The 457,951-nt window shown below is 66.3% G+C and carries 383 protein-coding genes, 2 tRNA genes, 3 rRNA genes, 4 pseudogenes and 3 riboswitches (1 of these 395 only partly in view); of the genes and pseudogenes, 165 read left to right on the top strand and 227 right to left on the bottom strand.

What is annotated here, in order from left to right; translation table 11 throughout:
• Window positions 1-40 precede the first annotated feature (40 nt).
• The 3 genes from JCQ34_RS06475 to JCQ34_RS06465 all read right to left on the bottom strand — a co-directional run bounded on the left by JCQ34_RS06475 (window position 41) and on the right by JCQ34_RS06465 (window position 3,601).
• Entirely contained in the window at window positions 41-1,093 is a 1,053-nt protein-coding gene (locus JCQ34_RS06475) for a GNAT family N-acetyltransferase (RefSeq protein ID WP_286403023.1), read from the bottom strand.
• Window positions 1,094-1,095: 2 nt separating this feature from the next.
• Window positions 1,096-2,481: a glycine--tRNA ligase gene (locus JCQ34_RS06470; protein ID WP_286403022.1), complete on the bottom strand. Its 1,386-nt coding sequence runs from the start codon at window positions 2,479-2,481 to the stop codon at window positions 1,096-1,098.
• A gap of 130 nt (window positions 2,482-2,611) precedes the next feature.
• Window positions 2,612-3,601 (bottom strand): DMT family transporter, encoded by a 990-nt coding sequence (locus tag JCQ34_RS06465; RefSeq protein ID WP_286403021.1) that lies wholly within the window; start codon window positions 3,599-3,601, stop codon window positions 2,612-2,614.
• Window positions 3,602-3,633: 32 nt separating this feature from the next.
• Here JCQ34_RS06465 and JCQ34_RS06460 point away from each other — a divergent pair, with 32 nt between their 5' ends.
• Window positions 3,634-3,867 (top strand): RNA-binding S4 domain-containing protein, encoded by a 234-nt coding sequence (locus JCQ34_RS06460; RefSeq protein WP_286403020.1) that lies wholly within the window; start codon window positions 3,634-3,636, stop codon window positions 3,865-3,867.
• Window positions 3,868-3,899: 32 nt separating this feature from the next.
• Here JCQ34_RS06460 and JCQ34_RS06455 read toward each other — a convergent pair whose 3' ends face one another.
• Window positions 3,900-4,550, bottom strand: a complete 651-nt coding sequence (locus tag JCQ34_RS06455; RefSeq protein ID WP_286403019.1) for an alpha/beta hydrolase — start codon at window positions 4,548-4,550, stop codon at window positions 3,900-3,902.
• A 78-nt stretch (window positions 4,551-4,628) separates the two neighbouring features.
• Between JCQ34_RS06455 and JCQ34_RS06450 the strand changes: the two genes are divergently transcribed.
• Both JCQ34_RS06450 and JCQ34_RS06445 read left to right on the top strand, forming a co-directional pair.
• Window positions 4,629-5,498, top strand: coding sequence for an SGNH/GDSL hydrolase family protein (locus JCQ34_RS06450; RefSeq protein ID WP_286403018.1), 870 nt, complete (start codon window positions 4,629-4,631; stop codon window positions 5,496-5,498).
• Between the two features lie 48 nt (window positions 5,499-5,546).
• Window positions 5,547-6,158 carry a hypothetical protein gene (locus tag JCQ34_RS06445; RefSeq protein ID WP_286403017.1) on the top strand — a complete coding sequence of 204 codons (612 nt, stop codon included), beginning with the start codon at window positions 5,547-5,549 and terminating at the stop codon, window positions 6,156-6,158.
• A 102-nt stretch (window positions 6,159-6,260) separates the two neighbouring features.
• On the opposite strand, the gene JCQ34_RS06440 is transcribed toward JCQ34_RS06445, so the two are convergent.
• Both JCQ34_RS06440 and mmsB (JCQ34_RS06435) read right to left on the bottom strand, forming a co-directional pair.
• Window positions 6,261-7,745: a CoA-acylating methylmalonate-semialdehyde dehydrogenase gene (locus JCQ34_RS06440; RefSeq protein WP_286403016.1), complete on the bottom strand. Its 1,485-nt coding sequence runs from the start codon at window positions 7,743-7,745 to the stop codon at window positions 6,261-6,263.
• A 50-nt stretch (window positions 7,746-7,795) separates the two neighbouring features.
• A complete protein-coding gene (mmsB, locus tag JCQ34_RS06435) occupies window positions 7,796-8,725 on the bottom strand; it encodes a 3-hydroxyisobutyrate dehydrogenase (protein ID WP_286403015.1) in 930 nt (309 codons plus the stop codon).
• Between the two features lie 111 nt (window positions 8,726-8,836).
• Here mmsB (JCQ34_RS06435) and JCQ34_RS06430 point away from each other — a divergent pair, with 111 nt between their 5' ends.
• Entirely contained in the window at window positions 8,837-9,769 is a 933-nt protein-coding gene (locus JCQ34_RS06430; RefSeq protein ID WP_286403014.1) for a LysR family transcriptional regulator, read from the top strand.
• Window position 9,770: 1 nt separating this feature from the next.
• Here JCQ34_RS06430 and JCQ34_RS06425 read toward each other — a convergent pair whose 3' ends face one another.
• From JCQ34_RS06425 to JCQ34_RS06410, 4 genes are all read right to left on the bottom strand, one after another.
• A complete protein-coding gene (locus JCQ34_RS06425; protein ID WP_286403013.1) occupies window positions 9,771-10,907 on the bottom strand; it encodes a zinc-binding dehydrogenase in 1,137 nt (378 codons plus the stop codon).
• 7 nt (window positions 10,908-10,914) lie between these two features.
• Window positions 10,915-12,297, bottom strand: a complete 1,383-nt coding sequence (locus JCQ34_RS06420; protein ID WP_286403011.1) for an MFS transporter — start codon at window positions 12,295-12,297, stop codon at window positions 10,915-10,917.
• Between the two features lie 178 nt (window positions 12,298-12,475).
• Entirely contained in the window at window positions 12,476-13,591 is a 1,116-nt protein-coding gene (gene metX / locus JCQ34_RS06415) for a homoserine O-acetyltransferase MetX (protein WP_286403009.1), read from the bottom strand.
• Window positions 13,592-13,603: 12 nt separating this feature from the next.
• Window positions 13,604-13,719: riboswitch (SAM riboswitch) on the bottom strand.
• Between the two features lie 122 nt (window positions 13,720-13,841).
• Complete coding sequence (locus tag JCQ34_RS06410) at window positions 13,842-15,158, bottom strand: bifunctional o-acetylhomoserine/o-acetylserine sulfhydrylase (protein WP_286403007.1); 1,317 nt, start codon at window positions 15,156-15,158, stop codon at window positions 13,842-13,844.
• Between the two features lie 43 nt (window positions 15,159-15,201).
• Window positions 15,202-15,316: riboswitch (SAM riboswitch) on the bottom strand.
• A gap of 151 nt (window positions 15,317-15,467) precedes the next feature.
• Between JCQ34_RS06410 and JCQ34_RS06405 the strand changes: the two genes are divergently transcribed.
• From JCQ34_RS06405 to JCQ34_RS21105, 3 genes and pseudogenes are all read left to right on the top strand, one after another.
• The gene (locus JCQ34_RS06405) at window positions 15,468-16,106 is read left to right on the top strand and encodes a VOC family protein (protein ID WP_286403005.1); all 639 of its coding nucleotides are present in this window, start codon (window positions 15,468-15,470) and stop codon (window positions 16,104-16,106) included.
• 374 nt (window positions 16,107-16,480) lie between these two features.
• A complete protein-coding gene (locus tag JCQ34_RS06400; protein WP_434738935.1) occupies window positions 16,481-17,671 on the top strand; it encodes a DUF222 domain-containing protein in 1,191 nt (396 codons plus the stop codon).
• Window positions 17,661-18,074, top strand: a pseudogene (locus JCQ34_RS21105) (HNH endonuclease signature motif containing protein); the annotation flags it as partial. The gene JCQ34_RS06400 and the pseudogene JCQ34_RS21105, both read left to right, overlap by 11 nt.
• A 74-nt stretch (window positions 18,075-18,148) precedes the next feature.
• Here the strand turns inward: JCQ34_RS21105 and JCQ34_RS06395 are convergent.
• The 6 genes from JCQ34_RS06395 to tdh all read right to left on the bottom strand — a co-directional run bounded on the left by JCQ34_RS06395 (window position 18,149) and on the right by tdh (window position 24,612).
• Window positions 18,149-18,928: a CPBP family intramembrane glutamic endopeptidase gene (locus tag JCQ34_RS06395; RefSeq protein WP_286403003.1), complete on the bottom strand. Its 780-nt coding sequence runs from the start codon at window positions 18,926-18,928 to the stop codon at window positions 18,149-18,151.
• 71 nt (window positions 18,929-18,999) lie between these two features.
• Window positions 19,000-19,788 (bottom strand): DeoR/GlpR family DNA-binding transcription regulator, encoded by a 789-nt coding sequence (locus JCQ34_RS06390; RefSeq protein ID WP_286403001.1) that lies wholly within the window; start codon window positions 19,786-19,788, stop codon window positions 19,000-19,002.
• A gap of 100 nt (window positions 19,789-19,888) precedes the next feature.
• Complete coding sequence (gene hutI, locus JCQ34_RS06385) at window positions 19,889-21,100, bottom strand: imidazolonepropionase (protein ID WP_286402999.1); 1,212 nt, start codon at window positions 21,098-21,100, stop codon at window positions 19,889-19,891.
• Between the two features lie 11 nt (window positions 21,101-21,111).
• Entirely contained in the window at window positions 21,112-22,242 is a 1,131-nt protein-coding gene (locus JCQ34_RS06380) for an NAD(P)/FAD-dependent oxidoreductase (protein WP_286402997.1), read from the bottom strand.
• Between the two features lie 105 nt (window positions 22,243-22,347).
• The gene (locus JCQ34_RS06375; RefSeq protein WP_286402995.1) at window positions 22,348-23,544 is read right to left on the bottom strand and encodes a glycine C-acetyltransferase; all 1,197 of its coding nucleotides are present in this window, start codon (window positions 23,542-23,544) and stop codon (window positions 22,348-22,350) included.
• Between the two features lie 21 nt (window positions 23,545-23,565).
• Window positions 23,566-24,612, bottom strand: a complete 1,047-nt coding sequence (tdh, locus tag JCQ34_RS06370; protein WP_286402993.1) for an L-threonine 3-dehydrogenase — start codon at window positions 24,610-24,612, stop codon at window positions 23,566-23,568.
• A 130-nt stretch (window positions 24,613-24,742) separates the two neighbouring features.
• On the opposite strand from tdh, the gene JCQ34_RS06365 reads away from it, so the two are divergent.
• Complete coding sequence (locus tag JCQ34_RS06365) at window positions 24,743-25,654, top strand: LysR family transcriptional regulator (RefSeq protein WP_286402992.1); 912 nt, start codon at window positions 24,743-24,745, stop codon at window positions 25,652-25,654.
• A gap of 61 nt (window positions 25,655-25,715) precedes the next feature.
• On the opposite strand, the gene JCQ34_RS06360 is transcribed toward JCQ34_RS06365, so the two are convergent.
• From JCQ34_RS06360 to JCQ34_RS06340, 5 genes are all read right to left on the bottom strand, one after another.
• A complete protein-coding gene (locus JCQ34_RS06360) occupies window positions 25,716-26,438 on the bottom strand; it encodes a hypothetical protein (RefSeq protein WP_286402990.1) in 723 nt (240 codons plus the stop codon).
• A gap of 206 nt (window positions 26,439-26,644) precedes the next feature.
• A complete protein-coding gene (gene gatB, locus JCQ34_RS06355; RefSeq protein WP_286402989.1) occupies window positions 26,645-28,153 on the bottom strand; it encodes an Asp-tRNA(Asn)/Glu-tRNA(Gln) amidotransferase subunit GatB in 1,509 nt (502 codons plus the stop codon).
• Entirely contained in the window at window positions 28,153-29,718 is a 1,566-nt protein-coding gene (gene gatA / locus JCQ34_RS06350) for an Asp-tRNA(Asn)/Glu-tRNA(Gln) amidotransferase subunit GatA (protein ID WP_286402987.1), read from the bottom strand. Before gatA ends, gatB begins: the two co-directional genes overlap by 1 nt.
• 2 nt (window positions 29,719-29,720) lie before the next feature.
• Entirely contained in the window at window positions 29,721-30,017 is a 297-nt protein-coding gene (gatC, locus tag JCQ34_RS06345) for an Asp-tRNA(Asn)/Glu-tRNA(Gln) amidotransferase subunit GatC (RefSeq protein WP_018763018.1), read from the bottom strand.
• Window positions 30,018-30,162: 145 nt separating this feature from the next.
• The gene (locus JCQ34_RS06340; protein WP_286402984.1) at window positions 30,163-31,632 is read right to left on the bottom strand and encodes a CitMHS family transporter; all 1,470 of its coding nucleotides are present in this window, start codon (window positions 31,630-31,632) and stop codon (window positions 30,163-30,165) included.
• A 189-nt stretch (window positions 31,633-31,821) separates the two neighbouring features.
• Here JCQ34_RS06340 and JCQ34_RS06335 point away from each other — a divergent pair, with 189 nt between their 5' ends.
• Both JCQ34_RS06335 and JCQ34_RS06330 read left to right on the top strand, forming a co-directional pair.
• Window positions 31,822-33,579: a sensor histidine kinase gene (locus tag JCQ34_RS06335; RefSeq protein WP_286402982.1), complete on the top strand. Its 1,758-nt coding sequence runs from the start codon at window positions 31,822-31,824 to the stop codon at window positions 33,577-33,579.
• Window positions 33,572-34,234, top strand: a complete 663-nt coding sequence (locus JCQ34_RS06330; protein WP_286402981.1) for a response regulator — start codon at window positions 33,572-33,574, stop codon at window positions 34,232-34,234. Before JCQ34_RS06335 ends, JCQ34_RS06330 begins: the two co-directional genes overlap by 8 nt.
• An 87-nt stretch (window positions 34,235-34,321) precedes the next feature.
• On the opposite strand, the gene JCQ34_RS06325 is transcribed toward JCQ34_RS06330, so the two are convergent.
• The 20 genes from JCQ34_RS06325 to JCQ34_RS06230 form a co-directional block, all read right to left on the bottom strand.
• A complete protein-coding gene (locus JCQ34_RS06325) occupies window positions 34,322-34,702 on the bottom strand; it encodes a RidA family protein (RefSeq protein ID WP_286402979.1) in 381 nt (126 codons plus the stop codon).
• Window positions 34,703-34,748: 46 nt separating this feature from the next.
• Window positions 34,749-35,252: a GNAT family N-acetyltransferase gene (locus tag JCQ34_RS06320; RefSeq protein ID WP_286402978.1), complete on the bottom strand. Its 504-nt coding sequence runs from the start codon at window positions 35,250-35,252 to the stop codon at window positions 34,749-34,751.
• Between the two features lie 82 nt (window positions 35,253-35,334).
• Window positions 35,335-36,144, bottom strand: coding sequence for an inositol monophosphatase family protein (locus JCQ34_RS06315; RefSeq protein WP_286402976.1), 810 nt, complete (start codon window positions 36,142-36,144; stop codon window positions 35,335-35,337).
• Window positions 36,141-38,462, bottom strand: a complete 2,322-nt coding sequence (gene ligA, locus JCQ34_RS06310) for an NAD-dependent DNA ligase LigA (protein ID WP_286402974.1) — start codon at window positions 38,460-38,462, stop codon at window positions 36,141-36,143. The genes JCQ34_RS06315 and ligA overlap by 4 nt, the downstream gene beginning before the upstream one ends.
• A gap of 111 nt (window positions 38,463-38,573) precedes the next feature.
• Window positions 38,574-39,212 carry a hypothetical protein gene (locus JCQ34_RS06305; protein WP_286402973.1) on the bottom strand — a complete coding sequence of 213 codons (639 nt, stop codon included), beginning with the start codon at window positions 39,210-39,212 and terminating at the stop codon, window positions 38,574-38,576.
• Between the two features lie 121 nt (window positions 39,213-39,333).
• Window positions 39,334-43,779, bottom strand: a complete 4,446-nt coding sequence (locus JCQ34_RS06300; RefSeq protein WP_286402971.1) for an FtsK/SpoIIIE domain-containing protein — start codon at window positions 43,777-43,779, stop codon at window positions 39,334-39,336.
• Complete coding sequence (locus JCQ34_RS06295) at window positions 43,776-44,480, bottom strand: hypothetical protein (protein ID WP_286402969.1); 705 nt, start codon at window positions 44,478-44,480, stop codon at window positions 43,776-43,778. Before JCQ34_RS06295 ends, JCQ34_RS06300 begins: the two co-directional genes overlap by 4 nt.
• A gap of 102 nt (window positions 44,481-44,582) precedes the next feature.
• Window positions 44,583-46,376, bottom strand: a complete 1,794-nt coding sequence (locus tag JCQ34_RS06290; RefSeq protein WP_286402967.1) for a serine/threonine protein kinase — start codon at window positions 46,374-46,376, stop codon at window positions 44,583-44,585.
• Window positions 46,373-48,451 carry an FHA domain-containing protein gene (locus JCQ34_RS06285; protein ID WP_286402965.1) on the bottom strand — a complete coding sequence of 693 codons (2,079 nt, stop codon included), beginning with the start codon at window positions 48,449-48,451 and terminating at the stop codon, window positions 46,373-46,375. The genes JCQ34_RS06290 and JCQ34_RS06285 overlap by 4 nt, the downstream gene beginning before the upstream one ends.
• Window positions 48,438-49,445 (bottom strand): PP2C family protein-serine/threonine phosphatase, encoded by a 1,008-nt coding sequence (locus JCQ34_RS06280; RefSeq protein WP_286402963.1) that lies wholly within the window; start codon window positions 49,443-49,445, stop codon window positions 48,438-48,440. The genes JCQ34_RS06285 and JCQ34_RS06280 overlap by 14 nt, the downstream gene beginning before the upstream one ends.
• The gene (locus JCQ34_RS06275; RefSeq protein WP_286404336.1) at window positions 49,442-51,199 is read right to left on the bottom strand and encodes an RDD family protein; all 1,758 of its coding nucleotides are present in this window, start codon (window positions 51,197-51,199) and stop codon (window positions 49,442-49,444) included. Before JCQ34_RS06275 ends, JCQ34_RS06280 begins: the two co-directional genes overlap by 4 nt.
• On the bottom strand, window positions 51,199-53,757 hold the full coding sequence (locus JCQ34_RS06270; RefSeq protein WP_286402961.1) for a transglutaminase-like domain-containing protein: 2,559 nt from the start codon (window positions 53,755-53,757) through the stop codon (window positions 51,199-51,201). Before JCQ34_RS06270 ends, JCQ34_RS06275 begins: the two co-directional genes overlap by 1 nt.
• Window positions 53,754-55,097, bottom strand: a complete 1,344-nt coding sequence (locus JCQ34_RS06265) for a DUF58 domain-containing protein (RefSeq protein WP_286402959.1) — start codon at window positions 55,095-55,097, stop codon at window positions 53,754-53,756. The genes JCQ34_RS06270 and JCQ34_RS06265 overlap by 4 nt, the downstream gene beginning before the upstream one ends.
• Before the next feature lie 71 nt (window positions 55,098-55,168).
• Window positions 55,169-56,140, bottom strand: a complete 972-nt coding sequence (locus JCQ34_RS06260; RefSeq protein WP_286402957.1) for an AAA family ATPase — start codon at window positions 56,138-56,140, stop codon at window positions 55,169-55,171.
• Between the two features lie 67 nt (window positions 56,141-56,207).
• Window positions 56,208-62,321: an Ig-like domain-containing protein gene (locus tag JCQ34_RS06255; RefSeq protein ID WP_286402955.1), complete on the bottom strand. Its 6,114-nt coding sequence runs from the start codon at window positions 62,319-62,321 to the stop codon at window positions 56,208-56,210.
• A gap of 148 nt (window positions 62,322-62,469) precedes the next feature.
• Window positions 62,470-68,595, bottom strand: coding sequence for an Ig-like domain-containing protein (locus tag JCQ34_RS06250; protein ID WP_286404333.1), 6,126 nt, complete (start codon window positions 68,593-68,595; stop codon window positions 62,470-62,472).
• A gap of 193 nt (window positions 68,596-68,788) precedes the next feature.
• The gene (locus JCQ34_RS06245; protein ID WP_376976886.1) at window positions 68,789-70,033 is read right to left on the bottom strand and encodes an adenylate/guanylate cyclase domain-containing protein; all 1,245 of its coding nucleotides are present in this window, start codon (window positions 70,031-70,033) and stop codon (window positions 68,789-68,791) included.
• Window positions 70,023-70,622 carry a PH domain-containing protein gene (locus JCQ34_RS06240; RefSeq protein WP_286402953.1) on the bottom strand — a complete coding sequence of 200 codons (600 nt, stop codon included), beginning with the start codon at window positions 70,620-70,622 and terminating at the stop codon, window positions 70,023-70,025. The genes JCQ34_RS06245 and JCQ34_RS06240 overlap by 11 nt, the downstream gene beginning before the upstream one ends.
• Window positions 70,615-71,523 (bottom strand): biotin--[acetyl-CoA-carboxylase] ligase, encoded by a 909-nt coding sequence (locus tag JCQ34_RS06235; protein WP_286402951.1) that lies wholly within the window; start codon window positions 71,521-71,523, stop codon window positions 70,615-70,617. Before JCQ34_RS06235 ends, JCQ34_RS06240 begins: the two co-directional genes overlap by 8 nt.
• Before the next feature lie 41 nt (window positions 71,524-71,564).
• Window positions 71,565-72,452, bottom strand: a complete 888-nt coding sequence (locus JCQ34_RS06230; RefSeq protein WP_286402950.1) for an SDR family oxidoreductase — start codon at window positions 72,450-72,452, stop codon at window positions 71,565-71,567.
• 215 nt (window positions 72,453-72,667) lie between these two features.
• On the opposite strand from JCQ34_RS06230, the gene JCQ34_RS06225 reads away from it, so the two are divergent.
• The 5 genes from JCQ34_RS06225 (at window position 72,668) to JCQ34_RS06205 (ending at window position 78,812) form a co-directional block, all read left to right on the top strand.
• The gene (locus JCQ34_RS06225; protein ID WP_286402949.1) at window positions 72,668-74,251 is read left to right on the top strand and encodes an acyl-CoA carboxylase subunit beta; all 1,584 of its coding nucleotides are present in this window, start codon (window positions 72,668-72,670) and stop codon (window positions 74,249-74,251) included.
• Window positions 74,248-74,487, top strand: coding sequence for an acyl-CoA carboxylase subunit epsilon (locus JCQ34_RS06220; RefSeq protein ID WP_286402948.1), 240 nt, complete (start codon window positions 74,248-74,250; stop codon window positions 74,485-74,487). Before JCQ34_RS06225 ends, JCQ34_RS06220 begins: the two co-directional genes overlap by 4 nt.
• 114 nt (window positions 74,488-74,601) lie before the next feature.
• Window positions 74,602-76,287 (top strand): DUF885 domain-containing protein, encoded by a 1,686-nt coding sequence (locus JCQ34_RS06215; RefSeq protein WP_286402946.1) that lies wholly within the window; start codon window positions 74,602-74,604, stop codon window positions 76,285-76,287.
• Window positions 76,288-76,386: 99 nt separating this feature from the next.
• Complete coding sequence (locus tag JCQ34_RS06210; protein WP_286402945.1) at window positions 76,387-77,256, top strand: phosphatase PAP2 family protein; 870 nt, start codon at window positions 76,387-76,389, stop codon at window positions 77,254-77,256.
• A gap of 119 nt (window positions 77,257-77,375) precedes the next feature.
• Window positions 77,376-78,812 carry a dicarboxylate/amino acid:cation symporter gene (locus tag JCQ34_RS06205; RefSeq protein ID WP_286402944.1) on the top strand — a complete coding sequence of 479 codons (1,437 nt, stop codon included), beginning with the start codon at window positions 77,376-77,378 and terminating at the stop codon, window positions 78,810-78,812.
• Between the two features lie 82 nt (window positions 78,813-78,894).
• Here JCQ34_RS06205 and JCQ34_RS06200 read toward each other — a convergent pair whose 3' ends face one another.
• Entirely contained in the window at window positions 78,895-79,458 is a 564-nt protein-coding gene (locus tag JCQ34_RS06200) for a hypothetical protein (RefSeq protein ID WP_286402943.1), read from the bottom strand.
• 195 nt (window positions 79,459-79,653) lie between these two features.
• On the opposite strand from JCQ34_RS06200, the gene JCQ34_RS06195 reads away from it, so the two are divergent.
• The 6 genes from JCQ34_RS06195 (at window position 79,654) to JCQ34_RS06170 (ending at window position 86,784) form a co-directional block, all read left to right on the top strand.
• Entirely contained in the window at window positions 79,654-80,331 is a 678-nt protein-coding gene (locus JCQ34_RS06195) for a TetR/AcrR family transcriptional regulator (protein WP_286402942.1), read from the top strand.
• A gap of 18 nt (window positions 80,332-80,349) precedes the next feature.
• Window positions 80,350-82,872: an MMPL family transporter gene (locus JCQ34_RS06190; RefSeq protein ID WP_286402940.1), complete on the top strand. Its 2,523-nt coding sequence runs from the start codon at window positions 80,350-80,352 to the stop codon at window positions 82,870-82,872.
• A 9-nt stretch (window positions 82,873-82,881) separates the two neighbouring features.
• Window positions 82,882-83,526, top strand: a complete 645-nt coding sequence (locus tag JCQ34_RS06185; RefSeq protein WP_286402938.1) for a Maf family protein — start codon at window positions 82,882-82,884, stop codon at window positions 83,524-83,526.
• Between the two features lie 130 nt (window positions 83,527-83,656).
• Window positions 83,657-85,468: an acetyl/propionyl/methylcrotonyl-CoA carboxylase subunit alpha gene (locus tag JCQ34_RS06180; protein ID WP_434738934.1), complete on the top strand. Its 1,812-nt coding sequence runs from the start codon at window positions 83,657-83,659 to the stop codon at window positions 85,466-85,468.
• Window positions 85,469-85,484: 16 nt separating this feature from the next.
• Window positions 85,485-85,922, top strand: a complete 438-nt coding sequence (locus JCQ34_RS06175) for a YybH family protein (RefSeq protein ID WP_286402936.1) — start codon at window positions 85,485-85,487, stop codon at window positions 85,920-85,922.
• 130 nt (window positions 85,923-86,052) lie between these two features.
• Window positions 86,053-86,784, top strand: coding sequence for a glutamine amidotransferase (locus tag JCQ34_RS06170; protein WP_286402935.1), 732 nt, complete (start codon window positions 86,053-86,055; stop codon window positions 86,782-86,784).
• Between the two features lie 148 nt (window positions 86,785-86,932).
• On the opposite strand, the gene JCQ34_RS06165 is transcribed toward JCQ34_RS06170, so the two are convergent.
• Entirely contained in the window at window positions 86,933-88,342 is a 1,410-nt protein-coding gene (locus tag JCQ34_RS06165; protein WP_286402933.1) for an MFS transporter, read from the bottom strand.
• 278 nt (window positions 88,343-88,620) lie between these two features.
• Here JCQ34_RS06165 and JCQ34_RS06160 point away from each other — a divergent pair, with 278 nt between their 5' ends.
• The 4 genes from JCQ34_RS06160 to JCQ34_RS06145 all read left to right on the top strand — a co-directional run bounded on the left by JCQ34_RS06160 (window position 88,621) and on the right by JCQ34_RS06145 (window position 95,421).
• Complete coding sequence (locus tag JCQ34_RS06160) at window positions 88,621-90,033, top strand: MFS transporter (protein ID WP_286402931.1); 1,413 nt, start codon at window positions 88,621-88,623, stop codon at window positions 90,031-90,033.
• 1 nt (window position 90,034) lies between these two features.
• Window positions 90,035-92,206: a molybdopterin oxidoreductase family protein gene (locus JCQ34_RS06155; protein WP_286402929.1), complete on the top strand. Its 2,172-nt coding sequence runs from the start codon at window positions 90,035-90,037 to the stop codon at window positions 92,204-92,206.
• The gene (locus tag JCQ34_RS06150) at window positions 92,203-93,762 is read left to right on the top strand and encodes an FAD-dependent oxidoreductase (RefSeq protein WP_286402927.1); all 1,560 of its coding nucleotides are present in this window, start codon (window positions 92,203-92,205) and stop codon (window positions 93,760-93,762) included. Before JCQ34_RS06155 ends, JCQ34_RS06150 begins: the two co-directional genes overlap by 4 nt.
• Before the next feature lie 201 nt (window positions 93,763-93,963).
• The gene (locus tag JCQ34_RS06145; protein ID WP_286402926.1) at window positions 93,964-95,421 is read left to right on the top strand and encodes a benzaldehyde dehydrogenase; all 1,458 of its coding nucleotides are present in this window, start codon (window positions 93,964-93,966) and stop codon (window positions 95,419-95,421) included.
• Between the two features lie 54 nt (window positions 95,422-95,475).
• Here the strand turns inward: JCQ34_RS06145 and JCQ34_RS06140 are convergent, their stop codons facing one another.
• Both JCQ34_RS06140 and JCQ34_RS06135 read right to left on the bottom strand, forming a co-directional pair.
• On the bottom strand, window positions 95,476-95,724 hold the full coding sequence (locus tag JCQ34_RS06140) for a hypothetical protein (protein ID WP_286402925.1): 249 nt from the start codon (window positions 95,722-95,724) through the stop codon (window positions 95,476-95,478).
• Between the two features lie 127 nt (window positions 95,725-95,851).
• The gene (locus JCQ34_RS06135; protein WP_286402922.1) at window positions 95,852-97,267 is read right to left on the bottom strand and encodes an NAD(P)H-quinone dehydrogenase; all 1,416 of its coding nucleotides are present in this window, start codon (window positions 97,265-97,267) and stop codon (window positions 95,852-95,854) included.
• Window positions 97,268-97,370: 103 nt separating this feature from the next.
• Here JCQ34_RS06135 and JCQ34_RS06130 point away from each other — a divergent pair, with 103 nt between their 5' ends.
• On the top strand, window positions 97,371-98,189 hold the full coding sequence (locus JCQ34_RS06130; RefSeq protein WP_286402920.1) for a purine-nucleoside phosphorylase: 819 nt from the start codon (window positions 97,371-97,373) through the stop codon (window positions 98,187-98,189).
• A gap of 57 nt (window positions 98,190-98,246) precedes the next feature.
• Entirely contained in the window at window positions 98,247-99,998 is a 1,752-nt protein-coding gene (locus tag JCQ34_RS06125; RefSeq protein WP_286402919.1) for a phospho-sugar mutase, read from the top strand.
• Window positions 99,999-100,068: 70 nt separating this feature from the next.
• On the opposite strand, the gene nirD is transcribed toward JCQ34_RS06125, so the two are convergent.
• A complete protein-coding gene (nirD, locus tag JCQ34_RS06120) occupies window positions 100,069-100,449 on the bottom strand; it encodes a nitrite reductase small subunit NirD (RefSeq protein WP_286402916.1) in 381 nt (126 codons plus the stop codon).
• Window positions 100,450-100,708: 259 nt separating this feature from the next.
• On the opposite strand from nirD, the gene nirB reads away from it, so the two are divergent.
• The 6 genes from nirB (at window position 100,709) to JCQ34_RS06090 (ending at window position 107,775) form a co-directional block, all read left to right on the top strand.
• Entirely contained in the window at window positions 100,709-103,351 is a 2,643-nt protein-coding gene (gene nirB, locus JCQ34_RS06115; RefSeq protein ID WP_286402914.1) for a nitrite reductase large subunit NirB, read from the top strand.
• Window positions 103,352-103,353: 2 nt separating this feature from the next.
• Entirely contained in the window at window positions 103,354-104,385 is a 1,032-nt protein-coding gene (cobA, locus tag JCQ34_RS06110) for a uroporphyrinogen-III C-methyltransferase (protein ID WP_286402913.1), read from the top strand.
• Between the two features lie 14 nt (window positions 104,386-104,399).
• Entirely contained in the window at window positions 104,400-105,548 is a 1,149-nt protein-coding gene (locus JCQ34_RS06105; protein ID WP_286402911.1) for a uroporphyrinogen-III synthase, read from the top strand.
• A 214-nt stretch (window positions 105,549-105,762) separates the two neighbouring features.
• Window positions 105,763-106,632 (top strand): FAD-dependent oxidoreductase, encoded by an 870-nt coding sequence (locus JCQ34_RS06100; protein WP_286402910.1) that lies wholly within the window; start codon window positions 105,763-105,765, stop codon window positions 106,630-106,632.
• Window positions 106,633-106,738: 106 nt separating this feature from the next.
• Window positions 106,739-107,458 carry a deoxyribose-phosphate aldolase gene (deoC, locus tag JCQ34_RS06095; RefSeq protein ID WP_286402908.1) on the top strand — a complete coding sequence of 240 codons (720 nt, stop codon included), beginning with the start codon at window positions 106,739-106,741 and terminating at the stop codon, window positions 107,456-107,458.
• A 53-nt stretch (window positions 107,459-107,511) separates the two neighbouring features.
• Window positions 107,512-107,775 carry a hypothetical protein gene (locus tag JCQ34_RS06090; protein ID WP_286402907.1) on the top strand — a complete coding sequence of 88 codons (264 nt, stop codon included), beginning with the start codon at window positions 107,512-107,514 and terminating at the stop codon, window positions 107,773-107,775.
• Between the two features lie 80 nt (window positions 107,776-107,855).
• On the opposite strand, the gene JCQ34_RS06085 is transcribed toward JCQ34_RS06090, so the two are convergent.
• Both JCQ34_RS06085 and mfd read right to left on the bottom strand, forming a co-directional pair.
• Window positions 107,856-108,668 carry a metal-dependent hydrolase gene (locus JCQ34_RS06085; protein WP_236821640.1) on the bottom strand — a complete coding sequence of 271 codons (813 nt, stop codon included), beginning with the start codon at window positions 108,666-108,668 and terminating at the stop codon, window positions 107,856-107,858.
• 6 nt (window positions 108,669-108,674) lie between these two features.
• Window positions 108,675-112,355 carry a transcription-repair coupling factor gene (mfd, locus tag JCQ34_RS06080; protein WP_286402901.1) on the bottom strand — a complete coding sequence of 1,227 codons (3,681 nt, stop codon included), beginning with the start codon at window positions 112,353-112,355 and terminating at the stop codon, window positions 108,675-108,677.
• A 237-nt stretch (window positions 112,356-112,592) separates the two neighbouring features.
• On the opposite strand from mfd, the gene JCQ34_RS06075 reads away from it, so the two are divergent.
• From JCQ34_RS06075 to JCQ34_RS06065, 3 genes are read left to right on the top strand one after another with little or no spacing between them, the layout of a single operon-like run.
• Window positions 112,593-114,098: an SDR family oxidoreductase gene (locus JCQ34_RS06075; RefSeq protein ID WP_286402899.1), complete on the top strand. Its 1,506-nt coding sequence runs from the start codon at window positions 112,593-112,595 to the stop codon at window positions 114,096-114,098.
• A 44-nt stretch (window positions 114,099-114,142) separates the two neighbouring features.
• A complete protein-coding gene (locus tag JCQ34_RS06070; RefSeq protein WP_286402897.1) occupies window positions 114,143-114,640 on the top strand; it encodes a DUF2505 domain-containing protein in 498 nt (165 codons plus the stop codon).
• A 3-nt stretch (window positions 114,641-114,643) separates the two neighbouring features.
• The gene (locus JCQ34_RS06065) at window positions 114,644-114,865 is read left to right on the top strand and encodes an SCO4848 family membrane protein (protein ID WP_286402896.1); all 222 of its coding nucleotides are present in this window, start codon (window positions 114,644-114,646) and stop codon (window positions 114,863-114,865) included.
• Window positions 114,866-114,965: 100 nt separating this feature from the next.
• Here JCQ34_RS06065 and sufU read toward each other — a convergent pair whose 3' ends face one another.
• The 9 genes from sufU to JCQ34_RS06020 all read right to left on the bottom strand — a co-directional run bounded on the left by sufU (window position 114,966) and on the right by JCQ34_RS06020 (window position 127,136).
• Entirely contained in the window at window positions 114,966-115,415 is a 450-nt protein-coding gene (gene sufU / locus JCQ34_RS06060; protein ID WP_142130628.1) for a Fe-S cluster assembly sulfur transfer protein SufU, read from the bottom strand.
• A gap of 23 nt (window positions 115,416-115,438) precedes the next feature.
• The gene (locus JCQ34_RS06055) at window positions 115,439-116,764 is read right to left on the bottom strand and encodes an aminotransferase class V-fold PLP-dependent enzyme (protein WP_286402894.1); all 1,326 of its coding nucleotides are present in this window, start codon (window positions 116,762-116,764) and stop codon (window positions 115,439-115,441) included.
• A gap of 578 nt (window positions 116,765-117,342) precedes the next feature.
• Window positions 117,343-119,937, bottom strand: a complete 2,595-nt coding sequence (locus tag JCQ34_RS06050) for a LuxR family transcriptional regulator (protein ID WP_286402892.1) — start codon at window positions 119,935-119,937, stop codon at window positions 117,343-117,345.
• Between the two features lie 52 nt (window positions 119,938-119,989).
• Complete coding sequence (locus JCQ34_RS06045) at window positions 119,990-122,725, bottom strand: helix-turn-helix transcriptional regulator (RefSeq protein WP_286402890.1); 2,736 nt, start codon at window positions 122,723-122,725, stop codon at window positions 119,990-119,992.
• 109 nt (window positions 122,726-122,834) lie between these two features.
• Window positions 122,835-123,440, bottom strand: coding sequence for an aminoacyl-tRNA hydrolase (pth, locus tag JCQ34_RS06040; protein ID WP_286402888.1), 606 nt, complete (start codon window positions 123,438-123,440; stop codon window positions 122,835-122,837).
• A gap of 136 nt (window positions 123,441-123,576) precedes the next feature.
• Window positions 123,577-124,197, bottom strand: coding sequence for a 50S ribosomal protein L25/general stress protein Ctc (locus JCQ34_RS06035; protein ID WP_286402887.1), 621 nt, complete (start codon window positions 124,195-124,197; stop codon window positions 123,577-123,579).
• A 302-nt stretch (window positions 124,198-124,499) separates the two neighbouring features.
• A complete protein-coding gene (locus tag JCQ34_RS06030; protein ID WP_159632494.1) occupies window positions 124,500-125,480 on the bottom strand; it encodes a ribose-phosphate diphosphokinase in 981 nt (326 codons plus the stop codon).
• Between the two features lie 2 nt (window positions 125,481-125,482).
• Entirely contained in the window at window positions 125,483-126,961 is a 1,479-nt protein-coding gene (gene glmU / locus JCQ34_RS06025; protein ID WP_286402885.1) for a bifunctional UDP-N-acetylglucosamine diphosphorylase/glucosamine-1-phosphate N-acetyltransferase GlmU, read from the bottom strand.
• A 103-nt stretch (window positions 126,962-127,064) separates the two neighbouring features.
• Window positions 127,065-127,136 (bottom strand) — tRNA-Gln (locus tag JCQ34_RS06020).
• Window positions 127,137-127,269: 133 nt separating this feature from the next.
• Between JCQ34_RS06020 and JCQ34_RS06015 the strand changes: the two genes are divergently transcribed.
• Window positions 127,270-127,896, top strand: a complete 627-nt coding sequence (locus JCQ34_RS06015) for a TetR/AcrR family transcriptional regulator (protein ID WP_286402883.1) — start codon at window positions 127,270-127,272, stop codon at window positions 127,894-127,896.
• A 145-nt stretch (window positions 127,897-128,041) separates the two neighbouring features.
• Here the strand turns inward: JCQ34_RS06015 and JCQ34_RS06010 are convergent, their stop codons facing one another.
• The 5 genes from JCQ34_RS06010 to JCQ34_RS05990 form a co-directional block, all read right to left on the bottom strand.
• Complete coding sequence (locus JCQ34_RS06010) at window positions 128,042-129,874, bottom strand: ABC-F family ATP-binding cassette domain-containing protein (RefSeq protein ID WP_286402882.1); 1,833 nt, start codon at window positions 129,872-129,874, stop codon at window positions 128,042-128,044.
• Between the two features lie 33 nt (window positions 129,875-129,907).
• The gene (locus tag JCQ34_RS06005) at window positions 129,908-130,885 is read right to left on the bottom strand and encodes a 4-(cytidine 5'-diphospho)-2-C-methyl-D-erythritol kinase (RefSeq protein WP_286402880.1); all 978 of its coding nucleotides are present in this window, start codon (window positions 130,883-130,885) and stop codon (window positions 129,908-129,910) included.
• Window positions 130,882-131,754, bottom strand: a complete 873-nt coding sequence (gene rsmA, locus JCQ34_RS06000) for a 16S rRNA (adenine(1518)-N(6)/adenine(1519)-N(6))-dimethyltransferase RsmA (RefSeq protein ID WP_286402878.1) — start codon at window positions 131,752-131,754, stop codon at window positions 130,882-130,884. The genes JCQ34_RS06005 and rsmA overlap by 4 nt, the downstream gene beginning before the upstream one ends.
• 110 nt (window positions 131,755-131,864) lie before the next feature.
• Window positions 131,865-133,034: a resuscitation-promoting factor gene (locus JCQ34_RS05995; RefSeq protein ID WP_286402876.1), complete on the bottom strand. Its 1,170-nt coding sequence runs from the start codon at window positions 133,032-133,034 to the stop codon at window positions 131,865-131,867.
• 281 nt (window positions 133,035-133,315) lie between these two features.
• On the bottom strand, window positions 133,316-134,221 hold the full coding sequence (locus tag JCQ34_RS05990) for a TatD family hydrolase (RefSeq protein WP_286402874.1): 906 nt from the start codon (window positions 134,219-134,221) through the stop codon (window positions 133,316-133,318).
• A 163-nt stretch (window positions 134,222-134,384) separates the two neighbouring features.
• Here JCQ34_RS05990 and JCQ34_RS05985 point away from each other — a divergent pair, with 163 nt between their 5' ends.
• Genes JCQ34_RS05985 through JCQ34_RS05975 form a run of 3 tightly spaced genes read left to right on the top strand, consistent with a single transcriptional unit; the run spans window position 134,385 to window position 139,513 of the window.
• On the top strand, window positions 134,385-135,482 hold the full coding sequence (locus tag JCQ34_RS05985) for an AAA family ATPase (RefSeq protein WP_286402872.1): 1,098 nt from the start codon (window positions 134,385-134,387) through the stop codon (window positions 135,480-135,482).
• A 9-nt stretch (window positions 135,483-135,491) separates the two neighbouring features.
• Window positions 135,492-136,961: a DUF58 domain-containing protein gene (locus JCQ34_RS05980; protein WP_286402871.1), complete on the top strand. Its 1,470-nt coding sequence runs from the start codon at window positions 135,492-135,494 to the stop codon at window positions 136,959-136,961.
• Window positions 136,958-139,513: a DUF3488 and transglutaminase-like domain-containing protein gene (locus tag JCQ34_RS05975; RefSeq protein WP_286402870.1), complete on the top strand. Its 2,556-nt coding sequence runs from the start codon at window positions 136,958-136,960 to the stop codon at window positions 139,511-139,513. The genes JCQ34_RS05980 and JCQ34_RS05975 overlap by 4 nt, the downstream gene beginning before the upstream one ends.
• A gap of 73 nt (window positions 139,514-139,586) precedes the next feature.
• Here the strand turns inward: JCQ34_RS05975 and JCQ34_RS05970 are convergent, their stop codons facing one another.
• Both JCQ34_RS05970 and rsmI read right to left on the bottom strand, forming a co-directional pair.
• On the bottom strand, window positions 139,587-141,086 hold the full coding sequence (locus JCQ34_RS05970) for an NAD-dependent succinate-semialdehyde dehydrogenase (protein ID WP_286402869.1): 1,500 nt from the start codon (window positions 141,084-141,086) through the stop codon (window positions 139,587-139,589).
• Between the two features lie 181 nt (window positions 141,087-141,267).
• Window positions 141,268-142,143, bottom strand: a complete 876-nt coding sequence (gene rsmI / locus JCQ34_RS05965) for a 16S rRNA (cytidine(1402)-2'-O)-methyltransferase (protein ID WP_286402867.1) — start codon at window positions 142,141-142,143, stop codon at window positions 141,268-141,270.
• Between the two features lie 45 nt (window positions 142,144-142,188).
• Between rsmI and JCQ34_RS05960 the strand changes: the two genes are divergently transcribed.
• On the top strand, window positions 142,189-143,916 hold the full coding sequence (locus JCQ34_RS05960; RefSeq protein WP_286402865.1) for a dolichyl-phosphate-mannose--protein mannosyltransferase: 1,728 nt from the start codon (window positions 142,189-142,191) through the stop codon (window positions 143,914-143,916).
• A gap of 67 nt (window positions 143,917-143,983) precedes the next feature.
• Complete coding sequence (locus tag JCQ34_RS05955; protein WP_286402864.1) at window positions 143,984-145,813, top strand: AMP-dependent synthetase/ligase; 1,830 nt, start codon at window positions 143,984-143,986, stop codon at window positions 145,811-145,813.
• Here JCQ34_RS05955 and JCQ34_RS05950 read toward each other — a convergent pair.
• The gene (locus tag JCQ34_RS05950; protein ID WP_286402863.1) at window positions 145,804-147,150 is read right to left on the bottom strand and encodes a TIGR01906 family membrane protein; all 1,347 of its coding nucleotides are present in this window, start codon (window positions 147,148-147,150) and stop codon (window positions 145,804-145,806) included. The two genes, JCQ34_RS05955 and JCQ34_RS05950, sit on opposite strands and share 10 nt — an antisense overlap.
• A 124-nt stretch (window positions 147,151-147,274) precedes the next feature.
• Window positions 147,275-148,267, bottom strand: coding sequence for a stage II sporulation protein M (locus JCQ34_RS05945; protein WP_286402862.1), 993 nt, complete (start codon window positions 148,265-148,267; stop codon window positions 147,275-147,277).
• A gap of 83 nt (window positions 148,268-148,350) precedes the next feature.
• On the opposite strand from JCQ34_RS05945, the gene JCQ34_RS05940 reads away from it, so the two are divergent.
• Entirely contained in the window at window positions 148,351-149,151 is an 801-nt protein-coding gene (locus tag JCQ34_RS05940; protein ID WP_286402861.1) for an RDD family protein, read from the top strand.
• Between the two features lie 2 nt (window positions 149,152-149,153).
• Here the strand turns inward: JCQ34_RS05940 and JCQ34_RS05935 are convergent, their stop codons facing one another.
• The 4 genes from JCQ34_RS05935 to JCQ34_RS05920 all read right to left on the bottom strand — a co-directional run bounded on the left by JCQ34_RS05935 (window position 149,154) and on the right by JCQ34_RS05920 (window position 152,708).
• A complete protein-coding gene (locus tag JCQ34_RS05935) occupies window positions 149,154-150,392 on the bottom strand; it encodes a L,D-transpeptidase (RefSeq protein WP_286402860.1) in 1,239 nt (412 codons plus the stop codon).
• A 65-nt stretch (window positions 150,393-150,457) separates the two neighbouring features.
• Complete coding sequence (gene ahcY, locus JCQ34_RS05930) at window positions 150,458-151,924, bottom strand: adenosylhomocysteinase (protein WP_286402859.1); 1,467 nt, start codon at window positions 151,922-151,924, stop codon at window positions 150,458-150,460.
• Window positions 151,925-152,014: 90 nt separating this feature from the next.
• Window positions 152,015-152,242 (bottom strand): Trm112 family protein, encoded by a 228-nt coding sequence (locus JCQ34_RS05925; protein WP_286402857.1) that lies wholly within the window; start codon window positions 152,240-152,242, stop codon window positions 152,015-152,017.
• Window positions 152,243-152,321: 79 nt separating this feature from the next.
• Window positions 152,322-152,708, bottom strand: a complete 387-nt coding sequence (locus tag JCQ34_RS05920; RefSeq protein WP_286402855.1) for a DUF3499 domain-containing protein — start codon at window positions 152,706-152,708, stop codon at window positions 152,322-152,324.
• Window positions 152,709-152,828: 120 nt separating this feature from the next.
• On the opposite strand from JCQ34_RS05920, the gene JCQ34_RS05915 reads away from it, so the two are divergent.
• Window positions 152,829-153,341 (top strand): metallopeptidase family protein, encoded by a 513-nt coding sequence (locus tag JCQ34_RS05915; RefSeq protein ID WP_286402853.1) that lies wholly within the window; start codon window positions 152,829-152,831, stop codon window positions 153,339-153,341.
• 10 nt (window positions 153,342-153,351) lie between these two features.
• Here the strand turns inward: JCQ34_RS05915 and JCQ34_RS05910 are convergent, their stop codons facing one another.
• The 3 genes from JCQ34_RS05910 to JCQ34_RS05900 are packed head-to-tail and all read right to left on the bottom strand — an operon-like array spanning window position 153,352 to window position 158,985.
• Window positions 153,352-155,058: a DUF5719 family protein gene (locus JCQ34_RS05910; RefSeq protein ID WP_286402851.1), complete on the bottom strand. Its 1,707-nt coding sequence runs from the start codon at window positions 155,056-155,058 to the stop codon at window positions 153,352-153,354.
• Window positions 155,051-158,422 (bottom strand): glycosyltransferase family 2 protein, encoded by a 3,372-nt coding sequence (locus JCQ34_RS05905; RefSeq protein WP_434738946.1) that lies wholly within the window; start codon window positions 158,420-158,422, stop codon window positions 155,051-155,053. The genes JCQ34_RS05910 and JCQ34_RS05905 overlap by 8 nt, the downstream gene beginning before the upstream one ends.
• Before the next feature lie 29 nt (window positions 158,423-158,451).
• Window positions 158,452-158,985 (bottom strand): WhiB family transcriptional regulator, encoded by a 534-nt coding sequence (locus JCQ34_RS05900; RefSeq protein WP_142130657.1) that lies wholly within the window; start codon window positions 158,983-158,985, stop codon window positions 158,452-158,454.
• Window positions 158,986-159,377: 392 nt separating this feature from the next.
• Between JCQ34_RS05900 and JCQ34_RS05895 the strand changes: the two genes are divergently transcribed.
• Window positions 159,378-160,079: a TIGR03089 family protein gene (locus JCQ34_RS05895; protein WP_286402845.1), complete on the top strand. Its 702-nt coding sequence runs from the start codon at window positions 159,378-159,380 to the stop codon at window positions 160,077-160,079.
• A 12-nt stretch (window positions 160,080-160,091) separates the two neighbouring features.
• Here the strand turns inward: JCQ34_RS05895 and JCQ34_RS05890 are convergent, their stop codons facing one another.
• Window positions 160,092-160,652 carry a GtrA family protein gene (locus tag JCQ34_RS05890; RefSeq protein ID WP_286402843.1) on the bottom strand — a complete coding sequence of 187 codons (561 nt, stop codon included), beginning with the start codon at window positions 160,650-160,652 and terminating at the stop codon, window positions 160,092-160,094.
• Window positions 160,653-160,827: 175 nt separating this feature from the next.
• Here JCQ34_RS05890 and JCQ34_RS05885 point away from each other — a divergent pair, with 175 nt between their 5' ends.
• Genes JCQ34_RS05885 through manA form a run of 4 tightly spaced genes read left to right on the top strand, consistent with a single transcriptional unit; the run spans window position 160,828 to window position 165,561 of the window.
• Window positions 160,828-162,024 carry a 5-(carboxyamino)imidazole ribonucleotide synthase gene (locus tag JCQ34_RS05885; protein WP_286402841.1) on the top strand — a complete coding sequence of 399 codons (1,197 nt, stop codon included), beginning with the start codon at window positions 160,828-160,830 and terminating at the stop codon, window positions 162,022-162,024.
• Entirely contained in the window at window positions 162,021-162,602 is a 582-nt protein-coding gene (purE, locus tag JCQ34_RS05880; protein ID WP_142130661.1) for a 5-(carboxyamino)imidazole ribonucleotide mutase, read from the top strand. The genes JCQ34_RS05885 and purE overlap by 4 nt, the downstream gene beginning before the upstream one ends.
• Window positions 162,603-162,612: 10 nt before the next feature.
• On the top strand, window positions 162,613-164,262 hold the full coding sequence (locus tag JCQ34_RS05875) for an LCP family protein (protein WP_286402838.1): 1,650 nt from the start codon (window positions 162,613-162,615) through the stop codon (window positions 164,260-164,262).
• 54 nt (window positions 164,263-164,316) lie between these two features.
• On the top strand, window positions 164,317-165,561 hold the full coding sequence (gene manA / locus JCQ34_RS05870) for a mannose-6-phosphate isomerase, class I (RefSeq protein WP_286402836.1): 1,245 nt from the start codon (window positions 164,317-164,319) through the stop codon (window positions 165,559-165,561).
• Between the two features lie 75 nt (window positions 165,562-165,636).
• Here the strand turns inward: manA and JCQ34_RS05865 are convergent, their stop codons facing one another.
• Together JCQ34_RS05865 and glpX are read right to left on the bottom strand one after the other, a co-directional pair.
• A complete protein-coding gene (locus JCQ34_RS05865) occupies window positions 165,637-166,692 on the bottom strand; it encodes a lipid II:glycine glycyltransferase FemX (protein WP_286402834.1) in 1,056 nt (351 codons plus the stop codon).
• Window positions 166,693-166,778: 86 nt separating this feature from the next.
• Window positions 166,779-167,801: a class II fructose-bisphosphatase gene (glpX, locus tag JCQ34_RS05860; RefSeq protein WP_200830737.1), complete on the bottom strand. Its 1,023-nt coding sequence runs from the start codon at window positions 167,799-167,801 to the stop codon at window positions 166,779-166,781.
• Between the two features lie 226 nt (window positions 167,802-168,027).
• Between glpX and JCQ34_RS05855 the strand changes: the two genes are divergently transcribed.
• The 5 genes from JCQ34_RS05855 (at window position 168,028) to JCQ34_RS05835 (ending at window position 173,329) form a co-directional block, all read left to right on the top strand.
• Entirely contained in the window at window positions 168,028-168,708 is a 681-nt protein-coding gene (locus JCQ34_RS05855; RefSeq protein WP_286402832.1) for a DUF4245 domain-containing protein, read from the top strand.
• A gap of 10 nt (window positions 168,709-168,718) precedes the next feature.
• The gene (locus JCQ34_RS05850) at window positions 168,719-169,333 is read left to right on the top strand and encodes a carbonic anhydrase (protein WP_286402830.1); all 615 of its coding nucleotides are present in this window, start codon (window positions 168,719-168,721) and stop codon (window positions 169,331-169,333) included.
• A gap of 87 nt (window positions 169,334-169,420) precedes the next feature.
• The gene (locus JCQ34_RS05845) at window positions 169,421-170,848 is read left to right on the top strand and encodes a class II fumarate hydratase (protein ID WP_286402828.1); all 1,428 of its coding nucleotides are present in this window, start codon (window positions 169,421-169,423) and stop codon (window positions 170,846-170,848) included.
• Window positions 170,849-170,978: 130 nt separating this feature from the next.
• Window positions 170,979-171,647, top strand: coding sequence for a TetR/AcrR family transcriptional regulator (locus JCQ34_RS05840; protein ID WP_286402826.1), 669 nt, complete (start codon window positions 170,979-170,981; stop codon window positions 171,645-171,647).
• Entirely contained in the window at window positions 171,644-173,329 is a 1,686-nt protein-coding gene (locus JCQ34_RS05835) for an MDR family MFS transporter (RefSeq protein ID WP_286402825.1), read from the top strand. The genes JCQ34_RS05840 and JCQ34_RS05835 overlap by 4 nt, the downstream gene beginning before the upstream one ends.
• 151 nt (window positions 173,330-173,480) lie before the next feature.
• On the opposite strand, the gene JCQ34_RS05830 is transcribed toward JCQ34_RS05835, so the two are convergent.
• Both JCQ34_RS05830 and JCQ34_RS05825 read right to left on the bottom strand, forming a co-directional pair.
• Window positions 173,481-173,951 carry an NUDIX hydrolase gene (locus JCQ34_RS05830; RefSeq protein ID WP_286402824.1) on the bottom strand — a complete coding sequence of 157 codons (471 nt, stop codon included), beginning with the start codon at window positions 173,949-173,951 and terminating at the stop codon, window positions 173,481-173,483.
• A gap of 43 nt (window positions 173,952-173,994) precedes the next feature.
• Window positions 173,995-174,534, bottom strand: coding sequence for a prepilin peptidase (locus tag JCQ34_RS05825; RefSeq protein WP_286402822.1), 540 nt, complete (start codon window positions 174,532-174,534; stop codon window positions 173,995-173,997).
• 60 nt (window positions 174,535-174,594) lie between these two features.
• On the opposite strand from JCQ34_RS05825, the gene JCQ34_RS05820 reads away from it, so the two are divergent.
• On the top strand, window positions 174,595-175,389 hold the full coding sequence (locus JCQ34_RS05820; RefSeq protein ID WP_286402820.1) for a hypothetical protein: 795 nt from the start codon (window positions 174,595-174,597) through the stop codon (window positions 175,387-175,389).
• 43 nt (window positions 175,390-175,432) lie between these two features.
• A complete protein-coding gene (locus tag JCQ34_RS05815) occupies window positions 175,433-176,080 on the top strand; it encodes a GNAT family N-acetyltransferase (protein ID WP_286402818.1) in 648 nt (215 codons plus the stop codon).
• Window positions 176,081-176,336: 256 nt separating this feature from the next.
• On the opposite strand, the gene JCQ34_RS05810 is transcribed toward JCQ34_RS05815, so the two are convergent.
• Together JCQ34_RS05810 and JCQ34_RS05805 are read right to left on the bottom strand one after the other, a co-directional pair.
• On the bottom strand, window positions 176,337-177,755 hold the full coding sequence (locus tag JCQ34_RS05810; protein ID WP_286402816.1) for a PhoH family protein: 1,419 nt from the start codon (window positions 177,753-177,755) through the stop codon (window positions 176,337-176,339).
• A gap of 239 nt (window positions 177,756-177,994) precedes the next feature.
• On the bottom strand, window positions 177,995-178,756 hold the full coding sequence (locus tag JCQ34_RS05805) for an isoprenyl transferase (RefSeq protein ID WP_272910836.1): 762 nt from the start codon (window positions 178,754-178,756) through the stop codon (window positions 177,995-177,997).
• Window positions 178,757-178,904: 148 nt separating this feature from the next.
• On the opposite strand from JCQ34_RS05805, the gene trhA reads away from it, so the two are divergent.
• Window positions 178,905-179,648, top strand: coding sequence for a PAQR family membrane homeostasis protein TrhA (gene trhA, locus JCQ34_RS05800; protein WP_376976850.1), 744 nt, complete (start codon window positions 178,905-178,907; stop codon window positions 179,646-179,648).
• Between the two features lie 25 nt (window positions 179,649-179,673).
• Here the strand turns inward: trhA and JCQ34_RS05795 are convergent, their stop codons facing one another.
• Window positions 179,674-180,027, bottom strand: a complete 354-nt coding sequence (locus JCQ34_RS05795) for a hypothetical protein (protein ID WP_286404323.1) — start codon at window positions 180,025-180,027, stop codon at window positions 179,674-179,676.
• Window positions 180,028-180,123: 96 nt separating this feature from the next.
• Window positions 180,124-181,029 carry a mycothiol conjugate amidase Mca gene (gene mca, locus JCQ34_RS05790; RefSeq protein ID WP_286402814.1) on the bottom strand — a complete coding sequence of 302 codons (906 nt, stop codon included), beginning with the start codon at window positions 181,027-181,029 and terminating at the stop codon, window positions 180,124-180,126.
• Between the two features lie 128 nt (window positions 181,030-181,157).
• Here mca and JCQ34_RS05785 point away from each other — a divergent pair, with 128 nt between their 5' ends.
• Both JCQ34_RS05785 and greA read left to right on the top strand, forming a co-directional pair.
• Window positions 181,158-181,616 carry a DUF4307 domain-containing protein gene (locus JCQ34_RS05785; protein ID WP_286402813.1) on the top strand — a complete coding sequence of 153 codons (459 nt, stop codon included), beginning with the start codon at window positions 181,158-181,160 and terminating at the stop codon, window positions 181,614-181,616.
• Between the two features lie 151 nt (window positions 181,617-181,767).
• Entirely contained in the window at window positions 181,768-182,262 is a 495-nt protein-coding gene (gene greA, locus JCQ34_RS05780; RefSeq protein ID WP_286402811.1) for a transcription elongation factor GreA, read from the top strand.
• A 134-nt stretch (window positions 182,263-182,396) separates the two neighbouring features.
• On the opposite strand, the gene JCQ34_RS05775 is transcribed toward greA, so the two are convergent.
• From JCQ34_RS05775 to JCQ34_RS05760, 4 genes are read right to left on the bottom strand one after another with little or no spacing between them, the layout of a single operon-like run.
• The gene (locus JCQ34_RS05775; protein WP_286402809.1) at window positions 182,397-183,026 is read right to left on the bottom strand and encodes a rhomboid family intramembrane serine protease; all 630 of its coding nucleotides are present in this window, start codon (window positions 183,024-183,026) and stop codon (window positions 182,397-182,399) included.
• 8 nt (window positions 183,027-183,034) lie between these two features.
• Window positions 183,035-184,273, bottom strand: coding sequence for a threonine ammonia-lyase (gene ilvA / locus JCQ34_RS05770; protein ID WP_286402807.1), 1,239 nt, complete (start codon window positions 184,271-184,273; stop codon window positions 183,035-183,037).
• A gap of 3 nt (window positions 184,274-184,276) precedes the next feature.
• Window positions 184,277-185,623, bottom strand: a complete 1,347-nt coding sequence (locus JCQ34_RS05765; protein ID WP_286402805.1) for an AI-2E family transporter — start codon at window positions 185,621-185,623, stop codon at window positions 184,277-184,279.
• A gap of 51 nt (window positions 185,624-185,674) precedes the next feature.
• Window positions 185,675-186,637: an aldose 1-epimerase family protein gene (locus tag JCQ34_RS05760; protein WP_286402803.1), complete on the bottom strand. Its 963-nt coding sequence runs from the start codon at window positions 186,635-186,637 to the stop codon at window positions 185,675-185,677.
• Window positions 186,638-186,741: 104 nt separating this feature from the next.
• On the opposite strand from JCQ34_RS05760, the gene galT reads away from it, so the two are divergent.
• Both galT and galK read left to right on the top strand, forming a co-directional pair.
• Window positions 186,742-187,899, top strand: a complete 1,158-nt coding sequence (galT, locus tag JCQ34_RS05755; RefSeq protein ID WP_286402802.1) for a galactose-1-phosphate uridylyltransferase — start codon at window positions 186,742-186,744, stop codon at window positions 187,897-187,899.
• A 2-nt stretch (window positions 187,900-187,901) separates the two neighbouring features.
• Window positions 187,902-189,083 (top strand): galactokinase, encoded by a 1,182-nt coding sequence (gene galK / locus JCQ34_RS05750; RefSeq protein ID WP_286404321.1) that lies wholly within the window; start codon window positions 187,902-187,904, stop codon window positions 189,081-189,083.
• A 98-nt stretch (window positions 189,084-189,181) separates the two neighbouring features.
• Here the strand turns inward: galK and JCQ34_RS05745 are convergent, their stop codons facing one another.
• The 28 genes and pseudogenes from JCQ34_RS05745 to JCQ34_RS05610 form a co-directional block, all read right to left on the bottom strand.
• Complete coding sequence (locus tag JCQ34_RS05745; RefSeq protein WP_286402800.1) at window positions 189,182-190,111, bottom strand: Bax inhibitor-1/YccA family protein; 930 nt, start codon at window positions 190,109-190,111, stop codon at window positions 189,182-189,184.
• 148 nt (window positions 190,112-190,259) lie between these two features.
• Window positions 190,260-190,973, bottom strand: a complete 714-nt coding sequence (locus JCQ34_RS05740; RefSeq protein ID WP_286402798.1) for an ABC transporter ATP-binding protein — start codon at window positions 190,971-190,973, stop codon at window positions 190,260-190,262.
• Window positions 190,960-191,931 (bottom strand): ABC transporter ATP-binding protein, encoded by a 972-nt coding sequence (locus JCQ34_RS05735; RefSeq protein ID WP_142130686.1) that lies wholly within the window; start codon window positions 191,929-191,931, stop codon window positions 190,960-190,962. Before JCQ34_RS05735 ends, JCQ34_RS05740 begins: the two co-directional genes overlap by 14 nt.
• The gene (locus JCQ34_RS05730) at window positions 191,928-193,175 is read right to left on the bottom strand and encodes a branched-chain amino acid ABC transporter permease (RefSeq protein ID WP_286402796.1); all 1,248 of its coding nucleotides are present in this window, start codon (window positions 193,173-193,175) and stop codon (window positions 191,928-191,930) included. Before JCQ34_RS05730 ends, JCQ34_RS05735 begins: the two co-directional genes overlap by 4 nt.
• Window positions 193,172-194,179: a branched-chain amino acid ABC transporter permease gene (locus JCQ34_RS05725; protein ID WP_286402794.1), complete on the bottom strand. Its 1,008-nt coding sequence runs from the start codon at window positions 194,177-194,179 to the stop codon at window positions 193,172-193,174. The genes JCQ34_RS05730 and JCQ34_RS05725 overlap by 4 nt, the downstream gene beginning before the upstream one ends.
• A 152-nt stretch (window positions 194,180-194,331) precedes the next feature.
• Window positions 194,332-195,564 (bottom strand): branched-chain amino acid ABC transporter substrate-binding protein, encoded by a 1,233-nt coding sequence (locus tag JCQ34_RS05720; RefSeq protein WP_286402792.1) that lies wholly within the window; start codon window positions 195,562-195,564, stop codon window positions 194,332-194,334.
• A gap of 246 nt (window positions 195,565-195,810) precedes the next feature.
• Window positions 195,811-195,884 (bottom strand) — tRNA-Leu (locus tag JCQ34_RS05715).
• Between the two features lie 113 nt (window positions 195,885-195,997).
• Window positions 195,998-197,464, bottom strand: coding sequence for an NAD(P)/FAD-dependent oxidoreductase (locus tag JCQ34_RS05710; RefSeq protein WP_286402790.1), 1,467 nt, complete (start codon window positions 197,462-197,464; stop codon window positions 195,998-196,000).
• Between the two features lie 34 nt (window positions 197,465-197,498).
• Window positions 197,499-198,908, bottom strand: a complete 1,410-nt coding sequence (locus JCQ34_RS05705) for a S8 family serine peptidase (RefSeq protein ID WP_286402788.1) — start codon at window positions 198,906-198,908, stop codon at window positions 197,499-197,501.
• Window positions 198,909-198,912: 4 nt separating this feature from the next.
• Entirely contained in the window at window positions 198,913-199,860 is a 948-nt protein-coding gene (locus tag JCQ34_RS05700) for a Ppx/GppA phosphatase family protein (RefSeq protein ID WP_286402786.1), read from the bottom strand.
• Complete coding sequence (locus JCQ34_RS05695) at window positions 199,857-200,528, bottom strand: DUF501 domain-containing protein (protein WP_286402784.1); 672 nt, start codon at window positions 200,526-200,528, stop codon at window positions 199,857-199,859. The genes JCQ34_RS05700 and JCQ34_RS05695 overlap by 4 nt, the downstream gene beginning before the upstream one ends.
• Window positions 200,529-200,556: 28 nt before the next feature.
• Window positions 200,557-201,240, bottom strand: coding sequence for an FtsB family cell division protein (locus JCQ34_RS05690; protein WP_286402780.1), 684 nt, complete (start codon window positions 201,238-201,240; stop codon window positions 200,557-200,559).
• Between the two features lie 135 nt (window positions 201,241-201,375).
• Window positions 201,376-202,656: a phosphopyruvate hydratase gene (eno, locus tag JCQ34_RS05685; RefSeq protein WP_236801544.1), complete on the bottom strand. Its 1,281-nt coding sequence runs from the start codon at window positions 202,654-202,656 to the stop codon at window positions 201,376-201,378.
• Between the two features lie 118 nt (window positions 202,657-202,774).
• Complete coding sequence (locus tag JCQ34_RS05680) at window positions 202,775-203,374, bottom strand: MazG nucleotide pyrophosphohydrolase domain-containing protein (RefSeq protein ID WP_286404319.1); 600 nt, start codon at window positions 203,372-203,374, stop codon at window positions 202,775-202,777.
• A 79-nt stretch (window positions 203,375-203,453) separates the two neighbouring features.
• The gene (locus tag JCQ34_RS05675; RefSeq protein ID WP_142130696.1) at window positions 203,454-204,590 is read right to left on the bottom strand and encodes an adenosine deaminase; all 1,137 of its coding nucleotides are present in this window, start codon (window positions 204,588-204,590) and stop codon (window positions 203,454-203,456) included.
• A 67-nt stretch (window positions 204,591-204,657) separates the two neighbouring features.
• Window positions 204,658-205,383, bottom strand: a complete 726-nt coding sequence (locus JCQ34_RS05670) for a DedA family protein (protein WP_286402778.1) — start codon at window positions 205,381-205,383, stop codon at window positions 204,658-204,660.
• A 134-nt stretch (window positions 205,384-205,517) separates the two neighbouring features.
• Window positions 205,518-206,147 carry a DedA family protein gene (locus JCQ34_RS05665; protein WP_286402777.1) on the bottom strand — a complete coding sequence of 210 codons (630 nt, stop codon included), beginning with the start codon at window positions 206,145-206,147 and terminating at the stop codon, window positions 205,518-205,520.
• 6 nt (window positions 206,148-206,153) lie between these two features.
• Complete coding sequence (locus tag JCQ34_RS05660; protein WP_286402776.1) at window positions 206,154-207,485, bottom strand: thymidine phosphorylase; 1,332 nt, start codon at window positions 207,483-207,485, stop codon at window positions 206,154-206,156.
• Complete coding sequence (locus JCQ34_RS05655; RefSeq protein ID WP_286402774.1) at window positions 207,482-207,904, bottom strand: cytidine deaminase; 423 nt, start codon at window positions 207,902-207,904, stop codon at window positions 207,482-207,484. The genes JCQ34_RS05660 and JCQ34_RS05655 overlap by 4 nt, the downstream gene beginning before the upstream one ends.
• 5 nt (window positions 207,905-207,909) lie before the next feature.
• Complete coding sequence (locus JCQ34_RS05650; RefSeq protein ID WP_286402773.1) at window positions 207,910-209,235, bottom strand: ABC transporter permease; 1,326 nt, start codon at window positions 209,233-209,235, stop codon at window positions 207,910-207,912.
• Window positions 209,232-210,665, bottom strand: a complete 1,434-nt coding sequence (locus JCQ34_RS05645) for an ABC transporter permease (protein WP_286402770.1) — start codon at window positions 210,663-210,665, stop codon at window positions 209,232-209,234. Before JCQ34_RS05645 ends, JCQ34_RS05650 begins: the two co-directional genes overlap by 4 nt.
• On the bottom strand, window positions 210,658-212,244 hold the full coding sequence (locus tag JCQ34_RS05640; protein ID WP_286402769.1) for an ABC transporter ATP-binding protein: 1,587 nt from the start codon (window positions 212,242-212,244) through the stop codon (window positions 210,658-210,660). The genes JCQ34_RS05645 and JCQ34_RS05640 overlap by 8 nt, the downstream gene beginning before the upstream one ends.
• Window positions 212,245-212,424: 180 nt before the next feature.
• Entirely contained in the window at window positions 212,425-213,534 is a 1,110-nt protein-coding gene (locus JCQ34_RS05635) for a BMP family lipoprotein (protein ID WP_434738933.1), read from the bottom strand.
• Window positions 213,535-213,790: 256 nt separating this feature from the next.
• Window positions 213,791-214,806: pseudogene (locus JCQ34_RS05630) on the bottom strand (NADP-dependent oxidoreductase).
• Window positions 214,803-215,234, bottom strand: a complete 432-nt coding sequence (locus tag JCQ34_RS05625; protein ID WP_286402767.1) for an organic hydroperoxide resistance protein — start codon at window positions 215,232-215,234, stop codon at window positions 214,803-214,805. Before JCQ34_RS05625 ends, JCQ34_RS05630 begins: the two are co-directional and overlap by 4 nt.
• 59 nt (window positions 215,235-215,293) lie before the next feature.
• Window positions 215,294-215,728, bottom strand: coding sequence for a MarR family winged helix-turn-helix transcriptional regulator (locus tag JCQ34_RS05620; RefSeq protein WP_286402765.1), 435 nt, complete (start codon window positions 215,726-215,728; stop codon window positions 215,294-215,296).
• A gap of 130 nt (window positions 215,729-215,858) precedes the next feature.
• A complete protein-coding gene (locus tag JCQ34_RS05615) occupies window positions 215,859-217,076 on the bottom strand; it encodes an amidohydrolase (protein ID WP_286402763.1) in 1,218 nt (405 codons plus the stop codon).
• Window positions 217,077-217,176: 100 nt separating this feature from the next.
• Window positions 217,177-218,310, bottom strand: coding sequence for a mannose-1-phosphate guanylyltransferase (locus JCQ34_RS05610; RefSeq protein ID WP_286402762.1), 1,134 nt, complete (start codon window positions 218,308-218,310; stop codon window positions 217,177-217,179).
• Between the two features lie 287 nt (window positions 218,311-218,597).
• On the opposite strand from JCQ34_RS05610, the gene sdhC reads away from it, so the two are divergent.
• From sdhC to JCQ34_RS05585, 5 genes are all read left to right on the top strand, one after another.
• Complete coding sequence (sdhC, locus tag JCQ34_RS05605) at window positions 218,598-218,978, top strand: succinate dehydrogenase, cytochrome b556 subunit (RefSeq protein ID WP_081620212.1); 381 nt, start codon at window positions 218,598-218,600, stop codon at window positions 218,976-218,978.
• Between the two features lie 3 nt (window positions 218,979-218,981).
• Window positions 218,982-219,443: a succinate dehydrogenase hydrophobic membrane anchor subunit gene (locus tag JCQ34_RS05600; RefSeq protein WP_142130710.1), complete on the top strand. Its 462-nt coding sequence runs from the start codon at window positions 218,982-218,984 to the stop codon at window positions 219,441-219,443.
• Between the two features lie 108 nt (window positions 219,444-219,551).
• Window positions 219,552-221,351, top strand: a complete 1,800-nt coding sequence (gene sdhA / locus JCQ34_RS05595) for a succinate dehydrogenase flavoprotein subunit (protein ID WP_286402757.1) — start codon at window positions 219,552-219,554, stop codon at window positions 221,349-221,351.
• A 1-nt stretch (window position 221,352) separates the two neighbouring features.
• The gene (locus JCQ34_RS05590; RefSeq protein ID WP_142130712.1) at window positions 221,353-222,135 is read left to right on the top strand and encodes a succinate dehydrogenase iron-sulfur subunit; all 783 of its coding nucleotides are present in this window, start codon (window positions 221,353-221,355) and stop codon (window positions 222,133-222,135) included.
• Between the two features lie 175 nt (window positions 222,136-222,310).
• Window positions 222,311-223,084, top strand: coding sequence for an alpha/beta hydrolase (locus JCQ34_RS05585; RefSeq protein WP_286402755.1), 774 nt, complete (start codon window positions 222,311-222,313; stop codon window positions 223,082-223,084).
• A 31-nt stretch (window positions 223,085-223,115) separates the two neighbouring features.
• Here JCQ34_RS05585 and JCQ34_RS05580 read toward each other — a convergent pair whose 3' ends face one another.
• Entirely contained in the window at window positions 223,116-224,417 is a 1,302-nt protein-coding gene (locus JCQ34_RS05580) for an ABC transporter substrate-binding protein (RefSeq protein WP_286402753.1), read from the bottom strand.
• Window positions 224,418-224,722: 305 nt separating this feature from the next.
• On the opposite strand from JCQ34_RS05580, the gene JCQ34_RS05575 reads away from it, so the two are divergent.
• Entirely contained in the window at window positions 224,723-227,011 is a 2,289-nt protein-coding gene (locus JCQ34_RS05575; protein WP_286402751.1) for a hypothetical protein, read from the top strand.
• Window positions 227,012-227,055: 44 nt separating this feature from the next.
• Here JCQ34_RS05575 and JCQ34_RS05570 read toward each other — a convergent pair whose 3' ends face one another.
• From JCQ34_RS05570 to glyA, 10 genes are all read right to left on the bottom strand, one after another.
• Complete coding sequence (locus JCQ34_RS05570) at window positions 227,056-228,030, bottom strand: YihY/virulence factor BrkB family protein (RefSeq protein WP_286404315.1); 975 nt, start codon at window positions 228,028-228,030, stop codon at window positions 227,056-227,058.
• Window positions 228,031-228,088: 58 nt separating this feature from the next.
• Window positions 228,089-228,790, bottom strand: a complete 702-nt coding sequence (locus tag JCQ34_RS05565) for a 2'-5' RNA ligase family protein (protein ID WP_286402749.1) — start codon at window positions 228,788-228,790, stop codon at window positions 228,089-228,091.
• 4 nt (window positions 228,791-228,794) lie between these two features.
• Window positions 228,795-229,838 (bottom strand): tryptophan--tRNA ligase, encoded by a 1,044-nt coding sequence (gene trpS, locus JCQ34_RS05560; protein ID WP_286402748.1) that lies wholly within the window; start codon window positions 229,836-229,838, stop codon window positions 228,795-228,797.
• A gap of 16 nt (window positions 229,839-229,854) precedes the next feature.
• Window positions 229,855-230,688, bottom strand: coding sequence for an exodeoxyribonuclease III (locus JCQ34_RS05555; RefSeq protein WP_286402747.1), 834 nt, complete (start codon window positions 230,686-230,688; stop codon window positions 229,855-229,857).
• Window positions 230,689-230,698: 10 nt separating this feature from the next.
• On the bottom strand, window positions 230,699-231,262 hold the full coding sequence (locus JCQ34_RS05550; protein WP_286402746.1) for a hypothetical protein: 564 nt from the start codon (window positions 231,260-231,262) through the stop codon (window positions 230,699-230,701).
• A gap of 83 nt (window positions 231,263-231,345) precedes the next feature.
• Entirely contained in the window at window positions 231,346-232,212 is an 867-nt protein-coding gene (locus JCQ34_RS05545; protein ID WP_286402744.1) for an ABC transporter permease, read from the bottom strand.
• Window positions 232,209-233,036: an ABC transporter permease gene (locus JCQ34_RS05540; protein ID WP_286402742.1), complete on the bottom strand. Its 828-nt coding sequence runs from the start codon at window positions 233,034-233,036 to the stop codon at window positions 232,209-232,211. The genes JCQ34_RS05545 and JCQ34_RS05540 overlap by 4 nt, the downstream gene beginning before the upstream one ends.
• 19 nt (window positions 233,037-233,055) lie before the next feature.
• Window positions 233,056-234,030, bottom strand: coding sequence for an ABC transporter ATP-binding protein (locus JCQ34_RS05535; protein ID WP_286402740.1), 975 nt, complete (start codon window positions 234,028-234,030; stop codon window positions 233,056-233,058).
• A 144-nt stretch (window positions 234,031-234,174) separates the two neighbouring features.
• Window positions 234,175-235,077: a bifunctional methylenetetrahydrofolate dehydrogenase/methenyltetrahydrofolate cyclohydrolase gene (locus JCQ34_RS05530; protein ID WP_237430105.1), complete on the bottom strand. Its 903-nt coding sequence runs from the start codon at window positions 235,075-235,077 to the stop codon at window positions 234,175-234,177.
• 3 nt (window positions 235,078-235,080) lie between these two features.
• Window positions 235,081-236,379, bottom strand: a complete 1,299-nt coding sequence (gene glyA, locus JCQ34_RS05525) for a serine hydroxymethyltransferase (RefSeq protein ID WP_286402735.1) — start codon at window positions 236,377-236,379, stop codon at window positions 235,081-235,083.
• Between the two features lie 147 nt (window positions 236,380-236,526).
• Window positions 236,527-236,612, bottom strand: a riboswitch (ZMP/ZTP riboswitch).
• A 43-nt stretch (window positions 236,613-236,655) separates the two neighbouring features.
• Here glyA and purU point away from each other — a divergent pair.
• Both purU and JCQ34_RS05515 read left to right on the top strand, forming a co-directional pair.
• A complete protein-coding gene (gene purU, locus JCQ34_RS05520; protein WP_286402733.1) occupies window positions 236,656-237,516 on the top strand; it encodes a formyltetrahydrofolate deformylase in 861 nt (286 codons plus the stop codon).
• Window positions 237,517-237,588: 72 nt separating this feature from the next.
• Window positions 237,589-238,116: a gamma carbonic anhydrase family protein gene (locus JCQ34_RS05515; RefSeq protein WP_286402731.1), complete on the top strand. Its 528-nt coding sequence runs from the start codon at window positions 237,589-237,591 to the stop codon at window positions 238,114-238,116.
• On the opposite strand, the gene JCQ34_RS05510 is transcribed toward JCQ34_RS05515, so the two are convergent.
• Both JCQ34_RS05510 and JCQ34_RS05505 read right to left on the bottom strand, forming a co-directional pair.
• Window positions 238,113-239,849, bottom strand: coding sequence for a flavin monoamine oxidase family protein (locus JCQ34_RS05510; RefSeq protein WP_286402729.1), 1,737 nt, complete (start codon window positions 239,847-239,849; stop codon window positions 238,113-238,115). The two genes, JCQ34_RS05515 and JCQ34_RS05510, sit on opposite strands and share 4 nt — an antisense overlap.
• Complete coding sequence (locus JCQ34_RS05505; RefSeq protein WP_286404313.1) at window positions 239,846-241,276, bottom strand: amino acid permease; 1,431 nt, start codon at window positions 241,274-241,276, stop codon at window positions 239,846-239,848. Before JCQ34_RS05505 ends, JCQ34_RS05510 begins: the two co-directional genes overlap by 4 nt.
• Before the next feature lie 195 nt (window positions 241,277-241,471).
• Here JCQ34_RS05505 and alr point away from each other — a divergent pair, with 195 nt between their 5' ends.
• Entirely contained in the window at window positions 241,472-242,710 is a 1,239-nt protein-coding gene (gene alr, locus JCQ34_RS05500; RefSeq protein ID WP_286402728.1) for an alanine racemase, read from the top strand.
• The gene (locus JCQ34_RS05495; protein WP_286402727.1) at window positions 242,700-244,304 is read left to right on the top strand and encodes a PucR family transcriptional regulator; all 1,605 of its coding nucleotides are present in this window, start codon (window positions 242,700-242,702) and stop codon (window positions 244,302-244,304) included. Before alr ends, JCQ34_RS05495 begins: the two co-directional genes overlap by 11 nt.
• A gap of 1 nt (window position 244,305) precedes the next feature.
• Here the strand turns inward: JCQ34_RS05495 and JCQ34_RS05490 are convergent, their stop codons facing one another.
• Window positions 244,306-245,166: a nitrilase-related carbon-nitrogen hydrolase gene (locus JCQ34_RS05490; protein WP_286402725.1), complete on the bottom strand. Its 861-nt coding sequence runs from the start codon at window positions 245,164-245,166 to the stop codon at window positions 244,306-244,308.
• Between the two features lie 239 nt (window positions 245,167-245,405).
• Here JCQ34_RS05490 and JCQ34_RS05485 point away from each other — a divergent pair, with 239 nt between their 5' ends.
• The 4 genes from JCQ34_RS05485 to JCQ34_RS05470 all read left to right on the top strand — a co-directional run bounded on the left by JCQ34_RS05485 (window position 245,406) and on the right by JCQ34_RS05470 (window position 250,765).
• Window positions 245,406-246,596, top strand: a complete 1,191-nt coding sequence (locus JCQ34_RS05485) for an ROK family transcriptional regulator (protein WP_142130729.1) — start codon at window positions 245,406-245,408, stop codon at window positions 246,594-246,596.
• A 131-nt stretch (window positions 246,597-246,727) separates the two neighbouring features.
• Window positions 246,728-248,287, top strand: a complete 1,560-nt coding sequence (gene mmsA / locus JCQ34_RS05480) for a multiple monosaccharide ABC transporter ATP-binding protein (protein ID WP_286402724.1) — start codon at window positions 246,728-246,730, stop codon at window positions 248,285-248,287.
• A gap of 44 nt (window positions 248,288-248,331) precedes the next feature.
• Window positions 248,332-249,615 (top strand): multiple monosaccharide ABC transporter permease, encoded by a 1,284-nt coding sequence (mmsB, locus tag JCQ34_RS05475; RefSeq protein WP_142130731.1) that lies wholly within the window; start codon window positions 248,332-248,334, stop codon window positions 249,613-249,615.
• A gap of 49 nt (window positions 249,616-249,664) precedes the next feature.
• Entirely contained in the window at window positions 249,665-250,765 is a 1,101-nt protein-coding gene (locus tag JCQ34_RS05470; protein ID WP_286402722.1) for a substrate-binding domain-containing protein, read from the top strand.
• A 76-nt stretch (window positions 250,766-250,841) separates the two neighbouring features.
• Here JCQ34_RS05470 and JCQ34_RS05465 read toward each other — a convergent pair whose 3' ends face one another.
• Window positions 250,842-252,257: a pectate lyase family protein gene (locus tag JCQ34_RS05465; RefSeq protein ID WP_286402720.1), complete on the bottom strand. Its 1,416-nt coding sequence runs from the start codon at window positions 252,255-252,257 to the stop codon at window positions 250,842-250,844.
• A 320-nt stretch (window positions 252,258-252,577) separates the two neighbouring features.
• Between JCQ34_RS05465 and JCQ34_RS05460 the strand changes: the two genes are divergently transcribed.
• The 7 genes from JCQ34_RS05460 (at window position 252,578) to JCQ34_RS05430 (ending at window position 260,703) form a co-directional block, all read left to right on the top strand.
• Complete coding sequence (locus JCQ34_RS05460; protein WP_286402718.1) at window positions 252,578-254,023, top strand: ABC transporter permease; 1,446 nt, start codon at window positions 252,578-252,580, stop codon at window positions 254,021-254,023.
• Between the two features lie 2 nt (window positions 254,024-254,025).
• Window positions 254,026-254,730: an ABC transporter ATP-binding protein gene (locus tag JCQ34_RS05455; RefSeq protein WP_286402716.1), complete on the top strand. Its 705-nt coding sequence runs from the start codon at window positions 254,026-254,028 to the stop codon at window positions 254,728-254,730.
• 120 nt (window positions 254,731-254,850) lie between these two features.
• The gene (locus JCQ34_RS05450; RefSeq protein ID WP_286402715.1) at window positions 254,851-255,921 is read left to right on the top strand and encodes a Gfo/Idh/MocA family protein; all 1,071 of its coding nucleotides are present in this window, start codon (window positions 254,851-254,853) and stop codon (window positions 255,919-255,921) included.
• Window positions 255,922-256,127: 206 nt separating this feature from the next.
• Complete coding sequence (locus JCQ34_RS05445) at window positions 256,128-257,117, top strand: hypothetical protein (RefSeq protein WP_286402713.1); 990 nt, start codon at window positions 256,128-256,130, stop codon at window positions 257,115-257,117.
• A gap of 90 nt (window positions 257,118-257,207) precedes the next feature.
• A complete protein-coding gene (locus JCQ34_RS05440; protein ID WP_286402712.1) occupies window positions 257,208-258,629 on the top strand; it encodes a hypothetical protein in 1,422 nt (473 codons plus the stop codon).
• A 287-nt stretch (window positions 258,630-258,916) separates the two neighbouring features.
• Window positions 258,917-260,191, top strand: coding sequence for a serine/threonine-protein kinase (locus JCQ34_RS05435; protein ID WP_286402711.1), 1,275 nt, complete (start codon window positions 258,917-258,919; stop codon window positions 260,189-260,191).
• Window positions 260,188-260,703: a hypothetical protein gene (locus JCQ34_RS05430; RefSeq protein WP_286402708.1), complete on the top strand. Its 516-nt coding sequence runs from the start codon at window positions 260,188-260,190 to the stop codon at window positions 260,701-260,703. Before JCQ34_RS05435 ends, JCQ34_RS05430 begins: the two co-directional genes overlap by 4 nt.
• 107 nt (window positions 260,704-260,810) lie before the next feature.
• Here JCQ34_RS05430 and JCQ34_RS05425 read toward each other — a convergent pair whose 3' ends face one another.
• Window positions 260,811-263,030 carry an NADP-dependent isocitrate dehydrogenase gene (locus JCQ34_RS05425; RefSeq protein ID WP_286402707.1) on the bottom strand — a complete coding sequence of 740 codons (2,220 nt, stop codon included), beginning with the start codon at window positions 263,028-263,030 and terminating at the stop codon, window positions 260,811-260,813.
• A 330-nt stretch (window positions 263,031-263,360) separates the two neighbouring features.
• Between JCQ34_RS05425 and JCQ34_RS05420 the strand changes: the two genes are divergently transcribed.
• Window positions 263,361-264,326 carry a trypsin-like serine peptidase gene (locus tag JCQ34_RS05420; protein WP_286402705.1) on the top strand — a complete coding sequence of 322 codons (966 nt, stop codon included), beginning with the start codon at window positions 263,361-263,363 and terminating at the stop codon, window positions 264,324-264,326.
• Window positions 264,310-264,486 carry a hypothetical protein gene (locus JCQ34_RS05415; protein ID WP_286402703.1) on the top strand — a complete coding sequence of 59 codons (177 nt, stop codon included), beginning with the start codon at window positions 264,310-264,312 and terminating at the stop codon, window positions 264,484-264,486. The genes JCQ34_RS05420 and JCQ34_RS05415 overlap by 17 nt, the downstream gene beginning before the upstream one ends.
• 104 nt (window positions 264,487-264,590) lie before the next feature.
• Here JCQ34_RS05415 and purH read toward each other — a convergent pair whose 3' ends face one another.
• Entirely contained in the window at window positions 264,591-266,276 is a 1,686-nt protein-coding gene (gene purH, locus JCQ34_RS05410) for a bifunctional phosphoribosylaminoimidazolecarboxamide formyltransferase/IMP cyclohydrolase (RefSeq protein ID WP_286402701.1), read from the bottom strand.
• 142 nt (window positions 266,277-266,418) lie between these two features.
• Here purH and JCQ34_RS05405 point away from each other — a divergent pair, with 142 nt between their 5' ends.
• Entirely contained in the window at window positions 266,419-267,771 is a 1,353-nt protein-coding gene (locus JCQ34_RS05405) for an MFS transporter (RefSeq protein ID WP_286402699.1), read from the top strand.
• Window positions 267,772-267,889: 118 nt separating this feature from the next.
• Here the strand turns inward: JCQ34_RS05405 and purN are convergent, their stop codons facing one another.
• A complete protein-coding gene (gene purN / locus JCQ34_RS05400) occupies window positions 267,890-268,471 on the bottom strand; it encodes a phosphoribosylglycinamide formyltransferase (protein WP_286402698.1) in 582 nt (193 codons plus the stop codon).
• A gap of 39 nt (window positions 268,472-268,510) precedes the next feature.
• Between purN and JCQ34_RS05395 the strand changes: the two genes are divergently transcribed.
• On the top strand, window positions 268,511-268,942 hold the full coding sequence (locus tag JCQ34_RS05395) for a hypothetical protein (protein WP_286402697.1): 432 nt from the start codon (window positions 268,511-268,513) through the stop codon (window positions 268,940-268,942).
• 14 nt (window positions 268,943-268,956) lie between these two features.
• Here JCQ34_RS05395 and JCQ34_RS05390 read toward each other — a convergent pair whose 3' ends face one another.
• Both JCQ34_RS05390 and JCQ34_RS05385 read right to left on the bottom strand, forming a co-directional pair.
• Window positions 268,957-270,273, bottom strand: coding sequence for a cell division protein PerM (locus JCQ34_RS05390; protein ID WP_286402696.1), 1,317 nt, complete (start codon window positions 270,271-270,273; stop codon window positions 268,957-268,959).
• Between the two features lie 441 nt (window positions 270,274-270,714).
• Window positions 270,715-271,590 (bottom strand): PRC and DUF2382 domain-containing protein, encoded by an 876-nt coding sequence (locus JCQ34_RS05385; protein WP_286402694.1) that lies wholly within the window; start codon window positions 271,588-271,590, stop codon window positions 270,715-270,717.
• A gap of 259 nt (window positions 271,591-271,849) precedes the next feature.
• On the opposite strand from JCQ34_RS05385, the gene JCQ34_RS05380 reads away from it, so the two are divergent.
• Together JCQ34_RS05380 and JCQ34_RS05375 are read left to right on the top strand one after the other, a co-directional pair.
• The gene (locus JCQ34_RS05380) at window positions 271,850-273,010 is read left to right on the top strand and encodes a glycosyltransferase family 4 protein (protein WP_286402692.1); all 1,161 of its coding nucleotides are present in this window, start codon (window positions 271,850-271,852) and stop codon (window positions 273,008-273,010) included.
• Window positions 273,007-274,434 (top strand): UDP-glucose dehydrogenase family protein, encoded by a 1,428-nt coding sequence (locus tag JCQ34_RS05375; protein WP_286402689.1) that lies wholly within the window; start codon window positions 273,007-273,009, stop codon window positions 274,432-274,434. The genes JCQ34_RS05380 and JCQ34_RS05375 overlap by 4 nt, the downstream gene beginning before the upstream one ends.
• Window positions 274,435-274,437: 3 nt before the next feature.
• Here JCQ34_RS05375 and JCQ34_RS05370 read toward each other — a convergent pair whose 3' ends face one another.
• Window positions 274,438-275,301 (bottom strand): HAD family hydrolase, encoded by an 864-nt coding sequence (locus tag JCQ34_RS05370; protein WP_286402687.1) that lies wholly within the window; start codon window positions 275,299-275,301, stop codon window positions 274,438-274,440.
• Between the two features lie 298 nt (window positions 275,302-275,599).
• Here JCQ34_RS05370 and JCQ34_RS05365 point away from each other — a divergent pair, with 298 nt between their 5' ends.
• Both JCQ34_RS05365 and JCQ34_RS05360 read left to right on the top strand, forming a co-directional pair.
• Window positions 275,600-275,869: a GlsB/YeaQ/YmgE family stress response membrane protein gene (locus tag JCQ34_RS05365; RefSeq protein ID WP_142130751.1), complete on the top strand. Its 270-nt coding sequence runs from the start codon at window positions 275,600-275,602 to the stop codon at window positions 275,867-275,869.
• Window positions 275,870-276,074: 205 nt separating this feature from the next.
• Window positions 276,075-278,198, top strand: a complete 2,124-nt coding sequence (locus tag JCQ34_RS05360; RefSeq protein ID WP_286404311.1) for a sensor domain-containing phosphodiesterase — start codon at window positions 276,075-276,077, stop codon at window positions 278,196-278,198.
• A gap of 17 nt (window positions 278,199-278,215) precedes the next feature.
• Here the strand turns inward: JCQ34_RS05360 and JCQ34_RS05355 are convergent, their stop codons facing one another.
• Window positions 278,216-278,638 carry a hypothetical protein gene (locus JCQ34_RS05355; protein WP_286402684.1) on the bottom strand — a complete coding sequence of 141 codons (423 nt, stop codon included), beginning with the start codon at window positions 278,636-278,638 and terminating at the stop codon, window positions 278,216-278,218.
• Between the two features lie 225 nt (window positions 278,639-278,863).
• On the opposite strand from JCQ34_RS05355, the gene JCQ34_RS05350 reads away from it, so the two are divergent.
• A complete protein-coding gene (locus tag JCQ34_RS05350; RefSeq protein ID WP_286402682.1) occupies window positions 278,864-279,415 on the top strand; it encodes a dihydrofolate reductase family protein in 552 nt (183 codons plus the stop codon).
• A gap of 10 nt (window positions 279,416-279,425) precedes the next feature.
• Here the strand turns inward: JCQ34_RS05350 and JCQ34_RS05345 are convergent, their stop codons facing one another.
• Complete coding sequence (locus JCQ34_RS05345) at window positions 279,426-279,776, bottom strand: DUF3846 domain-containing protein (RefSeq protein ID WP_286402680.1); 351 nt, start codon at window positions 279,774-279,776, stop codon at window positions 279,426-279,428.
• 183 nt (window positions 279,777-279,959) lie between these two features.
• On the opposite strand from JCQ34_RS05345, the gene rlmC reads away from it, so the two are divergent.
• On the top strand, window positions 279,960-281,087 hold the full coding sequence (rlmC, locus tag JCQ34_RS05340; protein WP_286402678.1) for a 23S rRNA (uracil(747)-C(5))-methyltransferase RlmC: 1,128 nt from the start codon (window positions 279,960-279,962) through the stop codon (window positions 281,085-281,087).
• A gap of 19 nt (window positions 281,088-281,106) precedes the next feature.
• Here the strand turns inward: rlmC and JCQ34_RS05335 are convergent, their stop codons facing one another.
• A complete protein-coding gene (locus JCQ34_RS05335) occupies window positions 281,107-281,727 on the bottom strand; it encodes an FMN-binding negative transcriptional regulator (RefSeq protein ID WP_286402676.1) in 621 nt (206 codons plus the stop codon).
• A 19-nt stretch (window positions 281,728-281,746) separates the two neighbouring features.
• Window positions 281,747-282,709 carry a DMT family transporter gene (locus JCQ34_RS05330; RefSeq protein ID WP_286402674.1) on the bottom strand — a complete coding sequence of 321 codons (963 nt, stop codon included), beginning with the start codon at window positions 282,707-282,709 and terminating at the stop codon, window positions 281,747-281,749.
• Between JCQ34_RS05330 and JCQ34_RS05325 the strand changes: the two genes are divergently transcribed.
• The 4 genes from JCQ34_RS05325 to JCQ34_RS05310 all read left to right on the top strand — a co-directional run bounded on the left by JCQ34_RS05325 (window position 282,708) and on the right by JCQ34_RS05310 (window position 286,280).
• Complete coding sequence (locus tag JCQ34_RS05325) at window positions 282,708-284,117, top strand: PLP-dependent aminotransferase family protein (RefSeq protein WP_286402673.1); 1,410 nt, start codon at window positions 282,708-282,710, stop codon at window positions 284,115-284,117. The two genes, JCQ34_RS05330 and JCQ34_RS05325, sit on opposite strands and share 2 nt — an antisense overlap.
• Before the next feature lie 165 nt (window positions 284,118-284,282).
• A complete protein-coding gene (locus JCQ34_RS05320; RefSeq protein WP_286402672.1) occupies window positions 284,283-284,999 on the top strand; it encodes a GAF and ANTAR domain-containing protein in 717 nt (238 codons plus the stop codon).
• A gap of 9 nt (window positions 285,000-285,008) precedes the next feature.
• Complete coding sequence (locus JCQ34_RS05315; RefSeq protein ID WP_286402671.1) at window positions 285,009-285,356, top strand: hypothetical protein; 348 nt, start codon at window positions 285,009-285,011, stop codon at window positions 285,354-285,356.
• Between the two features lie 258 nt (window positions 285,357-285,614).
• Window positions 285,615-286,280, top strand: coding sequence for a hypothetical protein (locus JCQ34_RS05310; protein WP_350310808.1), 666 nt, complete (start codon window positions 285,615-285,617; stop codon window positions 286,278-286,280).
• An 8-nt stretch (window positions 286,281-286,288) separates the two neighbouring features.
• On the opposite strand, the gene JCQ34_RS05305 is transcribed toward JCQ34_RS05310, so the two are convergent.
• Entirely contained in the window at window positions 286,289-287,113 is an 825-nt protein-coding gene (locus tag JCQ34_RS05305) for an SDR family NAD(P)-dependent oxidoreductase (RefSeq protein WP_286402669.1), read from the bottom strand.
• Between the two features lie 256 nt (window positions 287,114-287,369).
• Between JCQ34_RS05305 and JCQ34_RS05300 the strand changes: the two genes are divergently transcribed.
• Together JCQ34_RS05300 and JCQ34_RS05295 are read left to right on the top strand one after the other, a co-directional pair.
• Window positions 287,370-288,776 (top strand): gluconate:H+ symporter, encoded by a 1,407-nt coding sequence (locus tag JCQ34_RS05300; protein WP_286402667.1) that lies wholly within the window; start codon window positions 287,370-287,372, stop codon window positions 288,774-288,776.
• Window positions 288,776-289,387, top strand: a complete 612-nt coding sequence (locus JCQ34_RS05295; RefSeq protein ID WP_142130762.1) for a gluconokinase — start codon at window positions 288,776-288,778, stop codon at window positions 289,385-289,387. Before JCQ34_RS05300 ends, JCQ34_RS05295 begins: the two co-directional genes overlap by 1 nt.
• A gap of 174 nt (window positions 289,388-289,561) precedes the next feature.
• Here the strand turns inward: JCQ34_RS05295 and JCQ34_RS05290 are convergent, their stop codons facing one another.
• The 5 genes from JCQ34_RS05290 to JCQ34_RS05270 all read right to left on the bottom strand — a co-directional run bounded on the left by JCQ34_RS05290 (window position 289,562) and on the right by JCQ34_RS05270 (window position 292,409).
• Window positions 289,562-289,765 (bottom strand): cold-shock protein, encoded by a 204-nt coding sequence (locus tag JCQ34_RS05290; protein WP_015936345.1) that lies wholly within the window; start codon window positions 289,763-289,765, stop codon window positions 289,562-289,564.
• A gap of 203 nt (window positions 289,766-289,968) precedes the next feature.
• Window positions 289,969-290,316, bottom strand: coding sequence for a PRC-barrel domain-containing protein (locus JCQ34_RS05285; RefSeq protein WP_286402663.1), 348 nt, complete (start codon window positions 290,314-290,316; stop codon window positions 289,969-289,971).
• The gene (locus tag JCQ34_RS05280) at window positions 290,303-290,713 is read right to left on the bottom strand and encodes a hypothetical protein (RefSeq protein ID WP_286402661.1); all 411 of its coding nucleotides are present in this window, start codon (window positions 290,711-290,713) and stop codon (window positions 290,303-290,305) included. The genes JCQ34_RS05285 and JCQ34_RS05280 overlap by 14 nt, the downstream gene beginning before the upstream one ends.
• Complete coding sequence (locus tag JCQ34_RS05275) at window positions 290,710-291,936, bottom strand: Nramp family divalent metal transporter (RefSeq protein ID WP_286402659.1); 1,227 nt, start codon at window positions 291,934-291,936, stop codon at window positions 290,710-290,712. The genes JCQ34_RS05280 and JCQ34_RS05275 overlap by 4 nt, the downstream gene beginning before the upstream one ends.
• Window positions 291,933-292,409, bottom strand: a complete 477-nt coding sequence (locus tag JCQ34_RS05270; RefSeq protein ID WP_286402658.1) for a hypothetical protein — start codon at window positions 292,407-292,409, stop codon at window positions 291,933-291,935. The genes JCQ34_RS05275 and JCQ34_RS05270 overlap by 4 nt, the downstream gene beginning before the upstream one ends.
• A gap of 225 nt (window positions 292,410-292,634) precedes the next feature.
• Between JCQ34_RS05270 and JCQ34_RS05265 the strand changes: the two genes are divergently transcribed.
• From JCQ34_RS05265 to JCQ34_RS05250, 4 genes are all read left to right on the top strand, one after another.
• Window positions 292,635-293,021, top strand: a complete 387-nt coding sequence (locus JCQ34_RS05265; protein ID WP_286402656.1) for a TfoX/Sxy family protein — start codon at window positions 292,635-292,637, stop codon at window positions 293,019-293,021.
• On the top strand, window positions 293,018-293,782 hold the full coding sequence (locus tag JCQ34_RS05260) for an alpha/beta fold hydrolase (RefSeq protein WP_286402654.1): 765 nt from the start codon (window positions 293,018-293,020) through the stop codon (window positions 293,780-293,782). Before JCQ34_RS05265 ends, JCQ34_RS05260 begins: the two co-directional genes overlap by 4 nt.
• Before the next feature lie 100 nt (window positions 293,783-293,882).
• Window positions 293,883-294,779, top strand: a complete 897-nt coding sequence (locus tag JCQ34_RS05255) for an SRPBCC family protein (RefSeq protein WP_286402652.1) — start codon at window positions 293,883-293,885, stop codon at window positions 294,777-294,779.
• A 106-nt stretch (window positions 294,780-294,885) separates the two neighbouring features.
• Complete coding sequence (locus JCQ34_RS05250; protein WP_286402650.1) at window positions 294,886-295,968, top strand: tellurite resistance/C4-dicarboxylate transporter family protein; 1,083 nt, start codon at window positions 294,886-294,888, stop codon at window positions 295,966-295,968.
• Between the two features lie 78 nt (window positions 295,969-296,046).
• Here the strand turns inward: JCQ34_RS05250 and JCQ34_RS05245 are convergent, their stop codons facing one another.
• Window positions 296,047-296,748 (bottom strand): hypothetical protein, encoded by a 702-nt coding sequence (locus JCQ34_RS05245; protein WP_286402649.1) that lies wholly within the window; start codon window positions 296,746-296,748, stop codon window positions 296,047-296,049.
• 321 nt (window positions 296,749-297,069) lie between these two features.
• Here JCQ34_RS05245 and JCQ34_RS05240 point away from each other — a divergent pair, with 321 nt between their 5' ends.
• From JCQ34_RS05240 to JCQ34_RS05230, 3 genes are all read left to right on the top strand, one after another.
• Complete coding sequence (locus JCQ34_RS05240) at window positions 297,070-297,618, top strand: hypothetical protein (RefSeq protein WP_286402648.1); 549 nt, start codon at window positions 297,070-297,072, stop codon at window positions 297,616-297,618.
• A gap of 22 nt (window positions 297,619-297,640) precedes the next feature.
• Window positions 297,641-297,964 (top strand): hypothetical protein, encoded by a 324-nt coding sequence (locus JCQ34_RS05235; RefSeq protein WP_286402646.1) that lies wholly within the window; start codon window positions 297,641-297,643, stop codon window positions 297,962-297,964.
• Window positions 297,965-298,054: 90 nt separating this feature from the next.
• Window positions 298,055-298,741, top strand: a complete 687-nt coding sequence (locus JCQ34_RS05230) for a response regulator (RefSeq protein ID WP_286402644.1) — start codon at window positions 298,055-298,057, stop codon at window positions 298,739-298,741.
• Between the two features lie 37 nt (window positions 298,742-298,778).
• On the opposite strand, the gene JCQ34_RS05225 is transcribed toward JCQ34_RS05230, so the two are convergent.
• The 7 genes from JCQ34_RS05225 to JCQ34_RS05195 all read right to left on the bottom strand — a co-directional run bounded on the left by JCQ34_RS05225 (window position 298,779) and on the right by JCQ34_RS05195 (window position 308,468).
• Window positions 298,779-300,458 (bottom strand): GAF domain-containing sensor histidine kinase, encoded by a 1,680-nt coding sequence (locus tag JCQ34_RS05225; protein ID WP_286402642.1) that lies wholly within the window; start codon window positions 300,456-300,458, stop codon window positions 298,779-298,781.
• Between the two features lie 114 nt (window positions 300,459-300,572).
• Window positions 300,573-303,281 carry a magnesium-translocating P-type ATPase gene (gene mgtA, locus JCQ34_RS05220; RefSeq protein ID WP_286402641.1) on the bottom strand — a complete coding sequence of 903 codons (2,709 nt, stop codon included), beginning with the start codon at window positions 303,279-303,281 and terminating at the stop codon, window positions 300,573-300,575.
• A gap of 99 nt (window positions 303,282-303,380) precedes the next feature.
• Window positions 303,381-304,073, bottom strand: coding sequence for an alpha/beta fold hydrolase (locus tag JCQ34_RS05215; protein ID WP_286402639.1), 693 nt, complete (start codon window positions 304,071-304,073; stop codon window positions 303,381-303,383).
• Window positions 304,070-304,747, bottom strand: coding sequence for a class I SAM-dependent methyltransferase (locus JCQ34_RS05210; protein ID WP_286402638.1), 678 nt, complete (start codon window positions 304,745-304,747; stop codon window positions 304,070-304,072). The genes JCQ34_RS05215 and JCQ34_RS05210 overlap by 4 nt, the downstream gene beginning before the upstream one ends.
• A 42-nt stretch (window positions 304,748-304,789) precedes the next feature.
• Complete coding sequence (locus JCQ34_RS05205) at window positions 304,790-305,509, bottom strand: hypothetical protein (protein WP_286402634.1); 720 nt, start codon at window positions 305,507-305,509, stop codon at window positions 304,790-304,792.
• Window positions 305,510-305,609: 100 nt separating this feature from the next.
• Entirely contained in the window at window positions 305,610-306,665 is a 1,056-nt protein-coding gene (locus JCQ34_RS05200; RefSeq protein WP_286402631.1) for a 2,3-butanediol dehydrogenase, read from the bottom strand.
• Between the two features lie 12 nt (window positions 306,666-306,677).
• The gene (locus JCQ34_RS05195; RefSeq protein WP_286402629.1) at window positions 306,678-308,468 is read right to left on the bottom strand and encodes an NAD(P)/FAD-dependent oxidoreductase; all 1,791 of its coding nucleotides are present in this window, start codon (window positions 308,466-308,468) and stop codon (window positions 306,678-306,680) included.
• A 142-nt stretch (window positions 308,469-308,610) separates the two neighbouring features.
• Between JCQ34_RS05195 and JCQ34_RS05190 the strand changes: the two genes are divergently transcribed.
• Entirely contained in the window at window positions 308,611-309,906 is a 1,296-nt protein-coding gene (locus JCQ34_RS05190) for a GAF domain-containing protein (RefSeq protein ID WP_286402626.1), read from the top strand.
• A gap of 9 nt (window positions 309,907-309,915) precedes the next feature.
• On the opposite strand, the gene JCQ34_RS05185 is transcribed toward JCQ34_RS05190, so the two are convergent.
• The gene (locus tag JCQ34_RS05185; protein ID WP_286402624.1) at window positions 309,916-310,695 is read right to left on the bottom strand and encodes an SDR family oxidoreductase; all 780 of its coding nucleotides are present in this window, start codon (window positions 310,693-310,695) and stop codon (window positions 309,916-309,918) included.
• Between the two features lie 191 nt (window positions 310,696-310,886).
• Here JCQ34_RS05185 and JCQ34_RS05180 point away from each other — a divergent pair, with 191 nt between their 5' ends.
• The 3 genes from JCQ34_RS05180 to JCQ34_RS05170 all read left to right on the top strand — a co-directional run bounded on the left by JCQ34_RS05180 (window position 310,887) and on the right by JCQ34_RS05170 (window position 315,781).
• Complete coding sequence (locus JCQ34_RS05180; protein ID WP_286402621.1) at window positions 310,887-312,476, top strand: alkaline phosphatase D family protein; 1,590 nt, start codon at window positions 310,887-310,889, stop codon at window positions 312,474-312,476.
• 292 nt (window positions 312,477-312,768) lie between these two features.
• On the top strand, window positions 312,769-313,380 hold the full coding sequence (locus tag JCQ34_RS05175) for a hypothetical protein (RefSeq protein WP_286402618.1): 612 nt from the start codon (window positions 312,769-312,771) through the stop codon (window positions 313,378-313,380).
• Window positions 313,381-313,543: 163 nt separating this feature from the next.
• Complete coding sequence (locus tag JCQ34_RS05170) at window positions 313,544-315,781, top strand: PKD domain-containing protein (protein WP_286402615.1); 2,238 nt, start codon at window positions 313,544-313,546, stop codon at window positions 315,779-315,781.
• A 34-nt stretch (window positions 315,782-315,815) separates the two neighbouring features.
• Here JCQ34_RS05170 and JCQ34_RS05165 read toward each other — a convergent pair whose 3' ends face one another.
• Complete coding sequence (locus JCQ34_RS05165) at window positions 315,816-317,072, bottom strand: S8 family serine peptidase (protein WP_286402612.1); 1,257 nt, start codon at window positions 317,070-317,072, stop codon at window positions 315,816-315,818.
• Between the two features lie 117 nt (window positions 317,073-317,189).
• Between JCQ34_RS05165 and JCQ34_RS05160 the strand changes: the two genes are divergently transcribed.
• Complete coding sequence (locus tag JCQ34_RS05160) at window positions 317,190-318,020, top strand: alpha/beta fold hydrolase (protein WP_286402609.1); 831 nt, start codon at window positions 317,190-317,192, stop codon at window positions 318,018-318,020.
• Window positions 318,021-318,156: 136 nt separating this feature from the next.
• Window positions 318,157-318,882: a hemerythrin domain-containing protein gene (locus JCQ34_RS05155; protein ID WP_286402607.1), complete on the top strand. Its 726-nt coding sequence runs from the start codon at window positions 318,157-318,159 to the stop codon at window positions 318,880-318,882.
• 78 nt (window positions 318,883-318,960) lie between these two features.
• On the opposite strand, the gene JCQ34_RS05150 is transcribed toward JCQ34_RS05155, so the two are convergent.
• Together JCQ34_RS05150 and JCQ34_RS05145 are read right to left on the bottom strand one after the other, a co-directional pair.
• Window positions 318,961-320,214 carry a M20 family metallo-hydrolase gene (locus tag JCQ34_RS05150; RefSeq protein WP_286402604.1) on the bottom strand — a complete coding sequence of 418 codons (1,254 nt, stop codon included), beginning with the start codon at window positions 320,212-320,214 and terminating at the stop codon, window positions 318,961-318,963.
• Window positions 320,211-321,905: an amidohydrolase gene (locus tag JCQ34_RS05145; RefSeq protein WP_286402602.1), complete on the bottom strand. Its 1,695-nt coding sequence runs from the start codon at window positions 321,903-321,905 to the stop codon at window positions 320,211-320,213. The genes JCQ34_RS05150 and JCQ34_RS05145 overlap by 4 nt, the downstream gene beginning before the upstream one ends.
• Window positions 321,906-322,063: 158 nt before the next feature.
• On the opposite strand from JCQ34_RS05145, the gene JCQ34_RS05140 reads away from it, so the two are divergent.
• The 3 genes from JCQ34_RS05140 (at window position 322,064) to JCQ34_RS05130 (ending at window position 326,142) form a co-directional block, all read left to right on the top strand.
• A complete protein-coding gene (locus JCQ34_RS05140) occupies window positions 322,064-323,257 on the top strand; it encodes a helix-turn-helix domain-containing protein (protein ID WP_286402599.1) in 1,194 nt (397 codons plus the stop codon).
• Between the two features lie 168 nt (window positions 323,258-323,425).
• Window positions 323,426-324,754, top strand: a complete 1,329-nt coding sequence (locus JCQ34_RS05135) for an MFS transporter (RefSeq protein ID WP_286402597.1) — start codon at window positions 323,426-323,428, stop codon at window positions 324,752-324,754.
• Between the two features lie 98 nt (window positions 324,755-324,852).
• Window positions 324,853-326,142: an ArgE/DapE family deacylase gene (locus tag JCQ34_RS05130; protein WP_286402594.1), complete on the top strand. Its 1,290-nt coding sequence runs from the start codon at window positions 324,853-324,855 to the stop codon at window positions 326,140-326,142.
• 60 nt (window positions 326,143-326,202) lie between these two features.
• Here JCQ34_RS05130 and JCQ34_RS05125 read toward each other — a convergent pair whose 3' ends face one another.
• The 7 genes from JCQ34_RS05125 to JCQ34_RS05095 all read right to left on the bottom strand — a co-directional run bounded on the left by JCQ34_RS05125 (window position 326,203) and on the right by JCQ34_RS05095 (window position 334,953).
• The gene (locus JCQ34_RS05125) at window positions 326,203-327,045 is read right to left on the bottom strand and encodes an esterase/lipase family protein (RefSeq protein WP_286402592.1); all 843 of its coding nucleotides are present in this window, start codon (window positions 327,043-327,045) and stop codon (window positions 326,203-326,205) included.
• A gap of 294 nt (window positions 327,046-327,339) precedes the next feature.
• Complete coding sequence (locus JCQ34_RS05120; RefSeq protein WP_286402589.1) at window positions 327,340-328,092, bottom strand: GntR family transcriptional regulator; 753 nt, start codon at window positions 328,090-328,092, stop codon at window positions 327,340-327,342.
• Window positions 328,073-329,695 (bottom strand): dipeptide ABC transporter ATP-binding protein, encoded by a 1,623-nt coding sequence (locus JCQ34_RS05115; RefSeq protein WP_286402586.1) that lies wholly within the window; start codon window positions 329,693-329,695, stop codon window positions 328,073-328,075. Before JCQ34_RS05115 ends, JCQ34_RS05120 begins: the two co-directional genes overlap by 20 nt.
• Window positions 329,679-331,499: a gamma-glutamyltransferase family protein gene (locus JCQ34_RS05110; protein ID WP_286402584.1), complete on the bottom strand. Its 1,821-nt coding sequence runs from the start codon at window positions 331,497-331,499 to the stop codon at window positions 329,679-329,681. The genes JCQ34_RS05115 and JCQ34_RS05110 overlap by 17 nt, the downstream gene beginning before the upstream one ends.
• 4 nt (window positions 331,500-331,503) lie before the next feature.
• Window positions 331,504-332,400 (bottom strand): ABC transporter permease, encoded by an 897-nt coding sequence (locus JCQ34_RS05105; RefSeq protein WP_286402583.1) that lies wholly within the window; start codon window positions 332,398-332,400, stop codon window positions 331,504-331,506.
• Complete coding sequence (locus tag JCQ34_RS05100; protein WP_286402581.1) at window positions 332,400-333,350, bottom strand: ABC transporter permease; 951 nt, start codon at window positions 333,348-333,350, stop codon at window positions 332,400-332,402. Before JCQ34_RS05100 ends, JCQ34_RS05105 begins: the two co-directional genes overlap by 1 nt.
• 10 nt (window positions 333,351-333,360) lie before the next feature.
• Window positions 333,361-334,953: an ABC transporter substrate-binding protein gene (locus JCQ34_RS05095; RefSeq protein WP_286402579.1), complete on the bottom strand. Its 1,593-nt coding sequence runs from the start codon at window positions 334,951-334,953 to the stop codon at window positions 333,361-333,363.
• 181 nt (window positions 334,954-335,134) lie between these two features.
• Between JCQ34_RS05095 and JCQ34_RS05090 the strand changes: the two genes are divergently transcribed.
• A complete protein-coding gene (locus tag JCQ34_RS05090) occupies window positions 335,135-335,863 on the top strand; it encodes a YoaK family protein (protein ID WP_286402577.1) in 729 nt (242 codons plus the stop codon).
• A gap of 111 nt (window positions 335,864-335,974) precedes the next feature.
• Here the strand turns inward: JCQ34_RS05090 and JCQ34_RS05085 are convergent, their stop codons facing one another.
• Entirely contained in the window at window positions 335,975-336,637 is a 663-nt protein-coding gene (locus JCQ34_RS05085) for a DUF3841 domain-containing protein (RefSeq protein ID WP_286402575.1), read from the bottom strand.
• A gap of 178 nt (window positions 336,638-336,815) precedes the next feature.
• On the opposite strand from JCQ34_RS05085, the gene JCQ34_RS05080 reads away from it, so the two are divergent.
• The 6 genes from JCQ34_RS05080 (at window position 336,816) to JCQ34_RS05055 (ending at window position 341,819) form a co-directional block, all read left to right on the top strand.
• Window positions 336,816-337,805: a 2-keto-3-deoxygluconate permease gene (locus JCQ34_RS05080; protein ID WP_286402573.1), complete on the top strand. Its 990-nt coding sequence runs from the start codon at window positions 336,816-336,818 to the stop codon at window positions 337,803-337,805.
• On the top strand, window positions 337,802-339,007 hold the full coding sequence (locus JCQ34_RS05075) for a four-carbon acid sugar kinase family protein (protein WP_286402571.1): 1,206 nt from the start codon (window positions 337,802-337,804) through the stop codon (window positions 339,005-339,007). Before JCQ34_RS05080 ends, JCQ34_RS05075 begins: the two co-directional genes overlap by 4 nt.
• Window positions 339,007-340,008, top strand: a complete 1,002-nt coding sequence (gene pdxA, locus JCQ34_RS05070; RefSeq protein ID WP_286402568.1) for a 4-hydroxythreonine-4-phosphate dehydrogenase PdxA — start codon at window positions 339,007-339,009, stop codon at window positions 340,006-340,008. Before JCQ34_RS05075 ends, pdxA begins: the two co-directional genes overlap by 1 nt.
• A gap of 124 nt (window positions 340,009-340,132) precedes the next feature.
• Window positions 340,133-340,906 carry a DeoR/GlpR family DNA-binding transcription regulator gene (locus JCQ34_RS05065; protein ID WP_286402565.1) on the top strand — a complete coding sequence of 258 codons (774 nt, stop codon included), beginning with the start codon at window positions 340,133-340,135 and terminating at the stop codon, window positions 340,904-340,906.
• 60 nt (window positions 340,907-340,966) lie between these two features.
• On the top strand, window positions 340,967-341,269 hold the full coding sequence (locus JCQ34_RS05060; protein WP_286402562.1) for a YciI-like protein: 303 nt from the start codon (window positions 340,967-340,969) through the stop codon (window positions 341,267-341,269).
• A 58-nt stretch (window positions 341,270-341,327) separates the two neighbouring features.
• On the top strand, window positions 341,328-341,819 hold the full coding sequence (locus JCQ34_RS05055) for an HNH endonuclease (RefSeq protein ID WP_286402560.1): 492 nt from the start codon (window positions 341,328-341,330) through the stop codon (window positions 341,817-341,819).
• 113 nt (window positions 341,820-341,932) lie between these two features.
• Here JCQ34_RS05055 and JCQ34_RS05050 read toward each other — a convergent pair whose 3' ends face one another.
• The 9 genes from JCQ34_RS05050 to JCQ34_RS05010 form a co-directional block, all read right to left on the bottom strand.
• Window positions 341,933-342,763: a class I SAM-dependent methyltransferase gene (locus JCQ34_RS05050; protein ID WP_286402557.1), complete on the bottom strand. Its 831-nt coding sequence runs from the start codon at window positions 342,761-342,763 to the stop codon at window positions 341,933-341,935.
• Window positions 342,764-342,858: 95 nt separating this feature from the next.
• Window positions 342,859-343,134 (bottom strand): putative quinol monooxygenase, encoded by a 276-nt coding sequence (locus tag JCQ34_RS05045; protein ID WP_286402554.1) that lies wholly within the window; start codon window positions 343,132-343,134, stop codon window positions 342,859-342,861.
• 110 nt (window positions 343,135-343,244) lie between these two features.
• Entirely contained in the window at window positions 343,245-344,417 is a 1,173-nt protein-coding gene (locus JCQ34_RS05040; RefSeq protein ID WP_236801395.1) for a Gfo/Idh/MocA family protein, read from the bottom strand.
• Between the two features lie 65 nt (window positions 344,418-344,482).
• Window positions 344,483-345,304, bottom strand: a complete 822-nt coding sequence (locus tag JCQ34_RS05035; RefSeq protein ID WP_286402550.1) for a sugar phosphate isomerase/epimerase family protein — start codon at window positions 345,302-345,304, stop codon at window positions 344,483-344,485.
• A complete protein-coding gene (locus tag JCQ34_RS05030) occupies window positions 345,301-346,455 on the bottom strand; it encodes a Gfo/Idh/MocA family protein (RefSeq protein WP_286402548.1) in 1,155 nt (384 codons plus the stop codon). The genes JCQ34_RS05035 and JCQ34_RS05030 overlap by 4 nt, the downstream gene beginning before the upstream one ends.
• Before the next feature lie 5 nt (window positions 346,456-346,460).
• Entirely contained in the window at window positions 346,461-347,447 is a 987-nt protein-coding gene (locus JCQ34_RS05025) for an ABC transporter permease (RefSeq protein ID WP_236801391.1), read from the bottom strand.
• 3 nt (window positions 347,448-347,450) lie between these two features.
• Window positions 347,451-348,959: a sugar ABC transporter ATP-binding protein gene (locus tag JCQ34_RS05020; RefSeq protein WP_286402544.1), complete on the bottom strand. Its 1,509-nt coding sequence runs from the start codon at window positions 348,957-348,959 to the stop codon at window positions 347,451-347,453.
• Between the two features lie 53 nt (window positions 348,960-349,012).
• Window positions 349,013-350,149, bottom strand: coding sequence for a substrate-binding domain-containing protein (locus tag JCQ34_RS05015; protein WP_286402541.1), 1,137 nt, complete (start codon window positions 350,147-350,149; stop codon window positions 349,013-349,015).
• 69 nt (window positions 350,150-350,218) lie between these two features.
• On the bottom strand, window positions 350,219-350,701 hold the full coding sequence (locus tag JCQ34_RS05010; RefSeq protein ID WP_286402538.1) for a hypothetical protein: 483 nt from the start codon (window positions 350,699-350,701) through the stop codon (window positions 350,219-350,221).
• Between the two features lie 211 nt (window positions 350,702-350,912).
• Between JCQ34_RS05010 and JCQ34_RS05005 the strand changes: the two genes are divergently transcribed.
• The gene (locus tag JCQ34_RS05005) at window positions 350,913-351,980 is read left to right on the top strand and encodes a LacI family DNA-binding transcriptional regulator (protein WP_286402534.1); all 1,068 of its coding nucleotides are present in this window, start codon (window positions 350,913-350,915) and stop codon (window positions 351,978-351,980) included.
• 157 nt (window positions 351,981-352,137) lie between these two features.
• Complete coding sequence (locus JCQ34_RS05000; RefSeq protein ID WP_286402531.1) at window positions 352,138-352,920, top strand: GntR family transcriptional regulator; 783 nt, start codon at window positions 352,138-352,140, stop codon at window positions 352,918-352,920.
• Window positions 352,921-352,924: 4 nt separating this feature from the next.
• Here the strand turns inward: JCQ34_RS05000 and JCQ34_RS04995 are convergent, their stop codons facing one another.
• A complete protein-coding gene (locus JCQ34_RS04995) occupies window positions 352,925-353,710 on the bottom strand; it encodes an IclR family transcriptional regulator (RefSeq protein WP_286402528.1) in 786 nt (261 codons plus the stop codon).
• A 169-nt stretch (window positions 353,711-353,879) separates the two neighbouring features.
• Between JCQ34_RS04995 and JCQ34_RS04990 the strand changes: the two genes are divergently transcribed.
• Together JCQ34_RS04990 and JCQ34_RS04985 are read left to right on the top strand one after the other, a co-directional pair.
• Window positions 353,880-354,698, top strand: coding sequence for a maleate cis-trans isomerase family protein (locus JCQ34_RS04990; RefSeq protein WP_286402525.1), 819 nt, complete (start codon window positions 353,880-353,882; stop codon window positions 354,696-354,698).
• Between the two features lie 12 nt (window positions 354,699-354,710).
• Window positions 354,711-356,093, top strand: a complete 1,383-nt coding sequence (locus tag JCQ34_RS04985) for an SLC13 family permease (protein WP_286402522.1) — start codon at window positions 354,711-354,713, stop codon at window positions 356,091-356,093.
• A 92-nt stretch (window positions 356,094-356,185) separates the two neighbouring features.
• Here JCQ34_RS04985 and JCQ34_RS04980 read toward each other — a convergent pair whose 3' ends face one another.
• Entirely contained in the window at window positions 356,186-356,806 is a 621-nt protein-coding gene (locus tag JCQ34_RS04980) for a flavin reductase family protein (RefSeq protein ID WP_286402520.1), read from the bottom strand.
• A gap of 42 nt (window positions 356,807-356,848) precedes the next feature.
• On the opposite strand from JCQ34_RS04980, the gene JCQ34_RS04975 reads away from it, so the two are divergent.
• Window positions 356,849-357,595 carry a haloacid dehalogenase type II gene (locus JCQ34_RS04975; protein ID WP_286402517.1) on the top strand — a complete coding sequence of 249 codons (747 nt, stop codon included), beginning with the start codon at window positions 356,849-356,851 and terminating at the stop codon, window positions 357,593-357,595.
• Between the two features lie 15 nt (window positions 357,596-357,610).
• Here the strand turns inward: JCQ34_RS04975 and JCQ34_RS04970 are convergent, their stop codons facing one another.
• Window positions 357,611-358,618, bottom strand: a complete 1,008-nt coding sequence (locus tag JCQ34_RS04970; RefSeq protein WP_286402514.1) for a nucleoside hydrolase — start codon at window positions 358,616-358,618, stop codon at window positions 357,611-357,613.
• Window positions 358,619-358,647: 29 nt separating this feature from the next.
• Window positions 358,648-360,092, bottom strand: a pseudogene (locus JCQ34_RS04965) (MFS transporter).
• Window positions 360,093-360,137: 45 nt separating this feature from the next.
• Here JCQ34_RS04965 and JCQ34_RS04960 point away from each other — a divergent pair.
• Entirely contained in the window at window positions 360,138-361,007 is an 870-nt protein-coding gene (locus JCQ34_RS04960; protein WP_286402511.1) for a ribokinase, read from the top strand.
• Window positions 361,004-361,219 carry a hypothetical protein gene (locus JCQ34_RS04955; RefSeq protein ID WP_286402508.1) on the top strand — a complete coding sequence of 72 codons (216 nt, stop codon included), beginning with the start codon at window positions 361,004-361,006 and terminating at the stop codon, window positions 361,217-361,219. Before JCQ34_RS04960 ends, JCQ34_RS04955 begins: the two co-directional genes overlap by 4 nt.
• Window positions 361,220-361,482: 263 nt before the next feature.
• Here the strand turns inward: JCQ34_RS04955 and JCQ34_RS04950 are convergent, their stop codons facing one another.
• Together JCQ34_RS04950 and JCQ34_RS04945 are read right to left on the bottom strand one after the other, a co-directional pair.
• On the bottom strand, window positions 361,483-362,556 hold the full coding sequence (locus JCQ34_RS04950; RefSeq protein WP_286402505.1) for an HNH endonuclease: 1,074 nt from the start codon (window positions 362,554-362,556) through the stop codon (window positions 361,483-361,485).
• Window positions 362,557-362,613: 57 nt separating this feature from the next.
• Window positions 362,614-363,351 carry a hypothetical protein gene (locus tag JCQ34_RS04945; protein ID WP_286402502.1) on the bottom strand — a complete coding sequence of 246 codons (738 nt, stop codon included), beginning with the start codon at window positions 363,349-363,351 and terminating at the stop codon, window positions 362,614-362,616.
• Between the two features lie 351 nt (window positions 363,352-363,702).
• Between JCQ34_RS04945 and JCQ34_RS04940 the strand changes: the two genes are divergently transcribed.
• From JCQ34_RS04940 to JCQ34_RS04930, 3 genes are all read left to right on the top strand, one after another.
• Window positions 363,703-363,927: a hypothetical protein gene (locus JCQ34_RS04940; RefSeq protein WP_286402500.1), complete on the top strand. Its 225-nt coding sequence runs from the start codon at window positions 363,703-363,705 to the stop codon at window positions 363,925-363,927.
• Window positions 363,924-365,381 (top strand): restriction endonuclease, encoded by a 1,458-nt coding sequence (locus tag JCQ34_RS04935; RefSeq protein WP_286402498.1) that lies wholly within the window; start codon window positions 363,924-363,926, stop codon window positions 365,379-365,381. Before JCQ34_RS04940 ends, JCQ34_RS04935 begins: the two co-directional genes overlap by 4 nt.
• 1,034 nt (window positions 365,382-366,415) lie before the next feature.
• Window positions 366,416-367,240, top strand: a complete 825-nt coding sequence (locus tag JCQ34_RS04930; protein ID WP_286402496.1) for a hypothetical protein — start codon at window positions 366,416-366,418, stop codon at window positions 367,238-367,240.
• A gap of 254 nt (window positions 367,241-367,494) precedes the next feature.
• Here JCQ34_RS04930 and JCQ34_RS04925 read toward each other — a convergent pair whose 3' ends face one another.
• The 3 genes from JCQ34_RS04925 to JCQ34_RS21065 all read right to left on the bottom strand — a co-directional run bounded on the left by JCQ34_RS04925 (window position 367,495) and on the right by JCQ34_RS21065 (window position 369,452).
• Window positions 367,495-368,541 (bottom strand): helix-turn-helix domain-containing protein, encoded by a 1,047-nt coding sequence (locus JCQ34_RS04925; RefSeq protein ID WP_286402493.1) that lies wholly within the window; start codon window positions 368,539-368,541, stop codon window positions 367,495-367,497.
• Window positions 368,538-369,002 carry a hypothetical protein gene (locus tag JCQ34_RS04920; RefSeq protein ID WP_286402491.1) on the bottom strand — a complete coding sequence of 155 codons (465 nt, stop codon included), beginning with the start codon at window positions 369,000-369,002 and terminating at the stop codon, window positions 368,538-368,540. Before JCQ34_RS04920 ends, JCQ34_RS04925 begins: the two co-directional genes overlap by 4 nt.
• 177 nt (window positions 369,003-369,179) lie before the next feature.
• A complete protein-coding gene (locus JCQ34_RS21065; protein ID WP_350310817.1) occupies window positions 369,180-369,452 on the bottom strand; it encodes a tyrosine-type recombinase/integrase in 273 nt (90 codons plus the stop codon).
• 254 nt (window positions 369,453-369,706) lie between these two features.
• Between JCQ34_RS21065 and JCQ34_RS21060 the strand changes: the two genes are divergently transcribed.
• Entirely contained in the window at window positions 369,707-370,717 is a 1,011-nt protein-coding gene (locus JCQ34_RS21060) for an endonuclease VII domain-containing protein (RefSeq protein WP_350310807.1), read from the top strand.
• Between the two features lie 342 nt (window positions 370,718-371,059).
• Here JCQ34_RS21060 and JCQ34_RS04915 read toward each other — a convergent pair whose 3' ends face one another.
• From JCQ34_RS04915 to hisC, 5 genes are all read right to left on the bottom strand, one after another.
• Window positions 371,060-374,179: a DUF3427 domain-containing protein gene (locus tag JCQ34_RS04915; RefSeq protein WP_286402488.1), complete on the bottom strand. Its 3,120-nt coding sequence runs from the start codon at window positions 374,177-374,179 to the stop codon at window positions 371,060-371,062.
• Between the two features lie 868 nt (window positions 374,180-375,047).
• A complete protein-coding gene (locus JCQ34_RS04910; RefSeq protein WP_286402486.1) occupies window positions 375,048-375,626 on the bottom strand; it encodes an Ltp family lipoprotein in 579 nt (192 codons plus the stop codon).
• Window positions 375,627-375,748: 122 nt separating this feature from the next.
• A complete protein-coding gene (locus JCQ34_RS04905) occupies window positions 375,749-376,042 on the bottom strand; it encodes a hypothetical protein (protein WP_286402484.1) in 294 nt (97 codons plus the stop codon).
• Window positions 376,043-376,144: 102 nt separating this feature from the next.
• Window positions 376,145-377,560 (bottom strand): amino acid permease, encoded by a 1,416-nt coding sequence (locus JCQ34_RS04900; protein ID WP_286402482.1) that lies wholly within the window; start codon window positions 377,558-377,560, stop codon window positions 376,145-376,147.
• 44 nt (window positions 377,561-377,604) lie between these two features.
• Window positions 377,605-378,702 carry a histidinol-phosphate transaminase gene (gene hisC, locus JCQ34_RS04895; protein ID WP_286402481.1) on the bottom strand — a complete coding sequence of 366 codons (1,098 nt, stop codon included), beginning with the start codon at window positions 378,700-378,702 and terminating at the stop codon, window positions 377,605-377,607.
• A 93-nt stretch (window positions 378,703-378,795) separates the two neighbouring features.
• On the opposite strand from hisC, the gene JCQ34_RS04890 reads away from it, so the two are divergent.
• Both JCQ34_RS04890 and JCQ34_RS04885 read left to right on the top strand, forming a co-directional pair.
• On the top strand, window positions 378,796-379,299 hold the full coding sequence (locus tag JCQ34_RS04890; RefSeq protein ID WP_286402479.1) for an Lrp/AsnC family transcriptional regulator: 504 nt from the start codon (window positions 378,796-378,798) through the stop codon (window positions 379,297-379,299).
• A gap of 526 nt (window positions 379,300-379,825) precedes the next feature.
• Window positions 379,826-381,483, top strand: a pseudogene (locus JCQ34_RS04885) (thiamine pyrophosphate-binding protein).
• 795 nt (window positions 381,484-382,278) lie between these two features.
• Here JCQ34_RS04885 and JCQ34_RS04880 read toward each other — a convergent pair.
• Entirely contained in the window at window positions 382,279-382,956 is a 678-nt protein-coding gene (locus tag JCQ34_RS04880; RefSeq protein WP_286402478.1) for a hypothetical protein, read from the bottom strand.
• Window positions 382,957-383,482: 526 nt separating this feature from the next.
• Here JCQ34_RS04880 and JCQ34_RS04875 point away from each other — a divergent pair.
• Window positions 383,483-384,232: an SDR family oxidoreductase gene (locus tag JCQ34_RS04875; RefSeq protein ID WP_286402477.1), complete on the top strand. Its 750-nt coding sequence runs from the start codon at window positions 383,483-383,485 to the stop codon at window positions 384,230-384,232.
• Window positions 384,233-384,271: 39 nt separating this feature from the next.
• On the opposite strand, the gene JCQ34_RS04870 is transcribed toward JCQ34_RS04875, so the two are convergent.
• On the bottom strand, window positions 384,272-385,114 hold the full coding sequence (locus JCQ34_RS04870; RefSeq protein ID WP_286402476.1) for a hypothetical protein: 843 nt from the start codon (window positions 385,112-385,114) through the stop codon (window positions 384,272-384,274).
• 103 nt (window positions 385,115-385,217) lie between these two features.
• Here JCQ34_RS04870 and JCQ34_RS04865 point away from each other — a divergent pair, with 103 nt between their 5' ends.
• Together JCQ34_RS04865 and JCQ34_RS04860 are read left to right on the top strand one after the other, a co-directional pair.
• Window positions 385,218-386,147, top strand: coding sequence for an NADP-dependent oxidoreductase (locus tag JCQ34_RS04865; protein WP_286402474.1), 930 nt, complete (start codon window positions 385,218-385,220; stop codon window positions 386,145-386,147).
• A 101-nt stretch (window positions 386,148-386,248) separates the two neighbouring features.
• Window positions 386,249-386,404 (top strand): hypothetical protein, encoded by a 156-nt coding sequence (locus tag JCQ34_RS04860; protein WP_286402472.1) that lies wholly within the window; start codon window positions 386,249-386,251, stop codon window positions 386,402-386,404.
• An 8-nt stretch (window positions 386,405-386,412) separates the two neighbouring features.
• Here the strand turns inward: JCQ34_RS04860 and JCQ34_RS04855 are convergent, their stop codons facing one another.
• Window positions 386,413-387,648, bottom strand: coding sequence for an endonuclease/exonuclease/phosphatase family protein (locus JCQ34_RS04855; protein ID WP_286402465.1), 1,236 nt, complete (start codon window positions 387,646-387,648; stop codon window positions 386,413-386,415).
• Window positions 387,649-387,850: 202 nt separating this feature from the next.
• Between JCQ34_RS04855 and JCQ34_RS04850 the strand changes: the two genes are divergently transcribed.
• Both JCQ34_RS04850 and JCQ34_RS04845 read left to right on the top strand, forming a co-directional pair.
• Window positions 387,851-388,168, top strand: a complete 318-nt coding sequence (locus JCQ34_RS04850; RefSeq protein WP_286402462.1) for a hypothetical protein — start codon at window positions 387,851-387,853, stop codon at window positions 388,166-388,168.
• A 9-nt stretch (window positions 388,169-388,177) separates the two neighbouring features.
• Entirely contained in the window at window positions 388,178-390,877 is a 2,700-nt protein-coding gene (locus tag JCQ34_RS04845; protein WP_286402459.1) for a PEP/pyruvate-binding domain-containing protein, read from the top strand.
• 330 nt (window positions 390,878-391,207) lie between these two features.
• Here the strand turns inward: JCQ34_RS04845 and JCQ34_RS04840 are convergent, their stop codons facing one another.
• Window positions 391,208-391,528 (bottom strand): GYD domain-containing protein, encoded by a 321-nt coding sequence (locus JCQ34_RS04840; protein WP_286402458.1) that lies wholly within the window; start codon window positions 391,526-391,528, stop codon window positions 391,208-391,210.
• Window positions 391,529-391,839: 311 nt separating this feature from the next.
• Between JCQ34_RS04840 and JCQ34_RS04835 the strand changes: the two genes are divergently transcribed.
• From JCQ34_RS04835 to JCQ34_RS04820, 4 genes are all read left to right on the top strand, one after another.
• Window positions 391,840-392,526, top strand: a complete 687-nt coding sequence (locus tag JCQ34_RS04835; RefSeq protein WP_286402455.1) for a DUF998 domain-containing protein — start codon at window positions 391,840-391,842, stop codon at window positions 392,524-392,526.
• A complete protein-coding gene (locus JCQ34_RS04830; protein ID WP_286402453.1) occupies window positions 392,523-395,156 on the top strand; it encodes a PEP/pyruvate-binding domain-containing protein in 2,634 nt (877 codons plus the stop codon). Before JCQ34_RS04835 ends, JCQ34_RS04830 begins: the two co-directional genes overlap by 4 nt.
• A gap of 84 nt (window positions 395,157-395,240) precedes the next feature.
• Complete coding sequence (locus tag JCQ34_RS04825; RefSeq protein WP_286402450.1) at window positions 395,241-395,909, top strand: hypothetical protein; 669 nt, start codon at window positions 395,241-395,243, stop codon at window positions 395,907-395,909.
• A 37-nt stretch (window positions 395,910-395,946) separates the two neighbouring features.
• Complete coding sequence (locus tag JCQ34_RS04820) at window positions 395,947-396,543, top strand: TMEM175 family protein (RefSeq protein WP_286402447.1); 597 nt, start codon at window positions 395,947-395,949, stop codon at window positions 396,541-396,543.
• Window positions 396,544-396,574: 31 nt separating this feature from the next.
• On the opposite strand, the gene JCQ34_RS04815 is transcribed toward JCQ34_RS04820, so the two are convergent.
• Together JCQ34_RS04815 and JCQ34_RS04810 are read right to left on the bottom strand one after the other, a co-directional pair.
• Complete coding sequence (locus JCQ34_RS04815) at window positions 396,575-396,871, bottom strand: hypothetical protein (protein ID WP_286402444.1); 297 nt, start codon at window positions 396,869-396,871, stop codon at window positions 396,575-396,577.
• A 120-nt stretch (window positions 396,872-396,991) separates the two neighbouring features.
• A complete protein-coding gene (locus JCQ34_RS04810) occupies window positions 396,992-397,384 on the bottom strand; it encodes a nuclear transport factor 2 family protein (RefSeq protein WP_286402441.1) in 393 nt (130 codons plus the stop codon).
• A 212-nt stretch (window positions 397,385-397,596) separates the two neighbouring features.
• Between JCQ34_RS04810 and JCQ34_RS04805 the strand changes: the two genes are divergently transcribed.
• Window positions 397,597-397,995, top strand: coding sequence for a YybH family protein (locus JCQ34_RS04805; protein ID WP_286402438.1), 399 nt, complete (start codon window positions 397,597-397,599; stop codon window positions 397,993-397,995).
• A gap of 43 nt (window positions 397,996-398,038) precedes the next feature.
• Here JCQ34_RS04805 and JCQ34_RS04800 read toward each other — a convergent pair whose 3' ends face one another.
• Complete coding sequence (locus JCQ34_RS04800) at window positions 398,039-398,305, bottom strand: hypothetical protein (protein ID WP_286402436.1); 267 nt, start codon at window positions 398,303-398,305, stop codon at window positions 398,039-398,041.
• 86 nt (window positions 398,306-398,391) lie between these two features.
• On the opposite strand from JCQ34_RS04800, the gene JCQ34_RS04795 reads away from it, so the two are divergent.
• The 3 genes from JCQ34_RS04795 to JCQ34_RS04785 all read left to right on the top strand — a co-directional run bounded on the left by JCQ34_RS04795 (window position 398,392) and on the right by JCQ34_RS04785 (window position 400,959).
• The gene (locus JCQ34_RS04795; RefSeq protein ID WP_286402434.1) at window positions 398,392-398,862 is read left to right on the top strand and encodes a hypothetical protein; all 471 of its coding nucleotides are present in this window, start codon (window positions 398,392-398,394) and stop codon (window positions 398,860-398,862) included.
• A 104-nt stretch (window positions 398,863-398,966) separates the two neighbouring features.
• On the top strand, window positions 398,967-400,028 hold the full coding sequence (locus JCQ34_RS04790; protein ID WP_286402432.1) for a glycerophosphodiester phosphodiesterase family protein: 1,062 nt from the start codon (window positions 398,967-398,969) through the stop codon (window positions 400,026-400,028).
• Window positions 400,029-400,188: 160 nt separating this feature from the next.
• Window positions 400,189-400,959: a YoaK family protein gene (locus tag JCQ34_RS04785; protein ID WP_286402430.1), complete on the top strand. Its 771-nt coding sequence runs from the start codon at window positions 400,189-400,191 to the stop codon at window positions 400,957-400,959.
• Window positions 400,960-400,971: 12 nt separating this feature from the next.
• Here the strand turns inward: JCQ34_RS04785 and JCQ34_RS04780 are convergent, their stop codons facing one another.
• Window positions 400,972-401,829, bottom strand: coding sequence for a GmrSD restriction endonuclease domain-containing protein (locus JCQ34_RS04780; RefSeq protein ID WP_286402428.1), 858 nt, complete (start codon window positions 401,827-401,829; stop codon window positions 400,972-400,974).
• 196 nt (window positions 401,830-402,025) lie between these two features.
• Here JCQ34_RS04780 and JCQ34_RS04775 point away from each other — a divergent pair, with 196 nt between their 5' ends.
• The gene (locus tag JCQ34_RS04775; protein WP_286402426.1) at window positions 402,026-402,697 is read left to right on the top strand and encodes a hypothetical protein; all 672 of its coding nucleotides are present in this window, start codon (window positions 402,026-402,028) and stop codon (window positions 402,695-402,697) included.
• Between the two features lie 129 nt (window positions 402,698-402,826).
• Here the strand turns inward: JCQ34_RS04775 and JCQ34_RS04770 are convergent, their stop codons facing one another.
• Window positions 402,827-404,887 (bottom strand): phosphocholine-specific phospholipase C, encoded by a 2,061-nt coding sequence (locus JCQ34_RS04770; RefSeq protein WP_286402424.1) that lies wholly within the window; start codon window positions 404,885-404,887, stop codon window positions 402,827-402,829.
• Window positions 404,888-405,113: 226 nt separating this feature from the next.
• Here JCQ34_RS04770 and JCQ34_RS04765 point away from each other — a divergent pair, with 226 nt between their 5' ends.
• Together JCQ34_RS04765 and JCQ34_RS04760 are read left to right on the top strand one after the other, a co-directional pair.
• Window positions 405,114-405,527: a DUF3592 domain-containing protein gene (locus JCQ34_RS04765; protein WP_286402422.1), complete on the top strand. Its 414-nt coding sequence runs from the start codon at window positions 405,114-405,116 to the stop codon at window positions 405,525-405,527.
• Window positions 405,527-405,994, top strand: coding sequence for a hypothetical protein (locus JCQ34_RS04760; protein ID WP_286402420.1), 468 nt, complete (start codon window positions 405,527-405,529; stop codon window positions 405,992-405,994). Before JCQ34_RS04765 ends, JCQ34_RS04760 begins: the two co-directional genes overlap by 1 nt.
• Window positions 405,995-406,093: 99 nt before the next feature.
• Here the strand turns inward: JCQ34_RS04760 and JCQ34_RS04755 are convergent, their stop codons facing one another.
• A complete protein-coding gene (locus tag JCQ34_RS04755; protein ID WP_286402417.1) occupies window positions 406,094-407,128 on the bottom strand; it encodes a TerC family protein in 1,035 nt (344 codons plus the stop codon).
• Between the two features lie 219 nt (window positions 407,129-407,347).
• Complete coding sequence (locus JCQ34_RS04750) at window positions 407,348-408,217, bottom strand: DUF1295 domain-containing protein (protein ID WP_286402414.1); 870 nt, start codon at window positions 408,215-408,217, stop codon at window positions 407,348-407,350.
• Between the two features lie 137 nt (window positions 408,218-408,354).
• On the opposite strand from JCQ34_RS04750, the gene JCQ34_RS04745 reads away from it, so the two are divergent.
• The 3 genes from JCQ34_RS04745 to JCQ34_RS04735 are packed head-to-tail and all read left to right on the top strand — an operon-like array spanning window position 408,355 to window position 411,106.
• Complete coding sequence (locus tag JCQ34_RS04745) at window positions 408,355-408,813, top strand: MarR family winged helix-turn-helix transcriptional regulator (RefSeq protein WP_286402412.1); 459 nt, start codon at window positions 408,355-408,357, stop codon at window positions 408,811-408,813.
• Window positions 408,810-410,678: an AMP-dependent synthetase/ligase gene (locus JCQ34_RS04740; RefSeq protein WP_286402411.1), complete on the top strand. Its 1,869-nt coding sequence runs from the start codon at window positions 408,810-408,812 to the stop codon at window positions 410,676-410,678. Before JCQ34_RS04745 ends, JCQ34_RS04740 begins: the two co-directional genes overlap by 4 nt.
• Window positions 410,675-411,106, top strand: a complete 432-nt coding sequence (locus tag JCQ34_RS04735; RefSeq protein ID WP_286402409.1) for a DUF2177 family protein — start codon at window positions 410,675-410,677, stop codon at window positions 411,104-411,106. Before JCQ34_RS04740 ends, JCQ34_RS04735 begins: the two co-directional genes overlap by 4 nt.
• 118 nt (window positions 411,107-411,224) lie before the next feature.
• Here JCQ34_RS04735 and JCQ34_RS04730 read toward each other — a convergent pair whose 3' ends face one another.
• From JCQ34_RS04730 to JCQ34_RS04720, 3 genes are all read right to left on the bottom strand, one after another.
• Entirely contained in the window at window positions 411,225-411,368 is a 144-nt protein-coding gene (locus JCQ34_RS04730) for an MFS transporter small subunit (RefSeq protein WP_200830612.1), read from the bottom strand.
• A 1-nt stretch (window position 411,369) separates the two neighbouring features.
• A complete protein-coding gene (locus JCQ34_RS04725) occupies window positions 411,370-412,755 on the bottom strand; it encodes an OFA family MFS transporter (RefSeq protein WP_286402404.1) in 1,386 nt (461 codons plus the stop codon).
• A gap of 173 nt (window positions 412,756-412,928) precedes the next feature.
• Entirely contained in the window at window positions 412,929-413,738 is an 810-nt protein-coding gene (locus JCQ34_RS04720) for a slipin family protein (protein WP_286402403.1), read from the bottom strand.
• Between the two features lie 161 nt (window positions 413,739-413,899).
• Between JCQ34_RS04720 and JCQ34_RS04715 the strand changes: the two genes are divergently transcribed.
• Window positions 413,900-415,576 carry an FAD-binding dehydrogenase gene (locus tag JCQ34_RS04715; protein ID WP_286402400.1) on the top strand — a complete coding sequence of 559 codons (1,677 nt, stop codon included), beginning with the start codon at window positions 413,900-413,902 and terminating at the stop codon, window positions 415,574-415,576.
• Between the two features lie 123 nt (window positions 415,577-415,699).
• On the opposite strand, the gene JCQ34_RS04710 is transcribed toward JCQ34_RS04715, so the two are convergent.
• Window positions 415,700-416,200, bottom strand: a complete 501-nt coding sequence (locus JCQ34_RS04710; protein WP_286402397.1) for a GNAT family N-acetyltransferase — start codon at window positions 416,198-416,200, stop codon at window positions 415,700-415,702.
• A 61-nt stretch (window positions 416,201-416,261) separates the two neighbouring features.
• Here JCQ34_RS04710 and JCQ34_RS04705 point away from each other — a divergent pair, with 61 nt between their 5' ends.
• Together JCQ34_RS04705 and JCQ34_RS04700 are read left to right on the top strand one after the other, a co-directional pair.
• The gene (locus JCQ34_RS04705) at window positions 416,262-417,152 is read left to right on the top strand and encodes a potassium channel family protein (RefSeq protein WP_286402396.1); all 891 of its coding nucleotides are present in this window, start codon (window positions 416,262-416,264) and stop codon (window positions 417,150-417,152) included.
• 49 nt (window positions 417,153-417,201) lie between these two features.
• Window positions 417,202-417,717: a DinB family protein gene (locus JCQ34_RS04700; protein ID WP_286402395.1), complete on the top strand. Its 516-nt coding sequence runs from the start codon at window positions 417,202-417,204 to the stop codon at window positions 417,715-417,717.
• 1 nt (window position 417,718) lies between these two features.
• Here the strand turns inward: JCQ34_RS04700 and JCQ34_RS04695 are convergent, their stop codons facing one another.
• Together JCQ34_RS04695 and JCQ34_RS04690 are read right to left on the bottom strand one after the other, a co-directional pair.
• The gene (locus tag JCQ34_RS04695) at window positions 417,719-418,627 is read right to left on the bottom strand and encodes a CPBP family intramembrane glutamic endopeptidase (RefSeq protein WP_286402392.1); all 909 of its coding nucleotides are present in this window, start codon (window positions 418,625-418,627) and stop codon (window positions 417,719-417,721) included.
• A 25-nt stretch (window positions 418,628-418,652) separates the two neighbouring features.
• Complete coding sequence (locus JCQ34_RS04690; RefSeq protein ID WP_286402390.1) at window positions 418,653-419,702, bottom strand: helix-turn-helix transcriptional regulator; 1,050 nt, start codon at window positions 419,700-419,702, stop codon at window positions 418,653-418,655.
• Window positions 419,703-419,866: 164 nt separating this feature from the next.
• On the opposite strand from JCQ34_RS04690, the gene JCQ34_RS04685 reads away from it, so the two are divergent.
• Window positions 419,867-420,301: a nuclear transport factor 2 family protein gene (locus JCQ34_RS04685; RefSeq protein WP_286402388.1), complete on the top strand. Its 435-nt coding sequence runs from the start codon at window positions 419,867-419,869 to the stop codon at window positions 420,299-420,301.
• 12 nt (window positions 420,302-420,313) lie between these two features.
• Here JCQ34_RS04685 and ppsA read toward each other — a convergent pair whose 3' ends face one another.
• From ppsA to JCQ34_RS04660, 5 genes are all read right to left on the bottom strand, one after another.
• Complete coding sequence (gene ppsA, locus JCQ34_RS04680) at window positions 420,314-422,725, bottom strand: phosphoenolpyruvate synthase (RefSeq protein WP_286402384.1); 2,412 nt, start codon at window positions 422,723-422,725, stop codon at window positions 420,314-420,316.
• A gap of 146 nt (window positions 422,726-422,871) precedes the next feature.
• A complete protein-coding gene (locus JCQ34_RS04675) occupies window positions 422,872-423,705 on the bottom strand; it encodes a pyruvate, water dikinase regulatory protein (protein ID WP_286402382.1) in 834 nt (277 codons plus the stop codon).
• Window positions 423,706-423,714: 9 nt separating this feature from the next.
• Window positions 423,715-424,344: a LutC/YkgG family protein gene (locus JCQ34_RS04670; protein ID WP_286402380.1), complete on the bottom strand. Its 630-nt coding sequence runs from the start codon at window positions 424,342-424,344 to the stop codon at window positions 423,715-423,717.
• Window positions 424,341-425,867 (bottom strand): LutB/LldF family L-lactate oxidation iron-sulfur protein, encoded by a 1,527-nt coding sequence (locus JCQ34_RS04665; RefSeq protein WP_286402378.1) that lies wholly within the window; start codon window positions 425,865-425,867, stop codon window positions 424,341-424,343. Before JCQ34_RS04665 ends, JCQ34_RS04670 begins: the two co-directional genes overlap by 4 nt.
• Window positions 425,864-426,667: a (Fe-S)-binding protein gene (locus JCQ34_RS04660; protein WP_286402377.1), complete on the bottom strand. Its 804-nt coding sequence runs from the start codon at window positions 426,665-426,667 to the stop codon at window positions 425,864-425,866. The genes JCQ34_RS04665 and JCQ34_RS04660 overlap by 4 nt, the downstream gene beginning before the upstream one ends.
• 193 nt (window positions 426,668-426,860) lie before the next feature.
• Between JCQ34_RS04660 and JCQ34_RS04655 the strand changes: the two genes are divergently transcribed.
• The 5 genes from JCQ34_RS04655 to JCQ34_RS04635 all read left to right on the top strand — a co-directional run bounded on the left by JCQ34_RS04655 (window position 426,861) and on the right by JCQ34_RS04635 (window position 433,185).
• Window positions 426,861-428,606: an L-lactate permease gene (locus JCQ34_RS04655; RefSeq protein ID WP_286402374.1), complete on the top strand. Its 1,746-nt coding sequence runs from the start codon at window positions 426,861-426,863 to the stop codon at window positions 428,604-428,606.
• An 82-nt stretch (window positions 428,607-428,688) separates the two neighbouring features.
• Window positions 428,689-429,441: a FadR/GntR family transcriptional regulator gene (locus JCQ34_RS04650; RefSeq protein WP_286402373.1), complete on the top strand. Its 753-nt coding sequence runs from the start codon at window positions 428,689-428,691 to the stop codon at window positions 429,439-429,441.
• 17 nt (window positions 429,442-429,458) lie between these two features.
• Window positions 429,459-432,287, top strand: a complete 2,829-nt coding sequence (locus JCQ34_RS04645; protein WP_286402372.1) for an FAD-binding and (Fe-S)-binding domain-containing protein — start codon at window positions 429,459-429,461, stop codon at window positions 432,285-432,287.
• 233 nt (window positions 432,288-432,520) lie between these two features.
• Window positions 432,521-433,024 carry a hypothetical protein gene (locus JCQ34_RS04640; protein WP_286402369.1) on the top strand — a complete coding sequence of 168 codons (504 nt, stop codon included), beginning with the start codon at window positions 432,521-432,523 and terminating at the stop codon, window positions 433,022-433,024.
• Window positions 433,024-433,185: a hypothetical protein gene (locus tag JCQ34_RS04635; RefSeq protein ID WP_286402366.1), complete on the top strand. Its 162-nt coding sequence runs from the start codon at window positions 433,024-433,026 to the stop codon at window positions 433,183-433,185. The genes JCQ34_RS04640 and JCQ34_RS04635 overlap by 1 nt, the downstream gene beginning before the upstream one ends.
• Window positions 433,186-433,188: 3 nt before the next feature.
• On the opposite strand, the gene JCQ34_RS04630 is transcribed toward JCQ34_RS04635, so the two are convergent.
• The 11 genes from JCQ34_RS04630 to JCQ34_RS04580 form a co-directional block, all read right to left on the bottom strand.
• A complete protein-coding gene (locus tag JCQ34_RS04630; protein WP_286402364.1) occupies window positions 433,189-433,491 on the bottom strand; it encodes a hypothetical protein in 303 nt (100 codons plus the stop codon).
• 184 nt (window positions 433,492-433,675) lie between these two features.
• On the bottom strand, window positions 433,676-434,773 hold the full coding sequence (locus JCQ34_RS04625) for a DUF2891 family protein (protein WP_286402361.1): 1,098 nt from the start codon (window positions 434,771-434,773) through the stop codon (window positions 433,676-433,678).
• A 22-nt stretch (window positions 434,774-434,795) separates the two neighbouring features.
• Window positions 434,796-435,767, bottom strand: a complete 972-nt coding sequence (locus JCQ34_RS04620) for a DUF979 domain-containing protein (RefSeq protein ID WP_286402359.1) — start codon at window positions 435,765-435,767, stop codon at window positions 434,796-434,798.
• Window positions 435,764-436,477, bottom strand: a complete 714-nt coding sequence (locus tag JCQ34_RS04615) for a DUF969 domain-containing protein (RefSeq protein ID WP_142130864.1) — start codon at window positions 436,475-436,477, stop codon at window positions 435,764-435,766. The genes JCQ34_RS04620 and JCQ34_RS04615 overlap by 4 nt, the downstream gene beginning before the upstream one ends.
• Window positions 436,478-436,684: 207 nt before the next feature.
• Entirely contained in the window at window positions 436,685-437,362 is a 678-nt protein-coding gene (locus tag JCQ34_RS04610) for a GntR family transcriptional regulator (RefSeq protein ID WP_286402357.1), read from the bottom strand.
• A 96-nt stretch (window positions 437,363-437,458) separates the two neighbouring features.
• A complete protein-coding gene (locus JCQ34_RS04605; protein ID WP_286402354.1) occupies window positions 437,459-439,207 on the bottom strand; it encodes an acetyl/propionyl/methylcrotonyl-CoA carboxylase subunit alpha in 1,749 nt (582 codons plus the stop codon).
• The gene (locus JCQ34_RS04600; protein WP_286402351.1) at window positions 439,200-440,864 is read right to left on the bottom strand and encodes a 5-oxoprolinase/urea amidolyase family protein; all 1,665 of its coding nucleotides are present in this window, start codon (window positions 440,862-440,864) and stop codon (window positions 439,200-439,202) included. The genes JCQ34_RS04605 and JCQ34_RS04600 overlap by 8 nt, the downstream gene beginning before the upstream one ends.
• A 3-nt stretch (window positions 440,865-440,867) precedes the next feature.
• Complete coding sequence (locus JCQ34_RS04595) at window positions 440,868-441,626, bottom strand: LamB/YcsF family protein (protein WP_286402348.1); 759 nt, start codon at window positions 441,624-441,626, stop codon at window positions 440,868-440,870.
• A gap of 387 nt (window positions 441,627-442,013) precedes the next feature.
• Window positions 442,014-442,130: ribosomal RNA gene (gene rrf, locus JCQ34_RS04590) — 5S ribosomal RNA — on the bottom strand.
• Window positions 442,131-442,298: 168 nt separating this feature from the next.
• Window positions 442,299-445,424, bottom strand: a 23S ribosomal RNA gene (locus JCQ34_RS04585).
• Window positions 445,425-445,924: 500 nt separating this feature from the next.
• Window positions 445,925-447,449, bottom strand: a 16S ribosomal RNA gene (locus JCQ34_RS04580).
• The 16S, 23S and 5S rRNA genes sit together here, the layout of an rRNA operon.
• A 1,243-nt stretch (window positions 447,450-448,692) precedes the next feature.
• On the opposite strand from JCQ34_RS04580, the gene JCQ34_RS04575 reads away from it, so the two are divergent.
• Window positions 448,693-449,163, top strand: coding sequence for a hypothetical protein (locus tag JCQ34_RS04575; protein WP_286402345.1), 471 nt, complete (start codon window positions 448,693-448,695; stop codon window positions 449,161-449,163).
• 173 nt (window positions 449,164-449,336) lie between these two features.
• Here the strand turns inward: JCQ34_RS04575 and JCQ34_RS04570 are convergent, their stop codons facing one another.
• Both JCQ34_RS04570 and JCQ34_RS04565 read right to left on the bottom strand, forming a co-directional pair.
• Window positions 449,337-450,092 (bottom strand): excalibur calcium-binding domain-containing protein, encoded by a 756-nt coding sequence (locus tag JCQ34_RS04570; RefSeq protein ID WP_286402343.1) that lies wholly within the window; start codon window positions 450,090-450,092, stop codon window positions 449,337-449,339.
• Window positions 450,093-450,155: 63 nt separating this feature from the next.
• Window positions 450,156-451,550 carry a GmrSD restriction endonuclease domain-containing protein gene (locus JCQ34_RS04565; RefSeq protein ID WP_286402340.1) on the bottom strand — a complete coding sequence of 465 codons (1,395 nt, stop codon included), beginning with the start codon at window positions 451,548-451,550 and terminating at the stop codon, window positions 450,156-450,158.
• Between the two features lie 285 nt (window positions 451,551-451,835).
• On the opposite strand from JCQ34_RS04565, the gene JCQ34_RS04560 reads away from it, so the two are divergent.
• Window positions 451,836-452,228: a VOC family protein gene (locus JCQ34_RS04560; RefSeq protein WP_286402337.1), complete on the top strand. Its 393-nt coding sequence runs from the start codon at window positions 451,836-451,838 to the stop codon at window positions 452,226-452,228.
• A 61-nt stretch (window positions 452,229-452,289) separates the two neighbouring features.
• Here the strand turns inward: JCQ34_RS04560 and JCQ34_RS04555 are convergent, their stop codons facing one another.
• Genes JCQ34_RS04555 through JCQ34_RS04540 form a run of 4 tightly spaced genes read right to left on the bottom strand, consistent with a single transcriptional unit; the run spans window position 452,290 to window position 456,209 of the window.
• On the bottom strand, window positions 452,290-453,315 hold the full coding sequence (locus tag JCQ34_RS04555) for a LacI family DNA-binding transcriptional regulator (RefSeq protein ID WP_286402335.1): 1,026 nt from the start codon (window positions 453,313-453,315) through the stop codon (window positions 452,290-452,292).
• A gap of 22 nt (window positions 453,316-453,337) precedes the next feature.
• The gene (locus tag JCQ34_RS04550; protein ID WP_286402330.1) at window positions 453,338-454,081 is read right to left on the bottom strand and encodes a cupin domain-containing protein; all 744 of its coding nucleotides are present in this window, start codon (window positions 454,079-454,081) and stop codon (window positions 453,338-453,340) included.
• A gap of 2 nt (window positions 454,082-454,083) precedes the next feature.
• Window positions 454,084-455,055, bottom strand: a complete 972-nt coding sequence (locus JCQ34_RS04545; RefSeq protein WP_286402328.1) for a PmoA family protein — start codon at window positions 455,053-455,055, stop codon at window positions 454,084-454,086.
• A 23-nt stretch (window positions 455,056-455,078) separates the two neighbouring features.
• Window positions 455,079-456,209 carry a Gfo/Idh/MocA family protein gene (locus JCQ34_RS04540; RefSeq protein WP_286402326.1) on the bottom strand — a complete coding sequence of 377 codons (1,131 nt, stop codon included), beginning with the start codon at window positions 456,207-456,209 and terminating at the stop codon, window positions 455,079-455,081.
• 277 nt (window positions 456,210-456,486) lie between these two features.
• Here JCQ34_RS04540 and JCQ34_RS04535 point away from each other — a divergent pair, with 277 nt between their 5' ends.
• Window positions 456,487-457,951 carry the 5' portion of a glycoside hydrolase family 3 N-terminal domain-containing protein gene (locus tag JCQ34_RS04535; protein ID WP_286402323.1) on the top strand. Its footprint extends 914 nt past the window's final position, so only the first 1,465 of its 2,379 coding nucleotides appear in the window; it begins with the start codon at window positions 456,487-456,489; its stop codon lies off the right edge, out of view.

Raw genomic sequence — 457,951 nt, 5'->3', positions numbered from 1 at the left:
GGACGGCGCGTGGCACGGTGCTGACGTGGACCGGCAGTCGCTAGTCCGAAACCACCAGGGTTTCGGCGCCCGCCAGCCGGGCTTTGCCGCTCTCCAGGAGGGGCTCGACGGCGGCGCGCAGGGCGGTCATGGAATCGTCCAGTTCCAGCATGACCGGGTGCTGGTAGGCGATCAGGGCGAGGATGTCGCGGACGGCTTCGGCGGCGTCGTCAGCGGCCAGGGATGGCTCATGGCCCACGAAAACGTCCGTGGGGGTGTCGGCGCCCGTTGCCTCTGCACCGGAGCTGTCAAGGTGGGCCGGCGCTGCATCCGGGTCCGCGGGTGCAGCGTAGCTGACCGCGAATGCGCGGATGCGGCCCTTTTTGCTGGGCGCTACTCCCTGGCCGAACGCGGATTCCGGCTGGGCCCGCAGGACGATGGCGCCGTGGGCTCCGGTGAGCTCGTCCAGGAACAGCCTCTGCACCTGTCCAACGGACAGCACACCCGGGGAGTCCCAGCCGTGGATGGAGGTGTAATACCGGCCCACCACGTCCGTCAGCTCCACGGAACCGGTGGCCAGGTCCATGACGACATCGGAACCGGCGTTTTCACCGTCAATGGGACGGCCGCCGTGGTCCTTGTCCGGGAAGACGGGCAGCTTCAGGGCTCCGGGTTCCACGATCACCAGCCGGGAGCGCTGGATCGGCGCCAGCCCGGACTCTTCAGCGAACGCGGCACCCGCCGTGCCGGGTTCCACCTTGGCGCGGAGTTTGGTGACGCCCGACGGCGCGTTTTCGGCTTCGCGCCGCAGCATGGTCAGGAGGCTGGCCCCGATGCCTGCGCGGCGATGGTCCTTCGCCACTTCGATGTACGTCCACAGGCGCTCGGGGTGCAGCGAGGCTTCATAGACGACGCCGGCGGCTACGGGAATGCCGACGCCGTCAACGACGTCTTCCGCCACGATGCAGCGGCGCCAGGGCATGCCGTCCCTGCCGTTGGAGGACACGGCGAGGGCGCCGCGGAACTGGCGGGCCTGGGCGGTGTCCGGGTCGCCCCAGATTTCCAGGAGCGCCAGGTCATCGCCGTCGCGCCATTCACGGTATTCGATGGCCATGCTCAGGCGCCGATCAGCCGTGCCGCCAGGTAGCCCTCCACCTTGTCCAGGGAGACACGCTCCTGGCTCATGGTGTCCCGCTCGCGGATGGTGACGGCCTGGTCCTCGAGGGTGTCGAAGTCCACCGTGATGCAGAACGGGGTGCCGATCTCGTCCTGGCGGCGGTAGCGGCGGCCGATGGCACCCGCGTCATCGAAGTCGATGTTCCAGTTCTTCCGCAGCTGGGCGCCCAAGGCCTTGGCCTTCGGGGACAGGTCCTCGTTGCGGCTCAGCGGCAGCACGGCGGCCTTGACCGGGGCCAGGCGCGGGTCCAGCTTCAGCACGGTGCGGACGTCCACGCCGCCCTTGGCGTTGGGGGCCTCGTCCTCGGTGTAGGCATCCACCAGGAACGCCATGAAGGAACGGGTCAGGCCGGCCGCGGGCTCGATCACGTACGGGGTGTAGCGCTCGTTGGTGGCCTGGTTGAAGTAGCTCAGGTCCGTGCCGGAGGCCTTGGCGTGGGTGGAAAGGTCGAAGTCGGTGCGGTTGGCGATGCCTTCCAGCTCGCCCCATTCCGAGCCCTGGAAACCGAAGCGGTACTCGATGTCCGTGGTGCCCTTGGAGTAGTGGCTGAGCTTTTCCTTGGGGTGCTCGAAGAAGCGCAGGTTCTCCTCGCGGATGCCCAGGCCGGTGTACCAGGCCATGCGCTCGTTCATCCAGTACTTGTGCCACTCTTCGTCCGTGCCGGGCTCCACGAAGAATTCCATTTCCATCTGCTCGAACTCGCGGGTGCGGAAGATGAAGTTGCCGGGCGTGATCTCGTTGCGGAAAGACTTGCCGATCTGGCCGATGCCGAACGGCGGCTTCTTCCGGGAGGTGGTGAGGACGTTGTTGAAGTTCACAAAGATGCCCTGCGCGGTTTCCGGGCGCAGGTAGTGCAAGCCTTCCTCGCTGGCCACCGGGCCCAGGTAGGTCTTGAGCAGGCCGGAGAACTCCTGCGGCTCGGTCCACTGGCCGCGGGTGCCACAGTTGGCGCAGACGATGTCCTTCAGGCCGTTTTCGGCGGGGCGGCCCTTCTTTTCCTCGTACTCTTCCTCGAGGTGGTCCGCGCGGTAGCGCTTGTGGCAGGACAGGCACTCGACCAGCGGGTCGGAGAAGACCTCCACGTGGCCGGAGGCTTCCCAGACCTGGCGGGGCAGGATCACGGAGGAATCCAGTCCCACCACGTCCTCGCGGCCGCGGACCATGGACTGCCACCACTGGCGCTTGATGTTTTCCTTCAGCTCGGCGCCCAGGGGGCCGTAGTCCCAGGCAGACCGCGAGCCTCCGTAGATCTCACCGGCCTGGAACACGAAGCCCCTCCGCTTGGAGAGGGAAATGACCTGGTCGAGGACGGATTTTGCTGCCATGGGATAACTCCAATTTCTACAGGGCCGCTGGGTGCGGTCCGCGGGTTGTTCAGGCCCCGGCTGCTGTATGCCTGGGCACAGCGGGCCACCCGCCGGGGCGGATGAAGGAAGACGGTGGAAAGCTCGTGTCCTAGCGTACCGGCCGCTGCCCGCGCAGCGCGCCCCGCGGCCAGGGCAGGGTTGCCAGGATAATGGCGCCGAGGGTCAGCAGGGTTCCCAGGACCGTGGCCGGAGCCACGATGGTGCCCGGCGCGGGAAGCGCCAGGTCCAAAGCCAGCGAGCCGAGCAACTGGCCGGCGATCATGCCCAGCCCGGTGACCAGCACGCCCAGGCTGCGGACCAGGAGGGCGCCCAGGCCGATGAAGACGCAGCCCATGGGGCCGCCCAGGTAGTACCACCACTCCCCCGGCAGCGGGTTGGCGGGGCCGGCCACGGCCAGCTTCACCCCGAACGCTGCCCACAGCACGATGCAGCCGGCCACGAAGTTGACCAGGGTGGCCGCGATGGGGGTGCCGTAGTGGAGCGTTGCCGTACCGTTCATGGCCTGCTGGAAGCTCATGAGGAAGCCCGCCGCCACCGGCAGGAGCAGGGGAAGCAGCAGCCCGGCCGCACCGTCCCCGGAGCCTCCGCTGCTGAACCGGGGCGACACCGCCCAGGCCACGGCGGCGATGGTCAGGATGCAGCCAATGATGCGGATGCCCGTCACGGATTTCTTTCCGGCGGGGCCGATCCCCAGCCGGTCCACCAGCAGGCCGCTCACCGTCTGCCCGGTAACGGTGGCGACGGTGAAGAGTGCCACGCCCAGGATGCCCACCGTGAAGGACTGGGCAAAGACGAACAGGGCACCGATGGCACCGGCCACCACGTAGATCCGGGGAAACGCCCGGTTCCGGACGGCCGGGAGGATGTTTGCCAGGCCGGCGCGGCCTCGCGGCAGCACCAGGGAGATGATGATCATGACCAGCAGTCCTGTGCTGAAACTCACGGCCGCGGCAGCGATTCCATCGTTGAGCCGCGCCCCCAACGCCCCGTTGATCCGCCCTTGGACGGGGATGGCAAGGCCGGAGCCCACGGCCAGGGGCAGGCCTGCGAGTACCGGCAGGCGGGAAGGGGAGGTCATTGAATCCACCTTAGTTCAGGCATTATTGCTCTATGAGCAACCCCATTGACGACGTCCCCATCCGCGACAGCATGATCCGGCTGGGCCAGCTGCTGAAGCTCGCCAACCTCGTGGAGGACGGCGTGGAGGCGGCGGAGCTCATCAAGAACGGGCTGGTCAGGGTCAACGGCGAGATCGACGACCGCCGCGGCCGGCAGCTGCACACCGGGGACACCGTCACCGTTAACGGCCAGACCATCCGGGTGGTGGCACCCCAGGCCGGCTGACGGCGGCAGCTGTTGCGCCGCCGTCGTACGTTCTATTTGTTCAGCACCTCGTGGGTGAGGAACTCCCCCACGTGCCCAATCTCCTGTTGGTTGATGCCGTGCCACATGCCGGTGTAGAGGACCTTGGTGAGCTTCACGTGCTTGCGGACCCAGCCCATGGTGAATTCGATCTTGTCCTGGGTGATCACCGGGTCCTGCTGGTCGCGGCCCCAGAACATGGGCACGGTGCCGTCCAGCTCGTCGTCCTTGAAGGTCGGGTCGCCAGCGGCGTCCACCACGAAGCCTGAAAGTCCGACGACGGCGGCAAAGTCGGTGGGCCGCTGGCGCAGGAGCGTGGTGGCCATGGCCATGCCCATGGAGAAGCCCAGGAGGGTCACCGAAGGGTGGCCGGGCCTGATGGCGTCGATCCAGTCGAGCACGTAGGCCGAGGCCTTCTTGACCCGGTCCAGCGAGTATTCGATCGACGCGGTCAACGGAAACCAGGTGAAGCCGGGACCCATGGCGATGGGCGCGCGGACGGAGGCGACGGCGAAGTCCCCGGGCAGCATGTCGGCCAGGCTGAGCAGGTCCTGCTCGTTGGCGCCGTAGCCGTGGAGGAGCACCAGCAGCGGCTTGCCGGCGCGCTGGTCTTCCGGATGGGACCACAGGACAACAGGGGCAGGAAATACTTCGGCGTCAGTCATGGTTTCCATTCTTACCAGTTACCGCAAAGTAACAACCTACGTTCGCGTAGGCAGCGAAGCGGAAGGCAGGATAGGACCGTGACTGACGCAAGTGCCATCCAGACCCCGTCCGCGCACCCCGGTTCCCACCCCTGGACCCGGTACGTGGCGATGGGTGATTCGTTCACAGAGGGCATCGGCGATCCCGAGCCTTCAAGCCCCGGCGGCCACCGCGGCTGGGCCGACAGGGTTGCCGAAGAGCTCGGCCGTACCCAGCCGGACTTCGCGTACGCCAACCTTGCCGTCCGCGGCCGGCTGCTCCAGCAGATCGTGGACCAGCAGCTCGCTCCCGCGCTGGAACTGAAGCCGGACCTGGTCACCCTGTCCGCCGGCGGCAACGACCTGATCCGTCCCGGCGGCGATCCCGACGCGCTGGCCGAGAAGCTCGATTCCGTGGTCCAGATCCTGTCCATGGGCGGAGCCACGGTGGTTTTGTTCAACGGGCCGGATACGGGCTCCTCCGTGCTCAGCCGGATCCGCAGCAAGGTGGCCATCTACAACGAGAACCTTCGCACGGTTGCAGCGCGGCATGATGCGGTGATCGCGGACATGTGGTCCCTGCGGCAGCTGAGCGACCCGCAGATGTGGGACCAGGACCGCCTGCACTTCTCCCCGCTGGGACACCACACCATTGCGGCCATGGTGCTGGACGCGCTCAACGTGGAGCACTCCCTGGAACCGCTGCAGCCCAAGCCGCTGCCGCCGCGGACGTGGCGCGAGGCCAGGAGCGGGGACCTCGTGTGGGCGCGCGAATACTTCGTACCGTGGGTGCTGCGCCGGCTGCGCCACCAGTCGTCCGGGGACGGCATCACGGCAAAGCGGCCGACGCCAGGTCCGGTCTTCGGCCCGGGCGTTCCGTTGGGTTCCGGCGAGGGTCCGCTGGGATCCGCCGAGCCCAGCCGCCAGTAGGCCTGCCGGGGTTACGCTGGAAGGACAACACACGAGAGGCGCGGCACCGTGAGCAGCTTGTTTTTCTGGATCATCATCCTGTCCTTCGTGGTCCCCATGGCCATGCGGGCGTACCGCCGCTCCATGGCACGGAGGGACCGGGACCAGGGCTTGCCCGGGCCGTTTTCCGGACCTGGCCAGTTCCCGGGGCAGAACCAGTTCCCCGGTCCGGACCAGTACCCGGGCTATGGCCAGTTTCCGGGCTCGGGCGGGCCGCAGAACCGCCAGCCCCGCGACGGGTACACCCAGCAGGACTACTTCTCCGGCGGCTTCCGGCAGCCGGGCCAGCCGCCGCAACCCTATGGCGGGCAGCAGCTGCCGCCGTACCAGTACGGCCAGCCGCCCATGCCGGACCCCCGGTTCGGCGCTGGGTCACAGGACTTTGGGCAGGAAGCGCCGTTCCAGCAGCCCGGGCACCAGCAACCCGGGCAGGGGTACCAGCAGCCAGGCCAGGGCCAGCAGGGGCAGGGCCAGTCCTCCGGACCTGCCACTCCCCCTCCGCCCTCGGCGCCGCAGGGGTTCCGGGCACGCAAGCTCGCCGAACTGGACCAGCAGTACAGCAATGGTGAGCTGTCCATGGAGGAGTACATGAAGCGCCGCGGCGATATCATGAACGGCTAGCCAGCCTGAGTTCGCAAGAAGGTCGGGGACCGGTTTTGAACCGGTCCCCGACCTTCTTTTTGGTTAATCCATCTGCTGAGTCCGCTGGTTCAATCCAGCCTGCTAATCCACCTGGGGGAAGCCCAGGTCGATCACCGAGGTGGATGGGTCCGGCCAACGCGTGGTGACCACCTTGCCCCTGGTGTAGAAGCGGATGCTGTCGGGCCCGTACATGTGGGTGTCGCCGAACAGCGAGTTCTTCCAGCCGCCGAACGAGAAGGTGCCCACCGGGACCGGGATGGGCACGTTGACGCCCACCATGCCCGCTTCGACGTCGAACTCGAACTGCCGCGCCGCTCCGCCGTCGCGGGTGAAGATGGCCGTGCCGTTGCCGAACTGGTTGTCGTTCACAAGCCGGACTGCGTCGTTGTAGGTGTCCACGCGGACCACGGACAGGACCGGGCCGAAGATTTCGTCGTCGTACACCTTCATGCCTGGCTTGACGTGGTCCACCAGGCTCACGCCGATGAAGAACCCGTTGGAGTCGAAATGCTGCGAGCGGCCGTCCACCACCACGGTTGCGCCTTCGCCTTCCGCTCCCGCAACGTAGGAAGCCACGCGCTCCCGGTGCTCCGCAGTGATCAAGGGGCCCATCTGCGAGGCGGGATCCGTGCCGTCCCCAATCTTGAGGTCTGCCATGCGGCTTGAAATCGCCTTCACCAGGTCGTCGGCGATGTTGCCCACCGCCACCAGGACGCTGACAGCCATGCAGCGTTCGCCGGCGGAACCGTAGGCGGCGGAAACCGCAGCGTCGGCAGCCATGTCCAGGTCGGCGTCGGGAAGCACCACCATGTGGTTCTTGGCACCGCCCAGGGCCTGCACCCGCTTGCCATGTTCCGCTGCCCGCTTGTAGATGGACTGGGCCACGGGGGTGGAACCGACGAAACTGACTGCCTTTACGTCAGGGTGCTCAAGCAGGACGTCGACGGCTTCCTTGTCCCCCTGGACCACGTTGAGCACGCCTGCCGGCAGCCCCGCTTCGGCGAAGGCCTCTGCGATGAAGACGGCCGCCGACGGATCCTTTTCACTCGGCTTCAGCAGGACCGTGTTGCCGCAGGCCAGCGCGCTGCCGATCATCCACAGCGGCACCATGGCCGGGAAGTTGAACGGGGTGATGCAGGCCACCACGCCGACTGGCTGGCGGATGGAATGGACGTCAATGCCGCTGGAGACCTGCTCCGACCGCTCGCCTTTCAGCATGTGGGACAGGCCGGTGGCGAAATCGATGTTCTCCAGACCGCGGGCGATTTCGCCTTCCGCGTCGGAGAGGACCTTGCCGTGCTCGCTGGTCAGGATCGCGGCGAGTTCGGACTTCCGCTGGTTCAGGATTTCGCGGACCTTGAAGAAGATGGTGGTGCGCTTGGCCAGGCTGGTGGCGCGCCATGCAGGCAGCGCGGCGCGGGCGGCCGCGATGGCTTCCTCTGTCCGGGCCGCGGAGGCGAGCGCCACCTGCTTCTCCTGTTGGCCGGTGGCGGGATTGAAGACCGGACCGAAACGGTCGGCATCGGTGACGCGGGCGCCGTTAATGTAGTGCGGGATGGTTTCCAAAAGAGTCTCTTTTCCTGCGGTTCTTGCAGTGGGCTGGTTGGACGGCGCAGTTAGTTGGACTGCGTGTTGGACGCCGTCCGGTCGGCGGCCTCAAGCGAGCCGTCCACGAGCTTGATGATCATGGAGCAGTCCTTGCCGGCTTCACCGGCGTCGATAAGCCGCTGAAACAGCTGCTGGACGTGCTTGCCGATCTCCAGGGGCGTGCCGGTGTCTTCGGCTGCGCTGACGGCCAGGCTGATGTCCTTGTTGGCGAGCTCGGTGGTGAAGGTGGGTGCGAAGTCATTGTTCGAGGCCGCGGTGGGAACCACACCGGGCACGGGGTACCAGGTCCGGAGCGCCCATGAGTCCCCCGAGGAGACCGAGGCGATGTTCCAGAAGACCTGCTTGTCCAGGCCCAGGCGGTCAGCCAACACAGCCCCTTCAGCGGTGGAGGCAAGGTTGATGAAAAGCATCAGGTTGTTGCAGATCTTTGCCGCCTGCCCTGTGGTGGGGCCGCCCGTGGGGATAATGTTGCCGGACATGGGACCGATGTAGCCGGCAGCGTCTTTGACGGCACCTTCTTCACCGCCCACCATGAACGTCAGGGTTCCGGCCTCCGCGCCGCTCATCCCGCCGGATACCGGCGCGTCCACGAAACGGAAGCCGGCGGCAGCAGCGGCGTCGTGCAGTTCCTGGGCGGAGGCGATGTCGATGGTGGAGGAGTCAATGAGCAGCGTGCGCGTGTCCGCGTGCGCCAGCACCCCGTCCCCGCCGAGATACACTGCGCGGGCGTGCTCGCCCTTGGGGAGCATGGTGAACACGGCGTCCGCGCCGTCCACCGCTTCAGCGATGCTCGCGGCCCGCTTGACACCGCCTGCTGCAGCCGCGTCCAGGGCAGCGGGGTTGAGGTCAAAGCCGCGGACCTCGTGCCCGGCCTTCACCAGGTTCACCGACATGTGGCCGCCCATGTTGCCCAGGCCGATCCAACCGATAATTGCCATGCGTAAGCTCCTTTGCTTCCATTCCGGCGCTCTTGCCGGCATGCCTGTGTCAACCATCACACCGTGTTAGGGTGCAATCAAGGGGAAAAATCACAGACACTCTGTGCATTGATGCACATCAACGGAAGGTCCATCGTGGACTCCAGACGGCTGGCGAGCCCTGACGACCTGCTCATCCTTCTGACCGTTGCACGCCTCGGCCGGTTCAACGCGGTGGCCGAGAGCCTGGGGACCACCCACACCACCATCTCGCGCCGGATCCTCGCGCTGGACAAGCAGCTGGGCGGCCGCACGCTGGAGCGCAGCCCGCACGGCTGGGAGCTGACCCAGCTCGGTGCTGCCGCCGTGGACGCGGCGGAGGCGATCGAGAGCACGCTCGGCTCGCTCTCGGGCCTGATCCGCCAGGACCAGAGCGCGCTTGCAGGCCTGGTCCGGGTTGCCACCACCGACGCAGTGGGAGCGGTGTTCGTCACTCCATCGCTGGTTCGGCTCCAGCAGCAGAACCCGCAACTGAACATCGAAATGCTCAGCGCCACCCGTAAAGTCAGCCAGAACCGGTCCGGGGTGGACCTGGAGATCGTGGTGGGCCGGGCCGACGTCAGCACCGCACAGACCATCTTCCTGAGCAACTACTACCTGCGGCTCTACGCCAGCCAGGACTATGCCGCCCGGCACGGCATGCCGGAAACGCTCGACGACGTGGGGCAGCACGCGTTTGTCTCTTACGTCGAGTCTGCGCTCCAGGTGGCGGAGTTGGGCCCCCGCTGGTCATCGCAGTTGCCGATGCCCCGGACAAGCTTCCAGGCCACCAGCGTCTTCGCCCAGGTGGAGGCCGTCCGCCGGGGCGCCGGCATTGGCCTGCTGCCCAACTTCATGGTGGCGGACCGGGAGGATTTCGTTCCCGTCCTGGCAGGCGACTTTGAGCGCCAGCTCCCTATCTGGGCCGTTGCCCGTCCGGAGTCGCTCCGGTCGGCCCGGGTGCAGGCGGTGATTGCGGCCTTGAAGGAGGAGCTGAAGGAGCGGGCCGGACTGCTGGCAGGCTGAGTCAGGCCTGGAAGAGGCGGCGCACTACCTGCCCGGCCGCGAGTGCATCCAGGCCCTCGTTGATCTCGCTCAGTGGCCGCGTGTCGGTGTGCAGCAGCTCAACCGGCAGCCTCCCCTCCCGCCAGTACCCGAGGTACTGCGGGATATCCCGGGCGGGAACGGCGTCACCCATATAGGAGCCCAGCAGCCGCTTGCCGGCACCGGCGAATTGGAGGGCCGGGACGGTCAACTCGGCGGACGGGTGCGGCAGGCCCACCGAGACCACTGCCCCGCCCCGGGTGACCCGCTCCAGGCAGGATGCGATCACCGCGGCCGAACCCACCGCTTCAATGGCTACATCCACGCCGTCGCCCGAAGCTTCCTCGATCAACCGCCTTGCATCCTCCGACGTTCCCACGGCGGTGGCTCCGGCGTCGAGCGCGAGCTGGTGCTTGCCCTGGTTCGGATCAATGGCGATCACGCTGGCAGCTCCGGCCAGGCGTGCCGCCATGACGGCGGAAAGGCCCACCGCCCCCAAGCCGAACACTGCCACGTGCTGCCCCTGGCTGACTCCCGCCGTGTTGAACACCGCGCCCATTCCGGTGAGCACGGCGCAACCAAACATCGCCGCAACCGTGTCCGGGACGTCGTCGTCAATTACCACCACTGATTCCCGCGCAACCACTGCATAGTCCGCGAAGGCGGAAACGCCCAGGTGGTGGTTAATGCGCTCTCCCTCCGGCGTCCGCAACAGGGCAGGCCCGTGCAGCAGGTCCCCCGAACCGTTGACCTCTGCTGCCCGGTGGCAAAGCGCGGGCCGCCCGGCCAGGCAGGCCCGGCAATGGCCACAGCTGGGCACGAACACCAGCACCACGTGGTCGCCCACGGACACGTCCTCCACACCCTGGCCAACGGACACTACGCGCCCCACCGCCTCATGGCCCAACGCCATGGGAAGCGGCCGGAGCCGTGAGCCGTCCACCACGGAGAGATCCGAATGGCACAGGCTCGAATAGGTGATGGCAACCCCCAGCTCACCGGCGCGGGGCTCCGGCTGCTCGAGCTCCTGCACCAGCAGCGGCCGGGCATCGGCGTAGCTGCTCTTACCGGGGGCGTTTCCAGTGGCGGGGACGGTTGCGTACAGGACGGCGGCTTTCATGGGATCCCTACTTCCTGCCGGCGGCCAACAGGTCGGCGGTGCCCTTGGCGTCGGCGGCATCCACGTCGTGGAGTGAGACGCCGCGGGTCTCCTTCAGGAAGAAGACCGCGACGGCGGTGATGGCGCAGGCGATGAGCAGGTAGACGGCCACTGGAACCGAGGACTTGTAGGTGCCCAAAAGTGAAGCGGCGATGATCGGGGCCAGGGAGCCGGCCACGATCGAGGTCACCTGGTAGCCCAGGGAGACGCCTGAGTAGCGCATCCGGGTGGGGAACATTTCCGCCATGATGGCAGGCTGTCCGGCGTACATAAAGGCGTGGAACACCAGGCCGATCATGATGGCGGCCAGGATGATGAAGTCGTTCTTCGTATCCATCATCGGGAACGCGAAGAACCCCCATGTGGCCCCCATAATGGCGCCGGCCATGTAGACGGGCTTGCGGCCAAAGCGGTCCGAGAGCTTGCCGATCATGGGCACCACGGCGAAGTGGACGGCGTGGGCCAGGAGCAACAGGAGGAGGATGCGCGTGGTGTCGGCCTGCACCACGGTCTTGAGGTAGGTGATGGAGAACGTCACCACCAGGTAGTACAGGATGTTTTCCGCGAAGCGCAGGCCCATGGCGGTGAAGACGCCGCGCGGGTAGCGGCGGAAGACCTCGGCCACGCCGTAGCCCTTGTGGCCGGCATCCACTTCCTTGCGGGCCTCGAGGAAGATGGGCGCGTCGTTGACCTTGGTACGAATGTAGTAGCCGATCAGGACGATCACCGCGGACAGCCAGAAGGCAACGCGCCAGCCCCATCCGAGGAAGGCGTCCTGGGTCAGTGTGGAGGACAGGACGAACAGCACGGCCGTGGCCAGCAGGTTGCCCAGCGGCACGGCGGACTGCGGCCAGCTGGCCCAGAACCCGCGTGACTTGCTGGGGCTGTGCTCTGCCACGAGGAGGACGGCGCCGCCCCATTCCCCGCCAACAGCGAAGCCCTGCGCAAACCGGAGGATGACCAGCAGCGCCGGAGCCCAGTAGCCGATCTGCGCGAAGGTGGGCAGGCAGCCCATCAGGAAGGTGGAGACGCCCACCAGCACGATGCTCAGCTGCAGCAGCTGCTTGCGGCCGAACTTGTCGCCGAAGTGGCCGAACACGATGCCGCCGATGGGACGGGCCACGAAACCCACGGCATAGGTGAGGAAGGCGGCGATGATGCCGTCCAGCTCGGTCCCGGCGTTGGGGAAGAAGGCCTTCCCGAACACCAGGGTGGCGGCCGATGCGTAGAGGAAGAACTCGTACCACTCCACGACGGTGCCGGCCATGGAGGCGGTCACCACTTTCTTCAGGCCTGATGCCTTGACGTCGGTTTCTTCGGTGAGCCTTGCGGCGGAGCGTTCCGTACTCATGCGAACTCCTTCGGCGTCGTCGTCGACACCACGGGGACAGTCGATGGCAGCCGCGTGTGATGTACACCACGAAAGCCGGCTTCGATGAGTATGGTCTGCCTGCCCGTGCAACCTCAACGCCCATTAGTGCAGAAGGCATCTGCACTAATGCACATTGCTGGCGGTTTGCTGGATGCCCCTAGACCAGGAAGCTGCTCCTCAGCTGTGCCCCCAGTTGCCCAATTTCGGTGAGGAACCCGTCGTGGCCGATGGGCGCCTGGATGACGTGGACGTCCACGTCGCCGGGCAGCGACTGCGCCAGCTCCCGCGACTGGGACGGGAAGTAGAGCCGGTCGGAGTCGACGGCGGCCACGAAGAAGCGTGCAGTAGCAGCGGCCAGCGCTTCGGTCAGGGTTCCCCGGCCCCGGCAGACGTCGTGGCTCATCAGTGCCTCGGTCAGGGCGATGTAGCTGTTGGCGTCAAAGCGCTTCACGAGCTTGTTGCCCTGGTGGTCCAGGTAGCTTTCCACCTGGTAGCGGCCGCGGGCTGCGAGCACTTCCCCCTGAAGGGGCGACTCGGATGCCTGGGCTGACCGGCCAAAGCGGCCTTCCAGTTCGGCGGCGGACCGGTAGGTGATGTGGGCGATGCGCCGGGCAAGGGCCAGGCCCTCTTCAGGACAGGGACCGCCGTAGTAGTCGCCGCCGTTGAAGTTTGGATCCTGCCGGATGGCCAGGGTCTGGGCCTGGGCAAAGGCGATTTGTTCTGCGGTGCTGGCAGCCCCGACGGCGATGACGGCGCAGCGCTGCACCCTTTCCGGGTACGTCACTGCCCATTCCAGTGCGCGGGCGCCGCCCATGGAGCCGCCAAGGACCGCGAACCAGCTCTTGATTCCCAGCTGGTCTGCGAGCCGGACTTCCGCCTCGGTGCTGTCCCGCAGCGTGACCAGGGGGAAGCGGGAGCCCCAGGGCGATCCGTCGGGGGCGGGAGAGGAGGGGCCTGTGGAGCCGTAGCAGCCGCCCACAATGTTGATGGACACCACGAAGAAACGGTCGGTGTCCACGGGGGCGCCGGGGCCCGCGAGTTGTTCCCACCAGCCTTCTTCGTCCGTGTCGCCACGGGTTACGTGCGTGCTGCCGGTCAGCGCATGCTCGATCAGGATGGCGTTGCTGGCGTCCGCGTTGAGCGTCCCCCAGGTTTCGTAGGCCAGGGTGACGTCCGGGAGGTATCCCCCGGCTTCGAGTTCCAGTCCCCCGATGGAGGCGTAGCGGACAATTCCGTGTTCGGGGATGGTTTTTGGGGCGACGGTAACCGTCATGGCAAGACCTCTTCTACGCGCTTGCCCGCCGTCATTTGACCGGCAGGCCAGGTCCTCACCCGGGGCACCCCACCGCGAATGGAGGGTTGCCGGCCAGCAAGCCGGGGCTGTCACTGGCACTCATGACCTGGATCGAGTGTACGAAATACTCCCCGGTCCAGGCCAAGAGTGTGACTGGTTGTGACTTCCCGGCTTGCTGCCCGCCCCGCCTTACCGCCCGAGTGGAGGCCCGGCGTCGTACTTTGCCCGTCTAGGCGCTCTTCGCAGCCCTGAAGCCTGCTTCCAGGTCGGCGAGGATGTCGTCGATGTGTTCCAGCCCCACGGAAAGCCTGACGAGTCCCGGGTGCACCCCGGCCACAGCCTGCTGCTCCGGGGAGAGCTGGCTGTGGGTGGTCGACGCCGGGTGGATGACCAGGGAGCGCACGTCGCCGATGTTGGCCACATGGGAGTGCAGCTCCAGGGCGTCGACGAAGCGTTTGCCCGCCTCCGCTCCGCCGGCCAGGTTGAAGGCGACGACGGCGCCCGTCCCCTTGGGCCCGTACTTGCGGCCACGCTCGTACCAGGGGCTGGACGGCAGCCCGGCATAGGCGACCGATTCGACGTCGTGCCTTGCCTCAAGCCAGCGCGCCACTTCCGTGGCGTTGGCAACGTGGCGCTCCACCCGCAGGCTCAAAGTCTCCAGGCCCTGGGAAATCAGGAAGGCGTTGAAGGGCGAGACCGCCGAGCCCAGGTCGCGCAGGAGCTGGACCCGCGCCTTGAGGATGTAGGAGAAGTTGGCCCCCAGCGCTCCATCGGCTCCCAGATCGCGGGCGTAGACCAGCCCGTTGTAGGTGGGATCCGGGGTGTTGAAGCCTGGGAACCGTTCCGGGTCCTTGCTGAAATCGAACTTGCCGGAATCGACGATCACGCCGGCGATGGCTGTGCCGTGGCCGCCCAGGTACTTGGTGGCGGAATGGATCACGATGTCCGCGCCCCACTCCAGCGGGCGGATGAGGTACGGGGTGGAGAGGGTGTTGTCCACGATGAGGGGCACGCCGGCCTGGTGGGCGACTTCGGAGATGCCCTCGATGTCCAGGACGTCCTGGCGGGGGTTGGAGACCACTTCACCGAAGAAGAGCTTGGTGTTGGGCTGGACTGCGTTGCGCCACTGGTCCAAGTTGTCGGGGTCCTCCACGAACGTGACGGAGATGCCGAACTTTTTCAGGGTGTGGGCGAAGAGGTTATAGGTTCCGCCGTAGAGGCTGGGGCTGGCCACGATGTGGTCGCCGGCCTCCGCGATGTTCAGGACCGCGAACGTTTCAGCGGCCTGGCCGGAACTCAGCAGCAGCGCTGCCAAACCACCTTCGAGGCTGGCGATCCGCTGTTCCACTGCGTCCTGCGTCGGGTTGCCGATGCGGGTGTAGATGGGCGCGAGTTCGGACAGTGCGAAACGGTTTGCTGCGCTTTCGGCCGTTGGGAACACGAAGGACGTGGTCTGGTAGATGGGCAGGGCACGGGCTCCCGCTGCACTGTCCACTTCCTGGCCGGCGTGGATTTGGCGGGTTTCGAAGGACCAACCGTTGGACATCCAAATCTCCTTTGACATGGGCCCGGCATGCTCACCGGCAGTGCGGGCGCGCTTGCTTCCGGTTCTTGCCGGACAGCCAGGTCTTCACCCGGGGCACCCCACCGCGGATGGAGGGTTGCCGGCCAGCGAGCCGGGGCTTGGCGCTGGCACTCATGACCTGCGCCAAGTCTAGGAACAGCGTTGTTGCCGTGAACAGGATTGTGACGAACATGGTCTTTTAGGCGGCCTTTCCATGGCCATTGAGTGCGCGCAAATCCAGTAAGGGTACCCTTAGCTGAGAGCCGCATCACAAAGTGCCAAGATGTTGCCATGCGCATGGATCACGTCTCTTACGCCTGTGAACACGACGGCCTCGCGGCCACCACCGAACGTATTGCAACTGCCCTCGGCGTTGAGGCAGTGAAGGGCGGGGTACACCCCCGGTTCGGAACCCGGAATATGATCATCCCGCTCGCCGGTCACAAGTACCTCGAGGTTGTGGAGGTCCTGGACCACCCTGCATCGGACAAGGCACCGTTTGGACAGGCCGTAAGGGCCCGATCCGCGGCAGGCGGCGGCTGGATGGGCTGGTGCGTCGAAGTGGACGACCTCGCCCCCTTCGAGGAACGCCTCGGCCGCTCCGCTGTCAACGGCAACCGCAAGTTCCCGGACGGCCGCGAGCTGGTCTGGAAGCAGATTGGCATCCTGGGCCTCATCGCCGATCCCCAGGTCCCGTACATGCTCAAGTGGGAGGGTGATCCCTCACTTCACCCCTCCAACGCCTACCAGAGCAACCTCAAGATGAGCTGCCTGACCATCGCAGGCTCCGCCTCCCGGGTCACCGAGTGGCTGGGTGAGCCGGTGGAAAAGCCGCTTGAGGATGTTGCGGTCGAGTGGGTCGCCCCGCACGGAACGCCCGGCATCCTGTCGGTCACGTTCGAAACCGCCAACGGGGCTGTCACTCTCTGACGCTCCAGCCCTCTTCCCTTTCGGGAAATGGGTGCGCCGGGTCCATGCCCGGATAATCTTCGGCCGCCATGAGGTGGTGACAACGGCGTCACCACCTCATGGCGGCCGAATTCATTTGAGTGGCACTCGCGTTTGCTGGGCCGCAATAGTTCTGCGCCACACATACTCCTTTGGGCATCGTGCGCTTTGGCTGCGGCAGGGAACCTTCGCATAGAAAACGTACGACGGCGGATGGCGGCTTTTTGCGCCCGAAGCGCCATCGGCAGCGTAGGGCTTAGCGGCACAGCGGCAAGTCCGGCGGCAGTTCACGGGCTGGCTCATGCCGAGGATCAGGCTCAGGTACGAATGTCAGTGCCTCGATAGATGATGTTCATATGGAAATCAGCAGCAGCGCATCAGCGGTAGGACAGGGCATTCATGGCTTTGCTGCTGCCCTTGATGCGCTGGAGCGGGAGGATGCTTTCCTGGCCTCCGGCCTTGCTGTTGGTTCCGGTGTTGATGTGTTGCAGCGGCGGTATGAGATCCGGTTGGAACGGCTGGATCTCCGGTCCCGGCTCACGGCCCAGCTCGCGGCCGGGCAGGCACAGGATGCATCCGAGGCCGTCGCGTTTCAGCAGGCCATGACTCCGCCCGATGCCTCCCTCCAGGACCGCACCTACGCTGAAATGTCCACCGTGGAGGAAATCGCCGGCGTCCTGACGCTGAGTTCAGCCGCCGCCGGCGCGTTCCTGGAACAGTCCCGGAAGGTCTGCTCCCTGCCGCCCGTGTTCCAGGCCCTGGCCGTCGGGGCCATGTCGTGGCAGCACGCGAGAATCGTGGCGGACGAAACCGAAGGCCTCGACCCGGCCGGTGCTGCCGGGCTGGTGGCGCACTTCTTCGACCCCGACGCACCCCACCCCGCCCGCGGAGCCGCACCCGGTGAACTCGTCCCCTCCCGGTTCCGGGCCAAGGTCCGTGCCTGGCGGGAACGCCACCACCCCGAATCCATCGAGAAACGCCACACCAAAGGTTGTGCCGACCGGCGGATGGAATACACCCCCGACCGCGACGGCATGGCCTGGATCTCGCTCCACCTCCCCGGCGACACCGCCTGCGCCATCTGGAACCGCACCACCGCCATCGCCCGCGGCCTCCAAGGCCCCCACGAACCACGCACCATCACCCAACTCCGCCCCGACATCGCAGCAGCACAACTACTCGGATCAGGAACTGCGGGCGAACCCGGCAACGTCCCCACCCCGCGGGCCGACGTCCTGGTCATGGTTCCGGTCTTCTCCCTCCTCGGTCTCACCGACGAGCCCGCCATGCTGGACGGCTTCGGACCAATCCCGGCCTCCATGGCCCGCAAACTCGTCGCAGACGGGGCGAACTCGTTCTACCGGGTCCTCGTTGACCCTAGGGACGGCGCACCACTGGAGATCGGCCGGAAGAACTACCGGCTCACCGAGTCCATCAAACGCTGGATCAGGATGCGACGCCAAATGCACCTTCCCCGGCTGCACCAACCGCACTCCGGACAACGAAACCGACCACCTCCAAGCCTGGCAACACGGCGGCAGTACTGATGTCAGCAACCTGGCGCAGCTCTGCCCCAAGCACCACCGGCTCAAACACCACAGCCAGTGGACACCGGACCCGGCGACCACCAATGAACCACCCGGCTGGACCTCACCCACCGGCCGCCACTACAAACCCGAACACCCAGACACCGAACCAACCCACTGGCCAGCGGGCATCCTGCCGATGGAGGCTGTTGCGCGCGCAGCTGAGGATCTGGAGTGGGAGCCACTACTCGCGGACATGCCAAACTGGCCCGACCCGCCACCTGAAGAACCACCCGCCGAGAATCTGCTCGACCCCAGCGGACTGTGCCCCACAGATCCACTATGGGAAGACTTCTACGCGCAACCTTTCAATCTGCCACCCGACCCCGAAGCAGCTTCGTGGCTACTACTGTCGCTAATGTGACAGTAGTAGCCACACGTTCTCCTACCAGCGCACGACTTGTCGCCAGGCCCGCCCCACCCTGAGGGCCGGTTTCCCTAACCCAACCCAACGGCCTTGCCGAAGAGGCTGAAACCCACAAACGCCACGATATCCAGCAGGGCATGGGCGATCACCAGTGGCATGACCCGGCGGGTTCGTGTGTACAGCCAGGCGAACACAACACCCATAACGGCGTTGCCAATGAAAGGCCCAAAACCTTGATACAGGTGGTAGCTGCCGCGGAGGACCGAGCTCACGGCGATGGCCAGCGGCATGCTCCAACCGAACTTGCCGAAGCGGTCCATGAGGTAGCCCACCACAATGACTTCCTCGAGAACCGCGTGGCGCACAGCCGACAGGATCAGGACGGGAACGGTCCACCAGTAGGCATCAAGCGCACTCGGAATGATGGCGGTGGTAATGCCCAGGGCCCGGCCCGCCGCATAAAGCCCCAGCGAAGGTATGCCAATCAGGGCAGCCAGCCCCAGGCCCTGCAGCAGATCCTTGCCCGGCCGGGCGAAGTTGAAGCCAAGCTTCCGGAAAGCGGAGCCGGAGTTGCCCGCTTTGCCAGGCACGGCCTGGCGCTGGTCGGTGAGGAAGTAGAGGACCAGAAGCACCGGCACCAGCGCAAAGATGATGTCCAGCAGCTGGTACGTCAGGTCGAAGTACTCCCGCGTGCTCTGCGAGCGGTTCAGGGTGGACGTCCCCTCGGCCAAAGGAGCCCGGGTCATCTTGTCGAGCAGCTGCACCACGGAATAGACAGCCGACTGGCCCAGGGACAGGCCCAGGACGATCCAGACTTCGAGCCGCAGGCGACGGCGGGAGGGAACCAGCATGTTCCCATCTTGCCTTCAGTTTCTGGATCCAGCCTGATGGAACTGCCGGTGCACCCAGCCTCTCCGCAACGTCAGGCGGGCGCGACGATCACTTCCGTGCCGTTGGCCTCGAACGCAGCCTTGTCGCGGGCAGAAATGCCGGCGTCTGTGATCAACCTGTTGAAGTCATAACCGTCCATGGTGGCGAAGGCGCGCACTCCCACCTTGGAGGAATCCGCGATGACATAGGACACGCGGGCGCGGGATGCTAAAAGGGCGTTGACGGAAGCCTCCCCCTCCCCCGTGTTGGTGGGGCCAACCTCGGGATCGATGCCGTTGACGCCGATAAAAGCGATGTCCAGCACCACCTTCTGCATGATGATGTCCGTATAGGGCCCCACCAGTTCGTAGGACCGCGGGTTAAGGATCCCGCCCGTGACCATCACCTTGATGTTCGGCCGGACCGCCAACTGGCCCGCAATGTTGATCGCATTCGTCACCACGGTAAGTGTGGGCTGGTTGGAGGGGGCGTTCAGGTCCTCCCGCGTAGCCAGGATCTGCGCAAGCGCCGTGCTGGTGGTGCCTCCGCAGAGCCCGATGACTGCACCCGGACGGATCAAGGCAGAGGCGCATTGCGCGATCTGTTCCTTGGCTTCGGCATGGTCGTCGCGGTTGTAGCGGCCGGGCAGGTCGTAGGCCAGGGCACCGGCGGTGGCACCGCCCCGGGTCCTCGTCAAAAGCCGGCGCTTGGCAAGGCTGTCCAGGTCGCGGCGGGCAGTGGCCGGGGAAACATTGAGGGTGCTGACAATCTCGTCAACCTCCACTTGGCCGCTCTTGGCCAGCAGGTCGAGGATCGCCGTAAGCCGGTCAGTGCGCGTCATGCAAGGGGGCCTTCCAATCATTCAGCCACCATTCCTGATGACGTTTTCTGATTCTAACCTACGGCATACGATCAGAAAGGAGCACATCGGGATGCTGGTGCTACCGCTCCCGGGCTCCGGCCCGCCACACAGCGTACGTCAAAGGCATGCCTGGGCGGTAAGCGAGGTGCGTGGCGGAGGGCGCGTTCAGGAGGTGCAGGTCCGCACGGTGCCCGACCGCGATCGACCCCACGGCGCGTTCACCGTCCGCATCCCGCCCGGTGTCCTTGTGCAACGCCAGGGCGCCACCGTATGTGGCGGCGCGGACTGCCTCGTGCACGCTCAGGCGCATCTGGAGGACGGCAGTGGTCACGCAATACGCCATGGAACTGGTGTAGGAGGTGCCGGGATTGCAGTTGGAGGCAAGCGCCACCTGCACTCCGGCATCGAGAAGCTCGCGGGCAGGAGCCAGCGGCTGGCGGGTCGAGAGGTCGCACGCAGGGAGGCAGGTGGCCACAGTGCCCCGTTCACCCGCGCCGCTAACAGCGTCCCACCCGGACCAGGAGGCTGCCAGGGCCTTCACGTCCTGCTCCGCCAGGTAGTTCACATGGTCCACGCTCGCCGCTCCCAGTTCCACGGCAAGCTGCACCCCCGGCCCTTCACCCAGTTGGTTGCCGTGCACGCGCAGGCCCAGGCCCGCATCGCGGCAGGCCAGCAGCACGCGCCGGGACTGTTCCGCGGTGAATGCGCCCTCTTCGCAGAAGACATCGGCCCACTGGACGTACGGACGGACGGCGTCGAGCATCGGTCCGCAGACCAGGTCCGTGTACTCGTCGGAATTCTGGCCGCTGGGAACCAGGTGGGCGCCGAGGTAGGTCACCTGGTCTGCCACGGTGGAGGCGATGCGGGCGCTCCGGGCCTCATTCTCCACATCCAGGCCGTAGCCGGTTTTGGTTTCCAGGTACGTGGTTCCCTGCGAGACGGCCTCGGCGACCCGGCCCATCGCCAGCCGGGTGAGGTCGAAATCGGAGGTGGCGCGCGTGGCTTCCATGGTGACGGCGATGCCACCGGCCGCGTAGGCCTCCCCCGCCATCCGGGCCTCAAACTCTGCGGTGCGGTCCCCGGCGAACAGCAGGTGGCTGTGCGAGTCCACCCAGCCTGGCAGCATGGCCCGGCCTCCGGCGTCGACGGCGTCATCCGCTGCAGGTGCATCGGCTGCGGCGCCGATCCACGAGATCCGTTCCCCCTCGACGACTACCGCCGCATGCTTCAGGACCCGGTGCTCAAGGTCCTGCGTCATCAGCTCGGCGATGTTGGTGATCAGGGTGCTCATTGCACCATTCTTCAACGCCGGATGGACCAGCGCGTGGCTGCCAGGGCCTGCGCTGTCCGGGATACCGGACCGTCGGCGGCGCCACCAAAGGAAGCAGTACCTCCGGACGGGTCCTGCCCGGCAAGGATCTGGGACGCCGCGAATTCCGCCAGGGCTGACGAGGTTTGGAACCCATAGCCGCCCTGCCCTGCAAGCCAATAGAAGCCTGCCGCTTCGGCATCGAACCCCGCTACCGGAATCCCATCTGCCGCTTCGGTGCGCAGCCCGGTCCAGGCCCGGCGGACTGCCGTAATTCCCAGGCTGGTGAAGGCGTTGAGCTTCTCCACCAGGCGTTCCACATCTCCGGGCCGCGGGCGTGCGTCCTCGGGGCCGCTGGGAACGGTCTCGGACGGCGAAATCAGCACGTCCCGGCCGTCAGGACGGAAATAAAACGTGTTGTCGGCCGCAGCCACCATCGGAGTGGCAGCCGGAAGGGGACGTTCGACGGCGGCAATCGCCGCAGTGCGCCGGTACGGCTGCAGGCCCAGCTTTTCGACGCCGCTGAGCACCGCGAGCTCGTCCGCCCACGCTCCGGCAGCATTGACCAGCACACCCACCTCGAACCCCTCGGCGCCGGCACCAACCTGCCAGCCGGAACCCAGCCGTTGCGCCGAATGGACCCGGGCTCCAGTGACGATGTCGGCGCCGGCGGCGAGCGCCCGCTTGCGGTGTTCGTCCAGAAGCAGGGGTGCGTTGCAGCCAAAGGATCCGGTATCGAGTCCCGCGGCGGCAAAGGTTCCAGGCTTCAGGGCCGGGCACAGTTCCAAGGCGCGCTCAACCGTGATGGGCTGCATGTGGCCGCTGGCTTCCGCGGCCACTTCCGCCTCGGAGCCGATCAGCATGAAGCTGCGCGGCGTCAGGACCGGTTCCGGGAGCTCCGCGTCCCGTGCCGCGAGCAGCTCAAGGGTCCGGACAGTGAGTTCCTGGACCACCGGCGGTCCGTAGCTGGGGATCAGCTGCCGGGCCGAGCGGGAGGACGTGTGGTACGCCAACTCCTGCTCCGCCTCCACCAGCACAACACTGCAGCGGCCCGCGAGCGCGTACGCCAGGGAGAGGCCGGCAATGCCCCCGCCCACAATCAGGACATCGTAACGAGCTGCCATTGATCACTCCTGTCCGCGTCGTTGGGTCCTCACAAAGCTTATTCCTGTCGGCTCTCCCTGCCTGCCGGCTGTTCGCCGGAACCGCCGGGCTATCCGAAACTACTGTCAGGCTGCCGCCTCGGCGCGGGCGGCGACGAAGGCACGCACGCAAGCTTCGACGTCGTCCGCTGAATGGGCGGCTGAAAGCTGCACCCGGATCCTTGCGGCACCGCGCGGAACCACGGGGAAGCTGAAGGCGGTGACGAAGACGCCGTGCTGCAGCATCCGGTCGGCCACCTTGGCGGCCATCACGGCGTCACCGAACATCACCGGGACAATGGCGTGCTCACCGGGGAGCAGTTCGAACCCCTCCTCGGTCATGCGGCGGCGGAACAGCTCGGCGTTTTCGAACAGCCGGCGTCGCAGGTCACCGGATTTCTCCACCAGGTCCAGCGCCTTGAGGGTGGCGGCCACGATGGCGGGAGCGAGGGAGTTGGAGAACAGGTAGGGCCGCGCCTTCTGGCGGAGCATGGCGACGATCTCCCTGCGGCCGGACACGTAACCGCCGGAGGCTCCGCCCAGCGCCTTGCCAAAGGTACCCGTGTAGATGTCCACGCGGTCACTGACACCGGCGTGTTCCGGGGTACCGGCACCGGTGGCACCCATGAAACCCACGGCGTGGGAGTCGTCCACCATCACCAGTGCGCCGTACTTGTCGGCGAGGTCGCAGATTTCCTTGAGCGGAGCCAAGTATCCGTCCATGGAGAACACCCCGTCGGTGACAATGATCTTCCGCCGGGCGTCCTGTGCCTCCTGCAGGCGGGCCTCAAGCTCGGCCATGTCCCGGTTGGCGTACCGGTAGCGCTTGGCCTTGCACAGGCGGATTCCGTCGATGATGGACGCGTGGTTCAGGGCATCGGAGATCACGGCGTCCTCGGCCCCAAAGAGGGACTCGAACACCCCGCCGTTGGCGTCAAAGCAGCTGGAGAACAGGATGGTGTCCTCGGTACCCAGGAACTTGGAGACCCTGGCTTCCAGCTCCAGGTGCAGGTCCTGGGTGCCGCAAATAAAACGGACGCTGGCCATGCCGAAGCCGCGCTCGTCCATGGCGGCCTTTGCGGCACTTATGATGTCCGGGTGGTCCGCCAGGCCCAGGTAGTTGTTGGCGCAGAAGTTCAGCACGTCGGCGCCCGGGCCGCCGATCTGCCCGGCGGTGATGTGGCTGGACTGCGGCGAGCTGATGCTGCGTTCGGTCTTGTAGAGCCCGGCTGTGCGGATTTCTTCCAGCTCGTCGTGGAGCTGGTCCTTCATGGAGGTGTACATGCGGTTCCTTACCGTCGGGTCTTAGAGTCGGGTCCAGTCGAGGACAACTTTGCCGCCCACGCCGCTGCGGGCAATCTCAAAGCCCTTCTCCCAGTCCGTTGCGGGCAGCGTGTCCGTGACCACGGCGGAAATCCCGGCGTGGAGGACCGGATTGGAAGAGAGCATGGCGCTCATGGCGTACCAGGTTTCGTACATCTCGCGGCCATAGATGCCCTTGAGCGTGAGCATGTGGGTGACCACCTTGCCCCAGTCGATGGTGATCTCCTGGCTGGGCAGTCCCAGCATGGCGATCCGGCCGCCGTGATTCATGTTGTCGATCATCTCAGGCAGCGCGGAGGGATGGCCGGACATTTCCATTCCGACGTCGAAGCCTTCACGCATGCCCAGCTCACGTTGGGCGTCGCGCACCCGAGTAGTGGAGACGTCGATGGCAAGGTCCGCGCCGAGCTGCCGGGCCAGGTCCAGCCGCGGGCGGGAGATGTCCGTGACGGCGATCTTGCGTGCGCCTGCGTGGCGGGCGACAGCGATGGCCATGAGTCCGATGGGACCGGCGCCGGTGATCAGCACGTCCTCGCCCACCAGGGGGAAGCTCAGCGCGGTGTGGGTGGCGTTGCCGAACGGGTCGAAGATCGCGCCAAGCTCCGGCGTGACTGAGGGGTCGTGGTGGACCCAGGCGTTGGTTTCGGGGATCACCACGTACTCGGCAAAGGCACCGTCACGCTGGACACCCACGCTGACAGTGTGGATGCACATCTGGCGGCGTCCTGCCCGGCAGTTACGGCAGATACCGCACACCACATGGCCTTCGCCCGAGACCCGGTCACCTACCTTGACCTCGCGGACGTCCTCGCCCACCTCCACCACTTCGCCATAGAACTCATGCCCGGCGATAAGGGGAGCCTCAATGATCCCCTGCGCCCAGGAATCCCAGGACTGGATGTGCAGGTCGGTGCCGCAGATGCCCGTGGTCATGACCCGGATTTTCACGTCCGCCGGACCGGCCTCGGGTTCGGGCCGGTCTACGAGCTCGAAACCGGCGTGCGGGCCGGCCTTGTACAGGGCCTTCATTGGCGTCCTAACTGATTGGGGTTCACGTTTGCGGGGTATGTCATCCCCATTGAAGCCCTGCTGAAGCGTTAGCACAACAGGATTCTTCTCAATCAACGATGTAGCAGTAGCTAATGAATAGACTGGAGCCATGGAGGTTCATCAGCTCGAAATCCTGCGGGAACTGGGTGCCCTGGGCAGCGTGAAAGCGGTGGCCGATACGCTCATGGTGACCCCGTCGGCAGTGTCGCAGCAACTGGCCCATCTGCAGCGCAGCGTGGAGGTGCCGCTGACGCGCAAGGAGGGCCGGAACCTGGTGCTCACGGAGGCCGGCCAGGTCCTCGCCGACGCGGGTGCCGCCGTCGTCAGCGCCATGGCCGAGGCCCGCGGTGCGCTGGGAACGTATCATGGATCTCCCGCCGGCCGGGTGACGGTCAGCGGGTTCCACAGCGCGGGACAGGCCCTGTTCGCGCCGCTGGCCAGGATGCTGGACCGGCCCGAGCATCCGCGGATCGAGCTGTCTGACGAGGATGTTGCCCAGCAGGACTTTCCCGCCCTCACTGCCCGCTATGACCTAGTGCTGGCGCACCGCATGGACCACAGTCCGCGGTGGCCGGCGGAACGGGTTGCCGTCATCCCGCTGGCGCACGAGCCCCTGGACGTGGCACTGCCGGTCAACCACCCCCTGGCACGGAAGGATGCGGTGACGGCGGACGACGTCGGCGCCGAACCCTGGGTGACCAGCCACCCCGGTTACTCCCCCGCCGATGTCCTTGCCGCCGTCGCAGCCGTTTCCAGCAGGGAGCCGAACATCGTCCACCGTATCAACGACTACTCCACCGTGGCGGCGCTTGTGGCCACCGGTGGCGTGGTGGGGCTGCTGCCCAGGTACACGGCGGGTCCGGTCCTCAATCCCGACATCGTGCTGCGCCCGCTGGAGGGGATCAGCACTCGGCGCAGGATCGACCTGCTGGCCCGGCCGGAGAACCTGAAGCGGCGGTCCGTGGTGATGGTTTGCGAGGCGCTGGAGGACATCATGGCGGGCCTGGTGCGCCAGGGCTGAACAGCCCTATGCGAAAGGGGGTTCCGCCCCGGAAGGCGGGCATGCCCGGAATCTGCCGGAGTTACGCTCCCTGGTCATCATTGCCGTTGCCCCGGCCCATTCCTTTGCCATGCCCAAGTCCGGGTGAATGTTCCAGTCCAGGTGCGTGTCCCAAACCGCGTCCCAGCCCAAGGCCGGGCTTGTCGCCGGCGCCCTTCACGATCCGCCTGGCCGTGGCTGTGTCTCCGTCCTTGACGCCTGCAATGCGAACCGTGTCCCCTGCCGCGATGTCCGCGATGGTTCCGTCCGTCGGCTTGAGCCGCTTGCCGTCGTCGGACTTTCCTCCGGGGCTGGGGGTTGCGCCTTGATTCGGCGTTGCTCCAGGGCTGGGCGTTGCGCCACGGCTGGGCGTCGCACCGGGATTGGCGGCCTGAGGAATCCTGGTGATCTTCGTGTCGTCGTTGACGGTGTAGGCCTGGGTGAAGCCGTCCTCGCTTTTGACGGTGATGGCCGAGTCGCTGACGGACTCGACGGTCCCCCGCTGTTCCAGGATGGTCTGGAAGGAGCCGTCCGAGTTCTTGACTACCTCCTCGCCATGGAGGGGCTGGGAACGCTGGACGCTGCCCGGCTTATTCTGCCCGGGCGCCTTGCCTGAATTTCCGGGCGCCGACTGCGACGGCGAGGGCGACGGTGTGGGCGTGCCGGTGGCAGACCAGGCAAGGGCAGCCCCCGTCCCGGTCAGCGCCAGGGCCACCGCCCCGGCAAGCGCCGCCTTGCGCACCTTCATTGGTTCCCGGACCACCATGATTGTTCCTCCCGCACGCTCGCGCCGCAGCTCAAAGCCGGGGGCATCAGCGCCCCGTGGCCTCCAGTGTAAGTGCGGCGGTGCACGCTCAACCACGGGTACTTTCAGCGGCAGGCATCTGAGTACTTAAAGCGCAACTGGGTCGCAGTTGTTGTCGTTATGAGGGCTCAAAACGACAACAACTGCGACCCAGTCGGGTGGACCTGCTAGACGGTGACGCCCAGCTTCTCCAGGATCAGTTCCTTCACGCGGCCGGCGTCGGCCTGTCCACGGGTAGCCTTCATGACCCCGCCCACGATCGCGCCGATGGCCTGCACCTTGCCGCCACGGATCTTGTCCGCGACGTCGGGCTGCGCGGCGAGTGCGGCGTCGATGGCTTCCAGGAGGGGCCCGTCATCGGATACCACGGCGAGGCCGCGCTTCTCCACGATCTCCTCCGGGGTGCCCTCACCGGCGAGCACGGCGTCCAGCACCTGGGAGGCCATCTTGTTGTTGATCTTGCCCGCCTCAACCATGCGGCTCAGCTCCACCACCGTGGCAGCCTCGACGCCCAACTGGCCGGGATCGACGTCGGCAGCCTTGGCACGGCCCACAATCTCACCCATCCACCACTTGCGGGCCACGGATGCGGTGGCGCCGGCGGCGATGGTTTCCTCGATCTCGTCCAGGACGCCGGCGTTGACCACGTCGCGGAATTCGAGGTCGGAGTAGCCCCAGTCGGCCTTGAGGCGCTTGCGGCGCTCGGCCGGCGGCTCGGGCAGGGTGGCGCGCAGTTCCTCCACCCACTCGCGGGACGCCACCACGGGAACCAGGTCCGGTTCCGGGAAGTAGCGGTAGTCGTCCGCGTCGGACTTGGCGCGGCCGGACGTGGTGGTGCGGGTGTCCTCGTGCCAGTGGCGGGTCTCCTGGATCACCGGTTCACCCGAGTCCAGGACAGCGGCGTGGCGCTGGATCTCGTAGCGGACGGCGTGCTCCACGGCGCGCAGCGAGTTTACGTTCTTGGTCTCGGAACGGATGCCGAACCGTTCACGGCCGTGCGGGCGGAGCGAAACGTTCGCATCGCAGCGGACGTTGCCCCGTTCCATCTTCGCGTCGGACACGCCCAGGTTCTTCACGATCTCCCGGACGGCCGCCACGTAGGCCTTGGCCAGTTCCGGTGCACGGGACCCGGCGCCCTCGATGGGCTTGGTGACGATTTCCACCAGCGGAACACCGGCACGGTTGTAGTCCACCAGCGAGAAGTCGGCGCCCTGGATCCGGCCGGTGGCGCCGCCCATGTGGGTCAGCTTCCCGGCGTCCTCCTCCATGTGCGCGCGCTCGATCTCCACGCGGAACACGGTGCCGTCCTCGAGCTCGACGTCCAGGTAGCCGTCGTAGGCGATGGGCTCGTCGTACTGGGACGTCTGGAAGTTCTTGGGGGTGTCCGGGTAGAAGTACTGCTTCCGGGCGAAGCGGCAGGATTCGGCGATCTTGCAGTTCAGCGCCAGGCCGATCTTGATGGAGGACTCGATGGCCGTCTTGTTCACCACGGGCAGGACGCCGGGCATACCCAGGTCCACCTCGTTGACGTTGGTGTTGGGCTCGTCGCCGAAGACGTTGGGGGCGGAGGAGAACATCTTGGTCTTGGTGTTCAGCTCCACATGGACCTCGAACCCCAGGACGGGATCGTACTTCTCCATGGCCTCTTCGAAGCTCAGGATGTCATCAGTGCTCATTATTTTGCCTCCTGGGTTTCGAGGGTTCCGGCAACGGCAAGGTCGGGAGCCTGGGCCAGCAGCGGGCCGCCCCACTTGGCTTCGAGCAGCGATTCAAGGACCGCACCCACCCGGTACAGGCGGGCGTCCTCGCGGGCCGGGGCCAGCAACTGGATACCGACAGGCAGCCCGTCCTCGTCCGCCAGGCCGCCAGGCAGCGACAGGCCAGGGACGCCGGCAAGGTTGGCCGGGATGGTGGCGACGTCGTTGAGGTACATGGCCAGCGGATCGTCCAGTTTTTCACCGAGCGGGAACGCCGTGGTGGGGGCGGTGGGCGAGATCAGGACGTCAGCCTGCGCAAAGGCGGCCTCGAAGTCCCGCTGCACCAGCGTGCGGACCTTCTGCGCGGAGCCGTAGTAGGCGTCATAGTACCCGGCGGACAGGGCGTAGGTGCCCAGGATGATGCGGCGCTTGACTTCGTCGCCGAAGCCGGCGGCGCGGGTGGCACCCATCACGCGTTCGATGGTCATGGGGCCCTCTTCGGGGAGGACACGCAGGCCGTACCGGACGCCGTCGAACTTGGCCAGGTTGGAAGAGGCCTCGGAAGGCATGATCAGGTAGTAGGCGCCCAGCGCGTACTGGAAGTTGGGGCAGGAGACCTCAACGATCTCCGCGCCGGCTTCCTTGAGCAGCTCCAGGGCGTCGTTGAAACGGTTTTCGACGCCGGCCTGGTAGCCCTCGCCGTGCAGTTCCTTGATGATGCCGATCCGCAGCCCCTCCACGTTGCCGGTCTTCGCGGCAGCAACGAGGTCCGCCAGGGGTTCGGGCAGCGAGGTGGAGTCGCGGGGATCGTGGCCGCCGATGACCTGGTGCAGGAGCGCGGAGTCCAGCACGGTGCGGGTGACGGGGCCGATCTGGTCCAGGGAGGACGCCATCGCGATGGCGCCGTAGCGGGAGACGCTGCCGTAGGTGGGCTTCACGCCAACGGTTCCGGTGACGGCGCCGGGCTGGCGGATGGAGCCGCCAGTGTCCGTACCCAGGGCCAGGGGCGCCTCGAAAGCGGCGACGGCGGCAGCGGAGCCACCACCCGAGCCGCCGGGGATCCGGTCCAGGTCCCAGGGGTTGCGGGTGGGGCCGTAGGCGGAGTGCTCCGTGGAGGAGCCCATGGCGAACTCGTCCAGGTTGGTCTTGCCCAGGATGGGCATCTTTGCGGCGCGAAGGCGTTCGACGACGGTGGCGTCGTACGGGCTATGCCAGCCTTCGAGGATCTTCGAGCCTGCGGTGGTGGGCTGGCCGATGGTGACGATCAGGTCCTTCACGGCGATGGGGACGCCGGCCAGGTAGTGCAGTGCTTCTGCTTCCGCTCCGCCGGCGGCGCGGATGGCGTCCACCTCGGCGGCGACGGCGAGCGCCTCTTCGGCGTTGACGTGCAGGAAGGCGTTGACATGGCCGTCGACGGCGGCGATGCGGTCCAGGTAGGCCTGAGTGGCTTCGACGGCGGTGACTTCGCCGGCGTGGAGTTTCTCGGCAAGCTGCGCGGCGGAGAGCCGGATCAGGATGTCGCCGCTGGTGGTCTTGTCAGTCATGTCTATGCCTCATCCAGGATGGCCGGGACCTTGAAACGGTTGTCATCGGAGTCCGGGGCGCCGGAGAGAGCCTGTTCCGCCGTGAAGGTGTGGCCCACGACGTCATCGCGGAACACGTTGGTGAGCGGGATGGGGTGCGAGGTGGCCGGGACGTCGTCCCCCGCGGCCTCGCTGACGGACTTGACCGAATCCACGATGACGGCGAGCTCGCCGGCCATCCTGTCCAGCTCTTCGGCACTCATCTCGATGTGAGCGAGCCGCGCGAGGTGCGCGACGTCGTCACGGTTGATCGCAGCCATGGATCTCCCCTGCAAAGTTCGAATTGTTTTCCGATCCAGTCTAGTGCGGAAACGCAGATGCCCGTCTGACATCCCCCAGCGGGCGTCAGACGGGCACCTTCGATACCCGGCCTGCCTCGGGGACAGGAGCACGGGCAGCTATAGACTAGCCGATTCCAATGGCTCCGGTAAGCATGCCGACTCCGAGCATTACCAGGGAGATGACGGCGGTGCGCCACAGGACCTTTTTGTGGTGGTCGCCCAGGTCCACCTTGGCCAGCGAGACCAGCAACAGGATGGCCGGAACCAGCGGGCTCTGCAGGTGGAACGGCTGGCCGGTGATGGAGGCACGGGCCATGTCGGCGGCGCCGACCCCGTAGTGGGCAGCGGTTTCACTGAGGACGGGCAGGACGCCGAAGTAGAACGCGTCATTGCTCATAAAGAACGTCATGGGGATGCTGAGCACACCGGTGATGACCGCCATGAACGGGCCCATGGAGGTGGGGATGATCTGGACCAGCCACGCAGACATGGCTTCCACCATGCCGGTGCCCTTGAGGACGCCGGTGAGGACGGCGGCGGCCATGACCATGCTGACCACGGCGACGATGGACGGTGCGTGCGCAATCAGCTGGGCGCCCTGGTCCTTGACCTTGGGGAAGTTAACCAGCAGGGCGATTGCGGCGCCCACCATGAACACGAACGGCAGCGGAATGACGTTGGCGACAAGCACCACCATGACGGCGACGGTCAGGGCCAGGTTGAACCAGAACAGCTTGGGGCGCAGGGTGCTGCGGTTGGGGTCGAGCGCGGTGTCCGCCATGGCGGTGTCGTGCTCGTCCACCAGGGTCTCGGTGCGGTCCAGGACTGCCACCGAACCACCGGCGGGGGCTGCTCCGCCGGGGTTGCCGCCCTTGCGGACACGGCCGGTACCGGAAGCGCCGGTTCCGGAGGCACCTGCGGGTGTGCCGCCGTCGAACTCTTCGGCGGTGTCCGGCACGCCCCAGATCTCGGGGGCGGTGGCGCGGAGGCGGTTGCGTTCCTGCAGGCCCAGCAGCCAGGAGAAGGCGAGGACGACGACCAGTCCGGCGACGAGGGACGGGATCATGGGGACGAAGACGTCGTTGACGTCGATCTTCAGGGCGGTGGCGGCACGGGCCGTGGGGCCTCCCCAGGGCAGGATGTTCATGGTGCCGTTGGCCAGGCCGGCCACGCAGGTGAGGACCACGGGGCTCATCTTGAGGCGCAGGTAGACCGGCAGCATGGCTGCGGTGGTGAGGATGAAGGTGGTGGACCCGTCACCGTCCAGGGACACGGCAGCGGCCAGGATGGCGGTGCCCAGGACAACCTTGGCGGGGTCGTTGCCCAGTTTGCGGAGGATGAACTTCACCAGCGGGTCAAAGAGCCCGACGTCGATCATCAGGCCGAAGTAGATGATGGCGAACATCAGCAGGGCCGCGGTGGAGGTCATGGACTTCATGGAGTCCATCACCATGTCGCCGATGCCCAGGCCGGCACCGGCGAACAGGCCAAAAACAGTAGGGACGATGATCAACGCCAGCACTGGCGTCAACTTCTTCGTCATGATCAGCACCATGAAAACCGCGATCATGGCGAATCCAAGTATTACCAGCACAGCCGGCTCCTTCTTGTGAACAGCACCACAGCGTTGTGATGCGTGCTACAGACTGTAGGGTGGCGGCCGTCACGGCAGCGCCTTTGGCTCAATTGATTGGCATACTGCTTATTGGGAGCATTTTGCTCATTGTGCTCACCGCGCTTTCGCACTGATAACCACCACCGCCAGACCCGTCAAGGAGGATGAATGCAGCGATCCACGTCCCGGCAGCCGCTGCGGTTTTCCACCCAGACGCTGCTGCTCCAGCTGGCCGTGGTGCTGCTGGTGGTGCTGCTGAGCACTGCCGTTCACGCCTGGCTGACCTACGACCGGGTGGGCGGCGACGCGGAGAACCAGGCATTGACGCTGGCCCGGACGGTGGCCTCCGATCCGGAGGTCCGCGCCGACGTACTCGCCATCAGCGACAAGCCCGGCACTCCCCCGCCGGCCGAGCTCCTGGCCGGTCCGCTGCAGGCGTCGGCGGAGGCGGCGCGCACCCGGACCGGGGCGCTGTTCGTGGTGATCACCGACGAAACGGGCATCCGGCTGGCCCATCCGGATCCGCAACGGCTTGGCGAAAAGGTGAGCACCGATCCTTCCGAGGCATTGTCCGGGCAGGAGATCACCACCCGGAACACCGGAACGCTGGGACCTTCCGCCGGGGCGAAGGTTCCCGTGTATGCGCCGGGCACCAGCACGGTGGTGGGCGAGGTGAGCGTGGGCTACTCCATGGAAACCGTGGCCCAGAGTGTGGCGCGCGACATCGGTCCCGTTGCCCTGACGGCCGCGGGTGCCCTGCTCGCCGGGATCCTGGGGTCATTCCTGCTGCGCCGCCGCCTGCAGCGCCTCACCCTGGGGTTGGAACCGGAGGAGATCAGCACGCTGGTCCACGACCAGGTGGCGGTGCTGCAGGGCGTTGACGACGGCGTCATCGGCGTCAGTGCCGACGGGCGGGTCAGCGTCTTTAACGCCGCGGCGCAGCGGCTGCTTGATTTGCCGGACTTGTCCGGATCCCGCTGGGAGGACGCGCCGGTCCCCGAACAGCTGAAGTCCCTGACCCGGCCGGCGTCTGCAACTGCCGGTCCTGGCGTTTCCACCAGCGCGGTTTCAACACCTGACGCCCTCGAGCTCGTGGCCGGCGGCCGGGTGCTGGTGGTGAATGCGCGCAAGGCCCTGCACCGCCGGGAGGACCTTGGCTGGGTGGTCATGCTGCGCGACCGCACGGAACTGCAGGAGCTGACGCGGCAACTCGACGCCGTCGGCACCATGTCCACCGCGCTGCGCGCCCAGCGGCACGAGTTCGCCAACCAGCTGCACACCCTTGCCGGCTTCCTGGGCATCGGACAGCACCAGGAAGCGCGCGACTACCTTGCAGGGCTTGCAGCCACCGGCCCGCTGAAGTTCCCGGTGGACCAGGCCGAGCTGCTCCAGGACCCGTACCTGCAGGCGTTCGTCGGTGCCAAGGGCGTGGAGGCCGACGAGCGGGGCGTCGCACTGCGCATCGGGCCGGAGACCCTGGTCCGCGGGCAGGTGACGGATGCCCAGGATGTCACCACGGTGCTGGGGAACCTGATCGACAATGCGGTCAACGCCGCCGTGGCGGGCTCAGCGGCGGACCGCTGGGTTGAGCTGGAGGTGCTGGATGAGCCAGGCGACGACGACGGCACGCTGCACGTCGTGGTGGCGGACTCGGGTGACGGGCTGGCGGAGGGCACCGACACGGAAAGCGTGTTTGCTGAAGGTTTCACAACGGCCTCCGGGCCGGTGCGTGCCGGCGGCGGGCAGGGCTTTGGGCTGGCGCTGGCGCGCCAGTTGGCGCGCCGCCGGGGCGGCGACGTGAAGGTGCTGGAACGCGGGGGCAGGGGTGGGCCCGGCGCCGTGTTCATGGCGACCCTTCCGCACACGACGGCGGGAAGCCCCACATTAAAGACCACGGGGGAAGCCGGAAAGGAAAAGAATGGCTGACGATTTTCGGGTCCTGATCGTGGACGACGACTTCCACGTAGCCAAGCTGCACGCCGCCTATGTGGATTCTGTGGCAGGCTTCCTTGCCCTGGCGCCCGTTGGCACGGCGTCGCTGGCGCTGCAAGCCATACACAGCCTGCGGCCGGACCTGGTGCTCCTGGATGTGTACCTTCCGGACGCCTCCGGCCTGGACCTTCTCCAGCAGTTGGATGTGGACACGATCATTCTCAGCGCCGCCTCCGATCCGGCGTCGGTCCGGGTGGCGTTCCGCCGTGGGGCCCTGGGGTACCTGCTCAAGCCCTTCACGTCGGAGTCGCTGTCGCAGCAGCTGCGCTCTTACGCCCGTTACCGGCGCCTCCTGGGCCAGCCCGGGGCATTGGACCAGGAGGCGGTGGAACGCGCGAAACGGTCGCTGATTCCGGGAGACGTCACGCCGTCGTCGAAACCCCGCTCCGCAACGGAGGCCGCGGTGCTGGAATCACTGGCCCCGGGCGAGCAGTACTCTGCCGCCGAGGTGGCCTCCCGGGTGGGCGTCTCGCGCGCCACCGCCCAGCGCTACCTGTCGTCCCTGGCCGACGACGGCGCGGTGGACATCCAGCTCCGCTACGGCACCACCGGCAGGCCGGAGCACCGCTACGGCCTGCCGGGAAGGTAGGGCAGGAAAACTACGCGCGATGCAGGCATCCGGAAGCGTGCGTCTAAGCGAAGAATGAGCGAGCACGCGGAGGATGCGTGGATCGCGTTACGCGCTCTTCTGGGCGACCAGTTCGATCTCGACAAGCATCTTCGGGTCCAGGAACGGGAGCACGTGGACCAGGGAGAGGGTAGGACGGATCCCGCCAAACACTTCGCCGTGGGCCCGGCCGGCCTCTTCCCACTTGCTGATGTCCGTCAGGTACAGCTTGGACTGCACCACGTCCTCGTAGGCGAAGCCGGCGTCGGCCAGGACCTTGCCGAGTTTCTGCAGGATGTACTGGGTCTGGGTGTAGAAGTCATCCCCCACCACGCCGTCCTCGCCGCTGGCAGCGGTGGCTGAGATGTAGAGGGTGTTGTCCACCTGGACGGCACGGGAGTAACCGAGGGTCTGTTCCCAGACGGATCCGCTGCCGAAGGTTTTGCGCATGGTGGGCCTTTCAAAGCTGGAATGGGTCGCCACCACTGTAGGGCTGCTACAGGTCGCGCCGATAAACCAGCAGTTTTGTGTCGGTGCCGGGAACGAACCAGTCCCGCTCGGGCACGCGCTGGAACCCGGTCTTGCGGTACAGGCCGTGGGCGCTTTCCCAGGCCTGGCCGGTGGTGAGGGACACTCCCTTGATGCCGGGAAGGGTTTTCGCATAGCTGAGGATGGCATCCACCATGGCCTTGCCGGCACCGCTGCGCTGCACGGCCGGGTCCACCACCAGCATGCGGAATTCCAGCTCGTCCTGCTGGGCGATGTCCGCGTACGGTTCCCCGGCCAGCGCCAGGGTGACCGAACCGATGACGGTTCCTTCCCGTTCTGCCACCCAGATGGTGGCCTGCTCGGCGCGGGCCGCAACGTCCATGATCTTGACCATGTACGGGTGGGCGGCGTCGTCGAAGTAGCCGGCGGACAGGTAGGAGTCGCCGGTGATGCGGGCAACGGCGTCGAAATCGGCCTTGACGGCGGGACGGATGGTCAACTGCTTGTGCACCCGTCAATGGTAGTAGCCCGCGCGCCTCCCCTCCGGCGGAAACGCGCTTTCCGTGATCGAACTATCAGTAGGTGCGCGAAACTCAGAGCGGGAACTTGCCGGACAGTTCCAGGCTGGCGGCGCAGGTCCAGGCGTCCAGGCGCTCGTCGTCGGTGGGGCCGCCGTCGAGGGGGCTGGTGAGGCGTGGCCTGCGCACCCAGCAGCCGGCTTCCTCCGCGATCAGGGCGCCGGCCGAGAAGTCGTGCTCGTTCAGCCCCCGCTCGCCGTAGGCGTCATGGGTTCCATCCGCCACCATGCACAGGTCCAGGGCGGCGGACCCAAGGCGGCGGACATCGGCAAAGCCGTCCATCAGGGTACCGAAGGCCGCAGCCTGTTGGACGCGGATTTCCGGCTCATAGCTGAACCCGGTGGCCAGGATCTGCCCGGCGCGCCCCGGAACCGGTCCGTCGAGCCTGGTGACGGTGCCCCGCTCCTCCAGCCACGCACCGTGGCCGCGGGCAGCGTAGTACACCCGGCCCAGGGCAGGGGCGTTGACGACGCCGGCCTGCCAAACGCCGTCAGCATCGGCAACTGCCACTGAGGTGGCGTAGTAGACGATGTTGCGGATGAAGTTGGTGGTGCCGTCCAGGGGGTCGATGGACCAGCGGTAGCCGCTGGGGTGGGCAGCGCGGGTGGTTCCCTGTTCCTCACCCGTGACGCTGTCGCCTGGACGGGCAGCGGAAATGACATCCCGCACGGCACTCTCGGCAGCGACGTCGTAGGCGGTCACCCAGTCCCCCGCCGCTCCCTTGTTGCTCGCGTCCAGGGCGTTGCCATTCCGGCCGGACAGGACCTTCGCGCCTGCCGCGGCGGCCTCTTTGGCCACCTCCAGGAGCTCCGAAGCGGACGTCATGCGTTCTCCTCGACAGTGTTCTCCCCGACAGTGTTTTCCTCGACAGTGTCCTCCCCCGCAGTGGCCGGCACGGTCGCCTCTTCGTTGCCGCCGTCACCCAACGCTGCCGGGCCGCCGTCGAGCAATTGCCGGAACCCGTCCTCGTCGAGCACGCGGATTCCCAGCTGTTCTGCCTTGTCCAGCTTGGTGCCGGCGCTTTCGCCGGCCACGACGTAGCTGGTGTTCTTGGAAACGGAGCCCGCGGCCTTACCGCCCCGGAGCAGGATGGCTTCCTTGGCCTCGTCGCGGCTGAAGTTGGGCAGGGAGCCGGTGACCACCACGGTGAGCCCTTCGAGGGTGCGTGGCATGGACTCGTCCTGCTCGTCCTCCATGCGCACCCCAGCGGCGGCCCAACGGTCGATGATCTCCACGTGCCAGTCCTCGGCGAACCATTCCTTCAGGGCGGCGGCGATGGTGGGCCCCACCCCGTCCACGTGGGCCAGTTCCTCCTCGGAGGCTGCGCGGATGCGGTCCATGGAGCCGAACGCCTGTGCCAGGGCCCGGGATGCGCGGGGACCAACGTGCCGGATGGACAAGGCAACCAGGACGCGCCACAGGGGCTGCGTCTTGGCCTTTTCGAGTTCCTTGAAGAGCTTCTGCGTAGTGGCCGTGGGCTTGGACGGCGACTTGGCGGTGCCCTTGCTGAAGAAGTAGGGCACCAGCTCGTACTCGCCCGTAGGGACTCCCTTGGCCTTTTTCTCGCGCCGGATCCTGACGTCGGCCAGGTCCTCGGGGGTGAGGTCGAAGAGCCGTGCTTCGGAGGTCAGCGGCGGCACCTCGGGTTCGGTGGGCTGGGTCAGTGCGATGGCCGCTTCCCAACCCAGGGCCTCGATATCGAAGGCACCCCGGCCGGCTACATGGAACACCCGCTCGCGCAGCTGTGACGGGCAGGACCTGGCGTTGGGGCAGCGGACATCCACGTCCCCTTCCTTGGCCGGGGCCAGCGGTGTTCCGCAGGAGGGGCATTCGGTAGGCATGACAAAGTCGCGTACGGGCGGGTCCTGCTGGTCACGGAGGTTCAGGACCGGGCCCACGATCTCCGGAATGACGTCGCCCGCCTTCCGCAGGATGACGATGTCGCCGATCTTGACGCCCTTGGCTTTGACCACGTCCTGGTTGTGCAGGGTGGCCATCTCCACGGTGGAACCGGCAACCTTGACCGGCTCCATGACGCCGTAGGGGGTGACGCGTCCGGTTCGGCCCACGTTGACCTGGATGTCCAGCAGCTTGGTGTGGACTTCCTCCGGCGGGTACTTGTAGGCCACGGCCCAGCGGGGAACGCGGGTGGTGTTGCCCAGGGCCCGCTGGGTGGCGAAGTCATCCACCTTGATCACGATGCCGTCGATCTCATGGAGCAGCTTGTGGCGCTGGTCGCCGTACCGCTTGATGAAGCCCAGGACATCGTCGCGGGTTTCCAGTACCTCGAAATACGGGCTGACAGGCAGGCCCCATTCCTTGAGCAGCCCATACGTTTCCGACTGGCTGCCGGCAACAAGCCCCTCCCGGGCGCCGATGCCGTGGACGAACATCTTCAGCGGCCGCTTGGCCGTCTCGGCCGGGTCCTTCTGGCGCAGCGACCCGGCTGCGGCGTTCCGGGGGTTGGCCAGCGGGGCCTTGCCGGCTTCGATCAGTGCTTCGTTGAACTCCGCGAAGGCCTTGGAGGGGATGAAGACTTCACCGCGCACCTCCATCTCGGCCGGGAAGCTGCTGCCGCGCAGTTCCTGCGGGATTTCCTTGATGGTGAGGAGGTTGTGGGTGATGTCCTCACCCGTGGTGCCGTCACCGCGGGTGGCAGCGCGCACCAGCTTGCCGTCCCGGTATAGGAGGTTGACGGCCAGGCCGTCGATCTTGAGTTCGGTCAGCCAGGCTGCCGTGGCGCCGCCGTCACCGATTTTTTCGATGCTGGCCTCGGCCCGGTTGAGCCAGGCTTCAAGCTCTTCCAGCGAGAAGACGTCCTCCAGGCTGTACATTCGCTGCAGGTGTTCCACCGGCGCGAACGCTGCGGAGACCTCGCCGCCCACTTCCTGGGTAGGTGAATCGTTGGCCACCAGTTCCGGGTGCAGCGCCTCGATCTCCTCGAGCCGGCGGAAAAGGGCGTCGAATTCGGCGTCCGATACCAGCGGCGCGTCCTCCTGGTAGTACGCGAACCGGTACTTCCGCACCAGGTCCGCAAGGTTTTCGTATTCCTCGCGGATGGCCTCGGTGGGGACCGCCTCTGGTTCGTGCGGTGCCGGGGGCCGGGCGTCGGTCTTTTCTGCGGGTCCTGGTCCTGTGCTCACAGACCTATCTTGCCTTACACCTCCGACAGCCACCCGGCAGGCCCGCGCGGCAGGCAGGACGCGTTGCAGCCCGAAAGCGCCGCAGCCAGGAGGTGTTGCCGCAGGATCAGCTCAGTGGACCCGGAGCCGGTTGCGGTTCCGGGTCCACCACGCGAAGGCTCCGGCGGACACTGCCAGCAGCACCGTTCCGGCGACGATGGGCAGCAGCGCCGGGCCGTTGGGTCCCTGGCCACCTGCGGGAGTTGCAGCAGCCAACTGGGCAGGCGCGGCGGACCGGGTGACCGGGCTGTTCCAGTCCTGGCCGCTGGAGGGTCCGGTGGGAGGCCGGTAACCTGCGGCGGCCGAGGCAGTGTCAGGGGCAGGCTCAGCCGGGACGGCCGGCGCGGTGGCCGGGATTGCGGCCGGATCAGGTGCCGGGGCATCGGGCTGCGGGGTCGTATCCGCCTGGGGAGGCTGGGGTTGGGCGGGCTGGGCGGGCGGCTCGGCAGGGGGCGCCGGCTGGGCGGGCGGCGGAGCAGGTTCCTTGGACTTCCGCGGCCGTCCGTTCTGGCCGGTGTCCGGGCTGCCGGCAAGGATGGGAAGGCAAACCAGCCCGCAGTCCGTGGACTGCGTGCCCGACGCCGGAGTGGGCGAGGGTGCGGTGGTGGCGGCAAGAGCCGGGCCGGTTGGGAAGAAGCCAAAGGCGAGGGCCAGGACGGCTGCGGATGCGGTCGTCGAAACGGCGTGGCGGAACGGTGCGGACGGGGTCATTGCTACCTTTCGATGCGCGCAGCCCCCCACCACGGCTTTCTGGTGTCCCCGGTAGTCTTCTACAGCGCCCTGCGGGGCCGCAAATCCGCAGCTGTGGCGGCCCCGCAGTTATCGGGCCTGTTCAGTCCCGGTTTTCAGGCGGCAGCGCCACCTGGATCTTCCGTGCTTTGCCGCGTCCCACCACGTAGCCGCGGCCGGGGATGAACTCCGGACTGACCCGGCCCAGGGAGGTATTGAGCAGGCTGTCGCCCTCGATGTCCCCAGGGTTGAGCAGCAGTCCGCGCCGGCCGGATTTGAACGGCTGGGCAAGCTGCCAGGCACTGGACCAGGTGGAGGACTCGGACTCGCCCACCACCCACTGGTCCGCCTTCAGCGACGCGGTGACCAGCTGCGCCATGCCCGATTCGGCGATGGTGTCGGTGAACTCGGTCAGGCCTTCGATGAAGAAGGCCACCGTTCCCGGGTTCCCGGTGGAGTGCTCCACCAGGTCCTCCACCACCTCGGCGAGATCGTCCGGGCCCACCACGGAGCGGTTCCAGATCGGAAGGGACGCGACGGCGGACCGGCGGGACCCGAGGTAGATCAGCTCGGTAGCGGGGTTGGACCGGCGCAGCGCGTAGGCCAGGGTGACCAGGGCCACGGTCCGCCCGGCTCCCGGCGGGCCCGCCAGCAGCAGCGGGCCGCGTGCCATGATCTCGGCCGGCTGCAGTGATTCGTCGTCCACGCCGATGACGGGCAGGTCCGGGCTGCCGGCGGGAAGGACGTCCAGGTCCACCTGCTCCGGAAGCCGCTCGATGCCAGGGGCGGTGCCCAGCCCCTGCCGCAGCATCGCTTCGCTGAGCTTGTGGACTTCCCGGGCCTGCAGTGCCAGGTTCGAGTTGCCGCCCAGGACGGCCAGCTGCACTTCGAGTCCGTCCAGGAGTCCGCGGCCCGGAGGCGAGTTTGCGGTCAGGACGTCCCTGGGCACATCCATGGAAATGTAGTCGTCCTCGTTGGACAGGCGCAGGACCAGCCTCCGCTGGATGGAGGCCAGCAGCGACGCGGGCACGGCGTTGGGCCGGTCCCCCGTCACCACCAGGTGGATGCCCAGGGTGCGGCCGTCCGTGGCCAGCTGCAGGAAGATGTCCCAGAGCCCGGAGAGCTTGCTGTGCTCGTAGGCCTCGCGGAAGGCGGACATGCCGTCCACCAGCACGAAGATGCGCTTCTCGTCCGGCCGGTTGGCCAGCTTCCGGTACTCCACGATGGTGGAGGCACGGACCTCGGCGAACTGCGCCGAGCGCAGCTCTGCGATGTCCCGCAGGAGCCGCAGCAGCCGCCCAACGCGTTCCACGTCGTCGCCGTTGATTATCTCGCCCACGTGCGGAAGCTCCTCCAGCATCCGCAGCCCGGCGGAGCCACAGTCGATGCCGTACACGTGCACGGGGCCGCCGCGCGGGGTGACCGCGGCAGCAATGGCAATGCCGCGCAGGGCGGCAGACTTCCCCGAGCCACCGGTACCATAGATGGCCATGTTGCCGTCCCTGTCCGGTTCGTAGAACACAGTGGGCTGGTCCTGGTGGACGGGATCATCGGCCACACCGAGCAGGAGCTGTTCGTCGGTGCGGGGGTTGGGGAGCTTGGAAAAGTCGTAGGTCTTGGCCAGTTCGTCCAGCCACGGCTTGCGGGGCGGCTGGATGGCAAGGCGGTCCGCGGCGTGCACGATGGTGGAGGTCATCCTGGCGATGTCGTTGGGGCCGGCCGGTTCCTGGGCCACGGGCTTGTCCGGTGCGGGCGCTTCCCAGCTGGGACCGGAGCCGAAGGCCATCTCCACGATGTCGATCTGCGGCCGTTGCGGCTTGTCCGTGGTCCAGCCGCCGGCATAGCCGGTCTGGAACCCCTGGATGCGGCCCGGCCCGGTCTTGGCGGCGCCGCGCCCCGGAATGGCGGGGTCGAAGTAGGCCGCGTCCGGGACGCCGAGGATGTCGGTGGCGTCGTCCTCGTCCGCCATGCGCAAGGCAACGCGGAGGTTGGTGTTGGCGCGCAGGTTGTCCTTGATGACGCCGGCCGGCCGCTGGGTGGCAAGGATCAGGTGCAGGCCCAGGGATCGGCCGCGGGCGGCCACGTCCACCACGCCGTCCACGAACTCGGGAACGTCGTTGGCCAGGGCCGCGAACTCGTCCACGATGATGATCAGGTACGGCGGAGCCTCGGGGTCGGCCTCCCGTTGCAGGGCCAGCAGGTCCTTGGCCTTCTTCCGGTTCAGCAGCTGCTCACGGTAGTGCAGCTCGGCGCGCAGCGAGGTGAGGGCCCGGCGCACCAGGTGCGGGGACAGGTCCGTCACCAGCCCAACGGTGTGCGGAAGGTTGATGCAGTCCGCAAATGCGGCGCCGCCCTTGTAGTCCACGAACAGGAAGCTGACCCGGTCCGGGCTGTAGGCCGCGGCCATGCCCATCACCCAGGACTGCAGGAACTCGGACTTGCCGGCGCCGGTGGTACCGCCCACCAGCGCGTGCGGGCCCTCGTTCTTGAGGTCCAGGTAGAGCGGTTCAATGCCTTTTGACCCCACCAGGGCCCGGAGTGTGCCGTTGTCCTTGCGGTTGGCCACTGACGTAGCGTGCACGGAATTGTTCTCCGTCCAACGCTCCGCCACGGCCTCCGGGTTGTCCAGGAAGTCCTTGCCAATCAGGGTGGCGTAGGAGACGGCCCTGGGCAGGTCGGAGTCGTCGTTGACGGGCTTGCCCACGTCCACCACGGGGGCCAGCATCCGGGCGAGCTGGGCGGCGAGTTCGGCGTCCACGCTTTCGCAGCTGACCGGGTAGGTGTGCCGGCCGAGGCGGACCTGGCCGGTGGTGGTGCCGTGGTCCCCGTCCACCACCATGAAGTCGCGGCAGGCTGCAGGGAGCGCCTGGATGTCGGTGGCCACCCACAGGACGTGGATGCCTGAATCGGGACCCCGTTCCGCCAGCCGGGTGAGGCGGCCGCGGTCCACGGGGGCGTCGTCTTCCACGATGACCAGGACGGACGGCAGGACGGGTTCCTCGAGCTCATGCTTGACGGGGTCGATGCCGGGGCGCAGGTCCGGGGCGGTCCGCTTGGCTGCTGCCTCGCGGGCGTCCACCAGGTCCTCGAGGCGGGCCAGCAGTGACGAACCGCCGGCCGAACCGGCAGCAAGGTGGTCCCCGCCCAAGGGGCTGTGGCCCGAGCCCACGTGCGGCAGCCACTGCAGCCAGTTCCAGCGCTCCCGGGACTGGGCGGACGTAATGGCTGTCAGGACCACCTCGGCGGGTGAATGCAGCCCCACCAGCTGCAGCACCATGCCGCGGGCAACGTCGTCCACCAGGCCTCGGGCGCCGGCGATGCCGAGGGCGCCCGAGGTGCGCAGCTGGGAGACCACGGGAACGCCTTCGATCTCGCTGAACTGCTTGATGCAGTCCTGGATTTCACGGGCGTACTGGACCTCGGTGTCGTTGTTGGAGGGTTCTTCCAGCGGGATGCGGGAGGGCGCGGTCCCCAGCCCAAAGCGCAGGCCAAGGAAGGAGGAGTGCTCCGGCCGGTGCGTCCACAGCAGCGGCCCAAGCTTGTAGATGGCGTCCACGGTGTCGCTGACGGACGGCGCCTCCTGCAGCCGGACTGCCCGTTCCACCTGCTGCAGCTCGGTGAGGTCCTGCCGGAAGGCGGCCATGGAGGCCCGGAACTGCTTGAGCTGCTCCTTCTGCTGCTTCCGGGTCCGCATCTTCGTATCAACGTAGTGGCCCACGATGAACAGGGGCATCATCAGCATGAACACCATGGACAGCACGTTCTGCGTAACCGCGAAAATGACGGCGCCCATCATCAACGGCGCCACCAGCATGATGTACGGGAATGGCTGGTCCTCAGGCCGCTTGGGCCCGGAGGGAAGGACGCGCTTGGGTACCTCGAAGCGGGGCACCACGCGCGGGGAGCGGTTGAAGTCCACCAGGGGCGACGTCGGTGCTGCCGCATGGTTGTGTCCCAACGGCACCACGGTGACGGTGGTGTCCCCCAGGGTCACGGTGTCTGAAGAGTTGAGGGTGGCGCGGGTGACGGGCAGGCCGTCCATGAGGAGGCCGTTGGCGGAGTTGGTGTCCACGATTTCGATGCTCTCGTCCACCGTGATCCGGGCGTGCCGCTTGGAGGTGAGCGGGTCCGTCAATCGAATATCCACGTCCCGGTCCCGGCCGATGTAGCTGGTGCCGGTGGGCAGCGAAAATTCGCGGCCGACGTCGGGCCCGGACAGCACCCGCAGCGTGGCCGCTGCCGGCCCCCGGTTCGCCCCGGGTTCGTTGAACTGTTCGCTCACCTGGGCCAGGGAAACCACGGAGCCGGGGCGCAGGCCCGATTCGAGGAGGTTGTCCTGGCGGGCCAGGATGTTGCCGCTGATACCGGCGCCCACGAAGGCCTCGTCGATCCGCAGGGACAGGTTGTCCGGCGCAGGCGTGCCCTTGCGTTCCGGGTCCGCGGCCCACAGCACGGTGGCGATATCGGCCACGGTGGCCATGCCGTCCACCGTGACGGCCAGGTCCTTGGCGTCGGCGGGTTCACGGCGGAGTGTCAGCCGGATCCTCATCCTTCGTCCACGCCCCTCATCTTTTCCAGCAGGTACAGGTCATCGGGTGTCACCAGGTGGGTGGTGACGGCGTGTTCCACCAGGCGGGCCCGGCGGTTGGTGGCCAGCTTGCCGCCGCCGCCGCGCAGCCCCACCACGCCCACGCGGTCCAGCTTGTCGCAGACGTTGTCGAGCTTGCGGTTGAAGCGGGTCAGCGCCCAACCCAGTGTCTTGGCCGCGGCCGCGGAGGACGGGATGGTGCTGAAACCGGTCCCTTCGCGCCGAAGCACCGGCTCAGCGAGCGCCACGATCAGCGCCTTCTGGGCATCCGTGAAGACCACCGGGCCGATGGTGGTGTCCCCGCTGCTGGCGCCTTCTGGGGCTTCCTGCCGGAAGGAGGGCGTCTTCAGGTGCACGGCGAACTCGTACGTGGTGGGTCCGGCCGTGAAGATCACGTTCGTGTGGCTGAAGACCAACGGAATCCGGGCACCGGGCGACAACCAGGCCTGCATGCCGCCGGACGCGTCGGCAACGGTGGCGGAGAGCATGCTGCCCACGTTGCTAAGCCACCAGATTCCGTCGTACCTGGCCACCTGCAGGAACTGCCGGTGCAGGTAAGGGTTGTCGTCCACTTCGAGGTCGCCCTCGCGGCCGATATTGAAGATGTCCTGGTCCGATGGCTCATACCATTCGCCACAAAAATCTATTGCTAGATCCCCCATGATCCGCGCCTCCTCAAGGCAGAACTGTTCCGGTAGCCGGAGTACTGGTGGTGTGCTGTTGCCGGGTGCCGCAGCCGGATGTTACGTGCTGGTCCAGTGCCATCACTGGCCGGTGCAGGCGATGGAGTTCTCCTCCATGGGTGAGAATGCGCCGTCCGAGCGGACGATCATCACCTGGATGCAGGTCTGCCCGGTGGGGCTGGGCCGCATCTTGACCGGCGGCTTGTCCACAGAATGGAATTCCAAGCTGTTCCCGCCTATGGTCCACACCTTCCACTTGTAGGTGTCCCCCTCCTTGGGCTGCGGATTGGTCCAGGTGAAGCTGGCCTCCCCGTCACCGCCGATGGATCCCTTGAGGCCTTCGACGTCCGGGACGGTGCCGTCGTCCAGGGCGTCCGCCGGGGGTTTGGTTACCTGCTGGGTGGGCACAGGCTTGGGGGTGCCGGGGGCCGCGTTGGCCACCACGATGCCCACCACCGCCGCCAGCGCCAGAAGGGTGCCCCCGGTGATTGCCAGCCAGAGGTTGCGTTTGCCGTGGTCCGCTTGCGGTGCCGCCTGCGGCTCGTCCACTTTCAGGGGCCGCTGGACCGTTGCGTCGGCGGTATAGGCGTCCTGCCCGGCATCGCTTACCGGCGCGCCGTAGTTCACCGCCCCCGGGGCGCCGCGCAGGACGGTGGACTGTGCCCACTCCCCCTGCCCGCCGCCGTCGGCCGGTTCTGTTCCGGAAGCGCCCGGTGCTCCTGCCGGACTGGCCGGGATGGAGGGCACTGCCGGGGCCGCCCGCCATTGGCTGGGCGCTGCGGGGGTGAAGGCCGACGGCGGGACGGCGCCTCCCCTGCGTCCGGTCGCGTCGGTCTGGGCGCCGGGAAGACTGGCGCCAGGAAAATTGGGGCTGGCTGCGTTGGGCCGGGTGCGTGCCGGGAAGGTGGGGGCGCTGCCGGTGCCTTCCGGGTCGATGGCGGCGATGCTGCGGACGCGCGTTTCCTCAGTGCCGTCATCCGGGTGGCCCTCGTCCTGCTGGGGCTCCTCCAGGACCTCGAAGGGCGTGACGGAGAGGTTGAGCTCGGCCTGGATGCGTTGCAGGGCCAGGGCGAAGGCGTGGGCCGAGGAGTACCGGGACTGCGGTGACTTGGCCATGGCCGTGGCCAGCGCCAGTTCCAGGGATTCCGGCACATCGGCCCGGCCCAGACGCGGCAGGGCCGTGTTGCTGATGCGGTTGATCAATTCGCGCTGCGAATTGTCCGCCCCGGGCATGACGAAGGGCGAGCGGCCGGCCAGCAGCGTGTAGAGCGTGGCGCCAAGGGCCCACACGTCCACCATGACGCCGTCCACGGGCCCGTCCCGGAACTGCTCGGGCGGGGACCACGGAATGGACATGCCGGAGTCGTCGTCCGAGTCCCCGGCGAGGGTGCCGGAGATGCCGAAGTCGGTCAGGGCAGGGCGGTTGTAGTCCGTCACCAGGATGTTGGCGGGCTTGATGTCACGGTGGGCGATGCCGGCACGGTGGGCTGTCTCCACCGCGGAGGCAACCTGGATGCCCACTGCCAGGACCTCGTCCACGCTGAAGCGCTGCCGCCGGTACCGGACGTCCAGGCTGGGCCGTGAGCAGTACTCCATGGCCAGGTAGGAGTGCCCGTCATCCGTCACTTCCGCTTCGAAAATGGTGACGATGTACGGGTGCGAGGACAGCTGGGCCATGAGGTTGGCTTCGGATTCGAACCGCCGCCGGGCGCCCTCTGTCTTCAGGTCGGAGAGCAGCACCTTGACCGCCACCTTTCGGCGCGGCCTGTCCTGTTCATAGAGGTAGACGTCGGAGAAGCCGCCGGATCCCAGCAGGCTGATGTAGGTGAACCCCGGAATGCGGGGCGGCGGCGCAACGGGCCGTTTGGAACTCACGGAATCTCCTCAAAACGCAGTGAGATGTTGTCGCCCAGCTCCGCGATGTCGCCGTCGAGCAGGATGGCCATCTCGTTTTGGGCCAGGCGGCGCGGCGGCTGGCCTTCGCGGACCAGGACGGTGCCGTTGGTGGCTTTGAGATCGCAGAGCATGACGTGCCAGCCTTCGAGCCGCACCTCAACGTGGGACCTGGAGATGTCCCCGCCCGGGCTCGCCACCTGGACAAGGCGCGGCATGACCCCGCCCTGGACCCGGGATACGGACGGCTGCCTGCCAATGACCATCGACTGGTCCAGGTCCAGGAGTTCGCCCGTGGATAGGCGCATCCGGCCCAGCCGTGGACGTGCAACCTGGACGGCGTCGGGCAGCAGGGCGGCACCGCAGGCGCCGCACTGTGCACGGGTTGGCGGATTGGCGTGGCCCTGCGAACAGACGCGCGCCAGCACCAGCGGCCCGTCGCCGGCATCCTGCAGTGCGGCCTGCTGGTTTGCGGCCGGGACGGAGCCTGCTCCCGGAAGGCTGCTCTTCATAACCGTCTGGCCGTCGTGGTCGGGATCGAAGCCGGCCTCGGGTTGGGCCTGGGACGAGCTCTGGGCCAGCCCGGAAGGGCCACCTTCGAATGCAACGGGGGCAGGGACTGGCGGAGCCGGCGGCGTGCCGAGGGCTGGCGGCGTGCTGGGTTCCGGGGCGGGTGTTGTCGCAGCTCCCGCGGTACGCCATGGGACGGAATCGATGAGGCCCGTGGAGGCAGGGCGGGGCGAGGCAGCCGCCGCGCCGGTTTCGGGGCCAGCTGCGGCAGGATTGCCGGCGCCGGTGGCAGTGTCGGAGTCCGCTGCCGGTCCAGAACCGGCTGCTGCACCCTCCAGGCCGGCGTCCTCCGCTGCACCAAGAGCGGCCAGCGGTTCGGCCGCGGGCAGGGCTGGAGGTTGCTGCGGGACCACATGGCCGGAGTCGGCATCGGGTTCCTCGCGCACCGCCGCGTCCTCGATGTTCCGCATCACAGTGCGGTCCCAGAGGTGGTCGTAGGAGCTGGTGAGTTCCTCGGCCGGAGCGGCATCGCCTGGATCAGTTTCCGCCCCGTCCGGTCCGGCCGGGCCGTCGCCAACCGGTCCGTCGCCAACCGGTGCCGGATTGGCAGGCTCCTCCAGCAGTTCCTCGTCGGCGTCGATGATGGCGCCCGGAGCGATGGTGGCGTCGGGATCAAGACCTTCGAGGTCAAGGCCTTCGGGGTCAAGAGCGTCGGCGGCGAACGCCTGGGGCAGGTTCCCGTCTTCCGCGCATTCCCCGTCCGGGGCCTCGTTCAGGTCGTCGTTCACGTCAGCAACCGGGTCTTCAACCGGGTCCACGTCCAGGTCCTCGTCAATCACCCCCACCACAATCCCGGCAACATGGCCGGCGTCGCCGCTACCATCGACTTCGCCGGCAGTGTCCACTTCACCGGCAGATTCCACTTCACCGGCCGCATTGACGGCAAAAGGGCCGTCGGGGGCGGCGGGAACATGTCCTGCTTCTGTACCGTCCGCAGGCGCCGTGCCTGTGATTACAGCCGTCCCTTCGCCCGCCGCCGTGCCAGTATCAGCAGCAGCGCCATCGACGGCGGCAGGACTTGGCTGTGTCCCAAAGATCAGGGACCGGAGCAGCACCACGCCCTCCCCGAGCGGCAGCCCGGGACCCTCTGCGGGCCATGCGCCGCCGGTGCCTGCAGCGCCGCCATCCGGGAGACCCAACCTGCATGTGCCGGGCACCACGAATTTGCGTTCGTTCCAGGTGGTTACGTCCCTTCCGTCAAGGTCAACGGCCCCGCTTGGCTGCTCGACGGTAAGGTCGATGGCGCCGCGCAGGAAGACCCGCAGGGACCCGTTGAAGTCAAGGATGGCGAAGGACGGTATGCGGGTTAGCGAGCCGCCGGAGCTGCTGGTCACAGCGGCGAGGACCTCGTGCGGTTCGGGCCGGCCGGCCAGGAGTTCCCACAGTGCGCCGACCAGTTCAGCCGGTGCCTCGGGACCCAGCAGGACTGCAGTACGGGACCGGATGATGCCCAGCCAGCCGCCGGGAATGTAGCTAGCGCCGGTCATCGCCCGGCTCCCCCTCCAGCGAAGTGCCCTCGACCAGCCCGGCACCGTTCTCCAGCGCAGTGCCGTTTTCCAATGCCGCGCCGTTATCCAATGCCGCGCCGTCCACCAAGGGTTCGGGCAATGGTTCCGTCACGGCCTCGGAGGACTGCGGGCGCGGCAGCGTCACTTCGTCCCCGTCAGCCGTGGTGTGGCGGGGCGCCGTGGTGCCTGCGCCGTCGTCGTTCGCCACGTTGCGCGCGTCCACCACGATGGCGGTGACGTTGTCACGGCCGCCGCTGCGCAGGGCCGCCTGGATCAGGGCGTCCACGGCCTCCTGCGGGTCCGCCACGGTACTGAGGATCCGCAGGATGTCATCGTCTGCCAGTTCGCCGGTGAGGCCGTCCGAGCAGACCAGCACGCGGTCGCCTTCCTCGACGGGGAGGAGCCAGTAGTCCGCCTCCGTCTCATCCCCGGTGCCCAGTGCCCGGGTGACCACGTGCCGACGCGGGTGGACGGTGGCTTCCTGGGCGGTGATTTCGCCCGCGTCCACCAGCTCCTGGACTTCGGAGTGGTCCACGCTGATCTGCTCGAACCGTCCCAGGCTGAGCCGGTAGGTGCGGGAGTCGCCGATGTTCATCACCAGCCAGTAGGGCATGCCCATCTGTTCCACAATGACGGCGCCCGTCAGCGTGGTACCGGCCCGGGCCCCGGCGGCTTCACGGATGGAGGCGTCGGCACGGACCAGGTACTGCTGGAGGACGGACGCCGTGATGTTCCGCTCCCCCGTGGTGACCTGGGGCATTTCGGCCAGGGCGCGCACGCACAGGCCGCTGGCAATCTCGCCGGCTTCGTGGCCGCCCATGCCGTCGGCCACGGCGAAGATGGGATCGGCTGCGATATACGAGTCCTCGTTCAGTTCCCGGCGGAGCCCCCTGTCCGTCCCGTAACCGCAGGAGAGGCTAAGGCCCGGCCCCGGCTGGATAGTGGAGGAAACACTGGCGGGGTGCTGGTTCATGTCTGTCCTAGGTAAAAGGTACGGTCTCCAAAATGCACGCTGGATCCCGGGGTAACAAACGTGGGGACGCCCGGCACCAAGGGGGTGCGCAGGCCGTCCGGGGTGGTGACGGCGCTTCCGTTGGTTGAGTGCCGGTCCGTCACCCAGATGCCGGCACCGTCGGTGAGCAGGTGCAGGTGGGTTTTCGAAATGGAGCGGCCGGGATCGTCCACGGCCAGCAGCTGGGCATGCTGCTCCCCGGCCTGTCCCACGGGGTTGCGGCCCACCAGGACGTTGCGGTCCAGCTGGAAGTCCCGCCCGTCGTCCAGGCGGATGCGCAGGACTGCCACCTGGGCCGGGGCACCGCTGCCGGGGCGCACCTGGGTGCGCTCGACGTCGTCGTCCACATGCGGCGGGGGCACCCGGTGACCGGAGGGAGCACCGGCAGAAGCGAAGCCCTGGACGGAGCCTTGCTCGAAGCCTGCCGGCGAACCGTGGGTACCAGCAGCCGGGGCACCTGCAGCAGGCGGCGCGAAGGATGCCGGCGAGGTGTAGGGCATGGTCTGGGACGGCATGGTGGCCGACGGCGCAGGTGCTTGGGGGGCCTGGGCTGGGGTTGCGTGGGGCGTCGCCGCCTGGGGCGCGCTGGGTTGGGGCGCGACGGGCGTCGGTGCGAATGGTACAGGGCTAAAGGGTGCCGGCGGCCGGGAGTCGGGTGCGGGGGATGCCGGCACGGGCGACGCCGGCGGTCCGGACGCTGAAGCCTGGGATCCCGCTGCCTGCTGTGCCTTGGCGCCGGCCACCGGGGACAGCACCTGCTGGACGGGCGGAAGGTCCAGGGGCGCAAAGCTGTAGGGCCCCTGGATGCCGCCGGTGGTGATGGGGTCCCGGCCCGCTTTCACGTCGAACACCAACGTTTTGGCAGCGTTGTCATTCCAGCCGCGCAGCCCGCCGCGCTTGTCCCATCGGCAGGAAACAACCACCAGCACCGCCCAGACGGCAGACACCAGAAGCAGCGGCCCAAGAATAAACAGGGCAACGTCGAACCACTTGAACACCACCACCAGCACCGCCACCAGCAGGGCCAGCAGGACACCGGCTCCCGTGATCAGGCCGCGCAGGAACACAGCTCCGGCACCGGGCGCGTAGCCGTCCTGGTCCGCACTGCGGATGCCCATCAGCAGGTTGCCCGGCGTCTTGCCGCCGCGGCTCTCCAGGCCGAGGACAACGAACAGGTAGGCCAGGGTCAGGCCCAGGCCGATGCCGCCGAACAGCACCAGGGATGACGTGTCGTAGACGATGAAGCCGCCGCTCCTGGTCCGCGTGATGCCGGCGAAACCGATGGCGAAGGTCACCACCAGCACCGCTAACCCAGGCAGCCAGTCAATGACGGCAGCACCAAGCCGCTTGCCCGCCGTAGCCGGAACAAGCTGAAGGTTCACTGCCATTCCCGTTCCTCCCCCTGGAGCGGCTTCCACCTTGGTGGAACCGCCGGTCCTGCCCGGCCCGGAGCCCGTGTATATGGGACCCGTCAATGCGCTGCCCGCCGGCTGACCTGCCGGGGGCCTTTCTACTACCGGGATAGTACCGGGAATCCCCGCCGCATGCTCGGGACGCGCCTCCCTGGCAGCACTCGGGCCGTGATCCGGAAGCAGGTCCGAAGTCCGGGTGCGGCGCGCCGCCCTGTTGGGCAGCGGCGCACCGCAGGCAGTGCAGAAGGTGGCCCCCGCACGGATCTGCTGTTGGCAGCGGGGGCAGCGTTCGGCGTCGCGCATCACTGCTGGTGTGGTCCTTGCTGGTTGGGTGCGTGCTGCTGGGGCGGCGCATCAGCGTTGCCGGAGGTACGACGACGGCGCGCGGCGAGGATCCCGGGCACCGTCGGGAGTGCCAAACGGCCGCCGCGCAGCTTCAGGCCGCTACCTGAGTTCATGGCTGTCCGGGCGTCGGCGAGCAGCGACCGGGGCGAGAACCGTGCCTGCTGCCGGCGCCAGAAGCCCATTCCGGAGGTCATTTCCTTCAGCGAGCCGTCAACGATGGTCCAGTACTCCCGGACCTGCTCCTCAGTGGGCTCCCCGGCGCCGAAGATTGACGCGTCCGCCCGGCGGGCCAGCATGGTGGTGGTCCCCGAGGTCGCCGGGAACGCCTCGGCCAGCACGGCGGCGCTTTCGCGCCTCGTCGACCGGGTGTCGACGGCGGCACCCAGGTCCGTCGCCAGGCTCACTACCTCGTTCCATCCTCCGCCCACACGCTGGGCGGGGAGGCCATCACGGAAACGCGACTTCCGCCGTCGTGCCTTCAGCAAAGCAATCAGCAACAACGGCAGGGCCAGGACGACCACCGGGATGGCCGCGACGCCCAAGGCACCCAGGAGCGCGCCCCAGAACAGCCACGGGTTGTTCTTCTTCTGGTCCGCGTCCAGCGCGTCCGGCGAGGAGTCCGGCGGCAGGTCCGCCGGCTCCTGCGGCGGGGGCGGCGGCTGCAGCACCTGCGGCTTGGGCTTGGACTTGCTTTCGGGGTCCGGCGGGATGGGGATGTTGTCCTTGGGCGGGGTGGGGTCGAAGCTGACCCAGCCCACCCGCTCGAACGCCACCTCCACCCAGGCGTGGACGTCCTTGCCGGTGATCTTCACCTCGCCCGCGCCGTTCTCGGGACTGGTCGGTTCCGGGTAGAAGCCCATCACCACGCGGGACGGAATGCCCAAGTGCCGCAGCATCAAGGACATGGCCACCGCGTACTGTTCATCGTCACCGAGCATCTGCTTGGCTGTGAGCAGGCTGCGGATGCGGGCAGAGCCGTGGCCGGAAACGCTGGGCAGCTGCCCCTCGCTCACCAAGCCGTTGCTGAACGCCCCGGTCTTCTGGAAGTGGGCCTCAATCTGGCGCACCCGGTCGATCGCGGTCGGGGCATCAGCGGACAGGTCGTTCGCCTGGGAGCCCACCACCGGCGGTACCTCAAGGGGGTCCGGGAGGGAGATCTTGGCGAAGTCGTACTGGGTCAGCTGGCCGTGCTCGAGCTTGACGGGGTCGGAGACCTGGACGGTATAGGAGTCGCCCTTTGACAGCCCGCTGGTGGTGACAGCGGTGTCCGATCCCGGGTTGAAGTAGAGTCCCCCAGCCGCTGCAGACCCGGGCTGGTCAAAGCTGATGCCGGTGGTCTTGCGCCCGCCGGGGACAAAGTAGCCCTGGTAGTCCTCGATGTTGATGCTGATCGAGTAATCGTTGGTGGGAACTACCCCGGACGTGTCGGCGAGCGTATTGATGGACTTGGCGTCGCCCACCTTGCTGAAGTTGCCCGAGCCGTTGGGGTCCATGTTGTAGTTGGTGCCGTTGAAGGCGTCCAGGGCCCCCAGGCGCACCCGGCCGTCGCGCGGGAGGCCCTTGACCACGAACAGGGTGTCGTCCTTCTTGTCCTTCACGTACGTCCGGAAGCTGGCCAGCGGGGTGATGTAGTCCTTGGGATCGAACGGCGGCACCACCACGTTGCGGAGGACTTTCCGGTCCTCCCCTGCGCTGACCAGCGGCGCGGCCACTGCTGTGATCCCGACGCTGACGGCGATGACTCCCGCCGCCATGCCCAGCCGGCGGATCCTGGCCCGCCGCGCGGTGGCGCTGTCATTCTGCGGGTTGTTCACCGCCACCCGCCTGGTGCTGTTCCGCCGCAGGGCGTCCCGGCGGAACGTTGCCCAGGCGATGCCCAGCACGGTCAGCCCGATGCCGCGTTCCAGCGTCAGGAAGGCGGCATTGGTGCTGAAGGCGATGCCGGTGACGAACAGGACCAGCACGGGAAGGAGGGGCAGGTAGGGGCTGCGGAGCCGCCAGGTCAGGAGAGCGGCCACGAGGGCCGTGATGAGCGAGCTCAGGAACGGGACGATGAGCACGCCGCCGGCTGTGCCCACCGGCACGCCGACCGTGAGCATGTCCTTCCAGGCAAAGACGACACCCAGCAGCAGGGTCCGCAGCGAGTCCAGGGTGGGGACGAAGCCTGCGATGGCGGCGTCCGGCACTGCCAGCCAGGTCCCGAGCACCAGGTACGCGGCCAGGGCCAGGGCGGTGGTGATCAGCAGGCCCAGGCGCAGGTGGGCGTTGGCGGCCCCAATGGCCAGGCCCAGGATGATGCCGCCGAATCCGGAGACCAGGTAATAGGGGTCCCCGCCGAAGCTCAGGCCGAAGCCAAGCAGGCCCAGGCCCAGCAGGACCACCAGGGCGCCGGCGTCGAGCAGGAAGTGCCAGAGCGGCTGCCCGTCAGCGAAGGCCGACTCCGTGGTGGCGGCCTTCCGCCGGGTACGGGTGGGCGGGATGGAAGTTTGCGGTGAACGGCCCGGTGCGGTGCTCATGCTGCCGCCTTTCTCAGCACGATGGCAAGGTCGGCAAGGTCGCCGAGCGTCAGGACAGTAAGGTCCGCGATGTTGGCCCGTGTGGGCGCCGCCCCGGCTTCCACCCGGACTGCGAGGCTTCGCACGCCGGGCGGTACCGAGGCGGCGGCGGAACGGAGTTGGGTTGCCGTTACGTTGCTGCCCACCACGAAGAAGACCACGGAGGCGTTGGGGACGGTGTCGGCCAGCGTGCGGGCAAGGTCGACGGCGGTGCGGCGCATGGGCGAGCCGACGATCCGTGTCATGTCGTCCAGCATGTTCCGGCCGGTTTCACAGCGCAGCGGCCCCTTTTGGGTCAGGACATCCAGTTCCCGCTGTTCGCGGATGGCCTGCCGGCCGATGGAGGCAGCCACCGAGATGGCCATCTCGAACTCGGTTTCGGAGGCGTATTCCTCGGTGTTGATGGACAGCGAGATGGCCAGGTGGGCACGGCGGGTTTCCTCGAACTGGCGCACCATCAGTTTGTTGGTCCGGGCCGTGGTCTTCCAGTGGATGTGCCGGCGGTCATCGCCCGGCACATAGTCGCGGAGGGCGTGGAAGGAGACGTCGGCGCTGGAGAGCTCGGTGGTGGGCATGCCTTCGAGGTCGCGGATGAAGCCTGCGGCGGAGCCCGCCAGGGCGACCGTGCGCGGGTGGACGAAGAGGTCCTCCGGCTCGGTCCACAGGACTTGGCGGCGCAGGAGGTGCAGGGGGTCTGCCCGGACGGATCGGACCGGTCCCACCACGATGACGGCGCGCCGCGCGGTGGGGATGGTGAACAGGTCTTCGTGGACCTGTCCGGGCTTCATCCGGGGCAGGTGGAAGACGGCCGTGGTGCTGCCCACCGGCAGTTCCAGCGCGGCCGGTAGCAGCGGGCGTGCCGAGGTGTTGGAGACCGCAATGCTGCCCACGGCGCTGTCCCCCACCGCCACACGCGTACGGGCCAGGTCCAGGACCACCCCGTAGGAGGACCGGCCCAGGATGAAGGCAACGGCGATGACGAACATGGCGAACGCGGCAATGGAGGCTGCCGTGGCTTCCTGCCAGCCGAATGCCTGGCCGGTGGTCCAGAGCAGGATGGCTGCTGCCAGGACGGACCAGCCCAGGATGCTGACCACGGAAAGGACCGGCCACGCATACTTGAGCCAGGTGTCACGGACGGCCCGCCAGCCGGGTGTCAGGGCCTGGAGGGCGGTGCTGCTCGCTTCGGACCATACCGCCGCAGGATGCAGGCGGGTGGGGCGGCCGTTCCGGTGGAAGAGCTGCTGGAATCGCTCCGCGAACCGGGTCAACGGGGTGCCGCTGGACGTGCCGTCGGACATAGGGGTGTGCCTTCGTTGTTGCGCTGGGATGGAGTGGTGGTGGCTGCAGCGCCAGGCTGCAGCCGGTCCGGTCAGGCGTTGGTGCGCTGCTGTGGTGCGGCGACGTCGGTGAGGATCCTGGTCAGGACAGCCTCGGCGGTGGCACCGGAGAACTCGGCCTCGGGATCCATCACGAACCGGTGGGTCCACACCACGGAGGCCAGTTCCTTGATGTCATCCGGCAGGACGAAGTTGCGTCCCTGCGAGGCAGCCCACACCTTGGCGGCCCGCACCATGGCAAGGGCGCCGCGGACGGAGACACCGAGCCGGGTTTCGGGGGCGTTGCGGGTTTCTTCGCACAGGCGGGAGATGTACTCCAGCACCGCGGTGTCGATGTGCGCGGTTGCCGCAAGGTCCGCCATGTCTGCCACGGCCTGGGTGGTGATGACGGCGGACAGTTCCTTGGAGCGGTCCTTCAGGTTGCTGCCGCCCAGGAGCCGGACGGTGGACGCGTGGTCCGGGTAGCCGATGGACGTCTTGATCAGGAAGCGGTCCAGCTGGGCTTCGGGCAGGCGGTACGTGCCGGCCTGCTCGATGGGGTTCTGGGTGGCCATGACCATGAACGGGCGGCCCGCGGAGTAGGTGACGCCGTCCACGGTGACCCGGGATTCCTCCATGACTTCGAGGAGGGCCGACTGCGTCTTGGGCGACGCACGGTTGATTTCATCGGCCAGGACGATGTTGTTGAAGATCGGGCCCTTGTGGAACTCGAACTTCTGCGTCTTCTGGTCGTAGATGGTCACACCGGTCACGTCCGACGGCAGCAGGTCGGGGGTGAACTGGATGCGGTTGTTGGAGCCCTGTACGGTGGCTGCGAGGGCGCGGGCCAGGGAGGTCTTGCCGGTGCCCGGCGCATCCTCGAACAGGACGTGGCCCTCGGCCAGCATCGCGGTGAAGGTCAGGCGGATGACGTGTTCCTTGCCCAACACCGCCTGCCCCACGTTGGCAACCAGCTTTTCGAATGTGTCGGCAAACCACTCGGCCTGCTCGATGGTCATGGTCATGAAAGTTGTTCTTCCTCTGGTTGTGGCTGGTTTGTCGTGTTGTTGTGAAGACCGGGTTGCCGCGGTCTTAGTAGCTCGCCGGGCAGGAGCCCATTCCGGCAGTTGAGCCGGTGATGGTGTCAGCCCTGATGAACCGGTACTGGTTGGTCCACCGGCTGCCGTTCCGTTCGTAGATGTAGTACCAGCGGCTTGAGCCCCATCCGTCGCGGTAGCACTCGAGTCCAAGGTTGGAGCCCTGCGGCATCATGTAGGACGTGCAGGTTCCGCTGGACCAGTGGTCTCCGCTGCCCTTGGCTTCCTCCAGGCAGCTGTTGACCCGGACCGTGACGTTCCACAGCTTGGGTCCCGGAGGCGGCGGTGCGGCACCGCTGCTGGACGTATCGCTGCCGATGCGTCCCGGCTGTCCGGCGCTGACGGCGCGTACCTCCAGCTTGTGCGTCTGGCTGAAGCCAACGCTCTTGGAGAAGCTGCGCTGTGTGGTGTCCTGCCATGCGCCGTTGTCCAGGCTGATTTGGTATCCGGTAACAGCGCGCCCGTTGCCGTCCGGCTGGTTCCAGGTCCAGGAGACCGTCTGGTCACCCACTCCGCTGCTCTTGCTGCCGGTGACATTCGGGGCAAAGGCCAGGCCATACGGGTTGACGGCGTTCGATGGCGCACTGGCGTCACCGGCGGAAGTGCTGCGGGATGAAACCGCCCACACCACCACCGATGTTTGCGTGCCGTTGGCTGCCGCCACCACGCCGCCACCGGCGGGGATGGAGCCGGAGCCTCCACCGGACGTCAGGCTGTAGCGGTAGGTGATTTCCGTCGGCGATGAGCCGTTGCGCTGGGCATCGGTCAACTGCGTAAACCGGACGTCGATCTTGCCGCCGTTGCCGTTGGTGTCCACCAGGGAGGCCGAGGGCGCTGCCACCGTTCCGGGTTTGCCCACCGCACGCGTTGCAGCCGACGGCGCGCTGGTGCCGCTGGTGCCCGCCTTGTTGGTGGCCGAAACGGTGAAGGTGTAGCTGGACTCCGAGTTGTCCACCGTGACGTTCTGCGACGTCCCGGAAACCTGCTGGGTTGCAACGGCGGCTCCGCCCCGGAGCGTGGTCAGGGTGTAGGCGGAGACGGCGTCACCGTTGTTATTGGGTGCCGACCACACCACTCGCAGCTGGCTCTGGGAACCCACGGGCGTGGCCTGTGCCACGCTTGGCGCTGCCGGTGTTGCGGGCACGCCGGCGGGAACTTCGGCCGCCGAATACGGGCTCCACTCTGACGGATCCTTGGCGTCGTTCCGGGCCAGGACCCGCACCTTGTAGGACACGCCGTTCTGCAGGCCCTTCCACACGTAGTTGACCGACGTCAGTCCCTGGATCTGGGCGTTCTGGCCCGCAGGAGCAGGCGAGATCTCCAGGTCGTAGGACTTCACCGGCGAGCCCTTGCTGGCCGGAGCGGCCCAGGCGACCGTCAGTTGCTTGTCACCGAACTTCAGCGACGGCGCCAGCGGGGTATCCGGCTTCACGTCCGGACGGACATCTGCCGACGCCGGGGAACGGTCAGACTCACCAAACTCGTTGGTGGCCGTCACCTGGAAGTGGTAGGTGGTGTTGTTGGTCAGGCCGTTAAGGGTGCAGGTGTTGGCCGGGCAGTCCTGCCGGAAGCCGCCCTCCCCGTACACGGTGTACTTGGTGATGGCTGAACCGCGGTCGGCGGGAGCGGACCAGTTGAGCAGTGCGGTTTGGTCCCCTACGCTCTGGGCCTGCGGCGTGGTGGGAGCCGTAGGCTTGTCCTTGACGGTGAGCCGGACCCGGGCCGTGGCATGCCGGGAGCTGTCCTGCGTCTTGTCCTCCACGGTGTACGCAACCACCAGGGTTCCGGTGAAGCCCGGCGCAGGGGTAACGGTGATCGAGTCACCATTGACGCCCACGTTGCCGCTGCCGGTCTCGGTGTTCGCAGCAATGATCTTCAGCGGCGTTTCCGGGAACGGGTTGGCGTCGTTTGCCAGGACGTTGATCGTTACGGGCTTTCCTGCCGCAGCGTTCGGCTCGACGTCGTCGTTGGCCACGGGCTTGGGCCGGTTGGAAGCCGTCACGGCAAGCTGGTACGTCGCCGTCGCTTCAAGCCCGCGCGGGTCCGTCGCCTTGACCTGGACGGCAGCCCGGGTGCCGGTGGCGGTGGAATCCGCAGCCGAAACCTTCAACGTCTGGCCTTCGATGCGTGCGTTGAAGCCTCCCGGGGAGTCCCCTACCAGCTGGTACTTCATCTTCTCGACGTCGTCCTGGTCGGGATCTGAGGTGAGCTTGCCGAGGTCGGTGCTGGCCGAGTCACCCTTGGGAACATCCACGTTGGCGCCCAGCAGTTCCGGCGGGTTGTTCTTGTTGGGGTCCGGCAGGACCTTGGTGCGGATGCTGAGGGTCGACTTCAGGCCGGCAGGATCGTCGGGTCCTGAGCCGTCGGTCACTTCGAAGGTGAGCGATCCAGGGCCAACATAGTCGGCACCTGCGGAATACTTGAGCCCGGCACCGTCCCTGATGATGGGGTCGCCGCCGTCGGCTCCAATGAGCTTGATCCGGTCCGACTGGGTCAACCTGGGTGACCTGCCTTCACGCACCTTGACCCACTCCTTGAGGTCGACGTCGACAGACTGGCCGGCCACCACTTCGAGGACCTCGTCCTTGGCCAGGGTCGGGACCTGCTGCCCCAGGCCGGGCACCCAGATAATGGCGGTGGACTGCTGGCCGTCCACGTCTTCCACGGTGTACGGGATGAGCTGCGGCTGTTCGGTGAGGTCCACCAGCACGTTGCCGTTGCTGCCCGGGCGGGCAGTGGCGGCCTCGGTGCTGATCTTCAGGTTCTCGCCGACGCCATCGGGATCCTCGTCGTTCTTGAGGACCGGCACGTCCACGGCGGTCTTGCCCATGGCCTGGGCCGAGGTCACCCTGTCATCGCGGGCAATCGGGGCCTTCAGCGGCACGTCGTTGTCAACCACCAGGCGAATGGTGGCCTGGGCCGTTGCATCGCGGTCGTCGGCGACGGTGTAACGGACGTTGACGGTCCCGGCCTCGTTCGGTGCCAGAAGGATGATGCGGCCGCTGTTCTTGCTCACGGTGGCCTGCAGGGCCGGATCGGCCTCGATGCCGTCGGTGAGGATGCGGATGCGGTCGCCGTCGGGATCCGTGTCGTTGGCGATGGCGTCAACGGCGATCTGACGCCCGGGCCGGACCCGGACTTCATCGTCCACAGGTGTCGGCTTCTGGTTGATCTCACCACGCGGCGCGATGCCCACCGTCACGGTGCCTGTATTTGTCGCGCCCTGCCGGTCCACCACTTTGTAGCGGAACGTGTCAGTACCTGCACCGTCCCCCGCAGCCGTGAAGTCGATGAAGTTGCTGCCAACGGTGGCGGTGCCCATGGCAGGGGTGCTGTCGATGCCTGTCAACTGAACGGAGTCGCCGTCGGGGTCGATGCCGTCCAGGGGCACGGGAATCCTGACGGTGCCGGCCGCCACCACGCGCGCGGTGAGGTTGCGCGGCTGGGGCCGGGAGTTCTCCGCGCCTTCGAGCGGAAGGATGTGGATTGTTACCGCGGCGGCGCTTTTCTGCCCCTGCGGGTCCACCGCGTTATAGATGGCCCGGACGGTCTTGGGCTGGCTGCCGGCAATAAAGCGGAGCGTGTTTTCGGAGACGAAGCTCTTGCCGTCGGCGGGATCAACGGCCTGCGGCAGGACCGGGTCAACGGTCAGTTCCTGGCCCTGCGGGTGGGTGTCATTGTCCAGGACCGGAATGGTGACCACGTCATTGACGCGGACGTTCACTTCGTCGGGCTTGGGCTGCGGGGCTTCCACGACGGCGGGGGCCGGGACCGGCACCACGGAGACGCTGCCGGTGGCCGACTTCTTTCCGTTGGACATGGTGTACTCGAACAGGATGGGGTCCTTGGTCCCCAGAATGTCGGTGATCCGCAGGACGCTGTGGTTGATCACACTGACGGATACGGTGGCGTTGTCCGGAAGCTTGACGGACTGCAGCACCAGGACTCCGCCGGAGGGGTCGGAGTCGTTCGCCAGCGGGTCCAGCAGCACGCTTCCGCCGGTGGGCATCAGGGCAACGTCGTGCACCGCCACCGGATCACCGCCGTCGTTGCCGGACTCCACGTCCACGCGGATGAGTCCCTGGCTGCTTTGCGGTCCGTTGCTGGCAATGTAGGTCAAGTAGACCGGGCCGGGGGTGCTGCTGCGGAAGGTAAAAGTGCCGCCGTCAGTCACGGGGCCAAGTTCGGCCGGCCCGTTGGCTTCCACCTGGGCAAGCCGGAGGGCACCTCCGTTGGGGTCGACGTCGTTCTTCAGGGGCGAGATCACCAGGTCCTGGCCCACAACGGCGGTGACGTGGTCGGCGTTGACCACCGGTGCCAGGGCTCCGGGCGGCTGGACGTTGACCACAACCTTGCCGGTAACCGTGGCGCGGCCGTCCCAGATGGTCACCTGGACATTCTTCTTGCCCGCCGTGGCGCCGGAGTCCTGGAAAGTGAGGAGCCCGTCGCGCCGGACCTTGACCTGGTCCTGGTCGTTGTCGGCCTTCGCGTCAAGCAGGACCAGGTCGTCGCCGTCGGGGTCGATCCAGTCGGTGAGGATGTTCTGGCTGACGGTCTTGCCCTGTTCCACCAGCATGGTGGTGTCCTCGCCGCGCTTGAACTTAGGCGGCTTGTTCTCGTCCGGTCCCACCACCGTTAAGGCGACCTGGCCGGTGGCGGACAGGCCACGGCCGTCGGAGGCACTGTAGTTGAAGGTCTCCGTGCCCGGTTTTGCGTCTGCGGGAACGGTGATCTGGAACGCCGTCCCGCCGTAGATGCTCTCAAGGTTGCCGGCCTTGGGTGCAGCCTCCGGCGCCACGGCAGCCGTGAGTACGTCACCGTCGGGGTCGGAGTCATTGTCCAGAACACTCAGGATAGTGGTGCGGCCAGGGCGGACACCGACGGCGTCCGGCTTGGTTTCCGGCGGCCGGTTGGGCTTGGTGCGGTCCGGCAGGACATTGATGGTGTTGTTGTCCGCGGATTCCTGGTCCTGGTCATCGGACTGGTTTTTGGGCGGAACAACGTCGTCCCAGTTGTTGACCAGCTGCATGTTCTGGTTCACCAACCACACATTCCCGGAGTTCACATCATTGAGGACCACCAGGTCCCGGTTCACCCGAAAAACATACGACGGCGACGCACTCGCCTTGGGCACGTCCACCTTCTTATCGTCCCCATCATTGGTGCAATCCCGCACATACTTGTTCGCACCCGACCACGCCGCATGCACACACCCACCCAACTGCACCGGCGCAGCAGGCACACCCTCACCATCAAAGCCCACCGTCTTCGCCGTACCGCCATCCAACGGCTGCTCCAACAACGCCTTCCGCGTCGCCACCGCCACAACATCACTACCCGGCCCCGCCTGCTGAAGCTTCGCCTCCCGCGCGTCCTCCAACGCCAACTTCTTACCGCCGGGCAAAAACAGGTTCCCCGCCGCAGCATCCAACACCACCGGCCGGTCCCCCACCACCGTCATCTGCAAATCCCCGGCACCCTTAAGCCCATCCCAAACACTGGACTCCGAGGACGTCACCGCACCATCAGCATCCACCCCCGTCACCGTCACCGCCCCGGTCTTCGGATCCGCAGAATAAATCCGGTCATCAGAACCAACAGCCGACACAATCCCCGCCGAGCCCACCATCACCGGCTCCGACGCTTCCTTGTCAAAACCATTCACCGTGGACGGCGACACTGCCCACACCTTCCCCGACGCCGCATCCGTCACCGAAATCGTCCGCGCCCCAAAACTCACATCCGCCGCCCCCGGCAACTGCTTATCCCCACCAAGACGCATATTCGCCGGCGACACCTGATTCAACGTCGAACCAGTCTCATCATCAACAAACACCTCACCGGCATGCTGCAACACATCAAACGTCGTCGACGCCGGAGTCACCGCACCATCCAACACCCGCGACGGATAATTCAACCGCCCCACAGCATTCTTCGACTTCGACACCACCCACACGCCACCGTCATTCAACTCCACCTCAGTGGTCTTAAACCCCGGATACAACACAGCACCCGTCACCACCACAGCCACCACAGCACCAAACGCAGTACCGGTGACGAGTTTCCTATGTCGCTTTTTCAGCCCAAGCTTCCCCAGCAGAGTTGTCACAGCGTTACTTTTCCCTCAGATTGTGTAGCCAGATGGCGGCCTGTTCGCAGGACAGGCAGCAGGCTTTCTTTCCCCGCGGCAAGCCTACCGAACCCCTGCAAGCCCCGCGATGGGGACAACTGCCCGCAGGCCGCCGGAACTGCCGGTGTCAGCAATGCGGTGCTCCCAGCGATGCAGGGTCCGCAAGCGTGGTGTGGCCGGCAATGACGTACCGGCCGACGTTGCGGGCCGATCCCGATTCCACGCGCCACCAGCGGACTATGCCGTTGCCGGACCAGTTATCGCTCTGGTCGATGTAGCACGCCACCATGATGCGGTCCTGGTCTGCCTTGTAGAACCACGGCGGGCTGTCGGCATTGACGCCGTCACAGTCGAAGTAGGGACTTGGCCGGTAGTTGGAGCCGCCCAGGGTGAACGTGCAGCTCCGGACGAAGTTGGGGTCGGAAGTCTTGATCCTGGTTTCCCAGAGCCCCTGCTTGCCCGCGTTGGCGCTGGCCGTGACCACTGCGCTGCCGGTACCCATGGAGTTGAAGGTCTGGACGGCAATGGTGACGGTGTCCCCGAAGTTTGCCGTGTTGACAGTTCTGGTGCCGGAGGGGGCAACGCTCTCCCACCCGCCGTTGTTGATCCTGATCTTGGTCTGCGCCACATCGTTGGTGCTGGTGGACGGTGAGGACCAGTTGAGGGTGGCCGACTTCTGGTTGACGGCTCCGTCCTGCCCGGAAGCCGAGGGCGTGCCCGGGGATCCGTAGGGCGTGGTGGTGGCTGGTGCACTGCTGTCCGAGCTCGGCGCCACCGTGGAGTTGGCGATCACGGTGATGCTGACGGCGGTGCCGTTGCTGAAGCCGCTGATGGTCTGCCCGGGTGTGATGGGCCCGCGGGCGCCGTTGCTGGCGTTGTACGTGTAGCTGACTTCGTTCTCGGCGGAGCCGTTGCGTTCCGCGGCGGTCAGCCTGCGGAAGTCCACCGTCACGGCGCGGCCCGCTCCCCCGGTGTTCGCCGGCGTGGCCGTGACACCGGAGACCGGAGACAGCTTGCCGGTGGCACGGCGGGGTGCCGAGGGCGGACTGACCGCTCCCTTGCCGGCCTTGTTCTCCGCCTGCACCGTAAAGGTATAGGCGGCCTCGGAGTTATTGGCGGTGAAGTTGGCAGTCCGGACGTTGCCCGGGACAGCCTGCGTCTGGTCCGCGGCGTTGCCGCCGCTCATGGTGACGTAGTAGGTGCTGATGGGGTCGCCGTTGGTGTTGGGTTCTGCCCATGACACCCTGAGCTGGTTCTGGGTGCCCACGGATGATGCGACGGCGGATGACGGGGCGGCAGGTGCCGCCGGAACGCCGGCCGGGTTGTCTTCGGCCGAATAGGTCCCCCAGTCGGAGGGGCCGAGCTCGTTGACAGCCTGCGCGCGCACCTTGTACTTCACGCCGTTGGTGAGGCCGGTCCAGGTGTAGTTCAGCCCGGCGACCTCGTTCTTGACCGCAACTCCACTGGCCGGCGGTGGGGAAATCTCCAGGTTGTAGTGTTTCACCGGCGAGCCCTCGGACTTGGCCGCGGGCCAGGTGACCGCCATGGTCTTGTCGCCGGCTTTGACCGTGGGCGCCTCAGGCGGCGAAGGTTTTTCGTCGGGCCGGATCTCGTTGGACTGCGGTGAAGCCTGCGAGTCCCCCACTTCATTGGTGGCCAGGACCGTGAACACGTACTTCACATTGTTGGTGAGCCCGCTTAACGTGCAGGTGGTGGTGGGGCACTTCTGTTCGAAGCCGTTGTTCGAACGGACGGTGTACCCGGTGATCGGGGCGCCGTTGTCCGAGGGCGGCGCCCACTTGAGCACGGCGGTGCGGCTGCGGACGTCGGTGGCGCTGGGCGCCGATGGTGCGTCGGGTTTGCCGCGGACGGTGAGCCGCAGGCGTCCGTCGACCTGGCGGGACAGGTCGCCCGTCTTGTCGGCGATTGTGTAGCGGACCACCATGACGCCCTTGTATCCGTCAGCCGGGGTAACACTGATGCTGTCTCCTGCTACCGCCGGCTGCCCGGCCGCGGCCCCCGTCTCCACGGTGGCGCCAACGATCCGCAGGGGTGTGTCCGCGAACGGATTGAAGTCGTTGGCCAGGACATTCACCTGTTCCGTCTTGCCGGCGTTGGCTTTGTCCACCACGTCATCGTTGGCCACCGGCAGGGGCCGGTTGGAGGCGACATGGCGGGCCGTGATCGTGGCGCCCACTGCGGGTGACCTGCCGTCGGTGACCTTCACCTGGATGTTTCCGGTGACGCCGATGCCAAGGGAACCGTCGGCAGTAATGGCGAGCGTGGCGCCGTCGACCTTTGCGTTGAACCCGGCGGGAAGCGTTCCGTCCAGTTCGAAGCGGAGGTTGTCTTTGTCCCTTTCGTCCACGTCCTTGGCCAGTCCGGCAAGATCAATCGTTGCCGTTTCGGCTTTCGGGACATCCACGGAGGTGCCACTGAAGGTGGGCGGGTGGTTGGCGTTGGGGTCCGGGATCACCTTGGTGATGATCACCAGCGTGGCTTTCAGGCCGTCGCCGTCGTCCGGTCCGGAGCCGTCCGTCACTTCGAAGGTGATGGAGCCGGGGCCCACATAATCGGGTTTCGCGGTGTAGCGCAGGGCCTTGCCGTCGGACTGGATGACGCCCTCCGGTGAACCGCCCTGGACCCGGACGGAATCAGCCACAGTGACCCTGGCGGTACGGCCGTTGCGGACCCGGACGTATTCGGCGAGGTCCAGGGTGATGTCCTTGCCGGACATGACTTCCACCGGCTCCGTTTTGGCCAGGGTGGGGTACTGCGCGCCCTGGCCGGGGATCCACATGAGGGCCGTGGAGGTCAGGCCGTCAACGTCGGTCACCGTGTAGGGAATGAGCTGGTCCTCCGGGGTCAGCGTCACCACGACGTTGCCGGAGCCGCCCACGCGGGCATTGGGGTTGCCGTCGGGCAGGCTGATGTTGAGGTCTGCGGCCACGCCGTCGGCATCGGAGTCGTTCTTCAGGACGGGGACATCCACTGCGGTCTTGCCAAGGGTTTCGGCAACCGTCACCCGGTCATCCTTGGCCACGGGACGTTTGAGCTCCGCGTCCGGGCTGGTGCGGATCCGGATCACGGCACTGGCGGAGGCCTTCTTGTCGTCCTGGATGCGATAGCTGATGCTTTCATTGCCTGCGGCCGCGGGTGCGGTGAAGAGTACCTTGGCTCCGTCCGTGGCCTCGACCTGCAGTTCGGGTGCGGCCTCGAACCCGTCGGAAACCAGGCTGAGGGGATCGCCGTCGGGGTCTGAATCGTTGGCCACGGCCTCCACGGCCACTTTGCGGCCGGGCCGAACGTCGACGGCGTCGTCCACGGCGATGGGTTTTTGGTTGTTGGCTTCCGGCGGGGCGATGCCCACAATGACGGTGCCGGTGTTCTCGGCGCCGATCCGGTCGCGGACGCGGTAGGTAAAGCTGTCGGTGCCTGCGGCATCTCCCGCGGCGGTGAATTCCAGGTAGCCGTCCCGGACCACGGCTGTTCCCATGGCGGGCGCCTTGTCGATGCCGATGAGCTGGACGGAGTCGCCGTCGGCGTCGATGCCGTCCAGGGGCACCGGTACCTTGACTGTCATCCCAGCCACCACCCGGGCGGTCAGGTTACGGGGCTCGGGCCGGGTGTTCCGGTCGTCGTCGCGGGCCCGGATGCGGATGGTGACCTGCTGGGAGTCCACCTGGCCGGACGCGTTTTGCACCTTGTAGATGGCGTAGACGGTCTTAGCCTCGGGTCCGGCGATGAACCGGAGCTGGTCGCCTGCCACGAACATGCGGCCGTCAGCGGCGTCCGGCTGCTGGGCAAGATCGGGCAGGAGTGTGAGTTTGGAGCCGTTGGGATCTGTGTCGTTGGCCAGGACAGGGATGCTGACGACGTCGTTTACCCGGACCGTGGCTTCGTCCGGCTTTGCCTGGGGTGCCTGGAGCTTGGCCGGCGCGGGAACCATCAGCACCGAGATCTCTCCGGTAGCGGAGGAGCGGCCGTTGGAAACGGTGTAGCGGACAGTCAATTGGCCTTCTGCGCGGAGGTCGGTGATCCTCACTACGGAGTGGTCGAGCACCGCGACACTCACCGGCAGCCCGGCGTCGGCCGTCACGGACTGCACCACCAGGACGCCGCCCGAGGGGTCGGAGTCGTTGCCAAGGACGTCCACCAGGACGTCGCCGCCGGTGGGCAGCAGCGCCGTATCGCGGACGGCAACGGGCGCTCCCTCATCGGTGCCCGGCACCACGTCCACGCGTACCAGCTGCTGGGCACTGGCGGGGCCGTTGGTCGCCAGGTAGGTGACGTAGTGCGCCCCGATCGTGCGGGAGTTGAACGTGAAGGTCTGCTGGTCCGGGTTGAGGGTGGCAGAGGATTCAGCGTCGGGACTGGCCTGGGCAAGCCGCAAAGTCCCGCCCTGGGGATCGGAATCGTTCTTCAACGGGGTGATCACCGTGTCGGTACCGGCAACTGCCACCACATGGTCGGCGTTGGCAACGGGCGGCAGGGCGCCAGGGCTCCTGACGTCCACGGTGACCTTGCCCTCGGCAGTGGATTGTCCGTCCGAGACCGACACGGTCAGGACCTTCCGGCCGGGACCGGAGCCGGAATCCTGGAAGGTCAGCTGGCCGTCGGGCCGGATGCGGGCCTGGTCCAGGGGGTCGCTGCTGGTCACGGACACGGCGAACAGGTCGTCGCCGTCGGGGTCCATCCAGTCCGGAAGGATGTTTTGCGTCACGGCTTTGGCTGTTTGGACCACCAACGTGGTGTTCCGGTTGGGCTTTTGCCGCGGCGGGGTGTTGGTGCCGGGCGGAACGATGTTGAGGGTGATGTCCGCCGAGGCGGAGAGGCCGCGGCCGTCGTCCACCGTGTACTTGAAGGTCTCGCTGCCTGTCTTGTCTGCGGGCACGGCGATCTGCAGTCCCGTGGACCCGTAAATGGGTGACACGGCACCGGACTTGACCCCTTCGGGGGTACGAACGGTGAGGACGTCGCCGTCGGGGTCGGAGTCGTTGTCCAGCACGGGCAGGATGGTTGTCTTTCCAGCGCGGATGCCGAACTGGTCCGGTTTGGCCACCGGGGCATTGTTGGGCTTGGTGCGGTCCGGCAGGACGGTCTGCTGGACTTCGTCGGCGGAGTCCTTGTCGGCGTCGTCGGAGGTTTCCTTGGGCGGGATGACGTCGTCCCAGTTGTTGACCAGCTGCATGTTCTGGTTCACCAACCACACATTCCCGGAGTTCACATCGTTCAGGACCACCAGGTCCCGGTTCACCCGAAAAACATACGACGGCGACGCACTCGCCTTGGGCACGTCCACCTTCTTATCGTCCCCATCATTGGTGCAATCCCGCACATACTTGTTCGCACCCGACCACGCCGCATGCACACACCCACCCAACTGCACCGGCGCAGCAGGCACACCCTCACCATCAAAGCCCACCGTCTTCGCCGTACCGCCATCCAACGGCTGCTCCAACAACGCCTTCCGCGTCGCCACCGCCACAACATCACTACCCGGCCCCGCCTGCTGAAGCTTCGCCTCCCGCGCGTCCTCCAACGCCAACTTCTTACCGCCGGGCAAAAACAGGTTCCCCGCCGCAGCATCCAACACCACCGGCCGGTCCCCCACCACCGTCATCTGCAAATCCCCGGCACCCTTAAGCCCATCCCAAACACTGGACTCCGAGGACGTCACCGCACCATCAGCATCCACCCCCGTCACCGTCACCGCCCCGGTCTTCGGATCCGCAGAATAAATCCGGTCATCAGAACCAACAGCCGACACAATCCCCGCCGAGCCCACCATCACCGGCTCCGACGCTTCCTTGTCAAAACCATTCACCGTGGACGGCGACACTGCCCACACCTTCCCCGACGCCGCATCCGTCACCGAAATCGTCCGCGCCCCAAAACTCACATCCGCCGCCCCCGGCAACTGCTTATCCCCACCAAGACGCATATTCGCCGGCGACACCTGATTCAACGTCGAACCAGTCTCATCATCAACAAACACCTCACCGGCATGCTGCAACACATCAAACGTCGTCGACGCCGGAGTCACCGCACCATCCAACACCCGCGACGGATAATTCAACCGCCCCACAGCATTCTTCGACTTCGACACCACCCACACGCCACCGTCATTCAACTCCACCTCAGTGGTCTTAAACCCCGGATACAACACAGCACCCGTCACCACCACAGCCACCACAGCACCAAACGCAGTACCCGGGAACCACCGCGGGCGCGAAAACCGGCGCTTGGGCATGCCGGTAACAGTGCTTTGGGCGCGCGTTTGTCCCCGACGTTTCATTCGTTGAATCTCCCCAGATTTCAGGCTCACAGCCGGATTCCGGCTTCCGTGGAAGCCGGGCAGCACAACAGTACCGCTAATTCCCCAACAAGTGGATAAATGGTTACAAGGACACCGGCAACACCGCAAACAGCGGATTCACCATGGCCTAGTCCAGCACCAGGCCCTTGCCGCGGCCGCGGGTAAGGCGTACCGGGTTGATCTCGCCGAACCCGCGGACGTTTTCGGGGTCCTGCGGGATCAGCACGAACCGCTCGTCGTGCTCCAGTGCAGAGGCGGTCATGGAGTCCACCAGGACGGTGCCGGGATCGGCGAGGGTGGTCAGGCGTGCTGCGAGGTTGACGGTGGGTCCGTAGATGTCACCAAGGCGCGACAGGATCCTGCCCCAGACCATGGCCACCCGGGCTTCCGGGAGGATCTCGTCCTCGGTGAAGGCCTCGGCGAGTGCCAGGGAGATCTCGGCGCCGGCCGCAGGGGTTTCAGCGATATAGAGGACTTCGTCGCCCACGGTCTTGACCAGCCGTCCGCCGCCCACGGAGATGATCTCGGCGCACTTGTTCTCGAAGCGCTGGACCAGCCGTGCGAGCGTTTTTTCGTTCATCCGGCGGGACAGGCTGGTGTAGGAAACCAGGTCCGCGAAGCCCACGGCGCGGGCCAGGGGCAGCGGCGCGTCGTCCTCGTCGCCTTCCCGGCCTTCTTCGCTCGCCTGCAGGCCGGCCTCGGCGCGGACGGCGAGCCGCTGGACGCCGGCATTGAGCTGGCGCCGCCAGGAGTAGACCAGGACTTCCTCGAGCGCGTCCACCAGCGCCGGGAGCTCGTTGACCAGCCGCTTGCGGGCCACCGCATCCGTAACGCCCTGTTCGTGGACCATGTCCTCCACCAGGGCCTCGATCTGCCAGACCACCATCCGGTCGGTCATCTGCCCGATCGAACGGGTGACCGAAATGGCTGCCTCCTCCGTGAGCTTGCCGGCGCGGACCAGGTCCACCACGGTGGACAGGGCTGCCTGGTCGCGCTCGGTGAAGGCAACGTCCTCGTCGCCGAAGTTCGGGAAACCCAGGGCGCGCCAGAGTTTGCGGGCGGAGAGCAGGGAGAGGCCCGCGCCGGCGGCAACTTCACGACGGCGGAGCTTGCGTTCCCCGCCCAGCAGGCGCGACTCGAGTGCCTTCATGGCCAGGCGTTCGGCGGACATGGCGCCGGTGGGCGGGTGCCGGTCGACGGCGGGCATGACCGGATCGAGGGCGGGCCCGGCTTCCGACGGGTCGGCGGAGGAGCCGGCGCGAAAATCAGAAGCGGCAGGCTGATAGGCGGCGGATTCAAAAGCGGCAGGATCAAAGGCGGCGGTGCCGGGTGCGATGCTGTCGACGCGTTCCTGCTGGTCCTCATCGGTCATCCCGTCCACCTTCTCTCATATCCTCCGGAAACGCACCGGCGGGGTAATACGTCGCGCCGCCCGGCTGGGCTCCGCTTTCATCCGGCAATTCCCCGATGGCATCGAGGATAAAGTCGCGGAACCTTGCAACCTCAGGCACGTCGCGAAAGGTCACCACGCCCTGGTACCCGGTTTCCAAGGATATATTCCCGGAGCGCACCAGTCGCTGCGGCACGGATTCGTGGACCGTCAGATTACGGACGGCAGCGAGGTTCACCTGCTGGTCCCGCCGGTTCAGCAGACCGTACCGGGCCACCATCCGCTGGCTCGTCAGCGTGTAGCGCGTGCCCTGCCAGCGGAGCAGCCTGGGCAGGCAGTAGCCCAGCCATACCGCTGCGGCCGCGAGGACACAGGCGGTGACGAGCCACGGCGTCCACTGGCGGCCGAGCGCGGGGGCCAGGCGCGCGGCGCCGCCGCGGGTAATCCAGGCGCTGGCATAGGCGGCCAGCGCCGGGGCCAGTACGAAGGCCACGGCAGCCCCGGCCAGCCTCCTGGGCTGCGGGCGGGTTGTGACGATGACCTGCTCCCCGGGAACGAGGGTTTTACGCATAACCGCCTTGGTCCGGTGCATCCGGCGCTGTCCATGGCCGCAGGTGCACCACGTCCCCGGCAGTCACCACGTGCTCGCGCCCGTCGCGGTCCAGCACCAGCAGCGAGCCGTAGTCGTCCAGCCGGGAGGCATGTCCGATGATCTCGTGGTCGCCGGGAAGCTGGGCGCGCACCTGCTTGCCCAGCGTGACCATGACGGCCTCCACCCTCTTGTGCAGGGACGGCCCGCCCGCCAAGCCTGCTGTGGGGTCGCCGTCGGCATTGCAGAAACTGCGGTACAGGACCGCAAAGTGGGACAGGTAGCTCTTCAGCAGCGCGGTGCGGTCGGTGGTGCGGCCACCTTCGAGGCCCACGGAGGTAGCGGTGGGAACGGGCAGTTCGCTTTCGCGCAGGGTGACGTTCAGGCCCGTGCCCAGAATGACGGGGGGCACGTTGCCGTCCGCCATCGGTCCAAGCTGCGCCAGGATGCCGGCGATCTTCCTGCCGCGCACCAAGACGTCATTAGGCCATTTGAGCTCGGCCGGGATGCCGGCGGTTTCCAGGAGGGTCTCGCGCAGCGCGAGGGCTGCGATCAGGGAGAGCCAGGAGTAGCTCTGGGTAGGCAACGGCCGTCCGTCCGCGTTGACCGGGCGCAGGACCACCGAGACGGACACCGAACTCAGCGGCGGAGCTTCCCAGTGCCGTTCCAGCCGGCCCCTGGCTGCAGTCTGATACTCGGCAGTCAGGACGGAGAGGTCAGGCCAGTCCGCCGGATCCACCGTGGCACCGCGCAGGAGGTCCGCGTTGGTGGAGCCGGTTGAGTCAACCACGTCGATCCGGGGTATCCCGGTGGCGGACAGGAAACGCTGGTCTGCCAGGTCCCCTCGGTTCAAGGGGGTGCCCGGTGCGTGTGCGTCGTCCATACCTAAATCCTACCGAGCGCAGTACCGCGCCGGTGGCGTCGTTACAGGAAGATGTCCCGAACCAACTGGTCCTCGGGCGCTCCAAGGGTGTAGGGGCGGAAGTCCGTCACGCCTGCAGCGGCAAGGACCTGCTCGTCCGTGTAGAAGTTGCCCGACGGCGGGGCACCGGCACCAAGGTTGGCTCCGGTCAGGACGGCGTGGGCGGCGTCGGCCATGATCTGCGGGCCGCGCGCGGCCATGACCATGGTTTCGCCGTGGGGCATGTTGCGGATGGCCGCGGTATCGATCAGGGTGCACGGCCACAGGGAGTTGACCCGGATCCCGTCCGCCTTCAGCTCCTCGGCCAGGCCCAGCGTAGTCAGGCTCATCCCGTATTTGGCCATGGTGTACGCAAGGTGCTTCCCCGCCCAGGAGGGGTGCAGGTTCAGCGGCGGTGAGAGGGTGAGGATGTGGCCCTGTTCCGAGGCACGGAGCGCCGGCAGAGCCAGCTTTGACAGCAGGAAGGTGCCGCGGACGTTGATGTCCTGCATCAGGTCGTACTTTTTCATGTCGACGGTGTCAGTGGTGGACAGGTCGATGGCTGAGGCATTGTTGATGACGACGTCGATGCCGCCAAACCGCTCCAGCGCCGCATCCACGGCACCGGCCACGTCTTCATCCCTGCGCACGTCCCCTACCAGGGGCAGCGCCTGTCCGCCCGCCGCCACCAGTTCCTCGGCAGCGGTGTAGACGGTGCCCTCCAGCTTGGGATGGGGCTCCCCCGTCTTGGCCAGGAGGACGATGTTGGCGCCGTCGCGGGCCGCCCTTTTAGCAATGGCGAGCCCGATTCCGCGGCTGCCGCCGGAGATCAGGATGGTCCGTCCGGCCAGGGAACCTGCCGCCCGGTATGGGCTGTCGGGAGCATGCAAAGCATCGTCGCTTGAGGTCATGGGACCACTGTAGCCCAACTAAGTTACCGGCTAGTAACATTGTTGAGTGGTTGTTGGATCCTCAGAAAATTGTAGGTTCCCTACAGCTGTGGGCGCCCAAAGCGTCACTAGACTTGCCAGCAGGGTTCGTCTTTTGTGTGGATGCTACTTAAAGCACCGCACAGCCTGACGCGCCAGCCAACGGAATTGACCTGCTACAGAGCCGGAGACACTTGATGAGCCACGATCTGACAACGACAGCGGGAAAGATTGCCGATTTCCGCGACCGCCAGGCGCGCGCCGAACAGCCCTCCGGCCCCGAAGCCATTGAAAAGCAGCATGCCCGGGGCAAGAACACTGCCCGCGAGCGGATTGCGCTGCTGCTGGACGAGGACTCGTTCGTTGAGTTCGACGCCCTGGCGGTCCACCGCTCCACCGCCTTTGGCATGGAAAAGAAGAAGCCGCTGGGCGACGGCCTGGTCTCCGGCTACGGCACCGTGGATGGACGGCTCGTTGCCGTCTACAGCCAGGACTTCACCGTCTATGGTGGATCGCTGAGCCAGGTGAACGGCGAAAAGATCGTCAAGGTCCAGGAGTTCGCGCTCCGGAATGGTTGCCCCGTCGTCGGAATCCTCGACGGCGGCGGCGCCCGCATCCAGGAAGGCGTGGCCTCGCTGGCCATGTTCGCGGACATCTTCCGGAACAACGTCCATGCCAGCGGCGTGGTACCGCAGATCTCCCTCATCATGGGCCCCTCCGCCGGCGGTGCGGCCTACTCCCCCGCCCTCACGGATTATGTGGTGATGGTGGACAAGACCTCGCATATGTTCATCACCGGCCCGGACGTCATCAAGACCGTCACCGGCGAGGACGTTGACATGGAAACACTGGGCGGCGCCCGGCAGCACAACGCCACCACCGGAACGTCCACCTATCTGGCCTCGGACGAAACCGACGCCATCGAGTTCGTGCGCGAACTGCTGGACTTCCTTCCCTCCAACAACCTCTCCGAGGCACCCGTAATGGGGCACCAGCAGGAGTTGGAGATCGACGACGACGACCTCGCCCTGGACGCGCTGGTCCCGGACTCGGCCAACCAGCCCTACGACATGCGCGCCGTGGTGGAACAGATCGTGGACGATGGCCACTTCCTGGAGATGCAGGCGCTGTACGCCCCCAACGTGATGATCGGGTACGGCCGGGTGGAGGGGCACACTGTTGGCATCGTGGCCAACCAGCCGCTGCAGTTCGCCGGCACCCTGGACATCGCCGCATCAGAAAAGGCCGCCCGCTTCGTGCGCCACTGCGACGCCTTCAACATCCCCATCATCACCCTGGTGGACGTTCCCGGGTTCCTTCCCGGCAAGGACCAGGAGTTCCAGGGCATCATCCGCCGCGGCGCCAAGCTTCTCTACGCCTACGCCGAGGCCACCGTCCCCAAACTGACCGTCATCACCCGAAAGGCCTACGGCGGCGCCTACATCGTCATGGGCTCCAAGAAGCTCGGCGCAGACCTGAACCTGGCCTGGCCCACGGCGCAGATTGGTGTCATGGGTGCGCAGGGCGCAGTGAACATCCTGTACCGGCGCGACCTCGCGGCAGTCGCCCAGGACGGCGGCGACGTTGAGGCCCGCCGCGCAGAGGTGATCCGGCAGTACGAGGAAGAACTCCTCAACCCCTACCAGGCTGCCGAACTGGGCTACGTGGACGCGGTCATCGCCCCCTCGGACACCCGCATCCAAATCATCAAGGCATTGCGGGCGCTGCGCGATAAACGGGCCAGCCTCCCCGCCAAGAAGCACGGGAACATCCCGCTGTGATCCCCACCGGCCCCGCTGAGGAAAACCTGCCGACCGCTCCGCTGCTCTCTGTTGTCAAAGGACAGCCGAACGCCGAGGAACTGGCCGCGCTGACCGCCGTCGTGCTTTCCCTGGGCGGGGAAAGCCCTGCACCGGCCAAGACGCCCAGCGTGCGGCACTGGGTGCGGCGGCAGCAGCTGCGGCTCGCGCCCACGCCGGGCCCGGGCGCTTGGAAACGCAGCCACGGCGGGGCGTAGTCCCCACCCCCTCCCTAACCTCGCTTCGCTCGGCCAGGGACCCTCGGCGGAGTGGGCCCATACACCGGCGGGGCATGCTGACGTTGCCCACGTTGCCCCGTTAGGCTCGGGGGTGTGACTACAGACACCTCTTCCGCAGCCCGCCCGCACACCCGGATCGATGCCGTCGCGGACAACTACACAGACACCCTGATCAGGCTCAACCCGACGTTTGCCACCACCCTTGGCCTGCCCGGACATGAGACGGAATACCAGGACTTCTCCCCCGCCGGCATCGCCGGTTTCGCAGAGGCGGCACGGGACGCCCTCGCGGCACTGGACGGCCTGGAGCCTGAGGACGACGTGGACGCCGTCACCCTCGATGCGATGCGGGAGCGGCTGGGCCTGCAGTTGCTGATCCATGCCTCCGGGTGGGAGTACGCGGAACTGAACAACATCGCCTCGCCCGCCCAGGACATCAGGGCCATCTTTGACCTCATGCCCACCGACACCGAGCAGGACTGGGAACACATCGCCGGGCGCGCCCACAATGTCCCGGCAGCCATCAGCGGGTACACCGAATCCCTGCGCCTGGCGAAGGACGCCGGGAAGGTGGCCGCGGCGCGCCAGGTGCGGATCGTCATGGAACAGGTGACCAAATACGCCGCCGAAGACGGCTTCTTCGCCAAGCTGGCGGCGGGGGCCTCCACCTCCGCCGGGCCATTGCCCGCGGCGCTGCAAAACAAGCTCGACGCCGGTGCCGACGCTGCCCGGAGTGCCTACGCCGGTCTGGCGGAATTCCTGCGCACCGAGCTGCTCCCCGCCGCGCCCGAGAAGGACGCCGTGGGCAGGGCCCGCTACGCCCTGGCTTCCCGGTCTTTCCTGGGCGCCGAAGTGGACCTCGAGGAAACCTATGCATGGGGGGTGCAGGAACTCGACCGCCTCATCGCCGAGCAGGAACAGGTGGCAGCCACCATCAAGGCAGGCGCCACGATCGCCGAAGCCAAGGAAATCCTCAACAACGATCCCGCGCGCCAGCTGAAGGGCACCGAGGCGCTGCGGGAATGGATGCAGGGCCTCTCCGACAAGGCAGTAGCCGAACTCGCCGGCGTGCACTTCGACATCCCGGACGTCATGAAGAAGCTCGAGTGCAGGATCGCCCCCACCGATGAAGGAGGCATCTACTACACGGGCCCCTCCGCCGACTTCAGCCGCCCCGGCCGCATGTGGTGGTCCGTGCCCGCCGGCGAAGACACCTTCACCACCTGGGCCGAAACCACCACCGTCTACCACGAAGGCGTCCCCGGCCACCACCTCCAGGTGGCCACCGCCACCTACCGCCGGGAACTGCTGAACAAGTGGCGCCGCAACGTCTGCTGGACCTCAGGGCACGGCGAAGGCTGGGCACTCTACGCCGAGAAGCTCATGCAGGAACTGGGCTACCTGAAAGACCCCGGCGACCACATGGGCATGCTGGACATGCAGCGCATGCGGGCAGCCCGCGTGGTCTTCGACATCGGCGTGCACCTCGAATTGGAAATGCCCGAACGCTGGGGCTCCGGTACCTGGACTGCTGACAAGGGGTACGGCTTCCTCAAGGAAAACCTCCCCATCAGCGAAGGGCAGCTCAACTTCGAGTTCACCCGCTACCTCGGCTGGCCCGGCCAGGCCCCCTCCTACAAGGTAGGCCAGCGCCTCTGGGAGCAGATCCGCGCCGAACTGGAATCACGGCCCGGGTTCGACCTCAAGGCGTTCCACACCAAGGCCCTCAACATCGGCTCTGTTGGACTCGATACCCTGCGGCGGGCGTTGCTCACCTAGACCCACTTTCCGGCCAGGGTCCTGCCCCTCGTTTGGTGGACACTGCCCACAGCAATCAATAAGCTTGCTTACTAAATTGTTGTGGGGAGCATATGCCGAATGATCAGGGAGACCACATTGACCGACTACCAAGGGACACCGGCGGGGACGGGAGTGCGGGGCGAACTCCACCAGGACACTGCGGTAGGGGCAAAGGACCTCACCCGCTGGGACAGCCGAGCAGGCCGGAGCCTCGCGGGATTGGTCCACCACATCAGCCAGGTGCTGGGCCCTTATGGTGCCCTGATCCTGACCCTGCTGGCGGGGGCCGTGATTTCCGCCGTCATGGCCGCCGCCTTCGGCGAGGTGTACCAGGCAGTGACCGCCGCCGACGGGGTGGCGGGACTTGACCATCCGGTGTTGGCGGCCAGCGAGAGCCTTCGCACCCCCACCCTCGATGTCGCGGTGACCGCGTTTACTGACGTGGGCGGGACCGTTGGCATGCCAATCCTGGCCGTGGTCATGATGCTTACCCTGGCACTGCGGCGCCGCTCCTGGACCCCCGTCATCCTGATCGCCGCAGCAGGCCTGGGCTCGCTGCTGATGACGATCGCCGGCAAGCGCCTCGTGGGACGGGCGCGCCCGGACCTCAGCGATGCCGTGCCACCCTACGAACACTCCCCGTCCTTCCCCAGTGGACACTCACTGAACGCTGTCGTGATCGCGGGCATCGTCGCCTACCTCATCATCCTCCGCCTCGATTCGAACCGGGCCCGCATCCTCACAGCGTCGGTTGCCGCCCTCTTTGCCATTGCCATCGGGCTCAGCCGGGTCTTCCTTGGCCACCACTGGCTTACAGACGTCCTGGCCGCCTGGGCGCTCGGTGCGGCATGGCTGGCCATCGTCATCACGGCACACCGCCTTTATCTGACGGTAAGGAAACACCACGGGGCGCGAGACATTAAGCACACCAAGGCCGGGAATAAGTAACAATGACCGCTGTGGCCCCTCATTTTCCGCAGATTCCGGACCGTGGCGGTAATTTCTGGCACGTAATATTTCTCAATATTCTTTCGACGTGATATGTAGCGGGGGTCTAGCTTGTTCTGGTGAGCACTCAGACAAGCACCCCATCTCCCGCAGGGAAGACCGGATTCCAGCTGCCCAAATGGGCGGGCTCGTTCGGCTTCCAGATCATCGCCGCCCTTATCGTGGGCCTCGGCCTCGGACTGCTGGCCAAGTACACCGGCAGCACCAAGGCCAACCCGAACGCGCTCGGCGCCACACTGCAGACCATCGGCTCAAGCTATGTGTCCCTGCTGCAGACCGCCGTCGTTCCGCTGATCTTCACCGCCGTGGTCAGCTCCATCTCCAACCTGCGCCAAGTGTCGAACGCGGCCAGGCTGGCATGGAACACGCTGCTGTGGTTCGCCATCACGTCCCTGATCGCCGTGCTGATCGGCATGGGGCTTGGCGTGCTGCTGCAGCCGGGTGCCAACACCGGCATCAGCGGCGATGCCAAGTACACCGGAAAGTCCGGTGACTGGTGGGCCTTCCTGGTGGGACTCTTCCCCAAGAACTTCCTCGGCCTCGGTGCCAGCTCCACCGTCGGCGATTCCGGCGCCGTCACCACTTCCATCAGCTTCAACGTCCTGCAGATCCTGGTCATCGCCATCGCGGTGGGCGTTGCAGCCCTCAAGGTGGGCAAGGCCGCAGAGCCGTTCCTGAACCTCAACGCGTCAGCCCTCGCCGTGATCCAGAAGGTGCTGTGGTGGATCATCCGCATTGCACCGCTGGGCACCATCGGCCTCATCGGCAATGCCGTGGCCGTCTACGGCTGGGACACCATCGGCTCGCTGGGCAAGTTCACGGTTGCCATCTACGCCGGCCTGGTCCTGGTGCTGTTCGTGGTCTACCCCATCCTGGTGCGCAGCCACGGCTTGTCCATCAAGCAGTACTTCTCGGGTGTGTGGCCCGCCGTCCAGCTGGCCTTCGTGTCCCGCTCCTCCGTGGGAACGCTGCCGCTGACCCAGCGAGTCACTGAGCGCAGCCTGGGCGTCCCCCGCGCCTACGCTTCCTTCGCCGTGCCGCTGGGCGCCACCACCAAGATGGACGGCTGCGCAGCGATCTACCCCGCAGTGTCCGCGATCTTCGTGGCCCAGTTCTTCGGCATCCACCTGGACTTCAGCCAGTACCTGCTGATCGCCCTGGTCTCGGTCCTGGGTTCCGCGGCCACCGCCGGAACCACCGGCGCCGTGGTGATGCTCACCCTGACGCTCTCCACCCTGGGACTGCCGCTGGCCGGCGTCGGACTCCTGCTCGCCATCGACCCGATCCTGGACATGGGCCGCACCGCCGTGAACGTGGCGGGCCAGGCACTGGTCCCCACCATCGTGGCCAAGCGCCAGGGCATCCTGGACGAGTCGCTGTACAACGCACCCCGCAACGGCACGCCCTTTGTGGATGACAGCGATGCCGCGACTGAAGCCATCGACGGCACCTCCGCCGACACCGCACCCCGCGAACTGCAGGATGCAAAGGCATAACGGTCACTGAAAATAGAAGCGCGTCCCCGGGAGCTCTCCCGGGGACGCGCTTCCAGGTTAAGGACTCCTCAGCCTGCCGGCGTCAGCGGCCGCCACCGCCGATCACACCGTTCTGCACGGCCTTAGTGACAGCATCGGCCTCGGCCTGCGTCAGCTTTCCGTCGGTGACCGCCTTGTCCAAGCGGGTCTTAAGCGCCGCAGCGTGCTCGGACTGCTCCTCGCTGCGGATCTCCTGGAGAGCCGCCGTCACCTTCGCCTCGTCAATTCCCAGCGATGCGGCAAGGGACTTGGCGAGCGCAGCCTCGCGGGCAGCGGGGTCCGGCTTCTGGCCCTCGGTGGGCGGAGTGCTGGGCTTATTGGCATCGCGGAAGGACTTCAGCGCGTCAGCCACCTTTGATTCGTCCACTCCAAGCTTCGCTGCCAGCGTGGAAGCCTGTTCCATCCCGTGTCCGCCGCGGCCGCCGTGCCTGCCCATTCCGTCCTGGGCAGTGCCGGTGCTTCCGTCAGCCGAAGCGCTGGAACTCGAGCTGGGCGTGGGAGTGGGCGTCGTGGTGGTGGCTGAGGCCATGCCGGCAACGCCGATTCCGGCACCGAGCGCCAGCGCGGCGGCTGACAGGCCCAGGGTCATCTTCTTCGTGCGTTTCATCTTTTGTCTCCTGATTCGCCGTCGGGTGACGGCTGCTGGTGGAACGCCTCTTGGCGAGACACACCAAGCGTCCCGTGCCAGGTTCAGGAGGGGCTGTTCGGAACCTTTCGTTCTCCTGTGAATCCATATGGTTCCGCTTTTCCGGTCGTTCGAAGAAGTTGCATGCAGTGCAAATTTGCACGTAGTGTAAAAGGCGTGACAAGCCCCCTCCCTTCTCCCGACGCCGAGCCGGCCACCCCGTCGCGCCGGGAACTGAACAAGGCGGCCACGCGCCAGGCCATAACGGACGCTGCACTGGGACTCCTTCGTTCCCAGGGCCCGGGAAACTTCACCGTGGAGGACATCGCCGACGCCGCGGGCATTTCGCGCCGCACCTTCTTCAACTACTTCGGCAGCACGGACGCCGCATTGGCGTCCATCGTCCATGGCTTCCTGGACAACGCCATCCAGCAGCTGCGTCTCCGCCCGGCGGACGAGCCGATGCTGGAGTCAGCCCAGGCCGCGCTGATGGCCCTGGCGGACCCCAAGGCCATCGCCCCGCTCGCCGAACTGTTCACGCTGACCCAGCAGAGCCCGCTGATGTCCCACACGGAACTCGAGGCGTGGGACCACTGCCGGGCCCAGGTCTTCACCGTTGCCCGCGAACGCCTCGCCGGCACCCCCGGCGCCCAGGACGAGCTGTATGTCCACGCCCTGGCCGGCTCCATCATCTCCTGCGGCAAGGCTGCCATGGAGGTCTGGTTCAGCCGGCGCGGGCCGGACCTCTCGCCCGCCTCCCTGGCCGAACTCCGCCAACTGCTCATCGATGCCATGGCCCTGCTGGGCGCCGGCTTCACAACCACCGCTTTCCCATCCGCCACCCGTTCCTCCTGATCAGATCGGTCCTCCCGCATGGCACTCCTCCTCTACCGCCTCGGCAAGTTCTCCTACCGCCGGCGCTGGCTTGTCATCTCCCTCTGGCTTGCCGTGCTGGTGGCCGTCGGCGGTTCCGCCGCGGCCTTCCATGGCACGCTGTCCAACAACTTCCAGATCCCGGGCACCGAGACACAGCGGATCGCGGACAAGCTCAAGCAGGATTTGCCTGCCGCCTCCGGCGGAAGCGCCACGATCGTCTTCGAAGCCCCCGACGGCGGGTTCACGGACGGGAGCCGCGCGGCCGTCACGGATGCACTGAAGAAGCTGCAAGACCTGCCCGAGGTCCGCGGCACGGTAGATCCGTTCGCCACCCAGGCCCAGGTGGACCAGGCCGGCAAGGCCATCACCGATGGCGAACAGCAACTGGCGGCAGGCCAATCGCAGCTGGATGCCTCCCGCGCCCAGCTGGAGGCGGGAAAGGCACAGCTGGCGGCAGCAGAGCAGCAGCTCACTGCCGCCGGAGCCCCGGCAGCGCTGATCGAGGCCCAGCTGGGCCAGCAGAAGGCCGCCCTGGCGCAGGGCCAGGCAAAGCTCGACGCCGGCACCCAGGAACTGGAGACCAACAAGGCCAAGCTGGAACTCGGCAAACGCCAGGCCCAGGCCGCCTCGGCCATCCGCTTCGTCTCCGAAGACAACAAAGCCGCCGTGGCGCAGGTCCAGTTCAACACCTCCATCAACGGTCTGGCCCCGGCCGTCCGCAAGCAGGTACAGGAGATCGCCCACGAGACGTCCTCCGCGGGCGTCAAGGCCTTTGCCAGCAAGGAAATCACCGAGGACATCTCGGCCCTCTTCGGCACGGCGGAAATCGTCGGCATCGCCGTGGCGGCGCTGGTCCTCATCCTCATGCTGGGCACGCTGGTGGCGGCCGGACTGCCGCTGCTGATGGCTATCATGGGCGTCGGCGTGGGCGTGGGCATCACCTTCGCCCTGTCCGGCCTGTTCGACATGAGCTCCATCTCCCCCATGCTGGCCCTCATGCTGGGCCTCGCCGTCGGCATCGACTACTCCCTGTTCATCGTCAACCGGCATCGGACCCAGCTCCTGGCCGGCATGGACCCTGAAGAGTCCGTGGCCCGGGCCAACGGAACCTCCGGCAACGCCGTCGTCTTCGCCGGCCTTACCGTGATCATCGCCCTTGCCGCCCTGGTGGTCCCCGGGCTGCCGTTCCTCACCGTCATGGGCCTCGCGGCGGCGGGAACCGTGGCCGTGGCCGTCCTCGTCGCCATCACCCTGACCCCCGCCATGCTGTCCCTCATCGGCCGGCGCATCATCTCCAAACGCGCCTGGGCCAAGTCCGAGGCACACAACGCCGAACCGGACCACGAGGCGGCAGACCTTGCCTTCGACCGCGAACGCAGCACCCGCGGCTGGGGCGGCCTGGTCACCAAGCACCCGTGGATTGCACTGATCGCCGGCATCCTCCTGCTGGGCACCCTTGCCCTTCCCGCCACCCAGCTCCAGCTGGCATTGCCGGACGGCGGCTCCGAGCCGGTGGAGTCCGAGGCCTACCAGGCCTACGACCTGACCGCCCGCAGCTTCGGTGAAGGCGTCACCGGACCGATCGTGGCCGTGGGCGAGTTCCCCGCGAACCTGGATGCGGCCCAGGCGCAGAAGCTGCAGTACGACATCGCGGACAAGCTCCGTGCCGTGGACAACGTGGTGGCCGCCGTACCGGTGGCCCTCAGCGAAGACCGCCGCACCGCCGTGTTCCAGGTCATCCCCAAGGAGGGCCCCGCCAGCGCCAGCACCGTCAAGGTCGTCTCCGAACTGCGCGGCCTCAACGGGGAAATCAAGGCCGACTACGACGTCACCATGGGCCTGACCGGGCAGACCGCCGGCAACGTGGATGTCTCCACCAAGCTTGGCGACGCCCTGCCGCCCTACCTGGCCATCGTCGTCGGACTTTCCCTGGTCCTGCTGCTGCTGGTGTTCCGCTCCATCGTGGTCCCGCTGCTGGCCACGGGCGGCTTCCTGCTGTCCCTGTCCGCAGCCTTTGGGGCCGTGGTTGCCGTATACCAGTGGGGCTGGCTGGGGAACGTCTTCGATGTGGCCAACCCCGGCGCCGTGCTGAGCTTCCTGCCCATCATCCTGATCGGCGTGCTGTTCGGCCTGGCTATGGACTACCAGGTGTTCATCGCCTCCGGCATGCGCGAGGCCTACATGCATGGTTCATCAGCAAAGGAAGCGGTGCGGGTGGGCTTCCGGCACGCGGCAGCTGTGGTTACGGCCGCGGCGATCATCATGGTGAGCGTGTTCTCCGGCTTCATCTTCAGCCACCTCACCATGGTCCGGCCGCTGGGCTTTGCCATGGCCTTCGGCGTCCTATTCGACGCCTTCGTGGTCCGCATGACCATCGTGCCGGCCGTGATGTACCTGCTGGGCGCCAGGTCCTGGTGGCTGCCCCGCTGGCTCGACCGGATCCTGCCGGACGTGGACGTGGAGGGCGCCAAGCTCAACCGCGGACAGGCCGCACCGGTTTCCGGCGAGCTGGTCCACTAGGCTGAAGCCGTGCTCCATCTGATCCTCGCTTCCCAGTCCCCCGCCCGCACCAAGCTCCTGGCCGAGGCCGGCATCCGGCACGCCGTGCTGGTGTCCGACGTCGACGAGGCCGCCGTCCAGGAACGGTACGGCGTCACGGACCCGCACGACACCGCCCTGCTGCTGGCCCGGGCCAAGGCGGAGGCCGTCGCGTCCCTTCCAGAGGCGGAGGGGGCGCTCGTGCTGGGCTGCGACTCCGTCTTCGAGTTCGACGGCGAGGCGCACGGCAAGCCCTACACCGCCGACGTCGCCCGCGAGCGGATGCTGCGGATGAGCGGCAGGGCCGGCGTGCTGCACACGGGCCACTGGCTGGTGGACTGCAGGGACACGGACGACGACGGCAGCGGCGGCCGCGGCTCGGGCGCCACGCTCGGGGCGGTCGCCTCCGCCGAGGTTTCCTTCCTGGACATGGAGCCGGCAGAGATCGACGCCTACATCGCCACCGGTGAACCGCTGCACTGCGCGGGTTCCTTCACTATCGACGGTCTGGGCGGGGCCTTTATCCGGAAGGTCGACGGCGACCCGCATGCCGTCGTCGGCCTTTCTGTCTCCACCCTGCGCGGACTGCTCGCTGCCGCCAATGTGCGCATCACGGATCTCTGGCCCCACCGGTAAAGCAGTCCGTTTTCCGCACAGCTTGTAGCTTCCCTACAAAGGAAGACTGCTTTACACGCGGATTCCGCAAGTAATATCGGCGGAACCCTCAAAACCGCGCTAGGCTCCCTGAAGGAAAGAAGGAGACGCCTTGTCAGCAAATTTGGAGCAGTCCGCAGGAACCACGCAGCCGAGCCTCACAAAGGTGCTGATCGCCAACCGCGGCGAAATCGCCGTGCGCATCATCCGGGCGGCCCGGGACGAAGGCATCGCCTCCGTTGCCGTCTACGCCGACCCGGACCGCGACGCCCTGCACGTCCGGCTAGCTGACGAGGCCTACGCCCTGGGCGGCACCACCGCCGCCGAGTCCTACCTGGTCATGGACAAGATCATCGACGCCGCGCGCCAGTCCGGCGCCGATGCCATCCACCCCGGCTACGGCTTCCTTGCCGAAAACGCCCAGTTCGCAGCCCGCGTGATCGAGGCCGGCATCACCTGGATCGGCCCCTCCCCCGAGGCCATCTCCGCCCTGGGCGACAAGGTCCAGGCCCGGCACATCGCCGAAAAAGTCGGTGCTCCGCTGGTGCCCGGCACGGCCGACCCCGTGGAGTCCGCTGCCGAAGTCCTCGATTTCGTGGACCAGTACGGGCTCCCCGTGGCCATCAAGGCTGCCTTCGGCGGCGGCGGGCGCGGCATCAAGGTTGCCCGTACCCGGGAAGAAATCCCCGAACTGTACGAATCCGCCGTCCGCGAGGCCACCGCCGCATTCGGACGCGGTGAATGCTTCATCGAACGCTTCCTGGACGCTCCGCGCCACGTTGAGACCCAGTGCCTGGCCGACTCCCACGGCAACGTCGTGGTGGTGTCCACCCGCGACTGTTCACTGCAGCGGCGCAACCAGAAACTCGTGGAGGAGGCCCCGGCCCCGTTCCTCACCGAGGACCAGAACCGCCGCCTGTACGAATCCTCCAAGGCCATCCTGAAAGAGGCCGGCTACCTGGGCGCGGGCACCTGCGAATTCCTGGTGGGCCAGGACGGCACCATTTCCTTTCTTGAGGTCAACACCCGCCTTCAGGTGGAGCACTGCGTCTCCGAGGAAGTCACCGGCATCGATTTGGTCCGCGAACAGTTCCGGCTGGCCCGCGGCGAGGAACTGGGCTACGGCGACCCCGAAGTCCGCGGCCACTCCATCGAATTCCGCATCACCGGCGAGGACCCGGGCCGGAACTTCCTGCCCGCCCCCGGCACCCTCCGCGTCCTCAGGAACCCCACCGGCCCCGGTGTGCGCGTGGACTCCGGCGTGGAGCAGGGCGACGTCATCAGCGGCAACTTCGACTCCATGCTGTCCAAGCTCATCATCACCGGCGCCAGCCGACCCCAGGCCCTGCAGCGTGCGCGCCGCGCCCTGGAGGAGATGGTGGTGGAGGGCATTCCCACCGTCATCCCGTTCGACCTCGCTGTCGTCTCGGACCCCGCGTTCGCGCCTGCCGAAGGCCCGTTCAAGGTCCACACCCGCTGGATCGAAACCGAGTTCACCAACAACCTGCCGGCATGGACCCCGGACGCGGCTGCCGATACTGACGGCTCCGCCGAGGACCGGCAGCGCGTGGTGGTGGAGGTGGGCGGCAAGCGCCTTGAGGTGGTCCTTCCCGCGTCCCTGGGCACTCCGGGAACCGCGGCTGCCGCCACCGGTAAGCCGGGCAAGTCCAAGAAGCGCTCCCGCTCCGCAGGCCCGGCGGCCGCCACCGGCAACGCCCTGACCTCCCCCATGCAGGGAACCATCGTCAAGGTGGCCGTGGCCCACGGCGACACGGTATCCGAAGGCGACCTGGTGGTGGTCCTCGAGGCCATGAAGATGGAACAGCCCCTCACCGCGCACCGCTCCGGCATCATCACGGGCCTGACCGCCACTGCGGGCGAGACGGTGTCCGCGGGCGCCATCATCGCCACCATCGAGGACTAGAGGCGGCCCGGCAGCCATGCTCGCACCAAGCTTCCAGGAAGAAGTGGACCGCTACCACCAGGCGGTTCCAGAGATCACGCGGGGAAACCCGGCCCCCATCAAGGAACTGTACTCCCGGCTGGACGACGTCACCCTGGCCAATCCGTTCGGCGGGATCGCTCGCGGCTGGGCCCAGGTGGAGGCCCGGCTGGACCAGGCCGCGCGGCAGTTCCGCGACGGCGAGATGCTGGGCTTCGACACCGTAACCTCCTACACGGCCCGCGACACCGCCTACCTGGTGGAGACCGAGCACTTCCGCGCCCGGCTTGACGGAGCGGCCACCACGGAGGAGTTCGCGCTGCGCGTGAGCAGCATCTTCCGGCGCGAGGAAGGCTATTGGAAGCTGGTGCACCGCCACGCGGACCCGGCTGCCCGGCCCCAGTCCCGCCGTTCGCTCACGCAGCCGCCGGCCTGAGCCAGGACACAGCCTGACCCTGCAGACAGCTTCACCGGCCCGGTGGCACACAGCCTCACCGGGCCGGCGGCAGGCCCGGCTCCAGGGCCAGGCGCTGGCCGGAGGCCCGTCCAGGATGCAGACTTAGCACATGCTGCCTTTCCTGCTCCTGGCCACCCGTGCGGAGGATGCCGCCGCGGAGGACGAATATGCCGCCTACCTGAGGTACGGCGGGCTTGAAGAACGGGAGCTGATCCGCGTCCGGCTCGAGGCCGCTCCCCTGCCCTCGCTGGACCTTTCGAGGTACTCCGGCGTGATCGTCGGCGGCAGCCCGTTCACCTCCAGCGACCCGCCCGAACACAAGAGCCCCGTCCAGCACCGGGTGGAGCAAGAGCTGGCAGCACTCCTGGACCAATTGGTGGACCTCGATTTCCCGTTCCTGGGTGCCTGCTATGGAGTGGGCACGCTCGGGAGCCATCAAGGCGCTGTGATCGACCGGACCTACGGCGAGCCGCTGGGCGCCGTGGAGGTGGAACTGACGGAGGAGGGACTGCAGGACCCCATCCTGCAGGGCATGCCGCAAACCTTCACAGCGCTGACCGGGCACAAGGAAGCCGTCAGCTCGCTGCCCCCGCATGCTGTGCTGCTGGCACGGGCCGCCTCCTGCCCGGTCCACATGTTCCGCATCAAGGCCAATCTCTACGCCACGCAGTTCCACCCCGAACTTGACGCCGATGGGCTGGTCACCCGCATCGACATTTACCGGCACGCCGGCTACTTCCCGCCCGAATCAGCGGAGGAGCTGATGGCGGCAGCGCGGCAGTTCACCGTCACGGAGCCCATGGCCGTGTTGAAGAACTTCGTGGCCCGCTACGCCCGCTGAACCCGCCCGCCTGAACCAGCCGCCCGGCGTCGTGCGTTCCTGCCCGGTTACCTGGCACAGAAAGCAAAATGCCCGGCCTGTTTCCTGTCATTGCAGGAAACAGGCCGGGCAATTCAGCCGCTAACCGGGCTGGAATGCACGCTGGGCGTCAGGCCACGTTGTTCTCGTAGTCCACGTCCCGGGTTTCGCGGGTAAGGAACAGCGCGATCAGGGTGAGCACTGCCATTGAGGTCAGGTACACACCGACCAGGACCGGGCTGCCCTTGGCGGACTCCCACAGTGCCACGGCGATGAACGGCGCCACTGCGGCACCCAGGATGCTGGAGAAGTTGTAGCTGATGGCCGAGCCGGTGTACCGAACGTTGGTGGGGAACAATTCAGGCAGCAGTGCCCCCATTGGTCCGAAGGTCAGGCCCATGAGCGAGAACCCAAGGATCAGCAGGCCCATGGTGCCCACAAAGCCGCCACTGAACAGCGGGACGAACAGCAGGCCGAACACGAAGATGCCGGCGGTGACGGCGATGAGCATCTTGCGGCGGCCGTACTTTTCGGCCAGGGGTCCGGAGACCAGGGTGAAGATGCCGAAGAAGACCACGCCGGCGATCAGCATCCAGAGGAAGTCGTTCCGGCTGTAGCCGAGGCCGGGAACGAACGCGGCGGCAGCGGCTTCAGACATCGGCTTGCCGGCCTTTTCGGCTGCAGCCTTGGCACCCTCCAGGGTTGGCTTGGTGCCGTAAGTGAGCGTGAACGTGGTCATCAGGTAGAAGAGCACGTACGTGGCCAGCATGATGAAGGTGCCCAGGATCAGCTGGCGCCAGCTGCCCTTGAAGACGCGGCCCAGCGGCAGCTTGGCCACCTCATTGGATTCCACCACCTTGGTGAAGGCCGGGGTTTCGATCAGCTTGAGCCGGACATAGAGGCCCAGGATCACCATGACGGCGCTGAGCAGGAACGGCACGCGCCAGCCCCATGCGGCGAAGGCCTCCGGGGTCAGGGTGTAGCTTGCCACCAGGAAGATGACGTTGGCGATGATGAAGCCAATCGGGGCGCCGAGCTGCGGGAAGGTGCCGTAGATAGCGCGCTTGTTGGCGGGGGCGTTCTCGGTGGCCAGCAGCGCGGCCCCGCTCCATTCGCCGCCGAGCGCCAGGCCCTGGGCAAAGCGCATGACCACCAGCAGGGCCGGTGCCAGGAACTCCCAGCCCGGAACCAGTGCGGTGGGGAGGCATCCGATGAGGAACGTGGCAATACCCATGGTCAGCAGCGAAGCCACCAACGTGCCCTTGCGGCCGAACTTGTCACCGAAGTGCCCGAAGATGATCGAGCCGAGGGGGCGGGCGATGAAGGCCACGCCAAACACGGCAAAGGAGCTCAGCAGCTGCGTGGTTTCGTTCGCGCTGGGGAAGAAGAGCTTCGGGAAGACGAGGACGGCGGCGGTGGCGTAGACATAGAAGTCGTAAAACTCCACTGTGGTGCCGATCAGGCTGGCCACGATGACGCGGCCGCGGGAGTTCACCGGCTGCTGTGCACCTGGCAGCGCGGTGGTATCGGTGGATGACATAGGTAAACGCTTTCGTGAGACCGGCCGGGCACAGGCAGGACTGCCTCCCGGCTCAAGTTGTTAGAGTTCAATCTTACTTGCCCCCGTCCAGTCAATGGACGAAACGTCCAGTATTCGGACACGTATTGTGCGTCTCACATTCCGCTCGTCCGCTGTCGCCTCACGCTGGCCGCCCGGGCTGGATAGGCAAAAGTCACAGCGCGTTTACAAACATCGACTGTCCGCGAAACGAGCCGTCCTTAGGTTTGAGGAAACCCCATCCCTGAAGGAGGTAAACCGTGACTGTTGACCGCACTGTCGAAACCGGCGTACAGCCCGGCCCTGCCCGCACCACAGACACCCCTGCCCTTGAATTCCGCCCCGGCCGCTGGATCGCCAACTGGGATGCGGAGAACAAAGAACAGTGGGAGTCCGTGGGCCGCGGCATCGCCCGCCGCAACCTGAACTGGTCAATCTTCGCCGAGTTCCTCGGCTTCGTGGTGTGGCAGCTCTGGTCCATCGTGGTGGTCCAGCTTCCCGCCGCCGGCTTCACCTTCTCCACGTCGGAAATTTTCTGGCTCATCTCCATGCCCAGCCTCGTGGGCGCGACGCTCCGCATCCCCTACACGTTCATGGTCCCCCGCTTCGGCGGCCGGAACTGGACCATCGTGTCGGCCCTGCTGCTCCTGATCCCCTCCATCGGGCTGGCCCTCTGCGTCTCCAACCCGGAAACCCCCTTCGGCACCATGCTCCTGGTGGCGGCCCTGGCCGGCTTCGGCGGCGGCAACTTCGCCAGCTCAATGGCCAACATCACCTTCTTCTACCCAGCCCGGGAAAAGGGCTGGGCGCTGGGCCTGAACGCCGCGGGCGGAAACCTCGGTGCCGCCGTCGCACAGCTTGCCGTTCCCATTGTGATCACCCTGCTGGCCGCCGGCACGGTCAACCTTCCCCTGGCCGGATGGATGTGGGTCCCCTTCATCCTGCTGGCCGCGTTCGGCGCCTTCAAGTACATGAACAACCTCACCAGCGCCAAGGGCGACGTGGCCGGCTCCGTGGCCGCGCTCAAGGAACCGCACCTGTGGATTATGGCTTTGCTGTACATCGGGACATTTGGCTCCTTCATCGGCTTCGCCGGCGTGTTCCCCAAGCTGATCAAGGACTACTTCCCCGGGTTCTCCAGCATCGGTGTGGGAACCGTGGCCCTCTCGCTCGCCTTCCTGGGCCCGCTGGTGGGTTCGCTGGCCCGCCCCTACGGCGGCCGCATGGCGGACCGCATGGGCGGAGCCCGGATGACCGTTTCGGCGTTCGCCGCCATGGCCGTGATTACGCTGACCATGGTCTGGACCTTGCCGCTGAAGAACTTCCTGCTCTTCCTGGTCCTGTTCCTGATGCTCTTCACCGCCAGCGGCTTCGGCAACGGCGCCACGTACCGGATGATCCCGGTCATCTTCGCCACCTCCAGCCGAGCCGCACGCAAGGGCGCAAGCGCCGTGGCCACCCAGCGCCTGGCGTCCTCTGCCCTCGGCCTGATCTCCGCGATCGGGGCCTACGGCGGCTTCGTCATCCCCCAGGTCCTGAACGCCTCCAGCACCGCCACCGGCTCCTACACCCCCGCCTTCTACGGCTTCGTCGGAGCCTACGTCCTGATGCTGGCCGTCTGCTGGACCTGCTACATCCGCAACGCCGGCCGGAACGCGATGGGACACATCTAGCATGGCCAACAGCGCCGACACGCACTGCCCCTACTGCGCCCTGCAGTGCGCCATGACGCTCACCCCCGCTGCGGGACCGGTTCCGGTGGCACTTTCCACCCCCGCGGCTCCCCTTGACGTCCAGGGCCGGGACTTCCCCACCAACCGTGGCGGCCTGTGCCGCAAGGGCTGGACCTCAGCCAGCCTCCTAAACCACGGAGGCAGGATCACCGAGCCCCTGCTAAAGGGACCCGACGGCGTGCACCGGCCCATCGGCTGGGACCAGGCCCTGGACCTCGCCGCGCAGGCGGTGAGGGACGCCCGCGCCCGGCATGGTGCGGACGCCGTCGGCGTGTTCGGCGGCGGCGGGCTCACCAATGAGAAGGCCTACATGCTGGGCAAGTTCGCCCGGCTGGCCCTTGGCACCTCGAGGATCGACTACAACGGAAGATTCTGCATGTCCTCCGCGGCGGCGGCCGGGATGCGGGCCTTTGGCGTGGACCGCGGCCTGCCCTTCCCAGTGGAAGCGCTGGATACCGCCAGCACCATCCTGATGCTCGGCTCGAACGTTGCCGAGACCATGCCGCCCTTCGTCCAGCACCTCAAGGGTGCGCGCGATGCCGGCGGGCTGATCGTGGTGGACCCGCGCCGTTCCGCCACTGCGGCTTTTACGGCCGACGGCGCTGGCCTCCACCTGCAACCGCTGCCCGGCACCGACCTCACCCTGCTGCTGGGACTCTCCCACGTGGTCATCCATGAAAACCTGGTGGACACCGCCTACGTCCAGGAGCGCACCTCCGGCTACAGCGCGGTGGTCCGTAGCGTGAACGCCTTCTGGCCCGAACGCGTCCAGTCGATCACCGGCGTCCCCGCAGAGCTGGTCCGGCAGACGGCCCGCATGCTTGCGGCCGGAGCCCGGGCGGGCGGAAGCTACATCCTCACCGGCCGAGGCGTGGAACAGCACGTGGACGGCACCGACACCGCCACCGCCGCCATCAACCTCAGCCTCCTGCTGGGCCTGCCGGGCACTGCCCGCAGCGGGTACGGCACCCTGACCGGCCAGGGCAACGGGCAGGGCGGCCGCGAGCACGGCCAAAAGGCGGACCAGCTCCCCGGCTACCGCAAGATCACCGACCCCGCCGCCCGCGCGCACGTCGCCGCCGTCTGGGGCGTCCCCGAGGACCTGATCCCCGGCCCCGGCCTCCCCGCCGTCCAGCTCCTGAAGTCCCTGGGAAAGTCCGACGGCGTGCAGTGCCTTTTCGTGCACGCGTCCAACATTGCCGTTGCAGCCCCTGACGCCAACGCCGTGATCCACGGGTTGCGAAGCCTGGACTTCCTGGTGGTCTGCGACTTCTTCCTGTCCGAGACCGCTGCGGAAGCGAACCTCATCCTCCCGGTGCTCCAGTGGGCGGAAGAGGACGGCACGCTCACCAACCTCGAGGGACGCGTCCTTCGCCGCCGCCGCGCCGTCTCCCCGCCCGCCGGCGCCCGCAGCGAGCTGTGGATCATGGCCCGCCTGGCCGAGCGGCTGGACGCGCCCTCCACCTACAGCGAGGACCCGGAAACGGTTTTCGAGGAGCTGCGGCGCGCCTCCGCGGGCGGCCCGGCGGACTACTCCGGCATCGACTACGCCATGCTGGACCGGGGCGAGGCCGCCTACTGGCCCTACCCGGCCGGCAGCACCGGAACGCCGCGGCTGTTCACGGGCCGCTTTGCGCACCCCGACGGCAAGGCGCGGCTGGTCCCGGTGGCGCCGCGCCGCCGTCGTACGCCCGATGCCAACCCCGGCCCCGCTGCCAAAGCCATGACCCTCATCACCGGCCGCCTCCTGGAGCACTACCAGTCCGGAGCCCAGACCCGCCGGGTGGCTGAACTCCTCGCGGCCCAGCCGGAGGCCACGGTGCAGCTCCACCCCGCGGCGGCCCACGCCATGGGCATTGGAGACGGCACCCTGGTCTCCGTGGTGAACAGCCGCGGTGAGGTGGTGTGCCGGGCCGAGCTCAGCACCGCCATCCGCCCCGAGACGGTCTTCCTGCCGTTCCACTTCCCGGGTGCCGAAAGCGCCAACCGGCTAACCGAAGCGGCCACCGATCCCGTCTCCGGAATGCCCGAATTCAAGTTCAACACCGTGTGGGTCCGGCCAGTGGCCGCACCTGATTCCGCCCGGATGCTGCAAACAACGGAGGCCTCATGAGCGAGCGGATTGTCATTGTGGGATTCGGTCCCGTGGCTGCCCGGCTGGTGGACGAACTGCTGCCCGCCGTGCACTCCGGCGACGTCAGGCTCACCGTGGTGGGGGCTGAAGCCGAAGCCGCCTACAACCGGGTGCTCGTGGCCGATCTCGGCGTCGGACGGACCACCGCCGACGCGCTGGCCCTTGCCGATGCTGCCGAGCTGGCCGCGCAGGGCGTGGACGTCCGCCTGGGTGTGCGGGTGAAGCGCATGGACAGGGCGCGGCAGCAGGTCCTGCTCGCGGACGGGGCGGCGGTCCACTACGACCGGCTGGTCCTCGCCACCGGATCCCGTCCAGTGATCCCCAACCTCACCGGCATCAACCCCGACCCCTCCACCCCTGTCCTTCCCGCGGGCGTCACGGCACTGCGGGACCTCCGCGACGCCGGCGTGCTGCGCGAGGCTGTGGACGGCGGCAAGCGGGTGGTGGTGCTGGGCGGCGGCGTGCTGGGCCTGGAAACGGCATTGGCCGCGGCGGAGGAAGGCGCCACCGTCACGGTGGTCCACAACGGCCCGCACCCGCTGGGCCGCAGCATCGACCGCGGCGGCGGAGCGGTCCTGGCTGCTGGCCTGCGGAGGTGCGGCGTCCGCGTAGCCGGCAACGCCCGCTCCACGGGGATTGAGCACAACGGGCCCGACGGCGGCTTCTCGGCCTTGCTGCTCGATGACGGGTCCGCGATTGACGGCGATCTCCTGGTCATCTCATGCGGTGTCCGTCCCCGGACCGAACTGGCCGAGGGATGCGGGCTGCCCACCGGCGCCGGGATCCTGGTGGACCACCGGTTGCGGGCGCACCACGAACCGCACATTTTTGCCATTGGTGATTGCGCCGAGGTCCGCTGCCCTGACCCGGCCTGCGCCGAATGCCGCAGTGCCAAGGGGCCCTCCGGGCTGGTGGGTCCGGGCTGGCGGCAGGCAGAGTGGCTTGGGGGCTACCTCACGCTCCTGGCGGAAGGGGCGGCTGCCCAGGCGGAACTCTTGCCTGCGCTCCCGCCGGAACAGCCCGGCGTCGTGGTCCTGAAGGCCCGCGGCATGAACATGGCCGTAGCCGGCGACAACTCGGCGGACCCCTGGGATGAGGAGGCCCTCACGGCGGGTGCCGCTACCGGCCGGCCGCGACTGCAGGTCTCCCAATGGGCCGACCCGGAGCACGGCCGGTACGTCAAGATGACCACGCGCGGGGGCGTCCTTGAAGGCCTGGTAGCAGTGGGCATGCCGCGCACGGCCGCCGAGCTGGTGGGGCTCTTTGAACGCGGCGCTGAACTGCCCGCGGACCGGTCGCTGCTCCTGCGCCTGGACGGTCCGGACCAGCTGCCAGGCGCCGGCCCGGTGGATCCAGCCGGAACCGTGTGCCGGTGTGCCGGAGTGAGCGGGTCTGCCATCACGGCGGCGGTCTCGGCTGGCTGCGCCACCGTGGCGGACGTTTCCAAGGCCACCCGCGCGGGCACCGGCTGCGGTGGCTGCCACGAGGACATCAAGGGCCTCATCGAAGGGCACTTTTCCCCAGCCTTCCCCTAACCTCGCAAGCTCGGTCAGGGAACCCGGCGGCCGTGGCCCCACCCAGCCTTCCCCTAACCCCGCAAGCTCGGTCAGGGAACCATAGTTGACGGCGCATGAACAAGGCGGCGAAGGTAAAGGCACCACCAATGACTGGGCGGTGTTCCGGACTCCGCCCGCCCGTGACATCGAGTCGCGGCAGTTCACGACGAAAGGACACCGATGTCCCTCCTCGATTCCGCCCTTTGGGACGGCAACATCTACCTCAACGGCTGGCGCAAAGGCGGCGGCGGAACCGGAACCAGCGTTGAACCAGCCACCGGCGCGCAGCTGGGCAACTACGGAATCGCCTCCGTGGAGGACGTCCGGGAGGCTGCAACAGTGGCGGCGAAGGCCCAAAAGGACTGGGCCGCGCGCAACCCGGAGGAGCGCGCCGCCGTGCTGCGCCGCGCGGGCCGGCTCTGGGAGGAGCACGCCGCGGAGGTCCAGGACTGGATCGTCCGGGAATCGGGCGGCATTGCCCCCAAGGCTGGCCTGGAAACGCACATCGCCGCCAACGAATGCTTCGACGCTTCAGCGCTGCCCTCGCTGCCGGCCGGGGATGTGCTCACCTCCAACGAGAACCGCTGGTCCTTTGCCCGGCGCCGCCCTGTCGGCGTCGTCTCCGTGATCGCACCGTTCAACTTCCCGCTGATCCTCTCCATCCGCGCCGTCGCCCCTGCCCTGGCCTTGGGGAACGCGGTGCTGCTCAAACCGGACCCGCGGACCGCTGTCTGCGGAGGAGTCACCCTGATGCGGATCTTCGAGGAGGCCGGCCTGCCGCCCGGGCTGCTGTCGCTGCTGCCCGGCGGCGCAGACATCGGTGCCGCCGTGGTGGAGGCACCGGAAGTGCGGGTCATCGCCTTCACGGGCTCGACGGCGGCCGGCCGGAAGATCGGCGAAACCGCCGGACGCCTGCTCAAGCGCGCCCACCTGGAGCTTGGCGGCAACAACGCGCTGATCGTGCTGCCGGGCGCGGACCTGGCCAAGGCAGCGTCGGCCGCCGCTTTCGGATCGTTCATGCACCAGGGCCAGATCTGCATGGCAGCCGGCCGGCATATCGTGCACGAGGACATCTACGACGACTACGTCGCCGCGCTGTCCGAAAAGGCCGCCCACCTGCCGGTCGGTGACCCGAAGAGCGGCACCGTGGCGCTGGGACCGGTCATCGATGAGCGGCAGCTGCACCGCGTGGACGGCATCGTCCAGGAGGCGGTAAAGGGCGGCGCCCGCGTGGCAGCGGGCGGCACCCACGATGGGCGCTTCTACCAGCCCACGGTACTGGTGGACCTTAAGCAGGACAGTCCGGCCTGGAAAGATGAAATTTTTGGGCCCGTGGCCCCGGTAACCAGCTTCTCCACCGTGGAGGAAGCAGTGGCCCTGGCCAACGACAGCGAATACGGCCTGTCCATCGGCATCCTGGGTGACGTCGGCATGGCCATGACCATTGCAGACCAGCTGGACTCCGGCAAGGTCCATATCAACGAGCAAACAGTCTCGGACGAAGCCAATTCCCCGTTCGGCGGCATGAAGGATTCGGGCAACGGCTCACGGATCGGCGGCCACCACGCCAACATGGAGTCCTTCACCGAAATCCAGTGGCTCACCATGCGACCTGACATCGCCCCGTATCCGTTTTAAACACAGTTTCCCGCCAAGGCTTTCAAACCCCTTGGCGGGAAACCAGTGGGGCTTCTAAGCCGTTGCTCCTGAATCGAACTCCCCACCGGCCACGGCCTCTGCGTACTTGGTGAGGTCCGGGCCCGGCTGGAAGTCCACGAACTGGCCCTTCAGCTTCTCAAACAGGAATTCGTACACCTTTTCCTTGCCGGCTCCGGACAGCGATGAAGCCGCCTCCCGGACCGCTTCCTGCAGTGCCCGGTCGGCATCCAGCAGAATTTTCTCCCGTGCCTGCTCGTTCCACTTGACGTCCTGCAGTTCCATGGGCCCCTCCTTGCGTCGACGGCTGGTACAGGAACGGCCGGGAACTTCATGGAAATTCCCGGCCGCGCCTGGTTCGAGTCTAGGCAGAGGGCCCCGGAGGGGTCCAGCCCCGCGTTTGGCGGGAGCCTTACATGTGGACGTGCAGGCGGCGGGCTGCCTCGGAAATGGAGCCGGTCAGCGACGGGTACACGGTGAAGGTGCTGGCGACGTCGTCCACGTGCAGTTTCTGCTTGACCGCGATGGAGATCGGGAAGATCAGTTCGGACGCGTTGGGTCCCACCACCACGCCACCGATCACGGTGCCGGAGCCCTTCCGCGCAAAGATCTTCACGAACCCGTCCTTGGCGTTGCGCATCTTGGCGCGGGCGTTGCTTTTCAGCGAGAGCTTGATGATGTCGGCCTGGTACTTGCCGGACTCGATCTCAGCCTCGGACACGCCAACGTTCGCGATTTCAGGCGAGGTGAAGATGTTGGATGCCACCTGGTGCAGCTTAAGCGGGGTAACGCCGTCGCCCATGAAGTGCGCCACGGCGATGCGGCCCTGCATCGCGGCCACCGAAGCCAGCGGAAGAACGCCCGTGCAGTCACCGGCAGCGTAGATGTTGGGGGCCGTGGTGCGGGACACGCCGTCCACCTTGATGTGGCCGCTGTCGCTGACCGCCACGCCCGCCTCCTCGAGGCCGATGCCGGCGGTGTTCGGGATGGAACCGAGGCACAGGAGGCAGTGGCTGCCGGTCACCTTGGTGCCGTCGGAGAGGGTGACCACCACGCCGTCGTCCGTGCGTTCGACGGTCTGCGCGCGGGAGCGGGACAGGACCCGGACGCCGCGGCGTTCGAAGACTTCCTCCAGGACCACTGCGGCGTCAACGTCCGAGCCCGGCAGCACGCGGTCACGGCTGGAGACCAGGGTGACCTTGGAGCCAAGGCCGTTGTAGGCGGAAGCGAATTCGGCGCCGGTCACGCCGGAGCCCACCACGATGAGTTCCTCAGGCAGTTCATCCAGGTTGTAGATCTGGGTCCAGTTCAGGATCCGTTCCCCGTCAGGGCGGGCGGTGTCCAGTTCGCGGGGGTGCGCACCCACGGCCAGCAGGACGGTGTCCGCTTCGATTGTCTCGGTGCCGTCCACGGTGAGGACCTCGATGGTGTGGCTGTCCAGGAGGCGGCCGGAACCGGCGATGATGCGGACGCCCTGCTTTTCGAGGCCGTCGCGGATGTCCTGGGACTGGGTGCGGGCCAGGGTGAGGAGGCGGTCGTTGATGTGCTTGAGGTCGGCGCGCATCACGGGAACGAAGTCGCCGCCGTCGACGTCGAACTTCACACCCAGCTCGCCGGCCTCCGCGACGCGCGTCATCAGGTCCGCCGTGGCGATGAGGGTCTTCGACGGAACCACGTCCGTCAGCACCGCGGAGCCGCCCAGGCCCGCGCGTTCGACGATGGTGACCGTGGCTCCGAGCGAGGCGGCCACCATGGCGGCTTCGTATCCGCCGGGACCACCTCCCAGGATTGCGATCCGGGGGGAACTGAAATCTGGGTGCGTAGTCACAGTCATCCATTCTCGCCCATTTACCGCCTGACCACCAAGAAAACAGGGCAGTCTGCGGGCCGCCGTGACAGGGGTAACAGTGCCGGCAGGATAACTTGTACTGGTGAGTACAACAGACTTCCTGAACACGGACCCGTTCGCCGCCGCCCGCGCCGCTGCAGACTATATTGCGGAAGAAACCGGAGTGGACCGCCATGACACCGCACTGGTCCTCGGCTCCGGCTGGGGCGAGGCCGCCGACCTGATCGGCGAGACCACTGCCACCCTGTCCGCCGAGGAAGTCCCCGGCTTTCACTCCCCCGCCGTCGAGGGCCACGTGGGCACCATCCGCTCCGTGCTGACCAAGGGCGGCAAGCGCGCCCTGGTCCTCGGCGCCCGCACCCACTACTACGAAGGCAAGGGCGTCCGCGCCGTGGTGCACGGCGTCCGGACCGCGGCAGCCGCAGGGTGCAACACCCTGGTCCTCACCAACGGCTGCGGCGGGCTCAACGAGGCCTGGGCCCCCGGCACACCGGTCCTGATCCGGGACCACATCAACCTCACCGCGGCCTCACCGCTGGAGGGGGCCACGTTCGTGGACCTGACGGACCTCTACTCACCCAGGATCCGCGGACTCGCCCGCGAAGTCGACCCCACCCTGGACGAAGGCGTCTACGCACAGTTCCCCGGCCCGCACTACGAGACCCCGGCGGAAGTGCAGTACGCCAAGCGGATCGGCGCCGACCTGATCGGCATGTCGACGGCGCTGGAGGCGATCGCCGGGCGGCACGCCGGGATGGAGGTGTTCGGCATTTCACTGGTCACCAACCTCGCCGCGGGCATCAGCCCCCAGCCGCTGAGCCACCAGGAAGTCCTTGAATCCGGCGAGGCTGCGGGGCCCCGCATCTCCAGGCTGCTGGCCGAAATCATCGCCCGGCTCTAGCAGGACCACGCACCCGGGTGCATCACGGCGGCCTGCAATGACGATAGCGTTGTGCCCATGACCACTGCCGATGCCGAACTCCGCCTGCCCGCCGAGGCCCGCGAATGGGCTGCCCAGGACCCGGATCCCGCAACCAGGGCGTCCCTCCTGGAGCTTGTCCGCCTTGCCGACGACGGCGATCCGGCGGCCCGGCAGGAACTGGAAGACAGCTTCCGCGGCACGCTGCAGTTCGGCACCGCGGGCCTGCGCGCCGCGCTTGGCCCCGGGCCCAACCGGATGAACCGGGTGGTGGTGCGCCGCGCCGCCGCGGGGCTCGCCGCCTTCCTTGTGGACGCCGTGGCCAAGGCGGCGGCCGGCACCCGGCCGCGCGCCGTCGTCGGCTATGACGCCCGGCATAATTCCAATGTCTTTGCGGAGGAGACGGCGGCGATCTTCACCGCGGCCGGCATCGAGACATTCCTGCTGCCTGCTGCCCTCCCCACTCCCCTGCTGGCCTACGCGGTCCGCGCCCTGGGCTGCGACGGCGGCGTCATGGTGACCGCCAGCCACAACCCGCCCCAGGACAACGGGTACAAGGTGTACCTGGGCCGGCACGCCGTGGCGGCTGATGGTGACGGTGCCCAGATCGTGGCCCCCTACGACGCCGAAATTGCCGCACGCATCAGCGCGGTGGGACCGCTGGAATCAATAGCACTGGCTGAGGACGGCTGGACCGTCCTGGACGGCTCGCTGGCCGCCGGGTATGAACGGACGACGGCGGCACTCGCCATGGCGGAGCGCTTCCCGGCCCGCGACCTAAAGGTCGTCCTTACCCCGCTGCACGGTGTGGGCGGCGGCACTGCGCTGGACGTGCTGAACGCGGCAGGTTTCACGGATGTCACCGTGGTGGCCGAGCAGGCGGAACCGGACCCCGATTTTCCCACCGTCAGTTTTCCCAACCCGGAGGAACCGGGCGCGCTGGACCTTGCCCTGGAGGCGGCCGCGCGGCTGGACGCCGACCTTGTCATCGCCAACGACCCCGACGCCGACAGGGCAGCAGTGGCGGCGAAAGACCCTGACACCGGCGCCTGGCGGATGCTCCGCGGCGACGAAGTGGGGTCGCTGCTGGGCGCCCATATGGTGGCCCGGCTCGCGGACGGCGGCGCCCCCGGCGACGAGTCGGACGGCCGCGGCGTCTTCGCCAATTCGATTGTTTCCTCCCGGCTGCTGGCCCGCATCGCCAATGCTGCCGGCTTCGCGCACCAGGAAACACTGACCGGCTTCAAATGGATCTCCCGCGTTCCCGGCCTGGTCTACGGGTACGAAGAGGCACTGGGATACTGCGTGGCGCCGGACCTGGTGAAGGACAAGGACGGCATCTCCGCCGCGGTCCTGATCGCTGAACTCGCCGCCACCGCCAAAGCCGCAGGCAAGACCGTCTTCGACACCCTGGACGAGCTGTACCTCCAGCACGGCCTGCACGCCAGCGACCAGCTGAGCATCAGGGTGGCGGACCTGGGACTGCTGGACGCCATGATGAACCGCCTGCGGGTCTCGCCGCCGGAATCGTTCGGTCAATCAGCGGTGGAGGTCTTCACCGACCTCGCGGAGGGCAGCGCCCAGCTGCCGCCCACCGAAGGCCTGCTCTACATCACCCGGAACCTGACCCGGGTCATCATCCGGCCCAGCGGCACCGAGCCCAAACTCAAGTGCTACCTGGAGGTCATCCACCAGGTGGGATCCGCCGCGGAGCTGCCGGCCGCACGCCAGGCGGCCCGGGCTTCCCTGGACGAGGTCCTGCACGACGTCAGCGAAGCGCTGGGGCTGTAGCAGGTCCGTAAGCACGAAAAGGGGCGCCGGGCTTACTCAAAGCCCGGCGCCCCTTTTTGTTGGAGAAGCCTTACAGCTGCACCTCGACGAAGCCGCCGCTGAGCCTGGTGCTGTACGTGGCCAGGCGCAGCCCGGGGGTGCTGAAGCACTCGCCGGTTTCAAGGTCGTAGACCTCCTTGTGCAGCGGCGAGGCAATGGTGGGCCGGGTGCCTTTGGAGCCCAGGATGCCACGGGCCATCACGTGGGCCCCGGTGGCCGGGTCTTCGTGCGCCACTGCAAAAACTTCGTCGGGCCCGGTACGGAAGAGCGCCACCTGGCGGCCGGCAACCAGGGCAGCCTCGCCCCAGGCAGGTTCCAGGTCATCCACCGTGCAGACACGGTGCCAGCCGGCCTCAAATCCGGCGAGGTCTGATTCGGCGGCGAGCGCCCCAAGTTCCAGTGTTGCCGTCATGTCCGGCTCCTTTCCCTGTGCCTGTTGGTCCTTTCAGCCGCTGCATCTGCGGCCGTATCCCACGCTAGGGTCCGGGTGTTTCATCAGGGTGCGATGCATGTGTCGGGCGCGTAAAAGAGACCTAACCCGGGAGGAAATGCGTCCGTGATGCAGAAGTTAAGTTGACGAAACAATTGGGAAACTGAGGCGAAACTGCCCCTTCCTAGGCTGGAGGCACAAGCTGCAGAGCACCGTCTGCGGCCCATGCGAAAGGCCCACAGTGACCGAACAGACTTCAAGCACAGAGACTGCGCGCCGCATCGTCGTCGCCGGCGGCGGCCCCGCGGCCCACCGTTTTGCGGACGCCATGCATGCCCGGGGCCTCGATGGCTGGCAGGTCACTGTCCTCACCGAGGAAGCCCACCTTCCCTATGACCGGGTGGCGCTCTCCAAGGCCCTCACCGATACCGGCGTGGACCTCACCTTGGGCGCGGCCGCCATGTGGGATCACAATTCCGTGGTCCTGAAGACCGGCGAGCGCGTGGTGAAGATTAACGCCGCGGCGAAGACGGTCGAAACCGCCGCGGGGAACGCCTACCCGTACGACGAGCTCGTGGTGGCCACCGGCTCGGACCCGGTCCGCCTCCCCATTCCGGGCGCTCAGCACGCCCATGTCTACCGGACCCTCGAGGATGTCTGGGCCATCAATAAGGCAATTGCAAAGCTCACCGAAAAGCTTGGCCGCAAAATCAACGCCGTGACCATCGGCGGTGGCCTCCTGGGCCTCGAGTCGGCTGCCGGCACCGAGCAGCTGGGTGCCACCCCCGTGGTCATCAACGGTGCACCCTGGCTGATGAACACCCAGCTGGACGAGGGCGCCGGCCAGGCCCTGGGCCGCCTCATCGAGGCGAAGGGCTTCGAAGTGCACGGCGGTGTGTTCCCCAGCCAGATTTTGACGGACGACGACGGCCAGGTCACCGGAGTGCTGATGGCTGACGAACGCGTTATCCCGGCAGACCTGGTGATCGTGGCGGTCGGCGTCAGGCCCCGCGACGAGCTCTTCCGCACGGCCGAGGGCGAGGAGCAGCTCTTCAGCCTGGGCCAGCGCGGCGGCGTGGTGATCAACGACTACTGCGCCACCGAAGTCCCGGGCATCTGGGCCATCGGTGAAGTAGCCAACTTCGGCGGCATGTGCCTGGGCTTAGTGGCCCCCGCCAACACCATGGCCGAGATCGTCGCGGACCGCCTGCACGGCGGCGACGCCACCTTCCCCGGCTTCGACACCGCCACCAAGCTGAAGCTCTCCGGCGTGGACGTGGCCAGCTTCGGTGACGCCTTCGCCAGGACCGAACACGCCCTGGAGATCGTCTACGCCGACCCCGCCCGCGGCGTCTACCAGAAAATCGTGACCACAGATGACGCCAAGACTCTGTTGGGCGGCATCTTCGTTGGCGACGCCTCGCCCTACATGAGCCTGCGGCCGCTCCTGGGCCGCGAACTGCCCGCCGAGCCCGGCGCCTTCCTCAGCGCGGCAGGAGGCGGCGAAGCCCCCGAAACGGAGCTCCCGGACGACGCCACGTTGTGCTCCTGCAACAACGTAACTGCCGGAAGCATCCGCGACGCCATCAACGGCTGCGGCGCCTGTGAGGGCAACGCCCCGGTCCAGGAACTCGGTGAGCTGAAAGGCTGCACCCGCGCCGGCACCCAGTGTGGATCCTGCGTGCCCATGCTGAAGAAGCTGCTGGAAACCGAGCTCACCAAGTCCGGCGTCGAGGTTTCCAAGGCCCTCTGCGAGCACATCGAACTGTCCCGCCAGGAACTGTTCGACGCCATCCGTGTCCTGGAGCTGACCTCCTTCGAAGAGATCATGGCCAAGTACGGCACCGGTGCCGGCTGCGACATCTGCAAGCCCACCATCGCCAACATCCTGGCCAGCCAGAACAGCGCCTACGTCCTGGACGCAGGGCGCGGCACCCTCCAGGACACCAACGACCGTGCCCTGGCCAACATGCAGAAGGACGGCACGTACTCGGTGGTCCCCCGCATCGCCGGCGGCGAGATCACCCCCAAGAAGCTTGGCGTCATTGCCGCCGTCGCCGAGAAGTACGGCCTGTACACCAAGATCACGGGCGGCCAGCGGATCGACATGTTCGGCGCCCGGCTGGAGCAGCTCCCCGAAATCTGGAAGGAACTGGTGGACGCCGGCTTCGAATCCGGCCAGGCGTACGGCAAGAGCCTGCGCACCGTGAAGTCCTGCGTCGGCTCCACCTGGTGCCGCTTCGGCGTGCAGGATTCGGTGGCCATGGCCATCAAGCTGGAACTGCGCTACCGCGGCCTGCGCAGCCCGCACAAGCTCAAGATGGGCGTCTCCGGCTGTGCCCGGGAATGCGCCGAGGCGCGCGGCAAGGACGTTGGGGTGATCGCCACCGCGGACGGCTGGAACCTGTACGTCGGCGGCAACGGCGGCGCCACTCCTGCCCATGCCCAGCTCCTGGCCAAGGACCTGGACGACGAGACCCTCATCAAGTACATCGACCGCTACTTCATGTACTACATCCGCACCGCTGACCGCCTGCAGCGCACGGCCAGGTGGCATGAGGAGCTCGACGGCGGCATCAACCACGTCGAGGACGTGGTGGTCAAGGACACTCTGGGCATCGCCGAGGACCTCGAGGCAGCCATGGCCAAGCACGTGGACACCTACGTGGACGAATGGGCAGACACCCTGAAGGACCCGGAGCGGCTGCGCCGGTTCCGCTCCTTCGTCAATGCCCCGGACCAGAAGGACGACTCGATCAGCTTCGTCCCGGACGAGCGCGGCCAGATGCGTCCCGCCACCCCCGAGGAAAAGGGAAAGGTCCTGATCGGAGCCTCCATCCCGGTCCGCACATCAACGACGGACACCACGGAAAACGAGGCATAACCATGCAGCTCAGCATCGACCTCACCGGCCGGGACGTCCTGGTGGCCGGCTCCGCCACTGCAGCGCGGCAGGCGGTGCGCCGCTACGAAGCCGCGGGCGCCGTCGTGCACCGCCTGGAGACCCCGCACAGCGCCACCCTTACCCGACTGCCGGAGGAGTTGTTCCTGGTAGCCGCCGTCGCGGACGGACAGCCCGGCTGGGTCACGTTCCTGGACCGCTGCCGGGAAGCCGGCATCCCTGTTGCCGCGGAGCCTGCGGCAGGCTCTGCCGGCCACGTCACCCTGGTGGGCGGCGGTCCCGGCACCAGCGACCTGCTCACGGTGGCGGCCGTCAAGGCGCTCCGGGACGCCGACGTCGTCTTTTACGACCGCCTGGCCCCGTACCAGGAGCTGCCGCTGCTGACGTCCGCCAAGCTTGTCGACGTCGGCAAGAAGCCTGGGCACCACAAGGTCAGCCAGGCGGACATCGAAAAGCTGATGGTGGAAAGCGCGCTGGCGGGCAACAACGTGGTGCGCCTCAAGGGCGGGGACCCTTATGTGTTTGGCCGCGGCGGCGAAGAAGTGGCCGCCTGCGTCGCCGCCGGCGTCAAGGTCCAGGTAGTTTCCGGCGTCACCAGTGCCATCTCCGTTCCGGCCGCCGCAGGGATTCCTGTGACGCACCGCGAGGTCAGCCATCTGTTCACTGTGGTCTCCGGGCACGCCCCGCTCACGGAAAAGGAGCACGAACATCTGGCCGGCCTGGGCGGCACCATTGTGGTGCTCATGGGCATCGGCACCCTCCACCAGCTCGCGGCAGGGCTGCGACGCGCCGGCATGCGGCCGGACATGCCCATGGCCGTGGTGGAACGGGGCTACCGGCCCGGCCAGCGCACAACCATTGCGGACCTGGGCACCATCACCTCCGCTGCTGCCGGCTGCAGCAACCCCGCGGTGCTGGTCATCGGCGAGGTGGTCCGGGTGGCTGAAGCCAACCGGCAGCACGTCGGAGCCGCAGCGGACCTGGACAGGCTGGCGGCGTCGCTGCTGGGATCATGAAAGGATTGACCCCCATGACCGCACTTGCACCGGCCCACACGCCCCAGGCTGAAGAAGCAACCGATGCCGCCGAGTCACCGCTGGAGGGATTCCGCATCGGCGTCACCTCGGACCGGCGGTCCCGCGACCTCATCGAGGCCCTGGAACGGCGCGGCGCCGAAGTGCTGCACGCCCCCGCGCTGAAGATCGCCCCCGTCCAGGAAGACCTGCGCCTCATCGAGGACACCCGCGCCATCATCGCGGCCAAGCCGGACCTGTGCATCGCCACCACCGCCTACGGGATGCGCCGCTGGTGCGAGGCCGCGGATTCCTTCGGCATCGGCGACGAACTGCTGGAAACGCTCGGGAACTGCCGCATGTTCGTCCGGGGACCCAAAGCCCGCGGTGCCGTGCGCGCGGCCGGCCTTGCCGACGTCGGCATCAGCAGTGACGAAACCACCTCCACCCTGGTGGACATGCTGCTCGCTGAAGGCGTCCGCGGCAAAACCGTCGCCATGCAGCTGCACGGCTACACCGATGTCCGTCAGATCGAGCGGCTGCGGATGTCCGGCGCCACGGTCCTGACCGTCACGCCCTACCGCTGGGTCAAGCCCGAGGGCGAGGACCGGCTTCCGCGGCTGATCGAAGCCGCGTGCAGCGGCAACCTGGACGTCCTGACCTTTACCAGCGCCCCCGCAGTGGATGCCATGTGGAGCACCGCCCATGAGATGGGCCTCTACAAGCAGTTGGTGGAGAGCCTGAAACTGAACGTCACCACCGCCGTGGTGGGTCCCGTGACCGCGCAGCCGCTCCTGTACGCCGGCATCACGCCGCTGATCCCCGAACGGTTCCGCATGGGCGCCCTCATCCGCCTGGTGTGCGAGCACCTGGCACTGAACCACGTCCGCCGGCTGGAGACGCGCTCCGGAAACATCGAGCTTCGCGGCCGCTGCCTCCGCATTGACGGCCAACAGGTGGAACTGGCGCCCGCTCCCCTGCTGCTCCTGCGCGCCCTGCTTGGTGCCGACGGAGCGGTCCTGTCCCGTGAATCGCTCTCCGACCTGCTGGAACTCCGCGGATCAGTGCATGCGCTGGACATGACCGTGAGCCGGCTGCGCTCGTCCCTGCCGGACGGCAGGCTCATCGAAACGGTGGTCAAGCGCGGGTACCGGATCCGCATCTAAGCCCCATCGCGGGGGGTGCTGCGGAGTGGAATGTGTCCTGCGGCTGCCGGATGAGAGATGGGTCACGGGTTGTGTTACCGGCCGGTAAATACTGGCGAACCCCGGGCCCTGAAACAGCAACTGCGGGGAAACCTGCCGGAAAAAGCGCAAGGCTACGCTGGGTTCCATCACAGAGTTCCGGCCGCCCCGCGGCCGCCAGCGAAAGGGCCAGCACATGTCCGCTCCGGCACCCTCCCAGTCCTCCTCCACCGCAACCCGCATCGTCATTGCCGGCGCCGGCCCGGCTGCCCAGGCCCTGGTGGCGCAGCTGGACAAGGCCAGGTTCACCGGCACCATCACTGTGCTGAGCAACCGCGACGACGCCCCCGAGGAACTGCTGGAGCTGGCCATGCTCCCCCAGGTCTCCGTCCGGTTCGGCCAGCCCGCCAGCCATATCGACGCTGCCAACCGCACGGTGGCCACTGCTGACGGGATGGAATTCGCCTACGACCAACTGGTGATTGCCACCGGATCAGCCCCCGTGGCCGGCCCGGTGGACGGTGCCGCGCAGTGCCTGAGCTATGCCACCATCGACGACGCACCACGTGTCGCGAAAGGCGTGCAGAAGGTGGCCCGGGAGCTGGGCAGGCGCCCGGTGGGAATCCTGGTCGGGACCGGTGCGGCGGCAGGACAGGCCGAGGCAGTCCTGCGGGCCAAGGGCGTACGTCCCATCCGCACTACCGCCCGGCCGGCCGCCATCGTCCCTGCCGTCGTGTCCGGTCCGGCTTCCAGCATGGCCGCATCCGCGGTGGTCTTCGAAGACGGCAGCAGCATGACCGGGGACCTGGTCGTTTTAGCGGAGGAGCGCGTCTCCCGGGACGGCCTGGCGGCCAGCGCAGGCCTGCAGACGGCGGCAGCTGGCGGCATCGTCATCAGCCGCGACTACCGCACCTCGGTGCCGGGGATTTGGGCGATCGGGGACGCCGCAGCGTTCGACGGCGTGCGGCTGGGGCTGCTGGTGGCAGCCGCTTCGGCGGCGGGCACCTGTGCAACGCAACTGCTGTCGGCCGCTTCGGCTGCGCCGGCCCTGCAGGCGGCTGCCTGACAGGGGTGCCTGCGTGCCGGTGCCTGCTTTGGGTGCGCGCCGCTGTGACAAGATGGTTTCCGAAACCGAGTCAATGCCGGCCGCCCGGCCCTTCGAGAGGACCATCATGAGCAACGAAGCCACCGTGCACGCAGGCAACGCTGAGGCGGCCGGAGCCGCGGACATCGCCTCCTACATCGACCACACGCTGCTCAAGCCCGAAGCGTCGGAAGCCGACGTGCTGAAAGTGTGCGCAGAGGCGGCCGAGTACAAGTTCAAGTCCGTGTGCGTGAACCCGATTTGGGTCAAGACGGTCACCAAGGCGCTCAAGGGCTCGGGCGTCCTCACCTGCTCCGTGGTGGGCTTCCCCCTTGGGGCAACCCCCACGGACGTGAAGTCGTTCGAAGCCCGCGGCGCGGTGCTGGATGGCGCCGATGAGGTGGACATGGTGATCAACATTGCCGCCGCACGGGCGAACGACAAGGGCGCCCTGACGGACGATGTCGCTGCTGTGGCCGAGACCGTGCACGCGGGCGGGGCCATCCTGAAGGTCATCATCGAAACTGCCCTCCTGACGGACGAGCAGAAGGTGCTGGCCTGCCAGGCGGCGGTGGAGGGCGGAGCGGACTTCGTGAAAACCTCCACCGGCTTCAACGGCGGCGGTGCCACCGTGGAGGACGTGGCCCTGATGCGCAGGACAGTAGGCTCGGATCTGGGTGTCAAGGCCTCCGGTGGCGTACGGTCCCTCGCCGACGCGCAGGCTATGATTACAGCAGGTGCAACACGAATTGGTGCCAGTTCCGGAATCGCCATCGTCAAGGGTGAACAGGGTTCAGCCGCGTACTGACCGGAAGCCGGAAACCGCCACAGACCAAGCCCCGCGGGGCCGAGGAGGAACACATGTCCAGCCAGATCAACCCGTCCAGCCGGGACACGGCGTCCAACCAGGAACATGTCCGTACCCCGCAGAACGAAAACAAGCTCGCGGGCAGCGTTATCCTCTTCGTGATCTGCTTCGCCCTGTTCCTCGGTGCCATCTACTCGCTGTCGTTCCTGAGCCTGGGCAACCCGTGGCCGATGGCCGTCTGCCTGGTCCTCTTCGCCCTGGCATTCTGGCTCCCGCAGACCATCTTCGGCCGCTCCGACTCAGCAGGCGAGCACTAGGCTTCACGCCCAGCCGTTAAGACACCAACGGACCCCGGACGCATCGTCCGGGGTCCGTTTTCGTATCAACTGTTCCGCTGCTAGAACCAGAGCCTGATCCAGGCACCCGCCGCAGCGGCCACGCGGCCCCAGTGGTGCTGGGCGATGGCCCAGCCTGCCATGGTCATGCCCACCATCGCGTAGGCGCTGACCGGGATCAGCACCAACCATTCCCGCTTCGAACCGGCCCGCCCCAGCAGGGGTACGGACAGGGCGCCGTTGGCCCGCCACACGTTCCGCAACAGGGGCATGCGGCGCAGCATTTTGGGCGGCCGGACCACCAGCGGCCAGAGCAGCGGCACTCCCCCAGTGGTGATGAGGTCGCCCACGATGTGCACCACCACCCCAATGAGCATCGATGTGGGCAGCCACGTCCACTGCTCCGGCGCGTAGACGGTGACCAGGCCGGCCATGACCAAAGCGAAGATCCAGTTGGAGATGAAGCCGCTTTTGGGAAAAAGCTTCAGCGCCTTCGCCGCGATGTTGATCAGGAACATGCACAGCAGGCCGGCGCCGACAGATAGGCGCCCCCAGCCCGTGTCCATGTGGACCTGGGATGCCAGGCCGGCCAGGAACACGAACGCCGCCGCGCCCAGGATGGAGTGCGTGCCCTGCCGGTGGCCGCCGCTGGCGTTTTCAATGCCGCGGGCGATCGCGTTGGACAGCGGCGGCAGCGCATGGGCCACCGTGCTTGAGCGGTGGTCCCAGTCGCAGACCAGGGCGGTGCCGGCAGTGGCCATGCCGCCGATGAGGATCCCGGTGGGATCAAGCGGGTACCAGCCCAGGGTGTAGGGGCCGGTGGACGCAACAGCTACCCACGCCGCGGCTCCCGACGCGGCGTGGTGTCCTCCCATCAAGTGCTAACTCACCGCCAGTGGGGCGTCGGAGAAGATGTTCCGAATGACGCCGTTGGCCCACTCCAGGATTTCGGCGTCCTGCAGGTCCCGGCCCCCGATCCGCGCCGTCTTGGGCTTGGGAATGAGCACCGCGTCCAGCGCAGGCTTGGTCTGCGAACCCGGGTACATCCGGTTCAGGCGCATGGTCTTGGACTCCGGCAGCGTGGCCGGGGAGAACTTGATGAAGTTGCCCTGGAGCGCAACGTCGGACAGGCCGGCTTCGCGGGCGGCCACCCGGAACTGTGCCACGGCCACCAGGTTCTGTGCCGGCAGCGGAAGTTCGCCGTAGCGGTCCACCAGTTCTGCCTGGACCTCGTCGATGGCCTCGTTGGTGAGGGCCGCCGCGAGCTTCCGGTAGGCCTCCAGGCGCAGCCGCTCGCCGGGAACGTAGTCGTGCGGCAGGTGCGCGTTGACCGGCAGCTCGATCTTCATCTCCGCAGCCTTCTCCTCGGCCTCGCCGCGGAAATCCGCCACGGCCTCGCCCACAAGCCGGATGTACAGGTCGAAGCCCACCCCCTGGATGTGGCCGGACTGTTCACCGCCCAGCAGGTTGCCGGCGCCACGGATCTCCAGGTCCTTCATGGCCAGCTGCATGCCGGCGCCCAGTTCGTTGTGCGCCGCAACGGCTTTGAGCCGTTCCAGTGCCACTTCACCCAACGGCTTTTCCGACGGGTACAGGAAGTACGCATACGCACGTTCCCGGCCACGGCCCACACGGCCGCGGAGCTGGTGCAGCTGGGACAGGCCGTATTTATCCGCACCGTCCACGATCAGCGTGTTGGCGTTGGAGATGTCCAGGCCGGTCTCAATGATGGTGGTGCACACCAGGACGTCGAAGCGCCGCTCCCAGAAGTCCACGATGATCTGCTCCAGGCGGCTCTCGGACATCTTGCCGTGCGCCACCTCCACCCGGGCTTCCGGGACCAATTCGCGGATCTTCGCCGCGGTCCGCTCAATGGTGGACACCCGGTTGTGGACCAGGAACACCTGCCCTTCGCGCATGAGTTCGCGGCGGATGGCGGCGGAGGTCTGCTTGTCAGTGTACGGGCCCACGTAGGTCAGCACCGGGTGCCGTTCCTCCGGCGGGGTGGCGAGCGTCGAGGTTTCCCGGATGCCGGTCAGGGACATCTCCAGGGTGCGGGGAATCGGGGTGGCGCTCATGGCCAGGACGTCCACGTTGGTGCGCATCTTCTTCAGCGCCTCCTTGTGCTCCACGCCGAACCGCTGCTCTTCGTCCACGATCACCAAGCCGAGGTCCTTGAACTCGAAGTCCTTGGACAGCAGCCGGTGGGTGCCGATCACGATGTCCACGGCGCCGCTCTTGACCCCTTCGGCGGTTTCCTTGGACTCCTTTGCGGACTGGAAGCGGGATAGCGGCTTCACGCGAAGGGGGAAGCCGGAGAACCGTTCGGTGAAGGTTTCGTAGTGCTGCTGCGCCAGCAGCGTGGTGGGCACCAGCACCGCCACCTGCTTGCCGTCCTGGACGGCCTTGAACGCAGCCCGCACCGCGATCTCGGTCTTCCCGTAGCCCACGTCGCCGGATACCAGCCGGTCCATGGGGATTTCCCGCTCCATGTCCGCTTTGACCTCGTTAATGGTGGTCAGCTGGTCCGGCGTCTCCACGTACGGGAACGCCTCCTCCAGTTCGCGCTGCCATGGAGTGTCGGGGCCAAAGGCGTGGCCGCGGGAAGCCATGCGGGCCGAGTACAGCCGGATCAGTTCACCGGCGATCTCCTTGACGGCCTTGCGCGCCTTGGACTTGGTGCTGGCCCAGTCCGCGCCGCCCATCTTGCTCAGGACCGGGGTGTCCCCGCCCACGTAGCGGGTCACCTGGTCCAGTTGGTCCGTGGGGACGAACAGCCGGTCGCCGGGGGCGCCGCGCTTGGCCGGCGCGTATTCCAGCACCAGGTACTCGCGCACGCCGTCGCCGCCGCCGGCCACCTTGCGCTGGATGAGTTCCACGAACCGGCCGATGCCGTGCTGTTCGTGCACCACATGGTCCCCCGCCACCAACTGGAGGGGGTCGACGGCGTTGCGCCGTTTGGAGGGCATCCGCCGCATGTCCTTGGTGGACCCGGCGGAGGTGCGGCCCAGCAGGTCGGCTTCGGTGAGCAGGCCCAGTTTGAGCCCGTCCAGGACGAAGCCGCGGCCGACGGCGGCGGTGGTCACCTCGATGATGCCCGGCTGGGGTTCGTGGTCCAGGCTGTCCACCCGGGCGCAGGGAATGTCGTTTTCGTGGAACAGCTCCGCCAGGCGCTGGGCCGGGCCGGGGCCCTCGGTGGCCACCACGATCCGCCACTGGTCGCGCACGTGCGAGCCGATGAAGTCCATCATCTCGGCGACATCGCCCTGGTAGCCGCGGGGCTCCCTGGCGTGCAGGTTCAGCACGTCGATCTCGGGCAGCAGTTCCGCATCCTGCGCCAGCGAGGTGATGGACCACCAGGACACCCCGTGCGCCAGGGACGAGGACCGGGTTTCAGCCAGCGAGCGGAAGCTGGCCGAATGAAGCGCCGCACTGGCCTGGGAGCTGAGGTCCAAAGGTGCCGCCCCGCCGTCGGACGCGGTGGACCACGCCGCCTCAAGGAACTCCTCGTTGGTGGCAGCGAGGTCATGGGCCCGGGTGCGCACCTTTTCCGGTTCGATCACCACGGCAATGGAATCGGCCGGCAGCTGGTCCACGAACGGCACCATGGCATCCACCAGCACCGGCGCCAGGGACTCCATGCCTTCAACGGCGATGCCGCCGGCGATCTTTTCGAGCATGTCCGCCGCGGCCGGAAGCTGGGACTTGAGCGTGGCGGCGCGGGACATCACGGAAGGAGTGATGAGGATTTCGCGGCAGGGCGGTGCGTGCAGCTCCGTGGGGTGGTGCACGCCGGGCGCGGACAGCGAGCGCTGGTCGGCGACGGCGAACCAGCGCATCTGGTCCACCTCGTCGCCGAAGAACTCGACGCGGATGGGGTGGTCCTCCGTGGGCGGGAAGACGTCGATGATGCCGCCGCGGACGGCAAACTCGCCCCGGTGCGTCACCATGTCCACCCGGGCGTATGCGGCGTCGGCGAGGCTCTTCACCACGTTGGTGAACGGAACGTCCTGGCCCACCTTCAGCGTAACCGGAACAAGGTCGCCCAGCCCGGCCACCACGGGCTGGACCACGGCGCGGACGGGAGCGACGACGACGCGCAGCCGGCCCGCCGTCGAACTTTCCGGATGTGCCAGCCGGCGCAGCACGGAGAGCCGGCGGCCCACGGTGTCCGAGCGGGGCGAAAGCCGCTCGTGCGGGAGGGTCTCCCAGCTGGGGAACTCGGCCACCGCGTCCGCCGGAAGGTAGGCGCGCAGGGCGGCTGACAGGTCTTCGGCCTCGCGGCCGGTGGCCGTCACAGCAAGCACCACGCCCGGTTCTGCGCCCTCGGCGGCAGCGGCAAGCCCGTCCGCCATCTCCGCCAGCAGCACCGGGCGCAGGCCGGCCGGGGCGCTGATCTGGTAATCCTGGCCGCGGACGGCAAAGCCCCGGGCGGCCTCGGCGCCCACGCGGGCGAAGGTCGTGTCCGGCTCGAGCGCGCGGCGCAGTCCATCCAGCGAAGGGGTGGTGCTGGAGGTGCCCGTGCTGGATGTGCCGGCGGCGGACTGGCCGGGAAGACTCATGGCGGAAGCTCCTGTGGTGTTCATCGAAGACAAGCAGGCAACGCGAAAACCCGAAATTCGCTGCGAATCCCGGGTATACCCAGCCTACCGCGCAGGAACGACATGGCAGCGCGGCACCCATCTGCCCCCTGAATGGACCTAGGCTGGCAACGTCGAGCGATTTCCGCAGCCTTTTCCGCAGCGCAGCCGTCCGTAAGGGCGGCCGCTGCGAATTCCAAGGGACGAACAGGAGCCAGCATGACCGCAATGAGTGCCAAACCAACACCCAGGACCGTCCTTGTCACCGGTGCCACCGGCTACATCGGCGGGCGGCTGGTGCCCAGGCTGCTGGAGGCAGGCCACCAGGTGAAGGTGCTGGTCCGCTCCCCTGACAAGATCGCCGGTGTGCCGTGGCGCGACAAAGTGGACGTCGTGGAAAGCAGCCTCGACGACGGCGACGCCCTCCGTGAAGCGCTGGCCGGCGTCGACGTCTTCTATTACCTGGTGCACTCCATGGCCGCGGGGGCGGGATTCGAGGCGAAGGAAAAGGCGATGGCCACCACTGCGGCGGACGCCGCGGCCGCCGCCGGCGTAAGCCGGATCGTCTACTTGGGCGGGCTGCACCCCCAGGGCGTTGAGCTTTCCACCCATATGCGGTCGCGGGAAACCGTGGGCAAGGTATTCCTGGACAGCCCGGTGGACGCCGTCGTGTTCCAGGCCGGCGTGGTGATCGGGTCGGGCTCGGCCTCCTTCGAGATGATCCGCCACCTCTCCGAAACGCTGCCGCTGATGCCGGCGCCCAGCTGGGTGCGGAACAGGATCGAAGCCATCGCCGTGCGGGACGTGCTGTATTACCTTGTGGGCGCTGCCGCCCTTGAGGGCCCGATCAACCGGACTTTCGACATCGGCTGCCGGCAGGTGCTGACCTACGCCAGGATGATGCAGGAATACTCTGCGGAAGCAGGCCTGCCCTACCGGGTGGTGCTGGCGCTGCCCATCCCCGCGCCCAAGCTGGCAGGCATCTGGGTGGCCCTGACCACCCCCATCCCGTGGTCCATGGCGGTGCCCCTGGTGCAGTCGCTGCAGCATGATGCGGTGTCCAACGAGCACGACATCGACCAGTACATTCCCCAGCCCGACGGCGGCCTGACCCCGTACCGGACGGCGGTGGCCCTGGCGCTGGGCAAGGAGCGGGACGGCCAAGTGGAGACCACGTGGGCCAGCGCCGGCGCGGACTCCGATCCCCTTCCCAGCGACCCCGAGTGGGCAGGGCACAAGGTGTACATCGACGAGCGGACCTTCCACGGGGAAGTGGACCCGGCCCATGTCTGGACCATTATCGAGGGCATCGGTGGGCGCAACGGCTGGTATTCCCTGCCCCTGGCCTGGCAGGTCCGGGGCTGGCTGGACAAGCTGACCGGCGGCGCGGGGCTGCTGCGGGGCCGCCGGCATCCGCATATGCTGGCCGCCGGAGAAGTGGTGGACTGGTGGCGGGTAGAGCGGATCGAGCGCGGCAGGCTGCTGCGGCTGCGGGCTGAGATGCGGGCGCCGGGACGGGCGTGGCTGGAGCTTTCCGTGGAGCCCGACGGCGGCGGCAGCCGCTACCGGCAGCGCGCCATTTTCTTTCCCAAAGGCTTGAGCGGACGGCTCTACTGGCTGGCCGTGCTTCCCTTTCACAGCCTGATCTTCCCGGCGATGGCACGGAACATCACGGCGGAGGCCCGGAAATTGGCCGATGCGGACCGCGCCGGGGTGACCCCGTAGGATGTTGGAGGCGTAAATCCTTTCCCCACGTCCCAGGAGGACCCATGGCGCTGAGCGCAACCACCACCCTTCCGCACTCCGTTGACAGCGTTACCGCTGTGCTGGTGAACGAGGATTTCCAGCGCCACGTCAGCCAGCTGGTGGGCGGCACCCTGGAGTCCTTCACCCTTGACGGCGACATTGCAGGTGCCTTCAACACCACCTCGGTCCGCACCCTTCCCACCACCCGGCTGCCTGAGATCGCCCGCAAGTTTGTTGGTGAGCACCTCAAGGTGACCCAGGTGGAAAACTGGGAAGCTCCCGCCGCGGACGGCTCGCGCCAGAGCAACATCTCGCTGAAGATCGCCGGTGCCCCGGTGGATGTTACCGCCGTCCAGCGGCTGGTGGCCGACGCCGGCGGAACCCGCGTGGAGCTTGAGGGTGCGGTGAAGTCCTCCGTACCGTTCCTCGGCGGCAAGATCGCCGACGCCGCCGAGCCGATGGTGGCCAAAGCACTGAACCTGCAGGCCGCACAGGCCCAGGCTTGGCTGGAAAGCCACTAGCCCATGCAGCTTCCCGTCTTTGCCGCGCTTGTCCTCATTGTCGCCGGCGTTTGGTCGCTGGTGGTCTGGCCGCAGTTCCTGCGCCGCGTCATGAAGGATCCGCGGGCCCGCGACGCCGCCGGCAAGGCAACGAAGTTCCTGACCGTCCATGTGGTGCTGGTGAGCATCTCCGTGGTGCTGGGGCTCGCCACGGCAGTGATCGGGGTCCTCGGCCTGCTGGGCTGAACGAGGCGTTTTACACACGAAACAGCCCGGGCCTTCCCCACTTCTGAGGCCCGGGCCTTCCCCACTTCTGAGGGAAGACCCGGGCTGTTCACTGTCCTGCTTAGGCTGCCTGGTTGAGCGCGTCCTCGGCGGCGACCCAGGAAATCATGGCGCACTTGACCCGGGCGGCGTAGCGGGCCACTCCTTCGAACGCTGCCGCGTCCCCCAGCAGCTCAGGATCGGCATGGACCTTGCCCCGCGACCGCAGCACCTCCCGGAAGCTGTCGATGACCTCATGCAGTTCGGCAATGGTCATCCCCTCGGCGAGGTCGGTGAGGACCGATGCGGAGGCCATGGAGATGGAGCAGCCAGCCCCGTCCCAGGCCACCTGGGCCACCTTGCCGTCCTGGACGGCAAGCCGGAGGGTCACTTCGTCCCCACACACAGGGTTGAGCTGGTGTGACTGGCCGGTGGAGCTCCCCTGCGGTGCGTCGGTGGCGGCGAGCCCGCTGCCGTGGCGGGCCTTTGAATGGTCCAGGATGATCTGCTGGTACAGCTGGTCAAGGCTCATGGTGTCAACTCTCGTATTCTGCGCTAGGCGCGGAAGTAGGCCCGGACGCCGGCGACGGCCTCAAGGAAGCGGTCCACGTCGTCAGTGGTGTTGTACAGGTAGGCGCTGGCACGGGTGGTGGCGGTCAGCCCGAGCCGGCGGTGCAGCGGCTGGGCGCAGTGGTGTCCCACTCGGACGGCGATTCCCTGGGAGTCCAGGAATTGCCCCACATCGTGGGCGTGGACGCCCTCGACGTCGAATGCGGCAAGGCCGATCCGTTCCTTCCCGGCGGCAGGACCCAGGACCCGGATTCCGGGAATGCCCTCCAGCCCGGCCACCATGCGCTGGCCCAGTTCGGCTTCCCAGCGGTGGATCCGGTCCAGCCCGGTTTCGGTGAGGTAGTTCGCGGCGGCGGCCATGGCCACGGCCTGGGAGATCCGCTGGGTGCCGGCTTCGAAGCGCTGGGGCGCCGGAAGGTACTCGGCCCGTTCCATGGTGACGGTGGTGATCATGGATCCGCCGGTCAGGAACGGCGGCAGGATGTCCAGCAGTTCCTGCCGCCCGTAGAGCACTCCGATCCCCGTGGGGGCAAGCATCTTGTGGCCGGAGAAGACCGCGAAGTCTATGCCGAGATCCTTGACGTCCAGGGGCAGGTGCGGAGCGGACTGGCAGGCGTCCAGGACCACCAGTGCCCCCGCGGCGTGGCCGAGCGCGGTCAGTTCCCTCACCGGGTTGATGATGCCCAGGACGTTGGAAGCGTGGGTGAAGGCCAGGACCTTGGTTCGTGGGCCGATGATTGCCGCCGCCTGGTCCATGCGGAGGCTGCCCTGGTCGTCAATGGGGATGTAGCGGAGCGTGGCCCCGGTCCGGAACGCCAGTTCCTGCCAGGGGATGAGGTTGGCGTGGTGCTCCATTTCGGTCACCACGATCTCGTCGCCCGGGTTCAGTGCCAGGTCCCGAAGCCCCTGGTCACCGCGTCCCTGAGCCGCCCACAGCCCGGCATTGGAAAGGGAGTAGGAAAGAAGGTTCAGCCCTTCTGTGGCGTTGGACGTCCAAATGGTCTCCGCGTAGTCCGCGCCAATGAAATCGGCAATGGTCTGCCGGGCGTCCTCGAATACTTCGGTGGCCTCCACGGCAAGATGGTGCGCGCCACGGTGAACAGCGGCGTTGCGCTGTTCGTAGAATTCCTGTTCGGCCTCGATGACACTCACGGGGTTTTGCGACGTAGCGCCCGAGTCGAGGTAGACCAGGGGCTGCCCGTTAACCAGTTGGTTGAGGACCGGGAAGTCGTTGCGGATGCGCAGCACCTCGGCGTTATCCATGACAGGTACGGCACGTTCCAGTGTGGCTGGCGTTGATACTACGGCCAAAACGAACTCCTTGGGCTGCCAATGTCTGACACCCAATTGTCCCACACACGGCTGTGGCGGCCGCCCGGGAGGGGCAGCCGCCACCGCTGTCCCGGGCTTCAGCCGAGGGAGCAGAGGGCCGGCGACGGCTGGGGGGAGAGTCTCGGTCTCAGAAGACTCTGACGTCGCCGGCCCCGTCTGTGCCCGGTCCGTTGCGGACCGGAAATCGAAAGGGCTCAATGTCCTGTTCTGCTGCTCCGCGGCCTCCAGCTTGCCGCTTTGCTTTGCCTCCTTAAGTAAATCCCGCGGTGCCATCCCGTACACGAGTAGGGTGTACTCGAATCCCGGCGGCCGCACTACCGGGGCGCCGCTCAGCCACTTACGTGAAGCGGACGATGCTCCCAGGCTCCCAGGTACCGCAGCGGGGCGCACGGGCGGCAAGGTGCCGGACGGCAGTGATCGGGACAGACGACGGCGGACGCGCGGCAAGGTGCCGGACGGCAACTGCGCGAGCCGCGCCGTTCATGTCGCAGGCCCGGTTCTGTGACGCTGGAACAGACCAACGCGGGCAGGAGCGGCAGCTGCCTGCCCGCCGGGACCTACTTTGGCAGTGCCGACTCCAGCTCATCGCGGCTGCGGACCCCGAGCTTGACGTAGGTACGGTACAGGTGTCCTTCCACCGTCCGGACCGACACCATCAAGCGCTGCGCGATCTCGCGGTCGGTGAGGCCCTGCACGGCCAGCTCGACGATGTCCTGTTCCCTGCGCGTGAGGCGGACAGTGGGGGCTGCGGCGATGAACCGGCCTTCCCGGAACCGCTCCCCCAGTTCGTGGTCGCACTTCTCACGCTGGGCCACGGCCTGCCGCGACCGCCGGCGTTCCCCGGCCTGCTCCAGCACGGTACTGGCCCGGGCGTAAGCTTCGCGGGCCAGGTTGACAAAGCCTGCCTCCTCCAGCGAGGCAGCCGTTGCCATAAGGGCGTCACCGTCGGCGTTTTCCCAAGCAATGGCCAGCGTGAGCAACGCTTCTGCCCACCGGCCCTCCACACCGCGCGCCGCTGCCTGCACCATGGGGACCACCGAGGGGTCACCGAGATCCCAGCACATGGCAAGGACCTCAAGGAGGTTCCCTGTCCGCGCGGAAGCCTCCGTGGTGGTCATCAACGTCTGCAGGGCCGCCAGGCCCTTTCCGTCACGGGCAAGGTATTCACCCGCCGCCGCCACATAGGCTTCCGCCAGGAGGTCGTGGGCGGGCCAGCCGGCATCAGCATCCTTGTGGTCCTGTTCCAGGCGTTTGGCCTGCTCCGCGTCGCCGAGGCGTGCGGCCGCATAGAAGCCCAGGGCTGTGCCAAAGCGGTAGAGCTGGAGGGGGTCATTGAGCCTCAGCGCTTCCACTGCGGGCAGCAGGACCTGGTAGGCGCGCTCCATCCGCCCCTGCCGCAGCAGCGAGTAGCCCTGGAGCACCTGGAGGCTCCCGTTGAAGGTGTCGGCGCCGGGGGCATGCCCGGCGGCGTAGTGGTTGATTTCCCGCTCTGCAGACTCCCATTCACCCATGGCCAGGTAATCGGAAACGAGCCGCCCCAGCACGAACTCGGGAAAGAAAAACAGGCTGCCTTCAAGGGGTGGAAGTTCCGAGGCTGCCAGCAGGGCGGCCTCCAGCCCCTGGACGGGCCGTCCGGCCGAGGCGAGGGCATGGGCCAGGAGACCCTCAGCCAGCGCACGGAGCGGTTCTCCGCCGGTGGCTGCCGCAGGCCCCTTCCGGATGGTGGCCACGTGGTCGTTCAGTGCCTGGAAATCCACTTCCGCTCCAAGCCGGAGCAGGTGGAGGAGTTCCCGCTGCCAGTCCGGCCCGCTGCTGCCACTACCCCCGCCGTTCTTTTCGACGTCGTCCGCCACCACCTCCAGTGAGTGGCCAATGGCTTGGTGCGCCGAGACCCGTAGCAGCAGAACGGCCGCACCCTGCGGGTCTTCGGCCAGCGGGAGCCAACATTCGTCAAGGAGTGCCGCGGCTTCCTGGTAAGCCCCTTCGTTGTACAGCGCACGCGCCTGGACCGCCTGGGCCAGGGGAACCAGCGCGGGCTCGTGGACCCGGGCCGCGATGGTCCGTGCGCTGTGGTTGTGGAACCGAATCAGGGCCTCCCGGGCCGCCGCCAGCATCTCCTCATCAGCGACCCGGACCCCACACTCCAGGGCCCACTCCACGGACCGCAACCGGCCCTCCCCCTGCAACAGGGTGGGGTCCTGGTGCGCCTTCACCTTTTCCCGCAGTTGAAGGCTGCGGGAGACCGAGACGGTATGCCTGATGGCACCGGCGAAGAGCCCGTTCCATATGGACAGTTCAGCCGGAATACCGGGTGCTTCAACGATCATCTGCTGGTCCAGCAGGGAGCGGACGACGGCTGCACCGCTGATATCTTCGATGACTTTCCTGCCCACCGGTCCGGCAAGGGCAATGAGCTTCAGCGCTTCCTGTTCCTCGAGCCGCCGCCGAAGGTGGTCTTTGGCAACAACCGCTGCGAGCCGCGCCCCGTCGCTCGGCAAGGAGCCCAGGAGCATCCAAATTCCGTTGCGTTTGACCAGGACACCGGCTTCAGCTGAGTCATGGAGCAGGGCATCGAGGATCCGGGGGTTGCCGCCCGACGCGTTCCAAATGGCGTCCACCGTGGCACCGGGGACGGTCCCGTCCAGGGCATGGGCCAGGACCTCTTCGATTTGTTCACGGTTGAGGGGACGGAGGTCGATCCGTTCGGCAAGGCCGTCATACCAGAGCTGGTCCAGCGGCTGCGGCAGGCCCGGCCGGGGCCTGGCCGCGGCCACCACTGTGGCCCATCCTGCCGAAATCACCTCAGCCAGGACGCCGGCAGAAGCGTCATCCAACTGGTGGGCGTCGTCCACCGCAATGAGGACGGAACCCGTGTTGCCGGCCTTCAGTTTCTCGAAGTATGCCCACATGGAACGGAGCACGGCGACGGGCGAGACAGACTCCTCAGCGGTGAGCTCGCCCGTGTAAGGGGTCAGGACTCCGAACGGCACGGCGGCCAGGGCCGAACTGGCGTGGATCCGCACAACGTTCATGGATCCGGCGAGGCGCTCCGTCACGGCATCGGTCACGGCCGATTTTCCGATGCCGGGGCCTGCCATGATGAAAACGGCGTGGTGGGCGCCGTTCCGCAGGATGGCGCAGATACGCTCCACGGGCTCCCGGCGTCCGGTCAGGAGCCGGTGCGTGGCCGCCTGCTTGTGGCCGTTAGACGAGTCCAGTCAGATCACCCCTTGAAGTCACGCCAAGCTTGGTGAAGACCTGGTACAGGTGGCCTTCCACAGTGCGGACCGACACGCCCATTTCCATGGCGATGTCACGGTTTGAAGCGCCCCGGCCGGCCATCCTGGCGATCTGCCGTTCCCTGCTAGTCAGCAAGGGGCTTCCGCTGCTGGGCACGATGGGCAGGTTGGACACGGTGGCGGCCAGGATGTCCAGCCGCGCCTGGGCTGTCCTGGCCGAGAGCGCGTCCCCGTCCTGGCGCGCAAAATCCACGGCCAGTGCCATGCACCGGGCCTCAACGGCGTCCAGTTCGAGCGTGGCAGCAAGTTCACCGCCGGCAAGGAGTGCCTTGGCGTCCTTTGTCCTGCTTCCGACGGCGATCAGCCGTGAGACGTCGGCCAGGGGGCCCTGCCGGTGGCCGGCAATCTCCTCCAGCAGCCGGAAGTCCGCGTCGCTGCCATTGACGGTTGCGGCCAGCAGGTAGATGCCGGCAACGGTAGCCCGCCCCGCCTCCAAGTTCCGGCGGGCTCCCTGCTTCAGGCCTGCCACCGCCTCCGGGTCGCCCAGCCAGCGCCCGGCCACGAGCGCGCAGAAATCTATGACGCATTCCGCGGCGAACCCGGCCCTGCCGGAGGTCCTCTGGAGCTTGGTGAGGTACTTACGGGCAAATCCTGCATTGCCGGTCTGGGCATAGGCGAGGGCTGTGGCGGCGTAGCCGGTGCGCAGCGCGGTTTGCACCGGCTGCAGCTCCAACTGGGCAGTGGCGGAAATCAACGGCTCCAGGGCAGCCTCACCGCGGCCGGAGAAGGCATAGGCCACGCCGGCAGCCAGTTCAGTTGCGGCGCTTCGGAAGGGGAGCCGGTGGAGCTGTCCTGCACTGAAGGGAGTAAGGAGATCAATGCAGCGCCGCCATTGGCCCGCCAGCAGCAGGACGAAGAACGCCTCCTTGGTGTAGCGCTCACGAAGGCCGACAATGTGCGAGGCATCGGTGAGCTGGCCACCGAGTTGGCGCATGAGGCCCAGGGCGTCCATCTCGCGGCCCGTAAAGGCGAGGGCGGTCATCAGGATGATGGCCGATTGAAGCCGGTATCCCGTGTCGGGGTTGGCAGCAGGATCGGCTGCCCGCTCAAGTGCCGGGATCATGGCGGAAAAATTACCGGCATGGGCCTGGTACTCGAATTCGCTCAGCGCCACCCGGTTGACTGCGATGACGGCAGGTGCAGGCCAGGAAGAATCCTGGGCTGCCGGTTCCAGGCGTTCGCGGGCGGAAGCGAGGAGTTCCGGCACTTTACCCGCCTGTTCCGGAATGGAGAGCATGACTCTGGCTTTGGCTGCGACTATCTGGGCGTATTCCTCGGGGTCCAGTGCGTCGAGTTCGGGCTGTGAGATGTCGTCCAGGGCTGCGAGGGCCTGGACTGGCATGTCCAGCTGGAGGTATGCCGATGCCTTGTGGCGCTGCGCCGGCGCCCACCCTGCGTCGGTCCTCCTCAGCATGTCCGCGTAGGTCAAGGCAAAGCGGGGGTCGAAGAGCTGGACCGCGGCCTGGGCGGCCGCAAGCGCCAGCCCAGGGCTGAGCTCGGCCTCGCACTCGTGGGTCCAGGCGGCGAAGGACATCAGTTCTTCGACCGTCATGGACGCCGGATCCGGCTCCGCGCCGCCCAGCATCACGTGGCGAAGCTCCCGCCGCCGGGAAATGCTCAGCCACGTCCTGACTACGTCACCGATGTATTTCTCCCGCAGGGACACCCAGCGATACTCGGACTCGTCGATCTCCAGCAGGCCGCCGTCTTCCATGTCCGCAATGACATCAGCACCGTAGATCGCGGTGAGGCGCGATAGCTCCACCCTGCGGGCACAGGAGAGCATCTCGATGACTTCACGTGTCTGGGAGGTTTCCCGGGACCAGCGGGACCGGACGATGTCATCCAGGCTGGCGGCGCCATCAAGCACCACCTTGTCCCGGAGGGTCCAGACGGAGTCCGACAGGACCAGGTTTCCGGAGAGCTGCTGTTCGGTGACCAGTGCCTTGAGCAGCAGGGGGTTACCGCCGACCATCTGGTGGTAGGTGCTGACCAGGGAGGAAGCGACCCGGTGCCCCAGAAGTGAGAGCAGGACTTGCCGGGTCTGCAGTTCGTTGAGGTTGCTGAGCCGCACCTCGGTCAGCTTCCGGTCCGTCAGCAGCCAGTGGAAGTCTGGGGGCAGGTCACTGGAGTTGGGGGCCACCGCAACGATTTTGGCCGTACCGGTGAGCAGGACGTTAAGCAGCACCCCGGCACTCATATCGTCGATGCTGGAGGAGGTGTCCAGGGTAATGATGCACGGCCTGCCGGCGGCGTCGCTGCGGATCAGGGAGGTGATGCCGCGCAGGATGGCGGTGGGCGAGCCCATGTAGGCCTGCGGCAGCCGGGCCAGCAGGAAGGAGAGGCAGCCGTACGGGGTGCTGGAGCCCGACGGGACGTTCCGCAGTTGCAGCGACCAGATATCGGGGCCGAGGTCTGCCACTGCCGCACGGGCCAGGGAGGATTTCCCCACGCCGCGGGCACCGGTGATGACGACGCCGAGGGAATTCTCGCTGGTCAGGGCGGTGCGGACGGCGTCGAGGTTGGCGCTGCGTGCAGGCACGGACCATTGCTGGTTCTCCGGCGCCGCGGAGGGTGGCGTGGGCAGCCTGTCACCTTGAGGTGTTGACCCACGTCCCCAGCTGAGTGGCTCGATTGACATGAACTTATCCCCTACATCCTGCAATAGCGGGATGTAGCCCCTTTGCTCCCCCGCATAGGAAGAAGAGTACCCTCTGCCACTGACAAGGAAATAGGGTCGAAGGGAACTTTTACGATTCCGGCTGGCGTGACCCGGACTTTGCGGGGTGGAACCTTTGCTGGGCAGCGGTGAGCCCATCACGGAGCAAGGACTCCACGGCGTCTGCGGCGTCATCGAGAAGGAACGGCAGTTCCTTCTGTTCCGTGGTGCCGAAATCCCGCAAAACGTAGTCGGCGGTGTCCATCCTGCCGGGCGGCCTTCCCACCCCCACACGGACCCGCAGGTAGTCCTTGGTGCCGAGCGCCTTGGAGATGTCCCGCAGGCCGTTGTGGCCGCCTTCCCCGCCGCCGAGCTTGAGTTTGACGGTGTTAAAGGGAATGTCGATCTCGTCATGGACGGCCACCACATGATCGGCGGGAATGCCATAGAAGTTGGCAAGGGCGGAGACGGGGCCGCCGGAGACATTCATGTAGCTCATCGGCTTCGCCAGGACAACGCGGGGACCGCCGATGCCCAGCCGGCCTTCCAGAACCTGGGCGCGGGCCTTGTGCGACTTGAAGCCGGCCCCAATCCGGCCGGCAAGTTCATCAAGCACCATCTGGCCCACATTGTGACGGTTGCCTTGGTATTGGGCGCCGGGGTTGCCGAGGCCAATAATCAGCCAGGTATCTGTCATGGAATCAATCCTATGGGGGTGGCTTGGGCGGGAAGACCGGCGTACGGACGGGGAGAAGCATGCTGATACGGCGGTGGCCTGACATGGCAGTGGCCGGGCCCCTGGGGGTCCGGCCACTGCTGAAATTGCGGAGTGGTTACTCTGCTGCGGCTTCTTCGGCTGCGGGAGCTTCCTCTGCTTCGCCCTCGGGGGCAGCTTCGGTTTCTTCTTCCTCGGCGATGACGACGGCCTCGGAAACGTTCACCACGAGTGCTTCGGCATCGGTCAGCAGGGTGGTGCCCTTGGGGAGGACCAGGTCGGAGGCGTGGATGTGCTCGCCCGCGGCGCGGCCTTCGATGTTGACCTCGATGGCGGTGGGCAGGTGGGTTGCCTCGGCCTCAAGGGACACAACCGTCAGTTCCAGGTTGTGGACGGTGCCGGGAGCGGTTTCGCCCTCAACGTGGACCGGGACGTCAACCGTAACCTTCTCGCCCTGGCGGACGGTCAGAAGGTCGATGTGCTCGATGATCTGCTTTACCGGATCGCGCTGGACGTCCTTGACCAGGGCCAGGTGGCCTTCGCCGTTGATGTCCAGGGACAGCAGGGCGTTGGGGGTGCGGACGGCCAGGGTGGTGGCCTTCGCCGGCAGGGTGACGTGGATGGGCTCTGCGCCGTGGCCGTAGATGACGGCGGGGATCTGGTTGTTCATGCGGGCGCGACGGGCGTAGCCCTTGCCGAATTCGGTGCGCAGTTCTGCTGCGAGCTTCTGCTCAGACATGGAAATCTCCTTGAAGACTAAACGGTGTTCAGCAAGGGCGGAGGTCTGGTGTGACCTTCAACGCCGGGCGGCCGATGGCGGCCCTTCAAGAAGGCAGTCCCCGTGAAGGGACCAGCAGACCCAGTCGATAACGGAGGCTATGCCCTCCCTCGCCAAGGTATCGCCTGACAGCCTACCAGTGCCGGGACCGTTTCCTTAAATCCCCACCGGCCCCCTGAGCTCGCAGGCTCGCCCATGGAACCCTGCCAGCGCGGGACGAGACCCCGCCGGCTCCTGCCGGCGGGGTCTCATCAAGTACGGTCTTATGCCTTGCCGTCGAAAAGGCTGGTGACCGATCCGTCGTCGAACACTTCGCGGATGGCGCGGGCGATCAGCGGCGCGATGGAAAGCACCGTCAGTTGCGGGAAGCGCTGGGACGAACCGAGCGGAAGCGTGTTGGTTACCACCACTTCACGGGCACCGGACTCCGAAAGGCGCCGGGCTGCGGGGTCCGAGAAGACGGCGTGGGTGGCCGCGATGATGACATCCTTGGCACCGGCGTTCTTCAGGACGGTGACGGCGCCGGAGATGGTTCCGCCGGTGTCGATCATGTCGTCGATCAGGACGCAGGTCCGCCCCTCGATCTGGCCCACCACAGTCTTGGAGACAGCCTGGTTGGGGACAGTGAGGTCGCGGCTCTTGTGGACGAAGGCCAGAGGTGCGCCGCCCAGGCGTTCGGCCCACTGTTCGGCGACGCGGACGCGGCCGGTGTCCGGCGATACGACGGTGATGTTGTCCGATCCCACCCGGGTCCGGATGTAGTCGGCCAGCAGCGGAATGGCCATCAGGTGGTCGACGGGGCCGTCGAAGAAGCCCTGGATCTGGGAGGTGTGCAGGTCCACGCTCATGATGCGGTCCGCGCCGGCGGTCTTGTAGAGGTCCGCCACCAGCCGGGCAGAAATCGGCTCGCGGCCGCGGCCCTTCTTGTCCTGGCGGGCGTACGGGTAGAACGGCGAAACCACGGTGATCCGCTTGGCGGAGGCCCGCTTCAGCGAATCGATCATGATCAGCTGTTCCATGAGGTGGTTGTTCAGCGGGGCGGGGTGCGCCTGGATCACGAAGGCATCGGTGCCGCGGACGCTTTCACCGGCGCGGACGTAGATCTCGCCGTTCGCGAAGTCGTAGGCATCCAGCGGGAGGAGTTCGGTGCCGAGCTCCTTGGCGATTTCCCTGGCGAGCTCCGGGTGGGCCCGCCCGGAGGCAAGCACCAACTTCTTCTCGCCGTGCGCCGTAATTTCGCTCATTGTTACTTGCCCTCTTCTGTAGATGCCGGGGTACTTGAGGAGTCGTTGGTGGCCGCCTGGGCCAGTTCGGCGGAGCGGGTTCCCGGACGGTGCGCGGGAACCCAGCCTTCGGCGTTGCGCTGGGCAGCGACGCTCAGCGCAAGCGCTCCGGCCGGAACGTCTTTGCGGATCACTGCGCCGGCGCCGCTGTAGGCGCCGTCCCCCACGGTGACCGGGGCAACAAAGACGGTGTTGGAGCCTGTACGGACGCCCGAGCCGATCACCGTGCGGTGCTTCTTCTCGCCGTCGTAATTGGCCGTGATGTTGCCGCAGCCAATGTTGGTGTCCTCGCCGATTTCGGCGTCGCCCGCGTAGCCCAGGTGGGACAGCTTGGAACCGCGGCCGATGGTGACGTTCTTGGTTTCGTAGAAGGCGCCGATCTTCCCCTTCTCGCCCAGCACCGTGCCGGGGCGAAGGTATGTGAAGGGGCCGACGGCGGCGCGCGGGCCGATTACCGAGCCGGAACCGTGAGTGCGGGCCACCGAGGCGCCCTCGCCGATTTCGACGTCGGTCAAGGTGGTGTCGGGGCCCACGACGGCGTCCCTCGCCACGGTGGTGGTGCCGTGCAGTTGCGTGTTGGGCAGGAGGCGGACGTCCTCGTCCAGGGTGACGGTGGAGTCGATCCAGGTGGTGGCCGGGTCAACCACGGTCACGCCGGCGCGCATCCAGGCTTCCACGGTGCGGCGGTTCAGTTCGGCGCCGAGGGCGGCGAGCTGGACGCGGTCGTTGGCGCCCTCCACCTGCCAGCGGTCAGCAGTGACGACGGCGGCGACGCGGCCGCCTGCCTCACGCGCCAGTCCCAGCACATCGGTGAGGTATTTTTCGCCCTGGGCGTTGTCGGTGGTTACCTTGGCCAGGGCTTCGCGGAGCACCGCGGCGTCGAAGGCGTAGATGCCGGAGTTGACTTCGCGGATCAGCTTTTCGGCTTCGGAGGAGTCCTTGTGTTCGCGAATGCCGGTGACGGAACCGTCCTCGCCGCGGAGGATGCGGCCGTAGCCGGTGGCATCGTCCAGGACTGCCGTGAGGACCGTGACGGCGTTGCCTTCGAACTCGTGGGTGGCGACCAGCTCGGTCAGCAGTTCCGCGGACAGCAGGGGCACATCGCCGTAGGTGACCACGACGGTTCCGGCCAAGGCCTGCCCGGCGTCCAGCGCCTGCAGTGCGGCTTCCACGGCGCGGCCCGTTCCGGGCACGTCGTCCTGGTCCACGATGAGGGCCTGCGGGTCCAGCGCGGCCACGTGGCTTTCCACCAGGTCGCGTTCGTGGCGCACCACGATGGCAAGCCGCTGCGGATTGATGCTGCGGGCGGCACGAAGGGCGTGGCCCACCATGGAGAGGCCGCCGATTTCGTGCAGGATCTTGGGAGTACGCGATTTCATCCGGGTGCCGGCGCCTGCTGCCAGAACGATTACAGCGGCCGGACCGGCATTCTCGGGGATCACGTACGGGCTCTCCTTGCTTGGTTGTGCTGGCGCTTTATGGTGTCCCGCAGCACAGGCCACGGCGCACCGGGTGCCATCCTCATGATCGCTCCTTGCGCAGCAGTTCCGCCCATAGGATTCGAACCTATACTCCACGGCTCCAAAGGCCGGGGTGCTGCCGTTACACCAGAGCGGACCGTGCCGGAAGACTCAAGCCCCGGGCACAAGTCCCTATTTTGCCACGGGTTCAGGGCCCCGCGCGACACGGGGCATTCGGCTCCCACCCGTCCCGCCGAATACCGCCGCCGGCGGTGGGGCATGATGGGAAGGTGAGCAACAACCTTCCGCGGATGCGGATGACGGGCCGGCAGCGCCGAAGCCAGCTGATCGACGTCGGCCGCGGCCTTTTCGCCGCCCGCGGGCTGGACGGCACCACCATCGAGGAAATCGCCGCCTGCGCGGGAGTGTCCAAACCGGTCATCTACGAACACTTCGGTTCCAAGGAAGGGCTGTACACCGAAGTGGTGGACTGCGAATTCCACATCCTGCTGGACGCCGTCAACGCCGCCCTGACCGAGGAAGCCAAACCCCGCGTCCTTGTCGAACGCGCCGCACTCGCGCTGCTCACCTACATCGAGGAACGCACCGAGGGGTTCCGCATCCTCATGCGCGACGCTCCCCCGTCCCAGCCCGAAGGTGCCTTCTCCACGCTGCTCTCCCACGTCACCGCCCGCGTGGAACACATCCTCTCCGACGAATTCTCGCGCCGCGGCTTAAGCGGCGACGACGGTGCGATGTACGCGCAGATGCTCGTCGGCATGGTGGCGATGACCGGCCAATGGTGGCAGGACAGCCGCCAGCCCGATAAGAACACCGTCGCCGCGCACCTCGTCAACCTCGCCTGGAACGGCCTGACCGGCCTCAAGAAGGAACCTGAGCTGCAGTCGGAGGTGTGACTGCCCGGTTCCGTCTGCGGCGCAGGAGGTCATCCTCTGCATGCTGGCTCGTTCCTCGCCTCTGACGCATGCTGCCGGATAACCCCCTTCCCCGCTCGTGAGGCGACGTCACCTCGCCGGGCACAGGAACCAGGGGGAAGAAGGCTCAGTCGCCCAGGAGTTCTGAGGACTCCAGCCACTCCATTTCCAGGGCGTCCTTTTCGTCGGTGAGGTCCTTGAGCTGTTTGTTCTGGTCGGCGAGCTTGTCGAAGTCGCCGGCCTCGGTGGTCTTCAGCATCAGGTCGTGAAGCTTCTTTTCCTCTTGATCGAGCTTCTTGAGCTGGCGCTCAATCCTGTTGAGGGCTTTGCGGGCTTCGCGCTTTTCGGCCTCGGAGGGGCCGTTACCGGCGCCACTGGCAGCCTGTGCCTGTCCGGCGCTGGTGACCGGGTTACCGCCGCCGGTCACTGTTGAACCGGCAAGGGCGGCTTCGCGCAGCTCAAGGTATTGATCTACGCCGCCGGGCAGGCCGCGGAGCTTGCCGTCGCCCAGCAGTGCCATCTGGTGGTCGGTGACGCGTTCCAGCAGGTAGCGGTCGTGGCTGACCACCACCAGGGTTCCGGGCCAGCCGTCCAGCACGTCCTCCACGGCGGCGAGGGTGTCCGTGTCCAGGTCGTTGGTCGGCTCGTCGAGCATCAGCACGTTGGGTTCGCCCACCAGCAGCCGGAGCAGCTGCAGGCGGCGCCGCTCACCGCCGGAGAGATCCTTCACGGGGGTCCACTGCTTCTGGTTGGTGAACCCGAGCTGCTCCACCAACTGGCCTGCCGTGAACTCCTTGCCGCCGACGTTGAAGGAACGCTTTTCCCGCTCGATGACCTCTATGACGCGCAGGTCCGCGACGTCGTCGAGCTCCTTGACCTCTTGGGTGAGGACGGCGGTGACCACCGTCTTTCCCCGCTTCAGCCTGCCGGCGTCGGGGATGACCTCACCGTTGAGCAGCTTCAGGAGCGTGGTCTTGCCGGCACCGTTGACGCCCACCAGGCCCAGGCGCTCCCCCGGTGCGAGCCTGAGGGTGATGTTGTCGAAAAGCTTCCGGCCGCCGTCGCCGCCCTGGAAGTTCAGGGAGACGTTTTCCAGGTCGAGGACGTCCTTGCCCTGGCGTGCGGTGGCCATCTTGCTCAGTGCCATGGAGTCGCGGGGCGCGGGAACGTCCTCGATCAGGGCGTTGGCTGCCTCAATGCGGAACTTCGGCTTGGCCGTACGGGCCGGGGCGCCACGGCGCAGCCAGGCGAGTTCCTTCTTGACCAGCTGCTGGCGCTTGCTTTCCACCACGGACGCCATGCGGTCACGCTCGGCGCGGGCCAGGACATACGCGGCGTAGCCACCCTCGAACGGGTCCACGATCCCGTCATGGACTTCCCACGTCTTGGTGCAGACTTCATCGAGGAACCAGCGGTCGTGGGTGACCACCAGGAACGCGCCCTGGTTGGCCCGCCACCGTGTCTTCAGGTGCCGGGCAAGCCACGCCACACCCTCGACGTCGAGGTGGTTGGTGGGCTCGTCCAGCATGATGACGTCGTGGTCCTCGATGAGCAGCTTGGCGAGCGCCACCCGGCGTTTCTGCCCACCCGAGAGAGCGTGGACGTTCGCATGCCAGTCGACGTCGGACACCAGGCCGCCCATGATCTCCCGGATCCGGGGGTTGCGCGCCCATTCGTAATCAGCCTGGTCCCCCACGATCGCGGCACCCACCGTGAGGTCGCCGTCGAGCACGTCGCTCTGGTCCAGGTAGCCCACGTTGACGTCGCCGCGCTTGGTGACCCGGCCGGAGTCGGGGGTGGAGCGCAGGGCCAGGAGCCGCATCAGGGTGGACTTGCCGTCGCCGTTGCGGCCCACCATGCCGATCCGGTCGCCTTCCTCCAGCCCCAGGGTGATGCCGTCCAGGACGGTGCGGGTTGCGTAGGAAACCGTGAGGTTCTCGCCGCCAAGAAGGTGTGCCAAAGGGAACTGCTTTCTGCTGCCGGACTGGAAGTGTTAAAGGAGGGTGTCGGAGATGATGCGCGCGCCCGGAACCGGACCGTGGACGGGGATCGCTGTCAGGCCGTGGCGCCGCAGGTCCTCCGCCAGTGCCTCGGCTGCCACGGAGTCATCTGCCAGGAGCGCCACGGTGGGGCCGGATCCGGACACCATGCCCGCGATCGCGCCATGGGATTCACCGATTCCCAGCGTATCGCGCAGCGCGGGCGAGAGTTCAATGGACGCCCTTTGCAGGTCGTTGACCAGCACGCGGCTCAGGGATTCGGCGTCGCCGCCCCGCAGGGCCGCGAGGATCTGCGGATCAACCCCGGTGGGTTCTTCGGCGTCGACTCCCTCGTCACCGCGCAGCCGGTCCAGCGTGCGGTACACCTCGGGGGTGGAGAGGCCGTAGTCGGCCACCACCAGCACCCAGTGGGTCTGCGCCTTGGCCAGGGCCGGGGACAGTTCGTCGCCCAACCCAAGGCCGACGGCGGTTCCGCCCAGAAGCGAAAAGGGGACGTCGGCGCCCAGTTCGGCTGCAAGGTGTGCCAGTTCCTCGCGCGACAGCCCGCTGTTCCAGAGCGCATCGCAGGCAAGGAGCGTGGCGGCGGCGTCGGCGGAGCCGCCGCCCATGCCGCCGGCCACCGGAACCCTTTTGGTGATTTCCAGGTGCACGCCGGTGGCGTGTTCGGACACGTCCGCCATGATGGCGGCGGCCTTGTAGGCAAGGTTGTTGCTGTCCAGGGGGATGTCGACGGCGTCGAGGTCCAGGGTACTTTCCGGGCTGAGGCTGATGGTGATGCCGGGGGCAGCGGTGCTGGTGGCAGCCACTTCCTCGTACAGGGACACCGCGAGATAGACGCTGGCCACCGAGTGGTAGCCGTCCGGCCGGAGCGGACCTACCGCCAGGGAGACGTTGACCTTGCCGGGCGCCTTGACCCGGACGGTCCTGGCGGCGAACCGCCCCCTGCCTGCCCTCTCAAGTCCCGCGCTCACGGGCGGTTTTCCCTGGCTTCGGCAATCCGGGCGAACGCGGCGATGTCGATGACCTCTCCGCGTGCCGTGGGGTCCACGCCGGCGGCGAGCAGGCAACGCTCCGCTTCCGGCGCTCCCCCGGCCCAGCCGGCGAGGGCGGCCCGGAGGGTCTTGCGGCGCTGCGCGAATGCGGCATCCACCACGGCGAACACCTGCTCCCGGGAGGCGGTGGTGGCCGGTGGTTCGCGGCGCGTGAAGGCCACCAACCCGGAATGGATCTTCGGCGCCGGCCAGAACACGTTCATGCCGATCACGCCGGCTTTGCGCATCTGGCTGTACCAGGCGGCCTTGACCGAGGGAACTCCATACGTCTTGGAACCGGGGCCGGCTGCCAGCCGGTCGGCTACCTCGTCCTGCACCATCACGAGGCCGTGACGCAGGCTGGGGATATATTGCAGGAGGTGCAGCACCACGGGGACGGCAACGTTGTACGGCAGGTTGGCCACGAGCGCCGTTGGTTCCACCGGCAGCTCGGTGACCTTCATGGCGTCGGCGTGCACCAGGTGGAAAGCGTTGGCGGCCTGGGGCCGCCATTCCTTAACGGTATCGGGGAGCTTCGCGGCCAGGACAGGATCGATTTCGACGGCGACAACCGCCGCTGCCGCGTCCAGCAGTCCCAGCGTGAGCGACCCCAGCCCCGGACCCACCTCAAGGACTGTTTCATCCGGCCCAACTCCCGCCGCGGCAACAATCCGGCGGATGGTGTTGCCGTCGATCACAAAGTTCTGACCCAGCGTCTTGGTAGGCCTGACCCCGATTTCCTCTGCCATCCGGCGTATGTCGGAGGCGCCGAACAATGGTGCGGGCACGGCGGGAGTCGGTTCAGTCACCTAGGTATCCTATCCCGCGCGGCCCTCTGGCTTTGCCCGGTTAACGGCAGTGGCCGGCCCCGGAGTACCCGGGCCCGGCCACACTTTCTGCTTGCCTGATGATCAGTGGATCAGCGGCTGGCCGCCCAGCCGCAGCCCCACGGCGACAGGCCGCGCTGCGCGTAGACGCGGTTGGCGATGTCGATCTGCTGTGCCTTGGTGGCCAGGCTGGCGTTGGGAGCGTAGGCACCGCCGCCGGCGCCGATCCAGGTCTGGATATCGAACTGCAGGCCGCCGTAGTAGCCGTTGCCGCTGTTGATGCTCCAGTTTCCGGTGGACTCACACTGGGCGATCTTGTCCCACATGGCCTCGTTCATCATGGCCGGTGCTGCCGCGCCGGTGTTGGCGGCTGCGGCGGTGGCCGGCGCGGCCTGGGGTGCAGGCTTGGCCTTGGTGCCAACGGTGACCTTTTCGGTGACCGGCTGGACAGCCACGTTCTCCGATACGAGAGTGCGGGAAGCTTCCCGTCCGTCCACGAGCACCAGCTTGAAGGTGCGCTCAAGCTTTCCGGCGGAGCCTGCCTGCGTGACTTCCTTCTCACCCTTGAGCATGTCCGCGCTTTCGGCGGTAACAGTTTCGAAGGGCACGTCTTCACTGGTGACGGCGGTTTGGCTGGTGTCCACGCGGGAGACCTTGATGACCATGTTGTTCACCACGTTGGCGTTGGCGGGCTGGGAGGAGCGGTCATTGGCGCCGAGGGTAACCCCGGAGTCCTCCAGGACCTTACCCACGGTCGGCGCGGTGGTGGTGGCAGTGTTCACCTTGCCGTCGGCCACGATGCTGACGGTCTTGGGCGTGGAGATTGAAACGTAGGAGCCCGCCAGCGACAGGGTGGCATCCTTGGGTGCGGAGACGGACGAGGCACTGGCCACGCCGAGCTCGGTCACCAGGTCTTCGACGTCCTGGGCCGTGGTGTTCACGGTCTTCTCGGCACCGTCCAGGCTGACCTTGACCTCTTTGGCCTGGTTGATGTTGATGACGGTACCGTTCTGGACGGTCGCATCGAGGGAAGGCGACACCCGGTCGCCGGGCTTCAGGTCAAGGTTTGCACTCTTGACCACCTGGGCCACTGTTCCGCCAAAGGACTGCACGGACGACGCTTGGCCGTCCACGTTGAGCGTGATTGTTTTGTTATTGCCCACGAAGGCTACGAGGCCTGCGACCAGGCCGCAGAGCACCAGCAGCTGGGCGCCAACCTTGATAAAGCTGAACTTGCCGTCCGATGTGAAGAACTTGATCACGATTGCCCGTAACTCTCGGTCCATCCGGGCACGGGGAAACGCGCAGAGAACTGCCCGGAACAAGCCTGCAAAGGACAGTCCGGGCACCAATGCGCCGCCACACTCCGCGCACCGGCATGGCCGGCTTTTGGACAGGCCGGTCCGGCTGCGAAAGGAGTGAAATTACCCGCTGGCCTTCCCCGACCCCGGCTAATAGTTTTCCACTGTAACCGTAGCGTTATAAAGCGGCCAACATTTTTGCATACCAGGTATGCGGCAGGAAGGGGATAACGGCGCGCCCGTCAGGTCCAGGATCCGTATGCCCGTACGGTATTTTCGCTGATTGCGGTACAGAGGCCGGCCAGATCGGAGCCTGTCAATTCTGCCATGGCACGCACCGTATACGGCACCATATAACTGGCGTTCGGCCGCCCCCTGTGCGGGTGCGGGGTCAGGAACGGGGCGTCGGTTTCCACCATGATGAGCTGCCGGTCCGCCACGGCGAGCGCGGCACGGAGGTTGGCTGCGTTCTTAAACGTCAGCGTGCCGGCAAAGGACATCCACCACCCCTGGTTATTGCAGGTCCTGGCCAGTTCCTCATCGCCTGAGAAGCAGTGGAACACCACCCGTTCCGGCGCTCCCTCTTCCTGCAGCACCCGCACCACGTCGCTGTGCGCATCCCGGTCGTGGATCTGGAGGGTGAGGTCCAGCCGCTTGGCGATGTCGATGTGGCGGCGGAACGAGTATTCCTGGTGCCGAAGCCCCTCCCCTTCCGTGCGGTAGAAGTCCAGTCCCGTTTCGCCAATGGCACGGATCCGCGGGTGCGCGGCCAGGCGTTCAATCTCGGCGAGTGCGTCCTCCAGCCCTCCGTCGGCGGCATATTGCGGAGCGTCGTTGGGGTGCAGGGCCACAGCCCCGAGGAGCCGGGTGTCCTGGTCCACCGCTTCCACGGTGAACCGCGAAGACTCCAGGTCGCAGCCCACCTGCACGGCGCCCTGGACGCCCACGGCCGCGGCCGCATCGAGGGCAGCCTTGATCCCCACGGGCGCCTTTCCTTCCGGAAAGTCCAGGTGGGTGTGGTTGTCCATGACCGGCACGGGCAGGGGCTCCGGCGCCGGTGGGAAATCCTTGCGGCGTCCGGCTCCCGGCTCCGTGCTTCCATCCACGGCAGGCATCCGGTAGGCGGCAGGAATCGACGAATTGCACATCCACCCAGCCTAGCCGCGGCGGGCGCCCCCATATTTGCCGGAACTCTCTGTCAGCCGCGGCAGTTGTGTTAGTAGTCTGGAACGAACACACGCGCACGCCCACCGAGGGGCGAAGGCAGGCTTGCTGTCCCGTCCAGGTGAATCCCGGGCTGAAAGGTTGCCGATGGAACCGCACCGACGCACTGCCAACAATGCAAGCGCATCGAACCTCAACCTGGCCGACGTGCCTGATTCCGTCAGCCACCTGAACGGGCACCGGCCGCCGGCCATGGATTCCGCATCCTTCCACGACGCGGCGCAGCGCATCCTCACAACCGTCAACACCGTCATTGACGGTAAGTCCGAGGCCGCCAAGCTGGCGCTTACCGTGCTCCTGGCGCAGGGGCACCTGCTGGTGGAGGACGTGCCCGGCGTCGGCAAAACGCTGCTGGCAAAGACCCTCGCCCGGACCATCGACTGCACCGTCAGCCGCATTCAGTTCACGCCCGACCTGCTGCCCTCGGACGTCACCGGGGTGTCCATCTACAACCAGGCCTCGAGGCTCTTTGAGTTCCGGCCGGGCGCGGTGTTCGCAAACATTGTCATTGGCGACGAAATCAACCGCGCCTCCGCCAAAACACAGTCCGCCCTCCTGGAATGTATGGAGGAGCACCAGGTCACGGTGGACGGCAACACGTACAAGCTCGATGAGCCGTTCATGGTGGTTGCCACCCAGAACCCCATCGAAATGGAGGGGACGTATCCCCTGCCGGAAGCCCAGCGGGACCGGTTCATGGCCCGCATTTCCATGGGGTACCCGGACAAGGACGCCGAGATCGAAATGCTGGAAACCCACCAGGCGGTCTCGCCGCTGGCCCACGTCTCCCCCGTGGTCACCGCCTCCGATGTTGCGGCCATGACCGCCACCGTCCAGCAGGTCTACGTCTCCGAACCGGTAAAGGAATACACGGTGTCATTGGGCAGGGCCACCAGGGAAAGCCCGCTGCTGCGGCTGGGCGCCAGCCCCCGTTCCCTGCTGCAGCTGCTACGTGCCGCCAAGGCCACGGCCGCGCTGGACGGCCGCGACTTCGTTCTGCCGGACGACGTGGGGGACGTTGCCGAAGCTGTCCTGGCACACCGCATCATCCTGGACCGGAAGGCCGCCGGCGCCGGCGAGACGCCGCACAGTGTCCTGCGTGGCATCCTTTCCCGGCTGCCCGTTCCGCAGGCCCAGCCCGGCCAACCGGGCCGGGCTGCTGCCGCCGGCAGCAGGAACCGCTAGGACCCCAGCATGGCCCTGCTGGAAAAGCTTCCGCGGCACCTGTTCTCCAGGCGCGGCTGGGGCATGCTCGCAGCCGGCGCCTTCACGCTGGCCGCGGCACAGGTCATGGGGCGCCGCGACCTTCTGACGCTGGCGTTGCTCCTGCTGGTGCTTCCACTGATCTGCCTTGCCGGCGTCCGGCTGGTCAAACCCCGGTTCCGGGTCTACCGCGAGTTCAATCCCTCCCCAGTGGAAACCTCGGCCCCGGCAGTGGTCCACCTTGCCGTCGCCCGGTCGGGCCCGGGCAGCGGCAGGGTGGCCATGGAGGAGCGGCTGCCGGCACAGTTTGGCCACGCACCGGCTTTCCGGTTCCCGTCCCGTTCCGCCACCGGCGGCACCAGCCGCTACGAGTACCACCTCACTTCACGGCACCGCGGCCAGTACCGGATCGGGCCGGTCACCGCCGAGTTCACCGACCCCTTCGGGCTCGCGCTGCACCGCCAGGCCATTGACGACGGCGACATCCTCACCGTGACGCCTGCCGCCGTCGTCCTTCCTTCCACCCTGCTCGCCGGGGCGCGCGGCAACGATGGCGTCACAGCCACCCGCGTCCGGGCAAACCCCAGCGATGACGATGTCATGACCCGTGAATACCGGCACGGGGACCCGATGCGGAGGGTCCACTGGGCCGCTACCGCCAGGCACGGGGCCCTGATGGTCCGGCAGGAGGAATCCGTCACTACGCCGGAGGCCACTGTCATCCTTGACCACCGTTCCGGCGCGTTCGCCGGCGGCACCGGAACGGCAATGCCCGGCCTACCCGGCCAGGACGGGCATGCCCTGGCCACCAGCGGGACCTTCGAGTGGGCCGTTGTTGCCGCCATGTCCATCAGTGCGCACCTTGCAGAGCGGAACTACAGCCTGCGGCTGCTGGACACCGGGGGAAACCCGGCATTCCTCCACTCGCCGTCTTCCCCTGAACCGGGAGCGGAAGAATTCAGCGGGACCTCCGGCCTGCAGTCCATTGCCGAAAGCCTGGCCGCAATCCACCTGTCCGGAACAGTCCACCTGCGGCGGGACGGTACGCTTCGGGACATTGCCGGCAGGAACGCGGAGCCGGGCGTGGCGCCGCCAGCCATCCGGACAGCGGCAGGCAATGAGCAGGAACCGGCGGCATTCGATGACCACCTGATGGACAGGCTCTCCGCGCACCGGATGCGGGGACCCCTGATCGCGGTGCTGGGACGCATCACCGCCCAGGAGGCCGCCGCTCTGGCCCCTGCTGCTGCGTACGCCACCAACGCGATCGCCTTGGTGGCGGTGGAACGGCCAGCGGAATACCAGGAAGTCCTCGAAGCGCTGCGGCAGGGTGGATGGCGGGCAATGGCCGTGGGGCCAAAGGCACAGCTCGCTGCTGTGTGGAACCAGTTCGACCAGGACCCCGCCCTGCCGACGCCTCCGGCACCCGAGGCAGGGCGCGGAGCGGGGGTGGCCAAATGACCATGGCACCGGCGCGGGCAACAGGCACCGGGCACCAAGCGCAGCCACAGCCCGAACCAACCACTGGCCGGACACGGCCAGGCCTCTATCCCTGGGCCATGGCGGCAGCCATCGCAGTGGCAGTCTGCGGCGCTGCCCTGTCCCTGAACGGCGTGCTCCGCGGCTGGAACTGGTTCTGGCCGGCGATGACCACCGTGCTGGCGGTGGCATTCACCCAGGCCGCGCTGCGATCCCTCCGTGCCCAGCCACTGCTGGTCACGGCGGGTGGATTCGTAGCACTGGCCGCCGTCCTGACGCTGACGTTCTTCCGCAGCTCCAGTTTCCTCTGGGTGGTCCCCACCGGCGCCACCCTTCCCGAACTGGACCGGCTGGTCCGGCGGGCCAGCGAGACGGTGCTGTCCGAAACCGCACCGGTGGCGCCCAATGCCGGGATCGTGATGGTGGTTTGTGCCGTGCTGGGCCTGGCAGCCATCCTGGTCGACGCACTCGCCGTTCCCCTGGGGATGCCGGCGGTCTCCGGAACGGGGTTGCTGGCCTTGCTGGTGGTGCCGGCCATGATCAAACCCCAAAGCGTAGGAGTCTGGAGTTTTATCGCCACGGCAACGGGATACCTGCTCATCCTCGGCTGCAGCCAGTGGTTCGCCCCGGACGGCAGGTTGCAGGGCGGTTCCGCGCGCAGCCCCGGCCTGGTGCGGCGTGCCGCACTGACCGGCGCCGTGGCCCTGGCGGCCGCACTGGTGCTGCCCCTGGGCATTCCCGGCTTCGACAGCGGCACCTTCCCGCAGGGTTCGAGGCTCAATCCCTGGGGTTCTGCCACCGGCCTCAACCCGATGATCACGCTGGGCAACAGCCTTCGCGCCCCCGACGGCAGCGGCAGGATCACCTATGCCACGACCTCGTCCACTCCTCTGTACCTGAGGTCCGTCACAGTGGACACTTTCGACGGCGATTCGTGGGGACCGGACGACCGCACCGCATCCCGGGTGCCCCTTGATGGCAGGATCGATCCCGGCTACGCGGTCCTGGCCGACGAGCAGGTGCGGCTGGTCACTGCCATCGACGCCGGATCCTTCACCAGCCCCTATTTGCCGGTCCCCTACGCCCCGGAAACCGTCCGCGGCCTGGGGGGCCAGTGGACCTGGGATCCCGCTACCCTGAGCATCAAGGGCACCGACACCACAACCCGGCGGCAGGAATACCTGGTGACCTCGGCGGTGCCCAAGCTCTCGTCGGCACTCCTGGCCCAGTCCACCGGGCCCGCACGGGGCATCCCGGATATCTTCACCAGGATTCCAGGCGATGTCCCTGACATCGTCAAGACCACGGCGCAGACGGTTGCCGGAGCGGCAGCTACGCCTTTCCAGAAGGCCATGGCCATCCAGAAGTACCTCCGCTCGTCCGAGTTCACCTACTCGCTGCAGTCTCCGGTGCAGGGCGGGTACGACGGCAACGGCCTCTCAGTCCTGGCGGACTTCCTGCAGCAAAAGAGCGGCTACTGCATCCACTACGCCTCGGCGATGGCAGTGATGGCCAGGCTGGAAGGAATTCCCAGCAGGATCGCGGTGGGGTATGCCCCCGGAAGGCTGACGGGGGCCACGGTAACAGTGGCCGGGCAGGGTGCCCTCCCGGAGTACGAGGCAGACGCCCGGGACGCCCATGCGTGGCCGGAACTGTACTTCCAGGGCCTGGGATGGGTGCCCTTCGAACCGACACCCTCCCGGGGCGTGGTCCCGGATTACGCCACTGAGGCATCAGTGCCATCGGCCCCGGACTCCCTGGGCAACAACGACGGGCTCGTCCCCGATACCGCCCCGGCGCCCACCCCGACACCGAGCACCACGGCCCAGGCCGTTCCCGGCACCGGGAGCAGCAGCACCGGCGGTGGCCCCGAACTGATGCCCTGGCTCATTGGGGCCGCCGGCGTTGCGGCCCTGGTGCTCCTGGCGGCCACTCCCCACCTGGTCCGTGCGGGCACCCGATCGCGCAGGCTGCGGCCAAAGCGCCCCGAACAGGCTGTGCCGCTGGCGTGGAATGAGATCAGGGACCTTGGCACCGATTACGGCCTGCCCGCCGCCGCCAGCGAAACGCCCCGGGCCTATTCGGCCCGCTTCAGGGAAACGCTGCTGGGCGAGCCGGGCGGCATGGACCAGGACGCGCACGACGCGGTTGCGTCACTGACCTCGGCGTTCGAGCACCACCGCTACGGCCGGCCCGATGATGGCGGTACCCAAAGCGCCGGCAGCGCCCAAGGGGGCAGCCTTCGCACCAACACTGCAGGTGCGGACATCGCCGCCGGAGTGACAGCTGTGGAAGCCTCACTGCGGGCCAATGCCACGATGCCCAGGCGCCTTGCCGCGGCGTGGCTTCCCCCGTCGGTCACCCGTCGGCTGGGCCTGCTGCTCCGAAAGCCGTTCCGTGCGGCCGGCAGGGCCATGCGGACTGCGCGGCACCCGGTGGTGCGTTTCCGGTCCGGGAGCGGCACTTCAGCCATGAGGGTTGCCGCCGGAAGGCCGGACACGCACGACGGCGGCCGCGGGGCAGGCGGGCGCTGACGCCAAAGTGCCGCCCGGGAAAACTCCCGGGCGGCACTTTGCGGTTAGCCTGCGGTTGCAGGCGGGCCGGATGCTAGCTCGCGTAGGGGTCGGCGATGCCGATGTACTGGGTGTAGAGGTATTCCTCGATGCCTTCCAGGCCGCCTTCGCGCCCCAGGCCCGACTGCTTGACGCCGCCGAAGGGCGCGGCCGCGTTGGAGATGACACCGGCATTCAGGCCGAGCATGCCCGTTTCGAGTTTTTCACCCATCCGGATGCCGCGGTTGATGTCCTTGGTGAACACGTAGGCCACCAGGCCGTATTCGGTGTTGTTGGCCAGCCGCACGGCCTCGTCCTCGCTGCTGAAGGTGATGATCGGGGCAACGGGCCCGAAGATTTCCTCCGAAAGGATGCGGGTCCCCTCGGAAACGCCGGACAAGATGGTGGGCTGGTAGAAGTAGCCCGGACCCTCCACCGGCGCACCGCCCAGGACTGCCTTCGCGCCGGAGGCGAGGGCATCGGAGACGAGTTCGTGGACCTTGTCCCGGCTCTTGCCGTCGATCAGCGGGCCCACCTTGGACTCAGGCTCGGTACCGCGGGCCGTGGTCATTTCCTTCATCTTCGCGGCGAACTTCTCCGCGAATTCGCCGGCCACCGACTCGTGGACAATAAAGCGGTTTGCCGCCGTGCAGGCTTCTCCCATGTTCCGCAGCTTGGCTGCCATGGCGCCGGTCACGGCGGCATCCAGGTCGGCGTCCTCGAACACCAGGAACGGGGCGTTGCCGCCGAGCTCCATGGAAGTCCGCAGGACGTTTTCCGAGGCATCGGCCAGCAGCCGGCGTCCCACTTCGGTGGAGCCGGTGAAGGACAGCTTGCGCAGGCGGGAGTCCTTGATCAGGGGCCCGGTGGTGGCTCCCGCCGTGGAGGTGGGGATGACGTTGAGGACACCGGCGGGCAGGCCGGCTTCCTGCATGACGGCGGCGAACAGCTGGGACGTCAGGGGCGTCAGGTTTGCGGACTTCAACACCATGGTGCACCCTGCGGCGACGGCCGGCGCGATCTTGCGGGTGGCCATGGCCAGCGGGAAGTTCCAGGGGGTGATCAGCAGGCAGGGGCCCACCGGCTTTTTGGTGACCAGGAGGCGGGACTTGCCGTCGGGTGAGACGGAGTAGCGCCCGAAGGCCCGGACTGCTTCTTCGGAGAACCAGCGCAGGAACTCAGCGCCGTAGGTCACTTCGCCGCGGGCTTCGGCCAGCGGCTTGCCCATTTCCAGGGTCATCAGGAGGGCGAAGTCTTCTGCCCGTTCGGTCACCATGTCGAAGGCACGGCGGAGGATTTCGCCGCGTTCCCGGGGCGGCACCTTTGCCCAGGATTCCTGGGCAGCGGCGGCGGCGTCGAGGGCGGCTGCGCCGTCCTCAGGGCCGGCGTCGGCAATGCTCAGCAGCACCTTTCCGGTGGCGGGATCCTCGACGTCGAACGTCTTGCCCGAGGCGGCGTCGCGCCACTCACCGTTGATGAGCAGCCCGGTGGGAACGGAGGCCAAAAGCCGGGTTTCGCGCTCGGCGGTAACGGCCGGCTGTGCAGTGACAGTCACGATGACTCCCTCGTCAGTAGGGTTGTGGCAGCCCGCCGCCGCGGTTCGGAGTGACCGGGATCATGGGGCTGATTAACTGCCAGACTACTGCGGGGCACCGCCATGGTCTACGCCGTTGCGCACTGCAGAATCGCAGCTTTGCTGTGCAGCTGCACAGGAACGGCAGGTGGCGACGAAGGACCTACCGGGCAGCGAGCACAGCCGAATAAAGTTCCCGTTTGCTCACGCGCGCGTCATCGGCGACGGCGGCTACGGCCTCCTTCAGCCGGATGCCCTGGTTCACCAGTTCGTTGACTGCCGCCACGTGGTCCTCCGGGGTGCCGGCTGCCTGTTCGGGCGCGCCGCCGAGCACCACGGCGATCTCGCCGCGCACCTCATTCTCCTCAGCCCAGGTGAGGAGTTCGCCCACAGTGCCGCGGATGACTTCCTCGTACGTCTTGGTCAGCTCCCGGCAGACGGCGATGGGACGGTCCGGGCCGAACCGCTCACGCAGGGCCCGCAGCATGGCTTCCAGGCGGTGCGGAGCTTCAAAGAAGACCATGGTTCGCCGCTCCCCCGCGAGGTCGGCGAGGCGGGACGCCCTTTCCCCGGCTTTGCGGGGAAGGAACCCTTCAAAACAGAACCGGTCCGTCGGCAGGCCGGACAGGGCAAGTGCGGTGAGCACGGCTGAGGGGCCCGGGACGGCGGTGACGGTAAGCCCCGCCGCAACGGCGCCCTCCACCAGCCGGAAACCGGGGTCCGAAACCGCGGGCATCCCGGCGTCGGTCACCATGAGGAGCGTGCTGCCGGCACGCACCTGGTCAAGGAGTTCGGCGGTCCGGGTGGCCTCATTGTGCTCGTGGTAGCTGATGACGCGGCCGGCCACGGTAACCCCCAGGCTCTGGACCAGGCGGTGGAGCCGGCGGGTGTCCTCGGCGGCGACGATGTCTGCCGTGCCCAGCAGTTCCACGAGCCGGGCGGAAGCATCGCCGGTGTTCCCGATCGGTGTGGCGGCAAGGACGATCCGCCCCGCCGTCGAAGGGGCTGGCTCGGGAAGGGGGCTGGGGTTCGGGTCCACCCACCAAGCCTACTGCTGCCGGGTCTTCCAGCCGCAAAAGGTAGCATGGGGCTCGTGACGCAGACCTCGACGCGGCCCGCCGGGGCCTGGAAACGCAGCCCGGCGGCATCCCCTTCAGCAGCAGGCGCCACAACGGTGGAGCCCCGCGGGAAGGCTGCCCGGTCCTGGATCAGCCGGCCGGATGAGGCGTTCACCCTCGAGGCGCTGCGGGCAAGGCTTATCGGTGCCGGCACGCCGTGGCGGGATTACCCGCCGTCGCTGCGGCTGTGGTTCGTCCTGGTTCCGGTCCTGACGGCTGTCATCGGCGGCCTCCTCCGGTTCATCCGCTTGGAAGTGCCGCACAAGCTGGTGTTCGACGAGACGTACTACGTCAAGGATGCGTACTCCTACCTCATCAGCGGCTATGAACGCAGCTGGCCGGACAAAGCGAACGATTCCTTCAACACCGGCAATCCGGACGTCCTGCTGAACACCCCCGAGTATGTGGTTCATCCGCCGGTAGGCAAATGGATGATCGCGGCGGGCATGTGGCTGTTCGGGCCGGAGAACCCGTTCGGCTGGCGCTTCGCCGCAGCCCTCACCGGCACCCTCACCGTACTGCTGGTCTCCCTGATCGCACTGAAACTGTTCCGCTCGCTTCCGCTGGCCGGCGCCGCCGGGCTGCTCCTCGCCGTCGACGGCCATCATCTGGTGATGTCCCGGACCTCGCTGCTGGACATCTTCCTCACGTTCTGGATCCTTGCCGCCTTCGGCGCCCTGCTGATGGACCGCGACGACGGACGCCGCCATCTGGCCGCACGGCTGGCCCGTTCCGCTGCCGCCAACGGCGGGCAGCCCTCGGCAGGTGCGCTGCTGTCCGGGCCGTGGCTGGGCGTGCGCTGGTGGCGGGTCGCCGCGGGCGTCTGCATGGGCCTGGCCGTGGGAACCAAATGGTCCGGCCTCTTCTTCCTCGCCGGATTCGGCATCCTCACCGTGTTGTGGGACCTCAACGGGCGCCGGGTGGCGGGCATTCGCGGTTGGATCAGCGGCGGCGTGATCCGGGACGGAATCCCGGCGTTCCTTGGCATGGTCCCCGTGGCGGGAATCGTCTATTCGGCCACCTGGACGGGGTGGTTCCTTTCGGACAACGCCTACTTCCGCCATTGGGCGGAAAGCAACCCGTCGGCCGAATGGGGATGGCTTCCCGACTCCGTCCGCTCCCTGGTCCACTACCATTTGGAAGCGTACAAGTTCCACCAGGGCCTCAGCGCCGAGCACCCGTACCAGGCCAGCGCCTGGAGCTGGCTGGTGATGGGGCGGCCCACGTCGTTCTTCTATGAATCCCCACCGCAGGGCACTCCCGGCTGTGACGTGGAGAAGTGCACGTCAGCCATCCTGTCCGTCGGAAATCCCCTGATCTGGTGGTCGGCGGCCATCTCGCTGGTGGTCCTGCTCTTCTGGTGGGCCGGACGCCGGGACTGGCGTGCGGGTGCCGTTTTGGCGGGCGTCGCTGCAGGCTACCTTCCATGGTTCATGTACCCGGAGCGGACCATGTTCTACTTCTACGCGGTGTCTTTCGAGCCGTTCCTGGTCCTGGCCCTGGTGTACTGCCTCGGCTTGGTCCTGGGCAGGGCCTCGGACCCGCCCTGGCGCCGCCGCTCCGGCCTGTACCTGGTGGTCCTGTTCCTTGTGGCAGCACTCCTGTTGTCGGCGTTTTTCTACCCGATCTGGACTGCCGAAGTGATCCCCTACGTCGACTGGAAGGTCCGGATGTGGATGCCGTCCTGGATCTAGGGCAGGATGTCAAAGGAGACCTGAAGGAGCCGCTGCCGCGGCGTGGCAGCGGAAACGGAGACCTGCTGTGAGAGAAGCAAGCACGGAACTGCTGGTTGAGATGGACGCCAACAGCAACGTGACCGACCTGCTGCTGGAGCAGCACGCCGCCAACCCCACCCGCGCCCTGTACCGGCGGAAGGGTCCCAACGGCTGGGTGGATGTTCCCGTACAGAAATTCCTCCAGGACGTCAGCGCCCTGGCCAAGGGACTCATCGCCGGCGGCCTGGAACCCGGCGACACCGTGGCCGTGATGTCCCGCACCTCCTATGAGTGGACCCTGGTCGACTTTGCCATCTGGTTCGCCGGCGGTGTGACCGTACCGATCTACGAAACGTCCTCCGCGAGCCAGGTGGAATGGATCATCCGGGACGCCGGGGTCCGGCGGGTCTTCGCCGGCGACCGTGCCATGGTGCAGCTGGTCATCGGTGTGGTGGCCGGCTCCGCCGAGCTCAGCGACCGCCTGGTCAACGTGGTGCGGATGGATTACGACGGCGAGGCCCCGGACCTTGCCAGCCTCACCGCTGCAGGCACCGGAGTCACCGACGCTGAACTGGAGCGGCAGCGCAGCCGTGCAGGCCTGGCCGACCTCGCCTCGCTGGTGTACACGTCCGGCACCACGGGCAAACCCAAAGGGTGCGAGATCACGCATGCGAACTTCGCCCTGGTGGCCAAGAACATCGTTGCGTTCCTGCCGGAGATCCTGCAGAGGGACATGGCGCGCACTTTGATGTTCCTGCCGCTGGCGCATGTCCTGGCCCGGGCGGTCCAGGTGGTCTGCGTCTCTTCAGGCGCAGCGGTGGGTCACAGCCCGGGGGCGGCGCAGCTCCTCGAAGACCTTGGCACCTTCCGGCCAACGTTCCTGCTGGTGGTGCCGCGCATCTTCGAAAAGGTCCGGGCAACGGCGGCGCACAAGGCGGCGGTGGCAGGCAAGGGACGGCTGTTCGATGCCGCATCCGCTGCCGCCATCACGTACTCGCGCGAGCAGGACCGGCAAAGCCGTGGAGAGGGCCCGGGCCCCGGGCTGCTGAGCCGGGCCCGGCACGCTATGTATGACCGGTTGGTCTACCCGAGGCTGCGCCAAGCGTTCGGGGGCGAGGTGGAGTACACCGTCTCCGGCGCCAGCCCCCTTGCTTCCGAAGACGCACACTTCTTCCGGGGCATGGGAATTCCCGTCCTCGAAGGCTACGGGCTCACCGAGACCACCGCGCCGTGCACCGTTAACACACCCTCCCGCTCCAGGGTGGGAACGGTGGGTATCCCCATTCCCGGCACCACCATCCGCGTGGCCGAAGACGGCGAAATCCTGGTCAAGGGAATCGGTGTCTTCAGGGGCTACCACGCCAACCCGGCGGCGGACGCCGAAGCGTTCGTGGACGGCTTCTTCCGCACCGGCGACCTTGGCGAGCTGGACAAGGACGGCTTCCTCACGGTCACGGGCCGGAAAAAGGACCTCCTGGTCACGGCCGGCGGCAAGAACGTGGCCCCCGGGCCGCTGGAAGAGATGATCCGGACCCACCAACTCGTGGCCCATGCCGTAGTGGTGGGCGACGGCAAGCCCTTCGTGTCGGCCCTCCTGACCCTGGATCCGGAAGGCGTTGCCGACTGGCGCGCCGAGCGGGGCCTGCCCCCGCTCCCGCTCAGTGAAGCCGCCACCGACCCCCAGGTCCTGGCTGCCCTTCAGGAAGCCGTGGACCTGGCCAACAAGTCGGTGTCGAAGGCGGAGTCGGTGCGCACGTTCCGGCTGCTGGATGCGGAGTTCAGCGTGGAGTCCGGGCACCTGACGCCATCGCTGAAACTGAAGCGGTCCGCCGTCGTCAAGGAGTTCCAGGCGGAGATCGCCAAGATCTACGGCTGAGCCGCTTTTTCCTGTTCCGGCGTTTCCTGGTCCGCTTCTTCCCGCCCGGCCTTGGCTGGCTCTTCCCTGCGTACAACACCACGACGGCGGCGGGTGGGCCAGGTGAGCACCAGCGTCACGATGGAGGCGACGAGCACCATAGCCGCGATGGCGATGCCGGCGTCCATCCAGAACTGGCTGGGGAACAGCCGGATGAGCGTGTCGTCCAGGCTGAAGGTCCAGGACCCGTCGGCGAAGAAGATCCGGTGGAACTCCGTGAAGAACTGCTGCCAGCCCAGGGCCGCCAGTGTACCGAGGCCCAGGATCAGGACCAGCGTGATGATGGAGCCGGCGAAGAGTCCGCGCCTGATCCCGCCGGTGCTGCGTTTGCGCAGGTACAGGATGGCGATCAGGGCAAGGAGGAGCAGCGCAACGCCGGCGCCGAAGGTGGACAGGATGACCACCTTGACGTCTGCCATGTGGCTGACTTCCCCGTCCTTGAAGAGCTTTTCGCCGCCGCGGTTCACCAGGTCGCCCAGGTACCGCGGGCCCGCCCAGTTGCTGAGGTAGTCCACGGCGTAGGAGCCATACGTCATCCGGTCATCGGTGTTGAAGCCGTAGCCGTCGCCCGGGAAACCGGGCCGGTTGTATTCCACCCAGAGGAAGAGGGGGCTGGTGACGGCCCTGACGGCCAGGATCAGGAGGATGAACGGATAGATGACGGCGAGCAGGACCTGCATGACACGCGGCGCCACCGGCTTTGCATTCGCGGCGCTTTCACGCTGGGCGTTGCGGCGCTCCACTTCCTCTTCCGGGGGACGCACGTGCAGTGCTGACGTGGGGAGGGGCTCCTTGAAGACGGGAGAATCGCTGTCGTCACGCTCATCCGGGGAGGACCCGGGTGTGGATGAGCCGGCTGTCGACGCTCCGGCTGCCGGACGCCCCGCAGCGGGACGTGCGGACGCAGCAGCCCCAAGGGCAGAAGATCCGACGGCGGCTTCCGCAGCCTTGCGGTCGGCCCTGGTTTCGGGCTGGGCGGCATTGCGGGTGTCCCTGCGTGCCTCCCGGTCGGAGTCACCGCCGTCCACTCCCCTGCCTGGACCATCCCCGCTGGGTATGGTCCGGTCAGACATGCCGCCGGCAGTCCTGCCGCCAGGGGTTTTGTCCCCACTGGTTTTATCTGCATTGGGCTTGTCTGCATCCGACTGGTCTGCATCGGGCTTGTCCCCGTCGGACGTGTCTGCGTCCGTGGGCGCCAGCCAGGAGAACGCGGGCTCGTCGGAATCCCCGGACGTGTCCAGGAGAGGCTCCGGCTGCGGCGCAGCGCTTTTGGCGCGGGCCGGTGTTTCGTCATTCACAGCAGCGTCACTTCCGTTGGGTTCCGCACCGGTCCCAGTTCGCCGGCGCGATTCATTCTGCAGACGAGCCTACCGTCCGGAACTTCCGCTGGGCGAGGAACCACCCCGGCAGGATTACAACGATTCAGGCAGCGATTTCCGTGTAGCCGGCATCTTCCCGGCGGATGTCCCCGCGCTCCCCCGCCAGGAACGCCCGCCTGCCCCACACCAGGACATAGACCCAGTACGCAGTCAGGACCGCCGCGCCAATGCCGATCTTGGCCCACACGGGCAGCGGACTGGGGGTGACGAACCCTTCAACCAGCCCCGAGACGAAAAGAACGAGGACCAGTCCCAGGGCCACCGTGACCAGTGAGCGGCCTTCCTCGGCCACGGCCCGGCCCCGGGGGCGGGGACCGGGTGACACCATGGCCCAAAAGATCCGCAGGCCCGCGGCGCAGGCAATAAAGACGGCGGTGAGCTCCATCAGTCCGTGGGGCAGGATGTAGCTGTAAAACACATCGGACTTGCCGGCCGACGCGAAGATCCCGGCCGCGACGCCCACCCCCTGGGCATTGCTGAACAGGATCATCGGCACCCACACGCCGGTAATGCCCAGTGCCACGGCCTGCGCACAGATCCACGCGTTGTTTGTCCACACGGCACCGGCGAAGGACGCTGCCGGGTTTTCCGAGTAATAGTTGATGAAGTCCTGGTTCACATACTGGGCGGCGGCGGTCTCCGACGCCACGGCCCGGAGGGCTTCGGGGGATGTGCCAATCCAGGTGGCGTAGCCGGCCGCGATGAGGAGGAATGCTGCTCCGCAGGCCAGGGTGAGCGCGGTCAACCGGTACAGCGCGGCCGGAAGCGCCACCACGAAGAACCGTGCCAGGTCAGCCATCACGTTGGACCGGGCACCGGTAAAGCGCGTCCTGGCCAGGGCCAGCGTGGCGGAGAGGGATGCGGAGAGCCCGCTTTCCGGGGCCACCGAACGGACCAGCGACAGGTGCCCCGACGTGGACTGGTAGAGCGCCAGCAATTCGTCGGCTTCGGCGCCGGTCAGCCTGCCTTTGCCGGCAAGCTCCTGCAGCCGCGCCCATTTGTCCGCATTGACGGCGGCGAAGGCATCCATGTCCACGGCTACAGCCTAGCGCCCGGCATTAGACTTTGAGCGTCCGCACCAACCGAATGAATATCAGCTGCGAAGGGCAGGGCCGCAGGGTGGGTCCAATCATCACCGGAGAGGCCGTCGTACTCGAGCTTCGGCCCGCCAGTTTCGCCGCGCGCGCCCTGGGCCTGGTCATCGACGTCGTGGTCCATGTTGTCCTGCTCGTGCTGATCATGATTGGCCTGTCGGCCGCCGGCCGGGACCTTGACCCGGCGGCCGCACGCGCCCTTGGCCTTGCCGCCGTCGTATTCTGCCTGGTGGTGGTGCCGGTGGCCGTGGAGACGCTGAGCAGGGGCCGGTCGCTGGGCAAGCTGGCTACAGGCCTGCGGGTGGTCCGGGAGGATGGCGGCGCTATCCGGTTCCGGCACGCCGTGATCCGCGGACTGACCGGTTTCTTGGAAATCTACCTGACGTTCGGCGGCCTTGCCCTTGCCGTGGCGCTCTTCAACGATAAGTCCCGGCGGCTGGGCGACCTGCTGGGCGGAACCTACGCCGTCCGGAGCCGGGTGCCGGCTGAGCAGGCCATCCGGGTTTTCGTCCCGCCGCACCTGCAGTCCTGGGCGGCGGCCGCGGACATTGGCCGCATTCCGGACGCCACGGCCCGCAGGGCAGCCCAGTTCATCCGCCATGCGGGCCGGATGGCTCCGCTGTCCAGGGCGGGCATGGCCGCGTCGATCGCGGCCGAACTGTCCGCCCACGTAGCCCCTGCCCCGCCGCCTGGAACAGGCCCCGATGACTTTCTGGCCGCCGTCGTTGCTGAACGGCGGAACCGGGAGTTTACCCGGCTGTCGCAATCACGCCGCCGGTACACGGAGACAGGACAGCGGCTGCAGCGGCTGCCGTTCAGCAGCTGACCTTAGTTGTCGTACTCGCTCCACGGGATGTTCCAGTCGCCGAAGCCGTCCGTGTGCGCCGCGTAGTCACCTTCGGTATTGATGATCTGGACCACGTCGCCGGTTCCCATGTTGTCGAAGACCCAGGCCGCTCCGTCGGGCAGGAACCCGATGCAGCCGTGGGACACGTTGGTGTTGCCGATGTAGGGATACGCGGACTCAAGCGCCTGGTGGATGTAGGCCCCGCTCAGCGTGAGGCGGATGGTGTATTCGACGTCCGCCTCACCGTAATAGGCGGGGTCGTCAGGCTTCAAGCCGATGCTCGCCGCCCGGAAGTGGTCAAAGCGGTTTTTCTCCATCAGCACCGCGAATCCCTTGGCCGAGGGGAACCGCTTGTCGCCCATGCTGACGGGCAGGGTCTTTACAGGCTGGTCATTGATGCTCAGCGTGAATGTATGCGCGGTGGCGTCCGCGATGGCCACCTTCTTGTCCCCGATGTTGACGTTCACTTTTTTATTGAAGTTGGCGATCTGGCCGTTTCCAAGGTCAACGCCGAAGAGCTGCATGTCCATGGTGATGGTGGAGTTAGCGGCCCAGAAGTTCTCGGGGCGGTACCGGACCATGGTGTCGCTGTACCAGTGGAACGCCCCGGCCTGCCCTGCCGTGGTGGTGATCTTGATGGCTTTTTCCACTGCGGCACGGTTGGTCACGGGCTCGCTGAAAATGATCTGCAGGGGCTGCCCCACACCCACCTTCATGCCGTTCAGGGGGTAGATGGCGGCGTCTGCCTCGTGCGAGCTGGACACGGTATTGAAGGACTGGGTGGTGCTTGTTTCGCGTCCTGCTGAGTCCTTGACCACGTAGGTGTAGCTGTACTCGGTGTTGAACTCAAGGGGCCCGGTGGCGGACCACGCCGTCCCGCTGGGGTCGATACTGCCGTCGACGGTCTTCCCGGCCGTGCTGGCGAGGGTGACGCGCTGGATGATTCCGTTGCCCACTTTCAGGGAAACCGGTGCGGCCGGGTTCACCTGCTTGGCGCCGTTGGCGGGCACCGCATCGAGGGCCACGGGCGGGACAACGGGAGATGCGATCCCCGGCGATGTCCGCAGTGCGGAGCCTGCTTCCGATTCCAGGGGTCCGCCGGCAAGGCCCGGAGCGACGGCGGCGAAAACCCCGCCCACGGCAGCCAGGACACAGACGGCAACCACGGCGAGGATTTTCTTGGTTTTCCCCCGGCGACGGGGCTTTACATCAGGCTCCATGTTTTTGATCCTACGTGCAGAAAATAACGGCCCGGGCGCTTGTCCAGCGCCCGGGCCCTTACGTCTCAGTAACGATAGTGCTCGGGCTTGTACGGGCCCGCGACGTCAATGTCCAGGTATTCCGCCTGGTCCTTGGTCAGTTCCGTGAGTTCAACGCCCAGGGCAGCCAGGTGCAGCCGGGCCACCTTCTCATCCAGGACCTTCGGCAGGACGTAGACCTTGTTTTCGTACTCGTGCTGGTCCCGCTTGGTCCACAGTTCGATCTGCGCAATGGTCTGGTTGGCGAAGGAGTTGCTCATCACGAAGGACGGGTGGCCCGTGGCGTTGCCCAGGTTGAGCAGCCGGCCCTCGGACAGGACGATGATGGAGCGCCCCGCGTCGGTGCCTTCGTCGAAGACCCATTCGTGGACCTGCGGCTTGATTTCAACCTTCTTGATCCCGGGGATGCGGGACAGGCCGGCGATGTCGATCTCGTTGTCGAAGTGGCCGATGTTCCCCACGATGGCCTTGTTCTTCATGCCTGCCATGTGCTCGGCCAGGATGACGTCCTTGTTGCCGGTGGTGGTGATGAAGATGTCGCCCTGGGCCAGGACCGACTCCAGCTTGGCCACCTGGTAGCCGTCCATGGCAGCCTGGAGGGCGCAGATGGGATCGATCTCGGTGACGATGACGCGGGAGCCCTGGCCGCGCAGGGCTTCCGCCGCGCCCTTGCCAACATCGCCGTAACCGCAGACCACGGCCACCTTGCCGCCCATGAGCACGTCCGTGGCACGGTTGATGCCGTCCGGCAGGGAGTGGCGGATGCCGTATTTGTTGTCGAACTTGCTCTTGGTCACGGAGTCGTTGACGTTGATGGCGGGGAAGAGGAGCTTGCCCTGGTCCGCCAGCTGGTACAGGCGGTGCACACCCGTGGTGGTTTCCTCGCTGACGCCCTTGACGGTGGCTGCAGTCCTGGTCCACTTCTGCGGGTCGGCGGCAAGGCTGCGGCGGAGCACGTCGAGGAAGATGCCGTATTCTTCGGAATCCTCGGGGTCGGCGGAGGGAACGTTGCCCACGGCCTCGAACTCCACGCCCTTGTGGACCAGCATGGTGGCGTCGCCGCCGTCGTCAAGGATCATGTTGGGGCCCAGCTCGGGGTTGGACTCGGCACCGGGCCAGGTAAGGATCTGCTCGGCGGTCCACCAGTATTCCTCGAGGGTCTCGCCCTTCCACGCAAACACCGGCACACCCTGCGGGTCCTCGACGGTGCCCTTGCCCACCACCACGGCCGCCGCGGCCTCGTCCTGGGTGGAGAAGATGTTGCAGGAGGCCCAGCGGACCTCGGCGCCCAGCGCGGTGAGGGTCTCGATCAGCACAGCGGTCTGCACCGTCATGTGCAGTGAACCGGCGATCCGGGCGCCCTTGAGCGGCTGGGAGGGGCCGAACTCCTCACGGAGGGACATCAGGCCGGGCATTTCGTGCTCCGCGAGGCGGATCTGGTGCCGGCCGGCTTCCGCCAGGGAAATATCGGCAACCTTGTACTCAAAAGTCATGGGTGGTCCTTTGCTTGGTCCGGGTCCTGGTCCAGTCCCCGTTCTGCTGTTTCTGTGAGAGCCAGTGCAGGTGAAGCGGATGCAGGTGAACTACTGCCCTGCTGCGGCGGGATCGTGCTGGTCCGAACCTGCCGAGGCTGCTGCGGCGAGCAGTTCCGGAGGCAGCAGCAAAGGGATCCCGTCCTCAATGGCGTACCGGTTCTTCACGCCCGCGTCCCCGGCGGCAGTGGCCACCAGTTCCTCCCCTTCCTGGACCAGGGGCGAGCCGGTCACGGGGCAACGCAGGACGGACAACAGCTCGGGGCTGATCTTTGGCATTTGTTCATGCTCCCTGGCGGGCGCGCTCGCGCCGGTAGCGGAAAAGATGTGCAGGCTCCAGCGTACCGCCAGATGCGGGTCAGGAAGGTTCGCGAAGGATCCGCAGGTGGCCCCGGCGTGCCCCTTCAGTGCCTGCGGGAGCTTCCAGCGCCGAATGGTGGCCGCGCTGGGCGGGCGGCTGCGCTTCCGGAGGCAGGGCTGCGGCGTCGCGCACTGCATTCGCCAGGGCAAGCAGGTCATCGGGCCCGGGCTGCTGCGGGGAGGACGGCATTGCCAGGCGGAGTACTTCCCAACCGCGGGGAACCGTCAACGAATCAGCATGCTGCTCGCAGAGGTCGTAGCAGTGCGGTTCGGCGTAGGTGGCCAACGGACCCAGGACCGCAGTGGAGTCTGCATAAACGTACGTCAGGGTGGCTACCGCCGACTGGCGGCAGGCAGACCTTGAACACTGACGGATAGCTCCCACGACATCACAGACTACCCCTTCACTGCCCAAAAGCTGCGCATTGCGGGCAGAAGCAGACGCGCCCCGGGACAGCCGGGAGGATGTATCGCGTAAATCCTCCCCCGGGTTTACAGTCGATGTATGCAGTCATCGAACCATGAATCAGGTTTTTCGGTCCGGTTGGCTGACCCGGATGCCCCAGTGGCAACGGGCGTGGAGACCGCCGGCAGGAGCTTCTTCAGGCGGCGCCGGAACCGCCACGGGCGCGGCCTTCGGGGCGAGGTGATGTTGCCTACGCATCCGGGCTACCGGACGCGCGGCGACCGCTTTGATGACATGGTGCTGGACTCGGCCCAACGGTTGCACGACATCTGGGGCAAAACGCTCGACGGCGTAAGGTTCGGTGTGGATGAGATCCCGCCGGAGCTGGAACAGCTTGCCGCCAACGCCACCCCTGCACCCATGGGCGCCTATACCCCCGCTGCGGGAGAGGACGGGCCCACGATCACCGTGTACCGGCGGGTGGTGGAGCAGGCATGCTCCAGTGTGGAAGAGCTCCAGGACCTGGTCCACGACGTGGTGGTGGAGCACACGGCGGAAATGCTGGGTGTGGCGCCGGAGACGCTGGACCCGGTGTACCGCCGCCGCTACTGAACGGGCAAACCTAGTAGCCCAAGGCCACCGGGACCGTTTCCTGGCCGGCCGCGGCAGCAAGGAAAGCCAGGGACGAGACGTCGTTGCGTCCGTCCTGGCCCACGAGTACCGCCCCGTAAGCGGCGTCGCCTGACGCGGAAACCACATAGCCCACGACGTCGACCCCTTCAGCCTGCTCCGGAATGCCGATGGTCGCGGTTGTTCCGCCTGCGATGTCGGCGGTGGCGGCTGCCCGCACTTTTCCATCGGCAGTAATGGGTGCGTACGTGATGCTGGCCCTGGTGTCCAGCGCCCCGAACACCAGCTGGCGCTGGCCGCCCTTGGGGACGGGAACCACGTGCTGGCTGCCAAGCCGCACGGCCGAAGGCGCCCAGGCCACATCCGATGGCTGTCCTGCCTGGAGCCCACGGCCCATGCGTGCGGCAGCAACAAAGGAGACGTCGGATGAGGCCGCCACGGTGTACTGGCCCGCGGGTACACCGGCCAGGGAGACCTCGGTGGTGGACCCGGCCTTCGCGGTGATGACGCCGCCGGACGGAAGGGCGTGCTGGCCGTCCCGTCCGTAGAGCTTGATTTCCACCACTGCATCAGCGGCGCCGGGAACCGTCAGCTCGAGGGCGGGGCCGGCATCCTTGTACGCGGCCTGGGCCGTCAGGGCAGCAATCCCCGCCGGGTCCTGGATATCCACGCCGGTCATCACCTGGCGGACAGCAGGGGAAGTCCCTGGGCTGATGAAGTCCACGCCGCCCGGAGTGAGGCCCCGCAGCACGCTCTGTTGGATGGAGGCCGCCACCGGGCCGCCGGCGCTGCGGACGTGCACGCTGAGGCTCGGCTCGTTGGGTGCCAGGCCGGCCAGGACCACGCTGCGGGTTGTGCCGGGGGCAACCAGCAGTCCGCGGCTTCCCGGCGCCTGGACCTGTCCGCCGGAACCAAAAAGCTCGAGGCTCACTGTGGCGGGGGTACTGGAGGCGTTGGTCAGTGCCAGCACGGAGGTTCGGCCGACGGTGGTGCTGGCACCCGCCAGCCATTGGTCGTTGGAGGGTTGCGCGCAGGTGGCAGCAGCACTGCCCTGCAGGTCGCCGTCCTTGGCGGTGTACTTCATGGCGGCGGCGGCCGAGGCATTCTGGTTGGCCACCGCCTGAGCGGTGAGGACGCTTACCTGGTCCACCACACGGTCGGCTGCCACTCCGGCAAGAAGCTCTTGTGGAGCGGCGGCAGTAGGTGCCGGACCAGGGTCCTTGGAGATCTCAAGGGCGGCCGTCCCGTCCAGGCGCGCGAGGCGGCTTCCGGGAAGCGCACCTCCGGCGCTGAGCACGGCGGCGCTGACCTTGGTTGCCGCAGTGGCGGACTCGGGCCGGAACTGGGCGTCGGTGCCCGCATCAGTTCCCGCCAGCAGCCTCGCAGGGCCGGGGCAGACGCCAAGGCTGGCTCCTGCCGGGACGGCGGCTTCCGCGGGCGGCACTGTCCGGGTGGATGCGGGCCCGGCCATCAGCGACCCTCCGGCCACCAGTGCTCCGCCACCGGCGAGGATGAGGACCCCTGCCGCAACTCCGGCCACGGAGGCTGCCCGCCCCTTGCCACCTGGCACGCGGGTGGCGCCTCGGCCGGATATCTTCCTGTCTTTGCCGGCCTGCGTTTGGGCCGCTTTGCCGGCCTGGGACTGCTTTTCTCCCTCGGCGGAAGGACCGCCGGCGGCCGGCGGGGTGTGCTCATGCATGTTGGTGTTCCTTACGCAGGGAGCCCTCGTCGCGCGAGATACCTGTCCGCGGGCGCCGGGCCGGCATGGGGATTGCCAGGATGACAGTCAGCCCGATCACCGTGATCTGGGCGGCGGCAGCCCAAAACGACCACGGGTTCTCGTAACGGACCGTCAGCTGGCCGGCCGACGCCGGGAGCGTGAAGGCCTGGGACCAGCCGTCGGTGGTGGAGGTCAGCTTCCGGCCGTCGAGCCAGGCGCTCCACCCGGGATCGGCCCGCTCTGCAAGGACCACCAGCCGGCCTTCCGGCCCCGCAGGGACGGCGGCATTGACGTCGTCAGTTCCGGAGTCGACCAAGGTGGTGGCCGCGCCCCGGGGATCCACGATGCGGACGCGATGGGCCACGTCAGCAGCCTGCAGAACCGGCTGGTTCAGTGGGCTGATGCGCCAGAGCCAGCCCACGTCGGTCTGTCCCACGGCGACAAGCCCCGGGACGGCATCCATCCGGCTGGCGGTGAGCTGGGCTGCGGTGTCCGCGGCACGGAGCACCACGAACCCAACCCCGAGCTGTTCCAGGTCGGCGCGCGGATCCACGCCCTGCCCCGCTACAAGGGTGGCCACCACGCGGCGGACAGCCGAAGTGACGTCGTCGTCGCCACGCACCTCCTCGGCACCTGGCGCACCGATGATGTTCCGCGCAGAGGCGATGGCGGAGAGACTGTCCAGCGTGGTACCTGCACCCCGCATCAACGACGCGTTGAAGGTGCCGTCTTCTCCAGTGCTGAGCAGGAGAGTCCGGGTCTGTTCAGGCCCGTTCCCGCGGTCAACGGCAGTGGCGGGCAGGGAGCGTCCGGTGGAGGCTTCCACCAGACGCGGCGTGCCCAGGGCTCCCCCGTTTCCGGAACCCGCTGGCGCGGGGGCAACGACGCTTCCCTGGGATGCGGTGGCTTGGGCCGCGCCTGTCCCGGCAGGACGCAAAAGGTTCTGCGCCGACCAGGCAGCCATCCCGGCCAGCGGCCCGGCCAGCACCACTACCAGGCCCAGTGCCAGGCCTGCACGCGCTGCCCTTCCAGTCTTGGCCGCGATACCTGATGCCCGGTCCGCCGTGGACAGGAGTTGCTCGGATCCGAGGAGTGCCGCCCCAAGGAGGGCAAAGGACGCGGCGGACACCGCCGGACCGGTGAAAGGCGTCACCAGGACGCCGGCGTTGAATCCGGTGGCGACGTGGCTGGTGAACCAACCAGCGGCCAAGGCGGCAAGCGCCACAATCCAGAGGCATCGGGAGATCCGGGCACGGCGTCCTGCGCTGAATAGTCCCACGATGGCAAGGGCCAGCACCGGCCCCGCGATGAGCAGCGCCAGCAGGAGGGCCCAGGGCACGGTCCCGCCGGTGAAGGCGGACAGTCCTTGAAGGCCGGCTGCGGGGTCGAATGACAGGGGCTGGCCCAGGACCTGCTGCCACAGCGGAGCCGCGTCGAACCCCAGCGGCAGTCCGGGATCGGCCAGGATGGCGCGCGGCCTGTCGAGTGTGGACAGCACAAACGGGATAAACAGAGCTGCGGCAGGCAGCAGCGCCCACCACACCGTGCGCCCCCGCCGTCCCAGCAGCAGGCCGCAGAGCACGATGGCTACGGCAGCCGGGGCCAGCAGGGAGGGCGCCGCAGCGGTAGTGACCGCCAGGGCCAGGCCCGCAGCTGCCGCCGCGGTCCAAGAAGGCATGCCGTTGATCCCTGCCTTGGCCGGGGGCTGTTCGCTGGAAGTGTGTCCAGGTGATGCGCCGGCGTTGAACCGGCCGTGGCCCACCGCGGAGCCCGTAGCCCGCAGCAGGCCCAGTACCACCAGCGGCAGCATGACGTGCGCAATCAGGGCGCCCGCCCGCCCCTGGTTGAGTGCGGCCTGGAGAGCGGGAGCCGCTGCCCAAAAGAGCGCCGCCACCAGGCGGAGCCGGCGGCGTACGGTCAGCCCGCCGGCCGCGAACCATGCGGTGAGGCCGGACAGCGGGGCACCGAGCAGGAGCAGCCATGCCATGGCGGGGTTGGCATCGCCGCCGCCCAGGACTCCGATGATCCATAGCACGTAGTCGAAGGGATCGCCGCGGCCGGGAAGGCCCGCTCCCAGGCTGATCCACCAACTGGAGGCGTTGTGCCAGATGTCCCCCAGGCCCGCGGAGACAGGAATCAGGGCGCCGCCGGTTACGGCTCCGGCCCGGAACAGTCCTGCGAGTGCAAGGAGCGAGGCCACGGATGCGATGATGACGGCGGCCAGGGCACCGTTGCCCACCCAGCCGCGTTTTGTAGTGGCCAGGGCGGCGAAATCGTCTGCAGCGTCACCGGTGGGCTGGTGCGCCAACGGATCCTGCACGAGGTCGGCACCGGAGCCGTCGGATCCCAGCGCTTCCATCAGCGACCGGCGGTGGCTCCACACCTCGCGGCGGGGCGTCTGCAGCTTACGGATGACCGACCGGCGGATTCGCCGTGTCCGTTTGGCCGCCCGGCGCGCCTTGGCCACGGCGCCGGGCCTGCCCAATGCGGCGCACGTGGCGAAGAGCTGGGAAATCCCGTGGCCCGGGTCCTTGACGACGATACTCAGGACCAGCTTGAAAAGGCTGCCCAGCAAGGCACCGATGCCATGGACAGGCACCATCCAGAGCGGACTGTGCTTCAGGCGCAGGTGAACCTGGGCCTTGCGCGCCGCCGAGGGGTTTCCAAGGGCATGCGGACGGTGCGCCACATGGAGCATCCGGGCTGCGGGAACCACCACCACACGGTGGCCTGCAAGGCGGTTCCGCCAGCAGAAGTCGACGTCGTCCCCGCTTCCCGGCAAGGCGGGGTCGAAGCCGCCCAACTGGTCCCAGACGTCCCGGCGCACCAGCATGCCTGCGGAATTGACGGCAAAAGTATCGGTGCGGCCGTCGTACTGGCCCTGGTCCATTTCGTCGGCGTCGATAAGGGTTAGACGCTCGGCCCACCGGCTGGTGGAAAGACCTACATCGATCAGTCTTCGCGGCGAATGCCAGTCCAGTTGCTTGCAGCCGGCAACGGTGACCGAGGGCGCACGCTCCACGGCGCCCAGGAGTTCGGCGAGGGCCTCGGGCGCGGGCGCGGCATCGTCATGCAGCAGCCAGATCCACTCGGTCCTGCCACCGTCCCGGTCCCCGTGGACGGGAACCAACTCCGCGAGCGCAGCGGAGACGGCGGCGCCCATGCCGCCTTTGCTCCGGGGATAGCTGAGAACGTCGGCTTCACCCAAAGCCTCCTGCAGGAGGCGGCAGGAGTCGTCGCCGGACCCCGTGTCCACACCCACGGCACGGTCAACGGGCCGGGTTTGTGACGCCAGGGCTGAAAGGGTCCTAGGCAGATAAGCACTGCCGTTGTGGGCAACCACAACGGCAGTGACATGCACATCCTGAAGAATTAGATTGCTCGCTTCCTAAGCCGCCGGCGCTCACGCTCGGAAAGGCCTCCCCAGATGCCGAACCGTTCGTCATTGGCCAGCGCGTACTCCAGGCACTGCGACCGTACATTGCAGGCACCGCAGACCTTCTTGGCATCGCGGGTGGAGCCGCCCTTTTCGGGAAAGAAGGCTTCCGGGTCCGTCTGGGCGCACAGAGCGTCCGTCTGCCAGCCCAGCTCGCCTTCGTCGTCGAAATCCTGCTGCAGCGGCAGCCCGATCCATACCGGCTGGGTGGTACCGGCAGCAGCCAGCTCCATGGGCGGATCCAGGTCATCTTCCGGCTCAGCGCCGCCGTCGAGGAGGGCCTCGTGCGCTGCAAGGAACGCGGTTGCCTGGTCCTCAAGGACGCTGGTGGAATTCCTGTTGTACCTGTCCGCAGCATCAGGATCAGCGGGATCCACGTACCAATCGCTCGGCACCCCCCGTGCACGGTACTTTGCCGTTGCCTGACCGGCCACGACGGCATCTTCCTGGATACGCTCTGCTTGCCCCACGGCGACCCTCCTGATGGTTCAGCCACTGCCTGGATACGTGGACACTCGGTTGTGTGCCGGTATTTACGCAATTGCTTTAGTTACCTAATTACACGTGTGTAACTAGGGCGAGTCAAGCCGTTGCCGGGATAATAGACAGTCGCCGCCGGGAAATTCGCGCACGCCACGCCCGGGTTTTCACTCCACCCGGGCGTGGCGGACGGGACTGGCGTCCAATTTGCAGCAGGAAAGCCGCCAATCCCGTGTTCTGGCGGGAAAAATACCTGCTCTCCCCCCAAATAGCAAGCACACTTAGCACCGAGGGTGATTAACATCACTCCCGGTCCGAGTGGCCGGACCGTCGTCGCTGCAGCTGGATATTCAGGGGATTCGGACAGTGGCAGGATGAACGCATGACATCAATCCCCGCGCTCGAACTCACGGCAGGCCTCCGCTCCGGCAACTCCACGGCACCACGCCTGACCTGGTACGGGCCCGACTCGGAGCGGGTGGAACTGTCCGGCCGGGTCCTGGACAACTGGGTTGCCAAGACGAGCAACCTGCTGCAGGACGAACTGGATGCGGAACCCGGCATGCGGCTGCGGCTCGCACTTCCGGCCCACTGGAAGGCACTGGTCTGGGCCTTGGCTGGCTGGCAGCTGGGACTGGAAACAGTGCTCGACGGCGCCCAGGCGGACTTCCTTGCCACTGACAATCCCGCGGGGTCCGACGGAAACTACGACGCCGTCGTCGCCGTTGCCCTGCCGGCCCTCGCCATGCGCTGGAGCGGTGACCTTCCTGCCGGCTGCCTGGATTATGCCGCCGAAGTGCGGTCACACGGGGACGTGTTCATGCCGCACGCCGATCCTGATCCGTCAGCCCGCGCTGTGCTGACCAGCCAGGGGCGCAGTGTCCTGCACCAGGACCTGATCACCGGTTTTGCCGTGCCGCACGCAGAAGGCGCCAGGCTGCACGTTCCTGCCGATGCCGGCCTTGAAGCTGTACTGGCCAATGCGCTGGGAGCATGGCACCAGGGCGGCTCCGTAGTGCTGACCCATCCCGATGTGCCGCTCACGGACAAACTGGTGGCCGACGAACGCATCCACGGAAGCTAGCAGCCGCTTCCCCTAGGCCTGTGGGCCGCCGTCGGCCGGCGTGGGTGCCGGGCGTTCAGCGGCACCCGCCGGCTCCTTGTGGGGGTGGGCTTCGATGATTTCGTGGTCGTGGGAGAACTCCGGCTCCTGGTCCAGTTCCTGGTTGAACACCAGGAAGCGGTAGGCGAAGAAGCGGACAACCGTGGCCACCAGGATGCCAACCACGCCCGCGAGGAACAGCAGGTTCTTGTTGTCGATGCCCATCCCGTACTTGGCCAGGGCGGTGAACCCGGTGGAGATGCCAATGCCGATGCCGTTGATGATCACGAACATGACGAACTCGCGGAGCACGTTGGCCTGGCGGCGGTGGCGGAAGGTCCAAAAGCGGTTTGCCACCCACGAGAAGATTGTGGCCACCGTGGCCCCCACGAAGCGGGCCTTCGCCTCGCTGTCGGACATGGGACCGTGCATCAGGTAATAGGTCAGGCCGTTGTCGATGACGAATGCCACACCGCCCACCGCACCAAACTTGGCCACCTCGCGCCAGAAGAGTGAGGCAAGCCCCCGGATACGATCTGCAAGTGCGCTAAACATGACCCTCCATGGCCGTGACGAACTGTGGGCCACTCGGCCAAAGGTCCATTTTAGCCCCAAAGCCTTAAAGCGGCCCCCGGATGCAGGAGCCGGGGGGTCCTTTCATCCGAAAATGTCCATCCCCCGCCGGGCCGCAAAAGCGTCGATCGGCCGCGTCTTCGGTAGGCTGGCACATGTGACTTTTCCAGTGATAGGCGTGGTTGGCGGCGGCCAGCTCGCGCGAATGATGGCCCCTGCCGCTACAGCCCTCGGCTTTGAACTCCGCGTCCTCGCGGAGGGTGAGGACGTGTCCGCAGTATCGGCAGTACCCACCACGCCGGTGGGCGACTACAAGGATCTGCAGACGCTCCTGGACTTTGCCAAGGGCCTGGACGTGATGACTTTCGACCACGAGCACGTGCCCACGGACCACCTCCGCGCACTGCAGGAGGCCGGAGTCAACGTCCAGCCCGGACCGGACGCCCTGGTCCACGCCCAGGACAAACTGGTCATGCGTGCAGCCATCGACCGGCTGGAACTGCCGAACCCCGCCTGGGCGTCGGTGGCCGACGTTGACGCGCTGGTGCGCTTCGGCGAGGAAATCGGCTGGCCCGTTGTCCTGAAGACCCCCCGCGGCGGATATGACGGCAAGGGCGTCCGGATCGTTGGCTCGGCGGAGGAGGCGGCCGGGACGGCCGACTGGTTCGCCGCCATGAGTCCCCTCCTGGCCGAGGCCAAGGTTGAATTTACGCGCGAGCTCTCGGCCCTCGTGGCCCGTACTCCCGACGGCGAAGCCCGTGCCTGGCCGGTGGTCCACACCATCCAGGTGGACGGTGTCTGCGACGAGGTGATCGCGCCCGCGCTGGATATCCCGCTGGAGGTTGCGGCCGCCGCGGAGGATGCCGCCCTGCGCATCGCCGCCGAGCTGGACGCGACTGGCGTCCTTGCCGTGGAACTCTTCGAAACGCCGGGCACCGGAGCGGGGTTCCTGATCAACGAACTTGCCATGCGGCCGCACAACACCGGCCACTGGACCCAGGACGGCTCCATCACCAGCCAGTTCGAACAGCACCTACGTGCCGTCCTGAACCTGCCCCTTGGCGCAACGGACGCACTGGCTCCCGTGACCGTGATGAAGAACTTCCTGGGCGGGGAAAACCAGGACCTGTACTCCGCCTACCCCATGGCACTCGCCGCCGAACCCGCCGCGAAAGTCCACTGCTACGGCAAATCGGTACGGCCGGGACGTAAGATCGGCCACGTCAACCTGGTGGGAAGTTCCACCGCGGAGGTGGACTCGGTCCGCCGCCGGGCCACAGCCGTGGCCGGCATCATCCGTGACGGACGGGTTTCCACCGAAGAACCTGCTGCGATTTTCGAGGAGAAGGCATGAGCGCCGAAGCCACCCCCGCCGCATCCGGCACCAGTCCCCTGGTGGGCCTGGTCATGGGCTCCGACTCGGACTGGCCGGTCATGGAGGCCGCGGCGGACGCCCTGGCCGAATTCGGCATTCCGTTCGAAGCGGACGTGGTCTCAGCCCACCGGATGCCCACGGAAATGATCCGGTACGGCCAGACGGCCCACGAACGTGGTTTGCGGGTGATCATCGCCGGCGCCGGCGGTGCCGCCCACCTGCCGGGCATGCTCGCCAGCGTCACGCCGCTTCCCGTTATCGGCGTCCCGGTTCCCCTGAAGACACTTGACGGGATGGACTCCCTGCTGTCCATCGTCCAGATGCCCGCCGGGGTGCCGGTGGCCACGGTTTCCATCGCCGGTGCGCGGAACGCCGGACTCCTGGCCGTGCGGATGCTCGCGTCGGGTACGGACGAGCTCGCCGCCTCCCTGCGCGCTGACCTCCTCGACTTCGCCGCCGACCTCAACGCCGTTGCCTCCCGCAAGGGCGCAAACCTCCGGCAGAAAGTCAGCGAAGTCTTCCCGGACGGCTCCGGCGCTCTTCGGGGCAGCCGTTAGGGCGGCGGGCATGGCCAGCAGCAGCAGCGTGCTCAACACCGGGGCCGGGGCGTCCCTGACAGACCCCGTCCGCTACCCGGTCAGCGCTTCCTCCCCGGTCCGTACAAAGCGCGCCTTCGTACTGGTCCTGCTGACGCTCCTGGTACCGGGCAGCGCGCAGCTCGTCGCGGGCGACCGGAAGCTGGGCCGGACCGCGCTGCGCGTCACGCTCTGTGTGTGGGCCATCCTGCTGCTTGCAGTGGTTCTGCTGCTGCTGGACCGGAGCATGGTCATCAGCATCGTGACCAACCCGGTCACATCGCTGGTGCTGGTGGTCCTGCTGGCTGCGCTGGCCCTCGGCTGGGCATTGCTGTTCCTCAACACCCTGAGGCTCATCCGCCCCGTCCTGCTGGCACCGAAGGCGCGCCCCGCCGTCGGCATCGCCCTGGTGGTTGCCCTGGTCCTGGGCAGCGGCTCCATGGGCTACGCCGCCTACCTGCTGAATGTGGGCCGCAATGCCATCGGCAACATCTTCTCGTCCGGCCCGGCGATCAAACCCGTGGACGGGCGCTACAACTTCCTCATGATGGGCGGCGACGCGGGCGATGACCGCACCGGCCGCCGTCCGGACAGCCTGTCCGTGCTGAGCGTGGACGCCGAGACCGGCCAGACCGCCATCATTTCGGTCCCTCGAAACTTCCAGAACGCGCAGTTCAGCGAGGGCTCCCCCATGCGCGCCCTGTACCCCGACGGCTACAACTGCGGCGACGAATGCCTCATCAACGCCATCAATACAGAGGTCACCAACGAGCACACCAACCTCTACCCCGGCGTGGCGGATCCAGGCGCGCAGGCAACCATGGAAGCCGTCTCCGGAACGCTCGGCATGCAGATCCAGTCCTACGTCCTGGTTGACATGCAGGGCTTCTCCACGCTGATCAATGCCATGGGCGGCATCCGGATCAAGGCCGGTGGGTGGGTTCCCATGAGCGGCTACTTCGACGAAACCACCAAGACCCACGGGATGCCCCTCGGCTGGATCCCGGCCGGGGACCAGACGCTCAACGGGGACCAGGCACTCTGGTACGGACGCTCGCGCGAATACGTTGATGACTACTCCCGCATCCAGCGCCAGCAGTGCGTGCAGCAGGCCATGCTGAAACAGCTCGATCCCACCACCCTGCTGTCCAAGTTCGAGGACATCGCCAGCGCGGGAACCAAGGTGGTGGAGTCCAACGTCTCCTCCGCCCAGCTGGGCAGCTTCCTGGACCTCGCCATCAAGGCACGGGGCAAGGACGTCAAGCGGCTCACCATTGGGCCGCCGGACTTTGACCCGTCCTTCTCCACGAACCCGGACTTCGACCAGATCCACGAGCGGGTCGACCAGCTGCTGGCGCAGGCATCCGCCAAGGGTGCACAGTCTGCAGGAATTCCCGACGACGGCACGGCAGTTCCAGGGGCAGGAGCCGGACATGTCCAGGCGGCAGGTCCCGTCCCCGCCACCCTGCCCACGGGCGGCAACGCTGTCCAGCAGCCCTCGCCGTCGGACTTCACCCCGGTGACCACCACGCCTGACGGCGAGCCGATCACCGAAGAGATGCTTACCCAGCTCAAGCTCGAAGGAAACGAAGAGGCCATCCGCCAGCTCGTGGCCACCAACGGACAGTGCCGCCCGCTCTAGCGACCACGGCGGCCGCCAAGTCATCAACGCCCATCCACAAGGAACGGAACGGTTTTGTACGAGATTGAGAACGTCCTCCGGGACTACGCCTGGGGTTCGACGACGGCCATCGCCTCGCTGCTGGGCCGTCCCGAGTCGGGGGGCCCGGAGGCCGAACTGTGGATCGGCGCCCACCCTGACTCTCCGTCGGTGGCGCAGGTGCCGGAGGACGGCACCCGGAGCCCCCTCGATGCGCTGATCTCGTCGGACCCGGAGCATTTCCTGGGCGCGGAGTCCGTCTCCGCCTTCGGGCCCCGGCTGCCGTTCCTGGCCAAGATCCTTGCGGCCGCGCAGCCGCTCTCCCTCCAGGTCCACCCCAGCCTGGAGCAGGCGCGGGAAGGCTTTGCGCGGGAGAACGCCGATGGTGTGGATGCCCATGCCCCGAACCGGAACTACAAGGACGACAACCATAAGCCGGAAATGATCTTCGCGCTTACTCCGTTCGAGGCGCTGTGCGGGTTCCGGCCTGCCGCCGAAACCCGGGAGGTCTTCCAGTACATCGCCCGTGCCTTCCCCGAGGGAGGCGGCTCCCCCGCGCTGGTCCAGGCCTTGATTGACGATCTGGCCGCCGCGGACGAAGGCGCAGGACTCCGCCAGGCCTTTGAGCGGCTGATCACCGGCGGGCAAGGCGTGGCGGAGGATACTGCCTTGGTGGTGGAAGCCCTGCTGTCGCGCGCTTCGCTCGCGCCGTACCAGGCCGAACTGGGCACCGTGATCAGCCTCAACGAAAAGTACCCGGGCGATCCCGGCGTGCTGATCTCGCTGCTGCTCAACCGGATCTCGCTGAAGCCCGGCGAAGCGGTCTACCTTCCCGCCGGGAACGTGCACGCCTACCTGCACGGGCTCGGCGTGGAGGTCATGGCGTCCTCGGACAACGTCCTGCGCGGCGGCCTGACGCCCAAGCACGTGGATGTCCCGGAACTCCTGAACACCATCAATTTCCACCCTGTGGCTGTGCCCATGCTGGATGCCGAGAAGACGGTAATGGGCCAGGAACTGTTCCGTCCGCCGTTCGAGGAGTTCCAACTGCAGCGCATCGAACTGGGGCCGGAGGCGGCCCCCGTACCCCTGGCCCAGTCCGGGGCTGCGGTGGTCATCGTGGTGGCCGGCGAAGTTTACCTTGATTCACCCAAAGGCGACCTGCAGCTGTCCAGGGGACGGAGCGCGTTCGTCGCGGCCGCGGAAGCCCCCATCAACGTCCACCGGGTGGCCGGAAGCGCGGAACCGGTGCTGGCCTTCGCGGTGACCACCGGGCTGTAGCCCACAGCAACAGAAAGGGGCGACGTCGGCACCCGCCCGGGCGGGTGCCGACGTCGCCCTTCTTTTTCGGTTCAGTCAGTTGCCCGGACGCAGTTTGCGGACCAGGGGCAGGACCCGCCCGGCTGCGTCCTTCACCAGCCGGCGCCCCTGCTGGAGGCCCTTGCGCGCCAGCGGCATGGCTTTGGCGTATACGGGGTAGAAGGGCGAGAGCGGCCTTTCCCACGTGCCCAGCAGCATGTTCTCATGCCGTGCGAACTGCTTCTTGAAGTCGGAGATGCCGTCGTTGAGCAGGCCGTTGAAGTCGTAGCGGCTGCAGCCGTCCTCTCGCATGGACTGCAGGGCGGCCCACTTCACGCCGTAGTTGACGCGCTGCTTCTGTCCTTCTGCGGAGACGCCGCCGTAAAGCTCAAAGGCGGTGGTGCCGCTGCGCGACAGCCAGGTAAACGCCAGCAGCTGCTCGCCGTCGAACGCGCCGATGATGGGCGAGGCGTCGCCGAGGTTGTGGAAGATGTCGCGGTAGTACTGGTCCTCGTGGATGCCGAAGCCCGCCCGCTCGGCGGTCTGGTGGTAGATGGCCAGGACCTGTTCCAGCTCGGAATCGTTCTTGACCTTGCGGAACTCGACGTCGCTGCGCATTGCCTTGCGGATGTTGGCGCGCGTGGACTTGGACATCTCCGCCATCAGCTCGTCGTCGGTCCGGGTGAGGTCCAGGATGAGCGTGCGCGGGATGAGCACGGTGTTGGTGGACTCCCGGAATCCGGCGGCGGCCACCGCGCCCGCGAATGCGGAGTCCTGGTCCCAGTCCGGTTCGATGCTGAGCGCCACGCCCTGGTGCCGGAGGGCAGCGTGTTCGGCGAGCCGGTTGAGGACCACCTGGGTGTGCTCCACGGAGCACATGGGGCCGCGCGGAATGTAGACCAGTGCCCGGAAGGGAACAGGAAGCTTGCGGACCAGCAACTGGGCGGCACCGATGGTTTCGTCCCCGGCTTTGACCAGGACGCGGTCCACGGACCAGCCGTGCGCCGCCTTGGTCTCGCCCCAGCCCCACAGCTGCTGCGGATGCCCCTGGAACCGGTCAACGTGCTCGTCCCAAAGGGCGCGGTCAGTACAGGGCACAACAGCAGGAATCATGGCTTAAACCCTATACCAACGCGTTAACGCAAAGCCCCGGGTGCGCGCACGCGCCCCGGGGCTCTGGAATCCTGCACTAACGGCAGTCAGTTCTTGCGGGCGTAGCCTTCCCACTTGCTGGCCTGGTGCTCACCCTCCACGAAGCGGATGGTGCCGGACTTGGAGCGCATCACGATGGACTGGGTCAGGACCTTGTCCTTGGAGTAGCGGACGCCCTTGAGCAGGTCGCCGTCGGTGATGCCGGTGGCGGCAAAGTAGCAGTTGTCGCTGGAGACGAGGTCGTTGGTGGACAGCACGCGCTCCAGGTCGTGGCCGGCGTCGATGGCCTTCTGCTTTTCCTCGTCGCTGGTGGGCCAGAGGCGGCCCTGGATGACGCCGCCCAGGGACTTGATGGCGCAGGCTGCCACGATGCCCTCGGGGGTTCCGCCGATGCCCATGAGCGCGTCCACGCCGGTTCCGGAGCGGGCCGCGGCAATGGCGCCGGCAACGTCGCCGTCCATGATGAATTTGGTCCGTGCTCCGGCTTCCCGGATTTCCTCCACCAGCGGGCGGTGTCGGTCGCGGTCAAGGATCATGACGTTGAGCTGGTTGACCTTGACGCCCTTGGCCTTGGCGATCAGGTGCAGGTTCTGCTTGACCGGCAGGCGCAGGTCCACCATGTCAGCGGCTTCGGGGCCGGTGACCAGCTTCTCCATGTAGAACACGGCGGAGGGATCGAACATGGAGCCACGCTCGGCAACAGCCAGGACAGCCAGCGCATTATTGATGCCCAGGGCGGTCAGGCGTGTTCCGTCGATGGGGTCAACAGCCACGTCCACCTCGGGGCCTGTGCCGTCGCCGACACGCTCCCCGTTGAACAGCATGGGGGCTTCGTCCTTTTCGCCTTCGCCGATCACCACGACACCATTGAAGTGGACGGTCTGCAGGAAGGAACGCATGGCGTCGACGGCTGCGCCGTCGGCGGTGTTCTTGTCGCCGAAGCCCACCCAGTGGCCGCCGGCAATGGCCGCGGCTTCGGTGACGCGGACAAGTTCAAGGGCGAGGTTGCGGTCCGGCTCGTCGTGGCCCACCGCAAGGGACGGTGAAATCGTGGAGTACTTCTGGGTCATGGACGCTGGTGACACGTGAACCTCTTCTTCGAGTGGCGATCATTGAACCCGCCCGCCGGTGCAGCAGAACGGTGATTCCTCTGCTATCGATCATAGTCGCGGCGCCGTGCCACGGGCGGCCCATGACGCAACCGCGCAATGTACCCCTGCAGCTGGCTGCGGTCCCCGGTCCGGGCCCGAATGGAAGTCCGGCTCCGGGATGGGCGACTATAGAGGGGTGAACGACATGCAGGAAGCCACCAGTCCCAGCTCCGGCGAGGCACAGCCCGAAGGCCGCCCCGCCGCTGCCGGCAGCAGTGCCGAAACCCCGGTTAAGCCCGTCATTCCGGCGGCCGCCGCCAAGCGGGCCAACGCCTCGGTGATCGGCATGATCATCGCCCTGGCGCTCAGCATCGCGGCATTCCTGCCTGTTGTCCTCATGAATCCCCAGCCCAAAGGCGAAAGCTTCCGGCCGGACGTCGATGTTGCGTCCGTGGCACGGAATGCTGCGGATGTGGCCGGATTCACACCGGTTGCGCCGGACACCGGCAACGCGTTCCGCGCCAACTACGCCCGGTGGGAGGCCGGAACGGCCAGCGGCGTGCCCACGTGGGAGGTTGGCTACCTGACCCCCAAGACGTCCTTTATCGGCCTGGTGCAGACAACGAAGGCCAACCCCACCTGGCTCCTCCAGCAGACCAAGAACGCACCCGTCACAGGGACCCGGAATGCCGGCGGCAAGGACTGGGAACTGCGGGATACCGGCAAGGGCGAAAAATCGATGATCCTGAACTACAGGGGCAGCACCGTCGTCCTCTCCGGCGCCGCGCAACTTGACGAATTCGCGGCGCTGGCTGCCGCCGTCGTGGCCTCCCTTGACGCCAACCCGGCCGTCACAGTTTCCCCCTCCGCCCCTGCCGCGCCTTAATGTAGTAAGCATGGCTACTAACCTGACCCCTGCACTGGCATGGCGCCGCCTGCGCGAAGGCAACGAACGTTTCGTCAACGGCGAGTCCAACCATCCGAACCAGAACGCCTCACGGCGCTCCTCGCTGGTGGAGACCCAGAACCCGTTCGCGGTGATCTTCGGCTGCTCCGACTCCCGGCTTGCGGCTGAGATCATTTTCGACGTCGGCCTGGGCGACGTCTTCGTGGTCCGAACCGCCGGGCAGGTGATTGACGACGCCGTCCTCGGCTCCCTGGAATACAGCGTCGCCGTACTGGGGGTGCCGCTGATCGTGGTGCTTGGGCACGACAACTGCGGGGCCGTCACGGCCACCCGGGACGCCGTTGAGACCGGCGAGATGCCGGCGGGGTTCATCCGCGACCTCGTGGAACGCATCACCCCCTCCGTCCTCACTTCCCTGCGGAACAACCAGACCGAGGTCAACGACATGGTGGTGGAAAACGTCAAGCAGATGTCGCAGCGCCTCGCGGACAGCTCGCGTGTGATTTCCACCGCAATCGAAGAAGGCCGGACCGCAGTCATCGGTCTCTCCTACCGGCTGGCAGAGGGCCGCGCCGACCTTGTTTCCGGAATCGGCGAGCTCTAGAAGCAACCTGCCGGCGGTCCAGCGGGCCGCCGGCAATCCACCCTTAACGGTTTTCGATGGGGCGCCGGATCGCCATAAGCTAGCCCCATGACTTCCACTGAAGAGTTCCGCATTGAACATGACACGATGGGCGAAGTCCGCGTCCCCGTGAACGCACTGTACCGCGCGCAGACGCAGCGGGCAGTGGAGAATTTCCCCATCTCCGGCAAGACCCTGGAGCGCACCCACATCGAGGCCCTGGCCCGGGTCAAGAAGGCCGCAGCCCAGGCCAACGCCGAACTGGGCGTGCTCGACGGCGAGCTGGCCAAGGCGATTGCAGACGCAGCCGATGAGGTGGCCGCCGGCAAGTACGACGGCGACTTCCCCATCGACGTCTTCCAGACCGGTTCCGGCACCTCGTCGAACATGAACACCAACGAGGTCCTGGCAGAGCTGGCCACCCGCGCCCTGAAGGCCGCCGGCAGCGACAAGGTGGTCCACCCGAACGACCATGTCAACGCCTCGCAGTCCTCCAACGACGTCTTCCCGACATCCGTTCACGTGGCCGCCACCTCCGCGCTGATCAACGACCTCATTCCCGCCCTGGGCTACCTGGCAGAGTCGCTGGAGCGCAAGGCCGTTGAGTTCAAGGACGTCGTCAAGTCCGGCCGCACCCACCTGATGGACGCCACCCCGGTGACCCTGGGCCAGGAGTTCGGCGGCTACGCGGCACAGGTCCGTTACGGCATCGAGCGCATCAACGCCTCCCTCCCCCGCGTGGCAGAGGTTCCGCTGGGCGGCACCGCCGTGGGCACCGGCATCAACACCCCCGCCGGTTTCCCGGAGCGCGTCATCGAGCTGCTCGCCACGGACACCGGCCTGCCGCTGACCGAGGCCCGCGACCACTTCGAGGCCCAGGCCAACCGCGATGGCCTGATCGAGGCCTCCAGCCAGCTGCGCAACATCGCCATCTCCTTCATGAAGATCAACAACGACCTTCGCTGGATGGGCTCCGGCCCCAACACGGGCCTGGGCGAAATCGCACTTCCCGACCTGCAGCCCGGCTCCTCGATCATGCCCGGCAAGGTCAACCCGGTCATCTGCGAGGCCTCCATCATGGTGGCAGCCCAGGTCATCGGCAACGACACCGCCATCGCCTGGTCCGGGACCAACGGCGCCTTCGAGCTCAACGTGGGCATCCCCGTCATGGCCGCCAACCTGCTGGAGTCCATCCGTCTGCTGGCCAACACCAGCCGGGTCATGGCGGACAAGATGATCGACGGCATCACCGCCAACGTGGAGCGCGCCCGCTTCCTGGCCGAGGCGTCGCCGTCCATCGTGACGCCGCTGAACAAGTACATCGGCTACGAGAACGCCGCCAAGATCGCCAAGACCGCCGTCAAGGAGGGCCTGACCATCCGCCAGGCCACCGAGAAGCTGGGCTTTGTCGGCGAGGGCGAGGGCAAGGTGTCCGAGTCCGACCTCGACAAGGCACTGGACGTCACCACCATGACGGCCCCGGCCCACAAGGCATAAACGCACCCAGCCCCCGACGGCGGCCGGCACCTTTCGCAGGAAAGGCGCCGGCCGCCGTCGTACTTTAAGGAACCTGCAGTTCGGAAGCAGAAGTTTGCACTCAAGCGATTTTAGTGCAAAAATTTACTTTGTGACTGATAGTGCAATTTCTGACGGCCTGCGCGAGCGCAAGCGGACGGCCACCCGGACCGCCATTACCTCCGCTGCCCGCGCCCTCACCTCCGAGAAGGGCCTCAACGGCTACACCGTGGAGGAAGTCTGCGAGGCGGCCGGGATCTCCCGCCGGACCTTCTTCAACTACTTCCCCACCAAGGAAGACGCCATCATCGGCCACGCCGAGGACGACGTTCCGGCCGATGTCATCGAGGAATTCGTGGCCGGTGCCGCTGGCTCCCGCGCCGGTGAAATTTCGCCCACCCTGTTCAGCGACCTGGTCCGGCTCTCCCTGCGCCTGGCCGAAGGAATGACGGAGTCCGAGGAAGAAACCCGGCAGTTGATCGGGGTCGTCAAAAAGGAACCGCAGCTCATCCTGAAAATCATCGGAGTCACGGAACAGCGCGAAGCCCAGTTCGCCCGGGACGTAGCCAGGCGTGAAGGGGTAGCCCCCGACCACCCCGTGGTGCAGATGGCAGTTGTGCTGCTCAGCACCATCGCCCGCAAGAGCAGCATGGCCTACTTCTCCGACGGCAACACCCGCAGCTACCCGGACCTGCTCATGGAAAACATTTCGGCCGCAAGCCTGCTCTTCTCCCAGCCCTTCGAAACCCCGGATCCCGCCTCCGCAAAAGGACAATCATGAGTACCGCCACCACCAAAGCGCCGGCAGGGCCCCTGCTGCTGACGCAGAAACGCATCTGGATCATTTTCTCCGCGCTGATCGCCGGCATGCTGCTCTCCAGCCTGGACCAGACCATCGTCTCCACGGCGATGCCCACCATCGTGGGCAAGCTCGGCGGGGTGGAGCACCAGGCATGGATCACCACGGCCTACCTGCTGGCCACCACCATTGTGATGCCCATCTACGGCAAGTTCGGTGACATCCTGGGCCGGCGCAACCTCTTCCTGGTTGCCATCGCCCTCTTCACCCTGGCCTCGGTGGGCTGCGCCCTTGCCACGGACTTCTGGGGCTTCGTCATTTTCCGGGCCATCCAGGGCCTGGGCGGCGGCGGCCTGATGATCCTGTCCCAGGCCATCATCGCGGACATCGTTCCCGCCAAGGAACGCGGCAAGTACATGGGCCCGCTGGGCGCCATCTTCGGCCTTTCCGCCGTGGCCGGGCCGCTGCTGGGCGGCTTCTTCGTGGACCACCTGACCTGGGAATGGGCTTTTTACATCAACATCCCGGTTGGCCTCGCGGCTTTCGCCATTGCCTGGTTCGCCCTTACCCTGCCCAACAAGAAGGCAGAAAAGCGGATCGACGTCCTGGGCGTCGTCCTGCTGTCCGCCGCCACCACCTGCCTGATCTTCTTCACGGACTTCGGCGGGAAGAAGGAGGAAGGCTGGGATTCCCCGCTGACCTGGGCCTTTGGTGCGGGCCTGCTGGTTTCTGCCGCCGCCTTCGTCATGGTGGAGCGCCGCGCCGAGGACCCCATCATTCCGCTGAGCCTGTTCCGGAACCGGATCTTCATCAATGCCACCGCCATCGGCTTCACCCTCGGCCTGGGCATGTTCTCCGCCATCGCCTTCGTCCCCACGTTCCTGCAGATGTCCTCCGGCACCTCCGCCGCCGAATCGGGCCTGCTGATGCTGCCGATGATGGCGGGCCTCATGGGCACCTCCATCTACTCGGGCATCCGGATCTCCAAGACCGGCAAGTACAAGATGTTCCCCATCCTGGGCGCGGTCTTCACCATGGCCGCCATGCTCTGGATGACCACCCTTGCCGCCAGCACCCCCATCTGGGTCATCTGCCTTCAGCTGTTCGTCTTCGGCGCAGGCCTGGGCCTGATCATGCAGGTAGTGGTCCTGGTGGTCCAGAACTCCGTCCCGGCAGACCAGATCGGCACCGCCACCAGCACCAACAACTACTTCCGCGAGGTCGGGGCCGCCATGGGTGTGGCCGTGTTCGGTTCCATCTTCACCACCCGGCTCTCGGAAGCCCTTACCAGCGCCTTCACGGGGGCAGGAGCCTCAGCAGAGCAGGCCGGGCAGTCCACCCGGACCCTGGACCCGCAGGCGCTGAACCAGCTGCCGGAACAGCTGCGCAACGCAATCGTGAACGCCTACGCCGATTCCCTGGCACCGGTGTTCTGGTACCTGCTCCCCTTCATCGCCGTGGCACTGCTCCTGGCCATCACGCTGAAGCAGATCCCGTTGTCGGACACCGCCGGTATGGTGGCACGCGGCGAGGCGGTGGGCGGAGAGGAAGCCGAGCGGCTCGCCGCCGGGCTTCCCGGCGCCGCTGCCGGCACCGACGGCGCTGGGCGTGACGGGGACATCGTGAAGGACGACGACGGCGAGCTGGTTTCCCAGGGCCGCTGACCGCCGTCGGAGCTTGGCCTGGCTGTTGCCGGGCCGGCTGCCGGGGCTTGCCGCCTGCAACTGGCAGGCAAGAGACCAACAGGGTCGCCGCAATCTTGGGGGTTGCGGCGCCCCTGTTTCTTTTTGTGCCTGTGCCGCCCCACAGGAGGGGTTATGGCTCGAAGTGGACGGCCCCGGAGGGGGCCAGGGCCTGGCGGATGCTGGTGAGGTGCCCGGGCATGAGTTCGGGAAGTTCATCGAGGCTGAACCAGCCAACGGCCAGCGATTCGTCGTCATTGACCCTGGCCTCGCCGGAGACGTAACGGCACAGGAACACGACGTCCAGGAACTCGCAGACGTCGCCATTGGGGTAGGTGACCGGGCCTACTGCGCCCACGGACACCACGCGTTCTGCCTCCGCCACCACGGCCGTTTCCTCAAAAATCTCCCGGACCAGGCCCCGCGCGGGCTGCTCCCCCGGATCCAGCATCCCGCTGACGAGCGCCCACTGCCGGTTGTCCGCCCGTTGGGCCAGCAGGATCCGGCCGGCATCATCCACCACCACACCCCTGACCCCGGGAACCCAGAGGGGATCGTTGCCGATCTTCTTGCGCAGCTTCAGGACGTATTCGGGTGCAGGCATAACCACAGCCTATCCAACAGGTCCTTGAGGCACCGCAGAACGCTCAGGCGGGCAGCAGCATGGCGGCTGCGGCCCCGGCGAGCATGAACGGACCGAACGGGATGGACGACTTCAGGGTTCCCCGCCGGGCCGCCAGCAGCGCCAGGGACCACAGGCCGCCCAGCAGGAAAGCCAGGAAGGTTCCCGCGAACAGGTGCCCCCAGCTGAGGTAGCCAAGGTACATCCCCAGTACTCCAGCGAGCTTGACGTCGCCAAAGCCCATGCCCGGCGGATAGATGAACCGGAGGACGAAATAGAACAGCCACAGCACTCCTGCCCCAGCCACCACGCGAAGGGCAGGGACGGCCAGGATCCCGCCGGTGTTCTCCGCCGCCGGGCCGGCCCAGGTTGCCGCGGCGGCTGCCAGCAGGAGCGCCCCGGCCACTCCGTAGGACGGGAAGACGATCTTGTTGGGCAGGAGGTGGTGCCGGACATCGATGATGGTGAGCCGGACGGCCATCACCGCAAAGTACAGGCAGGCCGCCAGGACCAGCCAGAAGGCCAGCGGGGTGTGCTGCCAGAGGTCGCCGAGTCGTCCGATCACTCCTCGGATGCTACTGGATCCACCCATTCCAGCCGTAGCGCCCCCGCGTAAAATGTGGATATGTCCACCTGGGACTCCCGCCGCCGCCCGGATCCGGGCCCTCCAGCCGCCCCCGCGGACCTGGCCGGCATGTTCCGGAACCTGTGCCGTTCATCCCCTTGGAAGTGGCAGTCGCTGAGGTTTGAGTACTGGGACCAGGCCTTTGAGTCAGCACCGGCTCCCGGCGCTCCCTTTGTCCGTGCCTGGTTGCGGCGGCCCGGCGCGCTCAGGCTGGAAAGCCCGGAAGGCCTGGTCCTGCACAGCACCAGGGGCATCAACGATTCCAGGGCCGATTTCTATGTGAGGGCCACCCGAAAATCCTGGCTCCTGCCTCCCCACCTGGTCACCCCGGTCTACGACGACGGCGGCCTGGTGCGCCGCCGTCCCGAAGCTGCCTACGGCGAACCCGGGTTCGGCAACGGCCGTTTTGCGGCTGCGCTTGACCCCGTGGAACTCGCCGGCAATGCCCCCGTACCCATCGAATTCCCCGGCAGCAACGCCCTGGATATCCGTGAGGTCCGGCAGGTCGACCACGAAGGCCGGCCCGCCCTGGAGGCCGTAGTGGCTCCCAACGCCGCCTACCGGCCCGGTGACCCGGCCGCTCCCCTGTGCCTTCCGGGCACTTCCCGGCTCCGCTTGGACGCCGGCACCGGCGTATGCGTCTCCAGCACATCTCTCGAGGCCGGCTCGGAGGCATACGGCCACTGGATCCGGATCCTTGCCGTGGACGAATACATGCTCGATGACCTGTTCCTCGCCCAGTCCATGAACCTCACCGACGTCCGCAAACACATCAGCTGGGACATTCCCGCCTGAGCGTGACAGGTCCTCCTGGCCCCCGGTCGGCTAGGCTTCGCGGATGACGACGATGAGCTCCATCTGGCCCCTGTTCGACCTCACCCTCACCACGCCCCGGCTGGAACTCCGTCCCATCACCGACCAGGACATCCCCGCAGCCGTCGACGCCGCCCGCAGTGGGATCCACCAGCCGGACAGGAACCCTTTCAGCACCCCCTGGACCGAGCTTCCCGACGACGAGCTCGGCCCCAACATGGCCCGCTGGTACTGGCGCTGCAGGGCCGAATGCACGCCGGAGAACTGGACGCTGCTTTTGGGTATCTGGCACGACGGCCAGTTCATCGGCTGCCAGGACGTGGGCGCCAAGGACTTCGCAGCACGGAAGACAGTCAGCACCGGCTCCTGGCTCAAGCAGTCCGTCCAGGGCCGTGGCCTGGGCAAGGAGATGCGTGCCGCCGTCGTCCTCTGGGCCTTCGACTGGCTCGGCGCAGAAGTCGCCGAATCCGAAGCCGCCGCCTGGAACGAAGCCTCCCTCGGCGTCTCCCGCTCCCTCGGCTACGAACTCAACGGCACCACCCGCAAAGCCTGGGGCACCAAAGTCGAAACACTCCAGCACGTCCGCCTCACCCCGGACACGTTCAAGCGCCCCGACTGGGAACTGAAGGTAGAGGGCCACGAGGCGGCGGCCAAGTTCCTCAAGGTGACTTGACTACACAAGGCCGGCCCAAGTCCTTCGCGTAGGAGCGCATCGCCGACCAGAGCGTTGCGCAGGTCGCCCAGCGACCGCAGGTGCCCCCACGCGGTGTAAGCGTCGTCCCGAGGGACCCGACGCGAGCTTGCGAGCGTTGGGAAGGGACCTACGCGCTAAGCGACGGCGAAGGGCTTGGGGCGGACGTACCCGGCCACGGACACGCACGAAGGCCGTGGCCCGGCGAACCCGGCCACGGCCCCTTGCTTAGGTGAGGTCAGCCCTCCAGGAGCTCTGTCACCAGGGCGGCGATTGGCGAGCGTTCCGAGCGGGTCAGGGTGACGTGGCCGAAGAGCGGGTGTCCTTTCAGGGTCTCGACGACGGCGGCGATCCCGTCGTGGCGTCCGACGCGGAGGTTGTCCCGCTGGGCGACGTCGTGGGTGAGGACGATCTTGGAGTTCTGCCCCATGCGGCTCATGACCGTGAGGAGGACGTTCTTTTCGAGGGACTGGGCCTCGTCCACGATCACGAAGGCGTCGTGGAGGGAGCGTCCGCGGATGTGGGTGAGGGGCATGACCTCGAGCATGCCGCGGTCCATGACCTCCTCCACCACTTCCTGGCTGACCAGGGCACCGAGGGTGTCAAAGACTGCCTGCGCCCACGGGTTCATCTTCTCGGACTCCGAACCCGGCAGGTAGCCCAGCTCCTGGCCGCCCACCGCATAGAGGGGCCGGAAGACGATCACCTTGCGGTGTTCGCGCCGTTCCAGCACGGCCTCGAGGCCCGCGCAGAGGGCCAGCGCAGACTTGCCGGTGCCGGCGCGGCCACCGATGGAGACGATGCCGACGCCGGGATCCATCAGCATGTCGATGGCCAGCCGCTGCTCGGCGGACCGGCCGTGGAGGCCGAAGACGTCACGGTCGCCCTTGACCAGGCGGACCTGCTTGTCGGCACCTACCCGGCCCAGCGCCGAGCCGCGGTTGGAGAGCAGCACCAGCCCGGTGTTGACGGGCAGTTCGGCGGCGGCTGGGATGAAGACGGGCTCGTGGCCGTACAGGGTCGCGATCTCCTGCTCGTCGGCTTCGATTTCGGCGACACCCGTCCAGCCGGAGTCCTTGACCAGTTCGTTGCGGTACTCGTCGGCGGTGAGCCCCATGGCTGAGGCTTTGACCCGCATGGGCAGGTCTTTGGAGACGACGGTGACGTCGCGTCCCTCGTTGGCCAGGTTCTTGGCCACGGCGAGGATGCGGCTGTCGTTGTCGCCGCTGCGGAAGCCCAGCGGCAGTACCTCTGCGGAGATGTGGTTGAGCTCCACCATGAGCGTGCCGCCCTCATCGCCGATGGGCAGGGGCTGGTTCAGACCGCCATGCTTGACCCGGAGATCGTCCAAAAGCCGAAGGGCCTTCCGGGCGAAGTAGCCCAGCTCGGGGTCGTGCCGCTTGGCTTCGAGTTCGGTGATGACGACGACGGGGACAACCACCTCGTGTTCGGCGAACCGCAGGAGAGCGCGGGGATCGGAGAGCAGGACGGAGGTGTCGATGACGAAGGTGTGGATGTCGGCTTCCCTTCCGGAGACAGCAAAACCGGCCGCAGCATCAGTTGCCGCGCCGGTTTCAAAGGTGGTTCGCTCATCGCGAGAGGTAGCTTTCCCGCCCTGTCCAACCAGGACCTCGGGCAGTTGTTCAGAAGTAGCCACATCGACTCCAGCCCCGGGCGCAAGCCCGGAATTGTTATTGGTGAGGCGGCTCGGCCACGAGGCCGGATCCGGCCTCCCATACAACCGGTGCGATGTTTCGCTCCATGTACTGGCCTCCCCGATCAGCCGGCGGTTTTGCCTGCTGATGGATATAACGTAAATCCACTGAGGGTGATTTCCGCAACTATTTGGCGGCGATTTCTCCGGCGGATGTATGAACTCCTGGTGAACCTGGTGTTTCAGGCGCCGAAGCGCCGCTGCCGGCCCGCGTAGTCCCGCAGGGCACGGAGGAAATCCACCTTGCGGAAGGCCGGCCACAGGGCCTCGCAGAAGTAGAACTCGCTGTAGGCGCTTTGCCACATGAGGAAGCCTGAAAGCCGCTGCTCCCCCGACGTCCTGATGACCAGGTCGGGGTCGGGCTGGCCCCGGGTGTAGAGGAAGCGTGAGATGTCATCGACACACAGGTCATCGGCAAGCTTGGAGATGTCCATGCCCTTGGCGACGGCATCATGCAGCAGTTCCCGGACGGCGTCCACGATCTCCCGGCGGCCCCCGTACCCCACGGCCACGTTGACGTGGATCTTCTCCCGGACCGGGGTCCTGGCCGTGAGCTTGTTGAGCCGCTCGGCCAGGTAGTCGGGGAGCAGCTCAGGAGCACCCATGGCGTGGACAGAAATGTTGGCGTCCTCGTCCAGCCGGTCCAGCGTGTTGGCGATGATGCCCATGAGGAGGTCGAGTTCCTCACTGGAGCGGTTCATGTTGTCTGTGGACAGCATGTACAGCGTCACCACTTTGACGCCGAGCTCCTGGCACCAGCCGAGGAATTCATGGATCTTGTCAGCGCCGGCCTGGTGGCCCTGGCTGGTGGGTGCATTGAACTGTTTGGCCCAGCGGCGATTGCCGTCCACCATGACACCGATGTGCCGGGGAATACGGTCCCGCGGGAGGTCCTTGAGCAGCCGGCGCTCGTAATAGCCATAGAGGAACCCGGGTAACTCCACGCGTCCACTCACCTGACTTTCCTGCCGTACGTACATCCACATCCTAGGCTACCGCCCGCGGAACCCCGGGACCTGCAGCACGGGACGACAGTCCTTCCGGCGTTGTTACCGACGGGTAACTTACCTGGCCGTAAGTTATTCTGGTGGCATGAACAGCGACTCCCCCAAGGCCTCCCCGGCACCCCGGCCGGAGGACCGGAACGCGGGCCCGGAACCGGAATCCAGCGCCGTGGATGATGCCGCCGTCCGCCTGGCGGAACTGCTCATGATCAAACCGAAGTGGCGGGGCTGGATCCACACGGTCGCGGCGCCGCTGGCCTTGGCCGCAGGCATCATCCTGGTGGCCCTTGCCCCCACTACGGACCGGAGGATCACCTCGGCCGTCTACGCCGCCACCGGCGTCCTGCTGTTCGGAGTCAGCGCCGTTTACCACCGCGGCAACTGGTCCCCGCGGGTGAAGCTCGTCCTGAAGCGGCTGGACCACACCAACATCATGCTGGTGATCGCCGGTACGTACACACCGCTGGCGTGGACGCTCCTGGAACGCCAGCAGGCAGTTGTGCTCCTATGGGTAATCTGGACCGGGGCCATCCTTGGCGTACTGTTCCGGCTGCTGTGGACTGACGCGCCCCGCTGGCTCTACGTGCCCATCTACATCGCGCTGGGCTGCGGCGCCCTGTTCTACCTGCCGCAGTTCTTCCAGGCAAGCGTCCCCGCGGCCGTACTGATCTGCGTGGGCGGCGTCCTCTACATCACCGGCGCGGTTTTCTATGCCCTGAAAAAGCCAAATATCAGTTACTACCACTTCGGGTTCCACGAACTGTTCCACGCATTGACGGTGTTCGCCTTCGCCGCCCACTTCGTGGCGATCGCGCTGGCGGTCCTCTCCTAGGGACTGCACGTCCCCTGGCACATGCCTACTCGCGCGGCCGCGAAAGCCCGTCCGCCGGACCGTTTCCGCTGGAATCCTGTGCAGAAGGGTTCGCTGACGGGTGCGTGCCGCCGTCGAGCCCGTCCTGGGCGTCCGCGGCGTCAACGTCGGCCGCAGCCGCCGCCGCCATGCGCTCTTCCTCCACCTGGGCGCGGTAACGCACCCTGCGGATCCGCCGCACCATGTCCACAATGAGCAGGGCGGTTGCCACCACAAAGAAGGCCGTCATGATGAACCCCAGCAGGCCCGGCGTCACCTGGTCCTCCGAGATGCCGTCCCTGAGCGTTGGGGTCGGCATCGGGGTCGGTGTAGTGGCGAGGGCGAGGAGCAGAGAATGCACGGTGGATACCTTCTGGTGGAACGGATGCAGCAGGCAGCGGACGAAAGGGGCCGTCACCGGCCTATCTTCTACGCGGGATAGAAATAGCCTGCCTGTCTATCTTAGCCCGGTAAACAGATCCTTTTCAGGGAGCTCCGAGTGCACCCGCGAGTGGATCAGCGAATAGTCCTCCCATGGCCAGACGCGGCGCTGCATGTCCGGCGAAACAGCAAAGAAGAACCCGAGGGGGTCCACCTGTGTTCGGTGGGACCGCAGCGCGTCGTCGCGCGTTTCAAAGAAGTCGCCGCAATCGATCTGCGTGGTGGTGGGGTGCGCCGCCGGCGGCGGGGTGTGCCCCTCGGCGTCGGACTCCAGCCAGGCAGCCAGGCGTTCAGCGTAGGGCGACTGCAGCCCTGCCTCTTCCAAGGCAAAGTGCAGCGCCCGGAACCGCTCGGGGCTGAAGGCGCGGTCGTAGTAGAGCTTGCTGGGTTCCCAGGCCTCCCCGGCGTCCGGATAGCGGTTGGGATCGCCGGCGGCCTCGAAGGCTTCAACAGCTACTCTGTGCGCCATTATGTGGTCCGGGTGCGGGTACCCGCCGTTCTCGTCATAGCTGAGGATGACGTGCGGCTTGAAGGAGCGGACCAGCCGAACCAGGGGCGCTGCCGCCTGGTGCAGCGGCAAGGTGGCGAAGGAGCCGGCGGGGAGCGGCGGCAGCGGGTCGCCTTCGGGAAGGCCCGAGTCGACAAAGCCGAGCCACCTCTGGCGGATGCCCAGGATGGCAGCGGCCCGCTGCATCTCGAGCCGCCGGGCGCCTGCCATGTCACGCTTGGGGTGCGGTTCACCTTCGACGGCGGGGTTTTGGATGTCGCCCCGGGAGCCGTCCGTGCAGGTTGCTACCAGGACGTCCACTCCGGCGGCAGCGTACATCGCCATGGTCGCAGCACCCTTGCTGGATTCGTCGTCCGGGTGGGCATGGACCGCGAGCAGCCGAAGCGGCACCTGGGAGTTGCTGGACGCTGTCATGGAAGGGACGGCTCCTTATTCTTCTTCTGTGGCTTGTGGCAGCTGACGGATCGTGGTCGCGGGGCATTGCCTCACCGGCAGTCGCAGCCACCGCAAGGCGGCGGCGGAAAGGGCACTAAACTGGTCTGGTGACTTCCCCGGACCAGCCGGCCCAACCCGCGCCCGCAGACTCTAGCCTAGCCAATCGGTATGGTGCTAAAAAGCGCCGGCTCTCCCCCAAGGGCGCCCGCGCTGTAATCGCCGTCGTGCTGGCCGTGGGAATCGGCTTCCTGGCCTGGGTCACCACCTCCAATTCGCTTTCCGGCGTGACGTACAAGGACGTGGGGTACAGCACCACCGATGCCACGCTTGCCGAGGTGGACTTCCAGGTCACCCGCGAACCGGCCAACCCGGTCAAGTGCGCCGTAAAGGCCCTTGATTCCAAATTTGCCGTGGTGGGCTGGAAAGTGGTGGACATTCCGCCAACCGCGGGCAATGGAACTCCCGACGGCGGCAGGACAGTGGCCCAGCGCGTCACCTTGCGCACGGAGTCGGCGTCCGTCTCCGGCGTGGTGGACAGCTGTTGGATCCCCGGCGCAGAGTCTTGAGGCATGTGATCTGCGACGCTTCCCTGTTGGGTTATCTCCAGAGGATTGACTACAATGGAGAGATACCTTTACCCCGCTGAGCTGGTTACTGTTCCACAAGTGGCCACCGTGGCGGGGTCTTTTGCATGTAGGACCACTAGAGGAGAAGTCCGTGTCTACCACCAACAGCGCATCTGCAGCCTGGCTGACCCAGGAAGCTTTTGACCGCCTGAAGGCAGAGCTGGACCACCTTTCCGGCGCAGGCCGGGCGGAGATCGTCCAGAAGATTGAAGCAGCGCGGCAAGAGGGGGACCTCAAGGAGAACGGGGGCTACCACGCAGCCAAGGAGGAGCAGGGCAAGATCGAGGCCCGCATCCGCCAGTTGACGGTGCTGCTCCGTGATGCCCATGTGGGTGAAGCGCCTGCCGATGACGGCATCGTGGAACCCGGCATGATCGTGGTCGCCAGGATCGCCGGTGACGAGGAGACCTTCCTGCTGGGCTCGCGCGAGATCGCCGGCGACTCGGACCTGGATGTCTTCAGCGAGAAGTCGCCGCTGGGTTCAGCCATCCTGGGCCACAAGGAGGGCGAGAGCCTCAGCTACGTTGCGCCCAACGGCAAGGACATCAAGGTGGAGATCCTCTCCGCCAAGCCCTACACGGGCTAGTCCTGAACCCTGCCCGCACAAGGCGTGCGGCAGGGGCAGGAAGCATTCCAGCTGAAGAGCGGCGGCTGTCCCCCATCGGGACGGCCGCCGCTCTTCTTTATGTTCCTATGGATGCAGCCGCCGGGGGCCTGCCGTCAGAGCCCCCGGGCAATTGCCGGGGTACGCGGACGAAGCAGCAGGGCGGCCACCACCCCGCCGGCAGCACCGCCAAGGTGCGCCTGCCAGCTGACGTAGCCGGCTACGAACGGCAGGGCGCCCAGCAGAATGCTGCCGTAGCCCATGAAGAGAACCACGGCGAGCAGGATCTGCCGCCAGCTGCGGTTGAAGAACCCACGCACCAGCAGGAAAGCGAAAAGCCCGAACACCAGGCCGGATGCACCCACCGTGACACCGTTCCCGATGAGCCAGACTGTCAGGCCGCTGCCCAGCCAGCTGAAAGCCAGGGCGGTAAGGAAGACGCGCAGCCCGGAGAGGAACACCAGGAAGCCGAAGATCACCAGGGGCAGGCTGTTGGACAGGAGATGATTCAGGTTTGCATGCAGGAGCGGGAAGGTAAAGATGTCCAGCAGCCCGTCGGGGCTCCTGGGGCGCAGGCCGAACGTCCGGGTGAGGGCGCCCATCATCAGCGTGTTGACCACTTCGATGGCGAACAGCAGGACCAGGAAACCGCCCAGCACCACCAGTCCGCCCTTCGCGCGGGCCGCGATGGTCTGCCGCTCGGGGCTGCGCCCGTTACCCGGAAATCCGTTACCCAGTCCGGCCATGGCCGCTCCTAATGCACCACGATCGGCTGGAAGCCCTCGGCGCGCAGAGCGCTGAGGACCTGCTCCCCGTGCTGGTGTCCCTTGGTTTCCAGGTTCACGGTGATGGAGACGTCACCCATGCTGATGGAACCCCCCACCCTGGTGTGGTCAAGGCCGGTGACGTTGGCGTCGTTTTCGGCGATGATGCGGGCAATGGTGGCCAGCGAGCCGGGTCGGTCGTCAAGCATCATGCGGACCGTCATGTACCGGCCTGCAGCGGAGAGGCCGCGCTGGATGACCTTGAGCATCAGCATGGGATCGATGTTGCCGCCGGACAGCACGGCCACCGTGGTGCCCGGGTTCTCGATCTTGCCATCCATAAGGGCGGCGACCCCCACTGCGCCGGCGGGTTCCACCACCATCTTGGCCCGTTCCAGCAGGAAGATCAGGGCGCGGGCCAGGGAGTCCTCGCTGACCGTGACCACATCGTCCACCAGTTCCCGGATGATGCTGAAGGGCAGTTGCCCCGGCCGCCCGACGGCGATGCCGTCCGCCATGGTGGAGACCTTCTTGAGCGGCACCAGCGCATCTGCGGCGAGCGAGGGCGGGTAGGCGGCAGCGTTCTCCGCCTGGACGCCGATGATCCGGATCTCACGGCCAAGTTCGCGGGCGCGGGCCTTGATGGCCACGGCGACTCCTGCCAGGAGGCCCCCGCCGCCTACGCCCATGAGGACGGTGTCCACGTGCGGGACCTGCTCCAGGATCTCCAGGCCCACTGTCCCCTGCCCCGCCACAACATCCACGTTGTCGAACGGATGCACAAAGACCATGCCGGTTTCGTTGCTGTAGCGCTGGGCTTCGGCGAGCGCCTCGTCCACGTTGTGCCCGTGCAGGATAACCTCGGCTCCGTGGCTCCGGGTGGCTGCGAGCTTGGGCAGTGCGACGCCCAGGGGCATGTAGATGCGGGCCTTGATGCCGAGGCTCTTGGCAGCGACTGCGACGCCTTGGGCGTGATTGCCGGCGGATGCCGCCACAACGCCGCGCTTCTTTTCGTCGGGTGACAGCCGGGCCATCCGGACGTAGGCACCCCGGACCTTGAATGAGCCGGCACGCTGCAGGTTCTCGCATTTGAAGTAGACGTCGCCGCCTACCACGCCGCCCAGCGCCCGCGATGACTCCACGGGGGTGCGCGCGATAATCCCGTCAAGCAGCTTCTGCGCCTCAAGGACATCGTCCAGTGTGACGGGAAGGGTTTCAAGGATCTTCACGGACTACTCTCCTCTGGGTTCTGCCCCGGGGCCCTCCGCGGAGGAGGCGCGGGCATCACGGTGTTCGGCTGAAGTGCCGGCCGCCGTGCGCCTTCCCGCGTCGGATTCAGTAGGCGGTTCAACGTCCTGGATAGTGTTGTCCCCGCCCGTTCCGGCTGTGATGGGCTTCCCGGCAATTACCGGCACCTGTTCATGTTCCCACGTTCTGGCGGCGATGTAGCGAACGGCCGAGTTTGCTACGGCCAGGATGGGCACGGAGAACAGCGCGCCGGGGATACCGGCGAGGTAGGAGCCGGCGGCAACGCTGAGGATCACGGCCACCGGGTGGAGCGATACTGCCTTGCCCATCACCAGCGGCTGCAGGATGTGGCCCTCAAGCTGCTGGACCAGGAGGACGATCGCCAGCATGATGAGGGCGTTCACGGGGCCGTTGGCCACCAGGGCCAAGAGGACGGCGACGACGCCGGTCACCAGGGCGCCCACCACCGGGATGAACGAGCCCAGGAACACCAGTACACCGAGGGGCAGCGCAAGCGGGACGCCGATGATGGCTGCGCCCACGCCGATGCCGAGGGCGTCCACTGCCGCTACGAACATCTGGATGCGTGCATAGCTGACCATGGACGCCCAGCCCTTGTGGCCTGCGCCGAACGTGGCGGCCCTGGCCTTGCGCGGAAGCATCCGGACCAGGAACGCCCAGATCCGGTCTCCTTCCAGGAGGAAGAAGATGAGGATGAACAGCGAGAGGAGCATTCCGGCTGCGAAGTGCCCGGCGGTGCTGCCGACGGACAGGGCCCCGCTGACGATGCTGCTGCTGTTGTTCTGCACCGCATCGGTGGCTTCCTTGATGTACTGGTCGATCTGGTCTGCAGTGAGGTGCAGCGGACCTGCGGACAGCCAGTCCTGGACCTGCCGGACGCCTTCAAGTGCCTGCGAATAGAGTTCGCTGAAACCGACGGCCAGTTGCCTGCCCACGAGGGCCAGCGCACCGCCGATGACGCCGATGAAGCCCAGGATTGTCACCGCTACGGCCAGGCCCGCCGGAAGTCCGCGCCGCTTCAGCCAGGCCGTCACCGGGCTGAGGAGTCCGGCGAGGAGGGCGGCCACCATGATGGGGATGATCAGGAGGGTGATATGGCTGAGCAGCCACACCAGCGTCCCGGCCATCAGGAGGATCAGGCCCAGGCGCCACGACCACGAGGCCGCGATGCGGATTCCGTAGGGTATGTCCCTGTCCAGCTCACGGTCGGCCAGGACGCGCAGGGGCGCAGCCGCGGCGGCAGCCGGTGCTGGAGCCGTATGGGCGGGCGCTGGATGGGCAAGGGTAACGTCGTCCTCTTTTGGCGTCATATCCCAATACTTCCCCAGCAACGGCCCAAAGCAAACTACAGGCCGGGCAAACTACCGGCCTGCCCCGCCCGGTGTGTAGTCGATCCCCCATTCCATGCTGAAGGACTCTCCCGGGGGCAGCCATCGCAGGCCGTCACCGGAGTTGAACGCATTGGCCGGCCCCGTCATTGGCTCCACGGCCACAGCGCGGGTCCTGCCCGGGTAAAGAGTGCTCACATAGACGTGGACGTAGCTGCAGGCTTGATCCTGCCAGAGCGAAACCGCGCTGCCGTCAGCCGCGGCCAGGGTGTGCCGGGCCTTTCCATCCTCATACCGCAGGTCCGTCAAGGCAACGTCCACGGCAATGTCCGCAATGTGCCGGCCGGAACGGAAATCAACGTCCCCGTCCACGGGGGCAGAACCACGCGGGATCAAACGCTCATCGGCCACCAGCCGGGTATTGGCGGCAACGGTCAGCTTCAGTTTCTCCACGGGGGCATCGCCAAGGCGCAGGTAGGGGTGCGCGCCGAGCACGAAGGGTGCAGCTGCGGCAGAGTCATTGGTGAGGGTTTGCCGGACGTGCAGTCCCAGGTCTCCCGAGAGCTGGTACTCCACGCGGTGCCGGACCAGGAACGGGTAGCCGTGCTGGGGGAAGGCGGCCGCCTCCAGTGCGACGGCGTGCGGGGACTCCCCCACCAGGGCGTAGCCGGTGTTGCGGAGCAGGCCGTGGCTGGCGTTGTTGCGGGACACCTCGGTGATGTCCAGCTGCTGCTTCTCGCCGTCCAGGAACCACTGCCCGTCCTCCACCCTGTTGGCCCAGGGCGCCAGCGTGATGCCGCTGCCGCCGGGGGCGATTTCATCATCGCCGTAGGTCTCGGTCAGCAGGACCCCTCCCCGGCTGAAGGAGCGGAGCCCGGCGGCGAGTTCGGTGACCACGGCCACGGCATCGCCGCGCCGCAGCTCGTATTGCCGGCCGGTGGCGCAGGGCCTGGCTGCGGAAGGTGCGGTGATTCCCTGTTCGGAAGAGGCTGTCATGGGCATTACCGTACAACGGCTGGCCGGAGTCGTCGCATAGGATGCACACTGTTACTTTTTGTTGTTAACTATTCATTCTTGATCGTTTGTGCGAGACTTTTTGCATGACAGGGATTACCAGCACCACGCTCTCCGACGGCCGGGAGCTGATCTACTTCGACGACGCCGGCACCAGCACCTCCCGCGCAGAACACCTCACCACGGACCACCGGGGGCTGCCGCCGCGGGGCGAACCGGGCGAGGTGCGCTTCGATGCATTGACGGACGAATGGGTGGCCATCGCCGCGCACCGCCAGGCCCGCACCCACCTGCCGCCGGCGGACCAGTGCCCCATCTGTCCCACCACCCCCGGCAACGCTTCCGAAATTCCTGCCGCCGATTACGACGTTGTGGTCTTCGAAAACCGGTTCCCCTCCCTGGGACCGGCCCTTGGTCCGGTACCTGAGGGCGCCACATGGGGAACGAAAGGCCCTGCCTACGGCCGTTGCGAAGTGGTGTCCTTCACCCCGGAACACACGGGATCCTTCAGCGGCCTGACCCCGCAGCGCTCCCGCACCGTGATCGAGGCGTGGTCGCAGCGTACCGCTGCCCTCAGCGCTTTGGACGGCATCAAACAGGTCTTCCCGTTCGAAAACCGCGGCGCCGATATCGGCGTGACGCTGCACCACCCCCATGGCCAGATCTACGCCTACCCGTACGTAACGCCGCGCGCAGGGGTCCTGGGTGCTGCCGCCAGGAAGTACTACGACGCCAAAGACGGCAGGGACACCCTGACCGGCTCTCTGCTGCGCGCCGAACGGGAAGACGGCAGCAGGATGGTGCTTGAAGGCAAGCACTTCAGTGCCTACGTGCCATTCGCAGCCCGCTGGCCGCTGGAAATCCACCTCGTTCCACACCGCCATGTCCCCGACCTTGCCGCACTGGACGGGGAGGAGAAAGATGAGCTGGCACAGGTCTACCTGGACCTGCTCAAGCGGGTGGACGGCCTGTATCCCACACCCACGCCCTACATCTCCGCCTGGCACCAGGCGCCGCTGGACGGCCTCCTCCGGCCAGCCAGCTACCTCCACCTGCAGCTGACCTCCCCGCGCCGGGCCGCCGATAAGCTGAAGTACCTGGCCGGGTCGGAGGCAGCCATGGGTGCCTTCATCAACGACACGACCCCGGAAAATGTGGCGGAACGGCTGCGAAATGTGGCCGTCCCGCCGTCGTCCACGCCTGTTGCCGCGAGGGCTGCCACCCCGGAAGGAGCCTCCGCGTGAGCATGCAAGAAACGGGCCAAACCGGCCCCGCACCCGCCACCCGGGTAGACCTCGGCGCCCGCTTCGAGCAGGAGTTCGGGGGTGCGCCCGACGGCGTATGGCAGGCACCCGGGCGGGTGAACCTCATCGGTGAACACACGGACTACAACGAGGGCTTTGTCCTGCCCTTCGCCATCGACCGCACGGCCCGCGTGGCCGTGGCCGTCCGCCACGACTCCACGGTGCGGCTGCTCTCGACCTACGGTGACCAGGGCGTAGTCAGCACCATCCTGGATTCACTGCAGCCCGGCACAGCCAAGGGCTGGACGAAGTACCCCCTGGGCGTCATCTGGGCACTCCGGGAGCGGGGCATCGACGTCCCCGGACTGGACCTGCTCCTGGACTCCAACGTGCCGCTCGGAGCCGGCCTCTCGTCGTCGCACGCCATCGAATGCGCGGTCATCACCGCACTCAACGACCTCACCGGGGCGGGCCTGTCTGCCCAGGACATGGTGCTGGCAACCCAGCGGGCGGAAAACGACTTTGTCGGCGCGCCCACGGGCATCATGGACCAGTCCGCGTCGCTGCGTGGTTCAGAGGGCCACGCAGTCTTCCTGGACTGCCGGGACCAGACGGCAAGACTGGTGCCCTTCGAGACCCAGCCCGCGGGCCTGGTGCTCCTGGTGATCGACACGAAGGTGTCGCACTCGCACTCCGATGGGGGCTACGCTTCACGCCGCGCATCCTGTGAGCTTGGCGCCGAAGTACTGGGCGTCAAGGCCCTGCGGGACGTCGAGGTGGCCGATCTTGAGGAGGCCAGCGGCCTGCTGGACGAGGTGACGTTCCGGCGGGTCCGTCACGTGGTCACCGAGAATGACAGGGTGCTCCAGACCGTGGAGCTGCTGGGCGGCCCCGGCCCCAGCGCGATCGGTCCCCTGCTGGATGCCAGCCACGCCTCCATGCGCGACGATTTCGAAATCTCGTGCCCCGAGCTGGACCTGGCCGTGGACACCTCCCGGGCCAACGGGGCCATCGGCGCCCGCATGACCGGCGGCGGGTTCGGCGGAGCCGCCATCGCACTGACCCCGGTGGATGCCGAACAAAAGGTGCGTGACGCCGTCGTGAAGGCTTTCGCCGACGCCGGCTTTGCGGCACCGGAGATCTTTACCGTCTCCCCCGCCGCCGGAGCGACGCGGATCTCCTAGCCAACAGATCGGCATGTGACGATTAACGGCCGTGGGCCCCACCAGTCTGGTGGGGCCCACGGTTGCTTAACGCACGACGGCGGAAGCTGCCTGGGTGCCTAGTCGTCGCCGCGGAGGATGGCAAGCAGGCGGATGATTTCCACATACAGCCAGACCAGCGTGACGGTGAGGCCGAAGGCCGCCGTCCAGGAGAAGCGCTGCGGGGCGCCGCTGCGGACACCCGCCTCGATGCTGGTGAAGTCCATGATCAGCGAGAAGGCTGCGAGGCCGATGGCGAGCAGTCCGATGAAGACGCCCAGCGGGATGCCGAAGATTTCAAAGCTGGTGCGCAGGCCGAACGGGCTCTGCACGGCACCTGTCCACATCATGATCATGTTGATCAGCGCGAACACGGCGTAGCCGATAACGGCGATCATGAAGAACCGCATGGCGCGGGGCGTGGCCCGGACCTTGCCGCTCTTGAAGAGGACCAGGGTTACGGCGAAGACGGACAGCGTGCCGATCACGGCCTGCAGGCCGACACCGGGGAACATGCCATCCAGGATCCGGGTCAGGCCGCCAAGGAAGAGACCTTCCAGTGCCGCGTAGGCCAGGATCAGCGCCGGCGACGGCTGCTTCTTGAAGGTGTTGACCAGGGCCAGCACGAAGCCACCCAGGGCACCGACGATCATCAGCAGGGAGGCCAGGCCCTGCGCCACCACAAGGGTGACTGCGGCGCCGGCAATCACCGCAGCGAGGCAGGCGGCGGTCTTCATGATGACGTCGTCAAACGTCATGCGGCCGGTGTCTGCGGGGCCCGCTGACGGCTGGGCGTACATCTGCCGCAGCTGTTCGTCGGTCATGTTCTGCGGCTGCGTGCCCCAGCCCTGGCCGTGGGGAGCCTGGCCGTACGACTGCTGGCCGTACGGTGACTGCCCGTATGACTGCTGGCCATAGGGAGCGCCATAAGGAGCCTGCGGGACAGGCGGTGCCTGGGTGGCTCCACGGAAACTCTTTCCGTTGAAGATCGGGTTGCCGCCAAGTGCCATTGCGGTGTTCCTCCATGTGGGTGTGGGTGATGGTTTGGTTACGCTACCAATTCCCACGTGGCGGCGGCCTGGAAAGTTCCCCAGGGGCCCGGATGCAACCGAACCGTGACCGTTGCATCCCTGAACGCACCGGGCCCCGTCAGGGGAACTAGCCCACGCCCAGGTAGGCCTCCTTGACGGAGGGATCCTCCAGCAGCTCCTTGCCTGTGCCGCTGCGGGTGATCTCCCCCGTTTCCAGCACGAAGGCCCGGTGCGCCCCGGCCAGGGCCTGGTTGGCGTTCTGCTCCACCATCAGCACCGTGGTGCCCTGATTGTTGATTTCCCTGATGATCTTGAAGATCTGGCGGATGAACTGCGGTGCCAGGCCCATGGACGGCTCGTCCAGCAGCAGCAGCTTCGGGTTGGACATGAGGGCCCGTCCGATGGCCAGCATCTGCTGCTCACCGCCGGACATCGTGCCGCCGAACTGCTTCTCCCGCTCCTTCAGCCGGGGAAACAGGTCGAAGACGCGGTCCAGGTCCTTCGCAACGCCGCTTCTGTCCTTGCGCCCAAAGGTTCCCATATCCAGGTTCTCCATGACGGTCATGCCCGGGAAAATGCCGCGCCCCTCGGGCGCCTGCGAAATCCCATGGACCACGCGGATGTGGGCCTTCATCTTGGTGATGTCCTGCCCGGCGAAAGTGATCTTGCCTTCCGTGCAGTTCAGCAGGCCGGAAATGGTCCGCATGGTGGTGGTCTTGCCGGCGCCGTTGGCACCGATCAGCGCCACCACTTCACCCTCCTCCACCGTGAAGGAAATGTCCCGCAGTGCCTGGATGCGGCCATAGTGGACGGATACGCCCTCAAGTTCAAGCAACGTCATCTTCGGGCTCTCCTAGGTAGGCGGCAATAACGCGCGGATCCTCGCGGATCTCGCGCGGCAGTCCGTCCGCGATCTTTTTCCCAAACTCCAGTACGACAATCCGGTCTGTCACGCCCATCACCAGCTTCATGTCGTGCTCAATCAGCAGCACCGTGTAGCCCTCGTCCCTGATGGTGCGGATCAGCGCCATCAATTCCTCTTTTTCAGCCGGGTTGAACCCGGCCGCAGGCTCGTCAAGGCACAGCACCTTTGGGTCGGTGGCCAGCGCCCGTGCGATTTCGAGCCGGCGCTGGTAGCCGTACGGGAGTTGCCGGGACAGGACGTGCGCGTGGCTGCCGATGCCCACGAAGTCCAGCAGGGCCATGCCGCGCTCGATGGCCGACTTTTCCTCCCTGATGTGCGTGGGCAGGCGCAGCAAAGCCCCGCCTACGCTGGTGCGGTGCCGCGCGTCCAGGCCCACCACCACGTTCTCCAGGGCTGTCATTTCGCCGAACAGGCGGATGTTCTGGAAGGTGCGCGACAGGCCCAGGCGGGTGATCTTGTGCTGCTTGATGCCGTTCAGGACCTGGCCCTCCAGGACCACTTTCCCGCTGGTGGGCTTGTAGACGCCGGTCATCGCGTTGAAGCAGGTGGTCTTGCCGGCACCGTTGGGTCCAATGAGTCCCAGGATCTCGCCGCGCTTGATGTTGAAGCTGACGTTGTCCAGCGCCACCAGGCCGCCGAACTTGATGGTCAGGTTCTGCACCTCAACGATGTTGTCGCCCACTTTGACCGCGATATCGCGGTCCGGGGCCACCTTTTCGGCAAGTTCCTGGTCCACCCCGGCCTCGGCCAGGGCATCCATATCCAGTTCCGGCGCGACAGGAGCCGCGGGGCTTTCCTGGGTTGCGGCGGCGGCCTCGTGTGCCGGCTGCTCTTCCACGCTGCTGGAGCCTGCGTGCCTTTCCTCGGAGCTCATGCCTCCGCTCCTCTCTGCCCGGCGGCGCGGGCATCAGGGCCCGCCGCCGGAGTGTCCGTGTCTTTGGGTTCCGTGGCCTCGCGGCTGGTGACCTTGTTCAAGGCCGTCCGGCCGTAGGCAAGCAGCCGCTGCCGGGCCGGGAGCAGTCCCTGGGAACGGAAGATCATGATCAGCACCAGTGCAATGCCGAAGATCAGGTATTTGTACTCAGCAATGGCCGTGAACCTGAGCGGGATGTAGCTGACCAGGGCTCCGCCGAGGATGGCCCCCACCTTGTTGCCGGCGCCACCCAGCACGACGGCGGCGAGGAACAGGATGGACGTGGTGACGTCGAACTTCTGGTTGTTGACGAACCCTACCTGGCCGGCGAACAGGGCACCGGAAAGGCCGCCGACGGCAGCACCGATGGCGAAGGCCCACACCTTGTATTTGAAGGTGGGAACCCCCATGATTTCGGCGGCGTCCTCATCTTCGCGGATGGCGATCCAGGCGCGGCCAACCCGGCTGCGTTCAAGGTTGCCCACCAGCAGGGTGACGATGATGATGATGGTCAGGGTCAGCCAGTACCAGGGGACACCGTTTGAGTTGGAGAAGATCGGCTGGCCGTCAGCCCCGTCGCCGGGCGGGTGGCCCACGTTCTGGAAGCCCACCTGGCCCTTCATGGCCGGGATGATGGTGGCGAGGATGCGGATGATCTCGCCGAAGCCGAGCGTCACGATGGCGAGATAGTCGCCCCTGAGCCGGAGGGTGGGCACGCCCAGCATGACGCCGAAGAACATGGTGACCGCCATGGCGACAGGAAGTGTCCACAGATAGGGAATGTGCAGGTAGGGCGAATCCGGGCTGGTCAGCATGGCGGCGACGTACGAACCCACTGCGAAGAAGGCCACGTACCCCAGGTCCAGCAGGCCGGCGTACCCCACCACGATATTGAGTCCCACCGCGATCAGCGCAAAGCGTGCCATGTCGAAGCAGGCCAGGGCGAAGTTGTTGCCGGGTTCGGTGGTGATGATGGGCGGATTGATCAGCGGCAGCAGGTAGGCCAGGACCACGACGACTATCAGGAACGCCCACTGCTGCTGGCGGGACAACGCCTGCCAGCGGTCTGAGAAGAATCCGGGCTTCCGTTTCCCCTGCTGCCGGAGCGCGCTCCTGCCCGGGGCTTTCGAGGAGGCTTCGCGGTCCTCCGCAGCCTGTTCGGCAGCCGCTGTGCGCAGCGGCGTGGGGCCGTCCGTCATACTCATGCTTTGCTCCTTCCAAGGGAGGTTCCCAGGATGCCTTCGGGCCGCAGCAGCAGCACGAGCACCAGCACCACGAACGCGACGACGTCGGTCCACTGCGAGTTGCCCAGCAGGATCTGGCCATAGTTGCCGATCAGGCCAAGCAGCAGGCCGCCCAGCAGGGCGCCGCGGACGTTGCCGATGCCGCCGAGCACTGCGGCCGCGAACGCCTTGATGCCAAGGACGAAGCCGCCGCTGTACTGGACACCGGACGGGATCTTCATGACGTAGAACAAAGCGGCGGCTCCTGCGAGCAGGCCTCCGATGACGAAGGTGGTAATAATGATGCGCTCTTTGTTGACGCCCATCAATGTGGCGGTGTCAGGATCCTGCGCCACCGCGCGGATGCCGCGGCCGGTGCGCGACTTGCTGATGAACCTGTCGATGCCCACCATCATGATCACCGCGGCAATGATGATCACCAGTTGCTGGGAGTCGATGATGGTGCCGAACACATCGAAGATCGGCGTGGGACGGAACATGGTCAAGGCAAGCTCAGGGCTGGGACCGCGCCACAGGTAGATCAGGTACTGGATGGTGAAGGAAGCGCCGATGGCAGTAATCAGGAAGACCAGGCGCGGCGCGTTCCGCTTGCGGAGCGGCTTATAGGCGATGCGTTCCAGCAGGAAGGCTGTCACTGCGGAGGCAAGCATGGCCAAAACCAGTGCCAGCAACAGGTTGAGGATGATGGCCCAGATATCGAGCCGGGGTACGGAAGGGCCGAATCCCAGGGTGCTGAGCGTGAAGAAGACTGCGTAGCAGCCAACGATGAACACTTCCGAGTGGGCGAAGTTAATCAGGTTGAGGACGCCGTAGACCAGGGTGTAACCCAGCGCTACGAGCGCGTAGATGGCTCCGAAGGTGAGGCCGTCAAAGGTGGCACTCCAGAAGTTCTCGGCCAGGGACGGTATGTCGAAGGTGATCCAGTCGTTTTCCGTCGGAAGTAGTGGGACAAGAGTGGAAAGCATGGGAACGTCCTGATCCAGTTGCACGCGGCCTTGTGGGCCCGGCCGTGGGACTTGTGTCTAGTGACCTGGGTTGGTCGTGGGATGCTGCCAAGCGAAGAAAAGGCTGTGGGGGCCGCATCTGCTGGCCCCCACAGCCGATTCCTGCTGGACTGCTACTCCCCGATGGGGCCGACGGGGACGATCTTGCCGTTCTCCACCTTGTAGCCGTAGACGGTCGGGGCCTGGAGTTCACCCTTGGCGTCCCACTTGTAGTGCTTGCTCAGGCCGTCCTTGTCGTAGGCCTTGACCCAGGCCAGCAGGTCCGCGCGGCTTTGCTTGCCTGCGTCAATGCCGGACAGGAGGACAGTAGCGGCGTCGTAGCCTTCGATCGAGTACGTTCCGGGTTCTGCGCCCTTGGAGACGTCCTTGTAGGCCGTGGCGAAGTCGGTGATGAGCTCACCGGGGATGCAGGGGCAGGTGAAGTAGGCGTTGTTGGAAGCGTCGCCTGCCTGCTTGATGAACTGGTCATCCTTCACGCCATCCGGTGCCACGAAGGTTCCGGTGAAGCCCTTGCCAACCAGCTGCTGGTCGAACGGTGCGCCCTCGGCGTAGTAGCCGGCGTAGAAGACGGCATCAGCCTTGGCGTTCATGATCTTGGAGATGACTGCCGAGAAGTCCTTCTGCCCGGTGGTCACCTTTTCCGTTCCGGCCAGTGCACTGCCCAGTCCGGCGGAGGTGGAGGTGCCCAGGCCGATGCCGTAGTCGGAGTCGTCCTGGACAAGGTAGACCTTCTTGGCGCCCAGCTTGCCGGTGAGGAACTTGGCCGCCGCCGGGCCCTGGACGGCGTCATTGCCGAGGCCCCGGAAGAAGGTGGTCCAGCCGTTCTCGGTGAGCGTGGGGTTGGTGGCCGACGGCGTGATGTGGACCAGGCCCTTCTGCTCGAAGATGTTGCCCGTGGCCTTGGATTCACCCGAGAAGGGCAGGCCGACCACACCAACGATGTCCTGCTCGCTGACCATCTGGGTGACGGGGCCGGTGGCCTTGTTGGGGTCACCTTCGGTATCGAACTTCTTGAACTGGACCTGGCAGCCGGGGTTGGCCTTGTTGTGCTGGTCGATGGCCAGCTGGATGCCGTTGAAGATGTTGACGCCGAGCTGGGCGTTGGGACCGGTCTGCGCGCCTGCGTAGGCCAGCGTGGTGGTCGCGGGGCAGGTGGCCTTGCCGTCACCGGCGGGCTTGACGGCGCCGGAGGGGACATCCACTTTCGAAATGGCGGGGATATTCACCTTGCTGGACGAACCCGAGCTTTCGGTGGTGCCGGGGCCCGCCTGGTTGGCACAGGCCGACAGCAGCATGCTGAACGTGGCTGCTGCTGCCAACGAGGTGAGGACTTTCTTTCGGTACATTTGTCTGCCTTCCGAAACAGGGCCATGCGATGCGCGAACGGATCAATGGAGCGCCGAGGCGCCCGGAATTGGACCAGGTATTCCTGATTTAGGTTCAAGCTAATGCATAGACAGCAGCGAAGCTAAGTGACTGAGGTCACAGCCTTATAACAGTCGTTGCCTATGCGGAATTAAACGCAAGGAAGCCGCCTGCAATCGCAGGCGGCTTCCTTGTGGACGGCACTGATCGTGGCGGCCGGGCAGTTGTACCCCAGGTGGGACTCGAACCCACAACACGCGGATTTTAAGTCCGCTGCCTCTGCCAATTGGGCTACTGGGGCGCCGGGTCAATGGTACCTGCCAGGGGCGCCTTGGCTGGAAACGCCGACGGCGGCCGCCCCCGCGAAGGGGACGGCCGCCGTCGTGCGCTGTGAAGCGTGGTGGAACAGACGCGCTACTTGGCGTTGGCCGCCACGGTCTCCTTCGGAGCTGCGGCAGCGGTTGAACCGGAGCCGCCGGCCGGCACGGCTGCGGGAGCAGCTGCAGGCTTCGGGGCCGGGGTTGCTGCCGAGACAAAGGCGCCGCGGGGGTTGTCCAGGTCCATCAGCTGGGTGGTGTCGCGGCCGGCGAAGAAGCCGATGATCCAGTTCAGGATGACGCGGAACTTGCGCTCGAATGTGGGCATGGCCATGCCGTGGTAGCCGCGGTGGGCCAGCCAGGCCGGCGCTCCCTTGAGGCCGATGCGGCCCAGGAGATTGATGTTGGCAACGCCCTTCCACTCGCCGAAGCCGGCCACGGCACCGAGGTTCTTGTGCTTGTAGTCGGTCAGCGGCTTGTCCCAGCGGGAGGCCCAGAGGTTCTTGGCGAGGCGCTTGGCCTGGCGCAGGGCGTGCTGGGCGTTGGGTACGCAGGTGCCGTCCGGCAGGCCCTTGCCGGTGAGGTCCGGAACAGCGGCGATGTCGCCGGCTGCCCAGGCGTTTTCCACGATGCCTTCGTCGCCGGAGATGCGCAGGTCCGGAAGGACCCGGACCCGGCCGCGGGGCTCAAGGGGGAAGTCGGTGGAGCGGACCATGGGGTTGGCCTGCACGCCGGCGGTCCATACCAGGGTGTCCGCCTCGAATTCCTGGGCCGGGGTCTTGTCCGGGAGGTTGATCAGCTTGAGGGTGCCTTCGGCGCTGTCCAGCGAGGTGTTGAGGAGGACCTCAATGCCGCGGCTGCGCAGGTGTTCCACCACCCAGTCGGCCTGCTGGGCAGTGACCTCGGGCATGATGCGGCCCATGGCCTCGACCAGGACGAAGCGGACTTCCTCCTGCTTGATGCGGGGGTTGTTGCGCACGGCGGCGCGGGCGAGGTCTTCCATTTCGGTGATGCACTCGATGCCGGCGAAGCCGCCACCGACCACCACGAAGGTGAGGGCCCGGGCGCGTGCCGCAGGGTCCGTCATGGTGGACGCAACCTCGATGCGCTCGAGCAGCTTGTTGCGCAGCGCAACGGCTTCCTCGATGGTCTTCAGGCCAATGCCGTTGTCCGCCAGGCCCTTGATGGGGAACGTGCGGGTAATGGCGCCGGCTGCGAGCACGACGTCGAAGTAGGGAACCTCGAAGTTTTCGCCGCCGTCGGCGGGAGCCACCACAGCCTTGCGGTTGACGTGGTCGATGGAGGTAACGCGCCCCTGGATCAGTTCCGTCTGCTTGAGGTGCTGGCGGTGGGATACCACCGCGTGGCGGGCTTCGATGTTGCCGCCGGCCACCTCGGGAAGGAAGGGCTGGTAGGTCATGTAGGGCAGGGGATCAACGACGGTGACGATGCCACCGGCGTTCGCGATCTTCTTCTGCAGTTTCAGTGCTACGTAGAGGCCGACGTACCCGCCGCCGACGACGAGTACCCTGGGACGGTCCTGGAGCTGTGGGGTGGTTGCCATAGTTTAAGGATAGCGCAGTTTGTGAAAATCTTCACTAACTTTGACGACCGTCTGTAACGCTGGAATTCCTGGCTGGATGCACCTTGTCCAGCACCCCTGTTTCGGGTTCTTCTGCGGCAAGGGCGGGGTTGCGGGCGGCCCTGCGAAGCTGGATGGCGGCTGCCACGATGATCGCGACAAACAGGACTGCAAACCCGATCACGACGGCGGCGCCGATGGCACTGTCCCGCGGGGACGGCGCCTTGGCGGCGGGAACGGTTGCTTCGGGCAGCGTGGGTGCGGCGCTGGGGACCTGGGTGGTGGTTGGCAGTGGGGTTGCGGGAGCAGCGTTTCCCCGCCTGTGGACGCGGATCCACTCGGCGATGGTGCCCAGCGGATTGACCGATACCTGCGGAACATCGGCTTTAAGTGCTGCCTCGGCGTTGAGGATGCCGTAGCCGTACAGCGGGTCCTTGCCCGGGGCTCCTGCGTCCTTGGCCGTGGTGATGATCCTGTTGATCACCTGTTCAGCACTCATATCCGGCCACTTGGACCGGATCAGGGCGGCCACGCCCGCGACGATGGGGGTGGAGCCGGAGGTTCCGGCCCACTCCGCGTAGCCGCCACCGGGGAGTCCGCCCAAGAGGTTTTCGGCGGGCGCGGCCACACCGATGCTGATCCCCTGCGAGGAAGCGTCCACGCTGGCCACGTTCTTCCGGTCCAGCCCGGCGACGGTCAGGACGCCCGGGATGGTGGCGGGTGCGCCCACCTGGGTGTTGCCGCCCACCCGGTTGCCGGCCGCCGCGACGATGACCACGTCCTTCTGTTCCGCGTAAAGGAAGGCCGCGTCCCAGCTTTGCGGCCACTGCGGGCTTGTGCTGCCCAACGAAATGTTGATCACCTTGGCGCCGTTGTCCACGGCCCAGCGGACTGCCTCGGGGATCTGGTCCTGGTCGCTCTTGCCCGAAGGGTTGGGTGAGCCAAGCCAGGTGGAGACCGAAAGGAGCTGTGCTTCCGGCGCCACTCCCATGATGCCGTCGGGCGGTGTACCCGCCGGTCCCGGGCTGGGGCTGGGGCTGGGGCTTGCCGGCTGGTGGCCGCGGCCGGCAAGCATCGTGGCTACCAGGGTGCCGTGTTCGGGCTTCGAGCCCACGCTCTTCTGGCCGTCGGGCCGGCCGGAGCCGGAGGCGTCGTACCCACCGACGACGGCGCCTTTGAGGTCCGGGTGCTGCGCGTCAATGCCGCTGTCGATGACGGCTACCTTGACGCCTGCGCCCTTTGACACTTCCCAGGCCTTGGTGATGCCGGAATCTGCCAGCCAGTATTCTTTGTCGCGCCACTCATCGGCCCGTGCGGAGGGTGCCGTGAAGAGGCCCGCGCAGAAGCAGCACGCAACCAGGAGGACGGCCATCAGGGCCGCCGCCGCCCGCGGCAAGAAGCGGGTGGAAGCTGTTGTGGAATGCATGGGCCTACCCGATGCTCAGGGCGATGCCATCGAGGATGTCGTGCTCGCTGGCCGTGGCTGCGGTAATCCTCCCGCCGGTCAGCTCCCCCATCCGTTCCAGGATCCGGCGCCACACCAGTCCCCCGGCCCCGATGACGTCCACGCGTCCGGGGTGCATGTACGGCAGGGCCGCGCGTTTGTCCCGGGTCATGGTGAGCAGGTCGGTGGCGGCGGCGCGGACCTCCGCAATCGGCAGTTCCGTGCCGTGGATGGCGTCCGGCGAATATTCCGGCAGGCGCAGGGCGTGGGCGGTGATGGTGGTGACGGACCCGGCAACACCGACGACGGCGGTGGCGCGTTCCAGCGGCACGTCGCGTCCGGCGCGGGCTATGGCTGCGTCAACGTCGGCTTCCGCGGCCGCGATCTGGGCAGGGGTGGGGGGATCGTCGCTAAGGTGCCGTTCGGTGAGGCGGACGCAGCCAATGTCCACGGACTTCGCCGCGGTCACGCCGTCCGCAGTGCCGAGGACGAACTCGGTGCTTCCCCCGCCGAGGTCCACCACCAGCACCTGGTGGCCGTCGAGGATGGGCAGGACGCTGCTGGCACCGGCAAAGGACAGTGCCGCTTCCTCGTCCCCGGAGATGACTTCGGGCTCCACGCCCAGCAGGTCCCGGATTCCGTCCACGAAGACGTCCCGGTTGCGTGCGTCGCGGCTGGCGGAGGTGGCGACGAAGCGGATCCGCTCTGCGCCGTGTTCCTTGATCAGCCGAGCGTAGTCGGCGGCTGCGGCGAAGGTCCGGTCGAGGGCCTCGGGTGCCAGTTCGCCGGTGGCGTCCACGCCCTGGCCCAACCGGACCACGCGCATCTCGCGGACTACGTCCGTCAGGCCCGTGCCGCCGTTGCCGTGGTGGATGTCCGCGATCAGGAGCCGGATGGAGTTGGTGCCGCAGTCGATGGCGGCCACGCGGGTCATTCGGCGGCTCCTGCGGTGCCGGCAGACTTCCGGACGGGGGCCGGGCGTCCCACGATACCGGGCAGGCCCTGCGGTCCGTGCCGGCTGAGGTCCCGGGACGGTGCCTCGCCGGTGGTGTCCCAGGCGCCGTCGCAGTAGCACTTGTCCGCCGTCCACCACTCGCTGATCATCCCGATCGCCGTGTCGCCGAGGGGGTTGACGCCGCTTCCCGCTGCCAGGGAGTGGCCCACCAGGACGTGCAGGCACTTGACGCGGGTGGGCATCCCGCCGGCGGAGACGCCGTCGATTTCCGGCACCGGGCCGATGCCCGAACGCTGCCCGATGGCTTCGCGGGCGGCCAGGTACTCTTCATGGGCTGCCCGGTAGGCCGCGGCGAGTCCGTCATCGGTGGCCAGCTGTTCGTTCATGGTGTTCATGACCCCCGCCGCCTCAAGCCTGGAAACCGCGGATGTGATCACCGGGTGCGTCAGGTAGAAGGTGGTGGGGAAAGGAGTGCCGTTGCTGAGGCGGGGTGCGGTGGCCGCCACCAGGGGGTTGCCGCAGATGCAGCGGGCCGGAATCTCCACGACGTCGCGGACGGGACGTCCCAGCTGCCTGCTCAGTACTTCAAGGTCGTGTGCTGTCGGTTGGCGGGATTCGTCCCGGGCGGCTGCCGTGTTGTGTTCCACTGTCGCGGGCCGTCCTTCCTTGTGCGGTTCAGTCTGTGGCCGCGCGCCTGATGGACTCCCACAGGGAATCCACCCACGGCAGATCGGCGGGGTCTTGTGCTGCTGCGCCGGCGGGGCTACTGCTTTCTGCGGCCGGCTCATCGCTGCCAAAAACCCAGTAGCCGGTTTCGCCCGGCATAACCATGTTAATGCGGTCGCGGGCCTGCTGTTTGACGTAGTTGGGGTCCTGCCAGCGCGAAACCTGCTGGCGGAGGGCGTCGCCTTCGGCCTGACGTGCTGCGATATCGGCGTGCAACGCGTCGATTTCAGCCTTCTTGTCGAAGAAGATCTTCACCGTGGGCGCGAGCATGATGGTGATGGCAATCATCACCACGGCCAGCGCGAGCATGCGCCCGGAGAACGCCTTGGCGGGGACAGGGTGCTGCCCGTCTTCGCGGTCAGGGGTGTCCTTGCCGTCCGTGGAACTGCTGCCCTTGCGTGCGCCGGCAGGTTTGGGCTTGGGGGCCTCCCCCGCCTTTCCGGCGCCGGGCTGGCCGGAAGCTCCGTGCCCGTGGTGGTCCTTTGGCCGTGCCGTGTCCCTGGCGGCCGTTCCCTTGGCCGGGCGGAAATCCGCCCGGATAACATCGGCACCGCCGGAGGGCCCGTCGTCGGCCGTTTCCTTGGCTGGACGGGTGGGGGCGACCTTGGGAACTTTGGGGCGGCGGGTAGCCATGACACTCCTGAAACGCAGCCTGCCGGGGCCGCCACTATCTGTGCTGGACAACACTTCTGGGACAACTGCTGCTGGAAAAACAGCGGTGGCTATGGTCTTTCAACCATAGCCACCGCTGAAGGGTTTAGCCGGTTACTAGCCCTTGAAACGCGGGAACGCGCTGCGTCCGGCATAGCGTGCGGCGTCGTCCAGTTCCTCTTCGATCCGCAGCAGCTGGTTGTACTTGGCAACGCGCTCGGAGCGGGCAGGGGCGCCGGTCTTGATCTGGCCTGCGTTGGTGGCCACCGCGATGTCGGCAATGGTGGTGTCTTCGGTTTCGCCGGAGCGGTGCGAGGTGATGGTGGTGTAGCCGGCACGCTGGGCCAGGCTGACGGCATCCAGGGTCTCGGTCAGGGAACCGATCTGGTTGACCTTGACCAGCAGGGAGTTGGCGGTCCTGGTGTCGATGCCGCGCTGCAGGATGGCGGGGTTGGTGACGAAGAGGTCGTCACCTACCAACTGGACCTTGTCGCCGATGGTGTCGGTGAGGGTCTTCCAGCCCTCCCAGTCGTTCTCGTCCAGCGGGTCCTCGATGGAGACCAGCGGGTAGGCGTCCACGAGCTCGGCGTAGTAGGCGCTCATCTCGGTGGCGGACAGGGCTTTGCCTTCGAACTGGTAGGCACCGTCCTTGTAGAACTCGGAGGAGGCAACGTCCAGGGCCAGTGCGATGTCCTTGCCCGGGGTGTAGCCGGCGTTCTTGATGGCTTCCTGGATCAGGTCCAGTGCCGCGCGGTTGGACGGCAGGTTGGGGGCGAAGCCGCCCTCGTCGCCGAGGCCGGTGGACAGGCCCTTTTCCTTCAGGACGGACTTGAGGTTGTGGTAGACCTCGACGCCCCAGCGTAGGCCTTCGGAGAAGGTTTCAGCGCCGATGGGGGCGATCATGAATTCCTGGATGTCGACGTCGGAGTCGGCGTGGGAGCCACCGTTGAGGATGTTCATCAGCGGCACGGGCAGGACGTGCGCGTTGGGGCCGCCCAGGTACTTGTAGAGCGGCAGGTCAGCGGAGGCTGCGGCTGCGTTGGCGACTGCCAGGGAGACGCCCAGGATGGCGTTGGCGCCGAGCTTGCCCTTGTTGGGGGTGCCGTCCAGGTCCAGCATGGCCTGGTCGATGCTGCGCTGGTCTGTGGCGTCGAAGCCGGTCAGGGCGGGGGCGATCTGGTCGATCACGGCGTCGACGGCCTTCTGCACGCCCTTGCCCAGGTAGCGGCCCTTGTCGCCGTCGCGCAGTTCGACGGCCTCGTGCTCACCGGTGGAGGCACCGGAGGGAACCGCCGCGCGGCCGATCTGGCCGTCGGACAGCAGGACTTCAACTTCTACGGTGGGGTTGCCGCGGGAATCGAGGATCTCGCGGGCGTGGATGGCATCGATAAGCGCCATGAATTTGCTCCTTATGGGCGATTAACGGGGGGAATCAGGCAGAAAACTCGACGTACTCGTCACCGACTAGCGTAGTCGAGAGTGCTCCGGGTTACTCAAACCGGTCAAGGGCCGGACGTCATGATGGCGCGGGTCCGCTGCGGCCGCCTTGCGGGCCGTCATCGCCCTGGTAGCGGCGGACGGCGGCGCGCAGGGCACGCTCGGCGTCCATGCCGTTGTCCCGGGCGGAACGCACGACGGCGAGCAGCAGGGTTCCGAGCTCGTCCTCGTTTTCGGGGATCGGTTCCCCGGCTGGCAGCTCCAGGCCGGCACGGGCTGCGCGGTCCAGCGACTTTTGCGCTTTGGCCAGCGCCGGGAGGGCCTCCGGGATTCCTTCAAAGGCTCCGCGGCGTTCAGGGCGTTCGGCCCGCTTGACCGCATCCCATTTCTGCTCGATCTCCGCCACCGTGGCGGGGAAGCTGTCCTGCAGGGACCCGTCCGGCCTGAAGACGTGCGGGTTGCGGCGGACCATTTTGGCACCCAGGCCGCGCGCCACGTCGTCGAACGTGAACGCGCCGCGCTCCTCCGCAAGGCGGGCATGGAGCACTACCTGGAGCAGAACGTCACCCAGTTCGCCCTGGAGCTCCTTGTCCGGGTGGCCCTCCTCGATGGTCTCGGCCACCTCGTAGGCCTCCTCCAGGAGGTACTCCACCAGGGAAGCGTGCGTCAGGGCGCCCATCCAGGGGCAGTGTTGGCGCAGCTGGGCAATTTGGCCCAGCAGCTCTTCGGTTGCGGAACTGCCGGGCCGGGAATCCGGATCAGCCAAGGTTGGCGTAGGCGTCGTTGATGTATTCCACCAGCGCTTCCTTTTCCTCCAGCGGCAGGAAGGACGCCTCGGCGGCGTTGAGGGTGAGCTCGAGCAGGTCGTCGAGGTCGTAGTCGAAGGTTTCCACCAGCAGGTTGAACTCGTCCGTTAGGGTGACACCGCTCATCAGGCGGTTGTCGGTGTTGATGGTGACGTTGAAGCCCAGCTGGTAGAGCATGTCCAGCGGGTGGCTTTCGATCCCTTCGCCGAATTCAGCGATCGCGCCGGTCTGCAGGTTGGAGGAGGGGCAGATTTCCAGTGCGATGCCGCGGTCGCGGACCCAGCTGGAGAGGTCGCCCAGGGTGACCAGGCCTACGGTGTCGCCGGCTTCCTCGTCGTCGTCGAACTCCACCATGATGTCCTCGGCGATGCGGACGCCGTGGCCCAGCCGCAGGGCGCGGCCGTCCACCAGCGCCGACTGGATGCTCTCCAGCCCGGCTGCTTCACCGGCGTGCACGGTGGCGGGGAAATTGTGCTGTGCAAGGTAGGTGAAGGCGTCCTTGAAGCGGCTGGGCAGGAAGCCGTCCTCGGCGCCGGCGATGTCAAAGCCCACGGCACCCTTGTTGCGGTGGCGGATGGCCAGTTCGGCGATCTCCTGGCCGCGGTCGGCGTGGCGCATGGCGGTGATCAGCTGGCCCACCTGGATCTCGCGTCCGGTCTCGGACACAGCCTCGACGCCGGCCTCAAGGCCTTCCTGCACAGCTTCGACGACTTCATCCAGGCTGAGCCCCTTCTGGAGGTGCTGCTCGGGTGCCCACCGGACTTCGCCGTACACCACGCCGTCGTCCGCGAGGTCCTCGACGAACTCCTTCGCCACGCGGAACAGGCCGTCGTAGGTCTGCATGACGGCTACCGTGTGGTCGAACGTCTCCAGGTAGCGGACCAGCGATCCGGAGTCTGCTGATTCGCGGAACCACTGCCCCAGGGCCACCGGATCCGTTGAGGGCAGCGTGTGGCCAACGGCTTCCGCCAGTTCGATGATGGTGGCCGGGCGGAGTCCTCCGTCCAGGTGGTCGTGCAGGGAGACCTTCGGCAGGCTCTTCAGGTCAAAATCGATGGCAGGGGCGGCGTCAACAATGGGCTCAGTCACGTTTCCACCTTAGGGTGGGGCGGAGTTCAAAGCCAGCGGCCCAAAACCAGCCGTCCAAGGCCGGCTGCTACTTGGCGGCGGGGCCTGCCTCTGCCGACGGCACCACGAAGGCCTGCGTGCCGGGCCGGCCCTCGTGGCCGGAGCCGGAGGATCCTTCGGTCCAGCCGTCCGCGTCCGGCGTATCGTCACGTCCCAGCCGTTTGTGCCACCAGCGCAGCAGGTGGTCGATGACGACGCCCAGGACGATGGCGAACACTACCGCGATGCCAGCGCTGAGCAGCGGGTTGTGGTGCAGCCAGGGGAAGGAGCTGGCCAGCAGGCCGATGCCAAGGGAGTAGCCCACCCAGGTAAGGCAGGCGAAGGCGTCGAACACAAAGAACCTGCGGTGCGAAAAACCTGTGCTGCCGGCGACGTAGTTGACGGCCACCCGGCCCCAGGGGATGTAGCGGGCGGTGAAGATCAGCACAGCCCCGCGCTTTTCAAGCTCATAGCGGGCCCACGCGAAGACTTTCCGGACCTTGGGCTTGCGCATCCACCCCCACCGGTCCAGGCCGATCCTGCGGCCGAGCATATAGGCCATGTTGTCGCCGGCGATGGCGCCTACCAGCGCCGTGACACCAAGGATCCAGAGGTTGGGTTCGCCGCTGTGCCGGGAGAACGCAGCAAGAGCGACGATGAGGGTCTCGCTGGGGACCACCATGGCGAAGCCGTCCACGAAGAAGAACACGAGCAGGACGGGGTAAATCCACCACTGGCCCGCTGCATGGAGCACGGCCTCATTAATAAACTCCACGCGGTGTTGCTCCTGTATGAAAAATGACACAGCCTATGTGCCGCAGCCAAAGCGGAAATCGTTCCTAAGTGTCCCACGCGCCGGGGCCTGTCCGCTACGCCCCAATGCCCGGAATTACCCCTTAAACGCGCCGGTCAGGCCCCGGGTTCCCGGATCCGTTCCACCACATTGGGTTTGCCGCGGAATTTGTTGATCACCAGGTCCACCACGACGCCCAGCGCGACGGCGCAGACAATGGCGATTGCGGCACCCAGGAGGTGGTTGTCCTCAAACCACTGGCCAAAGAAAAGCCCGATAGCCACCGAGTAGGCTGCCCACAGGCTGGCGGAAAGGACGGTCAACCCCACGAACCGCAGGTGGGGATAGTGGGTGACCCCGGCGGTCAGGTTGACGGCAACCCTGCCGATCGGGACGAAGCGCGCCACCAGGATCAGCGACGCCGGCCGCTTCCGCAGCTCACGGCCCGCCCAGCGGAAAGCGGCCTGCATGCGGGGCCCGCGCATCCACGCCCATCGAGTGGTGCCCACACGGCGGCCAAGGAGGTAGGCGATGTTGTCCCCGGCGAAGGCCCCCGCTGCAGCCACCAGGGCCAGGAACAGCGGATTGGGAACATCGGCGGTGGCCGCTACCGCCGCGAGGCCCACCACCACCGACTCGCTGGGGACCGGCGGAAAGAAGCCGTCGATGATGCAGCAGGCCAGCACCAGGACCAGCACCCACGGCTGTCCGGCTGCGGCGAGGATGAAGTCATTGATGGCCTGCATTGGTCACTATGCTATGCGGTCGATGATGAGCTGCTGGGCGGGCCGTGAACCTTCCGGAGCAATAACCACGGCGTGTTCCAGGGCTTCGCGGGCACGGGCGAACCGCTCCGGAGTATTGGTGAGCAGCGTCATCAGCGGCTCCCCTGCGCGGACTGTGGCGCCCGGCTTGGCGTGCATGCGCACCCCCGCCCCGGCCTGGACGGGGTCCTCCTTCCGTGCACGGCCGGCACCCAGGCGCCACGCGGCCACGCCAACGGCGAGCGCGTCCAGTTCAACCAGCACCCCGTCGGCGGGGGCGTATACGACGTCGGATTCCCTGGCCTTTGGCAGGGCTGCCCGGGGGTCGCCGCCCTGGGCGGAGATCATCCGGTTCCAGACGTCCATGGCCCGGCCGTCCTTCAGCGCGGCAGCGGGATCGGCGTCGCGCACTCCTGCCGCGGCGAGCATTTCTTCGGCGAGCCGCACAGTCAGCTCCACCACGTCATCAGGACCGCCGCCCGCCAGGACCTCCAGCGATTCCTCGACCTCGATGGCATTGCCGGCGGTAAGGCCCAGCGGGGTGTCCATGTTGGTCAGCAGCGCAACAGTGTTGACTCCTGCGTCCTTGCCCAGCGCCACCATGGTTTCGGCGAGTTCGCGGGCTTTGGCTTCGTCCTTCATGAACGCGCCGCTGCCCACCTTGACGTCCAGGACCAGCGAGCCGGTGCCCTCTGCGATCTTCTTGCTCATGATCGATGACGCGATCAGCGGGATGGCCTCCACTGTGCCGGTGACGTCCCGGAGCGCGTACAGCTTCTTGTCGGCGGGGGCAAGTCCGGCGCCGGCGGCGCAGATCACTGCGCCAACGTCCTGGAGCTGGGCCAGGATCTCGTCGTTGCTGAGGTTGGCCCGCCAGCCGGGGATTGACTCCAGCTTGTCCAGGGTGCCTCCGGTGTGCCCCAGGCCGCGGCCGGACAGCTGGGGAACGGCGACGCCGAATACCGCCACCAGCGGGGCCAGCGGCAGGGTGATCTTGTCCCCCACCCCACCCGTGGAGTGTTTGTCCGTCGTGTACTTCAGGCCGCCGTCGGGACGCCGAAGGCTGGAGAAATCCATCCGTTCACCGGAAGCGATCATGGCCGCCGTCCAGCGGGCAATCTCGGGCCGGTCCATGCCGTTGAGCAGGATGGCCATGTTCAAGGCCGCCATCTGCTCGTCAGCGATGGCCCCGCGGGTGTACGCGTCAATGGTCCAGTCGATCTGTTCGGGGCTCAGCGTCCCCTTGTCCCGCTTGATGCGGATGATGTCGACGGCGTCGAACGCTTCGGCGCGGCTGTTCGGTGTTCGGTTCTCAGTCACCGGGTCTCCTCCAGGTGTTCGGGACCGAAGGCGTCGGGCAGCACCTGGTCCATGGTCTTGATGCCTTGGGTAGTCATGACCTGCATGTCCGGGGCACGGAATTCGTACAGCAGCTGGCGGCACCGGCCACAGGGCATAAGGATGTTTCCCTCCCCGTCAACGCAGTAGAACGCCCGCAGCAGGCCGCCGCCGGTCATCTGCAAATTTCCCACCAGGGCACATTCGGCGCAGAGGGTCAGCCCGTAGCTGGCGTTTTCCACATTGCAGCCGCTGACGATCCGGCCATCCCCGGTGAGCGCCGCGGCGCCTACCGGAAACTTCGAGTACGGGGCGTAGGCATTCTTCATGGCGGCGACGGCGGCTGCCTCCAGGGCTGCCCAGTCCACGGCCTGTGCGTTGACCAATTCTGCACTTTCCATGGCGGTCATCCCTTGACGTAAGGGATGCCGCTGGCGGCCGGCCCCCTGGATTTGCCCACCAGGCCGGCGACGGCGAGCACGGTGACCAGGTAGGGCAGCATGGCCATGAACTGGCTGGGCACGGGGGTTCCGATGATGGTGACGATGCTCTGCAGGTTGTCGGCAAAGCCGAACAGGAGTGCCGCAAAGAAGGCACCCACCGGGTTCCAGCGTCCGAAGATCAGGGCGGCCAGGGCAATGAAGCCGCGCCCCCCGGAGATTTCCTTGGTGAAGCTGTCGATGGCAACAAGGGTGAAGAACGAGCCACCGATGCCGGCCACAGCACCGCCCAGGGTGACGTTCCAGAACCGGGTGGCGTTGACGTTGATGCCCAAGGTGTCCGCCGCCTGGGGGTGCTCCCCCACCGCGCGAACACGCAGGCCCCACCTGGTCTTGAACAGGCCCACCCAGACCACCGCGACGGCCACGTACATGAGGTACCCCACCAGCGACTGCCGGAACAGGATGGGCCCGATGATCGGGATGCTGGAGAGGACCGGGATGTCGATGACGTCCAGGCCGGGAGGTGAGTTGAACTGGGCCTTGTTGGCCTGCATCACGGTGCTGAAGAGGAAGCCGGTCACGCCGGAGACCAGCACGTTCAGGACGACGCCGACGATGATCTGGTTGACCAGGTACTTGATGCTGAACAGCGCCAGGACCATGGACACCACTGCACCGGCGATGGCGGCCGCCAACAACCCGACCAAAGCACTCTTGGTCATGCTGGCAACGATGGCCGCGGTGAACGCCCCGCCCAGGAGTTGCCCTTCGATGGCGATGTTCACCACTCCTACGCGCTCACACAGGACACCGGAGAGCGAACCGAACACGAGCGGAACGGCGAGCGTCACGGATCCGGCGATGAGGCCCGCCAGCGAGATGGTGGGGGTGCGGGCCCCGCCCACCACCCAAATGAGGAACGCAGCCACGAAGATCACGATGAACGTGACGGGCAGCCAGCCGGGGGCTGGCTGGTTCCTGGTCTTCAAATAGAGGGCGTAGCCCGCCAGGCCCACGAGAAGCACCGACAGTACGATGCCACCGGCGAAGGCGTTGATTTCCAGAGCCGGTAGCTGAAAGAAATCACCGCCGGTTGAGATGCCGAAGCTTGCCGTCTGGTGGGGTGCCAGGAGTCCGAAGAACACCAGGGAGATCAACGCGAACACGGTGAGCAGGACGGGCGTTTTCCAGCTGACTGGTTTGGCGGCGGGCGTTCCGGAAGGGGCGTCTGCTTTGGGGCCGCGGGGCTGGGGGTTGCCGGGCCTGGACGACGAAACTGTTGTGCTCATGCGGCACCTCCGGTTGTGGCTGCCTGCCCGGACTTGGCTGCGCGCGCGGGCTTCCTGCGCCGGGGGTTCAGGCCGAAGACGGCCCGGACCAGCGGCGGTGCGGCGATGAAAAGGACAATCAGGGACTGGACCACCAGGACGATGTCGATGGGGGTGCCGGTCTGGATCTGCATCTGGACCGCCCCGGCGCGGAAGGCGCCGAACAGCAGGCCGGCAGCGAACGTGCCCCACGGCGTCGAACGTCCCAGCAGGGCAACCGTGATGGCGTCAAAGCCGTACGTGGCGGCCACGCCGTCGGTGAGCACCTTTTCGGTGCCGGCAACCTGCGCCACGCCGGACATGCCGGCGAGGCCGCCTGCGATGGCCATGACCAGGATGGTGGACCGGGAGACGTTGATGCCCGCGGTCTGCGCGGCGTTCGGGTTGGCGCCCACGGCCCGGAACTCGAAGCCCACCGTGGACCGGTTCAGAAGCCACCACACCAGGACGGTGGCGGCGATCGCCAGGAGGAAGCCAAGGTGCAGCCGATACTGGCTGCCCAGGATCTGCGGGTACACCGCGCTGGGGTCCAGGATGGGCGAGATGGGGTTTGACTCCCCCGGCCGCTGGAACGCCGGCGTGTTCAACAGGTAGCGCAGGAAGTAAAGCGCTATGTAGTTGAACATGATGGTCAGGATGACTTCGTGGGCTCCGGTCCGGGCTTTGAGCAGGCCGGCGAGGCCGCCCCAGAGGGCGCCGCCGACGATGCCGGCCACGAGCACCAGCAGCAGGTGCAGGCCGATCGGCAGGTGCAGTGCAAAGCCCACCCAGGCCGCCAGGATGCCTGCCACAATGATCTGGCCCTGCGCACCGATGTTGAACAGGCCCGCCCGGAAGGCCAGCGCCACGCCCAGGCCGGCAGTGATCAGCGGCGTGGCGATGGTGAGGGTCTCCATGAACGGGGCAAACTGCGCGGCCAGGCCGTTGCCCCGGGGGTTGAACACCGAGCCTTGGAACAGCGCGATGTAGGAGCGGGTGGCGGCGTTCCATACCGCCGTCAGCATGTCCGTGGGCCTGGCGAAGAAGTAGCCGGACGCGGTGGCCACCTGCTTGTCCGTGCTGGCGATGAGCAGGCCGCCGATGATCAGCGCCAGCAGCACCGCCAGGACCGAGACCATGCCGCTCCCGGTGAAGATCCGGCGCAGCACGGTATCGGAGCCACCCGGCAACCGTCCGCTTTGGGCCGTGGCCGGAACCGCCGAGGGCTGCATGGCGCCGCCGGCGGTGTCGACCGCCACCACCGTTGCGCTTTCCTCCGAAGCGGGCGCCGCGGCACCCTTCGGGGTGTCGGCTGCGTGCCGGTGCTTGTCAGCCCCAAGGCTTTCTTCAGCGGGCTGGTTTTCGGCGTGCTGGTTCTCTTGGGCATGCTTGGGGGAAGGCTGGTCAGGCATGGTCGGCTCCCTCGGCGTTGGAGGTGGCGGCCGGTATGCCGGCCTGCGGGGCGTGTGCGTGCCCATTGGGCGCGTGTTCTTCGGGCGGGATGCCTGCCATCATGAGGCCCAGGACGTCCCGGCCGGTCCCTGCAGGGACGGTGCCCACCAGCTTGCCCTTGTAGAGCACTGCGATGCGGTCAGCCAGTTCCATGACTTCGTCCAGCTCGGTGGAAATGATCATCACCGGGGTCCCCTGGTCACGCTCGGCGACGATCCGCCGGTGCAGGAATTCGATGGACCCTACGTCCACGCCGCGGGTGGGTTGGGAGGCGATGAACAGCCGCAGCGGGCGGGACAGTTCGCGGGCCATGACGAGTTTTTGCTGGTTGCCGCCGGACAGCGTTCCGGCGGCGGATGCGGCCGAGGGCGTGCGCACGTCGAATTCACCGATGCGGGCCTTGGCGTTTTCCATGATTTTCGCCGGGCTCATGCTGATGCCCTTGGCGAACGGCGGCTTGTCGTAAAGGTCAAGGATCAGGTTTTCAGCCACGGAGAAAGTGCCTACCAGCCCGTCCACTGTGCGGTCTTCCGGAACAAAGCCGACCCCCGCGTCCAGGACCTCCTTGACGGACCGGCCCACCAGTTCCTTGCCGTCCAGGACGATGGAGCCGGTAACCCGTTCCTGCAGGCCCAGGATGGCTTCGGTGAGTTCAGTCTGGCCGTTGCCCTGCACGCCGGCAATGGCCAAAATCTCACCCCGTTTGATGTGGAAGCTGAGGTGGTCCACCACGTGCTGGCCGTTGGGTGCGACGACGGTGAGGTCGCTGACTTCGAACGTGGTTTCCCTGGGCTGGGCGGGCGCCTTCTCCAGGTTCAGGCTGACAGCCCGGCCCACCATCATCGAAGCAAGCTCGGTGGTGGAAGCGGCAGGATCGGCGGTGCCTACCACCTTTCCCCGCCGGATGACGGTGATGGTGTCCGAGACTTCCTTGACCTCGCGCAGCTTGTGCGAGATGAAGACGATGGAGGTGCCGCGCGACTTGAGCTGGCGCATGATGTCCAGGAGTTCATCGGTCTCCTGGGGTGTCAGCACGGCAGTGGGTTCGTCGAGGATGAGGACCTTGGCGTTGCGCACCAGGGCCTTGATGATTTCGACCCGTTGCTGCACGCCCACCGGGAGGTCCTCCACCAGGGCGTCCGGGTCCACGTCGAAGCCGTACTGGTCCGAGATTTCCTTGATGCGCTGCCTGGTCTGGTCCAGGTTGAGGAAGCCTGCGGCTTTGGTGGGTTCGGCGCCCAGTGCAACGTTCTCCGCCACGGTGAACACCGGCACCAGCATGAAGTGCTGGTGCACCATGCCGATTCCCGCGGCCATGGCGTCGCCCGGGCCGCGGAAGCTGACGGGCTTGTCATCGACGAGGATTTCGCCTTCGGTGGGCTCGTAGAGCCCGTAGAGCACGTTCATTAGGGTGGACTTGCCCGCCCCGTTTTCTCCAAGGAGGCAGTGGATCTGTCCCGGCTCAACCACCACGTCGATGTGGTCGTTGGCCAGCAGCGTGCCAAAGCGTTTAGTGATCCCTCGAAGCTCAAGTTTCAAAACTCTGACCAATCTCGAAGCGCCCGGTGATCAGACCGGGCGGGATATGTGGCTGCAGCACCAGCCTAGTGGCTGCAGTCCCGGGAGGAGCCGGCCGTGCGCGGTAAACGTTCGGCCAGCAAAAAGCGCCACCGCCCGGCCAGTGGGTGACGGGCCGGCGGCGGCGCTTCCTGTGGTGGATCAGGCCTTGGGGCTTGCTGCGGACTCAACCTTCAGCTTGCCGTCCACAATGTCCTTCTTGATCTTCTCGAGGTCGGACTTCAGCTCGGCCGGGACCTGGGAGTCGAGGTCGTGGAAGGGTGCCAGCTGTACGCCGTCGTTGGCAAGGGTGCCCACGTACGGGGTGTTGTTGAACTTGCCGTCCTTGTCCTCGGTGACCACGGTTTCCACGGCCTCGCCCATCTGCTTCATGACGGAGGAGAGCATGATGCCCTTGTAGTCAGGGGCGGTGAGGTAGCCGTCGGAGTCAACCCAGATGAGCTTGACGTCCTTGCCGGCGGCCTTGGCCTCGTTGAGCGCGGCTCCGGCGCCCTTGCCCACGGGACCGGCCACGGGCATGACGATGTCCGCGCCCTGGTCCAGGAAGTTCTTGGTCAGCTGCTTGCCAACGTCCTGCTTTTCGAAGTCGCCGGTGAAGCTGCCGTCCTGGGAGTCCTTGTTCCAGCCGAGGAGCTTGACGTTCTTGCCCTTCTGCTGGTTGTAGTACTTCACGCCGTCCGCGTAGCCGTCCATGAAGATGGTCACGGTGGGGATCTTGATGCCGCCGAAGGTGGCCACGGTGCCGGTCTTGGTGGTTCCTGCGGCGAGGTAGCCGGCCAGGAAGGCGGCCTGGGCGGTGTCGTAGATGATGGGCTTGACGTTGCTGATGGGCTGGTCGTAACCGAAGTCGATGATGGCGAAGTGCTTGTCCGGGTTGGCGGTGGCCTGGGCCTTGGTGGCGTCGCCGAGCAGGAAGCCCACGGTGATGGTCAGGTTGCAGCCGGCCGTGACCATGGCCCGGAGGTTGGGTTCGAAGTCGTTGTTGGTCTTGGACTCGATCTGGTTGACCTTGATGCCAAGGTCTTTCTCCGTCTTCTTCAGGCCCTCGTAGGAGGACTGGTTGAAGGACTGGTCGTCGAATCCACCGGAGTCCGACACAATGCAGCCGGTGTAGTCGCTGGCCCCTGCTGACGGGGAGCTTCCGGCTTCGGGGGCGGCACCGCAGGCGGTGAGCACGAGTGCGGACGCACCGAGGGTGGCCACACCTGCCATTGAACCGCGCTTGAAGACGGCACGGAGTGATTTCTTCAATTTTCCTCCAGGGATGATGCGAGTGGCGCTACGGGCTGGAATTCAATGAGTGTCCGTTTCGGCGCTGAAATTCTGTTTTCACTGAAGGCACGCAGCACTGCGCCGGAGCGCACTGATGGCACTAACTTTAGTGGCCTGCGCCACGTCCCCATAGCACGCCGGGAGCCCATCCGGAGGATTGTTTACAAGTTGTTACCAAGCAGTAGGGGCACCGCAAAAGCGCGGTGCCCCTACTGATGGCGGGTGGGTACGGCGGTTACAGCCGGACCAGCATCTTCCCGGTGTTTGCGCCATCCAGGAGATCCATGAACGCCTGCGGCGCGTTCTCGAGTCCGTCAACGATTGTCTCGTCATAGCGCACGGTACCGTCGGCCAGCCAGCCGGCCATCTTCTCCGCGAACTCTGCCGCGTGCTGCCGCTGGCCGCCCACCAGGAAGCCGCGCAGGGTGAGCTGCTTGCCGATCGCCTGCATCAGGTTGTTCGGTGCCGGTGTGGGCTCCGTGGAGTTGTACTGTGCAATGGCGCCGCACATGGCCACGCGGCCGCCCACGTTGAGGACCGCCAGGGCAGCCTCCAGGTGTTCGCCGCCAACGTTGTCGAAGTAGACATCGATTCCGGCCGGGCCCGCTGCCTTCTCCAACTGCTCCACTACGGGACCGTCGTGGTAGTCGAACGCGGCATCGAATCCGAGTTCCAGGAGGGCGCCACCTTGGCAGGTGAGCCTGCGGAGCCGATGACCCGCGAGGCGCCCATGGCTTTGGCGATCTGGCCCACCAGGGAGCCCACCGCGCCGGCGGCACCCGAGACGAAGACGGCGTCCCCGGGCTTAAACTCCGCAACTTTGAGCAGGCCGGTGTATGCAGTGAGCCCGGTCATGCCCAAGGCGCCGAGGAAAGCGGACGCCGGCGCCAGGTCGGTGCGGGCCGGGGTGGCAGCGCTGCCATCCACCACGGCGTACTCGCGCCAGCCAAGGGAATGGACGACGACGTCGCCCTCCTTGTGTGCCGACGAACGGGACGCGACCACCTCACCCACAGCGCCGCCGTCGAGCGCCTTGCCGACGGCGAACGGTGCGGAGTAGGACTTGACGTCATTCATCCGGCCGCGCATGTAGGGGTCCACGGACATGAAGAGGTTATGCACCAGGATCTGGCCGTCTTCGAGGGCGGGCAGCGGTGACTCTGCCAGTTCGAAGTTGCCATTGGTGGGACGGCCCACGGGGCGGGAAGCGAGCCGGATCTCACGGGTGGTGGTTGCCAGGGCTGTGCTCATGCTGCGTACTCCAGAATCTTGAGGTCAACGGTAATGTTGCCGCGGGTGGCGTTCGAATAGGGGCAGACCTGGTGGGCCTTGGCCACCAGGTCCTCTGCGGTGGCGAGATCCAAAGCAGGGAGGGCAATTTCAAGCTCGGCGGCCAGCCCGAAGCCTGCCCCACCGTCCAGCTGCCCCAGGTGGACCTTCGCTGCCACCGCCGAGTCGGTCAGGTCTGCGCCTGCCTTGCGGCCAACCAGCCGCAGCGCGGAATGGAAGCAGGCGGCGTAGCCGGCGGCGAAGAGCTGCTCCGGGTTGGTGCCCTGGCCGTTGCCGCCCAGTTCGACCGGACTGGCGAGGTCAACTGCCAGCCTGCCGTCGTTGCTGCGCGCGGTACCATCGCGCCCTTCGCCGGAGGCAAGCGCCTCGGCGGTGTAGAGAGTCTTCACGAAAGATGTCCGTCCTGTTGGTGGGATGGTGCGGGATTCAGCGCCGGGGGTTACAGCGACTAAAGCGATTGATGCAGCGCGGCTGTGAGCTTGCCCAGGGTGGCCCGCAGTTGTTCGAGTTCGTCCAGGGACAACCCGGCGGCGTCTGCCAGCCGCTGCGGGATGGCACTGGCCGGCCCGCTGAGGCTTCGCCCGGCCGGAGTCAGGTGGATCGCGACGCGGCGCTCATCTTGGCCGGACCGCCGGCGCTCCACGAGCCCGAGTGCTTCCAGGCGCTTGAGGAGCGGGGACAGGGTGCCTGAGTCCAGTCCGAGTTCCCCGCCGAGTTCCTTCACGCCGCGCGGCTCGCTTTCCCACAGCACCAGCATCACCAGGTACTGCGGGTAGGTGAGCCCCAGTTCGTCGAGGATGGGCCGGTAGACCGCCGTTGCGGCCCGGGAGGCTGAGTAGAGCGCAAAACATACTTGCCGGTCCAGGCGGGGCGCTTCGGTCATACCTCAACGGTAGCGTACAACTAAATTGTGCACAACTTATCGAGCGCACGGCACCAGGGCTTGAACCTTCGTCGTGCCGTCCCGACGGCGGGCCGCCCCTTGGTGGCGGGCCCGCCCAGAAGTGGCGGGGCTACGGGATGGAGGGCTGCTCCAGGTCCCGGATGGTCCGCAGGGCGGCCGCGGTCAGCACCCGGATGCCCAGGCCCAGGGAGCGCTCGTCCAGGATGTAGTCGCCGCGGTGCAGGTCGTAGTCCTCGCCGCCGGGGGTCTTGGTGCCAAGGCGCATCATCGCCCCGGGAAGCTCGGCCAGGAACCACGCAAAGTCCTCACCGCCCATGGACTGCGGGGTGAGCACCACTGCGCTTTCGCCGATTTCGGCGCGTGCAGCAGCCTCGATCAGGGCTGTCTCATGCTCGGAGTTCACCACCGGCGGCACTCCCCTGGTGTGCTCCAGGTGCACGTCCACCCCGTAGGGCGCGGCCACCTGGTGCACCACCTCGTCCAGGAGTTCGCCCGCGGCATGCCAGGCTTCCCGGTCCAGGCAGCGCATGGTGCCCGCCATGTAGCCGGTGCCCGGAATGGCGTTGGGTGCCGAGCCCGCGGTGATCTGCCCCCACACCACGGACACGCCGCTGCGGACGTCCACGCGGCGCGACAGCACAGCGGGGACATTGACCGCAATCTGGGCCAGGGCGAACACCAGGTCCTCGGTGAGGTGCGGTCGTGACGTGTGGCCGCCGCGGCCGGAGAGCTCAATCCGGATGGTGTCAGAGGCAGACGTGATGGCGCCGATCCGGGTTCCCACCTTGCCCACTTCGATCCGGGGATCGCAGTGCAGCGCCAGAATCCGCGGAACGCCCTCCAGGACGCCCTGCTCGATGCACGAGTGCGCGCCGCCGGGCATGGTCTCTTCGGCAGGCTGGAAAATGATCCGGACGGTGGCGCCGAGGGGTGTTTCCTGATGCATCCGGTTCAGGACCAGGGCAATGCCCAGCATGGTGGTGGTGTGCACGTCATGGCCGCAGGCGTGCGTGACGCCGTGGTTCTTGGACGCGAACGGCAGGCCGGTCTCTTCGATGATGGGCAGGGCGTCGATGTCACCGCGCAGCGCGGTGGCGATGGGGCCTTCACCCACGTCCACAGTGAGCCCCGTGCCCTCCAGGCGGCGCGGGCTCAGGCCGGCGGCTTCGAGCCGCTCGGCCAGCTTGTCGGTGGTGCGGAACTCCTTGAAGGACAGTTCCGGGTGCGCATGGAGGTCCCGGCGGAATTCGATCAGTTCCGGCAGGAGCGGTTCGAGCCACGGAGCCACCAGGGCGGTGGGCTCGGCTTCGGTAGTGTAATTGCGCACTGCTTCACTCTAGCGAGGGTGTGGGGTTTGGCACCCATTCACTGACGCCGCATTACGTCCGGAACCTGCCGGCACCCCGGGGCGCCGGCAGGTGTACCGGCTACAGGACGTCCGTGTCCCCGCTTGCCTTGAGGGCGTCCACGGCGGCCTTTACACGCTGCGAGTTGGCCATGGTGGTCACCAGCAGGGCGTCGGGCGTATCCACGATGACAACGTCCTGGATGCCGATCAGGGCGATGACGCGCTTGGTATCGGTGACCACCACGCCGCTTGAGTTCTCGGTGAACACGCGGGCACCTTCGCCAAGGACGGTCACGTCGTCCACTTCCTTGGCGCTGTTCAGCCGGCCCACGGAGGCGAAGTCGCCAACGTCGTCCCAGCGGAAGGTACCGGGCACGACGGCGACGTCACCGGCTTCGGCGGCGGGCTCGGCCACTGCGTAGTCGATGGCAATTTTCGGCAGGGTGGGCCAGTTGCGCGCGGTGACCTCGTCCCGCTGCGGGGTGTCCCAGGCACGGGCGATTTCCTGCAGGCCCTGGAACAGCTCCGGCTGGTTGGCTTCGAGGTGCTTGAGCATCAGGGACACGGGCGCCACGAACATGCCGGCGTTCCATACGTAGTCGCCGCTGTCGACGTACTGCTGGGCCACCACTTCGTCCGGCTTCTCGACGAACTCCACCACGTCATGGGCGCTGGGAGCACCTTCGATGTTCAGCGCCTTGCCGGAGCGGATGTAGCCGAAGCCCGTGGACGGGTGGGTGGGCTTGATGCCGATGGTCACGATCTTGCCGGCGGCGGCCGTGTGGATCGCCTCGCGGACGGCCTGCTGGAACAGGTGGTCCGGGCTGATCACTTGGTCGGCGGCGAAGGAACCCATGATGGTGTCGGGATCGCGTTCATGCAGGATTGCCGCCGCGAGGCCGATCGCCGCGCCCGAGTCCTTGGGTTCAGACTCAAGGACGAGGTCGGCGTCGTGGACTTCCGGAAGCTGCCGGCACACGGCTTCACGGTGGGCCTGGCCGGTGACCACCAGCATCCGGTTGCCCGCCAGTGGCTGCAGCCGGTCATAGGTGGCGCGCAGCAAGGTGCTGCCCGATCCGGTGAGATCGTGAAGGAACTTGGGAGCTGCTGCTCGTGACAGGGGCCAGAGGCGGGTCCCCACTCCGCCTGCCGGAATCACCGCAATGAAGCGGTCAAGGGGTGAAGCCGGGCTTGTCACTTTGTCTGTACTCATCACGGCTACTTTAGCCGAAGGGCCGCATCCGGCTCCTGCGGCTGCGCAATGGTCCCGCATTTTGCGGCACTCCCCCGCCCGCCGCTTCCCAAAAAGCCCGCAACCATGTGGCGTTGGTCTCATTTCACCCGAAAATCCGCACCAGCACTGGGCACCAATAAACGCCTAAATTGAATAAGCTGTTAGCGGAGCCTAGATTTAGGCCTGAGCTACGAGTGCTCTCACAGCAGGCGTTCCCCCCGCATGGATCTCATGCCAGCGCCGCTGTGTTGCAGGGAGGTTTATCAGTGCCGACAAAACCAGCTGGCACCTTGTACCGCGGCCGTGAAGGCATGTGGTCCTGGGTAGGACACCGCATTACCGGTGTAGTGATCTTTTTCTTCTTGTTGGTCCACGTCCTGGACACCTCCTTGGTGCGTGTGTCACCGGAGGCCTACACCGCCGTGATCGGCGCCTACAAGAACCCCCTGATGGCGCTGGGCGAGACCGGCCTCGTTGCCGCCATCGTCTTCCACGCCTTCAACGGCCTGCGCATCATTGCGGTCGACTTCTGGAAGAAGGGCGCCAAGTACCAGCGGCAGATGCTGTGGGCAGTGCTGGCCCTCTGGGTCGTGACCATGGTCGCCTTCTCCATCCGCCACCTGTCCCTCGCCCTCGGAGGTCACTAAGCCATGACTGCAACCATCGAGAGCCCCCGCAGCGGGCGGATCGCCCCCCAGTACCGTCGCAGCGGCGGCTCCAAGGGCAACTTCGAGATGATCGCCTGGCTGTTCATGCGCCTTTCCGGCGTGGTGCTGGTGGTCCTCATCTTCGGCCACCTGTTCGTGAACCTCATGGTGGGTGAAGGCATCCACGCCATCGACTTCGGCTTCGTTGCCGGCAAGTGGGCGGACCCGTTCTGGCAGTTCTGGGACCTGGCCATGCTGTGGCTGGCCATGCTGCACGGCACCAACGGCGTGCGCACCATCATCAACGACTACGCCGAGAAGACCTCCACCCGCCGCTGGCTGAAGACCGTGCTTTACGCGGCAGCCGTGGTCATCATCCTCCTGGGCACCCTGGTGATCTTCACGTTCAACCCGTGCCCCGTGGTGAACGGCGTTGCCCTTCCGGGCGGTTTCTGCCCTGCCTAGCACAGGCACAACCCCGGGCCCGCGGGCTTTCCCGCGGGCCCTGTTTTGCGGAGCAGGCAAAGCCGCCCCGTTGTTTCATAGCGAATTTTGAGAGAAAGAGCGTCTGGTATGCAGGTCCATAAGTACGACGTCGTCATCGTCGGTGCCGGTGGCGCTGGCATGCGCGCCGCGATCGAATCCGGTCAGCGCGCGCGCACAGCAGTACTGACCAAGCTCTACCCCACCCGCTCGCACACGGGTGCGGCACAGGGTGGCATGTGTGCTGCCCTTGCCAACGTCGAGGAAGACAACTGGGAATGGCACACCTTCGACACCGTCAAGGGCGGCGACTACCTGGTTGACCAGGACGCAGCCGAGGTCATGGCCAAGGAAGCCATCGACGCCGTGCTGGACCTGGAAAAGATGGGCCTGCCCTTCAACCGCACGCCCGAGGGCCGGATCGACCAGCGGCGCTTCGGCGGCCACACCCGCGACCACGGCAAGGCACCGGTCCGCCGTGCATGCTACGCCGCGGACCGCACCGGCCACATGATCCTGCAGACCCTGTACCAAAACTGCGTCAAGCACAACGTTGAGTTCTACAACGAGTACTACGTCCTGGACCTGCTGACCGTTGAAGAGGACGCTGTCCGCGAAGACGGCACGCCCTTCAAGCAGAAGCGTGTTGCCGGCGTCGTCTCCTACGACCTCGCGTCCGGTGAACTGCACGTCTTCCAGGCCAAGTCCGTGGTGTTCGCCTCCGGCGGCGCGGGCAAGGTCTTCAAGACCACCTCCAACGCCCACACCCTGACCGGTGACGGCATGGGCATCGCCTTCCGTCGCGGCATCCCGCTGGAGGACATGGAGTTCTTCCAGTTCCACCCGACAGGCCTTGCCGGCCTGGGCATCCTGCTCTCCGAAGCCGCCCGCGGTGAAGGTGCCATCCTCCGCAACTCGGAGGGTGAGCGCTTCATGGAGCGCTACGCCCCCACCATCAAGGACCTGGCGCCGCGTGACATCGTTGCCCGCTCCATGGCCAACGAGGTGCGCGAAGGCCGCGGCTGCGGCCCGAACAAGGACTACGTCCTCCTGGACCTGACCCACCTGGAGCCGGCACACATCGATGCCAAGCTTCCGGACATCACCGAGTTCGCCCGCACCTACCTGGGCGTGGAACCGTACACGGAGCCGGTGCCGGTGTTCCCCACCGCGCACTACGCCATGGGCGGCATCCCCACCAACATCCAGACCGAGGTCCTGCAGGACAACGACACCGTGATTCCCGGCCTTTACGCCGCCGGTGAAGTGGCCTGCGTTTCCGTCCACGGCTCCAACCGACTGGGCACCAACTCGCTGCTGGACATCAACGTGTTTGGCAAGCGCGCCGGCATCGCCGCTGCCGAGTACGCCAAGACCGCACAGTTCGTGGAACTGCCGGAGAACCCGCTGGCCTACACCACCGAACTGCTGGACGTTGCCCGCAACGGCACCGGCGACGAAAAGGTGGCGCAGATCCGCAAGGAACTGCAGGACACGATGGATGCCAACATGCAGGTGTTCCGCACCGCGGACACCCTGAACCAGGTGCTGCGCGACATCGCATCCTTCGAGGAGCGGTACAAGCGCATCAACGTCCAGGACAAGGGCAAGCGCTTCAACCTGGACCTGCTCGAGGCCGTTGAGCTCGGCTTCCTGCTGGAACTGGCCAAGGTCATGACCGTGGCCGCCCTGCACCGCGAGGAATCCCGCGGCGGACACTTCCGCGAGGACTTCCCCGAGCGTGACGACGAGAAATTCATGAAGCACTCCATGGCGTACAAGGATGACCATGCGCCGGCTGACGGATCGGCGGAATCAATCGCCGGCATCCGCCTCGCCACCAAGCCGGTTGTCTTTACCCGCTACGAGCCGATGGTGAGGAAGTACTAAGATGACCGCTGAAATCGCTGAGCCAGCCTCAAAGGTTGAACTTCCTGCCGGCGTTGGCGGGGGCGGGGAAATCCCCACGTTCGACGTCCACATGCGCGTGCGCCGGTACAACCCGGAGGTTTCCGAGGAAGCCACCTGGGATGACTTCCACCTGACGATGTACGGCACGGACCGTGTCCTTGACGCCCTGCACAAGGTGAAGTGGGAGATGGACGGCACCCTGTCCTTCCGCCGCTCCTGCGCCCACGGCGTGTGCGGCTCGGATGCCATGCGCATCAACGGCCGCAACCGCCTTGCCTGCAAGACGCTGCTGAAGGACCTCGACACGTCCAAGCCCATCACGGTGGAGCCCATCAAGGGCCTGCCGGTGGAGAAGGACCTCATCGTGGACATGGAGCCCTTCTTCCAGTCGTACCGCGAAGTCATGCCCTTCCTGATCAACAAGGGCCACGAGCCCACCCGGGAACGCCTGCAGTCCGCCGAGGACCGTGAGCGCTTTGACGACACCACCAAGTGCATCCTGTGCGCCGCGTGCACGTCCTCCTGCCCCGTGTTCTGGACCGACGGTCAGTACTTCGGGCCGGCCGCGATCGTCAATGCGCACCGCTTCATCTTCGATTCCCGCGATGATGCCGGCGATATGCGCCTGGAGATCCTCAACGACAAGGAAGGCGTGTGGCGCTGCCGCACCACCTTCAACTGCTCCGAGGCGTGCCCCCGCGGCATCCAGGTCACCCAGGCCATCGCGGAGGTCAAGCAGGCCATCCTGGCCCGCCGGATCTAAGTTCGTTCACCAACAGCTATAACGGCCGACGGCGTCGCTCACCACGTGTGGTGGCGGCGCCGTCGTCGTTCCACCCCCCAAGCAGCCCGGATGCTCCATCAGCTTTGGTCCCTAAGCCGGGGGTTTAGGGACCACTAGTGATAGAGCGAGCTGTCCCCCGTAGAAAGGGTCACCTTTGTCCCGCTCCGAAAAAGTCACCTTTGCCGGTTCCACAGGCGAACTGCTGTCCGGCATCATCGACGTCCCGGAAGGTCCCGTCAAGGGCTGGGGCGTCTTCTCGCATGGGTTCACCCTGGGCAAGGACAGCCCCTCCGCGGCGCGCATGTGCAAGGCGCTGGCGGACAGCGGCATCGGGATGCTGCGCTTCGACAACCTGGGCCTGGGCGGCTCCGCCGGTGAATGGTCAGCAGGTTCCTTCAGCCACAAGGTAGCCGACACGGTGAAGGCGGCAGAGTTCATGCGCAGCGAGGGGAAGGAGATTTCCCTGCTGGTGGGACACTCGTTTGGCGGTGCAGCAGTGCTTGCTGCGGCGCGGGACATTCCGGAACTCGACGCCGTTGCCACAGTGGGTGCGCCCTTCTCCCCCAAGCACGTGGCACACGTCTTCGATGCTGCATTGGACAGGATCCTCAGCGAGGGCAGCGCCGAGGTGGACCTCGGCGGCAAGCGGGTGGAAATCCGACGGCACTTCGTGGAGGATCTCGAAAATGCGGACCTGACGGACTGCATCAAGCAGCTGCACAAGCCCCTGATGGTGCTGCACTCCCCCACCGACAACACGGTGGGGATCGAGAACGCCAGCACCATCTTCCAGACCGCCAGGCACCCGCGGAATTTTGTGTCCCTTGAGGGCAGCGACCACCTGCTGACGGGGAAGGGCCAGGCTGCCCGTGCTGCGCGCATCATCGCAGCGTGGGCCGACCAGTACCTCGACGCCGGGTCAGCCTGAGCGGGCCCTTCCCCGGCAACCCGGCCCGCAGCTACTTGCCGATTGCAGCTTTGCTCTCACTGAGCCACTGTTCGGCGGCTTTTTCCGGCGTTAGCCGCTTGAACAGGACGTCGGTGTTGATCCGGGCGGTAATCTCCGAAACGGCGGTGGAACCGGTGGGGCCGATGTACGTTGGGGCGAAGTCCATCTTTCCGATCTGGTTGATGTAATCCGCTTCCACCTTGCCCTGCGGGGTCAGCAGGTCCTGGATGGCGGCGCGCATTTCGGAGTTGCCGGGAATGCCCCTGTCACTCTGGATGATCTTGGCCGCCGCCTGGTTGTTGACCAGGAAGTTCACTAGCTTGGCGGCGGCGTCCGTGTGTTTGCTGCGGGCGGAGATGGTGTAGAACTGCGAGGACTGGAGCCAGATGCCCGGGGTGGGTTTTTCGCCGGGAAGCTTCAGGAGTTTCAGGTCCCCGCCCGAGGCCTTGCTGAGAGCGGTCAATGAGTTGCTCCAGGTGAGCATCATCCCGGCCTTGCCCATGCCCATCAGGGTCTGCTCAGTGCTGACGTTGAGCTTTTCGACCGTTTCCGACGCGCTTGGAGCCGCACCGGATTCGCTGAGCTTCAATGAGTAGTCAAAGTAGTCCTGCACCGTCTGCTTGCCCAGCCCGAGTTGACCGTCCTGGGTGTAAAGCGATTCTCCGCGCTGCCGGGCGAAGGCATCCAAGGAGTCATGGGTGAGGACGGTCGCAGTGCCATAGGTCCCCTTGGGGCTCTTGGCGGTAATGTCGCGGGCGATCCTGGCGAAGTCATCCCAGCTCCAGGTGCTGTCATCAGGCATGGGGACGCCCGCCGCCGTGAAGACCGCGGGGTTGACCACGATGGCCAGGGCGTTGGCCCCCGTGGAGACTCCGTACTGCTTTCCCTTGACCTGGCCGTTCTCCAACGCACCCTGGTCGATCTTGGTCAAGTCCAGGGAGCCCTGCACCTTGCCCAGGTCCAGCAGCGCCCCGCGGTTGGCGTACTCCGCGGGGTAAGCACCGCCCATGGTGATGACGTCCGGGGCGTCGTTGGCCGCCATCTGCGTGGCGAGCTTGTCGAAGTAACCGCTGATGTCGCCGTATTCCGGCTTGACCTTGATGTTGGGGTTGGCGGCCTCGAATTCAGCAATGGCCTTATTGGTCAGGTCGGCCCGGCCGGCATTGCCCCACCAGGAGAACCGGATTTCCACCGGCCCGTCCTCGGCTTTATTGGACGTTGGGCTGGAACAGCCGGCGGTCACGGCCAAAAGGGCCGCGGCCGTGAGGACGGCGAGGGATTTACGGACTTTTCCGGCGGTGGGGCGCGTCATTGGGCGGGCTTCTTCCGTGATGAGGGGAGTCGAGGCGAGCGGGAAAGCGATTTCGTGAAACGTATCAACGACCAGCAATTTCCGTCAACAACTTCCAGGCTCGATTTCCGTACCCGCGTCGACCGAAACTTTTCGGTGCGGGGCTTGGGAGGAGAAGTCTTGACAGCGAGATGGAACCCACCAAAAATGGAAGCGCCGGAAACCGCTTTCTCACCTCCTTCTGTCGCCTGGGGAGGACAGTCAAGCGTGCGCTGCGGGAATTCCGCGGCAGTTGTTCCGCCAACATCGTCAGGAGGGCGTGCACAGTGCACAGCCATAGCAGCACCGTACGCCAGCAAGCCACGAGCCCCGGACACGGCCGGTCAGGGCCCATCGACAGGAAGGCCCTGGTCCAGCGCCACAACGTCCAGCAGCGGAAGCTTGATCCGCGCAGCCCTGTATCCGTAGGCAACGGCGAGTTCGCTTTCACCATGGACCTCACGGGGCTGCAGACGCTGCCGGCAGAGTACCCGGCAGGGCCGCGCGAGGAGGCACTCCCGCCCGGAACCCTGCTGGGGACGCAGTCCAATTGGGGCTGGCACTCCGCGCCGGGCGGAGAAGGCTACACGCTGGCAGGTTCCACCGTCCGTTACGATTCACCGCGCGGTCCGGTGCCCTACGTGGACATGGTGGGAGACATTGTCAATGACCGTGAGACAGGCACCTCGGCAGCCGAATCATGGCTGCGGGCCAATCCGCACCGCCTGGACCTGGCACGCATCGGCTTCCAGCTGCTGCAGGACGGCACCAGCCGGCCTATCTGCGGCGACGAGCTCTCCGGCACCAGCCAGACACTGGATCTTTGGACGGGCATCGTCACCAGCACCTTTACCATTGCCGGCCACCAAGCCACGGTCACAACAGCCTGCCATCCGCACCGCGACGAACTCGGCATTCGCGTGGAGTCACCTGCGCTCGGCGACGGCCTGGTCATCGCCCTCGACTTCCCGTACGGTTCCGAGGCGTGGCACAACGCCGCGGAGTGGAGCCGGCCGGACGCCCACACCACGACACTCAACGGGCCCCAGCCTGCAGGGCTTCATCCGGGCGCCACGAGCTGGACGGTGGACCGCGAACTCGACAACGCGCACTACTACGTAGTGGTCACCGGGCAGGGCCTGGTGGTGGAGCAGTCGGGACCGCACCAAGTACGCCTACGCGGGGACGTTCTCCGGCGCGAGGATGTCATCGACCTGTCCATCGAATTCATTTCCGCCGGGGACGGGGACTGCATCCCCCGGGGCGCGGCAGGCCTTTCCCGCCCGGCAGGCAAGGCGGGCGCGGGCACCCAGAGCGGTGCCGCCGTCGCGCCTTCCCTTGGGGAGCCGCCGCTTCCCGGGGGAGCCCAGCCCGGCAGCAACGTTGCCGCCGCCTCAATGGAGCGCTGGCCCAGGTTTTGGCAGTCGGGCGGCGCTATCGAGCTGGCCGCCACGCCGGATCACCGGGCCAGGGAGTTGGAGCGCCGGATTGTCCTTTCGCAGTACCTGACGGCCGCCAACTGCTCCGGATCGCTGCCACCGCAGGAAACGGGCCTGGTGTGCAACTCGTGGCGCGGCCGGTTCCACCTGGAGATGCACTGGTGGCATGCCGCCCATTTTGCGCACTGGAACCGTACGGAGCTCCTCCTCCCCTCCCTGCGCTGGTACTCCACGGTGTTGGAGACGTCATGTGACACGGCACGGGCGCAGGGGTTCGACGGCGCCCGCTGGCCAAAGCAGGTGGGTCCGGACGGAAGGGAGAGCCCCAGCCCCATCGGGACGTTCCTGATCTGGCAGCAGCCGCATCCCATCCACCTGGCGGAGCTGGTGTACCGGGCCAACCCCAGCCGCGAGGTGTTGGACGAGTTCGCGGATATTGTGTTCGAGTCCGCGGCGTTCATGGCCGCTTTCGCCCACGCCACGCCGCGCGGTTTCGAACTTGGTCCGCCGCTCATTCCCGCGCAGGAGAGCTACGGGTCCATGCGGGCAAAGGTCACCAACCCAACGTTCGAACTTGCCTACTGGCAGTGGGGCCTGCGCACCGCCGCCGCCTGGCGGGAACGGCTGGGCCTTGAGCCGGTTCAGGCCTGGCAGGAGGTGGCCGACGGGCTGGTGCGCCCGCGCGTGCGCAACGGTATCTATGCGGCAATGGACGTGGACCCGTTCACCATCCGGACCGACCATCCCTCCATGCTTTGCGCCCTCGGAGTCCTCCCGCTGACGGACCTGATTGATGAAGACATCATGCGGGCCACCCTGAAGGACGTGATGGCCGACTGGGACTGGAACACCACTTGGGGCTGGGACTACCCGGTAATGGCCATGACCGCCGCCCGGCTCGGTGACCCCGAGTCCGCCGTGGACGCGCTCCTGCAGGAGGCCGGCAAGAACACTGTCCTGCCGAACGGGCACAACCGCCAGACAGACTCCTTGCCGCTGTACCTGCCAGGCAACGGCGGGCTGCTTGCCGCAGCCGCACTGATGGCCGCGGGCTGGGACCACGGCCCGGACCGCCATGCTCCCGGTTTCCCGTCCGGCTGGACCGTGAAGTGGGAAGGGCTGGTGCCCGCGCCCTGACCGCCCCGTGCAGGCGAATGCGGCACGTCACCGCCGAGGCAGCGTCAGGTCTGCGGCGTGGCGCGCTTTGCACCGAGGATGGTCTTGCTGCGGGGAGTGCCGTCGGAGTCCAGGTCCGCCTCGCGGACGGCGGCCCACCCCGCCGAGACGAGGTAGACCTGGCTGACCAGGTTGAACCAGATCAAAAGCCCGATGATGACGGCAAACGAGGCCAGGAGGGGGTTGCGGCCGGCACCGCCCAACAGCTCAGTGCTGAAGATCTGCAGGATGGTGGTGCCCAGGGCCGCGAGGATGGTGCTTTCAAGCAAAGCCCGCCGGGACAGCTTCAGGCCTGCGGCCAGCCGGAACATGATCAGCGCCGTGACCCAGTTGAGGACCAGCGGCACAATGATCTTCACGGACGTGGTGAGGGGCCCGGCCAAGGCGTCAGCGAGGTGCAGGAAGTTGGAAACCCACCCGGCTGCCGTGCCGAAGACCAGCGAAGCGGCCGCGCTGATCACCAGGGACAGGCCCAGCAGCAGCAGGATTCCGGCGTCGCGCAGCTTCAGCAGGATGGGATTGACCATCAGCGGCGGCAGCTGCAGTACGCCCCGGAGGCCGTCGCGCATACCGTTGATCCAGCCGAGCGAAGTGACCACGGTGACCACGGCGCTGATTACTGCAGTCCAACCCAGGCCGCTGGGATCCAGCAGGTCCTTGGGGTCCACAAGGCCCTGGCCGCCGTTGATTTTGAGGAGGCCGGGGGCGCTGGCGGCCACGCTGCTGACGATGGTGTCGAGCAGGGCCGGTTGGCCGCTCAGCACCAGGCCGGCAATGGAAAAGCCGGTGGCCAGCAGGCCGGTGATGGAGAAAAACATGTTGAAGCCGATGCCGGCACTCATCAACGGCCCGTAATGGAGGGTGTAATGGCGGAAGGCCCTCATGGGCCGCAGGACGTTCAGGCGGGCGGTGAACCACTGCCCCAGGACCATCAGCGCTGCGAACTTCCCTCCGGACTTGCGAGCCCGGTTCCACTCCATCCGTTTTTCGATGACCGCCAGCTTCAACCGGTCAAGCTCGGTAGGCAGCGGCTGCTGGTTATTCTGCTTCGGTGGGGGCGTCCGCGGCAGCATCCGGAAGGCCGGTGCTGCCGTGGTTGTCAGTTTCGGTCCCAAAGTCCAGCTCTTCCCGTAGCTGCCAGATGCCGTCGGCATCATGCTCATAGAGTCCCATGCTAACCACGGGGAAGGTGGCCCTGTAGTTCTTCAGCACCGTTTCGGCCTCATCCAGGCTTTCCGGGGCGACGTCGTGGGCGATGGTGACGTGGGGATGGTAGGCAAAAGGCAGTTCGCGATGGAGCGGGCCCTGCTGAAGCTTGCGGTGCAGGTCCACGCAGTCATCGAACCCGTCCTCAACGTTGATGAAGACGACGGGCGAAACGGGCCGGAAGGTTCCCGTCCCGGCGATGGTGACCTTGAACGGACTCTGGCGCCGGGCAACCTCACGGACATGCCGGCGCGTGGCTTCCCAGTCCCGCGTGGGGGTGGTGGTGACCAGGGTGATGTGCGCCGGCACCACATCGGCCATGGGGTCACCGAAGGACGCGCGCCAGCGCTGCAGTTCCCCTGCTATCTCAGCCGGGAACCCCAGGATGACGCCCACGCTGACTTCTTCACTCCGTGCTTCATGCTCCGCAGCCGCATTCCTGCTGGATTGGTCTCCGAACCGGTCGGCCAGGGACTGCTCCACCTGTCCGGCGGCGCAGGCACCTCCCCTGGCGGTGACGTTTCTCGAAGACATGGTGCTAGCGGACTCCTGCGAGGCTGAGGGACGGCAGGAAGCCCATGCGCTGATACACCTGGCCCAGCGTGACCGAGGCGATCTCCCTGGCCCGTTCCGCACCAAGGGCCAGCAGCCGGTCGAGTTCCGCGGGGTCGGCCATCAGCTCGTTGGTCCGGTTGCGGAGCGGGGTGATGAAGTCCACCACCACCTCGGCGAGGTCCACTTTGAGGTGGCCGTACATCTTCCCCTGGTACTCGGCTTCGAGGTCCGCCACGGACTTGCCCGTCAGGGACGAGTAGATGGTCAGCAGGTTGGACACCCCGGGCTTCTCCTCTGGATCGAAGCGGATGTCCGTTCCGGCATCGGTCACAGCCGACTTGATGCGCTTGGCCGCAATCTTGGGATCCTCCAGCAGCTGGATGGCGCCGTTGGGAGACTCCCCCGTCTTGGACATCTTCGCGCTGGGATTCTGCAGATCGTAGATCTTGGCGCTTTCCTTGACGATCGTGGCCTCGGGAACCGTAAAGGTGTGGCCAAACCGGGTGTTGAACCGCTGCGCCAGGTTGCGGGTCAGTTCAAGGTGCTGGCGCTGGTCCTCCCCCACCGGCACCAGATCGCTCTGGTACAGCAGGATGTCCGCGGCCATCAGCGTGGGGTAGGCGAACAGGCCCAGGGTGGCGGAGTCTGCCCCGGACTTCTGGGTTTTGTCCTTGAACTGCGTCATCCGGGAGGCTTCGCCGAAGCCGGTGATGCAGTTCAGCGCCCAGGCAAGCTGTGCGTGCTCGGGGACGTGGGACTGGACGAAGAAGATGCTCTTGTCCGGGTCGATTCCGGCGGCAATGTACTGGGCCGCCACGATGCGGGTGCGCTTTGCCAGTTCGGCGGGGTCGAAGTCCACCGTGATGGCGTGCAGGTCCGGGATGAAGAAGACGGCGTCGTACTCCGCCTGCATGTCCACCCAGTTGCGCACGGCTCCGATGTAGTTGCCCAGGTGCAGGGAATCGGCGGTGGGCTTGGCGCCGGAAAGAATGCGCTTCTTGGCGGTGGAGGAAGTCTGGGTGGTCATGGAAAAACTTTCGGGCTTAGAGCTGGTAGTCCACTACCAGCGGGGCGTGGTCGGAGAAGCGGGTGTCCCAGGTGGCTGCACGGTCCACAACTGCCGAAATGGCGGACGCGGCCAGTTCGGGGGTGGCCATGTGGTAGTCGATGCGCCAGCCGGTGTCATTGTCGAACGCCTTGCCGCGCCAGGACCACCACGTGTATGGTCCGTCGACGTCGCCGGCCAGGTTCCGGTGGACGTCATGCCAGCCGATCTCCTCGCCAAAGAAGCGGTCGAAGTAGGCGCGTTCCTCCGGCAGGTGCCCGGCCTTCTTGAGGTTGCCCTTGGAGTTGCGGATGTCCCGGGGCGTGTGGGCAACGTTGAGGTCCCCCACCACCAGGGCGTGGTCGCTGTGCTTGGTCAGCTCCGGAAGCCGGGTGTGCATGGCGTCCAGGAAGCGGTACTTGTCATCCTGCTTGGGAGTCCCCACTTCACCTGAGTGCACGTAGGCGCTGGCCACGGTGAGCTGGACGGGGTTTCCCGCAGCGTCAGGGACGCGGAAATCGGCTTCCACCCAGCGTCCTGCGGTGGCGAAGTAGTCGTCACCGATGCCGTTCCTGGTGCCCAGCGGTTCCTGGCGGGACGCAATAGCGACGCCGGCACGGCCTTTCGCTTCAGCCTCGGCGTGCAGGATATGCCAGCCATCCCCCAGCAACTCCCTGACGATGGCGTCAGGGGCGCGCACTTCCTGCAGGCAAAGGATGTCCACTTCGCGCGGCTCCAGCCACGTCGCCATACCGTTTTTGTAGGCAGCCCGGAGGCCGTTGACGTTCAGGGATGCGATGCGGAGGTGGTCCTTGTTCAATGCCGAGCTCACCCGCTCCACTCTAGTCGATGATGGTTCCGGTCACCGGCTCCCCGTTGCCCCCGGAGGACTTGATCATGTCCCGGGCGTTGGCGGCTGTGATCTGGATGGTCTCGAGGGCGCGGTTAATGGTGTCGTGGTTCGCGGCGTCGCCCTTGGCACGCTCCTCCTCCACCACGCGGATTTGTACCTGGACGATCTTGAACGAATGGTCCAGCTTGAGGTCGCGCACCTCGTCAGCCTCGGTGCGTTCGTAGATCACCTGCGTCCCGCCCTGGTCGGCGGAAACGTGCGCCGGACCCCGTCCGGCTGCCGTCTGGAAGGCGCTCTGGGCCTCGGACAGCTTTGCGCCGGCCTTCTTGGCGGCCCGCTGGATGCTGAAGACCACGAACGCGGCCAGCGCCAGCCAGAAGGCGGCGATGATGGCTACAACCCAGCCCACGACGTCGTTCTGGTTTGCCGCGAAAATGACCGCCACGATGAAGGCCGTCACCAGGACCATCAGCCCCGGTCCGCTGATCCGGAACATCGAAAAACCGCCCCGGGCGGGTTTGGAGGATGACGAGGAGCTGCCCAAAGTTCGCATGCAGCTATTGTCTCAAACGGAGGACTGTGGTTCCGCCGCCTTCCACCCCCGGCGAACACCCTTGGCCGCGTAGGCTTCCCTGGCTACTTCAGGAACAGGCTCCGCAGGCGCAGGGTGGTCAGCAGCATCCCGACGGCGGTCATCAGCAGGTAATAGCCAATGTGCAGGGGGGTGGCGGCGGTAAAGCTTCCCACGCTGATCTGCCGCAGCAGCTCCACCCCGTGCCACAGCGGCATGGCCTGGATGAACCACTGGATGGGGTGCGGGTACACGCCCAGGGGATAGAAGGTGGCGCTGAACAGGAACATGGGCAGCAGGATGAAGTTGATCCAGTCCATCTGCTGGAAGGTCTTGAGGAAGCTGGTGATGCCCATGCCCAGGCTGGCGAACCCGAAGGCAATGAGCACGGAGGCCGGGATCATCAGCAGCGCCCACGGCGTGGTGATCAGCCCCATGACGCCCATGACCGCTGTGAACCCAGTGGCGTAGAGCATCCCCCGCAGCAGGGCCAGGAATATCTCCCCCAGCGCGACATCCAGAGGGCCCAGTGACGTGTAGAGCATGCCCTGGTAGAGCTTGGCGAAGTTCATCTTGAAGAAGACGTTCCACGTGGAGTCGTACACCGCACCGTTCATGGCCGAGACTGCCAGCAGTGCAGGCGCGATGTAGGCGGCGTAGCTGATGTGCGTGCCGTCAGGCCCCTGGACGTCGCCAACGATCGCTCCGAGACCCACGCCCATGGAGATGAGGAACAGGACGGGCTCGAAGAACCCGGACACCATCACCAGCCAGTTGGTGCTCCGCGTGGCCATAAGCCCCCGGGAAATCACGGCCCTGGCGTTACGGGAGTACAGCGGTCCGAACGTCCGGCGGCGGGCCTGTTCCGTCGCCGTTCCGTGAGGGCCGCCGGGGCGCGCACCGTGTCCGCCGGTGCCGGTGGCCGCGCTCATTGGCCCAGCCTCAGGGCGAAGCGGCGCCGCGTGAGCACCCATCCGAGGGCAGCCAGCCCCACCAGCACGGCGGCGTGGAGAACCGTGAGGAGCAGCGGCTCCCGGTATCCGAAGCTGAACACCCTGCCCAGTTCCGTGCCGTGCCAGATGGGTGAGATCCATCCGATCCAGCGGACGGCCAGTGGCAGGTTGTCCAGCGGGAAGAACGTGCCGGAGAACAGGAACAGCGGCATCACGATGAACCTCATGACCAGCGCGAACTGGCCCTTGTCCTCGGTGATGGAGGCTGAGTAGGCCATCAGCGGCAGCCCAAAGGCCAGCCCCGTCAGGGTGGCCACCAGGATGCCCGCCCAGCCCCAGCCCGACGGGGAGGCACCGAACAATGCCACGGCGGCGAAGTAGATGGCTGACTGCAGCAGCAGGCGAAGCGTCACGGCGATGATCTGGCCGGCGGCAATCTGCTGCGGTGTCAGCGGCGAGGCGTGGGGGCCAAAGTAGATGCGCCGCCATTTGAAGCCGTCCATGATGGGAAACGTGAACTCATTGGCCGCCGTCATCACGGCCGCGGACACCAACAGGGCAGGGGCGATGAAGGCCAGGTAGGAGACGCCGCCGAAGGCCGCGTTGCCGGTATCCACCAGGGTAGCCAGGCCCACGCCCATGGCGAACAGGTACGCCACTGGCTGGCCCACGCTGTACATCACGATGGACCAGGTGTACCCCCTCATGACGCGGAGCACCTGCTCGGCGTAGTAGAACGCACCCCAGCGCCGGGCCTTGGCGGCAGAGACCTCCGGTGAATGTGCCCGCAGCCGGGGACTCAAGCCAACCCCTTCCAGTGATTCAGTCAACGAGGCTCCGCCCGGTGAGCCGAAGGAACACGTCCTCCAGCGAGGACCTGCGCACAAGCGACGTCAGCGGCCTCAGGCCGCGGGCCGATACCTGCTCAAGGGCCGACTCGCCGTCGTGCGCGTACATCAGCACCCGGTCCGGCAGCACCTCCAGGCGTTCCCCGATGCCCTCCAGCTGCGCCCCGATGGTGGCGTTGCGTTCCGAACCGAACCGCAGCTCCACGACTTCCCGGGTGGAGTGTTCCCGGATCAGCTGCGCGGGCGACCCCTCGGCCATGATGCGCCCCTTGTCCACCACGATCAGCCGGTCGCAGAGCTGCTCGGCCTCGTCCATGTAGTGCGTGGTGAGGATCAAGGTGACCCCCTGCTCCTTGAGCCGGAACAGGCGGTCCCAGAGGATGTGGCGGGCTTGCGGGTCCAGCCCGGTGGTGGGCTCGTCCAGCAGCAGGATCCGGGGTTCGTTGATGAGGGACCTGGCAATGGTGAGGCGGCGCTTCATGCCGCCGGAGAGCGCGTCCACCCTGGCTTTTGCCTTGTCGGTCAGCTGGGCGAACTCCAGCAGTTCGTCGGCCTTGGGCTTGAGGTAGCTCATCGGCAGGCCGAAGTAGCGGCCGTAGACCAGGAGGTTGTCGCGGACGCGCAGTTCCTCGTCCAGGTTGTCCTGCTGCGGCACCACGCCCAGGTGCGCGCGCACCTCCGGGCCGTGTGTGTCCGGGTCCAGTCCCATGATGCTGAGCTTCCCCGCTGAGCGCCGGGTGACGCCGCCGATCATCTTCATGGTGGTGGACTTGCCCGCGCCGTTGGGTCCCAGCAGCCCGAAGGACTCCCCCGCGGGCACGGCGAACGAGATGCCGTCGACGGCGGCGACATCACCATAGGTCTTGGTCAGGTTTTCAGCGGAGATGACGGTGCCGGAAGGCGGGCCCGTGGTCAGGGTGCCTGTAGGCGTCAGGGCGTGGTTGTGCACCTGTGCAGACTAGTGGAGGCGGGGCGCATGTGGAAGGACGCTTGCAGTTTCGTTATTAAACGTCCGACGGCGGCACGGCGCCTTTCGTGGGAAAGGTGCGGTGCCGCCGTCGTACTTCTTCCTGGCGGGACTACTGCACGGTGCCTATTGGCCGATGCCTGCCGCGCGTTCCGCGGCCTCCACCACGTTGGTCATCAGCAGGGCCACGGTCATGGGGCCCACGCCACCGGGGTTCGGGGAAATCCAGCCGGCCACCTCGGCGGCTGCCGGATCGATGTCGCCGTAGACGCGGCTCTTGCCTGTCTCCGGATCGGTCTCGCGGGTGACCCCCACGTCCAAGAGGGCAGCGCCGGGCTTCACGTCCGCGGCCTTGACGATGTGCTTCACGCCCGCCGCACCCACGATCACGTCCGCCTGCTTCAGCAGTTCGGAGAGGTTGGTGGTGCCGGTGTGGGTCAGGGTCACGGTGGCGTTGACGTCCCGCCGCGTGAGCAGCAGTCCGATCGAGCGGCCGATCGTAACGCCGCGGCCCACCACCACCACGTGCTTGCCGGCCAGGCTGTACCCGTTGCGCTCCAGCAGCTCGATGACACCGCGGGGGGTGCACGGCAGCGGCGTGGTGATCTTGTTGTTGACGTTCAGCACCAGCCGGCCAAGGTTGGTGGGGTGCAGCCCGTCGGCGTCCTTGGCGGGGTCGATCCGCTCCAGGATGGCGTCTGTGTCCAGGTGCTTGGGCAGCGGCAGCTGCACGATGTACCCGTGGCAGGCGGGGTCCGCATTGAGTTCGTCAATGAGGGCCTCCACCTGTTCCTGGGTGGCGTCGGCCGGAAGCTCGCGCTGGATGGAGTTCATCCCGATCTGCACTGACTGCTTGTGCTTCATGGAGACGTACAACTGCGAGGCGGGGTCGGCGCCCACCAGCACAGTGGCGATGCCGGGGGTGACGCCCTTGGCCTTGAGTGCGGCCACGCGTTCGGTCAGCTCGGCCTTGATGGCGGCGGCGGTGGCCTTGCCGTCAAGGATCTGTGCGGTTGTTGTTTCAGTCATGGGTTACCACTGCTCGTGCTGCGGGTAGAGCGGGAAGTCGGCTGCCAGCTTGTCCACGCGTGCCTGCAGTGCCTCGACGTCGGCGCTGGTGCCTGCCTTGAGCGCGGTGGCGATGATCTCGGCAACCTCGGTGAACTCGGTGGCACCGAAGCCGCGGGTGGCCAGGGCCGGGGTACCGATGCGGAGGCCGGAGGTGACCATCGGCGGGCGGGGGTCGAACGGCACGGCGTTGCGGTTGACGGTGATGCCCACGGAGTGCAGGAGGTCCTCGGCCTGCTGGCCGTCCAGCTGCGAGTTGCGCAGGTCAACGAGCACCAGGTGGACATCGGTGCCGCCGGTGAGGACGGAGACGCCGGCTTCGGCGACGTCGGCCTGGTTCAGGCGGTCCGCGATGATCCTGGCGCCTTCCAGGACACGTTCCTGGCGCTCCTTGAATTCCTGGCTGCCGGCGATCTTGAAGGCAACAGCCTTGGCGGCGATGACGTGCATCAGCGGACCGCCCTGCTGGCCCGGGAAGACGCTGGAGTTCAGCTTCTTGGCCCACGGTTCCTTGGCCAGGATCACACCGGAGCGGGGACCAGCCAGGGTCTTGTGCACGGTGGAGGTGACGACGTCGGAGTGCGGCACCGGGCTGGGGTGCAGGCCGGCAGCCACGAGACCGGCAAAGTGTGCCATGTCGGTCCAGAGCAGCGCGCCCACTTCATCGGCGATGGAGCGGAAGGCAGCGAAGTCCAGGTGGCGCGGGTAGGCGGACCAGCCGGCAATGATCACCTGCGGCTTTTCGGCGATGGCCTGCTCGCGGAGCTTGTCCATGTCGATGCGGAAGTTGTCTTCCTCCACCTGGTAGGCAGCAACGTTGTATAGCTTGCCGGAGAAGTTCAGCTTCATGCCGTGGGTCAGGTGTCCGCCGTGGGCCAGGGACAGGCCCAGGATCTTGTCGCCGGGGGTGATCATGGCGGAGAGCGCGGCGGCGTTGGCCTGTGCGCCGGAGTGCGGCTGGACGTTGGCGAACTCGGCGCCAAACAGTGCCTTGACCCGGTCGATGGCCAGCTGCTCTGCAACGTCAACATATTCGCAGCCGCCGTAGTAGCGGCGGCCCGGGTAGCCCTCGGCGTACTTGTTGGTGAGGACGGAGCCCTGGGCCTCCATCACGGCGCGCGGCGCGAAGTTCTCGGAGGCGATCATTTCCAGGGTGCCGCGCTGGCGGCCCAGCTCCTGCTCGAGGACTTTGGCGATTTCGGGGTCGAGCTCAGCCAGCGGCTGGTTGCTGACGGCTGTGGTTGAGGTGGCTGTAGTAGTCACGAAGAACTCCTGGCTAGGGATACGGGCACTGCTTAGGTCAGGCTACCGGCTGGCGCGCTTCCGCACCGTGTTGATGACAGGGCGTGAAAGCACGGCAGGGTGCTGCAGCGCTGACGCGGGTGCAGCCCCAATTTCCGGCAAAACATGACCCTCGGCCCAGGCGTACGATCCGTGGTCTTCGTGATTGCCGCTCCCTGGTGGTTAGCCACCCAACGCCAGTTGCGACCCTCCCAGCCTACCAAAACCGGCACCTGCGGCGCGGGTAGGCTATTACGCGTGAATGAACAGCTGCTGAACCAAGCGTACGTAGTAACCCTGTCCTGCCCGGACCGTCCCGGCATCGTCCACGCGGTGGCCGGAGCACTCCTGGTGGCGGGGTGCAACATCATGGACTCGCAGCAGTACGGCAGCCCTTCCACCGGCAACTTCTTCATGCGCGTGGAAGTGACCACGGCAGCCCCGAAGTCCGAGTTGCGCGCCGCGCTGGAACCGGTGGCGGAAGCATTCTCCATGCAGTGGAACCTCGACACCGTCGGTGACAAAGTGCGCACCCTGGTGATGGCCAGCACCTCGGCCCACTGCCTCAACGACCTGCTCTTCCAGCAGCGCTCCGGGACCCTTCCCATCGACATTCCCGCCATCGTTTCCAACCACCAGGACCTGGCAGGCCTCGCCGAGTTCTACGGCATCCCGTTCCACTACATCCCCGTGACCAAGGACACCAAGGTCCAGGCGGAGGACAAGCTCCGCGCCCTCATCGCCGAGCACGACATCCAGCTGACCGTCCTGGCCCGCTACATGCAGATCCTCTCCGACGAACTCTGCACCGACCTGACCGGCAAGGCCATCAACATCCACCATTCGTTCCTGCCGTCCTTCAAGGGCGCCAAGCCGTACCACCAGGCGCACGCCCGCGGCGTGAAGCTGATCGGGGCCACTGCGCATTATGTGACCGCGGCCCTGGACGAGGGGCCGATCATCGAGCAGGAAGTCATCCGCGTGGACCACGCCCGCACGCCCGAACAGTTTGTCCAGATGGGCCGGGACGTGGAGGGCCGCACCCTGGTGCAGGCCGTGCAGTGGCACGCCGAGCACCGGGTGCTGCTGGACGGCAACCGCACGGTGGTCTTCAACTAGGCCTTCCCCCGGCGGCGGCAGTCGCATGCGGCATGGATGCCGCCGCCGCGAGGGGTGGCTTAGGGTGAAGCCATGGCTCCTCTCTACCCTTTCGCCGGCAATTCCCCGGCTGTCCATGAATCAGCGTTCGTGGCCCCGTCGGCCTCGATCATCGGCAATGCCACCCTGGGCCCGGACTCCAGCGCCTTCTACGGCGTCTCCGTCCGCGCCGACACCGCGGCCATCACCGTGGGCGCCGGAAGCAACCTGCAGGACAACGTGGTGCTGCACGCCGACCCCGGCTTCCCCTGCACCGTGGGCCAACGCGTCAGCGTGGGGCACGCCGCCGTCGTGCACGGCTGCACAGTGGAGGACGACTGCCTGATCGGCATGGGCGCCACCGTCCTCAACGGTGCAGTGATCGGCGCCGGCTCGCTGGTGGCCGCCGGCGCCGTCGTGCTGGAAGGAACGGTTGTTCCGCCGCGCTCCCTGGTGGCGGGAGTGCCCGCCAAGGTGCGCCGCGAACTCACGGATGAGGAGTTCGACGGGGTCCGCGCCAATGCGACGCGCTACGTGGAGCTCGCGGCGAAACACCGCGAGCTCCATGCTTCCGAAGGCTAGTCCAGGCTGACCGGCCCGAACTCGTCCAGCAGATCGCCCGGCCCGGGGTTGCCGGGTGCGGATGACCCGCCCAGGTGCTTCACGACGCCCCAGACTGCGTTCAGCCCGGTGGTGACGGCGCCCTCGGCCCAACCGGCGGTGAAGGAGACGTCATCGCCGGCCAGGAAGATGCCGCGCTGGGATTCGGGCAGCTTGTCCTGCTTGAAGTGCGTGAACAGCCGCTGCTGGTAGCGGTAGTGCCCGGGCAGGTTGGCCTTGAAGGCGCCCATGAAGTTGGGGTCCGCCTCCCAGGAGACGGTGATGGGCTGGCCGACGATGTGGCCGGCGATGTCCACCCCCGGATAGATCTGCTCGAGCGAGTGCAGCATCAGCTCCACGCGTTCGTCCACGTCCAGGGCCAGCCACTTCAGGGCGTCGTCGTTCCACGTGTAGGACAGCAGGATCACGGCCGGCTGGTCCGGACCGTTGTCCAGCAGGTACGTGGCGCGGTTCAGCCGGTCGGTCAGGGTCATGGAAAGGACCTCGTTGCCGGTTTCGGGGTCGGTGTCCTTCCAGAACGGCCGGTCCACCATCACAAACGTCTTCGAGGACTGCATGTAGTGCGATTTCTCCATGGCGGTCCACAGCTCGGCCGGGAACAGTGCCTCCTCGGTGTGGATCCGGGTGGACAGCAGCCATGACTGGCAGGTGGTCACCACCGCCGGGTAGCTGGCCTCGCGGCCCCAGCGTTCCCGGACCCGTAGGTTGCCGTCCGCGTCCCGGCTGATTTTCCCGACGGCGCCGCGGGGCGAGCCGGAGTGCAGCGAGGCCAGGGAGGTGCCCGCTGGCCAGTGCACCAGGTCCGACGGCGCGTGCTGCCATAGTGCCTCGGGCAGCCGCTGCGCTCCCCCGCGGATCAGCCGGTGCTGGTCGTCCGCGTCGGTGTAGACCACGCGAAGGATTTCCAGGATGGAGTTGGGAAAGTCCGTGTCCCAGCCGCCGGTGCCGAAGCCCACCTGGCCGAAGGCTTCCCGATGGGCGAATCCTGCCTTTTTAAAGGACTCGCTGGCAGCGATGAAGCCGTAGAAGGTCTGCTCGTCCATCAGCGGGAGCAGTTCGTTCCACAGTTCCTTGATCCGCTCCATGTCCCGCGCCTTGATGGCCTCCTGCATCTCCACGAACTTGGCGCCGTCGTTGACCGCAGCCTTCCAGGCGTCGGCCACCTCGCGGAAGAACGGCGGCAGGTCGCCTGACTTTTCCGCGTAGTACTTCTTGCCGGCCAGCTCGATCACGGTACTGGAAGTGGCCTCGGCAAGGGGGTTGGGGAAGTCCTGGGTCTCAAGGCCCAGCAGTTCAACATAGTGGTAGAAGGCCTTGCCCGAAACCGGGAACCGCATGCCACCCAGGTCCGCCACCACGCCGGGGGCTGCGGGGAACGCAGCTGTCCGGAGCCGGCCGCCGATTTGGTCTGCTTCATATACAACGGGCCGCAGGCCCAGCTTCATCAGCTCACACGCGGTCACCAGGCCGGAGAGCCCGGCGCCGATGACGGCTACTTCGGTGCCGTACAGTTCCGGCGGGACCGAGCCCAGGCCGTCCGGGTGGGCCAGGTAGTGGTCGTAGCTGAATGGGAAGTCGGGGTTGAGCATGGTGATGGGAGCTGCCTGCCCCGCAGCTCCGCGGCCGGCCGCTTCCGCCGGCGGCGTGGACGTGCTGGAGGGGTCGAAGGCGGGCAGTTCGGTGGCGATGGTCATGAGTGTGCTGCTTTCACAGGTTCCTGGCGCGGGGCCTTGGCGGTCAGTTCACGGTAGTCGAGCTCGCTGAGAGCCGCTACCTTCGAGTTCCGGCGTCCATAGCCGAAGTAGATGGCGATGCCCACGAGCATCCAGGCACCGAAGACCAGCCAGGTATCGGCGCCGAGGTTGGCCATGAGGTAGGCGCACATCAGCGTGCCCAGCACGGGGGTCAGGGGGTACAGCGGCACGCGGAAGCTTCGCTTCAGGTCGGGGCGGTGGCGGCGCAGGTAGATGACGGCCACGTTCACCAGCGCGAACGCGAACAGGGTGCCGATGCTGGTGGCGTCGGCCAGGGCACCGAGCGGCACCAGCCCTGCGGTGAGGGCGACGGCGGTGCCCACGATGAGGGTGCCGGCGGCCGGGGTCCCGGTGCGGGGAGAGATGCGTCCGAAGACCCTGGGCACCAGCCCGTCCCGCGACATGGACAGCAGGATGCGGGTCTGCCCGTACAGGACGGTGAGCACGATGCTGGCGATGGCCAAGACGGCGCCCACGGAAAAGAGCAGGGCGATCCAGGGCTGGTTGGTGGTCTCCTCCAGGATCTGGACCAGGGCGGCCTCGGTGCCGTCGAACCAGCCCCAGGGCCGGGCGCCGATGGCGGCGACGGCCACCAGGACATAGATGCTGGTGACGATCACCATGGACAGCAGGATGGCGCGGGGAAGGTCGCGTTTGGGGTTCCTGGCTTCTTCGCCGGCGGTGGAGGCTGCGTCAAAACCGATGTAGGAAAAGAAGACCCGTGAGGCCGCGGCTGAGACGCCGGCGGCGCCCATGGGCATCAGCGGCTCGAAGTTTCCCGCGTTGAAGGCGGTAAAGGCAACGGCGCAGAAGAACAGCAGGATGCCCACCTTGATGATGACGATGGCGGTGTTGATCCAGGCGCTTTCGCGTGCACCGCGGACCAGCAGGACCATGGCCAGCACCACGATGGCCACCGCGGGAATGTTCACCACGCCGCCGTCTCCCGGGGGCTGGGACATGGCATCGGGCAGGACCTGGCCGAACGCGGCCAGTGCCTCGTTGACATACTGCCCGGCGCCCACGGCCACTGCCGCCACGGAGACCGCGTATTCAAGGACCAGGCACCAGCCGCAGATCCAGGCCATGCCCTCGCCCATGGTGGCGTAGGAGTAGGAGTAGCTCGATCCGGCCACCGGAACCAACCCGGCCATTTCGGCGTAGGAGACGGCGGAGAGCAGGGCGGCCAAGCCTGCGATGACGAACGAGATCCAGATGGCCGGGCCGGCCAGCGGCACGGACTCCCCAAGGATCACCAGGATGCCCGTCCCCAAGGTGGCACCGACGCTGATCATGGTCAACTGGAGGACGCCGAAGCTGCGCACCAGCCCGGTGCCGCCCCCGCCGCTTCCGGCTTCGCTGATCATCTGGCCGATCGGTTTGCGGCGCAGCAGCTGGGCCCGGAGGCCCGGCCGTCCGCCGCTTGGCGCAAAGGTTTTTTCGGTGGTCACAGGCACAGTCACCGTTGACGTCCCTTCAGAGTAGTTTTCGATTTCCCCTCCCCAAGACTGGCATGTGAGCCAACTCTCAAGGCAGTGCAAAATGACTTATAGTGATCCACCATGAGACTTATTGCACACACCCAGCAGTCCGCTTCGGCGGTGCTGTCCGGACAGGTCACCGTGGACCTGTCCGCCATTTCAGACAACATCCGGGCCCTGAAAAAAAGTAGCAGGGCGCCCTTTTTCATGGCTGTGGTGAAGGGGAACGCCTACGGCCACGGCCTGGTTGAAGTGGCCAGGACCGCCGTAGCGGCCGGCGCAGACTGGCTGGGCACGGCACAGCTCGCCGAGGCCGTCACGCTCCGCAAGGCGGGCATCACCGCCCCCATCCTCTCGTGGCTCTATCTGGCATCCCAGACGAGTGAGACCATCGTTGAGGCCCTGGAAAACGACGTCGATCTGTCCCTTGGCAGCCTCTCCCAACTGGAGGTACTGGCCGGTGCCGCACAGCGGCTGGGGCGTCCCGGCGTCGTGCATCTTGAACTGGACAGCGGCCTCAGCCGCGGCGGCGCACGCATGGAGGACTGGGCCGGGCTGGTTGCCCGGGCCCGGCAGGCCGAACTCGACGGCACCCTGCGGGTGCGGGGTATCTGGACCCATCTGGCGTGGGCGGACGTGCCGGCCCATCCCGGAAATGCTTCAGCAGTAGCGGAATTTGAACACGCGGTTCAGCTGGCGAAAGACGCCGGGCTCCAGCCTGAGCTCAGGCACGTGTCCAGTTCCGCCAACATTCTTGACCGCCCCGGATTCCATTTCGACATGGTGCGTGCCGGGCTTGCCATTTACGGCCTGGCCCCTGCCGACTACCTGGTTCCGGCCGACTTCGGGCTGCGTCCCGCGCTCAGCGTGACGGCTCCCCTGGTGATGATCAAGAAGGTCCCCGCCGGCACCGGGATCAGTTATGAACACCAGGCCATCACCTACGAGCCGCGCCACCTTGGGCTGATCCCGCTCGGCTATGCGGATGGCATTCCCAAAGGCATCAGCGGCCGTCCAGTGGTGAGCGTCGGGGGCCGCCGCGTGCCCGTGATCGGCAAGGTGTGCATGGACCAGTTCATGGTCGACCTGGGGCCGGATCCCACCGGCTTTGAGGTGGGTGATACTGCTGTGCTGTTTGGCGACCCCGCGTCCGGTGCCGCCAGCGCCGATGACTGGGGTGCCGCCATAGGCAGCCACGGGGACGAGATCATCAACCGGATCGCGCCGCGCCTGCCGCGGTCCTATTCGGGCATGGTTGCCGCGCACCAGTGCCCCGACTACCAGGAGCCGGCTCCCGCCGGTGCCGGCCATGCCGGCTGAGGCCGCCGCAGCCGGAAGGCTCAGCTTCGTCACCCTCCAACAGTTCCTTGACCGGCTGCCGCCGTTGCTGAAGATGCTTCACGACGGCGACAGCGGCGGCCAGCTGCTGCGGTGGGTGGAACCCAGCGAGCTGGAGGACCCCACGCCCTACCTTCCCGAGGGCGAGTTCCTGCTCACGGCCGGCCTGCCCTTCCTTGGTGACGGCGGCACGCCTGCCAAGGTGGATGCCTACGTCCGGAGGCTGGTGGAGGCAAAGGTGGCCGCCCTCGGCTTCGGGATCAGGCCCTACTTCGACGCCGTCCCGGACGTTCTGGTGGACGGCTGCCGCAGGCACAACCTCACCTTGTTCGAGGTGCCGGAGTCGCTGCCGTTCGCCGCGATCGGCCTCGAGTTCTCGCAGCTCCTGGAGACTGACAACGCCAGGGTTTTCCGGCAGCTGGCAGAGACCAACCGGCAGCTCATGCGCGCCGTCCTCTCCCCCAGGCCCGAACACGAACTGCTGGCCGCATTGGTCCAGCGGGTACCCGTCTGGGCCCTGATGGTGGGAGCGGACGGCAGGGTACGGGCCCGCGGCACCAGCGCCGGCGGCAGCACCGCCGTCGAACTTTCCCTGTTGGAACCGATGCTGGAACGGCTGTTCTCCGGCCGTGGCCCGCGGGTGGAAATGGACGGCTTCGACCAGCCGGGCTCGGCGCTGGTGGTGGGGCACCCGCTGCGCAGCACCAGGGACGCCAACCTGGGCGCCCTCCTCCTCGGTTCCGACGTTCCACTGACGCCCGCGCAGAACAACGTGGTCCAGTCCGCCGTCGGACTGCTCGAGCTTCTGGTCAGGCAGCGCACCAGTGGGTCGCTGGCCCCCAGCCAACTGGCCACCGCCGTCCTGCTGCACCCCGAAAGCCTCGCCACGGGCGGCACCAAACACCTGAACGGGCTCAAGGACCTACTGGCCCAAAGCCTGTCCTCCACGCGCTCCGCACCCGTGCGCGTGGTGCAGGGCATCAAGGTGGAGGCGCCCGACTGGCCGGCTGGCGACAGTCCCGTGCGGGAACTCCTGCAGTGGCGGCGCATGTTCGATACCAAGCTGGTGGAGATCACGGACTACGGATTCGCGGCCGTCACCCGGCTCAAGGTGGACGATGCGCTGCTTGCCGACGTGGAGAAGCTCGGGTGGCGCCTGGTGATCGGCGAACCCACCGAGCTCACCGCCCTTCCGGCCGCCTACCAGCGTGCCACCTCGCTGCGCAGCCAGGTCCAGAGAAGCGGAACCAGCGTCCGCGCCGACGAAGTGTCCTGGTCCGTCACGGGGCTGCTGGGCCGCGAGGCGGGCACCCTGTTGGCCGAAAGGCTGCTGCGGCCGGTCCTGGCGCTGGAACCGGACCGGCGTGACCCGCTGCTGGGCGTCCTGCGTGGGTGGCTCAGCGAAAACGGCAGCTGGGACGGTTCAGCCAAACTCTTGGGGCTGCACCGCAACAGCGTACGGCGCCAGATCGGCGTCCTCGGCGAACTGCTGCAGCTGGACCTGAACCAGGCGCAGGTGCGGGCGGAGCTGTGGATTGCCCTGCAGTACGCGGACGCCTTGACTGACCCTGCCTAGCCTAGGCTCCGCTGGTTTTCCCTGCGGCGGCGTCCTTGCCGAGGCGCCCCTCCCACTCCCGGTACAGCTCAGCCCGGCGCTCCCTCAGGTACGGCACCTCTTCCCGCGCTGCGCGCACGGCCTCCATGCGAACCTGGGCAAACAGCAGCTCGGGGCCGTCGCTTCCCGCGGCGAGGAGCGCGCCGTCAGGGCCCGCCACCACACTTCCGCCCCCGAACGTGTACGCGTCCTCGATTCCGCAGTGGTTGGCGTAGGCCACGTTCAGCTGGCTTTCCAGCGCCCGGGCACGGATCAGCACCTGCGGCACGGCGTCGAAGCCGGCGGACAAGGCGGTGGGCACCAGGAGCAGTTCGGCGCCCCGGGCGGCTGCTGCACGCGCGGCCTCGGGGAATTCAATGTCGTAGCAGATCAGCAGGGCGGTGCGCACGCCCTTGAAGGTGACGACGGCGGGAGGTTCAGCAGCTGCCACGAATGCCTGGCGCTCCTCGCCGCCAAAGAGGTGCACCTTGGCGTAATTCAGGAGCTCGGCGCCGGTGGCGTCGATGAGCGTAGCCGAAATGTGCCAGCCGCGGCCTGGGGCGGATGCACCACTTTCGCTGCCAGCCACAGAGGGCAGGCTGTAGACGAGCGCTATTCCGTTGCGGCGGGCGATGTCGGCCAGCTGCGCACGGATGGCCGGAAGGTTTGCGGGGTCCAGTTCGGACCGCAGCCTGAGCGGGGCATAGCCCACCGGAAACAACTCCGGCGTCAGCAGCAGGTCCGCTCCCGCTTTGGCGGCTTGACCGGCGGCATCATCCAGGGTCCGAAGATTGGCCTCGACATCCAGGACCGCGGCATTGGCCTGCAGGACGGACAGCAGCATCGTTACCACCTTCTGTATGCCACTCCACGCGGGATGGCTGTGCTTGAGTGTTCTCGCCTTCCAGCCTAGACAGCCCTGTACGGAGTGATCCGGGTCGTTTGGACCCGTCCGGATGGTGTCCGGGACAGAATGCACGGGGCAGCGCTACCAGGGTTGTCCAGGCCGTTGTCTACACGCCTCCGGCCGGCTATGCGTTAACTTCTTGACTACAAGAGCAGCAATAGGGCAATGTTCTTAGCATGTCCGCACCCCCGCGCTCAACGAAGAGCAAGCCCAAGAATCCCGGGTCCCAGTCCGCGCTGCGGCAGCTGAACCAGCAGCGGATCATCGAGACTTTGATGGGCGGCCCCTCCACGCAGGCGGAGCTCGCCCGGCAAACGGGGCTGTCCACCGCCACCGTCTCGAACATTGTCAAAATCATGCTCGACTCCGGCCTGGCGTCCACCGAACCCATCACCAGTTCGGGCCGGCGGGCACTGAACGTGCGGCTCAACAGCAACGGCGCCGTCGCCGTCGGCATCGACTTCGGCCGCCGCCACCTAAGGGTGGTACTGGCCTCCCTCAGCTACCACGTCATCGCCGAGGAATCGGTGATGCTCCCGCTGGGCCACCAGGCGGATGACGGCATCCAAGCGGCGGTGGCCCTGCTGGAGAAACTCCTGCGCGAAAGCGGCGTGGACCGGTCCTCCGTGGTGGGCGCCGGCGTCGGAATTCCCGGCCCTATAGACCGGCGGACCGGGACCGTGGCGCAGGGGGCCATCCTTCCGGAATGGGTGGGCATCAATATCCTGCAACATCTTGAGGAAACCTTGAGAATCCCTGTGTTTGTTGACAACGATGCCAATTTGGGTGCGTGGTCGGAGGTGACCTGGGGGCAGCACTCCGGGGTCAGCAACCTGCTGTTCCTGAAGATCGGATCGGGCATCGGCGCCGGCCTGATCCTCAACGGCGCACCCTATTACGGCAACGTGGGAATCACTGGCGAAATCGGACATGCCACCATCCATGAACAGGGCCTGGTGTGCCGCTGCGGCAACCGCGGCTGCCTGGAAACCATCGCTTCCACCACCACCATGATCGAACTCCTCAGCCGCGGTGATGACCCTCCGCTGACGCCCGCGGACATTGTCCGCAAGGCCCTGAACCGGGACTCCGCCACCCTCCGCGTGGTGGACGATGCAGGGCTTGCGGTGGGCCGCGCGCTGGGCAATGTGGCCAACCTGATCAACCCCGAAGTCATCGTGGTGGGCGGCCCGCTGGCCGGCCTCGGAGACCTCCTGCTGGACCCTATTCGGAGGGGCCTGATCCGGCATGCGGTGCCCGTGATCGGCGAAACCACCACCCTCACCATGTCCTCGCTCGGCGACCGCGCGGAGGCACTCGGTGCGGCAGCTTTAGTCTTCCAGCATGCCGGGATCCGGAAGTCCTAGACCGTTTCGTTATCTGGCAATTGCGTTAAAGACTTGACGACAATAGCTGTGATCCAGTTTACTTTTGGTTCAGACGGCCCTGCGCTTTGCCGGCCGGACAAAGAAGTCATTGCATTGGAGGGTTAGGGCTCATGACGTCCCAGACCACGCACGCGGACCCGATCATCCTTGAGATGCGGTCCATCACCAAGGAATTCCCCGGCGTTAAAGCCTTGTCGAACGTGAACCTCAGCGTGAAGGCTGGCGAGGTCCACGCCATCTGCGGCGAAAACGGGGCCGGCAAGTCCACCCTCATGAAGGTCCTTTCCGGTGTGTACCCCTACGGGAGCTACGACGGCGACATCGTCTACCAGGGGCAGGTCCAGCAGTTCCGGGACATCCGTGCCAGCGAGCACGCCGGCATCGTGATCATCCACCAGGAACTGGCGCTCATCCCCGAGTTGTCCATCATGGAAAACATCTTCCTGGGCAACGAACCCACCAAGCGGGGCGTCATCAACTGGGCCGAGGCCCGCCTGCGGTCCCTGGACCTCCTGGCCCGCGTCGGCCTGCGGGAAGACCCTGACACCCCCATCAAGGAAATCGGCGTCGGCAAGCAGCAACTGGTGGAAATTGCCAAGGCGTTGAACAAGTCCGTGAAGATCCTCATCCTCGACGAGCCCACGGCCGCGCTGAACGAATCCGATTCCCAGCACCTGCTGGACCTCATCCTCGGGCTCAAGGCCAAAGGCATCACCTCGATCATCATTTCGCACAAGCTCAACGAAATTGAGCAGATCGCCGATTCCATCACCATCATCCGTGACGGCAAGTCGATCGAAACGCTGGATGTGAAGAAGGACGGCGTAGACGAGGACCGCATCATCAAGGGCATGGTGGGCCGCACGCTGGAATCCCGCTTCCCGGACCACACCCCCAAGATCGGGGAAGTCTTCTTCGAGGTCAAGAACTGGACAGTTGGCCACCCCGCCGTCCAGGACCGGCTGGTCTGCAAAAACTCCAGCTTCTACGTCCGCCGCGGGGAGATCGTGGGCTTCGCAGGCCTCATGGGTGCCGGCCGCACCGAGCTGGCCCGCTCCGTCTTCGGCCGCTCCTACGGACGCTTCATCGACGGCCACATTTATAAGGACGGCAAGGAGATCGTCCTCAAGAACGTCCGCCAGGCCATCGACGCCGGGCTGGGATACGTCACAGAGGACCGCAAGTCGCTGGGCCTGAACCTCCTTGATGACATCAAGACCACCACCGTGTCAGCCGCCCTAAAGAAGATCAGCCACAACTCGGTAGTGGACCCAAACCAGGAATTCACCGTGGCCGAGCAGTACCGCAAGTCGCTGCGCACCAAGACGCCGTCCGTCGAGGAAGGCGTGGCCAAGCTGTCCGGCGGCAACCAGCAGAAGGTGGTTTTGGCCAAGTGGATGTTCACCGACCCGGACCTGCTGATCCTCGACGAACCCACCCGCGGCATTGACGTCGGAGCCAAGTACGAGATCTACGGGATCATCCAGCAGCTGGCCAACCAGGGCAAGGGAGTCATCGTGATCTCCTCCGAACTGCCTGAACTCCTGGGCCTGTCCGACCGCATCTACACCATCTTCGAAGGCGCCATCACCGGTGTCCTGACCAAAGAAGAGGCCAGCCAGGAAAGCCTGATGAAGCTGATGACCTCCGCCACCCGAAAAGCCGCCTGACCCTCTGGCCCATCCAGAACCTTCCGGACACAAGGACTGACACCATGAACGCCCTCAAAAAGCTGTTTGGCGGAAACACCCGCCAATTCGGCATGATCTTCGCCCTCGTGGCCCTGATCATCTTCTTCCAGTTCGCCACCGAAGGCCGGACCCTGACCCCCGGCAACGTCATCAACCTCTTCAACGGCAACTCCTACATCCTGATCCTGGCCATCGGCATGGTCCTGGTGATCATCGCAGGCCACATCGACCTCTCCGTCGGTTCGGTTGCGGCATTCGTCGGGGTCACCGTAGCCCTGGCCATCCGCGACTGGGGCATCCCCTGGTGGGCCGGAATCCTGCTGGGCCTGGTCCTCGGCGCCATCATCGGTGCCTGGCAAGGCTGGTGGACGGCGTATGTCGGCATCCCCGCCTTCATCGTCACCCTGGCCGGCATGCTCCTCTTCCGTGGCTTCAACCAGTTCGTGGGCAAGTCCAACACCATCCCCGTACCAAATGACTTCCAGTTCATCGGCTCCGGCTACCTCCCCGAGGTGGGACCGAACACCGGCTACAACAACCTGACCCTGCTGCTGGGCATCGCCGTCGTAGCCTTCGTCGTGGTGGGCGAACTGCGCTCCCGGGCCCGCGCCAAGGCTTTGGGCGCCGAAGTTCCCGAGATGTGGGTGACCGTGCTGAAGCTGGTCCTGGTCTGCGCTGCCATCCTCTACGCCACGTACCTGTTTGCCACCGGCCGGCCCGGCACCTCCTTCCCCATCCCCGGCCTCATCCTGGCCGTCCTGGTGCTCATATACGGCTTCATCTCCTCCCGCACCATCCTGGGCCGGCACGTCTACGCCGTCGGTGGCAACCGCCACGCGGCCGAACTCTCCGGTGTCCAGTCCAAGAAGGTCAACTTCCTGGTCATGATGAACATGTCCATCCTGGCCGGCCTGGCCGGCATGATCTTCGTGGGCCGCTCCACCGCATCGGGCCCGTTCGACGGCGTCGGCTGGGAACTGGACGCCATCGCGGCAGTCTTCATCGGCGGCGCCGCAGTCACCGGCGGTGTTGGCACCGTGGTCGGCTCCATCATCGGTGGCCTGGTCATGGCAGTGCTCAACAACGGCCTGCAGCTCCTCGGCGTCGGCGCCGACCTCACCCAGATCATCAAGGGCCTGGTGCTCCTGATCGCCGTCGCCTTCGACGTCTACAACAAGTCCCAGGGCAAGCGCTCCATCATTGGCATGCTGACCAGGAACATGAACCGCCCCACTTCCGGGCCCAGCAACCCCATCCAGCCCGACGAAACCACCTCCACCAAGGAAGCGATCGCCAGGGAAGCCTGAAGTTTGCAGCCTGAATACCGTTCCATCACACAAAGAAAGAGAACCAACAATGCGAATGTTTGGTAAAGCAGGAAAGGCCGCAGCAGTTGCTGCCATCGCAGCACTGGCGCTGACGGGCTGTGGCCGCAATGACAGCGGCTCGTCGGGCGGAGCCAGCGGAGGCGCTGGCGGATTCGACCAGAACTCCTCCATCGGCGTCGCCCTTCCGCAGAAGACCAGTGAAAACTGGGTCCTGGCCGAGAAGCTCTTCAATGACGGCCTCAATGGCGCCGGGTTCAAGGCTGACGTCCAGTTCGCCAACGGCGGCGTTTCGGAGCAGCAGAACCAGATCAGCGCCATGGTCACCAAGGGTGCCAAGGTCATCATCGTGGGTGCCATCGACGGCTCCCAGCTTGGCACCCAGCTCAAGCAGGCCAAGGACGCCGGCGCCACCGTTATCGCCTACGACCGCCTCCTGCTGAACACCGACAATGTGGACTACTACGTGGCCTACGACAACTTCAAGGTTGGTGTGCTCCAGGGCCAGGCGCTGCTGGACGGAATGAAGGCCAAGAAGCCGAACGGCCCGTACAACGTCGAACTGTTCGCCGGTTCCCCTGACGATGCCAACGCCAAGGTGTTCTTCAACGGCGCCATGAGCGTCCTGAAGCCCAAGATCGACGACGGCACCCTCAAGGTTGTCTCCGGACAGACCAGCTTCGAGCAGGCCGTGACCCAGGGCTGGAAGGCAGAGAACGCCCAGCGCCGCATGGACACCCTGCTCAGCGGCAGCTACACCAGCGCGAACGTTGACGGCGTCCTGTCCCCCAACGACACCCTGGCCCGCGCGATCCTGACCTCGGTCAAAGCCGCAGGCAAGCCGATCCCGGTGGTCACCGGCCAGGACTCCGAGGTTGAGTCGGTCAAGTCCATCCTCGCCGGCGAGCAGTACTCCACCATCAACAAGGACACCCGCAAGCTCGTTGAGCACGCCATCACCATGGTGAAGGACCTGCAGGCCGGCAAGAAGCCTGAGGTCAACGACGACAAGTCCTACAACAACGGCAACAAGGTGGTTCCCGCCTACCTGCTGGAGCCGGTCATCGTGACCGCCGCCAACGTCAAGACGGCCTACACGGACGATCCCGTACTCGGCCCGATCACCAAGTAACACCTTCCATACAGGAACAGCCCGGTCCCCTCATGGGGACCGGGCTGTTCCCTTTAAACGGGCGTTCGCGCTCCTGTTACTGCTTAACGGTCATGACTCCCGGCCCGGTGAACTGCAAGGCATGGTTCTTGACCGCCTGCGGGGTGGTGAACGCTTTGTAGTCGTAGACATCCGCCGGGTTCCAGCCCACGTCCGTAGTGAATTCCCAGCCCGTCCAGTCGGGAGCGGGTACGCCGCTGGCCTCGGCTTCGGCTAGCGCCGTTTCCCGGTGCTGCTCGAAGGAGGCCCGGGCGATCGCATCGAGATCCGCCCGCTTGCCGTTGAACCAGGAGCCCGTGTCGCTGAAGCGATGGCCGTTGTAACTGCTGACCATGATCGACGGGTCGGCGCCGGGCCCGGTCAATTCGAAGGCATTGCGTTCGGAGAAGATCCGGGACTCGTAGCCGGCTCCCAGGAAGTAGCTGCTCCCGCCCTGGGCTTCGCTGGTGAGCGGGTAGTGGGGATCGTCGGTGCTCCCCGTGAAGTAGTTGTTGACCACGTGCACCTGGCCGAACCGGACGCGGGGCGCACGTTGCTGCAGGTTTTCGAAGTAGTTGCCGATGTAGCTGACCCGCAGCTTGCCGCCATCCTTGTCCACGTGTTCGTCGCCGGAACCAAGCAGCATGGTCTTGTCATGGTTGGAAAGCCTGCTGTTGGAAATCGTCACGAAATCCGTGCCGTCCTTGAGGTCCAACAGACCGTCGTGGCGGTTGGCAGGCTTGCCGTTGGGGCCGAGCGGCGCCTCATTGTCCGGAAAGCGGCCATCGGTCAGACGCACGTGGTCGATCCAGAGATGGTCGGACGTCACAGAGGAAACAGCATCGAACCGCGCGTTCCAAGCACCGTTTCCGTCGTCGGGTGACCAGGTCGTGAAGTAGTCGACCGGAGCCTCAACACTCAGGTTCCGGAGCACGACGTTCGTGGCGCTTAGGATCACGATATTGGCGCCCACGAAGCCTGAGTCCGCTCCCAGCCCGATCACGGTGGTGTTGCTGGGGATGCTGACCTCGATCTGTCGCTTCATGTTGTTGCTTCCGGTCTGCCGCAACTGCCGCTGCTTCTTGCAGTAGTCAAAGGTCTGGTCGCTCCACACCTTGCCGTCCGGACCGAAACAGGAGATGTACTTGGCAATGTCGTAGCCTGCTGCGTAGTCCTGCTCGCCAAGGATGCGTCCGTCCAGTGCTTGGTTTCCGTCGATGGTTCCCTTGACGTAGATGACCTTGGGTGCAGTGGGCTGGCCGCTATTGGCCAAAACCGCTTTCAGCTCACTGAGCGTGCCTACTTCGTAGCGGCTTCCGGCAGGTGCGCCGGCGCCGCCGTCTGTCCCACGTCCGACGGCGGCCCAGCCGGTAGGTGCCGGATCGTCGGCTTTGATGACTCCACCTCCCGTCGGGGCAGGGCTGGCCGGGGCAGGAGCCGCCAAGACAAGCCCGGCGGCGAGAGCAGTGGCCACGGAGGCTGCGACTACGCCAGCCCTGCGGAGTCGACTGTTTAAAGGCGTTGAGATTGGAGACTTCACTTCGGACTTCATTGGCCTGATTTCCGGCATGCCAAACAGATCACATGCCTTGGTATGTGCTGCGTCGGGTTGAAAGTGTCGCTTCTGAGAAACCGCTTTCTGATGCGGCCCTTAATTTCTACGTTCCCATGACAAACCTGTCAAGAGCCCTTCACAGCCCAAACACAGCTTCGGCCGGACACCTGCACAGGATGCCCGGCGAAGGTTGATGCGAAGCCGGCCCTCCGCGCCGGCCACTGAGTCGTAGGAGTAACGTGAGCGTCCTTGCCCGAAGCGTAGGCAATGCCTTCAGAAACAAGGTCCGCACCGCAGCCGTTGTTGCGGTGCTGGCCGTCGCCATCGGACTGGCCCTGGCCATGCTGGTGGCCAACCAGGCGGTCGGCGCCAAAGTCCAGGAGCTCAATGCCTCCGTCGGCACCGTCCTGACCGTCAACCCCGCCGGCGGGCAAGGCTTCGAAGGCGGCGGTGAACCGCTCACCACCGGCCAGGCAACCACCGCCGCGGGCGTTCCCAACGTCAGCGCCGTCGTCGGAACCTCCTCACTGCGCCTGCGGAATGCAGCAGCGGCGGCAGCGCAGGCGTCCAGCCAGGCAGGACAAACCGGCCAGGCCCGTTCCGGAGGACAGGCTGCCCCCGGCGGCCAGGCCGCAGCCACCCTGACCACCAGCCTTACAGCCGCAGTGGATGCCGGCACTCTGGGCAACCGCAACCAGCAGGCCAACGGGACCACGGGTTCCACCGGGACCGCCCAGCAGCCCAGGGCACTGCCGATCACCGCCACCGGCATCGGAGCCGAGGTGGACACCACGGGCAAGGCACTGAACATCACCCAGGGCTCGGGTCTTGGTGACTACACGGCAGCATCCACCGGGGCGCTGCTGGGCACCACGCTCGCGGAGAAGAACAACCTCACCATCGGGTCCACCTTCACCATCAACGACCAGACCTACACGGTTTCCGGTCTGTTCGACGCCGGCACCGCCTTTGGCAATAACGCCGTGTACGTCACCCTTCCCACCGCCCAGACCCTCGCCGGAACGCCCGGTGAACTGTCCAGCATGATCGTCACCGTCAACTCCATGGACAACGTCGCCTCCACCAAGACGGCGCTGCAGGCCGCCCTGGGCACCGACAAGGCCGATGTCAGCCAGGGCCAGAACCTGCAGACCGCCGTCAGTTCCCTGGACAGCGTCAAGAACATCTCCTTCATCGCCTTCATCGCCGCGCTGGGTACGGCCGGCCTGATCATCCTGCTCATCATGGTGATGCTGGTCCGCGAGCGCCGCCGCGAAATCGGCGTGCTGAAGGCCATCGGGGCGCCCAACCGGACCATCGGGCTGCAGTTCGTCCTCGAAGCACTCGTCCTGGCGGCCCTGGGCAGTGCAGTCGGCGCAGCCATCGCATCGTTTGCCAGCGGCGGCATTGCCTCCGCCCTGATCAGCAGCAACAGCACCACGGCTTCTGCCACCGCGGGCCGCGGTTTCCCGGGCGGGGCAGCCGGTGCAGGGGGCTTCCGCGGTGGCCAGGGTGGACCCTTGGGCGGCGCTTCCCAGCTGCTGAACTCCGTGACCGCAAGTGCGTCCCCCGGTGTCATCGTCGGCGGTATCGCGGCCGTGTTTGGCGTCGCGATCATCGGCGCCCTGGTTCCCGCGCTGCTGACAGCGCGCATCCGTCCCATCGAAGTCCTGCGAGGAGAATAGCCATGATTGAAGTCAAGAACCTGGTCCGCACCTTCAACTCCGGCGACCGCACCATCAAACCGGTCAACGATGTCAGCTTCGTCCTCGAGCAGGGCACCCTCGCCTCGATCGTAGGCAAGAGCGGCAGCGGCAAAAGCACCCTGTTGTCCCTCCTGGGTGCGCTGGACAAGCCCACCAGCGGAGACGTCGTCGTCAACGGCGTCAGCCTGGCCAGCCTGCCGGACAGCAAGCTGACCGAGTACCGCCGCCGGGACATCGGCTTCGTGTTCCAGCAGTTCAACCTGATCCCCAACCTGTCCGCCGTGGACAACGTCATGCTCCCCATGGAGTTTGCAGGGGTCCGGAAAGGTGCCAGGCTGCAGCGCGCCCAGGAACTGCTGGAACAGGTCCAGCTGGATCCGTCCAAGCACGAACGGCGCATCAACAGGCTCTCGGGCGGCGAGCAGCAACGCGTCGCCATCGCCAGGGCACTGGCCAACGAGCCCAAGCTGATCCTCGCCGACGAGCCCACGGGCAACCTTGACGAGCAAACCGGGGACCACATCATCGAACTCCTCAGCTCACTGAGCCGCGACCACAACACCACCATCCTGGTGGTCACCCACGACAGGGTCCTTGCGAACAAGACCGACCGCCGCTTCCGGCTGCAGCAGGGCAAGCTGACGGAAGAACCGGTGCGGGACCAGGCGGTGGCTGCCACCGCCTGACGCGCGCAAAAGGGGCCAAAGGTGGGGCAGTCGCTTCCATCTTTGGCCCCTCGTCGTTTCCTTCTCCGCGCGGCCGGAAATTCCCCGTTCCTTCCGCACCCCTGTGACAGGATGGCAGCTATGACTGCTCCCATCGCCACGCCATGGCTGTCCAGCCAGCCCGACCAGGATCCCCGCGCCGCAACCGGGACTCCCTTGCGCTGGGGAATCGTTGCAACCGGCAGCATTGCCCGCGCCGTCTCACAGGATCTGGCGCTGCTGGAAGACGCCGAGCTGTATGCGGTCAGTTCCAGGACCCAGGACACCGCCGATGCATTCGCCGTGGCTTACGACTTCGCCAAGGCGTACGGGGACGACGGCGGTGTGCCCGGCTACCAGCGGCTGCTGGCTGATGACGCCGTGGATGTTGTATACGTTGCCACGCCGCACGCACAGCACCATGAGATTGTCCTGGCCGCCCTCAACGCCGGCAAGCACGTACTCTGCGAGAAGGCCTTCACCATCAATGCGCGGGAGGCAGCCGAGCTTATCGACGTTGCGCGCAGCCGGAAGCTTTTCCTGATGGAGGCGGTCTGGAGCCGGTTCCTGCCTTCCATGCAACGGGCTTTCGAGATCGCAGCCTCCGGAGAACTGGGCGACATTCACTGGGTTTCGGCAGACCTTGGCTTTCCGCCACCGTACTCCCCCACTGCCAGGCTGTGGGCCCGCAAGGACGGCGGCGGGGCCCTGCTGGATCTGTCCGTGTACCCGCTCTTGTGGGCGCTCGGCACGCTCGGCTTCCCGCAAACCGTCAGCGCCACGGGTGTGGTCAATGACGACGGCGTGGACGCGCAGAACGTCATGACGCTCGGCTACGACCACGCCGCCCAGGTCCAGCTCACCTCCTCGCTCCTGGCCCACGGCCCGCGCACGGCTACCGTGGCGGGAAGCCTTGGCTTCCTGCAGAGCGTGGGCTCCATCAACAATCCGGGCGAGCTCCTCATCGCCAAGGGCTGGGAGGACCGCCGGACGGAAACCTTCGACGTTGTGGGCAAGGGGTACGCCTACGAGCTGCGCGAGGTGATGAGGTGCGTCCAGCAGGGATTGACCGAGAGCCCGGTAATGCCGCTTGAGGACACGCTGAACACCATGCGCCTTTTCGACGGTGTGCGCGCCCAGCTTGGAGTCACCTACCCCAATGACAGGCATTAGAGAGCTTCAGAAAAGGACGTACGACGTCGGTGTTGCAGCTTGCGGAGTCCGTGTCAGCTACGTGAGGGGTTGTCTTGGCGTTTGACGCCTTTCGAGCGTGTGCCCTCCATTTGTAAAGTCCCTTTAGGCTTTCTCTGGACTTCCGCCAATAAGCAGTCTTAGTATTTAGGGGCATCGATTGCACCGGTCACTGGGGGGTGGTACGCATGGCTCATACGAGTTCGCCATGGCGTGCCCTGCGCCCGGCGCTTCTTGCCGGAGCCGCCGCAGTGACCTGGCTGACGCTTTCTTCCACAGCTGCTTCCGCTGACACCGGCCCCGACTCCTCGTCCCTCCTTGGCGGCGTCACCAGTTCGGTTTCATCCTTGGCCCATGATCTTGCGGACACCGTTTCCCCGGCTCCTCTGGGTTCCCCGGCCGGCCCTGCTGCAACCTCCGGGCTGTTGCAGCCCGTGGTAACCCAGGTTTCCGGACTTGCGGACAACCTCATCGCCTCCGTCCCGGTGGTGGACCATGTGGTTCCTGCGGGAACGGTCGCCACTGTTTCGGCTCCCCTTGTTGAAGTCGCCGACGGTGTGACAGCGGGTGTGGTGCAGGTTGTCGTAGATCCTGCAGCCGATGCTGTTCCTGTGCTCGAACCTGTACTCCAACCCGTTTCCGATCTTCTGACCGGTGGCGCCCCGCTGCCCGTCCCGCTTCCCGAACAGCCAGTTGACCTCCAGCAGCCAATCGAGGCAATCCAGGTGGAGCTCACGGCTGCGGAAACTCCTGCTCCTGCGGGGGCTCCTGCGGCGGCGGAAGCATCCGAAGACGTCCCCCAGCCGGCCACCGAAGCGGATCAGGACGCTCTGGCTTTGGCTGGCCCATCGTCAGCCGTCGGCGGCGTAATCCCGGAAACCCGGGGAGCTGCTGCCCTCGCTGCAACCTCCGTCCTGCATACGGAGGTGTCCCGCCTTGGTGACCCCGTTGCGGATGAGCCTCTTTCTGCTGGCCCGGCCCCGCTGCCTGCAAACGCTCCTGCGGCCCCGGCATCCGGCACGGGAAGCGGTGGGTCGTCTGGAGGCCCCTCCGGTGCCGCGGCGTGGCTGAGCCCCTTCGGCTTCGATTTCGAACTTTCCGGCGTTGTCCTTGCCGGGGATACCTCTGAGCACGCTCCTGCGCCGGTGTCCTTTGACCCCGGTTCTTCTCCCGACTAGTTGATGCCCCCTGCCCGTTCATGGGCAGCACGTGGCTATGCCGGCAGCTGACCAGCGCCGGACAACATCAACTTTCCAGGAGTAAGCATCATGAACTGCACCCTTCGCAGGGGGCTGCTTAGCACCCTCTTCGCCGGCGGCCTTCTGGCCTTCGGCTGCGCTGCGGCCAACGCCGCGGACACCACCACCAGCGGGACGGACCTGTCCGCTTCCGCCCTCATCTCGGCGGCGGCACCCGCTGACTCGACGTCGTTGGGCCTGCTGGGGGACCCAACGACGGCCAGTTCAACCGGTGTCGCCGCCGCACTGGACGTCAACCTCGGTCTGGGCGGGATCACCGATCCCGTCACCGCAACCACCACCACCGCCGACCTCGCCGTCGACGCCAACGTAGACCTCGGCCTCGGCGGTATCACCGCTGACCCCGCAACCAGCGGCACCACGGACGTGGCAGCCGCAGCAGACGTCAACCTCGGCCTCGGCGGCATCACCGACCCCGTCACCGGAACCACGGGCGGCACCACCGCCGACCTCGCCGTCGACGCCAACGTAGACCTCGGCCTCGGCGGTATCACCACTGACCCCGCAACCAGCGGCACCACGGACGTGGCAGCCGCAGCAGACGTCAACCTCGGCCTCGGCGGCATCACCGACCCCGTCACCGGAACCACGGGCGGCACCACCGCCGACCTCGCCGTCGACGCCAACGTAGACCTCGGCCTCGGCGGTATCACCACTGACCCCGCAACCAGCGGCACCACGGACGTGGCAGCCGCAGCAGACGTCAACCTCGGCCTCGGCGGCATCACCGACCCCGTCACCGGAACCACGGGCGGCACCACCGCCGACCTCGCCGTCGACGCCAACGTAGACCTCGGCCTGGGCGGCGTAACCACCGGTGACACCAGCGGGCTTGCCGCCACAGTGGATGCGGCCGTGAACCTGGGCCTCGGCGGGATCAGCAGCGGTGACGCGGCAGCCGGAGTAGATGCAGCTGTAGACCTTGGTGCCGATCCGGGCACCGGAACTGTGGGTAACGGCGGCCTTGATGCTGTAGTTGACCTTGGCATTGGCCTGGGACTCGGAGGCGACACCAACACCGGCACTCCCGGCACCACCGATCCCGGTACCACCACTCCGGGCGACGGCACCACCGGCGACACCGGCACGCTTGATCCCGGGACTACCGATCCCGATACCAGCACCCCGGGTTCGAACGACACTGCAGGCGATGGCGGCACCTCCACCGGCGATGATTCCACGGGCATGAACGGCGCCACCGGCAACGGTAACTTCCCGGCAGCACCGGCCGGCTCCACCGCCGTCAGCGGCGCCATTGCCCCTGTCGCAGTTCCCCGCAACACCCCGATTAACGGCAACTCTGCCCTTGCCAACACCGGCGCTGCCCACACCGGCCTCGCCAACACGGGCTGGGACGGAACGCTGGTTCCCCTGGCGCTGCTGCTCCTGGCCGGCGGACTCCTGATGCTCCGCAAGCGCAAGGTGTCGTAAGGCTCTCTAGAGACAGCACAGAAACCGCCCGCATCCGTGCGCTTGAAGCGGCAGCACTCCGCGGGCTGACGGAAGGAGGACAGCAGCCCGGAAAGGAAAAGACAATACAAAACACGTCGTCAGCACACGTGTCCTTGTAGCCAATGGTCCGGCGGCGGAAGCGCTTGAATCCGCCGCCGGGCTGTCGGCGTGTCGGCACGTGAAAGCCAAGGTCAATCGCTCCTGCTCCCCTCCCGCCCGTATAATTTGAGGTACGACAGTGCCGCAGCGCACCGGGAGGAACGGTCATGGTGGCGGAATCGCCTAGCTCCATCAAGAATGAAGTTGTCGGCGGTCGCTATCGTTTGGGTGACGTAATAGGCCGTGGGGGTATGTCCTCGGTTTACTGTGCCCGGGACGAAAATTTGGGCCGCGACGTTGCACTGAAGCTCTTCGCGCCGCAGGCTCCGGATGCCGACGAGCTGAAGCGGCAGGAAGCGGAGATCCAGCTCCTCGCCACCCTGAACCACCCCGGGCTGGTAACGCTCTTCGACGCCGGAATCGATGACCGCCTCCCTGACGAGCCCCGGCCGTTCCTGACCATGGAGCTCGTGGAAGGCCAGGACCTGCGTGGCCGCATCCGGCACAGCCGGGTACCGCTTGAAGAGCTCTCCGTGATCGGCGCCGGGATCGCCGACGCCCTGGCCTATGTGCACGGCCTGGGCATCATCCACCGTGACATCAAGCCGGGCAACATCCTCCTGGTCCAGATCCGTCCGGGCGAGCCGCTGCGGCCCAAACTCACGGACTTCGGCATCGCCAGGATTGTCGATTCCACCAGGCTTACGGCCACGGGCACCATGGTGGGTACCGCCGCCTACCTCAGCCCGGAACAGGCTTTGGGCAAGCCCCTCTCGTCGGCCACGGACATCTATTCCCTGGGCTTGGTGCTGCTGGAGTGCATCAAGGGCACGGTGGAGTACCCCGGCAGTGCCGTGGAATCAGCTGTTGCCCGGCTTCACCGTGCCCCGGAAATCCCCGACGACGTCCCTGCCGAATGGGCGGACCTCATCCGTTCCATGACGGCCATCGAGCCGCTGGAGCGGCCGGCGGCGGCGGACATTGAGACGGTGCTGCGCCAGGCCCTGGTGTCCCCCGCGTCAACGCCGGGAGAGCTGGCCCCCGAGACCACCCGGGTGCTCCCCGCGATGCCCTTCCACCCGCCCACCATCACCGCCGAAGAATCCGTGGACGAGGTGCGGGAGGCGGCAGAGGCAACGAGGGCGATTTCCCCCGTGTCATCCTCCTTGCCGTCTGGGCGGACCCCGGCCCGGGAATCAGCTTCGCCGTCTGGCTCCGCGGCAACCAGCCCAGCCGCCGCCAAGGCGTCCAAAAAGCCGCGGCTGTCCCGGACGCAGCGCCTCTGGCTGGCCGTCGTACTCGGTATCCTGGTGATCACCGCAGCCGCCGCAGCGGTGATGATCAGCATCTCCGCCCGCCCGTCCGACGTCGTCCCCTACCCCACGGTGACCGGTGTCCTGGGCGACCATCTCCAGGAACTTCAAAAGAGCGTGGAACCGTGACCCTGCGGCAGGCATCTCCGAACCGGCTGTTGCTGGCGTGCTCGGCGGCCCTGGTCGCGGCGGCCCTCCTCAGCGCGTGCGCGGCTTCCGGGAACGGCCTGCAGCGCGAAGCCGCCACGCAGCTCCAGGCGCGGGTGCTGGAAGTGACGCAGGCGTCGTCCCAGGACAATCCAGAGTCCGCGCTGCAGGCGCTGGCCGGCCTTGAGGCGGACCTCGCGGCCGCGCAGGCGAAGGGCCAGGTTTCCGAGGAGAGGCGGCGCAGCATCACCACCGTGGCCACAGCTGTCCGGGCGGATCTCAACGACGCCGTGGCCGCGCAGAAGGCGGCTGCCGCGAAGGCAGCTGAGGATGCCCGCAACGCCGCCGGCCAGGGAACGCAAGCCCCCTCCCCCGCACCGGAGGCACCCGTATCGCAGCCGGCGCCTGCTCCGGCGGCAGGCCCGGGCAACACGTCCGGCAACGGCGGAAATGCCGGCAAAAACAACAGCGACAAAGGCAAAGGCAAGAACTAGTCCCGCCGGTCAGCAAGGCACTAACACTTAACAGCAGGAAGCGGGGCTCCGGAAGGTTATCCGGAGCCCCGCTTCTCTGTAACCACGGCTGCCGCAGCAGCCCGCCGCTAGCTCAGGCTGGCGATGACCTTGTTCAGGGTGGCGGAAGGACGCATCACTGCGGAAGCCTTGGCGTCCTCCGGGCGGTAGTAGCCCCCGATGTCCACGGGTGAGCCCTGGACCTCGGCCAGCTCGCCCACGATCGTTTCCTCCTTGGAGGAAAGCTCGCCGGCGACCGAGCTGAACGCGGCGGCCAGGTCGGCGTCGTCCGTCTGCTTGGCCAGCTCTTCAGCCCAGTAGCGGGCCAGGAAGTAGTGGCTGCCACGGTTGTCCAGCTCGCCGGCGCGGCGGCTCGGGGACTTGTTCTCCAGCAGGAAGGTGCCGGTGGCGCGGTCCAGGGTGTCGGCCAGCACCTGGGCGCGGGCGTTGCCGGTGGTGGTGGCCAGGTGCTCGAAGCTGACGGCCAGGGCCAGGAACTCGCCCAGGCTGTCCCAGCGGAGGTGGTTTTCCTTCAGCAGCTGCTGGACGTGCTTGGGGGCGGAGCCGCCGGCGCCGGTCTCGAAGAGCCCGCCGCCGTTCATCAGCGGAACAACCGAGAGCATCTTGGCGCTGGTGCCCAGTTCCAGGATGGGGAACAGGTCCGTGAGGTAGTCGCGGAGCACGTTGCCGGTGACGGAGATGGTGTCTTCACCCTTGCGGATGCGCTCCAGCGTGAAGGCGATGGCCTTGACGGGGGCCATGATCTGGATGTCCAGGCCCGCGGTGTCGTGCTCCTTCAGGTACTCGTTGACCTTGGTGATGAGGTTGGCGTCGTGCGCCCGGTCCTCGTCCAGCCAGAACACGGCCGGGGTCTGGGAGGCGCGGGCGCGGGTAACAGCCAGCTTGACCCAGTCGCGGATGGGGGCGTCCTTGGTCTGGCAGGCGCGCCAGATGTCGCCCTCGGACACCTCGTGTTCGAGCAGGACGTTGCCGGAGCCGTCCACGATCTGCACCTTGCCGGCTTCCTGGATTTCGAAGGTCTTGTCGTGGCTGCCGTATTCCTCGGCAGCCTGCGCCATGAGGCCAACGTTGGGGACGGTGCCCATGGTGGTGGGATCGTAGGCGCCGTTGGCGCGGCAGTCATCGATAACCACCTGGTAGATCCCGGCGTAGGAGCTGTCCGGAAGGACGGCCAGGGTGTCGGCTTCCTTGCCGTCCGGGCCCCACATGTGGCCGGAGCTGCGGATCATGGCGGGCATGGAGGCGTCCACGATGACGTCGCTGGGGACGTTCAGGGTGGTGATGCCCTTGTCGGAGTCCACCATGGCCAGGGCGGGGCCGTCTTCCAGGCCCTTCTTGATCAGGTTCTGGACGCCCTCGCGGACTTCCGCGGGCAGGTCCTCAAGGCTGCTGAGGATCGCGGCAAGTCCGTTGTTGGGGCTGATGCCGGCAGCGGAGAGCTGCTTGCCGTAGGTGTCGAACAGCTCGGAGAAGTAAGCCTTCACCACGTGGCCGAAGATGATGGGGTCCGAGACCTTCATCATGGTGGCCTTCAGGTGGGCTGAGAACAGCACGCCTTCTTCCTTGGCGCGGGCCACCTGGGCCTTCAGGAACTCGTCCAGGGCGGCGGCGCGCATCACGGTGCCGTCGATGACCTCGCCGGCCAGGACCGGGAAGGCCTTCTTCAGGACCTTGACGGAGCCGTCTTCACGGACCAGCTGGATGGAGATGGTGCCCTCGGACTCGATGACCACGGACTTCTCGTTGGAACGGAAGTCGTCCTGGCCCATGGTGGCCACGTTGGTCTTGGACTCCGGGGTCCAGGCGCCCATGGAGTGCGGGTTCTGGCGCGCGTAGTTCTTGACGGACAGCGGCGCGCGGCGGTCCGAGTTGCCTTCACGCAGGACCGGGTTCACGGCGGAGCCCTTGATCTTGTCGTAGCGCGAGCGGACGGCGGTTTCCTCGTCCGAGGACGGGTTGTCCGGGTAGTCCGGCAGTGCGTAGCCCTGGCCCTGCAGCTCTGCAATGGCGGCCTTCAGCTGCGGGATGGAGGCGCTGATGTTGGGCAGCTTGATGATGTTGGCTTCCGGCGTCTTCGCCAGCTCACCGAGTTCAGCAAGGGCGTCACCGATCTGCTGTTCGGGGGTCAGGTAGTCACCGAAGACGGCGATGATGCGGCCGGCGAGCGAAATGTCGCGGGTCTCCACCTCCACACCTGCTGTCGAAGCGAATGCCTCGATGATGGGCAGGAACGAATAGGTAGCCAGCATCGGCGCTTCGTCGGTGTGGGTGTAGATAATCTTGGACATGCGCGGGCGTCTCCCTGTGGGTCGGCTTGGTTGTGAAAAATTCGGTCTATTTCACCATGTACAACTTACCCGAGGACGCCCCTTCAAACCTTAACGGGGCCCCCGCATTACCCCGGTGAGAGCAGGATTACAGCGATGGAGAACGGACGACGGCGGGCTGGGCACCCGGGTGCCCCGCCCGCCGTCGCTCCTTCCCGCCCTCAACGGACGCCGGAAGGGCCCTAAGTCGCTTTCTGATATCTCACTACTGTGTACAAACTTGACTGGTAACGATAAATTCGCTGAGTCACTTCCCGATCCCGGGCCCAACCCCGTTCAGACAGGACACCAATGACACGCACCAGGTCTCTGGCCTCCGGCCTCCTCACTCTCTCGGCGGCGGCAGTGCTGGCTCTCGCTTCCGCCGGCGGGGCCGCCGCTGCCCCTGCTCCGTCCGACGGAAAGCCAACCCCGTCCGTCGCCAGCGTCACCGTAGACGCCGGCGGCTCGGCAGATTACTGGACCCCCGAGCGGATGCAGAGTGCCGTCCCCGGCGACACCCTGGCCGGCAAGGCACTGGAACGCGGCAACCGTTCCAGCGCCCTCCTCGTGGAGAAGGGAAAGCCTGCCACCACCAAGGGAACCAAGGGCAAGCCCACCATCGCCAAGAGAGAGAACCCCGTCTCGCACATTGGCAAGGTCTTTTTCACCATGGGCACCACCAACTATGTGTGCTCCGGAAACGCCGTCTCCTCGGACAACGGCAGCACCGTAGCCACTGCCGGACACTGCGTGAACGAGAGTGGCGCGTACGCCACGAACTTCGTGTTCGTTCCGGCATACGAGAACGGCAATGCGCCGTACGGCAAGTGGGCCGCCAAGGCCCTTTACGCGCCCAGCCAGTGGGTCAGCAACGGCGACATGACCTATGACACGGGCTTCGCGGTTGTGAACCCGGATGCCAAAGGCCACCTGCTGACCGACGTCGTCGGCGGCTCCGGCGTGGCCTTCAACGAGGCACGCGGACTGACCTACACGTCGTACGGCTACCCTGCCGCCTCGCCGTTCAACGGCGAAACCCTGTATAGCTGCACCGGCACGGCCTCTGCCGACCCCAACAACCCGCAGTTCGGCACGCAGGGCATCCCCTGCGACATGACCGGCGGTTCCTCCGGCGGTCCGTGGTTCATCGGCATCGGCTCCGATGGCGTCCAGAACTCCATCAACAGTTACGGCTACAACCGCAACCCCGTGATGTACGGCCCGTACTGGGGCTCCGTCATCGAGTCCACCTACGCCCATGCAGCAGCCTCCTAGCAAACCCCAGCCGGATGACGACGATTCCGTCAGCCACGTGGACCTGACCCAGTCGGCCGAGGAAGTCCTCGAGTACTGGACCAAGGAACGGATGGCGGCAGCCAAGCCCCGGGAAATCCGCCTTCCGGAGCCCGGCTCGCGCCCGGCCGACCAAGACTAAGCAAGCACAACGACGACGGCGCCCGTCCCCTTCGCAGGGGCGGGCGCCGTCGTCGTTTGCGGTGGGTGGGCCCACGCCGCCAGGTTCCCTGGCCAAGCGTGGGATTAGTGGAAGAAGTGGCGCGCTCCGGTGAAGTACATGGTGATGCCGGCCGCGTTGGCTGCCGCGATCACCTCTTCGTCGCGGACGGAGCCGCCGGGCTGCACCACGGCGCGGACGCCGGCGTCGACCAGGATCTGCAGGCCGTCAGCAAACGGGAAGAACGCGTCTGAGGCTGCCACTGCGCCGCGCGCCCGCTCCGGTGCGCCGGCACCGCTGGCATTGGAGGCACCGCCGGCACCTTCGACGTCGGACTCCACCGTGACGCCCAAGGTGTTGGCCCGCTCCACGGCCAGGCGGCAGGAGTCCAGGCGGTTGACCTGGCCCATGCCGATGCCTACCGCCGCGCCGTTCTCGGCGAGCAGGATGGCGTTGGACTTCGCAGCGCGGCACGCGGTCCAGGCGAAGGCGAGGTCCGCGAGGGTCTTGTCATCGGCGGCTTCACCGGCCGCGAGCGTCCAGTTGGCGGGGTTGTCGCCGTCGGCGTCCACCTTGTCCGTCACCTGGACCAGCATGCCGCCGGAGACCTGGCGGAACTCCGTGGGGTACCGGCCGTAGCCCTCGGGCAGGGCCAGCAGGCGGATGTTCTTCTTCTTGGACAGGATTTCCACGGCCTCGGGCTCGAAACCGGGGGCGATGACCACCTCGGTGAAGATGTCCTTGACGGTGTTGGCCATGCCGGCGGTGACGGTGCGGTTGGCAGCGATGACGCCACCGAATGCGGACACGGGATCGCAGGCATGGGCCTTGGCGTGGGCATCGGCGATGGGGTCCGCAGCGTCAGCGGAACCAACGGCAACACCGCACGGATTGGCGTGCTTGATGATGGCGACGGCGGGCTCGGCGAAGTCGTAGGCGGCGCGCAGTGCGGCGTCGGCGTCAACGAAGTTGTTGTAGCTCATGGCCTTGCCGTGCAGCTGGTCAGCCTGGGCGATGCCCATGGGCGCAGCCTTGTCCACGTACAGTGCGGCCTGCTGGTGCGGGTTCTCGCCGTACCGCAGCACCTCGGAGCGCTCCAGCGACAGGCCGGCGTAGGCGGGCCAGTCGATGATGCCGTCGCCGTCCTCATCCAGGAACTGGCTGGCGGTCCAGGTGGCCACGGCGTTGTCGTAGGCGGCAGTGTGCGCAAATGCCTTGGCGGCGAGGCGGCGGCGGGTCTTCAGGTCGAAGCCGCCGGCGGCAGCAGCCTCCACCACCTGGCCGTAGAAGGAGGGGTCAACCACAATGGCGACGGCGGCATGGTTCTTAGCTGCCGACCGCACCATGGCGGGGCCTCCGATGTCGATCTGCTCCACCACGTCGTCCTGGGCGGCGCCGGACTTGACCGTCTCGACGAATGGGTAGAGATTCACCACCACCAGGTCGAACGCTTCGATGTCCATGCTGGCGAGGGTCTCCATGTGCGCCGGGACGCGGCGGTCCGCCAGGATGCCGCCGTGGACGCGGGGGTGCAGCGTCTTGACGCGGCCGTCCAGCATCTCGGGTGAACCCGTGACCTCCTCGACCTCCTGCACGGGAATGCCCGCGGCGGCGATCTTCTTGGCCGTGGAGCCGGTGGAGACGAGCTTCACGCCAGCGGCGTGCAGGCCCTTGGCGAGCTCCTCCAGACCGGTCTTGTCGTAGACCGAGATCAGGGCCCGGCGGATGGGTACACGGTCAATGGATACGCGTTCATGCTGCGTGAAGCTCACAAATGTCTCCGTCTTATCTCGCGGAACGAGGCCGCGGTTGGTGGGGATAGGGCCAGTTTATCGCGACGGGCACGGTTGCCCCGTGTGTCTGCCGGAGTGTGAACCCGGTGGGGCCGGGCTAGAGTTTCAACAGGAGGCGGCGATGAATACTTACACCACTGTGCCCAGCGGCGAACAGGTGGTTCAGGAACTGCCCTGGCGATGGAAAGTCCAGGGCAGGATCTTTCTGGTGGGGGGCCTTGGCTTCATGTTTGACGCCTGGGACGTGACCCTGAACGGCATCCTGATTCCGCTGCTGTCAAAGCACTGGTCCCTCTCCGCAGGCGAGGCCGCGTGGGTGGGCACCTCGAACCTGATCGGCATGGCCCTGGGCGCCTTCATCTGGGGAACCATCGCGGACACGGTGGGACGGAAGAAGGCCTTCACGGCCACCCTGCTGCTGTTCTCGGTGTTCACGGTGCTGGGCGCGTTCGCCCCCGACTTCATCTGGTTCTGCGTCTTCCGGTTCATGGCCGGCTTCGGCCTGGGCGGCTGCATACCCGTGGATTACGCCCTGGTGGGTGAGTTCACGCCACGGAAACAGCGGGGGAAAGTGCTCACCGCCATGGATGGCTGGTGGCCGGTGGGTGCTGCCTTGGCCGGCTTCGTCTCAGCGGGGCTGGTGGCCCTTTCCGGCGACTGGCGCCTCACCCTGCTGGTGATGGTCCTGCCCGCACTCCTGGTGTTCTGGGTGCGAAGGAGCGTGCCCGAGTCCCCGCTGTTCCTTATCCGGAAGGGCCGACGGGAGGAAGCGGCCCGAATCATTGACGGGCTGGTGGAAGCCACCGGCGCCGAACCCCGTGCTTACAGCCTCCCCGATGCCAAGGACGTGCCGCGGCTCTCCGCAGGCAGTGCCTGGACCCAGTTGCGCTCCGTGTGGCAGTTCAACTGGAAGATCACCACGGCCGCCTGGGCCCTGTTCTTCAGCATCCTGCTGGTGTACTACCTGTCCCTGACGTGGATGCCCCGGATCCTGATCGGCGCCGGCTTCGCCGAGTACAAGGCGTTCGTCACCACTGCCTCCATGGCCGCCGTCGGATTCCTGGGCGTGGTGGTGGCGGCCCTCCTGGTGGAACGGGTGGGGCGCAAATGGATCCTTGCCATCACCGGTCCGCTGTCCGCGCTGACCTTGGTGATCGTGGCGTTTGTGGTGGACATCCCTACGGCCGCGGTGTTCTGGCTGCTGGTGTTCGGGTTCGTGGTGCAGGTGGCCATTCCGGTGCTATATGCCTACGTGTCGGAGCTCTACCCCACGGAGCTGCGTGGCACCGGCTTCGGCTGGGCGTCCACGTTCTCCCGGCTGGGTGCGGGCTTTGGGCCGCTGATCTTCGCGAACTACTTCTGGCCCGAACTGGGCCTGGCCACGTCGTTCGCCCTGGCAGGAGCCCTGGTCCTGGCAGCGGTGCTGTGGATGGGGTTCTTCTCCCCCGAAACCCGCCAGCGCCGCCTGCAGTAGCCGGAGATCGCGACGCGGCTGATCCGTTTCGACCCGCAAATTCCCTCCCGCGCACCTTATTTGGGGCGCGCAAAGGAATTTGCGCAGCGAAAGTGGAGATGCGCGTCGAAGGAAGGGGCTACGAGGCGGAAAACGCGGGGTCCGCGGCGAGCGTGGCCAGGGTGGAGACCAGGAGTCGGCGCTCCACCACCTTGATGCGCTCGTGCAGGGTCTCCTCGGTGTCGGAGTCCTCGATGGCCACCGCTTCCTGGGCGATGATGGGTCCCGTGTCCACGCCGGCGTCGGCCCAGTGCACGGTGCAGCCCGTGACCTTGACCCCGTACGCCATCGCGTCGCGGACACCGTGGGCTCCGGGGAACGCCGGGAGCAGCGCAGGGTGGGTGTTGAGGTACCGGCCGTTGAACGCATCGATGAAGCTGGGGCTGACGATCCGCATGAACCCGGAGGAGACCACAACGTCCGGCTTGTAGGCGGCCACGGCGTCGGTGAGCGCGGCGTTCCAGTCGACGCGTTCCGGGTAGGCCTTGAAGTCCACCACAAAGGTGGGGATTCCGGCGGCAGCAGAACGTTCGACGCCGTACGTCCCCTGACGGTCGGCGCCCACCGCCGCGATTTCCACGTCGAGCTCCCCCGCCTTGACGGCGTCAATGACGGCCTGGAGGTTGGACCCGGTTCCGGAAACGAGGACGACGATACGCATTGGACCAGCTTAGGTGCACGCTCGCGTACGCTGGAAAACATGAACAGCGAACCGGGCCGGAGCGGGCAGCAGCAGGTCAAACCCCCGCTCAGCGAGGGGGCCAAGGCTTCCCTTGCCAAGACCCGCACCCTGTTCCGGATGTTTGTTGTCTCGGTCCTCGGCGCGTTCTTCGTGTACCAACTGGATGTCGGATACCTCTGGCTGGCGACGCTACTGACCGCCGTCGGCCTGGTCCTGGGGGTTTTCCTGCTGGTGCGGAGCATCCGGTTGAGGGAATCCAAGCTGGTCCTCTTCGGCACCATTTCCGGCCTGGTCGTTGCGGCCGTCATGGTGCTGTTTATCGTCACCACATTGGTCCTGTACGACCAGGTGCGTGACTACCAGGCCTGCCTTGGCCGGGCACTGACGGACCGGGCCACCCATACGTGCATGGCGCAGTTCCAGGACGTTCTGCCCACCAAGGTGCGCTAGGCGGGAATTGGGTCCTAGTGGACCAGCTCGGCGTCCCGTTCCACGGCGCTGCCCTTCTCCCGTTCCAGCCACGGTCCAGCCGCGTAGCCAATGACGACGCCGATGCCCACCTCCGCGGCCACCCACAGTCCCGTCCACAGCGGGTCAGGTCCGATGTCCGTCAGGCGGCCAAGGCCGGCTGAGCCCTTGGCGATCCAGGCCAGGCCCGCGGTCAGCAGACCGGCAGCCAGCCCGGCCAGGACTGCGAGTACCAGGGTTGAGGAGCTGGCCGTGAACCAGCGGGCGTGGATCTTGATGGCGAGCCATTCGTCAAAGTGGTTCTCGCCCTCGCGGAGGAACCACCACCCGGCCATGACGCCTGCCAGCACCGGGACCACCAGGGCCACAAAGGCGTAGTCGAGGGATCCTGACGGGATGGCCGACAGGACGGGGATGGAGGGCACCGGCCCGACGGCGGTGGCCAACGGACCGACGTGGGAGCCGGCTCCCATGGCGAAACCGGCGCCGGACGTCCAGGCGAGGGCAAAGACGACAAGGTTGGGCAGGAAGCCGAGCTGTGCGATGGTGAGGGCCGCGCCTCCCACCGGGCCGGCGTCGAGCGCTTCGTAGACGGACACCACGAGGTTCCAGTGGATGAACAGGTCGACTGCCAGGAGCGCAGCGGCCAGGGTGAGGGCGGACATCACGGCCACGAATCCGGCTTTCGCCACAGATGCGAAGTACGAGCCGGCCCAGCGGGAATGCTGGCTGGTCCGCGAGATCCAGTCAACGGCGTCGACGCCGATGAGCCGGCTCCACGAACCTGCTTCCCGTCGTGCCCCGATCACCATGCCCAGCCCGTACGGAATCAGGGGAATCAGCAGGGCGTACCAAAGATTGATGATGACATCGGCAGTGCGGCAAACAAACCCGGTGGCCACGCCGAAGGCCGCATAGACCAGCCATGACCCCAGGAGCGCCTGCCACAGCTGGTCGGTGTAAGAGGCACGGGCCAGCCGGCGGCCGGCGCGCCAGGCAAGCAGGAACGGGATGAGAGTGAGGCCCAGGGGAATCAGGCTCAGCATGCCGGACCCGCCATGGGTTGCCGCCTCCGGTCCGGCGCCGGCAAGTTCCAGCGGCACGCCGTGGACCAGGAGCCAGGACTGGCCGGCCAGCCTGGCGAGGACCTCGAACTGCCCATTCTGGAAACCGGCGGTGGCCCACACGGCAACGATGGGCGCCACCACCACCAGCGCGGAAATGACGGCCGCCTGCGCCGTTTCAAGGGCACCCTGCAGCCACAACGGCATGGGAAGGCCACGGTCTCCGGTCTGATCAGCGCGCAGTTTCATCGTGTTCCATGGTGTCACGGAGGTCGCGCCGCGCCCGCGAACGACAGGCTCAGCGGCGGCACTGATCATCAAGCCAATGCCCCGCGGCCCGGCGCTTTTTAGGGGGCACGGCCGTAAAATTGGTAGAAACCAACACCCGCCGCCCCGCTGAGGGGGTACTGCGATTTCTGCTGGCCGCCCCGCCTGGTCAGTGCCAGCATTGGACCCGGGTTGTCGTAAGCCGGGAAACAGGAGCCGCGAATGAGAGATGAACCGTAAGTTCTGAAGATATTCGTCCTACTGGCTGGTGCAGTCACCGCTGTCAGCGCGGCTGCACCAGCATCTTAAAACGGTGCGGCGCCGGGAGCCTCCAAGTAGGTTCCCGGCGCCGTTCACCGTATCAGGGCTGCTGCTCCAACCAGCGTGCCCAATGGAACAAGGGGACCAGGTCCCCCGTCCCCATCAGCGACGTGCGTCGCCGTCGGTGTCGATGTGTTCCTTGCGGACTTCCTCGTTCACCGTCACGTCGTCACGGACGGTGTCCTTGTCCAGCCGGACCCGCTCCACCGGAACGGCTTCCTTCTCCACCACCGGGCGCTCCTCGTGGAGGACCACCTCGTGCTCTTCTTCGCTGATGGCAGGTCCGTCGAGGGCGGCACCGCGGTTGGCATCGGTGATGGGCTCGCGCTCCACGCGGACCTCTTCACGCTCCACCGGGATGGTCTTGGTGACATTCTCGGTGGTGACGTACTTCCGCAGCCGTGCGCGGCTGGTCTCCTGCCGCTCCGTACCCACGTGCAGCTGCTCCTCGGATCGCGTCATGGCGTCATCCGTGGTGGGGCCGGAGGTGTCGTGGCCAACGGTTCCGCGGGACTCGGTATCGCGCTCGGAGCGGATGCCGGCCGTGGGGGTGCCTGCATTCAGGTCGGCATCGCCCTGCAGGTCGGCGTCGGTCCTGGTTCCGGAGCTCGCAATGTCGGATGTCGAGTATCCGGAGGTCGCCTCGGTGTAGGTCTGTGCACCATTACGGTCGTAGTAGGTGTAGAGCCGGTCCTCTTCCTCGGGGCTGAGGTGGCCGTCGGCGTCCACGCGGGGAGCATCCTTGACGTGTTCCTTGCTGTAGGGAACCACCAGATCCTCACCCTGTTCGTGCGCGCCTTCTACCGGCACAAAGGACTCGGATGTACCGAAAAGGCCCGTCTTCACGGTGACCCATGTGGGCTCACCCGTGTCGTCATCTGCGTACAGCTGGCCGATCGATCCGATCTTAGAACCGTCGGAACCAACGACGTGGCCGCCCTTGGTGAGCAGGTTTTCAAGGTTTTCCCTGTTGAGCATGACGTCTCCTTGGATTGTCTTTGCACTGGGTACGCCAGCAATGGATCTTGTGGACCGGGGCTTACTCCCGACGTCCAGTTCCTGCCCCGTTGCTTGAGGCTCTGCGCTGACTGCCCCACTACCGTAAGCATGCTTAGCATCGAATGCCAAGCCTACTTAGTAATTTTTTTTGGATCCGGATGCAGCTGTTCACCCCTGCTTCTCCTCCGGGTCATGCTTTCTCCCCCGTCATTTCAAGGAAGGCGCCCACGGTTGAGGGGTGAGGATCGCAATTGTCGCTGAATCATTTTTGCCGTTGATGAACGGTGTCACGCATTCCATCCTGCGGGTCCTGGACCATCTCCAGGAGCGGGGTGACGACGTCCTGGTCATCGCCCCTTCCGCCCATGACGGGGAGCCGGCCGTCCAGGTCAAAGGTGCCGAGGTGCACAGGCTTCCGGCGGTCCCGCTGGCCGGTTACACGAATGTCAGGGTGGCGTTGGGCGGTGTGTACCGGGTCAAGCGAATCCTTGCCGAGTACGCGCCCGACGTGGTGCATCTTGCCTCTCCCTTCGTGCTGGGATGGCGTGCGGCGCAGGCTGCCAGCCAGCTGGGAATTCCCACCGTGGCCGTCTACCAGACGGAGGTCCCCAGCTACGCCGCGCGTTACGGCGTTCCTTTCCTGGAGAACTGGGCCTGGACCAGGGTGGAGAACATCCACCTGCTGGCCACCCGCACCCTGGTGCCTTCCACGTTCGCGCTGAACCAGTTGCGCGGCCGGGGCATTCCGCGGGTCCGGATGTGGCGCCGCGGTGTGGATACCGCGCGGTTCTCGCCGGAAAAGCGCGACGACGGCTGGCGGGCTTCGGTGGCCCCCAACGGCGAGCGGATCATCGGCTACGTAGGCAGGCTCGCGGTGGAAAAGCAGGTGGAAGACCTCGCGGCCCTCGCCGGCATTCCCAACACACGGCTGGTGATTGTGGGGGACGGACCCCAGCGCCAGGCCCTCGAGACGGCACTTCCCGGCGCACTGTTCACCGGCTTCATGGGCGGTGAGGAACTGGCCCGGACGGTGGCATCGTTCGACCTGTTCGTCCACCCGGGCGAGTTCGAAACCTTCTGCCAGACCATCCAGGAGGCCATGGCATCGGGTGTGCCGGTGGTGGCTACAGGTCGGGGCGGCCCCTTGGACCTGGTGGAAAATTCACGGACCGGGTGGCTTTACAAACCGGGCGACCTCTCGGCCCTGCGCGCCCGGGTGCAGGACCTGATGGGTGACGACGCCAAGCGCCGGGCCTTCGCATCCGCCGCGCACGCCTCGGTCCAGGACAGGACATGGCCGGCGCTCTGCTCAGAACTGATCCACCACTACGAAGAAGCCATCGCGGCGGCCGGACCGGTGCCGGCAGGCTCAATCAACACCAAGGGAGCGAACCTTTGAAAATATCTGTGATCGGCTGCGGCTATTTGGGCGCCGTCCACGCCGCAACGCTGGCATCCATGGGCCACTCCGTAGTGGGCATCGACGTCGATCCCGGCAAGGTGCGGCAGCTGGCGCTGGGCACCGCGCCGTTCCACGAACCAGGGCTGGACGAACTCCTCCAGGACGGCCGCACCACCGGGAAGCTGCTGTTCTCCACGGACCCGGCGGACGCCAAGGATGCACAGGTGCACTTCCTCTGCGTGGGGACGCCGCAGGAAAAGACGTCCGACGCTGCCGACCTCACCTTCCTGGTCTCCGCAACGGAAGCGCTGCTTCCGCACCTGTCCGCGGGGGCCGTCGTCGTGGGCAAATCCACTGTCCCGGTTGGCACGGTGGACCTGCTGGGCGCCATCCTGGCGCCGCGGCCCGACGTGCTGCTTGGCTGGAACCCGGAATTCCTGCGGCAGGGCACGGCTGTGAAGGACTCGCTGGTGCCGGACCGGCTGGTGTACGGCGTGGAGGGCGGACGGTCCGCTGCCTTCAGCCCCGTCACCGGGTCGCCGGTGGGGGTGACCGCGGCGCTGGATGCTGTCTACGAACCGCTGCTGGCCGCCGGAATCCCCCGCCTGGTGTGCAGTTTCGCCACGGCCGAGTTGATCAAGTCCGCCGCCAACGCGTACCTGGCCACCAAAGTCAGCTTCATCAATGCGGTGGCCGAACTGTGCGATGCCGCCGGCGCGGACGTAAGCGAACTCAGCGCGGCGATGGGGCTGGACCCAAGGATCGGAAGCCGGTACCTGCATGCCGGCCTGGGCTTCGGCGGCGGCTGCCTGCCCAAGGACATCCGCAGCTTCCGCACCCAGGCGGCCACGCTGGGCGTATCCGCCGTGGAGGACTGGATGCGCCTGGTCGATGGCGTGAACCTCGGCCAGCGTGACCGGACCGTCAGGCTCGCGGCCGAGCTCTGCGGCGGGGCCCTGGCCGGACGATCAGTCACCGTCCTGGGCGCCTCCTTCAAGCCCGATACGGACGACATCCGCGACTCCCCCGCCCTCGATGTGGCGGACCGGCTGGCCGCTGCCGGGGCCCATGTGACGGTCACGGACCCCAAAGCGGTGAACCTTGCCTGGCGGCGCTATCCGCGCCTCCGCTTCGAGGCCTCCACGGAGAAGGCGCTCCAGGACGCCGAGCTGGTGCTGCTGCTCACCGAATGGGACGAATACCGGCGGCTGAGCCCAGCCCTCGCCGGGCGGCTGGTACGACGGCGGGTGGTCCTGGACGCGCGGAACGTCCTGGATGCGGAGGCCTGGCTGGAGGAGGGCTGGGTGGTGCGCGGCCTGGGGACCTCCGCCGGAACCTTGAGCCACGACACCCTGGGCACGGGCACCTTGGGCGCCGGCACTTTGAACGCCGGCACTTTGAATGCGGCTTCGGCACGCTGAGGCCTAGCCCAGGAGCCCCAACTCCGCGAAGGCCAGTGCCACGCCGTTGCCGGCAGGAGCAGCGGTGACCCTGTCCGCCACGGCCAGGACGGCGGGGTGGCCGCCCGCCACGGCAATGCCCACCCCCGCGTACTCAAGCATTTCGATGTCGTTGGCGCTGTCGCCGATGGCCACGATGTCCGCACGGTCCAGGCCAAGCCGGGCCTCCACCACCTGGATGCCCACGGCCTTGTGCGTGCCGGCCATGAAGATCTCCCCCGCACGCTCACCCAGGGCTGACAGCGAACTGGGGATCAGCCCCACCTTAGGGCCGAAGGTTTCCATCAGTCGGGTCAGCGGCACCGGTGAATCGAAGCACGAGATTTTGGCGTAGGACGTTGCCCGGAGGTCGTCGCTGTACTGCATCGGGCCCAGGATGTCCTCGAGCGGATCCACATCGGTGCTGAGGACCCCGTCGTGCTGTGGACGGCCGGCGAAGATGGGGCCCAGCACCTCCCGCAGCCGCCGGTCCACTCCCGTGCGGCCGTGCAGGGCCTCCGGAGCTTCCAGAATGTAGGCGGCGTGGTGGGCGTCCAGGGTTTCCACAATGCGTGCGGCGAGATCCGGCTCGAACCGCGCGTCCTTGAGGACCTCGCCGTCGACTTCCACCCTGGCTCCGGCGCCCGTGATGGTGCCGTCAAACCCGGCGTCCAGGATGTGTCCCGGGACCATCGACAAGGGGCGCCCGGTGCAGACAAAGACCAGGTGGCCCAGCTTCCGGGCCATTCGCACGGCGTCCACGTGCGCTTCCGGCGCTAAACCGTGGTCGGCGTAGGTGCCGTCGATGTCGAGGAAGATGGCACGGGGCCTGGCGGTTTGGCGGTGCATGCCTGCGCTCCTTGGTCTGTTGCCGGAGCTGCCATTTTATCTGCGGCCACAGGGCCGGCAGCAGGCCCAACCGCTGCCGGGCGCAGCGGAAAGGCGCGTTTTTGGGGCCGGGCAGCGGGCCCAGGCGGTGCAGCAGCGGGACCCGCAAGGGGATCTCCGCTTATAAGTTGCGCATTTCCGCCGGAAAAGTGACAGTCATCCTGTGATATTCAAAGCCTTGCAGAATAGTAAGCCTGCTGATTGACTATTCACACCGGAAATGGGGACCCGGCACAACTTACTGACAAGGAGTGGCAACATGGGCATTATCGGTTTTCTTATTTTGGGCCTGATTGCTGGAGCCATTGCAAAGGCCATCCTGCCGGGCCGGCAAGGTGGCGGTTGGCTGGTGACCATGGTCCTGGGCGTTGTCGGGGCCATCCTGGGCGGCTGGATCGGCTCGCTGATCTTTGGCGGCGGCCTGGCGGAATTCTTCGACCTCAGGACCTGGCTGCTGGCCATTCTCGGCTCGATCATTGTGCTGCTGATCTACGGCGCCGTCACCAACCGCAGCGGCCGCCGGGTGTAGCCCTTCGACATAATCCGTGAGAAAAGAAGCGCCGGACTCCGAAAAGGAGGCCGGCGCTTCTTACGTCCGCACGTGCAGTGCCAATTTGCAGTCCCGCTTTCCCGCCCTATTTCCGCCGCGGCCTTTATGATGGCGAAGGGGTGGTGCAATGACCGGTTTTCCAGACCGTGGCAACAATGTGGCATTACAAACTTTCGGCGTGGTCATGGACGCGAGTCCGGACGCGCTGTTGGCTTTGGTTGGTGACGGCACTGTCCTGGCGGCCAACCCTGCGGCGGCAAGGCTGTTTGGCCTTCAGCAGGACTCCTTCACCGGCCTGGACCACCGGATGCTGTTCGCGCCGGGATCCCGGGACCAGGTTGCCCAGCTACTGCACCAGATCCTCACCCGGCCCGGGGAGTTCGCACCGCCCAGGGACGTAACCGGGCTGCGCGGAGACGGGACAGAGTTCCCCCTGGAACTGGCCGCGGCGCTCCTTCCGGGACAGGAGCCGGCTGCCGACGCCGATGCCAACCCCGGCGGGGCGGATGCCGGCCGGGCAGAGCCCACACGGCTCCTGCTCTCAGCCCGCGGAACAGCGCACCGCGCAGCAGCGGACGCAAACCTGCGGGATGCGATGTCGCTGCTGACCGCGACCCTTGAGTCGACCGCCGACGGCATCCTGGTGATGGGCATCGACGGGCGGGTGGCCGGATTCAATGAAAAATTCCTGTCCATGTGGAGCCTCCCGCCCGAGATTCTGGAAGCGGACAGCGATGCCCCTGCGCTGCGGCTGGTCATGGCGCAGGTGGCAGACCCCGTATCGTTCACTGCGCGGCTGGGTGAACTCCAGGACGACCCCACCGCTGAGAGCCACGATGTGGTGGAACTGCGCGACGGGCGCACCTTCGAGCGCTATTCCCGGCCGCAGCGGGTGGGCGAGAAGATCGTGGGCCGGGTGTGGAGTTTCCGCGATGTGACTCCCCGGCGGAAAGCGCAGGAGCAGGCACACCGGGCCATGATGGACCTTGCAGTCCAGGCTGAAAAGCTGCGGGCCATGGCGTTCCAGGACCCGCTGACAGGGCTCGCGAACAGGGCTGTGTTCAACGATGCCCTGGCCGAGGCGCTGCAGGAACCCCGGCTGAAAACAGTGGATGTCCTGCTCCTTGACCTGGACGACTTCAAGGAAGTCAACGACATCCTTGGCCACCAGGCAGGCGACGACATGCTCATCGAAGTGGCCCGCCGGCTCCGCGGGTGCGTCCCCACAGCGGATGTGGTGGCCAGGCTTGGCGGTGACGAATTCGTGGTGCTCCTGACGGCCTGCCCCGATGCGGACGCGATCGCGGCATGTATTGTCCGCTGCCTGCACGTCCCCGTGACCATCAGCGGCACCGTCCTCCGGCCCAGCCTCAGCCTGGGGGTCGCCTCGCTGGGCCAGGACAGCGTGGGTCCCTCGGAACTGCTGCGGCACGCCGATATTGCCATGTACGCGGCCAAAGCTGCGGGCAAAAACCGGTTCCTGCGCTTCCACCCGGACATGATGCAGGCACTGGTGCAGCGCACGCACATGGAGAGCGGGCTGCAGCTGGCCGTCCCGCGCGGCGAGATCACCGTTGACTTCCAACCGATCGTCTCCCACCGCATGGGCCAGGTGGTCCAGCTGGAGGCGCTGGCCCGGTGGGACCGCGGCGGCGAGCGGGTGCCGCCGTCGATCTTCATTCCACTGGCCGAGCGCACCGGGCTGATCGGCGAGATCGGAGCCGAAGTGATGGCATCGGGCATGGTGCAGCTGGCCCGCTGGCTCAGCGAGGATCCGTCCCGGTCACTGGCCGTGAACGTTTCCGGGGTCCAGTTGCAGGAACCGGATTTCGCCGAGGCTGTGCTGCGGCTGGCGGAGGCGAGCGGCGTGGCGCCCTACCAGCTGGTCATGGAAGTCACCGAGAGCGTCTTTTTCGACGCCGACTGCAGCCTGATCCAGCAGCTGAGCACCCTGCGGGACGCCGGAGCCCGCGTGGCGCTGGACGATTTCGGCACCGGCTATTCCTCCCTCGGCCGGCTGCAGGACCTGCCAGTGGACACCGTCAAGATCGACAAGACCTTCGTGTCCATGGTGCGGACCGGCAACGAGCGGCTGCCCATCCTCAGCTCGATGATCAACATGGCACATAGCCTGGGCCTGACCGTTACCGCGGAAGGAATCGAGACCGCGGCACAGGCTGACTACCTGACGGCGCTGGAATGCGATTCACTGCAGGGCTACCTGTTTTCGCTGCCGGAACCGGGCGAACGCCTTGGCCAGGCGCTCCACCACGCGGAAGAGGCCCTGAACGCCCTGAAGGGGCGATGAGCGGAACCGCTTTGGAGTTAGGCTGCTTCCTTGCGGCCGGGGCGCGGCTTGGTGGACCCAGGTGCGGAACCCTTGGGCGGTGCCGGCTCGGCAGGTGCGGAGGCACAGGAAGTGACAGGGTCCGACGTCGCCGTCTCGTCAAATTGCCCGGCGGCAGGTTCGGTTCCGGTTGCCGCAAAGGCGGCAGATGCCGGGGCAGCGGCGCGGTTGCGGCGCCAGCGGCGGATGAGGTCGGCGGCGGCGAGCAGCCCTGCGAGGGGGGTCAGCACGGCGGACGCATAGACGAAGAGCATCCAGGTCAGCGTGGTCAGCGGCGGCTGGTTGTTGTTGAGCAGGGACAGCCCGCCAAGCAGGCCGACGATCCAGAACAGCAGAACGGCTGTCAGCACGGCACCGGCGGGGAAATACTGGTTGGTCACGACTTTTTTCAGGGTTTCCATGCACTTCCTCCTGCCTGGCCGGGGGGATCGGCAAAAGCCGTTCAAAGACAAGTATGGGGCCCGGTCAGCACGAAACCGGGTAAGACGACACGGCGAGTGATGAACCTAACGCAGCCACCCGCCGTCGTACGTATCCCTGGTCCGAAAAGGCGGCCCGGAAACCCTTCCCCCAACGGAAACCGCCTAATACCGTAAAGCCTGTCCGCTCGACTTATGGAGGCTCCCATGCGCAATGTCACCGCCGGCCTGTTCCACTCCGTGGACGGGGTGGTGTCCGAACCTTTCAAGTTCCAGTTCGACAGCTTCGACGAGGAGCTGGGCGAAGGACTGACCAGGATGATGAACAACGTGGACACCGTGGTGCTGGGCCGCGTCAGCTACCAGGAGTGGGCGGACTACTGGCCGAACGCCTCCACGGACCAGGACTTTGCGGCCTTCATCAACCCGGTGGAGAAGTTCGTTGCCTCGCGCACGCTGACCGAACCGCTGGAGTGGCAGAACTCCCAGCTGATGGATGCGCCGCTTGAGGAGTTCGTGGCTGGTTTGAAGGAGCGCGACGGCGGGGAAATCGCCGTGTGCGGAAGCATCTCCGTGGTGCGGCAGCTGCTGTTCGCCGGGCTGCTGGACTCGCTGCAGCTGATGACCCACCCGGTCATCGCCGGAAGCGGCCGCCGGCTCTTCGAGGACGGAGACCCGCTGACCCGCCTGGTGCTCCAGGACCAGAAGACCACCAGCAAGGGCAACGTGCTCAGCACCTACGGGGTGCGCGGCGAGTAGCCGGGCCGGGTTAGGCGGCCAGCGGCGAGCCGAACAATTCCTCGGCCAGCCGTGCCAGGTGCTCCGGGATATCGGCTTCCGCCCCGTGTTCGCCGCGCCCCAGGAAGACGGCGGTGCCGCGGATGCCGTCAAGGTCCAGGCCGCATTCGTGCATCAACTGCCCCGCCCGGAAGTTGACCGGCAGGAGCATGCTGACGCTTTCGGCATTCAGGTAAACGTGCCAGTCACCGCGGATCACCGACTCCAGCGGGCCACCCACCAGGGCTTCCAGTGCCTGCAGGTCCGCTGCCACCTGCTCGATGCGCATGGGTTCTGAATTGCCGGCCGGTACTACAAGTGCTGTGTAAGTTCTGTTGTCCATCGTTCTGTCTCCAATGGGTTTAACACCTGGCGAGACAGCGGTGTTCCCGGGGAGCTAGGCGTGGGCCGCCAGGCTGGCGATGTCCCGGGGCGTGGTCCGGCACCCCTTGGAAACGTCCGACGACGGCGCTCGCCCAGCGCCGTCGTCGGACCTTCCACACGGGGCGCGTAAAATGGAGCAGTCATGCACTGTTCCTACTTTGATGCCGGCACCTGCCGCTCCTGCACCCAGATGGGCAGGCCGTACGGCGAACAGCTGGCTGGCAAGCAGGCGCACTGCCAGACCCTCCTCTCCGAACACACGGACCTCGAGTGGCTGGAGCCCGTGGCCAGCCAGGAGTCCGGCTTCCGCAACAAGGCCAAGATGGTCATCGGCGGGACGGCGCAGAACCCCACCATCGGAATCCTCGACGCCGACGGCCACGGAGTGGACCTGCGCAAGTGCGGCGTCTGCTCCCCCGGCCTGCGCGCCGTCTTCCCGGTCCTGGCCGGCTTCATCCGCCGGCTTCGCCTCACGCCCTACGACGTTCCCAAGCGCACCGGCGAACTCAAGCACGTCATCCTCACCGAGTCCCCGGACGGCGAGGTGATGCTCCGCCTGGTGCTGCGCTCCGAACAGGTGCTGCCGCGCATCCGGAAGCACCTGCCGGAGCTCCTGGCGGCGCTGCCGCAGGTGAAGGTGGTCTCGGCCAACCTGCTCCCCGAGCACAAGGCAGTCCTGGAAGGCGAGCGCGAGATCCTGCTGACGGAGCAGTCCACCCTGGAGATGCGCGTCAACGGCATCAACCTGCACCTGCGCCCGCAGAGCTTCTTCCAGACCAACACGGAAATGGCCGGGGCGCTGTACCGGCAGGGCCGTGACTGGATCAACGAGCTGGCCCCCGCCTCGGTCTGGGACCTGTACTGCGGCGTGGGCGGCTTCGCCCTGCACAGCGCCGCCCCATCCCGCACGGTGACCGGCATCGAGGCCAGCAGTGAAGCGATCGTCTCCGCCCGGCTCAGCAGCGACGAGGCAGGGCTGGAGGGGATGCAGTTCCAGGCCGGCGATGCCACCGCGTTCGCCCTCGCCGCGGAGCAGTCGCCGCAGCTGGTGATCGTGAACCCGCCCCGGCGCGGCATCGGCAAGGAGTTGTGCGGCTGGCTGGAATCATCGGACGTGCAGCACGTGGTGTACTCCAGCTGCAATGCCCAGTCGCTGGCGCGCGACCTGGCCGCCCTCCCGTCCTTCACCGCACGGCGCGCCCGGGTGCTGGACATGTTCCCGCAGACCACGCACTACGAGGTGATGGTGCTGCTGGAGCGGACTGCGTAGGCATCAACGTTCGGCAGGCTCAGGAGCGGGCGCGTTCGACCGCGGCCGCGCTGGCTTCCCGCCCGATGCTCCGGAGCCCGGCAGCCACCCCTTCAGCGTCGGCGGCCGAGCGGTTCTGGCTCAGTTTCTCCTTCGCGTCGATCCGGGTAATCACCAGCTCCACGCCCACAATGGCCCGCAGCTGCCCGGCGATGTACTTCTCAGGGGCATCGTCCACAGCCCACGGATCCTCCCGCCCGCCCTCGTGCAGCCCGGTCAGGTGCCGGACATGCCGCCCCAGCCAGCCGGCGTCGTCGTGGACCACCAGTTCGCCGTACACGTGCGCGGTGCTGTAGTTCCAGGTGGGCACCACCCGGCCGTGCCCGGCCTTCGAGGCGTACCAGGACGGTGAGATGTAGTCGTCCGGCCCCTGGATGATGGCGAGCGCCTCGCCTAGTGGCGCGAGAGACCATTGCGGGTTGTTGCGCGCCATGTGGGCCTGCAGCGCCCCGTATCTCCCTATCGCGGGGTTGAAGGCGAAGGGCAGCAGCGTTGCGAGCAGGCCCTGGTCCGTCATGGTCACCAGGTTGGCTGCGCGGGGACTTGCCAGGAGGTTCTGGACGGCTTGTGGGCTTGCGGCAAAGAGGGCAGGAATGTACATGTCGAAGTCCTTTCGGTGGTCAGGAGATTGGTTTGATCCGGACGCGGACGGCTGCGGCTGCGCAGAGGATGACGGCAAGGGCGCCGATGACGGTGGTCCAGGTAATGGCCTCGCCCAGCAGGAGGGCCGCCCAGCAGATGCTCATCACGGGCTGGAGCAGCTGGATTTGGCTCACCTGCGCCATGGGACCGGCGGCCAGGCCGCGGTACCAGGCAAAGAAGCCCAGGAACATGCTCACCACGGCAAGGTAGCCGAACGCGGCCCACTGGACGGGGGTGGCCGACGGCGGCTGGTCCAGGAGGGAAACCAGGGCCAGGACCAGCATGGCCGGCGCGGCGAGGACCAGCGCCCACGCGATGGTCTGCCATGATCCCAGATCGCGGGCCAGCAAGCCGCCTTCCGCATACCCCAGCGCCGCACAGGCCACGGCGCCGAGCAGCAGGAGATCGGCCCAGTGCAGGTGCCCCACTCCGCCGGACTGCAGGAACGCGAAAGACACCGCTGCCAGCGAGCCGAGCAGCATCACCGCCCAGAAGGCGGGTCGCGGCCGCTCACCGGTGCGCAGGATGGCCGCCGTTGCAGTGGCGGCCGGCAAGAGGGCGATGACCACCGCCCCGTGACCCGCAGGGACGGCGGTAAGTGCATACGAGGTGAGCAGCGGGAAGCCGACGACGACGCCCGCGGCCACGAGTGCGAGGCGCAGCCATGTGCGGGGTTGCGGCAGCCGTTGGCGGGTGAGGGCCAGGGCTGCGGCGGCGAGGATTGCCGCCACCACGGCACGGCCGGAACCGATGAACAGCGGCGGGATTCCGGCGACGGCTACCCGGGTGAAGGGAATGGTGAAGGAGAAGGCCGCAACACCCAGGAGGCCCCACCAGATTCCGGTGGCTCTGCGGACTGCAGCGGAACTATTGAGTCCACCGCTGTCGGGCGGCAGTACCACTGGGTCATCCACGTCAGTAGCGCTACTATGTTCTTTCATGAATAACGATAGCAGCTCGCGGATCGTTGTGGCACTCCGCGGCTGGATTTCGAACGTCGCCCCGGGAGCCCGGCTGCCGTCCACGCGGCAACTGGTGGCCGAGTACCAGGCCAGCCCCGTAACGGTGCAAAAGGCGCTCCAGGCGCTGACCGCGCAGGGGCTGATCGACAGCCGGCCGGGCGTGGGAACGTTCGTCCGGGCCGTGCGCACCGCACGGCCGTCGGACTATGGCTGGCAAACCGCTGCGCTGCGGCCGCCGTCGTCCCCGCTGCCGCCGTCGTCGAGCACCATGCGCAACGTTCCCGGCGACGCCATCTGGTTCCACTCCGGCTACCCGGACCGCGAACTGCTGCCCGAGCGGCTGGTCCGCTCCGCCCTGGCCCGCGCCGCGCGCGGCGACGCCGCCCTGTCCAGGCCACCCGCTGCCGGCATGCCCGAACTGCAGCAATGGTTCGCCCAGGAACTGGGATCAGCGACACCGGTGGGCATCACTCCCCCGACGCCGAATGACGTCATTGTGCTGCCGGGAAGCCAAAGCGGACTCAGCTCCATCTTCCGGGCGCTGGTGGGTGCCGGCCAGCCGCTGCTCATCGAGTCTCCGTCCTACTGGGGCGCCATCCTGGCTGCGGCCCAGACCGGCGTGCGGCTGGTTCCGGTGCCCAGCGGGCCGGAGGGACCGGACCCGGCGGACGTGGAGCGTGCCTTTGCCGAGACCGGAGCGCGCGCCTTCTACGTGCAGCCAAACTATTCGAATCCCGCCGGTAGCCAGTGGTCCCGGGGCCGTGGCGACGAGGTGCTGGAGGTGGCACGCCGGCACGGCGCGTTTTTGGTGGAGGACGACTGGGCGCACGATTTCGGCATTGCCTCGGACCCGATGCCGCTGGCCATCAGGGATGATGCTGGCCATGTGGTGTACATCCGGTCCCTGACCAAGAGCGTTTCCACCGCCATCCGCGTCGCTGCCGTGATCGCGCGCGGACCGGCGCGGGAACGAATCCTGGGCCACCGGGCCGCCGAGTCCATGTACGTGAGCGGGCTGCTGCAGGCGGCGGCGTTGGACGTGGTGACCCAGCCCGGCTGGCAAACACACCTGCGCAGCCTGCGACAGCAGCTCCAGTCGCGCCGGGACCTGCTGGCCACCAGCGTCCGCGAGCACGTGCCACAGGCCCACATCGATAACCTGCCCAAGGGCGGACTCAACCTGTGGGTGCGCCTGCCGGACACCACCGATCTTCCCCGCCTGGTGCGGGACTGCGGAGACGCCGGTGTCATCATTGCCGCCGGCACTGAGTGGTTTCCTGCCGAACCGGCGGGGGCCTTCATCCGGCTCAACTATTCAGGCCCGAACCCGGGCGCCTATTTGCAGGGAGCGCGGATCATCGGCGAGGCACTGGCGCGGCAGGGCTAAGCAGGGCGTTGCGGGCAGGTGCATCCGTAACGGAAGGGACTAGTGTTTTCATCAAAGGCACAACCGCGCCACGCACTTTGACCTGCTCTTGCCGTTCCGATGGGAAGAGCCGGCCAACCTTTCATCCAGCAGTCTCGGCGTCGGGGCACGAATAGGTGATCAACTATGGACAACTCCCTACCGCTGGCCGATGAACTGGCCAAGCTCACGGGTCAAGCCGCTGGCGGCTTCCTTACCGAGGAGAGCGCGTCCAAGTCTGTTCAGTCCCTGGCCTACGCCCTCCGCGATTCGATCCCTAACGCGGTAGGCGCCGGTGCTTCAATCATCAACGCCCGTGGGCGCAGGGAAAGTGCCGGTGCCACCGATCCCTTCGTTCTCCAGGCAGACAAGCTGCAGTATGAACTGGGACAGGGACCGTGCCTGAGCGCATGGGCCGAACAGCGGGCCATCATAATCCAGGACACCGCGCAGGAGACCCGCTGGCCCAGGTGGACTGCTGCGATTGCGGGCCTTCCGCTGCGGTCCGTGCTCAGTGCCCCGCTGACCACTGAGGGAAGGCGGATCGGTGCGCTAAAGGTGTACTCGCCGTCGCCCATGGCTTTCGATGATCATTCCGTCTTCCTGATTGAGCGGCTGGCCGGGCCTGCGGCCGCCCTGCTCGGCAGCGTGCGGGACCGGGAGGCAACACAACGGCTGAGCGCGCAACTCGTGGAGGCCCTTGCCAACAGGGACATGATCTCGCAGGCCCAGGGCATCCTGATGGAGCGGCTGGGCATTGTCTCCCGCGAGGCCCTGGAAGTGTTGCTGGCCGCCTCCCGGAAAGAGGGCAGGCCACTGCAGGAGATAGCACGCGGGATCCTCGACGGTACCTCCGGCGAGTAGGACCGCCCTGTGGACGAATCAGCCAGCCCTTCAAAGCAGGCGCAGGCAACCCGCGAAGCCATGCAGGAATCCGGGATAACCCTCAGTGCAGTCTGGATGCGCTATTTCAGTTTCACGGGGGCGGCCGGCGAGTACGAGATTGACGCCTACCTCAATGGATCGCTGGAACTGCCTTCCCATGAACGGGACCTCGTGGCGCATGCGGTCAACGAACTCATCAAGGAGCTGCCGCCCCGCCGTATGGCGCCCTACAGCCCCAACGGCAAGAAGCCCGGCCACGGCCCGGACCCAACGCACGACGGGGCGAAGGGTGCACCGCACAGCGAATCCCCGGACGGGTCACAGGACGGAAATTGACGCCAACCCGCCGTCTCTGAGGGTTGCCCAAGGAATAAATCAAGATTTGCGCTTAACCCAGTTCTCCCCCCCGGGGATGTGTCTTCCTGGCGGCGTGAAGAGGGCAGGGAAAAGTTGTGGAAGCCGGGCATAGTTGTCCCCCAAATGCGTGTGCTGGATGCGGATGCACGGCCAGCGTAGCTTCGTCCGCCCCCGGCAGTATCTTCACTGCGGAAGGGGACCAGTAAGGCGAAGGGCGCCGGGGCCGCTGCCGCCGTCGTGCTTCTCCTGGCCGGCTGCGGCGCACCCCAGGCCGCGCTGACCTCCGCTGCCGGACCCGCCACCGACGCTGCCTCCGCAACCCCCACGGCGACTCCCACCGCCAGCGCCCGCGTCGCCAACACGCCGTGCACGGCTGTCAACGCCCAGCAGGTCGCTGGCGGCACGAGCTACGTATGCACCAAGGACGAGTCCGGCAGGCTGGTGTGGCTCGAAGCCGCCGAATCCAAGCGGGTTACCGACAAGATCGCCGCCGCGGAGGCAGCGAAAGCGGCGGCAGACAAAGCAGCAGCGGAGAAGGCGGCGGCAGACAAAGCGGCCGCCGATAAAGCCGCGGCAGACAAGGCAGCAGCAGACAAGGCCGCTGCCGACGCTGCAGCAGCCCAGCAGGCCGCCGAGGCGAAGGCGGCCCAGGAGGCGGCAGCAAAGGCAGCCGCGGAGGCAGCTGCGAAGGCCGCCGCCCCTCCGGCTCGCGTGGCACCAGCCGTTCCGGGGACCAATCCGGGCTGCGACCCCAACTATTCAGGCTGCGTCCCTATCGCCTCCGACGTGGACTGCGCCGGCGGAAGCGGCAACGGACCTGCCTACGTCCGCGGGCCGGTCCAGGTCATTGGCCGGGACATCTACGGGCTGGACGCGGACCACGACGGCGTGGGCTGCGAATAACGGCCTGTTCAGGTGAACGCCTTGACCAGTTCCCCGCTCTTCTCCCACAGTCCGCGCGCCAGCACGGCGGCGTACGCCTGGGGGCTGGCCTTGGCCAGTGCGCGTTTGGCGTAGTAGGCGCCGGAAATCCAGTCCGTGCCCGCGGTGCCGTTGATGAGCCACAGCATCGTGTCGGCACCCTGGTCAGGGCTGAGCATGAACCGGTTCAGCAGCGTTGTGTACACGTGCCGGAAGGGGCTTGAAGACTCCGCCGCGAAGTTGGTGCGGACCACGCCGGGGTGGAACGCCGCCGTCGTAATGCCCTCTTCGTGGAAGCGGCGGTGCAGCTCGGAGGTGAACAGGATGTTGGCCAGCTTGCCGGTGCCGTAGGCCCGGTTGGTGCTATAGCCGTGCTCAGCCGCGAGGTCGAAGAGGTCCAGCTTGCCGAAGTTATTGGCGGCGCTGGAGGTGTTGATCACCTTCGCCTTGCTGGCGGTGAGCGTGTCCATGAGGAGGGTGGTGAGCAGGAACGGCGCCAGGTGGTTGACCTGGAACGTGGATTCGTTGCCGTCCACGGTGAGGGTGCGCTTGCCCATGATGCCACCGGCGTTGTTGGCCAGGACGTCGATGCGCGGGTAGTTGGCCTTCAGTTTCTCCGCGAGGTCGCGGACCTGTGCCAGTTCGGCGAAGTCGGCCAGGTAGTGGTCCGCGCCGATGTCTCCGGCCAGGGCGCGGGTCTTTTCCGAGGACCGGCCGACGACGACCACCTGCTCCCCTGCCTTGGCCAGCGTCCGTGCCGCTGCCGCTCCGATGCCGTCGCTGGCGCCGGTAATCACAATGGTGCGAGGAGTCAAGGGGTGTCCTTCGGTCGGCGGGCGGCGCACCGGCGTGGCGCACCAACGGGCATAACGACGGCGACGCGGCAGGTGTTCCCACCAGCCACGTCAGGGCCACCCGCAGTTGGCTCTTTCAGCTGGCGCGGGAGCTGCTGGAGCGTTGCGTGGAGTTCATATAAGTAGGACATATTCAGTACGGTGGTGTCATACGTCATACTTATTACGGCACGCCACCAGTTTCGTTGGCGGCCGTACCCCACATCGAGGAAGCAACATGCAATCCCTTCTCCTTCCCGCCGCCACAGAGCCGTGGAACGGACACGATACGCAACTGGTCGTGGTCGCTGCCATCGGCATTGCGCTGATCGTTTTCCTGATCGTCAAACTCAAACTCCACCCGTTCCTCTCGCTGGTCCTTGGATCGGCGTTTGTTGGCCTCGCCTCCGGGGTCGAACTGGGCAAGGTCGTCAGCAACTTCGAAGACGGCGTCGGTGGCACGCTGAAAGAAGTTGGCCTGCTGATCGCGCTCGGCGCCATGCTGGGCAAACTGTTGGCAGACTCCGGGGGCGCCAACCGGGTGGTGGACACCCTGCTTGGCAAAGTCTCCCCGAAAGTCCTGCCCTGGGCCATGGCACTGGTGGCCGTCATCATCGGTTTGCCGATGTTCTTCGAAATCGGCCTTGTGCTGCTGCTTCCTGTCATCGTCCTGGTGGCCCAGCGCTCCGGCCGGAAGCTGATGCGCGTTGCCATTCCCGCCCTCGCTGGCCTCTCGGTCCTGCACGGCCTGGTCCCGCCGCACCCCGGCCCGCTCGTGGCCATCTCCAGCCTCAACGCCCCGCTGGGCATCACCCTGGCCCTCGGCCTCCTGATCGCCATTCCCACCGTCATCATCTGCGGTCCGCTGTTCGCCATCTACGCTGCGCGCTGGGTGCCGGTGGATGCACCCAAGGTGGCCGGCGGCATCGACACCGAACACACCCAGGCCGACCCCGACGTTAAACGCCAGCCGACCTTCCTCGTGACCCTGCTGACCATCGTCTTCCCTGTGGTGCTGATGCTCCTCAAGGCCGTAGTGGACATCGTTGACCCCAACTCCAAGAACCCCAGCGCGGCCCGCGTCTTCTTTGACTTCATCGGTGAACCGCTGGTGGCCATGACCCTCGCAGTCCTGCTGGCCCTGGTGACGTTCGGCTATGCCGTCGGCTTCACCGGCACCAAGATCGGAAGCAAGATCGGCGCGTCGGTGGGCCCCATCGCGGCGGTGATCCTGATCGTGGGTGCAGGTGGCGGATTCAAGCAGACCCTCATCGGAGCCGGAGTGGGCGATGCCGTTGCCAAGTGGGCCACCGGAGCCAACATCTCCGTCCTGGTCCTGGGCTTCCTCATCGCGGTCGCAATCCGGCTCGCAACCGGTTCAGCCACCGTGGCAACGGTGACGGCGGCAGGCATTGTTGCGCCCTTGGCGGCAAGCCTCTCCCCCGGCCACGCAGGCCTGCTCGTCCTCGCTGTCGGCGCTGGCTCCTTGTTCCTCTCCCACGTGAACGACGCCGGTTTCTGGCTGGTCAAGGAACTCTTTGGCCTGAGCGTAGGCCAGACATTCAAAACGTGGTCCGTCATGGAAACCCTCATCTCCGTGGTCGGATTCGCCCTGGTCATGATCCTCTCAGTGGTGATCCCTTGATGGACGCCGCACCCACCCCCGAGTCCGTCCAGCAGCCGGTTCTCGTCATCATGGGCGTGTCCGGGTCGGGCAAGTCGACGGTGGCAGGCATCCTTGCGGGCCAGCTCGGCTGGGACCTGGAGGAAGGCGACGACCTGCACCCAGCCGAAAACGTGGCAAAGATGGCCTCCGGGATCCCCCTGACGGACGAAGACCGCTGGCCCTGGCTGGACACCATCGCCTCGTGGATCATTGAGCATACGATGGCTGGAATACCGGGCATCATCACCTGCTCGGCGCTGAAGAAGATCTACCGGGACCGGCTCCGCGAGAAGAACGTCGTTTTCGTGCATCTGTCCGGCTCCAAGGAACAGATCGGCCGGCGGCTGACGGCACGGATGGACCACTACATGCCCCCGTCACTGCTGGATTCGCAGATCGCCACCCTTGAGCCGCCGGGACCGGATGAAAACACCATCGTGGTGGACGTGGGGCGGACTCCCGCTGAGGAAGCCGCCGAGGTTGTCAGGCGCCTGGGCCTCTCTCCGGCTTCCGGATCGAGCGCACTGGGCCATCCACACCCCGGCCGGTCGTCCGCGGCAGGTCAGCCCGGGGAGCCGGCTGGCGCCTAGGCCTGTCCGCACCGGAAGGCCGCCAGTGCCGGCGTGCCCGGTTGGAGCAAACGCCCCAACCGGGCACGGAACCCGGGACTTCCAGCACACGTGGGTTAATAAAAAAGCAGGGCCTGCCGAAATTCGGCAAGCCCTGCTTTTTGAGAAACCTAACGGTCCCGGATCCCTAGGAAATTAGAGAGCCTGGATGTTGGTGGCCTGGGGACCCTTGGGGCCCTGCTCGGTGTCGAAGGAAACCTTCTGGTTCTCTTCGAGGGAGCGGAAGCCGGAGGAGTTGATCGCGGAGTAGTGCGCGAACACGTCCTGCGAGGAGTCGTCCGGGGAGATGAAGCCGAAGCCCTTTTCAGCGTTAAACCATTTGACGGTACCAGTAGCCATTTATTTTGTCCTTCGTGAAGGTGGAGGGGATGTCCCGACTTTCGGGCCCTCCGGCGTGGGGTGTTCAAAAACCGCTACTTCAGAAGAACACGGACTTTCGACCGCGCGTACTGCCTGAACTACCAACTGCATAAACACAACAACAGGTTCAACACTACAGGAGATTGGTCCCACACCTAATCGCTCCCCAGTTCAGGCCCGCATTACGCCTCCGCCCCGTCTTCGAGGGCGGTGCTGTATCGGGTGAACCCGGGACGGAGCCGGACGGAGCGGGCGCCCACCATGGCAACGTCCTCCCACAGCACCAGGAACGATCCGCGGTGCCGCCACCGAAGGATCCGGGCAATCATGTAGGGCCGGGTGAGGCCGTTCCGTTCATACCCCATGAACGAGGCCGCGCTGTGCGGCCCGACCACCAACCCCAGCAGCCGCGGTTCGGCCATCAGCTGGTGCGGGGCACCGTCCAGCACGAACCGGACATCCGCCACCCGGCCCAGCCTTCCGCCGTCGGCATCCAGCACGGGTGTGCCCAGCAGGTCACCGAGGATCATGGCGGCCTCCCGGGATGCGGGCGATGATCTTGTCCCGGACCCACCGTTCCACCCAGCTGGCATCCAGCGGCTCACCCTTGACGCCAAGCCGCACCACCACCCCCACCTCCGCCACGTCCTTCCACGGGATGCGGATCAGCCGGGACGACGGCGGCCTGCCGCCGAAGATGCGCGTCCCCAGGACGGAACCGGTCAGCAGCGCCGTGATCACCGGCGGGGGCGTCCCACGCGCAATCTCCACGTCCAAAGCAGGCCCGCTCACCTCAAGGTCATCCACGGTGGTGACCGGGACGCCGTCGTGGTCCAACACCTGCCGGTCCATCAGGTGCAGCTGGGCATCCAGGATGCGGCCGGCCACGTGCGGGGCCTTGGGCAGCGGGGCGGGCGCGGAGGTCATGAGCCTGCTCCTGTCACGATCATGAGCGGAATGGCGGCGATGGACGCCACCAGGATGATCACCAGGTAGACCATGCCGAGCGCGTTCACCGCCCGGCCGTTCACGTGCTCGCGCATGTATTGGGGATCGTTGGCCACGATGAGGATGGGCAGGTAGGTCAGGGGCAGGGCGATCGCGGAGAACACCACCGAGTATTCGGTCACCAGGACGGGGTCGACGCCGGTTGCCAGCACGCCGATGCCCACCAGCAGGCACACGATCATGGACAGGTGGAAGCGGGCGGCCTGGGCGGGGCGGCGGAACTTGCCCCAGGACCAGCCGAAGAACTGCGCCAGCGTGTAGCCGCTGGAGAGTGTGGTTTCCAGTGCCGCACCGAAGGTGGCCGCGACCATGCCCACCAGGACAAACGCCAGCCCCAGCTTCCCGGCGCCCTCGGCCACGGGCAGGACCACCTGGGACAGCGAGGTCACCGAGATGCCGGCGGGCAGGAGGACCACTGTGGCGCACGCGGCGATCGAGATGGACAGCAGGCCGCCCAGCGGGAAGCCAACCAGCACATTGATCCGGGACTGGGCCAGGTCCTTCGCTTTCCACCCCTCCTCCACAGCGCCGGAGGAGAAGAAGAACACCTCGTACGGGGTCAGGGCGGCGCCGAACAGGGCAATGGCGTAGTAGCTGTAGCTCCACACCGTTTCCTGCTGGGGCACGGCGGGTGCCAGCTGGCCGGCGAGCGACCCCCAGTCCGGCTTGAGCAGGAACAGCGCCACGGCGAAGCTGACCAGGGTCAATCCCAGCAGGCCGGTGACGTTTTCCATGATGGAGAACCTGACCCGCCAGATCACCAGCCACACCGCCACCGCGGCCACGGGTATCCACAGCAGGTAGTAGACGCTGCTGGCCAGCTGGAGGGCCAGGGCCACACCGCCGATCTCCGCGGTGACCGTCATCAGGTTGATCAGGAACGACGCCGACAGGTTGGCCAGCCCGGCCCGCGGGCCCAGCCGTTCGCGGATCACCTCGAACGTGGCGCGGCCGGATACCGCCGCCACGCGGCCGGACATGTTGGCGAACAGGATGATCCCCACCACGCCGATGACCACCACCCACACCAGGGACAGGCCAAAGCGAGACCCGACGACGGCGTTGGTCACCAGGTCCCCGATGTCCACGAACCCGCCGATGGCGGTGAGGATCCCGAGCGCGACGCCGAGGAGCCGTTTCACTTGTCCCCCACCTTGTCTTTGAGCTGCTTGAGGGCGTCCTGCGCATCCGCGAGCGCCTTGTCAGCGTCCGGGAGGGAGGGGGTGCCGCCGTCGTTCGCTGCCAGTGCGGCGCGCGCGGTGGCGAACCCCGCAGCGCATTGGTCCAGCACGTCCAGTGCCTGCTTCTGCGTTTCGCGGTCTCCCTGGGAGGGCGGCGAGAGCTTCAGGATGGTGCTGCGGCTGGTCTGGATCTCCTTGAGCTCATCGTCAAGGCTGGTGGAGGCGGCGGCTTTCGTCAGTTTTCCGTCCATGTCCTGCCGCAGGGCGATCCGGGCCGTGGCGACCGCGGAGGAACTGTCCTTCACGGCGCTGGCCACCGACTGGCTGGTGCCGCCGCTGCAGCCGGTCAGGAAAGCGAGGCTGAGGACGGCGAGGGACACGAGCTTGGCGGCCCGGCTCGGTGGGTTGGCAGCCGGGGCTGGCGTGTTCTGCACCGTTGCCTCCAGCCTCCGGAACCCCGGATCATGCCGCCTGGCAAGGCAGCGGAAATTAGTTGCCTTGAGCTATATATAGCACTCCACCCGGAAGTTTGACCTGCTCAGAATGGCATTTATTACTGGTTGGCCCATGGCAACGGCGGCCCCTCGACCCCGCCGGCAATCAGGCATATCCTGCATCGAGATCCTGCGGAATAGACCCTGCCACCGGGAGATGAAGCCATGGAGATGCCCAAGGCCACCGAGGAAGAGAAAGCGCGGTTCCGGCGCGTGGTTCCGGAGCATCCGGGCGTTGTGGTGAAGCCGATGTTCGGCAACCTGGGCGCCTTCGTCAACGGCAACATGTTCGCCGGGCTGTTCGGTCCCACCATCGGGGTGAAGCTCTCGCGGGAGGACAAGGAATTGCTGGAGTCATCGGAGCGGACGGTGCCGTTCGGGCCCGCGGACCGGCCGATGGGCGGCTACACCGGGTTGCCGGAGGTCTGGAATGAAGAGGGCGACGGCGACGAGGCGCGGGCGCGGGCATGGGCGGAGAAGGCACTGGGCTACGTTGCGTCCCTGCCGCCCAAGGAGCCCAAGGAACCTAAGGGGCGCAAGGTCCTGCCGTGAAGCCGTTTCGCGTGGTCCTGCTCCCCGGCAGTGTCCTTCCCGCCGGGACCGCTTACGGCCGGCTGCTGGAGGTTCTGGGACCTGACGTGGACGCCGTCGCCAAGGACCTGGAGCTTTACCAGGGGGACGCTCCGCCGCCGGACTGGAGCCTGGACACCGAGGGGGATGGCGTGCTCCGCGAGGCCGATGCCCGCGGCTGGGACACCTTCCACCTGCTGGGGTACTCCGGTGGCGGCGCCGTTGCGCTGGCGCTCACGGCCAGGCACCCCGAGCGGCTCCGGAGCCTGGCCTTGTTGGAGCCGGCGTGGGCGGGAAACTGGGACTGGAGCCCGGCGCACACCAGGCTGTGGCAGCGCTATGGGGAACTGCATGACCTGCCGCCGGAGGAGTTCATGCCCGCTTTCATGCGGCTGCAGGTGAAGCCCGACGCCGTCCTGCCGCCTCCCCCGCCCGGCCCGCCGCCGTCGTGGATGGCCAAGCGGCCGGCCGGTATCAGCGCCTTTCTGCACGCCTTCGACACGTACGAGCTGGACCGGGACCGCTTGGCTGCCTTCGCCAAACCCGTGCTTTTTGTGCTGGGCGGCATGAGCAGCCCCGACGAACAGGGTGACAACGCGGACCGGCTGTCCCGTGTCTTCTCCGACTACCGGCTGGAAGTCTTCCCCGAACGGCACCATTTCGACCCGCCGCACCGGGCGGAACCTGGGCGGGTCGCGGCGCTGCTGAGGGAACACTGGGCCCGGGCAGTCGCGGCCGCCTGACTGCCGCGCGGGACCTTTTCCTCTTTTTCTGCAACTGCCCGGGGAACTGGACTGGAAGGCAGGGCAGGAACCAGGAACCTGCCGGAACAGGAGACAGGAAATGACCAGGAACCTTATACGGAGCACCAGGATCAACGCCCCGGTGGACAGGGTGTTTTCATTTCTGAGCGACCCGACGAACTGGATGAAGGCCTTCCCCGGGGACAGCGACGTCACCCACCTGGACGTTAAACCCGATGGCGAAGGCACCTCGGCGCGTTGGTCGGCCAAGATGTGGGGCCTGCCCATGCACGTGACCCACGAGTACCGGGAAGTGGTTCCCAACAAGCGCATCGTCTCCGGCACGTCGGTAGGGCCCACGCTCACCTTCACGCTGGAGCCGGTGGAGGACGGGACCGAGTTGACCGTGGAGGAAAGCCTGGACATCCCCGCACCCCTGGTCCGCGTACCGGCCCAGGCCCTGTTCGCACGGTGGGCGGAAACGGACATCCAGGGCATGGTGGCCAACGTCAAGGGCCTGGTGGAGGCCGGGATGAAGACGGCGCCCGAAAGCGAAGCGAAGTTCACGCAAAACCTGGCATGGTCCGGCTCCGTCATCATCGACGCGCCGCTGCCGCAGGTTTTCGACCTGGTCAGGGATCCCCGCGTCTGGCTGGGCCCGGACGTGCAGATCTCGGAGTTGAAGACCACCCCCGAGGGTGTGGGGACCACCTTTCAGGCGGCGTGGAAGGTCCTGGGGATCCCGCTGAAAACGACGCACGAGTACACGGAGTTCGCCCAAAATGAGCGCTTCACGTCAAAGGCGGCCCTTGGCCCGGTGTTCACAGTGGAAGTGGCGCCGGCGAACGGCTGGACCAGGCTCAGCATGCGCTCCGACGTCATTCCGCGGAACATGGCAGAGGCAGCGGTTGATGCCCTGGTCATGAAGATCTCCGAGCGCAGCCAGACCGAACTCCTGGCCAGCATCAAGGCGACCGCGGAGGCACAGGCCCGGTAAGACCTCTCCCGCGAGATGGCAGGTGACGGCAATGTTCCCGCCGGCAACTGCTGGGAAGTGCCATCTCGCGAAGTCGGGCAGGATGCGCCAGTCCTAAGCTTGGTGCATGGACACCGCCACTGATGCCCGGCACTCCTTCGGATCCCGCGCCCTTCAGGCGGTACGCACCCTGACCCCGGGCTACTTCGCCCTCACCATGGCCAGCGGCATCATCTCCGTGGGGCTTGAGCTTGAGGGCTTCCATGCGCTTTCGCTGGCCCTGCTGGTGGTGTGTGCCCTCTCCTACCTGGTGATCCTTGCGCTCAGCCTGCTCCGCCTGGCCAGGTTCGCCGCCGACATGCGCGGCGACTTCCTGGATCCCGGCCGGGCGTTCGGCTTCTTCACCTTCATCGCCGGAACAAACGTGCTGGGGGCCCGGCTTGGGATGGCCGGGTGGCAAGGCGCGACGGCGGTACTCCTGGTGGTTGCGGTGCTCGCCTGGGTGGTGCTCGGCTACGTCGTGCCATGGACGGCGGTGCTGGGCAGGTCCGAGCGGCCGGTGGTCAAGGATGCCAACGGCTCGTGGTTCATCTGGTGCGTCGCCAGCCAGTCGGTTGCAGTGTCGGCAGCGTCCATCGAGCCCCTCGCCGCCCCGGACTGGCGCGCCGCCCTGGCGCTGGTCGCCGTCGTGGCCTGGTCCGTAGGGCTCATCCTCTATGCCGCAGTGGGAATCTTCGTCTCACTCCGGCTGATGACCTACCCCATCCGGCCGCAGGACCTTCGCCCGCAATACTTCGTGGCCATGGGCGCCATGGCCATCAGCGTCCTGGCCGGAGCCCGGATCGTGGAGATGGCCGGAGCACCCATGGTGGATGCAACGCGGGGGCTGGTGGCGGGCGCCTCCGTGGTGTTCTGGTCCTTCGCCTCGTGGCTCTTCCCCGTGCTGCTCGCCGCCGGCTGGTGGCGGCACGTGCTGCACAAGGTGCCGCTGTCCTACGAGCCGGGGCTGTGGAGCGTCATCTTTCCCCTGGGCATGTACGCCGTCGCGGGGATCTACCTGGGCCGAGCGGACCAGCTGCCGCTGGTGGCAGCCATTGGCCGGACCGAACTATGGCTGGCGGTCGCGGCCTTCCTGGCCACGTTCGCCGGGATGCTCTGGCACCTGTGGGGCACGCTGCTCGCGCCATCCTTGCCGCGAGGTGGCACTTAACGGCAGTATCGGCGCGCCGGATTGCCGTTAACTGCCATCTCGGGATGGAGGGCGCGGCCGCTCTGCCTGCCAGATCCTTCAGCTTGCCCGGGGTCCGGGGCCGTGCGACTTCTGCCGCCCGTCGCGGTGGGCGAGGAAGGCGTACACCACCAGGGCGGCTCCGGCCACGATCATCACCGCCGGGAAGGCAAAGTCCGCAGGAATCAGGAGGGCCGTGGCCTGGAGCACGAAGATCAGCCCCATCACGGTCAGGATCCCGGCCGGGATCAACGGCCATTTCATCCGTTCCACGTGGCTGCTGGCTTCATTCATCCTGACCGGGATCAGGGAAAGCACTCCAAAGGTGGCCGCCAGGCCCAGGAAGAGGATGGCAGCGGTGGGCGTACCCTGCAGTTCCTGCGGGAGCGCGACGATGACCGCAAGGGTGAACATGACACCGGATGGGATCAGGGCCCACCAGTTGCCCGGTTCCCGCAGGTAGACAGCGGCGAAACCGGCACCCATAAAGAGGAACAGGAAGGCTGCTCCCCAGGCGCCGCCCGTGAGCTGCGTGGTGGTGATGACCGCGGCCAGGCCCAGGAACACGGAACCGGGGATGGCCGCCCACCAGTTCTCCCGGCGCCGGAAGAAGAGGGACAGGAACAAGACTCCAACTGCCGCGAAGATCAGCGGTGCCACGAAGGCCGCCGTGTCCATGACGCCGAGCCTGTCCAGCAGCAACAGCACCCCCAGCGCAATGAGGACGATGCCTGCGGTGATGCTTGTGTTTGCCGATTTCACCCTGTGCCTCCCGGGTCCGGCACGCGGCCGTACGCCGCGCTCCCAAAATCAGGCTAGGACGGGGCCGGAACCGGAAACAGGGCCCAAAGCCCCCGCCTTCCACCGGGCACGGAAATGCCTGGTCCGAGGACGGGACTTTCAGCCCTATAGCCGGCGCGGGGCACTTGGCATTCTGGTAAAGGCGCCGTCCGGGTCCTCACATTGCGAGGCCGGAACGGCATTCCCCATGAACCCCAGTGACTATGCGCCGGAGGCACCGTCGAGGCTGCCGCCGGCGTGCAGGCGCACCCTGCAGACTGGCTGGATTTTGAAAGGACCCGCATGTCCGCTGATATCCTCACGCTTCGCCCCGCCCGTGTATCGCAGGCGGAAGCGGCACGCCGGAGGGCGATGCTGCTTCATCCTTCCAACTTCACCCCGGCACCGTCGGCTGCAGGTGAAACAGATGACGTTGCCAAGAAGGTCAAGGCGCTTGCCGGCCGGTTCGAGTGCTTCCACAAGGAACTCGTGGAGGGCGGTGTGCCGGCCGATGAGGCACGGACAGAGGTGGCCCGGGCGGCGGCGCGGGACATATGGGACGGGTTCGCTTCCCAGCTCCGCGGACACCGGGCCGCCGGGCAGCAGATGGATGCCAACGTCCTTGCCGTCGCGCTGGCATCGATACAGTGCATGACCCAGGCCCTGCCCCGCCACCCCGGGGATGTTGTTTATGCCAGCCGTACGGTCAGCACCGCCCGCCGCCGCCTCCAGTACAACGGCGGATTGCTGCACCGCCTGCACCCGCACCGCAACCCGGCTTTCAACGACGCTGTCATCACGCTCCAGTCGCTGGAGCTCTTCCTCACCGGCGGGCAGCAGAAGGCTGCCTGAGCCAGGGCGAAAGATGGCGACCATGGCAACAGCGGACGAGTACAAAGCAGTACACGGCGGCGGTGAGCCGCCGGGCGGGCAGGACAGCGGCCACGAGCTCGGGGATGGCGGGTGCAATGTCATCACTAAGGACAAGGGCGGGGTGGTAGGCCGCTGGAGTTCGTGGGAAACTGCCAGTCTGGCGCTGAACCGGCTGCAGGAGCTCGGCGGCCGGTATGAGTACCGGCTGGAGGAGTCCCACCAGTGGGTGAAGGGACCGGACCACAGCACCACGTGTTCGGTCTGCGGCATCACGCGGGACCTTCCCGCTTCCGCCGGCACGGCGCTGGGAATCGAGTGGCCGTAAATGTCGAATGACTTACTGGCGTTCCTTTCGGAGGGGCGGCTGCGCGGAAAGGGCGGCCGGGAAGGGCATCAGTCCTACGAGAGCGTCTTAATGGATACACCAACAGCACCCCCTGATGGGGCCCAGTCCCCCGCCCTCCCCATCCGGGTCTTCATCCTGAATGACCACAAGATGGTCCGGCAGGGACTTGGCGACATGCTCGAACATTTCGGCTTCGAGGTGGCGGGCGACAGCGGATCCGCAACAGAGGCCGTCCGGCTCATCCACGTCCTGCAGCCCGACATCGCGGTGCTGGACGACAGGCTGCCCGACGGCACAGGCATCGAGGTGTGCCGCGAGATACGCTCCAGCGCCCCTGACGTCCGATGCCTGATCCTGACCGGCTGGGATGAACAGCACGCCGTGCGGGCAGCAGTCCTGGCAGGCGCGGAAGGCTACGTCATCAAGAGGATCGGTGACAACACCGCCCTGGTCGAATGCATCCGGAGCACAGCCGCGGGCATTCCGGCCATCTGGCCAGGTGTCCGGGAGAGGGTGGCGGAAAGTCTCTACGCAACGGCTTCCGCTCCATGGCTCAAAGTCATGACGCAGACAGAGCGGGACGTGCTGGCCCTCATGGCGCGCGGACTCACCAACCGGCAGATCGGGCAGGACCTCATGCTGTCTGAAGCCACTGTTGCCGGCTATGTATCCTCAGTGCTCCAAAAGCTGGGCTTCCGGCGCCGGGGCCAGCTCATCCCGGCGCCCATCCCCCGCGCCTGGGAGCTGCTGCCCTGACAACCCACTGCGTGTGGCACCTCCACAGCGCCCGCGCTCAGCCGGCCGCGGGAGCCGTCCATGTCACGCTGGTGCCTTTACCGGGGGTGCTGTCAATGGTGCACCTGCCGCCCAGGCGCTCGGCCCGGTTCTTCATGTTGTTCAACCCGCTGACCCGTTCGGGATCCTTGAAGCCGCGGCCATTGTCGCGCACCGTCAGGACCACTTCATCCTCCTGCGCAGCAAGCAGGATGGAGATGTCCTCCGATCCCGAGTGCCTGACGGCGTTGCTGACGCTCTCGTGAAGCACGCGCAGGAGCTGTTCTGCAACATCGTCGCCCACGGCGTCGTCCACCGGCCCGGAGAGCTGGATTCGAGGCAGGAACCCGCCCGCGTTGGCTGCTTCCTGGACCGCGCGCAGCACCCGTCCGCTGAGCAGCTCCTTGTCGGGTTCCCGTGCCTGGAGGGAGTAGATGGTGTCGCGCAGCTGGTGGATGCAGTCGTCCAGCTCACCGGTAATGCCGGCGATGCGGCGCTCGTGGGCAGCAGGATCTGAGGTGTAGCGGCGCAGGCCCTGGATGCTCAGCCCGGCTGCGAAGAGCCGTTGGATCACCAGGTCGTGCAGGTCCGCGGCGATCCGCTCCCGGTCGATGAACAACGCGTGCTCTTCGCGCAGTTGGTTCGCCTTAAGCAGGTCAAGCGTCAGGCCTATCCTGGACGCGAACACCGCGCTTTGTTCAACATCGACGTCGGTGTAGCGAGTCGCGCCGGCAGACCTGGCCAGGATCAACACGCTTTGCCGCTGGCCGTCACTGTCGCTTCCCAAGGCTGCCACCAGGACAGGCCCCAGCTTCTCAGCGGACTCGGCATCGAACAACTGCAGCGCATCGGTAAGGGCCGCCGACTCGCCGGTTGCAAGCACCCGGGCCAACGCTTCACCCGCCGGAAGTTCCTGTCCCGCAGGAATTGATTGAACCCCCAGGGAAGTCCGGCACCGCAAGGTTCCGTCCCCCGCTACCGAGGCAATCAGGGACAAGGCCGATGCGGAAGCATGCAAAGCCCGTTCCGCGATCATGTCCAGGTTTTCGGTGTCCGAACCCGGACGGGCTTTCAGCCGGTCGCTGACTTCCATTCCCGCTTCCAGCCACCGCTGGCGGCTGTTGCTGTCCTCATACAAGCGCGCGTTCTGGATGGCCACGCCGGCGGCAGAGGCCAGGGCAACTGCGAGGTCCTCGTCCTCGGCCGTGAAATCCTGGCCGTCGGCCTTCTCCGTCAGGTACAGGTTTCCAAAGACCTCTTCCCGGACCCTTACGGGGACGCCCAGGAAGGTGCCCATGGGCGGGTGATTCGCGGGAAACCCCACCGCTATGGGCTGTTCACCCAAATCATGGAGCCGCAACGGCTTGGGCTCCCGGATCAGCTCGCCCAGCACTCCGTGGCCAGTGGGAAGGTCACCGATGACGCGGGCGCCGTCTTCATCGATGCCAACAGTGATGAAATGGCTGAGCTGCTGGTCGTCACCAATGACGCCCAAAGCCCCGTACCGCGCCCCCACAAGCTCGCAGGCGGACTGCACCATGCGGTCAAGCACAGCCTCCAGGCTCAGGTCCTCGGTAAGGGAAACGACCGCCCCGAGCAGACCTTCAACATGTTCCTGGGTCCGGACGAGTTCATCTGCCCGGTCTACAAATTCCCGCAGAAGCTCACGGGTTCGCCGTCTAATTGGTTCTCGCCACATTGTAAAAACGCTCCAAACTGAATGCATTCACGGCGGTCTGCATCACCTTCGAATACATAAAGACGAGCCCCAGCGTCTCCCCCTCCATGCTAACAACCCACAGCGCCGCATGGGCTAAAGATTACGGACGGGCCGCCTCCGCCGCCCCTTTTGCCTTGCAACAGGCGCCCGCAGCGGGGGCACCCTGACGGGAATGCTGAACCGGAACGCCCGCCGGGAGATGTGGTGGGTGGCGTGCCGGCGCTGCACGGGTGGGGGCGTGGCCGGCAATTGCTGCGCATCACGGGCAAAGAACCACTGCTTGGCGAGCTCCACGAGCACCAGATACACCACCACCATGCCCAGCAGGGCCAGGAAGAACGGCACCGGCAACGGGTCGAAGCCCAGCACGCCGGCCAGGGGTGAGAGCGGCAGGAACACGCCCACGGCCACCACACCCAGGGACGCCGCGATCAGGCCGTTGGAGGGCCGGCTGCGCAGGAACGGAACGCGCCGGGTGCGGATGGCGAAGATAATCAGCGTCTGGGTGGCAATGGATTCGATGAACCAGCCGGCCCTGAACTCCCCGGGCGCTGCGTCGAAAACGAACAACATCAGGGCGAACGTGGCGAAGTCGAACAGCGAGCTGATGGGCCCGAAAAGGAGCATGAACCGCCGGATGAAGGCGATGTTCCAGTGCGAGGGCGCACGCAGCTGTTCCTTGTCCACACGGTCCCCCGGGATGGCCAGCTGCCCGGAATCGTAGAGCAGGTTGTTCAGCAGGATCTGGCCCGGCAGCATGGGCAGGAAGCTCAGCACCACGGAAGCCACGGCGGCGCTGAACATGTTGCCGAAGTTGCTGGACGTGCCCATCAGCACGTACTTGATGGTGTTGGCGAAGATCCGCCGCCCCTCCATCACGCCGTCCGCCAGGACGCCGAGGTCCTTGTCCAAAAGGACGACGTCGGCCGCGTCCTTGGCGACGTCCGTTGCGGTATCAACGGAAATGCCGATATCCGCCTTGTGCAATGCCAGGGCGTCGTTGACGCCGTCCCCCATGAAGCCCACCGCACCGCCGCTTTGCCGCAGGAGGGTGATGATCCGCGCCTTTTGTTCCGGGGAGACCCGGGCGAAAATGGTGGCCGTACGCGCGGCGGCGGCGAGGTCGGCGTCGGACATGGCCTCCACCTGGGCGCCGGTGAGTGTGCCGCCGGAGATGACGTCCAGGTCCGTGCAGACCTTTTCGGCCACCTTGGCGTTGTCCCCGGTGGCGAGTTTCACCGAGATGCCCAGCGCCTCCAGCCGGTCCAGCGACTGGCGGGCGTTGGCCTTGGGCTTGTCCAGGAACACCAGGAAACCGGCCAGCGTGAGGCCGTGCTCGTCAGCCGGGGTGAGCTTTGCCAGCCCCGCGGCGGGGCGGGTGGCCACCGCCACCACCCGGGCGCCAGCGTCGAACTGTTCATCCAGCATGGCTTGCACGGCCGGCGACGTGGGGCCGCACAGGGCCAGCACGTCCTCCGGGGCCCCCTTGGTGACGAGCCGCGGCTGGCCGTCCGAATCGCGGACCAGCACGGTGGTGCGGCGGCGCTGGTGGTCGAAGCCGATCAGGTCCAGCCGCTGGAACCGCCCGGGTTCGAACGCAGCGGCGCCGGGGCTCTCCCACAGCGCCGCATCCAACGGGTTCTGGCCTGCGGAGGAAGCCTTCGCGCCGGCATAGTCCGCCTCGGTGGCCAACAGGCCAAGGGTGAGCAGGCCGTCGTCGGACGTTCCATCGCTGGCCGGAAGCGCATGGGTGAAGCTGATCTTCCCTTCGGTCAGGGTGCCGGTCTTGTCGGTGACCAGGATGTCCATGTCCCCCAGGTCCTCGATGCACACCAGCCGCTTGACCAGGACCTTCCGCTTGGCCAACTGGCGGGTGCCGGTGGCCAGGCTGGTGCTGACGACGGCGGGCAGCAGCTGCGGCGTGATGCCCACCGCGATGGCCAGGGAAAACAGCAGCGATTCCAGCAGCGGGCGTGCCAGGAGCAGGTTGGCCACGAAGATCAGCGACGTCAGCACCACGGCCACCTGCAGCAGCAGGAACGAGAACCGTTTGAGGCCCAGCTGGAACTCGGTCTGCGGCTGCCGTTCGCCCAGGCCCAGCGCAATCCGGCCGAACTCCGCCCGCCCGCCGGTGGCCACCACCACGCCGCTGCAGCCGCCGGACTGGACCACGGTGCCCATGAAGACGCAGGAGGCGAGATCGGCAAGGGATGCGCCGGGAGCGACGGGGGCAGGGTCCTTGGCGGCGGGCTGGGATTCGCCCGTGAGGATGCTTTCGTCGCAGTGCAGGTTGTTGGTGGTGAGGAGGCGGATGTCGGCCGGGACAATGGCGCCCAGGGAGAGATGCACGACGTCGCCCGGCACCAAAGCGGTGACGTCCACTTCCCTTGTGGCGCCGCCGCGCTGGACGGCGGCCTGGTGGGTGACCCGGGAGTGCAGGGTTTCCGAGGCGAGCTCGGCGCGGTACTCGTTGGTGAAACCCAGCCCCACGCTGACCAGCAGAATTACCCCGATGACGATCGAGTTGGTGGCGTCGCCCAGGAACAGCGACAAGCCGGCGGTGATGATCAGGAGGATGAGGATGGGGCTGGCGAACTGCCGGCCAAGCACGGCCCAGGCGTTGGCCCGGTGGGTGCGGACGGCGTTGGGGCCAAGCTGCTCCAACCGGCCGGCCGCCTCCTCCTCACTGAGGCCGCCGGGACCGGACCCCAGGCGGGTGAGGGTCTGTTCGGCCGTCAGGCTCGCGGCGTCCGCGATCGGCAGCTGGAGGGAGCCGCGCTCCTGGACGTTCACGTCAGTCATGGCCGGATCCGTTCGGACACGTCGGGCTGCGAATTTGCCTTTACCGCTCTAGGGTACGACCCGTGTCTGACAGTCACCCGAGCAACTTCTCCCTGGCCATCACAGCGCCCGTTTCTCCAGCCAGGACATGATGGCGTTGAGGAACTGGTCCGGGGCGGCGGCGTGCACATTGTGCCCTGTCTCCAGGGTGACCAGGGCGCAGTCAGGGATCAGCTCTGCGACCTCCGTGAGCAACTCCTGCGGGATGTGGCTGCCGGCGCCGCCGCCGATCAGCAGCGTGGGCACCATGATTTCGGGCAGCCTGGGCCACCAGCGGCGCAAGGGGTCGTTGACCTGCCCGGCGACGGCGGTGACGACAGCCCAGTCGAAAGGCAACTCGCCCGGGGGCCGTTCCGGCAGGGTGCGCGTCCGCGGGTACGGCGGCGGGGCGTCCTCGACGACCAGGCGGGCCAGCCGGCCGGACTGTGCCAGTGCGACGAGGTAGGCCACCACTCCGCCCATGGAATGCCCCACCAGGATCACGTCGTGGAGGTCCAGCGCGTCCAGGACAGCCACGACGTCGTCGCGCATGAGCTCGAAGGAATACTTCCCGGGCCGGCCGCTGCCCCCGTGGCCGCGGAGGTCGATGGCGAACACCCTGAAGCCCGGTTCGAGCCCTGCGGCAATCGTGCCCCAGTCCCCTGCGGTGTCGCCCAGGGCATGCAGCAGCACCACGGGAGGCACGCCGGGGTCGCCGGACTCCTTGACGCTGATCCGCACCCCATCCGCTCCCGGCAGGGTCAGGGTTTTCATGCTGTGCTGCCCGGGTCAGCAGGACTTGGCGTCTGGCTGGGCGGCCCGGGGCTGGTGGCCGTGCCAAGGATGTGGGCGAGGGAAGGATTCAAGCGCTGCACGGGGAAACCGAACCGTTCGTGGTCCTGAACCGTGAACCCTGCCGCGGTGATCGCTGCCAGGGTGTCCCGGTTGAGGTGGCAGCCGCCCATGAACCGCCCCCAGACAGGGGTCAGCACATCCTCCGCCTTGGCCACGAGCGGGTGCCCCGACCGGACGTGCTCGTAGTAGGCAAGGGTCCCGCCGGGCTTGAGGACGCGGCGGATCTCGGCGAGCACCGCAGCCTGGTCCCTGACACTGCAGAGGACAAGGCTGGCCACCACCGCGTCGGCGCTGGCCGTTTCTGCCGGGATGTGCTCCGCGGCGGCATCGACAACGGTCACCGGAACGCTGGCCGATGGTGCCGCCTCCTGCGCCACGTCCCGCAAATAGTCCTCCGGTTCCAGGGCCAGGACATGGGTCACGGTTGAAGGGTAGAGCGGGAAGGACGATCCAGCCCCCGCTCCGATCTCGATGACGGAGCCGTGCAGCCCGGCAAGGATGCGGCGGCGGTGCTCGGCTGCCCCGCGGCGGTCCATGCCGCCAACCACCCGGGCGAAAGCGCGGGCGAAGAGCGGGTGCTGCAGGCTGTCCATCCGGTTCCTCCCAGGGGCTGCTGCCGGCGTACCCACTTTTAACTACTTGAGGCTGAGGACCTCGTCAATCGGCCGGCCGTTGACGTATACCAATGCGCTGGTGGCTCCCGAGGCGGCCATGGCGGTGTACTCCAGCTGCGCCTTGGCCCTGGGGATGTCGCAGACGCCGCCCAGCATGAACTGCCCGGAAAGCCAGATGCTGATGGTGCTGCCGTTCAGCTCGCCGCCCAGGTACGTCAGGCTGGACTGGTACAGCACGTTGATCAGCCCGGACATCCCCACGTCCCGCTTCTTGTTGGCGAGCAGTGTCTCCACGCTGGGCCGCACCTGGTCGGTGAACCGGACCGGCCCCGTGGTGGTGGCCACCAGGCTGTCGCCGCAGCCTATCCGGGGACCGGAGACGCCGTTGTCGTCCACGGCCACGTAGTAGATGGTTAGCGGGCCGGTTTGTTCCGGGAGGCCGGTGGGCTGGGGTTCCTGCGTCGGCTGGGGCTCCTGCGTGGGTGGCGGGCCGGCTGGGGCGGACGACGGCGGAGGGGCGGCCGCGGTGGTGGGCGCGGCTGAGGTGCTGGGCGGTGACGTCGGGGTCGCCGTTGCGGTGCCGGTCGCCGTCGTACTTGGGGTGGCGCTGGTGGTGGGGCTTGCCGACGGTGCCGCGGAACTGCTGGTCGGCGACGGGCTGGGCGGGCCGAAACACCCTGTGAGGAGGAACAGGCCACTGAGCCCGAGAACGCTGAGTGCCGTATGCCTGGGCCTGGTCATCATGCCCCCCTTGAATGTGGGCCCCGCGGTTGCGGGACCCACATTCAAGCTACGCCTGAGGTTTATGGGGAAACAGGGCCTTAAGTCCGAGCGCCCCGGGCTACGGATGCACCAGCACCTTCACCGCGGTGTCCTTGTGGTTGATGAGGGTGTCAAAGCCCTGCTCCACCAGGTCCTCCAGCGCGATCCGGCCGGTGATGAACGGCTTGAGGTCCACCTTGCCTTCCTGCACCATCTTGATGACCGCCGGGTGGTCCCGGACATAGGCGATGGTGCCGCGCAGGTCGATCTCCTTGAGCACGATCTTCTGCATGTCCACAGTGGCCGGCGCACCCCAGATGGACACGTTGACCACCACGGCCCCCGGCCGGACGGCGTCGAGCATGGTGTCCAGGACCGCGTTCACGCCCGCGCATTCGAAGGCGACGTCCGCCCCGGTGCCGCCGGTGAGCTCGCGGACCCGCTCCGGCACGTTCTCCTGGCTCGGGTCCAGCACGTGGTCGGCCACGCCGCTGGAGGTGGCCTTCTCCTTCCGGGCCTGGGTGAGCTCGCTGATGATCGTGGTCACGCCCATGCCCTTGAGCACGGCCGCGGTGAGCAAACCGATTGGCCCGGACCCGCCCACCAGGGCCACCTCGCCTTCCTTGACGCCACTGCGCGCCACCGCGTGATGGGCCACGGACAGCGGTTCGATCAGGGCGGCCTCATCCAGCGGGATGTTCCCGATGGGGTGCACCCAGCGCTGGTCCACCACGATCTTCTCGCTTAGCCCTCCCCCGCCGCCGGACAGCCCGATGAAGCCCATCTGCCGGCACAGGTGGTAGCTGCCGGCCTGGCACATGTCGCAGGTCCCGTCCACAAAGTAGGGTTCGACGACGACGTTGTCACCCACTGCCAGCCCCTCCACGCCTTCGCCGACTTCAGCCACAGTCCCGGAGAATTCGTGCCCCAGGGTCACCGGGGATTCCTCGTGGGACAGCGGGTGTGGATGCCCGGGTGCGGGACAGAAGATAGGCCCCTCCAGGTACTCATGCAGGTCGGTGCCGCAGATGCCGCACCAGGCGACGTCGATCTTCACCGTCCCCGCCCGCAGCTCCGGCTCCGGGATGTCCTCGATCCGGATGTCCTTGCGGGCGTGGAAACGTGCTGCCTTCATGATGGGTTCTCCTTAGCGGGTGTGGTGGCTGGGCTGCAGTTCGTAGACGGGGGTCTCGAGTCCTTCCATCCGGGCCTTCAGCTGCAGCGCCAGGTAGGCGGAGTAGTGCCGGCTCTGGTGCAGGTTGCCGCCATGGATCCAGAGGTTGGGCACGTTGGTGGGCTTCCACATATTGCGCAGCTCCCCCTCCCACGGACCAGGGTCTTTTGGCGTGTCTGAGCCGTATCCCCAGCACCTGCCCACCTGGTCCGCGATTTCGGGCGAGACCAGGTCTGCCAGCCACCCGTTCATCGAGCCGTAGCCGGTGGCATAGACAATCAGGTCCGCCTCCAGCTCGGTGCCGTCGTCCATGACCACGGCGTTGCCGGTGATCTTGGCGACCTGCCCGGACTTGAGCTTCACCCGGCCGTCGATGATCAGCTGGGAAGCACCTACGTCGATGTAGTAGCCGGAGCCGCGCCGCAGGTACTTCACGAACAGGCCGGAGCCGTCCACGCCGAAGTCCAGGTCGAACCCGGCGGCCTCCAGCTGCGAATAGAACTCCGCGTCCCGCTTGGCCATCTCCTGGTACACCGGCACCTGCGCCTCCGGGAGGATTCGCATGGGCAGCGAGGCGAACAGCAGGTCCGCCTTCTCCGTGGTGACGCCGGCCGCGAGCGCCCGCTCCGAGTACAGGTCCCCCAGCGCAAGGTCCATCAGGGATTCGCTGCGGGCGATGTGGGTGGAGGAGCGCTGGACCATGGTGACGTCGGCGCCGTGCTCCCAGAGGTCGGCGCAGATGTCGTGGGCCGAGTTGTTGGAGCCGATCACCACGGCCTTCTTGCCCGTCCAGTCACCTCCACCGGGATGCTGGGAGGAGTGCCGCTGCTCGCCCAGGAAGGTCTCGGCGCCGTCGAACTTTGGAATGTTCGGGTAGCCGGAGACGCCCAGGGCGAAAATGAGCTGCTTGGGCCGGAGCGTCACTGGTTCGCCGTTGCGAAGGACGTTGACCTCCCATTCCTGCGCGCCGTCGTCGTACACTGCCTTGACGCACTCGGTGCCGGACCAGTAGTTAAGCTCCATGATGCGGGTGTAGTGCTCCAGCCAGTCGCCGATCTTGTCCTTGGCGGCGAAGACCGGCCAATCGTCAGGGAACTTCAGGTAGGGCAGGTGGTCGTACCAGACGGGGTCGTGTAGGTGCAGGGACTTGTAGCGGTTGCGCCAGGAGTCGCCGGGGTTCTGGTTCTTTTCGACGATGATGGTGGGCACGCCCAACCGCTTCAGCCGCGCCGCGAGGCCGATCCCGCCCTGCCCGCCGCCGATGATCACGCAGTAGGGCTGCTCCTCGTAGCCCAGCCGGGCCTCCTGCTCCTCCTTGAGCTCCTTCCAGGACTTGCGTCCGCGGACGATCTCGTGGGCCACTCCCTGCTCGCGCCGCGGGCCCTTCTTCTCCTCGAAGCCCTTCAGCTCCTGCATGGTGGTCAGCAGCGTCCAGCACTTGCCGTTGCGGAGCCGGAGGTGGCCGTAGCCACGCGCGGCACCGGTTTCGAACGTGATCCAGGCTTCCACGTTCTCCGCGTCCCCGATGGCATCCTCAGACAGAGCCCAGTTGGAGGGCTGCACCCGGTCCAGCGTGGCCTCGAGCATGCGGCGGATGTCCGCCTTGCCTTCCAGGGTTTTCAGGTTCCAGGTGAACGCCACGAAGTCCCGCCAGTAGGTTTCATCCTCGAAAAGTTCCAGCGCGGCGTCCACGTCGCGCCGCTGCAGCGCGTCATCCAGGCCGGAAAGCCAGGCCTGCGCGGCAGCGGTGGGTGTTTGGGTCATCTCCACTCCTTTGTGCTGTTCCTCGGGCTCCGCCTGCCCGATATGCTGGGGCGGGCGTGAGCTGCATCACTAGTGGAACGCGGCGGGGGTAACAGGGGCGTTACACGAATCCGGCAAAGGTGCCGGCTGTGAGGAGGAAAGAGTGGACCACGGCCTGAGGTTTTCGGACCCGACAACGTATGCACGGACGCTGCGCCGCGCGCACGAGCTGGTCATTTCCGGCGTCCCGCGGCCGGAGATCTCCACCAGCCTGGTCGATTCGTGGCACCGCTCCATGGCTTTGGGCATCAGCCCGGACCAGCACAGCCCGCGGCACCTGCACGAGGTGGCGGAGGTGCTGGAGCTGCGGCGGGAGCACCGGCTGCAGCAGGTGATGCCCGCGCTGCACGACCTCCTGGCCGATGATTCCCGCTCCGGCCGCCACCTGCTGGTGCTCACCGATGCCGGCGGCGAGGTCCTCTGGCGGGTGGGCAGTCCGGCTGTCCTCCGCCGGGCCGACCACCTGGAATTCTTGGAAGGGGCCGACTGGTCAGAAGCCGGTATCGGCACCAACGCCATCAGCGAAGCCCTGGTCACCGGCGGCCCCGTGCAGCTGTTCTCCGCCGAACACCTGGTCCGCACGCACCACGAATGGGCCTGCACCGCGGCGCCCATTACGGACCCTGCCACCGGGCAGGTGCTCGGGGTGCTGGACGTGTCCGGGCCCTTGGACACCCTCAGCGCGGACACTTTGCGGATGGTGCGCTGCGCCGTGCGGGTGGCAGAGGCTTTGCTGGGAACGTCCGACGGCGGCACCTCCTTGGGTGCCTTGTCTCCCGTTGGTGCTTCCCGGCAGCCTGCGGCTTTCCCTTCGCGTCCGGCTGCCGCGGTGGAGCGGCTGGAACTGCTGGGCGAGAAGCCTGCAGCGGTGTTTGCCGATGGGAGCCGTGTGTCTTTGACGCTGCGCCGGGCGGAGATCCTGGCGCTGCTGGATTCCCGGTCGCAGGGCTGGTCCGCGGAGGAGCTGGCGTACGAGCTGCATGGCGACGTGGGCACCCCGCAGGCCATCCGGACCGAGATGTTCCGGGTGCGGTCCATGCTGGGCGGCGCCGTGGAGTCCAACCCCTACCGGCTTGCTCCCGCGCTGGCTGGTCGTTCCGACGCGGGGCAGGTGCTGAGGCTGCTGCGCGCGGGCCTGGTTGCCGAGGCGCTGGAGGCGTACAGCGCTCCCCTGCTCATCCGGTCCGTTGCCCTCGCGGTGCAGCTGCTCCGTGATCAGCTGGACATGGCGGTGGGATCGGCCGTCCGGGCCAGCGGTGATGCCTCGCTGCTGGTGCGGTGGCTTTCCACGGATATGGGCTTTGCCGATTTCCTGGCCATCGACGCGCTGGGCCGGTTGGTGGGCCGCGGGGATCCGCGGTACCTGGCGTTCAGGGCGGGATGCACGGCCGGTTACTAGGCCCGGCCCTCACCAGACCGAGTCGCCGCGCAGCACCACGTCGCTGCCGCCGTCCACGTAGACGATCTGCCCGCAAAGGTGCGTGTTCTCAGCGCTGTTGAGCCAGGCCAGCAGGCGGGCCACGACAACCGGTTCGGCAATCCCGTTCAGTGGCATTGGGACCACTTTCAACAGCGACTCTCGTTCTTGTTCGGTATCGATCATCTCGGCGGTCATGGGGGTGGCAATGATTCCGGGAGCCACGGCGTTCAGGGGGATCCCGGCTCCGGCCCAGTCGGCGGTGGCGGCCTGGCGGCGGACCCACCGGGACAATGCGAGCTTCGTGGAACAGTAGATGAGCCCGCCAGTGGTCGGTTCCTTGGCCAGGACCTCGGCGCGGGCCATGGCTGCCTGCTCGTCTCCTGCGGTCAGCCGCCCCACCAGCTCTTCGTCGCTGGCCATGAGGGCTGCCATGGATGAGACCACCACCGCGCGTGGGGCTTCGGATTCCCTCAGCAGGGGCCGGAGTTTTTCGAGTGTTGCTATCGCTCCAAAGAAGTTGACGGCGACAGTCGGCGGCGCCGCGGATGCGAGTCCGGCATTGGCGTATATGGCATCGATCCTGCCGCCGCTGACTTTTCGTACAGCGTCCACCAATGCGGCCCTTCCTTCCGCGCTGGCAAGATCGGCCACTACCTCGGCGTCGTGCAGGTCCACCCCGATCACGCGTTCGCCCCGCTGTTCCAGGAGTTCCTTGGTTGCCTTGCCAATGCCGGAGGCGGCGCCGGTGACGACGGAGGTGCGGGGCATGGTTCCTTCTTTCGCTGGCCGGATGGGGTCGGGCCCAAGTTTGCCCGGGAAGCCTGCACTGAGCCAGAGTCCAAAGGCCCGCACCGGACGCGGGGCCGGCCGCACAAAGTTCACAGCTCTTGTCAAGCCGTTAACCGCCCATTCACATCCTCCTCGAAACCTGTACAGAAGCTGGAAATACCTTGGGAGCCATGGACAACATCTCCCGCAGAACCCTTATCTCGGCCGGCCTCGGCGCCGGCCTGGTCGCAGCCCTGCCGGGCGCCGCCGTCGCGGTTTCCACCGCTGACGACGCCGGCCTCCGCAACGATCCCTTCATGCTCGGCATCGCGTCAGGCGAGCCGTGGCCGGACGGCTTCGTCCTCTGGAGCCGCCTGGCCCTGAATCCCGTGGCGGAGGACGGCCTGGGCGGCATGCCGTCCCGCCCCGTGGCCGTGCAGTGGGAGGTGGCCGAGGACGAAAGCATGCGGAAGGTGGTGGCCCGCGGCGTGGAGCAGGCCCGTCCTGAAGCTGCGCATTCGGTGCACGTGGAGCTGCGCGGGTTGAAGGCCGGCCGCGAGTACTTCTACCGGTTTCGCGCCGGCAAGCACCTCAGCCCAGTGGGCCGCACCCTCACCAGCCCGGCCCTCCACGAGACGCCCGCCGCCCTGGCCATGGCGTTCGCCAGCTGCGCGCAGTACGAACACGGCTACTTCACCGCCTACCGCCGCCTGGCCGAGGACCACCCGGACCTGGTGCTGCACCTGGGCGACTACCTGTATGAATACAAGAAGGACAGCTACGTGATCGGCGGCGGCAACCCCCGCGACCACGAGGGCCCGGAGACCGTCACGCTGGAGAGCTACCGGCAGCGGCACGCCCAGTACAAGGCCGACGCCGACCTGCAGGCTGCGCACGCCGTCGCACCGTGGGCAGTGGTGTGGGATGACCACGAGGTGGACAACAACTGGGCGGACGACGTGCCCGAGAACAAGGACGCCGGCCAGCTCAACGACAGCGTGGAGCACTTCCGGCAGCGCCGCGCCGCCGCGTTCCAGGCGTACTACGAGAACATGCCCCTGCGCCCGTCTTCCCTCCCGGCCGGTCCGGACATGAAGATCTACCGGAAGATCCAGTGGGGCCAGCTGGCCAACTTCCACATGATGGATACCCGGCAGTACCGCGACGACCAGCTGGCCGGCGACGGCTGGAAGAAGAACGTCACCGAACGCCTGGCTGAGGACCGCACCATCACCGGCGCCGAGCAGGAAAAGTGGCTGCTGGACGGCTTCCGCAACTCCACGCAGCGCTGGGACATCCTGGGCCAGCAGGTCTTCTTCGCCGAGCGGGACCGCAACAAGGCACCTGAGATCGATGACGTGTCCATGGACGGCTGGGACGGCTACGCGGCCTCCCGCCGCCGCATCACCCAGGGCTGGGTGGACGCCAACGTCCGCAACGCCGTCGTACTCACCGGCGATGTGCACCGGCACTGGGCCAACGACGTCAAAGTGGACTACAAGGACCCCGCCTCGCCCGTGGTTGGCTCGGAACTGGTGTGCACGTCCATCACCTCCACCGGCGACGGCAGCGGCTCCACCACGGACGCCACCATGGCCTGGAACCCGCACCTGAAGTTCTACAACGACAACCGCGGCTACGTGAACACCCGCATCACCAAGGACGCCATGACGGCTGACTTCCGGGTGCTGGACCACGTCACGACGCCGGGCGCACCCGTTTCCACCAAGGCCTCCTTCGAAATCCGCGACGGCGCCCCGGGGCTTCAGTCGCGCGCCTGACCTTCGTGTGTGACGCGTTTGCGTGATTTATCGGCGGTTGGTTAAGGCGGTCCCCTGTATTTGCGGGGTTCCGTGCTCCCGTTGAAGCCAATAGTTACGCAAACGCGTCGACGGTGGGCTGGCGGGACCTTCGGCACTTCTGGTGGCGGGGGTCCCGTGGCATTTTGGCGGCTATGTCCGGACGACGACATTGTGTACGGGCGGGCCGCGGAACGGTACGCCGCCGGCGCTGGCTGCTCCTGGCGGTGTCGCTCTTCGCGCAGCTGGCGGCGTATCTGCTGTGGCGGAAGCCATGCTGCGGTGGGGAACCGAGGGAACGGAAGCGGTGGAGCCCCTGCCCGGCGACGGCCTGGAGCCCCGGCCGGTGTTCCAAAGCACCCGGGCCATCACCATCGATGCCCCGCCGGACCGCGTGTGGCCATGGATCGTGCAGATGGGGATCTATCGTGCGGGTTTCTACACGCACGACCGGGTTGAGCGGGCCCTGTTCCACGCCCGGTACGTTGAAGGGAAGCATTCGGCAACGCGGATCCACCCTGAGCTGCAGGACCTTAAGGTCGGGGACAAAGTCCCGTACGGCGGCGGTGTGTACGCCATGGTGTCGGAACTCGAACCCAACAGGCACTTGGTGGCGGGTGAGCAGTTCATCCTGCGGACCCTCCCCGGAAACCGCACCCGCTTCATCATCCGGTACCGCGGCCCGGGGTATCTCAGTGCCGCCGTACGCGGCGCCGGTCCCGACGCTCCGGCGGTGACCCGGGCCCTGGCGTTCACCCTCCAGAAGGTGCCGGGCGCGCTGATGCTGGCACGCGGCGTCGACCTTTTCATTGGTGATCCGCTGCATCACTACATGGAGGTTGGCGTGCTCCGCGGGGTCAAACAGCGCGCCGAGTCCAGCACTTAAGTAACCAGTAGCCCTAGGCAACAAAAACAGGTACCAGGGGCTCTTGTTAGGGGATCGATTAGGGGCCTACCCTAAGTCCCCTAGGGGTTGCGTCGGGCTGGGCCGGCGGCAGGACTCCGGCAAGTAAATATGCCACTGCGGCATCAAGTCCCAGGAGCCGGCCATGAAGAGCGAAGTTTTCCCAGGTTGGTTACGGCAGGCCGTGGTTCTGGTCCTGATAGCGGCTGCCGCCCTGGTGGGAGCGCCGCCGGCTTCCGCAGATCCCGTCTACGGGACCCAGAGCATCGCCTACTCCGGCGTCGCCAATCCGCCCACGTCGGACAAGCCCCAGAGCAAGCTGTGGTGGAATGACGGCTCCTGGTGGGCGGACATGTGGACCAGCGGCAGCGGCTGGAGCATCTACCGGCTGGACCGGCCCAGCGCCACTTGGGTGAACACGGGCGTGGTCAATGACACCCGCGGCAGCACCCTGGCCGACACCATGTGGGACGGCAGCCACCTCTACATCGCCTCGCACGTGGTCACCATCTCCACCGACGCCAACCCGAAACCCTCTGTCGCCGGACAGCCCGCATACCTTTACCGGTACAGCTACTCCAGCGGCAAGTACACGCTCGACTCCGGGTTCCCCACCGTGATTGCCAACAACAGCAGCGAGTCGATGACCATCGACGAGGACAGCACGGGCGCCATCTGGGCCACATGGACGCAGGTGGCGGGCAACAGCACCAGCGGTTTCACCAACACCGTCTACGTAAACAACTCGGCGCCCGGCGGCTCCAGTTGGGCTGCGCCGTTCGTCCTCCCGGTCTCCAACCCGCACCCGGCACCGGATGACATTTCTGCCGTGGTGTCCTACAACAAGAACAAAATTGGCGTGATGTGGAGCGACCAGCTCACCGGCTCGGTATGGTGGGCCTCGCGCACCGATGGGACCTCCCCCACGGCGTCATCGTCCTGGAACTTCCAGCCGGCCATCCGGGGCCAAGGGCAGGCCGACGACCACCTGAACATCAAGTCCCTGCAGTCGGATACCAGCGGCCGCGTCTTCGCCGCGGTGAAGACCAGCCTGAACGACGTCTCCAGTGATCCCACGCTGCCGCAGTTGCTGCTGCTGGTCTTCAAGCCGGGCACGGGTTCCTTCACCCAGTCCACCATCTCCACAACGGGTGATTGCGTCAGCAGGCCGCAGATAGTCCTGGACACCCAGAACAACCTGGTCCGCGCTTTCCAGACAGCCCCGCCCACGTCAGTGACCGGCTGCGCGTACTCCGGGGTGGCCGGCAGCATCTACGAGAAGACGGCGTCCATGGACAACCCGGTGTTTGGCAGCGGCCGCGGGACCCCCGTCATCCAGAGCGCATCGTCGTCCAACATGAACAATGTGACCACCACCAAGCAGGGTGTGGACAGTTCCACGGGCATCGTGGTCATGGCCAGTGACGACGTGGCCAAGCGCTACTGGTACTCGGACCGTCCGCTGGGACCGGCGGTCACGGCACCGGTGGCATCCTTCACGGCCTCCCCCACATCCGGCACAGCGCCGCTGAACGTCGCCTTCACTGACACGTCCACCGGCACGCCCACCTCCTGGGCCTGGGACTTTGGCGACGGCAGCACCTCCACCGCGCAGAACCCCGCCCACAGCTACGCGGGAGCCGGCACCTACACGGCCAAGCTCACGGCCACGAACAGCGGCGGGTCCAGTTCTGCCAGCACCACGATCACCGTCAGCTCCTCCTCCACACCGCCGCCGGCCGCAGGGGTAGGCGTCGTCGGCTCGTCCACCACTTATTCGGGAACGGCGGCTTCCGCCGTCTCCATCGGTGCCCCCGCCGGAACCGCTGCCGGTGATGTCCTGGTCGCCGCCATCACCACGGACCTGAACCCCACCATGGCCTCCGTCCCGGCGGGCTGGACTCCGCTGGTCAACGGCCTGGGCATCAACAGCACCTCCACCTCCGGTGCCAGGGTCTTTGCCTATTACCACGTGGTGGGCGCCTCGGATCCTGCCAGCTACGCGTGGACGCTCAGCACGGCCGTGAAGTGGGGCGGCGGCATCACCGGTTACCGGGGCGTGAACAACACCACGCCGCTTGACTCCTCTGCAGCGACGGCCGTGGACGCCACCTACAACGCCACCAGCATCACCGCCCCCAGCGTCACAACGGCCACCAACGGCGCCATGCTGGTCGGCGGCGTGGGCTGTGACTGCGCAGCCCCTGTGGTTTCCTCCGCGCCGGCCGGCTGGACCCAGCGCTGGCAGGCCGCCGGTGGGCAGATTGCCGAACTCGCGGACAAGGTGCAGGCAACCGCCGGAGCCAGCGGAACAGCTACCTGGACCCTGAGCGGTGCGCGTGCAGTTGCCGCCTGGCAGGTCGCGCTGAAGCCGGCCAGCTAGGGCACCGCTTACCCGGCAGCGCGGCTAACTGACGCTATTTAACGGCGCCGGCGGCGTTCACCCGGCCGTAGGCCCAGTACGTGCCGGTGCCGGCAACCTTGTCCGCGGTGGATTCCACGTCTGCCCTGATGGAGGTGTTCGTGGCGCCCGGATGCGAGCTCCACGCGAGCGCCGCCGCTCCTGCCACGATGGCCGAGGACATCGAGCTTCCGTTGCCCACGTCGTAGCCCTGGGACCGGTTGTTCTGGGTGGCCAGCACGAAGGGGTGGTTGGGGAAGGTGGAGTAGACGTTGACGCCGGGAGCGGCAACGTCCACCCAGCTTGCGCCGTAGGTGGAGAACGAGGCTTTGGCGTCGTTATTGTCGGTGGCACCGACGGCGATGACATGGGTGTACGCGCCGGGGTAGATCTTGGTCTGGTTCCCACCGTTGCCGGCAGCCGCCACCAGGACCACGCCCTTGTTCCAGGCGTTGTTGACGGCGGTTTCCAGGGTCCGCGATGCCCGCACCCCCAGGCTCATGTTGATCACCTTGGCGCCGTTGCTGACCGCCCAGTTGATGCCGTTCGCAAGGGCAGAGCTCGAACCGACGCCGTTGTCGTCCAAGACCTTTCCGGCCAGGATGGTGCAGCCCGGGCAGACCCCTGCCACGCCGATGGTGTTGTCGGTGGTGGCGGCGACGCTGCCGGCCACGTGGGTGCCGTGGCCGTAGTAGTCCTCGGCCACCGGGTCCCCTGCCTTGGTGGCCGAGCCGCTGGAGTTGGCGCGGGCCACCACCTTGGGTGCGATGTCCGGGTTGTCGCTGGCGACGCCGGAATCCAGCACCGCGACCTTGACGCCGTTGCCGGTGGTCACGTCCCACGCTTCGACGGCATCCACGTCGGCGTCGGGCGTGCCGGCAGGAATGGTGAGGTCGCCTGCGGTGTTGGTGAACGACTGCCCATCGTTCTGCAGGGCGTACTGGCGCGGGAAGTACTGGTCGGAGGTGAAGGCTGCCACCGGCTGGTCCGCTTCGGCGTACTCGACGGCGGGGTCCCGGCTGAGCGCCTCGATGAACCGGTCTTCGCTGCCGGCGGGCACGCTGACCAGTCTGGCGCCCGTACTGCCGACGTCCACGCCGTCCAGTCCGCGCCTGTGCAGGATGCCGGCGGCAGCGCCGTCGTCGTAAAACTTTACGAGGACGTGCCCGGGCTGAGGCGACGTGCCTCCTGCAGCATTGGCGGGAAGGGCAAGCGGAACGGGACCGAGCACCAGCAGTGCTGCCGTGAGGCCGGCGGTGAAGAGTTTTCTCATGCGGGCCATCTTGGCCCCACAGGCCGGGACGCGAAAGGGGCAGGAGCCCCAAAGTGCTCCGCTTCCTGGTAACGAGGACCCTGGCCCCACAGTCCCGGCCGAATTTACACTGGCGGGATGGAAGCGGTGGTCAGCGGCGTGCCCGTCCATTTCGTTGAACATGGCAGCGGAACACCCGTCCTTGCCCTGCACGGCGCCGGAGTGGACCACCGGGAGATTGCGGGCGGCCTGGAACCGATGTTCGCGAGAATCCCCGGGTTCCGCCGCCTGTATCCGGACCTGCCGGGGATGGGCCGCACCCCGGCTCACGCGTCGCTCAACAGCAACGACGACGTGCTGGACCTCCTGCTCGGCTTCATCGACGGCACGATCGGTGATGAACCGTTCCTCATGATCGGTCAGTCGTATGGCGGGTACCTGGCCCGCGCGGTTGCCCACCTGCGGCCGCAGGCGGCCGGGTTTGCCCTGATCTGCCCCATCGGCGCGCACACCGGCAGCGTGCCAAAACACGAGGTCCTGGTGTCGTCGGTCAGTCCTGCCGGCCTCGACGCGGAAAGCGAGGCCTCTTTCCGCAGCTATTTCGTGGTCCAGACGGACGAAACGCTGAAACGGTTCCAGCAGTTCGTGGCTCCTGCAGCATCCCTTGTTGACGAGCAGGGGTTGGCCCGCATTTTTTCGCAGTGGGAACTGCGGGACCGTCCGGAATCGGCAGCGCGATATCCGCGTCCCGTGCTGGTCCTGGCGGGGCGGCAGGACGCCACCGCCGGCTATGCGGATGGGTTGGCGCTGGCCCGGGATTACCCATCCGGCACCTTTGCCGTGCTGGACCGCGCCGGGCACGCCCTGCTGCACGAGCAGCCCGCGCTCGTCCAGGCCTTTCTCGCCGAATGGATTGAGCGGGTGCGCGAAGACTCGGCCCGGGTGCAGGCCGGCTCCCGGCTCCCCTGAGCAGGGCGACGCCGCGCACCCCGCCTAAGTGCCGCCGTCGTACTTCCCCAGCCGTTGTGTGCCGTGGAGGCCGGGGCTACGATGCTCGCGGGGAGAGGTCCTTCGTCTCAGTGACCGGCAAAAATAGGGGCCCACAATGACCGACTTCTTCACCATGCAGCCCGGCGAGACCGCGCCTCCCCTTCCAGCGGGACCCGTCCTGTGTACGGGAACCGCTGCCATGCGGCGCATCCACCGTTTCTTCCTCTGGGCCTACAGCGAGGCGCCCGGACTGGTGCGTTCGGCCGCGGCGGGCGACACGGCCCGCGCCGCCTACGTCGGGGAAGTGCTGGGGAACTTCGACAAGGTGCTCCACCTCCACCACGAGGGCGAGGACCTGTTGATGTATCCGCAGCTGAAGGAGCGCGCGCCGGCGTGTGCGCTGCACGTGGGGCAGATGCTGGAGCAGCATCGGCAGGTGACACAGCGGCTGGATGCCATTGAGCCGGTGCGGCTGCGCTGGATGTCGACGGCGGATGCGGAGTCGGCGTCGGAACTGGCCGCGCTGTACGAGGACCTGTCCGCCGTCCTCAACGTGCACCTCCGGCGGGAGGTCACCGAGATGATGCCCGTGGCGGATCGGGTGATGAGCGAGAAAGAAGCCGCGGCGGTGGGGCAGCACGGGGTCAAGGCACTCGACAAGAGGTTCATGGTGGGCTACCTGGGCATGGTGCTGGCCACGAATCCACCCGCGGACCGGAAGGAGCTGTTCAAGGAGATCCCACCCCCGGTCCGGCTCGCCTACAAGCTGGTGGGGCGGCGGATGTACCGGAAGCAGTACGCCACGCTGTTCCCGGGGCGGCCAGTGCCGGAGACGCTTTAGAAGCTCTAGAAGTACGACGGCGGGTGGCCGGCTTTTCGAAGCCAGCCACCCGCCGTCGCACTGCTCTTGTCGGGCGTGCTAGTCCCCTTCCAACTCGCCCCGGACAAGGCGCCGCGTAACCTCGGTGAGGAGCTCGACGCCCCGCAGCGCGTCGTCGTCGTGCGTGAACTCAGCCTCGTTGTGCGAGATCCCTTCCACGCTGGGGACGAAGAGCATGACGGTGGGAACCACGTCCTTCATGTTGGTCGAATCATGCCCGGCCACGGTCATCACGTCCGCGTGGGTATAGCCCAGGCTCTCCGCGCTGGCCCTGCCGAGTGCTGCTCCCTGGGGCTGGTAGGACACCACTCCCCAATTGTGCGTCAGGTCCAGCCGGATCTCCGTGCGGGAGTCCGCCTGGGCGTCGACGATCCTCTTTTCGAGCCGCTCCATGGCAAGGCCCAGCACGGATTCGTCCGGGGAGCGCAGGTCCAGGTTCATCAGCACCTGCCGGGCGATGGTGACCGGCGAGTTCGGCAGGACATACAGCTCGGAGACCGAGGTGTGCAGCAGCCCGGGCTCGAATTCCGCGGCCAGTTCACGCGCGGCGGTGATGACCAGCGCGGCGCCGAAGAGGGCGTCCCGGCGGTCTTCCATGCGGGTTGCGCCTGTGTGCGACTGTGCTCCGTCCACCGTCACCCGGTACTTGCTGGCGGCCCACGTCCTGTCCACGATGCCCACCTGGGTGCCGCTTTCGTCCAGGTTCCGGCCCTGCTCGATGTGGATTTCGGCGTAGCGGGCAACCTGGGCGAGGACGGGCGCGTTCCCGTCAGGGGCAGCGTGTCCGTTGGCAAGGGCTTGGGCCACGGTTGTCCCCGCGGCATCGGTGGTGGCGAGGGCATCCTCCAGCCGCAGTTTCCCGGTGAAGACGCCGCTGCCCATCATGCTGGGCTTGAAGCGGCTGCCTTCCTCGTTGAACCAGTTCACCACGGCCAGGTTGTAGCCGGGCTGGAGCGTGCCGGCCCGGGCTTCCGCCGCAACCCGGGCACCGGCGTGGGCTGCTGCGAGCACCCCGTAGGCCCCGTCATACCGGCCGGCCAACGGCTGGGAGTCCAGGTGTGAACCGACCAGGACGTAGGGGGCGCCGGGCACCAGTTCCACGGTGCCGAACTGGTTGCCGGCCTCGTCCACCGTTTCGGTGTAGCCGTGCCTGGCCAGCCATTGGCTGAACCAGGCCCGGGTGGCGTGGTCCTCCGGGGTTCCGGCCTGGCGGTCCACGCCGCCGCCGGGCGTGGCGCCAAAGCCGGACATCGTGGCGAAATCCGCGAGGAACTGCTCATCGGTGGTGCTCATGGGGTTTCCTTTCCTGTCAGCGCCGGCTCCAGGTCTGCGAGGCGGGCCGGTGCCGGTAGATTTTCTGCGCCGAAACGGATGTGGCCGCCCACCATGGTGGCCAGCACCCGCGTGGCTGAGATGTTGGATGGCTCGACGGCAGTGGGGTCCTGGTCGAGGAACACCAGGTCCGCCAGGTACCCCGGAGCCAGACGACCCTTGATGTGGCCGGTTCCGGTGGCGGCGGCGGACCCCGTGGTGTAGGCAGCCAGTGCCTCAGTCGCCGTGATCCTTTCGTGCGGCCCGTAGACCTCGCCCGACGGCGTCAGCCGCTCCACGAAGGACTGCATGACATCCAGCGGCCTGCCGTTTGACACGGGACGGTCCGAGCTGCCCGGCAGGGTGACGCCACGCTCCAGCAGGCTCTTGCCTGGGTAGGACCAGGCGGTGCGTTTGGGACCCAGCAGGCGGGCCATGCCGTCGCCGAACTCGGTGATGAAGTGCGGCTGCGGGACCAGCACGATTCCGGCATTGGCGATCCTGTCAAGCTGGTCGGGCCGGACCACCCCGCCGTGCTCGATCCGGTTGGGCTGTGCATTGAGCCCGAACTTTTCCTGCGCCTCGGTGATGATGGCGATGGCATGGTCCACGGCGTGGTCGCCGATCGCGTGCATCGCGATTGCCCAGCCGGCGCGGTAGGCGGCGAGCGCAGATGCGCGCAGCTGGTCCGCGTCCATCTGCAGGTAGCCGTGGTTGTGCGTGCAGCCCACATAGTCCTCGGTCATATAGGCCGTGCTGCCCAGGAGCGACCCGTCGCTGAAGATCTTCACGGGGCCCAGCCGCAGCCAGTCGTCGCCCAGCCCTGTGCGGATGCCGGCGTCCAGAGTCCTGGAGGCCGGGTCGTCGGCGTGGCCGGGAACCTCGTGGAGGGCGTCCATGACCAGCATGGGCTGCATCCTGACACTGAGCAGCCCCTTGTCCCGTGCGTTCAGGTATGCCGCGAACTCGCGCGGAGAGTAACCGATCCAGCCGCCGGCGATTCCTGCATCCGTAACGCTGGTGAGTCCTTCGGACAGGTAGTGCGAGGTTGCCAGGTCCAGCGCGCGCTCAATGGTCTCCAGCGGGTACGGCAGCAGGATGTCCTGCACCAGACGCATGGCATTTTCCTCCAGCAGACCCGTCGGCAGGCCGTCGTCGCCCATCACCACAAGTCCGCCGTCAATCGGGGCACCGAGATCTGCGCGCGCGGCGACGAGTTCCAGCGCCGCGCCGTTGAGCGTGCAGGCGTGGCCCGACGAGTGCTTGATCCATACCGGGCGTCCCCCGGCGGCCGTATCCAGCCGGTGGCGGTCCGGTTGCCGGCCGTCGAACAGCAGGGGGCTGAAGCCGGACGCCACCACCCATTCGTCGGGAGCCTTTCCGGCGGCCGCCCCGGCAATGATGTCGTACAGCTCGTCCAGGTTTGCCGCTGCCCCCGCGTTGGCCTCCATGAGCCCGAGGCCGAACCACACGCTGTGCGCGTGGACATCGTTGAACCCTGGCACGATCGTGGTCCCGGCGGCATCGATGGTCTGGAGGGCATGGCCGGCCAGGGCAGGGTCCGGATCGACGTCGAGGATCTTGCCGTCATGGATGAGCAGGCTCGTCGCCATGGGCCGGGAAGCCTCCTGGGTCAGTATGTGTGCGTTGCGGATCAGGAGATCGACGGGCATGAATCCTCTTTGATAAGCCTCCGGATGGGACGGAGGGTTCAGGGCAGTGGCCTTGAAGTGGGGCTGCGCTCCATTCAACTCTGTAATTTTGCTGCCTTCAATGGACATCAAACGCGGTCTTGAAGCGCTAATTTAGGCTTTTGCATAAAATGGGTTGCATGACACCCCAAGACGACACTGCCGCGCGCCCCTCAGGTCCGGTGACCAGGGAGTTCAATCCGGGCCGGCCCATGGAGCCGGAATGGACTGAACTGTTGGAGAGCCTGTGGAAGGAACGCTCCCGGCTGGTGGATGACTTCCTGGAACGCTTCTCCGCGATTTCCTACGGGGACGCGTTGGTTCCCAAGGATGATGTGTACCGGACCGCCGCGGACACCATGGACATGTTCCTGTATCAGATGGCCGGGTTGGAGCTGCCCACGGACCTGCAGACCTTGCCCCGGGAGGTGGCGGCCCGCCGGGCGCGCCAGGGCGTGCCGCTGGACGCATTTCTTGAGGCAATCCGCAATGACTTCCGCGTTCTCTGGAGGGGATTGGAACGGGTGGCCCGGGACCAAGGGATCAGCGTCCTGGTGGCCAACATGGACCGGGTCCTGGACGCCGTAGAGGGGTATATCAGCAGCATCCAGCAGGCCTATGCCGAGGAAGAGGCACGGCTGGCCCGCAACAAGCAGCTGTACCGCCAGCGCCTGCTGTCCCGGCTGTTCAACGCCGAAGCAGGCAGTCCCGGCGATACGCAGGACCTCGCCACGGCCCTCGGAGTGCAGGCCACCGGTACCTTTGAAGTGCTGGCGGTGACCTCCGACGCGGTGGCGCAGGCCCAGCGGCAGTTCGAGCCGGACCACCGCATCTATATGTACGAGAACACCGGCGTCCTATACGTCTTCCGCCAGCAGCGCAAGGGCCGGACCTGGCGCGAGGAAGGCCCAGGTTTCCCCGCCGGATACGTGCCCGATGTTGACGGGCTGGCGGCCGTCCCGGCCGCTTCCGCATCGGCGCTGGTGCTGGCGCGGCAGAAGCCCCGGGGCACCGGGCTGGCCACGATGGAGGATACGTGGATGGGCATCGCCGGGGGCCTGCTGGAGCAGAAGTTTCCGGGCTTTTCCGCCCCCATAAAGCAGGCCCTGGACAGGTGCACACCGCTGGAACGCCAGCGCCTGTTGCAGGTGGCGCGCAGTTACGCCCGGACCGGATCCATCAAGGAGACCGCGGAGGAACTGTTCTGCCACCGGAACACCGTGGTCAACCGCCTGCACAGCCTGCACGAGGTCATTGGCCTGGACCTCACCGTCCCGGCGGAGGCTGCGCGGGCCCTTGTTTCGCTCAGCCGGTACAGCGAGTTCACGGATTGATTTGTGAAATTGCCCACCTAGAAGCCGAAAAGTGGGTGGATATTGTCATTGTTTAGGGCTTTATCACTCACCTAATGTCGAAGGAACCACCGCAGCGAGCAGGCCAGCGCCTTTCGACCGCCGCGGGACCGGGACGCAAGACTCAACCCGCTCGAAAGGGCCCACGCTGTGACCACCTCGAATTCACTCCCCACCGCCGCAGGCGCTCCTCCGGTGATCTCCGGCAAAGACGCAGGAAAGATCGCCCGCGCCGCCTTCGTCGGAACCGCCCTGGAATGGTACGACTACTATCTCTTCGGCACGGCCGCCGCGCTGGTTTTCAACCGGCTCTTCTTCACCAACATGGACGCCACGGCAGCACTGCTGGCCTCCTTTGCCACGTTCGGCGTCGGGTTCGCCGCCCGGCCCATCGGTGCCATGATCTTCGGTTATATCGGCGACCGCTACGGACGCCGGCCGGCGCTGCTGACCACCATCGTCATGATCGGCGCGGCCACTGCCCTCATTGGCCTGTTGCCCGACTTCGGCAGCATCGGCCTGGCTGCACCCATCATGCTTGCCATACTGCGACTGGTCCAGGGCCTCGCCGTCGGTGGCGAGTGGGGCGGCGCCGTGACCATGGCTGTGGAGCATGCCCCCGTTGAAAAGCGCGGCCGGTACGCCGCCCTGGTCCAGGTGGGCTCGCCGGTGGCAACGTTGCTGGCTTCCGGCGCCTTCTCACTGGTACTGCTGTTCCCGTCCGAAGCCTTCGATGCTTGGGGTTGGCGTATTCCGTTCCTGCTGGCCTTCCCAATGCTGGGTATCGCGCTCTGGATCCGCTTGAAGGTGGAGGAATCCCCCATCTTCAAGGATCTGCTGGCCCAGGGTGAAACGGCCAAGGTCCCGGCGTTCGAGGTCTTCCGCCACGCCGGCGGCCGGCTGCTCGTCGCCGTACTCGCCGCACTGCTCGGCGTCGGCGGGTTCTACATGATCACCACCTTTGCGGTGAGCTATGGCTCCAACACCCTCAAGGTGGACCGGAACGTCATGGTCAACGCAACACTGGTTGCCGCAGTGGCCCAGATCGGCGTCACCTTCGTGATGGGCCGGCTCGCGGAGAAGATTGGACCGGGCAAGGTGACCATGTGGGGCGGCATCGTCAGCGCAGTGATGTCATTTCCCCTCTTCGCGATGATCGACACCAAATCCCCGTGGATGATCACCCTGGCCATCACGGTAGGCATCATGCTCATCGCGGTTGCCTACGCCGTCAATGGCGCACTGCTGACCGAGCTGTTCCCGGCGAAGCTCCGCTACTCCGGCGTGGCCCTGGGCTACAACATCGCCGGTGCCACCAGCGGGTTCATGCCCCTACTGGCCACCGCCATGTTGGGCATTTCCGGCAACCAGTCGTGGGGTGCAGCCCTGATCCTGGCCATCATCTCCCTGCTCACCGCCGTCGGCGGGTTCTTCGGCGAGCGCCTGCGCGTCCAGGACAAGAAGCTCGTCACCAGCTAGGACTGACACCGGCGGACGGTAAGCCGCCGCGCTATCACTACCAATCACCCAAGGGGAGCCGTCCAGCGGACGGCTCCCCTTCCCGTAAGGAGACCACCATGCTCAATGACGATCAGACCCGGCGCATCCTGGACGCCGTCGATGCCGCCTTCGACGACCAGCTTTCCTTCACCCAGGACCTTGTGAAGCACCCGTCCCTGCGAACCCGGGAAGCCAGCGCGCAGGACCTGATGTACGGGGCCATGGCCGGCCGGGGAATGGAGATGGACCGGTGGGAGCTGGACCCCGCAGACCTGTCCACGCATCCCGGCTTTGGACCGGTGACGGTCGACTATAGCGGCGTGACCAACGTGGTGGGCACCTACCGTCCGGCCACGGAGCGCGGCCGGTCACTCATTCTCAACGGTCACATCGATGTGGTCCCCGAAGGCCCGTCCGAGGCCTGGTCCCGCTATCCCTGGGACGCCCCCATCATCGACGGGTGGCTGTACGGCCGCGGGGCCGGTGACATGAAGGCAGGCCTGGCGGCTAATCTTTTCGCCTTCGACGCTGTCCGCAGAGCAGGGTTCGCACCGGCAGGCCGGATCCACTTCCAGTCCGTCGTCGAGGAGGAGTGCACCGGCAACGGCTCGCTTTCCGCCCTGATGCGCGGATACGAGGCCGACGCCGTGATCATTCCCGAACCCGAGGAGGACATGCTGGTGCGGGCCAACGTGGGCGTGCTGTGGTTCAAGGTCAGGGTCACCGGCAACCCAACGCATCCGCGCGAAATGGGCACCGGCTTCAACGCCATCGACGCCGCCTACACTGCAATATCCGCCCTGCGCGAGGTGGAGGAAAAGTGGAACGCGGACCGCGGACAGCACCGCTACTTCGAGGACCTTGACCACCCCATCAACTTCAACTTCGGCGGCATCGCTGGCGGGGACTGGCCTTCCAGCGTCCCGGCCTGGTGCGAGTTCGATGTGCGGGCTGCAATCTATCCCGGCATTGTCGCGGAACAGGCCTGGCAGGAACTCCAGGACTGCCTCGAGTCCCTGGGCCGCGGGCCAGACCCAATCACCGCCGTCGGCGAAAAGACAGGGTTCTTCTCCGAGGGCTACGTGCTGGAGCCCGGGACTGACGCCGAGGCCATGCTGCAGCGCACGCACGCACAGGTGTTTGGCCGCGAGCTGGAAAGCTTTACCACCCCGGGTTACCTGGACGGCCGGGTCTTCGCTCTTTACGCCGATACGCCCGCGCTGGTTTACGGCCCCGTTTCTGAGGCGATCCACGGGTTCGACGAACGCGTCTCGGTCGAGTCCATCCGCCGGATCACCAAGAGCATCGCGCTGTTCATCGCCGACTGGTGCGGCATTGACGGGCAGCCGGGAACCCCGGTGCAATAAACCACGACGGCGGGTGGCCGGCTTTTGGAAGCCGGCCACCCGCCGTCGTGGTTTAGGTAGCTAGAGGCAGACGGGCTGGTAGGCAGGGTCCGCCGGACCGGACGGCTGGGCCAGGGCGTTGCCCACGAGCTGGTGCACCACCGGATCATTGGGCGCCTGGTCATGTTCAATCACATCGGCCGGGCACTTGTCCTGAATGGTGATGTTGGTGACCTGCCGCGCAGAGCCGTTCAGGAACTGGCTGTTGTAGGGGATCACCACCTCGTCGTGGGTGGTGGAGATGACGGTGTAGGCGGGGCCTGCGACGGTGTCGCCGATGGAGTTGAGCTCCTGCATAAACGGCGAACCGGCCTGCTGGTCTGCACAGGCGGCACAACCGGCGGCGGTGTAGTCCGGCGTGGGCACCAGGTCCGGCGGCGGCAGGATCACGCCTTTGGTGCCGTGGTTGGACGGGGCGATGCCGACGAGCTGGTGGACGTACTTGGCCCCGCCAAGGAAGCCCATGTAGTACCGGGGCATCATGCCGCCCTGGCTGTGTCCCACCAGGTCCACCTGCTTGGCGCCGGTCGCGGAGCGGACCGCGTCCACGAAGGGTGCCAGCTCCTTGGCGGAATCTTTCACGGGAGCTGTGGCGTAGACGCCATTTGTCTGGCCGTAGTTGAGGGCGAAGACGCAGTACCCCTGGCTCTTGAGATAGGGCGACAGGGTGGACCAGTTCTTCTCCATGCTCTCGAACGTCCCGGGCACCAGGACCACCGGATACGGATGCGCTGCCGACGGTTTGCAGGACCAGTCATTGGCACCTGGCGGGGAGATATCGACGGCGTGGGCGGGGACTGCAACCAGGGATGAGGCCAGGACTGCAGCGGCGGCGACGGACAGGGCCCGGGAAAGGAACGACATGGAAACCTCTTTGTTCATCTGTCTTTAGGGCGGCCCGAGCTGATGGTCTTGGGGTGTCCATCAGTTCCGGCCGGGGTTTTCCATGCTGGCAGCGCTGCCGCTCCTCCGCAGCGGAAGTGCACGGATGTGCGGCAAGAAAGGGTGCGGAGAGGTGAGGCCGTAACCGCTGCATTGTGACCCATAGCACAGCGTTGTTACTGGTGAGTAGGTAGTTTTCGTAGGCCCCGGCGTTGGTCGGCCTCCCACAGGCAGCTGCACGAATGTGCAGCTGCCTCGCTATGCTCACCCCCGGAATCAGGCCCTAGTATCCGCGGGCTGGCCGCCTGACGGCTCCATCGGCGTCGCGGGTGGCACATCCTTCTCCGTAAACCGGCTCAGGTATCCGGACCGGGACCCGTGGACGTGTGCGGCCATCCCCTGCTCGGCTGCCTCGGAGTTGCCGGCGTCGATCGCTGCCATGATGCCCCGGTGCTCGGCCCAGGATCGTATGCCGCGGGAGTCCACGTCGGAGGCGTAGAGCCACTCGATCTTGCCGGAAATCTGGCGGAGCAGCGCGGTGAGGGACGCGCTGCGGCTGAGTTCAGCGACCCCCAGGTGGAACCGGATGTTCAGCTCGGGCAGGAGCTCCACCTGCCCGCTTGCCACCGCTTCATCGCCCTCGTCCAGGATTGCGGCCAGTTCCCGCCGCGTCTCCCACCACTGGTTATCCGGACCTCCCGCTGAGAATTGGGCCGCAGCCCGCCGGGCAGCCCGGCGGGCGGTGGCCGCCTCCAGGGCCTCGCGCACGGCGAAGAGGTCGTCGGCGTCGTCCACCGGTATCTCTGACACCGTGGACCCGGCGAAGGGCTTTGACTCAACGAAGCCCTCCACCTCAAGGGCCCGCAGCGCCTCGCGCACCGGAACCCGGGAGATCCCGTATTTCGCGGCCAGGGACGCTTCCGTGATCCGTGTCCCGGCGGGGAGCTTCCCGAAGATGATGTCCCGCCGGATCTCGTCCTGGACGCGGGCCCGTGGGGTGGGATCGCCGCTAGCTAGCGAAGGCTGCACCGGGTATCGCTCCAAGTAGCTCTCTGGTGTAATCGGCCGAGGGTGCCATGAAGACCTGCTCCACGCTGCCGGTTTCAACCACTTTTCCTGTTTTCATGACCACCACGTTGTGCGCAATCTGGCGAACAACGGCCAGGTCGTGCGTGATGAAGAGGTAAGTCAGGCCCAGCCTATCCTGCAGGTCCCCCAGCAGAGTAAGGATCTGCTCCTGCACCAGCACATCCAGGGCCGAGACTGCCTCGTCCAGGATCAGCAGCTCCGGTTCCAACGCCAAGGCCCGGGCAATGGCCACCCGCTGGCGTTGCCCGCCGGACAGTTCATGGGGCCGGCGCTGCGCCACAATCCGCGGAAGCGCCACCTGGTCCGAGAGCTCCGCCACCCGTTCACGTCGGCTCTCCCGAGTCCCTATCTTGAAGATCCGCAGCGGCTCATCGATCAGCCGCTCAATGCTGAAGGTCGGGTCCAGGGATCCGTACGGGTCCTGGAAGACGGGCTGCGCGATGCGGCGCAGGGCGCGGCGGGTCTGCGCGTTGCTGGTGGCGATGCTCTCGCCCTTGATTAGCGCCGTGCCCGAGGTGGGTGTCTCCAGGCCCAGGATGATCCGGGCAACCGTTGACTTCCCGGAGCCGGATTCACCCACCACCGCCGTGGTGGTCCCCCGGTGCACGTCGAACGAGACGTCGTCCACGGCCTGGATCCTGCGCCCGCTCTGGCCGCGCAGCTTGAACTCCTTGGCCAGGTTCTTGACCGACAACACCGGAGCTGGCCGGTCACGTTCATCAGGCAACGGACCGGAAACCGCGTCGGCGGAAAGGCTGGCCGACGGCGCGGCGGCCACCAGGCGCCGCGTGTAGTCCTCCTGCGGATTCAGCAGCACCTCCCGCGGCGTGCCGGTCTCCACAATCCGCCCGTCGGCCATGACGATGATCCGGTCCGTGCGGTCCCCGGCCAGCCCCAGGTCATGCGTGACGAACAGCAGCGAGGTGCCCCGCGCATCCACCAGCGTCTGGAGGTGGTTGAGGATCTGCCGCTGGACAGTGACGTCCAGGGCCGACGTCGGCTCGTCCGCGATCAGCAGGTCCGGCTCCCCCGCGAGGGAGATGGCGATCAGGACGCGCTGCCGCATGCCGCCGGAGAACTCGTGCGGGTACTGGTTGTACCGGCGTTCGGCGTCCCGGATGCCAGCTTCGGTCATGAGTTCCACGGCGCGCTGCTTGATGGCATCCCGGCCGCGCATGCCGTTGCTGGCCAGCGCGTCGGCGATCTGGGCGCCGACCTTCATGGAGGGGTTGAGGTTGGACATGGGATCCTGCGGGACCAGGCCGATCTTCTTTCCCCGGATGCCGCGCAGCTCCTTTTGGGTGACGTCCGCGAGGTCTGCCCCGTCGAGCAGGATGGACCCGTGGGTGACCCGGCCGGCGCCGGACAGCAGGCCCAGGATGGCGCCCACCACGGTGGACTTGCCCGATCCCGACTGGCCCACGATCGCCACCCGCTCGCCCTTCTTCAGGTCGAAGGAGACCTTGTCCAGGACCGGGGTGCCGCCGTAGCTGACCTCCAGGTCACGGACGGAAAGCAGAATGTTCCTAGCGTCCTGCTGCATAGCCCTGCGCTCCCCTCGGGTTGGCGGCGGCCTTGAGGACACCGGTTTCGGGGTCGCTCACCACCGATGACAGGCGGCCGAGCGCCCAGTCCCCGGCCCGGGTCACCACGTGGCCGCGTTCTTCCAGTTCGTTAATCACGTCGTCGCCCAGGCGGTCTTCAACCACCGCGCCGCCCGGCGTCCAGGTGCGGGGCCAGAAGGATCCCGGGATGGAGATGGTGTGGAGGGAGGGTGCGTCCACGGCCTGCTGGGGCTCGTAGCCGCCCACGATCGTCCGGAGCAGGTACAGCAGCTGCCACTGGTCCTGCTGGTCGCCGCCCGGGGAACCGAGGGCGGTCACCGCTTTGCCGTCCTTCAGCACCAGCGTCGGCGTCAACGTGGTCCGGGGGCGCTTGCCGGGGGTTAGCGTGGACGGCGCACCCTCCTCCAACCAGGTCATCTGCAGCCTGGAACCCAGGCAGAAGCCCAGTTCGGGAATGGCCGGGGAGGACTGGAGCCAGCCGCCGGACGGCGTTGCGGAGACCATGTTTCCCCACTGGTCCACGACGTCGATGTGGCAGGTGTCCCCGCGGGTTTCCCCGGTTGGCATGACGGTAGGTTCCCCCACGCCGGCGAAGGCAAGCCCGCCGTTTTCCGCGAGCGACGGCGGGAGGTACTCCGTGCGCAGCGGCGGAACGAAGGGTTCGTGGCCGGGGACTTTGCCGGGCCGGAACTCGTGCGAGGCCTTTTCACCGATTAGCTTCCGGCGCTCCGCCGCGTACTCGGGGCTGAGTAGGTAGTCCATCGGCACTTCCGCGTCGCCGTAGTAGGCCTCACGGTCCGCGATGGCCAGTTTCTGCGCTTCAAGGATGGTGTGCGCGCCGATGGCGGTGGACGGGTCCAGCCGGTCGTCGTCGAACCCTTCCAGGATGGCGAGGGTCTGCAGCAGTGCCGGCCCCTGCCCCCAGGGTCCGGTCTTGGCAATCGTATGGCCGCGGAACTCAATGGTGGTGGCGGGTTCGTAGCCGGCGGAAAAACCGGCGAAGTCCGCTTCGGTCATGACGCCCGCGTGGTCGGCCCCGGACGAGTGGCGGTGCGGTGTTGCGAGGAATTTGACCGCTGCCTTGGCCACAAATCCCTCGCCCCATTCCCGGCGGGCGGCGTCGATGCGTGCTTCCCGCGAGGCTGACGCGTCCGTTTCCCCGGCGGCTACGAGCCGGTCAAGGACGTCGGCGTACGCAGGGTTCTTGACGATGTCTCCGGCTGCGGGAATCTTCCCGTCCGGCATCCAAAGGGCGGCCGACGTCGGCCAGTGCTCGGTGAAGAGGTCGGCGACGGTTTCGATGGTGGTCCCCACGCGGCCCACGATCGGGTGCCCGTTGCGGGCATAGCCGATGGCGAAGGCCAGCACGTCCCCCAGCTCCCAGGTGCCGTGGTCCCGGAGGAGCAGCAGCCAGGCGTCGACGGCGGCTGGCACCGCGGCGGCGAGCGCACCGGCGCCGGGCACCAGTTCCAGCCCTTCGGCCAGGTAGTGCTCGCGGGTTGCGGCGGCCGGGGCGGGGCCCTGGCCCATGAGCACGACCGGTTCGGAGGGGTTCTCCGCCGTGACGAAGGCGCCGGTCATGTCCCCGCCGGGGCCGTTCAGGTGGGGTTCCACGACGTGGAGGACGAAGGCGCCGGCGACGGCGGCGTCGAAGGCATTGCCGCCGCGTTCCAGCACTGCCTGCGCGGAGGCGGTGGCGAGCCAGTGGGTGGAGGCGGTCATGCCGAACGTGCCCTGGAGGGTGGGGCGGGTGGTGAAGCTGTCTGCGGGGGTGTACGTCATTGGGTTATTTCTTTCGGGTGGTGGCGGCGGGGTCCAAAGCGTCGCGCAGAGCGTCGCCGAACAGGTTGAAAGCCAGGCAGATCGCGGCGATGCCGAGGCCGGGGACGATGGCCGCCGTGGGTGAGCGGAAGAGGTACTGCTGGGCGTCGGAGAGCATGATGCCCAGGCTGGGTGCAGGCGGCTGGATGCCCAGGCCCAGGAAGGACAGGACTGCTTCGCCGATGACGGCCGCGGGCATGATCACCGTGGCCTGCACGATGAGTGCAGAGGCGGTGTTGGGCAGGATGTGCTGGAAGATGATCCGCCCGCCGGAGGCATCCATGGTCTTGGCGCCCATGACGAAGTCGCTTTCCTTGATCCTCAGCGTTTCACCGCGGATGATGCGGATCATGGCCGGGATGTGCGCGATGCCGATGGCCACTGCTGCGTTGCCCAGGCTCGGGCCGCTGATGGCCACGAGCCCCACCGCGATGATCAGGAAGGGGAAGGCCAGGGTGACGTCGTTGAGCCGGGAAATGATGGCGTCCAGCCACCGCCAGTAGCCCGCGAGCAGCCCCAGCGGGGTGCCGATGACCACCGAGAGCAGGACCGCCAGCACCCCGACCTCAAGGGAGGAACGGATGCCGAAGACCAGCCGGGAGAAGATGTCACGGCCAAGGTCGTCGGTGCCCAGCAGGAAGCCCACGGTGCCGGGTTTCTGGAACGGGGTGGCGAAGTGGACCTGCGCCGGATCGTACGGGGCCAGGAGCGGTGCCAGCAGGGCCACCAGGACCACGAGGGCCAGCAGGATGCCGCCGGCCAGGCCCAGGGGGTTGCGCCGGAGCGACTTCCAGATGCGTCCGCGGTCGGAGCCCAGGCTGGTTGCGCCCGGGGCTGCAGGGCGGATGTCGGTGACGGCCATCAGTTGCTTCCTACTCGGATTCGCGGGTTGATCGCGGAGTACAGGATGTCCACCGCAAGGTTAATGAGGATGTACCCAACGGTGATGACCAGCACCACGGCCTGGATCACGGGGTAGTCGCGGGTGAAGACGGAGTCCAGGGTGAGCTTGCCGAAGCCCGGCAGGGCGAAGATGCGCTCCGTGACCACGGCGCCGGAGATCAGCCCGCCCAGTTGCAGGCCCACGATAGTGACCACCACGATCAGGGAGTTCCGGAGCCCGTAGCGGAACAGGATCCGGCCGCCGCCCAGGCCCTTGGCGCGGGCGGTGCGGACGTAGTCAGTGCTCATGGTTTCGATCATCGAGGCGCGCGTCTGCCGCAGGATGACGGCGGCGAGGCCGGTGCCCAGGATCACCGCGGGCAGCGTCAGGTAGTACAGGCCGCGCACGGGGTTCGTTCCGACGTCGACATAGCCCGATGCCGGGAACCAGCCAAGGTTGACGGCCAGGTACAGGATGGCCAGCAGGCCAAGCCAGAAGCTGGGGACGGACAGCCCGATGAGGGCAAAGCCGTTGGAGAGCCATTCCGGCCAGCGGCCGCGGAACCGCTCTGCCACCACGCCCAGCAGGACGCCGACGACGACGGCCACCACGATTGCGTAGGCGGCAAGCCACAGCGTCACGGGCAAGGTGCCGGCGAGCAGGTCCGTGACGGGTGTTCCGGTGCGGGTGGACTTTCCCAGGTCTCCCTGCAGCAGCCGGCCGATGAAAGAGAAGTACTGGACGGGGAGGGGCTGGTCCAGGCCGAGCTGGGAGCGGATGGCGTCCAGCTGTTCAGGACTGGCCTCCTCCCCCGCCATGGCAATGGCCGGGTCACCAGGGAGTTGGCGGATGCCAATAAAGATGACCACGGAGGCGAGCACCAGGGTGATGGCTGAGTGCCAGAGACGGGTCGAGAGGTATCGGATCATGGTGGAGTCCTTATTTCTTCACGAAGGCCGCGTTGCTGAGGTGGACCACACCGTCCGCGAACGTTTCCACTCCGGCCACCTTGTTGGAGTAGGCCGTGAGGCTGTGGATCCGGTAGAGGTAGATGATCGGGTTGTCCGCCTGCACCTGCTGGACGGCCTTGCCGTAGAGGGCCGCCCGGGCTGCCTGGTCGGTGGAGGCGGAGGCGTCGGTGAGGAGCTTGTCCACGGCCGGGTTGCTGTAGCCGGAGTAGTTGTTGCCGCCGCCGGTGGCCAGGAAGTTGTACATGTTGCCGTGCGGGTCCACGCGCCCGGACCAGCCCAGCAGCAGGGCTTCGAAGCTGCCGTGGCTCTGGACGTCCAGGAGCGTGGAGTACTCAACGGGCGCGATGGTCAGGGCGAATCCGCCGTCCGCCGCGGACGCCTGGAGCGCCTGCGCATACCGCAGCGAGTCCGGCGAGTTGGTGACCTGGACCTTGATGGGGAAGGGCACCGGAACCCCGGCGTCCTTCAGCATCTGCTTGGCCTTCGCCGGATCGTAGGCCGGGCAGCCTTGGGCGGCGTCCGAAGAGAAGGGGCTGGAGGGTGCCACGGGGGAACAGGCAGGCTCGTACCAGTTGTTGAAGAGCGTGCTCACCAGGGCTTTGCGGTCGATGGACATCGAGAGCGCCTGGCGGATGGCGGCGTTCTTGGCCAAGGGCGTGTTGAGGTCCCCCACCGGCTTGCCCACACCGTTGGTGTTGCCCAGATTGATGGTCAGGCCCTGGTAGCCCAGGGATCCCACCTGGAGCACCCCGACGCCGTGTTCCTTGGCCAGCGCGTCCACGTCCTGGGGTGCGATGGAGTCCGCCACCTGCACGTCACCGGAGCGCAGGTTGGCGGTCCTGATGTTGGAGTCCGTCATGATCCGGTACGTGACGCTGTCCAGGTGGACGTTCTTGGTGTCGTAGTACAGCGGGTCCCGTTCCACCTGAATGGAGGTCTGCGGGATGCGCTGCTTGAACTTGAACGGTCCCACGCACACGGGGTGGTCGCCGAAGGCATCCCCTGCCGCAGCAACCGCCGTGGGCGAGAGGATCATGCCGGCACGGTCCGCGAGCGCCGCGGTGAGCGGGGCGAACGGCTTCTTGTAGGTGATCTGGACGGTGGTGGGGTTCGGGGCCGTGATGCCGCTGATCGGACCCAGTTCGCTCTTGCGGGCGGAACCTTTCATGGTCAGGTCCCTGTTGAGGGTGTCGCGGACGGCCCCGGCGTCGAACTTGGTGCCGTCGGCAAACACGGCGTCATCCCGCACCTGGATGGTCACCGTCTGCCCGTTGTTGCTCACCTCGGGAAGCTTGGTGGCAAGCTGCGGCACGATCTTGCCCTGGGCGTCGATGTCGTACAGCTTCTGGCACATCGTCTGCATGACGTACCGGGTGTAGAGGGACGACGACGTTGTGGGGTCCAGGCGGTCGGGTTCAGCCGAGAGGGCCATCACCAGGTCGCCGCCCTCCACCACGGTCTGGTTGCCGATGGGGGCGGAGGTCACGTCGTTATGCACTACCGCCTCGGGCAGGGGCTGGATGGGCGCGCAGGCGGTCATCGCCAGTGCCAGGGCGGCCACGCCTCCGCCTACGGCAGCGCTTTTCGCCCTGAATGGAGTGCCGTCCGGAAGGGCCCGGGGGCGGAACGGGAGTCTCATACAAGTCCTATGATCGAGCACGGAATGTGAGATTGAATACAATCGCTGAACGAACATATCCTTGGTATACGTTTCGATTCAAGGGTGTATTGGAGAATTTACGGTGAGGAAACATTTTTTTGGTTCGGCTGAGCGGCTGCACCTGGTGCTGATGTTGGCCCTGACGTTTTCAACCGGCGTGGTGGACGCAATGGGCTACCTGGGCTTGGACCGCGTCTTCACCGGAAACATGACGGGCAACGTGGTGCTGCTGGGCATGGCCATGGCCGGCGGAACCAGCCTCCCCATTCTTCGGCCGGCGCTGGCGCTGGCCTTCTTCATGCTGGGCGCAGCTTTGGCCGGGCGGCTCCTCCGGCGCAACAGCGAAGGCTGGTCACCGCAGACCTCCGCAGCCCTGTCCGCGGTATCACTGGGCCTGTGGGCGCTAACCGTCTTCGTGCTCCTGGCCCCCGTGCAGGCCGATCCCACCCTCGGGAGCATCGTCACCAGCGCACTCGCCCTGCTCATGGGCACCCAGGCCGCGACGGCGAAGCGCCTGAAGGTCGCGGAAATCACCACCGTGGTGGTCACCTCCACCATCACCGGGCTCGCCTCCGACTCACGACTGGCAGGCGGCAAGGGAACGTTCTGGCAGCGCCGCGCACTGGCCATCGCCCTGATCATGCTCGGGGCACTGGCCGGGGCGGCAGCACTGCATGTGCACCTGGCGCTTGCACTGGCGCTGGCAGCGGTGATCGCCACGGCAGTCACGGTAACAGGGCACGTCGCCCACCGGCGGGCGGCGGCAGAAGCAAAGGCCGGGTCGGGGAGTCCCTCACTGGCCCGGGACTGACGCCTCAACTGAGCCCGGGTGGGAGGGGGCGGCCACTGCCTGGCGGCCGCACCTCGGGTTGCCCCCACTGCCCCTTCCCCTAGACATCACTGAAGTTGCTTTCGGCGGTCTCTAGCCGATCCGTACAGCGTGGAGGACATCTTCGGCGCGGAGGACGTGCGCGGTCGCCTGCACGACGTCCCACCTGCCGTAGGTTGACGGGTCGAGGAACTGCTCCCAGCTCCGCTCGAGATCCCTGCGCAGATCCTCGGGCCACTCCCGGAATCCCTTACCAAGCACACCGGCTGCCCGCTTGCGCTCGTTGAGTTCGTCCCAGATCCGGTCCAACCGCGCGCCATAGTCATCGTCGCTCTCGCCCGGCAATTCAAGCACGTGAGGTGTGGCGCCCAGGGCGCGGTGCCAGTCCGAGAAGTGGGACAGCAGAACCCTTTCCCGCGGGATCCGGCAGGTCAGCAGGACGTCGCCACGGTGGCGCCTGCAGCTGCCGACCAGGTATTCACGGGTAATACGCGCCCAGAACCAGAGGGCACCATCTCCACTGGTGGGAAGGCGGCGGTCCATCTCCCGGAACATCCAGGCATAGGCGTCGGCGAACAGCGGCTCCGCCCGGCTCGGATCCGGGATGAGTTGCCCGGTGGACAGGAGTTCCTTCAGGGCTTCCTCGGGCTGGAAGGTGTGCAGCAGGAGACGGTCGGCGTTCAGGTCGTAGCCGACGCGGCCAGCGGGAACTGCACGGTCCGCGCGGGGTGACGGGAAAGTTTGGCACAGGCTCAAGGTAGGACAGCCCCCTGACAATGCGACTAGAGGCAGCAGGTTACGCGAGCAAAGAACGCCGCTTGCGCGGTTCGCGCAGCAAGCCTTGCGCTAATCGCGCAGGAGTAGCTATGATCTACATCATGCTTCGGGCCTTCAGCCCGACCTCCCTCTCCCCCACACAACAATGAGGTTGCACATGTCTGTCCCCATCAAGGCCACCATGGAAAAGGTTCCTGGCGGCATGATGCTGATTCCCCTGCTCATCGGCGCCATTCTTGGAACCTTCGCCCCGGATTCCGCCAAGTTCTTCGGCTCCTTCACGGGTGCACTTTTCACCGGGGGCACCACCATCCTGGCGGTGTTCTACGTCTGCATGGGTGCCAGCATCGATATCAAGGCCACCCCGTACATCCTGAAGAAGGGCGGCGTCCTCTTCGGCAGCAAGGTCCTGTTCGCCATCATCATCGGCGTCGTCGCCGGCCGGTTCATGGGTGAACTTCCCATCGACGGCGGGCTGCTTTCGGGACTCTCCGTCCTGGCCATCCTGGCTGCCCTCAACGACACCAACGGCGGCATGTACATGGCCCTCATGGGCCAGTACGGCAAGCCCAAGGACGTGGCGGCCTACTCGGTGATGACGCTGGAATCCGGGCCCTTCCTGACCATGGTGACCCTCGGCGTCGCGGGTCTTTCGGCCTTCCCGTGGCAGGCCCTGGTGGGCGCCATCATCCCCCTGCTCCTCGGTGCAATCCTCGGTGCACTGGACCCGGCCATGCGCAAGTTCCTGTCCTCTGCGGCGCCGGTCCTGATCCCGTTCTTCGCCCTGGCCCTTGGCTTCGGCCTGAACCTGGGCCAGGTCCTCAACGCCGGACTGCTCGGCGTAGCCCTGGGGCTGTTCGTGCTGATCGGCGGCGGTGCCGTGCTCTTCTTCGCGGACAAGCTGACCGGCGGCTCCGGCATCGCCGGGCTCGCAGCAGCCACAACGGCCGGCAACGCAGCCACGGTTCCCATGCTGGTGGCCGCAGCCAACCCGGCCTACTCCGCCGCAGCCGGCCCGGCCACCGTACTGGTGGCGGCCTCCGTGGTGGTCACTGCCATCGGCTGCCCCCTCATGGTCGCTTGGTACGCTAAACGCCTGAAAGCCAAGCAGCCCGTGGAAAGCCCCAAGGTGTCCCCCGCAGTATGAACACCACCGCAGCTAAGCGCTGGGCCATCATCGCCGACGACCTGACGGGAGCGGCCGATGCGGCCGCAGCCTACGGACCCACCCACAGCAGTTCCGTGATCCTCGATCTGGACGCCACGTGGCCGGACGCGGACATCCTGTCGGTCAACACCGAGAGCCGCTACCTGTCAGCCCAAGATTCAGCAGCGGCCGTAACCGCGGCTGTGGGACGGGCACAGGAGCAGGGCCGGCAGGTTTTCAAGAAGATCGACTCGCTGCTTCGCGGCAACGTCGGTGCCGAGGTTGCCGCGGCGCTGGCTTCGGTCATTGACGACGGCGGCAGGGGCCTGGCGCTGGTAGCCCCCGCTTTCCCGGCGACGGGAAGGACCACGGTTGGCGGCGTCGTCCACGTCAACGGTGCGCGGTACGCGCAGGGAAGCTTCGACGGCGACGTCGCGGCGGCGCTTGCCGCCGGCGGTCTTTCCACTGAACTGGTGGGCCTGGAAGCCGGCCGCACTCCGGCGGACCTGGCCGCGCACCTGCGGGACGTGCAGGACCGCGGGGCTGTCGCCGTCGTACTTGACGCTGTGTCCGACGACGACCTCAGGTGCGTCGCTGAAGCTGCGGCCCTGCTGGACTTCGCGGTACTCCTGGCGGGCTCTGGCGGACTGGCCGGGCACATTGCTGCACGGGAAGAAGGACGAGATGTCCTTCGTGAGCATGCGCGGCATGTGAAGCGGACCCTGACCGTGATCGGCAGCTACTCCGGCCTGGCCCGGCAGCAGACGGACGCGCTGGTCGCCGCAGGTGCTGAGCACATCATGCTGGACCACCAGGCGCTTGAGGATCCGTCAGTCGCGCGCGAAGTTGCGGCGGCGATGCTGCGGACGGATGTGGTGTTGACGCCGGATCCCATGGGCGCCGTGGACAAGTCGCAGGCGCTGGTGGTGGCGGAGGCGCTGGCACGGGCCACTGCGGCCGGCGTCGAGCACTGCGAGGCGCTGGTCCTGACGGGCGGGGAAACCGCCACGGCCGTCCTAAAGGCTCTCGGCGCCGGCAGCTTCACCGTTATCGGTGAGATTGAGCCCGGAGTGGTCATGAGCCTGCTTCCGGAGCCCCTCCCCCTGCTGGTCACCAAGGCCGGTGCATTCGGGGACGCCGGCACGCTGGCCAGGACCAAACAGTTTTTCACTAGCACTACGACTGAAATGAGTAGCAAATAATGGGACGCCCGATTGTAGCCATCACCATGGGCGACGCGGCCGGCATTGGCCCGGAGATCATCGTCAAGGCCCTGGCGGACAGCGAACTCCGGTCCAAGGCGCGGATGCTGGTCATCGGCGATCTGCGCCGGATGCAGCTCGCCGCGGACATCGTGTCCAGCCCGCTGACCCTGCGCAAGGTCACCGAACCGTCGGAGGCATTGTTCCAGGAAGGCACCATCGATGTGCTGGACATCGACTGCATTCCGGAGGACCTGGCCTGGGGTGAGCTGTCCGCCGCCGCCGGACACGGGTCGTACCTCTTCATCGAGAAGGCCGTGCAGCTGGCAATGGACCGCCAGGTGGATGCCATCTGCACGGGACCGCTCAACAAGGCGGCCCTGCACGCGGCCGGACACAAGTTCCCGGGCCACACCGAACTCCTCGCCGAACTGACCGGCACCGAGGAAGTGTCCATGATGCTGACCGCGCCCAAGATGCGCGTCATCCACGTGACCACGCACATCGGCCTCATCGACGCCGTCGCCAAGATCAACGGCGACCTGGTCTACCGGACCATCAAGCGCGGCTACGAGCTGCTGCGCACCTCCGGGATCGAGAACCCGCGGATCGCCGTGTGCGCCATTAACCCGCACGCGGGCGAGAACGGTCTGTTCGGCTACGGCGAAGAGGCGGAGAAGATCCAGCCGGGCATCGAGAAGGCCCAGGCGGACGGCATCAACGCGTTCGGCCCGCTCCCGGCGGACACCCTGTTCTTCCTGGCCGGCCGCGGTGACTTCGACCTGGTGGTGGCCCAGTACCACGACCAGGGCCACGGACCCGTCAAGGTCCTGGGCCTGGAGAACGGCGTCAACATCACCGTGGGCCTCCCCGTGGTGCGGACGTCAGTTGACCATGGCACGGCCTTCGACATCGCCGGCAAGAACATTGCCGACCACGAGTCGCTGCTCGAGGCGCTGCGGCAGGCAGTGGACCTGGCACCTGCCCGCGACGAGGCCTAAGCACTATCAGAAGCGAAACGGCCGGTCAGCGCTGCTGGCCGGCCGTTACCGTCCCGGATTCTTCGGGGCCGGAACTAGCATGGGTAGCACTGCCATCGCCATGCCCACGGGAAGGAGACCGGGAATGCTCAGCGCAAACGCGCGGCGCGAGGAGATCTACCACCTTGCCGTGACCACTGGCCTTGCCTCCGTGGAGGAGCTTTCCGCCAAGTTCGGGGTGACCGCGTCCACCATCCGCCGCGACCTGGCGCTGCTGAATTCGCAGGGCCGGCTGGCCCGTACGTACGGCGGAGCGATGGCGCTGGGCGCGCACCCGGAGGCGTCGCTGCGGCAGCGCACCGGCGAGGCGTTCGAGCAGAAACATGCCATTGCCCGCTGGGCGGCGTCGGTGATCCAGCCCGGGGAGAATATCCTGCTCGACGCCGGCTCCACGGCGGGTGCCCTGGCGCACGAGCTGCGGGGGTTTGATCGGCTGTCCGTGACGACGCCGGGCCTGAATACTTTGCAGGAGCTAGCCGATTCGGCGGGCATCGAGGTGGACTGCCTGGGCGGCCGGCTCCGGGGCGTCTCGCAGAGCTTCGTGGGGCCGCTGGCCGAGGCGGCGCTGGAGCGGATGAGCTTTGACCGGGTGTTCCTGGGCGCCGACGCCGTCACCGCCGAGGACGGCATCTGCGAGGCCGACCACGCCCAGACCCGGCTCAAGGAGCTCATGGCCCGGCGGGGCCGTTCCGTTTACGTTCTGGCGGACTCCTCCAAGCTCGGCCTGCGGCCCTTCCACGCGTGGGCCCGGCTGGCTTTGCCCTGGACCCTGGTGACGGACGACGGCGCCGACACCGCGCAGGTGCAAAAGTTCCGGGACGCGGGGGTACAGGTTGAGGTCGCCTCGGTTTCCGGCTAGGTCCCGCTGGGTACGCTGCTGCTACAACGATTGAAACCCCTAACCGAAATGGAGATACCCATGCACGCCGTGCTCGAATACACCTACGCCGACAACTACCTCGAGTCCCGCGAACAATACCGCGCAGACCACCTTCGGGCGGGGTGGGAAGCGGTCGAACGCGGCGAGCTTCTGCTCGGCGGGGCAATTGGCGAAGGACCTTTTAGGGGACTGCTGATCTTCACCGGCGAGAACCCGGTGGAGGCCGCACAAGCTTTTGCCGAGGCAGATCCCTACGTCCTCAACGGCGTGGTCACGGAGTGGACCGCCAACCCGTGGACAACGGTGCTCGGTAACGACGCGGCGATGCCAGTTCACCCCTAGATCCAATAACGTAAAGCCCAGGCCGGAAGCCTGGGTCGAACTGAACATGGGGGATTCAATGCCGGAACTCGTCCGCATCTACTGGATCCGGTTGGGGCTTCGTTTGGCCTACTCAGCTGTGCTGGTGTGGCTTGCGGTAGCAGTGATGTCAGCGCTCATGGCGAAGGCAGCACCGGCTGCCGGAGCGGGGCCGGCATCGGCGGCCGGGGTATTGCGAGGCCTGTTCGACGGCGTCGTCGCTGCAGCCGCGTTTCCCGGTATTGCCGCCATCGTTCTGATCATCGCCGCGGCCGTAGTCGCGGGCCGGGACGTCCGGCGTCGCGACCCCGTCCGCCGTTTCACCCGCCAGCAGCGCAGTGAGGGGATGGCCCGCGCCGACGGCCGGTGCGAGTTGGAGACCGGGTTCGGGCGCCGCTGTGGCCGGCCCGCCGAGCACGGCGACCACTTTTACCCGTGGTCCAAGGGCGGCTCAACGAGTCTGCAGAACTTTGTGGCTGCCTGTGCCAAATGCAACCGCGCCAAGCGCGCCCGGATCCCGTCACCGGGCTAGCAGCGGCGGATGGAACGACGACGGCAGGAGTACCTGCCGCCGTCGTCCGCCTTCAGCGTCGGCGAACGCCGGCCACTTCCCTAAGGCCTGCCGGTTCAGTTGAGCGCACCGAACTACTGAGTCTTTGACAGCGTGAGTATCCCGTAGCGCATCGCACCGGTTCGGTAGGCCAGGATCATGCGGGGAACGCTCCAAAAGGAGTCACGGTTCCGGGCGCCAAGGGCGAGGCGACGGATCTTCGGATCGACGAGCAAGGCCTTCATCAGGCGACCGGCGCAGATCAACCACGTCCGGGCGACACGGCGGCTGACATCCTCGTAGCCGGTCACCGTAAAGCCCGCGGCAGTGGCCATTGCCTCGTACTCCTCGCGCGTGCCCATCGAGGGCAGGCGCCCTTCCCGGCAGATCGGCTCCAGCAGGTGCCGGACCTTCCAGCCCCTGGCATCGGTCCCGACGAGCCAGGCACAAACGACCAACCGGCTGCCGGGCGCCAGCACTCGGTGCGCTTCTGCGAAGAAGCCGGGCTTATCGACCATGTGCTCGCTTGACTCAATCGCCCATGCCGCATCGGCCGAGGCATCGGGCAGCCCGTTGAAGAGCCAGTCACGCACCTGGATGTCCACACCCGGCGCGGGATGGGCGGCGGCATAGGTGCCCTGCTCAGCGGACAGCGTGAAGCCGGTAACGCGGACCTTGCGGGTCATGGCGAGCCGCCGTGCGGTCGCACCGTAGCCGCAGCCGATATCCACGCACTCCTGGCCCGGCTCCAGGTTCAGCCGGTCGGCGTCGACCAGCGCCTCGACGGCCTCTTCGGCTGTCTCGCGGCCCGTCACCCACAACCCGTGATGAACATGGTCCCCCCACACCTGGCGGTAAATGGGATCGAGCTCGTCGTAGTGGTCCGCGACCGCCGCGGCATCCTGGGACGTATCTGGGACGATCACGGCACGACACTACAACGGCGCTCCACCGCGAAGGAAGGGGGAGGACGACGGCGGCGCTTACGTCCCGCCGTCGTCCTCCCCCACGTTGGCCGGTATCAGACCAGGGGCGTAATCGGAGATACGGAGAAGGGTACGGCCAGCAGGGACTGCACGCCGTCCACGAAGTCCTTTACGTGGTCTTCTTCGTTGTGGGCCTTCAGGTCCTGGTGGCTGGCCCACCCCTCAATGAGGACGTACGTATCTGCCCTTTGATCGTCAGAGAAGACGGTGTATTCCAGGCATCCGGCGTCCTTCCGACTTGCAGACTGCAGTCCGAGGAGTGCTTCCTGCAGCGTGGCTTCGTGCCCTGCTTTTGCGGTGAACACTGGCATTAACCAAACTTGCGTTTCGTCGTGGCTGACTGTTGTGTGTGGCATTTTTCGTCCTCTGGTACTTCTGGGCTTGCGGGAGGGGCGGATGCGTCGCCGCCCCTCCCCTTGGGTCATGCGTTGATCTGCGGAACGTCGACCCAGGATTCTTTTGCCGCCGACTCGACAATTGCGTCGTCGATGAGGGCTACCTGGTATCCGTCGGCAAAGTTCGGGCTGACGCTGCCGCCTTCCGCGATGGCCTTGAAGAAGTCGTAGGCCTCGATGATCTTCGTTTCGCCGTATCCGATGCCGAGCGCAGGGATGGGCCACAGAGCATCTCCATGCGGGTGTGCGGGCCCGGTGTAGACGGTGCGGAATCCCCGGCGGTCGGCCTGGTCGGAAGCGAAGCAGACCTGCAGTTCGTCGCGCCGCTCGTAGTTGAAGACGATGCTGCCTTCGGTTCCGTGGATTTCGAAGGTGATGTAGTTGTTCCTGCCGTGGGCGTTGCGGGTCGCTTCCACGGAACCCACGGCACCGTTGGCAAAGCGGATCATGGTCATGACCTCGTCGTCCACGTCGACCTGGCCACGGGGGCCTTCTCCGCCCCGTACCGTGCCCAGCGCGTCAGCACCTCCGGCTTGGAGCGGCCGCTCGGGGATCCAGGTGGACAGGAGGGCGTTGACGGCGCTGAACTCGCCGACAAGGTAGCGGGCCATGTCAATGACGTGCGTTGCAATGTCGCCAAGGGCGCCGGAACCTGCAATGGATTTCTGGAAACGCCAGGAGAGCGGGGAATTGGGGTCGGCGCTCCAGTCCTGCAGGTAGGTGCCCCGGAAGTTGAGGATTTGTCCGATGGCCCCTTCCTCGATGTATTTCTTTGCCAGCGCGACGGCGGGTGTGCGCCGGTAGTTGAAGGCGACCATGTGGACGAGGTTCTTGTCTTTGACAGCGTCGTACATCGCCTTGGATTCTTCGCCCGTACGCGCCAGGGGCTTCTCGCAGATGATGTGCTTGCCTGCTTCGGCAGCGGCGATGGCAATCTCGGCGTGAAGGTGGTTTGGCGTGGCGATGTCCACGACGTGGATGTCCGGATCATCGATGATGCTGCGCCAGTCTGAGGTGGAGTTCTCGAAGCCGAAGCGGCGGGCAGCTTCCGAAGCAAGGTCTTCGGTGGCTTCGGCAATGACTTTTCGGACCGGCATGGCTGGTGCGGGCCAGAAAAACATGGGCATGGCGGCGTAAGCCAGCGAGTGGGCCTTGCCCATGAAGCCGCCTCCGATGAGGCCGACGTTGAGGTTCTGCATGTGAATCGTGTTCCTTCCGGAAGGCAGGGCAGTTGCCGTCTGTGGCAGTCCCCGCGGTTGAAAAATTAGTGAGAGAGGAGCTTTTCGAGGTACTTCTTGCTGAGGGCCGCGGCTTCCCGGGGGTCACCGTCGTAGTTGTCGAGTTCGACCATGAGCCAGCTGTCATAGCCGCTTTCGCGGATGGCTGCGATGATGTCGGGGAAGTCGAGCTCGCCCTGTCCAAGCGGCAGGAAATTGAAAGGGTCCTTCTGGAAGTCCTTGAGGTGGACGTGCCGGATCCTGTCGGGGTACTTCCGGATGACTGCGGCCGGGTCCGCTCCGCCGGCTGCAAGGTGTGCGGTGTCCGGGCAGAAGCCGATCCGGGTGAGCGGCATGAGCCTGTCCAGTTCTTCCGGGCTTTCGACAATGGTGCTCAGGTGCGGGTGATAGCTTGCCGACAGGCCGAAGCTTTCCGCAATGTCCGTCACGCCGTCCAGAGCTTCACCGAGGCGGTGGTAGTCCTCGTCAGTGGTTCCGGCGGCGCGGCGTGCCCCGCCTCCCACTACCAGCCGTTCTGCTCCAAAGTTGGCAGCCAGTTCGGCGGCACGGTGGATCCGGTGCAGCTCGTCGGGAAGGATGTCAGCGTAGATGAAGTTCGCACCGGTATAGACACTGGTCAGCTCGACGTTGTTGCTGCTGAGGATCTCTTTAAGCTCTTCGGGCTTGTCGGCGTATTCGGCCAGGTTGCCGTCGAACATCTCCACGCCCTGATAGCCAACGGAGGCGATGTCCTGGACCGCTTGCTGCATGGACCCGTGGGTCATGTAGAAAAGGTCCTTCACGCTCGTCACACCTTGCGGGTGGCCGACGACGCCGCCCCAGGTGATGGAACAGTAACCGAGTTTCATTGCTTCTGCCTTTCAGCTGCGGGGTAAGAGGTGAGTGATCCGGGGAGGTTGGCCGTTAGCGGAACCTCGACCCAGGTCTGGTGCGCGGCCGAGGTTACGACTGCATCCGTTATGAGGGCTGCGCGAAGGCCGTCCCGGAAGGTGGGCATGCCGTCGGCTTCCTGGCCGTGGACGGCCGCATACACGTCCGCGACGAACGCGTTGAAGCTGTCCTGGTAACCCTGGGGGTGGCCCGGGGGAAGTTTGGCGTAGCGCCGGCCGCCCGGCGTCGTGAGTGTTTGCGGGCCGACCGGGATCTCGGAACTTGAGTCGCTGCGGCCGACGTGCAGGGTGTCGGGCCGTTCCTGGTTGAAGCTGAATGACGCTTCGGTTCCGTCGAAAGAGAACCAGAGTCGGTTCTTCCTGCCGGGACTGACTTGGCTGACCACCAGGGAGCCGGTGGCACCCTTGTCCGTCTCGAACAGGAGCGTGGCGCCGTCCTCGGTAGCGACGGAGGACAACCGGCCGCCGGTTTCGCGTTCGTCGTATGCCCTGCTGGTCTGGGCCACAAGCCTGGTGATTCTGTGTCCGGTGGTGAACTCCATCAGGTCACACCAGTGGACGCCGATGTCGCCGAACGCCCTGGAGGCTCCGCCGATCGTTGAATCGACCCGCCAGTTCGTGGCTTCCGCGCCGGCCAGCCAGTCCTGCAGGTAGGAGCCGTGCAGGAGCCAAAGCCGGCCGGCGTCGCCGCGCTGGATACGGTCGCGGGCCTCGCGGACGGCCGGATAGAACCGGTAGACGAAGGGCACGCCGGTGACTACCCCGGCCTGGGCCGCGAGGGTTGTCAGTTCCAACGCGTCCCCAACGTTCGTGGCCAGTGGCTTTTCGCAGATGACTGCTTTTCCTGCCGCAATGGCTTTGCGGGCAAGGTCGGCGTGGGTGGCGTTCGGGGTGCAGATATGGATGACATGCACATCTGCCCGCGCGATCAGTGCTTCAGGCGATTCGGCTGCGGTTCGGGCGCCGAGAGCGGGTGCTGCGGCTTCGGCGGAAGCCTGGCTGCTCCCGGCGACTGCGACGACCTCACCGCCTACTGCGCGGACCGCATGGGCGTGGACAGAGCCCATGAATCCTGTTCCGATGATTCCGGCCCGTAGCTGGGAAGTCACGGGTGCTACTTCTTCCGGGCGAGGGCGACGGCCAGGATGATGATCGCGCCGCGGACCACCTGCTGCTGGCTGCTGTCGAGTCCGGCGAGGATCAGCCCGTTGTTGATCAGGCCGATCAGAAGGGCACCGAAGAGTGTGCCGATGATGGAGCCGAACCCGCCGAAGAGGCTGGTTCCACCCAGGATGACGGCGGCGATGGCGGAGAGTTCGTCTCCCGCTCCCCACTGGAACCGTCCGGACTGCAGCCGGCCCGCGTAGAGCATGCCGGCGACGCTTGCCACCATGCCCGAGATGAGGAGCACCTGGAACTTAATGCGCTTGGTATTGATGCCGGTGAACTCCGCGGCGTTGCGGTTGCCTCCTGTGGCCAGGACCTGGCGGCCGAACCTGGTGCGGTTCAGCACGACGGCGCCGATGGCCACGAAGATGGCGCTCCAAACCACCAGGCCCGGAACAGGACCGAAGTTGCCGGATCCAAACACGATGTTGAACGTGTCGTTGAGGATGGGCTGGGGCGCCGACGCCGTGATCCACTGGGCAACGCCGACGGCTATCCCCAGCATGCCGAGTGTCACCAGGAAGGATGGGATGCCAAGGAGGCTGACCAGTGCGCCGTTGATCGACCCGACGACGAGCCCGACAGCGAGGCCGGCGAGGATGCCGGGCACCAGGCCCCACTGGGAGAGCGCCATCGCAGTGCACACACTGGACAGGCCCGCCACGGATCCGACGCTCAGGTCGATTTCTGCGCACGCGATCACGTACGTCATACCGACGGCGATGACGGTGATGGTGGCGGTCTGCCGGAAGATGTTCAGCAGGTTGTTCGGCGACAGGAAGCCCTGGTCGCGGAGCAGAACGGCGAAGAAGAGGAAGACAACGACGAAGCCGATGTAGATGACGTAGCGCCGCCAGTCCAGTTCCTTGAGGATAGTGCCGAAATTACGGGGTGCCGCGGTATCCCGCGGCGCGATGGTGTTTGCCTTGCTCACTTTTCAGACTCCCTGCACTGCAAGTTGGAGATACTCCTCGTCAGCAATCTCGCTGCGGGGGATATCGCGGATGATGGAGCCGTCCTTAAGGACGAGGACGCGGTCGCTGACCGCGAGTAGTTCGGGGTACTCGGAGGAGATGACAATGACGGCCTTGCCGGCACTTGCCAGCTCACGGATCATGTCGAGGATTTCGCTTTTGGTGCCGATGTCGACGCCGGCCGTTGGCTCGTCAAGGATCAGGATGTCCGGATCGGTGCCCAGCCACTTGGCGATGACCACTTTCTGCTGGTTGCCGCCCGAGAGAAGCCGCACCGGGCGGTGGGGATGGGCTACCTTCACAGCGAACCTCTTGATCAGTGACGAGGACAATTCCTTCCCCTTCGCGCCGTCCAGGAGGGGTCCCCGCTGGATCTGGCCGAGGAGGGGAAGCAGCAGGTTGTCCTGGACGGAGTGCTCCAACACCAGGCCCTGGGCCCTGCGGTCTTCCGGGATAAGGGCAACTCCAGCGTTGATGGCCTGCTGCGGAGACCCAAGGTTGACCTTTTTGCCCCGCAGGAGGACTTCACCGCTGTCCAGCTTGTCAATGCCAAAGAGAGCACGGGCGAGCTCGGTTCGTCCGCTGCCCATCAGCCCTGCCAGGCCGAGGATTTCGCCAGGCCGGAGCGCGAACGAAACGTCCCGCACCCGCTGCCCCGCGTTAAGCCCCCGGACTTCCAGCAGCGGCGCCCCGTCGTGGGCCACATGGTCACGCACACGATAGGAAAGCTGGCCCTCGATCTTCTTGCCGACGATGCCTTCCACGATCTGTTCGGGGGTGACGTCCGTCAGCGGCTCGGTAAGGAGGTGGCGGCCGTCGCGGAGGATGGTGATCCGATCCGCGAGCCTGTACACCTCGTCCATGCGGTGGGAGATGTAGATGATTGAGATACCACGCTCTTTGAGGCGGTCGATCAGTTCGAAGAGCGCTTCGGACTCATGCCGGGCAAGGCTGGCGGTGGGCTCATCCATGATGAGCACCTGGGCATTCTGGGCGAGTGCCTTGGCGATCTCCGTCAGTTGCCAGTATGCGGTGCCTAACCGTGCGACCCCGGCGCGCGGGTCGACGTCGACTTCCATCTCACTGAAAACTTCCTTGGCACGGCGCACCGCAGCACGATCGTCGATGAGCCCGCCCTTGCCGAGCGGTTCGGCGGCGAGGAAAATGTTCTGCGCAACGGTCAGGCTCGGTACCAGGCTGAACTCCTGGAAGACCATTCCGATCCCGGCGGCCTTCGCTTCCTGGATCGAGTTGATGGCGGTCGGCTTGCCTCCAATAAGGATTGTGCCGGCGTCTGCCTGGTACACGCCCTGAAGGATCTTCATGAGCGTGGACTTCCCGGCGCCGTTGCCGCCCGCCAGCGCGTGGACCTCACCCTTGCGAACATCGAAACTGACGTCTTTCAATACGGGAACGCCGTTGAAGCTCTTTGATATTGAGCGCATCTCGACGACATTGTCTGCGGTATTCATCGTTGCCCTTTCGGCGCGGTGCGGGGGCGGACCCCCGCACCGCCGGTTCTTGCCTACTTCTTGTAGGAGTCCTGGATGTCCTTCGGGGCGTCCTCGTGGTAGACCTGCTTCCACGCATCCAGGACGTTGGAGTGGTCAACCGGAAGGGCGCTCAGCGCCACATAAGCGGGTGCTTTCTTGCCGATGAGCGCTCCGGCGGCCAGCCGGGCTTCCGTGACACCCTGGTCGAACGGAACCTGCGCTCCAAGGCCGACGACGAGTTCGTCCTTGGCAAGGGCAATGGCCACGTTCTTGCCAAGGTCTTCCGTGGCAATCTTCAGGTCAGGCCGGCCGGCGGCCCGGGCGGCAGCCATGACACCTTCTGCAGGAACGTCCCAGACCGCCCAGATTCCGGACAGGTCGGCGTACTTGCTGAGCATGGCGTTCGCAGCTGCCTGGGCATCTCCAGCGAAGTCAGGGCCGGCGATTCCCTTTTCCTCGACGATCTTGATGTCCGGGTATTCCTTCGTAATCGTTTCCTTGAATCCCTGGTAGCGCTGCTTGGTCACGAAGAAGTCGGCCTGGTGGAAGACAAGCCCGATCTTCCCCTTGCCACCGAGCGCCTTAGCCATTTGGTGGGCGGAGACGACGCCGTTGCCGTAGTTGTCGGCAGAAACAACAGAGACATAGTCCTGGCCGGCGGTCAGTCCCTGGGGGACGTTGTCCATGAAGACGAGCTTGGTGCCGGCAGCCGCGGCTTTCTTGTAGGCGGAGGCCGTAGCCACGGGATCCGTGGGGATCGAGACGATGACGTTCGGGTTCTGCGACATGACCGTCTCGATGTCCGAGACCTGCTTGTCCGGCTTGAAGTTCGCGTCGGTGGTGGCGATGACTTTGATGCCGAGCTTTTCGAACTCGGACTTTAGGCCGTTGATCTGGGCGTTGGCCCAGTCGTTGCCGCCGTAGTGCATCACAATGGCTGCCTTGGCGTTGAGCGCCTTGACCTTTTGGATCTCGTCCGGAGTGAGGTCTGCTGCGGACGCCGGCGAGGGCGTCTCGCCGTTGGGCCCCTTGCTCAGGACCTGTCCCTTGATCTGGTCAAGGGCCTGCTGGGCCTTGCTGGACACACCGGCGTCGGGAGCATTGGACGTGGCCGTGGTCGAACTGCTGCAGGAAGCGACGGAAAGGGACAGGACTGCGGCAAGGGCCACGAGGGGAAGCCTGCGGATCATCATTGTTCTCCAGTGCTTAGGGTGGGTGGGGTGGATGCCTGGGATGGTTCAGGCGAGGGCTATAGCCAGGGCCGGCGGAACCGGGGACAGGACGAGCCCGCCCGAGGCCGAGGCTGTGCGGATGGCAGTGGCCTTGTCTGAAGCTGCCAGCAGCGCCTCTGCGTGTATTTTGTCGACGAAGAAGCCCAGGGAACACGGTCCGTGGTGGGCTTGAACCCACTTCACGGCTTCGTTGGCCGCCTTCGTCATGTCTTCGCCCGCTTCCCGGACCGGGCCGGGAATGGTGGACGCGGACGCGGGTTTGCCCGAGTTGTCGACGGAGACCACCAGGCTTGCCCAAAGGCGATCCTCATCGAAGACTCCGACGACTGCCGAAGAGCCGGCGGAGACAAAGGTGCGGACAGCAGCTGCCAGATCGCCGGGCGCCGCATCCTTCAGGAGCACTTCGAGATTTGCCCATTGGGTTTGGTCGACATCCCGAAGTCCGGCGTTCGGATCGAGCGCGAGTGCGTGGACGATCGTCTCGGGCATCGCGCTCCCTTTCTTCATTGAAATGCGTGGCTGCGTAAACGTTCACGAAGCATTCGTAAACGTTTACGGACATCATCGTAAACGTTTACGGTGTTACGTGTCAACGGTCACATAGACAGTTATTCCAACGGATGCGGGAGTACGGTCCGACGTAAGATCGAAAGGCACGGAACGCGAGAGGTTCGGACCAACGTGCAAGACAGGAGTGGGCATGGCAGGCACAACTGTTCCCCGTGAGGCGAACGGGAGAATACCGGAAGCCCCACGGCGCCGGAAGCCCACCATCAACGACGTGGCGAGCATGGCCGGCGTCTCCTTCGGCACAGTCTCGCGGGTCCTCAACGACGCACCGGACGTGAGTGCGGCAACGCGGCAACGGGTTCTTCAGGTAATCAAAGACATCGGGTACCGCAGGAACCGGGCAGCCACGGCGCTCGTCACCAGCCGGTCCACCTCCATAGGCATACTTTCCGACGGCTCCCCGCGGTTCGGCCCGGTGGGGACGCTCATGGCCCTCGAGAACATTGCACGCAGGAAGGGTTACGCCACAACCGTCATCAGCGTTGAGCGGCCCTACGGAGAGTCGGTCCAGGCCGCCCTGGACACCCTGGACGATACCGGCGTGGGGGGAATCATCGTCATCGCCCCCGTGGTGGAGATGGCGGCAGCCGTATGGAATGCCTCGTGCCGCGTACCGGTGGAGATGATCGCGGCAGGAGCATCATCGACTCCCAACGTCTTCTCATACTCAGAGAACCAGGAGTTGGGTGCACGGCTGGCCACCCAGCACCTGATAGACCTCGGCCACACCGACATCGCGCACTTCGCCGGCTCCATGGACTGGTTCGACGGCCGGGTTCGCAAACGCGGGTGGGAAGCCGCGCTGCGCGACGCCGGGCTTACACCAGGGCTGTGCCTCGAAGGCGATTGGAGCCCCCGGTGGGCCTACGAGACCGCGCTCCAGCTCGTGCGGGAACAGAAGGTGCCCCAGGCGATCTTCGCCGCCAGCGACCACACGGCTCTCGGGCTGATACGTGCCTTCGCGGAAAATGGGATCAGGGTCCCGGACGACGTGAGCGTGGTTGGCTTCGACGACATCGAAGGTTCAGACTATTTCCTGCCTCCCCTGACCACTGTTCGCCAGGACTTCACGGCGTTAGCGCTCATGAGCATGGAAGTGCTCCTTGGTGCCATGGAAGGGCGGGAGGTGGACCGCACCCCGATCGCGCCCACCCTTGTTGTCCGCGACAGCGCCCGCCAGGCCACCTCCCCCAAGTAGGAGGGGGACGACGGCGGCGCCCGCCTCCCGCCGTCGTCCTCCACACGCACTGGTACCAGCAGCGCTAAGACCGGCGGACGCCGCTTGTCCAACAAACGCATCAGACGCTGAAGTAGGCTGGAATCCCAGAAGAAACCAACCAAAAGCGAGGCTAAACGTGCACCAGGACGCCGTCCGGTTCCTGTCCCAGCCGGTGGCCGCCCAGCCCGGCGCTCCCCTGCGCGTCACCGTCTACTCGCGGATCGCCGAAGCCATCCGCAACGGCCTCCTCACGCCCGGCTCCATGATCCCCACCGAAACCGAACTCGGCACGGACATGAAGGTCAGCCGCACCGTGGTCCGCGAAGCCCTCATGCTGCTCGAGGAAGACGGCCTCATCAGAGCCAGGCGCGGCGTCGGACGCTTCGTCTCGGACACGCTCCCCCGCATCGGCATGGAACGGATCCAGCCGTTCGAGGACGCCCTCGCCAGCCCCGGCCAGCAGGTGGAGGTCAAGCGCATCCAGGTGGTCCGGCAGGCGGCCTCCGAATTCGTCGCCCCCGGCATCGGCGTCGAGCCCGGCACCGACTGCTGGCTCTGGGAATCCGTCCTGATCCGAGACGGCGAGGCCATCGCCCACCTGCAGGAAAACGTCACCGCCCAGCCGGTCAGCGTCGGCAAGGGTGCCGCCGCGCCCCTTGACATAGAGGGCGACGGCGGCGCCACCCTGCTTGCCGTGCTCACCAAGCAGCTGGGCAGGCTGGCCGGGCCGGGCGAGTGCCAGATCAGCCTTAGCCAGGTGGGCCCCAGCGGGGCGAAGCTGCTGGATCTACGCCCGTCGGACCCGGTGCTGGTCCTGACGCAGTACGTCCGGAACGCCAACCGGCCCTTCTACCTGGCCAAGTGCCTGGTTTCGGCCCGGGCCGGGCACCTCTCGGTGATGCAGCAGTTCCAGTCCTAGCCGGTCACCCGGCGGCTTGACTGCTGTCGTACCCCAATGCACGGCTGGCTTCCAGTCCCGCTCGAGCCACCACCGGCCCCAGCCGTTCAACGTCGGCAGGCCCGATCCGCTGGGTAGGGAACCCCAGGCCCACGGCGCATGCAAGTCGTCCAGTATGGTCGAAAACGGGCGCGCTGATGGAGCCCACGTCCTGGTTGCGTTCCCCGAAGGCCGCAAAGAAACCCTGCTCGCGTGCAACGGCCGCCTGCTGCCTGAGCGTCTCCAGGGACACTGGCGTATCGGCCGTAAAGCCCTCGAGCCCCTGCTGGTCCAAGGCGTCCCAGGCTCCGGGGTCGAATGCCAGGAAAATCTTGCCGGGGGCGCCGGCGTGCAGCGGCATGACCATGCCCACCATGAACGGCCGCATCACCACGTGCCGCGTCTCGGCCACGGCAACGATGGTCCGGAACGCCCCGTCCCGGACGTACAGGCAGGCAGTTTCGCCGGTTTCGTCGCGCAACTGCTGCAGGACCGGCTTCACCAGCCGGACCACGTCCAGCCCGAACGTCCCGGGGGTAGCCCAGCGGACCAGGCCAATGCCGATCCGGTACCGGTCGCCGTCGCGGTCCAGGAACCCCTCACGGAGCATGTTCTGGACCAACCGCTGGCAGGTGCTGGACGGCAGCCCGGTTTTGCGGATGATCTGCTGCAGCGTCGGCTCGGGCTCCTCCACGGAAAAGCAGTCCAGAATCTCCGCCACCTTGTGCAGGACCAACAGGGGCGAGGCCCCAGCTCCCGGTTCCTTCGCCACTGTCCGAACACCCTTTCACTCTGTTTCTGCCAGCCTCCAGCTTAGTGAGCAGGGAGCCGCCCCAGCATGTGATCCATTTGACATCCCATCAGGGTGACCCACATCATGGGATTAGAACCCACTCTATGGGTTTACTCGCAAATCCCCAACACAACGACGTGGAGAATCCATGAGCACCCCCGCAATCACGTGTGAAACAGCCCCCGAGCCCAAGCGCCCCGGGATGAGCCGGGTGGGACTGATCGTCCCCAGCTCCAACACCACCATGGAGACCGAGCTGCCGGAACTGTTCCGGCGCCAGGCCGAGGCCACCGGCCACAAGTACACCTTCCACTCCGCCCGCGCCGGCATGAAGAAGGTCACGAGGGAAGAACTGCTGGCCATGGTGGGCAAGGCAGCCCAGTGCGCCGAAGCGGTCTCAGACGCCGACGTGGACGTCATCGCCTACGCCTGCCTGGTGGCCGTCATGGCCCAGGGCCCCGAAGCCCACGAGGGCTCCGAAAAGGTCATCGCCGACGCCGCCGCCGGCAACGGACACCCGGCCCCGGTCACCAGCAGCGCCGGCGCCCTGGTCCGGACCCTGCACGAAATCGGAGCCCGGAAGGTCGCCATGATCACCCCCTACATGAAGCCGCTGACCAAGATGGTGGTGGACTACGTCGAGGGCTCGGGCATCACGGTGCTGGACGCCATCAGCCTCGAAGTTGCGGACAACCTCGAAGTCGGCTGCCTTGACCCGCAGAACCTGCCCGCGCTGGCCCGCAGCCTGCAGCGCGAAGGAGCGGACGCCGTCGTCCTCTCTGCCTGTGTCCAGATGCCGTCACTCGCGGCCGTCCAGGCCGTGGAGGACGAGCTGGGACTCCCGGTCATCACGGCGGCCACGGCCACCACGTACGAGATCCTCAAGGCCCTGGGCCACAAGCCGGCCATCACCGGAGCGGGCAGCCTGCTGTCCGGCGCCGGCGTCATCGCCGCAGCGGACGCGTAGGCGGCGGGCACCATGTCGCTCTCACTCATCGCGTTCCTGGTGCTCGTGGCGGCCTTCGCCGTCGGCTCCTTCACCAGGATCAACGCCGGACTGCTGGCCACGGTCGCCGCATTCGGCGTGGGCACCCTCCTCGCCGGGATGTCCATCAAGGATGTCATCGGTCAATTCCCCGCCGGACTGTTCTTCATCCTGGTGGGCGCCACCCTGCTCTTCGCCATTGTGCGGATCAACGGCACCATCGACCTGCTCGCATACTGGGCGGAACGGCTCGCCGGCGACCGGAAAATCCTGGTCCCCATCCTGATGTTCCTGCTGACCGCAGCCCTGGCTTCCGCCGGCGCCTTCACGCCGGCCGCCATCGCCATCGTCGCCCCGGTGGGCCTGGCACTGGGCGCGCGGTTCGGCATCAGCACCCTGGCCATGGGCCTGGTCATCGTCCAGGGCGCGAACGCCGGCGCGTTCTCTCCCGTCAACCCCTTCGGCGTCCTGGGCAACAAAATGCTGGACGGTGCCGGCGCTTCCGGCGATTCCTTCAAGCTTTATGCGTACTGCTTTATCTTCAACGCCATCCTGGCCGTGATCGCCTACGCCCTGGTGCAGGCCATCATGAAGCGCCGGGCAGCCAAGGCGGAGGCGCGTCAGGCGGACGGCGGCAATGCCATGAAGAACGACGACGGCGCTGACGCCCCCTCAGGCGGCAGTGTTTCGGGTCCCGGCGGCGCCGGAACGGCCGTCCTCACCGCACCGGCACAGCCCATTGTTTCCACCGGAACCAAAACCGGCCCGGTGAAGGTGGCCGCAACCCCCATGCGTATCCTCACGCTGGTGGGCATCGCTTCCCTGCTGGTGCTCACCACCGTCCTGGGACTCGATGTGGGAGTCGCCTCGCTGGTCATCGCGGCGGTCCTGATCGTCCTGGACTCCAACGTGCAGAAGCCGGCGGTGGAAAGCATGCCGTGGTCGGCCATCATCCTGGTCACCGGCATCGTCACCTATGTGGGCATGTTGGAGAAGATGGGTGCGCTGAAGGAGCTCCAGGAAGGCATCGCGGGCCTGGGCAACAGTTCCCTCGCGGCGCTGATCGCAAGCTACGTGGTGGCCATCGTGTCAGCGTTCGCCTCCACCACCGGAACCCTCGGTGTCATCAGCCCGGTGGTCGTGCCCATCGCCATGGACCCGCTGCTCACCCCCGTGGGAGTGGTGACGGCCATCGCCATCAGCTCCTCCGTGGTTGACGTCAGCCCCATGTCCACCAGCGGGGCCCTGCTGATGGCGAGCGCCCAGCCCAAGGACGAGCGGATGTTCTTCCGTGCCCTGCTGCTGTGGGCCATCGCGATGATCGGTGTGGTGCCGCTGCTCGTCTGGTTCGTCTTCGTCCAGCTCGGCCTCGGCTAAGAGCCCCGGGCGGACAAGGGAAAGGGACGTCCTCGCCGGGCGTCCCTTTTCCTTTGTCTTTCCCTTTGCACGGGCAGCGCGGCCGGCCGGCCCTAGTCCTTGGGCCGGAAGTCGCCCGGCCAGTCCTTCAGCCGGATCCGGCCGAGGTCCTGGATTTCGCCGAGGGTACCCCACTCGTCCAGGCCCAGCCGGGACAGGGGCTCCAGCAGGTCGATGCGCGGGTGACTGCCATCGAGTACTTCTTCGCTCACGGCGGCATGGGTGACTTCGCCGAAAACCAGGGTGGAGTCCCCTATCGGCAGCACGGAGTGGAGGCGGCATTCGAGCACCGCCGGTGATTCCTTGACCCGGGGGGCGGCCACGGTGAGGCTCGGCTCCCGGGTCAGGCCGGCGGCGTCGAACTCGCTGATCTCCGGCGGGAAGTTGGTGCCGGTGGCGTTGACCTCGTCCAGGAGTGCGGCGGGGGCCAGGTTGACCACGAATTCGCCGGACGCGGTGATGTTGCGGAGCGAATCCTTCTCCCCCACCGACGTGAACTGCACGATGGGCGGATTGGTTGAGGCTACGGTGAAGAAGGAGTGCGGGGCCACGTTGTCGATGCCTTCCGGGGAGACACTCGAAACCCACGCGATGGGCCGGGGCACCACCACAGCGGTGAGCAGCCGGTAGAAATCACGGGCGGACGTCGCTGAAGGACTGAAATCAGTTCGCATGCTGCCAGACTAACCGGCGCCGCAGACAGGAAGGACACGCACATGATTTTCCAGCCGTACCGTTCAGCCTCAACCGGACGCCGGGTGCGCGCCGTCCTCTTCGACACCTTCGGGACCGTGGTGGACTGGCGCACCGGTGTGGCAAGGGAGGTGGCAGCTTTCGCGGCAGCACACGGCCATACGCTCGACGCCGAGGCGTTCGCCGACCACTGGCGGGCCCTCTACCAGCCGGCCATGGAAGCCATCCGCTCCGGACAGCGCAGCTTCACCAAGCTGGACACCCTCCACCGCGAAAACCTGGACGAGGCGCTCCGCCACTACGGCATCAATCCGGACCGATTGCCCGGGGAGAGCCTGGAGGAGCTGAACAAATCCTGGCACCGGCTGCCGCCGTGGCCGGACAGCGTAGAGGGCCTGGCAGCCATCCGCCGCCACTACATCGTGGGCCCCCTGTCCAACGGCAACACCTCACTGTTGCTGGACATGGCCAGGAACGCCGGCCTGCCGTGGGATGTGATCATCGGGTCGGACATGACGGGGACCTACAAACCGCTGCCCGAGGCCTACCTCCGCACGGCTGAACTCCTGGACCTCCACCCCGGCGAGGTGATGCTCGCCGCGGCGCATAACAATGACCTGCGGGCGGCGCGCGAAGCCGGACTGGCCACGGCGTTCATCGCCCGCCCCACGGAACACGGCCCCGGCCAGGTGGCCGACCTGGCCCCGGAAGGTGACTGGGACCTGGTGGCGTCAAGCATCAGTGAATTGGCGGACCGGCTCGGGGCCTGATGCGTGGGCCAAGGCTCAGCCAGCGAGTGCAGGCTCGGGTTCGCCAGGCTCAATCACCGCCGTCGTGCGTTCAAAGTGCCTCAGCAGCGTCTCCACCAGGTGCGGGGCGAAGTCCTCTTCCAGCGCGAGCACCACCCGGCACCTTGCCCCGGATACCGGAGGGTACCCCGCGTACAGGCCGCGCATGTCGCACACGGTCTGCCCGCGGCCGGGGCCGTCGGAGGTGTCGACGGCGGCACGCACCACCGGCGCCAGAGCCTGCTTCACAGCGCCAACAGCGAGCGCCGCGGCCAGCGGGTCGTGCATGGCGGAGCAGGGCCGGCCGTAGATGCCCTCGTAGAACTGGAAGTAGTAGCCCAGCATCTCCCCCAGCGCCCGCGGCACCGCCCCGGCAGAAGAAAGCAGCGCCTGCCGGTGGTGCTCCTCCAAAACAGACGCCATGGTCACGTCCAGTGGCACCAGGGTCACGTCCCAGTCGGCGGCGAGCACCAGGGCGGCGGCCTCGGGGTCGTGCCAGATGTTCGCCTCGGCCACGGGCGTGATGTTCCCCGGCGCCAGCGCGGCGCCGCCCATCACGGTCACCGACTCCACCAATGACGGCAACGCGGGCTCCAGCCGCAACGCCTCGGCAATGTTGGTCAGCGGCCCGATCGCCACCACCCGCAAAGCACCCGAGTACAAACGCGCCAGCCGCACCAGCATCTCCGCCGCGGACTCGGCGGCAAGGGAAGCCGCAGCAGGAGAAAGCGAAACCTCGCCTATCCCATTCGACCCGTGCACCCAGGGCGCCCCTCCGTGAAACGAGCCAACCAGAGGATCATGCGCACCAACGGACACCGGCACTGAAGCCGCCGCGGCCAACTCCAAAAGGTCCAGGGTGTTCCGGGCTCCGACGGCGGCACTGACGTTCCCGCTCACAGTCCCGATGCCCACTACGGACGCAAGAGGTGAGGCGAGCAGGTAGGCCAGTGCGAGGGCGTCGTCGATGCCGGTGTCGCAGTCGAGGTAAACGGGGGCAGTCACAATAGGTTCCTTCGCAACAGATAGAGGGGTTAGACCGTCTCGCCCTTGGGGGCGGCGACGAAGAGGCTGACGATGAACGCGGCGGCGGTGATGCCCACCGAGATCCAGAGGGCGGTGGCGTACCCGGCGGCCGTGGCCTGGGCCGCGAACGGCGCCACGAGCACGACGCCGAGGCTCGCCCCGATCCCGAACGACGCACCGTTGATGCCGGGCAAGGCAGCCGGGGCTTCCTTGGGCGAGAGCAGCACCGAGAGCCGGTTGATGGCGGTCAGGAAGAAGCCGTTGTAGAAGATCCCCAGGCACGCAACGGCGACAAACACGGCAACAGGCGAAGTGGAAAACACGGCAGCCACCACAGCACACACCAGGCTCAAGGACGTCCCCAGCCGCAACGTACGCACCCACCCGCGCCGGTCCGCCAGCCACCCGGCCAACGGCGCGGCGAAGACACCGATCAGCGCGGCGGGGGTGAGGAACAGCAAAGCCGAGATGGAGGCGGAAAGCCCGAAGCCGCCGTCGTTATCCTGGCTCAGCAGCACCACGGTGAAGTTGATGACCGCGAAGATGCCGGCCAGGGTGAGGACGGTGGTGGCGATGACCGGCCACACCTGGCGCGAGCGCAGGTGGTGCACGGCGATGAGCGGGTGGCTGCGGCGCTTCTCGATGAACCAGAATCCCGCAAAAGACAACACGGTGCCGGCCAGCAGTGCCAGGGCGGTGGGCGAGGTCCAGCCGGCGGCCGAACCGTCGGACACGAAGTAGGTCAGGAACACCAGGAACAGCGAGAGGGAGCCGGCGCCCCACCAGTCCATGGCGCCGCGCACCCCAGCAGGACGTCCGGCGGGCACCAAACGGAAAATGCAGAAAGCCGCGATGGCGGTGAGGACAAGCACGACGACGAAGATGGATCGGAAGCCGAGGGTCTCGGCCAAGAGCCCGCCCACGTAGCCGTCCACGCCGCCCACTCCCCCGTTGATGGCCGCGATGATGCCCACGGAGGTGCCGAAGACCTTGGCCTGCAGGTTCTCGCTGAGCACGATGTAGGCGAGCGCGAACACGGCGCTGGAGACGCCCTGCAGGAATCGGCCGGTGACCAGCAGCGGCAGGGTGGGCGCGGCGATGCAGATGATGGTGCCGGCGCCCATGATGCCCAGGACCAGCAGCAGCGCGGCGCGGCGGCCGATGAAGTCGCTCCACCGGCCGATCACGGGCCCGGCGATGGCGCCGCCAGGAAGAACATGGACTGGACGGGGGCGGCGCTGTCCGCGCTTTCGCCGAAGCTCGCGGCGATCTGCGGCAGCGCGGGGGTGACCATGCTGGCGTTCAGCTGGAAGGACAGCACGCCCAGCAGCAGGGTGGAGATCAGCAGGGCGGCGCGTCGGCCGGAGAGCCTGGTTGCGTCGTCGTCGGGAAGTACGACGGCGGCGCCTCCTTCCGCGGGAGGCGCGGCTGCGGCGGGGGTCGGGGTATTCACATCAAACTCCTTTGTTCGAGCAGAAGGGGATCGTCTTCGGCTCCCATGAACACAACACGTCCTGCCGTCACCGTGGTCGGCAGCATCAACCTGGACCTGATCGCCACCGCCGAGCGGCTTCCGACGGCGGGCGAAACCATCGGCGGCGCCGCCCTGTCCGAGCAGCCCGGCGGCAAGGGCGCCAACCAGGCCGCGGCCGCGGCGCGCTTGGGCGGCAGTGCGCGGATGGTCGGCGCCGTCGGCAAGGACGCGTCCGGGCAGCGGATGCTGGACGCTTTGGCTGCCGCCGGCGTGGACACCTCCGACGTTGCAGCCCTCCCCCAGCCGACCGGGACGGCGCTGATCGTGGTGGACCGCGACGGCGAGAACCAGATCGTCGTGTGCCCGGGCGCCAACTCGCACCTGTCGCTGGACGGGGTGGAGTTCGGCCCGGAGGAGACGGTGCTGTGCCAGCTCGAGGTGGGCCTTGCCGTGGTGCTGGAGGCCGCCCGGAAGGCGGCCGGGTTCTTTGTGCTGAACGCGGCACCGGCCATGGACCTGCCGGCGGAGCTGCTCGAGCGGTGCGACCTGGTGATCGTCAACGAGAGCGAATACGCCCTGATCCCGGCACTCACTGAGGCAAAGCTGGTGGCGGTGACGTACGGCAAGGACGGCTCCGTGATGTTCGAGCACGGACGGAAGGTGGCCGAGGCGCCGTCTGTTGCGGTGCCCGTGGCGAACACCGTGGGCGCCGGCGACGCGTTCTGCGCCGCGCTGGTCCTGGCGCTGCGGAGCGGGCTGGACTACACGCGGGCGCTGGCGGTGGCCAATGCCGTGGGTGCTGATGCCGTGGGCGACCCGTCCTCGCAGCCGGATTTGGCACAGCTGGGCCACTATGTGGAGCGGACTGCCGCCGCTTCGGGCGCTTCCTCGTGAGTGTTGTGTTTCGGCGGGCGGTGCCGAGGGACTTTCCTGAAGTCCGGCGCATCACCCGCGACGCCTACGTCCGGGCGGGGCACTTCGCCGCCGACCATCCGTACATAAGTGTGCTGGAGGACGTCGAGCACCGCGCCGAGCACGCGCAGGTGTGGGTGGCGGAGGTGGCCGCGAAGGTGGTGGCGGCGGTAACGCTGACCTTCGCAGGCTAGCCTTACAGCGAGATCGCGCAGGACGGGGAGCCGGAGTTCCGGGGCCAGTGTCATCTTCTGCGGTGTCACACGAGCCATGAGGACACCGTAGAGCGCCTAGGCACACATCGGAAGCGTTCGCGGGCCACAACAACGAGTCACCCCCAGGGTGGCCGGACCGGCTGACCTAGCCCCTTCCAGCATTTGCTTCCATGCCGGCCGGCGTGACGTTGTTGACATCCATATTGAAGTAGCAGTCCCGTATCTCCCGAACCGTTCCTCTTCTACGATGAATTCCTGTCTTGAGGCCGCTCCGGCGCCAAAAATTCCGACGCTGCCTCCGCCCACATCGGCAGATCGCCCTGGAACCGAAAGAGTCCTGCGTCATGGGCCCTGTGATGGTTCGGGCACAGGAGGCGCCCGTTCTCTACAGATGACGGTCCCCCTTGGCTATCCGGGATGACATGCGCGGCTTCGAGGATTTCTACTTGGTCGAAACCGCACACGGCGCACTTGGGTTCGTAGGCGGCCAGCAGCAGGGTGCGGAATTGCTGTTGGTGGTTGCGGCGCCTTACGATCGCGTAGGAGTAACTGGCTACAACTTCCGGGCGTGTTGGATCGCCTAATGCGGCAAGTGAAACTCGGTTGATGTGTTCTTGCCACAGCGCGTTGAGAGTGAGGGTTTGAAGTCCGTCCAGCCGTGCACCGCCTCCTTGGTATTGGTTCGGAAAACCTGGGACGTTTCGCTCGACGATCTCCCATGGAAGGACTTCAGGCGCGTCAACTAGCCTGTCCCAGGCCACCGAGATATGAGGTCCCGGTTCCGGGTGATCGGCCGCCCAGTGTGTATCAAGGTAGATGTTGCTGGCCGCGTGCCCCGATGCTACGAGCCCGCGCTCCTTTTGGCCGACGAGGAACAGGAAAATGCGGTCACCCTTCGAAATGTCTGTCTTGCGGCTTCCCGTGGACCAGGGCTCAGAGCCCGTTCCGCCTTCCAAAATTTGCTGCTGGATAACGAGCCGTCGCTCTTCGGCCCATTGCCACATGGTTGGATTCCATAAGAGGACAAACGAGCCCCGCCGCTGGGAAACAACCTCGAAACGCATCGCCCTGAGACGGGGAACGGCGCCTCGCAAACCGCCCTGAAACTCCGAGTTGGGCAACAGTTGCCCGGTCTGAAAAAGGTGGGCGACGCCTGCAATGGCCTTCGAGTCGTAGTACCGCCCCTCATTGGCCAGAACATACTCATCAGCAGTTCCGAACCCGTAGGTTCGCAGGAAGTCGACCCGTCCAAGCTTGTCGTACTCCTCGAGTGCACGCAGTACTGCCCGGCGATCGTTAAGGTCTTTTAACGCCATTCGGCAAGTCCTTGCAAAGACGATATGTGGCGGAAGTATTTTGATCGTGCAGCCACGTCAAACGATCCCTGTCCGTGAAGGCCTTCTCCCGGTGGCGAATGCCCAGCGCTCTACTTCGTCTGCTCCCACAATCCGCCCTGATTGGGACAATTCTTTTGCCCAAGCTTTCATTACAAGGAGGGCGTCCTCGTAGACGGCGGGGCCGTAGTTCGTCGGCTGGTTCGGGTCCAGCAGCGGTCGCCCTGTTTCCCGGTGCAGGCTGCGAAGCACTCGGTTGTCGACGATAAGGCACGAGTGCCCTAAAGCACCACCACCTGCGAAATAGAGGAACTTGGTAAAAAAGTTGGGCCCCAGAGAACTTATCGCATTACGTCCTGGCTTCAGAAGCAGGAATGCGCCGCGCGGGTCCGTCACGGACAACCCTGCCGCCCCTCGGAGCAACAACCGCACATCATCGTTTCCTAAGACGGACTCTATCCGCCGCGGAGAGTTTCGATGACTGCTTCCAGTCCCCCATGCCAGCGCGTGCCAGAACAACCGGACGGCGCCAATCCCCGACTCGTCGTCTCGCGCGGTCTCGGCAAGGGCGAAAATGTGACCTCGACTGATGAAGCCTTGCCCCGTTTCGCCTGAACGGCCTGTCACGGGGGCGCCCTGGGATTCCGGAATCCGGCTGTTCCACCAGTCAAGCTTCAAGTCGAAACCGTGGTTATCGATCGCCTCCACGCGGGGGTGCTGCCCTATCCATACCCGCAAGGCTTCAGGTGGCGGGACATACGGGTTGAATTCGCTCATACCGGTCACCCTAAACGATTTGAAAAGCCGAGGGAGGAAACCTGAGTATCTTCCTTCCGTTCCGGGTAGCGACTATTCCAGTTTTCGAGTGCTAACTACCCAAGCGGAATTTAGAGAGCTGGGAAAGACTGAGAATTCGATGGCACCGAAACAGGGCGCGTTGGGAATGAGTGCCTATGGGAGGGGTAAGTACGAATGGCGGAAATGAGCACGAATGAGAAGGCTCGGGAAGCCTCGGCTCGGGCGGCGCTAGAAGCTGCTGATTCGTCTCGGAACGACTGGAAGGTACTCTGGGCGCGGGCAACCTACCTGCGAGCCATTTCCCCGTCCGTAGCCACTCCTAGGTATCCCATGAACGTCACGGGAGCGGCAAAGGCGCTGGGAAAGCCAGTGGCTACGGTCCGCCCCTACGTCCTTGCCGGAAAGGCCCTTGCCCAAGCCGGCCGGGTACAACTAACGTCACCTCCCGAGCAGGCCGATCTGAAAATCGTGGAAGCGGCCATGGACGAGGCCGCCGCCGCGCCGGTCATCTCGCGCGGCAACGCGAAACAGGAACCGGTAGGAGTACAACGTTGAGTTCTGACGACAAGGCCGCCGGTGGTGATGCCCGCAGTTTGTTCCAGTCCCTTAAGGAGAAACTAAAAGCGATACCGATGGCTCAGCCAGAGCACGCTGAGCCGCACGAGGAGAAGCCCGCCCCGGGCACTGATACATGGCACGAGGCCGAAGCTCAGGACATGAATTTGAGCACGGACAGCATGGTGTCGGAAGATCCAGAACAACTTCTGGCCAAGGATCCAAGGACCATGTGGGCATGGTCCGTGTATGCAGAGTACCGATTCCGTCTGCCTGTCAGCAGTCACCAGGCGCAACAAATCCTCGGAGCTATCCCTCCCGGGGACCACGTCGAGATATTTACGGCCGTAGTGATATCAGCAACTACTCCCAAGCCCAGCCCTGACGCCTTCCCGCAGGGAACCCGCTTCGCGGCCAAAACATTCGACTCCTGGGTTTTGCCATCCCAGAACGCCGCAGAGGATGTCACGGTCATACCCTCCGCTGATGCCGAACTGTTCACCTGGACTAGCTTCCCAACGCCCGTTCGAGTAGCGAAAACCGAGTTCCACATGATAGATGGGCGGATTATTTCTGCCTATTCGGACAAGAAGACATCCAGCTGGCTCCACGAGGGCGTAGGAAGAAGCATCCTCAGACTTCCCGATAACCCATTGACGCCCTTTCCACCAGGAGTCGGAACAGGAAACATGAGCGCTTTCCCACCCGACTCCGATTCGCCAAAGCGCCTTCTCAGCGATTGGCATTCAGCGGAAGAAGTGGCCCTCTGGCACATGTCGGAGCGGCTTGCCTTCTTCGGTTCCCGACTAACGGGCGGAGTCGCTGACAAGGGAGTGGACGTCGAGCACCCGCAGGCGGTGGCCCAAGTGAAGATGCAGGCGAATCCAGTCGGCTCTCCGCAAATACGCCAGCTGCGCGGAGCCCGGCCCCACCTCGCAAACCACATCTTCTACTCAACGTCTGGATATACACGAGCCGCGATCGCTGAAGCGGCAGAGAGCAGCGTCGCGCTGTTCCTCATAGACGATGACGGCACGCCCTGCCCGTACGGCGCCGAGGCCGAACAAATCATATTGGAAGGACTCCGCCGTCACGGAGGCGACGAAGCCCTGGTGGCCGCATACATACAGTCCGTTAGTAAACGCGTTATGAAGGCGGAAGCAAACTACGGCTGGGGGCAATTTGGCAGTGTCGATGCATACGCTGCACTTCGAGAAACTCATTCGAAAAATAGGAACAGGCTCGAAAGGGCTGAAAGCCATTTGAAAGGGGCTGTCAACGCCGTTACTCACCACCCCCGCATCGGGTCAGCGACACACAAGAGTATCGTCAGCCACTTCCGCAATGCAGATCTGCGGGCAGCTTTCTTTTGTCAAGCACTTGGCCTGGCTTACCCCGGTGATAAGCCCCTGGGCCGGAACCGAAAGACTCCTACAGCAGCCGACTTCTACTGATAGCTAGGACCTGCGGCCCCTAAGGCTTCAGCCCGGCCCAACAGCGCCAAGCGCAGGCTGCGCCATGGCCTAACTACGTCATAGATGGATTTGGAGACGGGTGAGGCAGCTTAGCCGAGCCCTTCAATTGCAGGCTCAACGGCTGTAAGCAAAACCGATAGCGATCACCTGTCATGACGCTTTTCCGAAACTGCTGCCGGCCACGACGGCTTCTGCTGGAAGTTCCCACCCCCGTTGCCCGATTACCTAGGTAGTGTTTCCAGCTCCTTGAATCTCTTCTAAAGGACCATCGAGAAAAGAGCCAACTCGTTTTGCTTCACTGTCTGGTCCTTGCCCATCTCCGCCATGAGTATAGTTGCCGTCATGAGGGGGACTTCGGCAATCAGCGCGGGTTCGTTGATGAGGACAGTCCACACCCCCTTCATGGGGTTTTCCTCAGTAGCGGCGTGCGTCCAACTTGTAATGAAAAGGTCATCAGTTCGATTCTGATAGGAAGCTCGGGATAAACCCCCTAAAAATCAAAGTTTCTAGGGGTTTTTTCTCTGGCTTCTTGACAAGCGGGGAATCTTTTGGGCTCCCCGCTTTTCCTTGGGTTTCCCGGCATGTTCGTCACTTTTTCGTCACCAAGTAAAGCCTCTGGTTCGAGGCCAACTGACGCGCCACAGAACCCGTTGAAGGCCAGCACGTCCTGGCACCCAAACGTTTCCCCTATTGTGGAGACATGGCGACTTCTTGGGGGACTCCCATCGGATGGACTGGGACACGGGACGCAATCGCGGCCAAGTACGGTGGCACCACGTATGCCGGTATGGAGACGCCAACCCTGTCCCCGAATGTACTACTGTTCACCGACCCAAAGGTCGGCCGGGAAAACGGTTACGAGTTCGATGGATGGTCGCAGACGGTGAAATATTCTCATATACCGGAATGGGCCGGGTCGGGCCACGCCCGGGCCTTCTGACCCTGGCGAGCTTCGCACACGCACTCCTGAACTGCAGCCTTACTAACACCATCATCGGAGGATGAAAGCATTCATGCGCACAGCCAACTACCCTGGCTACCGTATACACGAGAAACAGCGGGTACAGACGAATGACACGATGATGGGCCTGCTGGTCGGCTCCAAGTTGGCGGCCGCCACGCTGGAGCTCACAGCCGGGTCTACTGTTACGCTATCCAAAATGTTTCCTGCGGTGGAACATATCCGTCGGTTCGACCATGTAGCCGACACAGCACGGGATGTCCTGTCTGACGCTGAACCTCTGCTCGGAGTTATGGCGGTGCCATTCGTCCTAGGCCTTCATGAGGACCTGATAGTCGGCATGCTCAAGATGATAAACGCAGAAGCCCAAATGAGCGTCTCTGAGCTGGAGAAGGCCAAGTCGGCCAACATGCATTCAAAGTTCCAAGATTCCACGGGCACCAACTTCGCGCCAGAACTAACGGAGTTATTTCATCTCGTTCGGCTGATGCGTAACACTCACATCCACAATGGCGGACGAGCGGACAACAGTCTGCGAAATTATTCTTCAACTGTCTCCGCGCAGGGAAAGACTACGTGGACTCAGATAACAGGCCTCTCCGCCCCAGTGTTTGCGCTTGGCGACGACGTCCGTCTCGGGTTGCCCGAGCTCATCGGGTCTCTTGCCGTGACAAAACGCCTCGCGGATGAGGCAAACGTCGTCCTGCAGACAGCGCTCGGGCGCCAGACGTGGCTCAGAATGCTCAAGGACGATTGGGGGGCTTCTGTGCCACCGAAGGGGAACCCACAACAGCGCCTGAAGAACCTCCGGGGCTTTGCTCGGATGTATTATGCACCCCTCAACTTCACTACGCCTGAAATCGAATCTGTAGCTTAAACAAATGATGGCCCACAGAGCGGGCCATCATTTGTTGCTACTAGTTATTTAATTTAAAGCGGAGGCTTTACCACTGACCTAGGCCACAAGGACCCTAGCCATTTAAGCTACGAGACGAACTCGCCTGGACTCGAACCGGATCTCCCCGTTCTGTGAAACGTGTGGTCGTGAACCACCGGCACCGATAGTGCTCGTTCCTGAATGAGTGAGTCGATCCTACCACTAGTTTTGCAATGCACGTCAAGCAAGCCTAATCAAGAGACGGCCCTTAGGCCTCGGCGGACAGGAACAAACGGGTGGATATCTCGACCAGAGGCTTGGCCTACCAATGAAGCAATCTCGTCACTTGTGAAACCGTTGGATTGCAGGTTGCTGCCAATGGAAGCGGCCAGTGACGCTTCTTCAGGAGGCAACTCGTCGCTGCCTGGCTCATTGGCCTTCCACCCTCGCGCGTTCATAGCCTTGTAAAACTTAAGGCGATCGTCCCCTGTCGCCCGACCAAGCCTGTATGCCCGCTCGAATAGCGCCTGCATCGACACACCCCATTCCTGCTTGAGGTCCACGAGTTTGCCAAGGGTCAGTGCCCCCAATGAGGGATAAATGGCACGCTCCGGCATGAGGAATTCGGCAGCGAACTGATTCGCTTGCTCTTCCATGTCAAGGTCGGCGTAATTCGAATGCAGAACCAAGTGCCCCAGCTCGTGCGCCAGGGTGAGCCGTTTCCGATCCGTCGGCAAGGATGCATTTAGGAGTATTACTGGATACTCGCTGGCCCACTGAGACAGCCCGTCCATTCGCCGCGTGCCGAAGTCCTCCTCGATGACAAGCACGCCGGCGGCTTCAATCCACCGAACCAGATTTCGCACCGGCCCGATGGGAAGGCGCCATTGCGCTCGGACTTGCCCCGCGGCCTCCGCGGGGGTGACGCTGTCGGGGTCGAACGTTGGCACGTGGTTTTCAGCTTGCATCGGCAGACGCTCGAACAAATAAGACGACTGCATACGCAGGAGATTCAGGCGAGCTTCCATGCGCTTCCAGTCAGACGCCTTGGTCGATTTCTGCCGACGCATGTGAGCATCGGCCGCGATCGCGCCCTGCAACCGAAAGGAATGATTTAAGAAGTCAGGCGAGAGGCGTAGCGCCTCTCCCAGCTTCGCGAGAGTCTCGTCATCGGGAGTGCGCAAGTTGTTTTCATACCTCGATAGGGCCGCTTGAGTGACACCCAGCGCTTCTCGCAATTCCTGTTGCGTGATGCCTGCAGCCTGGCGGGCGGCGAGAATGACATCACCTATTCCGTTCACGAGGAACCTCGCTTCTCCTCTGCTGCTGGAATGATCTGGCTCAAATCGAGAACAGGAAGGTTCGGCTCAACCGGCGTCCAAGTGATGTCCTGGACTCCACCCTCGATCTCGTCCAACCGGATGCACCAAACGGGGTTGTCCATCTTGTCTCGGTAAGAGATTAGCGCATCTCCAATCCGGCGCTCATCTGCGTGCCACATGTATCCCATCGCCAACGGAATCAAATCCATAGTCGGCAGCGATTCATCGTTCGACCAAAACGACCGGGCACCATCCGTGGGGTAGCTTGAAATCCGATCGCCAGGTAGGTGCCGCTTAAAGCGCACCACAAAGTTGGCATTGCCGACAGGTACTACCATCTCGCGCTTAGGCTCCTTATCAACGATCTGAATGCCCAGCGCCTCTTGAAGTACTTGCTCGTTCATCCTTGCCCAGAGGCGCTCATGGATAAAGTTCGCCAAATAGCGCTCCGTAGCAGTGGCCATCCACTCAGGGTGGTCCGCCCTGTGGGTCTGATAGTCCGTTCGGGCTGATGCCATTGCGCGCCTGAAGCAATTGACGAATGGGGCACCCAACTCGCCCAGGACCTGTTCAGCGTTTCGCGATGAAAACATACCAGAAAATATACCACACCATAATCAAGCGAGAAGGGAAGCAACCCGGTATCCGGCCGCTTTGCCCAAAGTACGGCGCGCTCGGTCGTATCGCCGCGTGGTTCGGGGGTCGGCATGGCCCATGCTGTCCTGGAGGTCGTGCAGGGTTGTGCCTGCATCGGGGGCGAGGCTGGCGAATGTGTGTCGCGGTGAGTGCGGACTAATTTTTCCCTCGATGCCAGCTGCCCCGGCCAGCCGCTGCACGGTACGGAACGCCTCAGAGGATGCCCACCTTTTCCCGGTAGCCGTGGTGAACAGCGGCAGGCCGGCGCCTGCCCCACCTGCCAGCAGCTCCCGGCCCTGGTTCCTAGGTAGGCATTCAGAAACTCAGCGTTCGGCGTCCACTATCGTGGCCGTAGTCCGTGGTGGTAGGGTCTCCCGAATTGAACCGGGTAAGGAAGCCTGCGGGCCCGCAAGTGCTCTCTCCCGAGGCGCAGGCCGCGAGAGAGTCCCGCCCTCTCTCCAGGAAGTCATCGACGCAAGATGTCGGAGGGGCAAGCTACCATGCGGACATGAGCGATGAGTGGAACAAGTGCGAAGCGGTTGACGGGACCTGTGACCGACCGGCACGGCACCGGCGTGGCAAGTATTGCAGTCAGCATGGACGCATGAGCCGCCTAGGCAAGCCACTGGTGAAGCTTGCATATGAACTTGGCGATGGCGAATGGAATATGTGTCAAGCCGTTGATGGCACTTGTGACCGTCAGGCACAGGCTCGCCGTGGCAAATATTGCGCCCGCCACCGGGAACTACACGCTCAAGGGAAACCCCTCGTGCCGCTCAAAAACAAGTACGCCCGCGATGGCGAATGGAATATGTGCCAAGCCGTCGACGGAACCTGTGGCCGCAAGGCCCAGACTGCTGGCTCAAAGTATTGCACCCGGCATGCTGAGTTGAACCGGGATGGGAAACCCATGGTGAAGCTCCGGGAGAGCCGTCCGCGAGGCACCGACCCGCTGGATTGCACATTCGATGGGTGCGACAAACTGGCCGTAGCCAAGGGCCTCTGCCCAGGGCATTACCAGCAGTCAGAGGCGGGGCAGGAGCTTACCCCTCTGAGATATCGCCGCCCGCGAGGCTCAGCCAGCGCCAGGAACGAACGCGGCGAGAAGCACTGCCCCGGCTGTAACCAATGGTTGCCCGAATCCGACTTTCACGACTCTCCGTCGACCACGGGCTTGAGTCACACATGCCGCCTCTGCACCGCCGCCCGCATGGTTGCCCGTAAGTACAACCTCCCGCCCGAGGAGTATCGCCGGATGCTCGAGGAGCAGGGGGGCGCCTGCGGGTCCTGCGGCAAGGTGCCGGAGAACCGCCGCTTGGTAGTGGACCACGATCACAGTTGTTGCCCCACCAAGACCTCATGCGGGGACTGCATCCGTGGCCTGCTTTGTGACGACTGCAACTGGGGCATTGGACGTCTAGGGGATACTGAGGCGGCCGTCCGCGGCGCCCTCGAATACCTCGTTAGGAGCAACAATCGTCGGGTCCGCCTCCCGGAGAAGGGCGAATCCGCTGCCTAATTGGCAAAAGCCAAGAGGAAACGCGTCTTGGTGAGTTCGTCAGACACCCATTCATCCTATTCGCGGCTCGCGGCGCCGCCAGTGATTAGCCCCCTGTCGGCGGTCGCGCGTTTTGATGACCTCGGCGACCCCGGCCATGGCAGTGGGAACGCCACGACGACAGACAGGTGACGCAGCATCTCGCTGACGCGGCCGCCGAAAAAGACAACCTTCAGGAATCAACCATGAAAGCCGCATAGCCCGACGTGTTGCGCAGTGCTGCCAGAACAGCGGCATGAGCATCCTCACGGCAGAACATTCACCACAAACCGTGAAGAGCCGGCTTACATCTCGATTCTTTACCTATTGCGCCACCGCGGCAGCGGTCGCATACACATCCGCTGGCATTGGCCTTTGCAATTTCCACGTTATCGCGATGGGTTTCTCCCCGGAGTGCTGAACGTAATCCACCTGTCCCAGGCACGTATACGGAACTGTCAGCCCGGTCTCGTCATCTGCCGTGTGCCTTGTGAAGATCAGAACCTTCGAGCCGTGCGAAGCGCGGTCAAGATAGCGGCGGCCCGTCGGGCTCGTCGGGGACGTTGCGTTTTGCGATTCCCAGTGGAACAGCTCGGGGCTGGTGGCGTAATCCTTGTACATAGTCGTAGCCGAGTGCTTCTTGTCATCCTTATTCAGGGTCACGAAGAAAACATCTGTGGAAGTTGCCGGACACCATGCGACGCCCTCGCGGTGTTGCACATTCTTGCCCTGTTCCAGGGAGCCGTATTGCAACGCCGCAAGGACCTCTTCGCGGCGGTACGTGGCATGTGAGAGCAGCGGGATGTGCTGCAATCCAGCGCCTAGGCTCTTTGCTGCGTGTTTCGACGCCGCCACTCCCAGCTTCACGACCTGACGGATCTCGCGGCACACAAACTGGTAACCGCGCAGGTGGTCTAGGCCGTCGTCGTACGTCTTGAATCCTCCGCCGTCATCCCACAGCGTGTAGAACAGCATGCGTGCAAAAGCCTGCTCGCGCATGCCGAGCTCCGCATGGCGGGGCGCGTCAGGGGCTACCAACATGGAATAGGCGGCGGCGCGTTCGGGATCGTCCACGTGAATCAGTGCGGCCATGCGGCCCAGCAGCTTCTTCTCCTCCGCGTCCGACAGCTCCTCGAGCTTCCCGCGCAACACTGTCTCCAGGGGTGAGAGCCCTTCGATCAGTCCTGCCTGCCGGAGGTAGCCGGTCCACGAGTCCCTGGTGGACCGGTAGATCGTTTTCACGTCGTTCCCGGACCGCTCCAGATAGGCCTCCAGCTCGGTCTCGGCGTACGAGGCGATGTCCCGGACCAGCTGTGCCCGGTTGAACCGCAGCTGTGCCTTGATGTTGTCCAGGACTACCTTCTGCGCCACCCGGTCCAGCACGATCTGCGACCCGGAGGGCAGGTACGGGAACTCATCCTCGACAGCCTTCTCCAGTTCCTTGCGGCCGTATCCGGTTAGCGCCCGGTAGCGCAGGTCAAAGCGGAACTCGCGGCGCTGCTGGCCGATGAAGTCCAGGACCGTCAGCACCGCTTTGCCCTCGGCACGGCGCAGCCCGCGTCCCAGCTGCTGGAGGAAGACTGTGGCGCTCTGCGTGGGCCGGAGCAGCAGAATGGTGTCCACCTGCGGCAGGTCCAGCCCTTCGTTGAAAAGGTCGACGGCGAAGATGCAGTTGATTTCCCGCTGCCCCAGGCGCCGCAAGGCTTTCTCGCGCTCAGCATTATCAGTGGTGCCGTCGACGGCGACCGAGGCAATGCCGGCTAGGTTGAACACTTCCGCCATGTAGCGGGCGTGCTGGACGGAGACACAGAAGCCGATAGCCCGCATCTCGTCGGTGCTGGTGACCTTGTCCCTGAGTTCGCGGATGACTTTGGCCGCTCGGGCGTCGTTCCCGGTGTAGAGGGCACTCAGCTGGGTGGTGTCGTAGTTGCCGCGTTTCCATTCCAACTGGCTCAGGTTTACGTCATCGGAGACGCCGAAGTAGTGGAACGGGACCAGCAGGTCAGCGTCGAGGGCGTCCCAGAGCCGCAGTTCGCTTGCTGTCCGGCCCTCAAAGAACTGCTTGGCGACGTCGACGCCGTCGCCGCGTTCCGGTGTGGCCGTGAGGCCGAGGAGCTGCTGCGGTTTCAGATGGTCCAGCAGGCGGCGGTACGTGGGCGCCATCGCGTGGTGGAACTCGTCGATGACGACGACGTCGAAGAAGTCAGACTCCAGCTGCTCGATGCCGAGGGAAGACAGCGACTGGACGGACGCGAAGATGTGCTTCCACTCCCCCGGCTTGTGCTCCCCCACGTAGAGTTCGCCGAAGACGCCATCCTGCATGACGTCACGGTAGGTGCGCATCGCCTGCTTGAGGATCTCCTGCCGGTGGGCGACGAAGAGCAGTTTTAGGTCTCTGCCCGCAGTTTCGCTTAGCCGTTTGTAGTCCAGAGCGGCGATGACAGTTTTGCCCGTGCCCGTGGCGGCGACCAGAAGATTGTGGTTAAAACCCTTAAGCCGCTCGGCTTCCAGGTCCTCCAGCATCTCCTCCTGGTGGAGGAACGGTTGAACCTCAAGGCCGGTGGTTGCGTCCGGGGCCGCAGTGCGACGTCCGCCGTTGCGCTCCAGTGCAGCGTCCAGCTTTTCGCCGTCGCGTTCCGGATCGTAGCTTTGGAAGGCACGCTGCTCCCAGTAGCTGTCGAAGGTAACCTCAAACTTCTGCAGGAGTGCTGGCGTTGCCACAGAGCTGAGCCGGACGTTCCATTCCAGCCCGTCCAGGAGAGCAGCCTGGCTCAGGTTAGAGCTGCCAACGTACGCGGTGTCGAAACCCGTGTCACGGCGGAACAGCCAGGCTTTGGCGTGCAACCTTGTGGCCTGGGTTTCGTAGCTGATCTTGACCTCGGCCCCATACCGGTTGACGAGCTCATCGATTGCGCGGCGCTCCGTGGCGCCCATGTAGGTTGTGGTGATGACTCGGAGCTTGGCACCGCGCGCCTTGAGTTGCTCTAGGGCAGACTCCAGGAGTCTGAGGCCGGTCCAGCGGACAAAGGCGCAGAGAAGGTCCACAGTGTCGGCGGACTCCATCTCAGCCCGGAGCTCAGCGGCGAGATTCGGGTCGTCCTTGCTATTGGTCAGCAGGGCGGACTCGCTCAGCCTTGTGGCGGGCCGGCGGAGTTGGCGACGCTTGAGCACATCTGGGCGGTGGAGCGACTGGAGCTGGGAAGGGACATCCGCGATTAGGTCGGCATGCCGAAGCTGTTGAAGAAGTCGGTTCGCCAAAGCGACCCGGTCGGTTGGCTTCGCTCCGGCGAGAGCCTTCCTAGCAGCGTCTGCCACGTAACGGGAGAGGATATCCGGAGAGTCGTCGTCGTCGATAAGCCCAAAGTGTGGTTCCAGCTCAGGAACCTTCGACAGACTTGCCGTCAGCCCTTGGGTATTGAGCAATTCGTATAGGCCTTCGGGCAATTGTTCAACTGCCCACCCCCCATCGGTTGTCTTCACTTCGCCAGGGTATTTGGTGGAGCAGGTAATAACCAATAGTCACTATCATCCCGGACGAAGCCAGCTTCTGGACGGAAGCCGCGGAATGAGCACCGGGGAAGTACCTCTGAAGGTCGCGATGGGGTTTGAGTGGCCCGATGAGTGCTCACATGTACACACTCGTAATCGGACTGTCGCTACAAGCAGTCCGTTGCAGCATTGGCCATCAACCACTACTGACACGTACCTGTGTGGTTATTTGGGGTTTGCCCGAGCCCATATTAACTTCCATTGACACGCAGGCATTGGCCAAGAATTTTTTGCCCATTAAGAACTTCGGACTCAAGGACGTAGCGAGAAGTCTGGCTCTGCCGCCATTTCAGACACCACAACGCGGAAGAAGACGCGGTTACCTGTGCCCGCATCCTCATCGACTTGGCACGGTCGCAAGGAGGCGTGAATCAACTCTGGTCGTCCTCGCCAATAGCAGGGTCGGGAGCTCCGGCCGTCCGCTCGCTTGCTCGGGCCTCTGGTGATCTGCATCCGTGGATAAGACAAGAAATCAAAGAGAACCCCTACTCACCGGAGGAGCACAATTTTTGGCTCGACCTGGTTCTTCTGCGCTGATTTCCACACCCCGGCTGACTTGCGAGCAACACGAAGGTTATTTACGAAACCCGACGCCCATTCATTGGCAGGCCGGTGCGCCGCTTCGATGTCTTCAAGGCTCGGAGACGTCCCCCCTTCACGGCTTGTCCGAGCAGAAGGTTTATGACTCTATGCTCCGTCGACAACCACTTATACAGAGCGGAAAAAGGGGACCCTCGTAGGGGTCCCCTTTCTGTGGTTCAGCCTATCCGGCCAGGTGATCGACCGCCCACTGGGCTTCCGCCGGGGTGAACTTCTCCCCGTATTGGCTGATCAGCTGGTCGTAGATGCCGGCCGGCGACATCGCCATCCGGGACTGGTATTCCTTGGCCTTTGCCAGGGCATTGGCGTTGTAATCGGCTTTCAGGGTATCCACCGCGTACTGCGCTGCATCCGGGGCGAACTTCTCGCCGTACTGCGAGGTGAGCTGGTCGTAGATGCCCTGCTTGCTCATGTGCATCCGGCTGGAGTACTGGGACGCCTTAGTCAGTGCGGAGTCGTAGGCGACCGGGACCTTCGGTGCGGGAGGCGGCGGAGGCGGTGCCGGGGTGGCCGTCTTGGTCGGCGTCGGGACGGCGGCCTGGGTTGTCGGTGCTGCCGCCTTCGTGGTGGCAACAGCCGACGGCGTAGTCGGCGAGACGCTGGCAGCCTCTTCCTTCTTGCCACCCTTGGGCGACACGATGATGATCAGAAGGATGATGGCGACAGCCCACCAGCGCTTTTTCTTGAACCATGGACGCTTCGGCTTTGGAGCGTTGGGCGGTGGTGTTACTGCATTAGACATTACTGTCCCCCATATTCGGTTATGCGAGTGGAATCGGATCCCTCCCGTCTGCAAGAGCGAGACCACTCGCATATCCTAAGCCCTCCGCTCTCCGCAGATGCACACTAGGTCACCGTTGTGACCTAGCCAAGATCATCCCCGTTTTCGAGGTCCCGCTGGTAAGCCTCGGACTCCTGCTCCCGCAGCTGCTCCTTGTCCTCGCGGCTGACGATCAGCTTCTGCCCCACACCCAGGCCGAGGCCGGTGCCGTACTGGGCGTAGTGCTCCTCGCACATGTTGCCCCACGGCTCGCCCGGGAGGTTGGTTTTGCCGTCATAGTGGGCCTCCTTCTCCACTCCCTGTCGCTGGCAGAAGTCGCACTCGGGAAGGCTGTACACCTCGGCGGTCGTGACGTCTGCTTCTACTGGATCTTCCATGGTTTCTCCACTCGATGGCTCTTGCGGACCCTGGACAGCCCAAGGTCACTCCGGTGCTTGTAGACCGATCGTAACGAACGGCCCAGCTCAACGGCGATTTCCTCATAAGTCGACGAAAACCGGAGACTCGGCACGGTCAGCAGATTCGGAAACGAGCGCAGTGCCCCGCCGGCGGTGGTTCACCCAGCACCCCAACGCCAGAAGCGCCACGAGTCCAAAGGTACTCAGCAACTGGGGTCGCGAGGCCTCGCCGATGAAGCCCACCGTGAAGATCGCCGCCAGGATCAGCAGGCCAAGCGAAGTGAGCCACGGGAATCCCGGCATCCGCAGGGGAAGCTCGGTTCCCTCGCGGTCGGCACGGAGGCGCAGCACGAGCTGGGCCAGAAGCGCGGATGTCCACACCAGCAGGCAGGTGGAGCCCACGATGTTCAGCAGGACGCCAAGGACCATCTCTGGAAACATCAGCTCCAGCACCACCGTGACCACGCCGAACGCGACACTGGCCAGGACCGCGACCACCGGGACCCGCGCCTTTGATACCGACGCGAGCCAACGTGGTGCCTCACCCCGCCCTGCCAAGGAGTACGCCATCCGGGAAGCACCGTAGAGGTTGGCATTGAGCGCGGACAGCAGTGCCGCGACGGCGACCAGAGTGATGGCGGTGGCCGCGCCGGGCATACCGGCAGCGTCCAGCACCGCGGCGAACGGGCTCTTCAGCCCGGCAGAACCCACCGGCACCACCGCCGCGATCACGAAGATCGCACCGATGTAGAACACCAGGATGCGCCACAGCACCGTCCGCACAGCCTTCTTTACGCTGCGGGCCGGTTCCGCGGTCTCGGCCGCCGCAACCGACACGATCTCGGTGCCGCCGAACGCGAACGCCACCACAAACAGCGCCGTCGCAATCCCGCCGAAACCGTTGACCGCGAAGCCCTCCCCCGTGAAGGTGGACAGGCCCGGCGACTGAACGCCGGGAATCAAACCGAACAGCAGGGCAAAGCCCACCAGCAGGAACCCGACGATCGCCGCGACCTTAAGCAGCGCGAACCAGAACTCGAACTCACCGAAGTTCTTCACACTGGTCAGGTTCACGGCGGTGAGCACCACGATAAACACCAAGGCCATCAGCCACACCGGCAGGGCCGGGAAGATCGTCGCCAGCAGACCCGCCGCACCGAGCGCCTCGGCGGCGATGACCACCACCAGCTGGATCCACCAGAGCCAGCCGACTGTTGCACCGGCCACCGGCCCGTAGGCCTTCGCGGTGTAGACGGAGAAGGCGCCGCTGTCCGGGTTGGCGGCGGCCATCTCGCCAAGCGCCCACATCACCAGGATGATGAGGGTGCCGGCCACGAGGTAGGAGATCAGCACCGCGGGGCCGGCGGCCTGGATGCCCGCGCCGGAGCCGATGAAGAGGCCCGCGCCGATGGCGCTTCCGAGCCCCATCATGGTGAGCTGCCGGGGTTTGAGGGCCGCACCGAGCGCGCGGGCAGACGTCTTTGTCTGTTGTTCCATGGGATTCCTCTAGTCAGTAGGTGGAACGGATTTGGGGATAAAGTTCAGGCTGAATGGGCTTCGAGGAGCCGGAGCACGCGGTTGTTGGAGGCGGGGTCGGCCACCGTGATCCGCACGCCGTCGCCCGGGTACGCGCGGACCAGGATGCCCGCGCCGTCGAAGGCGTCCACGAGCCTCGCCAAGAGGGGGTCGTTGGCGCGGATCCACAGGAAGTTGCCCTGGCTCGGCTGCAGCGTCCAGCCCTGGGCCTCCAGCTCCGCGGCCATCCGGGCGCGCTCCTGCTTCACCAAGGAAACCCGCGCCTCCATCTCCTCCCCCGCGTCCAGCGACGCGATGGCCGCCTTCTGCGCCAGCGCGCTCACGGCAAACGGCAGGGCGGTGCGGCGCAAACCTTCGGCGATTGCCGCCGTCGTAAGGGCATACCCGACCCGCAGGCCGGCGAGCCCGTAGGCCTTGGAGAAGGTGCGCAGGACGCAGACGTTCGGGTACCGGCGGTAGAGCGCTAGGGAATCGGGGACGCTGCCGGCGTCGGCGTACTCCCCGTAGGCCTCGTCGATCACCACCAGGACGTCGGAGCGGACGGACTGCAGTAAGGCTTCGAGGCGGTGGTGGCTGATCGGCACGCCGGTGGGGTTGTTGGGCGTGCAGATCAGGATGACCTTGGTGCGGTCGGTGACGGCGGCGGCCATGGCGTCAAGGTCGTGGCCCTCGGCGTCGTCCAGCGGGACGCGGACCGGCCGGGCGCCTGCCAGCTCCACCAGGATGGGGTACGCCTCGAAGGAGCGCCACGCGAACACCACTTCGTCCCCGGCGTCGCACAGTCCGGTGATGATCTGCTGCAGGACGCCCACGCTGCCGGGACCCACCGCCACTTCCTCCGCTGCGACGCCCAGATGCCGGGCGAGCCGTTCGCGGAGTTCGACGGCGGCCATGTCCGGGTAGCGGTTCATCCTGCCCGCCGCCTCGGCCACGGCGGCGGTGGCAGCGGGCAGGGGCTCGTAGTGGCTTTCGTTGCTGGCGAGGGCGGCGATGTCCGCGCCGGCGCTGCGCCGGCCCGGGACGTACGCCGGTAGTCCGGTGACGGCGCTACGGAGGGCGGGCAACTTTGTTGCCGGCGGGGCCAGGAGTTGATCAGGGCTCATGAAGACCGATCATGGAAGTGACCCAGACCACAATGCAAGGTACGCTCTGGTGCTTGGGACTTCTGCTCAACTTCTACTACCTGTGGTGAAAATATGACCATCGCGAACACTCGCACCCTCGATTCGCTCGACGGCAGGATCATCCTTGCCCTCGACAAGGACCCCGAAGCCAGCGCCCTGGCACTCTCCCGGACACTCGGCGTCGCCCGCAACACCGTCCACGCCCGGCTGGCGCGGCTGGAGCGCAGCGGCGCGCTCCGCTCCTTCAGCCGCAGGCTGGACCCCGCCGCGCTGGGCTACGAACTGATGGCCTTCCTCTCACTGTCCATCAGTCAGACGCGGACCGGCTCGGTGGAGAACGGGCTCGCTGCGATCCCGGAGGTCATCGAGGTGCACGCCACCACCGGCGACGCGGACCTCATGGCCAAGGTGGTTGCCCGCGGCACCGCCGACCTCTACCGCATCACCAACGAGATCCTGGAGATCGACGGGATCGAGCGGACCAGCACCGCCATCTCCATCCTGGAACTCATGCCGCCACGCTACGACGGGCTGATCAGCCGGTTGTCAAAGGAGGAGTCCCGTACGGCGGACTAGTGCATGCGGTGCGAAGTGCCCCCAGGGCGTAAGCATCATGGGCCCGATGCGCACGCCTTCACGTCCCGAATTAGAGGACGCCTCCGCTTCCGTCGCTAGGGCTAGCGTTGCGGTAGGTTCCGCCTTCCCTGTAGACCCTGCCACGCTGGGACTGGAACGTTCCCCTGTGCGCAGGCGGCTTTTCCTTTGCCCGCCTGTCTTGGAGGATGCTTCTCCACGCGACGCCAAGCACAAGAGCAAGCGGCACGCCCAGGAGTATCAAAGCCATGTACCCGTCCATACGATCCATTCCCCACTCATGTATCCGGCACGACTCATCTGATACTTGCATGCTAGTGCGCGCAGTTGAATCTGATCCGGGCTGCGAAGTGAAAACAGCCGCGTCCCGGCTCCTGAAGCGTGCAGCGGTAGCGGTGCCTCCGACGAAACTGGGCAAATTTGCACTCCACAAGGCAAAATGCTGCCAAAAATCCCACTCGCAAATCCGGCTCTTGCTGATCTGAGGTCTGCGTCACAGGATTCCTGCATGACTTCACTTACCGTCTCGGGCCGCGTGGCAGAGGTTCTCAGCAGCTATGTCAGCGACGTCTTCGGTGTAATGGGCAACGGCAACGTCTACTTCCTGGACGCCGCGGAGCAGCGGGGCCTGCGCTTCACCCCTGTCCGGCATGAGGGCGCCGCCATCGCCGCCGCGGACGCCTACTACCGGACCTCGGGACGGCTCGCCGCGGGCACCACCACCTACGGCCCCGGCTACACCAACGCGCTCACCGCCCTGGCCGAGGCCGTCCAGGCGCAGATCCCCGTCGTGCTGGTCACCGGCGACGCCCCCACCAGCGGCGCCCGGCCCTGGGACGTGGACCAGGCCGCCATCGCCGCCGGCCTCGGCGCGGCCACCTTCACCGTCACCCGCGACGCCGCGGGCGCCGTCACCCGGCAGGCGGTGGAGTACGCACTCACCCGGCGCACCGCCGTCGTGCTTGCCATCCCCTACGACCTCGCCGAGCTCGAGGCTGCGGACGAAGAGCTTCCGGAGCCGACGGCTTTGGAGGTGACGGACGACGGCGGCACGGACCTTGCGCGGGCCGCCCGCCTCCTCGCCGGGGCCAGGCGGCCGCTGATTTTGGCCGGCCGGGGTGCGCACCTCGCCGGTGCCGGGCCGGAGCTCCGCGAACTCGCCGACCGGCTCGGCGCACTGACCGCCGGAACCGCCCTCGCGCTCAACCTCCTCAATGGCGAGGGGTACCTGGGCGTGGCCGGCGGTTTCGGCACCGACACCGCGGCCGCGCTCATGAGCGAGGCCGACGTGGTCCTGGTCGCCGGGGCGAGCCTGAGCCCGTTCACCATGCGGTTCGGCACCTGCTCGGCGCGGATGCCACTGTCATCCAGATTGATACTGCGGTGGAGCCGACCAATCCACGGGTGGATGTGTTTGTTCAAGCGGATTCGAAGGCTGCCGCTACGCGGCTACTTTCCCTGCTTAAGGACTCGGCCCGCGCGAAAGCCTGGCGCGCGGAAGCCCGCAAGCGTCTGGCCGCCGGACCCGGGCATGAGCCGGGATCCGCGGAAACCGTGGACGGCCGGCTGGACCCGCGCACCCTCGCCTCGGCGCTCGACGCCGTGCTGCCGGAGCGCCGCACGGTGGTCCAGGACGGCGGCCACTTCATCGGGTGGGCGCCCATGTACTGGAACATCCCGCGGCCGCAGGACCTGGTGATGGTGGGCACCGCGTACCAGACCATCGGTCTGGGCCTTGCCAGCGCCGTCGGGGCGGCCCGTGCGGTGGAGGACGACCGCACCCTGGTGTTGGCCTCCGGCGACGGGGGGTTCCTGATGGGCCTGTCCGACCTCGAATCGCTGATCGGCGCCGCACGCAGCGCGATCGTGGTGATCTACAACGACGCCGCGTACGGGGCCGAGATCCACCAGTACGGCTCGCAGGGTCTGACCGAGAAGCCGATGCTGATTCCCGAGGTGGACTTCAGCGGCGTTGCCCGGGCTTTGGGTGCCGAATCTGCGGTCATCCGCTCGCTGGATGACCTGTCAGCGCTGCAGGAGTGGATCAACGCCGGCGCTCGTGGGACTTTCGTCGCAGACTGCCGGATCACGTCCAGCGTCCGGGCGCCCTGGCTTACCGAGTGGATGGCGGCCTCGCACGCAGCGAAGGCAGCTGTAGCGGGTTAGTCGACTGGCCCAAAGTTCGATGACATCCTGATTGAGCCAAGCGAAGTTTGAGAGTTTGCCAGCCGACTTGATGAGGAGGACGCGTGGAAGAGGAAGAGCCCTGGTACTCCAAACTTCGGAAGCAGTGGAAGCCGGAGCGGGTGAACTTGTTGATGATCGCTGAAAGCGCCCCAGCTGATGGTGGCAATGCTGTGAATCGCAACTTTTTCTATCGATCCGACCGGCTTGGTCCAGACAATTTGTTCCGCGGAGTGGTTGCCGCGATGTACGGGACTACGAACGACGTCTTGAAACATAGCGGTAAGCGTCCATGGTTGGAACGTCTCCGTGATGACGGTTTCTATCTCATTGACCTCGCTTCTCACCCGGTCAATAGGCTAGGGACGGCCGAGAAGCGCCGATTGCTGAGAGATTCCGTTGTAGATTGCGTTGCCCGAACAAGGCAACTCGACCCGGCTGGCGTGGTTATCGTAAAGACAGATCTATTTCCACTACTTTCTGTCCCCTTGGTTGAGGCCGGCCTTCCCCTACTGCACGACAGACCCATTCCTTTTCCTCTCGGAAACACTCGTGCGGAGTTTGTCGCAAGATTCGACGCGGCCCGATCAGACCCCTCGGTAGAACCTGGGTCCGATCGCACCTGACAATGCACATGAGGTCAGACGACGGACCGCCTCCCTTATTCCAGAGAAACAAAGCGCCTACCTCTGGCCGGGAGAGGTCTCGTATCCCAGGGGACGGAGGACAGTTTCTGTGGGTCGATTTGTCCAAGACTGTATCCAGCACCGACTAGCATCACTGACATCGTTTACGACTGCCGGCCGGATGCCCGTCAACTATCGTCGCTGTTACGTCATAAGCCACTGAGTCCGTGGGCGGATCGAGCCTCCAGCATCCGTCCGTCACTATGACGCCGACCAACGGGACGTCTTCGCCGCCGCTTTGGACATCCGCTGATCCAGCGTTTTGGTCGGTGCTGGGCCCGGTTCCCAATGGCGTCCTTGTCTCCGCCGCAAGCTGCGTCGCATCTTCCGTAACGAGCGGGACCTCGAGCTGGCCCCTCTTCGTGCGATGCCAGCGCCGCACGAGCTGTTTGCCTCCGGGAAGTACCTTGCTACGCCACAGCTCCTTCGCCTGCGGGATGACGACGTTCTGGGCGAAGGGTATTACAAGATTGTCGACGACAAGATTGGCAATTTCGGCGTATTCCTTGTGACGCAGCTCCTCGGCCTCTTCTTGGCGCCTGAGCCTTGCCTCATGTTCGCGGTTCAGCCACTCGTCGAACTCGCGATCGGCCTCGGGTTCGTTTGCTGGCTCTACAAGCCTAGGATTGCGGTATTGGGTGATAAGGGAACCGTCAGCGTTCCGAGCCCCACCCGAGCTTAAAGAGTCAAGGGGTATGAAATTTCCGTCCTTGTCGTACTGCGCAACGTCAACCAGCACTTGCCGAAACTTGGACTTATCACTACTCATTGCCCCTCCAATGGCTCAGGCTGAGCCTATACCTTGAGGTGGCCGGGGCCTAGCTATTCGCAAATTCATGATGAGTCCGCCTCTGCGTACTTGCCTTAATGTGCCGACTGCTTCCACACCCATAAGAACTGGTGGACAAGTGGAGGTGCCGAGATACTCCGATCAACAAGCTGGAATGCCTTATCGTCCGGAGAGGGAAACCCCGCATTAAGATAGTGGTTCCAGCGCCCAGTAATCCGATGCAGGCAGTTGTGTCTTCCTTATCGGGACGGGACTGACGACGGCTCCTACAGCCGCCGCCACATCGGAAACGATTCCCGCATCCGCTCCACCGTTTCCAGCGACACCTCGACTGCGCGGTCTGCAATGGCTGCCCGTCGCGGCTGGGAAAGCATGCAGGTTGCTTCCAAGGCCATCGACTCACTGACCAACTGATCCGCGCCTGCCGGACTCCGTCCTAAATTACAGCGGCGGCCCGCTTGCCAAAGTGCCTGACTCCTACGGGAACCGGCTTAGGATGTCCTCCATGAGGATTGCCGTTGCAGGGGGAACCGGTACCGTTGGCCGACAAGTTGTGGCCGTCGCCAAGGGGCGAGGGCACCAGGTGGCCAGCCTCAGCCGCAGCGAAGGGGTGGACCTGGTCACCGAGCGCGGCCTGGACCAGGCGCTGCAGAATGTGGAAACGGTCATTGATGTCACCGGCATCCAGACCCTGTCCACCAAAAAAGCCGTGGACTACTTCACCAACGCCACCCAGAACCTGCTGGCGGCGGAGACAAAGGCCGGTGTGAAGCACCATGTGGCGCTGTCCATCGTTGGCATTGACAACGCCAATTCCGGACTATACGCCGGGAAGCTGGCGCAGGAAGCCGAAGTCCGGCACGGCGGCATCCCCTGGAGCATCCTCCGGTCCACCCAGTTCCACGAATTCGTGCCAATGTCCATCAAGACCGCCTCTCTGGGGCCGCTGGTGTTCGTGCCCCAGATGCGCACCCAACCGGTCGCGGCAGAGGAGGTGGCCGCCGCCCTGGTCGACGCGGCTGAAGCGGGGCCGAAGGGACGGCTACCGGACCTCGGTGGCCCGCAGGCTGAACACCTTAAGGATCTGGTCGCGGCCTATCTGGCGAAGACGGGGCAGAAGAAGCGGATTGTCCAGCTGCGCCTCCCCGGCCCCATGGGCAAGGCAATGCGCAACGGTAACCTTATCCCGGCGGCGGGCTCCGCCGTCGGACGCCAAAACTTCCGGGAGTGGCTCGAAGCCACAAGCCCGGCATAGGAGCCAGCCCAGTCTGCACTCGCCCCGCCGGCGGCGCATCTATCCGGCCGGCGCAGCGTCTCCGGCCGGGACAAGCCGGAAAGTGAACCTGGTGTCTGTTCTTTCGAGCGGGCTGAAGCTGATGTCTGCTCCCTTGGTGGGCAGCGACAGAGGAGTCCTGACCGGACGCCCATCGCACGGCACCCGGACCGGGGCCAGGACCTCAGCGCCAGCCGACGTCGCTAAGGACAGCTGGGCAAAGGAGGCTCCCGCGCAGACGAAGTCCAGGTTGTACCGGCCCGGCTCCGCCATAAGCGTGCCCTTAGTGGTTCCGTTTGCAATGTTCGTGCCGCGCAGCTCACCCCGTTCCGGCGGCTGGAGCAGCTGGCCTGACCACTCCGACAAGTCCTCAAGTTCCGAGAGCCTCGGGTCCGGGTTGGGCTGGATCCTGACGCCGGTGGCGGACGGTTTCCCGGTGCGGGGGATGGCGCTGATGGTGACCGGCCCGCCGTCGTGCCTGAAGAACCGGTCCAGCGCGGAACTGCACCTGAATTCGGAAGCCTCCGGGACGCCGTCGTCCCGCACAATGGTGAGCTTGGCACCATAGACCCCCGCGCACGCACCGGTGACCATGTAGTCCCCCGGCGCCAGTACCAGGAACAACTTTCCCACCGGTTCCGCTTCCGATGGCATGCCTGGGTCAGTTGGCGGGGCACCGAGGAGCCGTGCCACCTCCGCCATGTTCTCCTCAAAGGAGCGCTGCTGTGGCGTTACGGTGGCGGTCGGCGACGGCCCACGTTCGTCCGGGCCCGTGTATTCACACCCGGCAAGGACCAATACCGCAACCGCACCTGCAAGAACGGCGCCCCGGCGCCGGCCCGGCTTTCCCCCAAAAGCTGACATGGTCCGAGTCTAGGGCCTGAACCCCTGCCAGGCCCGGCGTGCGATATGCCACTTCCCCGCTCGATCCGGAATAGCCCGGCCAAGCCAACTGGTTGTCGCAGTCATGAAGGCAATCACTTACAGCGAATACGGAAACCCTGACGTCCTCGAGTACGGCGACCAGCCGATGCCTAAGGTCGGGCCCGGGATGGTCCTGGTCAAGGTCAGGGCAGCCGCGGTAAACCCGGTGGACTGGAAGATCATGGCCGGCGGCCTGGACCAGGTGATGGACCTGCAATTCCCCGCAATCCCCGGCTGGGACGTGGCAGGCGTTGTGGAGTCTGTCGGCATCGACTCCCGCCAGTTCCAGCCCGGCGACGAGGTCATCGCCTACGGGCGCAAAGACTACGTCCACGGCGGCAGCTTCGCCGAGTACATCGCGCTGCCGGAGCGCGTGGTGGCCAAGAAGCCCGCCTCACTTGATTGGAACGAATCGGCCGGCCTGCCGCTGGCCGGACTTACTGCCTACCAGGTGCTCAACCGGCTGGGTCTGAAGTCCGGCGAGACCGTGCTGATCCACGGCGGAGCCGGCGGTGTGGGTTCACTGGGCATCCAAATCGCAGTCGCCTTGGGCGCCAAGGTCATCGCCACCGCATCGGAGAAGAACCACGAGTTCCTCCGCTCCCTGGGCGCTGAGCCCGTCACCTACGGAGACGGACTCGCAGACCGCGTACGCGCCCTGCGCCCCGACGGTGTAGAGGTGGTGGCGGACTTCGTGGGCGGAAACCTTGAAGCCACCCTGGCGGTCCTGGCCGACGGCGGCCGGCACGCCTCCATCGCCGACAGCGACGTGGAAGAGCACGGCGGCCAGTGGATGTGGGTCACCCCCGTAGGTTCCGACCTGCAGGAACTGGCCGACCTGGCGGACAGCGGCAAGCTCCGCGTTGAGGTTGCCGAGGTCTTCCCGCTGGACAAGGCCGCCGATGCCTTCCGGTCAAACATGGAGGGCCATACCCGCGGCAAGATCGTGATCTCAGTGGACCAGGACTCCTGACCCGCTAACTGCTTGACCGAAGGCTCCGTCCCCCCGGGGACGGAGCCTTCGCCATGCCCTTCTTTCGTGAGAGGCTGGGAAAAACTCACATGGGGGACACTGTGAATATTGGTTGGATGCTGCTCAACGCGGCAGTTTTGATCGTGCCGATCGCCATCGGCGCCGCGTTCTTGTACTGGATCATTCGGCTGGGCGTGAAGCACGGCCTGCGTTCGTACTACGCGGAGCGCAGCCAGAAGGTCACCATCGACCGCTGAAGCCGGGACTACCCCCGCATCTGCAGGTCCGCCCACACCAGACGGTGGTCGCTGCTGGGGAACGGGTAACCACCGGTCAGCCGTGACAGCGGATCCCCCTGGGACGGCCAGAACACCCCGGCGTCCAGCACTTGCGTCCCCCGTGACGGCAGCACGTAGTCCGTGCGCAGGTTCCCCGGCGCGGAATCCGCGAAGTCCGCCGTGTCGTACCGGGGGTCACCCTTCTGGCCGGCGTTGGCCCCGCCCTGCAGCACCGCCGCTTCCGGTCCGCCGGCGGAGGTGGGCAGCGGGTCAACGATGCGTTTGGAGCCGACGAGCTGCGTGATCGCCGAGTCCACGGAGTCGCCGTCGAACGGGTCCGCGTTCTGGTCCCCCACGATGACGAACGGTTCGCTGGGCCGCAGCCCGCGCTTCTGCCCCTTGTCGTCAACGATGTAGTCCCCCTGGCCCGGTGTGACATAGTCAGCCCAGAAGCGGATTTCGTCGTGGTTGCGGCGGCCGTTCCGGTCCTCGGGGCCGTCGAAGGTGGGCGGCGTGGGGTGCGAGGCCAGAACGTGCACTGTTTTGCCGCCCACCGTCACCGGGACGTCCCAGTGCGACTTGCTGGACAGGCGCACCGCCTCAAGTTCCTCCCTGGAGTACCAGTCGGCCGGCTCCGGTGTGGCCGGGTTGTCCGGCAGCAGTGCCCCGGGCATGTCCTTCCACAGGAAGTTCCGGAACGTCCTGACGCTTTCCGTGTCGATGGGGTGCTTCGAGAGGATGGCCATTCCGTACTGTCCCTCGAAGGCACCGAAGCCAAGGGCATCGTCCCCGCCGCCCACTTTCCCGTCGTTGTTGAGGTCAAAGCCGGACGGAACGCCCGTATTGGACGGTGCCACAAAGGCGTAAGGATAGTCGACCGGAGCGGCACCGTTCTGCCCCTTCGCCAGGTAGTTGCTGCGGAAGAGGTCCACTGCCCTGTTGTCCGGCACGTAGTCGAACTCGTTGAGCAGGATGACATCCGGGTTCGCCCGCTGGATGACCTCGGCCACGGTGCGGGCTTGGGCATTGTCCGGAGTGGAAAGGTCCGTTTCCAGTTCGCCCGCGTGGGCCCGGTTGAGCGACAGGTTGTAGGTTGCCACCCGCAGATCCCCGGCCTGGCCTTTGCCGGGTGCGGCGTGCCCCGGCGCTGCGAGGCCGGCGGTGAGGCTGGCGGCGGCAGCTGCGGCGGTGAAGGCGGCGGTCAGAATGCGTCTGGTGGACATGGTGCTCCTTGGCGGCGGAATAGGGCGGCGCGTTCAACCTAAGCCTCCAAGGTGACCAGCAGGCATCCACCAGCCGAACGGGGACCGGCGGGCGTGAGCCGCGCCGTGGACAGCGCCCAAAGTAGGGCATTTCTCCCCTGTCCCCCACCCGCCGCCGAGGCTAGCCTGACCCGCATCAGTCCACCGCCGTCGAGGAGTTGCCATGGCCGGGTTTGTGCAGATCATCGAATTCACGTCCTCCCGCATCAAGGAGATCGAAGAGCTGGGCCGCCCCTCACGAACCGAGGGAAGCACCGCGCCCACCTTCCGCCGCATCGTCGCCACCGCTGACAGGGACCACCCGGGGCACTACTTCACCATCGTGGACTTCGATTCCTTCGACTCAGCCATGGAGAATTCCGGCCGGCCGGAAACCTCGGAGTTCGCTGCCAAGATGGCCGCACTGTGCGACGGGCCAGTGACCTTCCACAACCTGGACGTCATGTGGGAGGACAACGGAGGAGGCGCGGACAACGGCTAGCAGCAGGACATGACGTCCGTGCGCCCCGAGCCGGACCCCGCCGGCGCCGACCTGATCCTGGACTTCGGCGCGCTGGCGTCTGCCCCGCTGGCAACGGCTGGCGGCAAGGCCCTCAACCTCGGCAAACTCGCCACAGCCGGACTCCCCGTTCCGCCCGGCTTCTGCGTTACCACCGCCGCCTACCGTCTGGCCGCACCGCAGGAGCTGGCTGAGATTGCCGCCCGCCTGGACGGCATTAACGGCTTTGACCAGGAAGAACAGCACGACGACGGAAGCGGACTTCCGGAGGAAGAACGGAACCAGCTCGCACGGTCAGCCCGGGAGACGATGCGGGCAGCCCCGGTACCGCCCGCCGTCGATACCGCCGTCCGCGACGCCTACGCCGCGATGGGCGGCGGACCGGTGGCCGTGCGCTCGTCGGCGACCTCCGAGGACCTCCCGTTCGCCAGCTTCGCCGGGCAGCAGGACTCGTTCATGGACGTCACCGGGGCCGGCGCCGTCGTCCAGGCCGTCCGGAACTGCTGGGCCTCACTCTGGACTGACCGCGCGGTGGCCTACCGCGCAGCCAACCGCATCAGCCAGCGCGAGGTGAGCCTCGCCGTCGTCATTCAACGCATGGTTCCCGCCGCCACGGCGGGCGTGCTATTCACCGCCAACCCCGTCACCGGCACGCGGACCAGGACCGTCATCGATGCCACCTCGGGCCCGGGGCAGGCCGTGGTGTCCGGGGCGGTCAATCCGGACCACTTTGTCCTGGACACGGCGTCCGGGCGGGTCCTGCAGCGGCCGCAGGACGGCGCACCCACCCTGACCGACGTGCAGCTACGGGAGCTGGCATCCCTCGGCAGCGCCGCCCAAAAGCTGCTGGCCGCGCCCCAGGACGTGGAATGGGTCATCGACGGCGGCGGCAAGGCGTGGCTGACCCAGTCGCGGCCTATCACCACCCTGTATCCGCTGCCGGAGGAAGCAACACCCGCACGGGCCGCCGACGGGCAGACCCGCGCCTACCTCTGCGCCACCCTCCTGCAGGGGCTTACCCGCCCCATCACGCCCATGGGCCTGTCCGTCCTGGGCATCATGCGGAACACCAAGGGGCCGTGGAAATACGCGTGCCCGGGACTGCGCCTGTATGTGGACCTGACGCCGGTGATGCGCAACAAGTACGGCCGCCGGTGGCTGCTGCGCATGCTGCCGCTGGCGGACGGCAGGTCTGCGGCGGTCTTTCCCGCATTGCTGGAGGACCCCCGGTTCAGCGTTGTCCGGTCCACTCCCGGCAGGCGGGGCAGAACGCGCCGCGGCGGGACGCCGGCAGCGGCAGGGCAGGCGAAGGCGGTCGCCGGAATCAGCAGCCTGTGGACGATCGTTGCCCTTTTTCCCGCCATGGCCCGGGCAGTTCTGCGGCCGGAAGCGGTACTGCGCCGGGCACGGCGGTACCAGGAACAGTTGGAAACCCTGCTGAAACTGGCAGAACCGGCCACGCCCGAGCAGCGGCTGCAGCACGCGGAGGGCGTCCTGGGCAGTACGGTTGACGGGATCATCGAGTCCTCCCTGCCGGGTCCGTCCGCCGGGTACGTGATGCTGGCCGCCGCCCGCAGGCTGCTGCGCGGGATCGCCAAGCCGCGCGAGCTGGAGGCAGTGCTGCGCGGGCTGCCGCACAACGTGACCACCGAGATGGACCTGGAACTGTGGCGCCTGGCCGTGGCGGTTAGCGAGGACGCGGACGCCCGGCACGTGTTCACGGAGCTGCGGCCGCACGAGCTCGCGGCGCGTTACCGGGCGGGCACCCTCCCCCGGGTTGCCCAGGAGAGCCTGCACGGGTTCCTGGGCAGGTACGGCCACCGCGCCGTCGCGGAGATCGACCTCGGCATGCCCCGGTGGGCGGAGGAACCGGACCACCTGCTGGGCATGGTGTCGAACTACCTCCGCGTGCAGGACCCGGAGCAGGCACCGGACCGCCAGTTCGCCCGCGCCGCCGCCCACGCCGATGAGCGCGTCCGCGAACTGGTGGGCAAGGCCACGGCCCGGAGCCGGCTGCGGGGGCAGCTGCTGGCGCTGAGCCTGCGCCGCGTACGGCAGCTCTCCGGGCTGCGGGAACTGCCCAAGTTCTACATCGTGCTGGTGATGGCCGAGATGCACCGGCAGCTCGACGCCATCGGCGCCGAGCTGGCGAAGGCCGGCTCCATCGCCGCCGCCGGCGACGTCTTCTTCCTGGACTTCGACGAACTGCGCGTGGCCCTTCGCGGGGCGGACCTCCGGAAGCTGGTGGCGGAGCGCCGCCGGATGTACGGCGTCGAGCTGCGGCGCCGCCACGTCCCGCGCCTTTTGCTCTCGGACGGCACCGACGTGGAGGCTGCCGCGGCGGCCCGGACCGCCGCGCTTTCCCAGGCTGCCGCCGTCGACCGCCTCACGGGGACGCCGGCGTCGGCCGGCACCGCCACAGGCAAGGCCCGGGTGATCCTGGATCCCGTGGGCGCCCACGTGGAACCGGGGGAAATCCTGGTGGCCCCCTCCACCGATCCGGGCTGGACCCCCTTGTTCATGACGGCAGGAGCGTTGGTCATGGAGATGGGCGGTGTCATTTCCCACGGTGCGGTGGTGGCGCGGGAGTACGGGATCCCCGCCGTGGTGGGCGTCGCCGACGCCACCACTCAGCTGCGCGACGGCCAGGTGGTGACAGTGGACGGGGCCACCGGCACTGTGACGTGGTGACGCCGCGCTGGGTAGCAATAAACTCCCGGAACCTCCCGCCAGGACGGGACTTAAGCCCTGTTTCGACCGGCCGGTCCGGTCCTAGACTTAAAGCGCCTGCAGGTAACCATCAGATGACGCCGGGTTGTTCAGGACATGGGAATGTCCGAGCCTTCTCTTAGCGAGATCGCGAAGGTACCTGCAGGTTTTGTGTGTCCTGGAATCCGTTCGCGAAAAGCCTGCCGGCACCGGGACTTAGGCCCTTGCGGCGTGCTGCAAGCCATCCCGCGGAGCCGGCAGCCCGCCGTCGTAATTTCCGACGGCGGGACGTGCCTCAGGCGCCTGACCGCCCTACTGCCCCGGCGCCCGGTAGGACGGCGTCTTCTTCACCGCTTCGTCGAGGTCCTCCACTGTGAGGAGCGGCTTCAGCCGGACGTTGACGTTTCCGGTCGAGTTGATGAGCAGCGACAGTGCTGCCGCACTCGCATCATCGGGCGCCTCGAAAACGCCCAGCACGTCGTAGTACCCAAAGGCGTAATAGAAGCTCTCCAGCGTTCCACCCACGGATTTCAGCGCCTCCGACAGGGCATCGCGCCGGGCGGTGCCGCCTTCCCGCATGAGCCCCTGGATGCCCTGTCCCAGGTACGTCGCTTCAAACATATACTTCGGCATGGCCTTTCCCTTCCGGCATCTCCACTGCGGCGCTGCACCCGCGAAATGTGAATGCTTGACGCCGTTAACGCGGACCGTATGCCCCGGCTCAGGGGCAGTCAATGCACCGGCATACCCAATAGCAGAAGTGGGGCAGGGCGCCCCACGTACGGAGGTTCAACTCTCGGAAAGGACAGTGGCCGCCTGGGCCGTTCGGCCCTAGCAACGGGCCGGGGCCGGGACGACGCTGGAACAGGTAGGCGTCGGGGCTTTCGCCCGCGTGCCCTGCGCTGATCCGCTTTCCTGAGCGCGGGCTCAAAGGACTTCCGATCATGTCTGTTGCAGGAGGACGGCTCCCCCGCCGCCGTCGGGCGCCGGCGCTCGAAGGCCAACACAGTGACGCGCTGCGCACCGGCCTCCTCGCCGCCGGGCCGCTGTCCTCGGTGCTCTATGTGGTGTTCACCGACGGCATCGCGGCATCCCAGTGGGCAGGGTACCGCCGCAGCGAACAGATGGTGAGCGAACTCTTCGCCGTCGGCTCCCCCGGCTACAGCGTCACGGCCCCGTTCACCTGGCTCTACACGGTGGTGTTCACGGCCTTCGGCGTGGGCGCCTGGATCTCGGTCCGCGGCAAGCGCGCCCTCCGCATCGGCGCCGGACTGCTGATCGCCTACGGGCTGTGGAACATCATGGGCGCCATCTTCCCGCTCCGGATCGGTGACGACACCTCCATCCCCATGCACATCGTGGTCACCAACATCCAGCTCGCCCTCATGGTCGCCGCCATGTGCTTCGTCGCGGCAGGGTTCCACGGCCGGATGCGCGTCTACTCCATCGTCTCGCTCGCCGCCTCCGCGCTCCTGGGCATAATCGCGTTCATGGCCGCCCCGGGACCGAACCTGGTACTCGGTATCAGCGAGCGCATCAGCATCGGGGCATTTCTGCTGTGGGTGGCAGCCCTCGCGTTCGTGCTGTGGAAGCGGACGACGGCGGCGGCCGGCAAGGCGGGAGCGTCATGACCTACGTCAAAGGTCTGGGCGACGTGCAGCGCGGCGACATCGCCACCGCCGGCGGCAAGGCGGTGGGCCTGGGCGGCCTCATCCAGGCCGGGCTTCCGGTCCCGCCGGGGTTCGTCCTCACCACGGACGCCTACTCGGCTTTCGTCACGGAGAACAATCTGGGGCAGGCCATCCAGGAGCTGGCCGACCTCCCGTCCGACGCCTCACCGGAGGACTATGAGCACGCCTCCGCGCTGATCCGGACCCTGTTTAGCAAAGGCGTCATGCCCTCGGCCATCGAAGTCGAACTGAAGGACGCCTACCAACTCCTCGGCGGTGGAAACACGGCGGTGTCCGTCCGCTCCTCCGCCACCGCCGAGGACCTCACCTCCGCCAGCTTCGCCGGCCAGCAGGAAACCTTCCTGAACGTCCGCGGACTCGAAGCGCTGGGCACGGCCGTGATCAACTGCTGGGCCTCGCTTTGGACGGCGCGCGCCATGTCCTACCGTGCCCGCGAAGGGGTGCTGCCGGACCAGGTGCGCCTCGCCGTCGTGGTCCAGCAAATGGTGGAGGCCCAGGCAGCCGGGGTGATGTTCACCGCCAACCCCGCGAACGGCCGACGCGACCAGACGGTGATCAGCGCCGCCTGGGGCCTGGGTGAGGCCGTGGTCAGCGGGGCAGTCACCACGGATGACATCACTGTGGACACCAACGCAGGCAAAGTCCTCACCCGGCAGACGGCCGACAAGGAACTCATGACCGTCCTGACGGAGAACGGAACGGCGGAGCATAAGGTGCCGGAAGCCCGCCGTCGTGCGCCTGTCCTGGACGATGCCCTTGCAGCCGAGCTTGCCGGCTACGGGCAAAGGATTGCCGGCCACTTCGGCGCGCCGCAGGACATCGAATGGGCGCGTGCGGACGGCCAGTTCTTCCTGCTCCAGTCCCGGCCCATCACGGCGCTGCCCGAACCCGCCGCGGACGTCCCCACGGAATGGCCGGTCCCCTACCCCAAGGGCCTCTACTTCCGGGCGAGCATCGTGGAGCAGATGCCTGAGCCACTCTCCCCGCTCTTCGCAGACCTCATCGACGGCTCGGTGTCCCGCTCCATCTCCGCCCTGATGAACGACGCACTGGGCCAGCACTCCCTGCGCGAGGGCGACGTCCGCTTCCCCACCGTCAACGGGTATGCCTATTACTACTACCGCACCTGGCCCATGCTGAGGATGACGGCCCGGACGATCCCTGCGATGCGCGCACTGTTCGGCGGCGAGGCGCACATGGGCATCAATGGCTGGCGCGACTATTCGCATCCACGCTACGAACGGATCATCAAGGACTGGTCCGTGAAACCGCGCACGGAGCTTCCCGGCGGGCAGCTGCTTGCCGGCATGCAGGCCCTCCTGGACGCCGGCACCGTCTACTACACCGCGGTGCAGTCCGTCATCCCGATGGCCGACATGAGCGAACTCGCCTTCCGCGGCTTCTACAGGACCGTCCGGCGGGAGGGCGATCCCCCGGCCCAGGAGTTCCTCTTGGGCTTCGACAGCGAACCGATCCGGGCGGAGAAGTCGCTGTACGACCTGGCAGGGTGGGCGCGCAGCGATCCCTCGCTGGTGAAGGCTTTGCTGGAAAGTACGACGGCGGAACTCGCCAAGTGCCTGCGCACCGGTTCCGCCCCGGCCGGGGTGGAGGACGCCATCTGGCAGGAATGGCGGATCACCTTCCAGGAGCATCTGGCCCGTTACGGCCACGCGGTCTACAACCTGGATTTCGCCAGCCCGGTTCCCGCCGACGACCCGACCGCGCAGCTGGAGACGGTGAAGTTCTACCTCCGCGGGCAGGGCACCGACCCGCACGAGCGGCAGCGGCAGCTGACCGAACGCCGGGAGTCGCTCACCCGCGAGGTGGCCGGCCGGCTGGGTCCGCGGCGGCGGGCACTGTTCTTCCGTCTGCTGAAGTGGGCGCAGGAGACGGCGCCCGCCCGCGAGGACGCGCTGGCCGACGTCGGACTTGCCTGGCCGTTGCTGCGGCGGATGCTGCTGGAGCTGGGGCGGCGGCTGGTTGCCTCAGGCGTTCTTGCCAAGGCGGACGACGTGTTCTGGCTGCGCTTTTCCGAGCTGCAAAGCGCGGTGGACTTCGGGCTGGCAGAACCGGAAGCCGGCGTGGCCCTTGCCGGCGCGCCCCGTCCGGTCCGTGCTGCCGCCGTGGAGGAACGCAGGATGCTGTGGCGCGGGCAGGCGAAGGCCGCCGCCCCGCAGATGCTTCCGCAGAAGGCGTGGATGGAGAAGGCGTTCGGTTCGATGATGCCGGGGGGCCCGCAGCAGCAGGCCGGCGACGTGATCAAGGGGACCGGCGCGAGCGCCGGCCGGGTGACCGCGCCGGCCCGGGTCCTGCGGGGGCCGGAGGACTTCGGCCGGATGCAGCCCGGCGAGGTGCTGGTGGCCCGCATGACCACCCCCGCATGGACGCCCCTATTCGCGATGGCGTCCGGTGTGGTGACGGATGTGGGAGGTCCGCTCAGCCACAGTTCCATCGTGGCCCGCGAGTACGGCATCCCCTCGGTCCTGGGAACGGGGGTCGCGACGCAGCGGCTGGCCGACGGCCCAAAGGTGACCGTGGACGGCGATGCAGGGACGGTCACTGTCATTTGATGCCCCTGCTGGCGGTGCCGGCGGGCGTTACGGAATTCCTCCTGCCGCGCAATCCGAATCCTGATTCTGAGGGGAGAAGCTGCAATGACGCATAGGACGAACAGGCGTGTATGGCTGGCAGCGGGGGCGGCCGCCTGTTGCACGGCCGCCTACCTCTCGATGGTGCGGCCTCGCCTGCTCCGCTGGGGCGCGACGGCCGATGAAGTGCAGGGGCCCTACCCAGGCGCGGATCTGATTCCTGACAGCACCCGAAGCGCCACCATGGCCGTGACCATCGAAGCGCCGCCTTCCCAAGTGTGGCCCTGGCTGGTGCAGATGGGCACCGACCGCGCGGGCTGGTACAGCTGGGACCGTCTGGACAACTTTGGGCGGCGCAGCGCCGAGGCCCTTCATCCCGAGTGGCAGGACGTTGCCCTCGGCCAGCATCTGGCGGCAAAGCCGGATGGCAGCGAGTGGTGGGAAGTCGCGGCCCTTGAACCGGAGCGGTTCCTGGGCCTCCGCATGTCCCTTGATCTGCGCGGGCGTCCCTTCGATCCGGCGGGAACGCGGCCACGTTTTTACACCGATTCGCTCTGGGGTTTCGAGTTGCGCAGCGTGCCGCATGCGGCCACCCGGCTGGTGGTCAGCGGCTACTGGGCGCTTGAGCCCAAATGGCTTCAGCCCATCATGAGCGTGGCCGTCCTGGAACCCTCACACTGGGTGATGCAGACCCGTCAGTTCTCGAACCTCAAGCGGCTCGCAACCCTTCCCTGACGTCCCGGCCAAAGGACTTTGAGGGCAGAATATTCGGGTGAACAAGAACCGGCTCGAGGCCTTCAGTGACGGCGTACTCGCGATCATCATCACCATCATGGTGCTGGAACTGCACACGCCGGAGGAACCCACGTGGGCCGGCGTCGCCGCCATCCTGCCCACACTCTTCACCTACCTCCTGAGCTTCGTGTACGTGGGGATCTACTGGAACAACCACCACCACATGATCCACCTCGCCAGCAGGGTGAACGGGGCCATCCTCTGGGCCAACCTGCACTTGCTGTTCTGGCTGTCCCTGTTCCCGTTCACCACGCGGTGGATGGATGAATCCGGCTTCCAGCAGGTCCCCGTGCTGCTGTACGGGATCAACCTGCTGTGCGCCGCGATCGCGTACTTCATCCTGGAAGGGCGGCTGATCGCAGTTCAGGGCCGGGACGGCGCCCTCGCCCGGGCAGTCGGGAAGGACTGGAAGGGCAAGGCCTCGCCGCTGATCTACCTCCTGGGCATCGCCCTCACCTTCGTCCAGCCGCTGCTTGGAGTCGCCGCATTCACCGTCGTGGCGCTCATCTGGCTGGTGCCGGACCGGCGGGTGGAACAGTTCGTTGTCAGGGCCCATGAGGAGAGCGCCGGCTAGGGTCACAACAACCGGGAGGTCTTGAGGGTTCTCAGGTCCCGGCGTTGGACGTGAAGTAGTTGTGCACGTCGCAGTAGGTCATCTTTGGTGGTGCGGCGAATCCCAGTTCCATACTCAGCGGCCCCATCGTGTTCCGGGCGAAAGCATCGAACTGCTCGCGGCTTTCCCATACATCTGTCACCTGGAAGCCGTTATCGGTTGCTGTGGCCCAGTGGGAAATAGATCCCTCCGGGCCAGGGCCTCCCGGGGTCAGCCCCATTCTCTTATTGATCTCGTCATATTGTTCGAGCGTTGAACCATCGAACTCCATGATGATTGCTACCGCCATGATCGCTCCTCGTGTTCCTAGGTGTTCGATTCCCGCGAAGAAAGATTCGCTTGGCCCGCGGGCGCGGCCGAGAGGAAATGGCCCCTGCATTGCCCCTTTGTGGGCAGAACCGATGGGCATTCAGGACCAGAAATCAGAAACCAAGGTGGTTTCCTCCTGCATTTCCGTGCCCTCGGTGACCTTTCCGTCGGCGATGCTGAACACGATGACCTGGCGCTGGTCCATGGTCTTGCCGTCGCGCTCCGCATGCGAAAACTGGACGCCAACCGTGTAACGGTCACCCGCTGCCACGTCCTCCACCGTGACCCGCATCGAACCGTTGGAGCGTGTAAAAAGTTCGCCGAAATAGGACAGGATCGCCTCCCGGCCCTTCTTGTCACCGGACAACGGACCTGTGCCGCCCACATGCCAAACCGCATCTTCAGCAAACAGATCCCTGAGCGTATTCATGTCCCCTGCACTGAATGCTTCATAGCCCCGCCGAACAAGTGCGGCGTTCTCCCGTGCTCCCATTTTGGGTACCCCGATCCTCCTCGCTGGATGCTTGCGAGGAAACAGTAGGCCCGGGCTGGGGACCAGTCGAGGGGGTGCAGCCCCCGACGTTGCCCCCACTTTTTGGCCGGGCCGTACCTAGCAGCGGGAGCGGGGTTTCTCGAACTGAAAGCCCCCGCGCGTAGGGACTTTCCGCCCTTTCCGGGCCCACACCACGCGGGTAGCTTGACGCCATGAGTGACCGCGATGACTTCCTTCAGTGGGTCAGGACCACCCTGCATGACGCGGAAGTTGCCCTGCACAACGGCGACGCCAACCCCCGGCGCGCCCTTTGGTCGCACACGGAGCCGGTGAGCATTCTGGGAGCGCTGCGCAATGCCTACGGGCTGGAAGAAGTGGAGCAGACCTTCCGGTTCCTGGAAGACAGATTCTCCAACTGCTCATCATGGGAGCTGGAGCTGCAGGCGTGCGACGTTATCGGAGACATGGCCTACACCGCAGGTATCGAGCGCATCTCCTTCCACCGGAACGGCATGCCCACCAACCTCACCCTCCGGGCTACCCAGGTTTACCGGCGCGAAGACGGCCAGTGGAAGGTGGCCCACCGGCACGCCGACACAGTTGGGGTGTGACCACTTCGCCAATAGGGGCTCCGGGATCGGGCAGCTGCTCCGGCTACTCCCCCATGCCGGGGTGCACGGGAACAAAGTCCACTCTGGTGCCCGGGTTGGTCCGGCTTGCCGGAGCCCGGTTGAAACCCTTCGCGTCGAGGCCGTTTTTGGCACGGAACTCGGCGAGCGCAGCGTCGTAGGCGTTGTTGAGGGCCTGGCCTGAAAACTCGCTGGTGCTGCCATCGTTGAAAGCGATCCGGATGCGGACGCTGGCCGGGTAGTGCCGGTTCATGCGGATAAAGCCGTCGGCGTCCTGCTGGAGGGTGATCACGGAATCCTGCTTTCGTTCGTGGGGGCAGACTCAAGTTTGCCGCAACTGCCTTGAAAACCCCTTGGCTGCCATTGCCATACTGTGCCATGGGGATGACACGGCGTGGAACATGGCTGCGGTACGGACTGCTTTCGGTCCTGCTGATCGGGATCCACCTGGTCATCGCGTGGTACTTTTCCGAGGGCGTCTACCAAGGCGGCGCGAACGTCCCACTCCGTAGATTCCCGGAGGACGTCGACGTCTTCTTCGTCCTGACTTTCACGCCCACCTTTATCGGGCTCAAGTTCCTGTGGTACGACTCCGCAGTGCGGTCCTTCACCAAGGGCTACAGGCCGCCCGCGGTGATGGTGGTCTTCATCGCCGGCTACGTGGTGGCCCTTGCAATTGACATTGCGTGCCTCGTCGCGGCCTCGAAACCCATTGCAGACTCAGGGCTCGCGGTTTTTGGCTCGATTCTCCAATCGCCGTTTGTACTCATCCTGGCCGGAGCGGTCGTCGCAGGTTTGGCGCTGAACAAGGACTTTCCCCCGGAGACGCAGCCGGGCACGCCCCGTTAACCTCCCCTCCAACTCGCCGCACCCATCGCGCAACCTGCCCTCCCTAGCGTGGACGGGTCACCCGGCCTACCCGCCGGCCCCGCACCCCCTTTGGAGGAACACCCATGCGCCACGTCCTGACTGCCGCGGCAGCCGCCGCCCTCATCGCTTCCATGGCAAGTCCCGCGGTCGCCGCCGACGGCACCCAGGCCGGCACGCCGTCGTCGAACGCTGCCGGAACCGCCACCTCGGCCATCAAAACCAACGAGCGCAACGGCTCCTTCGACCTGCAGAGCCACCGCGGCGGCCGCGGCCAGTGGACAGAGGAGTCGCTGGCCGCGTTCGGCAACTCCCTGGCCCTGGGCGTCACCACCCTGGAACTGGACACCCACCTGACCCAGGACGGCAAGGTGGTGGTCTGGCACGACGACACCATCCAGGCCAACAAGTGCATCGACACCGCCCCTGCCACCGCCGGCGACCCCGAATTCCCCTACGTGGGCCGCCGCGTGGCCGACCTGTCCCTGGCCCAGCTGAAGACACTCAACTGCGGCTTCAAGCAGCTGCCCGGCTTCCCGGAGCAGGACGTCATCGAGGGCAACCGGATCGCCGAACTCAAGGACGTCTACCAGCTGGCCCGCGACCGCAAGGCGGAAAAGGTCCGCTTCAACGTCGAAACCAAGGTCAACGACAGCGAGATCGGCGGCGCCGGCATGGAGTCGCTCACCCGCGCCGTCGTAGCGGAGATCGAGTCCTCAGGTATGGCCGACCGCACCACCCTGCAGTCCTTCGACTGGTCCTCGCTGAACCTGACCAAGCAGATCGCGCCGGACCTGACGCTCGTTGCGCTGTCCAGCGGCGATGCCTGGATGGGTGTGGGCAAGCCGGGTGCCAGCCCCAACCTGGGCGGCATCGACATCGACGACTACGACGGTTCCCTTCCCAAGGCGGCAGCCGCCCAGGGGTACGACGTCGTCTCCCCCACGTTCAGTTCGGTCACCCCCACGATGATCGCCGAGGCCCACGAACTGGGCCTGGCCGTCATCCCGTGGACCGTGAACACCACCGCCGACATGACGCGGCTGATGGACATGGGCGTGGACGGGATCATCACCGACTACCCCACCCGCCTGCGCACCGTCATGGAGGGACGTGGCCTGAAGCTGCCGAAGGCGTACCAGGGCTGAGCCCTTTCCCCCTTATTTTTGGGCACACGGCCGACGGCGGCACTCAACGTGGGTGCCGCCGTCGGCCGTTCCGCCAGTCAGCCGGGCAGGGACGAGAGGATACTGGAATCGGCTCCACCGCCAGCAACGATCGTTTCCGGGACTGCCGAAAGGTATGCACATGCCCGCCCGTTTCCTCCCCGCCCATCCGCCCAAACTGCACCTGGTGCTCATGCTGGCGCTGACCTTCTCCACCGGGGTGCTGGACGCGGTGGGCTATCTGGGCCTGGACCGGGTGTTCACGGCGAACATGACCGGCAATGTGGTGATCCTGGGCATGGCGCTGATGGGCGGGGACAACCTTCCGGTCCTCGGACCCATCGTGGCCCTGGCCGGGTTCATGACCGGTGCCGTGATCTCCGGGCGGGTCCTGCGGCCCAGCACCTCGGGCTGGAACCACCGCACCACGGTCCTGCTGGTCGGAGTCAGTGCGGTGATGGCTGTCGTGGCCATCCTGCTCCTCAGCGGTGTTAACCCCAGGAGCAGCGAGGCGCTGACCGTCGCCATCACCGGCACGCTGGCGGTGGCCATGGGCCTGCAGGCCGCCACCGCCCGGCACCTCAACGTCAGGGACGTCCCCACCGTGGTGGTCACCTCCACCATCACCGGCCTGGCCGCGGATTCACGCCTGGGTGCCGGCACCCACCCGTTCTGGGGCCGGCGGCTCGCGGCCATCGGACTCATCATGGCCGGCGCGGCAGTGGGCGCCGGTTTCGTGCAGCTTCATCTTGGGCTTGGGGTGCTGCTGACCGCGCTGCTCACCCTTGGCGTCGCCCTGCTGGGCATGAGCGCCACGAAGAGGCATTCGCTCCGGCACTCCCAGGAGACGGCGACGCCGGCACCCGGGGCGGGCGGCGCCGTCGTAAGCCCTGATCCACAGGCCGAACGGTAGGGCGCCGGCCGCTCAGCCCTCGCAGGCCACCCCGTCGCCGTCGCCGTCCAACCCCGGGCGGTACCCCGGCGAACCCGAGTAGAGCGGGGCTGCTCCCGCAGCCACGGCCTCGGCGCAGTTGGCATAGTAGATGGCGGTGGAAGCGGAGGCGGGCGCGATGGTGGTCGGGGCCGGCTGGCCGGGGCAGGTGGCGAGGATGCCGGCGATGGCGTCGTGCTCAGCCTGCGTCACCCACAGGCTGTACCGGGCCTTCACGGAGACTTGCCGTGCCACGTACTCGCAGCGGAAGGCCTTGGACGGTGGCAGCCAGGTGGCGGCGTCGCCGTCGCCCTTCTGCTGGTTGGTGGGCCCGTCCGTGGCCTGCAGGTTCAGCGGGTCGTTGGCGAACGCCGTCCGCTGCTCCGTGGTCAGCTGCTGGGCGCCCTTCTGCCAGGCGTCGCTGAGCGCCACCACGTGGTCGATCTGCACGGCGCTGCTGGTGGTGGTGCCGCGGACGAAGTCGATGACGGTGCCCGTGTAGGGATCCGCGAGCACGCCGGTCTTGACTGTGCAGGGGACGCTGTTGACGTAGGTGATGTCCGTCAGGTCCCGGTTGAGGATGTCGTTGCGGGTGTCGCAGCCGTTCTGGTCCACGTCTGCCCACGTTGGCCCGAACAGCGACCGCTCATACCCCGTCTTGGGCGCGCGGCCCTTCACCGGAAGGGTTTCCAGCAGGTCAGCCGCCTGGACTGTTGCCGTGGTGGTGCTGTCCGCTGCGACCGCCGGCAGGCTTGCGCCGAAGAGGGCCAGTAAGGCGGAGAGGACGACGGCGGCAGTCCAGCGGGTGCCGGACGCGGGCGTGGTCCTGGGCAAGGACGTGTGGCTGGACATGCAGTTTCCCCCGGGTTATGCACGAAAAGTTAGGGGCGTCAGCCCCCCATACCTGCTGACGCCAGAGAAAAGCCTAGCGGCGGCAAATCGCCCACATTGCCGGTTTTACCGGAACTGGGCCAATCCTTCCCGACTCCTGCGCGAATCCTGTGGCTGTCGACAATTAAGGCGCGATGTCGGCCTAGATAATGGGCAAGTGGTCACCATATACAAAGTTCTTCACACCGTCCTGTTTTATGCAGGCTTTTTAGCAATACTTGTGCTCGCCATAGTTATCGGCCACTTCGGCCGGAAAGATTTAGAGTTCGTAATCTTTGCAGTTGCCCTGGCGCCGTATCTGGCGCTGATGGTTGTTGAATCAATGGTGAACCGCAGGAACAAGCGCATCGGGCTCCTGCGTGAGCAGGCATCAGCGGCTGCCGCCAATCTCCCAGGAAAATTGCACAGCTTGCAGGCTTCTGCGGCCTACCACCACGACGCCCACACGGTCTGGTCCTTGATTCGCCCGGCTGAAAGTGCCACGTTCCTGTCAGATGTACAGCGTGCATTTACTGTTCCGGGCACACCTCAGGGTGTAGGCGAGCAACAATGCTTCATCGGGCGGGACGGTTCGGTATCCATTGTTGAAGTCATAGGTGAGGAAAGCCCGCGGTGGGCGACAACGCGCCCTATCACAGAGGACACCTATAACCGGCGATACACGTACCGGCTGGAACCGACAACGACCGGATGCACCCTCACAGTAGGGGTCATTATGGAACTTCCGCCGAATGCAGCTTTCGCCGCTGACCCTAACGAATGGTGGGAAAGCCATTCGCGCATTTACTTGGACCGAATTCACGAAGTCCTTTCAGGCCGCAAAAATTGACCCCAACCGTTGCCTGCTCCGGTAGAAGCACGAGCAGCGGCACCCAAGCCGGGTGCCCCCGTCGTAAGCCCTGTTACCGGTTAGGGGCGGAACAGGTTTTCGAAGGTGCCGGAGGTTGTAGTGGCCGGGTTATCGGCCGAGCTGGGGGTCGCTGGTCAGCGGCGCGCCGTTTTCGAGGCGGCCGGCCAGGACACGGACGAGCTTGGTTTCAGCGGCGGAGGTGACGGTGAGGTCGTACCAGCCGCCCGGCGTCGGGATGACGATGGTCTTTGCCTGTCCGGGATTGAGGGAAAGCGTCTGGGAACCCGAGCCGTACGCGTCCTTCAGCGTGAGGTTGGCACCGGCGGTGCCGGCGTTCTCGATCCGGAACTGTGCGTGCGGAGCCTTGCCGTCAGCGGTGACGGACACGCGGATGTCCGCGGCCGCCGTCGTCCCAGCAAGCCGGCGGAACCACCCAGCCGGGCCGTGCATCTGCACGTCGTACTCGGCACCCAGCGCCCACGAAGCATCCAGTGAGGCACCTGCGCCGATGGTGTAGGAGTACGGACCGGCCGGGAGCAGGTTCGACCGGACCTGCACGTGTGCGCCCAGCGTGCCCCGGTTTACCCACTTGCCGGTGAGCTGGCCTGAGGTGATTTTGGTTTCGAGGTCCAGGGCGTAGCCCAGCGGGCGGGAGGGGCGGGTGCCCTTCTCCTGGGCGGGCATCGAATTCGTGGCGGGGGGCGTCGGGATGTAGCTCGGGTGGCGTTCGCGGTCGGCCGGCTTATAGGCCGTGGTGTCCGGCAGGGCAGGTGCTGCTCCCTCGGCCTTGGAGAAGTCGAACGCACTGGTGAGGTCCCCGCTGACCGCCCGGCGCCACGGAGTGATGTTCGGTGACGCCACCCCGAACCGCGCTTCCAGGAACCGGACAATCGAGGTGTGGTCGAAGGTCTCGGAGCAGACCCAGCCGCCCATGCTCCACGGGGAAAGGACGATCATAGGCACGCGCACGCCCAGGCCGAAGTGACCGGGGACGTCCTTGTCGCCGAAGTACGTGGGGCTGCCGTCGTACCATTCACCGGCAGTGGAGACCGTGGAGGCGCCGGGTATCTGCGGGGTGTTGGGGTGCGGGGGGACGATGTGGTCGAAGAAGCCGTCATTTTCGTCGTACATGAACAGGACGGCCGTCTTGCTCCACACCTCGGGTGAGGAGGTGAGGATGTCAAGGATGTTGGCCGCGTACCAGGCGCCAAAGTTCGGCGGCCAGTTTGAATGCTCGGAGTAGGCCTCGGGGGCCACGATGTAGGAGACCTGGGGAAGGTTGCCAGACTTTACGTCCTGGCGGAGGATGCTGAAGAGGTCATCGCCGGCCTTGGCGTTGGTACCGGTCCGCGCCTTCTCATACAGCGGGCTTCCGGGTTTCGCGTCCTGGTACTGCTTGAAGTACAGGAGCGAGTTGTCCCCGTAATTGCCGATGTACGCGTCCTTGGTCCAGCCTTCGTAGTGTGCCGGGTCAAGGCCTTCCCCGACGTCCTGGTAGACCTTCCAGCTCACCCCGGCCTTCTCAAGCTCCTCGGGGTAGGTGCTCCACCAGTAGCCCTTCTCGCTGTTCCAGAGGTCCGGGCCGCCGCCCTTGCGGTCCGGGTCGTCGCCGCCGGTGAACATGAAGTACCGGTTCGGGTCGGTCGGGCCCAGGACGGAGCAGTGGTACTGGTCGCAGACCGTGAAGGCGTCAGCGAGGGCGAAGTGGAAGGGAATGTCCTGGCGTCCGTAGAACGCCATGGTGGCGTCCGTCTTTTCCGGGAGCCACTTGTCGTACTTTCCGTCATTAAAGGCCTCCTGCGTGAGTTTCCACGAGTGGTCCAGGTCCTCCATGAACTGCATGCCCAGGTTGGGCGCGTCCGGGTGGAACGGCGTAACCTCCCGCGTGGCGTTCGCCTGGTGGAAGGCGTCCTTGCCCGAGGGCAAGAGGGCAGGATGCGGGTCCGAGAATCCCCGCACGCCCTTCAGCGTGCCGAAGTAGTGGTCAAAGGCACGGTTCTCCTGCATGAAGATCACCACGTGCTCAATGTCCTTGATGGACCCGGTGGCGCGGTTGGCCGGGATTTCCGCCGCCCGTGCAATGCTCTGGCCCAGCATCTGTGACATAGCGGTACCGGCGGCCCCGGCGGCGGAAAATTGGAGAAAACGACGGCGGTTGAGACCTGCCATGAGGACGCTCCTAATGCGTTGGCTTTTGATGTCCCCCGCCGGAGACTCTGCCAGCGCACGGTTACACCTCCATGTACCCGGGCTGAACAATAAGCAGCCTTCCGGGCACGGGCGGGATTTCGCTTCGCCGCACTGGACTTGGGGCAGAATGGCCGGTGTGAGCACACCGGGAGCACCCATAATGAGACCAGCGAAAAGACGCAGAGGCCGCCTTGGCACTTTGGCGGTGGTCCTGATCGTATTGCTCGTCGGTCCCGGCCTGATGGTGGCGGGGACCGTCATGATCGATGCTGATGCCGAACTGGCCCGGACCGGGGTGCAGAGCGCCGGCACCGTCACGGACTTCAATGACACCCAGCGCGCCTCCAACCGGGACATCAAAGTCCGCTACACCTCCTTGGACGGGATTGAGCACGTTGTGTCGGCAAGCGTCGACCACGACCAGCACCCGACGGTCGGCGACTCCGTCACCGTGGCCTATGACAGCCAGCAGCCATCCCGCGCCGTGGTGCTGGGCTTTGAAAGCGGCGGAGTAACCCTGCGCGGAGTTGGAACGGTCCTGACCCTCGTGGCGACAGGCATAGGGCTGATCGCCATCGTCACCAGGGTGTCCAGAAAACGCAGGACAGGACGCAGCTGATGTCACAAGCAGGAAGGGACTGGATGCAGGCGTACGGAATGCCGCCCCAAAAGCCCAAGGTGTGGCCGTGGGTTATGGGCGGAGCGGCGATCGTGGTGCTCTGCATTGGCATCATGGTGGTATCGCTGATGCCGATGGTCAACGGAGGTCCGGGCCGTGAAACGGCACGGATCGAGGAGATGGTCTCCATCGCGGATGGTATCCCCACCGGAGACGGCTGGGAGGTGACTGCGGCAAGCGATCCGAAGAACGATCCCGGATGTGTCCCGCTGGAGAACCCCTGCCACAGCCTGGACAGAACCTGGTCCACCCCGGTGCCGGTCACCGTGGACGACCTGCGTGCTTCGACCGGCTTCAGCCTCAAGACGTTCGCCAACCCGGACTGTGCCTTCGGGACAGTGCATGAGAACCTGGACATCTCACTCTGCGTCCGCTCCTATGAAGTGGTCCTCCGCATGCACGACTAGCCACCTTTTCGTGCTGCTCCTGCCCGGTTCAGGAGACCCCGACGGCGGCACCCAGCCCGGGTGCCGCCGTCGTCCGTGCTGCCGGAGAGGCTTGACCGGCTAACGCGGCGTGCCCGCCGTGGAGTCCGTGTCCTCCTGTGTCACCTCACCGTGCGCGGCCCCGCCGCCGCCGAGGCCGCCCCGTGTTTTGGCCAGGCTGGCCACCGTGGCAACCAGGATGGTGGCGAAGATGAAGAGCAGCGAGAGCCAGATGGGGATCTCCGGCACCCAGAGGAGCGGCTGGCCGCCGTTGATGAAGGGCAGCTCGTTGACGTGCAGGGCGTGGAAGAGCAGCTTCACGCCGATGAACGCGAGGATCACGGCCAGTCCCTGGGCCAGGTAGACCAGCCGTTCCAGCAGTCCGCCGATGAGGAAGAACAGCTGCCGCAGACCCATCAGGGCGAAGGCGTTGGCGGTGAAGACGATGTATGCCTCGCTGGTGAGGCCGTAGATCGCGGGGATCGAGTCGACGGCGAAGACCAGGTCCACGAAGCCGATGGCGATGATGGTGAGCAGCATGGGCGTCACGTAGCGCTTGCCGTCCAGGTTCACGGTGAGCCGGTCCCGGTGGTACTCCGGGGTGACCGGCAGGACGCGCCGGACCAGTTTCATGAACTTGCCGTCGGCCGGGTTGGCGTCGTGGCCGCCGAACGCCTGCTTGTATGCGAGGAAGAGCAGCAGGGCGCCGAAGATGTAGAACACCCAGGAAAAGTTCTCGATCAGCGTGGCACCGATGGCGATGAACCCGCCGCGCAGGATGAGGGCGATGATGATGCCCACCATCAGCACCTTCTGCTGGTACTTCTTGGGCACGGCGAACCCTGTCATCACGATGAGGAAGACGAACAGGTTGTCCACCGAGAGTGCCTTCTCGGTGAGGTAGCCGGCGAAGTACTCGCCACCGAACGTCCAGCCCGAGACCGTGCCGATCCCGACGCCGAACACCAGCGCGAGCCCGATGTAGAACGCCGACCAGCGGGCGGACTCACCGATGGACGGTTCGTGGGGTTTGCGGACGTGGGCGAAGAACTCGTAAACGAAGAACAGGATTGTCACGGCAATGGTGATGATCCAGATGAGCGGTGTGACCTGCATGCGGGTACTCCAAAGGGGTTGGCGCTGACATGTACGCCAAGGTCTCCTCCGCCCGGTGGAACCGGAGCCGCTGGCCCGGGATGCTTCGCTGCATCCGTATTGACGGGCCATGCACAGACGGGAGTACTCCCCTTGATGGGTTAAATCGTACCTGAACAACGGGCGACGGCGGCACCCGGTTCCGGAGGCCGCCGTCGTCAATCCCTGCCTGGGGAGGCCCTACTTCAGTTTCGGCACCAGCACGGGCGTGTTCTTCTTGTACTCCTCGTAGTCGGCCTGGCCGCCCCACTTCCTGTCCGCTTTCTTCTCCAGCGGCGGCACGCCGCTGCCCTTGATCAGCAACAGGGCCACGAACACCGGGGAGATCAGCGCCGCCCACTGCCAGCCCTGCAGGACGGGAAGGGCGATGATGGCCACGCCCGCCCACAGGGTGATCTCGCCGAAGTAGTTGGGGTGGCGGGACTTGGACCACAGGCCGGCGCTGATGAAGCGGCCCTTGTTGGCGGGATCGTCCTTGAAGCGGGTCTTCTGCAGGTCCGCCACGGTTTCGATGGTGATGCCGACAGCCCACACCAGGAGGCCCACCCAGAAGAACCCGTCCAGGCCCACCTTTTTGTCCGACGTGATGGCCACCCACGCGAGTGCCGCGGTCAGCACCACCCACAGGCCCTGGATGGTCCAAGTGTTCAGGAAGCGGAAGAAGTCCGGCTTGAGCTCATCGAACCGGTCGTCCTTGCCGTGCTTGCGGATCCGCAGGAACAGGAAGCTGCCCAGCCGCGCGGCCCACAGCACCACCATGGCCGCCAGCAGCATTCCGCGCGCGTCCACCCCCGGGGACGCCAGCACCAGGAACACCGTGATGGAGATATAGGTGAGGGCACCGGTGAGGTCGTAGAACTTTTCCGTCTGGGCCTTGAAGGACGGGATGAACACCAGCCACTGGATCACGAACGCGATGGCAACTCCCAGCGCGAAGACGGGCCACCCGCCGATCCTGGAGCCGCCCTGGCTTCCTGCGAGGGCGATGAGCACCGCCACCACCACGGCGATAACGGTACTGATGAGGGCCTTGCGGCTCTTGTCGTTCACGGACAGGTTCCTTTCCCCTGGCCGGCCGCGCGCTGCTGCACGGCCGGTCCCCGAATAGTCCTGCTAGTCTTTCTTGTATTCAAATGGATTTGATGACTAGAGGACAATAACTACTATAAGCCTGCCGAGGAGGAACCATGACGACGCCGTACCATCCCGCCGCGTTCGCGCTGCAGGCTTTGTTCGACCTCGCCAACGAAACCGAGCGGGAAGTGGCCCGCTGCCTGCAGCTGAACCTCACCGACTACCGCGCTCTCTCCGCGCTGGCCCAGTCCGGGCCGGTCACCGTGGGCACGCTTGCCGAAAAACTGGGCGCCACCGCTGCCACCACCACCGCCATCGTGGGCCGGCTGGAAGCGCGCGGCTACGCCGAACGGCTCCGGTCGGAGGAGGACCGGCGGCACGTGCACGTCAGCGCCACCCCCGCCGCCACCAAGGACATCATGGGCCTGATGCGCCCCCTAATGGACGCCACCAACCAGCACATCGAAGCCCTCCCCCGCGCCCGGCAGGACGCCGTCGAAGACTTCCTCAACGTTGCGCTGAACCTCATGCAGGACCACCTGCACTCCCTTTCCGAGAAGGACACCCCTTGAGAGAGTTCACCTCCCCGCCGCTGGCCGACCTTTCCGGACACCGGAACGCCACGGACTTGCTGATGCAGCGCTTCCGCACCTCCCCGGACCACATCGCCTTCGAAGTCCGGGCCGAGGGCGCGTCCGTCACCGACCCCTGGCGGCAGGTGACCACGGGGCAGTTCGTGGACGAGGTCCGGGCCCTGGCCAAGGGCCTGATCGCCGCCGGCCTGGAGCCCGGCGACCCGGTGGCCATCATGTCCCCCACCCGGTACGAATGGGCGGTGGCGGACATGGCAGCCTGGTTCGCCGCCGCCGTCGTGGTTCCCATCTACGAAACCTCCGCCCAGCCGCAGGTGACCGCCGTCCTGGAAGATGCCGCCGTCCGGCTGGCCATCGCCGGCACCGCCGCGCATGCCTCCCTGCTGGAACAGGGATTCGCCGGTGCGGGCATGGCGCACCTGGGCGTCTGGACCATGGATCCCCGACCGGGCGCCGACCTGGCAGCCCTGGTCCAGCGCGGCGCGGACGTGCCGGACGGCGACGTGGAGGAACGCCGCCTGCTGCACGACCTCGATTCGGTGGCCACCATCGTCTACACCTCCGGCACCACTGCGGCCCCAAAGGGTGCCCTGATCACGCACCGCAACTTCGTGGGCCAGATCCTCAACGTGGGCGCCGCCTACACCAGCGTGGTCCGCGAGGGCGGCAACACCATCATCTTCCTGCCCATGGCGCACGTCCTGGCCCGCGGCCTGCAGCTGATCTGCCTGGCCAACGGCATGCGCATCGCCCACCTGTCCGACCCCCGTGACGTGGTCCCCGCCCTCGGCGCACTTCGACCCACATTCCTGGTGGTGGTGCCCCGCGTCCTGCAGAAGATCCAGGCCTCCGCTGCCGCCGCGGCCGCCCGGAAGAACCTCGGGCGGGTGTGGGCGTTGGCGCAGCGCACGGCCGTGGAGTGGGGCAGGTTCGCGGAAGCGCACGACGCCGACGCCTCCCTGCGTCCCCCACTTGGGTTGCGTGCGCGGCGGGCCCTGTTCGACCGGCTTTTCTACGCCCGCCTCCGCGCGCTGGTGGGTGGCCGGCTGGACTGCCTGCTCTCAGGCGCCGGGGCGTTGGACGCCGAACTCTCCCTGTTCTTCCGCGGCCTGGGCCTGCCGGTCATCGAAGGCTACGGACTCACCGAAACCACCGCCCCGCTCACCGGCAACCTGCCCGGCGCCATCCGCTCCGGGTCGGTCGGTGTACCGATGCCCGGCACCACCGTGCGGATCTCGGAGCAGGGCGAGGTGCTGGCCCGCGGGGTGGGCGTCTTCGCCGGCTACCGCCGTGCATCCGACAATGCCAATGCTTTCGTGGACGGGTTCTTCCGCACCGGCGACCTGGGGTCGCTGGACCCGGACGGCCAGCTCACGCTCAAGGGCCGGATCAAGGACGTGATCGTCACCGCCGGCGGCAAGACCGTGGCCCCCGCCATCTGGGAAGGCCTGGTGGAGGGCGATTCGCTGGTGGCACACGCCGTCATGGTGGGCGAGGGCAAGCCCTACCTGGGCGGGCTGGTGCTGCTGGACCTCGAGTCCGTGGCAGCCTGGGCCCAGCGCGAAGGCATCGCCGACCTCGCCGGGCTGCGGATCCCCGAGGACGGCAGTGCGGTCCAGGTTGAGGATGAGCGGCTGCTGGGGATGGTGGGCAAAGTGGTCACTGCCGCGAACGCCCGGCTGGCCCGGTCGGAACAGGTGCGCAAATTCGTGCTGCTGCTGGCCGACCTCAGCGAGTCCCACGGCATGGTCACCCCCACCATGAAGCTCAAACGAGCCGTCTTCACCGATCGCGCCCGCCACTTCGTGGAAAACCTCTACACCGACGCAAGGAGCAGAGCATGAGCCCCCGCACCAGGAACTGGCTGACCGCCTACTTTGTCACGGCCCTGATCTTCGCCGTGCTGGACGTCGCGTGGATCCTGCTGGTGGCCAACCCGCTGTACCAGAGCCAGATCGGCGGGCTGCTGGCGCCCAAGGCCAACCTGCTGGGCGCTGTGCTGTTCTACGCCATCTTCGTGGCCGGGATGGTGCACTACGGCGTCCGGCCCAACGCTGCGGATGTCTCGCTGCGGCAGCGGGTCACGGGTGCCGCGTTGTTCGGGTTCTTCACCTACGCCACCTGGGCGCTGACCGGGTTCGCCGTGCTGAAGGACTTCACCGCGCTGGTGGCCGTGACGGACATCCTCTGGGGCGCGGCGGCCTGCAGCCTGGTCACGTGGGTGACCGCAACGGTCCTGCGCCGGCGGACTACGAAACCTGCGGCTGCCTGATGGGGCCATACGCACAAACTGGCCCAGTTTTCAGGGCCGAACCGCGGTAACTCAACGGTCCCGCGGACGTTGTCCCTGAAAACTGGGCCAGTGTGATGTGCCAGGCAAGCTTGGCGGGCTATCCGAACAGCGCAGCCACCTGCGTCAGCGTCTGGAAAACGCCGTAGGCCAGCGGGATCCCCACCAGGACCCAGCCCAGGACCAGCCTGCCGGTGGACCGCTTGACGGGTTGGGCGTCGGGGGTGTGTGCAGTGCTGCTCATGTCAGGCCTCCAGGGATGATGTGTGCCGCTCGGGGCGGGATTCGTGGAATCGTGCGTCGACGGGTTTGACCAGCAGGTTGGCGATGAAGCCGATGACCAGCAGCGCCACCATGGTCAGCAGCGCCGGCTGGTAGGACGCGGCGTTCAGCTGGCCCGGCTTGCCCTGCGCGTCCAGGATCGAGTTGACAATCAGCGGCCCGGCAACGCCGGCGGCGGACCATGCGGTGAGCAGCCGGCCGTGGATGGCGCCCACCTGGAAGGTGCCGAAGAGGTCCCGCAGGTAGGCCGGGGCGGTAGCGAAGCCGCCGCCATAGAAGGAAATAATGACGAACGCCAGTGCCACGTACAGGATGGTGGTGGTGGAGCCGGCCAGCGCCAGGATGATGTACAGCACCGCACCGACGCCCAGGTACATCATGTAGATCCGCTTGCGGCCGGTGACGTCGGACGTGGCGGACCAGGCGAAGCGGCCGGTCATGTTGCCGATGGACAGCAGGCCCACGAAGCCTGCCGCCACGGCGGCGGTGACCAGGGACTTGCCGTCGGACTGGCGGAAGAAGTCCTGGATCATGGGCGCTGCCTGCTCCAGGATGCCGATGCCGGCGGTGACGTTGCAGAACAGCGCCACCCATACCAGCCAGAACTGCGGGGTCTTGATGGCGTTCTTGGCGGATACGTTCTCGGTGGTTACCAGTTTTGCCGCCTTGACCTTGGCGGGGTCGAACCCGGCGGGCCGCCATCCCTCCGCGGGCACCCGGATGGTGAACGCGCCGAAGAGCATGTACACGAGGTAGACGGCGGCGAGGGTCAGGAAGAGCTTGCCTACGGCATCGCCGCTGGCCACCCAGCCCTGCGCGCCGGAGTTGGGATCGTACGCCTTGAGCAGGGCCTGGGATACCGGGCTGGCGATCAGCGCGCCGCCGCCGAAGCCCATGATCGCCATGCCGGTGGCCAGGCCGGGACGGTCCGGGAACCATTTGATCAGCGTGGACACCGGCGAGATGTAGCCGATGCCCAGGCCGATGCCGCCCACCACGCCGTAGCCCAGGTACACCAGCCAGAGCTGGCGGGTGAAGATGCCCAGCGAGCCGATCAGGAAGCCGCCTACCCAGAACATCGCGGAGGTGAACATGGCCATGCGCGGCCCATTCCGGTCCACCCAGGTACCCATGACAGCGGCGGAGAGCCCCAGCATCACGATGGCGATCGAGAAGATCACGCCGACCTCGGTCAGGCTGGCACCGAAGTGCTTGACCAGCGCGGTCTTGTACACGCTGGTGGCGTACGCCTGCCCGATGCACAGGTGGACGGCGAGCGCGGCGGGCGGCACCAGCCAGCGGTTGAAGCCCGGCGGGGCGATGGAGTGGTCACGGTCCAGGAAGCCCATGGTTTGATTCCCTTTGCTTGTGGAAGACGTCAATGTCTGATCGGGCCAGAGGCCAAAGGCCTTGGTTTAGCCCGGCCCGTTGCCTTCGGCAATCATGATGCAAATCATCAGCAAACGTACTGTTGGCGCGCCGAACGGCGGGTTTTTTGTGCCGAGCGGCATGACGGCGGTGGTCAGGCCGCCTTGATGGGTGACGTGCTGCCTGCGGATGCCGCCTGGCCTTCCCGGGCCAGGAAGGCGGACAGTTCGCTAATGGTGCTCATCAGCGGGGCAGGGAAGACCACCGTGGTGTTCTTATCCACGCCGATCTCCACCAGGGACTGCAGGTTGCGGAGCTGCAGTGCCAGCGGGTGGGCCATCATGGTGTCGGAGGCGTCGCCGAGGGCGGCTGCGGCGATGGCTTCACCTTCGGCGGCGATGATCTTAGCCCTCTTCTCGCGTTCCGCCTCCGCCTGCTTGGCCATGGCGCGCTTCATGCTCTCGGGCAGCTGGATGTCCTTCAGCTCCACCAGCGTGACTTCGACGCCCCACTCGACCGTGAGCACATCCAGGATTTGGCGGATATCAGCGTTGATACGCGCGGTCTCCGACAAGGTCTGGTCCAGGGTGTGCTGGCCTACAACTTTCCGCAGCGTGGTCTGGGCGATCTGGTCGATGGCCGCGGCCACGTTCTCGATGGCGACGACCGACTTCACGGCGTCCACCACGCGGTAGTACGCCACGGCTGAGACGTCCACGCTGACGTTGTCCTGGGTGATGATGCCCTGGGACTGGATGGGCATGGTGACGATCCGCAGGCTGACCAGCTGCAGCCGGTCGATCACCGGGATGATCAGCTGCAGGCCGGGCTCCCTCACACCGACCACCCTGCCAAGCCGGAAGAGCACGCCCTTCTCGAACTGGCGCACAATCCGGACAGCCATCCGCGCGACGATGAGCAGCAGGATGACCACGACGATGACAACCAATGTGGTGGGGTCCATCAGGATCCCCTCCTGAATTGCTGGCGGGACCTGCCGGAACCGGGCCGGCGCCGTGACAGATGTCCCGGCTCCATTCTCCCACCAACCTTGAAAGAGAGAGCTTCAAACCTGCTGTAGGTTGATGCTGGACTCTCACTTACCAACAACGGGGCAGGGATCGCATGGACGCGGACGTCATCATCATCGGCGGCGGGCTGGCCGGGCTGGTGGCCTGCAACGAGCTGGTCCGGGCGGGCAAGCGTGTGGCCATCGTGGAGCAGGAGAATGAGGCCAACCTGGGCGGACAGGCGTTCTGGTCCCTGGGCGGGCTCTTCCTGGTGGACACGCCCATGCAGCGCCGCCTGGGCGTGAAGGATTCCTTCGAACTGGCATGGCAGGACTGGCAGGGATCGGCGCAGTGGGACCGGCTGTCCGGCCACCTTCCCGAGGATGAGTGGGCGCGGCAGTGGGGCCGCGCGTACGTGGAGTTCGCCGCCGGCGAGAAGCGCAAGTGGCTGCACCAGCAGGGCATCCGGTTCACGCCGCTGGTGGGCTGGGCCGAGCGCGGTGACGGCAGGGCCGGCGGCCAAGGCAACTCGGTCCCCCGCTTCCACGTCCCGTGGGGCACCGGTACCGGCGTGTCCGGGCCGTTCGCGGACAAGGCCCGGGAGGCGGCTTCCGCAGGCAGCGTCCGGTTTTTCTTCCGGCACCGGGTGGACGGTTTAACGTACGACGGCGGCACGGTCACCGGGGTGCGGGGCTCGGTACTGGCACCTGACGCGTCCCCGCGCGGGGTGTCATCGACCCGGAAGGTAGTTGGCGACTTCGACCTGCGGGCGCAGGCGGTGGTGGTCGCATCGGGCGGGATCGGCGGCAACCACGACCAGGTGCGCCGGTGGTGGCCCACACGGCTGGGCACGCCGCCAAAGAAAATGGTCACCGGGGTGCCGCAGCACGTGGACGGCCGGATGCTGGACATCGCAGAGCAGTCCGGCGTCCGGCTGGTGAACCGCGACCGCATGTGGCACTACACGGAGGGCATTCAGAACTGGAACCCCGTCTGGCCAAACCACGCCATCCGCATCCTGCCCGGCCCTTCCTCCCTGTGGTTCGATGCGCTGGGCCGGCGGCTCCCCTCCCCCGGCCTGCCCGGCTACGACACCCTGGGCACCCTGAACCTCCTGCGGACCACCCCGGACATCCAGCAATACGACCATTCCTGGTTCATCCTCAACCAACGCATCATCGAAAAGGAGTTCGCCCTCTCCGGTTCCGAGCAGAACCCGGACATCACCAACCGCGACCTCAAGCTGCTGCTCCGGACCCGGCTGGGTGCCGGCGCCGGTGCTCCCATCGAGTCGTTCAAGGAGCACGGCGCGGACTTCGTGGTGGCGGACACCCTGGCAGACCTGGTCCGCGGGATGAACGGGCTGACCGAGCAACCGCTGCTGGACTACGCACAGGTGCTGCGGCAGATCGAGGAGCGCGACGCCGAGGTCCGGAACCCCTACTCCAAGGACGCCCAGGTGGCGGGCATCCGCAACAGCCGCCGCTTCCTGGGCGACCGGCTCTTCCGGACGGTGAAACCGCACCGGATCCTGGACCCGAAGGCCGGGCCGCTGATCGCGGTGCGGCTGCATGTGGTCACGCGGAAAACCCTCGGCGGGATCCAGACCAACCTGTCAGGCCAGGCACTGGGACACGACGCCGCCCTCATCCCGGGCCTCTATGCCGCCGGCGAGGCGGCCGGGTTCGGCGGCGGGGGCGCCCACGGCTACAACGCCCTCGAAGGTACCTTCCTGGGCGGCTGCATCTTTACCGGCCTCACGGTGGGCCGCAGCCTCGCCGCCGCGCTCTGACCCCGGCCCGGCCGGCCTGCCTGGCACCCAGGCCGAACGTCCTCACTTCCCGCGGGCTCAACCGCACCTGTGGCACTGACGGGGCGTCCCGCCGTCGTACGCTGCTCCTGACGCGGCCAGCCGCTAGGGCTGCGCCCGCCGCACCAGCCGGAACTCGGGCAGCGCCTCCCATTCCGGCGGCAGGGTATTGCGCTTGCCGTCCGGCCGGAAGCCCAGCTTCCGGTAAAAGGCCAAGGCCCGGGGATTGTTCTCCAGCACCCACAGGTAGGCCGGGCCGGATCCGACAGCAGCGCTCACCAAGGCTGCGACCAGCCCCGTCCCGTAGGTGCGCCGGAGTGTGTAAATGGCGTAGAGCTCCAGCGCCTCGGGGGCATCGTCCTCCCGGCCGGGGCCGGCATCCGCGTAGCCCACCAGCTGGTTGTCGGCGTCGAAGGCGAGGATCCGCGGCTCATCCCTGGCCAGGAATTCACGCCGCCGCGCCACCCGTTCCGGGATGGTGGCCCTGCGCCGCTCAAAGAAGTCGGCCGAGAGCAGGTGCGGGTAGCATTCCTCGTGCGCCAGCGTCTGCATGAGCACCACCGCCTCGGCATCCTCCGGCGTGGCCTGGCGAAGTCGAAAGTCCATGGCGCCAGCCTAGCCAGCGCACCGGCGTCCGGCGTGCCATCCCCCGCACTTAAGATGAGGCATGGACATCGAAGGCGTGCTTTTCACAGCGGTGGGCGCAGCGCTGATCCTGCTGATGATCGCCGACGTCTTCCTGACGCTGCTGTACCCGCATGGCTCGGGTCCGGTGGGCCGGACCATTATGCGGGTGTTCTGGCGGGTCTCAAGGAAAGTCCGGGGCGGGGCCTCCTCCGTGGCCGCGCCGCTGGCCATGGCTGCCGTCATCGCGGCGTGGGCTGCCCTGGCCGCGGTGGGCTGGGCGCTGCTGTACCTTCCGCACCTGCCGGGCGGCTTCTCCTACTCAGCCGACATTCCCCGGCAGGCCGACTTTGCCGAGGCGCTCTACATTTCGCTGGTGGCCCTTTCCACCGCGGGGTTCGGCGAAATCGTGGCCATCCACCCGGTCCTTCGGCTGGTGATGGCCTTCCAGGCCGTTGCGGGTTTTGGCCTGCTGACCGCCACGGTTTCCTGGATCCTGCAGACCTACCCCGCGCTGAGCCGGCGCCGGGCGCTTGCCCACCAGCTGAACCTGTTCCGGGAAGCGGCTGGACCCTCCGGCATCGCCTCCCTTGAACCCCGCCATGCAGCGGGGCTGCTGGAATCGATGGCGGAGAACGTGGCCTCCGTGAGCATCGATCTCCGGTCCTTCAACGAGACTTATTACTTTCACGAGGTGGAGCAGCGGGGTTCGCTTCCGGCAACCCTTGCCTACGCCTATGGGCTCGCCTCCGAGGCCCAGGGCAGCGACAACCCGGAACTCCGGTTTGCCGGCAGGATGCTCTACGCCGCGCTGGATGACCTGGCCGAGGTGCTGCGCGGGAAGTTCGGCCACGTGGGAGACACCTCCTCGGATGTCTTCGACCACTACGAGCTCCATCACCGGCACCGGCAGCCGACGAAGCGGCGACCGTGAGGTGCCGTTCTTCGGACCCAAGCCCCGGCCCGCTTGCTAGGGTCTGCGTATGGCATCCCACTTCCACTCCATGGACGACGTCATCAATGAGCCCGAGCGCATCCAGTTCGAGTTCTTCCTCGACGAGCACCGGGCCGCGCTCAACCAATGCCTGGACGGCCTGACCGAGGAGCAGGCCCGGCGCCGGCTGGTTCCCTCCCGGACCACCCTGCTGGGACTGGTGAAGCACGCCACCTTCGTGGAGAAGGTCTGGTTCGATGAGGCGTTCACCGGCCGCCCGCGCAGCGAGATCGGCATCCCGGCCACGCCGGACGAGTCGTTCATCCTGGCCGACGGCGACACCATCGACTCCATCCGTGCCGCGCATCGGGAAGCCTGCGCCGCCTCCCGGGCCGCGGCCGCTCCACAAAGCCTGGACGGTGTGGTGACCGGCAACCGGCGCGGGCCCGTCCCGCTCCGCTGGGTCTACCTGCACATGCTGCGCGAACTGGCCCAGCACTGCGGCCACGCGGACATCCTCCGCGAGCAGATCCTTGCAGAGGACAACGTCCGCAGGACCCCGTAGCCTACCTCCGCCTCCGCCGGGGCTTGTGCAGTGACCGGACGTGAATGGGCAGGAACCGCCGCGGACCCGCCATCTCGCCCCGGCTCGTCAGTGCCACGGCGGCAACCAGTAGCCACATCGATGCCGCCTGCCCCCAAGGGTAGACCTGCTGGGGGATTCCAGGTGTCAGCGGGTTGAGGATGAACTGGAAGGCCGTCAGGCTGGCGTGCATCAGCGCCGCCACCAGGATGCTCCCCGTATGGTCGTAGACCCAGACCATGAGCACCCGGTAGGCAGTCAATTGCCCGAAGAGGACCGCGGCAAACCACAGCGGCATGAAGACGGCCAGCGGCACTCCGCCATTGGTCCCGCCCCCACCCCAGTAGTTCACGAAGAAGTGCCAGGCGCCCCACGCCGCCCCCACCAGGACCCCCGTCCAGAGAATGCTGTAGTGCTGCCTGGCCCTGGGGATGGCGAACCCCGTCCAGCCGATCTCTTCGAGGAGCCCGGCCACCAGTCCCAGCACAACCGCCAAGACGAGGATCCCGGTCCTGTCCGGTTCCGTGGCGATCCGCGGCGCGTAATTCGGGGAGGAGATCCACAGCACCAGCACGGGCACCGCCAACGCCGCGGGCGCGACCAGCAGGGCGACGAGGTACCAGTGCGCCTCCACCCGCCAGGTGAGCAACCGCGCCCGGAGGTCACGGTACCCGGCCCTCCCCGACACGACACCGGTCAGGACCAGGCTGGCCACTGCGGGCCCCAGCAGCATGGCCGGAACCGTGGCGGGGATGGTGCGCTGGAACTGTTCCGGTGTAGGCGACAGTCCTCCAGTGACCGCCCACACGGCCGCTACGATGGCGCCCCAGGACAGGAAAAAGGCAAGGCCGAAGTACCACGGCAGCTGGTGCCTGCGTATCGAAGCCGCCACGGCATGCATGGAGTCCCTCCGCCTTTCAGGCCACGAGCCGGGCCACCAACTCCCCGCGGCTGCCCACGCCCACCTTCTCAAAGACCGACTTCAGGTGGTCGTGGACCGTGTGCGGGGAAATGAACAGGTGCCGGGCGATCTCCGCGGTCGGGTTTCCGGACAGTACCTCCAGGCAAACGTCCCGCTCGCGGGCGGTCACGCCGTACGCCATCAGCAGCAGGCCGGCGAGCTCGTGGGTGGTGGCGGGCTCCACCGTGACCACCATCTGTTCCGGATCATCGCCGGTAATCAGCCGGCTGGCCTGCAGCATCACCCAGTTGTTCCCGGCGTCGCGCATCCTGGCGCGCGCCGTGCCGGACGCTGCGGCATGCGCCTGCGCCACCACCGCATAGAGCGTCTGGCTGAAGCGGCCGGGTGCGGCATCCTCCACCGCGGCAAGCCAGGAGGCGGCGGCGGGCGTGGCCGCGCGCAGGTCGCCGTGCAGCCCTGCCAGGACAATGACGGGCCCGACGGCGGCTGGTCCCGTTGGGTGCGCCACGCGGACAACAGCCCGGGTCGCGGCAGCCAGGGTGGCGGTTACTGCACTGAGGAACTCCACCTCCCGGTCCGTGAAGTCGCGGCCGCCTTCCCGGAAGATGCTGCCCACTCCCCAGCACGCCTCGTCCACCCGGAAGGCGGCACGCAGCTCGTGCTCCAGTCCCAGGGGCCTAAGGAGGTCATTGATGCGGACGCTGCGGACCACGTCCCGGTGCGGCACGTCCGAGATTCTGGCGACCGGACGCGGGCGCCGCAGGAGCTCGACGAAGGTGCTGGGCTCCTGGCCCGTGTATTCGGACTGGGCAAAGCGGAGGAAGTACTCCTCGAACTGGCGTTCGCCCACCGGCCACGGCTGCCAGTTGGTAATGGTGGTCATCGCCATCGAGTCGGGGTCGACGCCGGCCCAGCACCCCTGCTCGAACGGCACCTCCCGCTGCACGACGGCGAGCGCCGCGGTGTAGAGGTCTGCCAGGTCCATCCCGCCTGCAGCCATGGCGGCGATCTCCCGCCGGGCACGCTCCGCGCGCTCCTCCCACATACCTCCAGTATCCGCGCGGCGGGCGGTGCTGCAATCCCCAATTTGGAGGGTTTTCCCAAGCACCCCGAAACCCCCGGAAAGGGGATCGCGGCGGCTCGTGCCGCCGTCGTACTTTTCCTCCAAGGATGCCGTACAAGCGGCACCCCCTATGAATGGAGGCTGCAATGGGACAGGCACGCGACGTCATGGACCGGCTGATGGCGGCCATGGACGCAAAGGACAGGGAGACACTGGCGGCCTGCTTCGCCGTCGACGCCGTTCTCCGGACTCCCGGCCAAGGCGACATCCGCGGCCGGGACACGATCGCGGACTACTTCTTCCACTTCTGGGAAGCCATGCCGGACGTCAGGTACGAACGGACAGCCACGCATGAGGCCGGGGACGTGGCCGTGGTGGAGGGCTTTGTGTTGGGCACGAACACCGGGCAGCTGGGCCTCCCCAACGGCGGGACCCTGCCGCCAACCGGACGGCAGGTCAGGGTGCGGAGCTGCGATGTGGCCGCGGTGGAAGCAGGCGTGATCATCTCGCATCACGCCTACTTCGACCAGATGGAACTCCTGGGCCAGCTGGGGCTGCTGCCCGAGCCGGCCCAGGGGTAACCGGGCTACCTGCTATGCGCCGGCAGCAGCGGCAACACGCGGAGTCTCCTCCGACGCGCCGGCGAGCCGGATCCAGGTGTCCACCACGGTGTCCGGGTTGAGCGAGACGGAGTTGACGCCTTCCTGGACCAGCCATTCGGCGAAGTCGGGGTGGTCGCTGGGGCCCTGGCCGCAGATGCCGACATACTTTTCGCGGGCCCGGCACGCCTTGATGGCCATGCTGAGCAGCTTCTTCACGGCCGCATCCCGCTCGTCGAAGCTGTTGGCCACGATCGCCGAGTCGCGGTCCAGGCCCAGGGTCAGCTGCGTCATGTCGTTGGAGCCGATGGAGAAGCCGTCGAAGTGCTCCAGGAACTCGTCGGCGAGCAGCGCGTTGGACGGCAGCTCGCACATCATGATCACTTCCAGGCCGTTCTCGCCGCGGCGCAGGCCGTTCTCGGCGAGCAGTTCGATGACGCCCTGCGCCTCGTCCAGGGTCCGCACGAAGGGGATCATCAGCTTGACGTTGGTCAGGCCCATCTCGTTGCGGACAAAGGACAGGGCCTCGCACTCAAGGTCGAAGCAGTCGCGGAAGGACGGCTCCAGGTAGCGGGAGGCGCCGCGGAAGCCGATCATCGGGTTCTCTTCGTGCGGCTCATAGGCCGGGCCGCCGATGAGGTTGGCGTACTCGTTGGACTTGAAGTCGGACATGCGCACGATCACCGGCTCCGGCGCGAACGCCGCGGCGATGGTGGCCACACCCTCGGCCAGCCGCTTGATGTAGTACTCGCGCGGGCTGGCGTAGGCGCTGATCCGCTCACGGATCTCGGCGGCCACGTCCTCCGGCTGGCTGTCCAGGTTCAGCAGTGCCTTGGGGTGGATACCGATCTGCCGGTTGATGATGAACTCCAGCCGGGCCAGGCCCACGCCGTGGTTGGGCAGCTGGGCGAAGGTGAACGCCTGCTCCGGGGTGCCTACGTTCATCATCACCTTCACCGGCGCCTCGGGCAGGTTGGTGATCCCGGTTTCCTCCACGCTGAAGTCCAGCAGGCCCTGGTAGATGGCGCCGGTCTCACCGTCGGCGCAGGACACGGTGACTTCCTGGCCGTCGGACAGGGCGTCGGTGGCGTTCCCGGTTCCGACGACGGCGGGGATCCCCAGTTCGCGGGCGATGATGGCAGCGTGGCAGGTGCGTCCGCCGCGGTTGGTGACGATGGCGGAGGCGCGCTTCATGATCGGTTCCCAGTCGGGGTCGGTCATGTCCGCCACCAGCACGTCGCCGGTCTGGAACGAGGCCATCTGGTCGATGGAGGTGAGGATCCGGACCTTGCCGGCGCCGATCCGCTGGCCGATGGCACGCCCCTCCACCAGCACGGACCCGCTTTCGTTCAGGCGGAACCGGCTCATGCTGCCGGGAGCGCGGCGGGACTGCACGGTCTCCGGACGGGCCTGCAGGATGTACAGGCCGCCGTCGGTCCCGTCCTTGCCCCACTCAATGTCCATGGGACGGCCGTAATGCTTCTCAATGGCGACGGCGTGCCGCGCAAGCTGCTCCACGTCGTCGTCCGTCAGGCTGAAGCGCTTGCGCTGGGACTCTTCCACGGGCACGAAGTCGATAGTGCGGCCGATCTCGCTGCTGTTGGTGTACGTCATCTGCAGGGCCTTCTCGCCCAGCCCGCGTTTGAGGATCGCCGGGCGGCCTGCCTCCAGGGCGGGCTTGTAGACGTAAAACTCGTCCGGGTTCACGGCGCCCTGCACCACTGCCTCGCCCAGCCCGTAGGAGGAGGTGACGAAGACGGCGTCCTTGAAGCCGGACTCGGTGTCCATGGTGAACATGACGCCGGAAGCGCCGACGTCGGAACGCACCATGCGTTGGATGCCCGCCGAGAGTGCCACTTCGGCGTGTTCAAACTTGTGGTGCACGCGGTAGGCGATGGCGCGGTCGTTGTAGAGCGAGGCGAAGACGTCCTTGATGGCCTGCAGGATGTTCCCGATGCCGCGCACGTTCAGGAAGGTTTCCTGCTGCCCGGCGAAGGAGGCATCGGGAAGATCCTCTGCAGTGGCGCTGGAGCGGACGGCCCAGGACAGGTCCTCGGAGCCGGCATGCTTGTCCACCAGCTGCTGGTAGGCCTCGCGGACCTGGGCCTCGAAGTCCGGCAGGAAGGGCGTCTCGCGAACAAGGGTCCGGATCTCCTGGCCGGCTGCGGCCAGGGCGGTCACGTCATCGGTGTCCAGCCCCACCAGGCGGTCGGCGATCTTCTGGTCCAGCCCGGAATCGGACAGGAACCGGCGGTAGGCGTCGGCCGTGGTGGCGAAGCCGTCCGGGACCTGGACGCCGGCGGACGTCAGGTTCTGGACCATCTCGCCCAGGGAGGCGTTCTTGCCGCCCACCTTGTCCAGGTCCTTGAGTCCGAGTTCAGAGAACCACAGAACGTCTGTCGTCATGTTTACTGCTCCTTTGCAGAGGGTGGGGTAGGCATGGCCGGCCGCTCACGGTAGTGCCGGCCGGAAGGAAAACCCTGCTAACAGTTTCAGGTCTGCAGCGGACTTTCCACATCATGTGGGCTACGCCACGTTTGTGAAATTGGGGGCTAATGCTTCAGGTTCATCCGCTGCAGGATGGTGGCCGCCATCTCCTCCACGGAGACGGTGGCCGAGTTCAAATACGGGATCCGGTGCGAGACGTACAGCTGCTCGGCGCTGCGCAGCTCAAACCCGCACTGCCGCAGGGACGCATACGGCGAGCTGGGGCGCCGTTCGGTGCGGATCTGGCTCAGGCGCAGCGGGTTGGAGGACAGGCCGAAACACTTCGACACGAAAGGCCGCAGCGGCTTGGGCAGCCCGTCCCGCTGGAAGTCCTCATCCACCAGCGGGAAGTTCGCGGCGAAGATCCCGTGCTGCAGGGCCAGGTACATGGTGGTGGGCGTCTTGCCGCACCGGGACGGGGCCACCAGGATCACCTGGGCCTTTTCCAGCGCACGCAGGCTCTGGCCGTCGTCGTGCTCCATGGCGTACTCCACTGCCGCCATCCGGGACTGGTAGCGCGCGGCGTTCCCCAGCCCGTGCGCCCTGCCCGGTTCACCGCTGGCAGGGGTGCCCAGCGCCTGCTCCAGCACACCCACGTGGGTGCCGATCAGGTCCACCATGGCGCCCTTGCAGCCGGCCAGGATCTGCCGGATTTCGCTGCTCACGGCGGTGGAAAAGACCAGCGGCTGCGGCCCGGTGGCGGCCAGGTTGTCGATGGTCCGCACCACGGACCGGGCCTGCTCCTCGGTGGTGATGAAGGGAATGGTGACGCGGTCGAAGTTGTCCACCGGGAACTGGGTCAGCAGCGTATTGCCCAGCGTTTCCGCGGTGATACCGGTACTGTCCGACAGGAAGTAGACAGGCCGCAGGGCAGCAGTGGTCAGAGCATCATTGGTCATGGCAGAACTTTAGCGGGCAATGATGACGTCCAGCCTGCGCGGGCCGTGGACCCCCTCCACGCGTTCCAGCTCGATGTCGCTGGTGGCACTCGGCCCGCTGATCATGGTGATGGGCCGGGTCCCGTCGATCCGGCGCAGCGCCTCGGGCAGGATGCCGGCGATGTCCGCGGCTTTCACCACGCAGATGTGGTGGTCCGGGACCAGGCTGATGGCCCGCCGGCCCTGGTTGGCGCTGCCGTCCAGGATGATGGTTCCCGTCTCGGCCACGGCCACGGCACTGCCGGTCACCACGGCGTCGGTCCCGTCCAGGTCTGTGACGCTGAGGGGCTCCCCCGCTGAATCCACGCGGCGCCGGGACCGGGCGTCGTCCATCCCTTCCAGCCAGCCGCCGTCGAGCCCTTCGGGGACCACGTAGCTGCGCGCCCCCTCAAGGAGCGACGCGATCGTGGCAGGCACCTCGGCCTCGGCTACCACGGCCACCTGCGCCTTGTAGTCCACCAGCCGGTCCACCAGGAGTTCGATCAGCTCTTCTGTTTCCATTCCGGACTCGGACCGGTACTCCCTGGGGATCTGCGGCGCCTCGGGGCTGTCCTGCAGTGCTGTGCGGATCCGGGCAAGAATGTCTTCGCGTGCGGTCATTGCTGAATTTCCTTATCGTCTCGGGACGGCGCTGCTTGAGACGGCGCGGCGGACTTGTGCTCCTTGGCCCACCAGTCCCGGAAGGACTGGGCCGGGGGCGCCGGGATGTCGCGGCTCTGGGTCCAGCCGCCGGCGATGCCGGGCAGCTTCTTGATCTTCTTGTCCCGTCCGGCGGCGAGGCGGCCCAGCGGCAGTCCCTTCTCCACCAGGCCGAGGTGCTTGCCGGAGGACAGCGCCCAGGACGCCGCCTTCATGCCCACGTCCATCTGGCTGGGGACCTTCCTGGCCCCGCGCTTGCTGTCCACGTCCACGCTGCGCAGGTGCACCAGGATGTCCGGGATATTGATTTTCACCGGGCAGGCGTCGTAGCAGGCCCCGCACAGGGAGGAGGCGTAGGGCAGGGAGTTGTTTTCCTCCGCCTCGATGCCGGTCAGCAACGGGGAAAGGATGGCGCCGATGGGACCGGGGTAGGTGGAGCCGTAGGCGTGCCCGCCGGTCCGCTCGTACACCGGGCAGACGTTCATGCAGGCGCTGCAGCGGATGCAGTGCAGCGCGGAGCGGCCCATTTCATCGGCGAGCGCGGCGCTGCGGCCGTTGTCCAGGAGCACCAGGTGCACGTTCTGCGGCCCGTCACCCTCCATGACGCCGGTCCACAGCGAGGTGTACGGGTTCATCCGCTCCCCCGTGGAGGAGCGCGGGAGCAGCTGCATGAACACTTCCAGGTCCTGCCAGGTGGGCAGCAGCTTCTCGATGCCCATCACCGTGATCAGGGTTTCCGGCAGGGTGAGGCACATGCGGCCGTTGCCCTCGGATTCGACGACGGCCAGCGTGCCCGAGTCTGCAATGGCGAAGTTGGCCCCGGACACGGCAACCTTGGCGGTGAGGAACTTGCGGCGCAGGTGCTCGCGGGCGGCCATGGCCAGGACAGGCGGATCGTTGGTGAGTGCCTGGTCCGCGCCGGGCATTTCGCGGAGGAAGATGTCCCGGATTTCGGTGCGGTTCTTGTGGATGGCCGGAACCAGGATGTGGCTGGGCTTGTCGCGGTCCAGCTGGACGATGAGCTCGGCGAGGTCGGTTTCGAAGGCCTCGATGCCCTGCTCCTCGAGGTACTCGTTGAGCCCGATCTCCTGCGTGGCCATGGACTTGACCTTGACCACCTCGGTTTCGCCGGTCTCCCGGACCAGTCCGGCCACGATTTCGTTGGCTTCCCTGGCGTCGCGGGCCCAGTGGATCACGCCGCCGCGCGCGGTGAAGTTCTTCTCGAACTCCTCCAGCAGCTCGGGCAGCCTGGCCATCACCGACTCCTTGATGGCGGACCCGGCATCGCGCAGCTGCTCCCAGTCGGGCAGTTCGGAGACCACGGCCTGCCGCTTGTCGCGAATGGTGTGCGTGGCGTGGCCCAGGTTGGCCCGCAGCTGGGCGTTGCCCAGTTCGCGGTGGGCCGCCTTGGGGAAGGATTCGCCCGCGAACAGGTTGCCGGAGCCGAAGGCCGGAAGTGCCGGCATTCCCAAGAAGGTGGTCATCGGAGGGCCTTTCCGGTAGAGACGCGGACTTCGCCGGTGACGGACGCCGGTTCTTCCATGGTGCTGGCGAGGATTTCCGCCAGGTGGAGGGTGGTGGTGGAGCTGCCTTGCCGGGACAGGCCGCCGCCGATGTGCATCAGGCAGGAGGCGTCCCCGCCGGTGCAGAGTTCGGCGCCGGTGGCCTCGACATTGGCCGCCTTGTCCTGGAGCATGGCCGAGGAAACATCGGCGTTCTTCATGGAGAACGTGCCGCCGAAGCCGCAGCACTGGTCCGCCTCGGGCAGGTCTGCGAGGTCAATCCCCTGCACGGTCCGCAGCAGGCGGGACTGCCTGTCCCCGAGCCGCAGCAGGCGCATGCCGTGGCAGCTGGGGTGGTAGGTGACCCGGTGCGGGAAGTAGGAGCCCAGCTGGGCGCCGGCATCGGTAACGCCCAGCACGTCCACCAGCAGTTCGGACAGTTCGTAGGTTTTGGCTCCGACGGCGGTGGCGCGGGCTTCGAGCGCGGTGTCGCCGCAGGAGCGGGCCACCATGGGGTGCTGGTGCTTGACCGAGGCAACGCAGGAACCGGACGGGGCGACGGCGACGTCGTAGTCCGCGGTGTCGAAGGCAGCCACGTGGTTGGCCACCACGGGGACGGCTTCCTTGAGGTAGCCGCTGTTGACGTGCATCTGGCCGCAGCAGGCCTGGCCCCCGGGGAACACCACCTCGTGTCCCAGGCGCTCCAAAATCCTGACGGTGGCCTTCGCCGTGGCCGGGTACATCGCGTCCACGATGCAGGTGGCGAACAAGGCAATTCTCATGGCGGCCTTCCGGGAATAGGGGAATTGGTTTCTATGGTCTGACCACAGTAGACCACGTGACGCCAGCCACTTACAACCCTGGCCTGGATGGTGAAGCGGCTCACAGGCCGGAGGAATTGTGGGCTACACTTCCGTGGTCGGACCATTGTGGTCTGACCAAACACACCCAACACCCTCAACGTGGAGGAACTCTGTGGACCACTTCACCCCCAGCACTGACCCGGTGCTGAACAGCGTCGCCTGGTCGGCCATCGTCGCCCTGCTGCCGCTGCTGACCTTCTTTCTCCTGCTCGCCGTCGCCAAGACCAAAGCCCACGTGGCCGGCGGGTTTGCCCTGCTGGTGGCCCTGGTGGTGGGCATCCTGGCGTTCAAGATGCCCGCCGGCCTGGCGCTCCTGTCCGCAACCCAGGGCGGCGTGTTCGGAGCCTTCCCCGTACTGTGGATCGTGGTCATGGCCGTCTGGCTGTACCAGGTGACGGTGCTCAGCGGCCGCTTTGAAGACCTCCGCCGGGTCTTCGACGTCATCGGCGGCGGCGACGTCCGCCTGCAGGGTGTCCTGATCGCCTTCTGCTTCGGCGGCCTGCTCGAAGCCCTTGCCGGGTTCGGCGCGCCGGTGGCCATCACCGCCACCATGCTGTTGGCCCTCGGCCTTCCCCCGCTGCGGGCCGCCGCCGCCGTGCTGGTGGCCAACACCGCTCCCGTCGCCTTCGGCGCCATGGCCATCCCGATCACCACCGCCGCCGGGCTCACCGGCCTGCACGCGACGGACATCGGCGCCATGGTGGGCCGCCAGGCACCGCTGCTGGCAACCTTCGTCCCGCTGATCCTGCTCTTCATCCTGGACGGACGCAAAGGCCTGAAGGACTGCTGGCCTGCCGCATTGGTGGTTGGATTCTCCTTCGCCGCAGCGCAATTCCTCTGCTCCAACTTCTTCTCGTACGAACTCACGGACATCATGGCCTCACTGGTGGGCCTGGGCGCTGCTGTCGTGTTCTTCCGGATGTGGAAGCCCCGGGGCACCGCAGCAGCACGCGACCGGCTGGGCGTGGCCGCGGAGGCCGTTGCCGACGCCGGAACGCCGGGCAACCACGGTGCGCGGAGCGCCGCTTCTGGCAGCGTGGCCACCGTGGAGGCTGCCGACGGCGAACGCCTCACCCCCGCGCGCACCTGGCTCGCCCTGTTCCCCTACTTCCTGGTCATCCTGGTGTTCGGCATCGCCAAACTCTGGAAAATCGGCGTCGACCTCCCCGCAGCCCTCGCCGCCACGGACGTCAAGGTCCCCTGGCCGATCCTCCACGACGCGCTGGTGGGCGCCGACGGCAAACCGCTGTCCTCCACGGTCTACGTCTTCCAGTGGCTGTCCAGCCCCGGCACCCTCCTGCTGATCACGGGCTTGATTGTCGCTGTCGTCTACGCCCGCTTCGATGACCACGGACGCTTCCCCATGACGGTGGGCAACGCCGTGGCCGAAATCGGGCGGACCATCTTCAAGATGCGCTGGGCCGGCCTGACCATCATCACGGTGCTTGCCCTTGCCTACGTCATGAACAACTCCGGCCAGACGGTCTCGATCGGCGTGTGGCTGGCCGGCACGGGAAGCTTCTTCGCGTTCCTCTCCCCCGTGCTCGGCTGGCTGGGCACGGCCGTTACCGGTTCCGACACCTCCGCCAACGCGCTGTTTGCCAAGCTGCAGCAGACCGCCGGCGTGAATGCAGGCATCGACCCGAACCTGCTCGTGGCCGGCAACACCGCTGGCGGGGTGGTGGGCAAACTCATCAGCCCGCAGAACCTCGCCATCGCCGCCACCGCCGTCAACCTCGACGGCCAGGAATCGGTCCTTCTGCGTAAGGTAGTCGGATGGAGCGTGGGGTTGCTCCTGGTGCTGTGCACCATCGTCTACCTGCAGTCCACCCCAGTCCTGGGCTGGATGCTCCCCTAGCCAGTAGCCGCGGTCCATTGCCCGCGCAAAACCGGAGTGCGGGTCCGCCGCGGCCCGCACTCCCCCACCCAGAGGAACGCCCGTGACAACCGCCGCAGCCGGATCAGCCCCCCGCCGTCGAACCCACGACGCACTGCTGAAGGACATTGAAGCGGACCTGCGGGCCGGCAAGATCAAGGTCGGCGACCGGCTCCCGGGCGAACGGACCCTGGCGGAAAACTACGGAATCTCCAGGGCGTCCGTCCGCGAAGCCATCCGCATCCTCGACGCCATGGGCGTGGTCCGCAGCTCGGTGGGCTCCGGCCCCACCTCCGGTGCCATCGTCGTCTCCGATCCGTCCGCCGGGCTCTCCTCCGCGCTCCGGCTGCACGTTGCCAGCAACCGCCTGCCGGTCGAGGACGTCGTCCAGACCCGCATCCTCCTGGAAACCTGGACTGCCCGTGCCGGCGCCGCGCGTGAAGGCGGCGACGCCGAGCGGGAACAGGCGGCCCAACTGCTGGAGGCCATGGACCACCCCGATCTGGACCGGGCCGCCTTCCATGAGCTGGATGCCCGGTTCCATGTGGCGCTGAGTTCGCTCGCGGGCAACGAGGTGATGGCCACCATCATGGAGTCCCTCAGCGGTTCCATCGTCAACTATGTCAAGGGATCCATGGACGCCATGGAGGACTGGCCGGACGTCCTGGAAGTCCTGCGCACCCAACACCACGGAATCTTCGATGCCGTCCAGTCCCGCGACGGCGAGCTCGCCGCGCGCCTGCTGCGCGAACACATCGAATGGTTCTACCAGCGGGCCGGTGATGCCACCGCGCCGCAGCCCCACACCATCACCTAGGTTTTTTGGAGTTACGCATGCGAACCGCAACGGCAGGAGCCGGAACACCCATCGACCAGCTGGACCTGGACACTGTCAGCACGCGGGACCTGGACCGCCACGCCATGGCCCACGACGCCTCGCACTACCTCCTGGTCCCGCAGGGGGTGGCCACTCCACGCGATGCTGCCGACGTGGGCGCCCTGCTGCGGCGCAGCCGGGAGCTCGGTCTTCCCGCCACCTTTCGGTCCGGCGGCACCAGCCTGTCCGGCCAGGCCCTGAGCGACAGCCTGCTGATCAACACCCGCCAGCATTTCCGCGGCGTTGAGGTGCTCGACGGCGGCGCCCGGGTCCGCGTCCAGCCCGGCGCCACGGTGCGCAGCGTCAACGCCCGGCTCGCCCCTTTCGGCCGTAAGCTCGGCCCGGATCCCGCCAGCGAGATCGCCTGCACCGTGGGCGGCGTCATCGCCAACAACTCCTCCGGGATGGCGTGCGGCACCGAGTTCAACACGTACCGGACGCTGGAATCAATGGTGCTGGTGCTGCCCTCGGGCACGGTCATCGACACCGCCGACGCCGACGCCGACCGGCGGTTGCGTGAGCTGGAACCGGACCTCCACGAGGGGCTGCTGAGGCTGCGCCGCCGGGTGGTGGGCAACGACGAGTCCGTCCGCATCATCCGCTCACTGTTTTCCATGAAGAACACCATGGGCTACGGCGTGAACTCCTTCCTGGACTACGAACGCCCCGTGGACATCCTGATGCACCTCATGATCGGCAGCGAGGGAACCCTGGGCTTCGTGGCCGAGGCTGTCTTCCGGACCGTCGAGGTCAAACCCGCCGTCGCCACCGGGCTGCTGGTCTTTAACACCCTTGACGCGGCGATGGGAGCCCTGCCGGACCTGGTATCCAGCGGCCTCGCCACCATCGAACTCATGGACGCGGCAGCGTTGAAGGTGGCCCAGGCCGCCGCCGACGCCCCCGCCGCGATCCGTACCCTTCCGGTCCAGGGACACGCCGCGCTGCTGGTGGAACACCAGGGCTCAGACGCCGCCGAGCTGTCCGGCAAGCGCGCAGGCTCGCAGCAGCTGTTCGACTCACTGGACCTGGCCACACCCTTCGCGTTGACTTCGGACCCGAAAGACCGGGCCGCCCTCTGGCACGTGCGCAAAGGCCTGTACACGGCCGTGGCCGGCGCCCGTCCTTCCGGAACCAACGCGCTGCTGGAGGACATCGTGGTCCCGGTTCCCGCCCTCGCGGGCACCTGCGGCGAACTGACGAGGCTCTTCCAGGAGCACCAGTACAAGGAATCGGTGATTTTCGGGCACGCCAAGGACGGAAACGTCCACTTCATGCTCAACGAGCGCTTCGACGATCCGGCCCAGCTGCTGCGCTACCAGGCCTTTACCGACGAGATGGTAGACCTGGTCCTTGGCGCGGGCGGTTCACTCAAGGCCGAGCACGGCACCGGGCGCATCATGGCGCCCTTCGTCCGCCGCCAGTATGGCGATGAGCTCTATGCGGTCATGCAGGAAATCAAGCGGCTGATCGACCCGCCCAACCTCCTGAACCCGGGCGTGCTGCTCGCCGAGGAGCCCCTTTCCTACATCGAAAACCTCAAGGTGGCCCCCACCGTCGAGGAAGAGGTGGACCGCTGCGTCGAGTGCGGGTACTGCGAACCGGTTTGCCCCAGCAAGGACATCACGCTTACTCCGCGCCAACGCATTGTGCTCCGGCGCGACATTGCTGCCGCCGAGCAACGCGGCGACCACGCCCTCGCCGCCAACCTGCGCAAGGACTACGACTACGACGGCGTGCAGACCTGTGCGGCGGACGGCATGTGCGTCACCGCCTGCCCGGTGCTGATCAACACCGGGGACCTGGTGCGGCGGCTGCGCAAGGAAAATGCCAACACGGTCGCCGCGGCCGGCTGGAACAAGGCCGCCGAAAACTGGGGCGCCGTGACCGCCGGCGGCGGGCTGGCCCTGACTGTAGCCAAGGCCCTGCCGGCGCCGCTGCCCAAGGCCGCCACCGCCGTCGGCCGCGCCCTGCTGGGGACGGAAACGGTGCCCGCCTACACCGCCGTACTGCCCGGCGGCGGTTCCAGGCGCAGCGCCCGGCCGGCCCCGGACAGCATCGCCGTGTTCTTCCCCGCCTGCATCGGCACGATGTTCGGCCCGGCGGATGCCGCGGAAGGCGCCGGGAAGGGCTCGGCCCAGGCCTTCCTGGACCTCTGTGAGCGCGCCGGTGTGCGGGTGACCGTTCCGGAAGGCATCGAGAGCCTGTGCTGCGGCACGCCGTGGAAGTCCAAGGGCTTCTCCCAGGGCTACGACGCCATGGCCGCCAAGGTCCTGGACGGGCTTTACGAGGCCAGCGGCCGGGGCAAGCTGCCGGTGGTGTGCGATGCCGCCTCTTGCACGGAAGGCCTGGACACCATGAAGCGCCTTGCGGCTGCGGGCGAAGAGCGGTACGCCGGGCTGCGCTTTGTGGACTCGGTGGAGTTCGTGCACCAGCACGTTCTGGGCCGGCTCACGGTGACCGCGCCGCTGGGTTCCATCGCCCTGCACCCCACGTGCTCGTCCACCCAACTGGGGACCAACCCGGCGCTTATGGAGATCGCGCGCGTTGTCACGGACGACGTGTTCGTGCCGCTGAACTGGGGTTGCTGCGCGTTCGCGGGCGACCGCGGCCTGCTCCATCCGGAACTGACGGACTCGGCGACGGACCGGCAGGCACGCGAGATCAACGAGCGGGAGTTCGACGCCTACGCCTCCACCAACCGCACCTGCGAGCTGGGAATGTCCAAGGCGACCGGCCACTCGTACCGCCACCTGCTGGAAATCCTCGAGGAGGCCACCAGGCCCTGACCCATCCCATTAGACTGGCCGGGCAAGGACGGATTGGGGGATCCAGGGCGGTGGCGCCGCTGTTTTGCCTGGTCGGTCGCAGCCAGCGGACCCAAGGACCACAGATGACTTTCTTCCAGGACTTTCCCGTCCCTCCCCTGCCGCCCCGGCCCCGGAACACCAGGCACGTCCCTCCGCCATGGGTAGCGGCTCCCGCTTATGAAATGCCGGCTGTTGTCCACCTGGGCAGATTCGTGAGCCGGACTCCCAGTATCGTCGTGGCGCTCAAAAGCGCCGAAGTCTTCTCCACTGGCTGCCTGTTCAACCTGTCCTGGGTCTTCCGCAGGGCGGACCAGACGGAGGAGGACTGGGCCGAACTGCAGCACCTGTTCTTTCATCAGGGCAGGGGTTTTCGCGGCGGCAGCGGGAGGCAGAGCGGACTCCTGTTCGGCGTCGAATTCCCCGACGGTTCAAAGGCCAGCACCGGCAGCCAGCTACCCTACGGAATGATGGAACCGGGCACCAACCCGGAACCTCCCGTCCTCGCCCTGAACGGCGGCGGGGGCGGCGGGGGCGATGAAGAGTTCTCCGGCAGCGGCACGCTCTGGCTGTGGCCGCTTCCCCCGGCCGGGGATCTCCGCCTGATTGCCCAGTGGACGGATTTCGGCCTGGAGGAAACGTCCCTCATGCTCGACGGCGGCGCCTTGCGGAGCGCCGCGGCGTCCGTTCAGCCGTACTGGCCGGAGGAGGAGCAGTGATGGGTGACCTGACTGGGCTTGTCCTGTCTGCGCTCTTCGGAGCGATCTTCTTCTACATCCTGTACGGCGTGGTCCGCGCCGCAGTGCGCGACGGCATCCTCCAGGCAGACGAAAGGCGCAGGCAACATGCCGCGGAACAGCGGGAACGGCTCGGCGGCTAACTGTCAGCAGGCGGCTGGGGCGTCCTCCGGTTCCTCAGCCTCGTCCGAAAGCGCGGACACGATGCTGCCGTAGCCCTGCAGGAACATCCGCCGGCCCTGGCCCTCGTCGGTCCACACCCAGATGATGGAGCAGTCGGAGGTCGCCGCATCCACCACGCCGGTGCCGGCCAGGGTTCCTTCGGCGAAACGGACCCTGTCCCCCACCGCCAGCCGCGGATGCCTGGTCCGCTTCCTTCGAGGCCGGGGCGTGGGGGTTTTTCCTGCCGGCGCAGGGTCTGACGGGCAGGTGCTGGCGTTCTGGCGCATCGGCTTCCTCTGGCTCGCGGGCGGACAGTCAGCTCATTACGACCCTGCCCGCTGCTCCCAGGTCACGCCCTCCGGCGTGGTGCAGCAAGACTAACGCGGCGGCACTCCCGGATGCACAAACGGCCCCCTCGGAACGGAGTATGACTGCTCCGTCTCGAGGGGGCCGTTGGCGTCGTACAGGAGTTCAGTCCAAAGCCGCCACGGATCCCAGCGCGTCCCACGCGAAGCTGGCCAGCCAGTGGGTGGACATGAAGTCGCCGCTCTCCAGCCCGTGAAGCCCGGCCTTCAGCAGCGGGTCCAGCGCCTCGTTCAGTACAGCCGCGGCGGCGGACGCCTCCGGGCTGCCGGATTCCCGAAGCGTGGCGATGATCCGCGCCACCTGTCCGGCGCGGGTCAGGTTCAGCCCGTGCAGGTGTACCAGGTAGCCGTCGGTTTCATCCGTAACACTGACCGGTTGCAGGATCCGCGACTCCGCGGAAAGCTCCGGAAGGAACGCTGCGAACCAGGCGGCGAACTCATCAGCGGTCAGCACGCGGCGCATCAGGTCCGCCTCGCTGAGTCCTGCGGAGAGGAAGTCCTGGCCGCTGAGCTCCCAGTCTCCCGGCCAGCCCCGGTCGTTTCCGAACCAGGTGCGGGCCGCTTCCTCGCACGCCTTCGCGGCATCGGAGCGGCCCAGCGAGCGGAACGCGTCCAGCATGTAGCCCACACCGAAGGCTGCATTGGTGTGCAGCCCGTGCCGGACCGGGTACTGTGCCTTGGCCATCCACGCGGCGCTGAGGTCCGCCACGGCATCCACCAGTGGCTCCAGGGCGGTGCCCCACCCACGCAACTGAGGATCTGAAGACGCGGAGCAGGTCGCGGCCAGCCGCATCAGCCAGGCCCAGCCGTACGGCCGCTCCCAGGACGGGTTGGCCAGCAGATAGTCCCGCTCCACCGCCAGCTTGGCCGGCGTCAGGTTGGCGCCCACCGCTTCCCTCAGCGATGCGTCGGTGCGGCCGTCCACCCAGGGTGCCGCGCCGCCGTCGGACGCTCCTCCGGAAGCAGCCCCGCCAAGGGGTGATCCGGGGGTGCCGCCCAGCAGGCTGGCTCCCAGCCAGTGCATGTGCACGCAGGAGTGCCAGTCGAAGGAGGTGTAGAACGCGGGGTGGATCTGCTCCGGGGTGGGGCGGTCCCCGGCGGAAACCTGGGTGTGGTGCGCGGAGTGCGGGAAAGGCTCGGAGAGGTTGCCCAGCACCACGGCCGCGTAGTCCGGTGCCGCCTGTACGCGAAGATCGTTGTCCATCATGCTCCTTTGGAAGGCAGGGTTAGTGGAAGGCCAGGAAGTACATCAGCGCGACGTTGACCGCCAGCAGCGGGATGGCTGTGCCAACCTGCGCCGTGATGACGCCGTACTTGTTCTTCATTTCCAGCAGCGCGGACGGCACCAGGTTGAAGTTGGCAGCCATGGGCGTGCAGAGCGTGCCGCAGAAGCCCGCCAGCATGCCGATGGCGAAGATGATTGCGGGGTCGCCGTGGAAGGTCTGCACCAGCACCGGCCAGCCGATGGCCGCGGTCATGATCGGGAAGGCGGCAAAGCCGTTGCCCATCAGCACGGTGAAGAGGAACATGCCGATGCAGTAGACCAGCACGCCGGCGATCAGCGAGCCCTTGGGCAGCAGCCCGGAAGCCAGGTTGCCCACCGCGGTTCCCACGCCGGCCTTGGTGAAGAGGATGCCCAGCGTGGTGAGCATCTGCGGCAGCAGCGCCGCCCAGCCGATGGACTCGAGGATGCGGCGGCTTTCGAAGATGGGAGTGGCCGGGTTCTTCGGCTTCAGGATCACAAGGGCGACGACGACGGCGGCCACGGCGCCAATGGCCAGGGCCACCAGCGTGGTGTTCTTGGGGTCGAGCAGCGGGGTGCCGCCGATGTTCAGCACGGGCGCGGCCAGCACCAGGATCACGGTGACCAGCGGCAGCGTCAGGGCCGGGATGAACAGCTTGTTGCCGAAGCGCTTGGCGTAGGACTCACGCTCGGGGCCGGTGGAGGTGCGGGGCTTGCCGTGGCCCAGCAGGCCGGTGGAGGCCAGCACCACCAGGACCAGGACGGCGACGCCCAGGATCCAGCCCGGTGCGGTGCCCGCCTGGACCCAGGTGCTGTAGAAGAAGCACAGGCCCAGGATGCCCCAGAAGGCGGAGCTGCCCCAGCGGCGGGGGTGGTTGGCGTCGGCGGCAATCAGTGATGCCCAGGCGACGAACAGAATGCCGATCAGCCAGTAGACGGCTTCAACATTGATCATTTGGCTTCTCCTGCGGCTTCCTTCGGGGCGGTGAGCTCGTACTCGCGGTATTCCTTGTCCAGCTGCTTGTCCAGGCGCAGGAGCCGGAAGCCGTGGATGAGGAACGCTGCGATGGCGGTGGGGATGGCCCACAGGGCCAGCTGGAGCGGCTCCAGGTGGAGGTGGTACGTGGTGTCAACGAACGTGGTGATCAGCAGGATGGAGCCGACGGCGACGAACACGTCCTCGCCGAAGAACACGCCTACGTTGTCCGCGCCGGCGGAGTGGCCCTTGATCTTCTCGCTGATCTTTTCCGGCACGTGTCCGTAGCGGCGCAGCGCGGCGCCCTCGGCCATGGGGAACACCAGCGGGCGGACGGTCTGGGCGTGGCCGCCGATGCTGTTCAGGCCCACGGCGGCGGTGATCTGGCGGACGGCCAGGTAACCGATGAGCACTCGGCCCGCGGTCAGCTTGGCCAGGCGGCCGATGAGCACCTTGGCCTGCTCCTGCAGCCCGAAGAATTCGATGATGCCCACCACCGGCAGCACCGCCACGAAGATGGTGACCGAGCGGCTGCTGGCAAAGCCGGTGCCGAACGCGTCGAGGATCTGCGCGGGGTTCATGCCGCCCAGCAGTGCGGTGACGATGCCGGCGACGGTGACGACAATCAGGGGGTTCAGGCGGATGGCGAAGCCAACGATCACCAGCAGCACCCCGATGAGTACAAGCATGACTATCCCTTCCCAGGGGACCCGTAACGGGTCTTTCAAAGTGGGGGCCGGCGCGTCTGTGCGGTTGGTCGTTGGGGTGACGGCGCCGAGGGGCGGGAGCCCCGGTTGCGTTGGGACTGCAGGCTTGTGTGAGCTGCAGAACAACGGTGTGATCTAAAGCATAGCTTTTTGTTCAACAATCCTGCAACCCCTTCTGGGGAGGGAGGGTTAGCGGCCGACGGCGTCCAGCAGTTGGGCCTCGGCGCGGTCCAGATAGGTGGCCAGGAAGTCCGCTGCCGCGGCTTTGTCCCCCGCCTCCAGGAGTTCCACGATGTGCGCGTTGTCCTCCACGTAGGGCTCGTGGAAAGCCGGGTTGGCGGCCATGGAGTGGAACACCAGGCGCATCTCGGCCAGGACCTGGTCCATCAGGCTGTTGAGCCGTTCGCTGCCGGCGCGGTCCACGATGGCACGGTGGAAATGCTGGTTGGCCCCGGCCATGCCGGGAATATCCCCTTCCGCGGCGGCGGCCCTGGCGGCCTTGATGATGGCCGGCAGCGGCTCAATGGAGGTCTCGCCGGACCACAGCACCGCGGCGGGCTCCAGGAAGCGGCGCACCCGGTAGATCTCGCGGATGTCGTCCGCGGTGGGGTGGGCCACGAAGACGCCGCGGTTGGGGATGCGGGTGACGATGTGCTCGGCGTGCAGCGCGGTGAACGCCTCACGCAGGGTATTCCGCGACACGCCGAGGGCCTCGCGGAGGGCTTCCTCTGCGAGCTTGGAACCGGGCTTGAGCAGGCCGGCCTCGATACGGCTGCGGAGCTGGGCGGCCACCCAGAGGCCCGTTTCGGCATGCTTGGTGGTCCTGGCCTGGGCTTGGAGATCGGCCAGTACCTCGTCAAACGTCATGGCACCACGATATCGGCCCGGGCCTGCCCGAAAGTGCCAGTGCTCCCCGGCAGACCGTCCCGCTTTTCGCGGTTACCCGGCTGCGGACCGTCGGGCTCACCCGATGGTGGCGAGCACCTGGCCGGGCGCCACGGAGTCTCCCGCCGCAGCGAACTGCTCCCCCAGCGTGCCGGCACGGTGTGCGGCGACGGCGGTCTCCATCTTCATGGCTTCGAGCACCAGCACCGTCTCGCCTTCCTCCACACTGGACCCGGGCGCAGCCAACCACTTGACCACGGTGCCGGCCATGGTTGCCAGCAGGTCGCCGTCGCTCTTCTCTGCCTGGGCCTCAGCGTGGTGCTCCGAAGCGTCCGCAGCCCGCCGGCCGCCGCCGTCCAGCAGGGAGTCCAGGAGCGCCTTGGGCAGCCCCAGCTCCATCCGTTTGCCGTCCACCTCGATGCCGATGGTCCGGCGGGGCTCTTCGGGAGCGGCGGGGCTGAACGCAGGGTCCGCGTCGAGGGCGGTGGTGAATTCGTTCTCGATCCAGGTGGTGTAGACGCCCAGGGTGTCCGTGCCGGTGAAGTCGGGGGCGTCCACCACGGCGCGATGGAAGGGCAGCACGGTGGCCAGGCCGCCGATCCGGAACTCGCGCAGGGCGCGGCGGGCCCGGCGGAGGGCTTGCTGCCGGTCGGCCCCGGTGACCACCAGCTTGGCCAGCAGGGAATCGAATTGTCCGGGTACCACGGAGCCGGCGCGGACTCCGGTGTCCAGGCGGATTCCGGGACCAGTGGGCACCTCAAACCCGGTGACCGCGCCCGGGGACGGCAGGAAGCCGCGGCCCGGATCCTCGGCGTTGATGCGGAACTCGAAGGCGTGGCCGCGGGGTTCCGGATCCTCCAGGACGGGGAGCTTCTCCCCCGCCGCGATGGCCAGCTGGGCCGCCACCAGGTCCACGCCCGAGGTCTCCTCGGTGATGGGATGCTCCACCTGCAGGCGGGTGTTGACCTCCAGGAAGCTCAGGAAGCCGCTGCCGTCCAGCAGGTACTCCACCGTGCCCGCGCCGACGTAGCCGGCCTCCCGGCAGATGGCCTTGGCAGAGGCATGGATTTCGGCCCGCTGTTCGGGGGTGAGGAAGGGCGCGGGGGCCTCTTCCACGAGTTTCTGGTGGCGGCGCTGCAGCGAGCAGTCGCGGGTGCCCACCACCACCACGTTGCCGTGCGTGTCCGCGATGACCTGGGCCTCCACGTGGCGCGGCCGGTCCAGGAACTTCTCCACGTAGCATTCGCTGCGGCCAAAGGCGGCCAGGGATTCGCGTACCGCGGAGTCGAAGCTTTCCTCGATGTCGGCCGGGTTCCGGACCACCTTGAGGCCGCGACCGCCGCCGCCGAAGGCAGCCTTGATGGCCACGGGCAGGCCCACCTGTTCGGCGAAGGCGCGCACCTCTTCGGCGCTGTCCACGGGGCCGTCACTGCCAGGTGCCAGCGGGGCGCCGGCGCGGACCGCCACCTCGCGGGCACTGACCTTGTCGCCGAGCAGCCGGATGGTCTCCGGGGAGGGTCCGATCCAGGTCAGGCCGGCGTCCATCACGGCCTGGGCGAAGGCTGCGTTTTCGGACAGGAAGCCGTAGCCGGGGTGGACGGCGTCGGCGCCGCTCTTTTGGGCTACTGCGAGGATCTTTTCGATGTCCAGGTAGGTTTCCTGGGGCTTGGAGCCTGCCAGCGCATAGGCTTCAGTGGCGGCTTGGACGTGGAGCGCGTCGGCGTCGGGATCCGCGTAGACGGCCACGCTTTCCAGGCCTGCATCGTCGCAGGCCCGCGCGATCCGGACGGCGATTTCGCCGCGGTTGGCGATGAGGACTTTACGCATGGGAGGTTTCCTTAAGTGTTTCGGGCAGTTCTGCCGGAGGCGCTGCAGCGGCGAACCGCACGGAGCTGCCAGGGGGAAGTTGGGCGGCCTTGTCCAGGTCCGCGTGGACGACGACGGCAATCACCGGATACCCGCCGGTCACCGGGTGGTCGGAGAGGAAGAGCACGGGCTGGCCTTCGGGTGGCACCTGCACGGCACCCCGGACGGTTCCTTCGCTGGACAATTCGCCGTCCCGGCTGCGGCTGAGTGACTGGCCGTTCAGGCGCAGGCCGATCCGGTTGGACTGCGGGGTGACGGTCCACTCCTGGTTCAGGAAGTCCTGCAGGGTGTCGTTGCTGAACCAGTCCTGCCTCGGTCCGGGAACCACGCGCAGCACGGTGGGCTGGTCCTGGTGCGGGAGGGGAGACACTTCCGGGTGGCCCACCACGCTGCCGGGCTTCGCGACCTGCACGGGCAGGACGGTGCCGGAATGAAGCGGTTCGGGGCCAACTCCCGACATGGTGTCCGTGGAACGGCTGCCCAGCGCATCGGGTCCCCCGATTCCGCCGCGGACGCCCAGGTAGGAGCGGAGGCCTCTGGTGGCGTTTCCGATTGTGAGCTTCTCGCCGGCCAGCAGCGCGAAGGGGGCGTCGCACGCGGGGTGCCGTGCCGCCGTCGTGTGTTCTGCCTTGGTACCAGGCGTGATCTCCAGTGGGACCTCTGCTCCGGTCACAGCGAGGACCTGGTCTGTGAGGGCTTCCAGCTCGAGTCCGCCGAAGAGGAGCTCTATCCCGGCAGCGCGTTCAGCGTTACCCACCAGGCGGTTGGCGCGGCGCAGTGCCCCGCGGTCCATGGCACCGGCGCTGCTGACTCCCAAGGACGCGAAGCCGGGGCGGCCCAGGTCCTGGACGGTGGCCTGGAGCCCCGGCTTGCGGACGATGAGGCCCGCGCCCGGTACGAGCGCGTCGTCCTGCGCTGGCTGCCCTTCTGCCTGCGGCGGTGCTGTCACCGTGGCCTGGGCCCGGACGGCGTTGAACCTGACGGTATCCCCGGGGCGGATCAGGGCGGGGTTCTCCCGGCCAAGGTCCCACATCACGGCATCGGTGCGGCCGATCAGCTGCCAACCGCCCGGCGACTGCCGGGGGTAGACCGCCGAGTAGGCGCCTCCCAAAGCAACGGCGCCCGCGGGCACGGCGGTCCGCGGTGACCGGCGGCGGGGAACCTCCAAGCTGGGGTTTTCACCGGTGAGGTACGCGAAGCCCGGCGCGAAGCCGGCAAAGGCAGCAGTCCAAAGCTGGCCTGTGTGGGCGGCCACCACTGCCTCGCGGCCCAGGCCGGTGAGCGACGCCACCTCCTCCAGGTCCTCGCCGTCGTACACCACGTCGATGGTGACCAGCGCGCTCTCGATCTCAGCACGCGCGTCAAGGTCGAGGCTGCGGACGTGGGCGGCCAGTCCCCGGACAGCCTGCGGCGAATCCGCGGTCACCAGGATGGTGGCTGCGGCGGCGATGACGTCGATCTGGCCCGGCTGGGGGTGGGCGGTGAGCTGGCCCTGGAGGCTGAGCACGGCATCAAGGGACGAGAGCTCAACCAGGATGGCCCGGTCCCCGGCGGGGCGGATGCCGTTCACTTCCCCATGGACGGACTTATTGTCCGACTGCTGCTGCGTGGCGGTCATGGGCTACGCGAAGCTCTGGATCTGGATGCCCGCATTCTCCAGCGCGGAGCGGACGGCGGCAGCCATGGCCACGGCGCCGGGGGTGTCTCCGTGCAGGCAGATGCTTTCCGCCTTGACGGGGACCAGCGATCCGTCGGTGGCGCGGACCACGCCGTCGCCGGCCAGCCGCAGGACGTGTTCGACGACGTCGTCCACCTCGTGCAGCACGGCGCCGGCTTCCCGGCGGGAGACCAGGGTGCCGTCGGGGTTGTAGGCGCGGTCAGCGAAGGCCTCGGCAACGGTCCGCAGTCCGGCGGCGTCGGCCTGGCGCTGGATTTCGGAGTTGGGAAGGACCATGAGGGGCAGGGTGGGGTCCACGGCAAGGATGGCGGCCACCACAGCGGCCGCCTGCTGCGGGTGGTTCACGATGGTGTTGTAAAGGGCGCCGTGGGGCTTGACGTAGCGGACGGCGGTTCCGGCGGCGAGGGCCACGGCCTGGACGGCGCCGATCTGGTAGACGACGTCTGCCGTCAGTTCGGCCGGGGTCATGTCCACGTAGCGGCGGCCGAACCCTGCCAGGTCCCGGTAGCCGGGGTGGGCGCCCACGGTAACGCCGGCCTTAACGGCTGCCTGGCACGTGGCCATGATGCCCACGGGGTCGCCGGCGTGGAAGCCGCAGGCTACGTTCGCGCTGGATACGCTTTCAAAAATGGCGGCGTCATCGCCGAAGGACCAGTTCCCAAAGGACTCGCCGACGTCGCTGTTCAGGTCGATGCTGGGCATTGTGATCTCCGTCTCGGATTGGTGTCCTTCAAGAATGCCCTAAAAACTCAGATTGTTCAACAATCCGCAGCTCCTATTACCAACGCCCGCTCACATCCTGCAGGCTTTCCTGCGACGCCCGCTCAAGTTTGGCAGCTTCTCCCCGGACGCCCGCTCACGTCCTGCAGGGTTCGCTGGAGGGGCCGCGGATGTGCCGCGAGAAGGACGTGAGCGGGGATTCCTGATTTTCCTGTCAGAGGTGAGCTGGGGTTGGTTGTTTACCCGTCAGAGGTGAGCGGGGGTTCGTGCCCTGGCTGCCGGAGATGAGCGGGCGTTTCGCACGTGCCTTGTTGGTTTAAATGTGGGAGGCCCCAACCATGTGTGGTTGGGGCCTCAACCTAATAGTTGTTCCGGCGGTGACCTACTCTCCCACACCCTCCCGGGTGCAGTACCATCGGCGCTGTGGGTCTTAGCTTCCGGGTTCGGAATGGGACCGGGCGTTTCCCCCACGCTATGACCGCCGTAACCCTTTCACCCGCTCCCCCCAGTGTTTGGGGGGTGGGAAGACTTGTGTGGTTACAACATTGTCCGTGTTGTTGGACTGGTGGTGTTGTTATTCAGTTATGGTTCCGCCAACAGGGTTGTTGGTTGGGAACCACATAGTGGACGCAAGCAGAATTTGTATGTTTCTGTGTGGTGTAAGTTGTTGGCCTATTAGTACCGGTCAGCTTCACGAGTCGTTAGTCCTCGCTTCCACATCCGGCCTATCAACCCAGTGGTCTGGCTGGGGGCCTCTCACACACAAGGTGTATGGAAATCTCATCTTGAAGCGAGCTTCCCGCTTAGATGCTTTCAGCGGTTATCCCATCCGAACGTAGCTAATCAGCGGTGCACTTGGCAGTACAACTGACACACCAGAGGTTCGTCCGTCCCGGTCCTCTCGTACTAAGGACAGCCCTTCTCAAATTTCCTGCGCGCGCAGCGGATAGGGACCGAACTGTCTCACGACGTTCTAAACCCAGCTCGCGTACCGCTTTAATGGGCGAACAGCCCAACCCTTGGGACCTACTCCAGCCCCAGGATGCGACGAGCCGACATCGAGGTGCCAAACCATGCCGTCGATATGGACTCTTGGGCAAGATCAGCCTGTTATCCCCGAGGTACCTTTTATCCGTTGAGCGACGGCCATTCCACAATGTACCGCCGGATCACTAGTCCCGACTTTCGTCCCTGCTCGAGATGTCTCTCTCACAGTCAAGCTCCCTTGTGCACTTACACTCGACACCTGATTGCCAACCAGGCTGAGGGAACCTTTGGGCGCCTCCGTTACTTTTTAGGAGGCAACCGCCCCAGTTAAACTACCCATCAGGCACTGTCCCTGACCCGGATTACGGGCCGAAGTTAGATGTCCAAAGTGACCAGAGTGGTATTTCAACGATGACTCCACCCGAACTGGCGTCCGGGCTTCAACGTCTCCCACCTATCCTACACAAGCCACTCCGAACACCAATACCAAACTATAGTAAAGGTCTCGGGGTCTTTCCGTCCTGCTGCGCGTAACGAGCATCTTTACTCGTACTGCAATTTCGCCGAGTTTATGGTTGAGACAGCGGGGAAGTCGTTACTCCATTCGTGCAGGTCGGAACTTACCCGACAAGGAATTTCGCTACCTTAGGATGGTTATAGTTACCACCGCCGTTTACTGGGGCTTAAATTCTCAGCTTCGCCTTGCGGCTAACCGGTCCTCTTAACCTTCCAGCACCGGGCAGGAGTCAGTCCGTATACATCGTCTTGCGACTTCGCACGGACCTGTGTTTTTAGTAAACAGTCGCTTCCCCCTGGTCTCTGCGGCCCCGATCCCCTCCCACCAGCAAGTGGTGTTCAAGGTTGGGGCCCCCCTTCTCCCGAAGTTACGGGGGCATTTTGCCGAGTTCCTTAACCATAATTCTCTCGATCGCCTTGGTATTCTCTACCTGATCACCTGTGTCGGTTTGGGGTACGGGCGGCTAAAACCTCGCGTCGATGCTTTTCTCGGCAGCATAGGATCACCAAATCCCCCCATACGGGGGTCCCATCAGATCTCAGGCACATGAACGGCGGATTTGCCTACCATTCGCCCTACATCCTTAGACCGGGACAACCATCGCCCGGCTCGGCTACCTTCCTGCGTCACACCTGTTAATACGCTTGCCTCCCGGGATCAGGTCCTGCGCTCCACCAAAACCCTCACACCACAAGGGTGATCGGGCAGGTTTCGGGCAGTTAGTATCCCCCGCTCAGCATGGGCGGTTTTTCGCCGGTACGGGAATATCAACCCGTTGTCCATCGACTACGCCTGTCGGCCTCGCCTTAGGTCCCGACTTACCCAGGGCAGATTAGCTTGACCCTGGAACCCTTGATCATTCGGCGGACGGGTTTCTCACCCGTCTTTCGCTACTCATGCCTGCATTCTCACTCGTGTAGGCTCCACCACTGGTTTACACCGCAGCTTCACCGCCCACACGACGCTCCCCTACCCATCCACACTCCTGAACCACGAAGGCTAGGACAATATGTGAATGCCACAACTTCGGCGGTGTACTTGAGCCCCGCTACATTGTCGGCGCGGAATCACTTGACCAGTGAGCTATTACGCACTCTTTTAAGGGTGGCTGCTTCTAAGCCAACCTCCTGGTTGTCTGGGCAACTCCACATCCTTTCCCACTTAGCACACGCTTAGGGGCCTTAGTTGGTGGTCTGGGCTGTTTCCCTCTCGACTATGAAGCTTATCCCCCACAGTCTCACTGCTGCGCTCTCACTTACCGGCATTCGGAGTTTGGCTGACGTCAGTAACCTTGTAGGGCCCATTAGCCATCCAGTAGCTCTACCTCCAGCAAGAAACACGCAACGCTGCACCTAAATGCATTTCGGGGAGAACCAGCTATCACGAAGTTTGATTGGCCTTTCACCCCTACCCACAGCTCATCCCCTCCATTTTCAACTGAAGTGGGTTCGGTCCTCCACGACGTCTTACCGTCGCTTCAACCTGGCCATGGGTAGATCACTTCGCTTCGGGTCTAGATCACGCCACTCACACGCCCTATTCAGACTCGCTTTCGCTACGGCTGCCCCACACGGGTTAACCTCGCGACGTAACACTAACTCGCAGGCTCATTCTTCAAAAGGCACGCCGTCACAACTACAAGGCTGCTCCGACGGATTGTAAGCACACGGTTTCAGGTACTGTTTCACTCCCCTCCCGGGGTACTTTTCACCTTTCCCTCACGGTACTGGTCCGCTATCGGTCATTAGGGAGTATTTAGGCTTATCAGGTGGTCCTGACAGATTCGCACGGGATTTCTCGGGCCCCGTACTACTTGGGATACTCTCACAGGCGGTACAAACACATTACGGTTACGGGACTAACACCCTCTCTGGCCGGCCTTTCAAAACCGTTCACCTATGCGCGCACATCACACCCCACCAGCCCGGCAGAACTGGTATGGAAAGTCCCACAACCCCGACCATGCAACGCCCGCCGGCTATCACACATGGAACGGTTTAGCCTGATCCGCGTTCGCTCGCCACTACTAACGGAATCACTATTGTTTTCTCTTCCTGCGGGTACTGAGATGTTTCACTTCCCCGCGTTCCCCCCACGCACCCTATGTGTTCAGGTACGGGTCACCAAGTCACTCGCGCGCTTGGCGGGGTTTCCCCATTCGGACACCCTGGGATCACAGTCCGGTTATCGACTCCCCCAGGCTTATCGCAGATTCCTACGTCCTTCTTCGGCTCCTAATGCCAAGGCATCCACCGTGTGCTCTTAAAAACTTGACCACAAAGATCAAAAACAAGCTCACTCGAGAGAACCACAGAAACTGTCCCGCGCACCCAAAAGCACACGAACCAGATCCAGGTTCTAATATCTTGGAAATTGCTTCTTATACAAGATGCTCGCGTCCACTATGTAGTTCTCAAACAACAACCCCACACCACACACCCCACACACAAACACGTGCGCGGAACGTCATGGCAGGGAAACCAGAAACAAACAAACCCACCCGGCAACCCCCACAAAGGAGAGCCACCACATGGTCCTGTTGTCTCAGGACCCAACAGTGTGCCAAACACTAAACCATCCCCACCCGCACCCCACCGTTCCAGAACCACCAGGGTTCGTACTAGAGAAGAAGCGCAGGAAGAAACAGCCGCTATTTGTTGATATTCCACCCTTGAGCACCCGCCACGAAACATTCGTCCGTGCAACGGGCCTTTACTCCTGACAACCCCCACCACCAACATGCGTCCGTGATGAGAAAGTTGTAGGTGCTCCTTAGAAAGGAGGTGATCCAGCCGCACCTTCCGGTACGGCTACCTTGTTACGACTTAGTCCCAATCGCCAGTCCCACCTTCGACAGCTCCCTCCCACAAGGGGTTAGGCCACCGGCTTCGGGTGTTACCAACTTTCGTGACTTGACGGGCGGTGTGTACAAGGCCCGGGAACGTATTCACCGCAGCGTTGCTGATCTGCGATTACTAGCGACTCCGACTTCATGGGGTCGAGTTGCAGACCCCAATCCGAACTGAGACCGGCTTTTTGGGATTAGCTCCACCTCACAGTATCGCAACCCTTTGTACCGGCCATTGTAGCATGCGTGAAGCCCAAGACATAAGGGGCATGATGATTTGACGTCGTCCCCACCTTCCTCCGAGTTGACCCCGGCAGTCTCCCATGAGTCCCCGGCACTACCCGCTGGCAACATGGAACGAGGGTTGCGCTCGTTGCGGGACTTAACCCAACATCTCACGACACGAGCTGACGACAACCATGCACCACCTGTAAACCAACCCCAAAGGGGAAGAACTGTTTCCAGCCCGGTCTGGTTCATGTCAAGCCTTGGTAAGGTTCTTCGCGTTGCATCGAATTAATCCGCATGCTCCGCCGCTTGTGCGGGCCCCCGTCAATTCCTTTGAGTTTTAGCCTTGCGGCCGTACTCCCCAGGCGGGGCACTTAATGCGTTAGCTACGGCGCGGAAAACGTGGAATGTCCCCCACACCTAGTGCCCAACGTTTACGGCATGGACTACCAGGGTATCTAATCCTGTTCGCTCCCCATGCTTTCGCTCCTCAGCGTCAGTTAATGCCCAGAGACCTGCCTTCGCCATCGGTGTTCCTCCTGATATCTGCGCATTTCACCGCTACACCAGGAATTCCAGTCTCCCCTACATCACTCTAGTCTGCCCGTACCCACCGCAGATCCGGAGTTGAGCCCCGGACTTTCACGGCAGACGCGACAAACCGCCTACGAGCTCTTTACGCCCAATAATTCCGGATAACGCTTGCGCCCTACGTATTACCGCGGCTGCTGGCACGTAGTTAGCCGGCGCTTCTTCTGCAGGTACCGTCACCTTACGGCTTCTTCCCTACTGAAAGAGGTTTACAACCCGAAGGCCGTCATCCCTCACGCGGCGTCGCTGCATCAGGCTTGCGCCCATTGTGCAATATTCCCCACTGCTGCCTCCCGTAGGAGTCTGGGCCGTGTCTCAGTCCCAGTGTGGCCGGTCACCCTCTCAGGCCGGCTACCCGTCGTCGCCTTGGTAGGCCATTACCCCACCAACAAGCTGATAGGCCGCGAGTCCATCCAAAACCACAAAAGCTTTCCACCAACCACCATGCGATAGTCAGTCATATCCGGTATTAGACCCAGTTTCCCAGGCTTATCCCAGAGTCAAGGGCAGGTTACTCACGTGTTACTCACCCGTTCGCCACTAATCCACCAGCAAGCTGGCATCATCGTTCGACTTGCATGTGTTAAGCACGCCGCCAGCGTTCATCCTGAGCCAGGATCAAACTCTCCGTTGAAAACAAACAGACACAACCAAAACCACCGGAAATAACGGCAATCATTGGCTGCACAAAATTTGAAACCAGCTAAAAACACCAAACCAATACCACAGGGGCGGCACGATTCGGCAAATTCAACCAATTACATACATAATCGGTATCAACAAACTTGGCACACTATTGAGTTCTCAAACAACAGACACACCCGGCACCACCCAAACCAACGTTCAGGATCGCTCCGGAGCAACTTTTCAAACTTACCCGATCCCCCACAGCTTCGCAAATCCGCCTTCCAGCGGGCAAAACTTCAAAAGAACCGGGCCCCACCCATCACCGGCACGCCACAAAAGCGAACCATTTTCCAGGCTGTCATCAAAGGGGGTTGGCCGCTATTTTTCCGCTTCAGCGGCGGCGACTCAGAAAACAATACCCGCACACAACCCCCACCGCAAATCGGACGTTCAATCGGCAGAATCCGCGGAATCTAGAGGCAGGAACGGTCATTGAGGCACCCAGGCCGGCTGCCGTCGTCGTAATTCCCTTGTGTGGTCTCCGGCACAGCCGACACTGCCCCTTCGTCGTTGCCCCCAACAAGTAGCCGACCCGTGGGAAACGCGTATCGATTACTCGGGCTCAGGGAAGTTGTTCGGCCCTAGAGTCATAACCGGAGCTGGCGGCGAAGGTATTCGCCCGAGACCACGAACGCCTCCCCCAGCCGCCGCCAGCTCCGCACCCAAGGTGGAAGCCCGACGATCTCCCGCGGGACGAACCTCAAGATTGCAGCAATTAGTCGCGATATTGGACTAAGCGCCTTTCGCGCCAACCTTCGCGTTCCTAGAGTGTCCCTACGGCAATAGCCAGGGGACCGTCCCCAGAAGGACCAATCCAAGGGGGACACATGGGCGAAGGTATTCCACAGGCCAACGCGGAAGATTCAAGCGCGGCGCCTGCGAGGCGTGTAGTTCCTGTTCCTGCCCCGCCCGGGAAGCCCTTGGCACGGCCCCGCGTGATTCAGCAGAATTCGGCTTGCATGCGCAGGGAACATGAGGTGCAACGGCTGATCCGTGATCTGGCGGTCCTTGCAGCCTCCCGTCGTCCCCAGACTCCATAAAGCCGTATCCAGTCCGGCGGTTCCGGAACGGCTGAATGCCCGGGCAGGTGATAAGCCATGCCTGTCCCCGGTGTCCCGGTTCTAAAGACCCTGTTTCCGCACTTTGGCCCGCCCTAGTCTGGCGTCATCGATCACATCAAGGAGGCATTCATGCGCATAGCAGAACCAATGACCGAGACCGAACGGATCCACCGTCTCTCCGAGAACCTCCTGACTCAGCTGTCCAGGGGCAGGGAATGGGCCACGCCGGGTGTCCAGGCTGCGCTCCAGAGAGCCGTGGCCGGGCTGGATACCGGCATTGAGACTGCCTCCCCGCGCCTCCAAACCTTGTTGCGGCGGCTGGCGGATGAGCTGGCCGGCGGAGTAGAGACCCTCACGCCCCGGGTCCAGGAACAGCTGAAGCGCGTCGGGCCGAAAGTGACTGCACCGGCCCCAGTCCAGGCCCGACGGTCCGGACCCAAAGTGTGGATGTGGATTCTCGGGCTTGCTGCCCTCGCCGCGGGGGCAGTCGTCTGGCGCTCAACACAGACGTCCAAGCAGAAGCCAACGCCAACGAGTGAGCAGGAAGCCGGCGGCAAGGATCCTAACGTCGACGCGGACCTCACCTCAGGACGAATGTAGAAGCGGTTGCGGAGTTGGTCGGAGACCTCTGCAACAGCTGGGCGGGTACAGAGACCACCCATGCGCGATCACCCAAACGAACGCGGACGGCAATGATCCTCGAACAAAACGAGCCGCGGATACTCCCACCAAAGCAGGAGCATCCGCGGCTCGGTTAGTACTGCGTCGGTCGCTTACCGTTCGCAGGCAACGCCGTCGCCGTCGCGGTCCAGAGATGAACTGTATCCGGGCTGTCCCCTGTACAAGGGTGCAGCGCCGGCATTCTTCGCCGCTGTGCAGTTGGCGTAGTAGGCAGCCGGGGCCGGAGCGGGTGCCTGTGCTGCCTTCTGCGCTGCGGCGGCTTGCTCGGCGGCTGCCCTTGCAGCCGCGTCCCGTGCTGCCTGATCTGCTGCAGCTTTTGCAGCGGCAGCCTGGTCGGCCGCGGCCTTGTCCGCAGCAGCCTTATCAGCCGCAGCCTTGTCCGCAGCAGCCTTGTCCGCAGCAGCCTTCGCGGCCGCGGCCTGTTCTGCAGCAGCCTTATCAGCCGCCGCTTTTTCGGCGGCCGCCTTCTCCGCAGCCACATCGTCGAGGTTCTTGACGCCGAGATGCACCGTGGATCCCTTCTCTGCCTGCGCACCGTTGGCAGGATCCTGGGAAACCACCTGCCAATTGCTCTTGACGATGATCGACTTGCCCTTGGCGCTGTCCACGGCCTCAACCTTGAAACCCAGCTTTTCCAACTGGTCCTTGGCTTTGTCCAGGGTCAGGTTGACAACGGCCGGGACCACCACTGTCTCCGTTGTTTGCGAAACAGCCGTTGCGGTTGCCGTTGCCGTCGGCTGCGTCGCCGCCTGCTTGCCGCCGCAACCGGTCAGCATGAGGCCGGCCAACACGGCCAGGGCCAGAGTCTTCTTCAACCTGCCAACTGCAGGAACTGTAGTTTCTTTCACTTTTCCCCCTAGGAATGCGTGTGATGGTGGTGGGAATTGCCCGGATCGATCCGGGCAAAAGGCTTACTCGCAGGCGATGCCGTCAGAGTCGCGGTCCAGCGCTGGGCGGTAGCCAGGCTGGCCTGCGTAAATAGGTGCAGCTCCGGCTGCCCTCGCCGCGGTGCAGTTGGCGTAGTAGGCAGCGGCAGGTGCGGGAGCCGGCGCGGCAGGTGCCGGGGCAACCGGCGCCGGAGCGGCTGGAGCCGGAGCCGGCGCAACGGCCGCCGGCGCGGGAGCCGGGGCAACGGGAGCAGGAGCAGGAGCAACAGCAGCAGGTGCCGGTTCAGCCGCGGCAGCCGCTGCAGGCGCAGGAGCCGGAGCCTGCTGGTTTGTCGGAGCCAACTGCCCGGCACAGTCACCCAGGATCCCGGCCATTGCGTCGTGTTCGGCCTGGGTGACCCACAGCCCGTACGTGGCTTTCACGGAGATCTGGCGCGCGACGTACTCGCACCGGAAGCCCTTGTTCGGCGGCAACCAGGTGGCCGCGTCGCCGTCGCCCTTTTTGATGTTGGTGGGCCCATCGGTGGCCTGCAGGTTCAGCGGGTCATTCGCAAACGCCGTGCGCTGTTCCGGGGTGAGCTGCTGCGCGCCTTTTTGCCAGGCATCGCTGAGCGCCACCACGTGATCGATCTGCACAGCAGTGCTGGTGCCGGAGCCGCGCACAAAGCTGATGGTGGTACCCGTGTAAGGATCCGCGAGGGTGCCCGACTGCACCTTGCACGGCACACTGTTCGTGTAGGTAATGCCGGTGAGGTCGCGCTTGAGGATGTCGTTTCGGGTATCGCAGCCGTTCCGGTCCACGTCCGCCCACGCCTGGCCGAACCGTGCCCTGTCGTACCCCGTCTTTGGCGCCCGGCCCTTGATGGGGAGGGTTGCCAGCAGGTCCAGCGCCTTGGTGGCGTAGGCAGGCTGGGCGTTCGGGGCGGTGGCAGTGACGCCGGCGGCAAGAACGTACGGGTTCTCCGGGTCCAGCGGTTCACCGGTTTCCTGCGCGGTGGGAGCAGGCGCGGACGACGGCGACACCTTGGGTGTTGCTGTCGGGCCCGCCTTCGCCGGCGTCGCCTTGGCAGTGCTCTCCGAGGAGGCCGCCTTGAGGTCCGCGCTTGCAACACGCGGCAGGGCGACAGCACCACCGATGAAGAGGGCCAGTGACGCAACGACAGCGACGGCGCCGGCCTTCCGGTTCGCGGGAAGCCAAGCCCAGGAGCGCCGTCCCGTGAGGAGGACGTACAAACCGGTGAGGGCAAGTGAAATGGCCAGGACGACCAGGGCACCGCCGAATCCGCCGCTCGCTGCTCCGAGGAGCACAAACAGGACGGTAATGGCGCCAACAATGAAAGTTGAAGCGCGGGGTTTTCGCGGCGGCTTCGGTGCCGGCGCGAAAGAGGAAAACCCGTGAAGGGTTTCGTAGTCGGACATTCTTTCCCCAATTAGAAGGGGCGTCGATTGCCGATGCCCCCGCATATGCCGGGCCTGCTGCTAAGCCCGGCAAAACTCATCATTGAGGAGCCTAAACGTCGTGGGAGGCGGGAACATTGGGCTTTTTCAATACTCGGCGAACATTCAGCCAGTCTTGATGCGACCTTGAGGAAAAGGCGTCGCAAAGGGCGTGCTGCCCTTCACAATTCACCGCAGACCAGCACGGTAACGCGTCTGTGCGGCTGCCACTCCCCATAAGCAAATGGCAGGGATAAAGTGGCCCGCATGCAGATGCGCCTTGAAGTTGTTCAGGTCCCGGTGTCCGACGTCGACAGGTCCAAAGCCTTTTACACAGAAAAGCTGGGCTTCACCCTGGACCATGATGTGGAGCACCTCCCCGGCATGCGCGTGGTCCAACTGACTCCCCCGGGTTCGGCCGCATCCGTGGTCATCGGCACCGGGATGACCACCATGGCACCGGGCAGCCTCGAGGGACTGCAACTGGTGGTCCCGGACATCACGGAAGTCCGCAGCGAACTGGTCCGCCGCGGGGCAGACATCAGCGAGATCCAGGACCTCGGCGGCGTCCTGTTCGCCTACTTCAGCGATCCGGACGGCAACCGCTGGGTGATGCAGGGCCAGACGCAGCAGCACATCCGGGACGCCCACAAGTCCTAGGGAGCGCCGCTGCAAATGCGCCGGCGTCCGGGCCGGACACTTGGGCGCAACCCGGCGGGCGCTATTTCCTGGGCGGCGGCGCCGTAGAGCCGCGCACAACCAGCTCCGTGCCCAATTCAATACGTTGGGGCAGTTCCTCGTCACCGTCGAGATGGCGGAGGAGCGCCCTCATTGCGGTCTCCGCCATCTGCACCACGGGTTGCCGGATGGTGGTCAAGCCGGGTTCGACCCATTCGGCTGCTGGAATGTCGTCAAAACCGATGATGGACAGGTCCTCCGGTATGCGTAGCCCCGCAGCACGCGCAGCCCGGTAGGCGCCAAGGGCCTGGCCGTCGTTGCCGGTGAAAATCGCCGTGGGCCGGTCCGGCAGCTCCAGCAGCTTCCGCGCGGCAGCCTCGCCCGCTTCCATGGAGAAGTCCCCGGGAACGATCAAGGCCGGATCCAGGGCAATGCCTGCCCGGCGCAGCGCGGAAACATAGCCGTCCTCCCGGGCGCTGCTGCACTGCAGGTCCTCACGGCCGCCGATCATAGCGATCCGCTTGTGTCCCAGTTGCAGCAGGTGCTCCGTCGCCGAATAGCCGCCCTCCCAGTTGGCTGCCCCCACCGTGGTGAGATCCGGTCCGGGTTGGCCCACCGGATCTATGAGCACTACCGGTATTCCCAAGGATTTCACGCGCTGGATCTGCTTGGCGTCCAACTGGTAAACGGCCATCAGCAGGCCGTCTGACTTCCGCTCGGCCAGGTTGGCCAACCAGGGCCGGATGCGCGAACCGTCCAGGTTCAGGCTGCTGACCACGGTTCCGTATCCGGCGTCCTGCGCCACCCGCTCAACGCCTTCGATGATTTCCAGCGCCCACTCGGAGCCCAGGCCGGGGAACACCAGGTCCACCAGACCCGCCTTCTGCTTGCGCTTGGCCGGGCGCCGGGCATAATCACGCTTGGCGATGATCTCCTCGACCCGCGCTCTGGTCTCAGCCGCCACATGCGCGTGCCCGTTCAACACCTTCGACACGGTGGGAACGGAAACCCCTGCCTCGCGGGCAATCTCGCTGATCGTCGCGCGCCTGGTGTCCTGCTTGCTCACCATGGAGACCGCCCTTTCACCCGGGTCACGCCCGGTGCTGGTTATCGGAAAGTTCCCACGTCCGTATCCGGCCACACATGCCGTAGATTCTGCGGTTTTCCCGTTTTCCCATCGTAGTTCGCGCATTCGCCAGATAGATACTTTCCGCCGTGTCCAGGGAAGCAAGCTGCTGCCGCGTCAGCTCGGCCTGCCGGGCAGCTCCCCCTGCCAGCAGGTCCGCCCACGCCGCGGTCCTGCCGGACACCAGGCGGGCCGCCGCGGCGTGGAACCCCGCCAGTGCCGACGGGCCAGATGAGAGTACGGCTTCCTTCAGCGCCAAATAGCCTTTCAGGGCCAAATCACGACGGCGGCGGGCGGCTTCCTCTCCGGCTGCCAGTCCGGCGTCGGCGTCCTTGTGTTCCAATGCCGCAGCGCGGCGGTAGGTGTCCGCATCCCGCAGGTGCTCCGGCGGGAAGGTCATCACGGCGTCGCCATGTTCGGGAAGTCCCGCGTTCTGCATCACCACAAGGATTTTTAGGTCGCCGGAATCGTTGATGGCGCGGTGCACGGTGCCGGGCGTGAACCACAGGACCGTCCCGGGTTCCAGGGGGCTGGACGTGAAGCCCCGGGAGTCCAGGGTTTCCAGCCGGCCGGTTCCTTCGAGCACCACGTACGCTTCCGTGGATGCCGTGTGCAGGTGCGGTGACCCTCCGGCTGCTCCGTCGGCTCCGGGCCAGTCGTAGACGCTGATCTCGGACAGGCCGGTGGCGCCCGGAAAGGAAGAGGCCACGCTCACCGCCAACTGCGCAGCGCGGCGCCGGCGGCAGCGGCCAGCGCCGCGGCCCGCCCCGTGTCAACGCCGCCGTCGGCAATCACCACTGCATAGCGGTAGGTGAGCGGCGAGCCCTCCCGCAGCGGCACCTCCGCGCTGAAGAAGGGCGCCGAGCCCAGGCAGGCGAAGATGGAGGACCGTGCAAACCATTGGTTGGGTGCACCGGGGTTTGAAGGGTCCTCCACGAACGCGATGGTTGATGACCGGCAGGTGCCGTCGTGCTTCCCGGTGAAGGCGATCCACGGCGAACGGCTGCCCATGAACTCATCCGTCCCGGCGCCATCCTGGCTGCGGAACTCACCGCCGGTGAAGGACCGGGGACCGCGCCAGAAGAGGCCGCCGTAGCCGGCATTGTCCCGTCCTTCGGTGGTGGGGCTGCCGATCTGGTAGTCCGCGCCGGAGATGTTGCTCATGCGGGTTTCGAAAAGAATGGCGTAGGCCCCCGCGGTGTCGCTGCCGTCTCCGTCCTCCAGGAGCCGGACGCTGAACCGTCGGGTTTCCGCGATGACCGGCTCGCCTTCCAGCGACGTCCAGGTGAGGGACTCCGACACCGTGATGCCGGCGCCGGACTGGTCGATTCCCGTGAAGGATTCGTGGGTCATGGCGCCGTTGTTATCCAGGTTGGCGTATTCGGTGGCACGCGTGTAAGTGGCCCCGCCCCAGAAGTTGTGCCGCCCCACGTTGGGCAGTGCCCAGGAAAGGCCCTTGTGCCAGACATGGTCCCAGGGACGGGAAATGGTGACCTCATCACCGGCCAGGGTGGTGAGTGGATGGAAAAACGGCCGCGGGCTCTCGTACTGGTGGTCGGTGGGCTTGTAGGTATAGGTGGCGATGGGACGGCCGTCCGCAGTGAAGGTGAGGGCGCTGCCGTCATCCTGGAAGCTGAGCCGGGCAGTGGAGACGGCGGACGGGGCGGTGGCGGAGGTGGTCACAGTGGGTCCTTTGGAAGTGGGATTTAAACGGCGGTGTCGACGGCGGTCCGGTTGAGGGCGGTGGCGTCCAGGACGCGGGTGCCCAGGCCGTCGCCATCCATGCCTGCGTAGAACGGGTGGCCGGGAACGATCTGGCCGCGGCGTACCGGCTGCCCGGTAAAGGCGGAGGCGTAGATCGCGGCAGCGAGCTCCAGTGTCTGCCGCGCGGAGTCGGCGCCGGCTGGAAGCGGCCGGCCGGCGTCGAGCGCGTCATACATGGCCAGGAACTGCGCCGCGTGGCCGCTGCCACGCTCCAAAGGCTGGCCTTTCCACGCTGCAGTCACCTCATCCTCGTGGCCCGGCGCCCCGGTGACGGTCCAGTTGTCCGTGCTGTAGCCATAGAGGTGGTTCAATTCAACGGTGGCGAATTCGCAGTCGATCCGGATGTCCGAGGTTTCCCGCGGCGAGAGCAACGAGTTGGTTATCGTCGCCACTGCGCCGTTCCGGAACCGGACCAGTGCGGCCGACAGATCCTCAGTGGACGTGGCGCGGGCCTGCCGCACTGCAACCGCTGTCACTTCCTCCCAGGGACCCATGAGATACAGCAGCAGGTCGAACTGGTGAATCCCGTGGCCCATGGTGGGGCCACCGCCCTCAGCGTTCCAAGTGCCGCGCCAGGGCAGGTCCCAGTAGCTGTCCGGCCGGTACCAGAGAGTGTCGCACCGGGCCACGAGCGGGCGGCCGAAGTCGGAACCGCCGATCAGGTGTTTCGCCGCGGCCGACGCGTCACCGAAACGGTGCTGGAACACGCAGGAGAACTGGGCGCCGCCCTTGGCCTGCGCCGCCTCCAGCCGGTCGAAGTCCGCCAGGCTGAGGGCCGGGGGCTTCTCAGAGAGCACATGGACGCCTGCTTCCAGGCATTCGATGGCCTGGTCGATGTGGAACATGGGCGGCGTGCAGAGGTGCACGATGTCCGGCTTTGCCTCCGCCAGGAGCTCTCCCAGGGTGAGATAGGTGCCGGGGATGTCATGCTTCCCGGCGAACGCGTCCAGCCTGCCCTGGTCCACGTCGCAGGCTGCCACGAGCCGGGCCCTGCCATCGGTCCGGGCCAGGTTGTCCGCGTGAACCGCCGCGATCCCGCCGGTTCCCACAATGGCCACTCTGTACGTCCGCATGTTCTCTCCGTCGTTGCAGTGAAATAAGCAGCAGGCAGGCACCACAAGTAGCTTGCCGGGTTCAACTTCGCTCTGACGCGCCTACTGAAGCCAGGACAGGAATTGGAAACTTTCCATAGCGCCGGCGATGTTTCCAACCTGGACGCCCGCATAGATACCTTGCTTTAGCCTCAACCCTAAGAATTCTGCCCATCCAGAGTCAATGCTTTGACCCTAGAAACTAAACGCAAGTTTCTGATAGTTTCTTAGAAACTTCTTCCGATCCTAGGAGACGCCCGTGACAAGCGGTGCCGCCGAAAAACAAGCTCCCACGTCCTCTCCTGCCAGTGGCCGGCCGGATCCCGCCGTTGAGCACCTGTCCGTTGATGAGTTGGTGCAGCAGATGACTCTGGAGGAGAAGCTGGCGCAGCTGGTGGGCGTCTGGGTCAATGCCTCCAGCGACGGAGATTCCGTGGCTCCCCTGCAAAACGAGATGGCTGGTGAAACCCGCTCCTGGGAGGACGTGATCGCCTCCGGCCTTGGCCAGATCACCCGCATGTACGGCACGGTTCCCCTTGAACCGCTTGAGGGCGCCCGCCGGCTTGCCGCTGCCCAGGAGCAGATCATGGCGGCCTCCCGCTTCCGCATTCCCGCCCAGGTACATGAGGAATGCCTCGCCGGGCTGGCCGCATGGAAGGCCACCGCTTTTCCTGTTCCGCTTGCTTGGGGGGCAACCTTCAACCCCGTCTTGGTGCGCCGGATGGCTGGCCTGATCGGGGACCAGATGCGGGCGCTGGGGGTCCACCAGGGCCTGGCGCCTGTCCTGGACGTGGTGCGTGATCTTCGCTGGGGCCGCGTGGAGGAGACTATCGGCGAGGACCCGCATCTGGTGGGGACAGTAGCCAGCGCCTACGTCTCGGGCCTGGAGGGAGCGGGCATCGTTGCCACGCTCAAGCACTTCGTGGGCTACTCCGCGTCCCGCGCAGGGCGGAACCACGCGCCCGTGTCCATGGGTCCGCGCGAGTTGGCCGACGCGATGCTGCCCCCGTTCGAGATGGCGCTGAAGCACGGCAGTGCCCGGTCGGTCATGCACGCCTACACCGATATCGACGGTGTTCCCGCGGCCGCCAACCGTGCCCTGCTCACCTCGCTGCTGCGCGACGAATGGGGCTTCGCCGGCACCGTAGTGGCGGACTACTTCGGTGTCGCCTTCCTTGACGTCACTCACGGCGTAGCTGCCGATTCCGGCGAGGCGGCAGCGCTGGCATTGACTGCAGGAGTGGACGTGGAACTGCCCACCGTGAACTGCTACGGCCGGCCGCTGCTGGAGCGGGTCCGTTCCGGCGCGGTGCCCGAGTCCTTGGTGGACACCGCCCTGCGCCGGGTGCTGCGGCAGAAGCAGGAGGCGGGGCTTTTATCGCCGGGCTTCGACCCCTCTCCCCCTGTCCTCGCCACGGGCTCCATCGACCTGGACCCTGCGTCGAACAGGGAGCTGGCCCGGGAGATTGCCACCCAGTCCCTGGTGTTGCTGACCAACAGGAAGCACGACGGCGGGCCATGCTTGCCGCTGCCCGCTGCGGCCCTCGCGTCACTTGGCGTAGTGGGGCCCTTGGCACAGGATCCGTTCGCCATGCTGGGGTGCTACTCATTCGACGCGCACGTTGGCGCCTCGCACCCGGACGTTCCCATGGGCATCAGCGTTCCCACGGTGGCTGCTGCGGCCGCCCAACGCTACGGATCGGTGCGGAGCGCTGCGACCGGAA

The sequence above is a fragment of the Pseudarthrobacter defluvii genome, from assembly GCF_030323865.1.
In the GTDB taxonomy this organism is placed as follows: domain Bacteria; phylum Actinomycetota; class Actinomycetes; order Actinomycetales; family Micrococcaceae; genus Arthrobacter; species Arthrobacter sedimenti.
Note: the sequence above shows the minus strand (reverse complement) of the source record. Positions and strands in the feature narration are given on the sequence as shown.

What these genes read in the sequence shown, in the direction of transcription:
- JCQ34_RS06475 (WP_286403023.1), bottom strand. Translation starts at nt 1,093, where the DNA reads ATGGCCATCGAATACCGTGAATGGCGCGACGGCGATGACCTGGCGCTC.
- JCQ34_RS06470 (WP_286403022.1), bottom strand. Translation starts at nt 2,481, where the DNA reads ATGGCAGCAAAATCCGTCCTCGACCAGGTCATTTCCCTCTCCAAGCGG.
- JCQ34_RS06465 (WP_286403021.1), bottom strand. Translation starts at nt 3,601, where the DNA reads ATGACCTCCCCTTCCCGCCTGCCGGTACTCGCAGGCCTGCCCCTGGCC.
- JCQ34_RS06460 (WP_286403020.1), top strand. Translation starts at nt 3,634, where the DNA reads ATGAGCAACCCCATTGACGACGTCCCCATCCGCGACAGCATGATCCGG.
- JCQ34_RS06455 (WP_286403019.1), bottom strand. Translation starts at nt 4,550, where the DNA reads ATGACTGACGCCGAAGTATTTCCTGCCCCTGTTGTCCTGTGGTCCCAT.
- mmsB (WP_286403015.1), bottom strand. Translation starts at nt 8,725, where the DNA reads ATGGCAATTATCGGTTGGATCGGCCTGGGCAACATGGGCGGCCACATG.
- JCQ34_RS06430 (WP_286403014.1), top strand. Translation starts at nt 8,837, where the DNA reads ATGCACATCAACGGAAGGTCCATCGTGGACTCCAGACGGCTGGCGAGC.
- JCQ34_RS06425 (WP_286403013.1), bottom strand. Translation starts at nt 10,907, where the DNA reads ATGAAAGCCGCCGTCCTGTACGCAACCGTCCCCGCCACTGGAAACGCC.
- JCQ34_RS06420 (WP_286403011.1), bottom strand. Translation starts at nt 12,297, where the DNA reads ATGAGTACGGAACGCTCCGCCGCAAGGCTCACCGAAGAAACCGACGTC.
- metX (WP_286403009.1), bottom strand. Translation starts at nt 13,591, where the DNA reads ATGACGGTTACCGTCGCCCCAAAAACCATCCCCGAACACGGAATTGTC.
- JCQ34_RS06410 (WP_286403007.1), bottom strand. Translation starts at nt 15,158, where the DNA reads ATGTCCAACGGTTGGTCCTTCGAAACCCGCCAAATCCACGCCGGCCAG.
- JCQ34_RS06405 (WP_286403005.1), top strand. Translation starts at nt 15,468, where the DNA reads ATGCGCATGGATCACGTCTCTTACGCCTGTGAACACGACGGCCTCGCG.
- JCQ34_RS06400 (WP_434738935.1), top strand. Translation starts at nt 16,481, where the DNA reads ATGGAAATCAGCAGCAGCGCATCAGCGGTAGGACAGGGCATTCATGGC.
- JCQ34_RS06395 (WP_286403003.1), bottom strand. Translation starts at nt 18,928, where the DNA reads ATGCTGGTTCCCTCCCGCCGTCGCCTGCGGCTCGAAGTCTGGATCGTC.
- JCQ34_RS06390 (WP_286403001.1), bottom strand. Translation starts at nt 19,788, where the DNA reads ATGACGCGCACTGACCGGCTTACGGCGATCCTCGACCTGCTGGCCAAG.
- hutI (WP_286402999.1), bottom strand. Translation starts at nt 21,100, where the DNA reads ATGAGCACCCTGATCACCAACATCGCCGAGCTGATGACGCAGGACCTT.
- JCQ34_RS06380 (WP_286402997.1), bottom strand. Translation starts at nt 22,242, where the DNA reads ATGGCAGCTCGTTACGATGTCCTGATTGTGGGCGGGGGCATTGCCGGC.
- JCQ34_RS06375 (WP_286402995.1), bottom strand. Translation starts at nt 23,544, where the DNA reads ATGTACACCTCCATGAAGGACCAGCTCCACGACGAGCTGGAAGAAATC.
- tdh (WP_286402993.1), bottom strand. Translation starts at nt 24,612, where the DNA reads ATGAAGGCCCTGTACAAGGCCGGCCCGCACGCCGGTTTCGAGCTCGTA.
- JCQ34_RS06365 (WP_286402992.1), top strand. Translation starts at nt 24,743, where the DNA reads ATGGAGGTTCATCAGCTCGAAATCCTGCGGGAACTGGGTGCCCTGGGC.
- JCQ34_RS06360 (WP_286402990.1), bottom strand. Translation starts at nt 26,438, where the DNA reads ATGGTGGTCCGGGAACCAATGAAGGTGCGCAAGGCGGCGCTTGCCGGG.
- gatB (WP_286402989.1), bottom strand. Translation starts at nt 28,153, where the DNA reads ATGAGCACTGATGACATCCTGAGCTTCGAAGAGGCCATGGAGAAGTAC.
- gatA (WP_286402987.1), bottom strand. Translation starts at nt 29,718, where the DNA reads ATGACTGACAAGACCACCAGCGGCGACATCCTGATCCGGCTCTCCGCC.
- gatC (WP_018763018.1), bottom strand. Translation starts at nt 30,017, where the DNA reads ATGGCTGCGATCAACCGTGACGACGTCGCGCACCTCGCGCGGCTCGCT.
- JCQ34_RS06335 (WP_286402982.1), top strand. Translation starts at nt 31,822, where the DNA reads ATGCAGCGATCCACGTCCCGGCAGCCGCTGCGGTTTTCCACCCAGACG.
- JCQ34_RS06330 (WP_286402981.1), top strand. Translation starts at nt 33,572, where the DNA reads ATGGCTGACGATTTTCGGGTCCTGATCGTGGACGACGACTTCCACGTA.
- JCQ34_RS06325 (WP_286402979.1), bottom strand. Translation starts at nt 34,702, where the DNA reads ATGCGCAAAACCTTCGGCAGCGGATCCGTCTGGGAACAGACCCTCGGT.
- JCQ34_RS06315 (WP_286402976.1), bottom strand. Translation starts at nt 36,144, where the DNA reads ATGACGTCCGCTTCGGAGCTCCTGGAGGTGGCCAAAGAGGCCGCCGCG.
- JCQ34_RS06305 (WP_286402973.1), bottom strand. Translation starts at nt 39,212, where the DNA reads ATGACCCCGTCCGCACCGTTCCGCCACGCCGTTTCGACGACCGCATCC.
- JCQ34_RS06300 (WP_286402971.1), bottom strand. Translation starts at nt 43,779, where the DNA reads ATGAGGATCCGGCTGACACTCCGCCGTGAACCCGCCGACGCCAAGGAC.
- JCQ34_RS06295 (WP_286402969.1), bottom strand. Translation starts at nt 44,480, where the DNA reads ATGGGGGATCTAGCAATAGATTTTTGTGGCGAATGGTATGAGCCATCG.
- JCQ34_RS06285 (WP_286402965.1), bottom strand. Translation starts at nt 48,451, where the DNA reads ATGACCGGCGCTAGCTACATTCCCGGCGGCTGGCTGGGCATCATCCGG.
- JCQ34_RS06280 (WP_286402963.1), bottom strand. Translation starts at nt 49,445, where the DNA reads ATGAACCAGCACCCCGCCAGTGTTTCCTCCACTATCCAGCCGGGGCCG.
- JCQ34_RS06275 (WP_286404336.1), bottom strand. Translation starts at nt 51,199, where the DNA reads ATGCGCGACGCCGAACGCTGCCCCCGCTGCCAACAGCAGATCCGTGCG.
- JCQ34_RS06270 (WP_286402961.1), bottom strand. Translation starts at nt 53,757, where the DNA reads ATGAGCACCGCACCGGGCCGTTCACCGCAAACTTCCATCCCGCCCACC.
- JCQ34_RS06265 (WP_286402959.1), bottom strand. Translation starts at nt 55,097, where the DNA reads ATGTCCGACGGCACGTCCAGCGGCACCCCGTTGACCCGGTTCGCGGAG.
- JCQ34_RS06260 (WP_286402957.1), bottom strand. Translation starts at nt 56,140, where the DNA reads ATGACCATGACCATCGAGCAGGCCGAGTGGTTTGCCGACACATTCGAA.
- JCQ34_RS06250 (WP_286404333.1), bottom strand. Translation starts at nt 68,595, where the DNA reads ATGCCCAAGCGCCGGTTTTCGCGCCCGCGGTGGTTCCCGGGTACTGCG.
- JCQ34_RS06245 (WP_376976886.1), bottom strand. Translation starts at nt 70,033, where the DNA reads ATGACCGATGAGGACCAGCAGGAACGCGTCGACAGCATCGCACCCGGC.
- JCQ34_RS06240 (WP_286402953.1), bottom strand. Translation starts at nt 70,622, where the DNA reads ATGCGTAAAACCCTCGTTCCCGGGGAGCAGGTCATCGTCACAACCCGC.
- JCQ34_RS06235 (WP_286402951.1), bottom strand. Translation starts at nt 71,523, where the DNA reads ATGGACGACGCACACGCACCGGGCACCCCCTTGAACCGAGGGGACCTG.
- JCQ34_RS06230 (WP_286402950.1), bottom strand. Translation starts at nt 72,452, where the DNA reads ATGACCTCAAGCGACGATGCTTTGCATGCTCCCGACAGCCCATACCGG.
- JCQ34_RS06225 (WP_286402949.1), top strand. Translation starts at nt 72,668, where the DNA reads ATGAGCCACGATCTGACAACGACAGCGGGAAAGATTGCCGATTTCCGC.
- JCQ34_RS06210 (WP_286402945.1), top strand. Translation starts at nt 76,387, where the DNA reads ATGATCAGGGAGACCACATTGACCGACTACCAAGGGACACCGGCGGGG.
- JCQ34_RS06200 (WP_286402943.1), bottom strand. Translation starts at nt 79,458, where the DNA reads ATGAAACGCACGAAGAAGATGACCCTGGGCCTGTCAGCCGCCGCGCTG.
- JCQ34_RS06190 (WP_286402940.1), top strand. Translation starts at nt 80,350, where the DNA reads ATGGCACTCCTCCTCTACCGCCTCGGCAAGTTCTCCTACCGCCGGCGC.
- JCQ34_RS06175 (WP_286402936.1), top strand. Translation starts at nt 85,485, where the DNA reads ATGCTCGCACCAAGCTTCCAGGAAGAAGTGGACCGCTACCACCAGGCG.
- JCQ34_RS06170 (WP_286402935.1), top strand. Translation starts at nt 86,053, where the DNA reads ATGCTGCCTTTCCTGCTCCTGGCCACCCGTGCGGAGGATGCCGCCGCG.
- JCQ34_RS06165 (WP_286402933.1), bottom strand. Translation starts at nt 88,342, where the DNA reads ATGTCATCCACCGATACCACCGCGCTGCCAGGTGCACAGCAGCCGGTG.
- JCQ34_RS06155 (WP_286402929.1), top strand. Translation starts at nt 90,035, where the DNA reads ATGGCCAACAGCGCCGACACGCACTGCCCCTACTGCGCCCTGCAGTGC.
- JCQ34_RS06150 (WP_286402927.1), top strand. Translation starts at nt 92,203, where the DNA reads ATGAGCGAGCGGATTGTCATTGTGGGATTCGGTCCCGTGGCTGCCCGG.
- JCQ34_RS06145 (WP_286402926.1), top strand. Translation starts at nt 93,964, where the DNA reads ATGTCCCTCCTCGATTCCGCCCTTTGGGACGGCAACATCTACCTCAAC.
- JCQ34_RS06140 (WP_286402925.1), bottom strand. Translation starts at nt 95,724, where the DNA reads ATGGAACTGCAGGACGTCAAGTGGAACGAGCAGGCACGGGAGAAAATT.
- JCQ34_RS06125 (WP_286402919.1), top strand. Translation starts at nt 98,247, where the DNA reads ATGACCACTGCCGATGCCGAACTCCGCCTGCCCGCCGAGGCCCGCGAA.
- nirD (WP_286402916.1), bottom strand. Translation starts at nt 100,449, where the DNA reads ATGACGGCAACACTGGAACTTGGGGCGCTCGCCGCCGAATCAGACCTC.
- cobA (WP_286402913.1), top strand. Translation starts at nt 103,354, where the DNA reads ATGCAGCTCAGCATCGACCTCACCGGCCGGGACGTCCTGGTGGCCGGC.
- JCQ34_RS06105 (WP_286402911.1), top strand. Translation starts at nt 104,400, where the DNA reads ATGACCGCACTTGCACCGGCCCACACGCCCCAGGCTGAAGAAGCAACC.
- JCQ34_RS06100 (WP_286402910.1), top strand. Translation starts at nt 105,763, where the DNA reads ATGTCCGCTCCGGCACCCTCCCAGTCCTCCTCCACCGCAACCCGCATC.
- deoC (WP_286402908.1), top strand. Translation starts at nt 106,739, where the DNA reads ATGAGCAACGAAGCCACCGTGCACGCAGGCAACGCTGAGGCGGCCGGA.
- JCQ34_RS06090 (WP_286402907.1), top strand. Translation starts at nt 107,512, where the DNA reads ATGTCCAGCCAGATCAACCCGTCCAGCCGGGACACGGCGTCCAACCAG.
- JCQ34_RS06085 (WP_236821640.1), bottom strand. Translation starts at nt 108,668, where the DNA reads ATGGGAGGACACCACGCCGCGTCGGGAGCCGCGGCGTGGGTAGCTGTT.
- mfd (WP_286402901.1), bottom strand. Translation starts at nt 112,355, where the DNA reads ATGAGTCTTCCCGGCCAGTCCGCCGCCGGCACATCCAGCACGGGCACC.
- JCQ34_RS06075 (WP_286402899.1), top strand. Translation starts at nt 112,593, where the DNA reads ATGACCGCAATGAGTGCCAAACCAACACCCAGGACCGTCCTTGTCACC.
- JCQ34_RS06070 (WP_286402897.1), top strand. Translation starts at nt 114,143, where the DNA reads ATGGCGCTGAGCGCAACCACCACCCTTCCGCACTCCGTTGACAGCGTT.
- JCQ34_RS06065 (WP_286402896.1), top strand. Translation starts at nt 114,644, where the DNA reads ATGCAGCTTCCCGTCTTTGCCGCGCTTGTCCTCATTGTCGCCGGCGTT.
- sufU (WP_142130628.1), bottom strand. Translation starts at nt 115,415, where the DNA reads ATGAGCCTTGACCAGCTGTACCAGCAGATCATCCTGGACCATTCAAAG.
- JCQ34_RS06045 (WP_286402890.1), bottom strand. Translation starts at nt 122,725, where the DNA reads ATGTCAATCGAGCCACTCAGCTGGGGACGTGGGTCAACACCTCAAGGT.
- pth (WP_286402888.1), bottom strand. Translation starts at nt 123,440, where the DNA reads ATGACAGATACCTGGCTGATTATTGGCCTCGGCAACCCCGGCGCCCAA.
- JCQ34_RS06035 (WP_286402887.1), bottom strand. Translation starts at nt 124,197, where the DNA reads ATGTCTGAGCAGAAGCTCGCAGCAGAACTGCGCACCGAATTCGGCAAG.
- JCQ34_RS06030 (WP_159632494.1), bottom strand. Translation starts at nt 125,480, where the DNA reads ATGAGCGAAATTACGGCGCACGGCGAGAAGAAGTTGGTGCTTGCCTCC.
- JCQ34_RS05990 (WP_286402874.1), bottom strand. Translation starts at nt 134,221, where the DNA reads ATGTGCAATTCGTCGATTCCTGCCGCCTACCGGATGCCTGCCGTGGAT.
- JCQ34_RS05985 (WP_286402872.1), top strand. Translation starts at nt 134,385, where the DNA reads ATGGAACCGCACCGACGCACTGCCAACAATGCAAGCGCATCGAACCTC.
- JCQ34_RS05980 (WP_286402871.1), top strand. Translation starts at nt 135,492, where the DNA reads ATGGCCCTGCTGGAAAAGCTTCCGCGGCACCTGTTCTCCAGGCGCGGC.
- JCQ34_RS05975 (WP_286402870.1), top strand. Translation starts at nt 136,958, where the DNA reads ATGACCATGGCACCGGCGCGGGCAACAGGCACCGGGCACCAAGCGCAG.
- JCQ34_RS05960 (WP_286402865.1), top strand. Translation starts at nt 142,189, where the DNA reads ATGGGGCTCGTGACGCAGACCTCGACGCGGCCCGCCGGGGCCTGGAAA.
- JCQ34_RS05935 (WP_286402860.1), bottom strand. Translation starts at nt 150,392, where the DNA reads ATGGAGCCTGATGTAAAGCCCCGTCGCCGGGGGAAAACCAAGAAAATC.
- ahcY (WP_286402859.1), bottom strand. Translation starts at nt 151,924, where the DNA reads ATGACTTTTGAGTACAAGGTTGCCGATATTTCCCTGGCGGAAGCCGGC.
- JCQ34_RS05925 (WP_286402857.1), bottom strand. Translation starts at nt 152,242, where the DNA reads ATGCCAAAGATCAGCCCCGAGCTGTTGTCCGTCCTGCGTTGCCCCGTG.
- JCQ34_RS05915 (WP_286402853.1), top strand. Translation starts at nt 152,829, where the DNA reads ATGCAGTCATCGAACCATGAATCAGGTTTTTCGGTCCGGTTGGCTGAC.
- JCQ34_RS05910 (WP_286402851.1), bottom strand. Translation starts at nt 155,058, where the DNA reads ATGCATGAGCACACCCCGCCGGCCGCCGGCGGTCCTTCCGCCGAGGGA.
- JCQ34_RS05895 (WP_286402845.1), top strand. Translation starts at nt 159,378, where the DNA reads ATGACATCAATCCCCGCGCTCGAACTCACGGCAGGCCTCCGCTCCGGC.
- JCQ34_RS05890 (WP_286402843.1), bottom strand. Translation starts at nt 160,652, where the DNA reads ATGTTTAGCGCACTTGCAGATCGTATCCGGGGGCTTGCCTCACTCTTC.
- purE (WP_142130661.1), top strand. Translation starts at nt 162,021, where the DNA reads ATGAGCGCCGAAGCCACCCCCGCCGCATCCGGCACCAGTCCCCTGGTG.
- JCQ34_RS05875 (WP_286402838.1), top strand. Translation starts at nt 162,613, where the DNA reads ATGGCCAGCAGCAGCAGCGTGCTCAACACCGGGGCCGGGGCGTCCCTG.
- JCQ34_RS05865 (WP_286402834.1), bottom strand. Translation starts at nt 166,692, where the DNA reads ATGATTCCTGCTGTTGTGCCCTGTACTGACCGCGCCCTTTGGGACGAG.
- glpX (WP_200830737.1), bottom strand. Translation starts at nt 167,801, where the DNA reads ATGACCCAGAAGTACTCCACGATTTCACCGTCCCTTGCGGTGGGCCAC.
- JCQ34_RS05855 (WP_286402832.1), top strand. Translation starts at nt 168,028, where the DNA reads ATGCAGGAAGCCACCAGTCCCAGCTCCGGCGAGGCACAGCCCGAAGGC.
- JCQ34_RS05850 (WP_286402830.1), top strand. Translation starts at nt 168,719, where the DNA reads ATGGCTACTAACCTGACCCCTGCACTGGCATGGCGCCGCCTGCGCGAA.
- JCQ34_RS05845 (WP_286402828.1), top strand. Translation starts at nt 169,421, where the DNA reads ATGACTTCCACTGAAGAGTTCCGCATTGAACATGACACGATGGGCGAA.
- JCQ34_RS05835 (WP_286402825.1), top strand. Translation starts at nt 171,644, where the DNA reads ATGAGTACCGCCACCACCAAAGCGCCGGCAGGGCCCCTGCTGCTGACG.
- JCQ34_RS05830 (WP_286402824.1), bottom strand. Translation starts at nt 173,951, where the DNA reads ATGCCTGCACCCGAATACGTCCTGAAGCTGCGCAAGAAGATCGGCAAC.
- JCQ34_RS05820 (WP_286402820.1), top strand. Translation starts at nt 174,595, where the DNA reads ATGTCCACCTGGGACTCCCGCCGCCGCCCGGATCCGGGCCCTCCAGCC.
- JCQ34_RS05815 (WP_286402818.1), top strand. Translation starts at nt 175,433, where the DNA reads ATGACGACGATGAGCTCCATCTGGCCCCTGTTCGACCTCACCCTCACC.
- trhA (WP_376976850.1), top strand. Translation starts at nt 178,905, where the DNA reads ATGAACAGCGACTCCCCCAAGGCCTCCCCGGCACCCCGGCCGGAGGAC.
- mca (WP_286402814.1), bottom strand. Translation starts at nt 181,029, where the DNA reads ATGACAGCGTCCAGCAACTCCCAGGTGCCGCTTCGGCTGCTCGCGGTC.
- JCQ34_RS05775 (WP_286402809.1), bottom strand. Translation starts at nt 183,026, where the DNA reads ATGGCCGGACTGGGTAACGGATTTCCGGGTAACGGGCGCAGCCCCGAG.
- JCQ34_RS05765 (WP_286402805.1), bottom strand. Translation starts at nt 185,623, where the DNA reads ATGACGCCAAAAGAGGACGACGTTACCCTTGCCCATCCAGCGCCCGCC.
- JCQ34_RS05760 (WP_286402803.1), bottom strand. Translation starts at nt 186,637, where the DNA reads ATGACAGCCTCTTCCGAACAGGGAATCACCGCACCTTCCGCAGCCAGG.
- galT (WP_286402802.1), top strand. Translation starts at nt 186,742, where the DNA reads ATGACAGGGATTACCAGCACCACGCTCTCCGACGGCCGGGAGCTGATC.
- galK (WP_286404321.1), top strand. Translation starts at nt 187,902, where the DNA reads ATGCAAGAAACGGGCCAAACCGGCCCCGCACCCGCCACCCGGGTAGAC.
- JCQ34_RS05745 (WP_286402800.1), bottom strand. Translation starts at nt 190,111, where the DNA reads ATGGCACTTGGCGGCAACCCGATCTTCAACGGAAAGAGTTTCCGTGGA.
- JCQ34_RS05740 (WP_286402798.1), bottom strand. Translation starts at nt 190,973, where the DNA reads ATGACGTTGCTTGAACTTGAGGGCGTATCCGTCCACTATGGCCGCATC.
- JCQ34_RS05735 (WP_142130686.1), bottom strand. Translation starts at nt 191,931, where the DNA reads ATGAGCTCCGAGGAAAGGCACGCAGGCTCCAGCAGCGTGGAAGAGCAG.
- JCQ34_RS05730 (WP_286402796.1), bottom strand. Translation starts at nt 193,175, where the DNA reads ATGAGTATGACGGACGGCCCCACGCCGCTGCGCACAGCGGCTGCCGAA.
- JCQ34_RS05725 (WP_286402794.1), bottom strand. Translation starts at nt 194,179, where the DNA reads ATGCTTTCCACTCTTGTCCCACTACTTCCGACGGAAAACGACTGGATC.
- JCQ34_RS05720 (WP_286402792.1), bottom strand. Translation starts at nt 195,564, where the DNA reads ATGTACCGAAAGAAAGTCCTCACCTCGTTGGCAGCAGCAGCCACGTTC.
- JCQ34_RS05710 (WP_286402790.1), bottom strand. Translation starts at nt 197,464, where the DNA reads ATGGCAACCACCCCACAGCTCCAGGACCGTCCCAGGGTACTCGTCGTC.
- JCQ34_RS05705 (WP_286402788.1), bottom strand. Translation starts at nt 198,908, where the DNA reads ATGCATTCCACAACAGCTTCCACCCGCTTCTTGCCGCGGGCGGCGGCG.
- JCQ34_RS05700 (WP_286402786.1), bottom strand. Translation starts at nt 199,860, where the DNA reads ATGACCCGCGTGGCCGCCATCGACTGCGGCACCAACTCCATCCGGCTC.
- JCQ34_RS05690 (WP_286402780.1), bottom strand. Translation starts at nt 201,240, where the DNA reads ATGGCTACCCGCCGCCCCAAAGTTCCCAAGGTCGCCCCCACCCGTCCA.
- eno (WP_236801544.1), bottom strand. Translation starts at nt 202,656, where the DNA reads ATGGCGCTTATCGATGCCATCCACGCCCGCGAGATCCTCGATTCCCGC.
- JCQ34_RS05680 (WP_286404319.1), bottom strand. Translation starts at nt 203,374, where the DNA reads ATGGGCGCCCTGACGCACGCTTCCCTGGTGGAGTACCTCCTGGAGGAG.
- JCQ34_RS05665 (WP_286402777.1), bottom strand. Translation starts at nt 206,147, where the DNA reads ATGCAGGCCATCAATGACTTCATCCTCGCCGCAGCCGGACAGCCGTGG.
- JCQ34_RS05655 (WP_286402774.1), bottom strand. Translation starts at nt 207,904, where the DNA reads ATGGAAAGTGCAGAATTGGTCAACGCACAGGCCGTGGACTGGGCAGCC.
- JCQ34_RS05650 (WP_286402773.1), bottom strand. Translation starts at nt 209,235, where the DNA reads ATGAGCACAACAGTTTCGTCGTCCAGGCCCGGCAACCCCCAGCCCCGC.
- JCQ34_RS05645 (WP_286402770.1), bottom strand. Translation starts at nt 210,665, where the DNA reads ATGCCTGACCAGCCTTCCCCCAAGCATGCCCAAGAGAACCAGCACGCC.
- JCQ34_RS05620 (WP_286402765.1), bottom strand. Translation starts at nt 215,728, where the DNA reads ATGACCGAAGCGCCCCGCCTGGACCGGCAAGTATGTTTTGCGCTCTAC.
- JCQ34_RS05610 (WP_286402762.1), bottom strand. Translation starts at nt 218,310, where the DNA reads ATGAGTACAGACAAAGTGACAAGCCCGGCTTCACCCCTTGACCGCTTC.
- JCQ34_RS05600 (WP_142130710.1), top strand. Translation starts at nt 218,982, where the DNA reads ATGACTGCAACCATCGAGAGCCCCCGCAGCGGGCGGATCGCCCCCCAG.
- sdhA (WP_286402757.1), top strand. Translation starts at nt 219,552, where the DNA reads ATGCAGGTCCATAAGTACGACGTCGTCATCGTCGGTGCCGGTGGCGCT.
- JCQ34_RS05590 (WP_142130712.1), top strand. Translation starts at nt 221,353, where the DNA reads ATGACCGCTGAAATCGCTGAGCCAGCCTCAAAGGTTGAACTTCCTGCC.
- JCQ34_RS05580 (WP_286402753.1), bottom strand. Translation starts at nt 224,417, where the DNA reads ATGACGCGCCCCACCGCCGGAAAAGTCCGTAAATCCCTCGCCGTCCTC.
- JCQ34_RS05570 (WP_286404315.1), bottom strand. Translation starts at nt 228,030, where the DNA reads ATGGAGTGGAACCGGGCTCGCAAGTCCGGAGGGAAGTTCGCAGCGCTG.
- JCQ34_RS05565 (WP_286402749.1), bottom strand. Translation starts at nt 228,790, where the DNA reads ATGTCTTCGAGAAACGTCACCGCCAGGGGAGGTGCCTGCGCCGCCGGA.
- trpS (WP_286402748.1), bottom strand. Translation starts at nt 229,838, where the DNA reads ATGACCACCCAGACTTCCTCCACCGCCAAGAAGCGCATTCTTTCCGGC.
- JCQ34_RS05550 (WP_286402746.1), bottom strand. Translation starts at nt 231,262, where the DNA reads ATGCGAACTTTGGGCAGCTCCTCGTCATCCTCCAAACCCGCCCGGGGC.
- JCQ34_RS05545 (WP_286402744.1), bottom strand. Translation starts at nt 232,212, where the DNA reads ATGAGCGCGGCCACCGGCACCGGCGGACACGGTGCGCGCCCCGGCGGC.
- JCQ34_RS05530 (WP_237430105.1), bottom strand. Translation starts at nt 235,077, where the DNA reads ATGACTGAAACAACAACCGCACAGATCCTTGACGGCAAGGCCACCGCC.
- JCQ34_RS05515 (WP_286402731.1), top strand. Translation starts at nt 237,589, where the DNA reads ATGGCTCCTCTCTACCCTTTCGCCGGCAATTCCCCGGCTGTCCATGAA.
- JCQ34_RS05510 (WP_286402729.1), bottom strand. Translation starts at nt 239,849, where the DNA reads ATGACCATCGCCACCGAACTGCCCGCCTTCGACCCCTCCAGCACGTCC.
- JCQ34_RS05505 (WP_286404313.1), bottom strand. Translation starts at nt 241,276, where the DNA reads ATGATCAGCGAAGCCGGAAGCGGCGGGGGCGGCACCGGGCTGGTGCGC.
- alr (WP_286402728.1), top strand. Translation starts at nt 241,472, where the DNA reads ATGAGACTTATTGCACACACCCAGCAGTCCGCTTCGGCGGTGCTGTCC.
- JCQ34_RS05495 (WP_286402727.1), top strand. Translation starts at nt 242,700, where the DNA reads ATGCCGGCTGAGGCCGCCGCAGCCGGAAGGCTCAGCTTCGTCACCCTC.
- JCQ34_RS05490 (WP_286402725.1), bottom strand. Translation starts at nt 245,166, where the DNA reads ATGCTGCTGTCCGTCCTGCAGGCCAATGCCGCGGTCCTGGATGTCGAG.
- JCQ34_RS05485 (WP_142130729.1), top strand. Translation starts at nt 245,406, where the DNA reads ATGTCCGCACCCCCGCGCTCAACGAAGAGCAAGCCCAAGAATCCCGGG.
- mmsA (WP_286402724.1), top strand. Translation starts at nt 246,728, where the DNA reads ATGACGTCCCAGACCACGCACGCGGACCCGATCATCCTTGAGATGCGG.
- mmsB (WP_142130731.1), top strand. Translation starts at nt 248,332, where the DNA reads ATGAACGCCCTCAAAAAGCTGTTTGGCGGAAACACCCGCCAATTCGGC.
- JCQ34_RS05470 (WP_286402722.1), top strand. Translation starts at nt 249,665, where the DNA reads ATGCGAATGTTTGGTAAAGCAGGAAAGGCCGCAGCAGTTGCTGCCATC.
- JCQ34_RS05455 (WP_286402716.1), top strand. Translation starts at nt 254,026, where the DNA reads ATGATTGAAGTCAAGAACCTGGTCCGCACCTTCAACTCCGGCGACCGC.
- JCQ34_RS05450 (WP_286402715.1), top strand. Translation starts at nt 254,851, where the DNA reads ATGACTGCTCCCATCGCCACGCCATGGCTGTCCAGCCAGCCCGACCAG.
- JCQ34_RS05445 (WP_286402713.1), top strand. Translation starts at nt 256,128, where the DNA reads ATGGCTCATACGAGTTCGCCATGGCGTGCCCTGCGCCCGGCGCTTCTT.
- JCQ34_RS05440 (WP_286402712.1), top strand. Translation starts at nt 257,208, where the DNA reads ATGAACTGCACCCTTCGCAGGGGGCTGCTTAGCACCCTCTTCGCCGGC.
- JCQ34_RS05435 (WP_286402711.1), top strand. Translation starts at nt 258,917, where the DNA reads ATGGTGGCGGAATCGCCTAGCTCCATCAAGAATGAAGTTGTCGGCGGT.
- JCQ34_RS05425 (WP_286402707.1), bottom strand. Translation starts at nt 263,030, where the DNA reads ATGTCCAAGATTATCTACACCCACACCGACGAAGCGCCGATGCTGGCT.
- JCQ34_RS05420 (WP_286402705.1), top strand. Translation starts at nt 263,361, where the DNA reads ATGACACGCACCAGGTCTCTGGCCTCCGGCCTCCTCACTCTCTCGGCG.
- JCQ34_RS05415 (WP_286402703.1), top strand. Translation starts at nt 264,310, where the DNA reads ATGCAGCAGCCTCCTAGCAAACCCCAGCCGGATGACGACGATTCCGTC.
- JCQ34_RS05405 (WP_286402699.1), top strand. Translation starts at nt 266,419, where the DNA reads ATGAATACTTACACCACTGTGCCCAGCGGCGAACAGGTGGTTCAGGAA.
- purN (WP_286402698.1), bottom strand. Translation starts at nt 268,471, where the DNA reads ATGCGTATCGTCGTCCTCGTTTCCGGAACCGGGTCCAACCTCCAGGCC.
- JCQ34_RS05395 (WP_286402697.1), top strand. Translation starts at nt 268,511, where the DNA reads ATGAACAGCGAACCGGGCCGGAGCGGGCAGCAGCAGGTCAAACCCCCG.
- JCQ34_RS05390 (WP_286402696.1), bottom strand. Translation starts at nt 270,273, where the DNA reads ATGAAACTGCGCGCTGATCAGACCGGAGACCGTGGCCTTCCCATGCCG.
- JCQ34_RS05385 (WP_286402694.1), bottom strand. Translation starts at nt 271,590, where the DNA reads ATGCTCAACAGGGAAAACCTTGAAAACCTGCTCACCAAGGGCGGCCAC.
- JCQ34_RS05370 (WP_286402687.1), bottom strand. Translation starts at nt 275,301, where the DNA reads ATGCACCGCCAAACCGCCAGGCCCCGTGCCATCTTCCTCGACATCGAC.
- JCQ34_RS05365 (WP_142130751.1), top strand. Translation starts at nt 275,600, where the DNA reads ATGGGCATTATCGGTTTTCTTATTTTGGGCCTGATTGCTGGAGCCATT.
- JCQ34_RS05360 (WP_286404311.1), top strand. Translation starts at nt 276,075, where the DNA reads ATGGACGCGAGTCCGGACGCGCTGTTGGCTTTGGTTGGTGACGGCACT.
- JCQ34_RS05355 (WP_286402684.1), bottom strand. Translation starts at nt 278,638, where the DNA reads ATGGAAACCCTGAAAAAAGTCGTGACCAACCAGTATTTCCCCGCCGGT.
- JCQ34_RS05350 (WP_286402682.1), top strand. Translation starts at nt 278,864, where the DNA reads ATGCGCAATGTCACCGCCGGCCTGTTCCACTCCGTGGACGGGGTGGTG.
- JCQ34_RS05345 (WP_286402680.1), bottom strand. Translation starts at nt 279,776, where the DNA reads ATGGACAACAGAACTTACACAGCACTTGTAGTACCGGCCGGCAATTCA.
- rlmC (WP_286402678.1), top strand. Translation starts at nt 279,960, where the DNA reads ATGCACTGTTCCTACTTTGATGCCGGCACCTGCCGCTCCTGCACCCAG.
- JCQ34_RS05335 (WP_286402676.1), bottom strand. Translation starts at nt 281,727, where the DNA reads ATGTACATTCCTGCCCTCTTTGCCGCAAGCCCACAAGCCGTCCAGAAC.
- JCQ34_RS05325 (WP_286402673.1), top strand. Translation starts at nt 282,708, where the DNA reads ATGAATAACGATAGCAGCTCGCGGATCGTTGTGGCACTCCGCGGCTGG.
- JCQ34_RS05330 (WP_286402674.1), bottom strand. Translation starts at nt 282,709, where the DNA reads ATGAAAGAACATAGTAGCGCTACTGACGTGGATGACCCAGTGGTACTG.
- JCQ34_RS05320 (WP_286402672.1), top strand. Translation starts at nt 284,283, where the DNA reads ATGGACAACTCCCTACCGCTGGCCGATGAACTGGCCAAGCTCACGGGT.
- JCQ34_RS05300 (WP_286402667.1), top strand. Translation starts at nt 287,370, where the DNA reads ATGCAATCCCTTCTCCTTCCCGCCGCCACAGAGCCGTGGAACGGACAC.
- JCQ34_RS05295 (WP_142130762.1), top strand. Translation starts at nt 288,776, where the DNA reads ATGGACGCCGCACCCACCCCCGAGTCCGTCCAGCAGCCGGTTCTCGTC.
- JCQ34_RS05290 (WP_015936345.1), bottom strand. Translation starts at nt 289,765, where the DNA reads ATGGCTACTGGTACCGTCAAATGGTTTAACGCTGAAAAGGGCTTCGGC.
- JCQ34_RS05285 (WP_286402663.1), bottom strand. Translation starts at nt 290,316, where the DNA reads ATGATCCTCGGTGACCTGCTGGGCACACCCGTGCTGGATGCCGACGGC.
- JCQ34_RS05280 (WP_286402661.1), bottom strand. Translation starts at nt 290,713, where the DNA reads ATGACCTCCGCGCCCGCCCCGCTGCCCAAGGCCCCGCACGTGGCCGGC.
- JCQ34_RS05265 (WP_286402656.1), top strand. Translation starts at nt 292,635, where the DNA reads ATGGAGATGCCCAAGGCCACCGAGGAAGAGAAAGCGCGGTTCCGGCGC.
- JCQ34_RS05255 (WP_286402652.1), top strand. Translation starts at nt 293,883, where the DNA reads ATGACCAGGAACCTTATACGGAGCACCAGGATCAACGCCCCGGTGGAC.
- JCQ34_RS05250 (WP_286402650.1), top strand. Translation starts at nt 294,886, where the DNA reads ATGGACACCGCCACTGATGCCCGGCACTCCTTCGGATCCCGCGCCCTT.
- JCQ34_RS05240 (WP_286402648.1), top strand. Translation starts at nt 297,070, where the DNA reads ATGTCCGCTGATATCCTCACGCTTCGCCCCGCCCGTGTATCGCAGGCG.
- JCQ34_RS05235 (WP_286402646.1), top strand. Translation starts at nt 297,641, where the DNA reads ATGGCAACAGCGGACGAGTACAAAGCAGTACACGGCGGCGGTGAGCCG.
- JCQ34_RS05230 (WP_286402644.1), top strand. Translation starts at nt 298,055, where the DNA reads ATGGATACACCAACAGCACCCCCTGATGGGGCCCAGTCCCCCGCCCTC.
- JCQ34_RS05225 (WP_286402642.1), bottom strand. Translation starts at nt 300,458, where the DNA reads ATGTGGCGAGAACCAATTAGACGGCGAACCCGTGAGCTTCTGCGGGAA.
- mgtA (WP_286402641.1), bottom strand. Translation starts at nt 303,281, where the DNA reads ATGACTGACGTGAACGTCCAGGAGCGCGGCTCCCTCCAGCTGCCGATC.
- JCQ34_RS05215 (WP_286402639.1), bottom strand. Translation starts at nt 304,073, where the DNA reads ATGAAAACCCTGACCCTGCCGGGAGCGGATGGGGTGCGGATCAGCGTC.
- JCQ34_RS05210 (WP_286402638.1), bottom strand. Translation starts at nt 304,747, where the DNA reads ATGGACAGCCTGCAGCACCCGCTCTTCGCCCGCGCTTTCGCCCGGGTG.
- JCQ34_RS05205 (WP_286402634.1), bottom strand. Translation starts at nt 305,509, where the DNA reads ATGACCAGGCCCAGGCATACGGCACTCAGCGTTCTCGGGCTCAGTGGC.
- JCQ34_RS05200 (WP_286402631.1), bottom strand. Translation starts at nt 306,665, where the DNA reads ATGAAGGCAGCACGTTTCCACGCCCGCAAGGACATCCGGATCGAGGAC.
- JCQ34_RS05195 (WP_286402629.1), bottom strand. Translation starts at nt 308,468, where the DNA reads ATGACCCAAACACCCACCGCTGCCGCGCAGGCCTGGCTTTCCGGCCTG.
- JCQ34_RS05185 (WP_286402624.1), bottom strand. Translation starts at nt 310,695, where the DNA reads ATGCCCCGCACCTCCGTCGTCACCGGCGCCGCCTCCGGCATTGGCAAG.
- JCQ34_RS05180 (WP_286402621.1), top strand. Translation starts at nt 310,887, where the DNA reads ATGGACAACATCTCCCGCAGAACCCTTATCTCGGCCGGCCTCGGCGCC.
- JCQ34_RS05175 (WP_286402618.1), top strand. Translation starts at nt 312,769, where the DNA reads ATGCTGCGGTGGGGAACCGAGGGAACGGAAGCGGTGGAGCCCCTGCCC.
- JCQ34_RS05170 (WP_286402615.1), top strand. Translation starts at nt 313,544, where the DNA reads ATGAAGAGCGAAGTTTTCCCAGGTTGGTTACGGCAGGCCGTGGTTCTG.
- JCQ34_RS05165 (WP_286402612.1), bottom strand. Translation starts at nt 317,072, where the DNA reads ATGAGAAAACTCTTCACCGCCGGCCTCACGGCAGCACTGCTGGTGCTC.
- JCQ34_RS05160 (WP_286402609.1), top strand. Translation starts at nt 317,190, where the DNA reads ATGGAAGCGGTGGTCAGCGGCGTGCCCGTCCATTTCGTTGAACATGGC.
- JCQ34_RS05155 (WP_286402607.1), top strand. Translation starts at nt 318,157, where the DNA reads ATGACCGACTTCTTCACCATGCAGCCCGGCGAGACCGCGCCTCCCCTT.
- JCQ34_RS05150 (WP_286402604.1), bottom strand. Translation starts at nt 320,214, where the DNA reads ATGAGCACCACCGATGAGCAGTTCCTCGCGGATTTCGCCACGATGTCC.
- JCQ34_RS05145 (WP_286402602.1), bottom strand. Translation starts at nt 321,905, where the DNA reads ATGCCCGTCGATCTCCTGATCCGCAACGCACACATACTGACCCAGGAG.
- JCQ34_RS05140 (WP_286402599.1), top strand. Translation starts at nt 322,064, where the DNA reads ATGACACCCCAAGACGACACTGCCGCGCGCCCCTCAGGTCCGGTGACC.
- JCQ34_RS05130 (WP_286402594.1), top strand. Translation starts at nt 324,853, where the DNA reads ATGCTCAATGACGATCAGACCCGGCGCATCCTGGACGCCGTCGATGCC.
- JCQ34_RS05125 (WP_286402592.1), bottom strand. Translation starts at nt 327,045, where the DNA reads ATGTCGTTCCTTTCCCGGGCCCTGTCCGTCGCCGCCGCTGCAGTCCTG.
- JCQ34_RS05115 (WP_286402586.1), bottom strand. Translation starts at nt 329,695, where the DNA reads ATGCAGCAGGACGCTAGGAACATTCTGCTTTCCGTCCGTGACCTGGAG.
- JCQ34_RS05110 (WP_286402584.1), bottom strand. Translation starts at nt 331,499, where the DNA reads ATGACGTACACCCCCGCAGACAGCTTCACCACCCGCCCCACCCTCCAG.
- JCQ34_RS05105 (WP_286402583.1), bottom strand. Translation starts at nt 332,400, where the DNA reads ATGGCCGTCACCGACATCCGCCCTGCAGCCCCGGGCGCAACCAGCCTG.
- JCQ34_RS05100 (WP_286402581.1), bottom strand. Translation starts at nt 333,350, where the DNA reads ATGATCCGATACCTCTCGACCCGTCTCTGGCACTCAGCCATCACCCTG.
- JCQ34_RS05080 (WP_286402573.1), top strand. Translation starts at nt 336,816, where the DNA reads ATGTCTGTCCCCATCAAGGCCACCATGGAAAAGGTTCCTGGCGGCATG.
- JCQ34_RS05075 (WP_286402571.1), top strand. Translation starts at nt 337,802, where the DNA reads ATGAACACCACCGCAGCTAAGCGCTGGGCCATCATCGCCGACGACCTG.
- pdxA (WP_286402568.1), top strand. Translation starts at nt 339,007, where the DNA reads ATGGGACGCCCGATTGTAGCCATCACCATGGGCGACGCGGCCGGCATT.
- JCQ34_RS05065 (WP_286402565.1), top strand. Translation starts at nt 340,133, where the DNA reads ATGCTCAGCGCAAACGCGCGGCGCGAGGAGATCTACCACCTTGCCGTG.
- JCQ34_RS05060 (WP_286402562.1), top strand. Translation starts at nt 340,967, where the DNA reads ATGCACGCCGTGCTCGAATACACCTACGCCGACAACTACCTCGAGTCC.
- JCQ34_RS05055 (WP_286402560.1), top strand. Translation starts at nt 341,328, where the DNA reads ATGCCGGAACTCGTCCGCATCTACTGGATCCGGTTGGGGCTTCGTTTG.
- JCQ34_RS05045 (WP_286402554.1), bottom strand. Translation starts at nt 343,134, where the DNA reads ATGCCAGTGTTCACCGCAAAAGCAGGGCACGAAGCCACGCTGCAGGAA.
- JCQ34_RS05040 (WP_236801395.1), bottom strand. Translation starts at nt 344,417, where the DNA reads ATGCAGAACCTCAACGTCGGCCTCATCGGAGGCGGCTTCATGGGCAAG.
- JCQ34_RS05035 (WP_286402550.1), bottom strand. Translation starts at nt 345,304, where the DNA reads ATGAAACTCGGTTACTGTTCCATCACCTGGGGCGGCGTCGTCGGCCAC.
- JCQ34_RS05020 (WP_286402544.1), bottom strand. Translation starts at nt 348,959, where the DNA reads ATGAATACCGCAGACAATGTCGTCGAGATGCGCTCAATATCAAAGAGC.
- JCQ34_RS05010 (WP_286402538.1), bottom strand. Translation starts at nt 350,701, where the DNA reads ATGCCCGAGACGATCGTCCACGCACTCGCGCTCGATCCGAACGCCGGA.
- JCQ34_RS05005 (WP_286402534.1), top strand. Translation starts at nt 350,913, where the DNA reads ATGGCAGGCACAACTGTTCCCCGTGAGGCGAACGGGAGAATACCGGAA.
- JCQ34_RS04990 (WP_286402525.1), top strand. Translation starts at nt 353,880, where the DNA reads ATGAGCACCCCCGCAATCACGTGTGAAACAGCCCCCGAGCCCAAGCGC.
- JCQ34_RS04985 (WP_286402522.1), top strand. Translation starts at nt 354,711, where the DNA reads ATGTCGCTCTCACTCATCGCGTTCCTGGTGCTCGTGGCGGCCTTCGCC.
- JCQ34_RS04980 (WP_286402520.1), bottom strand. Translation starts at nt 356,806, where the DNA reads ATGCGAACTGATTTCAGTCCTTCAGCGACGTCCGCCCGTGATTTCTAC.
- JCQ34_RS04975 (WP_286402517.1), top strand. Translation starts at nt 356,849, where the DNA reads ATGATTTTCCAGCCGTACCGTTCAGCCTCAACCGGACGCCGGGTGCGC.
- JCQ34_RS04960 (WP_286402511.1), top strand. Translation starts at nt 360,138, where the DNA reads ATGAACACAACACGTCCTGCCGTCACCGTGGTCGGCAGCATCAACCTG.
- JCQ34_RS04950 (WP_286402505.1), bottom strand. Translation starts at nt 362,556, where the DNA reads ATGGCGTTAAAAGACCTTAACGATCGCCGGGCAGTACTGCGTGCACTC.
- JCQ34_RS04945 (WP_286402502.1), bottom strand. Translation starts at nt 363,351, where the DNA reads ATGAGCGAATTCAACCCGTATGTCCCGCCACCTGAAGCCTTGCGGGTA.
- JCQ34_RS04940 (WP_286402500.1), top strand. Translation starts at nt 363,703, where the DNA reads ATGAACGTCACGGGAGCGGCAAAGGCGCTGGGAAAGCCAGTGGCTACG.
- JCQ34_RS04930 (WP_286402496.1), top strand. Translation starts at nt 366,416, where the DNA reads ATGCGCACAGCCAACTACCCTGGCTACCGTATACACGAGAAACAGCGG.
- JCQ34_RS21060 (WP_350310807.1), top strand. Translation starts at nt 369,707, where the DNA reads ATGAGCGATGAGTGGAACAAGTGCGAAGCGGTTGACGGGACCTGTGAC.
- JCQ34_RS04910 (WP_286402486.1), bottom strand. Translation starts at nt 375,626, where the DNA reads ATGTCTAATGCAGTAACACCACCGCCCAACGCTCCAAAGCCGAAGCGT.
- JCQ34_RS04905 (WP_286402484.1), bottom strand. Translation starts at nt 376,042, where the DNA reads ATGGAAGATCCAGTAGAAGCAGACGTCACGACCGCCGAGGTGTACAGC.
- JCQ34_RS04900 (WP_286402482.1), bottom strand. Translation starts at nt 377,560, where the DNA reads ATGGAACAACAGACAAAGACGTCTGCCCGCGCGCTCGGTGCGGCCCTC.
- hisC (WP_286402481.1), bottom strand. Translation starts at nt 378,702, where the DNA reads ATGAGCCCTGATCAACTCCTGGCCCCGCCGGCAACAAAGTTGCCCGCC.
- JCQ34_RS04890 (WP_286402479.1), top strand. Translation starts at nt 378,796, where the DNA reads ATGACCATCGCGAACACTCGCACCCTCGATTCGCTCGACGGCAGGATC.
- JCQ34_RS04880 (WP_286402478.1), bottom strand. Translation starts at nt 382,956, where the DNA reads ATGAGTAGTGATAAGTCCAAGTTTCGGCAAGTGCTGGTTGACGTTGCG.
- JCQ34_RS04875 (WP_286402477.1), top strand. Translation starts at nt 383,483, where the DNA reads ATGAGGATTGCCGTTGCAGGGGGAACCGGTACCGTTGGCCGACAAGTT.
- JCQ34_RS04870 (WP_286402476.1), bottom strand. Translation starts at nt 385,114, where the DNA reads ATGTCAGCTTTTGGGGGAAAGCCGGGCCGGCGCCGGGGCGCCGTTCTT.
- JCQ34_RS04865 (WP_286402474.1), top strand. Translation starts at nt 385,218, where the DNA reads ATGAAGGCAATCACTTACAGCGAATACGGAAACCCTGACGTCCTCGAG.
- JCQ34_RS04855 (WP_286402465.1), bottom strand. Translation starts at nt 387,648, where the DNA reads ATGTCCACCAGACGCATTCTGACCGCCGCCTTCACCGCCGCAGCTGCC.
- JCQ34_RS04850 (WP_286402462.1), top strand. Translation starts at nt 387,851, where the DNA reads ATGGCCGGGTTTGTGCAGATCATCGAATTCACGTCCTCCCGCATCAAG.
- JCQ34_RS04845 (WP_286402459.1), top strand. Translation starts at nt 388,178, where the DNA reads ATGACGTCCGTGCGCCCCGAGCCGGACCCCGCCGGCGCCGACCTGATC.
- JCQ34_RS04840 (WP_286402458.1), bottom strand. Translation starts at nt 391,528, where the DNA reads ATGCCGAAGTATATGTTTGAAGCGACGTACCTGGGACAGGGCATCCAG.
- JCQ34_RS04835 (WP_286402455.1), top strand. Translation starts at nt 391,840, where the DNA reads ATGTCTGTTGCAGGAGGACGGCTCCCCCGCCGCCGTCGGGCGCCGGCG.
- JCQ34_RS04830 (WP_286402453.1), top strand. Translation starts at nt 392,523, where the DNA reads ATGACCTACGTCAAAGGTCTGGGCGACGTGCAGCGCGGCGACATCGCC.
- JCQ34_RS04825 (WP_286402450.1), top strand. Translation starts at nt 395,241, where the DNA reads ATGACGCATAGGACGAACAGGCGTGTATGGCTGGCAGCGGGGGCGGCC.
- JCQ34_RS04815 (WP_286402444.1), bottom strand. Translation starts at nt 396,871, where the DNA reads ATGGCGGTAGCAATCATCATGGAGTTCGATGGTTCAACGCTCGAACAA.
- JCQ34_RS04810 (WP_286402441.1), bottom strand. Translation starts at nt 397,384, where the DNA reads ATGGGAGCACGGGAGAACGCCGCACTTGTTCGGCGGGGCTATGAAGCA.
- JCQ34_RS04805 (WP_286402438.1), top strand. Translation starts at nt 397,597, where the DNA reads ATGAGTGACCGCGATGACTTCCTTCAGTGGGTCAGGACCACCCTGCAT.
- JCQ34_RS04795 (WP_286402434.1), top strand. Translation starts at nt 398,392, where the DNA reads ATGGGGATGACACGGCGTGGAACATGGCTGCGGTACGGACTGCTTTCG.
- JCQ34_RS04790 (WP_286402432.1), top strand. Translation starts at nt 398,967, where the DNA reads ATGCGCCACGTCCTGACTGCCGCGGCAGCCGCCGCCCTCATCGCTTCC.
- JCQ34_RS04785 (WP_286402430.1), top strand. Translation starts at nt 400,189, where the DNA reads ATGCCCGCCCGTTTCCTCCCCGCCCATCCGCCCAAACTGCACCTGGTG.
- JCQ34_RS04780 (WP_286402428.1), bottom strand. Translation starts at nt 401,829, where the DNA reads ATGTCCAGCCACACGTCCTTGCCCAGGACCACGCCCGCGTCCGGCACC.
- JCQ34_RS04770 (WP_286402424.1), bottom strand. Translation starts at nt 404,887, where the DNA reads ATGGCAGGTCTCAACCGCCGTCGTTTTCTCCAATTTTCCGCCGCCGGG.
- JCQ34_RS04760 (WP_286402420.1), top strand. Translation starts at nt 405,527, where the DNA reads ATGTCACAAGCAGGAAGGGACTGGATGCAGGCGTACGGAATGCCGCCC.
- JCQ34_RS04755 (WP_286402417.1), bottom strand. Translation starts at nt 407,128, where the DNA reads ATGCAGGTCACACCGCTCATCTGGATCATCACCATTGCCGTGACAATC.
- JCQ34_RS04745 (WP_286402412.1), top strand. Translation starts at nt 408,355, where the DNA reads ATGACGACGCCGTACCATCCCGCCGCGTTCGCGCTGCAGGCTTTGTTC.
- JCQ34_RS04735 (WP_286402409.1), top strand. Translation starts at nt 410,675, where the DNA reads ATGAGCCCCCGCACCAGGAACTGGCTGACCGCCTACTTTGTCACGGCC.
- JCQ34_RS04730 (WP_200830612.1), bottom strand. Translation starts at nt 411,368, where the DNA reads ATGAGCAGCACTGCACACACCCCCGACGCCCAACCCGTCAAGCGGTCC.
- JCQ34_RS04725 (WP_286402404.1), bottom strand. Translation starts at nt 412,755, where the DNA reads ATGGGCTTCCTGGACCGTGACCACTCCATCGCCCCGCCGGGCTTCAAC.
- JCQ34_RS04720 (WP_286402403.1), bottom strand. Translation starts at nt 413,738, where the DNA reads ATGGACCCCACCACATTGGTTGTCATCGTCGTGGTCATCCTGCTGCTC.
- JCQ34_RS04715 (WP_286402400.1), top strand. Translation starts at nt 413,900, where the DNA reads ATGGACGCGGACGTCATCATCATCGGCGGCGGGCTGGCCGGGCTGGTG.
- JCQ34_RS04710 (WP_286402397.1), bottom strand. Translation starts at nt 416,200, where the DNA reads ATGGACTTTCGACTTCGCCAGGCCACGCCGGAGGATGCCGAGGCGGTG.
- JCQ34_RS04705 (WP_286402396.1), top strand. Translation starts at nt 416,262, where the DNA reads ATGGACATCGAAGGCGTGCTTTTCACAGCGGTGGGCGCAGCGCTGATC.
- JCQ34_RS04700 (WP_286402395.1), top strand. Translation starts at nt 417,202, where the DNA reads ATGGCATCCCACTTCCACTCCATGGACGACGTCATCAATGAGCCCGAG.
- JCQ34_RS04690 (WP_286402390.1), bottom strand. Translation starts at nt 419,702, where the DNA reads ATGTGGGAGGAGCGCGCGGAGCGTGCCCGGCGGGAGATCGCCGCCATG.
- JCQ34_RS04685 (WP_286402388.1), top strand. Translation starts at nt 419,867, where the DNA reads ATGGGACAGGCACGCGACGTCATGGACCGGCTGATGGCGGCCATGGAC.
- ppsA (WP_286402384.1), bottom strand. Translation starts at nt 422,725, where the DNA reads ATGACGACAGACGTTCTGTGGTTCTCTGAACTCGGACTCAAGGACCTG.
- JCQ34_RS04675 (WP_286402382.1), bottom strand. Translation starts at nt 423,705, where the DNA reads ATGACCAATGATGCTCTGACCACTGCTGCCCTGCGGCCTGTCTACTTC.
- JCQ34_RS04670 (WP_286402380.1), bottom strand. Translation starts at nt 424,344, where the DNA reads ATGACCGCACGCGAAGACATTCTTGCCCGGATCCGCACAGCACTGCAG.
- JCQ34_RS04665 (WP_286402378.1), bottom strand. Translation starts at nt 425,867, where the DNA reads ATGACCACCTTCTTGGGAATGCCGGCACTTCCGGCCTTCGGCTCCGGC.
- JCQ34_RS04660 (WP_286402377.1), bottom strand. Translation starts at nt 426,667, where the DNA reads ATGAGAATTGCCTTGTTCGCCACCTGCATCGTGGACGCGATGTACCCG.
- JCQ34_RS04645 (WP_286402372.1), top strand. Translation starts at nt 429,459, where the DNA reads ATGCGAACCGCAACGGCAGGAGCCGGAACACCCATCGACCAGCTGGAC.
- JCQ34_RS04635 (WP_286402366.1), top strand. Translation starts at nt 433,024, where the DNA reads ATGGGTGACCTGACTGGGCTTGTCCTGTCTGCGCTCTTCGGAGCGATC.
- JCQ34_RS04630 (WP_286402364.1), bottom strand. Translation starts at nt 433,491, where the DNA reads ATGCGCCAGAACGCCAGCACCTGCCCGTCAGACCCTGCGCCGGCAGGA.
- JCQ34_RS04625 (WP_286402361.1), bottom strand. Translation starts at nt 434,773, where the DNA reads ATGGACAACGATCTTCGCGTACAGGCGGCACCGGACTACGCGGCCGTG.
- JCQ34_RS04620 (WP_286402359.1), bottom strand. Translation starts at nt 435,767, where the DNA reads ATGATCAATGTTGAAGCCGTCTACTGGCTGATCGGCATTCTGTTCGTC.
- JCQ34_RS04615 (WP_142130864.1), bottom strand. Translation starts at nt 436,477, where the DNA reads ATGCTTGTACTCATCGGGGTGCTGCTGGTGATCGTTGGCTTCGCCATC.
- JCQ34_RS04610 (WP_286402357.1), bottom strand. Translation starts at nt 437,362, where the DNA reads ATGACGTTTGACGAGGTACTGGCCGATCTCCAAGCCCAGGCCAGGACC.
- JCQ34_RS04605 (WP_286402354.1), bottom strand. Translation starts at nt 439,207, where the DNA reads ATGCGTAAAGTCCTCATCGCCAACCGCGGCGAAATCGCCGTCCGGATC.
- JCQ34_RS04600 (WP_286402351.1), bottom strand. Translation starts at nt 440,864, where the DNA reads ATGACCGCCACGCAGCAGCAGTCGGACAATAAGTCCGTCCATGGGGAA.
- JCQ34_RS04595 (WP_286402348.1), bottom strand. Translation starts at nt 441,626, where the DNA reads ATGCCCAGCATCGACCTGAACAGCGACGTCGGCGAGTCCTTTGGGAAC.
- JCQ34_RS04575 (WP_286402345.1), top strand. Translation starts at nt 448,693, where the DNA reads ATGCGCATAGCAGAACCAATGACCGAGACCGAACGGATCCACCGTCTC.
- JCQ34_RS04565 (WP_286402340.1), bottom strand. Translation starts at nt 451,550, where the DNA reads ATGTCCGACTACGAAACCCTTCACGGGTTTTCCTCTTTCGCGCCGGCA.
- JCQ34_RS04560 (WP_286402337.1), top strand. Translation starts at nt 451,836, where the DNA reads ATGCAGATGCGCCTTGAAGTTGTTCAGGTCCCGGTGTCCGACGTCGAC.
- JCQ34_RS04555 (WP_286402335.1), bottom strand. Translation starts at nt 453,315, where the DNA reads ATGGTGAGCAAGCAGGACACCAGGCGCGCGACGATCAGCGAGATTGCC.
- JCQ34_RS04540 (WP_286402326.1), bottom strand. Translation starts at nt 456,209, where the DNA reads ATGCGGACGTACAGAGTGGCCATTGTGGGAACCGGCGGGATCGCGGCG.